Here is a 461,373-nt window from a genome sequence, read left to right as displayed (position 1 = left end):
GGCCTACGCGCAGCGTCCCGCGCTCTTTAATCTGCCCGAGCAGATTTTCCGCAGCAAACGATTTTGCGCTGACGCCGGCCATTAAAACTACAGCCATCGCGCCCATCAGCGCCTGACGACCCAGAAGTGCTAATTTCATAGATGCCCCTGATAAGTGATATTTTCCAGTAGTGTAAGGCGTTTAGTTTCGCTCACCAACACCTATACGCTACATCTTATTCCGAAATATTATATATGCAGCGATTTAAGACATAGCGAAAAGAGAGCCAAAATTGATCGGATTTGCTGGAGATATCTCATACTGCAAAGGTCAGCTTGATGACGTCTGGAGCATGGAAGATGAAAAACCCCACGTTACTGCAGTGCTTTCACTGGTATTACCCCGCCGGCGGCGAGTTGTGGCGCGAAGTCGAAGCCCTGGCCCCGAACCTGAATGAAATTGGCATTAACATGATTTGGCTACCGCCGGCTTACAAAGGGGCGTCCGGCGGTTACTCCGTCGGCTACGACAGCTACGATCTGTTTGACCTCGGCGAGTTCGACCAAAAAGGCTCCATTGCCACGAAATATGGTGATAAAGCCCAGCTCCTTGCCGCCATTGCGGCCCTTCACCAGCACGATATTGCGGTGCTGCTTGATGTGGTGGTCAACCACAAGATGGGCGCAGATGAGAAAGAGCATATTCGCGTGCAGCGCGTCGATGAGCAGGACCGGACGCAAATCGCGGAGGAGATTATCGAGTGCGAAGCCTGGACACGCTACACCTTCCCGGTCCGGGACGGGCAGTACTCTCAGTTTATCTGGGACTACAAATGTTTCAGCGGCGTCGATCACATCGAGAATCCCGACGAGGACGGCGTTTTTAAAATTGTTAACGATTATACCGGCGAAGGCTGGAGCGATCAGGTCGATGATGAGATGGGTAATTTCGATTACCTGATGGGCGAGAATATTGATTTCCGCAATCATGCGGTCGCCGAAGAGCTGAAGTACTGGGCCCGCTGGGGTATGGAGCAAACCGGCTGCGACGGTTTTCGTCTCGATGCGGTTAAACATATTCCCGCATGGTTTTATAAAGCGTGGATTGACCATGTCCAGGAAGTGGCGACAAAGCCGTTGTTTATCGTGGCGGAGTACTGGTCGCATGAAGTTGATAAGCTCCAGCAATATATTGAGCGCGTCGACGGTAAAACGATGCTGTTTGACGCCCCTTTGCAGATGAAGTTTCACGAGGCGTCACGTCAGGGGCGCGACTACGATATGAGCCAGATTTTTAGCGGCACGCTGGTTGAAAGCGACCCGTTTCATGCCGTTACGCTGGTGACCAACCATGACACTCAACCCTTGCAGGCGCTGGAGGCCCCCGTCGAACCGTGGTTCAAACCGCTGGCCTATGCGCTCATTCTGCTGCGCGAAAACGGCGTCCCTTCGGTTTTTTATGCCGACCTCTTCGGCGCCAGCTATGAAGATACCGGTGGTGATGGCCAGACCTATGCCATTGAGATGCCGGTTATTGAGCAACTGCATGAACTGATTGATGCCCGCCAGCGTTTTGCCCACGGCGTCCAGACGCTGTGGTTCGATCATCCCAACTGCATTGCGTTCAGCCGCAGCGGCACCGATGAAGATCCGGGATGCGTCGTTGTATTGTCTAACGGCGATGAGGGAGAGAAGCAGCTGCCGCTGGGCGCCAACTATGGCAATAAGCGCTGGAAAGATTTTCTGGGCAATCGCCAGGAGGTGGTAGAAACCGACGACGAAGGCTGCGGCACTTTTACCTGCAACGGCGGAAGCGTCAGCGTTTGGGTCATTGAGGAGGTGCTGTAGTCGTTGGAAGCTCGCGGGCTGAACGTTGCCTCAGCCCGCACCTGCATTAGTTCACGCTTTTCCCTGCCGCGGCTTTTTTCCACGCCTGCTCGCACTCGGCGGTCAGGCGGTCAACGCGAGTCAGGGTCATGCGATCGTATTGCAGCGTATTACCAGAGCGCTCAACAGGATAAACATCGAGTCTGGAGGTGACGTTATAGACCTGCTCGTCACGCAGCATTAATTTACCCGGCGTGGCGATGACGCGCTGCCACTGACGACAATCCAGGGTGTCGCCATTTTTCGTCACAATCAGGCTGGCAATCGCGTCCGGGCTCATCATTTCGCTCTGCGGGCCTTTTGACTGCCAGTATCCCTCTAACCCGGCGGGCGCTGGCGCTTTAACGACGGTATCGTAATTATCAACCTGGACACACCCGGCCAGCATCAACAGCGCACCGACAATCACTAACTTTTTCATCATCCATCCCACAAACCGATAAAAAAGTATTGTGGCATTAAAGCGTTAAGCCCGCCACCCCTGCCGTTGACCGGCGTCAAACTTGCCAACATGACCGTACGCAAAACGCCACCGTCGCTCTCGGGAAAAAATGCAGCCGGCCGCCGCATTATTAATTAATAACGATCATGAAGGGCCGATGACAAAGCGCTGGCTATTTACGCAATCAACATAAGGAAAATCCTAAAAATATTTATTATTTGTGGCCCACGCTCTCTGGAAAAGAGGCAATTTTGCTTTTAATTCCCTCACATAACCCGGGCCACACATTACTTTGGGAGTATTCCTGGCAAATTATGGGCAATATTACGGAATAGTTTAGACTCTCTGATGGTTCCTGTGCTGAACCGGGTTTTTATTACCCACTTAAATGGATTTCATCGCGCTTGTCGGCGAGGGATAAATTATCGTTACGTGTTGATTGAGGATGGGTCATGTCAACGATTATCATGGATTTGTGTAGCTATACCCGGCTGGGATTGTCCGGGTATCTGACAAGCCGGGGAATAAAAAAGCGCGACATTAGTGAAGTACATTCTGTGGAATGCCTGAAAGAGGCCTGTGAATTCATGCATCCGGCAGTGGTATTTATCAATGAAGATTGCTTTATTCATCATACGGACAGCAATCAGCTTATCCGGCATATCATTACCCAGCACCCTGGGACGTTATTTGTTATCTTTATGTCGTTAGCTAACATTCATTTCGATCGCTATCTGCTGGTGCGCAAGAATTTACTTATTAGCTCCAAATCGCTGACGCCAAAAGACCTTGATGAAATTCTGGGTAATCGTCTTAAATACGATAACTACAGCAGCGCCCGTATCAATATACCGACACTGTCGCTCAGTCGTACCGAATCGAATATGTTGCAAATGTGGATGGCGGGCTATGGTACAGCGCAGATTTCAAGCCAGATGAACATCAAGGCAAAGACGGTTTCGTCGCATAAAGGAAATATTAAAAAGAAAATTCAGACCCACAATAAACAGGTGATTTACCATATCGTACGCCTGGCGGAAAACATTACCAGCGGAATACACGTTAACCTGCGCTGAACCAGGCGCAGGCAAAACTGGCGGTGCTCTCCGCCAGTTCAGATGCCTTACGAACTAATCTTCTCTCTCAACAAAGATCCCGTCCGGGTGCCCTGCTTCGTTAAAAAACCAGATCCCCAGCGGGTAGTCTTCCAGCGAAACCAGATACATTGTCCCTTCACTAAACGACTCTATTGCCAGAACTACACCCGATCGACGTGGGCCACCGTCGGTCTTCACCGTGACACGATCGTTCACCTGCATAACTTATCTCCTCTATTTTTGAGCCAGTGTAGAACAAAACTGCCCGCTGCGCAGCGCCCTGCCCGGTGAGTGGCGTTTTTATCGACCATCCGCCATTACGACGGCCCCTGATGCCGCGCCGACCATCCGGTGATTTTTTGCCTATACTTAAACAGGCACGATCTGAGCCAAGCGAGGTAGCCATGATGAAAACCGCCAAAGATAGTGGATATGCGGGAAGTCGCGGGGTGAATGTCGATGTTGATGCCCTGCTGGCGGCGATTAATGAAATCAGCGAGAGCGAGATACGGCGTTCGCGCGACGATCCGCATCACGTCAGCGTTGATGGCCGCGACTATCACACCTGGTGCGAACTAGCGGAAGCGTTTGAACTCGATATTCATGACTTTAGCGTCACGGAGATCAACCGCTAGGTACAGGTGAAAAAAATCCCGACTCGCAGGAGTCGGGATGAAACTTGCTAATGCAAGAAGCACTTGAAAATTCGTTACACCGGGATATCCGTTGCGGGAAAACATTATCCTCAATTATTTTGCATGACAAGAGCTATTCATGAAGAAAATAATTGAGAAATGGGATGAACTTTCTGTCACTCTCCCAGAATGCTGATGGCGCAAGGGTTTGTTGCGTTCTTTTTTCTCCAATCGCGCATTGGTCACGGGTGTTTTTTTAAGATAAATCTCATTTCCGCAAACCAGCGCACGACGGCAAATCGTTAAAGCAGACCTGGTTGCGTCCATTTTGTTTGGCGAGGTAGAGCCGGTGATCGGCCGTTGACTGCAGGTTTTCAAAATTAAATCCGGCACAATCATCGCTGCTGCTGACCCCCAGTGAAGCACTGATCCGCAAACTGGTGTCGTTGCAGAGCAGAATTTCACGGCTGTAAATGCGGATGCGGATACGTTCGGCGATGGCTGTTGCCACCTGTAAGGTGGTGTCAGGCATCACAACACAGAACTCTTCACCGCCGACGCGGCCAGCCAGATCGCCTTCACGGATATTGCTCGCGATGGTACTGGCAACCAGCGACAGTACCCGGTCGCCCGCCTGGTGCCCGTGCTGGTCATTCACCTTCTTAAAGTAATCGAGATCGAGCTGGATCACCGAGATCGGCCGCCCCGTCCGCTCGCACATTCTGGTGGTAGCGATTGCCCTTTCAAATAAGGCCCCGCGATTCAACAGGCGGGTTAACGCGTCATGCCAGGCCTGCCACTCCAGCGACTTTTGCAAAACACTCATATTACGCACCATCCGCAGAATCACCTGCCAGGAGATGATCAGCATCAGCGTAAAGAGTAGCCACATCAGCGTCAGCGCAATAGTAATGGTCCCGAAAGCACCGCGCACGCCTTCCTGCAGCGTATGGATCCTCAGCAGCACGCCATCAAAGTTGTTTAATTTCTGCCAGCTGATATAGCGCGTTAATAAACGAATCCCCCCCTGGTTTTGATGCAAAAACGCGTAGCTAAGCATCGCCTGTTCACGGGCAGACAACAGGGTCAGTACATTCCCCGACGCCGAGGAAGCAATCAGGTTAAGCCGACTATCATACAGCTGATATTCCCCCTCCTGGCCCCCCTTAATGGCGCTGACCAGAAACGCTTTCATCTCTCGCACCGAAAAATCCATCGACAGCACCCCGAGCCAGTCATGTCGGAAATCAAGGGGAATGGAGGCCGTTACTACCGGATCGTCGTTTTGCGCATGCTCATCGAGAACGGTCTGCCAGAACACGCCGCGACCGGGATTATTGCGCTGCGATTGCCGGGTAAACCACGGGGCGGCGATCGCATGGGTATATAACGTCTGGGCCTGTACCGCGTTTTTTGGCAACGTGGTGCTGGTAAAAAAACCGCTGCGCGAAATGTACAGCATGCGTTCGTTAAATCCGCGGTTATTCTCGACCAGACGCAGGAGATACCCCAGCTCCAGAACCGCCATCAGCTCATTACCGGTCAGGGCATCGTTGCGCGAGAGCGAGCTCTGACTGTCGACAAAGTCATCGGAAACGCCATACACCGGCAGAGTACGCCGGTTATGTAACGCCACGGACCAGATCGGTTCATGGCGTTTGCTCATGTATTCCTGTTCTGCATTACGCAAAATCTCAAAATCCAGCGGCGTTTCCAGCGCCGACTGCATCCCGTTGCGAAAAAACACCATTCTGTCGATGTTGAACAGCAGCAGACTGTCCAGTTCATCGGCGACGTTTTCAAGATTGTTGCGCTGGTTGGTGACGTAAGCCCCTTCCAACACCATCACTTCGCGCCAGATCAGGAGCGTAGAAAAAAAGAGTACTGCGACAAAACAATAATTAACCACATGTCCCGGGCGAGAAACGCGGCGAAGTTTTCTTACCCACAGTGGTTTATCCATTGTTCTCTCGCAGTACAATCAAAGCAACAAACGTCATCAACGCTCCCTGTTGGTTAACTAAGCAGCATAACGACAAAGCGCCCGGCTTTTGCCGGGCGCTATAGGGGTCAGGCACTCTTCTGTCGCTGCCCTTCCCCACGCACTAACTCATCTTCACGGAACGCCTCGCGTTTAACGACATAACCGTCGTACCAACGACACTCGACCATTCCGCTGGCGAAGCCCGTCACAACCATGCGCGGCCCTCCGCTTTTTCGCCTCACTTCATCACTGACCAACAATACCATTTTTTAGTCCGTCATCTGGGAGAAACCGTTTCACCATAGACGAAGCTGAGCAATTTTGCATAATCGCCGGGCGATTTTACTCTGCCGTAGCGCGAAAGCCGCTGATAACCTTCACGCCCGCCAGCACTACCGCACCGACGATAAAGCCCAGCACCAGGTTGACGCCGGTCGGCAGCAGTGAGGCGATGAGGGCGGACTGTTCACCTGCCCACTGTTCAACCGCATGATGAAGCGGCGCGATGCCGTGTACGATAATGCCGCCGCCGACCAGAAACATCGCCAGTGTCCCGACGATGGAGAGCAGCTTCATCAGGCGCGGCGCAACCGCCAGTAACCCGTTACCGACCCAGCGCGCCAGCGTGCTGCTCTTCTTCACCAGCCAGTAGCCCATATCATCCAGCTTCACGATAATGCCGACCAGACCGTACACGCCAACGGTCACCAGGATGGCAATCCCGGAGAGAATCAGAATCTGATTGAGCAGCGGCGCGTCGGCCACGATTCCCAGCGTAATGGCCACGATTTCAGCGGACAGAATAAAGTCTGTGCGTATCGCCCCTTTCACTTTATCGCGTTCAAAGGCCTGCGGATCTTGCTGCGCCAGCGCTTCCAGACGCTGCTGACGGGCCTGCGGATCTTCCTTGTGTTTGCGCGCCTGCAGACTGTGCAGCACTTTCTCAACGCCTTCGTAGCACAGGAATGCGCCGCCCAGCATCAGCAATGGCGTAATCGCCCAGGGAATAAACGCGCTGATCAGTAAGGCCAACGGCACTAAAATCACTTTATTGACCAACGATCCCTTTGCAACGCCCCAGACAACGGGGAGCTCACGATTGGCCCGTACGCCCGTCACCTGCTGAGCATTGAGAGAGAGATCGTCTCCCAGTACGCCGGCCGTTTTTTTCGCTGCCAGTTTCCCCATCACGGAGATATCGTCAAGCAAGGTGGCGATATCATCCAACAGCGTTAAAAGACTACTTCCTGCCAAAATTGTATTCCTTCATTTATTGAGGGTTAATCCCCTGGCGTCCAGCCGCAGCCTGAACGCTTAGCGGCCATGTCCGCATAAGTATGAGGTAAAAGTGCTTTTTCGCCCAGAGATGCGCGGAGTCAATATAAATTTAACAATTATCGATCAATTAAAGCGCTCGCCAGCGCAGTAGTTTTCACGTTTACTATATGTCTCCTTTCTATCTCTGTACCGTCGTGAGGACGTATGTCTACCCGCCAGCTTCTGCCCCTTATCGGCGCCCTGTTTGCGCTTTATATCATCTGGGGATCGACCTATTTTGCCATTGCCATTGGCGTTGCCAGCTGGCCGCCGTTGATGATGGCCGGTATCCGTTTTCTCTCCGCCGGCGGGCTACTGCTCGCTTATTTGCTGGCAACCGGCCACTCGCTTCCACCGCTCAGGCCTCTGCTCAATGCGGCGCTGATCGGCATCCTGCTGCTGGCCGTCGGCAATGGTTTTGTCACCCTGGCCGAGCACCAGCATGTGCCTTCTGGCATTGCGGCGGTCATGGTGGCGACCGTGCCGCTCTTCACGCTCTGCTTTAGCCGTTTTTTTGGTATCACCACCCGCAAGATTGAGTGGCTGGGGATTGCTATTGGTCTGGCAGGCATCATTCTGCTTAACAGCGGCGGGAATCTGAGCGGTAATCCGTGGGGGGCGCTGTTGATCCTTATCGGTTCAATGAGCTGGGCATTTGGTTCGGTTTACGGCTCCCGAATTGAGCTTCCGACGGGCATGATGGCTGGGGCGATTGAAATGCTCGCCGCGGGCGTGGTCCTGGCGGTCGCCTCCTGGGCGACCGGCGAAACCCTGAGTCAAATGCCGTCATGGTCCAGTATTTTTGCCGTTGCCTATCTGGCGATTTTTGGTTCTCTTATCGCCATTAACGCCTACATGTATTTAATTCGTAACGTTACCCCCGCCGTCGCCACCAGCTACGCTTACGTGAATCCCGTGGTGGCGGTCCTGCTGGGGACCGGATTTGCCGGAGAGAGCCTTTCGTCCATCGAGTGGCTGGCGCTGGGCGTCATTATTTTTGCCGTGGTGCTGGTCACGCTGGGGAAATACCTGTTCCCCGCTCGAGCTGAAGTTACGCCTTGTGAGGTGGAGAAGTAAGCTCTGGCTCGCCAATGCCCTGCGTGTCGATCTGCGCGCGGTGACCGCCGCCGCAGATCCACTCTTCCAGACGCTCAGTCAGCGCCTCATCGCTCAGCTTCAGTCGCCCGCGCAGCGCACATTCCCAGACGATCAGCACCCGCCACCCCTGCTCTTGCAAGCGCATGATATCGCGGCTATCGCGCGCGACGTTCTTGCCAATTTTCTCCAGCCAGAACGCCGTGCGCGTTGCGGGCACTTTAAACAGATAGCAACGATGGTGATGCCAGAAACAGCCGTGGGCAAAGATAGCGCAGCGGTACTCTGGCACGACAAAATCCGGCCGCCCCGGCAGGGTCGCATCCTGAACGGTAAACGTAAATCCGGCCTGAGCGAGCAGCGCGGCAAGGCGTTTTTCGATCGCCGTATCGCGCTGGCCAATCGCCCGCATGTTTTTACTGCGCGTGGCTTTATCGTGGACGTCCACCGGCTTCATCCTCGGATTCACGCTGCGCCACGGCCTGCGCGATTCGCGGCGCAAGTAATTTCGCGACGGCCGCAAACACCGGCACCACCACCGAATTGCCGAACTGACGATAGGCCTGGGTATCGGAAACCGGAATGCGGAAGCGATAGCCCTGCGGGCTTTCAAACCCCATCAACCGCGCACATTCGCGCGGCGTCAGCCGGCGCGGACGACGAAGCTGATTTTGCGCATCGTCGAAGTGTTGTTCGCCCAACGGTCGGTCCCAGCCGCGATCGACCAGAATCTCGGCCCCGTCTTTGTAATAGCGTGCGGATAGCGTGCGCGCCACGCTCTGAGGATTGCGCGGATCAACCAGGCCGTAACCGAACCCGTTGCCCAGCGCCTGATGCTTGCGCGCATAGTGATACAGATACTTCCACAGCACCGGCGTCAGAATAAATTTAGCATCCACCGTCGGTTCCAGCAGATCGCCAAAGGTCGGCCGCGCGGTCGGGTAATATTTTGAGATATCGCGCAAGGTAAAACCGTCGTGCAGCTGGAGATCGCGACGGAAGCCCACCAGTACAATACGTTCGCGGTGCTGGGGTAAGAAATGACGTCCATCGATCACTTTCGGATCGTCGGCGCCGCTGTGGTCGGCATCGGAGACTTCATAACCCAGTTCATCCAGCGTCTGCATGATAATGCGGAATGTCCGTCCTTTATCATGGCTTTTCAGGTTTTTAACGTTCTCCAGTACAAAGATGGCAGGCCTGCGGGCGGCGATAATTCTGACCACATCAAAGAACAGCGTGCCCTGGGTTTCACACGCGAAACCGTGGGCCCGGCCCAGCGCATTTTTCTTCGATACCCCGGCGAGCGAAAAAGGCTGGCAAGGAAAGCCCGCCAGCAGAACATCGTGGGGAGGAATGGTCTCGCGAATATGCTGCGCGGCTTGTTCATCACTGACATCCGGGCGATGGCTGAGGGTAATATCACGAATGTCTTCGTTGAAGCGGTGCTGATTCGGGTCACAATACCAGTTGGCTTTGTAGGTGCGCACCGCATGCTTATTCCATTCGCTGGTGAAAACACACTGCCCGCGGATCGCCTCAAAGCCGCTGCGGATCCCGCCGATTCCCGCAAAGAGATCGACGAACCGAAAAGCATAACGGGGATGGTGGGCCGGCGGTGGCGGCAGCAGCGTTGCCAGACGGGCATACTCATTGGCCGTAATACGGCTAGCCGCCCGCTCAACCGTCGCCACGCGTTTTAAGATCGCCGGGCTCCAGTGGCGATCGCCAACGGCCAGCAGAAATGCCACCAGCGTTTTCACATCGTATATTGCCATCAGCTGGCGTAACAGCGCCTGAGCCTCTTCCCCGGCAGGTTCCGGAGGCAACAACAGGCTCTTTTCCTTCGATAAATTTTGCGGCATACCCTCAACCAGCCCGGACAATTTTGCAGAGATTACCATAAATCATGCGGGCAGTTTCAGGCCAGTGGCTCAAAGCGCCTTAAAACCGCCTCATCGACCGACAGCGGGTCGCCGCGAAGTTCAGCGCTAAGCTTGGCCATAAATTGCACGAGGAAGCGCGCATTGTGTATCGCCATCTCTTTGCCTTTGTCCGTTTGCATCGTGTCGGGTAAACGCAACAGCTTGCACTGGAAATGGTCCAGCGCATATTTTTTGTCATCCAGTTTACGCTGGTCAGCAAAGGGATCGTCAGCATCAAACAGGATGTTGTTCAGCGCCCCGGAGACCGCGAAGACGCGGGCCAGACCAATTGCGCCAAGCGCCTCCAGCCGATCGGCGTCCTGGACAATTTTCGCCTCCGCGCTTTGTGGGGAAATACCGGCACTGAAACTGTGCGCTTCAATCGCATGATAAACGGCTGGATAGCGGTCGCGCGGAAAATCGGGGAATGACGACTGGAGAATAGCCAGCGTTTTTTCTGCCGCCATCACCGAGGAGCGGCTGCGCTCGGGATGGTTTTTCGGCAGGCTAACAATGTCATGAAAATAACAGGCGGTCAGAATGACCAGGCGATCGGCCTGACTCTCTTCAGCCAGCCGCTGTGCGGTTCCCCACACGCGACGAAAGTGCGAAATGTCGTGGGCGGAGTCGCCCTGGGTGAGATGTCCCGCAAGCCAGGCTTCAAAGCGTTGCTGCCAGTCTAGTTGTTGCATACGCGTTCCTCTGAGAGAAGTCAGCGTTGAGCATAGCAACTTTAATCGTGTTGTTCATGCATCCTGGGGTCAGGGCGGGTGTACCAGGCTATCGCCCCCAGAATAGCGCCAACCACGCTCAGCACAAGGAACCCGAGCAGAGCGCCAAGCCACTTACCTGACGTCGATCCCAGATCGCCGTCGATTGTCGCACCGGGGACACTTTCAATTTTGCCAACGACCCACCAGTAGCGCGCCATTGCCCACAGAAAGTAACCACAAAAGGCATAAAAGACCCACAGGGCAAGTTTCCCACCCGGGCTTCGTTTCGCTTTCTGCTCCATTAACTCCTCTCCTTTAACTGACAACGAAACCGCGGCACCCGGCAAAAAGGTGACGCACGTCACATTATACTGTGAAAAAGATAACGAAACAGCACCTTCCTCCGGTGAACAAGCGCTTTTAACCATCGCGAGATAGCGATACTTACGTGCCACTGCAGCACAGGATTTATTATCCATCGCCATAAATCTGTGGCGGATAATAATAACCAGCACGCTGGCTCACTACCGCTCGTATAGCGGAGAGATATTTCTCCATCCTCAAAGCCCGTATAAATCCGCACGCACATTGCAGCATCACGCATTATCCGCGAATTAAATAACCCACCCAAATTATTTAAATGACACTCATAATTTATGGTAATTAAATTAATGACATGAATACATCACCACAAACACCTAACATATTGTTATTAAAAATAATAAACCACAAAAATACATCATTTCAAAATGATAAATTTTTAATATAAAAATTCAAAATGAAACATTTTGTAATATTGGATATAATTTATTTACATTTTTATTTTAAATAAAATTGAACCTTGCCGATACTATGAAATTGCTTTTTGCAACACGCACACCTATTCATATTAATGATGATTAAAAGGGAATATATAATGAAAAGAAAAACACTGGCACTTTTGATTCCGGCATTATTAGTGGCCGGAACCGTCAATGCAGCAGAAATCTACAATAAGAACGGAAACAAGCTGGATTTCTACGGCAAAATGGTGGGTGAACACATTTTCACCAACACCGATCGCAACAACAGTGACAATAACTCCAAAGATACCACTTATGCCCGTTTCGGCGTAAAAGGTGAAACGCAGATTAACAGCGATCTGACCGGCTATGGACAGTTTGAATACAACATCAAAGCCGATAAACCAGAAGGCGAACAGGGTAGCGCAACGCGTCTGGCGTTTGCTGGTTTAAGATTCGCCAACTACGGCTCATTTGATTATGGTCGTAACTATGGTCTGGTTTATGACGCGGCGGGTTACACCGATATGCTGGTCGAATGGGGTGGCGATGGCCTGGTAGCAACCGACAACTTTATGACGGCTCGCACCAACGGCGTCGCCACTTATCGTAACAGCGACTTTTTCGGCCTGGTTGATGGCCTGACAATCGCACTGCAATATCAGGGTAAAAATAATAACCGCGATCGTTTGAAAGCTAACGGTGACGGGTATAGCACGTCAGTCGATTACAACATCGATGGATTTGGTTTTGCCGCCGCATACAGCAATTCAGACCGTACCGACGAGCAGGCGGCAGATCGTAAAGGTGAAACCGCAGAAGTCTGGAGTTTAGCCGCCAAGTATGATGCCAATAGCCTTTACACGGCGGTGATGTATGCCGAATCGCATAATATGACGCCAATGGAAAATGGCGTTTTCGCCAACAAAACGCAGAATATCGAGGCCGTTGTTCAGTACCAGTTTGATTTTGGTCTGCGCCCTTCTCTCGGCTATGTTTATGCAAAAGGCAAAGATCTCGGCACTAATGGCGACAAGACTGCCGAAATGAAGAATTATATCGAGCTGGGTACCTGGTACTACTTCAACAAAAACTTCAATGTCTACAGTGCTTACAAATTTAACCTGATCGATCACAAAGACAGCATCATAACTGGTGCCGCCGAAGACAATCAGTTTGCTGTCGGTATTACCTATCAGTTCTGATGCAATTTACGTTTTAAAGCCCGCCGTGTGCGGGCTTTGTTTTTCAGATTCGACTTCTGCCCTGCCCACCCGTTCTTGCCTTAACGTCAGCAAACCCCTTATCTCATCTATAGCGACGAGGAGAGAAATCTTCTGCCAGCAGGAAGCATTCGGATATCCTCGAGGTAAGCCCTTCCCGTCGACGAGAAATCAGAGGATGATGATTGATGGACTTGCGACGCTCCGTTATACCAACACAATAGAAGTGTGTGACGCGGGTCGTTGAAAGGAATTGACGTAAGTGTTTGAATAGTGGCGGAGAGAGGGGGATTTGAACCCCCGGTAGAGTTGCCCCTACTCCGGTTTTCGAGACCGGTCCGTTCAGCCGCTCCGGCATCTCTCCGCTGAGGTTGCTATAATGCCAGGCTCTTTGGCACTTTAATAGTTCCTGTCTCTTTAATTATGTTCAAGTGACGACTTTGCGAGCAATATGATGTTTAAATGGCCCTGGAAAGTAGATGAAGAGTCCGGCAACGCAGAAATGCCCTGGGAACACGCGCTTGCCATTCCTGTTTTAGCCAATCTTTCTGCGCAAGAGCAGCAGGAACTGGTGCAGATGGCGGCACGCTTTCTGCAACAAAAACGCCTGGTTGCCCTGCAAGGGCTTGAACTCACTCCGCTGCAAAACGCCCGCATTGCCCTGCTGTTCTGTTTGCCGGTTCTTGAGCTTGGCATTGAGTGGCTGGATGGCTTCCACGAGGTGCTAATCTACCCTGCCCCATTCGTGGTTGATGATGAATGGGAAGACGATATTGGTCTGGTCCACAATCAACGGGTTGTCCAGTCCGGCCAGAGCTGGCAACAAGGGCCAATCATCCTGAACTGGCTGGATATTCAGGACTCTTTCGATGCATCTGGTTTCAACCTTATCGTGCACGAAGTTGCACACAAGCTGGATATGCGCAATGGCGATCGCGCCAGCGGCGTGCCGCTGATTCCGTTACGTGAAGTCGCCGGCTGGGAGCACGACCTCCACGCAGCGATGAACAACATTCAGGATGAGATCGATCTGGTTGGCGAGAGCGCCGCCAGTATTGACGCCTATGCGGCGACCGACCCGGCCGAGTGTTTTGCCGTGTTATCCGAATATTTCTTTAGCGCACCAGAGCTGTTTGCCCCGCGCTTTCCGGCTCTTTGGCAGCGTTTTTGCCATTTCTATCGCCAGGATCCCTTACAAAGATTACGTGAGAATGGCCGGCTAGATACAGATGACGAACACCTTGTGCACTAAAACAACGGGTTGACTTAAATTTAGCCATTTGAATCAGTGAGTTAATTTTAGTGTTGACACAAAAATGCCAGGCCAGTAGTATGCGCCTCGTTCACACGATTCCTCTGTAGTTCAGTCGGTAGAACGGCGGACTGTTAATCCGTATGTCACTGGTTCGAGTCCAGTCAGAGGAGCCATATTTAAGAAGCCCGCTTAAGGAAACTTAAGCGGGCTTTTTGCTTTTCAGCCTTCTTCTGAAGACAAATCAGCTGTTAGTTTTGCCATACAAAAGGCTCTGGATGGCGGAAGACCTGTTTATGCCCGGGGTTGAGAGACATGGCGGGCGGCAGCTTCATTCGCACGAAATACCGCATCGCAAAGCGCCTCTCCATGCATCAGGCTGGTGCATAAAACCCCCATAAAACAATCACCAGCGCCATGAGTACTCACCAGCGTTATCCGCCTGGCGGCTAACGTCGAGCCTGCAATGCCCGCTTCACAAAACGCGACACCATGTTCGCCGGCAGTGACAACAACCTGAGAGAAACGTTTAGCCAATGATTCAGCGGCCTCCAGAGCTGAAGAAAGGTCGTTCACCGTCACGCCACTCATATCACGCGCCTCTATGGCATTAACCACCAGCAAAGTGATGCAGCTTTCCAGCTGCGGACTCAGTTCTCTGGCCGGCGCCGCATTGATACAGACCGGAATCCCCCGCTTGCTGGCTTCGATGGCCGCACATAGATTTATCGTTTCCGGAACTTCATTTTGTAGAACCAGCATTCCGGCATCTTGCCAGATGTCACCCCGTTGAAAGAGTTTTGCCGGAATATGCTGATTCGCATTTGAGACGACAACCGCACCATAATCACCATCGACATCAGAAATCGCCACGCTCATCCCGGAAGGTATCTCATCTATTTTGGCGACTGACTCGATATTGACTCCGGCATCACGAAGCGTCTGCAGAAGAAACGCCCCTTGCGCATCAGCCCCTACCGCACCAATAAAAATGACGTCCCCTCCCGCACGAGCAGCGGATATGGCTTGATTGCCCCCTTTACCGCCAAACTTGTAAGCACAGCCCGTGCCCATTACCGTTTCACCTTTTTCCGGGCGATGATGCGCATCCAGCATGATGTCGTAATGGAGGCTGCCCGCCACAACAATTTTACCCATAGTTAATATTCTCGCAGGTCCTGAACCGCATGCTGGGTTTTCATCAAATTCTTCTCCGCCTGCTTCAGATCCTTCTTCGCAATGGCCACAAACAATGCATCCAGAATGTTGAGCTGAGCAATGCGTGACGCGGCGTTTTCCCCTAGCAAATGCGATCCCTGAGACGTTGAATTGAGTACCACATGCGCATTACGCGCAATAGGCGATTCGGCATAATTCGTAATCGCAATCACTTTAGCGCCATTGCGTGCCGCCAGTTTTACCGGATCGTTAACGGCACGCGTTGCGCCAGAGTGACTGATTGCAAGTACAGCATCGTCGTCAGATAGCACCGCAGCGGACATCAACATAATATGGGCGTCGTCATAGACCGTCGACTTAATACCAATCTTTAAAAGCTTGTGGGATAAGTCACGTGCTACCGTGGCAGAACCACCGACAGCATATAAGTCAATATGTCGAGCCTTGAATATAATGTCCGCAGCGCGGTCAAACTCTGCAATATCCAGAATAGACATTGTCTCTTCAATAGCCTGAATCGATGTTCTGAATACTTTTGACAACAGTTGTTCCGATGAATCATCAGGCTCAATTTCCGCGTGTAAACTTGCCACTTCAGACTGGTTATAATAAATCAAGCCAGTTCTGAAGTTTCTAAAACCTGAAAAGTTAAGCTTCTTGGCTATTTTGACAATCATCGCTTCTGAAACATTATTCTCCTGGGCAATTTCTTTTAGAGAGGTTTGCTCAGTAATATCGGTTCGGGCGATGATCGCCTCAACCACACGTCGCTCTAAGGGTGTCAGCTGGGGCAGTCGCATACGGATTTGAGCACCAATGGCTCGTGGATCTTGCTTCATTACTTGCCTCTGGTCGCTCTGTCAATCAACATAGCTATGATAATAATAAGACCAGTAGCAAGCAATTGGTAAAAGGCCTGAATATTTAGTAACGTCAAACCATTGCGTAATGCGCCGAGAATGATCGCGCCAATAATTGTGCCCACAACGCTGCCTTTCCCTCCCATCAGTGAAGCCCCACCGATGGCCGCGGCGGCAATGGCATCCAGTTCCCACAGATTGCCAATCGTTGGTTCCGCAGCGCCTAACCGGCCAATCAAGATCAGAGAGGCCAGAGAGGCCAGGGTTCCTGAGATAACAAATACCGTGACCTTGGTTCTTTTCACCGGCACGCCGGCAACGCGAGCGGCTTCTTCATTGCCGCCAACAGCCAGAATATATTCTCCTAACGGCGTTTTATTCATGACGGTCCACAGCACTAAAGCAATAACGGCGACAATAACGATAGGCGTTGGAATGCCAAAGATTTCACTGTTAATCAGGCTACGGAATTCCGTCGGGATGCCAAATACCGGATTGCCGCCGGTATAAATCAGCGCGACAGCACGGAACAACGACAGCCCCCCGAGGGTAACAATGAAGGGTTGCAATCCGGCATAGGCAACCAGCGAACCGCTAAAGACGCCGCAGATAGCCCCAATTCCCAGCGTTGCCAGAATGGCCAGCGGCACGGGGACGCCGGCTACCATCATGGTTGCCCCTAAAACCGCCGATAATGCTGCGGTCGGACCAACCGAAAGATCGATCCCTCCGGAGATAATGACCAGAGTCATCCCGAGCGCAATTAATGCGTTAATGGATGATTGCTGTAAAATATTCAACAAATTAGGGATGGTGAAAAACACCGGTGATAGAAAAGAAAACGTAATAATGATAATAAGCAAACCAATTAATGTTCCGGCATCGCGAAGGTTAAATTTAAACGGCAGTGCACGAAGCTTTTCGGGCCGGGAATTACTTTGTGAAATCATGATTATGGCCTTTCAAATTAATACGGGTAAGAAGTTTAAATGGTCTCTTCGACATCTTTAATGGCAGAGCGTGCAATATTATCTTCCGTGATGGCATCACCTTTCAGTTCTTTAGTAATCTTCCCTTCACGCATAACCAGTACGCGGTCAGAAATACGAATAATCTCTGTCATCTCTGAAGAGACAACAACAATCGCTTTGCCTGCACGGGCCAGTTTTTCTATCAGATTATAAATTTCTGATTTTGCCCCAATATCAATTCCCCGGGTTGGCTCGTCAAACAGAAAAACCTGAGCATCTGCGGCGACCCAGCGTCCAATAATAACTTTCTGCTGATTACCTCCACTTAATGTGCCAATCGTTTTATCAATGTTCAGTGGTCGTAGCTTCAAATCGCTCATCACTTCATGCGCCACCCGATTAAGCTTAACTTTACTGATCATTCCCGAAATGGTGAAGTTACGCATTGAAGGCAGCGCCATGTTCATCTTCACCGCACGTTCTTTAATAATCCCTTCTTTCTTGCGGTCTTCAGGCACCAGGCCGATACCGGACCTGATGGCAGCAGTGACGTTGTGATTGCGTACTGCCTTACCGTTAACAAACACGTTGCCGCTGCTGCGCTTATCAATACCGGCAATCAGTTTCATCAGTTCCGTACGCCCGGCTCCGACCAGACCCGCAATACCGAGCACCTCACCCGCACGGACGGTAAAACTGGCATCGCTGACAGCGCCACCCCGAGAGAGATTCTCTACGCGAAGCACTTCGCGCTCGGTCACATATGAGTTGTGCTCAAGTTTCTCAATCTTGCGCCCGACCATCTTTGAGACGATGCTCTCTTCATCCTCATCACAAATATTCACCACCCCAACCTGCCTGCCATCCCGCATAATGGTGGCCCGGTCGCAGACTTTGAAAATTTCGTTCATCTTATGAGAAACATAGATAAGCGATACCCCCATAGCTTTCAGATCCGAAATCAGCTCGGCCAACCGGTCGAACTCTCTCGGAGTCAGACTGGATGTCGGCTCGTCCATCGCGATAATTTTTGCATCGTCGAGCATGGCGCGAGCTATTTCCACAATCTGCTGCTGTGAGACTTTCAGGTTCTTGATCGGCTCATTGGGATCGATTGTCGGATCCAGTTGCTTGAGGATCAGTTCAGCTCTTTCCAGCTGAGCCTGTTTATCCACCCATAGACCTTTTGCTTTGGTTAGCGGTCGGCCAAGAAACATATTCTGCGCGACGGAGAGTTCCGGAACATGCTGTAATTCTTGATGAATCATGGCAATGCCGGCATGGCGCGCACTCAACGGATTCTTCATCTGAACGGTTTGCCCGTTGACGCTAATCTCACCGCTATCGGCCTCTCGTACACCTGAAAGAATATTTAACAGCGTGGATTTTCCCGCGCCATTCTCACCAATCAGAGCATGTACCTCTCCAGGTTTGACCGCAAAGTCCACGTCCTGCAATGCCGCCGCATTACCGTATGTTTTACTAATTCCACGCATCATTAAGCGATACTGTTCCATACACCCTCCGCCTGACTTACTGCTGAGCCAGCAGTTGACGCAGCTTGTCGTTATCTTTGGTTGAGAAGGCGTCCGCATTCTCTTTGGTGATTAAAGCCTGGGGCGTCGAGACCACGCGGGAGATTTTCTGACCATCAATCAGACGCAGCATAACTTCCATTGCAACTTCCCCCGTCAGCACCGGGAAGCTATCCACCGTTCCTGTCAGCTCACCGCGTTTAATCGAGGCATAAGCATCTGAAATACCATCGGTACCGAAGACGGCCACCTGCCCGGCTTTATTCAACGAACGAACCGCTTCCACGACCCCCAGCGCCATGGTGTCGTTATTCGCGTAAAAGCCAATCAGATCGGGATGCTGCTGTAAAATGGTTGAGGCGGCATTAAACGCCTGTTCGCGACTCCAGTTCGCCGGCACGCTGGCGACAATATTGAATTTGCCATTGGCCTGCAGCGTCTCTTTGAAGCCACTGGTACGCTGACCGGCAGCATAGACTCCTGGCTGGCCCTCGATCACCGCGACCTTGCCGCCCTGCGGATGATGTTCAATGAACCATTTCGCCACCCGTACACCGTTATCCTTCTGCACATTACCCACGTAATACGGAGCATTTGGCATCACGGCATCGTTAACGTTGACCACGGGAATTCTTTTACTGGTGGCACTTTCGAGAGCGGGCTCAAGGTTAATATCGGTCTGGGGTGATACCAGAAGACCATTAAACCCTTGGGAGATAAGCGTTTCCGCAATTGATAACTGGCCCAGCTGATCGTCCTCATTTGCAGCTGCCTGATAAGCCACGGTGAAACCATATTTTTTACCGACGTTTTGGTAACCTTCGCCAAGTGAACGCCAGTATTCATTGGTCAGCGTTTTTGATACGCCGCCTATTTTTAGTTTGCTGTCGACTTTCGGCATTGGACCATATTTGCTGCTGAGCTGGGTCCAGTCCGTGCGATCGGGCTCAGTATCCGATTTCAGCGGGGCTAAATCGGCGGCATAAGCCATCGAGCACAGTAAAGAAGAGGCGAGTACAGAGAGTATGAGTTTTTTCATTTTTCAGCCTTCTATTGTCACGTAGGGAACGCTTTCTTATTTTTGCTAATGCTTGCCACTATCTGGCTAGCATGATGTCATTGACGATTCGTTGAGAGGCCACCGCATCCTGACGGCTGATGGCTGAGGTCAGTTCATCATTATCATTAAGCCGGGCACACAGTTTGAGCAATCGAGTAACGGTAGCAATGTTGATTTCAGCTTCACGAACCGGATCAAGACCGCTGGCATCCGGGAAGGTGTCAAAGTAATAGGCGCCCTGATAACCATCTCTCTGCATCTGCCAGAGGAATTCCAGCGTGGCACGCGGATTTACCGACCCCACCATCAAGCCATCGTCACGTTTCCCCCAGCCATCATTGAGATCAAGCCCCAGCAGGCGTGAACGGCGAGCGACCATCGCAGCTGCGTAGGCCGGGATCTCATTAGCAAACAGCACATGAGCAAAATCGAGCGTGATACCCAGGTTCGGGCAACCCGCCTCTTCTACCGCCAGCAAACAGGTCGTGGCATTGGGGAAAATACTGTAAGCCCGCGGTTCATTCGGTTTGTATTCAATACTGATATCAACGTCCGGCGCATATTCGGCAATTTCGCGGACCGCACTCACCGCATCGTCCCAGATTTTTTTGTAATCGGCCTGGAAGCAATAGTCATAACCATCCTGCCCCATCCAGAGCGTCATCAGGCGGGAACCAAATTCCCGTCCGGCATCAATCCCGCGTTTTGTCAGTTCAATGGCCTCGCGGCGGATCTGCGGATTAGGGTTAGTAAATGCCCCGATTTTAAATTGCGGTGCATCCCAACGCATTTGCATTCCGTTGACCGCCAGCCCTGCATCTTCAATGGCCTGGCGCAGCGTTTGAATATCCGTCGTGATGTGTTGCGGGTAGTTCAGATCAAGGTGGGTTAACCCCTTAACCGTACCGGCACGAGCAATCATCTGCAGTACAGAGGGTTTTCCCTGAAGATCCGGCCAGTAGAGGTTAGCTCCTGAGGCAAAAGAGTTTAAACGCGTGGCAAATTTCAGTTCGGACATAAGGGTGGATCCTTCAAAACAGGTTTGTGATGTACTTTCCTTCTTCACAATTATTTGTGAAGTTATATGCTAAAATACACTTCGCCACATAGTTAGCAAGAGTGACCATTTGAAAAATGGATAAAATGGGAGTCGGGTCACGAAATGAACAGGGGGATATTCCTGGAAATGATCCCGCTAAGGCGCGAAAGAAAGTGGCTTCAAAGAGGCATGACAAATGAAGACATTCCCGGCTGACAGAGACGGGTTTCATGCTTTGGGGCGGGTATGATTGGTTGTAAAATTATCTGTATTACATTGATAAAATAGATAATTTGTTGAAAATGACAGGCCAGAGCGATCTTCTGGCCCTGGCCTGTCATAAATAATACCGGAGACTAAATTTTGATCTGAAAAAACCGCAGGTCAGTCATGCCTTATGCTACAAAGGACCCAAAAGAAGCGGGCTCGCTAGCTCCCGATATGACTTTGCGTGCCGGCCTCGCTGATATTGACCGGCATTCCGGAGCGTCGTTCGAGAGCCTGCTCCGCCCGAATCACATTGACACCTTCCCCCTTCACAAACGCCTGGATGCCTGTGGTCGTGGGTAACGGCACTTTCCTGTCAGATTCGTATTCTGCGCGGTTACGCGATAGCGGCTCATGAACTTCCACCCAGCGGCTACCGTCCGGCTCTGCGGTAAACTTCACCGGCCGATCGATAATCTGCACGCGAGTGCCAACCGGGACGTTATCGAACAGATATTTGATATCGTCATTACGTAAGCGAATGCATCCCTGACTGACGCGCAGCCCGATACCAAAATTGGCATTGGTGCCATGAATCGCGTACAACCTGCCGATATAAATTGCGTACAGTCCCATTGGGTTATCCGGCCCCGCCGGAACGAACGCTGGCAGGCTCTCACCTCGGCGGGCATATTCACGCCGGGTATTAGCCGTTGGCGTCCAGGTCGGCGCTTCCTGCTTACGTTCTACGGTCGTCACCCAGTTGCGCGGCGTTTCGCGCCCCGCCTGGCCGATGCCAATCGGCAAAACTTCAACGGTGTTGCCTTCCGGCGGATAGTAATAGAGGCGCATTTCCGCAACGTTGATCACAATACCTTCGCGAACCGTGTCAGGTAAAATCAACTGCTGCGGGATCACCAGCGTCGTCCCCGACTTCGGGAGAAAGACATCAACGCCGGGGTTGGCCTCCAGCATGTTGCTCAGCCCCTGGCCATATTGCGCCGCAAAGGCCTCCAACGGTTGCGTATTGTTGTGCGGTACGGTAACCCGCTGCGGGCTTCCCACCAGGCGGCTTCCTTCCGGCGGCAGCGGATAACTGACGGCCAGCGCACACTGGCTTGAGAGAATAACTAAAAGAGAGCAAAACCATTTCACACGCCGCACCATTTATTTCCCTTCCTCAGTCGCGACAATCGTGAATGAATTATAGCGTTTTTCTCACCTCCTCGTGGCAGCGGACCGCTGTTCCTTTATCCGCCACCGCGATGGCATTTTAAATCTGATAATCAATGGCCGCTTCTTCCGGCTCCATTGCCTGGCGTTTAATTTCATCCAGCGACAGCCCGGCGTTGCACAGCTCGATAAACCGCCAGACGTAATTACGCTGTAGCTGCCCGCGTTTAAGCCCTAACCAGACGGTATTGGCATCGAAAAGGTGCCGGGTTTCCAGGCGGGTGAAGGTGTCTGACTCCCGGGCATCGCCCGATTGTTCCGCCACCAGCCCGACGCCGAGTCCGAGCTCAACATAGGTTTTAATGACATCGGAGTCCTGTGCGCTAAGGACAATATCCGGCATCAGCCCTTTACGGTTAAAGGCTTCATCAATACGCGAGCGCCCGGTGATGCCCTGGCGGTAGGTAATTAACGGCCAGCGGGAAATAGCTTCCAGGGTTAAAGGGGTGGTTTGCACCAGCGGGTGATCTTTCGGCACCAGCAGGCTGTGATGCCAGCGGAACCAGGGAAAAGCCACCAGAGTCGGATCGTTACTCAGACGTTCACTGGCGATACCGATATCTGCGCCACCGTTATGCAATAGCGCTTCAATCTCCTGAGGGGTACCCTGAATCAGCTCCAGCCGCACATCGGAAAAGAGCTCCCGGAAAGCTTTAATCACCGGCGGCAGGCTGTAGCGCGCCTGGGTATGAGTCGTCGCAATCGTAAGCACGCCGGAGGCATCATTGGTAAACAGGTCGGCAAGACGGCGGACATTGCTGGCTTCATTGAGAATGCGTTCGGCAATGGATAAGAGCGCTTTACCCGGCTCCGTCATCCCCAGCAGACGCTTACCGCGTCGGATGAAGATCTCGATCCCCAGCTCTTCTTCCAGTTCACGAATATGACGGCTCACGCCCGATTGCGATGTATACAGCATATTTGCGACTTCCGTCAGGTTGTAGTCCTGACGGGCAGCCTCACGAATAATTTTTAGTTGCTGGAAATTCACCCTTTCCTCCGGGCTATCAGACATAACATATGCTCTATTGTTAAAGTCTGTTGTCCTTACTAACAAATAATAAAAACCAGCAACTTATTCCTTTCGGGAATATAGATTAACTTACCAACAACAATTCACGATTCTCCAGCGAAGGACGACTCACCAGCGAAAGCAGAATCTCTTTCACCGCCTGTGCCTGCGGCGACAGGCTGCCCTTCGCCGACATGTTCAGCGATAACGACAGACTCATCGATGGGGTACTGATCCGCGCCATCCAGCCGTTTGCCGCCCCGCACAGCGATCGCGCCGCGGACTCAGGCAGCACGGTGACGCCCATTCCGCTGGCAATCGCCGCGGTTAGCGTCGTAATGGATTCGATTTCGCCGATAATTTTCGCCGACAGACGACGCAGGGTGAACGCTTCCGTCACTCGCGCACGTACTGCGCTGTAATCGCGCGGCAGGAACAGGTTCATCTCCGCCACTGCGGTCAGATCGACGCTCTGGCCCGGGCAATCGCGGGTTCCCACCAGATAAAGATCTTCTTTCAACAAAGGCTGGCTGATGATGCCAGCAACCGGCGAGCGCTCGTAGAGCACGGCCATATCCAGCTGGCCGCTGAGCAATTTGTCGTTCAGGATTGTCCCGCTACTTTCCTGCAGGTAGACCATCACTTCAGGCAGCTCATTGCGGACCGTCTGCAGCAGCGGCATGGTAATGGCAGAAGCCGCGGTCCCCGGCGCAAGGCCAATCGAGACCTGGCCGCTGAGCGTATGACCCACGTTATTCACCGCCAGCTGCGCCTGCTCGCACTGACGCAGAATTGTGCGCGCATGGGTGTAGAGAATCTTCCCGGCTTCGGTCGGCGTCACGCCGCGCTTTGTCCGAATCAGCAGCTGCTGGTCCAGTTCGCCTTCCAGGGTCGCCACCTGCTGGCTCAGCGCCGGTTGTGCGATGTGCAAGACTTCAGCAGCCTGAGTCAGACTGCCGATATCGACGATTTTCACAAAATACTTCAGTCGTCTTAAGTTCATTTTGCCTCCTGTAAGGAAAGCCAGTACCAACGCTGGCTATTGAGTTACAGAGGTTTTGCAATTTGCTTGCCAGTTTTTTCGCAACGGTGCAAAGGCCGCGCCAGGCGGCGTGATAAGCGATTCTGATAGCAACAGAGCATTTATTTGCCCGGTAAGCGGATTACGCTATGCTCCATTAGGGGTATATGTGCACCACAACGGTGCGCATTGATGGAAAACAGCGCAAACGCATCGCCATTGCTGAAATTGTCAGCAATCAAACAGATTCGGGTGATTCTGTCTTTGACAAGGTCATGCGCCGTCGTTAATATGCGCCCCGTTCACACGATTCCTCTGTAGTTCAGTCGGTAGAACGGCGGACTGTTAATCCGTATGTCACTGGTTCGAGTCCAGTCAGAGGAGCCATATTTAAGAAGCCCGCTTAAGGAAACTTAAGCGGGCTTTTTGCTTTGGCGTATCCTTATGAATCCTTATATCGCGTTGATTCAATAAGCTAGCGTGAAAATTTTCCCGCTGCGTTTTGATGTCATCCTCAGCATCGGCAAAATGCGTCGTCAAATCCGGACAGGTCAGTTCGACCGCCAATAAAACTCGTCATCTCATTGACCGACTGAAAGGGATTGAAGAAAAGTTCTGCGGGAAGTGGCTTCCTGCAGACGGCAGTACCACGGTAATAACAAGCGCCAGGCCATCCATCAGGGATTAATCAACAGCAACACGGTGACCAGTCGCGATGACGTGATGACATCGCCCATCGGCGCCACTCTTCCGCCCTTGTCCCGGAGGGACGACCGGAACGGCTTAGCCATCACTCCGATACCATGAGATAGGGCGCAATGCTCGCTAATTTCTCCCGGGTTTCCGTCAGTTCACGTTCCGGCGTAGATTGGGCAATGATCCCTGCTCCCGCCTGTATCCAGCACCGTTGACTGTCCTGAAATACGGAACGCAGGACTAACGCCGCATCGAAGCGCGCATCTTCCAGTAGCAGGATTGCGCCGGAATAGAGCTCTCGCGGGGTCTTCTCAATTCGCATAATGGCGTTCAGAGCAGCATTTTTAGGGATACCCGAGGCGGTAATCGACGGGAACAGCACGGTAAATGCATCCCAGGCATCTTTGTTTTCCGCAAGCTGACCGCTCACGCCAGAGCCCAGATGCTGAACGCTGCCACGCTTGCGGACCGACATTAAATCTTCAACCACCACGCTGCCCGGCCGGCAAACCACCGCCAGTTCAGCAAGCGCTTCTTTGACAGAAAGGATATGCTCAAGCACCTCTTTACTGTCGTGCAGCAGCTCTGCCTCTTTCGCCTTATTTTGCTCCAGGCTTCCCATGCGATCGCGGGTGCCCGCAAGCGGTTCAGTGACCACTTTATTGCCCGTTACCGACATCACCAGCTCCGGGCTAAACCCTAGCGCTTCGCGTCCTTGCTGGCGGAACATAAACGACCGCGTGGGCGTGTTTGCCTGCCGCCCGTATAACAGGGTGGCGGGCATATCAATCCGCGATGGCAGCGGAATGGCGCGCGAGATAATCACTTTGACATATTCGCCCCGGCTGATCTCCGCAACGGCGCGCGCCACCTGTTGTTTATACACCTCACCATTGAGGGCGGTATCCACAGCCATGGAGTCCCCTCGCGTGGTTGTACTGGCCTCTTTTACCCACTCGCACAGACGTCGACATCCCTCAGCGGAGTCCGTATAAACGGTGACATTTCCCTTTTCAAACACAAGCTCTTCCCGGGGAACGGTTAATGTCAGCAGCGGCCACTCGCCGGCGTCGAAGGCAATCCCCCGCGCATGCGCCGCAAAGTTGAACCCAACCAGCCCATATACCCGACGCCCTTGCACCTGCGGATGCGCCATAAAACGACGCGCGCAGTCGACAATGGAATCCACCGCCCATTTTTGCTCCCCGGCATCATCAATGAATGTCGCCTGCGTTCCGTCGGCATTAATGTGCAACCGTGCCAGGCATCCTTTACCTAAATACCAACAGGGTTGACGCTCGTAGACATAGCACTCTTCATCTCCGAACTGGCGTAAGACGCCAGAAATCGTCGGCAGCCATTGTTCCTCTGGTAGCGCCAGGTGTAAAAATTCACTGATTTTCATCCCTTACCTCTCTGTGTTATTCCCGGTTCAATCAATTGAGCTGGTCATCAGTTTGTTTGCCGAATGCAGCCGGATATGGGCAACCCACGCCGCCAGTAACGTGAATATCCCGGCAAACAGGAAGCAGGCCGCATAGCCAAAATGTTGGGCCACAATGCCGCCGACAACGCCAGCCAGAATGGCGATTGCCGCGTCAGTACATTGAAAGAGGGTGAAGTCGACGCCGGCCTGTAAGGGTGATGAAAGCGACATCAGCGTGGCATAAAGACAGACCAGCGCGCAGGCCAGCGAAATGGACTGGATAATGACCAGACACTGGAGAACGGGCAACAGCAGATGACCCGGCGCCATCATCAGCGTCACCACCACCGCCAGCAGTGCGATCCCCTGGACGCCATAAGCCGTCAACAGCGCTCTGCCGGGTGAGGTGTACTTCATCAGTAATCCGCCGGCCAGCGTTCCTGCTATGCCCGCCGCAATATTACCGCCGCTAAACAGCGCACCCAGCGCTGACATACTCAGCCCATGATCCAACAACAGCGGCGCCAGAAGAGGCAGCACAAACCGCATACCGGAATTCAGCATCAATACCAGCAGTAAGCCCAGACGCGCCTGTCTTCGCCTTAGCGCATAACCTAACGCCGGAACATGCGGGACCGTCACCGTTCGCGTCGGCTCCGTAATGCGCCACAGCGGGAGTGACAGCACCATAATCAGCAGCGCCATGATCAGCATGGCGACAGGCCAGCCGGATGCCGCCGACAGCATCAGGAACACCCCGCCACCGCACATCATCCCCAGATAGCTACCGCCAACCTGCACGCTGTTTCCCCAGCCATAACCCGCGCGGGTCAGCTGATCGACGCAAAAACCGTCGCTGGCGATATCAATGGTGGAGGCGACCGTGCCTGCCACCATGAACAGAACAAATAACGCCACGATTTGCGTATCGGGAAATCCCCCTTCTCGCCCGAACCAGCCGATCGCTGCGGCCATCATCAGGAGCGCCGCTAACGCGACCTGACCACGCAGGATTAACATGCGGGAACGGCGCTCCGGGCTATCGGGCGGGAGCCGCCAGCGCTCGATCCACGGCGCCCAAATAAACTTCAGCGCCCAGGGCAACATAAACAGCGTTGTCGCTCCAGCAAGCGCCAGCGATCCGCCGGCAGCGCGCACCAGCGCGGGTAAGGACTGCATAGACAGCGCCGATACCAGACTCTGCGTCACATAAACGCCGGCAATAGCAAAAATCACCCGCCCGGTTGTTAACGTCAGCGGTTTCACATTCGACTGAAGGTCACTCATGAGCCCATTCTCCAGGCGCAGAAGCCCCTTCGTCGCGCCACGCGCGCGCGGCCATTTGCGCTTGCCACAGCGCCTGATAACGTCCATGACGGGAGAGCAATTGCGCGTGAGTGCCCTGCTCAACCACGCGCCCCTCTTCCATCACCAGGATGTTTCCCGCTCCGGCGATGGTTGATAAACGATGGGCGATAATAATCACCGTCCGATTGTGAACCAGGTTATCGATAGCTTTCTGTACCGCCAGTTCGCTTTCAATATCCAGCGCGGCGGTCGGTTCATCAAGAATGACGACCGGCGCATTTTTCAATAACGCTCGGGCAATGGAAATCCGCTGGCGCTCGCCGCCCGATAACTGCCCACCCATCTCACCCATTGGCGTCAACCAGCCTTGCGGAAGACGGGAAATAAACTCAAGGCACTGCGCCGCGCGGGCGGCTTCCTCCACCTCCTGCTGCGTCGCCTGTGGGCGCGCGATACGGATATTCGCCAGCAGCGTGTCATCAAACAGCCAGACATCCTGGAAAACAACAGAAATCAGGCTATTGAGCTGTTCTGGCCTCAGGCGGCGAATATCGACGCCGCCAATAGAAATCTGTCCTTGCTGCGGATCGGCGTAGCGCATTAACAGTTTTGTGACCGTGGTTTTGCCTGCCCCAGAGGCGCCCACCAGCGCGCTCATACTGGCTGCGGGGAACGTCAAAGAAACGTTATTGAGTGCCTGCCCGTCGCCTTCTTCGTAGCGATAGCTGACATGATCAAAACGGATATCGTAACGTTCCGGCAGCTCGCTTTGTTCTGTGACGGCAAGCGGCGCAATCGCCATAAACTGCTCAATCCGCTGGAGGGCGCTGGCGATCAGTTCCACGACCGAGGTGTAGCTGATAAACATCGCCATCGGTTCTGCGAAGCGCATAATCATCGCGACGGCGGCAATCAGGAAGGCGAGGTTCAGGGTCCCCGTCACCACCCAGACGATCCCGGATAACACCACCACCTGCAGACCCAGCTCTACGACGCTGGCGATCAACATCGTCGCGCCAGCGCTCTGACGGTGAGTGCGGGTCTGTAAGTTTTCCAGCGCATCGAAATGCGCCAGCAGCGCCCGGCTTTTATCGGCATCGCTACCGCAGGTACGCAATACCATCATCCCCTGAGCAAATTCAACGATATCACCGCTCAGCTGCTGATGCGCTTTCCCCAGCATCTGCATCTGTCGCCGCATCACCGGACGGCGCCAGTAATAAAACGGCACCAGCAGAGGGAAGACCAGTAGCATCACCAGCCCCAGCCGCCAGTCTATCCACAAAGTCGCCAGCGACGCCGTCAATGGCGTAACAAGGGTGAGTAACAAAATATTGGCTATCGCAATAACATAATTAAGGTTTTCATCCACGCTGCCCAGCAGCAAAGCGTTCATTTCCCCTGCCCGTCCGCGCTGGAGTTTCTCCAGCGGCACGCGGCGTAATTGCTCGCCCAGGCGCAGACGTAACTCATGGGTAGCCTGCGCCAGATGGCCGCGGTATTCAAAGCCCAGGCCATACCAACGTAGCGCCAGCGTCACAATCGCGGCAACGCTGAAGGCCACTGCCCAGTTGAGAAGTGACGATGCATCCCCCCGTAACAGCGCATCAATGATCGGATAAAGACAGGCAAAGGCGATCCCCTGCATGAATGCCGCCAGCAATAGCGCCAGCATACTGCGCCGCAGCATCCCGGCCTGGCTGCCAACGCTGGAGATAAGCTGACGCCAGATGACGCGCCAGGCCAGGTTATCCGCAGGATTATTGTCTTCCATTTTCCACTCCCTCTTCCTGTACGCCACCCGGTACCCAACGCTGCGCCTGCTGATAGTGTTGCCAGAGCCGTTGATACAAGCCGCCCTGTTCCAGAAGTTGCGCATGGTTGCCCATTTCCCTGAGCCGACCGTCGGAAAACAGCAATATCACATCAGCCTGAGTCACCATTGAGAGGCGATGCGCGACCATGATGACCGTCCGGCCGCGCATCGCCGCCGCCAGCGCCTTGATAAGCGCGGCTTCGTTTTCCGGGTCAGCAAACGCCGTCGCCTCATCGAGCACCAGGATGGGGCGGTCCTGCAAAAGCGCCCGGGCGATGGTGATGCGCTGTCGCTGACCGCCGGAGAGAAATACCCCGCGTTCCCCGACTCGCGTGTTGTACCCCTCTGGCAGTGCGCTAATAAATTCATGGGCCTGCGCCACCCTGGCCGCCGCGACTACCGCCTCCAGCGGCGTATCCGGCGCGCCCAGACGAATGTTATTGGCGATTGTGTCGGCAAAAAGGAAGTTATCCTGAAACACAAAAGAGAGTTGCTTCATCAAGGTGTTCGTCTGCATATCGCGAAGATCCACGCCGCCAATACGGATGTGGCCTTTGTCGGGATCGGCGTAACGCAGCAACAAGCGTGCCACGGTGCTTTTCCCGGCGCCGCTTGGCCCGACCAGCGCCACAATTTGCCCGGCAGGTACATGAAAGCTCACCTCCTGCAACGCGGCATCAGCCCGCGCTTGCGGATAATGGAAGCTCACCTGCTCAAAGGTAATACTCGCCTCTTTCGGCTGTTGGTCAGATAGCGGCAGCGATAACTCCGGCATTGCGAGAACCTGATAAATACGCTGAATGCTTAAACGCGTTTGCGCGACCAGGTTATTGAGCATCATCATTGGCATCACGGCTTCGGCCATTCCGCTGCCGAGCAGTAAAACGGCCACCCACGCGATAAAGTCGAAACCGCCATAGTGCAACAGGCCGTATCCCGACCAGATCAGGACAAATAAGGTCGGGAGAGGATTCAGAATCGAGAATGAAAAACGTGCTGAAAAACCGGCTTTGCGATACCAGGTTTTGAGCACGCCAACCCACTCTTCAAGGGCATGTTGGTAGCGCAAAAAACTGCTGCTGCCGCTGTCAAACGTTCTCACTACGGGCATGGCCTGCACGAACTCAATAACCGCCGCGCTGACTTGCTCGCGCGCCTGATGATAACGCTGGGCCAAATCTTCCGAACGCTGGCGGGCGAGCACGAGAACAACCGAGCCAAACGCCAGTACCCCCAGCGTCGCGATAGCCAGTCGCCAATCCAGCCAGAACAAGATAACGATAGTCGCCAGCGGCATGATGACCGCGCGGGCGTAGAGCGGCGTGCTGTCAGCCACAAAAATATGTAACGACTTCACATCATCCAGCATCACTTTCGCCACTGATCCGCTGCCCATTTGCTGTAACGCGCCAGGCGAAAGCTGCAATGCTTTACGGGCTAACCTGCTGCGCAGAATGTTCTCCAGATGAAAAGCCGCGTAATGAGAGATATTGAATGCCTGCAGGCGCAGGACAAAAGTCAATACCACGCAGCCAATCAGGCCACTCAGCGGCCAGGCAGGAATCGCGTCAGGCGTCGCGCGGATGTCGCGCAGACTCCACGCCAGAAAAAGGAGCGCTCCCAGGCTGGTTAATGCCGCCAGCCCCGCCAGCGCCATCGCTAAAATAACCTTCCGGCGAACCGGTGTAATCACCTGCCAGAGCGGAAATCGGGATAGCGATTCAGTATTTGATGATTGAGATGACATGGGAATGGCTGAATTTCCTGATGAATTTTTACGCACACCAAAAACGACAATTCAGAGTGGCGTTCTGATAATTAATGTGAATAATAACCATTATCAATTACTCATCTACCCCATTCGGTTCTATTTTTACCCTAAATAGTTCGAGTTGCAGGAAGGCGGCAAGCGAGGGAATCCCAGAAATTTATAGCAATCATTGACGGGGGGGCGGGACAAATCTGTCTGGAACAGAGTTGAATGCCGTGTCGCGGCGGCCCGCCAGGGTAAGGCTCATGAATGAGCCGAGTAACCCAATCAACGCACATGCAGCTTGAAGTATGACGGGTATATACCCGCATTGGACTAAGCCACAGGGAGATAACCAGGTCATGACGGAGTCACCACAAACGCAATCTGAAATCTCTATTCATCAGTTGGTAGCCGGGAAACCCGTAAAGGATGGCAATATTCCTGCCCAGTGTGAACTGCTACGCTGTTCGTTGCAGGAAGGGATGGATATTTTGCTCTGGAGGGGGAATTTTGCGCGGCCTGAGACGTTGCAGCTACATGACGATCTGGGCAGGATTAACTTCTCGTGCATTCTGGAAGGCACATCTCACTTTGCTATCCAGGGACTCAGACGCCATACCGACTGGGAGCTTGCGCGTAATCGCCATTACATTACCCATACGCCCGGCTGTCGCGGCAGCGCCTCCTATTGTGGCCGCTTCGAGAGCATTACGCTCTCCTTCAGCCCTGAAACCCTCGCGCTGTGGGTGCCGGATATTAGCGCGGTCATTAAGAAGAAGATCGACTCCCACTGCTGCTGTCAGCAGCAGCGTTGTAATGCTGAAACCCACTTAACGGCTCAAGCCTTGCGTCACGCGCTGATGCGGATGCACAGCGGCTTCAGTCATGAGCAAAAGCCGTCGACGCTTTGGCTACAGGGACAAAGTCTGGTGATGCTCAGTCTGGTGCTGGATGAACATCGCGAAGACACCGGTTGCCTCTCCTGCCACTTCAACCCAATGGAACGCCAGAAACTGCTGCGGGCGAAGGATCTGCTGCTGGCAGACCTGACGCAAGCACCGGGCGTCGCAGAGCTGGCCAGAGAGTCCGGTCTGAGCGTGCTCAAAATTAAGCGGGGGTTCCGCGTTCTGTTCAACAACAGCGTCTATGGTCTGTTTCAGGCAGAACGCATGCAGGAAGCCAGAAGACGCCTGGCCAATGGCAATACCTCGGTCATGACGGTGGCAGCCGATCTGGGCTATGCCAACGCCAGCCATTTCTCTGCCGCCTTCCAGAAACAGTTTGGTGTTACCCCTTCGACCTTTAAACGCGTGATGTAATCGGGGTTGTCTCCTCATCAATTCCTCCCTGACAGAGGCCCGGATATCCCATCCGGGCCTCTGCGCTTTCTGCCTGCCGCCAACCCGAAACGGGCATAAATAAACCCGTTTCGGGTAGCACTCAATTGTTAATAATTATTATTCTCATGTAGACAATGCTTTTTGGTAAGACGTGCCATCAGGAGGAAGAATGATTTCTGGCGCACCCTCTCAGGATTCGCTGTTACCGGGCAACCGCCACACGGCTGATTACCAACAATTACGCGAGCGGCTCATGCAGGAGCTGAATTTAACGCCGCAGCAGTTACATGAAGAGAGCAATCTGATCCAGGCAGGCCTGGATTCAATCAGGTTGATGAGATGGTTACACTGGTTCCGTAAAAAAGGCTATCGCCTTACCCTTCGCGAACTGTATGCCGCCCCCACGCTGGCCGCATGGCGCCAGTTGATGCGCAGCCGTAGTGTTGAAAAACCGGACGACGAAACACCGCCGGACGAAACCGCCTGGCCGAAAATGGCTGAAAGTACCCCCTTCCCTCTGACGCCGGTACAGCACGCCTACCTGACGGGCCGTATGCCGGGACAGACGCTTGGCGGCGTGGGGTGCCACCTGTATCAGGAGTTTGCAGGCCATTGTCTGACGGCGTCGCAGCTGGAGCAGGCCATCACGACCTTGCTGCAACGCCACCCGATGCTGCATATCGCCTTTCGCCCCGACGGGCAGCAGGTCTGGTTGCCGCAACCTTACTGGAACGGCGTCACCCTTCATGATTTACGCCATAATGATGCTGAAAGCCGCGAGACCTATCTGCAAGCGCTGCGCCAGCGCCTGAGCCACCGTCTTTTACGCGTGGAGATCGGCGAAACATTTGATTTTCAGCTAACGCTCTTACCGGACAATCGCCACCGCCTCCATGTCAATATTGACCTGTTGATTATGGATGCCTCCAGCTTTACGCTTTTCTTCGATGAACTCAACGCACTGCTGGCCGGAGAATCGCTATCGGCTATCGACACCGGCTATGATTTCCGCTCGTATTTACTGCACCAGCAGAAGATTAATCAACCGCTGAGAGACGAAGCGCGCGCCTACTGGCTGGCGAAAGCACCGACGCTTCCTCCCGCGCCTGTCTTGCCGCTGGCCTGCGAACCCGCCACGCTACGTGAAGTCCGTAATACCCGGCGCCGCATGATTGTCCCGGCAACACGTTGGCACGTCTTTAGCCAACGGGCTGGCGAATATGGCGTCACGCCGACAATGGCACTGGCGACCTGTTTTTCCGCCGTTCTGGCTCGCTGGGGCGGCCTGACGCGTCTGCTGCTTAACATCACTTTATTCGACCGCCAGCCGCTGCACCCGGCGGTTGACGCAATGCTTGCCGACTTCACCAATATTCTTTTGCTGGATACCGCCTGCGACGGCGATACCGTCAGCAACCTGGCGCGGAAAAACCAGCTGACGTTTACTGAAGACTGGGAGCATCGCCACTGGTCCGGCGTCGAACTGCTCCGTGAACTCAAACGCCAGCAGCGCTACCCCCACGGCGCCCCGGTGGTATTTACCAGCAATCTGGGGCGTTCCCTCTACAGCAGTCGCGCAGAGTCACCGTTGGGCGAGCCTGAATGGGGCATCTCGCAAACGCCGCAGGTCTGGATAGATCATCTGGCGTTCGAGCATCAAGGCGAGGTCTGGCTGCAATGGGACAGCAACGACGCGCTGTTCCCTCCGGCCTTAGTCGAGACGTTGTTCGACGCCTACTGCCAGCTGATTAACCAACTCTGCGATGACGAAACCGCCTGGCAAAAGCCGTTCGCCGATATGATGCCCGCCAGCCAGCGCGCGATACGCGAACGGGCCAACGCCACCGACGGCCCCATTCCCAAAGGCTTGCTGCATGAAGGCATTTTCCGTATCGCTCTGCAACAGCCGCAGGCGCTGGCGGTGACGGACATGCGTTATCAGTGGAGTTATCGTGAGCTGACAGACTACGCCCACCGTTGCGCGGGCAGGTTAATTGAGTGCGGGGTTCAGCCCGGCGACAATGTGGCTATCACGATGTCGAAAGGCGCGGGACAACTTGTTGCCGTTCTGGCCGTCCTGCTGGCCGGCGCGGTTTACGTTCCGGTTTCGCTGGACCAGCCCGCCGCCCGGCGCGAGAAAATCTACGCTGACGCCAGCGTCCGGCTGGTGCTCATTTGCCAGCACGACGCCGGCGTCTGGTCAGACGCGATACCCGTCCTTGCCTGGCAGCAGGCCATTGAGGCGAAGCCGATCGCCAACCCGGTGGCACGCGCCTCCACGCAACCGGCCTACATTATCTACACCTCCGGTTCTACCGGCACGCCGAAAGGCGTAGTCATTTCGCACCGGGGAGCGCTCAACACCTGTTACGACATCAATAGCCGCTATCAGGTTGGCCCCGGAGACAGGATGCTGGCGCTGTCCGCCCTGCATTTTGACTTATCGGTTTACGACATTTTTGGCGTGCTGAGCGCCGGCGGCGCGCTGGTTATGGTGATGGAAAACCAACGGCGCGATCCTCACGCATGGTGTGAGCTGATCCAACGCCATCATGTCACGCTCTGGAACAGCGTCCCGGCGCTGTTCGATATGCTGCTGACCTGGTGTGAAGGTTTCACCGACGCCACGCCGGAAAATCTGCGCGCGGTGATGCTTTCCGGCGACTGGATCGGTCTTGCGCTCCCCGCCCGTTATCGGGCCTTCCGGCCGCAAGGACAATTTATCGCCATGGGCGGCGCCACCGAGGCGTCGATCTGGTCTAACGTCTGCGAGGTTAAGCAGGTCCCTGACCACTGGCGTGCCATCCCTTACGGTTTTCCTCTAACCAACCAACGCTACCGGGTGGTGGATGAACAGAACCGGGACAGCCCTGACTGGGTGTCAGGCGAATTATGGATTGGCGGCATCGGGGTCGCGGAAGGCTATTTCAACGATCCCCTGCGCAGCGAGCAGCAATTTTTGACGCTCTCCGGCGAGCGCTGGTATCGCACCGGCGATCTCGGCTGCTACTGGCCAGACGGCACAGTAGAGTTCCTCGGTCGTCGTGACAAGCAGGTCAAAGTCGGAGGATATCGCATCGAGCTGGGCGAAATAGAAAACGCGCTCAGCCAGCTGACGGGCGTGAAACAATCAACCGTGGTGGCGGTTGGCGAAAAAGAAAAGACGCTGGTGGCATATGTTGTTCCTCAAGGCGAGGATTTTTGCGTTACCCATCATCGAGACCCGGCACTACCGCAGGCATGGCACGCGCTTGCGGGCGCATTGCCCTGCTGCACGCTCTCGCCAGAGATATCCGCCGAACAGGTCGCCGATTTCCTTCAGCATCGGCTGTTAAAACTGAAACCGGGTCAAACCCCTGGCGCCGATCCGCTCTCCCTGATGAACGCACTCGCTATCCAGCCACGCTGGCAGGCCGTGGTGGAGCGCTGGTTAGCATTTCTCGTTACGCAACAGCGCCTGAAGCCCGTAGCTGAAGGGTATCAAGTCTGCGCTCATGAAGAACGTGAGGATGAACACCCGCATTTCAGCGGGCATGATGTCACCTTAGCGCAAATTCTTCGCGGCGCCCGCGACGAACTGTCATTACTGAACGATGCCCGGTGGTCGCCGGAAAATCTGGCCTTCGACCATCCGGCCAGCGCCTGGTATATTCAGGAACTGGCGACAATTTGCCAACGGCTTGCGCCACGTTTACAGCGCCCGGTACGCCTGCTTGAGGTGGGAACCCGCACTGGCCGCGCCGCAGAATCGCTGTTAACACAGCTTAATGCTGAACAGATTGAGTATGTCGGGCTTGAGCATAGCCAGGAGATGCTGCTGAACGCCCGGCAGAGGCTTTCTCCCTGGTCCGACGCCCGGCTGCTCCCCTGGAATACAGACACGCTGGCGGCGCACGCCCACTCGGCGGACATTATCTGGCTTAACAACGCTCTGCATCGTCTGTTGCCAGAAGACCCCGCTCTCCTGGCAACATTACAACAGCTTGCCGCCCCCGGCGCACTGCTCTACGTGATGGAGTTTCGTCAGTTAACGCCGTCTGCCCTGCTCAGCACGCTCCTGTTAACCGATGGGCAGCCGGAGGCTTTGCTCCATAACAGCGCAGACTGGGCGGCATTATTTACCGCCGCCGCCTTCAACTGCCAGCATGGCGATGAGGTCGCGGGGTTACAACGCTTCCTCGTACAATGTCCTGATAGCCAGGTGCGTCGCGATCCTCGTAAACTTCAGGCCGCCCTCGCCGAACGCTTGCCGGGGTGGATGGTGCCGCAACGAATTGTCTTCCTCGATGCCCTACCGCTGACGGCTAACGGGAAAATTGACTATCAGGCGCTGAAGCAGCGTCATACCCCGGAAGCGGAAAACCGGGCCGAGGCGGATTTACCTCGGGGCGACATTGAAAAACAGGTTGCCACCCTCTGGCAACAACTCTTATCGACGGGCCCCGTCACCAGAGAGACCGACTTCTTCCAACAAGGCGGCGATAGTTTGCTGGCTACCCGTCTGACCGGGCAACTCCGTCAGGCAGGTTACGAAGCGCAATTAAGCGACCTGTTTAATCAGCCCCGGCTGGCAGATTTTGCCGCCACGCTGCGTAAAATCGACGTTCCTGTCGAACAACAATTTGTCCACTCCCCTGAAGAACGCTACCAGCCCTTTGCGCTTACCGACGTGCAGCAGGCTTACCTGGTGGGGCGTCAGCCGGGCTTTGCCCTGGGCGGCGTCGGCTCTCACTTCTTTGTTGAATTTGAAATTGCCGAACTGGACATCACCCGGCTGGAGACGGTCTGGAACCGATTAATCGCCCGCCACGATATGCTGCGCGCCGTTGTGCGTGATGGTCAACAGCAGGTTCTCGCACAGACGCCCCCTTGGGTGATACCCACGCACACCTTCCATACGCCTGAAGAGGCGTTGCGGGTACGGGAAAAACTGGCGCATCAGGTACTCAATCCCGAAGTCTGGCCGGTATTCGATCTCCAGGCCGGATTTGTGGACGGGATGCCCGCCCGCCTGTGGCTGTGTCTGGATAATCTGCTGCTGGACGGGCTGAGCATGCAGATCCTGTTGGCGGAGCTGGAACACGGCTATCGCTATCCGCAACAGCTCCCTCCGCCGCTTCCCGTCACCTTCAGGGACTATCTACAGCAATCCTCGCTCCAGTCGCCCAATGCAGACTCTCTGGCCTGGTGGCAGGCGCGACTTGATGATATTCCGCCAGCGCCTGCGTTGCCGCTGCGCTGCTTGCCTCAGGAGGTTGAGGCGCCGCGCTTCGCTCGCCTGAACGGTGCAATGGACAGTGCGCGCTGGCGTCGTCTGAAAAAACGGGCGGCTGACGCACACCTCACCCCATCGGCCGTGCTGTTGTCCGTATGGTCAACGGTTCTCTCTGCATGGAGTGCGCAGCCTGACTTCACGCTTAACCTTACGCTTTTCGACAGACGGCCACTGCACCCGCAAATCAACCAGATCCTCGGCGATTTCACCTCGCTGATGCTGCTGAGCTGGCATCCCGGCGAGAGCTGGTTGCACAGCGCGCAGTTACTGCAGCAGCGACTGAGCCAAAACCTCAGCCACCGCGATGTGTCGGCAATCCGCGTGATGCGTCAACTGGCGCAGCGGCAAAACGTGCCCGCCGTTTCGATGCCCGTCGTCTTTACCAGCGCGCTGGGCTTTGAACAGGATAACTTCCTTGCCCGGCGCAATCTGCTCAAGCCGGTCTGGGGCATTTCCCAGACGCCGCAGGTCTGGCTCGATCACCAGGTTTATGAGTCCGAAGGCGAACTGCGCTTCAACTGGGATTTTGTCGCTGCCCTGTTTCCTTCGGGCCAGGTGGAACGCCAGTTTGAACAGTATTGCGCATTGCTCAACCGAATGGCCGAGGATGAAAGCGCCTGGCAACGGCCGCTCGCCGCGCTGGTGCCCCCTGCTGAGCACGCGGGGCAACGCGCAGAGCGCCCACAGCGCGTATGCCCTGAGCACGCTCAGCCACACGGTGCGGCGGACGAACGCACGGTCAGCCTGATTTGCGACGCCTTCCGCGAAGTGGCTGGCGTGCCAGTCACCCCAGCTGAAAACTTCTTTGAGGCGGGCGCAACGTCGCTGAATCTGGTGCAACTGCACGTTTTATTACAGCGTCACGAATTTTCCACCCTGACGTTGCTGGATCTCTTCACCCACCCTTCTCCTGCCGCCCTGGCTGATTATCTGACCGGCATCGCCTCGGTGGAGAAAACCCAACGCCCTCGCCCTGTTCGCCGTCGTCAGCGACGGATATAGCGCGAAGCAAACTGATTTTCCCCGGAACGCTATCGTGCATGCATGGCGTTCCATTGACTTTGTGAATCTTAGGAAACGGGACCGATTATGGATAACTTGCGCTTCTCTTCTGCGCCGACAGCAGATTCCATTGATGCATCGATCGCTCAACACTTCCCGGACTGCGAACCTGTCGCGGTTATCGGCTATGCCTGCCATTTTCCTGAATCGCCGGATGGCGAAACGTTCTGGAAAAACCTGCTGGAAGGTCGTGAATGCAGCCGACGCTTTGCGCGCGAAGAGCTTCTGGCCGTCGGTCTGGAAGCCGCCACCGTTGACGATCCTCATTACGTCAATATCGGTACGGTTTTAGAAAATGCCGATTGCTTCGACGCCACTCTGTTTGGCTATTCACGACAGGAAGCGGAATCGATGGACCCGCAGCAGCGCCTGTTTTTACAGGCGGTCTGGCATGCGCTGGAGCATGCCGGTTATGCCCCCGGCGCCGTCCCGCATAAGACCGGCGTTTTCGCCTCTTCCCGGATGAGTACCTATCCCGGTCGTGAGGCGCTGAACGTGACTGAAGTCGCGCAGGTAAAGGGCCTGCAATCTCTGATGGGCAATGACAAGGACTATATTGCCACCCGCGCCGCCTACAAACTCAATTTGCACGGTCCGGCACTCTCAGTACAGACCGCCTGCTCCAGTTCGCTGGTTGCCGTGCATCTGGCTTGCGAAAGCCTGCGCGCAGGTGAATCCGATATGGCGGTTGCCGGCGGCGTGGCGCTCTCTTTCCCCCAGCAGGCGGGCTACCGCTACCAGCCCGGGATGATTTTTTCTCCCGATGGTCACTGTCGTCCTTTTGACGCCTCAGCGGAAGGTACCTGGGCCGGTAACGGTCTGGGTTGCGTGGTTTTGCGTCGCCTGAGAGATGCGCTGCTGTCAGGCGATCCGATTATCTCGGTGATCCTCTCCAGCGCGGTCAACAACGACGGCAACAGAAAGGTCGGTTATACCGCCCCTTCCGTCGCAGGACAGCAGGCGGTCATCGAAGAGGCGTTAATGCTGGCGGCCATCGACGACAGGCAGATCGGTTACATTGAAACGCACGGCACCGGCACACCGCTGGGCGACGCGATTGAAATTGAAGCGCTACGCAACGTCTACGCGCCACGTCCGCAGGAGCAACGCTGTGCGCTGGGTTCCGTGAAAAGTAACATGGGCCACCTGGATACCGCAGCGGGTATTGCCGGATTGCTGAAAACCGTTCTGGCGGTAAGCCGCGGCCAAATTCCGCCAATGCTGCATTTTCACTCGCCCAACCCGGCGCTTAAGCTTGAAGAGAGCCCCTTTACCATACCGGTGTCGGCACAGGCGTGGCAGGACGAAATACGCTATGCGGGCGTCTCCTCCTTTGGTATTGGTGGCACCAACTGCCATATGATCGTCGCCTCGCTGCCCGACGCGCTCAAAACGCGCCTCCCCAATGCCGATGGCGACAGAGAGAGCACCGCGCTACTACTCAGCGCCGCCAGCGACAGCGCGCTGCGGCAACTGGCGACCAATTATGCCGGGGCGCTGGCGCAGAATGCAGATGCCAACAATCTGGCCTTTACGGCCATGCACGCGCGCCGTCTCGATCTTCCCTTCCGCCTGGCGGTGCCATTAAACCGTGAAACCGCCGCTGCGCTCAGTGCCTGGGCTACTGATAAATCGGGGCCGCCTGTTTACAGCGGCCACGGCGCCAGCGGCAAGCAGACATGGCTGTTTACCGGGCAGGGTTCGCACTGGCGCACGATGGGCCAGGCAATGTACCGACATTCGACGGCGTTTGCCGACACGCTGGATCGCTGTTTTTCCGCCTGTAGCGAAATGCTCACGCCATCACTGCGGGAAGCGATGTTTAACCCCGACTCGACGCAGCTGGACAATATGGCCTGGGCCCAGCCGGCGATTGTCGCGTTTGAAATCGCAATGGCGGCGCACTGGCGCGCTGAAGGGCTAAAACCAGACTTCGCTATGGGTCATTCCGTCGGTGAATTTGCCGCTGCCGTCGTCTGCGGACACTATACGATTGAACAGGTCATGCCACTGGTTTGTCGGCGCGGCGCGCTCATGCAGCAGTGCGCGAGCGGCGCCATGGTGGCGGTATTTGCAAACGAAGACACGCTAATGCCGCTGGCCCGCCGCTTTGAGCTGGATCTCGCCGCCAACAATGGCACGCAACATACGGTATTTTCCGGGCCGGAAGCCCGTCTCGCGGAATTTTGCGCCGCACTTTCTCAGCATGACATCAACTATCGTCGTCTGAGCGTAACCGGCGCCGCGCACTCCGCTTTACTGGAACCCATACTCGACCGCTTTCAGGAAGCCTGCGCGGGGCTGCTCGCTGAGCCGGGACAAATACCGCTTATCTCCACGCTCATCGCCGACGTCATCGATGAGTCAACGCTCAATCAGGCGGACTACTGGCGCCGACACATGCGCCAGCCGGTACGTTTTATCCAGAGTATTCAGGTGGCGCATGAACTCGGCGCCCGCATTTTTCTTGAGACAGGGCCTGATGCTCAGCTGGTTGCTTGCGGGCAGCGCGAATATCGCGATAACGCATACTGGATAGCCAGCGCCCGACGTAGCAAAGAGGCGAGCGATGTCCTCAATCAGGCCCTGCTCCAGCTTTACGCGGCCGGCGTCGCCTTACCGTGGGCCGACCTGCTGGCGGGCGATGGACAACGTATCGCTGCCCCCTGCTATCCGTTTGATACCGAGCGTTACTGGAAAGATCGCGCCTCCCGCGCCAACGAGCCTGCCGACGCAGCGCTGTCCGCCGGGCTGGCGGTGGCGAGTCGCGCCGCGACAGCGCTCGATCTCCCCCGTCTGGAAGCGCTTAAACAGTGCGCCACGCGACTGCACGCCATCTATGTCGATCGGCTGGTTCAACGCTGTACCGGCGATGCCATTGAGCACGGCGTGGACGCCATAACCATCATGCGCCGTGGCCGTCTGCTGCCCCGCTACCAGCAGCTGCTCCAGCGCCTGCTCAATAACTGCGTGGTCGACGGCGATTACCGCTGCGCCGACGGACGTTACACCCGCGCCCGTCCCATAGATCATCAACAGCGGGAATCACTGCTGACGGAACTTGCCAGTTATTGTGAAGGTTTTCAGGCCATTCCCGACACCATCGCCCGTGCCGGCGATCGGTTATATGAAATGATGAGCGGCGCGGAAGAACCCGTGGCGATTATCTTCCCGCAAAGCGCCTCCGACGGCGTGGAGGTGTTGTACCAGGAGTTCAGTTTTGGCCGCTATTTCAACCAAATCGCCGCTGGGGTATTACGCGGTATCCTCCAGACGCGTCAGCCCCGCCAGCCATTGCGCATTCTTGAAGTCGGCGGCGGAACCGGCGGGACCACCGCGTGGCTACTGCCGGAACTCAGAGGCGTTCCAGCGCTGGAGTACCATTTCACCGATATCTCCGCGCTGTTCACCCGCCGCGCGCAGCAGAAATTCGCCGACTATGAGTTTGTGCATTACAACGAGCTGGATCTCGAAAAAGAGGCCCAATCTCAGGGTTTCCAGGCGCAGTCTTACGATCTTATCGTGGCGGCGAACGTGATTCATGCCACGCGCCATATTGGCCACACGCTCGACAATCTGCGCCCCCTGCTCAAACCGGGCGGACGCCTGCTGATGCGCGAAATCACCCAGCCAATGCGTCTGTTTGATTTCGTTTTCGGTCCGCTGGTCCTCCCGCTACAGGATATCGGCGCCCGCGGAGGTGAGTTATTCCTCACCACCGATCAGTGGCAACAACAGTGTCGCCGGGCCGGATTCAGCAAAGTGGAGTGGCTACCGCAGGATGGCAGCCCAACCGCCGGGATGAGCGAACATATCATTCTTGCCACGCTGCCCGGTCAGGCGGTTTGTGCAACCTCAGGCAGCGCGCCATCAGACCCGGTGTTGGGACAGGCGTTGACGGATAGCGCTGACTACCTCGCCGACTGGTCTGATTGTGCTGGTCAGCCTGAGCGGTTTAACGCCCGCTGGCAGGAGGCCTGGCGCCGGCTTTCACAGCGTCATGGCGATGATTTTCCCGGGGAGCAGCCCCTCGTCACCGCCCCGGAATGGCTGGGGGACGTTCGTTTAAGCTGGCAAAACAACGCGTTTTCCCGCGGTCAGATGCGCGTTGAAGCCCGTCGTCCTGATGGCGAGTGGCTGCCGCTTTCGCCCGCCGCGCCTCTTCCTGCCCCGCAAACGCATTATCAATGGCGCTGGACGCCCTGCAACGTCGCCAGCGTTGACCATCCTCTTACCTTCAGCTTCAGCGCCAATACGCTTGCGCGCGGCGACAAGCTGGCGCAATACGGCATCATCCACGATCCGCAGGCCTCTTTGCTCCTGATGGTTGTTGAGGAGAGCGAGGATACTCTGGCCTTAGCGGAGAAAGTGATGGAGGCACTTACCGCCAGCACAGCCGGTTTGATTGTGGTCACTCACCGCGCGTGGCGAATCGAGGAAAATGAGGCGCTTTCTGCCTCCCATCATGCTCTATGGGCCTTGCTTCGTGTCGCGGCCAACGAACAGCCAGAACGGTTGATTGCCGCCATCGATCTCGCCGAAAACACCCCGGGAGAAACGCTGCATCGAGGGTTGAGCGCCGTCTCCCTCTCTCAGCGCTGGCTCGCCGCGCGGGGTAACACCCTCTGGCTCCCTTCACTGGCGCCCAATACGGGATGCGCCGCCGAATTACCGGCAAACGTGTTTGCTGGCGATAACCGCTGGCATCTGGTAACGGGAGCGTTTGGCGGATTAGGCCGTCTTGCCGTGAACTGGCTCAGAGAAAAAGGGGCGCGACGCATCGCCCTGCTGGCGCCGCGCGTGGATGAATCATGGCTACGCGACATCGAGGATGAGCAGACCCGCGTCTGCCGTTGTGATGTGGGCGATGCCGGACAACTGGCCACGGTTCTTGATGAACTGGCGGCCAACGGCGGCATTGCCGGGGCGATTCATGCCGCTGGCGTATTGGCTGATGCCCCCTTGCAGGAGCTTGATCACCCCCCGCTGGCCGCCGTTTTCGCGGTAAAAGCGCAGGCGGCAACCCAGCTATTGCAAACCCTGCGCAATCACGGCGGACGTTATCTTATTCTCTACTCCTCCGCTGCCGCCACCCTCGGCGCCTCGGGTCAAAGCGCCCATGCGCTGGCCTGCGGTTATCTCGACGGGCTGGCCCAACAGTTTTCCACCCTTGATGCGCCGAAAACGCTCTCTGTCGCCTGGGGCGCATGGGGGGAAAGCGGTCGGGCGGCCACGCCGGAAATGTTGGCGGCGCTCGCCAGCCGTGGCATGGGTGCGTTAAGCGATGCTGAAGGCTGCTGGCACCTGGAACAGGCGGTGATGCGCGGTACTCCGTGGCGGCTGGCGATGCGCGTTTTCATCGACAAAATGCCCCCGTTACAACAGGCTCTGTTTAACGTCGGTGCTGCGGGAAAAACCGCAACGCCCGTCATCCCTCCTGCTGATGACAACGCCTTTAACGGCAGCCTGAACGATGAAACGGCGGTGATGGCATGGCTGAAAAAGCGGATTGCGGTTCAGCTACGACTAAACGATCCGGCGTCATTGCTCCCTAACCAGGATCTGTTGCAACTTGGCATGGACTCGCTGCTCTTCCTTGAACTCAGTAGCGATATTCAGCACTACCTGGGCGTACGCATCAATGCGGAACGGGCATGGCAGGATCTGTCGCCTCGTGGCCTCGCGCAGCTTATCTGCGGTAAGCCCGAGGCGACGCCTGGCGCTTCGCAGCCGGAAGTATTGCGGCACGACGCCGGTGAGCGTTATATGCCCTTCCCGCTGACACCCATTCAGCACGCCTACTGGCTGGGGCGCACACATCTCATTGGCTATGGTGGCGTTGCCTGCCACGTCCTGTTTGAGTGGGATAAACGCCACGATGAGTTCGATCTCACCGTGCTGGAGAAAGCCTGGAACCAGCTCATTGCCCGTCACGATATGTTGCGCATGGTGGTGGATGCCGACGGGCAGCAGCGAATCCTGGCGACAACGCCGGAATATCGCATCGCCCGTGATGATCTGCGCACGCTTTCCCCGACAGAACAGCGCATAGCGCTGGAAAAACGGCGGCATGAACTTAGCTATCGCGTTTTGCCTGCCGACCAGTGGCCTCTCTTTGAGCTGGCGGTCAGCGAAATCGACGATTGCCACTACCGCCTGCACATGAACCTCGACCTTTTGCAGTTCGATGTGCAGAGTTTTAAAGTCATGATGAACGACCTGGCGCAGGCCTGGCGCGGCGAAACGCTGGCGCCGCTCGATATTACCTTCCGTGATTATGTGATGGCTGAACAGGCGCGTCGACAGACCCCGGCATGGCACGATGCCTGGGACTACTGGCAGGAAAAACTGCCGCAATTGCCCTTAGCGCCCGAGCTCCCGGTGGTTGAAACAGCCCCGGAAACGCCACGCTTCACCACCTTCAAATCGACGATCGGCAAGAAAGAATGGCAGGCAGTAAAACAGCGCTGGCAGCAGCAAGGCGTCACGCCGTCTGCCGCGCTGCTCACGCTGTTTGCCACCGCCCTTGAACGCTGGAGTCGCACCCCGGCCTTTACGCTAAACCTGACCTTCTTCAATCGCCAGCCGATCCATCCGCAAATCAACCAGTTGATTGGTGATTTTACCTCCGTCACGCTGGTCGATTTTAACTTCTCAACACCGGTGACGCTGCAGGAGCAAATGCAACAGACCCAACGGCGCCTCTGGCAAAACATGGCGCACAGTGAAATGAACGGTGTTGAGGTGATCCGTGAGCTGGGTCGCCTGCGCGGGTCACAACGTCAACCGCTCATGCCGATAGTCTTTACCAGCATGCTGGGGATGACGCTGGAAGGGATGACTATCGATCGGGCAATGAGCCATCTGTTTGGCGAACCCTGCTATGTGTTCACCCAAACGCCGCAGGTCTGGCTGGATCATCAGGTCATGGAGAGCGACGACGAGTTGATGTTTAGCTGGTACTGCATGGACAACGTACTGGAGCCAGGCGCTGCTGAAGCGATGTTCAATGACTACTGCGCCATTCTGCAGGCCGTCATGACCAGCCCTGAAAGCCTGAAGACTAGCACCAATGGCATCGCCGGGCATATTCCCCGCCGACGCTGGCCGCTGAGCGCGCAGGCCGACTACGATCTGCGGGATATTGAGCAGGCGACGCTCGAACATCCGCACATCCAACAGGCCAGGGCGGAAATAAGCGATACAGGCGCGTTAACGCTGGATATTGTGATGGCCGACGTTCCGCCGCGCTTAACCGCCGCTTCTGACGGGCACGATCTCGCCCGGCTGGCGCTGCCGTTGCCTGAGCAGGCGCAACTTGATGAGCTGGAGGCGACCTGGCGCTGGCTGGAAGCGCGTGCGCTGCAGGGTATTGCGGCTACGCTAAATCGCCACGGCCTGTTCACCACGCCGGAGATCGCCCATCGCTTTACCGGGATAGCAGAGGCGCTGTCCGCGCAAGCGTCTCACCAGCGCCTGCTGCGCCAGTGGCTACAGTGTCTGACGGAAAGAGAATGGTTAATCCGCGAAGGTGAAAGCTGGCGCTGCCGTATTCCGCTCAGCGAGATTCCTGAACCTCAGCAGGCATGCCCGCAAAGCCAATGGAGCCAGGCGCTGGCGCAGTATCTGGACACCTGCATCGCCCGGCACGACGATCTCTTCTCCGGACGCTGTTCTCCGCTGGAATTGCTGTTCAACGAATCGCTGCGCGTCACTGACGCACTGTATCGGGACAACCCTGCCAGCGCCTGTCTGAATCGCTACACCGCGCAGATTGCCGCCTTGTGCGGCGCAGAACGGATTCTGGAGGTTGGCGCCGGAACCGCGGCCACTGCCGCACCGGTGCTGGAAGCCACGCGGAACACGCGGCAGTCGTACCACTTTACCGACGTCTCTGCGCAATTCCTCAACGATGCCAGAGGCCGTTTCCACGATCAATCATGCGTCACTTACGCATTGTTCGATATCAACCAGCCGCTGGATTTCAGCGCCCACCCGGAGGCGGGTTACGACCTGATCATTGCCGTCAACGTGCTCCACGACGCCAGCCATGTCGTCCAGACGTTGCGCCGATTAAAACTGTTGCTGAAAGCCGGCGGACGCTTGCTGATCGTTGAGGCGACGGAGCGAAACAGTGTATTCCAGCTGGCGAGCGTGGGCTTTATTGAGGGATTAAGCGGATACCGCGATTTCCGCCGCCGGGATGAGAAGCCGATGCTCACCCTTTCGGCGTGGCAGGAGGTTCTTGTTCAGGCCGGGTTTGCCAACGAGCTGGCGTGGCCCGCGCAGGAGTCGTCACCGCTGCGCCAGCATCTGCTGGTGGCCCGTTCACCCGGTGTAAATCGCCCGGACAAAGAAGCCGTGCGCCGCGATTTACAGCAGCGTTTCGGCAGCGGTCTGCCCGTTTTACAGATCCGGCAAAGAGAAACGCTGTTTGCGCCGCTGCATGCTCCATCTGATGCGCTGGTTGAACCTGCTGAACCCATGCCAGCTGCCGGGGGGAACCCGGCGCTGGAAAAACAGGTGGCTGAACTCTGGCAATCGCTGCTGTCTCGCCCTGTGGCAAGACATCACGACTTTTTCGAGTCGGGAGGCGACAGTCTGATGGCGACAAGGATGGTGGCGCAGTTGAACCAAAGAGGGATTGCGAGGGCCAACCTTCAGGATCTGTTCACCCATTCAACGCTGAGCGACTTCTGCGCCCACCTGCAGGCCTGTTCGGCGGGAGAGGACAACCCGATCCCCATTTGCCAGGGCGATGGCGACGAAACCCTGTTCGTCTTCCACGCCTCGGACGGCGATGTCAGCGCCTGGCTCCCGCTCGCCAGTACGCTGAATATGCGCGTTTTCGGCCTGCAGGCAAAATCACCGCAGCGCTTTGCAACGCTTGACCAGATGATCGACGAATATGTCGAGTGCATCCGCCGCCAGCAGCCTCACGGCCCGTACGTGCTGGCGGGTTGGTCGTACGGCGCTTTTCTTGCGGCGGGCGCCGCACAGCGCCTGTACGCCAGGGGCGAGCCGGTTCGGATCGCGTTAATCGATCCCGTGTGTCGACAGGATTTCTGTTGCCAAAACCGGACAGCCCTGCTGCGCCTGTTAGCTGCAGGACAAACGCCTCTGGCGCTGGCGGAACATTTCGACCAACAGGCGCCCGACAGCCAGCTGGCCGACTTTATCAGCCTCGCTAAAACGGCCGGTATGGTGTCGCCAAACCTGACGCAGCAAGCGGCAGAAGCGTGGCTCGACAACATCGCGCATCTGCTGCGTTTGCTGGTTGAGCATACGCCATGCGAAAGCGTTCCGATCCCCTGTCTCATGGTCTATGCCGCCGGGAGACCCGCGCGCTGGACGCCGGCAGAAACCGAATGGCAGGACTGGATAAACAACGCTGACGACTATGTGATTGAAGCCAGCCACTGGCAAATCATGCTGGAGCCTCCCCACGTTCAGGCCTGCGCACGACACATTAAGCGCTGGCTTGGCGCCACCTCAACGCAACCGGAGAACACGTTATGATGCAGTCTGCCATCCCAAAACAACGCGTACTGATTGTGGGCGCCAAATTTGGCGAAATGTACCTTAATGCCTTTATGCGGCCCGGGAAAGGGCTGGAACTGGTTGGCCTGCTGGCCCAGGGAAGCGCGCGATCGAGGGAGCTGGCTCATGCCTTTGGTATTCCGCTGTATACCTCGCCGGAGCAGATAACCGAGATGCCGGATATTGCCTGTATTGTCGTGCGTTCGACCGTCGCCGGTGGCACCGGTACGCAGCTTGCCAGACACTTTCTGACGCGCGGTGTGCACGTCATTCAGGAGCATCCCCTCCATCCGGATGACATCAGTTCATTACAAACGCTGGCGCAGGAACAGGGCTGCTGCTATTGGGTCAACACGTTTTATCCGCATACGCCTGCAGGACGCACATGGCTTAGCGATGCGCAGCAGCTGCGGCGCTGCCTGGCGAAGGCGCCGCCGGTAGTCCACGCCACCACCAGCCGACAGTTGCTCTACTCGACCCTGGATTTGTTGCTGCTGGCGCTGGGCGTGGATGCCGCCACCGTAGAGTGCGACGTGGTCGGCAGCTTTAATGATTTTCACTGCCTGAAACTCCGCTGGCCGGAAGGAGAAGCCTGCCTGCTGCTTCAGCGCTATCTCGACCCTGAGGATCCGGATATGCATAGTCTTATTATGCACCGCCTGCTGTTGGGCTGGCCGGAAGGCCACCTTTCGCTGGAGGCGAGCTACGGCCCCGTCATCTGGTCATCCAGCCTGTTTGTCGCAGACCATCAGGAGAACGCCCACAGCCTCTATCGCAGGCCGGAGATCCTGCGCGACCCACCCGGTCTGACGCGCAGCGTAGCCCCTTTGAACTGGCGTGACTGTTGCGAAAGCGCCGGGCCGGAGGGCGTCAGTTGGCTGCTGCAACAGCTGTGCGGCCATCTGGCGGGCGAACATCCGCCAGCGGCCTGCCACAGTGCTCATCAGATAGCGCTATCCCGTTTATGGCAGCAGATATTACGTAAGGCTGGCAGCGCGGAGATCAGACGCTTTACGCCGCCGCACCACGACCGCTTAGTCGGTTTCTACACCGATGATAAGGAGGCGCTGTGATGCAATCTACAATGTGTATCCCGCTGTGGCCCGCCCGGAGCGCCAATACTGCGCATCTGGTCATGTGCCCTTTCGCTGGTGGCAGCAGTAGCGCGTTTCGCCACTGGCGAGATGCTCAAATGGCGAACTGCGCGCTTTCCCTGGTGATCTGGCCGGGGCGCGATCGCCTTCGCCATCTGGCGCCGGTCAGAAGCATTACGCAACTGGCGGAGCTGCTGGCCAACGAACTGGAAGAGACGCTATCGCCTGATACACCGCTTTTACTCGCCGGGCACAGCATGGGCGCTCAGGTGGCGTTTGAAACCTGCCGACTTCTGGAACAGCGGGGGCATGCGCCGCAAGGACTGATTATTTCCGGGTGCCATGCCCCGCATCTGCGTTCTGAACGCCAGCTCAGCCACCGCGATGATGCCGACTTTATCGCTGAGCTGATAGACATTGGCGGATGTTCTCCTGAACTGCGGCAAAACAAGGAGTTAATGTCGCTGTTTCTTCCTCTCCTGCGCGCTGACTTTTACGCCACCGAGAGCTATCACTACGACTCGCCCGATGTCTGTCCCCCCTTGCGCACTCCCGCGCTGCTATTGTGCGGCAGCCACGATCGCGAAGCCTCCTGGCAACAGGTCGATGCCTGGCATCAGTGGCTGCGCCACGTTACAGGCCCGGTCGTGATTGACGGCGACCATTTCTATCCCCTTCAACAATCCCGGTCTTTTTTTACGCAGATTGTCCGCCATTTTCCCCACGCATTTTCTGCGATGACCGCTTTGCAAAAACGGCCCAGCATTTTAGAAAGGTGATGTATGCATTCTTCTTTTGAATCTCTGATTAAACCGTATCCCTTCCCCATTGCCGAGCAGTTGCGCCACTGGGCGGTCCGCTATGCCTCGCGAATTGCCGTCGTTGATGCACAGGGTTCACTTACCTACAGCGCGCTTGATGCACGGGTCGACGAACTTGCCGCAGGTCTGTCCTCACTGGGTTTGCACCCGGGGGAGCAGGTGATTGTGCAGCTTCCTAACGGCAACGCGTTTGTGATCCTGCTGTTCGCCTTGTTAAGACTGGGCGTTATCCCGGTTCTGGCGATGCCCTCCCAACGGGCGCTGGATATCGACGCGCTGATGGCGCTGGCGCAACCCGTCGCTTACGTTATTCACGGGGAAAACCACGCAGAGCTGGCCCGCCAGATGGCGCATAAACACGCCTGCTTACGTCATGTTCTGGTTGTAGAAGAGCGCGCAGGCGACGATTTTACGCCTCTCTTCTCGCTGCGCGGTGAACGGCAGGAGTGGCCGCAGCCTGATGTTTCCGCCACCGCGCTGCTGCTGCTCTCAGGCGGCACAACCGGGACGCCAAAGCTTATCCCGCGCCGGCATGCCGACTATAGCTATAACTCCAGCGCGTCTGCCGAACTGTGCGGCATCAGTCAACAGAGCGTGTATCTCGCCGTCCTCCCCGTGGCGCATAACTTTCCGCTAGCCTGCCCCGGCATTCTGGGAACGCTGGCCTGCGGCGGAAAAGTGGTGCTGACCGACAGCCCCAGTTGCGATGAGGTGATGCCCTTAATCGCTAATGAAGGAGTCACCCACGTTGCTCTGGTTCCGGCGTTGGCGCAATTGTGGATCCAGGCCAGAGAGTGGGAAGAGAGCGATCTCTCCTCTCTGCGCGTCATTCAGGTGGGCGGCGCCCGGCTCGACCCGACGCTTGCTGAGCAGGTTATCGCCACCTTTGACTGCACCTTGCAACAGGTCTTCGGTATGGCGGAAGGGCTGCTCTGTTTTACCCGGCTGGACGATCCGCGAACCACCGTTCTCCACAGCCAGGGACGTCCGTTGTCTCCCGAGGATCAAATCCGAATCGTTGATGAAAACGAGAACGACGTCGCCCCGGGCGAGATCGGGCAGTTGTTAACACGCGGCCCTTACACCATTTCGGGCTATTACCGCGCTCCTGCTCACAATGCGCACGCCTTTAATGCGCAGGGGTTTTACCGCACTGGTGACAATGTCAGGCTGGATGAGGCGGGAAACCTGTGCGTTGAGGGGCGCCTAAAAGAGCAGATCAATCGTGCCGGAGAAAAAATCGCCGCGGCGGAAGTCGAATCGGCATTGATGCGTTTAGAAGAGGTGAAGGATTGCGCCGTGGTCGCCGCGCCGGACACGCTACTTGGCGAGCGGATTTGCGCATTTATCATCGCGCAACAAACACCATCTGACTATCAGCAGCTACGTCAACAGTTGACCAGTATGGGGCTCAGCGCGTGGAAAATCCCTGACCAAATCGAGTTCCTGAACCACTGGCCGCTCACCGCCGTCGGCAAGATAGACAAAAAGCGCCTGACGGCTCTCGCCATCGACCGCTATCACCCTTCTGCCCAATAAGCGTAACCCTACCCGAAACAGGTTGAAATAAACCCGTTTCGGGTAGCAGCGCAATTAGAAATGGTTATCATTTTCAACTCAATATTGTCGGTATTTTGGCGCTTCGCCGTTTTACAGGGACTCATAACAATGAAAATGACACGGTTTTATCCTCTGGTTCTGGGAGGTTTTTTGCTTCCTGCCATTGCCCATGCCCAAACTTCCCAGCCGGACGAAAGCACGATGGTGGTAACCGCCAGTAAACAATCTTCTCGTTCGGCCTCAGCCAACAATGTCTCTTCTACCGTTGTCAGCGCGCCGGAGTTAAGCGACGCCGGCGTGACCGCCAGCGACAAACTCCCCAGAGTCTTGCCCGGGCTCAATATTGAAAATAGCGGCAACATGCTTTTTTCAACGATCTCGCTACGTGGCATCTCTTCAGCCCAGGACTTTTATAACCCTGCCGTCACCCTGTATGTCGATGGCGTCCCTCAGCTTTCCACTAACACCATCCAGGCGCTAACCGATGTGCAAAGCGTAGAGTTGCTGCGTGGCCCGCAGGGAACGTTATACGGCAAAAGCGCTCAGGGCGGGATTATCAACATCGTCACCCAGCAGCCGGACAGCACGCTTCGCGGCTATATTGAAGGTGGCGTCAGCAGTCGCGACAGTTATCGTAGCAAATTCAACCTGAGCGGCCCCATTGAGGATGGCCTGCTGTACGGTAGCGTCACTCTGTTACGCCAGGTTGATGATGGTGAGATGATTAACCCCGCGACGGGAAGCGATGATCTAGGCGGCACCCGCGCCAGCATAGGGAATGTGAAACTGCGTCTGGCGCCGGACGATCGGCCCTGGGAGATGGGTTTTTCCGCCTCACGCGAATGTACTCGCGCCACCCAGGATGCCTATGTGGCATGGAATGATATTAAGAGCCGTAAGCTGTCGCTCGGCGAGGGTTCACCAGACCCGTACATGCGGCGCTGCACTGATAGCCAGACCCTGAGCGCGAAGTACACCACCGCTGACTGGGTTTACAATCTGATCGGCGCCTGGCAGCAGCAGGATTATTCGCGAACCTTCCCTTCTGGCTCGTTAATCGTCAATATGCCCCAGCGCTGGAATCAGGATGTGCAGGAGCTGCGCGCCGCCACCCTCGGCGATACGCGTACCGTTGATATGGTGTTCGGGTTGTATCGGCAGAACACCCGCGAGAAGATAAATTCGACCTACGACATGCCGACAATGCCTTATTTAAGCAGCACCGGCTATACCAGCGCTGAAACTCTGGCCGCCTACGGTGACCTGACCTGGCATTTAAGCGATCGTTTTGATATCGGTGGCGGCGTTCGCTTCTCACATGATAAGGCCAGCACGCAATATCACGGCAGCGTGCTCGGTAGCCCATTTGGCGACCAGGGTAAGAGCAATGACGATCGGGTGCTCGGGCAACTCTCCGCAGGCTATATGCTGGCCGACGACTGGAGAGTGTATACCCGCGTAGCCCAGGGATATAAACCTTCCGGATATAATATTGTGCCTACGGCGGGTCTTGATGCCAAACCGTTCATGGCAGAGAAATCTATTAACTATGAGCTTGGCACTCGCTACGAAACCGCCGATGTTACGCTACAAGCCGCAGCGTTTTATACCCATACCAAAGACATGCAGCTCTACTCAGGTCCGGTCGGGATGCAAACTTTAAGCAATGCGGGGAAAGCCGACGCCACCGGCGTTGAGCTTGAAGCAAAATGGCGGTTCGCACCGGGCTGGTCATGGGATATCAATGGCAACGCGATCCGTTCCGAATTCACCAATGACAGTGAGCTGTATCGCGGTAACCGGGTGCCGTTCGTGCCGCGTTATGGCGCAGGAAGCAGCGTAAACGGCCTGATCGATACCCGCTATGGGGCGCTGATGCCCCGACTGGCGGTCAATCTTGTCGGGCCGCATTATTTCGATGGCGACAACCAGCTGCGGCAAGGCGCTTACGCCACTCTGGACAGCAGCCTGGGCTGGCAGGCGACTGAACGGATGAATATTTCCGTTTATGTCGATAACCTGTTCGATCGTCGTTACCGTACCTATGGCTATATGAACGGCAGCAGCGCCGTAGCGCAGGTCAATATGGGTCGCACCGTCGGTATCAATACGCGCATTGATTTCTTCTAAGAGTGTATAAAGGGGTGCTGTCACCGCACCCCTCTCACAACTAAATTGGTATTGTGATCATCACAGACCAAAAACCTTATTTACCCATCCTCGGGAAGCCGCGGAAATTTAAACCTCTCGTAGAACAACCCGTACCTGGATGCCCAAATTACCTCTCACCATCTGCAATATTTCCCGAAGTAAAAAGTCACCTCTCCGGTTAACTTATTTAGCGTTCTGACCAGTTAAAAATTCAGTATTCTGTCCGGTGCATCCGGTTGCACCGTTCGATAAAGGTATTCGGTGCTGTCCGACCGGGTTTGATAAATACCAACATGACACCATCCCTTTCAACCTGTTGCGTCAGGGCCAGCACCGGGTCATTGTCCATCCGCAGTTTCAGCGGATAGCCACGCTCCTGTCCAGTCCTCTGCCCCCGCTGCGCCGGGGTCTTCAGATAGATTTCTATCACGAAGGCCTCGCGGTTAAAGCCACCCACTATATTGAAGACATGAAATCATTTACTCACATGAAATATGACCTACTTCAGCCGAAATAATTTGCGCCCCTTCGCCCGAGGTTGAAATCAACCTTACCTACAATTTAAAAGACAAAAGAAAAAAACTGGTGGGCATTATGGTGGTCTTGACAGAAACAGCGGTCAGTTTTTGCTCATTTATTAGCCAGCCTTTAGTAAAGGCGGTTCCAGTCACCGGGGCCATATTTAACAAGGTTGCTTAAAGAAACTTAAGCGGCCTTTTTACTTTCTCTCACTACGCCAGTTCCTACTCTTTGGTTCTGAGAACGATTCAGATCGTGAGTGCCACAGCCTTCCATCTGATTCGGAAAGACCTCGCCGCGTAATAGCCTCATTACCTCCCCGGCCTTTACATACTCACTATTTCCAGTTTATCACCGTAGCGCTTAACATCTTTGATTCGCGAACTCCCCCCGGTGTTAACACAGGGAATGAAAAAATATCTCACCAACAGCCCTCCTCATTCAAAACCGAAACACGACATATAAACCGCAAGCCGTCATATTATGAAGTCATATCGTTAGCTTATTCTTTCATTTCATTGCTGGACGGCTGATAACGGGTAGCCGTATCATTTCCGTCTGACGAGGATTATGATGATGACCATTATCATTTCGCTATTCGATGATTGAGAGTTAAATGGATCTTATCGGCATTATTATGTCGGCGGGAAAATCTTCCGTTGATGTCGCGCTTTATACGCTATTGCCCATTATGGTCGTCATGCTGATGATCATGAAATATCTGGAAGTCCGCGGAGTCCTGGACGTTATCGTCCGCTGGGTCGCGCCGCTGCTCAAACCTTTTGGCCTTGGCGGGATGAGCGCCTTCGCGTTGATTCAGATTAACTTCGTGAGTTTCGCCGCCCCGTTGGCGACGCTGGCCATTATGGATAAGCGTGGCGTCTCAGATCGCCAGATGGCCGCCACGCTCGCTATGGTCTTTGCCATGGGCCAGGGCAACGTCTTTTACCCTCTCACTCCTTTCGGACTGCACTGGATGGCCTCGATTTGCATTTCGATTATCGGCGGTCTGTGTGCGGGGGCGGTCACCTGGCACGTCATCGGGCGCCGTCTGTCAGTGATGGAGAATGCCCGGGCGGAGGCGCTACCCAACGCCGAACAAAACAGCCAGGGGGTGATTGCGGTCATTAACAATGCGGGATCAGATGCCATTCGTCTTGCGCTCGGCGCGGTGCCGATGCTGATCCTGTCATTAACCATCGTCGGGGTGATGCAAGCGGCCGGCATCATCGGCATGCTTCAGCATCTGCTGATGCCGCTGCTGCAGTGGCTGCATATTCCAGTCAACTTTGTCCTTCCTGCGCTGGTCAAATGTATCGCAGGCGGTACCGCCTATTTTGGCGTGGTCTCTGAACTGCTGCAGCAAGGCAAAGTCACCGTCAGCCAACTCAACGCCTCAGCCGGACTATTAATTCAGACCTTCGATCTGCCCGGCATTGGTATATTCCTTGGCGTGAGCTCGCGCTTTGTTCGACTGTTCCGCTTTGCCGCCCCTGGCGCGATCATTGGTATTCTTATTCGGACCATTATGCATGTGACGATATTCTGAATCTTTTCAGATTAAACGCATCCTAAACCATTAGGCTATTCTTATTGTAAGAAAAGAGGTAACGGGCAATTATCGCCAGGAATAGCGCAGATCAGGGAATGTCTTATGGAATGGCGGATAAAAAAAGTACAATCATCTAAGAACGCACAAGACTATTACGCAGTATTACAAAGCGCGCATTTATTGGTGATTGCCGAAATCACCACCCGGCAATGCGCTTTGCAGTGTGGGGATAAACTCACGCCGCTGGCAAATGCCCTGTATTGCCTCAATGACAATCCTGCTATGACATTAAAAGTGATAAAAGCCACGCACTTCAGCAGCGAACGTTGGGCGGAAATCACCCAGCCTGGGCAATAAATCAGCACCCGACCCTGCAGCAACAATATTTAATTCAATCACTTTCACCGTGGAACGGCTGAAATTCCCCTTCGCTCTTTTCCGTCTGTGACATACTATCAAGCATGTCAGCAGACCTGAAAAAAGGAGCGAAGATGAACCACAAGGCCGCCAGTCTGACCCCGGAACAAGCGCTGAATCAGCTTGAACTGCAGTATGAGCGTTCGGTCAATGCATTACGTAAAGCCATCGGCGAATATATCAACCACAGCGTTCTCCCGGATGACGACGATCGAGCTAACGGCTTGTTTGTCTATCCGCAGCTGTCCGTTTCGTGGGACGGCACAGACCATAAAGCGCTAAAAACCCGGGCCTGGGGCCGCTTCACCCATGCCGGTTGCTACACCACCACCATTACCAATCCTAAGCTGTTTCGCGCCTATCTGCTGGAGCAGCTCACGTCGTTGTATCAGGATTACGGCGCGCATATCAGCGTCGGGCTATCGCAGCATGAAATCCCTTATCCGTATGTCATCGACGGCTCCGCCTTAACGCTCGATCGTTCGATGAGCGCGGGCCTGACCCGCCATTTCCCGACCACCGAGCTGTCGCAAATTGGCGATGAAACCGCAGACGGGCTGTTCCATCCCACCGAACATCACCCGCTTTCTCATTTTGACGCCCGTCGCGTCGATTTCTCTCTCGCGCGCCTGCGGCACTATACCGGGACACCGGTCGATCATTTTCAGCCGTACGTTCTGTTTACCAACTATACCCGTTATGTTGATGAGTTCGTGAGCTGGGGGTGCAGTCAGATTCTCGATCCTGACAGCCCTTATATCGCGCTTTCCTGCGCCGGCGGGATCTGGATAACCGCCGATACGGAAGCGCCGGAACAGGCCATTTCCGATCTGGCGTGGAAAAAGCATCAGATGCCCGCCTGGCATCTGATCACCAAAGATGGCCAGGGTATTACGCTCATTAATATTGGCGTCGGCCCGGCGAACGCCAAGAACATCTGCGATCATCTGGCGGTGCTGCGCCCTGACGTCTGGCTGATGATTGGCCACTGCGGCGGTCTGCGTGAAAGCCAGACCATAGGCGACTACGTGCTGGCCCACGCCTACCTGCGTGATGACCACGTTCTGGATGCCGTGCTGCCGCCGGATATCCCGATTCCCAGCATTGCCGAAGTACAGCGCGCGCTGTACGACGCTACCAAGCAAATCAGCGGTATGCCTGGCGAAGAGGTTAAACAGCGGCTGCGTACCGGTACGGTGGTGACCACGGATGACCGCAACTGGGAGCTGCGCTATTCCGCCTCGGCGCTGCGTTTCAACCTCAGCCGTGCCGTGGCCATCGACATGGAGAGCGCCACCATCGCGGCCCAGGGCTACCGCTTCCGCGTCCCGTACGGCACATTGCTATGCGTCTCCGATAAGCCGCTGCACGGCGAAATTAAGCTACCGGGCCAGGCCAACCGCTTTTATGAAGGGGCAATCTCCGAGCATCTGCAAATAGGTATTAAAGCTATTGATCTGCTGCGCGCCGAGGGTGACCACATGCATTCGCGCAAGCTGCGTACCTTCAACGAACCGCCGTTCCGCTAACCTTTCACCCTCTTTATCCGACGCCATTACGGGTAAAGAGAAAGCGACAAAGCGGTCTCGCGACCGACCACCATCGGCCCGCCCACCGGCGGGCTTTCTCCCAGCGCCGGACTTCAGCCACGGTATAACTCATCGCCTTCCGTTATAACGCCTGCGACCCAAAGCGCGATAACATCGTTTCTTTATGTTGGGAGTGGATATGCGACCGCTTGCGCTGGCATCACAGGGACTCTTCTCTTCGGTGCAATATGTTCTGACCGATATGGATGAAACGCTCACCTTTCGCGGACGGCTTTCCGCCGCCACCTATGCGGCATTAGAGCGGCTGCAGTCTGCCGGTATCCGGGTGATACCCGTTACCGGCGCCCCGGCAGGATGGTGCGATCAGATGGTCAGAATGTGGCCTGTCGATGGCGTCATCGGCGAGAATGGCGGCTTTTTCTTTCAGCGTGCCGCCGATGGCCATGGGGTAAACCGCTATTTTTGGCATGCGGACAAGCAGGCCGACGTGCAGGAAAAACTCGCCGCGATTGCGCGGAAAATCACCGAACAATACCGGTGGGCAACCCTTGCGGCAGACCAGCCCTTCCGCCTGTCCGGCCTGGCCTTTGACCTGCCCGCTCATACCGCGCGCACTGACACGCTGCGTGAGTCGTTGCACGAGGCCGGGTTAAAGACCACGGTGAATAATCTATGGGTGCTGGCCTGGTCCGGGGAATACGATAAGTTAATCATGAGCCGTCACGTCCTCAGGACCTTTTACCACCTGGATGAACGGGCCGGACTGGAGAGCGTCTTTTATAGCGGAGACTCTGAAAATGACGCCCCGATGTTTGCCGGATTCAGACATACCCTCGGTATGAGTACCCTACGCCATCACCTGGCGACCATCCCGGCGCTGCCTGCGTGGATAAGCGTGGGCCCCGGAGGAGACGGTTTTATCGAAGGGGTGGATAAAATACTGGAGCACAAAACAGCGCCGGCATCGCGGCTTAAGGCCGGGCTTTAATCCGCCGGTAGCCGTCAGCAGGCATAGAGAGAGTTGACCTTCCCGCCAGGCGGAAATCGTTTTATCCCGGCGGTCGCTTTGGGGGCGGGTATCGGCACTCTCTTTCCACCGCCCGGCATCCGGAGCACATCTTGCGGGAACGGCGAAGTCAGTAGATGAAAGCGAATGCCTGACGGCGATAGCAGCGCCCCCCTCAGGGCCCAGCAGTCGCGTGGGTAGGACGACGCGGGATTGTGGTCGGCTATCGGGGATAGCGTTGAAAGCAAAAAGCCCGCTTAAGTTTCCTTAAGCGGGCTTCTTAAATATGGCTCCTCTGACTGGACTCGAACCAGTGACATACGGATTAACAGTCCGCCGTTCTACCGACTGAACTACAGAGGAATCGTGTGAACGGGGCGAATATTAACGGCGCCGCCGGGCCTTGTCAAAGGCTGTTTTCACAATTTAAATCGTTTGCCGATTTATTCTCCACTTTGGGCAAAAAGTACCGTTACGCCCGAAAAATGGTTATGTTTCGTCCACTTGAATCTTGCTACGCGGATATTTCCATAGCCAGCGCCCGCTGACCATTCGACTATAGAACAGCACGCCGCGCACCGCCCAGTCGAGCACCATTCCCAGCCAGACGCCAATCACCCCCATTCCCAGCACAATGCCCAGGGTATAACCCGCCACGACACGGCAGCCCCACATTCCCAGCATCGATACCCACATGGTGTAGCGCACATCGCGCGCGCCTTTAAAGGCGCAGGGCAGGATCCACGAAGTCGCCCAGATAGGCATAAAGAAGGCGTTGAGCCACAGAAGCTCTTTAACCACTACTTTGACATCTTCTTCGCTGGTGTAGAAAGAGGCAATAAGATTGGCAAACGGCGCCGTCCCCCAGGCAATCACCGTCAGAACGATGGTGGATAACCAAAAAACATGCCACGCCTGGCGCTCTGCCTGTCCGATTTGCCCTTTCCCCAGCCGTTTACCGGTAATAATCGTCGAAGCGGAACCCAGCGCGTTCCCCGGCAGGTTAATCAACGCAGCGAAGGAAAAAGCAATAAAGTTGCCGGCGATAACGTTGGTCCCCATCCCCGCAACAAACATCTGCGTCAGCAGCTTGCCACCATTGAACAGGACCGACTCAATACTCGCCGGGATGCCAATGCCCATCACTTCCCAGATAATCGCCAGATTGAACGGCTGGAAGTAGCTCTTCAGCGAGATGCGCAGCGCCGGGTTAAAACCAATTGCCAGCACCCAAACTATCGCCACGGCGCCAATATAGCGGGCGATGGTCAGCCCGAGACCGGCGCCGACAAACCCCAGACCCGGCCAGGAAAAAATGCCGTAGATCAGGATGCTGCTGATAATGATGTTGAGGATGTTCATCCCGCCATTGATCAGCAGGGGAATTTTGGTATTCCCCGCCCCGCGCAGCGCTCCGCTGCCAATAAGCGCAATGGCCGCCGCCGGGTAGCTCAAGACCGTCAGCTCCAGATAGGTCAGCGCCATGGCCTTCACCTGCGCCGAGGCATCGCCGGCGACAAAATTAATGATCTCGCGGCCAAATGCATGGATCGCGACCGCCAGCAGAACCGAGAACAGCGTCATAATCGCCAGCGATTGTCTTGCCGCCGCCCTCGCCCGCCGCCGGTCGCGTTTGCCGAGGCTAAAGGCGACCACCACCGTGGTGCCGAGATCGATGGCGGCGAAGAACGACATAATCACCATATTAAAACTGTCGGCCAGCCCCACTCCGGCCATGGCCTCTTTTCCTAGCCAGCTGACGAGGAACGTACTCAGGACGCCCATCAGCAAAACGCAGGTGTTTTCGAGGAAAATCGGCACCGCAAGAGGGCTGATTTCACGCCAGTAAAGTACACGATAACTTTTACGCTTTTTGAACCAGGCGGTGCGTCCCAGGACCTGGCTTACTGCGGAGGTGACGTTCAAAGGAGACCTTAGTGAGAAAAGTTGAAACTACATTTCAAATAATGATAGAGAATGAGGGATCCTGCAAAACATTTTTCCTTATTAATTGTCGGTAATAGCAACAAATTGTTGATGGAAGCGGCAGTTGAACATTTGCGGGCAAATTGATGTTTGACAAAATTTTTTTCGCCGCTAAGATACGACTCCACAACGATTCCTCTGTAGTTCAGTCGGTAGAACGGCGGACTGTTAATCCGTATGTCACTGGTTCGAGTCCAGTCAGAGGAGCCATACATAGAAAAGCCTGCTTTCGAGCAGGCTTTTTGCTTTTCTGCGCTCAGCGAAACAGCCCCTGCCATCGGGAGGAAGATGCCCCCCGATGCGACAGACCGCGCCGGCGGCTCGCTTAAATTATCACCTCGCGCCCCCTCAGTGACAGCGCGTCAGGAGAGATGCCTCGCCGAGCACACCGTTCGGGCTAGCGGTGTTCGCACCGTTGCTCACCGCTCTCGCCAGCCGTAGCGATATGCAGCAAAGCACTCCGGAAGGAGGCATTAAACATCGGCCCGTGCGTCAGCCCCGGATAATGCCAGTAGGTGGCTGCCAGCCCCTCCTCCTTCAGGAGGGAAACCGTGTTACGCACTCTGCTCAGCACACCGGCCGCACCGGCGGCGGCGCTGCTTCCCGACGGGTCGTCGCCCTCCAGTAAATAGAGCTGCTTGTGGCAGGCCTCTTGCTTAGTAAGCGATTCCATTCTCGTCAGCAGGGCGAAATTATCTCTGCCCAGAGAGGGGCTGGCCGCATAATAAAAGTGGAAGAAAGAGGAGCTTAACCAGCTGTCCAGTACGAACAGCCCGCCGAAGGAGTGTCCCCAGAGGCCTCGTTTATTGGGGTCGATGTTAATATTTTTTTCTACCGTCGGGGCGATGCGCCCTTCCAGCAGCCGGCGGAACGTCGCGCTGCCCCCGCCCTCGCGCGTATAATGGCCGACGGCAACGGCCCCGGCCCCCTGCTGCACGGCAGGCGTATAGTCGTAGGCTCTGGCGCGGGTGTCGAAAGGCAGCGGCGTCTGGTAGCCAATCGCCACAATCACCGGCGGCGTTTTTTGGGTCAGCTGTTTCAGTAGCTCATCAGACAAGCGGTCCATCAGCGCATTACCGTCCAGCATATACAGGACCGGGTAGCCCGATGGCGGCGGCGATGTGTCAGGTACGCCGGTCCAGACCCGGTAGTGCCTTTTGCCATCCGCAGAGTCAAACTGATGAACGCTGAAGTGATATACCGCAGACCCGCGATCGGCAATATTCGGCCCCAGCGGTTTCATATCCGGTTTCGCCGCGCTTTTTCCGGCGTACAGCAGCGCCATACAGGAGAGCATGCAAGATACCGCGATGCGCTGGACCCTGTTTCGGGACGGATGATCCTTCCCCTGTTGATACTCTCTCTTCACCTGTTTTTCCCGTATCACTCTGGCGGATAAGCCTTATTCACGTAGCGCCATGATGATAATGGTTAGCAATATCATTTTCAATTACGCAAAAAAGTGACGGCACAGGAGCGCGCGGCAATCGACACGCCGTATTGTATCACCGGTCTTTTTTATTCATTATTCGCCCCATTATCTGCCCCGCCATTGAGCGTCGGGATCGACAACAGAGAGAAACATCGATGATCGATGAAAGTCGTAAAATTCAGTCCGTAGAACGGGCGATGAATCTCCTTGAGATCATCGCTGAGCAGGGTGGCGATGCCCGATTAGTCGATCTGGCCCGCCGGTCGGCACTGCATAAAAGTACGATATACGGGTTGCTGAATACTTTAGCGTCAATGGGGTATATCACCCGTAACGGCACCCGCTACTCGCTGGGTCTGCGCTTAAGAACCATTGCCCAGACGCTGATTGATGCCGACCAGGAGGTGAAATCCTTTTTCGCCCCGTTGCTGCAATATGCGGCGGAAATCAGCGGCGAGGTGTGTTATCTGGCGGTGCCGTGCGGAACGCGCGAATACCTCTACCTGGATGCCATCGATGCTAACGGCCCGCTGCCGGTATTCAGCGCGCGTGGCCGCAGAGAAGGCATGACCACCTCAGCCATCGGCAAAGTGCTCCTCGCCGATAAAGCGGAAATTATTCGCAGCCTGCGCCGGGCGGACGGGATGTCCGCGGAGCTGGAAAAAGAGCTGCAGGCGATTATCCGTCAGGGCTATGCCGTTGATCTCGAAGAAGCTGAATGCGGATTGCACTGCCTGGCGCTCCCGCTACGTCAACACGGGAAAATTGTTGCCGCGCTGGGTATTTCCGGCCCCTCTCAGCGCCTGAGCGCAGAGCGAATCAACCACCTCGTCACACAATTGATGCGGTGGAAAGTTTGACATTATCAAACAATAAGCGGATATCTCCCTCCCCTGTTTCTTCATCCCGGCCGTTCTGGAATCATCAAAACACCTGTTAACACGAGGAGTTTTGAAAATGAAATTAGAGCAGCTTTCCCGGGATGTTATTTTACGTGCCTCAACCCTGGCCCGTGAGCGAGGTTTTTCGGTTTCAATTTGCGTCGTCGACGATTCAGGCCTGCTGCGTCAGTTCCTGCGTATGGACGGTGCGGTTGCCGGAACCATTGACGTATCGATCAAGAAAGCGCGCACCGCCGCCTTATTTGGCGTCGACAGCATTGACCTTGGCGAACACGCCCAGCCCGGCGGGGCCATCTATAGCCTGGAATACACCAACGGCGGATTAATCAGCTTTGGCGGCGGCGTGGTACTACATGATACGAATGGCGACATACTGGGCGCCGTCGGTGTCGCGGGCGCCACGGTTGAACAGGATCAGTCTATCGCCCAGGCCGCCGCAGGTGAACGATGAGTCAGAAAACGCCAATACATCCGGGGATTTGGGCCCTGGCGGTGACCTCTTTTGCCATTGGCGTAGCTGAGTTCATTGTTGTCGGGGTTCTTCCGGCCATCGCGCAAGATCTCCACGTCTCGTTGGCCGCGGCGGGTAAACTGGTCGGACTCTATGCGCTCGCACTGGCGATTGGCACGCCGCTGGCGGTACTGGGTCTGGCGCGGTTAGCGCGTAAAACGGTGTTGTTGAGCCTGATAACGCTATTCCTGGCCGGCAATATCCTCTCCTCGCTGGCGGACAGCTACCCGCTGCTGCTGGCAGGCCGGGCCATCACCGCGGTGGCGCACGGCAGTTTCTTTGCCATCGGCGCGACCGTGGCCAGCCGCCTCGCGCCACCTGGGCAAGGCGGACGAGCGATTGCCCTGATGTTTTCCGGCCTGACGTTAGCCATGGTGATCGGCGTCCCGCTGGGCAGCCTGATCGGTAATAGCGTCGGGTGGCGGCTACCGTTTTACGCCGTCGCCGGGCTGGCGGTGATAGCGTGGGTCGCCACGGCAATCTGGGTGCCCCGGCTGGCCGTACCTGAGGCCGGTAAAACCGTCACGCAACTCGCGGCGTTACTGCGGCCGGAAATTCTGGCCATGATGGCGATAACCGTCACCGGCTTTGGCGCCAGCTTTGCCGCGTTCACGTTTATTACGCCGATCCTGACCGACATCAGCGGCTTTTCATCGCAGACCGCGAGTTTGCTGCTGATTATTTTTGGCATCGCCACGCTAATCGGGAATCAACTCGGCGGCAAACTGACGGTGACCCGGGGCTGGACATCCGCATTACGCCGGATGCTGTTGCTGCTGGCAGTCACCCTCATTTTACTGGCCGTGGCATTACCCTGGCGCCTGCCTGTGATGGTCCTGTTATTCCTGTGGGGACTGCTGGCGTTCGGGATGTCACCGGCTTTTCAGGCCGGCATGCTGAGCACCGCTGAACGCTGGACGCCAAAAGCCGTCGATTTTGCTTCAGCCTTAAATATTGCGGCGTTTAATTTGGGGATAACCCTCGGTGAAACGCTGGGCAGTGCTGTCGTGGCGAAGGGGCTGATGGCGATGACCCCCTTAGCCGGTGTACTCCTGGTGACGATAGCTCAGCTCCCGCTGTTTTGGTTAAGCAGCCGATTTACCCGGGATGCACGCCGCGCCCATCGGGCGTAGACCGCTGCTTTTTTCACGTTCCCCTGCTGCCGGTAACGGCGTGACTGGTGGTTAATGAAATGTGATCCACGATCAAAAGTAACTAACAAGTTGGTTACTTTTAGATATCAGTGAACTATGGTACTGCGAACTCGTTACTCAGATAACAGGCGTATATCATGGCAAGAAAAATCACGTTAAAACACTATCTCAGCTACGGCTCAGGGGATTTTTTTGGTATGGGAACGACGGCACTCACCGGTGCCTGGCTGCTGTTCTTTTATACCAATTTCTGTCACCTGAGCGCGGTTGAAGCGGCATCCATTTTCGCCATTGCGCGAGTCTTCGATGCCATCGCCAGTCCGTTAATGGGCTATATTACCGATAACTTCGGCCATACTTTTCTGGGGAAAAAGTTTGGTCGCCGCAAATTCTTTATTCTGTCGGGTATCCCCGCCGTCTTTTCCTACTGTTTTATCTGGGTCAGCGATATGGGTTACCTCTATTATCTGTTGACCTACCTTGTCTTCGAACTGGTCTACAGCATGGTTCTGGTGCCGTATGAAACCCTGGTTCCGGAAATGACCGATGACTTCAAAAAGAAAACCCGCTTCTCAGGGGCCAGAATCTCTTTCGCCCAGCTGTCGTACATCATCACGGCCTACCTGCCGGCCCTGTTTTTTAGCTGGTATGGAAAAGATAACCCCCACGCCTTCTTTTATGCCGGGCTGGTGATTGCCATCATCTGCGCCATCGCCCTGACGTTGGTGTATTGCAATACGTGGGAACGAGAGCGCAGCGTTGACCAGCAGGCGCCGCCTGCGGCGTCCGGATCTTTACTCAAGCGTTTTTTCAGCGACGCACTCTCCACCCTGAAAGTGAAGGCCTTCCGCACCCATCTTGGGATGTATCTCGGCGGGTTTATCGCCCAGGATGTATTTAATGCCGTTTTCACCTACTACGTCATCTACGTCCTGTTCCAGACCGCCACCGTCTCCTCCGAATTGCTCGGCATCATGTCCATCATGCAGCTGATCGCCGTACTCTGCATGATCCCACTGTGTATTCATTGGGGCCCCGCCCCGGCCTATCGTCTGGCGGTGGCCTTTTTTGCGCTTGCCTGCCTGACCTACGGTTTTTTATGGCTCGGGGATTTTACCCATCTTGCCGTATTGATGCTGGTCTCGGCGGTAGCGGGCTTCGGTCGCGGCGGTATTAACTATATCCCGTGGAATACCTACACCTATATGGCCGACGTCGACGAAGCGATCACCGGTTTGCGGCGCGAAGGTATTTTCGCCGGCGTCATGACCATGACGCGTAAGGCATCGCAGGCGGTCGCGGTGATGCTCGTCGGCGTTCTGCTGCAGCTGGCGCATTTTAATCCCGGCCAGCCACAGCAACCGGCGTCGGTGCATTACATTATCCTGGCCGTACTCAGTCTCGGCACCACTCTGCTTCTGATTGGCGGTTACCTGGCGTCACGTCGCTTTACGCTGAATATCAAAACGCATGCGGTACTGCGCGAGGAGTGCGACAGAATGCGCCTCGCCGGCGGGCCACTCGCCCCCGCAAGTCCGCAAAACCAGCGTATTCTCGAGGAGATTACCGGTCTGCGTTATCAGGAACTGTGGGGGAACAACTCGGTTTCACGTCTTAGCCGCCAGCCAGACGCTGACACGGTCACAGCGTCAAAATAAACAATAACGGGGAAGGCGATACTCGCCTTCCCCGTCAGACACCGCCGCATAACGCGGCTTACACCATCACAACGCGATAATTGGCACTTTTTAATTCGGCTATCTGCTGCATGTGGATATGGGACAGCGTAAAATCGAGGATCGCGAAGTTCTCAGCCATTCTCTGCGGATCGGAGGACATGGTATTTGACTGCACGCCCGACTGTAAAATCCAGCGCAAAATAATTTGCGCTGGCGTGCGGGCATAATATTCCGCCAGACTCTGAATAAGCCGGTATTTAAGCACTTCCCCCCGGGCTATTGAACAGTATGAGGAGAGCGGGATTTGCGTAGCGACCGCGGCCTGCAATAAGTCGCTTTGATCCAGCAGCGGATGGAACTCCACCTGATTGACAACCAGCGGCGCGGCAATGGCTTCACGTGCCCTTACCATCTGCTGCGGAGAGAAATTACTTAAGCCGATATATTTCGTCAGCCCTTGCCGCTGCGCCTGTTCCAGCAAACGCAACGTGGCGCTGAAATCCTGCTTTGGCGGACTATGCAGCAACAACACATCCACCTGTTCAACATTCAATGCCGCCAGGCTTTGCGCCACCGAAGCCATAAACCGCTCAGCGGAGTAATTCGCCGGCAGCACTTTGGTGGTAATACAAAGTTCGCTGCGAGCGACGGGATGATGACGCAGGACTTGCCCAATCTCCTGTTCATTTTCGTACATCTGCGCGGTATCAATCGCCCGATAGCCCACGTTCAGAGCCTGTTCCAGGGCCGTCATTAATCTCTCTGCGCGCAGTTTATAGGTGCCAAAACCGCGGATAAACTCGGGCTGATAAAGAATATTCATGCTTTTTCCCTCAACGGAGGGCGCTGGCGACAAACCGCCTGGCTCGCAGCCAGATGCCACAACGAGGCAATATTGAACGCCGTCGATTCCAGCAGAGCGGCGGCTTCGCGCAGCGCGCGTTCATAGGAGATAATGCCAGGAACCAGCGAAAATGCCGAACGGAGCCCGAGCGCGTACAGCGCTTCATAACCACTGCCGAGCGACCCGGCCAGCGCAATACTGGGGCAACCGTGGGCATGCGCACGGCTGATCACGCCGGCAGGCCCTTTGCCGCGACTGGTCTGGGCGTCAAGGCGCCCTTCACCGGTAATCACCAGATCGGCCCCGCGCACCTGCTCATCAAAGTTAAGCGTGTTGAGCACAAGATCGATGCCGCTGGAGATATCGGCTCCCAGTATCCCCTGCAGCGTAGCGCCCATTCCGCCGGCCGCACCGCCGCCCTTGAGGCTGGCGATATCCGTTCCGGAGCGGCCCCTGAGAACGCTGGCGACCCGGGCGAGGTTGTTTTCAATTCTCAGCGCCGTGTGCGCGGTCACCCCTTTTTGCGGACCAAAAACGGCCGTAGCGCCCTGCTCGCCGAGCAACGTATTGTTCACATCGCAGGCCAGCTGGAACGTTACCCCGGCTAATCGCGGATCGAGACCGGAGCAATCAATCTCAGCCAGTTGATCAAGTCCCCCGGCGCCCCACGAGACCTCGTCTCCGCCGGCGGTGGTACAGCGACAGCCCAACGCCTGCAGCATGCCAATCCCACCTTCATTGGTGGCGCTGCCGCCCAGACCAATAATGATTTTGTCGACCTCGCGATCCAGCGCCGCGCGAATGAGCTCCCCGACCCCATAACTGGTCGCTATCAGCGGGTCCCTCTCCTGCGGCGCCACCCACTGCAAACCGCAGGCGGCGGCCACTTCAATGACCGCCGTTTTCCCATCCCCCAGCAGGCCAAAAAAACCGTTCACCGGCCTTCCCATCGGCCCGGTAACCGGGACGAAAATCAGCTGTCCGGCGGTGGCATTAATCAGCGCGTCAACCGTGCCTTCGCCGCCATCGGCGATCGGCAGTTTCACGTATTCCGCATCTGGCAGCGCTCTGCGCAGACCGCGTTCGATAGCATCAGCCACCGCGCTGGCGGAGAGGCTCTCCTTGAAGGAGTCCGGGGCAATAATTATTTTCATCGCATTTACCTGCTTAAATCAGAAACGGGGAACCAGCATTCCGCCATCGGCGCTAATCACCTGACCGGTTAAATAGGGCATTCCCCCGCTGGCGAGGGTGGTCACGATCGTGCCTATCTGAGCGGGAGTCCCCAGCTCCGGCAACAGCGTTAAGCCTTCATCGACGCGCTGTTGATACATGGCCAGCGAGGGCTGGGTCATTTCGGTGACAATCAGACCCGGCTGGATATCAAAAACCTGCACTCCGGCCTGCGCCAGTCGCGCGGCAAACAGTTTCGCCACCATCGCCGCCCCGGCTTTCGACACGCAGTACTCTCCGCGATTGATGGAGGCCGCGGAGGCGTTCGAAGAAGAGACCACGATCAGGCTGTAGTGCAGTTCTGGCTGGCAGGTGCGCGCCAGCAGGCGTCTGGCAAAAGCCTGACAGAGGAAGAACGTGGCGCGGGCGTTAACCGCCTGACAGCGATCGTAGCTTTCCGGCGTCACGTCGAGGAGATCGCCGCGGCTGGTCACCGAGACGCCGGCGTTATTCACGAACGTCGTCAACGGTCCTAGCGCATTTTCCGCCCGCGCCAGCATCCTGTCGTGCAGGCTGATATCCGCCACATCCCCGGGGATCGCAACCGCATTCACCCCCCAACCTTCCAGCCGCGCTACGGATGCCTGTAGCGTGGCGGAATCCTGATAATCATTCAGCGCAATATCAAAACCGGCCTGCGCCAGCTTCGCAGCAATCTCAAAACCAATGCCGCGAGCCCCGCCGGTGATAAACGCAACCTGTCGTGTTTTAACCGTCATTTTTTCGTCCCATTGTTGGTTGAGCATACGCCGAAATCATAGCGACGGCCCTCGCCACTTGTAAATAAATAGTTACTTACAAATGTCAAATATGCGATCCAGGTAGATAGCGGAGTTGAGGGCAAGATCGTCAGCAAAATCTTTGTGACTGATCTCCCAAACGCAAGCAAAACACCACCGGCAGAAAAATAACAACAAAAACAATATAAATCATAGCGATAAGAGTAATTCGCTGGCAAAGAACCGTCACACCGGCGCTGACGCATTTGCCAACGGTACATTCATAAATTATCAGTAAAAACAAATAACTAGATAATTCCTAATCAGATGAAAACGCCAGGCAAACTGTCTCTCTCCCCCTTCATTGCCAATTACTTTCCTGGATGATATATCCTCAACTTGTAAGTAATTAGTTATTTACATGTTACGCGTTTTATCACCAGAAACGATCCTCCATGTGAACCGAAAAGACAGGAAATATCGCTATGTCATTTATTAAAAAATTCGTTGAAAAAAGCGTGATTAGCCGACGTGAATTCCTGCTGAAAAGCGCCCTTGGCATCGGCGGCATGGCTGCGCTCCCGCTTATCAGCCCACTGTCGAAAGCCATGGCTGCCGAAGGGGGGAATTTCACTCTGGCCTGGGGCTATCGCGATCCTGATAACTCCTACTGGAACGCGATTGCCGCCGGGGGGCAATCTTATGCGAAGACGCAAAACTCGCCGATGGTGAGTCTGATTAACGGCGGTAATAACGAGAAGGTGCTCTCTGATATCAAAGCCCTGCTCTCGAAAACCGAAGGGAAGCTGGCGATCGGCTGCGATCCGAACGATGCCCCTAACGCCCGGGCGGTGGTGACGGCCTGTCAGCAGCGCGGCGCATTTATTACCACTATCTGGAACAAAACCGACGATCTGCATCCGTGGGATTTTGGCGACAACTACGTCGCCCATATCAGCTGGTCTGATTTCGAACCGGCCCAGCAGTGCGCGCAGCTGCTGTTTGACGCGATGGGCAAAAAGGGCGGGATTGTCGGGCTGGGCGGTATCGCCTCTAACGTCCCGGCGATTGAACGCAAAGCGGGGTTGATGCACAAGCTGAAGGAGAATCCGGATATCAAGCTGCTGGACTGGCAGGATGCGGACTGGAGTACGTCAAAAGCCAACGACATGATGTCAACGATGCTCACCCGCTTCGGGGATGATATCAAAGGTATTTTCTCCTCCAACGACAGCATGACTCTCGGCATTATTGAAGCGCTGCGCGCTGAAGGCCTCGCGGGGCAGATACCCATTGTCTCCTACGACGGTACCCCGGACGCCGTCAAGCTGTGCATCAGCGGTGAAATACTCTGCACCGTGAGCACTGACCCCTACTGGGCCGGCGGCATCGCGCTTTCCCTGGCTCACCATGCGGCTATCGGCAGCTTCAAACCATCCGCCGAACCGCATGAGCATCGCGAATTTTATGGCCCGACGATCATGATAACCAAAGATGACGCGCAGAAATGGTATCAGGAGAATATCGTGAATACGCCGGTGGTCGACTGGAACAATTTCTGGCAGGCGTCGAAAGGCCCCATTCAGTATCGCAAATTATAGTATTCCCCCTTCTGCGAATATTTATTCTCAATGAAGACGTTATACATTCAATGAGTGAAGGTCGAACATGTCATCACATTCAAGCTATAAAGAGTTTTTGCGCAAATGGGCGCCGCTGATAGTGCTGCTGCTCCTGTGCACCATCATCAGCGTGATTTATCCCGGATTTTTATCGGTGCGTAATTTCTCGCGTTTACTGACCGCCAGCGCCGCGCCGTTAATGATCGCGATTGGCGTGACGTTTATCATCATTATGGGTTCGATCGACCTGTCAATTGAAGGCATTATGGCTTTCTGCGGTTCGATGCTGGCCATTATTATGGTGAAGCTGGGCGGCTTTAGCGAACTCGGTTATTTAGCGATCCCCGCAGCGATTCTTATTTCGGCCGCCTGTGGGCTCATTAATGGTCTGATTCACGTCACGCTAAAAATCCCCTCGTTCCTGGTCAGCCTGGGAATTGGTTTCAGCTTAATTGGTGTCACCATGGTGATTACCGGCGGCGAACGCATTCCCCTGCCCGACCGGACATTCCGGCTCCTGCTGACCGAACGCATTTTTGATTTCCCGCTGATGGTCTATCTCGCCGGGGCGGCCCTGCTGTGCGCCTGGTTTATTCAACGCTATACCGCGCTGGGACGTAATTTTTATGCGGTCGGCGGCGGCGAGCACCTGGCCTACGCGTCCGGTCTGTCGGTAAAACGTATTCGCGTGCTCGGCTTTGCGCTGGCCGGGGTCTTTTACGGCCTGGGCGCCGTCTTCGCGGTGGCCCGCCTGGGGTCGGTCGCCAGCAACCTGGGCGACGGTTACACCTTTATCGCCATCACCTCCGTGGTCGTCGGCGGTACCTCCTTAATGGGCGGCAACGGCGGCGTATGGCAAAGCCTGATCGGCGTGCTGATTATCAACGTGATTAACAATGGCATGGTGCTGGTCGGGTTCCCGACCTATATCCAACAGGGCGTTTTAGGCGCGTTAGTTATTATCTCGGTGGCATTAGTCACTAATCGTAAACGTCTGCAAATAGTGAAGTGACGATTATGCTTGAATTCAAAAATGTTGGTAAATCGTTTCCGGGCGTTCTGGCTTTGCAAAATATTAATCTGCAAATTAATCCCGGAGAAATTGTTGGATTAGTCGGTGAAAACGGCGCCGGAAAATCTACGCTGATGAAAATCATATATGGCGCCTATCAGCACGATAAAGGTGAAGTGCTGATTAATGGCCAGCCGGTGGTATTTCGCTCACCGCGCGATGCCATGATGCAAGGTATCGGGATGGTGTTTCAGGAGCAGTCGCTAATTTCCAATCTGAGCGTAATGGAAAATATTTTCCTCGGCTTTGAACAACCGTTTAAAAAACTTGGGGTGATTAACTGGAAAAAAATGGCGGCGGCCGCCAGAAAGCAGCTGGCGAAAGTCAAACTGGATATCGACCCGAAAACAATCACCTCAGAGCTTTCGTTTACCCAACGTCAGCTGGTAGAGCTGGCGAAGGTTTTAACTCTCGAGGAGAGGAGCAGCGGCCATTTAATTATCCTGCTCGATGAGCCGACCTCGGTGTTACCTGCCCAGGAGATAGAGCTGCTGTTTGCGCTGGTCAGAGAGCTAAAAAGCCGGGCCTCTTTCATTTTTGTTTCGCATCGTCTTGACGAAGTGATGACCCTTTCCGACCGCATCTACGTGATGAAGGACGGGCAGGTCATGGATATGCTCACCCGCGACCGTTTTGATGTGGTGAATATTCAGCGCCAGATGGTCGGTCGGGATATTGATGAACGCTATTATCGCGAGCATCGCAAGCATGGCATTCATAAAGCGACCACCCTCGTCGAGTTAAAAAATATCTCATTACCGGGCCATTATCAGAATGTCTCGCTGTCGCTGCACGCCGGCGAAGTGCTGGCGCTGGTTGGCACCGAAGGGGCAGGTACCGAAGAGATTATCCGCACCATCTTCGGTTTGCTGCAGCCCGAGCAGGGAGAAGTGCTCCTCAACGGTAGAGCGGTACGTAAATTCAGCCCCACGCACAGCATCGCTGAAGGGGTGGGATATATCCCGCGCGAGCGCAAAATCGAGGGTATCGTCGAAGGAATGTCGGTGGTGGAAAACATCACTCTCGCCAACCTGCAGGACTATTCCCGCGCCGGACTGCTGCAGGTGCATCACGAGCGCCAGCTGGCCAATGAGTGGGTTAAAAAGCTGTCGATTAAAACCGCCAGCATTGATACACAGTGCGGCAAGCTCTCCGGCGGCAATCAGCAAAAGGTGGTGCTGTCTAAATGGCGAACCGCCGAGGCGAAAATCATCCTGCTCGACCACCCTACCCGCGGCCTCGATATCGGCGCCAAAGAGGATGTCTACGACTTAGTCCGCGACTTCACCGATGAACAATGCGGCGTCATTTTGATCGCCGATTCTCTGGAGGAGGCCATCGGTCTCGCCCATACCATCGCTATTTTTAAGGACGGCCAGCTGAGATATCAGTTCACCGGCTGTGAAGAGAAGCGTCCGGAGCAATATGAATTATTGCAGCACTTCGTCTAGGTTATTAAGGCAAATCTCCATGAAAATCACCCGTTCTGATTTATTAGCAGTGCCGACAAAAAATAATACCGGCAGCCCGACCCGGCCGCCGTTAACCGGGCGTGAAAAAATCACCCGTTATTTACCCATTCTGACCCTGGTGGTATTAGTCGCCCTCGTCAGCCTCTATAACCCGGATTTTCTTAAACCCGACAATATATTCCAGCTCCTGCAGGATGCGTCGACGCTGTTTATTATGGCGATTGGCATGACTTTTGTGATTTATATCGGCGGCATAGATTTATCCGCCCAGTCGATTGCCAGTATGTCAACGGTGGTGCTGGTCATTCTGTTGTCGCAAACCGGCGTGCTGGCGATTCCGCTCACCCTGGCGGTCGGCGCGCTGTTCGGCGCGATCTCCGGCTGGGTGCATACCCGCTTCAAAATATCGTCATTCATAACCACGCTCGCCGTCGGCGGAATTGCCTATGCCAGCGGACAGGTCATTTCCGGACAACGCGCGTTTTATATTCCAGGGGATATTCGCAGCCAGACGGTTGGCTGGATGACCTCCACTGTCTTTACGCTGCCGATGGAAATCATTATCGCGGCGGTACTGCTGCTGCTGGCCCTGCTGATGGAAAGACGCACCGCGCTGGGACGCCACATGAAGGCGATTGGCGCCGGCGAGTCCGCGGCGCTCGCCAGCGGCGTGAAGGTTATCAAGGTGAAGATTATCACCTTCGCCATTGCCGGCGCGTTCTCCGCCGCCGCCGGGGTGCTGCTGGCGACGCGTCTTTCCGGCGCATCGCCGACCATGGCCGACCAGTTCCTGCTACCGGCCATCGTTGCGGTGCTGCTGGGCGGCACGCCGCTGACCGGGGGCGTGGGCGGCGTATTGAGCACGCTTATCGGCACCCTCATCGTGGCCGTTATTCGTACCAGTATGACTTATCTGAACGTCGAAGCGCAGGCGCAGCAGATCTTCTTCGGCGTGCTGATGATTGCGGCGATCGCGATGACCATCGATCGCGCCAAAATTTCCACCGTTAAATAACCGGAGCAGGCGATGATCCCCAAATTAATGAAGGCCGCGGTGCTGACGGCACCTAAAACGTTCGAAATACGCCAGGTTGCGGTCCCCGCCTACGGCGACGACGAGGTACTGATTCGCGTCACCCGCTGTTCAATCTGCGGAACCGATATTCATATCTATAATGGCCATTACTCCCAGGATAAGCTGCCGTTAATTCCCGGCCACGAGTTCAGCGGGGAAATTGTTGCCATTGGTCGCCAGGTCTCGACTCTGACGCCGGGCCAGCGGGTGGTCGCCGATATCAATATCGGCTGCGGCCACTGTTATTATTGTCGGCGCAACGAACTGCTGAACTGCCCGGAGATCCGCCAGCTCGGCATTCACACCCACGGCGCGTTTGCGCAGTATGTGGCGATTCCAGCCCGTCTGGTGATCCCGATCGGCGATGAGATTGCGGATAGCGTTGCCTGCCTGACCGAACCCTTCTCTTGCGTGGTGCGCGCCAGTAAAAAAATCGGCCTCAGCGTGGCAGAGTCCGTGGTGGTGATTGGCGCGGGCCCGGTGGGCAACATGCATATTCAGATGGCGCGTTTGCTGGGCGCCGCGCCGATTATTGCCGTGGAGCTGAATCCGCAGCGGGCCGAGCTCGCCAGACAGTGCGGTGCGGATAGCGTCATCACCGACCCCGAACGCGCGCTGGAGCAGATCAAGGCGCTTACGGAGGGACGCGGCGCCGACGTGGTCATCGAAAGCGTCGGCCATCCGGAATTGTATCAACAGGCGCTAACGTTTATGCGCCCAGGCGGACGGCTGCTGGCCTTCGGTTTAACCGATGCGGAAACCGAGATAGCCATTAAACCGTTGGAGATAATTTTAAAGGAGCAAAGGATTCAGGGCAGCGTGGCCGGGATGGGGGAAGATATGCACCAGGCGCTGCATCTGCTGAGCCATCAACGTTTTATTACCGCCCCGTTCCGCGAGTCCGTTCACCCGCTGGAGGATATTCAGCAGGTTTTCTCCACCCTGCTCGCTCATCCGCAGCACCTGAAAATTCAGCTACGTATTGCCGAGGAGTAAGATTTTCGCCGCACGGATAAGACGGCAGAATCAATCACCACCTCCCCAGGAGGTGGTTTAGGGATGACAATAAAAAAAGGTGCTCCTGATGAGCACCTTTTTTGCCTTCCCGGGTCACTCAGGCTTTGCGGTCGGCTGGCGTCGGCGCCCCTTCATCCAGCAGGCCCTGTTGTTGCAGCGTACGCCAGAAATCATCCGGGATCGGCGCGGCAATCCACTCCAGGCAGTTTTCCAGCTGCGCTACCGTGCGGGTGCCGGGAATAATCGTGGGCACCGCCGGGTGAGCCAGGACAAACTGCAGCGCGGCCGCTGGCAGACTGACGTGATAATCGCGGCAGACGTTTTCAATTTTGCTGACTTTTTGCAGAATCGCCGGGCTGGCCGGGCCATAGTTATATTTCGCGTTCTCAACCGCCCCGGTCGCCAGTATCCCGCTGTTGAATCCCCCGCCAATCACCACCGCCGCATTACGCTCTTCGCACAGCCGCAGGAACGCTTTTAACGCCTCCTGTTCCAGCAGCGTATAGCGCCCGGCCAGCAGGAAACAGTCAAAGTCGGCTTCCTGCAGCGCAGCATGGCACACCTGCCATTCATTGACGCCCATCCCTACCGCCTTAATCACGCCTTCATCGCGCAGCTGCGCCAGCGCGCGCCATGCGCCATCCATCGCCTGACGAAAGTAGTGCGGCTGTTTATCCCCGTGAGTATAAAAATCGCAGTCGTGAATAAACGCGATATCGATATGCTCCAGCGCCATGCGCTGCAGACTGTCTTCGATGGATCGCATCGTTGCCGAATAGGAGTAATCAAAGACCGCCTCAAACGGCAGCGGGTTGACCCACACCCCGGAATCAATTTCGCTACGTTTTTTCGGCTTCAGCAGACGACCGACCTTAGTGGACAACACATACTCATCGCGTGGATACCAGCGCAAACCGTGGCCAATCCTCGCTTCGCTCAGACCATGGCCATACAGCGGCGCGGTATCAAAATAGCGCAGACCGTTGTCCCACGCCTGGCGAATCATGTTCTGCGATTCTTGTTCACTGATGGGACGGAAAATATTGCCAATTGGCGCGGCACCGTAACCCATTGCCGTAACCTGAACAGCGGTACGGCCAAACGCATTCTTCTGTGATGGATCCATGTCTGTGCTCCTGCAGGTTTAGAGTTTAATTAACTAACAAGATAGTTATATCAAAACGAATGTTGTGAAAATGTTACCTGGATAACAAAGCGGCATTAATGACGTTGATCCGGCTTTTACTTTCTGCAATTGTAACTAACTAGTTAGTTTATTTTGTACTGAGTTCAACGAGGATAACGAGCATGCATGGCAAACTAAAAAGCGTCGAAGAAGCGGTTGCTTTGATTAAAGATAACTCCACCGTTGCCTTCACCGGCTCCGGCGGCGGCCTGCTGGAGTCTGACTACGTCATGGCGGCCATCGCGACGCGCTACCGCGAAACCGGACATCCGCGGAATCTCACCCTGATTCATGCTTTAGGGATTGGCAATGGCAAAGGATCCGGTCTTGGCCGCCTCGCTATACCGGGACTGGTGAAACGGATCATCGGCGGCCACTGGTCATGGTCTTCCGAGCTACAAAAAATGGCCCGCGACAATGAGATCGAGGCCTACTGTCTGCCCACCGGCATCATCATGACGCTGTATCGCGAAAGCGGCGCCGGGCGACCGGGCGTCATTTCCAGCGTCGGGCTGGGCACTTTTGTCGACCCGTTGATAAGCGGTGGCAAATGCAATGACATCACCTGCGAGGATATCGTTTCGCGTATTGAACTCGACGGTAAAACCTGGCTGCATTACAAACCGTTTAAAGTGGATGTTGCGGTGATTCACGGATCGCAGGCGGACGTCGTGGCGAACATATCCACCAGCGAAGAGCCCGCGGAGCTGGATACTTATGCCGTCGCCTTAGCAGCACACAACAACGGTGGGATGGTTATCGCCCAGGTGAAATCCACCGCCGATCAGCACTTTGTCCCGGCCCGTAAGGTCACCGTCCCCGGCGTGATGATCGACCATATCGTTGAATGCCCGGCGCAGTGGCAGAGCTATCTTGCCGAATACGATCCGGCCATCTCCGGACAGGTCGCCCCGCCGGATGAACACCCGCTCGACGCGCCGGCAGAGGGCATTCGCCGCCTGATCTCGGGTCTGGCGGTACGGGAGCTGAAGCCAAATATGCGGGTCAATTATGGGTTCGGCATCCCCGGCGGGATCTCAGCCATGGCGGACAAATCGCTGGTCGACTCCTGCTGGCAAATGGTGGAACAAGGCATTCACAACGGCCAGCTTCTCGACGGCGCGCTGTTCGGTGCGGCAAAATATCCGCATGCCATTGTCAGCTCGCTCGATCAGTTCGATCTGTTTAGCGGCGGCGGGCTGGATATCACCTTCCTCGGCATGGGCGAGATGGACGCTGAAGGGAATGTCAACGTTTCGCAGCTGGGCGACACTATCGTCGGACCGGGCGGCTTTATCGATATTACCTGCGGTGCCAAAAAGGTCGTTTTCTGCGGCACCTTCGAAGCAAAAGGCCTACAGGTGTGCCAGCAGGGTGCGCGTTTACAGATCGAGTCCCATGGGCAAATTCCCAAACTGGTGCGGAAAGTTCGCCATATCACTTTCAGCGGGCCGGAAGCCATAAAACGCGGACAGGAAGTGTTGTACGTTACGGAGCGCGCCATTTTCCGGCTGACGGAAGAAGGCGTGGAGCTGGCGGCAATCGTCAGCGGGGTTAACCTCGAGCAGGATGTATTGCAGCGTATGCAATTCTGCCCGAAAGTCGACAGCCCCGCGGTCGTCTCTCTCTGAATGAGCAAAGCGATGCGGATATCAGGGCTGTAATATCCGCATTATCGTTTCGACGTTAAAATCAAGGCGCTGCTGAAGGGAATCAGCATCCATGAAATTGCGATCGAACAGAATGGCGCCGGTATATTTATTATTGAAGTAATAATAGTTGACCGCCGCAATGGTGATCACCAGCTGTTCAGCATCAACGCCCGCCCGGAAAACACCCTGCTCCACACCGCGCTGCAGAATCCCCTCCATCAGGGTAACCATTGATTTCTGTGCCGACTTGATCGCCACTGATTTTTTCAGATGTACGGCGCGATGCAGGTTTTCGCTGTTCACCAGCGTCAGAAACTCCGGGTTTTTCAGGTAGTAGTTCCAGGTAAACCTGACCAGCGCTTCAACCGCTTCTTTCGGCTCCAGGCTGTCGAGATTTAATTTTTTTTCCGCGGCACGAATATCAAGGTAGGAATCTTCGACCACTTTCTGGAAAAGCTGCTCCTTGCTACCAAAATAGTGATAAATCATACGCTTATTTGATTTTGCTTTTTCAGCGACAACGTCAATGCGTGCGCCGCCGAGTCCCTTTTGCGCGAACTCTCGTTTCGCGGCTTTCAGGATCCGATTTTGTGTCGCAACAGGGTCACGGACCTGTACTGTTTTTTCCGTAGCTGATTTAGTCATTACATCGTTTTGGTTGCGGATCTGGCTGATGATTAACCCTTACTCATTGGCGGAAATCAAGAAAAATTTTTCGCTAATCTCCTTTCTGCTAGCCGCTTAACAATTTCATTACAAGGGCTGGCGTTTCCTTATTCAATCCAAAAACAGCATGCTAATATATGTAACCATATAGTTATATATAAATAACATTATACTTATAAAACATAAAGTTAAACCCAAACACAATCAACCCATCTTGTCCCCATCTAAAAATGCGATGGACAGGATGACAACGATCACTCGCTGGCTCTTACCGAGCGGTAAGGAAGGCTATGAACGATGGGAAGAGGACGATGAGTAATACATTTCACCCTGTAGACGTTAACCACCCTTTGCTGCCTGAAAAAGCGCGTGAATTTCAGATGTTCATCAATGGCAAATGGACCACGGGCCACAGCAGCGAAAGTTTTGTCCGTAAAAGCCCGGCCCACGATATTGTCGTTAGCACCTATCCGGCGGGAACCGTTGAAGACGTTGATGAGGCGGTAAAGGCAGCCAGAGACGCCTTTGACTGCGGAAAATGGTCGCGCATTAGCGGCGCAGCGCGTGCGGCGGTATTGCTGAAAACCGCCCAGCTCATTCGCGAGAACCTTGCGGAACTGGCGCTGCTGGAAACGCTGGAAACCGGTAAACCTATCGCCCAGTCGCGCGGCGAGATCCAGGGCGCGGCCGATATCTGGGAATATGCCGCCGGCCTGGCGCGCAGCATCAATGGCGACAGCTTTAATAATCTCGGCGACAACATGCTGGGTCTGGTGACTCGCGAACCCATCGGCGTCGTCGGCGTCATCACGCCGTGGAACTTCCCTTTCTTTATTGGCGCAGAACGCTACCCCTATATTCTGGCCGCCGGCTGTACGCTGGTGGCGAAAGCCGCCGAGATCACATCCGGTACGACTCTGCTGTTGGCCGGTATTCTTAAAGAGGCGGGGCTGCCCGACGGCGTATTTAACGTCGTCACCGGCAGCGGTTCGGTCGTCGGCCAGCGGATCACCGAACATGTCGATATCGATATGGTCTCTTTCACCGGATCCACCGCCGTCGGACAGATGGCGCTGCACGCGTCGGCAAAAAACATCAAACGCCTTGGTCTGGAGCTGGGCGGTAAAAATCCGCAGGTGGTTTTTGCCGATGCCGATATTGACGCCGCGCTGGACGGTACGCTGTTTGGCTTCCTGTTCAATACCGGGCAGTGCTGCGTCAGCGGCAGTCGTTTACTGGTTGAACGTTCTATCCATAAAGATTTCTGCCAGAAGCTGGTTGAACGCGCGCAGAAAGTGCGCAGCGGCGATCCGCTGAATGAAAGCACCCAGATTGGCGCGATCGTTACGGAGAAACACTACCAGACCGTGCTCGGCTATATCGAGCAGGGGAAAAATGAGGGGGCGACCCTGCTCACCGGCGGCAAGGCGGTTCCCACCGGGAATGGGCTGTTTATCGAACCGACCATTTTCGATGATGTGACCCCGGAAATGACTATTTTCCGCGAAGAGATCTTCGGCCCGGTGCTCTGCGTTACCCCGTTCGACAGCTATGAAGAGGCGATCGGCATTGCCAATGACACCTGCTACGGGCTGGCGGCCAGCATCTGGACGTCGAATCTGGATAAGGCGGTGCAGGGCTTCCGCGATCTGAAAGCGGGCAGACTGTGGGTGAATACCACTATCGCCGGCGGCCCCGAGCTCCCTTCCGGCGGCTTTAAACAGTCCGGTATCGGGCGCGAAAGCGGCAGCTATGGTCTGGATGAATATACCGAGATTAAATCCGTACATATCCAGTTGGGCAAGCGCGCTAAATGGCTCGCTGAGTGATTTTGGGGCAGAGGATCAGACATGTACGACTACATTATTATTGGCGGCGGTTCGGCGGGCAGCGTCCTTGCGTCGCGCTTAAGCGAAAACGCCGACTGCAAAGTGCTGCTGGTTGAGGCCGGTCCGAAGGACAGCAACCCCTACATCCATTTACCGGTTGGCTTTAGCAAACTCACCGCCGGGCCGCTGACATGGGGTTATAAAACGGTACCGCAGCCCCAGCTCGGCAATCGTGAGCTGCTGTTTGCCCAGGGGCGGGTGCTGGGCGGCGGGAGTTCTATCAACGCCGAAGTATTCACCCGCGGTACGCCGGCGGACTATGACCGCTGGGCGGCGGAAAAGGGCTGTGACGGTTGGTCATTTGCCGATATTCAGCGCTATTTTATTAAATCCGAAGATAACGACACCTTTTCTGACGCCTGGCACGGCGTCGGCGGCCCGCTCGGCGTCTCCAGCCCGATCGGCGCTAATCTGATGAGCAAAACCTTCAGTCAAGCCTGCCAGCAGGCGGGACTGCCCTACAATCCCGACTTCAACGGCGCGACCCAGGCCGGCTGCGGTCTGTATCAGACCACCACCCGCAACGCCCGTCGCTGTTCTGCGGCGGTGGGCTATCTGAAAGACGCGCGCCAGCGGAGCAATCTCACGATTAAGACCGGCTGCCATATTTCCCGGCTGCTTATCGATAACCAGCGCGCCGTCGGCGTGGAGATCTATCAGGATGGCACACCGCAACGGCTGCATGCCAGCCGTGAAGTCATCGTCAGCGCCGGAGCCATTGGTTCTCCTAAACTGCTGCAGCTTTCGGGAATTGGCGCGGCCGATGAGCTGAGTAAAAAAGGCATTCCGGTGGTTGCCGATCTCCCGGGGGTCGGGGAAAACCTGCAGGACCATCTGGGCATCGACCTGATCTTTGAGCTCAGTAACGCGCTGAGCTATGACAAGTACAAAAAGACGCACTGGATGCTGTGGGCCGGGCTGGAATATCTGCTGTTCCGCAAAGGGCCGGTATGTTCGAACATCGTCGAAGGCGGCGCGTTCTGGTATGTCGATAAACAGTCCGTCACTCCCGATACGCAAATTCACTTCCTGGCGGGTGCCGGGGTGGAAGCCGGTATCGAACCGGTGCCTTCCGGCTCCGGGGTGACGATTAACAGCTACTTCCTGCGTCCGCGCAGCCGCGGTCGGGTCACATTACGCTCGGCTAACGCCAGCGATGCTCCGCTGATCGACCCGAACTATCTCAGCGATCCGTACGATCTCAAAATGAGTGTCGAAGGCTGCAAGCTGATGCGCGATATCATGCAACAAAGCGCCTTCTCGCCCTATATTCGCCGCGAACATATGCCGGGACAGGACGCGCAAAGCGATAAAGATCTGGAAAACTACATCCGCCAGTTTGCGCGCACCTGCTATCACCCGGTGGGCACCTGCAAAATGGGCGTCGACGAAATGTCGGTGGTCGATACCCAATTACGCGTTCGCGGCATTGAAGGGCTGCGCGTGGTGGACTCGTCGGTGATGCCCGATCTGGTCAGCTCCAACACCAATGCCCCCACCATTATGATCGCCGAGAAAGCCAGCGATCTGATTATCGCGTCGCACTGATCACAAATTGTCGCCCATGTTCGTTTTCATGGGCAAAAACCGGTTGAATAAATAACTAAATAGTTATTTACTTAAAACCAGAAAGACATGTCAACATCCCGAGAGGTAACGATGAAAGTTCTCGTCCCCGTAAAACGCGTTGTCGATCATAACGTTAAGATCCGCGTACAAAACGATGGCAGCCAGGTTGATCTGAGCAACGCGAAAATGGCGCTCAACCCGTTCTGCGAAATTGCGGTTGAAGAAGCCATTCGCCTGAAAGAGCTCGGCATCGCCAGCGAGATCGTGGTGGTCACCATCGGTGAAGAAGTGGCCCAGGAGCAGCTGCGCAGCGCGCTGGCGATGGGAGCCGACCGCGGGTTGCTCATCGCTACCCCTTCGTCCCTCGAACCGCTCAACCTGGCAAAGCTGCTGGCGAAAGTGGTCGAACGGGAGCAGCCGTCGTTAATCCTGATGGGGAAACAGTCCATCGATGGCGACAATAACCAGACCGGGCAAATGCTTGCCTCGCTGTGCGGTTATCCGCAGGGAACTTTTGCCGCCGAGCTGCGTATTGAGAATGGCCAGGCGCTGGTCACCCGTGAAATAGACGGCGGCCTGCAGACCGTGTCGTTGACGCTGCCGGCAGTGGTCACCACCGACCTGCGCCTTAACCAGCCGCGCTATACCTCCCTGCCCAACATGATGAAAGCGAAAAAGAAACCGCTCAGCATCCTGCCGGTGGAGGAGTTTGGTCTTGAGCTACGCCCGCACACGACCCTGTTAAAAGTCGAAACCCCGCCAGTGCGCGAAGCCGGCGTACGCGTCGATAGCGTGGATGAACTGTTGAACAAGCTGAAAAACGAAGCGAAGGTGATTTGATATGGCTACTTTACTCCTTGTCGAACATGACAATAACCAGCTCAACGCAGTGACCAAAAATGCGGTCAGCGCCGCCCGGGAGCTGGGTGGCGAGGTGACCCTGCTGGTGGCGGGCGAAAACTGCCGCGCGGTGGCGGAACAGGCTGCGCGCATTGCCGGGGTGGCGAAAGTGCTGCTCGCTGACGATAGCGCCTTTAGACATCAGCTGGCCGAAAACGTCGCCGCGCTGATGCTTTCGCTCCGCGGGGATTACAGCCATCTGCTCGCCGTCGCCAGCGCAAACGGGAAAAACATCCTGCCGCGCGTTGCGGCCCTCGCCGACGTCGCGCAAATCTCCGACGTGATTGCAGTGGTCGGCCCCAGGGTCTTCAAACGTCCGGTTTATGCGGGCAGCGCAATCGCCACCGTTGAGAGTCTCGACCCGCAGGTGGTCATGACCCTGCGCGCCTCCAGCTTCCCGGCAGCGCAAGAAAGCGAGTCTGCCGCGCCCATTGAGCAGGTCGCCGGCGTCGCTCACCAGCCGCTATCCCGTTTTATTCATGAAGAGCTGGCGCAATCCGATCGCCCGCAGCTTGCTACCGCCCGCGTGGTGGTTTCCGGCGGTCGCGCGCTGGGCAGCCGCGAAAACTTTGCTCTGATCGAACAGCTTGCCGACAAACTGCACGGCGCCGTCGGCGCATCCCGCGCGGCGGTCGATGCCGGGATGGTCGCCAACGATCTGCAGGTCGGGCAGACCGGAAAAATTGTCGCGCCGGAGCTGTATATCGCAGTGGGTATTTCCGGGGCCATTCAGCACCTGGCCGGGATGAGCAATGCCAAAGTCATCGTGGCGATCAACAGCGACGAAGAAGCGCCAATTTTCAAAATCGCCGACTACAGCCTGGTGGGCGATCTGTTTGAGATTGTGCCGCAGCTGGTCGCGAAACTGTGATGAGCATGGGGCAGGCAACAAAAGATGGAGGTTATGGTGGAACGTGAAACGATGGAATTTGACGTCCTCATTGTCGGTGGAGGACCCGCCGGGCTATCGGCAGCCTGCCGGTTGATGCAAATGGCGCAGCAGGAACAACGTCAGCTGAGCGTTTGCGTCATTGAAAAAGGGGCTGAGGTTGGCGCGCATATTCTTTCCGGAGCACTGTTCGAACCCCGGGCGCTCAACGAACTCTTCCCCGACTGGCCGTCGCTCGGCGCACCGCTGAACACGCCGGTGACGCAAGATGAACTCTTGTTGCTGCGCGATGGTGAAAAAGCGTGGAAGATCCCGGCGGCTTTTATCCCTGCCCCAATGCATAACGCGGGTAATTACGTCATTAGCCTGGGGGATTTTTGCCGCTGGCTGGCCCGCCAGGCAGAAGCGATGGGAGTAGATATTTTCCCCGGTTTTGCCGCCGCCAGCATCCTGTATGACGATGCCGGCGCCGTCGCCGGCATCACCACCGGCGATATGGGGATCAATGCCCGGGGGGAAGAAAAACCCGGTTTTACCCCGGGTATGAACCTGCTGGCGAAATATACGCTGTTCGCCGAAGGCTGCCGCGGTCATCTGGGCAAACAGCTGATCGCGAATTATCAACTTGATGCCGGCCGGGATCCGCAGCACTACGCGCTGGGTATTAAAGAGCTGTGGGAGATCCCAGCGGAAAAAAGCCGCCCCGGAGAGGTTATCCACGCTTCCGGCTGGCCGCTGAGCGACGGCGCATCGGGGGGGAGTTTTCTCTACCACGCCGGGAATAATCAGGTGGTCGTCGGGCTGATTGTCGATCTCAACTACCGTAACCCTTATTTAAGCCCGTTCGATGAGTTTCAGCGTATGAAGCATCACCCGGCCTTTAGCGAAACCCTCAGCGGCGGAAAACGTCTCTCCTACGGCGCGCGCGCCATCACCAAAGGGGGTATCAACGCGCTGCCCAAAATGCATTTTCCCGGCGGGCTGCTGATTGGCTGCGACGCGGGCACGCTCAATTTCGCCAAAATTAAAGGAAGCCACACGGCGATGAAAAGCGGGATGCTGGCCGCTGAATCGGTCTATCGGGCGCTGATACAAACCCCCGATGACAAACGGGACCTTGCTGATTTTGCGCAGGCGTTTCATCAATCATGGCTCGGGGAAGAGCTACGCCAGTCACGTAACTTTGGCCCGCTGCTGCACCGCTTTGGTACGCTGACAGGCGGGGCGCTTAACTATATCGATCAGAACTGGTTTAAAGGCAAGCTACCGTTCACGCTGCATGACCGTCAAGCGGATCACTTGCAGCTGCAGACAGCGGAACAAAGCACCCCCATTAACTATCCCAAACCGGATAACCAGCTGAGTTTTGATAAGCCCTCCTCCGTCTATCTGGCGAACACGTCGCACGATGAAGATCAGCCCTGCCATCTCAGGTTAAAAGATCCTGAGCTGTCGGTACGGGAAACGCTGCCGCGTTTTGCTGAACCGGCCCAGCGTTATTGCCCGGCGGGGGTTTATGAAATCATCACCCTTGCCGGAAAGCCTAAATTGCAGATTAATGCGCAAAACTGCGTGCACTGTAAAACCTGCGACATCAAAGATCCTCTGCAGAATATCGTCTGGACGGTGCCCGAAGGGGGCAGCGGCCCCAACTACCCGAATATGTGATCAGTTCTTTACCCCGGCAGCGCCGGGGTTTTCTTTATCGGGGTTTGCTTTGCCTGCGTTCTGCCCCCTTCCCGCCATATGCCGGTGACAGGCAAAAAAAAAGCACCCCGTCTGGAGTGCCTGTTCTTCCGGGTAACAGAGGATTACGCCAGTAAATTGCGACCGATAATCATGCGCTGAATCTGGTTAGTCCCTTCATAGATCTGAGTTATCTTGGCGTCGCGGTACAGGCGTTCCACCTCCACGCCGCGAATATAGCCGCCGCCGCCAAAAATTTGCACCGCATTGCCGCTGTGCTGCACCGCAACATCGCCGGCAAAGCATTTCGCCATCGAGCAGGCAATCGAAGTATCCGCGGCGTCAGTGTCAATTTTATAGGCCGCGCTGTGCACCAGCAGACGAGCGGCTTCGGTATCTTTGGCGATATCCGCCAGCATAAACTGCACGCCCTGGAAATCAGCAATCGGTTTGCCGAACTGTTCGCGCTGTTTCGCATACTCAATCGCCGCTTCCAGCCCGGCGCGGGCAATACCGACTGCCAGCGCGCCGATGCCCACCCGACCTTTATTCAGCACGCTCATCATAATGTGAAAGCCGCGGTTTTCCGGCCCCAGCAGCGCGTGTGCCGGCAGTCTGACCTGGTTGAAATGCAGTTCGCCCACCTGCGATGAGCGCTGACCCATTTTGTGCTCTTTCGGGCCACGGGAGACGCCATCGCGGGAGCAATCGACAATAAAGATGCTCATGCCGCGGTGACCAGCCTCTTTATCCGTGCGCGCCAGCACAAAGGCCACATCGGCCACCGGCGCATTATGGATCCACAGCTTACTCCCGTTCAGCACCCAGCCATCCGCAGTACGGGTCGCGGTGGTTTTAATTCCTGAGACATCGGAACCGGCCCCGGCTTCGGTGATGCAATAGGCCCCTTTCAGCGAGGCATTCAGCAGGCCCGGCAGCCACTGGGCGCGTTGCGCATCATCCCCGTATTTTGATAACAGCGTTCCCAGCAGCTCGACCAGGCCGCACTGATCGGCAATCGAGGCGTAACCGCGCGACAGTTCTTCCATCACCACGGCATAGGCCACCGCATCCAGTCCGACGCCGCCATACTCTTCCGGAACGGTGATACCGAACAGCCCCAGCTCCCCCATTTGTTGGTAGATCTCCGCGGCAAAGCGCTCTTCTCTGTCCAGCTCTTCCGCCTGAGGCCGAATCACTTCGTCGGCAAACTTACGGGTCATCTCGCGGATCTGTTGATGGGTTTCAGTCAAATACATGGTCATCCTCCTGCCAGCTATTAGTCATGCCGTCTGTTTCTCACGACATTCGAACACATTAATTAAATAACCAGATAGTTACTACATTGGATGAATATGGTTGTCAATCCAGTTAAATAATTGTTGTTAACCAAACGACAAATATTGCAATCACAGGCAGCGGTCAGCTCACCATTCGCTGCCCGGCTTATCACTTTAGTCGTGAGTATCTTGACTTTTCCGCGGGCAAAAAGTACACCTAAAAGTAACTAAATAGATACTTAACTGAGGAGTCAATATGCTTAGCATTCACCTGCCAACCCCACAAGGGATCATGACGAATTATCCGCTCGTGACCACAGAAGAACGTCCGACGGCTATCACCCCCGCGTTTAACCGTATCGCCTATGCCGCCGCCCACGTGGTGATCGACCCGCGGCATCAGGGAGCGGACTGGCTGAACAATCCGCGCATAGACTGGGACGCGACGCTGGCCTATCGCCACCATCTCTGGCGACTTGGGTTTAATATTGCCGAAGCAATGGATACCGCCCAGCGCGGCATGGGAGTCAGCTGGGAGATCGCCAAAGAGCTGATTATCCGTTCGCTGCAAGAGGCGCAAACCGTACCCGGTGCCGATCTTGCTGCCGGCGTGGGGACCGATCAGCTGGAGGCGGCCCACGCCACCACGCTGGAACAGGTTATCGCGGCCTATGAAGAGCAGATGGAACTGGTCGAACAACATAACGGCAAAATCATTTTGATGGCCAGCCGGGCCTTAGCCAAAGTGGCAAAAACGCCACAGGATTATCTTGCCGTCTATAACCGTCTGCTGGAACAAAGCCAGGATAAAATTATCCTCCACTGGCTGGGAGAGATGTTTGACCCGGCGTTAGCCGGCTACTGGGGGTCGACGGATTTTGCCGCCGCCGCGGATACCGTGCTGGAGATCATCGCCAACAACGTTGATAAAGTGGAAGGCATTAAGATTTCGCTGCTGAGTAAAGAAAAAGAGGTCGCCTTCCGTAAGCGCCTGCCTTCACAGGTGAAAATGTACACCGGCGACGATTTCAACTATCCCGAACTGATTGCCGGAGAGGATGGCCATTACTCGCATGCGCTGTTAGGTATTTTCGACGCTATCGCCCCGGTAGCCGCCGCCGCACTCAACGAACTGGCGCTGGGCAATAGCGGGGAATACTATCGGCTGATGAACCCCACTGTCGCCCTGTCGCGGGAAATCTTTAAAGCGCCGACGCAGTATTACAAAGCGGGCATTGTATTTCTGGCCTGGCTCAACGGTCACCAGAGTCATTTCTCGATGGCCGGCGGCATGCAGGCGGCACGCGAGATTAGCCACTATGCCGAAATTTTCCGCCTGGCGGACCAGGCCGGTCTGTTGCAAGATCCGCAGCTGGCTACCCGGCGAATGAAAAATCTGCTGACGGTTTATGGCCTCTGAGTATTATGCGACGAGGCGTTTATTTCCCAGAGTCACCGCTCTGGGAACCCCCTCCCCTAGCCAAATTCGCGGTGCCGCTGCTTGCAGATAGCAAGCACCTCATCCGGGTCCCGCTGCCACCAGTTGTTACGGGAGAATATCTCCACTTCGTGCAAACCGCTGTAGCCCAGCGCCTCGATAGCCTGGCGATGGCTACGAATGTCGATAACTCCGTCCCCCATCATGCCGCGATCCAGCAGCATATCCGTAGTGGGCACTAACCAGTCGCAAATATGGAAAGCCAACAGCCGATCGACGCCTGCCCGTTCAATCTGCTGCTGAAACTGCGGATCCCACCAGGTGTGATAGAGATCCACGGCGATACCCAGCCCCTCGTCGCCTAGTTCGTCGCAAAGATCGTTGGCCTGGGCCAGCGTATTTACGCAGGCGCGCTCGGCGGCGTACATCGGATGCAGGGGCTCAATCGCCAGCGGCATGCCGAGCGGGCGCGCGTAGTCCAGCAGTTCACTCAGCCCATCACGCACCTGCTGCCTGGCGGCGAGTAAATCTTTCGATCCCGCAGGCAGCCCTCCGACCACCAGCACCAGGCAAGGTGCGCCAAGCTCCAGAGCTTCATCCACTGCCCGCCGGTTATCCAGAGCCTTCTCCCGACGCTCCTCCGGGGTGCTGCCGGGAAACATACCGCCGCGACAATAGCCGCTCAGCAGCAGGTCATGGTGGCGGATAAGACGTGCGGACTCTTTCAGCCCCAGCGCCTGGACCTGATCGCGCCAGGGCGCAATGCCGCGAATCTCATGCCGGGCACAGCCTTCAATGATCTGATCAAGTGTCCATTTCTCCCGCACCGTGGCGGTATTGAGGGATAGTTTACGGCTGTCGGGTTGACTCATCTGTGTGACCTCAGTGTCTTGTGCCTGAAAAACGTTAAACCAGATAAGTTGAGCATCATTTTTCTCAACAAAGCATTATAGAAATTAATATGTTGGGTAAATACGACAGCAATCACATAACCAACTAGTTAGTTATATTTATAAATAAAAACGCGCATAAAGCGAGGGAACGGCAGGCGACGGATCCGTGCCGGGACAATAAGCTTGTCGTACGAAAATCGATCCGAAGGAGCGTCAGATGCTGCTTTTCAGGTGACAGCGGAAAGAGCGGAAGTGACAATACCGCCAGCTAAGATGGGCTGGCCGGTGAAGAAAGCAGACACCCGGGGTGTCTGCCCGATATTTCGCTTGTAAACTACCAGCCGCAGACGTTGGTCTCTTCATCCGATTCATAACCGCGCACGATATTAATCAGATCTTTGACGGCATCGGCAGCCACCCCCGGCGCCTGCAGCTCATTCAGGGAGGCAAACTCTTTATCCACCGATACACCATTATTATTATTGGTCACCGACAGCGTGAACCCCTTCCCCTGGCTATTGTCAGACGACAGCGGGGCAACAAGTTCTGCCAGCGCCTGCTCGGCCATGGCGGGAATATATAGCGCCATCGGCTTCAAATAGACTTTCTCTTGTCTGTCATTATTGTTGCCATTAGCAACAGCCAGTGAATAACCTCTATTTTCGTTGTTCATACGTGCAGCCTTATCCCTCTATCAGAATTTGAGGATCGACATAAAAATCTACGTTGAAGACGGTGTCTTCAGTCAATGCTTCAATTCGGTGCCATTTCTCCGGCGGAAATACGCCAAACTGTCCGGCTTCAATGGTCAGCGTTTCCACCGGCTGCGGGCTGGTCTCATCGGCATAGCCGTAATAGCGGATAGCCCCCTGCATCACAGCCAGACGGGGATAGACTCCCTGCCGGGTTCCGGCATCAAGATGCCGCTGCCAGATAGAGGCGGGCGCCGTCTCTGTAGTCCACAGGGGCGTAGTTCGCGTATGAACATAGTGGGTGGGAATAATAATTCGCTGCATGATTCGGCCTCGCTTTCCGCACCCTTGCGTGCGGTGGGAACGGTGAAATATGTTGCATATGATATACCCCTTTTAATCACTAAGGGTATTATTTTTAAAGATGAGAATTTTCTACCCCCGTTAATACTCAATAAGGGTTAGTTTTTCTGAAATATAAGAATGGACGGACCTGTGAATCAGATCCGCGATAAGACAGGAGAGAAGATGATTTATTTTACCGGCGTGTTCAGGGGCCCGGGTTTACCAATTAGATAACCCTGAACCAGATCGCAACCTAATTGTTGCAGCGAATGGAGTTGTTCTTCTGTTTCGACGCCTTCGGCGACAATACGCATATGTAAACTTTTTCCCATGCTGATGATCAGACGCACAATATCAAGATCGTCTTTTTGCAGCGGAATATTAATCACAAACGAGCGATCGATTTTTATCTTATCGAACGGGAAATAGCTCAAACGCGACAATGACGAGTAGCCGGTACCAAAATCATCAATCGAAATCTGGATCCCCAGCTCACGCAGCTGGCTGAGAATCTCTAAAGAGCGGGTGTTTTCATTGAACACATCCGACTCGGTAATTTCCAGATCCAGACGATGCGGATCGAGGCCCGTTTTTTTCAATACGCTGACAATCACATCGGTCAACGAGCTGTTAATCAACTGAATAGGCGATACGTTTACCGAGACCTTAAGCGGCGATGACCAACGCGCCGCCTCTTCGCAGGCGGTGCTGAGCACCCACTCGCCGAGGGCGTTTATCATGCCCGTTTTCTCGGCAATCGGAATAAAGGTGCTCGGCGGAACCACGCCGCGTACCGGATGGAACCAGCGCACCAGCGCTTCGTAACCGTAAATTTCACCGCTGACCGTGTCGGCTATCGGTTGGTAATACACCCGGAATTCACCATTACCGAGCGCCTGCAGCAGATCATCCTCGAACGATTTATTCTCCTGCAGACGTTGCAGCATGCCGGCGCGGAAGACCTTGACGGTACCTGCGCCCTCTTTTTTCGCCTCATACAGCGCCAGATCGGCACATTTATATAAATAATCGGTGCGCGTTTCGCGATCGGAAAGCACGATGCCGATGCAGGCATCGATGTTGATCATCGAGTCATAGATTTGATAGGGCTGGATGATTTTTTCCCGGATCACCATCGCCCGTTCCAGCGCCATCTCTTCGCTCAGGTCACAGGAGATCAGGGCGAATTCATCGCCTCCCAGACGATAGAGCGTTTCCGCAGTTTTACGGAAAAACGACAGGCGGCTGGCCAGTTCCTGCAGCAGTTTATCGCCGGAATCGTGGCCCAGCGTATCGTTTACATCTTTAAAATTATCGAGGTCGAAAAGCATCACCACGGCACAGCCATCGTAAGGCCTGACCTGATTGACAATTTCCTGCAACTTTTGCCAGAAGGAGAGCCGATTCGGCATACCGGTCAGCGAGTCATGGTAAGCATCGTACTGCAGACGGCGGTTTTGCACCTGCAGCTTCTCTTTTGACAGCTGCAGATCGTCGGCCAGCAGCTTCATTCGCACATGGGCACGCCGCAGATTGTTATTCTGCCGCAGCATCAACAGGCCCAACGTGATACAGGTTGTAATCAACAGGATGGAGATAATTGAATAGATGTAATACAGATTCTGAATTTTATCGTGAGTATGATTAACAACGTCAATCCCCTGCACCAGCGAGGTGGAGGCGAGCGAGGTCATCGGGCCGTCAATCTCTCTCATTTTGCCTAACACCGTCTTAATCTGAGCAGGTGTCATTTTATCCAGCCCGCTATCGAGCTGCTGCAAAATAGCGAACAACGTATCGACGGTAGCCTGGCGCCCGGCATCTTTATGAATAAAATTCCTCAGTTCGCCCTGCTGCAACAGTTCAATCTGGCTCAACATAATATCCAGGCGCAGACGTACCTGATCGCGGTCAGCGCTCTCCACGCCAAGTGCGAATGCGCCTAAACTCGACTCCAGCCGCATATACTCGGATACTATCTGGGCGACTGACCAGGAGTCCGTATAGCGGGTTAATTTCTGTAACTCACTTTGCCGCTCATGCACCAGATAGGTAATGTATCCGGTGATGATGAACAGCGACAAAATAATCCCGGTAAGTATTCGATTCAAGATCAAACCCTTACTCAATGATAATTTTTGAAACTTGCCACGCTGAACGGGAATAATAAACCTGGTTTTGCAGTTCAGGGCTGCTATCGTACGGATAAACAATAAATAAAGGGCCTTTATCACGGATGTGCATATATTCGCCATTTAATTTTAGCGCGAGGATAACAGGGAACTGGCGAAAATCATCGAGCGGGACCATCGTCGTATAGTCGTTCAAGGCAATAACCTTGGCCGTCTTGCCCCTGGCACCGACTAAATCCATGAGTTTGCTAAGGGAAACGCCCTCAAAGCGCACTTTTCCTGAGTACCAGGGCGTGGTGGTGACAATGGTCTCCATCCCCAGTTTTTCTAATGCCGCCAGGTCAAAAACCGCGGTATCGCCTGCATTTGTATTTCCAATCAAGCCGGAAATGGTTAAAACGGGCTTCCCCGTAGGGGCAGGCAGTTTTTCTGCAAAAGCATTAGGCAAAACCATAACACAAAATAAAACTGCGAAAAGTAGACGCATTTAGCTCACCATTCCGGAATTGGAGATAAGTTAATTGTAAACCATTAAGGTCAATTCTTAAAAGACGTCAGCAGCGGGTTGTGAGGTTCTCGATTAAAAATATTTTCTCTTTCCAGAACACTCTGAACCTGTGTTTACGCCTGACGATAAAAAGCACATTTTTTGCCATTAAGGCAGCACTTTCGGTAAAAATCTTTTCTCTCATCCTGGAGCGCGGTAGTCTTTGTACAGACGCCGCTAAGACTGCGTCTCATTCCAATAATGATAAACACGGCAACAGACAGGACAGGTATGGACTCAACGCTTATTTCCTCCCGCCCCGGCAAGGAGACATGTTCACTCAATCGCGCCAGAAGAGCGGCCTGGGGCAGCTTTGCCGGCGCGGTGGTTGACTGGTACGATTTTTTACTCTACGGCATTACCGCCGCGCTGGTTTTTAACCGCGAATTTTTCCCGCAGATTAGCCCGGCAATGGGTACGCTGGCCGCCTTTGCAACTTTCGGCGTCGGCTTCCTGTTTCGTCCCCTCGGCGGCATTATCTTCGGTCATTTCGGCGATCGCCTCGGCCGCAAACGGATGCTGATGATGACCGTCTGGATGATGGGGATTGCGACCGCCTGCATTGGTCTGCTCCCTTCTTTCAATCAAATCGGCTGGTGGGCCCCCGTGCTGCTTGTCACCCTACGCGCTATTCAGGGCTTCGCCGTCGGCGGAGAATGGGGCGGCGCGGCGCTGCTGGCAGTAGAAAGTGCGCCCAAAAATAAAAAAGCCTTCTACAGCAGCGGAGTTCAGGTGGGTTACGGCGTGGGTCTGCTGCTTTCCACCGGCCTGGTCTCGCTGATCAGCGCCAACACCACCAACGAGCAGTTTCTCAGCTGGGGCTGGCGCCTGCCGTTCTTGTTCAGCGTGGTGCTGGTGTTAGTTGCGCTGTGGATCCGCAACGGCATGGCCGAATCCGCCGAATTTGAAAATCAGCAGCAGGAAGCGCAGCTGAAGACGGCCAAAAAGCGCCTGCCGGTCGTCGAAGCCCTGTTTCGTCATCCCGGGGCGTTTTTACTGATTATCGCCCTGCGTTTGTGCGAACTGCTGACCATGTATATTGTCACCGCCTTCGCCCTGAATTACTCAACGCAGAACCTCGGCCTGCCGCGTGAACTGTTCCTTAATATCGGCCTGCTGGTCGGTGGGATTAGCTGTCTGACAATCCCCTGCTTCGCCTGGCTTGCGGATCGCTTTGGCCGCCGGCGGATCTACATTACCGGTGCGCTAATCGGCACGCTCAGCGCGTTCCCGTTCTTTATGGCGCTGGAGAGTCAGTCGTACTTCTGGATCCTCTTTTTCGCCCTGATGTTGGCCAATATCGCCCATGATATGGTGGTTTGCGTTCAGCAACCGATGTTCACCGAGATGTTTGGCGCCAGCTATCGTTACAGCGGGGCCGGCGTCGGCTATCAGGTCGCCAGCGTCATTGGCGGCGGCTTTACACCATTTATTGCCGCGGCATTGGTCACCTTCTCCGGTGGCTCCTGGCACAGCGTGGCGATTTACCTGACCGGCGGCTGTCTGCTCTCTGCCGTCACCGCCATGTTGATGAAAAAGACCCCTCACCCCTGATTGCGCGGTACGCGGCGGGGAACCGCCGCGTACATGGAGACCTTATGATTCAGGACAACCGCCCGGCCTGCTGGCCCGCACAGTTTCATCCCCAGCCGCTACCGCTGCTCTACTGCCCTGACCCGACGCTGGCTGAGCAGCCGCTGTTTGAACAGGCCCGCCGCGGCGATGCGGTGGCGCAGATCTGGCAGGCGCCGCAAGGACTGGTGGTGCCTGGCAGCTATCGCAAATTCAGTGAGCTCAGCGCCGTCAGCGCGCTTTTTTCCCGCCGCGGCTGGCCGGTGTGGCTTCGCCGCTCCGGCGGTGGACTGGTCCCGCAGGGCCCCGGGATTATCAATCTCAGCCTCGCCTGGCCTATCGCGCAACCGCTGGGCGAAGCGGCAGAACCTATCTATCAGCAGCTCTGCGGGCTACTTCAGCGCACGCTGGCAACGTTTGGCGTCGGGAGTCATTATCAGGCGGTGACGGGATCATTTTGCGACGGGCGCTACAATCTGGCCTGCGGCGAGGGTGACCATGCCCGCAAAATTGTCGGTACTGCCCAGTACTGGCGACCGCTGGCCGATGATCGAGGACATGTTGTCCTGGCGCATGCGGTGATTTTAGTGGATACCGATCTGATCGGCGCGCATCAGGCCGCGAACGATTTTGAAGCCCGCCTCAACAGTGGCCGGGTCTATCGTGCTGATAAAACCGTGACGCTGGCGCAACTGCTGCCCGGCGAAACAGAGTTACTTCCCCGCTTTCACCAGGCGTTGGCGGAACAGCTGGCGCTGTTCAGCTGAAGGTGTGCTTCAAATAGTGGCTGAATGTCTCTACCGCGCGTGATACGCGCGGTGCATAGGGGCGGATAACGTACAGATTTGGCGCGAAAACCTCGACCGGCCGCCAGCCAGGAAGCAACTCCTGCACCAGCCCACGGCCGATGGCCTCCCGGGCGCTGAAATCAGGCAGCAGCGCAATACCCAGCCCTGCCAGCACCGCATCACGAAGCGATTCGCTATTGTTGGTCGCGAAGGGGCCATGAACCTTGACACTCACCCGTTCGGCCGGTTGCTCGCTGGACTCGAACGTCCACTGCGGGCTTTGCGCCCCGCGCGGATAGGTCAGACACTGATGATGGCGCAACGTCTCCGGGGAATCCGGACGGCCAAAACGGCGGATATACTCTGCCGAGGCGACGATCAGCGTCGCCGTACTGCACAGCGGCCAGGCCACGTGAGTCTCCGGCAACGCTTCGCGGCGGCAGTGACGTATCGCCAGGTCAAATCCCTCGCTGGCCAGGGATACCAGCCGGTCGGTCACCTCCAGCTGCAGTTGCAGCTGCGGGTGCTGGTGCAAAAATGGCGTAATCGCCGGTACCAGCTGTTGACGGGAAAAGGCGACCGGCGCCGTGACCCGTAGCGTTCCCCGCAGCGGCCCGCCTTCATCACAGGTACCGGCAAAAATATCGCGCAGCTGTCCGAAAGGTTCGTTCAGCTCCGCCACCAGCCGCAGGCCATCCTCGCTGAGCGTCACATTCCGCGTCGTGCGATGCACCAGCTTTTTGCCGGTGATCCGTTCCAGCTCGCTAATTTTCTGACTGATCGCCGACTTGCTGACCGCCAGTTTTTCCGCGGCGCGGGTATAGCTTTTTTGCTCTTCCAGCACCGTCAGCCAGTACAGATGGGTCCAGTAACTCTCCGGGCGAATCTCATTCATCTCGATTGTTCACCTGTATAAACAATGAATTCCACTATAGCGGTTTTTGCCCGGCAGAACATGGATTAGCATCGCGGCAGTCAGCTTACCAACCGCGGAAGTAAGGAGTACCTGCCATGCCGTTACTGATATTTGATGTGATTGAAGGCCGTAGCGAACGCGAACTTAATACTCTGCTGGATGCCGCACATCGCGCGGTTATTCATGCGTTTAAAGTGCCGGAGCGCGATCGCTACCAGATTGTTCACGAAAACAAGGCCCACCATATGGTGATTGAGGATACCGGACTGGGATTCACGCGCAGCAACAAGCTGCTGGTCGTGCGGGTGTACACCAGCCCGCGCAGCGAAGAACAAAAGCAGCTCTTCTATGCCACCCTGCTCGCTGAGCTGCAGGAACATTGCGGACTCAGCGCTGATGACCTGATGATTTCCGTGATCGGTAACCAGAAAGGCGACTGGAGTTTTGGCCGCGGCGTCGCCCAATATATGACCGGAGAGCTTTAACCTTCCCGGGCCCCGTGCCGTTATGCTTTCGGCGCGGCGGCCATCCGCATACGTGCCTTTTGCTCGATGTTTTCCAGCAGTTCCTGCACGTCATCCTCATCAATATCAAGGAACTGACCGTCGAGTAATGCGGCATGAATATCTTCACGAGTCACCGGGATCCCCAGCGGCACAACCTTGGGTTTGACCTCTTCAGCCGCCAGAGGGTGGGGATAGCGGCGCCCGACCAGGTTGTTGAAGATGATTGCCAGTAGCGCCAGCATCGCCGAATTTAGCAGTACCGGCGTCAGCACAAAGTGGTATCCCGCGCTGTGTACGCCCGCTCCGCCGAGGATAGCCGTCAGCGCAACGGCACCGCCGGGCGGATGCAGACAGCGGAGGAAGTACATGGCGGCGATAGCCAGTCCGGCTGCCAGACCACAGGCCAGGGCAAGCTGAGGCACCCACATCCCGACGGTAACACCGATCAACGCCGAAACCACATTCCCCCCGACGATTGACCACGGCTGCGCCAGCGGACTGCTCGGCACGCCGAACAGCAGCACTGCAGAGGCCCCCATCGGCGCAATAAACCACAGATTCATCTCACCCAGCAGCCAGTGGCTGAACATACTGGTGACGGCCAGCCCCGTACCGGCACCTATCGAGCCGAGGAGGATATGTTTTCGGGCAACGGGCAGAGCATGCGGCTTTAATCGGCCAAGAAAAATGCGGACCCGCGAAAACAGTGCGGTCGGTAAAACGCTTAACATCGAACGGCTCACTCACGTCATATAAATTACTTATATTTTATTTTCATTTTTTAACCATATTTTAACAACCATATCTTTCGAAGGGCTACTTCCCTCCCCCCCCCCTGAATTTAGCGATGCGCCGCCGTTATGTGATCCCGGGACACTACGTTAGAATCATTTCCCCACCGGGATTTAACCCACTCTACGGATTGAAGGTCACAATACAGTGAATAATAAGACAAATTTAGTGAAAGACGTGGCATGGGCCAGCCAGAATATGCCGCGCACGCTGCGTCAGGTCGCCGCCCTTCCCGATCTGAGCCATGTCCGCCTGGCCTGCTGCATGCATCTGGATATGAAAATGATTCCGCTGGTGCAGGGGATACTGGAGAAAGGAGCGAAAGTCTTTCTGACCACCTGTAACCCCACCACCGTTCAGGACGACGTTGTCGCCTGGCTGGTAGAGCGCGGTGCACAAGCCTGCGCCTGGCGCGATATGAGCGATGCCGACTGGCAGCAGTCCTGGGAAAAAGCGATCGCCTGGGGCCCGACCCATCTGTGTGAAATGGGCGCCGATATCACCACCCTGCTGCACCAGCGCGGGGAATTTGGCAACATCGTCGCCGGTCTGGAAGCAACCGGCTCCGGCGTCAGCCGCCTGGGCGATATTCGTCCCGGCTACCCTATCTTTAACTGGGACGATCTCCCTGTTAAAGAGGGACTGCATAACCGCCATATGGTGGGTCTCACGGCCTGGCACACCTTCTTCCAGACGACTCACCTGACGCTGCATGAGAAGAAAGTGCTGGTCATTGGCTACGGTCTGGTGGGACAAGGCGTTGCCGCCGCAGCAAAAGCCTTTGGCGGACAGGTGATGGTGGCAGAGATCGATCCCGCCCGTCGCCTGCAGGCGGCCTATGATGGCTGGCATGTTGTTGATTTACAGGATGCCATCGCCTCGGCAGATGTGGTCGCTACGGCAACCGGTGCGAAAAAAGTGGTCAATAGTACGGCGCTGGATAACGCCAAAGATGGCGTCTTTATTCTCAATGTCGGCCACGTTGCGGAAGAGATCGACTGCGGCTACCTGCGTCAGTTCAGCCACGATGAGGTGATGCCGTATATTAATGCGTACCGGGTGAGCGATAAAACCGTCTACCTGATGGCCAACGGCTCAATGCTGAACCTGACTGCGGGATTTGGTGACAGCCTGAACGCCTTTGACGTAACCCTCGCCGTCATGGCCAGCGGGATTCATCACATCGTCACGGACGGCATGAACGCGGAAGCGAATGTCTATCTGCTGCCGCAGAGCGTATGGCAAAAAGCGCTGTAAATCCGCAAAAATTCAGGGCGACGGCCGTCGCCCTGAATCTGGCTTAGCGGCTTTCCGGCAGCACGATATTACTCTCCGCCAGGGTGCCCATTTCGTTAAATACGGTGCACGCCGCCTGCACAAGATGCATCGCCAGCGCGGCACCGCTCCCCTCTCCCAGCCGCATATCCATATCCAGATAGGGCTTCAGCTGCAGATGTTCCAGCGCAATACGCGCCCCTTTTTCCGCCGACAGATGTGAAGGGATCAGATACGAATGCACGCCTGGAGCCAGACGGCAGGCTGCCAGTGCGGAGGCATAGGAGAGGAAACCGTCCAGCACAACCGGCAGTCCGCAGGAGGCGGCGCCCAGCATCACGCCGGTCATCCCCACCAAATCAAATCCGCCGACTTTCGCCAGCACGTCAAGACCATCGTCGGCCTGCGGCTGATTCACAGCAATCGCCCGACGGACGACATCGGCTTTGTGACCCAGCTGCGAGACCGGCAGGTTAGCGCCGATGCCCACCACATCCTGCGCGTCGTTCCCGGTAAGAACGCTGACGACCGCCGCCGCCGGCGTGGTGTTCGCCATCCCCAGTTCGCCAACGCCGAACACGCGTACGCCCTGCGACGCCAGTTCTCGCGTATAGCGAATGCTGGCCAGTAGCAGCGCCGTCGCCTGTTCCCGGCTCATTGCCGCCGTGCGGGCAATATTACCGCTGCCGCGCGCCACTCTCATATCCACCAGACCAGGGATCGGATCCGCGTCGATACCGGCATCGACTACATGCACCTGCGCGCCCGCCTGGGCCGCCAGCACGCAGACGCCGGTATTCTTGCGGGTCATGTTTATCGCCTGAATCGCCGTAACGGCCTGCGGCGAGATCGCCACCCCTTCGTGCCAGACGCCGTGATCGGCGCACATCACCACAATGGCTTTTTCCGCCAGCTGCAGCTGTCCCTGCAGCCCTGGCATTCCGGCCAGCTGTACTGCCAGCGCCTCCAGTCGTCCCAGACTGCCCGGGGGTTTCAATAACCCATCCAGATGTTGTTGCGCCTGAGCCATCGCCGCGCGGTCCGGCAGCGGAATGTCGGCGATGAAGGCCGAAAGATTGTCCATCATGTTCCTCGTAGCACTTGCAGGTGATTTGCCATAGCCCGTCGTGAACGCCGTCGCGCATGAAAGCTGGCGTGACGCAGCGGTTCGCCACCGGGAGAAGGAGATAAATCAGAGAGGGGATAATTCCCGACGGCGAGAGCCGCCGCCGGGCAGGTACGATGCGATTACTCTTCGACCTTCGCTTCGCCCATGACTTTCAGCTTTTTGGAAATGTCACGACGTTCTTTCGACAGTTCGGCATTTTTGATGATGTAGTCATCAACACGATCTTCGTAATCGCTTTTCATGCTGGCGATGATGCCCTGAATAGCTTCAACGCTCATGCCCGGTTTGATGTAGTCACTGAGGTTGTCCAGCAGCAGTACGCGCTTCTGGTTATCACGGATCTTTTTCTCAACGTCCTGAATTTCACGCTGCAATTTGTTCTTACGACGATACAGACGAACAAACTCCAGTACGTCCTGGAAAGAAGGCTTAGTTGTTTCCATTTTTACACCCCTAATATTTGAGATTCGGATTCGCTAAAGCGACTGCTATATAGGGCTAACATAACTGTTAGCAGCCGCGGATGACAATGTTTTTTCCTTTACGTTTATCATAACCCTAAATGCTGCTGAATCGAAGCAACCTGTGGGCAAATTGCGCGCATCTGGTTTTTATTTACGCAAAGCCCGGCAGATTAAATTCGACAGCAGTTCAAGCTGGCGCGCCAGTTCTATCGTCAGCCAGACGTAGCCGTGGATCGGGGTTTCCGCCAGGCTATCTCCCTGATGTTCTTTCATTAGTTCGCGCAGTTCGGCGACGATATCATTGAGTTTTTCCGTGTTGGCGCGAATCGGCTGCGGATTACCTTCATACAGCGCATGCGCAATCGTCAGCAGCGTTTGCTGGGTCATCTGCTGGGTCTCGCGCAGCGTGTGGGCGTTCAGCATCACAAAATGGCCGGGACGCGAGCTCCAGTATGCATTGATCTGCAGTTCCAGCATGCAGACCAGGTTACGACTCACGGTTTGAATAGCTTCAAAGATGGCTTTCTGGATATGGGTTTCTTTACTCGCCGGGGTAATCAGCCCGCGCATCTTCACCACATCGTTAAGCACTTTTTGCAGATGTTTTTCCAGCCGCGGTCTTTCCACCAGATTGGGGGAGAATCCGGCCTGATAAAGACGGTTGAAGGCGGTGACGTAATTTGCCATCTGGATTCGCCAGTGCAGGAACGCCCGCTGCGGCCAGATGCCGGTGAACAGCATGGCCAGCAGGGAACCAAAGATAACATCGCCGCTTCGCCATAGCGCGGTGTGCATATCCCCTGGCGGCGCGCCCACCACCACCGCCAGCGTAATGCCGATGAGCAGCGCCTGATACGGTTTTTTCCCTAACGCCAGCCAGCCGCAGAGGAACATCGCCACCGCGCACCACAGCACCATGACGGGTAAGGAGATAAGCTCAAGCTTTAACGCCACCAGCCCGAGCGCCGAGCCCAGGATAGTGCCGCCGATACGCTCAAAGGCGCGCGGCACCACGTTGCCCCAGAACGAAATCGGCCCCATCACCACCACCAGAGTGATCAGAGGCCACGTCCCTTCCGGTACATTCAGCAAACGAACCAGCAAAAAGGTAAGGACAAAGGCCAGAGCAATTCGAATACCATGCACCACGCGATAGTGGCGATACAGACGGATTTCGAAAGGCTTAAGTGATTTATCAGCGCGCACAGACCTCTCCAGCAAGCAAACGGCGGCAGGAAGCAAAGGCCAATTGTAACTGCTTTTTCAATGTAAGCAGTACGCTAATGTAAAAAACCTTGTCCACTGCAGGGGTAAGCGCTTATTTCGCCACCCGTTCCACCGCGACATACATTTCGATGTCCCAGTAACCGTCCTGATTGCCGTCGTTGAGATAGACCTCAAAACAGGGTTTTTCCGCCAGCCGATACGCCTTGCTCTGCACCAGGCTATTGAAGAACGCCAGCCACGGCGTCGAGAAGTCGTGATTTTCCACCCGCGCGCTGGCGACTGCATACTCTCCCCCGGCAATCTCAGTGAGAATAACCCCTTCGCTATTGGGCGGAATGACGAAATCGTCTGCTACGGTGACCACCGTATCGCAGCGCAGCTTCTCCGGTGGAACCTGATCGGGATTGTCATAGTAAACGGCCACCCACTCCTGTGCCGGAATCTGACGGCCGCTGACCCACGCCATAAGCTGCTCAAAACCCTGTTTAACGGTCTGCTCCCAGGGCCCCACCATATGAAAACCGGCAATGGTTCGTTTGCCGACGGACTTCACGCTGTAGTTCATATTGCCTCCACCAGTGATAACGACTGTATAAATGTACATATACTGTAGCCAGGTGATGCACATCAGTATGTGCGCTGATTCACAGAGTGGCCAATGAAGGGGGGCGAAAAATGAGCAAAAAAAACGCCCCGTGCGGGGCGTTGCGGTTACAGCGCGTGATGCAGATAATCGCTCATCCGCGAGAACACCCCGCCCTTGCCGACGCTTTCCAGCGTCACCAGCGGCCAGTGAGCGACCACTTTGTCGCCGTCATAGAGTGAGATTTCCCCGACCCGTTGATTTGCGGCAATTGGCGCCTCAAGATCTTTTTTATCCAGCACATATTTGGCTTTAATACGCGGCACTTCCGACTTCGGCAGCGCCAGCCAGAAATCCTGATCGGTGCCCAGCTGGATTTGTTCTTTATCACCGTACCAGATACGTTCGCTGCCGACCTTTTTGCCCTTTTGCAGCACCTGAACGGTGTCGAAATTTTGCTGGCCCCAGTGCAGCAGTTTTGCCGCCTGCTGTTCGCGCCCTTTCGGGCTATCGGCCCCCATCACTACGGCAATCAGGCGCCGCTGGCCGTCCACCGCGGAGGCAATCAGGTTAAAGCCGGCGCCGGAGGTATGCCCGGTCTTTAATCCATCAACATTCATGGTCTTATCCCATAGCAGCCCGTTCCGGTTCTGCTGGGTGATCCCGTTCCACGTCAGGCTTTTTTGGCTGTACATGTGATAAACGTCGGGCTCGCCGTGAATGATCGCCCGCGACAGCACCGCAAGATCGTACGCCGAGCTGTGTTGACCCGGCGCATCCAGGCCATGCACGGTTTCAAAGTGGGTATCCTGCAGATGCAGTTTTTTTACGTACTCATTCATCATGGCCACGAACTGCGGCTGGCCGCCTGCGACATAATCAGCCAGCGCCACGCAGGCATCATTGCCGGAGTCGACGATGAGGCCGCGGCTTAAATCCCGGACGCTGACCCGATCGCCGGCCTTAAGGAACATCAACGACGAGCCGTCAAAGACAGGGTTGCCTTTCGCCCAGGCGTCGCGGCCGACGGTCACAATATCGTCAAAGGAGATACGATGACTGTCGATGGCGCGATCGACGACGTATCCGGTCATGAGTTTGGTCAGGCTGGCAGGGTTGCGCTGCTGGTGTTCATTACCCGCAGTCAGGATCTGCCCGGTCGTGTAATCCATCAGTACCCAGGAGCCCGCCTGAATGGACGGTGGCGGCACGGTGACGGGGAAATCATTGGCAGCAAATGCGCAAGAAACGCTCGAAGCGAGCAAAGTTACAGCAATAAAAAAACGGCCTTTCAACGGCATATCCTCTAAATTGACAGATTCGCCGTCCTTTTTACGGAAGTTCTCCTTTCAAATCAGGGTTTAATTGCAAGAAAATATGACACGGCAAAAGCGCCGCGCAGCCAACGCCCTTCTGATGCCCAGGTAAATCGTTTACCATAACGGGTGCCAGCCACCATGGAAAATGAACAGATTATGCAAGATAGCGCCAACCAGCCCGGATTTTTATTCCACGATTACGAAACCTTCGGTACCCACCCTGCGCTCGATCGGCCGGCCCAGTTCGCCGCCATTCGCACCGATGCCGAACTGAATATCATCGGTGAGCCGGAGGTTTTCTACTGCAAACTGGCCGACGACTATCTGCCGCAGCCGCAGGCGGTGATGATAACCGGGATCACCCCGCAGGAAGCGAACGCCAAAGGCGATAATGAAGCCGCCTTTGCCCGCCGGATTCACGATCTGTTCACGGTGCCGAAAACCTGCATCGTCGGCTATAACAACGTGCGCTTCGATGATGAGGTCAGCCGGAATATTTTCTATCGTAACTTTTACGATCCCTACGCCTGGAGCTGGCAGCACGACAACTCTCGCTGGGATCTGCTGGATGTGATGCGCGCCTGTTACGCCCTGCGCCCGGAAGGGATCAACTGGCCGGAGAACGACGACGGACTGCCAAGCTTTCGCCTTGAGCATCTGACTGTCGCTAATGATATTGAACACAGCAACGCCCACGACGCGATGGCCGACGTTTACGCCACCATCGCCATGGCAAAACTGGTCAAAGCCCGGCAACCGCGTCTGTTTGACTATCTCTATAGTCATCGCAACAAGCGCAAGCTGGCGACGCTGATCGACGTTCCGCAAATGAAGCCGCTGGTCCATGTTTCCGGCATGTTCGGCGCGGCGCGCGGCAACACCAGCCTGGTGGCACCGCTGGCCTGGCATCCGGATAACCGCAATGCGGTGATCATGGTCGATCTGGCCGGCGATATGACGCCGCTGCTGGAACTGGATGCCGATACCCTACGCGAGCGTCTGTACACGCCAAAAGCCGATCTGGGCGAACTGGCGGCGGTACCGATTAAGCTGGTTCATCTCAACAAATGCCCGGTGCTGGCGCAGGATAATACGCTACGCCCGCAGGATGCCGACCGCCTGGGGATTAACCGCCAGCGCTGTCTGGATAACCTGCAGCTGTTGCGCAGTCATCCGCAGGTGCGGGAAAAAGCGGTGGCTATTTTCGCTGAAGCGAAGCCGTTTGTTCCCTCCGACAACGTCGATACTCAGCTCTATAACGGCTTTTTCAGCGATGCCGACCGCGCGGCGATGAAAATTGTGCTGGAAACCGAGCCGCGCAACCTGCCGGCGCTGGATATTACTTTTGCCGACAAACGGATCGAGCGTCTGCTGTTTAACTACCGCGCCCGCAACTTCCCCGGCAGCCTTGACGAGGCCGAGCAGCAGCGCTGGTTAGAACATCGTCGCGAGGTGTTTACGCCGGCGTTTTTGCAGGCCTATGCCGATGAGTTGCAGATGCTGTATCAACAGCATGAACAGGACAGTGAAAAGCTCGCGCAGCTGAAGGCGCTGTGGCAATACGCGCAGGAGATTGTTTAATTTGCGGGAGCGCCCGGAGGCGGCGCTTGCTGCGCCTTGTCCGGGCGATAAAACCCAATACAGCACGCTCCCGTCTCCCGGGTGAGGCAAGAGCCACGACCCGGGAACGGTGATTTAGCCTTTGGCGCGGCTGGCGATAATCGCGTCAGCCACGTTGCGCGGGGCTTCCGCGTAGTGATGGAACTCCATACTGTAGGTCGCTCGTCCCTGCGACATCGAGCGCAGCGTAGTGGAATAGCCAAACATTTCAGCCAGCGGAACATCCGCGCGGATAATCTGGCTGCCGAATCGCTCTTCCATCCCCTGCACCATGCCACGACGAGAAGAGAGATCGCCCATAATATTCCCGGCATACTCTTCCGGCGTTTCCACCTCCACATGCATCACCGGTTCGAGAATCACCGGCTCGGCTCTGCGCGCCCCCTCCTTGAAGCCGAAAATCGCCGCCATGCGGAAGGCCATTTCCGATGAGTCGACATCATGATACGAACCAAATGTCAGGGTCGCTTTGACATCGACGACCGGATAACCCGCCAGCACGCCGGTGCCCATCGCTTCACGCAAGCCTTTCTCCACCGAAGGAATGTACTCGCGTGGCACCACGCCGCCTTTCGTTGCGTCTTCAAACACAAAGCCGCTCCCCGGCGCCAGCGGTTCGAGGGTCAGCACAACATGACCATACTGCCCTTTCCCGCCGGACTGACGGACAAATTTACCTTCCACCTCTTTCACCGTTTTACGCAGTGTTTCGCGGTAGGTGACCTGTGGACGGCCGATATTCGCCTCAACGCCAAACTCACGCTTCATCCGGTCGACGATAATTTCCAGGTGCAGTTCGCCCATCCCGGAAATAATCGTCTGTCCGGACTCTTCATCCGTATGCAGACGGAAAGAGGGATCCTCAGAGGCCAGGCGCTGTAGGGCAATCCCCATTTTCTCCTGATCCGCTTTGGTTTTCGGCTCAATCGCCAGCGAAATCACCGGCTCCGGGAACTCCATCCGTTCCAGGGTAATGATCGCATTCGGATCGCACAGGGTGTCGCCGGTGGTGACATCTTTCAACCCGACGCAGGCGGCAATATCCCCGGCATGCAGCTCATCTACTTCATGGCGATCGTTGGCATGCATCAGCACAATACGCCCGATGCGTTCTTTCTTGCCTTTGACCGGATTATAGACCGCATCGCCTTTTTTCAGGGTGCCGGAATAGACACGAATAAAGGTCAGCTGGCCGACGTACGGGTCGGTCATCAGTTTAAACGCCAGCGCCGAGAACGGTTCGTCGTCGCCAGGATGGCGTTCCGCCGGCAGCCCTTTCTCATCAACGCCGTCAATCGCCGGCACATCCTGCGGCGAAGGCATCAGTTCGATAACCGCATCCAGCATCCGCTGCACGCCTTTATTTTTAAAGGCGCTGCCGCACAGCACCGGCTGAATTTCGCCGCCGACGGTACGTTTACGCAGCCCGGCCACAATATCGGCCTCGCTCAACTCGCCGCTCTCGAGATATTTATCCATCAGCTCATCGTTAGCTTCCGCCGCTGCGGAGACCATTTTTTCTCGCCACTGCCGGGCGGTTGCCAGCAGCTCGTCCGGTACCGGCGCATAGCTGAAAGTCATCCCCTGGGTTGCGTCATCCCATAAAATGGCGCGCATTTTGATGAGATCCACCACGCCGGTGAAATGCTCCTCGGCACCAACGGGGATTACGATCGGCACGGGATTCGCTTTCAGGCGGTCAATCATCATCTGCACGACGCGGAAGAAGTCGGCGCCCGGACGGTCCATTTTATTGACGAAGGCCAGCCGCGGAACGTGATATTTATTCGCCTGTCGCCACACGGTTTCCGATTGCGGCTGCACGCCGCCGACGGAGTCATAGACCATCACCGCACCATCCAGCACGCGCATCGAGCGCTCTACTTCGATGGTGAAATCCACGTGGCCCGGGGTATCGATAATATTGATACGATGCGGCTCGAAGCTACGGTCCATGCCGGGCCAGAAGCAGCTCACCGCAGCGGAAGTAATCGTAATTCCGCGCTCTTGCTCCTGCGCCATCCAGTCAGTGGTTGCCGCGCCATCGTGTACTTCACCCAGTTTGTGGCTCATTCCGGTGTAAAACAGAATGCGCTCGGTGGTGGTGGTTTTACCGGCATCGATATGCGCGGAGATACCGATGTTGCGATAACGTTCGAGAGGGATGGGTCGGGGCATGATGCGTCCTTAGTCATTTTGACTGTCAGTAAGCGGCCAAATGGTGCCGCAGAGTGGTTAACTGCCGTCATCATAGTACAACTGTACGAGTATATTCGAACTATTTTTGCTATTACTGTCATTGGTGAAGCGACGGCTTGCACGCGTGGCGTTAGACCCTCAGTTTGGATATATTAGCTGCCAGCCGCCGATACGGGCCGCGACTCCCGGGAGCCGCGCAACCGCCGACACAGGATTATTATGATCGCCAATCACCCCGAACGTGAACACATTCGCCTGGAAAATGTTCTTTTTGCCCTTGGTAACCCGATGCGCCTGGAGATCGTTCGCATCCTGGCCGACGGCAGCGAGCAGAGCTGTAACGCATTGCGTCATGAAGACATCGCCAAGTCGACGATGACCCACCACTGGCGCGTCCTGCGCGATAGCGGCGTCATCTGGCAGCGCCCTCAGGGGCGGGAGAATATGATTTCCCTGCGCCGGGAGGATCTCGACGCGCGCTTTCCCGGGCTGCTGGATGCGCTTCTGAAGGTGATGTAGGAAGGCGTGATTCGGGTTATCAGCCGCAGTCAGGCCGGGAACGGCCGAAGACAAAAACAAAAAAGCCGGAGGTTTCCCTCCGGCTTTTTTAATCACAACGGGCGATGGTTACGCTACGTCTTCGTACTGCGGTACCGGGTTGCGGAAGCTTTTGGTCACGCAGGCCAGGTACACCAGACCAATACCGCCCCAGATCAGGCCCAGAATCATTGAGCTCTCTTCCAGGTTAATCCACAGCGCACCCACGGTCAGGGCGCCGCACACCGGCAGGATCAGGTAGTTAAAGTGATCTTTCAGCGTCTTGTTACGCTTTTCACGGATCCAGAACTGGGAGATGACCGACAGGTTAACGAAGGTAAATGCCACCAGCGCACCAAAGTTAATCAGCGCCGTCGCCGTCACCAGGTCGAATTTAATCGCCAGCAGAGCAATCGCGCCAACCAGCAGCACGTTCCACGCCGGAGTACGCCATTTCGGGTGTACGTAGCCGAAGAAACGGGTCGGGAACACGCCATCGCGGCCCATGACGTACATCAGACGAGAAACGCCTGCATGTGCGGCCATGCCGGAAGCCAGCACGGTCACGCTGGAGAAGATCAGCACGCCCCACTGGAAGGTTTTACCCGCGACGTACAGCATAATTTCAGGCTGCGATGCGTCCGGATCTTTAAAGCGCGAGATATCCGGGAAATAGAGCTGCAGGAAGTAAGAGGCACCGATGAAAATCAGGCCGCCAATCAACGCAGTCAGGAAAATAGCCTTCGGAATCACGCGCTCAGCGTCTTTGGTCTCTTCAGACAGCGAAGAGATGCCATCGAAGCCCAGGAACGAGAAGCACAGAATGGTCGCACCGGTAATCATCGGCACCACGTGCGCCCCTTCAGACCAGAACGGACGGGTGCTGGTCAGTGTGCCTGCGCCTTCGCCGTGCATCACGCCGTAGATAATCAGGCCAACAATCACCGCCACGATCCCCATCTGCAGGATAACGATCAGGGTGTTGAAGTTTGCTACGGTCTTGATGCTGCGCAGGTTAGAGATGGTCATAAAGGCCACCAGCGCGACAACGAAGATCCACGAAGGAATAGAAGGCACCAGCGCTTCAAAGTAAATTTTGGCCAGCAGAATGTTGATCATCGGCATGAACAGATAGTCCAGCAGCGATGACCAGCCCACCATAAAGCCCACGGCCGGGCTGATGGATTTCTGAGCGTAGGTGTAAGCGGAACCCGCTGACGGGAAACGACGAACCAGTTTACCGTAGCTGAGTGCCGTAAAGAGAATGGCGATCAACGCGAAGGCGTAAGCCGTCGCGACGTGACCGTCGGTCAAACCAGAGACGATACCAAACGTATCGAACAGCGTCATCGGCTGCATATAGGCCAGGCCCATCATTACAACCGGAATCAACGTAAGCGTTTTACGTAATTCCACGCGAGAGGTTTTTGGAGTAGCGTTATGCGACATGGTGGTTATCCCCTTTTACGGCGAAGGCCAGCGCGTAAGCAAAAAATTGCCCCATTTTAGTGTATTCCTCAGCGACAACGACTGTCGGTTTTTAGTAAATATCTATCCGGTACGAAGCCCGGCCTCTTGGTATTGAATGATGTGTCTTTAAAGCAAAAAAATAACCGACACTTTAAAAAAGCGTCGGCTAGTTTCTATTTTTTCAGGCCGCGTATTTTGCAACACTTACTGGCCAAATGACAAGATGTTGAAGCGGCAAATCGTCGCCACAATTACTTAACAGATTAATATTTATACAATTTTAATATCATAGATCGTATGGATAGCATTATTTGCTAAAATCTCGCTGCGCCACCATGCGCAAGAGAGCCCGGCGGCGTCTTCATTCCAGCCAAGCCATGCCCGATGCGCGGGTAAATGAGAGGCCACCTCTTTCTCTATCAGCTCACCGCTTTCCAGCTGATCCTGCACCAGATACCTGGGCACATACCCCCATCCGAGCCCCGCGCTAATCAACATCAGCTGGCCGGCAAAATCGTACGTCACGAGGCTTTCCTGATCGTCAACCGGCGGCCATTCTCCCCCGCTGACGATAGCCCGATAGTGTTTCATCGCCCGCCAGCTTAGCGGCGCATCCATTTTTGCCAGCGGATGCTGCGGCGCGATAACAAAGATGTGCGCCAGCTCGCCCAGCGGGCTAAAGCCATAGCCGACGAGCGCCGGCGGGTCGCTTAAAACCCCTACGACGATATCAGCCCGCCCTTCCACCAGCGCACTCCAGCCGCTGGCCGGCGTATCGCGGACAAAACGCAGTCGGGCAGCGGTATGCTGCTGATAGAAGCGGCTCACCAGAGGCGCCAGTAAAAAGAAGGGAAAGGTGTTATCCACCGCCAGCACCAGCGCATTTTCCCAGCCCTGATGCAGTTTAATCGCCTGTTTTTCCAGCTCGCGGACGGTATGCAGAACTTCGCGCCCCTTTTCCAGCAGCATCTGTCCGGTGGGGGTAAAGCGCGCCCGATGGCCGCTGCGGTCAAGCAGCTGAATATTGAGATCGCTTTCCAGTTTATGAATGGTATAGCTCAGCGCAGAAGGCGTTTTGTACAGCTTTGCCGACGCCGCGGCAAAGCTCCCCTCTTTTTCCAGCGCATCCAGAATGACGAGGACATCCAGCAGTGGTTTCATCGCCGCCCCCTTAGGTTCGCGATTCCCCGCTGGCGGATTACTCCATCGGCATCACCAGCGGATCGGGGTACTGATAGTCAAACCCCAGTTCATAGCAGATACGGTTACCGTCGATAATTTTTCCGCTGCCGCCATTTGGGCTATCGGCAAACACCGGGGCCGGTAAGCCAAGTTCACGGGCCATTTGCGGATAGAACACGCCGCGCGCCGGATGTTTGGGCGCACATATATTATAGATGTGTCCGCCCTTCGGAGCCTGCAGCAGCAGCTCGATTGCTGAAATGACATCCTGCAGGTGTACCAGGTTCACGCCGTGCTGACCGTCCGGCGCGGACTTCCCGGCAAAGAAACGCCCGGGATGACGAGAGGGTCCTACCAGTCCGGCCAGACGCAAAATATCCACCGAGGTGCCCGGAAGGTTGTGCAGCCAGTCCTCCAGCTCCTTCAACACCCTGCCGCTGGCGGTTTGCGGATCGCGCGGCGAATTTTCTTTTAACGTCCCGCTGGCATTGCCGTATACGGAAGTGGAACTGGTGAAGACGATCCGCGGGATATGGTAGGCCAGCGCCGTATCGACGAGCTCCTGTACCGCCTGCAGATAAAAATCCTCCCCGGGCCCGCTGCGGCGAGCCGGCAGCGTAATCACCAGCGCATCCACGTTCATCAATGCATCCAGATCTTCGGCATCGCAGACCAGCTGCGGCTCCAGGCGTAACGGAAAGCTGTCGATACCGCACATCCTCGCCGCCTCCACGCCGTCCTGGGTGGTTTTGCTGCCGGTAACCTGCCATCCCCGCGCGCTCAATGACAAAGCGAGCGGCATGCCCAGCCATCCTAAACCGACAATTGCGACCTTTTTCATACCTGGCTCCTGACTCTTTCGCTGTGCTGACTTAAGGCTACGCCAGCCAGCGGCAACTGACAATTTCTTCAGTGAAGATGAAATGAATTAATGATGGTAAAAAGCCCTTGCTTTCTGCGCTTGAAGTGGTTTAGGTTAAAAGGCATCAAATGCATAGTCATTCAAAGAGAATTTTATGAACAGCGTTCAATTTAAACACCATCATCATCACCATCATCCTGACTAGTCTTTCAGGCGATGTGTGCTGGAAGACGTTTAGATCTTCCAGAGGTGCATGAGCGCGAATAGAGCCCCCGGAAGATTTACTTCCGGGGGCTTTTTTTTGAACCAAATTCGGACAGATTCAGACAGGAATTAAGAGGAAACAAGAATGTTAGACAACAGCCGTTTACGCATAGCTATTCAAAAATCAGGCCGCCTGAGTGAAGATTCACGCGAATTACTGAGCCGTTGTGGCATTAAAGTGAATTTGCACACCCAGCGTCTGATTGCGCTGGCGGAAAATATGCCGATCGACATTCTGCGTGTCCGCGATGACGATATCCCGGGCCTGATTATGGACGGCGTGGTGGATCTGGGCATCATTGGCGAGAACGTGCTGGAAGAAGAGCTGCTGAGCCGTCGCGCTCAGGGTGAAGACCCGCGCTATTTCACTCTGCGTCGTCTTGATTTTGGCGGCTGCCGCCTGTCGCTGGCCACTCCGGCGGATGAACGCTGGGACGGCCCGGCGTCGCTGGACGGCAAACGTATTGCCACCTCCTACCCGCACCTGCTGAAGCGCTACCTCGATCAGAAAGGCATCTCCTTTAAATCCTGTCTGCTGAACGGTTCCGTTGAAGTCGCCCCGCGCGCTGGCCTGGCCGACGCCATTTGCGACCTGGTCTCCACCGGCGCCACCCTGGAGGCCAACGGTCTGCGCGAAGTGGAAGTGATGTTCCGCTCTAAAGCCTGCCTGATTCAGCGCGATGGCGAAATGGCCGATGCCAAACAGCAGCTAATCGACCGCCTGCTGACCCGTATTCAGGGGGTGATTCAGGCGCGCGAATCCAAATACATCATGATGCACGCCCCGACCGAACGTCTGGAGGAAGTGGTGGCCCTGCTGCCTGGCGCTGAGCGCCCGACCATTCTGCCGCTGGCAGGTGACAAACAGCGCGTTGCCATGCACATGGTCAGCAGCGAAACCCTGTTCTGGGAAACCATGGAAAAACTGAAAGCGCTGGGTGCCAGCTCCATTCTGGTACTGCCCATCGAGAAAATGATGGAGTAATCCACGGGGAACAGGCCCGACGGGTCTGTCTCAGAGATTAGACAGGGGAAACGACCATGAGCTTCAATACCATCATCGACTGGAACAGCTGTAGCGCACAACAGCAGCAGCAGCTCTTAATGCGCCCGGCGATTTCTGCCTCCGACAGCATCACCCGCACGGTGGCGGACATTCTTGATAACGTCAAAAACAATGGCGACGCGGCGCTGCGTGAATACAGCGCAAAGTTTGATAAAACCGACGTCAAAACGCTGCAAGTCAGCGAAGAAGAGATTGCCGCGGCCGGCGCGCGCCTCAGCGATGAGCTGAAACAAGCCATGGCGGTCGCGGTCAGCAATATCGAGACCTTCCACAACGCGCAAAAACTGCCGGGTGTGGATGTGGAGACGCTGCCGGGCGTACGTTGCCAGCAGGTGACTCGCCCTATCGCCTCCGTCGGCCTCTATATTCCCGGCGGTTCTGCGCCGCTGTTCTCGACGGTACTGATGCTGGCGACGCCGGCGCGCATCGCGGGATGCCAGCAGGTGGTTCTGTGCTCGCCGCCGCCGATTGCCGATGAGATTCTTTACGCGGCCCAGCTTTGCGGCGTGCGCACAATCTTCAACGTCGGCGGCGCTCAGGCGATTGCCGCCCTCGCTTTCGGCACCGAGTCGGTGGCAAAAGTTGATAAGATTTTTGGCCCGGGCAACGCCTTCGTCACCGAAGCCAAGCGCCAGGTCAGCCAGCGACTGGACGGCGCGGCGATCGATATGCCGGCGGGACCGTCGGAAGTGCTGGTGATTGCCGACGGCGGCGCGACGCCGGACTTTGTCGCCTCTGATCTGCTGTCGCAGGCGGAGCACGGCCCGGATTCTCAGGTGATCCTGCTGACGCCGGATGCGGCGATGGGGCAACAGGTCGCCCGCGCCGTTGAGCGCCAGCTGGCGGAGCTGCCGCGTGCGGAGACCGCCCGGGAAGCGCTCTCGGCCAGCCGTATTATCGTGGCCCGCGATCTCGCCCAGTGCGTAGAAATCTCCAACCAGTACGGTCCGGAACACCTGATTATCCAGACCCGTAACGCCCGTGAACTGGTTGACAACATTACCAGCGCCGGTTCGGTGTTCCTCGGCGACTGGTCGCCGGAGTCCGCCGGTGATTATGCCTCCGGCACCAACCACGTGCTGCCGACCTATGGCTATACCGCCACCTGTTCAAGTCTGGGACTGGCGGACTTCCAGAAACGAATGACCGTGCAGGAGCTGTCGCGCGAAGGTTTTGCCGCCCTCGCCTCGACCATTGAGATCCTCGCCGCCGCAGAGCGCCTGACCGCCCACAAAAATGCCGTTACGCTGCGCGTTGCAGCCCTTAAGGAGCAAGCATGAGCATCGAAGATTTAGCCCGCGCTAACGTGCGCGATCTGACGCCTTATCAGTCTGCTCGCCGTCTGGGCGGCAAAGGCGATGTCTGGTTGAACGCTAATGAATTCCCGACCGCCGTCGAATTTCAGCTGACCCAGCAGACGCTGAACCGCTATCCGGAATGCCAGCCCAAGGCGGTGATTGAGAATTATGCCCGCTATGCCGGCGTTAAGCCGGAGCAGATTCTGGTCAGCCGCGGCGCCGATGAAGGTATCGAGCTGCTGATCCGCGCCTTCTGCGAACCGGGACAAGATGCGGTGCTCTATTGCCCGCCAACCTACGGCATGTACAGCGTCAGCGCCGAAACCATCGGCGTGGCCTGTCGTACCGTGCCGGCCCTGAGCGACTGGCAGCTCGATCTGCCCGGTATTGCCGCCAATCTCGACGGTGTGAAGGTGGTTTTTGTTTGCAGCCCCAATAACCCGACCGGACAGATTATCAATCCCGACGACATGCGTAAGCTGCTGGAGATGACCCGCGGGAAGGCGATCGTGGTGGCCGATGAAGCCTATATCGAATTCTGCCCGCAGGCGACGCTGGCCGGCTGGCTGAGCGACTATCCGCACCTGGTGGTGCTGCGCACGTTGTCAAAAGCCTTTGCCCTCGCCGGGCTGCGCTGTGGGTTTACCCTCGCGAACGCCGAGGTGATTAGCCTGTTAATGAAGGTCATCGCCCCCTACCCGCTGTCAACGCCGGTAGCCGACATTGCCGCCCAGGCGCTCAACGAGCAGGGTATCGCCGCGATGCGCGCGCGCGTGGCGCAGATTCTCGACGAGCGCGAGTATCTGATCGGCCAGCTGCGCGGTATCCCGTGCGTTGAACAGGTCTTTGACTCCGAGACTAACTATGTCCTCGTGCGCTTTAAAGCGTCCAGCGCAGTGTTTAAATCTTTGTGGGATCAGGGCATTATCTTACGAGACCAGAATAAACAACCCTCATTAAGCGGCTGTTTGCGTATCACTATCGGTACCCGTGCAGAGAGCCAGCGCGTGATTGACGCTTTGACTGCGGAGAATGTATGACCCAGAAGTTTCTCTTTATTGACCGTGACGGTACGCTGATTTCCGAGCCACCGGTTGATTTTCAGGTAGACCGCTTTGAAAAGCTGGCCTTTGAGCCGCAGGTGATCCCGGCCCTGCTGAAACTGCAGCAGAAAGGTTACAAACTGGTGATGATCACCAATCAGGACGGTCTGGGGACCGACAGTCTGCCGCAGGCGGAGTTTGACGGCCCGCACAATCTGATGATGCAGGTGTTCTCTTCCCAGGGCGTCAGTTTCGACGACGTGCTGATTTGTCCGCATCTGCCGGCTGACAACTGCGAATGCCGTAAGCCGAAAACCCAGCTGGTGCTGCCGTGGCTGGAAGAAGGCGTCATGGATAAAGCTCACAGCTACGTTATCGGCGATCGCGCCACCGACATCCAGCTGGCGGATAACATGGGCATTACTGGCCTGCGCTATGATCGCGAGACGCTGAACTGGCCGACTATCTGCGAACAGCTGACTCGCCGCGACCGCTATGCCCACGTTGAGCGCAACACCAAAGAGACCCAGGTGGATGTCAAAGTCTGGCTGGATCGCGAAGGCGGCAGCAAAATCCACACCGGCGTCGGCTTCTTCGATCATATGCTCGATCAAATCGCCACCCACGGCGGCTTCCGTCTTGAAATTAACGTTGGCGGCGACCTCTATATTGACGATCACCACACCGTGGAAGATACCGGTCTGGCGCTGGGCGAGGCGTTGAGGCTGGCGCTGGGCGATAAGCGCGGGATCAACCGTTTTGGGTTTGTGCTGCCGATGGACGAATGTCTGGCCCGCTGCGCGCTGGATATTTCCGGTCGCCCGCACCTGGAATATAAAGCCGACTTCGCCTATCAGCGCGTCGGCGATCTGAGCACCGAGATGGTTGAGCACTTCTTCCGCTCGCTCTCCTACACCATGGCGGTCACGCTGCACCTGAAAACGAAGGGCAAGAACGACCATCATCGCGTCGAAAGCCTGTTTAAGGCCTTTGGCCGTACGCTGCGTCAGGCCATTCGCGTGCAGGGCGATACGCTGCCCTCGTCGAAAGGAGTCCTGTGATGAACGTGGTGATCCTCGACACCGGCTGCGCCAACCTCAATTCGGTAAAGTCGGCAATCGGCCGCCACGGCTATGAGCCGGCGGTCAGCCGCGATCCGGATGTGGTGCTGCGCGCCGATAAACTGTTTTTACCCGGCGTCGGTACCGCGCAGGCGGCCATGGACCAGATTCGCGAACGCGAGCTGATTGAGCTGGTGAAAGCCTGCACCCAGCCGGTGCTCGGCATCTGCCTCGGCATGCAGCTGCTGGGGCGGCGTAGCGAAGAGAGCAACGGCGTGGATTTGCTGGGCATTATCGAAGAAGACGTGCCTAAAATGACCGACCACGGGCTGCCGCTGCCGCATATGGGCTGGAACCGGGTCTATCCGAAAGCCGGGAATCGTCTGTTCCACGGTATCGATGACGGCGCTTATTTTTATTTCGTTCACAGCTATGCCATGCCGGTGAATCCTTACACCATCGCCCAGTGTCATTACGGCGAGCCGTTCACCGCGGCGGTACAGAAAGATAACTTTTTTGGCGTCCAGTTCCACCCGGAACGCTCGGGCAGCGCCGGCGCGCAGCTGCTGAAAAACTTCCTGGAGATGTGATGATCATTCCTGCTTTAGATTTAATTGACGGCACGGTTGTCCGTCTCCATCAGGGCGATTACGGTCAGCAGCGCGACTACGGCAACGATCCGCTGCCGCGCCTGCAGTCGTACGCGGCGCAAGGGGCCGAAGTGCTGCATCTGGTCGACCTGACCGGCGCGAAAGACCCGGCCAGGCGCCAGATCCCGCTGCTGAAAACGCTGGTGGCCGGCGTGAACGTACCGGTGCAGGTTGGCGGCGGCGTGCGGACGGAAGAAGATGTGGCGGCCCTGCTTGCCGCAGGCGTGGCGCGCGTGGTGGTGGGTTCGACGGCGGTGAAATCGCCGGAAGTGGTAAAAGGCTGGTTTAAGCGTTTTGGCCCGCAGCATCTGGTGCTGGCGCTGGACGTACGTATCGACGCGGAAGGCAACAAGCAGGTGGCAGTCAGCGGCTGGCAGGAAAACTCCGGCGTGACGCTGGAGGAGCTGGTGGAGAGCTATCAATCCGTCGGGCTGCAGCACGTCCTGTGCACCGATATCTCTCGCGATGGCACTCTGGCGGGGTCCAACGTCGCGCTGTATGAAGAAGTGTGCGCCCGCTATCCGCAGGTGGCCTTTCAGTCTTCTGGCGGTATCGGCGATCTGCAGGATATTGCCGCGCTGCGCGGAACCGGTGTGCGCGGCGTGATTGTCGGTCGCGCGCTGCTGGAAGGTAAATTTAATGTAACGGAGGCCATTCAATGCTGGCAAAACGAATAATCCCCTGCCTCGACGTTCGTGACGGCCAGGTAGTGAAAGGCGTGCAGTTCCGTAATCACGAAATCATCGGCGATATCGTCCCGCTGGCGAAACGCTATGCCGACGAAGGCGCTGATGAGCTGGTGTTCTACGATATCACCGCCTCCAGCGACGGCCGCGTCGTCGATAAAAGCTGGGTGTCGCGGGTAGCGGAAGTGATCGATATTCCTTTCTGCGTCGCGGGCGGAATTAAATCCCTCGACGATGCGGCGCAGATTCTCTCCTTCGGCGCCGACAAGATTTCGATTAACTCCCCGGCGCTGGCCGATCCGACGCTGATTACCCGTCTGGCCGATCGTTTTGGCGTGCAGTGTATTGTGGTGGGTATCGACACCTGGTTTGATGCCGAGAGCGGTAAATATCACGTCAACCAGTACACCGGCGATGAGAGCCGCACGCGCGTGACTCAGTGGGAGACTCTCGACTGGGTGCAGGAAGTCCAGAAACGTGGCGCCGGCGAGATCGTGCTGAACATGATGAATCAGGACGGCGTGCGTAACGGCTACGATCTTGAGCAGTTGCGCAAAGTCCGCGCCGTCTGCCACGTACCGCTTATCGCCTCCGGCGGCGCCGGCACCATGGAGCACTTCCTTGAAGCCTTCCGCGACGCCAACGTCGACGGTGCGCTGGCGGCGTCGGTGTTCCACAAGCAGATTATTAATATTGGTGAACTAAAAACGTACCTGGCAGCACAGGGCGTGGAGATTAGGGTATGTTAACTGAACAGCTGGACTGGGAAAAAACCGACGGCATGATGCCGGCCATCGTACAGCACGCCATCTCCGGCGAAGTCCTGATGCTGGGCTATATGAATCAGGATGCGCTGGCGAAGACCGAAGAGAGCGGTAAAGTGACCTTTTATTCGCGGACCAAACAGCGTCTGTGGACCAAAGGGGAAACCTCCGGCAACTTTCTCAACGTGGTGAGCATTACGCCGGATTGCGACAACGATACCCTGCTGGTGCTGGTTAACCCAATCGGTCCGACCTGCCATAAAGGCACATCAAGCTGCTTCGGTGACGCCGGGCACCAGTGGCTGTTCCTGTATCAGCTGGAGCAACTGCTGGCCGAGCGTAAGCATGCGGATCCGCAAAGCTCATATACCGCGAAGCTGTACGCCAGCGGTACCAAGCGTATTGCGCAAAAGGTCGGGGAAGAAGGCGTGGAAACCGCGCTGGCCGCAACGGTGCATGACCAGTTCGAACTGAAGAACGAAGCGTCGGATCTGATGTATCACCTGCTGGTACTGCTGCAGGATCAGGGGCTGGATTTGACGGCAGTGGTCGAGAACCTGCGTAGCCGGCATAAATAAATCGATGAAGGGAGGGGATTCCCCCTCCCCTTTTAAGCGTCGCAACGCTACTCCGGCGACAGCGCACTAATCAGTCAACTACCGTTCAATAAAATCCAAACCATAATTAACTTATTTTGGCAATCTGACGCTTTAATGCCCGATAGAGAGGATAATCGATAAATCGGGCATAAATATAGGCAATGAATATTGAGGCAAATGCCGCTAATGATATCGATACCCAGGCATTCTCAGCGTCAAAAATGAATCCGGATACGATAACCAGCTCATGCAATAAATATAAAGGGAAACTAATATAACCGAGAAATAAGAATAAATTTGAAGTGAAAACTCTCTTTATTAGTTGATTATCCGGAAGATGATCGATAAATAGCATCGGAATAAATGCAACAAATAAAAAGTAATCCAGTCGGCTATGGTTCATAGCATATACGCCAACGATCGATACGACAGCCGCAGCGGTAATAAAAAATGCCATAAATTTTTCTTTCATCAGACACTTAAAATACTCTGTCTGTGATAAAGAAAAAAACAATGAACCAATCAGCATTGACAGCATTGCTGTCAGCATTGATGGGGGTATCCCTGATGGATGTTTATGCCACAGGAAAATAAAAAACAATCCTGCAACAACAGCGCGAGTCATATTTCCTAATCGCGTAAAGATCAGAGGAATTAAAAGCGATACCCAGAATTCAATACTGATACTCCACGATGGTTCATTGACTAACTTGAAGTCATGCCAATAAAGACCATGAAGAAATAATATATTTTTTAATATCACGCTAATAGAAAAAACATCCGGGCTGGAAACGTAGCCGCCATGGTGCGCATTATAGTAATAAATGGCTACCATCAGCATCGTCGACAGAAAATGAAGCGGCCATAATCGGGCAAATCGTGTAAGAACGTATTTGAAAAAGTTTCCTGATGCGTGGGCATAGGTTAGAACAAAGCCACTCATGATGAAAAAATATACCACACACAGATAGGCACCGCTAAATGGTCTGACTTGCGGCCAACCCATAAAGCTGCCAAACATATGGCTGAGCATGACCATACCCGCCAATATCCCACGAGTGCCATCAATGGCATCAAATCTGTTAACAGACAATCTACACCCCATATTCCAATGAGTAAAACTACATTCTTTTAGAAGAAAGAATTTATTAGTAATAAAAAGAATAGCTATCAATATTCAAAGGTGATTACTACCCAATAGGAAAAATTTTAAAGGCAGGAAGTCACAAAAAACACAAGTACACACATCGAAATTTTACTGCCCCCAGTAAAACTCGACAAAAAATCTATTACTCTCTAGCTAATAAATCATTAATCTAACAGGAATAGAGACTCGGAAATCATGTGACCACGAGCTCTTTTATTTAACGAAAAAACATCTTTATTGAAAATAACAAGATCACTGACAAAGAAGTGAAACTTGCTTAACTTCTTTTTGAAATTATTTAAAAAAACGTCTTACCACGCGTAGCGGCTTAGTCAACTTCCAGGATAAAGAAGAGATTAAATTTTTGTGATGCTGATAAATTTCATTGAACTCTTGCTGTTTGATAGTCATCTCATGATGCATATCATTATTTTTGTCGGTTAACTGACGAATATTCTGTTCCTGTTCAGTTACCCGCTCTTCAATCTCATGCAATTGATTATGCAATATCGCATTTTCATCCTTTTGCCCGGCGAATGAGTGGGTAAGCGTCTCAACTTCTTGCTGTAATGCGGAGCTCCTGGCCTGGAAAAACTCAAGTTCCTTCAGAACCCGATCTTTAAGAGAGAATAGGTACTCTTCAGCTGACAGCGTGGTGATCCTATGATGGGCGGCGGCGATAAATTCATCATAAAAATCATCACTCTTTGCATCCAGCGCAACAACAAACTCTTTCACTTGCTGATAAAACGGGTGAAATGCCGGACCAGAAATCGTGTTTAAATGCCACTCAAGGAACACGACAACATAGTTTTTATAATCTCTGAGACGGTGTTCCATCATCCCCTGCTGACAGATAAACGCTTTAAGCGCCACCAATGCTTCAACAGCACAGCGGTGCGACTCTGCTCGCGTGGCGGATAGGGATTCACTACGGTTGATGGTATGAGAAATTAACGTTTCATTTAAGACCGAAATTCTGTTCGCCATGAGCATAAATGCGCAGACGAAGAAAAGATCGTTGGTCGTCCTGATTTCCTGAAAGCGAAGCTGATGACTAGTAATAAATTGACGCCTGAGAAGCTTGTCCCATGGCCACCAGACAAAGGTGCGGAAAAAGTCAGAGGGAATATCCTGGGATGAAAAAAACTTGAGATCAGGTAACAGCTCCTGGCGCACTGACCATGGCATCGGAGCATAAACCTGCAAGGCGGGATCAAAAGACTGGCTGCGACAGATAACAACATCCGCTTGTATATCGCTAGCACGTGCGTACATGCGCTCCAACATCATGTTATCGGCATAATCGTCGTCATCAAGAAAAATAACGTACTCACCGGTAGCAGCATCCAACCCGATGTTTCTTGAGCCTCCCCCACCAAGATTTGTCGTGTTGTTAATGACTCTAATTCGTGAATCAGTTTCAGCCAGCGCCGAGACAATCTCTAAGGTATTATCGTCAGAACAATCGTTGACAATAATGATTTCAATATCATTTAATGTTTGCGACAAAACAGTGCTCAATGTGTCGGAAATATATCCCGCCGCATTGTGCACAGGGATAATAACGGAAACAGCTATACTCTTTTTTTCAGACATGCAATCACCTTGACGCTTAGCTTATAAACGCAATTATATTTATTTATGGGTAGCGTTTAATTTGTAGGTTGCCAGTTTATTAAGGATGGGTAAGATGAAAGCGACTGAGCTTCATCAAAAATTACTCTTCAACAACATCACGATATGTTTTTAATGTTTTATTAATGATCATCACGCTCGAGAATTTATCTTGAATGCGCTTTCTGCCATTGATACCCATTGCGACGCGCGTTTCTGGGTTATCCAACAGGAAACCGAGTTTCTCCGCTAATTCCTCGACAGATTTACTTTTTACAATCAACCCATTATCGTTATTGATAATTAAGCTATCACAGCCACCAACATCATAAGCGATACAAGCGCGCCCGACAGAGGAAGCTTCCAGCAAGATACGCGGTACGCCTTCGGCGTAGACCGACGGCAAAGCAACGATATTTGATTCTTCAATTAAATCAAATACATTAGAGCAATGACCGAGCCAGTTAATCACGCCTTCGCTTTGCCACTTCTGTATCGTCGCCAGCGGAATTGCGTCTTTATCATTCTCAACTAAAATACCGGCAACATTCAGCGTAAAGTGAATATTTTTATTACTCAGTATTTTTTTGGCTTCAATCAGGTCACCCAGTCCTTTACTCCACAGCATACGGCTGGCAAAAAGGACGACCGGAACATCACGCTGCTGCTCCAGAGAGTATTTGTAAATCTCTGGATTAATACCCGCACCATCAATAACAATAGTTTGTTTGTAATCGATACCAACCAGATCGGCAAGTTTAGCTCTGTCTTTATCATGTTCGAACATAAACAAGCTGCATTTGTTACTGGCAATATACTTATATGCCATGACAGTAAAACTTCGCAGCAGCTTAAGACAGGCAGACTCTGCGGAAAATACTCGGCCCAAACCGACAAAACTCAGAATAACAGGACGATGGGTACTTTTAGCCAGAAAACCGCCGATCAAACAGGGCTTGATGGTAATGCAGTGCAATAAATCTGGATTGATGTTTTGAATAATTTTCCGAGCCTTAGAAAAGGCCCGAAAGAAAATCAAAACGTTGAATGATTGGGCGACAAGTGGAATGTTATGGCAAACAAAACCTAATGTCCTGAATTTTTCCGCTATTTTATCATCGACAAAATGGCTAATAATGTGAATCTCATAACCGGCATCTCGGGCGGCAATTGCACGATCGGTCCAATGCAAATCAAAATACCAATCCGAATTTATGAAATAACACAGTTTTTTCATTGCTATGTCCACTTAGTGAAACTTACCGCTGATTCCTTTTACACCATGTACAATCCCACGGCATAAAAACTTTAGATATACCCATTTCCGGCGCTGCACAGGGAATATGGTGATATACTTACACAGGCGCAAAAGGATTGATGAACTACTAAAAATTTCAACTTCCCTGAATATTCTCTTAGCCAAAATCAAGTTCCGACAAAGATAGTAAACCTTCCACTCTGGCGATATAACCTTTCCCTGAATACTCACGTCATGAGTAAAAACAAGTTCCGGTTGATAAGTGATTTTCTCGCCACTTAAAGTTAATTGATAACCAAAATAGAGATCATCAAAATAAAGGAAAAGTTCATCATAAATATGATGAAGGTGCTCATTCAAGACTTCACGCTTAATGATCATGCCAACAAATGAAACGGTTTGCACCAGCATTTTCTTATTATCTGGTACATATCGTTGGGGATATTTGATATATTGCAAGGTATCACTAAACGAGGTCGGGACTTTTGCAAATGGAACATTCATCGCACATGTCCGGCCCTGTAAATCTTTAACTAAAGCCGTAAAAACACGACAATCTTCTTTATTTATCGTCGCGAACTTATCAAGAATATCACTTTGCGGATAAGCATCATCGTCATAAAAGAAGACCCAATCGCTATCAACAGAACTGCATATATATTGACTACCGGCCTTAAACCCGCCGGCCCCCCCGTTATTACTGGCCAGATTTAAGACAATGACTCGGGGATCAGTGATTGTCTGCAGCCAGTCAGAGGTCCCATCCGTGGACCCATTATTGACAATAACGATAGAGGTAAAGTGCAGCTTAACAGTTTCAGCAACCGTCTTTTTAAGCTTCTCAAGACGGTTGAAAGTGACTATTAGTGCAGTATGTTTCATCGTACATCGGCCACAAATACAGGCATTGCTTCGTCGTTGGACAATGAAGACAGGTATTTATCGGCCGTTTTTAAGGCTTCTGCAATCGTTACATCCATATCAAGATAGCGATAAGTCCCTAAGCGTCCGACGAAAGTAATATTTTTCTCACCTTCCGCCAGTGATAGATATTTATCCAGCAGAGCCATCTCGCCCATCTGGCGGATTGGATAGTAAGGAATATCATTTTCACCGCAGGCGCGACTATATTCTTTGTAACATACGGAGCCTTCGTGGTTTTCCCACGGGGAAAAATATTTATGCTCCGTAATGCGCGTATACGGGACATCAACTGAGCAATAGTTCATGACCGCGCAGCCCTGGTAATCACCTTGCCAGGTAAATCGCTCAAAGTCCAGAGTACGGTAGCCAAGACGCCCATGCTGGTATGAATAGAAGGCGTCTAACGGCCCGCTATAAAATACATGATCATAACTTTCGCGATTTTCAGCCGCAAACTCACGCTGTAATTGCAGAGTGATATTTTCATGATCGGCGATCGCTTCAATCATATGGGTATAGCCTAACTTCGGCATGCCCTGGAATTTATGATTGAAATAATTATCGTCATAATTGAAACGCACAGGCAAACGTTTGAGTATAGATGCCGGAAGCTCAGAAGGCTGCATCCCCCACTGTTTTATGGTGTAGCCTTTGAAGAACGCTTCGTATAATTCTTTACCAATGAAGCGCAAGGCCTGCTCTTCAAAAGTCTTCGGTTCCAGAATGGAACTATCACCTTTTTCGCTAATGAGCGCGCGAGCTTCATCAGGAGAACAGGTTTTAGCAAAGAACTGATTAATAGTATGCAGATTAATCGGCAGTGAAAAAACCTGACCATTAACAGTAGCTTTTACTCTATTCACATAGGGCATCATTTCCGCATACTGATTGACATAGTTCCAGACGGTTTCATTATCCGTATGGAAAATATGCGGACCGTAGACATGAACCATGACATCAGTCTGAGGATCGCGAGTGTCATAAGAGTTTCCTCCAATGTGGTCCCGCTGATCGATGATTTTAACCTTGTGACCTTGTTCAGCAAGCTGGCGGGCAATGACCACACCTGAAAAACCAGCGCCGACGATGAGAATATTGTTACGCTTCATAATGTATCTCCAGTTATATTAGCCAAGAATCGAGCGGCGAACTTTATAATAATATTTAGTGAGCTTATTTCTTCTTGGCGAACCGACAGGAGCATATTTGTTAACATATGGCATTAAAGCTCGTTTAATCTTTGTCTGCAGTAACACGGTTTGCTGCAGTTCAGTATGTTGATTATGTACTACCGTGGCCACAGGTAACTGGCGATAGTAAATTTCTTTTTCCCATGGCGTATTTAAAACATTCTCAAGAAAATCATCATAGAAATCGACTTTCTCAGTATTCCATGGTTTGTTTTCACCCGCATAGTGAATCATTTTTGGATTTCTTCTGGCTTCCAAAAACCGCATATAGGTTGAAAACTTGAGATTCGGGAAGAAATCATCGGTATTACCATTACCATGGTACACATTCCATTCTAATGGTAAAAACTTGACTCGGCCAAAGAAGACTTTGTTCATGATATCCTGATCTAAGAACCAATACTTTTTGGCTTTCAATGCTGACATCAATTGAGCAAAGGTGTTCTCTTTAACCATTTGTTCGACATTAAAAACAATAATCCCGGCCTGAAAATATTCGTCAGGATTAGTCATTCCTAATGTCTTTTTCAGGTATTGCTCTGCAGGCATAATGCCATCATCTGATTCTGACATGGTACCAAACTTCACAAACCCTTCCATGACGATGTCTTTAACAGCGGCAACCAGGTTAGTGCCGATCTCGACATCCAGAAGTGTCGCCAAATCAGCCTTCACCACGGTGTCAGAATCGATAAACACAACTTTTTTATACTCGCGGAAAAGTTGCGGGATGAACAAGCGCGCATAGGTCGACGCACTAAAATGTGCACGGGTATGAACATCACTCATCTCAGTGAATGAATTCACATCAAAAAAGCGCAATGATATGTTGTTATGACCAGCAACTAGCTTGATAAGGCGTTGTTTATTTAAATGACTGACCTTATTTTCCAGAACAACGATATCATAGTTTCTGTTCGCATCAGAATGGCGAACAATTGAATTGATTAATGCCCCGCCACTTAATGCATAGTTATTATCAAAACTAATAACAACCGGTACGCTTTCGTCAAAAACGGGCTTTAATTTACCATTAAATGTTTCAGCAGTAACAAACGTGCGCTGTAGTTCTTTTATTTTTAGCTGTTTATCTTGTTGACATTTGATGATATAGATATTGAATAAACGCTCAGCAATGTGTCCTATAACTCGTTTTTCCTGAGCGTTATAGTTATTCATCGAAATCCGATCTTCAAGATTAGACAAAATAGCAAAAAGCCATTCAGAATAATCCAGGAACATGTCTTTGCGCATAACAAACATGTTCGTATAATAACCATCAGTTGCATTATTGAATTGTTGAATCGCAGCTTTATATTGTGGATACAGCTCTTCAACGACATCCAGGGCAGACTGATAGTCTTTAATGTGTAAAAACTCACCTTTTGCATAATGATCAAGGTTATTCTTACTTCCTGCCGATGTTACCGACCATTTTTTGGGTAACAGCAGATCATATCCATCGACGCAGGTGCTTATGGATTCATCACTTAATCCAAACTGGCTTTCGTATTCGGCATTGATGAGCGGGTAGTTGACCACCCCCCAGTTATCCTCAGGATGATTTTGTTGTTCTGCAAAGTTCAAGTGTCTGCGGTAATGCATGAATCCCACATAGTCAGCCAGAGATTCATTCTTCCACACCCAGTAGTGGGCCGTCAGCTCACAATAGAAGGGGTTTTTAAAGGAAATGTTGTCTCCGCTATCATCCCCTTCACAGCCAATATCATTATAAGTATTAGCCTTCCCGACATGCAGTGGTTTAATAATAGAGGCATTTAGAAAAGCACTGGGTTTGTGGTGACATGTATAAATTTTGATACTATTCATCTTATTACCAATTATTAAGCCATTGCTTGCTTGTAAAGTTCAATGATTCTCTCTGCTGAGCCAATTTCGCGGAGTTTATGGTTTTCGATCCAAACAACTCTGTCACAGATTTTTTCAACATCACTCATATTGTGGCTAACGAATAATATCGTTACACCCTTATTTTTGAAGTCTCGTATTGTTTGTATACATTTGGCCTGGAACGAAATGTCACCGACAGCAAGTACCTCATCGATAATAAGTATATCGGGTTCTACCTGGCTGATGACAGAGAATCCAAGCTTCGCAAGCATACCACTTGAGTACACGCGAATAGGTTCGTCAATGAAATCACCCAGCTCGGAGAACTCAATTATCCGATCCATCCGTTGCTGAACCTCTTTGCGGCGTAGCCCAAGCAGGGTCGCATTGAGATAAATATTTTCTCGCCCGGTTAATTCAGGGTGAAAACCGCCGCCTAGCTCAAGCATTGAGGCAACGCGCCCCTGGGTTGTAACAGTGCCTTTTGTTGGCTTAATGACGCCGGCCACCAGCCCGAGGGAGGTACTTTTCCCGGCCCCGTTACGACCAATCAGCGCTACGGCCTCGCCTTTACCCACGGTGAAGGTAATGTCTTCGATCGCAAGATATTTACGCCCTTTTAACAGCTGAAAAGCTCTTTTAGGGTGAAATACGAGATCCTTAATTCCTGAGCCAATATGGTGGTAAAGAGGATACTCTTTCGTAACGTGACTAAAGTTTATTACTGGTTCCATTACAAAATCTCTGCAAATCGATATTTTAATTTATTAAAAATACTCAGGCCCACAATTGTCAGGACTAAACCTGTAATGTAAAGGATTGAAATATATTCATAATTTAAGACGCCATCCATGAACAGCTGCCGCCAGCTGAGGATCATGCTTGCCAGAGGATTATAGGTAATAATCCAGCTAAATTTTTCAGGAATCATATCTGACGCATATAATATCGGCGTGCAATAAAACATGAGCATGATACCAAGGCTGACAAATCGCTCTAAATCCCTGAAGAACAGATTGAGCGTAGAAAATATGATTGAAATACCAAATGTAAAAATTACCTGACCAAGCGCAATAATTGGTACGCCCCAGAGCCATGAGAGCGATGGACGCATACCATACACGAACAGGAATGCAATAATCACAGGAATTGTACACAAGAAATGTAACCCTTCCATCATGACATTACTCAATGGAATAACTGAGCGCGGAAAAACTGTTTTTTTGATTATTTGCGCATTGGCTATAAACGAAAACAAGGAATTTGTCGCCGAGCTGGCAAACCACTGCCACGGAAATAAACCGGTAATCAAGAAAAGGGTATAATTCGGGATCTGCACTCGCATAACGAGTTTAAAAATGAAATAATATATCATTGCAAAAAGCAGTGGATTCGCAATTGACCATAAGTAACCAAATACGCTGCTTTTATAACGTACCTTTAAATCTTTGTTTGTTATAACAACAAGAAGATCAAACAAATACCCTATATTATACTTCATTTTTATACTCATAAATTATTCTACAAAAAATTCCGTACGTAATATGTATCAAACAGAATTATCGATAAGATCTGCTGTGCTCGAGAGACGAACAGCTATTCCCATAAACAAAGACCAATTGTAACATTATTTTGCACAAGCAATATGTAAACAATCTTTCCTGCGCATTAGCACTCCGGAATCGGAGATGATCGCTAACCTCAGTAACCGCTGAATGAAAATGTGATTCTCGTGGAAGACACATAAACCATCCTTTAAGATTGTAAATTAAATGTTAAATCGAACAATGAGTTTATTCTAAAATTCAGACACGCTACCGCCATTGGCTATCGCAACCAAAATGCGGACTCCCCTCTCTAAAGTGTCTGTCTTACCCGGTCTTACCGTAACGAAGAGGATACGCTCGTCGTTAGCTCCACAAGCATTACCGGCGCAGCATTCATGAAGCCACAAACAGCCTAGTCAGCGTTCGGCAAAAAAGCTAAAAACCAACGGATATCTGTACTCAGCGCCCCTCTCCGGACTCACATCCATCGCTACACCGCAACAAATGCACCGCTACTCTCCTCAGTTTATGGCATCCTATCCATCAGGACTTTCTCATTTCACCCTTGAAACCAACAAAAAGCGTCACTCTCGGCAGTATGACTTCAACAGCCATGTAGCTGGGCGCTCCGCATCTCTACATGAGTCAGGCAGAGTATTAAGTTCGCGGGCAGGCAGCGGCAACACCACCAGGGTAACGTCCTTCCTCACCCTCTCTTGCATAAAAGTGAATTTGACTTTTCTTCAAAAGTGGTCAAATCCGAGCGTCGTAGGGTACGTTTGCTGCGCATTATCAATAATGCATCCGTAGGATGTGAATTACGCGCGCATTATAGCTCTGGTCTGGAAGAATAAAAATGAAAAAGCATGACCAATCCATTCAGCCAAAAAATACACAGTTGCTGCACATTATTCGAACACTTCAATGCATCCACTTAACAATATGATTATAAAAGAAAAAATAGATTTCATTACTATCATTACAATAGTAATACTGACTGATTATTAAGGAATTGTTCGGAAAATATATAAAAAGAAACAATATTGACCAGACTCAGCCTTTCCGCTGCTTTGCTTGCGAGGCGAACAGAGTGCGGTAACTATCAAAGAACAGCTGTAACAATTATTCAGCTAACTTATTTTCATGTAATAATGATTATCATTTGCGAACTTACCCTAAAATCTGCAGCACTCACCAGGACCCGGGAAGTGTGCAACCCTGCGCTTTCTACGGTACCCGCTTATATCCTGCAACGGTAAAGCAGATGATCCCGAAGGCAAGCCAGTGTAAAATCGACAAATATATATAGCGGGGAACACCGAACCCGGAGGATGAATATGAAGTTTTTAGTCACTGGAGCCGCAGGATTTATCGGCTTTCATGCAAGTCAGCGCCTTCTGGAGGCGGGTCATGAGGTTGTTGGCATCGACAACATGAACGATTACTACGATGTCAATCTCAAGCAGTCTCGCCTGGATCTTTTACAGTCCCCTCGGTTCAGTTTTTACAAAATCGATCTTGCCGATCGCGAAGGCATGGCGCAAATTTTTGCTACTGAGAAGTTTGATCGGGTGATCCATCTGGCAGCGCAGGCTGGCGTGCGTTATTCGCTGGAAAATCCGCATGCCTATGCCGATGCCAATCTGATTGGTTATCTGAACATTCTGGAAGGCTGCCGACACAACAAAGTACAACATTTGCTGTACGCCTCTTCCAGTTCAGTGTATGGCCTGAACCGCAAGATGCCGTTCTCCACGGATGATTCGGTCGATCACCCGGTGTCACTGTATGCGGCAACAAAAAAAGCCAATGAACTGATGGCACATACCTACTCTCATCTCTATGGCATCCCCACAACCGGCTTACGTTTCTTCACCGTGTATGGCCCGTGGGGGCGTCCGGATATGGCCCTGTTCAAATTCACTAAGGCGATGCTGGAAGGTAAGAGCATTGACGTCTACAACTACGGCAAGATGAAGCGTGATTTCACCTACATTGATGACATTGTAGAAGCGATTGTCCGCGTGCAGGATGTCATTCCGCAGGCAGATCCTGAATGGACCGTAGAAAACGGCTCACCGGCCACCAGTTCAGCCCCTTATCGAATCTATAATATCGGTAACAGCTCGCCGGTGGAGTTGATGGACTACATCACCGCTCTGGAAGAAGCGCTGGGGATGGAAGCCGAGAAAAACATGATGCCGATCCAGCCAGGCGATGTCCTGGAAACCAGCGCGGATACCAAGCCACTGTATGATCTGGTTGGCTTTAAACCACAGACATCCGTTAAGGATGGCGTGAAGAACTTCGTGGACTGGTACAAGGCGTATTACAACGCCTGAGTGGTTACCTGATTCTTTCTGAACCGCAATCGCAGGGTTGCGGTTTTTTTGTTCCTGCGTTTTACAGAATCTTTGATGCGCATCCACTTTGGTCGGAACTCCTGCTTGATTAGTGCCCACTCCCTGAGTACAAAAACAAAAAAAGCCCGCATAGCAGGCTTCTTTTCCCTTCCGGCGCTTATCTCCGGCATCTACATCTCAGTGACGGTAGCTCTTCACAAGGATTTACTTAACATATCTGAGTAGTAGCAGTTGTATCAAGATGAATTATGCAATAATAAAAGCTACATCACACTATTGCGAAATGCGACAGAGTGTTAACAAATAGGACGTTTGAATAACATCAATAGTAATGAAATGCTACAATACTCAAACATATGTTAATTTAGTCAAACAATGTTCTAGACTCTCATAAACCTTAAAAAGCGATACAGTAAAAGTCACTTGATCTTACAGCATATTAAACAAGAATCTCAGAAAAATAATCCACTAAATGATGGATGTGAAAAATGCCGAAATCCCTATTGCGCCTGAAATATGCCATACACATTAACCATAGGATATTCTTGCTATTATATTGCTAAATGCTGCATATACATGAATTTTTGTTTGACCCTATAGTCTGAAATAAAATGAACTCATTATATATAATGTAGTAATATAAATACAAAGACAGAGACTCGCTTATAATACTCTATAACTAAATATCGATTCAAGTTATAGCTTGTTTGAAAATTACCCTGGCAGTAAACACTGCCAGCTTTGCTAGCTCAATATATATCCTTTAATGCCTGAACACCACCTAAACTATTAAGATGCTGGCGATCATAGTAAATAGCATTATTGCGAATCATATATTGACATCCGACTTTTTCACATAAGCTATCGCTTGGATCAATTATTCTCACACCTGTGGACGATATATTATCAATTACTAAATCCACATTACTATTTTTTTCTTCAATTCTTTTCGAATAACCATTTATATCATGGCTAGCAATTAATACGTCACCTACAAAAGATCTAAGAGGAATATTATTGATCAGGACTTCCTTAACCACATCAAATTTAAACATTGGTACATCTTTCACAAGAATTATCTGCTTCCCATTTTCTCTAAGAATTTTAATTGTTTCGCGCAAACCTAAATTAAATGCGGCCATGTTATCCATACTTCTATCCCCAGAGAAAGAATGATAACCATTAGAACCATTTAATTTATCAATCCCTGCATCCCAGAAAGCAGATAGAATAACAAACTTAATTTTTTTATTATTTAATACTAAATCCATAACTTTCTTATTGAAGTTATTACAAAGCGTAGCATGTTCCGGATTTTTACCGATGAATCTTGGAGTGTCAATGATGTTGGGACAGGACGATTTTGTTAGCTGATAGACCGAAAATTTGTTTAATTCCGCAAAATGATTTACCCCAGCCCTTAGTGCAGCTGCATGGCTATCCCCTAATAATGCAACCGCATCATTGTTGGTGTCGGGAATACACTCAGAAAAGTTAGGTAATTCATCAGTGTCTGCGACAAGACAACGATCTGAAATGCTATTATGCCGATTATTTTCAGTTACAAGTACTACATTATTTACTCTGTTCGGCATTCCCCCACTAACAAAGAACATGGACATTGGGAAGATCATTATACAGATAATAAAAAGGTAACCGCAAATTATCTTTTGATTTGAAAATAATTCTCTTTTCCTGAACGGAAGTTCGACAAATCTATATGAAAGATATGCAATAATTAATGATGCACACGAGATAATAATACCTTTATATCCAGGTAATTGCTCATTATATGCGATTCGAGAAAAACTTAATAGAGGCCAGTGCCACAGATACCATGAATATGAAATTAAGCCAATAAAAACCATCGGCCTATTACTTAGAAATATATTACTTACTCTTCCTTCTGATAGAATAATTAGTGCTGCACCAATAACAGGGAATGATGCTAAATACCCAGGAAACACAGTATCATCGTTAAATGTAATTGCAGGTACAAAAATACATGCCATACCAACAAAGAATAGTTTGTTTTTATTATTGTGTACTATTCTAGAAAATGCAAGCTCTTTATATTTTAATGAAAGTAATACCCCAACCCCCATTTCCCATGCTCTTGTAGGTAACAGGTAGAATGACGGTAAAGGCATAATATAAGAGAGAGTTATGCATAGCATAAATGACAGTAATGTTACCAAAACTGTTATTTTAAAAAGGTCAATTTTTCTCGTGAAACATAATGTAAAAATTATAGGAAGAAATATATAAAACTGCTCTTCAACACCTAATGACCAAGTCATTAATAATGGATTTAATTCGGAACTAGAAGAAAAATAATCAACACCATGCCATAATGCTATATTAGGCACGGATAATAATGTAGCAATTACATATTTTGAAAAATCCTTCAACTCATCAGGAGACAAATAAAAATATGAAAACACAGAGCATATCAACAACATAACAATCAATGCTGGTGCAATTCTTTTAATTCGCCGCGTGTAAAAATTTGAATATGAAAAATAACGCCCAGTAACCTCTTTATTTATTATCCCTCCAATTAAAAAACCAGATATCACAAAAAATACATCAACACCGATGAACCCTCCACTAAACAAACTGACACCAGAATGAAATAAAACGACAAGTAGTATTGCAATCGCTCTCAGTCCATCAATATCACTACGATACCTAACTGCATTGTTGATAGTCATAACTTTCCGCCAATCATCCCAAAAAATTATCATATGAGTTTAATAGACTATACCAATAAGTTATCCTAGTTTAGCCCATTTTTTTGTTTGAAATTTATATATAGTAGTATTTTTTAAGCTGTTTCAATTTAGAATTGCAACCACTATGCAATGCTAGTTATTAGTTTTAACAGATATTCTGGCATGTACATTTAATATTAGAAGACACATAATCAACAAATACTAATTAATAAAACAAACAAAGTTCATTTGCATGAGTTACCCAGTAACCGGAATCAATCTAAAGAATATGACTGCGATTCATAAATTTAGGACAACGTAATGCAAAAAATTAATAGTGATGTATGGAAATACTAAAAAAGAATGAAAACCTCAGTCTACTAACCTTTCTTGGCACCGATGTAAATCAACATCCAGAAGGCTTTGAGAGCTGCATCCCACTGAAATCATAAATATTACTTAGTAGTTGAATATTATTCATGCAAAATATACACATGCTAACATAATGAAGATATGACAAGATAGAACTTCAATAAACCCAAAGAATGAAGGTCATAGCGCCTATGCCACAACGCGAAAAGTCAGCAGTTAGCTCTATCATGTTTGAGCTCTGCATAAAGTAAACTCGTTTAAGGAAAAGACTATAGAAACAACCACGTAAACATGCTAATGTTTACACATTTGTTTAGGTAGAGTATCTAAAGAGGTATCGTATGAAAATTTTCATTCTGAAGCAAACATACAAAATGACTAATTATTTGGTAGAGTAATTAACTTATGATGAGGATTAATATTGACAGTATCCATGATGTCGCCCTTAAAACATTCATATCTGTTTGTGTAATATTGCCAACAGGCAGTATATTTGGGGTGAATTTAAAATTCTTATTCTTATTTCTTGTTATTGCTTTGTCTATTATTGCAAGGAAAGGGCGTGGAATAATTAACTTATTCGTTGGAATGATACCATCTGTAGTTATAATTCTAATCTTTCTCATAATCACAATGAGTAATGTTCGCTACCTGCCTGAAACGATTGATCAGTCCAAAGATATTCTGGTGTTCTTTCTGATGTCAGCAATTTCATATTCTCTGGTTGACAGAGATCGTCGCTATGAAATCATAACGAAAACAATAATCAACTGTTTAATTATAATAGGTTTGATTAAATTTTTAATTTTTGTATATGCAACGTTAACTGGTGGTAGTGTTGCTAGTGTCGTATCAACTATATCAAAGCTATTTAATACATCATTAATGACGATGGAGTCAGATGATGTATCTATAAGTCGCATTAACTTTATGTCGGATTACATATTACCTATAGCGATATTTATTAAGACAAAGGAATATTTAAGTAAAAATTCATCACGTTTGAACTCTATTGCTATAATGATTTTAATGTATTCAATTATTATTAGTATGTCTCGATTTTTATGGGCAGCAGGTATATTAAGCTTCGCAATGGGTATAGCATCAGACATAACCAAAAAGAAAAGTATTTTTATAATATCAATTGCAGTCATTATGATGGCAGTCATATTATCATTGCCATCAGTCCAAGAAGTTATTGAATTCAGAATGGCATCTAAAGGAGTAGAACGTTCTGATGACTTACGTACCCTTCAGTTTAATGCCATATATCGCGAGTTTATAAAAGCGCCATTATTAGGAAACGGACTTGGTTATTATGTTCCAACATTACTCAGGAGTACTCTTTCAAAGTATTCGTATGAACTACAGATCCAAGCACTTTATATGCAGATGGGAATTGTTGGAGCAACAGCGTTATTACTTTTAATTATTTCAACCTTACTTACGCAAACAAAAAAATTTGGAGCTAAAAATACACTATTCTTCTTAATATTAATATCCATGTGGATATCTGGAGGATTCTTTAATCCGGTTATTTTATCATCCACAGGAGGTGTTGCGTTCATGTTATTATTTTGCACACCTGATGCTATTAAACGAATTAAGGACAAGGGGATGTAACTCCCCTTTCTCTTACTTCACAATATATAAATCACCAATATTGAGAAGTGTAATTACTTTGGCTTGGGGTTGCAACCCTGAGCCATTTTTTACATTAACCCCAGAGATGAATTTTATTGGTGACTCCGATATCAGTGTGTATTCAACATTACTTCTTCCACCTATAATTTTTTTGATTTCACCATTATCAATAAAAACCACGCCAGGAATGGCAGAAGATAGGTCTATAATTCCATTCTGATTATCTATCTTGACTCCCCAAGAGTCACCCATATCTATATCCGATAGTTTTATGGTATTTTTACATACAGTAATTGTCGATTTTTTTGTTTTTAACTCAGTAGTATCGATCCATTTACCATTAGAATCTTTTGTTGAGTTAGAAAGTGAGACATTAGACACGGTCCCTTTTAGGTCAAGGAAAGGGCTTTTCTTGCCATGAGACCAAAAGTGAACATCGGAAATTCTAAATAAACTTGACTCTTGCGTATCTCCACTAATTACAATGCATGGGATATCGGTATTTTTCCCTGTTGTTGAAAAGCTAGGCCCAACAATAGATACATCTTGTACATTCTCAAATATGAAGAATGCCCCCCCCGTACCGTTACGATAATAAAGACCGCCTACAATATGTATACTTATTGCTTTTTTTACAGAAAAAAGAGTCCCATGCCCATTAATATGACAACCTATGAGCTCTATTTGCGGAGGATAGTAATTGCTGCTGTTGTTAAAAATAATGCCATTTTTTACACCAGCCATATCGCAATTAAAGAATTTAAGGCCTTCTACACCTGGTGCAGAAGATGATTCTATATGAAACCCTGTATATAAATCATTAAACTGCAAATCACTTATAACCCATGATACAGATGCAGCATTCTTAGATTGCGCAAAAATACCGATCTGTGAACTGGGATTATCCTTTCTATTAAGCCCATCGAATTGAATATTGACGAGAACAGCATCTCTCACATCAGTAAGGTGTATTCCATAAGCCCATTCATTACTACCTTTACGTATTCTTATACGGCCATTGCATTCAAATGAGCTACTTGCATATTTATTCCCATTGGTTAAAGAAACAAATCGTATACATGCAGCATTTTTAGTTTCAGGTCCATCATAAATAAACTCACCGTTACCAAAAAATCTTAGGGCCGCATTTTCAGAACCTGTTATATCGAACATATCGCAATCAGACTTCATTGTCATTATAGCATTGGACGATGTATATATTGATATCTTGCATCCAATTCTTGTTTTTACTGCATTGTCAAAAAGATAATTCCCGTTTGGTACAAGTAGATTTCCTCCACCTCGTTTATTGAGATAGATTAATGCTAAATAAAAAGCTTCACTGGCATTTTCTTGAGTTCCAAATTTCAAAACGCTAACGGTATCATGCAACTGTTCTTTGGAATACAATTCGCGAATGTCACCTAATTCAGCAGCTTTTACAGTGTGTGATAGAGCACCAGCAGTACCAGCGCCAACCAACAATGCCAAATTTCTAGTAAAGTCTCTGCGTTTCATGCTCTTACCTTTTAACGATTAAAGATAAGAAAAGTGTAGCTAGATAAATAAGAGTTTACCATCTCACATTTACATCTTAATACAAATACAATAAAAAACCACAGAATAACACTATGTTAATAGGATGATTCCTTAAAATATATAACAGCTGTGGAATGGCCCTCAAATACAGGTATGTTAACTAAATAATTATATGTAAATAATAAAACATAACATAACCGTAAGTTAAATCAGAAAATAATTAAAACTTTTGCCATTATATTTAAATATTTTATGAGGAAATGTTTCTCGTCGACTGATATATTCAAAATCTATAGATCAAAGAGGACTAGCGAAAAATCACTAGTCCATAATCAAGTAAAGGGCTAGTCGTTGCCAAATAGATCGCGTGTATAAACTTTATCCGCGACATCACCCAGTTCTTCCGCCATACGGTTAGAAATGATGACATCTGCTTCTTGCTTAAAGGCATCCAGATCGCGAACAACGCGGGAATTAAAGAACTCATCCTCTTGCATCACCGGTTCGTAAATAATAACCGGGATACCTTTGGCTTTAATACGCTTCATAATCCCTTGAATTGAAGAGGCACGGAAGTTATCTGAGCCGCTCTTCATGATCAGACGATAAACCCCTACCACTTTCGGTTTACGCGCAAGGATAGAGTCAGCAATAAAGTCTTTACGAGTACGGTTAGCATCCACAATAGCGCCAATGATATTGTTTGGCACCGATTCGTAGTTGGCCAGCAGCTGTTTAGTATCTTTCGGCAGGCAGTATCCACCGTAACCGAATGACGGGTTGTTATAGTGATTGCCGATCCGCGGGTCCAGGCACACGCCTTCAATAATCTGCTTGCTGTTGAGGCCCTGGCTTTCTGCATAGCTATCCAGCTCATTAAAATAGGCGACACGCAGAGCAAGGTAGGTATTGGCAAACAGCTTGATTGCCTCCGCTTCGGTCGAATCGGTAAACAGCGTCGGGATATCCTGCTTGATAGCACCTTCTTTCAGCAGATTGGCAAAACGCTCTGCCCGCTCCGAACGTTCACCGATGACAATACGAGAAGGATGCAGGTTGTCATACAGCGCACGACCTTCGCGCAGAAACTCCGGGGAGAAGATAACATTGTCGATGCCCAGACGCTCTTTGATATCACGGGTGAAACCGACCGGAATGGTCGATTTAATGATCATGACGGCATTGGGGTTAATCTCAGTGACATCACGAATAACGGCTTCAACCGTTGAGGTATTGAAGTAGTTAGTTTTCGGATCGTAGTCAGTCGGTGTGGCGATAATGACATAGTCAGCATTGCGATATGCATCTTGTTTGTCAGTTGTCGCACGAAAATTCAGCGGTTTTTCGGCCAGATATTCCTGAATCTCTTTATCGACAATCGGCGACATCTTCTGGTTAAGCATATCGACTTTAGATTGTACGATATCCAGCGCAACCACTTCGTGGTTCTGCGCAATCAGGATGCCGTTCGATAAACCAACATAACCGGTACCGGAAATAGTAATTTTCATTCGATCACACTTTAATCAGTTAACTGGACGGCGGCATAGTAGCCACCCTGTAATCAACACTTCTCGCGGTTTTACTCTCTGTCCTGATGCATGTCAAGAAACAGACCAGGGATGGTTGAGAGCAAGTAGCGGAGCTCTAATATGAGGGTAAACATTCTTAACAGAATGTATTCAAATTGAGAGAGATTTATAGAAAAATCCCGGTTATTAAATAACCGGGATTTGATTACCTTCGATCAGAAATGATTATTCCATCCACTCAGTATGGAATACGCCTTCTTTATCAGTGCGCTTATAGGTATGAGCACCGAAATAGTCACGCTGAGCCTGAATCAGGTTTGCCGGCAGCACTGCAGAACGATAGCTGTCGTAGTAGGCAATGGCAGCAGAGAATGTCGGAACCGGGATACCGTTCTGAACAGCATAAGCCACGACATCACGCAGCGCCTGCTGATATTCATCAGCAATCTGCTTGAAGTACGGCGCCAGCAGCAGGTTGGCGATACCCGCATTCTGCTCGTAAGCATCAGTGATCTTCTGCAGGAACTGAGCACGAATAATGCAACCGGCACGGAAGATTTTGGCAATCTCACCGTAGTTCAGATCCCAGTTGTATTCATCCGACGCAGCACGCAGCTGGGAGAAGCCTTGAGCATAAGAAACGATTTTGCCCAGATACAGAGCGCGACGAACTTTCTCTACAAATTCAGCCTTGTCACCAGCTGGTTGAGCCTTTGGCCCCGTCAGGACTTTAGACGCAGCAACACGCTGGTCCTTCAGTGAAGAGATGTAACGTGCAAAGACAGACTCGGTGATCAGGGACAGCGGTTCGCCGAGATCGAGTGAGCTCTGGCTAGTCCATTTACCGGTACCTTTGTTGGCCGCTTCATCAAGAATCACGTCAACAAGGTATTTACCTTCTTCATCTTTTTTAGTGAAGATGTCTTTGGTGATATCAATCAGGTAACTGCTGAGCTCGCCTTCGTTCCACTCGGTAAAGGTTGTTGCCAGCTCTTCATTAGAAAGCGCCAGCCCCCCTTTCAGTAAAGAGTATGCTTCCGCGATAAGCTGCATATCGCCATACTCAATGCCGTTATGCACCATCTTGACATAGTGACCAGCACCATCAGCACCAATATACGCGACACAAGGTTCGCCATCTTCCGCACGAGCAGCAATCTGCTCAAGAATTGGCGCTACTAGATCATAAGCTTCTTTCTGCCCACCAGGCATGATGGATGGGCCTTTCAGTGCGCCCTCTTCCCCACCAGAAACACCGGTACCAATGAAGTTAAAACCTTCAGCAGACAGTTCGCGGTTGCGACGAATGGTGTCCTGGAAGAAGGTGTTACCACCATCAATAATGATGTCGCCTTTGTCCAGATACGGTTTAAGAGAATCGATCGCACTGTCAGTGCCAGCCCCCGCTTTCACCATCAACAGGATGCGGCGTGGAGTTTCGAGGGATTCAACAAACTCTTTAACGGTATAATGTGGGACCAGTTTCTTGCCCGGATTCTCGGCAATCACTTCTTCGGTCTTTTCACGGGAGCGGTTGAAAACAGAGACGGTATAACCACGGCTTTCGATGTTGAGCGCAAGGTTGCGCCCCATCACTGCCATACCGACAACCCCGATCTGTTGCTTGGACATTACATACTCCTGTCTGGTGTGGTCACTGCGACAATCTCGCAGCTTAAATGTGATGATTATGTTAGCTCAAAGTGGGTACGGAGCATAGCGCAATGTGCTTCATTTCATATCAAACAACTAATTTATTTACATTACCAAAATGGAGTAACAAACAAATTGAAATATTTAATAGTAGATATCACAATAATAAAAACAATCATTGTCGGAAGCCATTGTTTGGAATATGAATAAAAACTAATATCAACAATTTTTTTAACAAAAAATGGGAATACCAATAGTGTTATTACTATCTGTGAAACAGATAAAATTAACGATACGTACCATAGTGATGAATAAAACAAGATAGTAGAAGATAAAGCAAGTACAGTAATACCTGCTACGATATTCCAATAGAATTCCACATTTGTTTTCCCATTAGCCTGAGCAATCGCACCAGTAAGCCCTCCCATGGGTCTTAGCATTCCAAACAAAATCATAAATGGAAGTATGTCAATGATATTAAGGCGAGCAGGACCATATAAGATAGTAACAATAACTGGAGAGAAAATAAATATTACAGCAAACACAGCAGCACTAAATAGAGAAATTACGGATGTTCCTTTCAGAAAAATTGATGCTAAATTACTATTATCTTTCTGAACCTCAGAAAATCGTGGCAATGCTAGACGATTAATGACTGGAGTTATTAACTTCAGCGGTTGCATAATTAGATCTTTTGCGAGAGAATAGAGCCCCAGCGAATCCCCTCCTAATACTTTACCAATAATTATCACATCTAATTGCGTTCTAAGCTGATTAATCACCTGGGATCCAAGTTGATATATTCCATATTTAAAAACGCCAGCACAAATATCTTTTTCAAAACAGAATAATGGCCGCCACTCTTTATCACCTAAAAAAGACATAAGCAAAAGTCGGATAAAGGCATTTAGTATTAAACCTAAAATAACTGCAGATGTACGTAAGTCAGTTAAAAAAAGCATCCCTATGACAAAACAGAAAGAAATGAATTTTGCTGTCATTTCTATTTTTGCAAGCAAAATCATTCTCTTAGCTTTTATATAATGCGCTTGATATTGCGAAAGCGAACCTAAAAATATAAAATTAATACTTGCAAGCATGATAAGTGGTTCTAATTTATCCATATGGTAAAAATTAGATAGTGGCCACGCACATGCAAAAACAATTACACCTGCAAAAAGACTTAAGACGAGATTTATCCAATATATAGTACTTTGTTGTGCCCTGTTCAATTCCTGCTTGTGTACGATATAGCTACTCATCCCCATATCCTGGAGGATCATAGCAATCATTAAAACCGTATTTACAATTGCAAGTAGCCCTAACTCATTAAGGGCCAACATATGTGCAAGCACACTGATCTGGATAATTTGTAAAACTGCTGAAAAGCCGTTAGATAATAATAACCACCCTGCTTGACCTTTCATTCCACTCATTAAAGGTCCTCCAGAAGACAGGCCATTTTTTTATATTCAACATCCTGATTGAAATTTTCCTCAATTTGCAAACGTGCATTATGTATAATATCAGGAATGATTTCTTTAGTCCTAATGACTTCATAAAGTGCCTTTGCAATACTAGCCGAATCTCTTTCAGGGCAGAGCCAACCTGTTTTACTATTAGTTATCAGCTCAGGTATGCCACTGTGATATGTTGAGATTACAGGTAGCCCAGTTGCCATAGCCTCCATCAAAGCCACAGGAATACCCTCCATATCACCATTTACTGCTGTAACAGATGGGAGCAAAAAGATATGGCTATCTAATAAGATATCTCTCACTACTTCTTGAGGTTGAAAGCCAACAATCTTAACGACATCGTCAAGTTCATATTTATTAATTTCAGATTGCAATTCATCAATAAGATCACCGTACCCAACAATTTTATAGCAGAAATTAATACCGGCATCTTTTAATTGTCTACATGCATTAATTGCATACGAAATCCCTTTCTTTTCAATTAAACGGCAAACAGAAACAATTTTCAACTGTGATTCACTGAAATTTCTTTCAAGGAATGTAAAATCTTCAATTTTAATTCCCATCCTGATAACAGATATTTTTCCCGGAGAGCAACCTAGCTCTATTAGTTTGTTTTTCCATAAATTACTAATAGGTAGAAAAAGTTCTCCCTCTAAAAATAAATCTTGATAGCTACCATGATATTTATTTAGCAGTTCTTTTGCAGAAAGATCATATCCGTGAAATACAGTAGCAATTTTCCCCTGCAGACAACCACAACTCCGCAAGTAATTTGCCAATACTCCACTTGGCCCAAAATGGGCAACTATTACATCAGAAGAAAATTTTTTATCAATTTTACCTACTAATGAAGGCAGGAATAGATTAGTTGCGAATGACCGATACTTCAATATATTAAAAGGCGAAAAGTTTCCTTTTAGGATGCATTTAATCGACGAAGATACTCTCTTGCATAATGTATGTATCTTATTATATTTTCCTTTTTTTCCTTCACTCGCAAATATGAAATCAACACGCTCATCAATTCCATATTTGTAGTAATCGTCGTGAACTTTATCCATATCCCCTTGATAGAGGGAAATTATATTTACATCATGCCCCATTTCAATAAATGAAATAATCTGCTTTAATACAAAAGTTTCAGATGCGATAGGGAATTTAATACAAAAAAAAGATATTTTCATTTCCTTCCCACTTCATCAAATATATTTCTGTTAATTTCAGAACCAATTTCTCGCGTACGTTCGACTTTAATTTTTAGATTACTTTTAACCTCATCATAGTTATCTAATATATAATCCATTTTTTTTGAGATTTCTCCATTAAGTAGTTCTTTAATGTCGGCTGATAAATAATTCATATCAAGCCCTTTCATTACTCCTAATGATTTATGTTCATAATTTATTGCAACAGCAGGAGTTCCAAAGTTAATTGATATAATTGCGGAGTGCAGTCTGGTTCCAACGGTTATTTGACATTCTCTCAATAAAATACCAAGTTCAAGATCATTAATTTCATCCATCACAATATGATATTCTGATGGGTGTGATGTTAGTTTTTTTCCAACCGAATAAGCAATCATTCGATCATCATTGTTATAACTTTCGATACCAGTACATGTAGAAAATGCTACAACCTGAAATCCTTTATTTATATATGTATCAACAACTGAAGCAATTGCTTCTTCATAACGATCTTGGCTCACGCCAAGACGCTTATCAAACGGAGCCAGACGGCGGACTGTAATCGCTATAGTTGGTTTACGTTTTAAAATCTCAAGCCAATGTTCCAAGATATAATTTGTGTTTTGTATTTTGCTCTCGTTTACTAAAAAGGCAGTGTCAACACCCATAATAACTTTATCTGTAGATATACCATCTCTGATCATAATATCATAACTGACCTCCTCTCTCAGTATAAGCTTATTTACCTTCGAAAATGAATAATTAGATATTTTTTTAAAAAAATCATTTTCAAAAGGACCTACACTGTGTCCAATTAAATAAATTGGCTTCTTAGCAATGAAAGAACATAAGACATGCTCAAATTGCGGTGTCCCATAAAGGTCAACAAAGAAAGAACCACCGACCTGCATAACAGCATCATAGCTTTTCAAATCAGAAACAAACTCTGAGATATATAAAGGTAACGGAAATCTTCTAAAAAAACCTTTCCCTTCAGCATGTGACAAAAGTATTCTTGGAAGAAGATATCTATCTATTTTATTTTTTATTTTAGCAAAAAGACCAGTGTTGTTTGATTTCTTCTTCCCAACATGTAATACGTCTGGATTTATTGTTTCATTCAAAAGATAAGATGAACTTGTAGCATAGCGGCTGATAATATCTATTTCAATACTCGGGTCTATTGTACGAATGTTATCTAACAAGCCTCTTAAAATTGCACCATCACCACGATTTCCACACGTATGATTACCAACAAGTAATAATTTCATGATCCGCTCTTTTAGTTTTTTAACATCTTATGGAATTAAATATAAAAGTATTTATAGCTTACCCGTCTTTCCCTTTATTCCATCACCAATAGCTTTGAAAGCTATCTTTATATTCTTAAGTTTATTCTTTTCATTAAAAACTAACATAGTTTGATGTATGATATTCATCATATTATCTCTAAGTACGAGCATCCGCGGAACGTGTTTGTATTTAGAAAATAAGATAGCATTGCGAATTCTGTAATAACGTCTAATCGGAGAATGAACTGGTATATGAAGACCAAGGAAACTGATCATTTTATCACCGATAGCATGTTCCATAATTGCTGAAGTAGATACATAGATACTATATCCCTTGGCTAATGCTCTTAAACACCATTCAGTATCAACATAATCAATAAAGAATCGTTCATCCATATAACCAACAGAATCAAGCACTATAACAGGGACTAATGAACCTGAAGAAATAATCAGTGTAGCTTTAAACGGTGAGTCATATTCTTCAGGACTGACCTTTTTTCTAATACCAAATCGATTAAGCAGGATCTGTTTATAATAAAATTTATATCTGGAATCTATAAAGGTTGGCCCTATCATTCCAATTGTAGGATCACTAGCTTTAACTAAGTTAAAATCATTAATTAAAGATGATACAAAATCACTACTTATTTCACTGTCCTGATCAAAGAAAAGAACAAAATCTGCTCCTTGATCTTTAGCATATTGAATGCCAACATTCTGGGCCTTGGCTATTCCCTCATTTTCTTTAAGAGATATAACATTCAATAGTTCCTCTAGAAAAAGTCTATCTGCTTCTTTCAAAGTGCCATTATCAACAATAACTGGAACTACATTTTGTGTTTTAAGTGATGTAGCTAATTTTTTTACATTTTCAATTTCGGGATTATACGTTACAATAATAGCGAATATTTTATCAATTGACATCACAAATACTCTATTAGAAATTCAACATTAAATAGCACACGCAATAAAATATCATTACATTAACTTTGTAAGAAGACATTTTATAAAATATTTTGGATTTCTTTTTCTGATTGACCAAAAAACACCATCAATAATGGTTGCCTTTTTATTTTTTTGTTCAACTATAAATTTCATAAAATTAGAGTCATCAATGCTGTATATATTATTATTTCTTTTGACTAGCTCTAATAATGACTCTGTAAGTTTCTCATTCTGCGATACTCTCAGTTCTCCAGCACCATGATCATGATGCATTATATAAGTACAATTACTAAATCTTACGAATGATCCAAAAGAATAGGATAAACGCAACCAAGTATCCCAGTCCTGAAGTCTTTTGATATTCTGATCAAAACCGCCAATGTCACGTAATCGTGAAGTTAGTGTAAATATCTGATTTGATGCCGTATTATCAAAAAGCATATCTTTGTATGAAAGAATAATACTTTCTTCTGATGTTTTTTTATAATGCACTACTTCATGGCCATCTACGTATTTATCTAAGAAATTGCAACATAAAAATGAATATTTATCATCCCATTTCTTTACGAAAAAAGAAATACGTTCACTCGTAAACTCATCATCATCATCTAGACCTGTAATAAATTTTCCACTTGCATTAAATATTCCTAAATTTCTAGTAGCACAAGCTCCCTGATTAATTTCATTACGGAGATATTTTATTCGGGGATCTTGACGACACAAATCTGACATAAATGTTAATGTACCGTCACTAGAAGCATCATCACATACGATCAACTCCCAGTCTTCATATGTCTGAGCAATGACCGATGCAATAGCCCTTTTTAGTTTCTCAAGTCGATTGCATGTCGATATATAAATAGTTACTGTCGGATTATTTATCTTAATCATCCCCCCCACCTCCATTGTCTATATAACAATATGAATCTTAGAATATAATAATGAGCCAACGCGTGGCTCATTATTATTTAAATAATCTCTTTAATAACATGCAAAAGCGCATTATTCCAGTCTGACGGCGATACATTTTTTTGACTTATTTTTCTGCAATCAAGTACAGAATATCGTGGCCTTTTTGCTGCTGTTGGATATTGCTCAGTTGTTATTGCTTTAACTTCACGTATATTTCCATTCCATCCCATCTCTTTGGCTATGGAAAAAATTCTATTAGCGAAATCATACCAACTAACTACTTTATCTCCGCAGAAGTGATAAATACCACCTTCAGACTTATTATCGATTAATGTGATTATAGCAGACGCGATATCACCAGCGTAAGTTGGGCAACCATACTGGTCACTTATAATACCGAGAGATTCTTTCTCATTTCCAAGTTTAAGCATTGTTTTTACAAAGTTATTCCCATACTCACTGAATACCCATGCTGTTCTTATTATTACTGTACTTGAATATTCTTCAAGTACATACCTTTCTCCGTCAAGTTTGGTTAAACCATATACACCCAACGGATTAGTTGCGTCACATTCTTGGTATGGAATGTTTGACGCACCATCGAATACATAGTCTGTTGATACATGAACGAACATTGCATTAATGTTTCGTGCGGCTGCAGCTAAATTTGCTGGACCACGTACGTTCACAAGACGAGCAAGATCAACATCACTTTCAGCCTTATCAACTGCCGTATATGCAGCAGCATTTATGATAACATCAGGTTGATATTTTTCTATCGCATTGAAAACCGTATCTTTATTTGTAATATCAAGCTCTGTTGCATCAGTTCCCCAGACTTGCCATTCGTCAGGAAATCTATCCTTTAAACACTGACCTAATTGACCGTTTGCTCCTGTCAGTAATACTTTCATGAGAAAAGTTCCTTTAATAATTTGCCCTGCTTGTCTTTTTCAGAAAGCAATGGATTCTCAATTGGCCATTCTATAGCAATATCAGGATCGTCCCACTTAACACATCCTTCATAGGCGGGATTATAATAATCGGTACATTTATACTCAAAGTCAGCAATATCTGACAGAACAACAAACCCATGTGCCAGTCCAGGTGGTACCCAGAATTGGGTTTTGTTCTCTTCCGAAAGAATTACACCTTCCCATTGCCCATAGGTTGGGGAATCTGGTCGGATATCAACCGCCACATCAAATACTTCCCCACGCACAACGCGAACAAGCTTTCCTTGGGCATTCTGTGTTTGAAAATGTAGTCCGCGCAAAACTCCTTTTGATGAACGTGAATGGTTATCTTGCACAAAATCGAAATTTATATTTAACATTTCCTGGTAACGTTTTTTCTCGAATGTTTCCAAGAAAAATCCTCTGGCATCACCAAATACTTTAGGTTGAATAATTTTCACATCAGAGATTTTGGTATCAATAACTTGCATAATTATTTCTCCTCCACAAGCATTTGGAGATACTGCCCATATTGCGTTTTAGAAAGCACTTTTGCCTGAGTCAATACTTCATCTTTAGAAAGCCACCCTTTGCGGTAAGCTATCTCTTCAAGACAAGCCACTTTGAAGCCCTGACGCTGTTCAATGGTATGAATAAACTGAGATGCCTCTAATAGGCTCTCATGAGTACCTGTATCTAACCATGCAAAGCCGCGACCTAGCTTTTCAACATGTAAATTACCAAGTTCAAGGTACATTTCATTTAATGTAGTAATTTCCAACTCGCCACGAGCCGATGGTTTAACTTTTTTTGCCATCTCTACAACATTCTTGTCATAGAAATATAGCCCTGTGACTGCCCAGTTAGATTTGGGTTCAGATGGTTTTTCTTCGAGTGATACCGCACGATTATTTTCATCAAATTCAACAACGCCGAAACGCTCTGGGTCCATCACTTGATAGCCAAAAACAGTTGCACCGTCAGTACGTTGTACAACAGCTTCTAACTTACGCCCAAAGCTTTCACCAAAGTAAATATTATCACCCAGAACAAGTGCGCAGCTATCGCCATCAATAAATTCTTCGCCTATCAGGAACGCCTGGGCAAGTCCATCCGGACTTGGTTGAATAGCATAGCGAAATTTCACCCCAAACTGACTGCCATCGCCGAGTAAGCGCTTAAATCCTGGCATATCTTCTGGAGTCGAAATGATTAATATATCGCGAATACCGGCGAGCATAAGAACAGAGATTGGATAATAAACCATTGGTTTATCATAAATTGGCAAAAGCTGTTTAGAAGTTCCTTTAGTGATAGGATAAAGACGAGTGCCAGAGCCACCTGCAAGAACAATACCTTTCATTTTCTATTCCTTGATTAATTAATGAGACAGGCCTAAACGTTCACCAGCGTATGAGCCATCTTTTACTCTACTCCACCACACCTCATTAGCCAGATACCATTCAACCGTTTTACGAATCCCACTTTCAAAAGTTTCCAGTGGCTTCCACCCGAGCTCTCTATAGATCTTATCTGCATCAATTGCATAGCGCATATCATGGCCAGGACGATCTGTAACATAGGTGATAAGATCGGTATATTGTGCGACGCCAGCAGGCTTAGCAGGAACAAGCTCCTCAAGTAACTGGCATATAGTCCTCACAACATCGATATTTTTGCGTTCGTTATGACCACCTATATTGTAGGTTTCGGCCACCTCACCTTCGGTAACGACTTTATATAATGCCCGGGCATGATCCTCGACATATAACCAATCACGGATCTGTCCACCATCACCGTAAACTGGAAGAGGTTTTCCATCCAACGCATTCAAAATGATCAACGGTATTAATTTTTCCGGGAAGTGGTACGGTCCATAATTATTAGAACAATTCGTCACAATTGTTGGAAGCCCATAAGTTCGATGCCATGCTCGAACTAAATGGTCACTTGAAGCTTTGGATGCAGAATATGGGCTACTCGGGGCATAAGGTGTTGTCTCAGTGAATAGGTCATCTGTTCCGTGAAGGTCTCCATAAACTTCATCAGTCGAGATATGGTGAAAGCGGAAATTTTGCTTTCCTTTCTCATCTAACTGATTCCAGTAAGAACGCGCGGCCTCAAGCATTGTATAGGTGCCAATGATATTGGTTTCGATAAATTCTGCCGGACCATCGATTGAACGATCAACGTGACTTTCCGCTGCAAGATGCATTACCGCATCTGGTTTCTGCTCACTAAAAATACGGTCAAGCTCGGCTCTGTCACAGATATTAATCTGTTCAAATTTATAACGTGAACTATCAGCAACTTCTTTCAACGACTCAAGATTTCCTGCATAGGTTAAGCTATCTACAACAATAACTTCGTCTTCGGTATCTTTAATTATATGACGCACGACCGCAGATCCAATAAAACCAGCACCACCAGTGACAATTATCTTCATGTTGTCCTCTTATTTCAAAATAATAAAAAGTAAAACTTTACTATATTAAACCTGTAAATTAACCGCAATATTAAAAATTCCAATAACGCTTATGCATGCTAAATGATTTAATCATACATTTAGGTAACTTTTCATATTGTTGTCCTAATTTATACCCTAATATCTTCATAAAGTTATTTATACATGCCAGAGGTATCCAATGAGGTGCATTCTTTAACAGGAATTTAATCTCAGACAATAGATACTTCTTCCCTTCTCCGCCGGCACCACCTATGCTTTGCCGAATCCAGGGTTCATCCTTATGGAAAACACCTATATCAAAATAACGTCTGAATTCTTCAGATGGCGTATAGTTATGAGAATGCTTTACTGCTGCTTTCGATGCATAAGCTACTTTATAGCCAGCCAACACAGCTTTTGCCGTAAAAAACATATCTTCACATAGAATCGTATTCGATGGAAACCCACCTAATTCTTTAAATATCGACAGCCGATATGCGGAAAAAGAATTCGACATGAATACGGTTTTTAAACCCATCTCTGGAATATTTTCTACTCCACAGACATATCCTTTTTCCGGATAGCTAAAACTTCTAGCATGCCGTGCTAATGGGTTGGCATCAGTATGAGGTAACTGTCGACCGTATGCACATGCAACACGGTCATCAGTAAATACAGACACTATCTCCTCAATAAAATTAAGTTGAGGAATAGCATCTTGTGTCAGAAAAATAACCACATCGTATTTATCTAGATATTTTTCGACGGCTTGATTTCTTGTCCCCCCGTGATTGAAATCACTTCCTGCAATGGTAAGGACATCAAAACCAGCCTGCTCTGCAATAGCAGCAGTATCATCCTCACTGCTAGAGTCAATAATGTGGACGAATAAATTTGGAGAGGCGTTCTTTTGAATATTAGCTACAGCCTCCTTCCATATTTCACCACCATTATAAGTAGGTATTGCTATATAGTATTTCATATCAAAACTCTTTATTTACTGATTTCAAAAAGATTTAATACGCACCATCTTTTTTCAATACCACTCCAATAGTCTTAAAAAGAATGGCTATATCATTCCACATCGACCAGTTTTTGACATACCATGCGTCAAGATAAACACGCGTTTCATAATCAACATCACTGCGTCCGCTGACTTGCCATAGGCCAGTCATCCCCGGTTTGCTTAGAAGATAGTAATCGACCTCGTCGTTATAACGCTCGAGCTCTGCTGTGATGATAGGCCGAGGTCCAACCAGACTCATTTCACCTTTAAGTACATTAAATAATTGTGGCAATTCGTCCAGACTGGTCCTTCTAAGAAATTTACCGATCTTGGTAATTCGTGGATCATTTTTTAATTTAAAAGTGGCATCCCATTCCTCTTTGGCCGCTGGATCTTTTTCAAGCAGCTCAGCTAAAACCTCTTTCGAATTTATAACCATGGAACGGAACTTGAGGCATTTGAAAGAGTGTCCCCCCTTCCCAATACGCTCATGCCCATAAATAGCTGGACCTCCATCTTTTTTTACTTTCCGGCTAATATAAATTAATGCAGGTGAAAGAATAATGATTATAGCTAATGATCCAGCTATATCAAAAAGACGTTTTAGAAATCGTGATGACCACTTTGCCAGGTTTTGTTGCACACGGAATATCATAACTTCATGGCTAAAAATAAAAGACATGTCTGTGCTATCAAGTGGCATTCCACGTAGAGTAGGAATAACTGAGACATAGCGATAGCCTTTGATCATGAAGTTTCTAAGCCATGTATTTCTTATTTCACTTTGGTGCGACTCTACTGCGACAATAAACTGTGTTTTTTTATCTTTTGTTGCTAACCAGCTTAAATCATTTTTTAACACCGGCAAACCATCAATTTTCTCACCAGCTTCGACTCCTCCTTCACTATGAATAAAGCCGACAATGATTAATCCCAGATTTCTCTCACTACTAATTGCTTTATAGGCCTCATGTGCATTTATACCGCTGCCTACAATCCATGTATCGCGACGCCACAAATTGAAAGCATCCAGGAGTCGTTTGGTTATCATACGTGAAACAGGAACCAAGAATAATACAAACACCCAAGTCAGGACCCACAAATAACGAGAAAATGACCAGGTAGTGAATGCCATAACCGCAATTTCAATAATGGCAAATATCACTAATGTTCGAAGGATTTCTTTTAATTCAAACCAAAACGTCTTGCGATAGAAATAATGTCTCAACCGCATTGAATACCATGCAACACAGCAGAAAGCCAATAATAAATGTAATGCAATCCATCCATCAGTTTGACTTGCAGGAATTATTTTATCGTAATCACTTAGAGTGATAGATAACAATCCCATAGCCAAGTATATAGATACTGTAAAACTAAGAAAATCAGACAGGGCAAGAGCCACGCTGACCAAAACATTTCTACCGAGAAGCGTCATGATTCCCTCTCAATGTTTATAACGCATATTTTTAGAAACTATTAATATTAATTGAAAATAGAGATAAGAGAGAGCTGGAAGGGGCCGGACCTTTAACAGTCCGGCAAAAATTCTTAAGATTATTTATCGTCGGTATAAGAATAACCATAGTGACTATAGCCATAACCGTAATAGCTACTTGCCTTCTTAACCACACCATTAAGAATACAACCTTTTACTATTACTCCACTCTGCTCAAACCGCTTGAAACTAACCTCTAGTTCTTTCGCTGTATTTTGTTCGAAACGAGCTATAAGAAGTGTTGTCCCTGCATAATTACCAATAATAGCGGCATCAGTTACTGCGAGAATTGGCGGGGTATCAAGTATGACGATATCATAATGTTGGCTCGCCCATGTTATCAATTCCCCAAATCTCCGGTGCATAAGCAGTTCAGCTGGATTTGGTGGAGCGATTCCTCGTGAAATGAAATCGAATCCAACCTGAGAAATATTTTTTACTGCCTTAGATAACTCTGTTTTTCCTGAAAGAAAATCAGACAACCCATTATCGTTTGATACACCAAATAGTTTATGGGTATAACCCTTCCTCATATCAGTATCAACAAGAAGGACCCTTTTCCCTGTTTGCGAAATAACTGCTGCAAGATTCGTACTCACAAAAGTTTTACCGGCGTTAGGACTGGCTCCAGAAATCATTAATACATTATTTCGAGCCTCCATCATAGCGAAATGCAAACTGGTACGTAGTCCACGAATCGCTTCAATAGCTAAATCAGCCGGATTTTCGACCGCCAGAAATCCTTGAAATTCAGAATTCCCTTTTTTTCTCCAACTAGGGGTCTGAACCATTTTCTTTGCAAAAGCTTCTGACACAGGGATACTTGCATACACATTAATGCCTAACTCTTCAAGCTGTTCTGGACTTTCAATCCCTCGTCTTAGAAATACCCGAAGTAGTACGATACCAAAGGAGGCGATAACACCTAATATTATACCTGCAAGAAGAATAAGTACTTTCTTTGGTTTTACAGGTTTTGGTTGTGCTACTGCATTATCTATTATTCTTACATTACCGATAGCACTGGATTTTGCAATACTTAATTCCTGCTGACGATTTAATAGCTGCATGTATACAGCTTGCCCTGAATCTACATCCCTACTCAACCGTAAAATATCCTGTTGTGTTTTAGGCATTGCAGAAACACGTTGATTAAGCTTACTTTTTTCATCTTGTAAGGTTTTGCGCTTTTCCATCAGCGCCTTATATGTAGGATGTTCTTTTGTATATAGTTGCGATATTTCAGATTCACGGAAAGTCAATTCATTGAGTTGATTATCAACATTGACAATTTGCTCAAGTACCGATTTTGCTTCTAGAGATAAATCAACTGAATCTTTTTGACGACGATACTGATTCAGCTTATCTTCTGCAACATCTAGATCAGCTCTTACTTTAGGTAACTGTAGATTAAGAAAATCTAAACTTTTCGCATCCTGTGCTGCCTGACGAGCAATATTTTGAGCTAAGTAGTTGTTGCTTATACTATCGACAATTTTGACAATTAAATCTGAATTATCACCAGTTAATGATAAGGAAAGCATTCCTGTATCTTTACCTTCATCAACAACTGTAAACACACTTTGCAAATCAGTAATAGCTTTAAGTTTACTTACGTAAGAAATTGTAAACTCAGTACCAGGTTCTGCTTCAATAGAATCGACCTTCAGTGAAAGATCTTTTCCCTCTAATAACTCTCCTACTTTTCCATCTATTTTTTTACCGTTGTAATTTATTACATAATGTAAATGGTCCTTAACAAGTAATTCTAACTCCGGCGTCTCATTCCCATCGTCCGGCATATACAATCTAGAAATAGATATCCGTCCAGGTTTTTCCCCCATTAATCGTGCCCATCCTTTTCCAAACACGGGGAAATAATCTTGGACTGCTTTAGCTTGAAGGTTGAGATCACTAACTGTTTTCCCAAGAATCATTCTAGACTGCAATAACGTTATTTCAGGCGCAGAACTTGGTTGGCTATCTGGTAGCATCTGGCTTAGATTGCTGAGAATGGCATTCCCTTGCTTTTGCTCAACCTGAATCAAAGCATCTGCTTGATATATTGGTGTTGCAAAAAGTGCATATATCAGTGCAATTAAGGTGAATAATGCAGTAACAGAAATAATAAGTTTTCTATGATCTATCAGCTCGCCGACTAAGCGCCCTAAATCGATCTCATCTGCATCTTTTGCGACAGATTTATTTGTAACTGGAGACATGCAATAATCCCTGATAGTTATGCGCCTAATTTCTCAGCCCAGAGCAAGCCAGCTTGCTCTATCAATTGATATACAGAAGCGAATGCTTCTTCACTTTTACGGTACGGATCTGGGATTTCTCTATGGCCCAACCACTGACCAAAAAGCATAGTTTTTCCTCTTGCTTCTGGAGCTATGCGGCCAATTTGCTCGATATGCGATCGTTCCATCACCAAAATCAACTCATAGTGTCGTGCAAGTGAAGATGTGAATTGCTGGCCTTTATGACCCTCCAGAGAAAGGCCATTCAGAGCTGCAACTTTAATCGCACTGCTATCCGCTTCATGATCCACTAGTGCACCAGTACCAGCAGAATCTATTTTTTTCTCCGGTAATGCCCTTCGCAAAAAACGTTCGCCAATTGGGGAACGGCAGATATTACCGGTGCAGACTACTAAAATGGAATCAAACATAGTTATGGCCACGTCCTAATAAATTTTGCGGTTTCGGTCATATCATGAACACCACTAATTGTAGGTACCAACTGAGACACAACGCGATTCCAACGAACCAACGGAGCAGTAGTAACGTAGACAATATCATATGGCTGCAACTGGAACTCAGTACCTAACACCATAGCCGAAGCATCTTGTGCGTTCAGTTGATAGATATTGGCAATTTTTCCCTGCTTATCTCCTTTCAACTGACGAACGACAAAGACTCCAGTTGCATCGCTCAGTGCTTGAGAGATGCCTTCCGCATTACCCAATGCTTCTGCCAGTGTCATACCACTGCGATCCATCTTCATGGTACTTTGTTTGCCAACTTCGCCCATCACAAAGACTTTAAGGTCATCGTTACGTGGGACAAATAAAATATCTCCGGGATATAAGAGATGATTCTGAGTTAAATCCCCTTTCTGCATTAATGCATACAAGGAGATTTTGGTATCTTTACCATTATGTGTGAGAACTACATTTCGCCAATCTGCATCCGTTGCTAAGCCTCCAGCGGCATTAACAGCATCCATTACTGTTAGAGGGATATTGGTGATGGGCTGTTGACCAGACTTCGCTACTTCCCCTGTTACATACACTTTCTGCGAGCGAAATGCAGCGATACTTACATCAACCTGCGGGCTTTCAATATAAGTAGTCAGACGATTCGCGATCTCCTGGCGTACTTGACTCAAAGTTTTTCCGGCAACCTGAACTTTACCAATATACGGATAGAAAATCGTGCCATCAGCATTTACCCAGTTACCAGTGTCGCTGGCGCTGCGATATTGCCCGGCAGGTGTTGTTAATTCTGGGTGATCCCACACTGTCACCATTAGCACATCGCCGACGCCGATACGATACTCGTAGCTTTTGAGTAAATTATCCAGTTGCGGGTTTGGCTGTGCCATCACCGTAGGCGTGCGTAGCTGATCGATCAACCCTGGCGTCATCGGGTAAACATTGACCAGCTTATCCAGATCGTAATCACTATCGGGTAACTCAACAACATTCTTACGCAGGCTATTTAACCCCTGTCCTGGCATAATAGTACAACCCGCTAACAGCCCTATTGCCAATGCTAAAGCCGAAAATCTAACCATTTTTTTCTTCATAGTGTCACATCATCAGTAAACTAAAAATTCTTATTTCTGAGCCACATAACGTCCGCCAGTTTGTTCGTAGCTGGCTTCATGCAGACAATGGTAAATAAACTAAGTCCATTCTCTGATTGTCCTGTAGCATTCAGCCTATAGACTAAATGGGATCTCGATCCCGGCGCTTGCGCCAACATCATCGCTATCGCTATGGTCAGCATTGGTATACCACAGCGAGGTGTTCAGGCGGACAGTCTTATAGACATCCCCACTCCAGCCCAGTTGTACACCTTTCAATGTATCTGCATGCGGGAATGCTTTATTAATTGATTGATCTTTAGGATTCACCTTGGCATAGACCAGGCGAGTGCTCCAGCGCTGATTATCTTCGGTAACCAGTTCAACTTTACCGGCAAACAGCTGACCGTCGCCCCCCATAGCATCGCCTAACGGATAACCCTGCTGATAATAACCATCGGTATAAATATGGTGGTTATAACTATAATTTGTTCTAGTCATATTTGAGCGCGTATCATGCGCTTCTAGATACCAGTTAACCGCATCTTTCCCCCAGCCGTGGTGCCCTTCAATTCCGCCCAGATACATATTGGCCGAAGGCAGATAGCCGGATTCATCTTCCCCAATCATCTGGCCATACAGGCTCACCGGCCAGCCCAGAGTTGGCTCGAGCTTCAGTTTAAAATCAAATCCCGCTAGCTGGTTACCGGGTTCATTAGCAGTACCGGTATTATCCTTGCCAGTAAAACCATCCCAGAAACTGCTAAAAGATTGAGGGCGCCCCTCTCCTCCCCACTGCATAATACGTGAAGCCCCTAGTTCCAGAGACTGGAATGGGGAGAAGGTCAAACGGCCGCCGATAATCTTGGTATGCGGCACGGCAGTATATTGATTCATCTGGCTGGCGGAGATCTGATACTGCCATGGACCAATCCAGCGCAGCCACCAGGTTTCCGGTGCGGCCTGCTCGGCGCGCTGCATCAGGAATCCGGTCATTGGCCTCGCAGCATCGCCGCGGATCAGGCTCCCTTCATAGCCCGGTCCCCACCACTGCGGCATCTGGCCAAACGACAGCCATTGGTTCCAGAACTTCACCGCGCCGTACGCGCCGTTGGCATTGAACCGGGAGCCGTTGCTGATACGCTCACCGCCTTCCACATTGCCCTGCAGATGAACATCCCACCAGTCGCCGCTGTTATTAAAGGCCAGCGATAGCGAGTTATCCGCCGGTTGGCTTTGCGCAAAGCCCTGCGGGGTTCCCGGTTGATCGGTAGAGGTGTAGCCGCTGACCCGGAAATCAGCCTTCAATGAGGAAAGCCGCTGATTAATACGCGCCAGCACCACCTGTTCAGAAGAATAGGAGGGTTTAGCCTTTTTTAACGCCCGGGTAATCTCTTCCTGGCTCAGGGGCCAGGTCGAAAGGCTCAGCTGGATAACTCCCCGGTCAGAAAGCCAGGCAAGATCGTTACGCAGTTCGTTATCATTGAGTACCAGACCAGAGGCATAAACCTGCGCACTCACCGATGTCAACAGCCCCAAAGCAAGTGCAAGACGCGCGATTTTCATCATTATACAAGATCCATTTTTAGCCCCGTTTCCGCAAGCTGGCGAGTCATGGGGAAATATGAGTTTAGAGAGCGCACGCAGACGCCAGTCGTAGTATGTTTGTTCAGCAGTGATGATGCAATAAGCAGTACCTTTGAACGTAATCAGCCACGCAGTATTTGAAATGTCAGTGCAACAGCCAAAGCGCCAACGACTCCCCTCACACCGATCACCACCCACCATGGACATGAGCTATCTCAAGTTGGCCAGAGGGATAACACGCTGTAGAGTCAGAAAGATTGCCGATTATATACGGTGCTTGCGGATAATCATCCGTCGCAACCGGTTTTAGGAATTTCGAACATATAGAAGATGACTGCAGAATTGACGCTGGCGGTTTCGATACGCTACCGCCCTTGGCTTAACAGCTACCAATGCACTGTACTTCATTTATACATTTTTGCTGGCACAGCGCCCGCGTGATTATTAGTCACTGACAATATTTTTGCGGCATCAAGTTTACGAGATTCTGCCGGCAAATGGGAGTAAAAATGACAACTATTCGCTTATCAAAACAACCCAAACCGACTCCTCCGACAAGCGGACGACACCTCAATAAGATTGTTTAATAATATCTCGCCGATCCAGCTCAAGATGCATGCTTACGCACCAAAACCAAATCAACACTATGTTTTTTAAGACTTTTATCGGATGAGTATATTAACCACGTTAATTCTCGTCACTTCCGTCAACTACAAAAATTAATACCTGCCATTCATTTTTTATACTTGACAAACATAATTTAATTTCAAGAATAAGGGGCAGCCTGTCTATTTAGGATTGTTCTCAGCCACGTTATTTCCTGTGCCAGCAAAAATATTGCTGCAGAATGTAGTAGCAACTATTTATTTCACGAATATGAATGTACGAAACCGGGACTGATTCTATTATTTTCTCTGGTCCCATTCATCGTCAGCAGCACATTCAGTAAAAACGCTTATGCAAATCCGCGCGGGTAAAGGGCTTTTCCAGCGGACCCAGCTTAACGGCTATTTCACCCAGCAGAGACTGAGTTGGCGCTTTAGCGCCGGTATTTAGCAGCACGACGGGGATGATAATCAGACTGAGCACCCCGCCCCAGGAGAGCTGTGCATCGACCACACGCGACGAATTCCGCTGCAGCAGCAGAAACAGCGCGCTACCGCAGGCGCCAAGCAGCAGCCCGGCAATCACTTCCGATGGGGAGTGGGCATGAATCGCCAGACGGGAATACCCCACGAGGCCAGCCAGCAGATACCCCATCACCATGGCAATCCGGCGTAAAGCAATGCTACCGCGTGCGCAGAGCAGCCATAAGAAGATAGGCCAGAAGGCGGTAGATAAAGCGGTATGCCCGCTAAAACCGGTGAAATCTAACTCGCGGATGCCGATGCCCCAGCCCATAAACGCCAGTTTTGATGCACTGACGATGGCGCCGGTAATACCAAACAGCAATCCCCATTGCCAGGCAATCTGTCTGGAAGGCCTGCGCAGAAATAAAACCATGAACACGGCTGCCGCGCTGGGTAACAACACGGTACTATCACCAAAAAAAGAGACCCACTGCCAGTTCATTTATTTTTCATCCTTTGACGATTTTCCAGTTCGCAGCGCCTTTGTCCATGACGTTGGTATGGGCATACACATCCGATAACTTCACATTTTTATGCATGCATCACTGTTGTTTAATGCGTAAGCATGATCTCAGTCAAGTTTTATTTTTTTATGACAGCCAGCGGCAGGCATATTTTTTTAAGAAGATTCCGACTAACTCATTATTAGCAAACATAAAATTATGCTACTCCGACCATTCCATCACAGGAGGGCCAGCACAGCAACCAGATGTCTCTGAAGTCGCTTTTTGTTTACACATTAAGCGTGTTTCAGCAAATCAGCATAACCATCTGATTTATATTGATTAATATTTATCTAAAATAGCCTTATTTAATCCGCAGGGCTGTCTACAGAAGCATGCAACATCGCGGACTTAAGCCACATACTTCTGTAAACCCTACATTTTCACACTTCTGAAATCCGGCAGAGCCTATTTACGCGAGTAACTTCTTAATGCTCTCGCGGAATTTCGTGCCTTCTTTATGGTTACGCAGCCCGTAGTTTACGAAGGCCTGCATATAGCCCATTTTTTTACCGCAGTCGTAGCTATCGCCGGTCATTAACATCGCGTCAACGGGCTGCTTTTTCGCCAGTTCAGCGATCGCATCGGTCAGCTGAATACGGCCCCATGCGCCAGGTTGAGTGCGCTCCAGCTCGGCCCACACATCGGCGGAAAGCACATAGCGTCCTACGGCCATCAGATCGGAATCCAGGGTCTGCGGTTCGTCAGGTTTCTCGATAAACTCGACGATCCGGCCAATCTGCCCTTCTATGTTCAGCGGGTCTTTAGTCTGGATCACGGAATACTCCGACAGGTCGCCGTCCATTCTCTTGGCCAGCACCTGGCTGCGCCCGGTTTCATTAAAACGCGCCACCATCGCCGCCAGGTTATAGCGCAGCGGGTCAGCGCTGGCATCGTCCAGCACGATGTCCGGCAGCACCACAACGAACGGATTATCTCCGACGATCGGGCGCGCGCAGAGAATAGAGTGTCCCAGCCCCAGCGGCTGCGCCTGGCGTACGTTCATGATAGTCACGCCCGGCGGACAGATTGCCTGTACCTCAGCCAGCAGCTGACGTTTAACACGCTGCTCAAGCAGCGCTTCCAGTTCATAGGAGGTATCGAAATGGTTTTCCACGGCATTCTTAGACGAGTGGGTAACCAGTACAATTTCCTTGATGCCTGCCGCCACAATCTCGTCGACGATATACTGAACCATTGGCTTATCAACGATTGGCAGCATCTCCTTCGGAATCGCCTTGGTGGCCGGCAACATATGCATCCCCAATCCGGCTACCGGAATAACTGCTTTCAAACTTGCCATTCTCATATCCACCCATATAGTGATAAATCTTCGATACCCGCCTGATTACAGGTTCCCCTGGTATCAATCTATGATATTACCGTTTTGCTATCAGTCCGACTTCCAGCAAAATTCCGAAACTACATGTTTCATCAGAGAATACACTCAAAGTATTAGCTCCGACAGAGCGGTTTAAGAAAATTCTGATGACTCAGGAGTCATATGGCGCACTGCCTCAGGATTTTCCTCTGCACTTTCTCCACCCGCAGGACTTATCGCTGTATTCCCGGCAGAGAATACTGTAGAAGAAGCGTTTAGATAATGCGTAAAATGCAGAAAAAAAGAGGGTTTATTCCCATGAACACCAGGACATAATTCATAAAAATAATCTGAATACACTATTTTCAATAGAAAATAGCGCAGAAAGCTCACCGCTGCGCTCATCATGCCCTCCTTCACCTGTTGCCCGCTATCCATGTCATCCATCGGCACTGGCTTTTACACCTGATTAAAAGCTGCTGATATCGTCTGATTAAACAAGATATTTTGCAAGCCACGACATTCAGTAGTATGAAAACCTGGATCGCTACTATTGAGTGATTGAATCGGGTGTTTACACCTCTGCTTCTGAATTCGTCTGATTTTCATACTTCGGTTTGGTCAGAAGGGGCAATAACCGCCATTATTGATCCAGTGCACTCTCTGCAAGTTTATATTCAGTCGTCCACAGTCATATCTTTTATTAATAAGCTTATTTGCATAAAAAATAAGCGCGCACGGCTATAATTCATGCAGTTTAATATTGCCAGCCGCGGCATTTCTCCCGTCCCCGCGCCAGCCTGACATCATAAGACGAGAATATATTGCAATTTATCGGTCGCTTATCCATGATCGTCGGATGGCACTCTCAGGTAGTATAGGTTTTAGCGAATGATGGAATGGATTGCCGACCCCTCAATTTGGGCCGGTCTCATAACGCTGGTGGTTATAGAGCTGGTCCTCGGTATTGATAACCTCGTTTTTATCGCGATCCTCGCGGAAAAGCTCCCTGCGACTCAGCGTGACCGTGCGCGGGTGATTGGCCTGCTGCTGGCGATGCTGATGCGTCTGCTGCTGCTCGCCTCGATCTCCTGGCTGGTCACCCTGACCAAACCGCTGTTCACCTACCACGATCTCAGCTTTAGCGCGCGAGATTTGATTATGTTGTTTGGCGGGTTATTCCTGCTGTTTAAAGCGACTGTTGAGCTCAATGAGCGACTGGAAGGCAAAGACAGCGATAATCCGGTTCAGCGCAAGGGCGCGAAGTTCTGGGGAGTGGTCGCTCAGATTGTGGTGCTGGATGCCATCTTCTCCCTCGATTCGGTGATCACCGCCGTCGGCATGGTCGACCATCTGGCGGTGATGATGGCAGCGGTAGTTATTGCCATGAGTTTGATGCTGCTCGCCAGCAAAGCGCTGACGCGTTTTGTCAACAGCCACCCGACTATCGTTATTCTCTGTCTGAGCTTCCTGCTGATGATTGGTTTCAGCCTGATTGCCGAAGGGTTTGGATTCCCCATCCCGAAAGGTTATCTGTATGCGGCCATTGGCTTCTCCGTCATCATTGAGTCGCTGAACCAGCTGGCGCTGTTCAACCGCCGTCGCTTCCTCTCCGCCAATCTCACGCTCCGCCAGCGCACAACCGAAGCGGTGATGAATCTACTTAGCGGGCATAAAGAACACGCCGAGCTCAGCAGCGATACGGCAGCGCTGATCGACAGCCAGGCCGATAACCCGCTGTTCAACCCCCAGGAACGCCGGATGATTGAGCGGGTGCTTAATCTCAACCAGCGCACCGTCAGCAGCATTATGACCTCGCGCCATGATATCGAGCATATAGACCTTAGCGCCCCGGAAGAGGAAATTCGCGCCTTGCTGGAGAAAAACCAGCATACCCGACTGGTCGTCACCGGCGGAAATGATGATGAAGATCTGCTCGGTGTGGTTCACGTCATCGACCTGCTACAGCAATCGCTGCGTCATGAACCGCTCAACCTGCGCGTCCTGCTTCGTCAGCCGCTGGTGTTCCCTGAGACGCTGCCTCTGTTGCCAGCGCTGGAGCAGTTCCGCCATGCCAGGACCCATTTCGCTTTCGTGGTGGATGAGTTTGGTTCCGTTGAGGGGGTAGTGACCCTGAGCGATGTGATGGAAACCATCGCCGGCAATTTACCCAACGAAGCTGAAGAGATTGATGCCCGCCACGATATCGCAAAAAATCCTGACGGCAGCTGGACCGCCAATGGGCATATGCCGCTGGAAGATTTAGTGCAGTACATTCCCCTGCCGCTCGATGATAAGCGCGAGTATCACACGATTGCCGGTTTGTTGATGGAAAATCTGCAGCATGTCCCCGAAGCGGGAGAAGAGGTGAAAATCGGCGACTACATCGTACGTACGCTGCAGGTCGAGAGCCACCGGGTACAGAAAGTGCAGATTATCCCGCCGCCGCGGGAAGATGAACTGAGCTACGAAGTGTAATCCCCGCAGTCGGCAGATACGCCCCGCTGGCGCTACGCTTACCGAGGCTACAGGGAGAGTCCGCTCAGGTAGCCCGGATAAGGCATTAGCGTCGCTATCCGGGAAAACCACCGTGATAACCTTTCAACCTGTATCTGTCCGCTTCCCCGGTGGCGCTGCGCTTACCGGGGCTACAGGGAGAGTGCGATCAGGTCGCCCGGATAAGACGTTCGCGCCGCCATCCGGGAAAACCATTGTGGTAACCTTTCAACCTGCATCTGTCTGCTTCCCCGCTGGCGCTACGCTTACCGGGGCTACAGGGAGAGTCCGCTCAGGTAGCCCGGATAAGGCATTAGCGCCGTTATCCGGGAAAACCACCGTGATAACCTTTCAACCTGCATCTGTCCGCTTCCCTGGTGGCGCTGCGCTTACCGGGGCTACAGGGAGAGTCCGCTCAGGTGGCCCGGATAAGGCGTTCGCGCCGCCATCCGGGAAAACCATTGTGGTAACCTTTCAACCTGCATCTGTCTGCTTCCCTGGTGGCGCTGCGCTTACCGGGGCTACAGGGAAAGTCCGTTCAGGTTGCCCGGATAAGGTGTTCGCGCCGCTATCCGGGAAAACCATTGTGGTAACCTTTCAACCTGCATCTGTCTGCTTCCCCGCTGGCGCTGCGCTTACCGGGGCTACAGGGAGAGTCCGCTCAGGTAGCCCGGATAAAGCATTAGCGCCGCTATCCGGGCCGGTAAAGTCGCTCCACCGGTCAATCCCGGTTAGTGTTTCTCAAGCAACTTCTTCACTTCTTTCCCGTCCTGGCTGTTTTTATTACGTTCAATCCAGTCATTAAGCCGCTGTTTAGCTTCATCCTGCAGCTGTTTACGCAGTACCTGGTCAACCTGCAGACTGTAGCTCAGCGCCTGCCATTTCCCGTAGATACGCAGCGGAATTGCGGTCTGTTTGAGCTTGTCGATAAGCTTGCTTTCGCCTTTCCAGCCGCCCAGCACGCGCACGTTAAAGCGCATATCGCACTCTTCTTTCAGCAAATTCAGGTCGCCCTGCCCGGTCAACGCCATCATCTCTGATTGCCCCTGCAGGCTATGCAAGGTGACCTGTCCCTGCGCCAGCTGCAGCTCGCTGCTCATGGCATCGAGGCGGGTCGCGTTGTCGTAATTTTCCTGCGCCTGCACATTGGTGCTGCGCTCAACGGCCTGCTGCACGAGCTGCTGGAAGTTAAGCCCTTCAGTGCGGGTATTCGCCATCTGTATCTGCGCATCCCCTTGCCAGCGACGACGGAAATCGTCGGCATCAATTCTTTCGCCGGAGAAATCTCCGCTTAAAGAGAGCTTACCGGTCAGATTGAGCGAATAGTTAAAGGCTTTCAGGATGGTGGCAATCTCAACGTTATCCAGTTTGGGCTGGAAAGAGGCTTGCGAGGTCTCTCCCCGCGCGTCGAGGGTGCCGGGCAACGATATCAGGCCGCCATCCAGTTCGCCCTGAAGCTGGTTGATGGTCAGCAGTCCGAGCTGATTACTGATGTCGCTTTTCACCTGAGTAAAGGTCATCCCACGCCACTGAAGCTGGTCGGCCGTCAGCGCCATATGGGCGGTAAAGCCGCGCAGGCTGTCGTAATCTTCCTGAATATCGCTGTCGGCAATCACCGGGCGCAGCTGCCTCGGCTGGCTTTGTCCCTGCTGGCTGGCGCCAGAGTCCGTCGCCGGTGAACCGTGCGTCAGCAGACTGTCGAGGTCAAGAGTCGTGGCGTGAAGATTGAGATTCCAGTCGGCCCGGTCGCCTAAAATCACGCTGGCGTTGCCGGCAATCGTGCTGCCGTTCGCCGTCAGATTGAGGTTATCGAAGCTCAGCTTTTTCTCGTCCTCCTGCCAGTTCGCCTGCATACTGCCCTGCCCGCTCACCCCGTTAGCCGGCAGCTCGGCGCCGCGCAGCTGCCAGTCGAGCCGGGAGATGTCAGCCTTCAGAGAATGCGGATAGTCACCGCCCTGAACCTCAGCGGTGAAAGAGAGCGCCAGATCGCGCTGATCGCGGTTGATTCGCCCGGCAAAGTCGAGGGTCGCGTGATGATGTTCATCTTGATCCATCTGCAGACGAATATCGCGCACGGTCACCTGTTCGCCATCTTCATGCTGGAAAAAGAGGACGCTGTCCACCACCTGCAGCTGCCGCACGTCGTAGGACCAGCCGCTGTCTTCTGCCACCAGCGGCAGCGGATTATCATGAGGAACTACCGGCGCATCCTGGCCGCGAACGGCCTCGGTTTTCGGCGTCAGCTGAATGACCGCGCCCTTGAGCATCACCTGTTTGACCTGCAGCTGATGGGAAATCAGCGGCATAAGGGCGACATCGAGACGCATATTGTCCGCGCGCACCACCGGTTCAGCCGCCCCCGGCGCCGTCAGCGTCATGCGGCCGGAAAGAATACTCAGCTGCGGCCAGACGTGCCAGCGCAGCGGGCCATCGAGTTCGAGCTGATAACCGCTACGTTCCGCCACCTTATGCACCATATAGGCGCGAAAATCGTTGGGATTGACCAGCAATACCAACGCGGTCAGCCCGGCGACAACCACCGCCAGCAAGATCATCAGCGTCGTCAGAATTCGTCTCATGGCACCCTCAGTACACCGCTTACGTTATCAATCCTTGTCGATTCGGCTCGCCACCGCGCCCTGCTGGTCGCGATATTTGGCGTCTTCACGGCGGTTATAGGGCCGTGCCGCAGGGCCTGACAGCGGTTCAAAACTCAATGCGCCGATCGGCATCCCCGGACGCAGCGCCAGCGGCAGCTTGCCGGAGTTAAAGAACTCGAGCACGATGCAGCCAGACCAGCCGGGATCGATACGGTGAGCGGTGACGTGCACCATCAGCCCCAGACGCGCCAGAGAGGAGCGTCCGTCCAGCCAGCCAACCAGATCGGCCGGTAGCGTCACCGACTCATAGGTCACCGCCAGCGCCAGCTCTCCCGGATGCAGATAGAAGGCTTCGCCTTCCGGCAGCACGATCTCTTCGCTCATCACCCGATCCAGCGCCGCGGTCACTTCCGCTTTTGGCCCGCTCAGATCGATAAAGGGCGCCGTGTGGCCGCGAAACGTGCGGAATTTATTCCCCAGCCGAACGTCTACGGTCGCGCCGTTAATACGTTCAATGGGCGGGCGCGGGCTGATAGATAGCCGCCCCTCATCCAACCAGGCTTCTATATCTCGGTCGCACAGACGCATGAGCTCTCTCCTTTATGGCATCGCGCCCCTACACCTTCCGGGGCTAAGGGCAATTTGGGTTCTCTTTGCACGTTACACAATTCGTCTGTGTTATTCAAAGAACTGGCTGATTTTTGCCTTCAGAATATCAATCGCGATGCGGTTTTTACCGCCGCGAGGCACAATAATGTCGGCATACTGCTTGGAAGGGTCAATAAACTGCAGGAACATCGGACGAACCGTTTTCTGATATTGCGCCATCACCGAGTCCATCGAGCGCCCGCGTTCATTCACATCGCGCTTGATGCGGCGCATCAGGCAGATATCCAGCGGCGTATCAACGAAGATCGAGAAGCTCAGCTCATTGCGCAGGCGAACATCCGTCAGCAATAAAATCCCTTCGAGGATGATCACTTTCTTGGGTTCAATGTGGATCGTTTCCGGCATACGCGTATGTTCAACGTAGCTGTAAACCGGTAATTCAATCGGCTGGCCGCTTTTCAACATCTGCAAATGTTGAAACAGTAAACTGTGATCCATCGAGCTGGGATGGTCATAGTTCGTTTTAACACGCTCTTCCATCGACAAATGACTTTGATCTTTGTAGTAGCTGTCTTCCGGAATAACGCCAATATGTTCATCACCAACCTGTTCACGCAATTCGCGATACAGCGTGCTGGCGATAAGACTTTTTCCCGAAGCCGATGCGCCGGCGATACCTATAATGACGCACTGATGAGACGTATCAGTCATAACTTTTTTGCGACCTGATTAACCTGGATGTATATACACATAACCCTTCGAGCTGCCGCCACGTGACTCGGCTTGCAGCCTCGCCCCTGTGGGGTTTGTTCAAAACGCTAACGAGTTTTGAGGCGCATCTCGAATAATTTCATGTATTGGAAGGGTGACGTTTGACCGTCAAACGCGGCAATTATAGGGATTTCAGCGCGTCGATACCAGTGATATGCACCCTGCATGGCTATTCCTCAGTCGGCGCCCATCCTTCGCTATACCAGATATGCAACAACGCATAGGAACGCCACGGCTGCCAGCGGCTGGCGTAACGGGCAATGCGCGCCGGGGTCATACCGCTAAACCGCTGCTTAATCAGGTAATCATCCGGCAGAAAAATGTCCTTCGCCTGCCAGCCGCGCAGGGCAAAATAGCTGGCGGTCCAGCGGCCGATACCGGGCAGCGTTTGCAGCTGTTTCATCCCGGCCTCAATGTCGTCCGGCGCCGCCAGCGGCAGCTGACCGTCAATCACCGCCTGCGCCAGATGGATCAGGGCCTCGGCGCGCCGCAGCGACATCCCCAGCGCTTTAAGCGCTAACGGATCCGCTCGCGCCAGGCTTTGTGGTTCAGGAAAGAGCCTGTATTCCGGCGCCTCCGCCAGCGTTTCCCCGTAAGCCGCCGCCACTTTTGCCGTCAGCTTCGCCGCCATCGCCACGCTGACCAGCTGCCCCAGCACCGCGCGCACTCCTTGTTCAAAGGCATCAAGCGATCCCGGCAGGCGCAGCCCAGGACGCGCGCTGGCCAGCGCGCCCAGCGTCTGGGCCACCCGATGCGGGTCACAGGCTAAATCAAACAAGCGCGCAACCCGGTCGTGGCATGCATCGGCCACCGGCTGCAGGCCGTCAGATAAGGTTACGCGTAATCCCTGCGCCGCCATATCGGGCTCAACCACGATCAGGCCGCGATGGCCCGCGAGGGAAAAGCTGCGGGTGTAACGCCCCGCGCTGAACGTTTCAATACCCGCCACCGCACGGGCGCGTAGAAAACCGAATATCCATTCCGGGTCGTAGGGGGCGTGCCAGGGTAACAGCGTCATCATTTCTCCTTCTTTAATTGCCTCAATGATAGACGCTCCACGTCCGACATACCTTGCTTTTAAATTCCAGTTGTCGCCGTGGCGGCAATCCGCTAAAGTCGCCCCCCTTCTTCACTGGCATGGGGATTTTTCAGGTCATGTTTATTGGTTTTGACTACGGAACCGCCAACTGTTCGGTTGCCGTAATGCGCGATAACCTTCCGCAATTGTTAACGCTGGAAAACGGCAGCAAGCTGCTGCCATCAATGCTGTCGGCGCCGACCCGCGAAGCGGTCAGCGAATGGCTCTATCGCCATCATGACGTGCCGACCAACGGCGCTGAAAACCAGGCGCTGCTGCGTCGCGCCATCAACTATAACCGCGATGAAGACATCGACGTCCTCGGCAACAGCGTCCAGTTCGGTCTGGCCTCGCTGCATCAATATGTCGACGATCCGGAAGAAGTGTACTTCGTTAAATCCCCGAAATCGTTCCTCGGCGCCAGCGGCCTGAAGCCGCAGCAGGTTGCGCTGTTTGAAGACCTGGTATGCGCCATGATGCTGCATATTAAACAGCAGGCGCAGACCCAGCTTCCGGAGACGATTGACCAGGCGGTAATTGGCCGGCCGATCAACTTCCAGGGGCTGGGCGGCGATGACGCCAATGCCCAGGCGCAGGGGATCCTCGAGCGCGCGGCGAAACGCGCCGGTTTCCGTGACGTCGTTTTCCAGTTTGAACCGGTTGCCGCCGGGCTGGATTTCGAAGCGACGCTCAGCGAAGAAAAACGCGTACTGGTCGTCGATATCGGCGGCGGCACCACCGACTGTTCGCTGCTGCTGATGGGGCCGCAGTGGCGGCAGAAAGCCGATCGTCAGCAAAGTTTACTCGGCCACAGCGGCTGCCGCGTCGGCGGGAACGATCTCGACATCGCGCTGGCCTTTAAATGCCTGATGCCGCTGCTGGGGATGGGTGGCGAAACTGAAAAAGGGATCGCCTTACCGGTGCTGCCGTGGTGGAACGCCGTGGCGATCAACGATGTGCCGGCGCAAACCGATTTCTACAGCAGCGCCAACGGTCGTTTGCTCAATGACTTGCTGCGCGATGCCCGCGATGCCGATAAAGTGGCGCTGCTGCTGAAAGTCTGGCGCCAGCGTCTGAGCTATCGCCTGGTGCGCAGTGCGGAGGAGAGTAAAATCGCCCTCTCCGCGCAGGAGCAGGTGACCGCCGGGCTGCCGTTTATCGGCAATGAACTGGCCACGGCTATCAGCCAGCAGGGACTGGAAGCGGCGTTGAATCAGCCGCTGACGCGTATTATGGAGCAGGTTCAGCTGGCACTGGACAACAGCCGCGAAACGCCGGATGTGATCTACCTGACCGGGGGGAGCGCCCGCTCACCGCTGATTAAGAAAGCGCTGGCGGCCCACCTGCCGGGTATTCCGATCGCCGGCGGAGATGATTTTGGCTCCGTTACCGCCGGTCTGGCCCGCTGGGCACAGGTCGTTTTCGCTTAACGTTCACGGGGCAGCCCTGCCCCGTTTTCCTCTGTGGCTTCTCCTCCCGGAACGCCACCGCCGAAAATCGCGCCATGGCATAAATCAGCTTCCCGGAAATGGGCTCTCGCCAGGCAAACATGCACTCCCAGCGGTTTTATCATCGCCCTGCTTTCCCGGCAGTAGCGTTTTATATCGCAGCATAGCCAGAGCGACATCATGTTACCCTGTTTGGGGCTCGTCATGCCAGATACCCTCACCGCGCATGCCTTGTCTGACGCGGCGTAGCGAACAGGTCTGGCCGGTATGACCTGCTGCAAATAACGCTGGTACAATCTCCCCGCCCCCTGCAGAATGCTGTGCCGTCTGAAACTGCGCTTTTATTTCCCGACATCCGGGGGGACCGCCTGTGCATGTCGCAGACATGATTGATTATTCCAGTCACCGTTATTCATCCATGCCGCAGGGGGGAGTTTGAATCGTATACGCGCCGTTCCTGGCTTCGCCGCGTCGTTCGCCTGGGGCTACAGAGTGCTCTTCTGGGTCGGCTTTAGCATTGCGGCCAGCCTGTCGTTTTCTTCCCCCGTCGCGGCGCAAAGTCGTCAGATTGGCATTGATATTCCCGTGCAGTGGGTGACCGATATTGACGGGTCGATGACGCTGGAGGCGTTTCTCGCCCTGCCGGAGAGTAAGCTCAATTCGGGGCAGCGCATCCCCTCATTTGGCTACTCATCGAAAACGTACTGGTTTAAGAGCCGCCTGCCGGCGGCCGATTTTGACGGTGAATCTCGCTGGCTGCAGCTCGGCCCCTCCTTTATCGATCATCTCAGCGTTTTCTATCGTCCTGCCGGCAGCGATCTTCCGTGGACGCACAAAGAGTTTGGCGACCACGCCTCGACCCGCGATAGCGACCTGGACTATCGTGAAAGCGTTCTGATCTTACCGCCGCCCCCTGGCGACGCGGGATACGAGATGGTTTTTCGCCTGCGCAGCAGCAGTACCCTGATTCTGCTGGCGACACTCTCTTCTCCACAGGAGTTTGTCAGCAACGCAACCCGGGATACCGCATTCTGGAGCTTCTATTTTGGCCTGGCGGCGATTGCCAGCGGAATTGCCCTGTGGCTTGCCTTAGTGTTACGTCGCCGCCTGCTGTGGGGAATATGCCTGTTTTCCCTCAACTATCCGCTGGTGGCGGCGCTACACGGCTACCCGGAATGGTTTTTTGGCGATGCCGTTCTCCCCGTGCAGGATGCGATGATCAGCTACCTGTCATTGCTCAGCTACGCCACCGCGCTGTGGTTGCATAGCGAGGTTTTTGATCTTAAAAACAATATGCCGCGCCTGCACCGGCTGCTGCTCGTTGCTATTGGCGTCAATATTGTGCTTCTCGCCAGCGTGCCCCTCGGCTTTTACGGACAGGCCATGCAGATCGAGGCGGCGATGTTCTTTATTGCCGCGCCGATTCTGCTGATCACCTCATGGCTGCTCTGGCGACGCAAAGCCATCGATTTAAATACGCTGCTGTTGGGACTGCTTCCGCCCGTCTACGTGGCCTCCGCCGCGCTGGTGCTTCTCTCGATACACGGGGTGATCCCTTTTCATAACACCATCTATTCCGCCTGGCAGTACGCGCTGATTGTTCATATTGTCACCGTCCTTATCATTGCGGTCCTGCGAGTACGGGCCGAAAATCGCAGGCTGGTGCAAAAACAACAGCTGACGCGCGAACTGCAGATCGAACGCGAAGCAAGCTTTCATCAACGTCAGTTTATGGGGATGGTGGCGCACGAGTTCAGAACGCCGCTTTCGGTTATCCAGGCCGCGCTGGAGAACCTGCGCCTGTGCTCTCCGGAGCCGGCGCAACGGCCGCGCCTGGACCGCATGCAGCGCGCCACCACGCGTCTGGTTCAGTTAACCGATAACTGTCTGGCCGATGCCCGGCTCTCATCCAGCGCGCTGCATGTCGATAAGCAAAATGCCGATCTGCTAGCGGTCATTCGCATGGCGGCAACAGTGGTTGAACTCTCGTCAAACCATTTTCTGACGATCACCCTGGCCGGGCGCACCGTCGACGCGACGACCCGTTCGCCCCCCCTCTTTGCCGATAGCGCGCTGCTGTGCATTGCGCTGGCCAATCTCCTGGACAATGCGGTGAAGTACACGCCGTCCGGCGAGATTGCGATTGCCATTCGCCCAAACGCGAACTGCTGTGAAATTGCGATCCGTGACCAGGGACCGGGTATTGCCGTCGATCATATCGACCAGATCTTTGAGCGTTACCGGCGCGGCGCAGTCCGCACCGCGACGCCCGCCGGCACCGGTCTTGGACTGTATGTCGCCCGGCAAATCATACAAGCTCACGGCGGTGAGCTTTGGCTGGCCAATAACGGTCCGACGGGATGCGAATTTGCGCTCACGCTGCCCCAGGATGACCTACCACAGCAGAAGGGTAAATCATGACATTACGCGTGGCCATCATTGAAGATAGCGCCGATCTCCTCGATGAACTGCTGGCCTTCCTGCGCTTTCGCGGCTTCGACGCATGGGGGGTACACAGCGCGGAAGCCTTCTGGCGGCAGCTGCATCGTGACCCGGTGGATATTGTACTGGTTGATATTGGCTTGCCTGGCGAAGATGGCTTCAGCGTTCTGGACTATCTGCATGAGCTTGGCGAGTACGGGCTGATTGTGATGACGGCCAGAGGGCATGAGCAGGATAAACTGCAGGCGTTCAATCTTGGCGCAGATTTCTATCTCATCAAGCCGGTGAATTTTTCCGTTCTGGCGGAGACCATCCATGCGTTGGGCGCCCGGCTGATGCAGCAACACCCCGGCTCCCCGGTCGCGGCCCCCGTAGCCGAGAAATTAGCCTCTTCATCCTGGGTACTGCAGCCGGAAAACCTGGTGGCGCCGTCCGGCATAGCGCTGCCGCTGACCCAGCAGGAGCATCGGATGATGGCGCGCTTAATGCGCAATCCAGGCGAGGTCTGTCGCAAGGTCGATCTGCATGCGTTTCTTTTCCCCGATGAAATTGAGGCGGAGCTGCACCGCATTGACGTGGTGATCAGCCGACTGCGCAACAAAGCGCGACTGCACGGGGTAACGTTGCCCATCCGGGCCATTTTTGGCAAAGGCCTGGCGTTTATTCCCTGAGGTTTCTCATCGCCGTCGTGCCAGCGGGCAGACGCACTCTTCGCCAGTTTTATTATCCATAAGTTATTCATTTTGCTGTTGTTGTTAATTTTTCTTATTTTTTGAGAGAAATGAGAGAAATGAGACTGACAGTGAATTAAGAATTTTCTTACATTGACCTCATGCCGCAAATGTCGTGACCGAAATCAGCCATGCTGCGGAAGGGGAACGCGCCCCCCCTTTCGCACTAGCCAACCTGCGGACAGGCGGGGTTTAACCCTGCCAGGGTTTCGTTCAAGGCGGCGACGTTACGCGAATATTCTCTGCGGCAGACGCCGCGACGCTAGCAGCTTCACGCGGAATAACAGAATAATAATATTCGCATTCACGCCGAGGCGTATTTATCACAGCATAAAACTCAGTTAAGGATTATTCATTATGGCCTTACAAACGTGGCTGGCCTTATTGCTATGCCTGTTTTTCCTCGCTGTCTCCGTTTACAGCCTTATTTCTTATATAAAAGACAGGAGAAAAGAGCGTATTCCTTTCGCGAACAGAAAAATGCGCAGAAAATAATCGTGGCAGCCTCCTGCCACTGCCGTCGTGGTTATGAAAGGTTATTCTTCCGTTCATAAATACGATATTCCTGAGACACGGCAATTGCCGTAAACGCCCGAAAGGTTGCTCGCAGCATGGCTATATGCCAGTGCCGCAGGATAGTCACGTCATGAGAAAAATAAATATCGCGATTATCAGCCGCAACACCTTCCTCAGGGCGTCGCTAATGGCAATTATCCACGATCTCACCCGGGCCAGCGACGCCCTGACGATTGAGTTCAGCGGTCACTCCAGCGAGTTGTCCGCGCAGGACATCATCATCGCTGAGATTCTCCCGGGTGAGATTCACCTCTGTAATACCAGCATTAAAAACCGTAAGAAAAACAGTTCAGTGATCATTTTGCACCGCTATGATGAGCTGCCGGAAAAGACGCGGATCGTCAACTGCCTGAAAGATGTCACCTTCGTTCCCGTGAGAACGGTCAATATTGACAGCCTGCGTGAGATTATTGGCCGGGCGCTCGCCAGGAGTGAAGAGCCGGAGTCAAAACGGGCGCTCGACTCAACATCAATATGCGCCAACTGCCCGCACAAAAGCCTGTCGCCTTCGCAGGTCGTCGTTGCCCATGGTCTGATGAATGGCTTTGATATTGGTAAAATTTCCGCCCTTCATCAGCTCAGCCCGAAGACCGTGATTTATCATAAAAATCAGATCATGGAAAAATACGGACTGAATAATCATTATGACTTCTTTCAGTTCATTAGCGTGTTAAAAGAACGCGGATAAAATCAATCAGCGCATCTGCACGCACAATTAAAACAGGGAAAATTAGGAATTCAACGGGTTGCTCAGGTTATCCGTTCTGAAAACAAGCTTACCCGCGGGAAATAACTTCTCATCCACCGTAGCTAACCGATAAAATTATTCACCACCCGGGTATAAAGATACTGCCGCGTATTTTTGTACCATGAAAATAATAGGTTAATCGGGGTGGATTCGTTTCGTCACATTGCCCCTTGCGTGCCTGTTGGGGGCCTCTTTTTCCGCAACATTTTCCCGCGCTATACGAGAGAACGCCCTCCGCGAAGAGGGCGTTGAGCAATCAGGCCTGCACCTGCTGAGGTTGCGCTTCCGGCTCCTCTTCCTGCAACAGCCCTTCGTTTTTCGACAGCATCGCCGTGGCAATTCCGTTGCCCAGCACATTGATCGCCGAACGGCCCATATCAAGGAAATGGTCGATGCCCATCAACAGCAAAATCCCGGCGACGGGGATATTGAAGCTCGGGATCGTGGCGGCCAGTACCACCAGCGCAGAACGCGGGACCCCGGCAATCCCTTTTGATGCCAGCATCAAGGTCAGCATCATGACGGTAATTTCGCTAAAACTCAGCTGGATGTTATAAGCCTGGGCAATAAACATCGAAGCGAACGAGCAGTAGACCATCGACCCCACCAGGTTAAAGGAGTAGCCAATGGGCAGCACGAAGGAGACGATGTTGCGCGAGCAGCCAAAACTGACCAGCCGCTCCAGGGTCTTCGGATACGCCGCCTCAGAGCTGCTGGTGGTGAACGCCACCAGCACCGGGTCTTTGAGCATGTTGAGCAGGCGGAAGACCTCTTTTTTCAGCACCATATAACCTACCGCCAGCAGCACCGCGCTGGTCAGCAGCACCGCGATGTAGTAGCCGCCGATAAAGGAGGCATAGTTAAGCAAAATGCCCATCCCCTGCGAGGCGATAACCGATGAGATGGCGGCAAAAATAGCCAGCGGAGCCACGTACATCACATATCCGGTGACCTTCAGCATGATATGAGAGACGACGTTGAGCGCGGCGACCAGCGGCGCGTTGAATTTCTCCCCCAGCGAGGCCCCGGCGATACCGAAGAACATCGAGAACACCACGATTTGCAGAATTTCGTTGTTCGCCATTGCCTCGGTAATACTGGTCGGGATGGTGTGAGACAGGAATCCTTTTAAGCTCATTCCGCTGACCGCAAGGCCGGTATCCACCGACTCTTTAGGAATCGCCAGGTTTAAGCCTGCGCCGGGATGTTCAATGGTCACAATCACCAGCCCGACCAGAATAGAGAGGATCGACGAGGTGATGAACCACACCATCGCCTTACCGCCCACTCGCCCGATAGTCGCGGTTTCTCCCAGACGCATAATCCCCACCGTCAGCGTACTGAAGACTAATGGCGCAATGACCATCTTAATCAGCCGCAAAAACATGTCGGTAAAGAGCGTAATATTTTCTGCCCATGAGGTAATTGTGCCCGGAGAGGCATACGCATGAATCACCGCGCCGGAGAGGATCCCCAACAGCATGAAAATAACGATAAACAGCGTGAGTTTGTTTGCACTTGCCACAACAATGAACCCCTGATTTATTTAATGTATTGATTTTAATGCACATATGTTTTTTTTATCCGTATGCATTAAACATTCACCACATAAATTGAATAAAAGACGCAAGGGTTACAACTCTTTTTTAGTTATTTATCTCTGCAGTTGATAAAACTGTTGATGCATATCAATCCTCATCCACTCCGCGGCCGCCGCCGCGGATTCTGACGCCCGATGGCGGAGGTCTCCCGGCCGCCCGTTTTACATCGCCAGCCCCCCGCCGCCGGCATAAGGCTGCTTGCCGACTATTTTCATCACCTCGGCGCCAAAGGTGACAAATGGCGCCCACCGGCTGGCGTAAATCAACCCGCCGACCTGCGGACGGACCGATTGAATCATATCGGTGAGAGGGTCGATAATCTCGGCCACCACCTCATCGGCGCTGACCCACTCGCCGGGCTGTTTCAACGGTACGAGGATCCCGCTCGCCGGCGCGGTGACAATCTCTCCCCCTGAAAAGGGCAGCATCAGCGTCTCCTGCTGTGGGACCGGCGGGCATGCGCCCGCCAGCACGCCGCGGTATTGCAAGTAACGGTACAGACGTTCGGCATCCTCACGAGCCAGCGCGTGATTCACATCCTGCTGACCGCGCAGCTCCACGGTCACCGCCATACAGCCAGGCTGGCCGTGCTGCCATTGCGGAAAGCGGGCGGCCAGGCGATGCCAGGGCAACCCGCAGGCTTCATCAAACGAGTAACCGCCGCTCTCTTGCGACAGCAGTACCGTTTCAATACCTAAAAAGGCAGCCACCACGCCGGCCTCCGCCTGCCAGGCCGGATCGGCATACAGGTGCAAAATGGCCCGATCGTCGCAGTGCAGATCCAGCACCACGTCGGCATCACAGGCCAGACTCAGCAGATGGTGGCGTAGCGCCTGAACTTCGCTGCGCAGCGGTTCGGCGGCCAGCGCCTCACGCATCGCCTCGCGCACCTGCTGCAGGTATGCTTCACGGGTCAGCGGTTCATCGGCGCAGAGATACCGCTGCGCAAGGGGGGCCAGATCGGGAAAATCGCGGTTAAAGTTGCGACCGCTCGCCAGGTCAAATCGCCCGATACCGCCGTTGAGCACCACCTGAGCCAGGCCCGGCGGGTTAGCGACCGGGACGAGGATAATTTCACCGCGCAGCTCGGCGCGCCGTTCCGCCTGGTTGAGTAATCTTTTAAGATAATGCAGAACCAGCATGCCCGGGATTTCATCGGCGTGCAGTCCCGCCTGGAGATAGATTTTTTCTCCACGGCCGGGTTCGCCAAAGTGAAAATGGGTTAATTGCCGCTGCCCACTCAACGCATGTTCGGGTAAGGTATAGTGTTTAATTTTCATTGGACATCCTATCTGTGGAAAAGAAAGCCCGGCTTGACCGTATCGATCACAAGATCCTTGAAATCCTGCGCCGGGATGGCCGCATTTCTTATCAAAAGCTCTCGGAGCAGGTAAACCTCACCGCCCGTCCCTGCCTGGAACGCGTACGTGGCCTTGAGCGTGACGGCATTATCCGTGGCTACAGCGCGGTGATTGAACTCCCCGAACCGGAGCATGCCTTCGTGGTGCAGGCGCAAATTGCGCTGGCCGACCACGGCCGCTCACAGCCGGTATTTGAACAAGAGATGCGCCAGACGCCGGAGGTGCTCGACTGCTGGCTGGTCAGCGGCAGCTTTGACTTTCTGGTGCGTATCGGCTGTCGCAGCATGGCGCACTACTGCCAGCTGGCCGACAGCTGGCTGACCAGCAAAAAATTTCGCGTCGATAAAATCGTCACCCTGACGGAACTGCAGTCCATCAAACGCTCCTGATCAGGGGCGCTTGATAAACGCCAGCCAGCGTCGTTCCGCCCGCGAAAAGAGGTAAATCAGCAAAAAAGTGCACACTAAATAGAGCGCGGCGGCCATCAGGAACGGGATAAACGGCGAGTAGGTAATGGCATAAAAGGCGCGCGCCACGCCGGTGATATCCAGCAATGTCACGGTACTGGCGAGCGAAGTGGCGTGCAGTAAAAACACCATCTCATTGTTCAGCGCCGGGATCCCGCGCCGCAGCGTAGCGGGCAGGACCAGCCGGCGAATAATCTGCCACTTAGTCATGCCATAGGCTTCCCCGGCCACCCACTCCTGACGCGGAAACGTCGCCATCATCCCCGCCAGCAATTCCGCGACATACGCCGCGGTGTTCAGCACCAGCGCCAGGGTGGCGCAGAAGGTTGCGTCGCGGAACAGCAGCCAGAACGGCCGATCGTTTTGCCAGCCCAGCTGGACGATGTCGAACTGAGACAGCCCGTAATAGATCAGCATCAGCTGCAGATAAAGCGGCGTGCTGCGGAAAAACCAGGTGAAGCCGCGCACGGGCCAGGCCAGCAGGCGCGGACCGTAGGCCTGGCCAATCGCCAGCAGCACCGCCAGCACCATGCCGGGCGCCAGGGCGAGCAAAAACAGCTCCGCCGTCATCGCCAGCCCGCTCGTGGAACCGTTGCCGTCACTCCACAGATAGCCCGGTACCGCCTCGATAAAGGTCTGCAGATTCATTGCGTCGCCCCCGCCGTTGACGAACGCAGCGCGTAGCGCTTCGCCAGAAGGCTAAACAACCAGCTGGACAAGGCGGTGATGACCATATAAATCAGCGAGACCAGGAAGTAGAACAAAAAGGGTTTCTGCGTGGCGCGCCCGGCCTGTTCCGCCAGCCACACCATATCTTCTAAACCGAGAATGGAGACCAGCGCCGACGCCTTCATCAAACCCAACCAGTTATTATTGATGCCTGGAATGGCAAAGCTCAGCATCTGCGGCAGCATAATCCGCCGGAAGACCAGCCACGGCCGCATGCCGTAGGCTTCAGCCGCTTCGGTTTGTCCCCGATCGACGGTGAGAAACGCGCCGCGAAACGTCTCGGTGTAATAGGCGCCAAACACGAAGCCAATCGCCAGCACGCCGGAAATAAAGGTATTAAAACGCACCGGCCCAAGTCCTGCCAGCGACAGCAGCGCGTTGACCAGCATCTCGCCGCCAAAAAACAGCAGCAGCATAATCACCAGCTCCGGAATGCCGCGCACCAGCGTGGTATAGCCGGTGGAAAACCAGCGCAGCCAACGCGGTCCGAACAGCTTAATCAGCGCATTCACCAGCCCCAGCAGCAGCGCCACCAGCAGTGAGACCAGCATCACGCACAACGATACCCCCGCGCCGCGTAACAGTAGCGGTAAATAATCTGCAACCATATTCTGTCTTCCACCCGTTGCGTAAAGGGGCGCCGCTCGCCGACCGCGCCCTCCCCTTTACGGCTTAATTGCCGTAGATATCGAAGCTAAAGTACTTTTTCTCAATCGCGGCGTAGGTGCCGTCGGCGCGGATCTGCTTGATGGCCTCGTTGAGGGCGTCGCGCAATGCCGGATTGTCTTTATTGACCGCAATGCCGACATCAGACGAGATGCTGCCGTCGCTGATAACCGGGCCAGCGAAGGCGAATTTTTGCCCGCGCGGCGTGTCAACAAAGCTGGTCGCCGCCTGGATATTATCCTGTAAGGAGGCATCGATACGCCCGGAGAGCAGATCCAGATAGACGTTGTCCTGGTTGGCGTAACCGACGATCTTCACGCCCTGACCGGCCCAGTGGGTTCTGGCGTAGGCTTCATGGGTTGAGCCGGTTTGTACGCCGACGGTCTTGCCCTTAAGACTGGCGGCCTCCGGCAGCAACGGACTCCCCTTGCGCGCCACCAGCTGCGCCGCGCTGCGATAGTAGCGGTCGGTGAAATCCACTTCCTTCTTACGTTCGTCGGTAATATTCAGCGAAGCAATAATTGCATCAAATTTATGCGCATTCAGCGCGGCGATCATGCTCTCAAACGGCTGCTTGACGAAGACGCACTTCGCTTTTAGCTGCGTACAGAGCGCATTGGCAATGTCGATATCAAAGCCGGTGATCTCGCCGCTGGGCGCCAGCACGTCAAAGGGCGGATAGCCACCGTCAACGCCGAAGCTGATGGTGTCAAACTGCTGGGCGGCGAGCGGCGCGCTCAGCGCCATACAGGCCAGTAAAGCGGTAATGCGTGTTTTCATATTCTGTTACCCCTGATGTCAACGACGTGGCTAAAAACGCAGTGAAAGGCAGGTCAGGCCGCCATCCATTTTCTTAAATTCGCTGGTATCGAGTTGCACAACCGGCATCCCCAGCTTGCTGATTTCGCCCAGGGTATAGGGGTACCCCTGAGGCGTAATTAATGTGTCGTTGATCCAGAGCGTATTCCCGGCGTACGACTCCTCTTCCGGGATCACAATGGTATTGAACCCGCTAAACGCCGGGTGATTGACGTACCCTTCCGTCAGCAGCAACGTATTGCGTCCGACATAGTTGACGATGGACTTCAGGTGCAGCCCGGCGCTCACGTCAATGGACGTCACCTGATAGCCATGCGGCTCAACGGCAGCGGCAAACTCGCGAATCCCCTGCTCATCGGTACGCGCCGTCTGGCCAACAAAGAACTGTTTACCGACCAGCAGCACGTCGCCGCCATCCATATGACCCCGCTCGCTCATGTGCACCAGTGGACGAAAACCGGCAAGCACCGGCGCTATCGATGCCACTTCCCCCTGGCGACTCGGCGCGCCGGGATGAGTGATGACCGCCAGTTCCGGCATGACGACCGCGGTATCTTCAACAAAGTGGGCATCCGGATAATCCGCAGCCGCAGGCAATACGGTCACTTTCAGGCCGAGCTGCAGCAAGGTTTCGACATAGGCGAGGAACTGACGCGTGGTGCCGGCAATATCCGGCGCGCCGAGCCGGGCGGTGGTTTGACCGGCGGCACAGGTTGCGGCCGGCAGGCGGGCGATAGCCTGGTTAAAATGCATAGAGAACCCTCAGGTGACTAGTGATCGTTGTTGTTCCCGACATGCCGGTAAAGCAACGGGTTTTCTTGATTATCAAACAGATGTTGTCACCAGTCCGGCTGAATAGCCGGCCACAAAGGTCAATTTACGCTGTATATTGCCGGGGAAACGACGCATTCCGCTGTCGGATGACGGGCTCTTGCCGAAGGCTAGCGCGGCGCGTTTGCCGCCGGATGAGAGGGAGAGACGGGAAGGAGCAGCGCGGTGAGTTTTTCGATTGGCATCGACCGGTAAAAATACCATCCCTGAATTAACGCATTTTCATCGAAGGATTTGACGAACTCAAAATCCGCTTTACTCTCCACGCCTTCAAAAACGATTTGCTTATTCAGCCTGCAAACGACATCAAGAAGCGAGGTCAAAATAGCTCGTTTATACTCATTCTTAAGTCCGTTGACGAAAAATTTATCCAGTTTTATCTCATCATAAAACACTTCGGTTAACCACTGCAGGTTTGAAGAGCCGGTGCCGAAATCATCGAGGGCGATGCGCAATCCGCGGTTCATCGCCTGTAAAGAAAAGGCGGCGATTTTTTTATAGTATTCGCCGCTTCTTTCGGTAATCTCAATTTTAATCTGCTGAGGGCGAATACCTTTATGTTGCAAAACCCGCAGGAGATTATCTAAATAAAGCGGGTCATTAATTTCATATTTGCCGATATTAATCGCGAGGGTAAAGCGGGCGTCGGCGAGCAGAATGGTTTTCAACTCGCTGGTGGCCTTCTCCATCACCAGCTGCGAAAGATCGTGGTAAACATTCAGCTGTTCGGCCATTGAAATAAACAGCTCCGGAGAGATGTGACCATAGCGCGGGTCATGCCAGCGAACCAGCGCTTCGACGCCGACTACGCGTTCATTTTTAGCGCACACCAACGGCTGATATTCCATGTAAATGCGCTGATTAATAATCGCTTTTTTTAAGCGAAACTCCAGCGATCGCCGTTCGCTGAGATAGCTCAGAATGGAATAGACAATCGCGGCGCCGAGAATAAAAGCCGCGCCCACCATGAGGACGATAAGGAGCGGAGAGAGGGACAAAAATCCCTGTTTTCGCTCCGTCAGATGAGTGCAAATATCGAATTTACTGCTGCATAAGCTAACGCTTATCGACGACCTTGCCCCGATCGCGGATTTTATATTATTAAGAAAAACATGTTCACCGTTCAGGCTGGTTAAAGAAAAATTAAAACCGTGGTGCTGGCGGGAAAATGTGCTAAAGGCAAATGATGAGGTAAAGGAAATAATATTGCCTTGCTGGGTCATATCGAGAACCACCCCGTACGGGAGATAGTTTTTTACGCCCGGGTAAATACGGTATCCATTCGGTACGACATATTTTTCGGCGGGGAGCGGCAGCGGTTTATCCAGCCTGCCCCAGTTGGCGGTGCAGGCCAGCTTACCGCTCTCCACGATGCCAATGTCTTCCACGCTGGCATACTTCCAGATAACCTCTCGCAAGGCCGCGATCGCCTGTTTGTTACAGCCATCAAGATGTCGCTTCTGCGCGTGATCAATAGAAGAGATGATTTGCGTGGTCACATCTTCGGCGTGGGCGAGAAGCTCATGGCTCAACGTATCAAGCTGAGCGCGCTGGTTGTTTAACATCACGGCGTTGGTCAGCAAAACGGAAAGGAGCACGGCGATGCCGCCGCCCGTCAACAGCCATTTCGTCTTATGGATAAATTTCATCGTCTCTGCACAACTCCTGGTGGATGCCGGTATTCGCGTGACAAATCCGGACACCCGACGTACCCGTCCCTGCAGTACAGATCTATAATCTTGATAATAATGGCGTCAGGGCGGTTATACCAGACATGAAAAATCGCCTCGTCCAGCCAGAACCTGGAGCAAACGCGCAGGCTACGGCGAATGACGGGTCAGTTTTGCCCTCTTTTTTAGCCTAACCAGCTCATCGAAAAGCGTTTTATCCAGACATATCTCAACAGTCTTTTCATAATTCCTCCATTTTTGCGGGGCGTTTGGTCACTAAACTAGTATCATTTCGCGAAACGTTTCAGGATGAGATAGCAAATTAATGAAAGGCAGTCATACACTCCGTTGGGGCATCGCGCTGGCGGTCATCGTCATTGCCGGTGCCGGGTACTGGTTCTGGCAGAGTCGTGAAGCGACAAACGCTACGCCTGCGGCGGCAAATGGCTCACAGCCGCAGGCGCCAGGCGGCGGTCGCCATGGCCGCTTCGGCGCGGCCCTGGCACCGGTTCAGGCGGCAACAGCCACCAGCGAATCGGTGCCTCGCTATCTCAGCGGCCTCGGTACGGTGACGGCAGCCAACACGGTGACCGTACGCAGCCGGGTGGATGGCCAGCTGTTAGCTATCCACTTCCAGGAAGGCCAGCAGGTCAAAGCGGGCGATCTGCTCGCCGAAATCGACCCCAGTCAGTTTAAAGTCGCGCTGGCGCAGGCCCAGGGCCAGTTGGCGAAAGATAAAGCCACGCTCGCTAACGCCCGACGCGATCTCGCCCGCTATCAACAGCTGGTGAAGAGCAATCTTGTTTCCCGCCAGGAGCTGGATACCCAGCAGTCGCTGGTCAGCGAAACGGAAGGCACCATCAAAGCCGACGAAGCCGCCGTGGCCAGCGCCCAGCTGCAGCTGAACTGGAGCCGCATCACCGCGCCGATTGACGGCCGCGTTGGCTTAAAACAGGTGGATATCGGCAATCAGATTTCAAGCAGCGATACCACCGGCATCGTGGTGTTAACCCAAACCCACCCAATCGATTTGGTCTTCACGCTGCCGGAAAATGATATCGCGACCGTTGTCCAGGCGCAGAAAGCCGGGAAAACGCTGCAGGTTGAGGCCTGGGACCGGACCAACAAACAAAAAATCAGCGAAGGGTCGCTGCTGAGTCTGGATAACCAGATTGACGCCACCACCGGGACCATCAAACTGAAAGCGCGCTTTAACAACCAGGACGACACCCTGTTCCCGAACCAGTTCGTGAACGCCCGTATGCTGGTAGACACGGAACAGAACGCCATCGTCATCCCGACTGCCGCACTGCAGATGGGCAATGAAGGCCATTTCGTCTGGGTATTGAACGATGAGAATAAAGTCAGCAAGCACACCGTCACGCCGGGTATTCAGGACAGTCTGAAGGTGGTGATTACCGCCGGGCTGTCGGCGGGTGACCGGGTGGTTACTGACGGTATCGATCGTCTGACCGAAGGGGCAAAAGTGGAAGTGGTGGACCCGCACAGCGCGCCGGCGGCCGCGGCGGAGAAAGCCACCAGCCGTGAGTATGGCCATAAAGGAGCGCGCTCCTGATGCAGGTATTACCCCCGAGCAGTACGGGCGGCCCTTCCCGACTGTTTATTCTGCGCCCGGTCGCCACCACGCTGCTGATGGTGGCGATTATGCTGGCGGGGATCATCGGCTATCGATTCCTGCCGGTTTCCGCCTTGCCGGAAGTGGATTATCCGACCATTCAGGTAGTCACCCTCTATCCCGGCGCCAGTCCGGACGTCGTCACATCGGCGATTACCGCCCCGCTGGAACGCCAGTTTGGCCAGATGTCGGGCCTGAAGCAGATGTCGTCGCAAAGTTCCGGCGGCGCCTCGGTGGTCACGCTCCAGTTCCAGCTGACCCTGCCGCTGGACGTGGCCGAACAGGAGGTCCAGGCCGCGATCAACGCCGCCACCAACCTGCTGCCATCCGACCTGCCGAACCCGCCGGTGTACAGTAAAGTCAACCCGGCCGATCCGCCGATCATGACCCTCGCGGTCACTTCTTCCGCCATTCCGATGACCCAGGTGGAAGATATGGTGGAGACCCGCGTGGCGCAGAAAATTTCCCAGGTCTCCGGCGTCGGGCTGGTGACCCTCGCGGGCGGTCAACGCCCGGCGGTCCGCGTGAAGCTCAATGCGCAGGCGATTGCCGCGCTGGGGCTGACCAGCGAAACCATCCGCACCGCTATCACCAGCGCCAACGTCAACTCGGCCAAAGGCAGCCTTGACGGCCCTTCCCGCGCCGTGACCCTCTCCGCTAACGATCAGATGCAGTCGGCGGAAGATTATCGCCGCCTGATCGTCGCCTGGCAGAACGGCGCGCCGATTCGTCTCGGCGATGTCGCTACCATTGAGCAAGGGGCGGAAAACAGCTGGCTCGGCGCATGGGCGAATAACCAGCAGGCGATCGTCATGAACGTTCAACGCCAGCCGGGAGCGAACATCATCGCCACCGCCGATAGCGTGCGTCAGATGCTGCCGCAGCTGACCGAGAGCCTGCCGAAGTCGGTCAAGGTGCAGGTCCTTTCCGACCGCACCACCAACATTCGCGCGTCGGTGAGCGATACCCAGTTTGAGCTGATGCTGGCGATTGCGCTGGTGGTGATGATCATCTACCTGTTCCTGCGCAACGTACCGGCGACCATTATCCCCGGCGTCGCCGTGCCGCTGTCGCTGGTGGGCACCTTCGCGGTGATGGTGTTCCTCGACTTCTCGATCAACAACCTGACGCTGATGGCGCTCACTATCGCCACCGGCTTCGTTGTCGATGACGCCATCGTGGTGATCGAAAACATCTCGCGCTATATCGAAAAGGGCGAAAAACCGCTCGCCGCCGCGCTGAAAGGTGCCGGAGAGATCGGCTTTACCATCATCTCGTTGACCTTCTCGCTGATTGCGGTGCTGATCCCGCTGCTGTTTATGGGCGATATCGTCGGCCGGCTGTTCCGCGAGTTTGCCATTACCCTCGCGGTGGCAATATTAATTTCCGCCGTCGTCTCGCTGACGCTGACGCCAATGATGTGCGCGCGCATGCTCAGTCACGAGTCGCTGCGTAAGCAAAACCGCTTCTCGCGGGCCAGCGAGCGCTTCTTCGATCGGGTCATCGCCGCGTATGGTCGGATGCTTAGCCGGGTGCTGAATCACCCGTGGCTGACCCTGAGCGTGGCCTTAGGCACGCTGGCGCTGTCAATCATGCTGTGGGTCTTCATTCCGAAAGGCTTCTTCCCGATTCAGGACAACGGCATTATTCAGGGGACGTTACAGGCTCCGCAGTCCGCTTCGTTTGCGAATATGGCGCAGCGCCAGGAGCAGGTTTCCGCGGCGATCCTCAAAGACCCGGCCGTCGAGAGCCTGACCTCCTACGTCGGAGTGGACGGCACCAACCCGGCGCTGAACAGCGCCCGCCTGCAGATTAACCTCAAACCGCTGGATGAACGCGACGACCGTGTGCAGGCCGTGATTAGCCGCCTGCAAAAATCGGTGGACGGGATCCCCGGCGTCGAGCTCTACCTACAGCCGACCCAGGATCTGACTATCGATACCACCGTCAGCCGGACCCAGTATCAGTTCACCTTGCAGGCGAACTCGCTGGATGCCCTCAGTAACTGGGTGCCGCAGCTGCTGACGCGTCTCCAGGCGCTTCCGCAGCTCTCCGACGTCAGCAGCGACTGGCAGGATAAGGGCCTCGCCGCCTATATCAAAGTCGATCGCGACAGCGCCAGCCGTCTCGGCATCAGCATGGCCGATGTCGATAATGCGCTGTATAACGCCTTCGGCCAGCGGCTGATCTCGACCATCTACACTCAGGCCAATCAGTATCGCGTGGTGCTGGAGCATGACACCCGGGAGACGCCGGGGCTGGCGGCGCTGGACAATATTCGCCTGACCAGCAGCGGGGGCGGCATCGTGCCGCTGAAGTCCATCGCCAGCGTCGAGCAGCGCTTCGCGCCGCTGTCGATTAACCATCTCGATCAGTTCCCGGTGACCACCATTTCGTTCAACGTCCCGGATAACTACTCGCTGGGCGATGCGGTCGACGCCATCCTCGCCGCCGAACAGGCGCTGGATTTGCCGACCGATATCCGCACCCAGTTCCAGGGCAGCACCCTCGCCTTCCAGTCGGCGCTCGGCAACACCGTCTGGCTGGTGGTGGCGGCGGTCGTGGCGATGTATATCGTGCTCGGCGTGCTGTATGAAAGCTTTATCCACCCGATAACCATTCTGTCGACCTTACCGACCGCCGGCGTCGGCGCGCTGCTGGCGCTGTGGCTGGCAGGCAGCGAGCTGGATGTTATCGCCATTATCGGGATTATCCTGCTGATTGGTATCGTCAAGAAGAACGCCATCATGATGATCGACTTTGCGCTGGCCGCCGAACGCGAACAGGGCATGCCGCCACGTGAGGCGATTTATCAGGCCTGCCTGCTGCGTTTTCGCCCGATTCTGATGACCACGCTTGCCGCTCTGCTCGGCGCGCTGCCGCTGATGCTGAGCACCGGCGTCGGCGCCGAGCTACGGCGTCCTCTGGGTATCGGTATGGTGGGCGGTCTGATGTTAAGCCAGGTGCTGACGCTGTTCACCACCCCGGTTATCTATCTGCTCTTCGACCGCCTGTCGCTGTATATCAAGAGCCGCTTCCCACGGCATGAGGAGGAGGCGTAAATGAAGTTTTTCGCCCTCTTCATTTACCGCCCGGTGGCGACGATTCTGATTTCGCTCGCCATCACCCTGTGCGGGGTACTCGGTTTCCGTCTGCTGCCGGTCGCCCCGCTGCCGCAGGTGGATTTCCCGGTGATCATGATCAGCGCCTCGCTGCCCGGCGCGTCGCCGGAAACCATGGCCTCGTCGGTGGCCACGCCGCTTGAACGCTCGCTCGGCCGGATCGCCGGCGTGTCGGAAATGACCTCCACCAGTTCGCTGGGCAGCACGCGCATTATTATGGAGTTCAATTTCGACCGCGATATCAACGGCGCCGCCCGCGATGTGCAGGCGGCGATCAACGCCGCGCAAAGCCTGCTGCCGAGCGGCATGCCAAGCCGCCCGACCTATCGCAAGGCCAACCCATCCGATGCGCCGATTATGATCCTCACGCTCACCTCGGATACCTACTCCCAGGGCGAGCTGTACGATTTTGCCTCGACTCAACTGGCGCAAACCATCGCCCAGATTGACGGCGTTGGCGACGTCGACGTGGGCGGCAGCTCGCTGCCCGCGGTGCGCGTCGACCTCAACCCGCAGGCGCTGTTTAACCAGGGCGTGTCGCTGGACGCCGTGCGCACCGCTATCGATAACGCCAACGTCCGTAGACCGCAGGGGGCGCTGGAAGATCACAGCTCGCGCTGGCAGGTACAAACGAACGATGAGCTCAAAACCGCCGCGGAATACCAGCCGCTGATCGTACACTACAACAACGGCGCGGCGGTGCGTCTTGGCGACGTCGCGCAGATCAGCGATTCGGTGCAGGATGTGCGTAACGCCGGGATGACCAACGCGAAGCCGGCAATTTTGCTGATGATCCGCAAGCTGCCGGAAGCCAATATCATCCAGACGGTCGACAGCATTCGCGCCCGCCTGCCGGATCTGCAAAAAACCATTCCGGCGGCTATCGACCTGCAAATCGCCCAGGACCGCTCGCCGACCATCCGCGCCTCGCTGGAGGAAGTCGAGCAGACGCTGGTGATCTCGGTGGCGCTGGTGATCCTCGTGGTGTTCCTGTTTCTGCGCTCCGGCAGAGCCACGCTGATCCCGGCGGTGGCGGTGCCGGTCTCGCTGATTGGTACCTTTGCGGCCATGTACCTTTGCGACTTTAGCCTCAACAACCTGTCGCTGATGGCCCTGACCATCGCCACCGGCTTCGTCGTCGACGATGCTATCGTGGTGCTGGAAAATATCTCCCGCCATCTTGAGGCCGGAATGAAACCGCTGCAGGCGGCGCTGCAGGGGAGCCGTGAAGTCGGCTTCACCGTGCTGTCGATGAGTCTCTCGCTGGTGGCGGTCTTTTTACCGCTGCTGCTGATGGGCGGCCTGCCGGGGCGGCTGCTACGCGAATTCGCCGTCACCTTATCGGTGGCGATCGGCATCTCGCTGGCGGTCTCCCTTACCCTGACGCCGATGATGTGCGGCTGGCTGCTGAAGAGCGGTAAACCTTCTCAACCCACGCGTAACCGCGGTTTCGGCCGCCTGCTGGTCGCCGTGCAGGGCGGCTACGGTAAATCGCTGAAATGGGTTCTGAGACACAGCCGCATGACCGGTCTGGTGCTGTTGGGGACCATGGCGCTCAGCGTCTGGCTCTATATCTCTATTCCAAAAACCTTCTTCCCGGAGCAGGATACCGGCGTGCTGATGGGCGGCATTCAGGCCGATCAGAGTATCTCTTTCCAGGCGATGCGCGGCAAACTGCAGGACTTTATGCAGATCATCCGCGAAGATCCGGCGGTGGATAACGTGACCGGCTTTACCGGCGGCTCACGGGTGAACAGCGGGATGATGTTTATCACCCTTAAACCTCGCGACCAGCGACATGAAACGGCGCAGCAGATTATCGACCGGCTGCGTAAAAAACTGGCGAAAGAACCGGGCGCCAACCTGTTCTTAATGGCGGTGCAGGATATTCGCGTCGGCGGCCGTCAGGCCAACGCCAGCTATCAGTACACCCTGCTGTCAGACGATCTTTCGGCGCTGCGCGAATGGGAACCGAAGATTCGTAAAGCGCTGGCCGCGCTGCCGGAACTGGCGGACGTCAACTCTGACCAGCAGGATAACGGCGCCGAAATGAACCTCATCTACGATCGCGATACCATGTCGCGCCTCGGGATCAGCGTTCAGGATGCCAACAATCTGCTGAATAACGCCTTCGGCCAGCGGCAGATCTCGACGATTTACCAGCCGCTGAACCAGTATAAAGTGGTGATGGAGGTCGATCCGGTTTATACCCAGGACGTCAGCGCGCTGGATAAGATGTTTGTGATCAACAGCGAAGGTAAGCCGATCCCCCTCGCCTATTTCGCCCGCTGGCAGCCGGCTAACGCGCCGCTGTCGGTCAACCACCAGGGATTGTCGGCAGCGTCGACGATCTCCTTTAACCTGCCGACCGGTAAATCGCTGTCGGAAGCCAGCGATGCCATCAACCGCGCGATGACTCAGCTTGGAGTGCCTTCCAGCGTCCGGGGCTCCTATGCCGGCACCGCGCAGGTCTTCCAGCAGACCATGAACTCGCAGGTTATTTTGATTCTGGCCGCCATTGCGACGGTCTATATCGTGCTGGGGATCCTCTACGAAAGCTATGTGCATCCGTTAACGATTCTCTCCACCCTCCCCTCGGCGGGGGTAGGCGCGCTGCTGGCGCTGGAGCTCTTTGGCGCGCCGTTTAGCCTGATTGCGCTGATCGGCATCATGCTATTAATTGGGATAGTGAAGAAAAACGCCATCATGATGGTCGACTTTGCCCTCGAGGCGCAGCGCAACGGCAATCTGCCGCCGGAAGAGGCAATCTTCCAGGCCTGCCTGCTGCGTTTCCGCCCGATTATGATGACCACCTTAGCGGCGCTGTTTGGCGCCCTGCCGCTGGTGCTCTCGGGCGGCGACGGCTCGGAACTGCGTCAGCCGCTGGGGATCACCATCGTCGGTGGGCTGGTGATGAGTCAGCTGTTGACCCTCTACACTACGCCGGTGGTCTATCTGTTCTTTGACCGTCTGCGGTTGCGTTTTTCGCGAAAACTCAGCCAACCGGTAAGCGAATAACATGACAGAACTGCCCTCCAGCGTCCGCTGGCAATTATGGATAGTGGCTTTCGGCTTCTTTATGCAGTCGCTGGACACCACCATCGTGAATACCGCCCTCCCCTCGATGGCTAAAAGCCTTGGGGAGAGCCCCCTGCACATGCATATGGTTATCGTCTCCTATGTCCTGACGGTGGCGATTATGCTGCCGGCCAGCGGCTGGCTGGCGGACCGGGTGGGGGTACGCAATATCTTCTTTAGCGCCATCATTCTGTTTACGCTCGGGTCGCTATTTTGTGCTCAGGCCGCAACCCTCGATCAGCTGGTGCTGGCCCGCGTACTGCAGGGCGTCGGCGGCGCCATGATGGTACCCGTCGGTCGCCTGACGGTGATGAAAATCGTTCCGCGCGCCCAGTATATGGCGGCCATGACCTTTGTTACGCTCCCCGGCCAGGTCGGCCCGCTGCTTGGCCCGGCCCTCGGCGGCCTGCTGGTGGAATACGCCTCCTGGCACTGGATTTTCTTAATCAATATTCCGGTGGGCATTATCGGCGCCATCGCCACCTTGTGGCTGATGCCGAACTACACGCTGCAGACCCGGCGCTTCGATATGTTTGGCTTTATCCTGCTGGCGCTGGGGATGGCGACCTTAACCCTCGCGCTCGACGGTAAAAAAGGGCTGGGGATATCCCCGCTGCTGCTGAGCGCGCTGGTGGTCACTGGCGTGGCCTCGATTGTGCTCTATTTATGGTACGCCCGGGGCAACGACAACGCCCTGTTCAGCCTGAACCTGTTTCGCAACCGCACCTTCTCCCTCGGGCTCAGCGGCAGCTTTGCCGGGCGCATCGGCAGCGGTATGTTGCCCTTTATGACGCCGGTATTCCTGCAAATTGGCCTTGGCTTTACGCCGTTTCACGCCGGGATGATGATGATTCCGATGGTGCTTGGCAGCATGGGCATGAAACGTATCGTGGTGCAGGTAGTGAACCGCTTTGGCTACCGCCGCGTCTTAATGGTGGCGACCGTGGGTCTCGCGCTGGTTAGCCTGCTGTTTATGGCCGTCGCCCTGGCGGGTTGGTACTGGCTGCTGCCGGTGGTGCTGTTTGTGCAGGGGATGATCAACTCCAGCCGCTTTTCATCGATGAACACCCTGACGCTGAAAGATTTGCCGGATGATCTCGCCAGCAGCGGCAACAGCATGCTGTCGATGGTCATGCAGCTGTCGATGAGTATTGGCGTGACCCTCGCCGGGATGCTGCTCGGCCTGTTTGGTCAACAGCATATCAGCGCCGATGCCGCCACCACCCATCAGGTCTTTCTCTATACCTATCTGAGCATGGCGGTGATTATCGCGCTGCCGGCATGCCTTTTTTCCCGCGTTCCGGATGATACTGCAAGCAATACCGCTATCGCCCGACATAAAAGGAGTGAGCCGTGAAGCTATGGCGTCCCGGTATTACCGGCAAGCTGTTCCTGGCGATTTTGGCCACCTGCATCGTGCTGCTGATCAGCATGCACTGGGCGGTGCGCATCAGTTTTGAACGCGGATTTATCGATTATATCAAGCGCGGAAATGAACAGCGGCTGACGATGCTGGGCGATGCGCTGAGCGAGCAGTATGCCCTGCACGGCAACTGGAAATTTCTGCGCAATAACGATCGGTTTATTTTCCAGCTGTTAAAGTCGTTCGATCGCGATAACGACGATCGCTTCCCCGGCGGGCGCAAAACAAACGCCGGCGGCACGCCTGACGGCCGCCTGGATATCGGCCCCCCTGACACCGATGGTCCTCCGCCGGATGGTCCTCCGCCGGACGGTCCACGCGGCCCCGGCCCGGATATGCCCCCGCACGGCTGGCGCACGCTTTTCTGGGTTGTCGATCAGAAAGGACGAGTGCTGGTTGGCCCGCGCGAGCGGGTGCCTGAAGACGGCAGCCGTCGCAACATTGTGGTTAACGGCGTGTCGGTGGGCGCGGTTATCGCGTCACCGGTCGAGCGTCTGACGCGCAATACCGATATTAACTTTGACCGTCAGCAAAAGCGCACCAGCTGGCTGATTGTTGCTCTGTCGACGATCCTTGCTGCGCTGGCAACCTTCCCGCTGGCGCGCGGCCTGCTGGCACCGGTCAAACGTCTGGTCGAAGGGACCCACCGCCTGGCGGCGGGAGATTTCACCACCCGCGTGGCGGTCAGTAGCAGCGATGAACTCGGCCGCCTGGCGCAGGATTTTAACCAGCTCGCCAGCACCCTGGAACGCAACCAGCAAATGCGTCGCGACCTGATGGCGGATATTTCTCATGAGCTGCGGACCCCGCTGGCGGTGCTGCGCGGCGAACTGGAAGCGATTCAGGACGGCGTACGCAAATTCACCCCGGATTCCGTGACCTCGCTCCAGGCGGAGGTCGCCACCCTGACCAAACTGGTCGACGATCTACACCAGCTATCGATGTCCGACGAAGGCGCATTGGCCTATCAAAAAACCTCCGTGGATATCATTACGCTGCTGGAAGTCGCGGCGGGCGCTTTCCGTGAACGCTTTGCCAGCCGGGGGCTGACCATCGCCGTTTCGCTTCCGGAAAACGCGACGGTATTTGGCGACGGCGATCGCCTGATGCAGCTTTTTAATAACCTGCTGGAAAACAGCCTCCGCTATACCGATAGCGGCGGACGTCTGCTGATCAGCGCCAGCCAGACAGGCCGTCGCATCATCCTTGATTTTGCCGACAGCGGTCCGGGCGTCAGCGATCAACAGCTGGAACGGCTGTGCGAGCGCTTTTATCGTGCCGAAGGTTCACGCAACCGCGCCAGCGGCGGCTCCGGACTGGGGCTGGCTATTTGTGTCAACATCGTGGCTGCCCACGGCGGCACCTTACGGGCCGACCATTCGCCTTTTGGCGGGGTTAGCATTAAAGTAGAGTTACCTCTGGAACGTGATACACCGAGAGACGTATGAGTGAATTACCTGTTGATGAAAATACCCCACGCATTCTTGTCGTGGAAGATGAACCCAAACTGGGTCAGTTGCTGCTCGACTATCTGTTCGCAGCAGGTTATGCGCCAACGCTGATTAATCACGGCGACAAGGTTCTGCCTTACGTTCGCCAGACCCCGCCGCACTTGATCTTGTTAGATCTGATGCTGCCGGGAACCGATGGCCTGACGCTATGTCGGGAGATCCGTCGCTTTTCCGACGTTCCGGTGGTGATGGTGACGGCGAAAATTGAGGAAATCGATCGCCTTCTTGGGCTGGAGATCGGCGCCGACGATTATATCTGCAAACCCTACAGCCCGCGCGAAGTCGTCGCCAGGGTGAAAACGATCCTCCGCCGCTGCCGGCCGCGCCGGGATCTGCTGGCGCTGGATGCGGAAAGCCCGCTGATTGTCGATGAGGGCCGTTTTCAGGCCTCATGGCGCGATAAGCTGCTGGATCTGACTCCTGCCGAGTTTCGTCTGCTGAAAACCCTGTCGCAGGAGCCGGGCAAGGTTTTCTCCCGCGAGCAGCTGCTCAATCATCTGTATGATGACTATCGGGTGGTGACCGACAGAACGATCGACAGCCATATCAAAAACCTGCGGCGTAAGCTGGAGTCGCTGGACGCCGAGCAGTCCTTTATCCGCGCCGTCTACGGCGTCGGCTACCGCTGGGAGGCCGACGCCTGTCGCCTGGCGTAAGTCCCCTCCTCGTTTCACACGGGTAGATTGGGGTAAGGGGAAGGTTTACTCTCCTTACCCACAGCGCTACAATGCCCGCCCTTAATGTGTGGGCACTGTTCATAACGGTGCTTCCCCAAGTCGCCGCATCAGGTGTGGCGAATCTGACCTGTCATCAGAACGAGAACATCATGTTTAAACCGGAACTCCTTTCCCCGGCGGGAACGCTGAAAAATATGCGTTACGCCTTCGCTTATGGCGCAGACGCCGTTTATGCTGGCCAGCCGCGTTACTCTCTGCGCGTGCGCAACAACGAATTCAACCATGAAAACCTGCAGCTGGGCATCAATGAAGCCCATCAGCTGGGGAAAAAATTCTACGTGGTCGTCAACATTGCGCCGCACAACGCCAAGCTGAAAACCTTCATTCGCGATCTGAAGCCGGTGGTGGATATGGGGCCGGACGCGCTGATTATGTCCGATCCGGGTTTGATCATGCTGGTACGGGAAAACTTCCCCGATATGCAGATTCATCTGTCGGTCCAGGCCAACGCCGTTAACTGGGCGACCGTTAAATTCTGGCAGCAGATGGGGCTGAGCCGGGTCATTCTTTCCCGCGAACTGTCGCTGGATGAAATCGGCGAAATCCGTAGCCAGGTCCCGGAGATGGAACTCGAGATTTTCGTCCACGGCGCCCTGTGCATGGCCTATTCCGGCCGCTGCCTGCTCTCGGGCTATATCAACAAACGCGATCCGAACCAGGGCACCTGCACCAACGCCTGCCGCTGGGAATATAACGTCCAGGAAGGCAAAGAAGACGACGTCGGCAATATCGTCCACCAGCATGAGCCGATTCCGGTCAAGACCGTCGAACCGACGCTGGGGATCGGCGCGCCAACCGACCGGGTGTTTATGATTGAAGAGGCCAAACGGCCTGGCGAATACATGACCGCCTTCGAAGATGAACACGGCACCTACATCATGAACTCCAAAGACCTGCGCGCCATTGCGCACGTCGAGCGCCTGACGCAGATGGGCGTGCACTCGCTGAAAATCGAAGGCCGCACTAAATCGTTCTATTACTGCGCGCGCACCGCTCAGGTTTACCGCAAGGCTATCGATGACGCCGCGGCGGGTAAACCGTTTGACGAAAGCCTGCTGGAAACGCTGGAAGGGTTGGCCCACCGCGGCTACACCGAAGGCTTCCTGCGTCGTCATACCCATGACGACTATCAGAACTACGAGTACGGTTATTCCCTCTCCGAGCGCCAGCAGTTTGTCGGTGAATTTACCGGCGAGCGCAACGGCCAGCTGGCCGCCGTGGCGGTGAAGAATAAATTTTCCGTCGGCGACAGCCTTGAGCTGATGACCCCGCAGGGCAACGTTAACTTCACCCTTGAACATATGGTGAATGCCAAAGGCGAGGCAATGCCGGTCGCCCCTGGCGATGGCTATACAGTATGGTTACCTGTGCCGGAAGAGATGGAGCTGCAGTATGCTCTGCTGATGCGCAACTTTACTGGTCAGACGACCAGAAATCCGCATAGCAACTAGTTTATCAGGGTTATTTTTTCAGGATGCACGGATATTAGAAACGGATCACACACCGCTTCGTTTGAAGCGGGTATCATCCATCCTGCTGAAAAACATAACCCATAAATGCTAGCTGTACCAGGAACCACCTCCTTAGCCTGCGTAATCTCCCTTACGCGGGCTTATTTTTTATCACGCCGCTGTGCGCTCCTTCTTTTCTCGCCGCCGTCCGGTTTTACAAAATGTCCATCCTCGCCTTCATGGGGTACACTTTCTGCATCTCGTACAAAAAGGAAGCCATAACTATGCCCGTGTTTCCAGCCAGCTTACTGATTCTCAATGGCAAAGGAGCTAACGAGCCGCAGTTGCGCGAAGCGATCGCGCTGTTGCGCGAGGAAGGTGTCGACATCCATGTCCGTGTGACCTGGGAAAAAGGCGATGCCGTCCGTTTTGTCGATGAAGCGCTGCAGCTTAAGGTGGGGACGGTGATTGCCGGCGGCGGCGATGGCACCATCAATGAGGTCGCCACGGCGCTGGTCCAACGTCAGAGCCAGGTGCCGCTCGGTATTCTGCCGCTGGGTACCGCCAATGATTTCGCCACCAGCGTCGGGATCCCGCAAGATCTCGCCAGCGCCCTGAAACTGGCGATCGTCGGCCGTGATATCGCCATAGACGTGGCGCGAGTGAATGACAAAACCGGCTTTATTAATATGGCAACCGGTGGCTTCGGCACCCGGATCACCACCGAAACGCCGGAAAAACTCAAAGCCGCGCTGGGCGGCGTCTCCTATCTGATTCATGGCCTGATGCGTATGGACACCCTGAAACCCGACCGCTGCGAAATCCGCGGCGAAAACTTTAGCTGGAGCGGAAACGCGCTGGTTATTGGTATCGGTAATGGTCGTCAGGCCGGTGGCGGTCAGCAGCTTTGCCCGCAGGCCCTGATTAACGATGGTCTGCTGCATTTGCGGGTTTTTACCGGCGAAGAGCTGCTCCCCGCGCTGTTTACTACCCTGGCGAACCCCGACAACTCCCCTAACCTGGTGGACGGCGTGTCGTCGTGGTTTGAAATCACCGCGCCGCACGAGATGACCTTTAACCTCGATGGCGAGCCGCTGAGCGGGAAGCATTTCCGCATGGAAATTCTCCCGGGCGCCCTGCGCTGCCGCCTGCCGCCGGACTGCGCGCTGCTGAAATAATACCAGGTGGAAAGTGAGCGCAGAACGAAGAGATTAAAAGACCGTTTACATCTCCAGGACTTCTGCGCTCACCGATAAGGTCGTTACCCGAGGGCCAGAGCAGGCTCAGAGCGCGTCTGCAGCAGTTCCGGTAACGAGCGATGGCGGGCGACGGCGGCGGCAAAACGCGGATGCTGGCAGTCTGGCGCAATCACGACCGTGGCAATGCCCGCCGCCTGCGCCGCGCAAAAGCCATGAAAACTGTCCTCGATAACCAGACACTCCCCGGCGCTCAGCCCCAGCTTGCCCAGGGTCGAGAGGTAGACCGCCGGGTGCGGTTTGCCCCACGCCTCATCATCGGCGCTGGAAATCACATCAAAACAGGAGCGTAGAGAGAGCTTATCGAGTACCGCGGAAATCACCTGGTGAGATGAGGAGGTCGCCAGCGCAATCCGGTAGCCCAGACCACGAAAATGCGCCAATGTCTCGTTGACGCCGCTCATCGCCGCTCCTTTGGCGGTAATTAATCCAACGATGCGTTGTAAAATGAGCGCTTCCAGCTGCTGTGGCGCAATCGCCAGCCGGCAGTGCCGACACCACACGCGGGCAATATCGTCCAGTCGTTTACCTTTCGTCAGCGTTTCACACTCCTCCTCGCTGACCGTCGCCCCCCAGCTGGCCAGCGCCTCCCGTTGCGCCTGCCGCCACAGGGCTTCTGAATCAATAATCACCCCATCCATGTCAAAAATAACCGCTTTGATGCTCATCTTCTACCTCAAACCGGGCTGACGGGGCTCGCCTGTCAGCCCGGGAACTGTGTCAGGAAAACTCAACGCTTTTGCGCGCAGGCACAGGCTTCAGGGTAAAGCCCGGCTGCTCGACGCGAATATAGGCGCAGAGGAAAAAGGCCAGCACGTACAGCGCGGTGTACGCCACCACCACCCCAATCGTACTGAAGTACGGCAGCAGCACCACCGCAATCGCCGGCGCCAGGAAGTTGGACAGCCCCGCCGACAGGTTGTAGACCGAAATGGCCGCCCCTTTATGCTGCGGCTCCAGCGCCGGGAAGACCGCCGCCATCGGCACAAACGCCGCCACGAAAATCCCCAGCGCAATCGCCGGCACCAGCGCCATGGCAAAGTTATGCCCGAAATGCTGCGGGATGTAGTAAAACGCCAGACTCGACAGCGCCATCCCGATGCAGCCAAACCAGCGCACTACTTTCATCCAGCCCAGTTTCTCGCCGAGGATCCCCCACAGTACGTTGGAGAAAATGGTGGTGAAGAAGAAAGCCGCCCATACCTGGAGCCACTCGGAGGTGGTAAAGCCCAGCTCATCGACAAACATCAATGGCATGATCACCGCAAAGCCAAACAGCGACAGGGTGTTGATGATGCGCACCATGCTGGAAAGCAAAATATTGCGGTTGGTGTAGAGCAGGGTGGCGGCGCGCCCCAGCTCAGCAAACTTCTCGCGGGTGGTAAGGTTCTGCATATGGCGCGGCGTCTGAATATGGCGCAGCGAGACCAGGGCGATAATGCCGCCGGTGACGCAGAACACCAGCGCCAGCCACAGGGTGCCCAGCTCGCCGATATGCGGGATGGTAAAGCTCGGGATATAGCTGCCAAAGACGCCAATACCAATTGAGTAAACCGCCCAGAACCAGCCCAGCGCCGAGCTGGCGCCGTCGCTTTTCACGTTGTGCACGATGGCGACGATAAAGGAGTAGAGGAACAGCGGGTAGGCAAAGCCGCGAATACCGTAGAACAGCAGGATCAGCGGGTAGTTGGCGTGGCCGAGGCCAAAAATCAGGAACAGCACGTGGAACACGCACCACAGCACAAAGCCGATCAGCATGGTTTTCTGCGGGGTGATGATCTCGGCGACCACGCCGGAGATCCACGCCGACAGGGCGGCGGCGAGGCCGTAGAGGGTAAAGGCGAAAGAAGCCTGGGCCGGGGTGAAACCCAGCTCCTTGATGTAGTGCGAGAGAAAAGCCAGCTCAAAGCCGTCGCCGGTCATAAACACGGCGATGGCGATGTATCCCCAGATCAGATTCAGCGGCAGACCGAACCACTGTTTGCTATTCACGGACATAATGACCTCGTATTCAGGGTGCAGGAAGACTCTCCGGCGCAACCACCGGAGGATTTTTTATTATTAAAATCAGTGATGTCGGTAATTCAGGTCGTTGAGATATAGCGCTTTAAATTGCGCATAGCGTTGCATCAGAATGTGATGGCGTTCAGGCGCGGCGCGCCAGGTCTGGTAGACCTCTGGTTTTTCGCAGACGGCAGCCAGCGGTTTCCCCGCCGCCAGACAGGCCAACCGCGCCGCCCCCAGCGCACCGCCGGTTTCGCCGCCTTTGTGGGTCACAACCGGCATAGCAAGAATATCCGCCAGCAGCTGCGCCCAGAACGGACTGCGGGCGCCGCCGCCGACCAGCGAACACTGTTCAATCCGCGTGCCGCTCTCTTTCAGTACCTGCAAGCCATCGTTGATACCGAAACTCACCCCCTCCAGCACCGCGTAACCCAACTGGGCACGTAGGCTGGAATGGGTCATCCCCCAGAACATTCCGCGCGCGTCCGGATCGTTATGCGGCGTACGTTCCCCGGAAAGATAGGGCAGAAAGAACGGTGCGTTGGCTTTCTCTTCCTCGCTCAACTGGGCAATCTCTTCCAGCAGCGCCACTTCGGTGGTGCTGGTTAAACGGCAGAACCACTGCAGGCAGCTGGCGGCGCTGAGCATCACGCTCATCTGATGCCACAGGTTCGGTAAGACGTGGCAGAAGGCGTGCACCGCCGACTGCGGCGCCGGCCGATAGGCATCGGTCACCACGAACAACACCCCGGAAGTGCCCAGCGAGATAAATGCATCGCCCGGCGAGACCGCGCCGACGCCGATCGCGCTGACCGCGTTATCGCCACCGCCGCCGGCCACCACCACCGAGGGATTCAGGCCCCAGCGCGCGGCAACCTGCAGGTCCAGGGTGGCGGACACCTCGCAACCTTCAACCAGCGTCGGCATCTGACTGCGCGACAGGCCACACTTATCCAGCAGCGCATCGGACCAGTCGCGTTTCGCCACGTCCAGCCACAGCGTCCCGGCGGCATCCGACATATCGGAGATTTTTTTACCGGTCATTTTGTAGCGCAGATAATCCTTCGGCAGCATCACCGTTGCCGTGCGCTGAAAGTTTGCCGGCTCGTGACGGCGCACCCACAGCAGTTTTGGTGCGGTGAAGCCCGGCATCGCCAGGTTTCCGGCGACCTGATGCAGCTCAGGCGCCCTCTCCTCCAGCTCACGACACTCCTGGGCACAGCGCGTATCGTTCCACAAAATGGCCGGACGGATCACCTCCCCGCCGCTATCCAGCAGTACCGCCCCGTGCATCTGCCCAGAGAGGCCAACGGCCTTAATCGCGGACCAGTGATGGCCACATTTTTCCCGCAGCGTGGCGACCAGATATTCCGTGGCTTCCCACCACGCCTGCGGCGCCTGTTCTGACCAGTGCGGATGAGGCCGCTGAATAGTCAACGGCGCGCTATGGCTGGCGACAACCGCATTATTCTCATCAATAACCAGCGCTTTTACTTCCGAGGTGCCAAGATCGATGCCTAAGTACATAGCCCGCTCCTACTGAATCAGGGAATAGACGGCGGCAATCTTCTCGCGCATCAGCGCCAGGAAATCAGCCCGTTCAGCCAGGGAACCAAACAGCGCCCGATCTTTGGCATAAAGCGCAATCGGGTCGCTGGATTCAAACATTTCATGGACCGCCTGAGCATCGAGAATGCCATCCTGGTATTCGTAAGGCAGAGTGCCTTTGTGCCACTGTTCCATAAAGACAAAGAACAGCGCGGGCAGCATGGCCGTCGCCTCCGGGCGGGCGCCGCGCTGATAGCACTCCTGTAGGGTCGGGGCGATCATCGCCGGGATTTTTGAGAACCCATCCGCCGCAACCCGCTGGTTGGTGTCCTGAATATAGGGGTTGGTGAAGCGCTTAAGGACCACGTCGCGGTAGGTCGCCAGATCGATTCCGTTGTCGCCGAGGCACGGAATCACATCTTCGGTGACGTAGCGGTCGGCAATAGCGTAAATAAAATCGGTCAACGTGCTTTCGTGGATATAGCGTTGACCCATTAACGTACCGGCCCACGCGATACAGCTGTGCGACGCATTCAGAATGCGGATTTTAGCCTCTTCGTAAGGGATAACCGAGTCAACCATCTCCACGCCGACGGCCTCCAGGTTCGGACGCTCAGCGCGGAAATTATCTTCGACCACCCACTGAATAAAGGTCTCGCCCATCACCGGCGCTTTATCGTCAATACCGGTTTGCGCCTTGATGCGCGCCGGCAGATCGGCCGCTGGCCGCGGCGTGATGCGGTCCACCATGGTGTTCGGGCAGGTCGCATTCGCCGCCAGCCATGCTATTACCGCCCGCTTGCCGGTTAACTGGAGAAACTCCACCAGCCCGTCGTGAAAGCGCTCGCCGTTGTGGCGAACGTTATCGCAGTTGAGCAGCGTCAGCGGTCCGGCGTTATCCGCCATGCGTTTTTCCAGAATGCGTGCGATGGTGCCGTAGATGGTTTTGCAGCCCCCCTGCAGATCGTTAATTAAATCCGCATTGCTGGTCTCCAGCTTATGGCTGGTATTCAGGTAGTACCCCCCTTCCGTCACGGTAAAGGCGATAACTTTGGTCTGCAGGTTTGCCCCTTCGTCAATCAGCGGCTGCAGTCCGTTCTGCCACGGCAGCAGTTTTTGAATCGAGGCGATCTCTTCATATTCGCGCTCCCCTTCCGGGCTGACGGTTTCCAGAACGTAGCGCCCGTTCTGGGCGATAAGCGCCTCAACCACCTGCTCGGCATCCTGACGAATATTGCCCGCCGCGATATGCCAGCGCGTATCGCCGGATGCGATCAACCGATGCAGATACCACGCCTGGTGCGCACGATGAAATGAACCCAGACCGATGTGAAGCCATGTGAATTGCTGATTCATATTCTGATCTCCTTGAGTGATGGGACTCACTGTAGATGATCATTTGTTCCAAATAAGAGCCATAGATCACAAAAGATCAATTACCCAATAAAATTACAAATGACCAAATAAGAGCAAAAGCTTGCCTGATTTAAAAACCGCGGCGAGAATGCGGCTATCACCTGAATCATTCGCCATGCAGACTCCTGACGCCAGAGACCGCGGGAACCCTTTATCGGATCGAATGAGGCCGGGCCTGTTTATGACCATACGCTTAAGGCAGGGAATCATGGGTAAAGAAGAAGATATCAGGCTGGATCAGAAGGTCCGCGCCGCATGGATGTACTATATTGCCGGTCTGAATCAAAGCGAGATCGCCAGCCAGCTGGGGACTTCAAGGCCGGTGGTACAGCGAATGATCGCCGCCGCTAAAGAAGAGGGAATCGTCTCGATCGGCCTTCACCATCCGGTGGCCAACTGCCTCGACTACGCGCAGCTGTTGCAGGAGAAATACCGGCTGGTCGACTGCAATATCGTTCCCGCGTGGAGCGAAGAGAGCACGCTGGACAGCGTCTCTTTCGGCTGTTACCAGCTGATGGCCCGCTATCTGCAGGATGATAAAGCGAAAATTATCGGCATCGGCTCCGGGCTGACGCTGAAAAAGACCATGCAGCGGATCGACTTCGACAGCCTGAATACGCGCTGCGTGGCGCTGATTAGCGCTATGGACGCCGACGGCCAGTGCAACTATTACGACGATGTTCCTCTGCTGCTGGCGCGAAAAATCCAGGCCAAATATTATCAATGGCCCGCGCCGCGCTACGCGCAAACCGTAGATGAACATGAAATGTGGTGCACCAGCCGCCTGTTCCGCAACGTCTCAGGCGTGGCGCAGCAGGCGGACGTGATTTTCGTCGGCATCGGCCCGCTTGGCACCAACAGCCCCATCTTTAAAGACGGCTTTATCAACCAGGCGCAGCTGGATGAGCTGACGGCCCAGGGCGGGATTGGCGAAATTCTCGGCCGCTTCATTGATGCCGACGGCGGCGTGGTGGAGAGTAATATCAACCGGATGATCACCAGCTACGATATTCGCCAGAATCAGTGCCCGCGCATTGCGGTGGCCTGCGGAGAATATAAACGTCCGGCGATTCTGGCGGCGCTGAAGGGGGGCTGGATCAATGGCCTGGTCACGGATGAGCACACCGCCCGCTGGCTGCTGACGCGCTAGCGGCAGGCCATGCCGCCGCCGCGCTCAACGACTCAGAGGTGTTCGCGGCTACCGATCAGCAGCGGCGGGATCTCGACCAGCTGTTGGCGGGCCTCGCCGGCATCAATAATGCTGAACACCGCCTCCAGCATCGCCGGGACATTCTGCTGCACCATATCGATGTCGTGGCCGAGAAGATAGACAAACGGGTCCCAGTCGAAGCAGCCCATCGGCGGCTGCTCGGTGCCGGTTAATCCCAGCTGCGCCAGCCATCTGACCACCCCTTCCAGCGAAATCGTCGAGTTGACGAAGAGCCCCTGCAGATGTTCCTCCGGGGTACTGAACCGGGCCTGCATACAGGCCTCGACTTTGCCCTTTGAATAACCGGGAGCCAGCACGTTCTCATCGGGAACGCTCAGGCCCCGCGCCTGGTGCGCGTCGCGAAAGCCGCGCAGACGTTCGAGGGTATTGTGGTCGCTGCTGCGCCCGCCGACGAAGGTCAGCGGCGCCAGCCTGCCGTGACGCCTGGCGCTGTTGTCGAGGATCTTATCCGTCAACGCTCGGGCGCCGGCGTAGTTGTCCGAAATGACCGACGGCGCAAGCGTCCCCGGCAGATCGAGATTCACGGTAGGCACCCCCGCCTGCTGACAAAGCTCGGTAATTTTATCCGGGTTCGTCGCCCCGGTCGCTACCACCCAATCCACCTGCCAGGAGAGCATCGCCTTCACCGCTTCGATCTCCAGCTCAGGGCGACGACGGGTACAGGTGATAATCGGCAGCAGACCGCGCTCGCGCGCCATCTCTTCAAAGCTTTCCGCAACGGAGCCGAAGTAACGGTTGTCGTATTTGGGAACAATCATGCCGATCACATGCGATTTTTTACTGCGCAGCATGCTGGCCTGGCGGTTTATCGCGTAGCCCTGCTCTTCAGCAATCCGCGTCACCTTTTCCGCAAGTTTGGCGCTGATACGCCGTTTTTTCCAGTTGCCATTGAGGATTGCACTGACCGCGCTGGCCGAAACGCCGGACAATTCCGCCAGATCGTAGATAGTGATTTTTTTCATTTTCCCAACTTGCGTCACAAATTCATTTCGCTGTTAATTTCCCCACTTGCTCAATCGATGAAGCTGGCGCAACATTAGCTTCATCGATTGAGCAACCATTATGCTCCATGGCGAATGACGTTATTCATCGCTCAGTTTTCAGCGCATATTTATAAATAACGCTTTGATTCAACACCTTAACAATTTTTCATGCATAACATCAACGCTGGCCCATGCTTATCGAGGACCAGATCGACTGACCAAACAGACTCAATGAAGGATTATAAAATGAACCACTCTGTATCCTCTATGAATACTTCTCTCAATGGTAAAGTCGCCGCCGTCACCGGTGCGGCATCCGGTATCGGCCTCGAATGCGCCAGAACCCTGCTCGCGGCGGGCGCCAAAGTGGTGCTGATCGACCGGGAAGGCGAAAAACTCACTAAGATTGTGGCTGAACTCGGCGAAAACGCCTTCGCGCTGCAGGTGGATTTAATGCAGGCCGATCAGGTCGATAATATTCTGGCCGGCATTCTCAATCTCACCGGGCGACTGGATATTTTCCATGCTAATGCCGGCGCCTACATCGGCGGACCGGTGGCCGAAGGCGACCCGGACGTCTGGGATCGCGTCCTGCATCTCAATACCAACGCCGCCTTCCGCTGCGTGCGCAGCGTACTCCCGCACATGATTGCGCAAAAGTCCGGTGACATCATCTTTACCAGCTCCATCGCCGGCGTCGTGCCGGTCATCTGGGAACCGATTTACACCGCCTCAAAATTCGCCGTACAGGCCTTTGTACACACCACCCGCCGCCAGGTTTCGCAGCACGGCGTGCGCGTCGGTGCCGTCTTACCGGGCCCGGTAGTAACCGCCCTGCTTGACGACTGGCCGAAAGAAAAAATGGAAGAGGCGCTGGCCAACGGCAGCCTGATGCAGCCGATTGAAGTCGCGGAGTCGGTGCTGTTTATGGTAACGCGCTCGAAAAACGTGACCGTACGCGATCTCGTTATCCTGCCTAACAGCGTCGATCTGTGATTATTTAACCCGGGAGGCTTAAGGACGGCTTTATGAATAACGATACCCAAACCATTATTGGCGTTGATGTCGGCTCCGGCAGCGTGCGCGCCGGCATCTTCAACCTTCAGGGCAAGCTGCTTGCCCATGCCACGCGGGAAATCACCCTGTTTCGCAGCGCGGGAAACCAGGTGGAACAATCCAGCCGCCAGATTTGGCAGGCGGTCTGCGAGTGTATTAAAACCGCCGTGGCGCACTCCGGCATGCCGCCGGAGTCGGTCGCCGGGATTGGTTTTGACGCCACCTGTTCGTTAGTCGTGGTTGGTGAAAACGGAGAGCCGCTGGCGGTCGGGCCTTCCGACGATCCGGACCGCAACATCATCGTCTGGATGGATCACCGCGCCATCGGCCAGGCGGAGCAGATTAACACCACCGGACATGCCGTATTGCAGTATGTCGGCGGCAGGATTTCGCCGGAGATGGAAACGCCGAAAATCCTCTGGCTCAAGGAGAACCGCCCGCATATCTATGAGCAGGCGCGCCACTTTTTCGACCTGGCCGATTACCTGACCTGGCGCGCCACCGGCGACTTAGCTCGTTCGGTGTGTACCGTCACCTGCAAATGGACCTACCTGGCCCATGAGCAGCGCTGGGATGCCGGCTACTTCCGGCAGATTGGTCTGGGAGATCTGGCCGAAGATAACTTTGCGCGCATTGGCCAGCGTATTGTCGACCCGGGAACGCCGTGCGGTCAGGGCCTTTGCGCAGAAGTGGCGCACGAGATGGGCCTGCCGGTCGGTACCCCTGTAGCGGTGGGCATGATTGATGCCCACGCCGGCGGTATCGGCACCGTGGGGGTTCTCAACGGCGCGGTCAGCAACATGGCCTATGTTTTCGGCACCTCCTCCTGCACCATGACTACCACCCCAGACGCCGTCTTCGTGCCCGGCGTCTGGGGGCCTTACTACTCTGCCATGGTACCGGGCCTGTGGCTGAGCGAAGGCGGGCAAAGCGCGGCAGGCGCCGCCATCGACCAGCTGTTAAGTTTCCATCCTGCGGCGGCGCAGGCACGCGAGCTGGCACAGGAAGCGGGCGTACCGCTGCCGGTCTATCTCGCCGATCGGGTGCTGGCCCAGGTGGCGACCCCTTCAGAGGCCGCCGGACTCGCCGCCGGACTGCACGTGGTGCCGGAGTTCTTAGGTAACCGCGCGCCGCTGGCGGACCCGGATGCCAAAGCGGTCATTGCCGGATTGGGCATGGAGCGCGATCTGGATAATCTGCTGGCGCTCTACGTCGCGGGATTATGCGGTATCGGCTACGGCCTGCGGCAGATTGTTGACGCGCAAAAGGCCTGCGGGATTAACAGCGAGAATATCGTCATCAGCGGCGGCGCAGGGCAGCATCCGCTGGTGCGCCAGCTGCTGGCCGATGCCTGCGGTATGACGATTGTCAGCACCGAATGCAGCGAACCGGTGCTGTTAGGTTCGGCCATTCTGGGCGCCGTGGCCGGCCGGGTTTCCGCCTCGCTGCCGGAAGCGATGAAGCAATTCACCCGGGTAGATAAAACCTACCGCTGTACGACGCAATATCAAGCGCTTCATCAGCGTCGCTACGAAGCTTACCTGGCGTTGCAACAGGCCGCCCGGCTGATTCGGGAGTAGCGTCCCGAGGCTCTGCCCCACTCTTTTAATAATAAAAAAACCTCCGGTGACGACACCGGAGTGTCTTCCTGTACCCTGAAAACGAGGTCATTATGTCCGTGAATAGCAAACAGTGGTTCGGTCTGCCGCTGAATCTGATCTGGGGATACATCGCCATCGCCGTGTTTATGACCGGCGACGGCTTTGAGCTGGCTTTTCTCTCGCACTACATCAAGGAGCTGGGCTTCACCCCGGCCCAGGCTTCTTTCGCCTTTACCCTCTACGGCCTCGCCGCCGCCCTGTCGGCGTGGATCTCCGGCGTGGTCGCCGAGATCATCACTCCGCAGAAAACCATGCTGATCGGCTTTGTGCTGTGGTGCGTGTTCCACGTGCTGTTCCTGATTTTCGGCCTCGGCCACGCCAACTACCCGCTGATCCTGCTGTTCTACGGTATTCGCGGCTTTGCCTACCCGCTGTTCCTCTACTCCTTTATCGTCGCCATCGTGCACAACGTGAAAAGCGACAGCGCCAGCTCGGCGCTGGGCTGGTTCTGGGCGGTCTACTCGGTCGGCATTGGCGTCTTCGGCAGCTATATCCCGAGCTTTACCATCCCGCATATCGGCGAGCTGGGCACCCTGTGGCTGGCGCTGGTGTTCTGCATCACCGGCGGCATTATCGCCCTGGTCTCGCTGCGCCATATTCAGACGCCGCGCCATATGCAGAACCTCACCACCCGCGAGAAGTTTGCCGAGCTGGGGCGTGCTGCCACCCTGCTCTACACCAACCGTAATATTTTGCTTTCCAGCATGGTGCGCATCATCAACACCCTGTCGCTGTTTGGCTTTGCGGTGATCATGCCATTGATGTTTGTCGATGAGCTGGGCTTTACCACCTCCGAGTGGCTCCAGGTGTGGGCGGCTTTCTTCTTCACCACCATTTTCTCTAACGTTTTCTGGGGGATCGTGGCGGAGAAGATGGGCTGGATGAAGGTGATTCGCTGGTTTGGCTGTATCGGGATGGCGCTGTCGAGTCTGGCGTTTTACTACATCCCGCAGCATTTCGGGCATAACTTTGCCATGGCGCTGGTGCCGGCGATTGCGCTGGGGATTTTCGTGGCGGCGTTTGTGCCGATGGCGGCGGTCTTCCCGGCGCTGGAGCCGCAGCATAAAGGGGCGGCCATTTCGGTCTACAACCTGTCGGCGGGGCTGTCCAACTTCCTGGCGCCGGCGATTGCGGTGGTGCTGCTGCCGTACTTCAGTACGATTGGGGTGGTGGTGGCGTACACCGCGCTGTACGTGCTGGCCTTTTTCCTCTGCGCCTATATTCGCGTCGAGCAGCCGGGCGTGACCCGCGCCTCCGTCGCCGTCGCGCTGAAAACGAGCGTCTCCTGAGCATAAAAACCCCTTCCCGACAGAGAGTAATGCCGATCGTTTACGGGTCGGCTGACCGATCCGGCAAAGGTGTAAGAATCCGTCACCTCACAGAGATTGGCGGTTTTTTATGCGGCGCTGTCAGGTTTTCAACACGTCTGCAGGCGAGGCTGTCCTCGCCGGTGATAAAGCAAAAAAAATGCTGGTCACCTTAAGTGGCCAGCATGACGCCCGACAGAGCGATTTTTTTACCGCATTCAGGATCAGGCGATCGTCACTTTGCCATCGAGGTAAACATCCTGTACGGCGTTGATCAGCTTCACGCCGTCGCTCATCGATTTTTTAAACGCTTTACGACCGAGAATCAGCCCCATCCCGCCCGCACGCTTATTGATGACCGCCGTACGTACAGCATCCGACAGGTCAGTTTCACCGCCCGCCGCGCCGCCGGAGTTAATCAACCCGGCGCGTCCCATATAGCAGTTCGCCAGCTGATAACGGACCAGATCGATAGGATTCTCCGAGGTCAGCTTGCTATAGACGCGATCGTCAGTGTAACCAAAGTTCACCGCCTTATAGCCGCCGTTATTTTCCGCCATTTTCTGCTTCACGATATCAGCGCCAATGGTGGCCGCCAGATGGTTAGCCTGCCCGGTTAAATCGGCCGACACATGATAATCGACGCCATCTTTCTTAAACGCCGGGTTACGCAGATAGGCCCACAGCACGGTCACCAGCCCCAGTTCATGCGCGCGTTCAAACGCCGCGGAGATCTCTTCAATCTGCCGACGCGACTCTTCGGAACCGAAGTAGATCGTCGCGCCCACCGCCACCGCCCCCATATTAAAGGCCTGCTCAACGCTGGCGTACAGCGTCTGGTCGAAGGTATTCGGGTAACTCAGCGTCTCGTTATGATTTAGCTTCACCAGGAAGGGAATGCGGTGCGCATACCGACGCGATACCGAGGCCAGTACGCCATAGGTGGACGCTACGCAGTTACAACCGGCTTCGATAGCCAGTTCGACGATATTTTTCGGATCAAAGTAGAGCGGGTTGGCGGCAAAAGAGGCGCCCGCCGAGTGTTCCACGCCCTGGTCTACCGGCAGGATGGAAAGGTATCCGGTTCCGGCCAGGCGCCCCGTATTGTACAGGGTCTGCATATTACGCAGCACCGCCGGCGGACGATTGTTATCCACCATGACCCGGTCAACGTAATCCGCCCCCGGCAGATAAAGCTGGTCGGCTGGAATGGTCATACAACGGTGCTGTAAAAGGCTGTCGGCATCTTTGCCAAGCAACTGCGTAATATCAGTCATAGCTATGCTCCCGTAAGTGCCGGCCGCAGCCGGCATGTATTATCCTGACCCACTTATTTGGGCAGGTTAAGCCTGGTACCGTCTTAGCATATTTTCCAGCCGGAATCGCACTTTTCAGCCATTTCAGCTGGCACGATTCAGGGACAAAAAGTGTTAGCCTGCTCAAACAATCCGCTCAAAGGTATTTTAAAGGTATTATCAAGTGGTATCTTAAAGGCGTACCCTACCTGTCATGAAGGATCTAAAGATGAAAACTACAGCAAAGCTGTCGTTCATGATGTTCGTTGAATGGTTTATCTGGGGGGCCTGGTTTGTCCCTCTCTGGCTGTGGCTGAGTAAAAGCGGCTTCAGCGCCGGTGAAATCGGCTGGTCCTACGCCTGTACCGCCATCGCCGCGATTCTTTCGCCGATCCTGGTGGGATCGCTGACCGACCGCTTCTTTTCCGCACAGAGAGTGCTGGCGGTGCTGATGTTCGCCGGGGCGATATTGATGTACTTCGCCGCGCAGCAGACGACCTTCGGCGGCTTCTTCCCGCTCCTGCTCGCCTACTCGCTAACCTACATGCCGACCATTGCGCTGACCAACAGCATCGCCTTTTCTAACGTGGCGGACGTTGAGCGCGATTTCCCGCGGATTCGGGTGATGGGGACGATCGGCTGGATCGGCTCCGGGCTGGTATGCGGATTTTTACCGCAGATGTTCGGTCTGAGCGACATTTCGCCCACCAATGTCCCGCTGCTGATTGCCGCAGGCAGCTCTGCGCTGCTCGGCGTCTTTGCCCTGTTCCTGCCGGACACGCCGCCGAAAAGCCGTGGAAAACTGGACCTGAAAGTGATGCTGGGGCTGGATGCGTTAATCCTGCTGCGCGACAAAAACTTCCTCGTCTTTTTCTTCTGCTCTTTTCTGTTTGCCATGCCGCTGGCCTTCTATTACATCTTCGCCAACGGCTACCTCACCGAAGCCGGCATGAAGCACGCCACCGGCTGGATGACCCTCGGCCAGTTCTCTGAAATCTTCTTTATGCTGGCTCTGCCGTTCTTTACTAAACGGTTTGGTATTAAAAAGGTTCTGTTACTTGGTCTGATCACCGCCGCCATTCGCTATGGCTTTTTTGTCTTCGGCGGCGCGGAGAACTATTTCACCTATACGCTGATGTTCCTCGGTATTCTGCTGCACGGCGTCAGCTACGATTTTTACTACGTTACCGCCTATATCTACGTTGATAAGAAGGCGCCGGTATCGATGCGTAATGCGGCCCAGGGGTTAATTACGCTCTGCTGCCAGGGCTTTGGCAGCCTGCTCGGTTACCGCCTCGGCGGCGTGATGATGGAAAAAATGTTCGCCTACCCGCAACCCGTCAACGGACTCACCTTCAACTGGGCGGGCATGTGGACGTTCGGCGCCATCATGATTGCGATTATCGCCGTGCTGTTCATGGTGTTTTTCCGGGAATCGGACAAAGAAATTACGACCATCGACGTCGATACAGAAAATGCTGAGCTTAAACAAGGGGAAGTGAAATGAAAGCAGAACGTATTCTCGGTGCTCTTTACGGGCAGGCGTTAGGGGATGCGATGGGCATGCCGTCAGAGCTATGGCCACGATCGCGGGTGAAAGCCCATTTTGGCTGGATCGACCGCTTCCTGCCGGGCCCGGCGGAGAATAACGCCGCCTGCTACTTTGCCGAGGCGGAATTTACCGATGACACCTCGATGGCCCTGTGCCTCGCTGACGCCATTATCGAATGCGACGGGCAGATCGTCCCGGATGTCATTGGCCGACATATTCTGCGTTGGGCAGAAGGCTTTGATGCATTTAATAAAAACGTCTTAGGACCGACATCGAAAATTGCTCTCAACGCGATTCGCAACGGCAAACCGGTAAGCGAACTGGACAATAACGGCGTGACCAACGGCGCGGCGATGCGCGCCTCGCCGCTGGGCTGCCTGCTGCCGGGCGACAATCTTGATGCATTTATCAGCGACGTGGCCGCGGCCTCCAGCCCGACGCATAAATCGGATTTAGCCATCGCCGGCGCGACGGTTATCGCCTGGGCAATCTCCCGCGCCGTTGACGGCGCCGGCTGGCCAGCGATTGTTGACGCCCTGCCGGCCGTGGCGCGCTACGCGCAGGAACAGAAGACCACAACCTTTAGCGCCTCGCTGGCGCTGCGTATTGAGCTGGCGTTACGCACCGTACGCCAGGCAGATGGCCTCGAGTCCGCCAGCGAGCAGCTTTATCAGCTGATTGGCGCCGGAACCAGCACCATTGAATCCGTCCCGTGCGCGATAGCGATGGTGGAACTGGCCGGTACCGACCCTAACCGCTGCGCCATTCTCTGCGCCAATCTGGGCGGCGATACCGATACCATCGGGGCCATGGCGACGGCGATTTGCGGCGCGTTACACGGGATTTCCGCCATCGATAGTGCTTTCAAGGCACGCCTGGACGAGGTCAATAAGCTGGACTTCACGCGCTACGCCGATGCCCTGATGCACTATCGTCAGCAGCGGGAGGCCGAATGAATGCCCAACAGTTAACGGATAAACTGGCCACGCTGAAGGCGCAACGTCCGGTCACCGTCCTCGGCGCCGCGGTGATTGACGTGATCGCCGACGCCTATGCTCTGCCCTGGCGCGGATGTGATATCGAACTGCAGCAACAGAGCGTCAATGTCGGCGGCTGCGCGTTAAACATCGCCGTGACCTTAAAAAGGCTGGGGATCGATGCACAAAATGCGCTGCCGATTGGCCAGGGCGTGTGGGCGGAAATTATCCGCCAGCGCCTCGCCAAAGAGGGGTTAACCAGCGTCATCAGCCAGGCAGACGGCGACAATGGCTGGTGCCTGGCGCTGGTAGAGCCGGACGGCGAGCGGACCTTTATATCCTTCAGCGGTGTGGAAAATCAGTGGTGTGATGCGTGGCTCGAACGCGTGCATGCCCCCTCCGGCAGCCTGGTCTATCTTTCCGGCTATCAGCTGGCATCCGCCAGCGGCGAACGACTGGTCTCCTGGCTGGAACGGCAGCCGCAGGTAAGCGCCTTTATCGACTTTGGCCCGCGGATTGCCGATATTCCCGAAACGCTGATGACGCGTCTGATGGCCCTGAAGCCACTGGTTTCCGTCAACCGCCAGGAAGCCGTCATCGCGGCTGAAGCGCACGGATTTTCGCCCGAGGTCAGCGCATTTGGCGCCGCCTGGCTGAAGAAATATGCCGCACCGCTGATTGTGCGTCTGGATAAAGAAGGCGCCTGCTATTTCAGCCCGCAGGAGAGCGGTCTCGCCGCCCCTTTCCCGACCACGGTCGTCGATACGATCGGCGCCGGGGACAGTCACGCCGGCGGTACGCTTGCCGGGTTGGCCGCCGGCTGGAGTCTGGGGGAGGCGGTGACGTTGGGGAATGCCGTTGCGGCCTGGGTCGTGGGCCATCGGGGCGGCGATTGCGCCCCGCACCGCGAAGCGCTACTCCTCGCACACAAAAACGTATAGATCGCTGCGGCAGTAGCTGATGCTGTATTCAATGGGGTGCTGGTACTGATCGAGGGCAACCTGTTTGATCACCAGCACCGGGATGGCGCTGTCCATCTTAATATGCGACTGAAATTCGGCGTCCGGCATCCGGGCGCTGACGCGCGAGCGGGTCCGCTGCGGCAGAATCTGCTGGCTGCGAAAGTAGTCATACAGCGAGACGCTGATCGCATCGACGTCATGGATCAGATGCGCAGGCACCCAGGACTCTTCGAGCGAGACCGCGTCCTCATCAACATACCGAATGCGTTTGAGCATAAACACATCGCTGCCCACCGCGATTGCCAGCTGGCGGGCAACCTCCTCCGGACATTTGACAACGCGTTTATTCACCCACAGCGTATCCGGCTTCTTGCCGCGTAAAACCACCTGCTGAGTAAAGCCGCGCGCTTCTTTCAGCGAATATTCAAAGATATTGTTGATCTGCGTCCCGTAACCCCGCGAGCGGGTCACCACGCCTTCGTCTTCCAGCAGCTGGAGCGCTTTGCGGACGGTGATGCGCGACACGCCGGTCAGCTGGCTGAGATCGCGTTCACCGGGAAGAATATTGCCATTTTCCAGCCAGCCGCTGCGCACGGCATCCTTAATCGTGTCGGCAAACTTCAGATAGAGCGGCGCGTTATCCGACGCCGCAATCCGTTCAACAAGCTGGCTAATTAACCGGGTATGCGCCTGTTCCATTTATCTTTTCCTGGCAGAATTCTCACGCCAGTATATCAGGCTTACCACCACGCGTGGAAATGGTGAACCGGCCCGATACCGTGGCCCACCTCCAGCGAATCCGCCTGCGCCAGCGCCGCAGAGAGCCAGCCTTTCGCCTCGGCAACCGTCTCTCCCCAGTCGCGATAGCGCGGGCGCAGCGCCGCCAGCGCCGCGGAGAGCGTACAGCCAGTTCCGTGCGTATTTTTAGTCTGGACCCGCGGCGCGGTGAAGCGCTGCTCGCCATCGCGGGTAAACAGCCAGTCCGGGCTTTCCGCGTTGTCGAGATGACCGCCTTTCATCAGCACTGCGCCGCAGCCCATCGCCAGCAGCGCCCGCCCCTGCTCCAGCATCTCTTTCTCGCTCTGCGCGTGCGGCGCATCCAGCAGCGCCGCCGCCTCCGGCAGATTCGGCGTGATCAGCGAAACCTGCGGCAGCAGGCGGGTGCGTAGCGTCGCCACCGCCGAAGCCGAGAGCAGCGGATCGCCGCTTTTCGCCAGCATGACCGTATCCAGGACAACGTTGTCAATCTGATAGCGCGCCAGACGCTCCGCCACGGCTTCCACGATATCCGTTTCCGCCAGCATGCCAATTTTCGTGGTATCGATACGGACGTCGCTGAATACCGAATCCAGCTGTGCGGCAACAAAATCCGGGTCGATGCGATAGACCGACTGCACGCCGCGGGTGTTTTGCGCCACCAGCGCGGTGATCACCGAACAACCATAGGCCCCGAGGGCAGAGAAAGTTTTCAGGTCGGCCTGGATCCCCGCGCCGCCGCTGGGATCAGTACCGGCAATAGTCAGCGCATTAATTCGTTTCATCCGTTGTTCTCCCCGTACAGCGCGTCAAGAAATGCCGGGGTAAAACTGCCCGGCCCTCTGCCGCGCGCCGCCGCGCCGCCCGCCTGTTTCATCAGCCCGCAGGCGGCAGCAACGTTTTCGAGGCGATCGCCAGGCATGGCGGTACTGGCCGCCACCACCGCCGAAAGCGCACAGCCGGTCCCCACGACCCGGGTCATCAACCGATCGCCGCCGCTGACCGCACGCGTACGCTGGCCGTCGGTGACGTAATCTACTTCGCCGGTCACCGCGACAATGGTATTGATCTGCCGCGCCAGGGCCTGTGCGGCGGGCAGCGCCGCCGCCGCGGTATCGGTAGTATCGACCCCGCGTCCGCCGGCGCTCATTCCGGCCAGCGCCATAATCTCAGACGCATTGCCGCGAATGGCGGCCGGTTGCAGGCTCAACAATTCATGGCAAAACGCGCTGCGCAGGGTTAACGCCCCGACCGCCACCGGATCCAGCGCCCACGGTTTGCCCGCGTTTTGCGCGCTGAGTGCCGCGGCGCGCATCGCCTGCGCACGGTCGACGGTTAAGGTTCCGACGTTAATCAGCAGCGCATCCGCGAGTGCCGCAAACTGGCTCGCTTCCTGCGGATCGATCACCATCGCGGGCGAGGCGCCGACCGCCAGCAGTACGTTGGCAGTAAAGGTCTGTACCACATCGTTAGTCATGCAGTGAACAAGGGGGGAATGACGGCGAAAAAGATGTTGCAGATGCGCAATATGCGCGGGATTGAGAGGCTCAGCTTGCATCGTTTGCTCCAGCCAGGCGATGAAGAAGCAACGACCCTTTGGTCTCTGACTTCCCTACGCTGGCATTATCCAGATCAGGTGGTACGGGTCTTTCTCAGCCTTCACCAGGAAGGGCACCCCGAGTCATTGAGAAGATATAAACGTTCTCTGCAGGCAGGTTACGGGAAGCCGACGCCTGACGCAAGCGCCCCGCCGCGATCCCCCCAACGCCGCCAATACCATTTATTAACTAAATAAACATTTTTGTAACCATAAACTTAATCAATGGAAACAAGCGGTTATTGTTTAAGTAAGTGTTACAAATCTTAACATGACGTCATATCGAAAATACCGAGTGAATCAGCGAAAACATGAGGATTCCAATGAGCTTAACCCCCATAGTGAAAGGAATGGCATTAGCAGGAATGCTATCGGCCATTACCCTTCCCGCCTGGGCTGAGGTTGCACCGGGAGAGGCAGCAGCAGCAACAAAGCAAGCGAATGACGCACTGTATAATCAGCTCCCTTTCTCCGATAACACCGATTTCACCAACGCCCACAAAGGCTTTATCGCCGCCCTGTCTACCGAGGTCATCAAAGGCGAGCAAGGCAACGTGGTCTGGGATCCGCAGCAGTACGCCTTCATTAAAGAGGGAGAAAAAGCGCCGGATACCGTTAACCCGAGCCTGTGGCGCCAGTCTCAGCTGATCAACATCAGCGGTCTGTTTGAAGTCACCGACGGCGTGTACCAGATTCGTAACCTCGACCTGTCCAACATGACCATCATCGAAGGGAAAGAAGGGATTACCGTGGTTGACCCGCTGGTTTCCGCCGAAACGGCGAAAGTGGGGATGGATCTGTACTATAAAAACCGCGGTAAAAAACCGGTCGTGGCGGTTATCTACACCCACAGCCACGTTGACCACTACGGCGGCGTGCGCGGCGTGATCGATGAAGCCGACGTGAAAGCGGGCAAAGTCAAAATCTATGCGCCGTCCGGCTTTATGGAAGCCGCGGTGGCGGAAAATATCATGGCCGGTAACGTCATGAGCCGTCGCGCCAGCTACATGTACGGCAACCTGCTCAAGCCTGATGCCAAAGGCCAGGTGGGCGCCGGGCTGGGGACCACCACCTCCGCCGGTACCGTGACCCTGATTGCCCCGACCAATATCATCGAGAAGGACGGGCAGAAAGAAGTTATCGACGGCCTGACCTACGACTTTATGCTGGCGCCGGGCTCCGAAGCGCCGTCCGAAATGCTGTGGTATATCGAAGAGAAGAAACTCATCGAATCGGCGGAAGATGTCACCCATACCCTGCACAACACCTACTCCCTGCGCGGCGCGAAAATTCGTGAACCGCTGCCATGGTCGAAATATATCAACGAAGCGATTGTACGCTGGGGTGATAAAGCTGAGATCATCATGGCTCAGCACCACTGGCCGACCTGGGGCAACGAAAACGTCGTTAACCTGCTGAAAAGCCAGCGTGACCTGTATCGTTATATCAACGACCAGACCCTGCGCATGGCCAACGAAGGGCTGACCCGTGACGAAATCGCAGCCAAATTCAAGCTGCCGGACAGCCTGGCACATACCTGGGCGAACCGCGGTTACTACGGCTCCGTCAGCCATGACGTGAAGGCCACCTACGTGCTGTATCTCGGCTGGTTTGACGGCAACCCGGCGACCCTCGACGAACTGCCGCCGGAAGAAGCGGCGAAGAAATTCGTGGAATACATGGGCGGCGCCGATGCCATCATGAAGAAAGCGAAAGAAGACTACTCGCAGGGTAACTACCGCTGGGTCGCCCAGGTGGTCAGCAAGATTGTCTTCGCCGATCCGCAAAACCAGGATGCGCGTAACCTCGAAGCGGATGCCCTGGAGCAGCTGGGCTATCAGGCCGAATCCGGTCCGTGGCGTAACTTCTACCTCACCGGTGCGCAGGAATTGCGTAACGGCGTGCAGAAACTGCCGACGCCGAACACCGCCAGCCCGGACACCGTGCGCGCCATGACGCCAGAAATGTTCTTCGACTACCTGGCCGTGCATATCAACGGTGAAAAAGCCGGTAAGGCCAAAGCGGTATTTAACATCGACCTCGGCAATGACGGCGGCAAATACAAGCTGGAGCTGGAAAACGGCGTGTTGAACCACACCGCCAATGCCGAAGCGAAAGATGCCGATGCAACCATCGTGCTTGACCGCGCGACGCTCAACAAAATCATCCTGAAAGAAGAGACCCTGAAACAGGCTGAAGATAAGGGCGAAGTGAAGGTCACCGGTAACGGTGAGAAGCTGAACGAGATGCTGGGCTATATGGACAAGTTTGAATTCTGGTTCAATATCGTCACGCCGTAACGCCTCGCTCCCGCAGCCCCGGCTGCGGGAGTATCCCCTAGTACTCCTCCGGCAGCGGCCGATCGATGGAGATCAGCTTGCCCCTCACCATCGTGATGTAGCCCCCGGCTTTCAGGTCAGCCAGCACCCGGAAAACGTGAGTCCGCGACAGGTTCGTTCGCTTAATGATAAACAGCGCCAGCCCTTCATTTTCGCCTTTATGGGTTTGCTGGCGGTAAAGATACCGAAAAAGCATCGGCCGAATCGTCTGATAGCTGGTCAGCTGCCGACGTTCGTTGTGCAGATCGAGCGTGAAGATAGTCATGTACGCCATGATCGTCACCAGCTCCTGAACGCGCTGCGGGTTATTGTGGATAAAAATACGGTCGAATGCGGCATAGGGTATTTTGATCAGTTCTACCGGCGTCACCGCACTATATTCAAACTTCGCCAGCGGACAATACCTTTCCAGCAGGCCAACCGGCATATGTTCAATGGTATTACCGACAATTAATCCATTCCCGGGCATGAACATCGCGATCGATCCAGCCATGCAAAAATAAATATAGCCGGGGTTTAATTCTATTTTGTTATTTATTCCTACGGATAACGCTTCGCCTTCCTCGATTATTTCTGCGAGATAGGTATCTATTTTCAGCGTTTGATAATAGCTGTGTACTTCCTGAAAATTCACGCGTTTCTCCTTCCAGCACCGGCGGCTGTCGGCTTTAGTATAGCAGCGAATATCACGCTTATTCACTACGGTATTACTCCGCTTGCTGACCAGTCCCATATGGGACTATCGCCCGCATGCATTTTCCTTACAATGGTCAACAATGAATCCAGATTTGCTTTCGTCGTTTCATCATTATTCTTTACCGCCGAAGATAATTATCCAAGAGGCCCTTCAATGAAATTAAATAAAATCGCAAAACATCTGGCGCTGGCCGGTGTTTTAACAACGCTGTCGGTTTCTGCTTTCGCTCAGATTATGCCGAAAGAGGCCACCGCAGCCACTCAGCAGGCAAATAACGCGCTGTATAACACGCTGCCGTTTGCTGATAAAACCGACTTTGACAATGCACATAAAGGCTTTGTTGCCGCCCTGCCGCAGGACGTCATTAAAGGCGAACAGGGTAACGTTATTTGGGACCCGGCAAAATACGACTTCATCAAAGAAGGGGAAAAAGCGCCGGCCACCGTCAATCCGAGCCTGTGGCGTCAGTCGCAGCTGATCAACATCAGCGGTCTGTACAAAGTCACCGACGGTGTTTATCAGATCCGTAATCTTGACCTCTCCAACATGACCATTATTGAGGGCGCGAAAGGGATCACTATTATTGACCCGCTGCTGAGCGCAGAACCGGCAAAAGAAGGTCTGGAGCTGTACTTCAAAAACCGCGGTAAAAAACCGGTGGTGGCCATTCTGTTCACCCACAGCCATGTTGACCACTACGGCGGTATCCGCGGGGTGGTGGATGAAGCCGATGTGAAATCGGGCAAAGTCAAAATTTACGCCCCGGCCGGATTTATGGAAGAAGCCGTATCAGAGAACATTATGGCCGGCAACGCCATGAGCCGCCGCGCCAGCTATATGTACGGTAACCTGCTGAAGCCTGATGCTAAAGGCCAGGTCGGCGCCGGACTCGGCACCACCACCTCCGCCGGTACCGTGACCCTGCTGCAGCCAACTCACTATATTACGCACACCGGGCAGGAAGAAACGATCGACGGCCTGACCTACGACTTTATGATGGCCCCCGGCTCTGAGGCACCGTCAGAAATGCTGTGGTACGTCAAAGAGAAGAAAATGATCGAAGCCGCGGAAGACGTGACCCACACGCTGCACAATACCTATTCGCTGCGCGGCGCAAAAATTCGCGATCCACTGGCCTGGTCGAAATATATCAATGCCGCCATCGAACGTTGGGGCAACGATGCCGAAGTCATTATTGCCCAGCACCACTGGCCGACCTGGGGTAACGACAACATCGTTAAGCTGATGAAAGGTCAGCGCGATATGTATCGTTATATCAATGACCAGACTCTGCGCATGGCCAACGAAGGGCTGACCCGTGATGAAATCGCCGCTAACTTTAAGCTGCCGCCATCGCTGGAAAAACAGTGGGCAAGCCGCGGCTACTATGGTTCGGTAAGTCATGATGTGAAAGCCACCTACGTGTTCTATCTCGGCTGGTTCGATGGCAACCCGGCAACCCTCGACGAACTGGCGCCAGAGCAGGCGGCGAAGAAGTTTGTCGAATACATGGGCGGCGCGGATAAGGTGCTGAAAAAGGCCCAGGATGATTACCGCCAGGGTAACTACCGCTGGGTCGCTCAGGTCACCAGCAAAGTGGTCTTTGCCGACCCGAAAAACCAGCAGGCGAAAAACCTGGAAGCGGATGCCCTGGAGCAACTGGGCTATCAGGCCGAATCCGGTCCGTGGCGTAACTTCTACCTCACCGGCGCCCAGGAGCTGCGTAACGGCGTACAGAAACTGCCGACGCCGAACACCGCCAGCCCGGATACCGTACGCGCCATGACGCCGGAAATGTTCTTCGATTATCTGGCCGTCCATATCGATGGCGTGAAAGCCGGCCATGCTAAAGCGGTGTTTAATATCGACCTCGGCAAAGACGGCGGGAAGTACAAACTGGAGCTGGAAAACGGCGTGCTTAACCACACCGCCAACGTCGAAGCGAAAGATGCCGACGCCACTATCACGCTGAGCCGCGACACGTTGAACAACATCATCCTGAAACAGGAGACGCTGAAGCAGGCTGAAGAGAAAGGCGACGTAAAAATTAGCGGTAATGGCGCGAAGCTGGACGAAATGCTGAGCTACATGGACAAGTTTGAGTTCTGGTTCAACATCGTCACCCCATAATTTCCCGGGCTACGCTGCCCTGCCCCACGACCTTCGGCCGTGGGGCATTTTGTCTTTTCCCTCGGCTTTAACCTTCATCTCTCTTCACCGAACCGGCGCCCGCTCTCCCGCGCCATTTGCATTCCCACTGCGGCGGGCACAAAATGAACATCAGGGAGCGACGTTCCCGGTCCCTCCACTCGTCGAGGTACGGCTATGTCCGTTTATCACCATGCCCTGGTGCTGATTAACAGCAGCCAGGACGGCGTTCCGCTGCTCCAGCATGCGGCCAGAATGGCGGAAGAGAACGCTATGCGCATCACGCTCGCCCATATCAGCACCGATTATCGGGCGCTGAATTACGTCTCCGACAGCCTGCTGAACGACGATGTGTCTCAGGAGGTGATCCAGGCGAAAGTGCTGCTCAATGAGCTGGCGACCAGCGTCTCGCTGCCGGTGCAAACCCTGTCGCTGGTCACCACCCGCCGTTTTGAAGATGTTGAAGCCTGCGTAAACCAGCGGGGGATTGACCTGATTATCGCCGGGCATCACAACCGCCTGCTGGGAGTCATGGCATCTCATTCGCTGGAGTATATTAATCATCTGACGATAGACGTGCTGATCAGGCATCTGCCCTGAGCCGCGCCGACGACTCGCGTAGCGAATTGAGCAGCAGCGTAAAGCACTGCTCAATCAGCGGCGGCAGCGGCTGCGGCCCACGCATTATCGCCACCGTCCGCGCCAGCGCCGGCTGCTGGAGCTGCGCGATTTTCAGCACCGGATCCTGCAGATGGGTGGTATACAGCTCGGGCAGAATGGCAATCGCCAGACGCGAGCGCACCAGGCCATACAGCGTTTCAATATAGTCGACCTGAAACCGCGTGTTCAGCGTCAGACGATGGCTTTCCGCCAGCGCGCCAACCAGTCGCTGAATGTTCCCTTTCGAGAACACCGCAATATCGCGTCCGGCGAGAAGTTTCCACGGCAGGTGCGGCTGGTCTGCCAGCGGATCGTCACCGTGCAGCACCGCCACAAACGGATCTTCACGCAGCGGGTAGACCTGTAGCGCGGCGGGTAGCGAGCTGTCGATGGCGCCGATACCGAAATCAATCTGCCCGCTTTCCAGCTCACGCACCAGCGCATCATTGGTCTGATCGTGAAACTCGACCCGCAGCCGGGGAAAGGTTTGCGCCAGCACCTGGGGCAGAAGCGGAAAGAGCAGCGAGCTCACCGAGGGCACCAGACCAATACGCACGGTACCATCGCCGCCGGCCGCGACAATCTGTTCCATGTCATGAAACGCCAGCTGGGCCACGCTCAGCACGCGCCGGGCGTGCGGCAGAATGGCGGCGCCCAGTTCGGTCAGCGTGACCGACGAGGCGGTGCGGTTCACCAGCTTGCCGCCCAGCACCGTTTCGATTTGCCGCAGGGCGCTGCTCAGCGCCGGTTGGCTGATAGCCAGACGGTTGGCGGTATCGGTAAAATGACGCAGCTCCGCCAGGGTAACAAAGTACTGTAGCTGTTTAAGAGAAAGCGCAGGCAGGCGCTGCCACGGTTCGGTCATCTTATTCTTCGCTAAGGGTAATCGGGCAGAATAACCCGAGCTTATCGGGTGATAAATTTATTCATCTGGGCAAACGTTTGCTGTGCCCCTAGAGTACCCCCATTATCCTTGTGCCGGAGTTGTTATGTCCAGCAATGCTGAAAACCGCCGCCGCGCCGTCATGGCCGCCCGGGGCGAAATACCTTTTGACCTGTTGTTGACCGGGGCGCAGATAGTCGACATGGTCACCGGTGAAGTCCGCGAAGCCGATGTCGGCATCACCGGCGAGATGATCGCCAGCGTGCACCCGCGCGGCAGCCGCGCCGATGCCCACCAACGCCATGCGCTGGACGGCGCCTACCTGTCACCGGGGCTGATGGATACCCATGTCCATCTCGAGAGTTCCCACCTCCCTCCCGAACGCTACGCGGAAATTGTCCTCGCCCAGGGAACCACCGCGGTCTTCTGGGACCCGCATGAGCTGGCCAACGTCCTCGGGGTCGAAGGCGTGCGCTATGCCGTCGCCGCCAGCCGCCATCTGCCGCTGCAGGTGATGGTCGCCGCCCCCTCCAGCGTACCCTCGACGCCGGGGCTGGAAATGTCCGGCGCCGATTTTGCCGGAGCGGAGATGGCGACCATGCTGGCATGGCCGGAAGTGCGCGGCGTGGCGGAAGTGATGGACATGCACGGTGTGCTCAACGGCAGCGCCCGGATGCAGGAGATTGTTCAGGCCGGTCTCGACAGCGGCAAGCTGATTGAAGGCCACGCCCGCGGCCTGAGCGGCGCCGATCTCCAGGCCTACCTCGCGGCGGGCGTCACCTCCGATCATGAGCTAACCTCCGCGGAAGACGCGCTGGAAAAGCTGCGCGCCGGTTTGACCCTCGAAATTCGCGGCTCGCACCCCTATCTGCTGCCGGATATCGTCAAGGCCCTGAAAACCCTGCCGCATCTCTCCTCGCAGATCACGGTGTGCACCGACGATGTCCCGCCGGATATGCTGCTGGAAAAAGGCGGCATTATCGCCCTGCTCAACCTGCTGATTGAACACGGTCTCGCCGCCACCGACGTCCTGCGCTTCGCCACCCTCAACGCCGCCATTCGCCTGCAGCGTCACGATTCAGGGCTGATTGCCGCCGGCCGCCGCGCCGACCTGGTGGTATTTGATTCACTGGAAAGGCTTGAGGCCCGGAAAGTGTACGTCGCCGGGAAACTGGTCGCCCGCGACGGCGCGCTGCTCCAGCCCATTCCAGCCGCAGAGGGCGTCACTCCGCCGCGCAATACGCTGCAGCTGGCGCCGCTGAATACCGAGGATTTTGTGCTGCGGGTCCCCGGTATTGTCCACGGCGTTGCCCGCCTGCGACATATCCGCGGCGCGCGCTTTACGCAGTGGGGAGAAGTCGAGGTGCAGGTACGCCACGGCGAAGTTCAGCTGCCCGCTGGATTTAGCCTGATTTGGGTGAAGCATCGCCACGGCCGCCATCAGGCGACGCCGCAAATCGCCCTGCTCGAAGGCTGGGGAGAGCTGCGCGGCGCTATCGCCACCAGCTACTCGCACGATTCACACAACCTGGTGGTGCTGGGACGTAACGCTGAGGATATGGCGCTGGCCGCCAACCGGCTGATTGCCTCCGGCGGCGGGATGGCGCTCTCCCGTCAGGGGGATATTCTTGCCCACGTGGCGATGCCGATTGCCGGCATGCTCTCCGATCTGCCGGCGGCAGAACTCGCGCGGCAGTTCCGCGAATTACGCGACCTGAGCGCAGAAATCGCCGACTGGGAGCCGCCCTACCGGGTATTTAAGGCCATCGAAGGCACTTGCCTCGCCTGCAATGCCGGACCACATTTGACCGATTTAGGTTTGACCGACGGCACCACCCGCCAGATTGTCGAACCGCTGATAGACTGCCGGGAAACCCCGGCCACCGACCCTCACAACAATAATCTCCGGGGAGCCTGAGCATGGCCGACAACACACTGCATACCTCAACACAAGGAAGCTGGCTGGAGCGCCGTTTTGCCCTGCGCTCCCGCGGCAGCACGCTGCGTACCGAGTGCCTCTCGGGGATCACTGGCTTTCTTGCGGCCGCCTATCTGCTGGTGGTCATCCCCGGCCTGCTGGCGGTGGGCGGCATGGACAAAGGCGCCGCCACCACGGGCACGATTCTGGTCTTCGTCGCCGGTACGCTGCTGATGGCGTTTTACGCTAACCTGCCGTTTATCGTCGGCCCAGGCATCGGCGGCTCGGTGCTGGTGGGCGTCACCCTGGCCGGTAGCGAAGGGATCGGCTGGCAAATTGGCCTCGGCATCGCCTGCTGGTCAGGTATTCTGTTCTTTCTGTTAACCAAATTCGGCCTGCGTGAAGTGGTCACCCGTTCGGTCCCCCAGTCCATCAAGCTGGGACTGACGGCTTCAATCGGTTTGTTCGTGGCGGTGCTCGGTTTTCGCAATGCCGGCCTGGTGCTGGCGAATGCCAAAACCAATGCCCTGATGCTGGGTGATTTCTTATCTCCCGGCGCGCTGGTGGCGCTGTGCGGCCTGTTTCTGGCGATTGCGCTGCAGGCGCGGCGCATCCCGGGCGCCATTTTATGGGCGATTCTGTTTGCCACCCTGGTGGGGATTCCGGCGGGGGTCACCCGTCTGCCGGACAGTTTTATCGCAATGCCGCACTCGCTGGCGCCGGTCTTCGGCCACGTCGATATGCTGGGCGCGCTGAATATCGCTTTCCTGCCGTTCCTGTTTGTCTTTTTCGCCTCTGAGTTTTTCTCCACCATGGGGACCACGCTGGCGGTGGGCGGCGAAGCGGGACTGCTGGATGAAGAGGGCAATATGCCGCATATTAACCGGCCGTTTATGGTCGACTCGATTGCGGCAGCCCTCGGCCCGTGGCTGGGGATCCCGGCGGCGACCGCGCTGATTGAGTCTTCCGCCGCCGCCGAAGCGGGCGGTAAAACCGGGCTCACCGCGCTGGCCGCGGCGGTTATGTTCCTGCTGATGCTGCTGTTTACGCCGATCGCCCTGATGATCCCCAAAGAGGCCACCGCTCCGGCGCTGATCCTGATTGGTCTCAACATGTTTAGCGGCCTGCGCAAAGTCGATCTCTCCAGCTTCACCGACGGACTGCCGGTATTAATGATGGTGATGATCACCCTGATCGCCAACAGCTTCGGTACCGGTATCGCCGGCGGGCTGCTGTTCTACATCATGATTAAAACGGTCGCCGGAAAGTGGCGAGAAATCCCGCTGGGTTTATGGATCCTTGCCGTTCCGCTGGTCTACTATTTCGCCACCCTGGTGAGGCACTAAACGTCCACAGGCCCGCGTAGCGCGTCGGCCTGCACCGTTTCACAGTGCGCTTTGACCTCTTCATAGAGTAACCGCACCGCCGCAGAAAGCTGCTTGCGGTGCGGGCAAATCATATTGAGCGGGACTCTGTCGCCCTGATAGTGCGGCAGCAGAATCTGCAGGCGTCCTGCGCGAATATCATCGCTGACATCCAGCGCTGACTTATAGGCAAACCCCTCCCCTGCAATGGCCAGGCGGCGAATCACCTCGGCGTCGTCGCTGATGATGTCGCCGGAAACCTGCATATGTTCAACCACGCCGTTGAGACTTAAGGTCCAGCGATCGAACTGCCTGCCGCGCAGTACGTACAGGAGCGCAGGGTGTTGCGCCAGCGCCTCCGGCGTCTGCGGCTCGCCGTGCCGGGCAATCCACTGCGGAGAAGCCACCAGCACCCGCCGGTTTTCCGGCGCGACGGGGAGAGAAATAAACGAAGCATCGTCGTTGTCACCGTAGCGAAAGGCGACATCGACCGGATCTTTAAACACATCGGTCCGATGGTCGGAAAAGAGAATGCGCAGCTTCAGCGCCGGGTGCCGCTGGCGAAAGGCGCGGAAGACGTTCAGCAGCAGATTACGCCCCAGATCGGAGGGTACCGCAATTTGCAACGTCCCGCGGACCTCGTCGTCCGGCACCTGAATTTTTTGCAGCCCGGCATGCAGCGTATCCAGCATCTGGGTGGCATAGGGCAGCCAGGTTTCCCCTTCGGGCGTCAGACGTAAGCTGCGGGTAGAGCGCGCAAAAAGACGAATATTGAGCGTGGTCTCCAGGCGCTTAATCGCCGCACTCACCTGCGCCGGCTGCTGCCCGACCTCCCGCGCCGCATCGCTAAAACTCCCCAGCGCCGCCGCACGAACAAATAGCGTCAGATCTTCCAGTCTGAACATATTGACTCCCGAATCCTGCTACCAGGATTGTTCTCAAAACCGCCGCTCGACGCCAAATCCGGCAACCGGCCCATCGTTTTCTTACATTTTTAACGCAACCAACGCTTGCCTTCCCGGCCATGCTTCAGGAATGATACGAGGCTGCGATTTTGTGTCCAGGGTAATCCAGGATAATAATGAGGAAATTATGCGTAAAACAAAAATGATGCTTCTGGGCGTACTGTTGGCCAGCACCAGTACCGTCTGGGCAGCATCCACCAGCGGCGTACAAAAATATGAACTTGATGGTTTCACCGCAGACTTCACGCAGTTTCGCGTAGGCGACACCGTGCCGCCGCTTTATCTGACGCCAGAATACACCATTAAACAGTGGCAGCAGCGTAACCTGCCCGCGCCGGACGCCGGTACTCACTACACCTATATGGGCGGCAGCTACGTGCTGATCACCGATACCGAAGGTAAAATTGTCAAAATTTACGACGGCGAAATCTTCTATCAGCACTAATGGCTGACGGTCCGTCGCCAGACGGACCAACAAAAACGCCCTGTCCTTTTGCTGTCCGCTGCGGATCAGAAAAGTCCAGGGCGTTGTGCTATCCGCCGACGCTACACCGCGCGGAAGGCAATCTCACCGGGAATCACTTCCCCCTGCCAGTAGAGCCGGGCCGCCACGCGTCCCGCCAGCTGACGGTAAATTTCGGTGAACTCGCTCTCCGGACGGGCAACCACGGTCGGCTTACCGTTATCCAGATCTTCACGCAAATTGATGTGCAGCGGCAGCTGGGCCAGCAGCTGAGTGTGGTATTGCTCCGCCAGCTTTTCGGCGCCGCCGGTGCCGAAAATCGGTTCATGGTGACCACAGTTGCTGCAGATATGGATACTCATGTTTTCGACGATGCCGAGGACCGGAACGTCCACCTTCTCAAACATCACGATGCCTTTTTTCGCATCGATCAGCGCGATATCCTGCGGCGTCGTCACCACTACCGCGCCGGTGACCGGGATATTCTGCGCAAGAGTCAGCTGAATGTCGCCGGTGCCTGGCGGCATATCCAGCACCAGATAATCCAGATCCGGCCACAGCGTCTCCTGCAGCATCTGCAGCAGCGCCTTGCTGGCCATCGGACCGCGCCATACCATGGCGTTATCGTCGGTCACCAGGTAGCCGATGGAGTTGGTGGCGAGGCCAAATTTCATGATCGGCGCCATATGGGTGCCATCTGGCGAGGTGGGACGCTGATCTTCCGCACCGAGCATGGTGGGAATCGACGGACCATAAATATCGGCATCGAGGATCCCGACTTTCGCCCCTTCCGCGGCCAGCGCCAGCGCCAGGTTCACCGCCGTGGAGGATTTACCCACCCCGCCTTTGCCGGAGCTGACGGCAATAATATTTTTGACCCCGTTGACGCCCGGCTGATTTTTTACTCGCTTCAGCGTGGCAATGCTATGCGACAGCTTCCAGTCAATCGCCTGCGCGCCGGTAATGCGCAGCAGGTCGGCGCTACATTGCTCTTTTAAATCTTCAAAAGCACTGTGCCAGACAAACGGCATCTGGATCTCGATATGCACGGTATCGTCGAGCCAGGCGACGTGGTGCAGTGCCTTCAGCGCGGTGAGATTATGCTTCAAAGTGGGGTGCTGGAAATTAGCCAACGTTCCGGCGACCATCGCACGTAGACGTTCGGGGGATTTGGCCTGGGATTGCGAATTCATCCCGACTCCTTTGTTGTTATGAGAGGCTTTCAGTAATCATTGAGTTTATCACAGCTGAGGATTATCCATATATGGTCAGCCATTTATGGCGCACCCAGTGCCCTTTTGGTAATATCAAAAGCCCTTTTTACAACAGAAGATGTAATGCTCACTATGACTCAAGTCGCGAAGAAAATTCTGGTAACGTGCGCGCTGCCGTACGCTAACGGCTCAATCCACCTCGGCCACATGCTGGAGCACATCCAGGCTGATGTCTGGGTCCGTTACCAGCGAATGCGCGGCAACGAGGTCAATTTCATCTGTGCTGACGACGCCCACGGCACGCCTATCATGCTGAAAGCTCAGCAGCTTGGCGTCTCTCCGGAGCAGATGATTGGCGAAATGAGTCAGGAGCATCAGACCGATTTTGCGGGCTTTGATATTAGCTACGACAACTACCACTCGACGCACAGCGACGAGAACCGCGAGCTGTCTGAGCTGATCTACGGCCGCCTGAAAGAGAACGGTTTTATCAAAAACCGCACCATCTCTCAGCTTTACGATCCGGAAAAAGGGATGTTCCTGCCGGACCGTTTCGTGAAAGGCACCTGTCCGAAGTGTAAATCACCGGATCAGTATGGCGATAACTGCGAAGTGTGCGGCGCGACCTACAGCCCGACCGAGCTGATCGACCCGAAATCGGTGGTTTCCGGGGCGACCCCGGTGATGCGTGAATCCGAGCACTTCTTCTTCGACCTGCCGTCCTTTAGCGAAATGCTGCAGGCGTGGACCCGCAGCGGCGCGCTGCAGGAGCAGGTGGCGAACAAAATGCAGGAGTGGTTCGAGTCCGGTCTGCAGCAGTGGGACATTTCCCGCGACGCGCCGTACTTTGGCTTCGAAATCCCCAACGCGCCGGGCAAATATTTCTACGTCTGGCTGGATGCGCCGATCGGCTACATGGGCTCCTTCAAGAACCTGTGTGACAAACGCGGCGATAGCGAAAGCTTTGACGCCTACTGGAAGAAAGACTCCGACGCCGAGCTGTATCACTTTATCGGCAAAGATATCGTCTACTTCCACAGCCTGTTCTGGCCGGCGATGCTGGAAGGCAGCGGTTTCCGCAAGCCGACCAACCTGTTCGTTCACGGTTACGTCACCGTCAACGGCGCCAAGATGTCCAAATCACGCGGCACCTTTATCAAGGCCAGCACCTGGCTGAACCATTTTGACGCCGACAGCCTGCGTTATTACTACACCGCCAAGCTCTCTTCGCGCATCGATGATATCGACCTGAACCTGGAAGATTTCGTACAGCGCGTGAACGCCGACATCGTCAACAAAGTGGTAAACCTCGCCTCGCGCAACGCCGGTTTTATCAATAAGCGTTTCGACGGCATGCTGTCCGCTGAGCTGGCCGATCCGGCGCTGTACAAAACCTTCACCGATGCGGCAGCAAGCATTGGCGAAGCGTGGGACAGCCGCGAGTTCGGTAAAGCCATCCGTGAAATCATGGCGCTGGCCGACGTGGCTAACCGCTACGTTGACGAGCAGGCACCGTGGGTCGTCGCCAGACAGGAAGGCCGCGACGCCGATCTGCAGGCTATCTGCACCATGGGCCTGAATATGTTCCGCGTGCTGATGACCTGGCTCAAGCCGGTCCTGCCGCAGCTGACCGCCCGCGCCGAAGCCTTCCTCAACAGCGAACTGAACTGGGATGCTATCCAGCAGCCGCTGCTGTCGCATAAGGTCAACACCTTCAAGGCGCTGTACAACCGCATCGAGATGAAGCAGGTTGAAGCCCTGGTCGACGCGTCGAAAGAAGAGGTGAAAGCCACCGCCGCACCGGTTACCGGTCCGCTGGCGGACGATCCGATTCAGGACACCATCACCTTTGACGATTTCGCCAAAGTGGATATGCGCATCGCGCTGATTGAAAACGCCGAATTTGTTGATGGTTCTGACAAGCTGCTGCGCCTGAGCCTCGATCTGGGCGGCGAGAAACGTAACGTCTTCTCCGGCATTCGTAGCGCCTACCCGGATCCGCAGGTGTTGATTGGTCGCCTGACGGTGATGGTGGCCAACCTGGCGCCGCGTAAAATGCGTTTCGGCATCTCGGAAGGGATGGTGATGGCTGCGGGCCCTGGCGGGAAGGATATCTTCCTGTTAAGCCCTGACAGCGGCGCCCAGCCGGGTCAGCAGGTAAAATAATCCCGCATCAAGCGCTGCTCCGGCAGCGCTTTTTTTGTCCCTTCCGCCCTCTCTTCCGCGCCGCCACCGTCGGACCATTCAGCCCCCTGCTGCCTTTTCTGTGCGTTGCGCGCTACGGCAATCCTGACAATAATCAACCTGTCTGCCGATTGAAAAACCGGTACGTGATTCACTATCAACCAAGGGACCGTGATGAACATTTACCGCAGGATGGTTACCGCTCTGGCGGCTTCGCTTGTGATTGTCGGCCTCGCAGGCTGCGATAACCCCGACGAAAAGAGCAAAACCTTTACCCGGATGGAAAACGGCGTCGGGCTGGTGTTTACCTACCATTATGTCGGTGACAAAGTCCTGCGTCAGGAAGCTAATAACACCATTCCCTATCAGACCATCGGCGCGGCGAATCAGGAGCAGGCGCGGGCGTTAATTGAACCGATGAGAAGCGTTTATCTCGACGTTAAAGGCGTGGAACAGAGCATCGATTACAAAGATAGCGAGGCGCTGGAACATCTCAGCGTGGATTTTACCCGGGCTAACATGAGCGAACTGTGTAAGCTGCCCGGCTCAATGGTGACCAACTGCGCGCTGCAGGAGGTGTCGATGTCGGTATCCGAGAAGCTCCTCGCCGAACAGGGTTTTACAGAGGTGAAATAGGTCTCGCAGATCCGGGGCGGCACAGAGGACTTGCCCGGCCGGCACAGCGCCGACCGGGCAAAACAGGAGAGGAAGATTACGCTTTGCCGTGGATGCGCTCGGTCAGACCGCGCAGGAAATAGCGCAGGAACTGGTCACCGCATTCGCGGAAATTTTTATGATCCGGCGCGCGCATCATGGCGGTGATTTCCGGCATCGAAACGCGAAACTTTTGCTGAGTCAGAATGGCGAGGATGTCATCGCTCTTCAGCGAAAAGGCGATGCGCAGCTTTTTCAGCACGATATTGTTATTCACCCGACGCTCAACCGCCAGCGGCGGGGCCGCCTCATCTTTCCCGCGTTTGTCATAGATCAGGCCGTTGAGGAAGATCGACAACATAATGTCCGGGCAGCGCTGGAAGCCCTCTTCGTCCTCCTTTTTCAGCCACGGTACCAGCTGCTCTGCGCTGACGACGGAATCGCCCAGCGCAAAAATGCGCACCAGGTCGTTATTATTGGTTTTCAGGGTGTAGCGCAGGCTACGTAAGATATCGTTACTGATCATAATGCCTTCATGATGAAAAATGCTGGCGCTAAGTCTACCATGATTCCGTCGTTTTACAGACCAATCGCCTCTTTCAGACTTTTTAAGTAGCGACGGCTCACCGGCACCGTTTGCCCGGCCCGCATCAGCAGCTCCGCCTGGCCGTTTTCCTCAAGGCGAATCTCTTTCAGATGGGCCATATTCACCAGATACTGCCGATGACAGCGCAGCAGCGGCGTCCGGCTCTCAAGGGTGCGTAAGGTCAGCTCCGTAAACCCCTCCTTCCCCTCACGATCGGTGACATAAATTCCGCTCATCCGGCTGCTGACAAAGGCGACATCCTCCATCTGCAGCAGCCAGATTCGGCTGTGGCCGGTACAGGGAATATATTTCAGCGCCTGCTGGGTATCGTCGAGCAGCGAGATATCCTGCAGGCTACGCTCCTGGCGCAGACGCGCCAGCGTCTTCTCCAGCCGCGGTGCTTCGATGGGTTTCAGCAGATAATCAAACGCATGCTCTTCGAACGCCTTCACCGCATACTCGTCAAAAGCGGTCAGAAACACGATGTAAGGCCGGTGTTCAGGGTCGAGCATCCCGACCATTTCCAGGCCGCTGATCCGCGGCATCTGAATATCGAGAAACAGCACGTCCGGGCGCAGCTTGTGCACCGCGCCAATCGCTTCAACCGCGTTCGCGCACTCCCCGACGATCTCAATATCGCTGGCGGACTCCAGTAAAACACGCAGATTTTCTCGTGCCAGCGGTTCATCATCAACTATCAACACTTTTAACACGCGTTCTCCTCCAGAGGCAGTCGCAGCGTGACGCGGGTGAAACGTTCCGCTTCACAGGTGACGGTAATGCCGCAGTCGGCGCCGAAGCGCGCCCGTAAACGGCGATCTACCAGGCTCATTCCCAGCCCGCTGGCGTTGGGATTGTCCTGGTACAGGCCGGCGTTATCCTCAATATCTAACTGCAGCCAGCGCTCGTGCTGGCTGGCGCGAATGGTAATTTCCCCTACCCCGAGATGCTGCGACGTGCCGTGTTTAATGGCGTTTTCAACAATCGGCTGCAGCGTAAACGCCGGCAGCTGATGGTGAGCCAGCGCGTCGGGCACCAGCATCTGAATCTGTAAATTGGCCTGGAAACGCGCTTTCTCAATTTGCAGATAGGCATTCACGTGTTCAATCTCATCCGCCAGCGTCACAAACTCCGACGGCCGCTTCAGATTCTTGCGGAAAAAGGTCGACAGGTACTGCACCAGCTGCCCGGCCTGATCGCTGTCGCGGCGAATCACCGCCTTCAGGGTATTCAACGCATTAAACAGAAAATGGGGATTCACCTGCGCGTGGAGCAGCTTGATCTCCGATTGCGTCAGCAGCGCCTTCTGCCGCTCATACTGCCCGGCGAGGATTTGTGCCGACAGCAGCTGGGCGATCCCCTCTCCGAGCGTGCGGTTGATGGAGCTGAACAGGCGGTTTTTCGCTTCATACAGCTTGATGGTGCCGATCACCCGCTGATTTTCACCGCGCAGCGGGATAACCAGCGTCGACCCCAGCTTGCAGTTGGGATGAATGGAACAGCGGTAGGGGACTTCATTGCCGTCGGCATACACCACTTCGCCGCTATCAATCGCTTTTTGCGTATAGGATGAAGAGATAGGTTTGCCCGGCAGGTGGTGGTCGTCGCCGATACCGGTAAACGCCAGCAGCTTGTCGCGATCGGTAATGGCCACCGCGCCGATATCGAGCTCCTGAATAAGCACCTGCGCCACCTTCATGCTGTTCTCTTCGTTGAATCCCTGGCGCAGGATCCCCTCGGTCGAGGCCGCCACCTTGAGGGCGGTGGCGGAAAAAGCCGAGGTGTACTTCTCAAACATCGCCCGCTTATCCAGCAGGATACGCATAAACAGCGCGGCGCCTACGGTGTTGGTCACCATCATCGGCGCGGCGATGCTTTGCACCAGATGCAGCGCGTCCTGAAATGGCCGGGCGATCAGCAAAATGATCATCATCTGCACCAGCTCGGCAAAGAAGGTGATCGCCCCGGCGGTGAGCGGGCTGAAGACCTTATCCGGCCGCCCGCGCTTGACCAGCACGCTGTGAACCAGGCCGCCCAGCAGCCCCTCGACTATGGTGGAAACCATGCAGCTTAACGCCGTCATACCGCCGAGCGAGTAGCGGTGCAGCCCGCCGGTCAGCCCCACCAGGCCGCCGACCACCGGGCCACCGAGCAGGCCGCCCATCACGGCGCCGATGGCGCGGGTATTGGCGATCGAGTCTTCAATATGCAGACCGAAATAGGTCCCCATAATGCAGAAAATGGAGAAGGTCACGTAGCACAGCAGCTTATGCGGTAGACGAACGGTAACCTGCATCAGCGGGATGAACAGCCGTGTCTTGCTCATCAGCCACGCAATGACCAAAAACACGCACATCTGCTGAAGCAGCAGCAACACCAGATCAAACTCGTACATACCCACAGACCACGCTTCACTCGAAAGCGCGTAACATACACTGCCGGGTCATCACTTTCTTTGAAGCACTACAAGAAAATCACAAATCATGGTCAGGATCACACTTCTTGCCCGCCTCTCGTTACTTAAACGAACAAAAAATGAGCGAATATTTCCTCTTCCGTAAACAGCTTCTACAGTTATAGGGGAGACTTTGCGGGAGAGGATATATGGCGCTTTATACGATTGGTGAAGTGGCTCAGCTCTGTGACATTAACCCCGTAACGCTTCGCGCCTGGCAACGACGCTACGGATTGCTGAAACCGCAGCGCACCGACGGAGGGCACCGCCTGTTTAACGAGCAGGAAATTGACCGAATCCGCGAGATTAAGCGCTGGATTGATTCCGGCGTTCAGGTGAGTAAGGTCAAAACCTTGCTTAACGACAACACGAGTGGAGAGGAAGACGGCTGGCGGGAGCAGCAGGAGATTCTGCTGGGGTATCTCCACGACGGCAGCTACCACCGTTTACGGCTGTGGATCAAAGAGCGTAGCCATAGCTATACGGCGCTGACCCTGGTCAACCATCTGTTTATCCCCTTACGCCACCGCCTGCTCAGCCCGCAGCCGACGCTTACCGCGCTGCGCAGCATCCTCGACGGGATTCTCATCAACCATGTCGCGCACAGCCTCGCCAGCGCCTGGAAACGTCCGGGCAGCCATGCGCTGGTGCTCGGCTGGAATGTCAACGACACCACGCGGCTGTGGCTGGAGGGCTGGATCGCCTGCGAACAAGGCTGGCGGGTCGATGTCCTCCCCCACTCTCTGACCCAGATCCGTCCCGATCTGTTTCCTGACAGCACGCTCCTGGTATGGTGCGGCGAAACACCGACCCTGGCGCAGCAGGATCAGCTCCAGGCCTGGCAGCAGCAGGGGCACGTTATCTGGCTAAATAGCAATTAATGTTTCATTAACACCTGTGCTTCACCGTATAATCCCTCCGTTAACATCAGGAGCCTATTATGAAGCCAGCGAAAATTGCGGTTATCACCCTCTTCTTATTCATGGCCATCAGCGGCATCGGCGGCGTCATGCTGGCCGGTTACTCGTTTATTGTGCGCGGTGGTGTCGGCTGATTCGCCGGTTCAACCGTTCAAAGCCGCGGTCGACGATAATCGCCGCCAGCGCGACCAGCAGCGCCCCCTGAATGACATAAGCCGTATTGAATCCGCTCAGGCCGATAACGATCGGCGTGCCGAGCGTATTCGCCCCGACCGTTGACGCAATGGTCGCCGTTCCGATATTGACGATGGTCGATGTCCGGATACCGGCCAGCATCACCGGCGCAGCCAGCGGCAGCTCCACGCGAATAAGTCTCTGCCAGCCCGTCATGCCCATCCCGTTGGCGATACTCACGACCCCCGACGGCACGGCGCTCAGCCCGGCCAGGGTCCCCTGCAGGACCGGTAATATGCCATACAGCGCCAGCGCAATCAGCGCAGGCTGCCAGCCAAACCCCAGTACCGGAACGGCAATCGCCAGCACCGCCACCGGCGGAAACGTTTGTCCCATCGCGGCGATGGTCTCCACCAATGGACGAAACTCGCGGCCTGCGGGACGCGTCACCGCCACCCCGGCCCCGACGCCCACCACCGTCGCCGCCAGGCTGGAAAGCACCACCAGCCAGCAGTGGGCGAAAGTCAGGGCGACAAAACTCTCCTGCTGATACACCGGGCGCGGCAGATCGGGGAACAGCGCGCTGAATAGCGGCGTGCTATAAGGCAGCAGCAGCAAAATGGCGATAAACAGCGCCAGCAGCCACAGCAGCGGATCACGAAGTACGCGCATGCCGCACCTCCTCGCCGAGCAGATCGGCAAAATGCAGCGTTCCGCACGCCTCCCCCTGTTCATCCACTACCGGCAGGACGTCGCAGCGATGGGCAATAAACTGCGACAGCGCTTCGCGCAGCGTCATCGCGACGTTGAGCGTATCGCCGGCAAGCCGTTCATTACGCCGCAGATAGTCGCCCACCCCGCGCAGCGACAACAGCCGGACGCCCAGTTCGCTGCGGCCAAAAAAAGTCTCGACGAAGGTATTTTCAGGCTCGAGCAGCATCTGCAGCGGCGCCCCTTGCTGGATCACTTCGCCACCGTCCATCAGCACCAGGTGATCCGCCAGCCGCAGGGCTTCATCAATATCATGGGTCACCAGCACAATCGTCCGCCCGAGCAGCCGATGGATGCGGATCATCTCCTGCTGGAGCGCTTCCCGGGTGACCGGATCCAGCGCGCCAAACGGTTCGTCCATCAGCAGGACTTCAGGATTGGCCGCCAGCGCCCGCGCCACGCCAACGCGCTGCTGCTGACCGCCGGAGAGCTGATGCGGATAGCGCTCCCGCAGCGTCGGCTCCAGCCCCAGCAGCGCCATTAATTCGTCAATGCGCGCCGCGATTTTGCGCTGCGGCCATTTTTGCAGCTGCGGGACGGTGGCGATGTTCTGCGCCACCGTCCAGTGCGGAAACAGGCCGATAGACTGAATGGCATAGCCCATGCGTCGACGTAGCGCCAGCACCGGCTGCTGGCGAATATCCTGCCCGGCAAAACGGATGGTGCCGCTGTCATGTTCGATCAGCCGGTTAATCATTTTCAGGGTGGTTGATTTCCCCGAGCCAGAGGTTCCGATCAGGACCGAGAATGCGCCTTCGCGCAGGTGCAGGTTCAGGTTTTTCACCGCCGGCAGCCCGGCGAAGGATTTGTTGACCCCGTTAAATTCAATCACCCGCCTCTCCTTTCAATAATGCCCCCCACAGCGCAAACAGCGCGTCGACCACCACCGCCAGCGCAATCGTCGGCATCACTCCCAGCAGTACCAGATCCAGGGCGCTGCTCAACAGCCCCTGGAAGACCAGCGCACCAAACCCACCGGCGCCGATCAGGGCGGCGACCACCGCCATTCCGACGGTTTGCACGCTCACCACCCGCAGACTGCGCAGCAAAACCGGCAGCGCCAGCGGCAGCTGCACGTGCCAGAAGCGCTGCGCGCCGCTCATCCCCATCGCCGCGGCGCTCTCAAGCACATCGCGCGGTACCTGCTGTAAACCGGTCACCACCCCGCGAACCAGCGGCAGCAAGGCATACAGCACCAGCGCAATCAGCGCTGGCGTCATCCCGGTGCCGGAAATGCCGCGCTCCGCCAGACCGGGGAAATGGCGGGCGAGACCGGCCAGCGGCGCGATCAGCAGACCAAACAGCGCCACGGAGGGAATCGTTTGAATAACATTGAGAAAGGTAAACACCGGGGCCTGCCACCGCGGCAGGCGCCAGAGGCCGATGCCTACCGGCAGCCCGATCAGCAGCCCCGGCAACAGCGTGCCAAACAGCAGGGTCAAATGTTGACGCAGCGCGTCATCAAACACCTCCTGACGGTTGGCATACTCTTTCAGTAGCGAGAGCTGATTCAGCGCTCCGCTGCCGAGCAGCACGCAGGGAATCAACCAGATTTGCACATTGAGCAGCCAGCGCCAGTGCGCCCGCGTGGTCAGACGCCGGATTGTCTCGCTGGCCAGCAGTAAGCACAGCGCCAGCGCCAGCCACAGGCCGCTTCCCGGCGAGGTGCGGGCCAGCGAGGAGCCGCTGTGCGCCAGCTGTACCGCCGTCTGCCCCGCCCCCCAGAACAGCAGCGCCAGCAGCGCATCCAGCATCAGCAAGCTCAGCAGCAGCGGCCTGCGTCCCGGTAGCCAGCAGAGCAGAATCAGCAGCAGCGCGCCGCAGACCTGCACCGCCGTCAGCCACGGCGCGAGTTGCCAAAGCCAGCGTCCCTCCCCGGAGAGCAGACGGTTAGGCGCATAGTTGACGAACGGCAGAGCCACCACCAGCAGCAGCAGACAGGCCAGCAGCAGCGATACGCGGTTATAACAGCGAATAGCCACCAATAATCTACTTCAGCAGCCCTTTTTGCTGCAGATAATCTGCGGCAACTTTTTTCGCGTCCAGCCCTTCCACGGCAATACTGGCATTGAGCTGTTGCAGCGTTTTCTCGTCAAGGCTGGCAAAGACCGGCTGGAGCCATTGCGCGATCTGCGGATAGGCTTTCAGCACCGCTTCGCGCACCACGGGCGTCGGGGCATAAATCGGCTGTACGCCCTGCGGATCGCTGAGCGTTTGCAGCCCCAGCGCCGCCACCGGCCCGTCGGTTCCGTAGGCCATTGCCGCATTCACCCCGGAAGTCTGCTGGGCCGCCGCTTTGATGGTCACCGCCGTATCGCCCCCCGCCAACGACAGCAGCTGACTTTGCTTGAGCTTGAAGCCATAGGCTTTTTCAAAGGCCGGGAGCGCATCCGGACGTTCGATAAATTCGGCGGAGGCGGCGAGCTTAAAGTCGCCCCCTTTTTGCAGCCAGGCGCTGAGATCGGCCAGCGAGGTCAGATGATTTTTTTCCGCCAGATCCTGACGCACGGCAATGGTCCAGGTGTTATTGGCCGGCGCAGGCGTCAGCCAGATAAGCTTATTCTTCTGCGCGTCGAGGGTTTTGACCTTCTCATAACCCTGCTGCGCGTTCTTCCACGCCGGGTCGTTTTCGTCTTTAAAGAAGAAGGCGCCGTTGCCGGTGTATTCCGGATAAATGTCTAATTCCCCCGCCGTAATCGCCCCGCGTACCACCGGGGTGGTTCCCAGCTGGATCTTATTCACGGTTTTCACGCCATGACTTTCCAGAACCTGCAAAATAATATTGCCCAGCAGCGCCCCTTCGGTGTCGATTTTTGAGCCAACTTTGACCGGCTCCGCCGCCTGAAGCGGCAGGCTGACCAGCGCGACCAGCGCCAGCGCGCCTGACCAGATACGTGCCTTTATCATCCCCGCGTCCCTCTTTAATTTGCGCTCCATTAACAGGAGCTTAAGAGAAAAGCGTAGTTCATTTAGTGCATCCGGAAAAAGAAAAGGCCGAATATTCGGCCTTTGAGAAGGATGACAACGCTGTTTTAAACAGGGCGCCCGCGTTTCTGCCGGGAGGCGGCTGGCGCCTGGCCCGGCCGGCGAAACCCGCCGTTTCCTCGCTTACAGCAGCTCGAATTCACTCTGCTTCACGCGGGCGGAGTCGACGCCAATAAAGACGTTGAATTTGCCCGGCTCGGCATCGTATTTCATTTTCTGATTCCAGAACTTCAGGGCATCAATTTCAATCGGGAAGGCGACGGTTTGCGTCTCTCCCGGCTTGAGGGTCACGCGCTTAAAGCCGCGCAGCATTTTCACCGGACGGCTCATCGAGGCGGTCACATCCTGCAGATAGAGCTGAATCACCGTTGCCCCTTCGCGCTTGCCGGTGTTGGTCACCTGTACGCTGGCGGTGACGCTACCGTCGCGCTGCAGGGTCGGCGCCGACATTTTGACGTCGGAAACGCTAAAGGTGGTGTAGCTCAGGCCGTAGCCGAACGGGTACAGCGGGCCATTCGCTTCATCAAAGTAGCGGGAGGTGTATTTGTTCGGTTTATCGGCATTGTACGGACGGCCGGTATTAAGATGGCTGTAGTACACCGGAATCTGCCCCACCGAGCGCGGGAACGACATCGGCAGTTTTCCGGACGGGTTGGCATCGCCGAACAGCACATCGGCAATGGCATGGCCCCCCTCGGTCCCGGCGAACCAGGTTTCGAGGATAGCGTCAGCCTGCTGATCTTCTTTCACCAGCGCCAGCGGACGACCGTTCATCAGCACCAGTACCAGCGGCTTACCGGTGGCTTTCAGGGCGCTAATCAAATCGCGCTGGCTCTGTGGCAAGGTGATGTCGGTACGGCTGGAGGCTTCATGGGCCATACCCTGCGCCTCGCCCACCACGGCCACCACCACGTCGGACTGTTTCGCCGCCGCCACCGCTTCATCGATCATCGCCTGCGGCGAGCGCGGATCGACCTGCACCGCTTTCTCATACAGGTTGAGGAAATCGACAATACCTTTATCGTTGGTGACGTTAGCGCCGCGGGCATAGATAACCTTGCCTTTGTCGCCCAGCGCCTCTTTGATGCCGGTCAGCACCGTCACCGACTGATCCGCCACCCCTGCCGCCGACCAGCTGCCCATCATGTCACGTTTGCTGTCAGCCAGCGGCCCGATAACCGCAACGGTTCCCGATTTTTTCAGCGGCAGCGTCTCCAGACGGTTCTTCAGCAGCACCAGGCTTTGCCGGGCGACTTCGCGCGCCTCCTGGCGATGCAGGCGGTTTTCGGCGTTGGTATCCTGCGGATCGGTTCCCTGCGGACCGAGATGGCTGTACGGATCGTTAAACAGCCCCATATCATATTTAACGTTGAGCACGTGGCGGGTGGCGTCATCCAGCTCCGCCATCGTCACCTTGCCGGATTTAACCAGCCCCGGCAGGTATTTGCTGTAGTACTCGTCGCTCATACTCATGTTGATGCCCGACTTCAGCGCTACCCGCACGGCATCTTCCGGATCGGCAGCAACGCCGTGCTTGATCAGCTCTTTGATCGCGCCGTGATCGGAGACGGTGATGCCTTTAAAGCCCCAGTCATCGCGCAGCACCTCTTTCAGCAGCCAGGCATCGGAGGTCGCCGGCGTGCCGTTCAGCGAGTTGAGCGCCACCATCACCGCGCCGCTCCCGGCATCCAGCCCCGCTTTATACGGCGGCATATAGTCGTTGAACAGGCGCTGCGGGCTCATATCGACGGTGTTGTACTCTTTGCCCCCCTCCACCGCGCCATAGGCGGCGAAGTGCTTCACGCTGGTCATCACCGAGTAGCGATCCGCCGGGCTTTTGCCCTGCATCGACTCAACCATCGCCCGTCCCATTTCGGTGGTCAGATAGGTATCTTCGCCGAAACCTTCCGAAGCGCGGCCCCAGCGCGGATCGCGGGAGACATCGACCATCGGCGCCCAGGTCATGTTGAGACCGTCGTCGGCGGCTTCATACGCCGAAATACGCCCCACCGTCTTTACCGCGTCCAGGTTAAAGGAAGAGGCCAGACCAAGGCTTATCGGGAACACGGTGCGCTGACCGTGAATCACGTCATAGGCGAAAAACAGCGGGATTTTCAACCGGCTGAGCTGCATGACCTGGTCCTGCATCGCGCGGATATCCGGGCGGGTCACGGTATTGAAAATGGCCCCGACCTGGCCATCTTTGATCATCTCGCGGATCGCCTCTTTCGGGTTATCCGGCCCGACGCTGATCAGCCTTAGCTGGCCAATTTTTTCATCGACGGTCATCTTCTTGAGCAGTTCACTCACGAACGCATCGCGGGCCTGCGGCGTCAGAGGGTGATTGCCGAACAGTTCATCCGCCAGCGCGGGTTGCAGCGCCAGACTGACGGCGACGCCTATAGTGCAGAGCCATTTCATTTTTATCTCTCTTTCTCTCAGGCCGGGGTTACGGCAAAACATAATAAAAACCGCAGTTTGCCATATATATAAACAAGACGCCTGCACAATGCTAAGGTTCTTCTCTGATTTTTCGACACATTGGTGCACAAAATTGTCATACAAAGCGCTATGCTTAATTCCGATATTTTCGGTACCACCACAAGGAGTGGATCATGTCATCGGCAACAACATCGAATAATTCTGGTTTTCTGGCGGAACTGGCAAGACTGGTTGGCTCCTCCCATCTGTTAACCGATCCGGCAAAAACCCAGCGCTACCGTAAAGGTTTCCGCTCCGGCCAGGGCGACGCGCTGGCGGTGGTCTTCCCGGGAACCCTGCTGGAACTGTGGCGCGTGCTGAGCGCCTGTGTCGACGCCGATAAAATCATTTTGATGCAGGCGGCGAACACCGGGCTGACCGAAGGTTCAACCCCAAGCGGCAACGACTACGACCGCGAGATCGTCATCATCAGCACCCTGCGCCTCGATAAGCTGCACCTGCTGGATAAAGGCGAACAGGTGCTGGCGTTCCCGGGCACCACGCTCTACTCGCTGGAAAAAGCGCTGAAGCCGCTGGGTCGCGAGCCGCATTCGGTGATCGGTTCTTCCTGCATCGGCGCCTCGGTGATCGGCGGGATCTGCAACAACTCCGGCGGTTCGCTGGTACAACGCGGCCCGGCCTATACCGAGATGTCGTTATTTGCGCAGATTGACGAAAACGGCAAGCTGCGGCTGGTGAACCACCTCGGGATTGACCTCGGCGCCACGCCGGAACAGATCCTCAGCCGCCTCGACGACGACCGTATCAAAGAAGATGATATTCAGCACGATGGCCGCCACGCCCATGACCACGATTACGTCACCCGCGTGCGCGACGTCAATGCCGATACCCCGGCGCGCTACAATGCCGACCCGGATCGCCTGTTTGAATCCTCCGGCTGCGCCGGCAAGCTGGCGGTATTCGCCGCGCGCCTCGATACCTTTCCGGCGGAAAAACGCCAGCAGGTCTTTTACATCGGTAGCAATAACCCGGCGGTGCTGACGGAGATCCGTCGCCATATTCTCGCCGAGTTTCAGCACCTGCCGGTGGCGGGTGAGTACATGCATCGCGATATCTACGATATCGCCGAGCGCTACGGGAAAGACACCTTCCTGATGATCGATAAGCTCGGCACCGACAAAATGCCGTTCTTCTTCACGATGAAAGGCCGCACCGACGCCATGCTGGAGAAAGTGTCGCTGTTTAAGCCCCACTTTACCGACCGCTTCATGCAGAAGCTCGGACACGTCTTCCCGGCGCATCTCCCGGAGCGGATGAAAAGCTGGCGCGATAAATATGAACATCACCTGCTGCTGAAAATGGCGGGCGATGGCATCGAAGAAGCCCAGACCTGGCTGACGGCATACTTCCGCGAGGCCGAGGGCGATTTCTTTGCCTGCACGCCGGAAGAAGGCAGCAAAGCGTTTCTTCACCGCTTCGCCGCCGCAGGAGCCGCCATCCGTTACCAGGCGGTACATGCCGACGAAGTGGAAGATATTCTGGCGCTGGATATCGCTCTGCGCCGTAACGATACCGAGTGGTTTGAGCATCTGCCGCCGGAGATCGACAGTCAGCTGGTACATAAGCTCTATTACGGTCACTTTATGTGCCACGTCTTCCACCAGGACTACATCGTCAAAAAAGGCGTCGATGCCCACGAACTGAAAGAGAAGATGCTGGAGCTGCTGAAGGCGCGCGGGGCGCAATACCCCGCCGAGCATAACGTCGGCCATCTCTATGAAGCGCCGGAGAGCTTAAAACAGTTCTACCGCCAGAATGACCCGACCAACAGCATGAACCCGGGGCTCGGAAAAACCAGTAAGCAGAAGTACTGGGGTGAGCGCCAGGCGGACGGGAGTCACGGCGCTGAAGAGCACTAATCAGGGGTGACGAGTTACGGGATTCTGTATTACGCTGCACGCCGGAGAAACGCCTCTCCGGCAAACCTGGTTAAGGAGTCCCATCATGTCCGAAGCGGATATGTTACACGGCGCTGAATTAGAGATCCGCGAAGCCCTGCCCGATGACGCGCACGCCATCGCGGCGCTGTACGTCTGGCACGTGCTGAACGGACGCGCCTCCTTTGAAGATATACCCCCGACCGTCGATGAAATGCGCAAGCGCATCAAAACCGTGCGTGACAACGGGCTGCCCTGGCTGGTGGCGCTGTGGCGCGGCACCATCGTCGGCTACTGCTACGCGACGTTTTACCGTCCTCGCCCCGCCTATCGCTACACGCTTGAAGAGTCGATTTATGTCGAGTCCGGCATGGGCGGGCGCGGCATCGGCAGCGCCCTGCTCACGCAGCTGATTGCAAAGTGCGAACAAGGCCCGTGGCGGCAGATGCTGGCGATTATCGGCGACGGGCATAACAATGCCGGCTCGCTCGCCATTCACAAAAAATTTGGTTTTACCGTGGCGGGTCAGCTGCGTAGCGTCGGGTACAAGATGGGCGACTGGCGGGATACGTTAATTATGCAGCGCCAGCTCGGCGAGGGCGACTTAACCATACCGGAATAAAAAATCCCCCGCCCGCGTGCGCGAGTCGGGGGAGAGGCATTAATCGTTTTGCGCGGTCTGCGCGCCGCCTTTCAGCATCGCATCCGCCATCTGCGCCTCACGCTGTTTTTTATAGCTCAGCGCGGAGGCCGGAACCGGCATCACCTTCCCGGTTTCAACCCAGGTACGCAGACGACTGGCGTCGGCAAAGTGGGTATATTTCCCGAACGCATCCATCACCACCAGCGCCACCGGGCGCTGATTAATCACCGTTCTCATGACCAGGCAGTGGCCCGCGGCATTAGTAAAGCCGGTTTTGGTCAGCTGGATATTCCAGTTATCCCGATAGACCAGGTGGTTGGTATTACGGAACGGCAGCGTATAGGCCGGATGGGCGAAGGTGGCGGTATCTTCTTTGGTGGTGCTCAGCTGGCCGATCAGCGGATACTGCTCGGTGGCCATCAGCAGCTTCGTCAGGTCGCGCGCGGTCGATACGTTGTGAATCGACAGGCCCGTCGGCTCAACGTAGCGAGTATGGGTCATGCCCAGCGCCTGGGCCTTGGCGTTCATGGCGCGAATAAAGGCGTCATAGCCGCCAGGATAATGGTGGGCCAGGCTCGCGGCAGCGCGGTTTTCGGAGGACATCAGCGCCAGCAGCAGCATATTGCGGCGGCTGATTTGGCTGTTCAGCCGCACGCGTGAATAGATGCCTTTCATCTCCGGCGTGTGGCTGATATCTACGGTGAGCATCTCGTCTAACGGCAGATGCGCATCCAGAACCACCATCGCCGTCATCACTTTGGTAATCGACGCGATGGGGCGAACCAGATCCGGCTGGCTCTGGTAAATAATCTTTTTGCTGGCAAAATCAACGATCATCGCACTGCCGGAAGCAATTTCCGGCTGCAGGGCCGTGGCGGCCACGGGGGTTTTTGCTATCGCCTGGGGCGCAAAAGGCACAGCCAGAAGCAAGGTCAGGCTGAGCAAAGAAACTCGAAATTTCGGCATCGTGAGCATTCTGAAAAGTATTCTTGCACGTTATTAACGTACGCTGCGTCGCCGGGCAACAGGCAACGCTGGCAGACCCTATCATACCCCGGCAGAACGCGACCTGACTAATAAGAATCGTGAGCAAATGCTGCATTGCTGGCATAAAAATCCATTTATGCCAGCAATAGATTCACTCATCAAACGGTTCAGCAACAGAATTAAAACAGTCGGTAGCCGTATCCCCAGAGAATAACGGTTATCGCCAGCAGGACTTCAAGCACCAGCACCCCGATGGCCAGGGTGGAACTGGCAAAGCTGAGTCCCTCTTCTTTATTAATACTCAGGAAGGTCGGGATGCCCAGATACAGCAGGTAGCCGGTGTAAAACAGCGCGATCGTCCCCACCAGCGCGCACAGCCAGACCAGCGGATAAAGCGCGACCAGCCCGCTGAGAAACAGCGGCGTAGCGACATATCCGGCAAACACCATGCAGCGCTTAAGCGATGGCCGCTGCGGATAGTTTCTGGCCATCCACCAGATAATCCTCCCCATCACCGCGACCCCGCCCAGCATCACGGCGTAGAACACCACCGCCAGCGCCAGACCGGTCATCAGCGAAAGTTTTACCACGGTGCCATCGCCAAAGTTCCAGCCAAGCTGCGTGGTGCCGATAAAGGCGCAGATAACCGGAACCGCTGCCATGACCAGCACATGGTGCGTATAGTGGTGCGAAATCGTCTCGTTTTCGCTCTTGATAACGCTCATCTCTTGATTCGGATGAGAGAATAGTCCCCAGACATGGTTCATAGCGTCCCCCTTGTCACGGCCTCGTACAGCACTGATCCAAGTATAATTCACCCTGCGCGATTCGTTTATGTACAGCACTAAAAATGCGCTCAGAGCCTGTCCTGGCAGGCGTTTTTGGCGCAGGCGGTTTGAACACCGACAGCGCGGAGAAAGCGCCGCGTAGGCGTAGCACGTGCAGGCGGGTTCCCCCTGGCAGGCCGCCATAAATCGTTGAGATCCCTGCCCTGCTGCAAAATGACCAGCAAAAGCGTCCTGATGAGATAGACGCTTAACCTCGTTTTAAGCCCCAGGGTGTATGATTAACCCATTGATGATTGATCCCGTTGATGCTTCGCGCTGCACAACCGGCCCCGCTGGTCGCCAGACATGCGCGGAAGCATAAGGGGTAAGGGAGTTTATTTTTGTATGGATATCAATAACCTGATTTCCCAGTATGGCTACGCTGCGCTGGTCATTGGCAGCATGGCGGAAGGTGAAACCATCACTCTGCTGGGCGGCGTGGTCGCGCATCAGGGGTTATTAAAATTTCCCCTGGTCGTTCTCTCCGTTGCCCTCGGGGGAATGATCGGCGATCAGCTGCTGTATCTGCTGGGCCGACGCTTCGGCGGCAAGCTGCTGAAGCGTTTTTCCCGCCATCAGGCGCGGATACGCAAAGCGCAGCGCATGATTCAGCGCCGCCCCTATCTGTTTGTGATTGGGACCCGTTTTATGTACGGTTTCCGGGTCATCGGGCCGTTATTGATCGGCGCCAGCCGCCTGCCGCCAAAAGTGTTCCTGCCGCTGAATATTCTCGGCGCGCTGGTGTGGGCGCTGTTATTCACCACGCTGGGCTATCTGGGCGGGGAAGCCATTGGACCGTGGCTGCATCATCTTGATGCGCATCTGAAGCACTGGATCTGGCTGATTCTGGTGGTCGCGCTGGTGGTAGCCGCGCACTGGTGGTTCCGACGCCGAGAGGCGAAAAAGAAAGAGTAGCGCCGAGCCGGCACCGCCTGACGACCGGAAAGCCCGGCCGCGCAGAGGGTGCCTTGCCAGGCGTTAACCTGATTTCGTGGTCTGGTGGTAGCCGCCGCCCAGCGCCGAGGTCAGCTGAATGCTGGCATCCAGCCACTGGCCGCGCAGACGCAGCGCGGTAATGCGCTCCTGAAGCGCAGGCAGCCTGGCCATACTGACACGTGACCCCGGAAGAATCCCAGCGCTCATGCGAGCCTCCGCCAGATTCACCGTCCGCTGCGCATCTTTTTCAACCTGCTGCTGCTGCTGATTCTTCTCCATCAGGGTCTCAACCTGGCTGGCGGTCTTCGCCACCTGGTTCACCGCGTCCACAACCGCTTTGTTATATTTTGCCACCGACAGATTATTCTGCGCGCTGGCAATATCGAGGTTGGCATTCAGTCTGCCGCTATCAAAGACAGGCAGCGTCAACCCAGCGGACAGCCCCATCTGCTGGGCGGAATGGCGGAACAGATCGCTCAGGTGCAGCGCATCCTGCTGCAGGAAGGCCATCAGGTTGATGTCCGGATAGAACGCCGCTTTCGCCGCATCCACCTCGCTCAGCGAGGCCTCAATATACCAGTGGGCCACCTGCAGATCCGGGCGGCGCGCCAGCAGCTCATACCCCAACTCCGTCGGCATCTGCGCGCTCACCTGCGGAAGATTAGCCGGATGCAGATTCAGCGCCTGACTCTGGCTGTTGGTCAGCGCCATCAGGCGCGCTTCGATCTCTTTCATACTGCCCGCAACGTCCGCCAGCTGCTGGTCGGTTTTGCTGACATTGATATCGTTTTCAGCCCCTTCGGCCGAGTTGGTGATCCCGCGCTGATACAGCGCCTGGTCAACGCTGACAATATTATTCTGTTCGCTTTTAACCTGCTGGAGCACGGTTTTCACCGCGGCTTCGGTCTGCCACTGCCAGTAGAGTCGCGCCACGCTGCTGGCCAGCAGTTCGCGGGTTTGCGCCTCTTCCGCCACTTGTGCTTTAAGTTCACCGATGCGGGCTTTCACCAGCGCCCGGTTTTTCCCCCACAGATCCAGATCCCAGCCCGCCGTCAGACCAAAGGTGCCATTGGTGTACCAGGGCCCGGTATTGCCGTCGGTATCCGTGGCAAACGGCCCCATCAGCCCCTCCGCCGACATTTTCTGCCGTTCAACATTGGCAGAGAAATCCATCTCCGGCCCAAGACTGGCTTGCGACATACGAGCCTGAGCTTCCGCCAGCTTGATACGCTGTTCGGCAATCTGCATATCCGGGGCATTCGCCAGAGCGCGCTGGATCAAATTATTCAGCTGCGGGTCGTGGTAATCCTGCCACCAGTTGCTTTGCGGCCAGCCATTTTTAACCGCCGCGGGCAGATCCATTGACACATGGGAGGCAGGTATCTGCTGCGGCGGCGGCTCGCCAATATCATGGGACGGCGCGCAGCCAGCCAGAGCGATGACCAGGGGGAACCCAGCCAATACGCTTTTTCTCAGAGTAAGATTCATTAGACAGGTCAGGTAACTAAACAAGGTTGGTTATACTAAGTTAAATAAAATTAAGCCGTTTAGTAAAGTGTGTGACTAAACACCTGGATAATTAAAAATAAACAAATAATTCATGGAGTGATAATGAGCCAGAACATCTACGATGATCCTGATTTTTTTGCAGGATATGCCACTCTCGACCGGTCGGTTAAAGGGCTCGACGGCGCGCCGGAATGGCCGGCTATTCAACGTATGCTGCCGGCTTTACGCGGCCTGCGCGTCGTCGATCTCGGCTGCGGCTACGGCTGGTTCTGCCGCTGGGCGCGTGAACAAGGCGCCACCCAGGTGACCGGTGTGGATCTTTCCAGCCGGATGCTCGACCGCGCGCGTGAAATGGGCCAGGGAGACGATATTGACTACCGCTGTGAAGATTTGCAGACGCTGACCCTGCCGGCCGACTCATGCGAGCTGGTCTACAGTTCGCTGGCCCTGCACTATCTCCCCGATGTCGCCCCGCTGTTCGCCGTGATTTACCAGGCGCTGACCCCCGGCGGCATGCTGCTCTTTTCCGCAGAACACCCTGTCTACACCGCCCCCCTCCGCCAGGGCTGGCAGAACGATGACGCCGGACAGAAAATCTGGCCGGTGAGTCACTATCAGCAAGAGGGAGAGCGAATCAGCAACTGGTTTGCCGACGGGGTGAAAAAACAGCACCGCAAGCTGGCCAGCTGGATAAACCTGCTGGTTGCCGCCGGTTTTGTCATTGAGCATCTCGATGAATGGGGGCCAACGGCGGAGCAAATCGCCGCCCAGCCGGGGCTGGATGAGGAAAAAGAGCGGCCGATGATCTTTCTGCTGCGCGCCCGCAAACCGGCATGATAAGTAAAAGGCCCGGAGAATCTCCGGGCCTTGAACGGGGTGACGACGCGATTTTAGCGACGGTGATCGCCTCTCTGTCGGGGGCGGTTAATACCTTCCCTGACCACCAAAGCCATCAGGCGATTACTCTTTCAAGCTGCCGCCACGGCTGGCAATCACCTCTTTGTACCAGTAGAAGCTTTTCTTCTTGCTGCGCGCCAGGGTCCCGTTGCCGCTGTCATCGCGATCGACGTAGATAAAGCCGTAACGTTTGGACATCTCCGCTTTCGACGCGCTGACAAGGTCGATGGGGCCCCAGCTGGTAAAGCCCAGCAGCTCCACGCCGTCTTCAATGGCTTCTCGCGCCTGCACCAGATGGTCATTCAGGTAGCTGATACGGTAGTCATCGTTAATGCTGCCGTCAGCTTCAACTTTATCTTTCGCCCCCAGCCCGTTCTCAACGATAAACAGCGGCTTCTGATAGCGATCCCACAGCACGTTAAGCAGCGTCCGCAGACCCAGCGGATCGATCTGCCAGCCCCACTCGGAGCTCGCCAGATGCGGGTTTGGCACCATGCTGAGAATATTACCACGCGCCTTTTTGTTCAGCTCCTCGTCGGCGGTGACGCAGCCGGTCATGTAATAGCTGAAGGAGATAAAATCGACGGTCTCTTTCAGCGCCGCGCGGTCGGCATCGGTGATGGTAATCGTCATTCCCTGGTCGCGGAAGTAGCGCAGCATGTAGCCCGGATACTCGCCCCGACACTGCACGTCACCGAAGAACTGCCAGCTGCGATTCTGTTGCAGGGTTTCAAAGATATCTTCCGGTTTACAGCTTAGCGGGTACATTAAACCGCCCAGCAGCATATTGCCGATTTTGCCCTCGGGCACGATCTCATGACAGGCTTTTACCGCCAGGGCGCTCGCCACCAGCTGATGGTGAATAGCCTGATAGACCGCCTCTTTACTGCTCCCTTCCGGCAGGCCGACGCCGGTCATCGGGGCATGCAAAGACATATTGATTTCGTTAAAGGTCAGCCACAGCTTGACCTTATCTTTATAGCGGGCAAACACCGTTCTGGCGTAGCGTTCGAAGAAGCCAATCACCTCGCGGCTGCCCCAGCCGCCGTAGTTTTTCACCAGCGCCCACGGCATTTCATAGTGCGATAGCGTCACCAGCGGCGTGATATTGTGCTGAGCCATTTCAGCAAACAGGCGGTCGTAAAAGGCCAGCCCGGCCTCATTTGGTTCGGCATTGTCGCCGTCCGGAAAAATCCGCGTCCAGGCAATCGACACCCGCAGGCAGTTGAAGCCCATCTCCGCAAACAGGCGGATATCTTGCGGGTAACGATGGTAAAAATCGATCGCGATATCTTTGATGCCGCTGTCGCCCGGCACCCGTTCAACGACGTCGCCAAAGACGCCATGCGGCTGTACATCTGAGGTTGATAATCCTTTGCCATCTTCCAGATACGCGCCTTCCACCTGATTTGCCGCGGTTGCGCCGCCCCATAAAAAGGTCTGCGGGAATCTCTTCATCTTTCTCTCCTCTGATTAATGGCTGACGGACAACAGCGGCTGGCCGGCATCAACCACGCTGGTGGATTCGATGTCTACGGAACGATAATCGTCGCTGTTGCTGATAATAATCGGGGTCGCCAGGTCATAACCGGCGTCCAGAATGGCCTGGCGGTCAAATTCAAGCAGCACATCACCGGCTTTGAACTTATCGCCTTCTTTAACATGGGCGGTAAACGGCACACCATCGAGTTTCACGGTGTCAATACCAACATGGATTAACAGCTCAATGCCGCTATCGCTGAGCAGACCAATCGCATGTTTGGTCTGAAAGAGTGACGCCACTTCTCCGGAGAACGGCGCAATCACTCTGCCGACGCTGGGAATGATCGCCACGCCTTTTCCCAACAGACCGCTGGCGAAGGTGCTATCGGGGACCTGATCCAGCGCCAGTACGGTACCAGTCATCGGGGCAAGAATATCGTTTTCCGATACCGGAGCAAGCGGAAGGTCCGATGCTTCCGCCCGGCTTACCGGCAGTCCGGCGATAAAGGTCAGCGCGCAAGAGATAACCAGTGCAGCCACGATGCCAATCACCCCGCCCCATACGGTGTTGTCGATTCCTTGCGGCGGAATCATCTGCGCCAGAGTGAAAATATTGGCAAAGCCAAAGGAGTAGACGTGGCTGTCGCTCAGCCCAACGATGGCCCCACCGATGGCGCCGGCCACACAGCCGAAGATAAACGGGCGACGCAGCGGCAGAGTCAGACCATAAATCGCCGGCTCGGTGATACCAAAGATCCCGGCGGATACCGCAGATCCAGCCAGCACTTTTTGCCGCGCATCGCGGGTGCGCAGGAAGATCCCCAGCGCCGCCCCAACCTGGCCCATCACCGCCGGCAGCAGCATCGGCAGCATCGAGTCCTGTCCCAGCACCGTCAGGTTATTAATCATCAAGGGGATCAGCCCCCAGTGCAGGCCAAAAATAACGCATACCTGCCATAGCGCGCCCATCGCCGCGCCCGCCAGCCACGGCGCGACGGTGTAGATTATCTGGTAACCGTGGGCCAACAGCTGACTGAGCCAGGTGGCCACCGGGCCGATCGCGAGGAAGGTCAGCGGAACCACTACGGCGATGCAAAACAGCGGCGTAAAGAAGTTTTTCATTGCTGAAGGTAGCAGCGCGTTGCTTTTGCGCTCCAGCCAGCAGCTCACCCACGATGCGAGGATAATCGGGATCACCGAGGAGCTGTAGTTGATAAAGGTTACCGGGATGCCGAGAAAGTGCGCCGCCTCGCTACCGGGAAGCTGGGCCGCGTCAAAGGCCTGAATCATCATCGGATGGGTCAACGCCCCGCCGATCACCATGGTAATAAACGGATTACCGCCGAATTTTTTCCCGGCGGTATAGCCCAGAAACAGCGGGAAGAAAAAGAACAGCGCGTCGCTGGCGGCAAACCAGATTTTATAGGTCCCCTGCTGCGGAGTCAGCCAGCCGCAAACCACCGCCAGCGCCAGTAGCCCTTTCAGGATCCCCGAGGCCGCCAGCACGCCGATAAACGGCGTAAAGATACCGGAGACCACATCAATCACCTGGCCAAGCACCGAGGTTTTTTCCGCGGAACCGGTCACCGGTTCGCTGTCGTCCGTCAGACCCGCTTCAGTGCGTACCGCCTGCCAGACATCGTGGACGTGGTTACCAATCACCACCTGGAACTGACCACCGCTTTCCACCACCATGATGACGCCAGGGTTGGTCTTCAGTCCTTCCGCGTCCGCCTTCTTGTTCTCTTTGAGCTTAAAGCGCAGCCGTGTGGCGCAGTGAACCAGACTCACGATATTCTCTTTGCCACCAACCCGGCTAAGAATATCCTGCGCGAGTGCTTTATATTCCATGCTGTTTTCCTTACTTCCGCTGCCCGCAGGCAACCGTGACTGAGTGTAAAAATAAAAAAAACCCGAGAACCACGCCGGATGGCGTCGCGCTCAGGTTTTGCCTGCGTTATGCAGTAACAATCCAGTTTTCAGTAAAGGGAATTAACGCCCTTCTTTTCTCACCCGCTCGATATGAATGGCGAGAAACATAATTTCTTCCGTCGTCAGCGACCGCTGATAGCTTTTCTGTAGATGAATCGCGACGGTTTCGGCACATTTCCACGCTTTGGCGTAGTTATCTTTCACCGCGCTGTGCAAAGTGACGTCATCATCTGCCACCACCGTGCGCGTCAGCATCCGCTGGGCAAAAAACTTCAGATGAGTGACAAAGCGCTGGTAGCTCAGCGACTCTTCGTCATAGTTCAACTGCAGTTGATACTTCACCAGCTGCAGGATCTCCTGCATCACCCGGGTGACATGCATCACTTCCGGCATTTCGCTGTTGAGCTGCGCGGTGACCAGGTGCAGCGCAATAAATCCGGCCTCATCTTCGGCGAGCTCAACGCCGAGCCGCCTGGCGATAATCGCCCGCGCCTCCTGCCCGAGCTCAAACTCTTTCGGATAAAGCCGCTTAATTTCCCACAGCAGTACGTTGCGGATCGTCACCCCATTCTTTTGCCGTTCAATAGCAAAATGGCAGTGATCGGTCAGGGTGATATACAGGCTCTCCTGCAACTTACCCAACCGCCCGCGCGCCAGTTCAATAATCCGATCGCAGGTGGTCATCACTTCTAACGGTATCTGACTGAGTAATTCACCTAAACGGCCAACCAGTTCATCGCTCTGCAGCGCGAAGATCTTTTCAATTTTACTTTCGTCCAGTGAGTCACCGACGCGTTTCTGAAAGGCTAGCCCTCGCCCCATCACCACCTGTTCGCGTCGCTGCTCATCTAAAACAACCACCACATTATTATTAAGAACTTTGGCGATTTGCATATGAACCCCAGAAACAAAAAAACCTGACCCCCGACAAAGCCGGGAAATCAGGTTTTGCCTGCCGAAGCAGTAGCAATCCAACACCCGCACTGTAGCAATTTCTTCCGTCGGCTCAACCTGCGAAGCCGAAAAACGTGATACGGATCGCGACTAATCACTCGACGCGGTATAGACCGTCAGAAAGTCACCACGGTTTTCCACTCGATGACCCAGGCATCCTGAGTCTGAGCGACGCCGCCCGGACGATGCCAGTACTGCAGTCCTGGCTGCAGCTCAAGCCACGAAACCGGACGCAGGCGGTAGTACAGTTCAGCATTCACTGAATGCCCGGCCACCGGCTGATAGTTCGCCGCGTAGTAGTCCGTGGCTCCGCTGACCTCATTCATATACTGCTGATTGCGCGCGTAATGGTTGCTCATATCCATCCAGGTCAGGCCAAAGCCCAGCCAGTCTTGCGGACGGGCGTCAAACAGGCCACGATAGCGCATTGATGCGGCTACGGCGGTATGGATGTAGTTGCTGCGCTGATCGCTATAGCTGCCGCTCAGCGAGACGCTCATCCCGCGATCGGGGTCGTCGGCATGGCGGGTTATCTGCTGGTTCATCCCGGCATACAGAAACCAGGTGCGATCGTATTGCGCATATCCTTGCGGATCGGTGGCCCCGGGGCCGCCGGATTTTCCGCTATACAGATCGCTCTGCGGCGCGTTGGTGTAGAGCACACCGAGGTTATACGCGCCGGAAAGGCCATTGATGACCGGCCGCGCTTCAATCTCTACCGGCAGCAGAATGCCTTTGCTGCCTTTTGTCGACCAGCTCCACGCGTGGCTACGGGAAGAGGCTTCCGGGTTTTGCTCCATGACACCGCCCTTCAGCGTCAGCGTCGGGGTCAGCTTATATTCGACGGTCGTTCCCCAGGTATGGACGTTCCAGTTGTTCCAGGTCATCGAGTTAGCGGACTTGCCGCCGCACTGTGAAAGCAGCTGGAAATCGCAGGGGATAATCTGATCGAAGGTCTGCACCTTATTCATCATCCCGATACGCCACGTCAGACGACGGTCATCGAAGCTACGGGCAAAGGTCAGCCAGCCAAGACGGGTAATAGACTGGCCTCCCCAGCTCTCCTGCGCCAGATCGTTAAAATTAACCCGCGGATCCTGCAGCCGCTGGGTGGTCAGGTTGTCATCGTGGTTACGGTTAACGATATTACCTTCGATACGTGCATCCGGGATCCCGGTCCAGCGCTCCAGGTCCTGCGTAAAGGTCAGAGCGACCTGATCGATATAAGCCAGCTGTTTATCATGGTTATATCCGCCGCCCGCGTTGTAACCCATTTCATTGAGGTAGCCGAGATTATAATGAAATCCGTTATTTTCAAGGATTGGACGAATCCCTGACATCTCCCCGAGCAACCCTTTTTGCGGGTTCTCAAAACCTAATACCGTACCGTTCCATTTTTCCGTTTCCGCGGCAAAAGCGCCGGGCGTTAACAGCGAAAATGTCACTATCAACAGGAGGGGATTTATTTTTTTGTTGTGCATAATGATATCCGTTGTGACTGAATAAGGGTAATAGCTGGCCCCAGGCAATAAACCCGCCCGTTTTTCGTCTTTATATTTATTTTTTCAATACCTGCCCGTCAGCCATTCAACGGCGTTGTTGACACACATGGGCAGATCATAAGTCATTGCTTTAAATGAACATTTAATTCCTCAAAAATAAAAGGCAAAAAAAAACCTAAGCACTCCAGCCACAAATGGCGGAAGTGCTTAGGTTTTGCCTGTATCAGTAGCAACCCTGAATATATAAGTTACACAATATCACTCAGCGACAGAAATGCCCATCAGCAGATGGTTCCCGAGTAATAAAGTGTGAGCGATTTAACAATCTTCCCTAATAACGGGCAATGGCTAGCGCAATGTCCGCCGAGGTTTTCAGCGTGCGTATTTCATTAAACACGACCAGCGCCTCATCATATTCTTTGCGTAAATAACTGAGCCACTGTTTAATTCGCGCAACATGATACAGCCCGGTATCGCCCTGTTTTTCCAGACGCGTATATTTTTTCAGTAGCTCCACGACCTGCGGCCACGGCATGCGCGGTTCGTTATATTTGATGACCCGACTTAAATTTGGCACGTTTAGCGCGCCGCGACCAATCATTACCGAGTCGCAACCGGTGACCGCCAGACACGCCTGTGCGCTTTGCCAGTCCCAGATTTCGCCGTTAGCGACAACCGGAATTGACAGCCGCTGGCGGATTTCGCCAATCGCCGCCCAGTTGATCCGCTCCGCTTTATAAGCGTCTTCTTTCGTGCGGCCGTGAACCACGAGCTCCGTCGCGCCGGCCTGCTCTACCGCATCGGCAATTTCGAACTGCCGCGCTCCGCTGTCCCAGCCCAGGCGAATTTTGACCGTCACCGGCAGATGATCCGGTACCGCTTCGCGCATTGCTTTTGCGCCGCGATAGATAAGCTCCGGGTCTTTAAGCAGCGTCGCCCCGCCGCCGCTGCCGTTCACCAGCTTTGACGGACAGCCGCAGTTCAAGTCAACGCCCCAGGAGCCCAGCTCCACCGCCCGCGCGGCATTTTCCGCCAGCCACTGCGGATATTGCCCCAGCAGCTGCACCCGAACACGGGTGCCGGAAGGGGTGCGGCTTTGATGATGGAGTTCCGGGCACAGTTTATAGAACGATTTTACCGGCAGCAGCTGATCCACCACCCGCAGAAACTCGGTGATGCACAGATCGTAATCGTTAACCTCGGTCAGCAGCTCGCGCACCAGCGAATCGAGCACGCCTTCCATCGGCGCCAGTAATACACGCATATTGTTACCCGGAAAAAAAAGAGGCGCTATGGTAGCGCCTCTGTGCGTCGGTTGAAAGATCTCAATGTGGTTCGGCTGCGCCTGGCAGGTCGAGAGGTGCGATAAGGCAGGGATACCGCCCTTCGCGTCACGCGCAATTTGCCACGCCGCGAACAGCGGAGTTGCGCCGGGGCGGCGGGACAAAAGCGCAGCGCCCCGCTCTCCCCGCGGCGCTTTCACTATTATTTATCGCAGGATTCATCAACATGCATTCCGCATGCCCGAAGGTTCCATTACTCTATTAAATCTATGCCTGGAATTCATGATGTGATCGGTAGCACATTTCAAGGTTTAATTGTATGATGAATACGGTTCATCAAGGGTTATTACCATGAGTAAATCGCTGAATATTATCTGGCAGTACCTGCGGGCTTTTGTCCTGATCTATGCTTGTTTATACGCCGGGATTTTTATTGCTTCCCTGCTGCCCATTACCATTCCAGGCAGCATCATCGGCATGCTGATTTTGTTCGTTCTTCTGGCGCTACAGATTATGCCGCCGAAGTGGGTCAACCCCGGCTGTAACATATTGATTCGCTATATGGCGCTGCTGTTCGTGCCTATTGGCGTTGGCGTCATGCAATATTGGGATCTGCTGCGTGCGCAGCTCGGCCCGGTGGCAATCTCCTGCACGATCAGTACATTAGTGGTCTTCCTGGTGGTGAGCTGGAGCTCACATCTGGTTCACGGCGAACGTAAAGTGGTCGGTCAAACGGAGGACGTCAAAGATGATGCATGAAATCTGGTGGTCCTTGCCGCTGACGCTGATCGTCTTTTTCCTCGCCCGCAAGCTGGCCGCGCGGTTTAAATTTCCGCTGCTGAATCCTCTGCTGGTGGCGATGGTGGTGATCATCCCCTTTTTGTTGCTCAGCGGTATCTCCTACGATCGCTATTTTCAGGGCAGTAAAATTCTCAACGATTTACTTCAGCCTGCGGTTGTGGCGCTGGCCTTCCCGTTGTATGAGCAGCTGCATCAGATCCGCGCCCGCTGGAAATCGATCATTACGATCTGCTTTATCGGTAGCGTCGTGGCGATGGTAACCGGCACTACCGTCGCGCTGCTGCTCGGCGCGACACCGCAAATCGCCGCGTCGATTATGCCGAAGTCGGTCACCACGCCGATTGCGATGGCGGTCAGCGGGAGCATTGGCGGTATTCCGGCCATCAGCGCGGTGTGCGTCATTTTCGTGGGGATTCTCGGCGCGGTTTTCGGCCACAGCCTGCTTAACCTGATGCGCATTCGCACCAAAGCCTCGCGCGGCCTGTCGATGGGGACCGCATCGCATGCCCTCGGGACCGCCCGCTGCGCGGAGCTGGATTATCAGGAAGGGGCTTTCAGCTCCCTGGCGCTGGTGCTGTGCGGGATTATCACCTCGCTGGTGGCCCCCTTTTTGTTCCCGCTGATTCTGGCTATCGTCGGATAATAGTGACCTACGTCACATTTATCAGTGCAACATAAACATGTTGCATAAACAATGAGATATTAATCACATATACGGGCTACCCCCGCCCGTACACTAGATTCCCATTACATTGTTATGAGGCAACGCCATGCACCCACGTTTTCACGCTGCTCTTCCCCACCTGGCGGCAGACCTGCAAACGGCCATCGCACCGATGCTGATCGACCCACACTTCCCGGCTTTGCTGGATGCCGGTCAGGTCGCCACGCTGCGGAATGCAACAGGCCTCGATGAAGACGCGCTGGCCTTTGCGCTGCTGCCGCTCGCGGCGGCCTGTGCGCGCGCCGACCTGTCCCATTTTAACGTTGGCGCCATCGCCCGCGGTATTAGCGGTACCTGGTATTTTGGCGGCAACATGGAATTCCTCGGCGCCACGATGCAGCAAACCGTGCACGCCGAGCAAAGCGCCATTAGCCACGCGTGGCTGCGCGGCGAACGCTCGCTCAATGCTATTACCGTCAACTACACCCCCTGCGGCCACTGTCGTCAGTTTATGAATGAGCTGAACAGCAGCCAGGTCCTGCGTATTCATCTGCCGGGTCGCGAAGCGCATTCTCTACAGCACTATCTGCCGGATGCCTTCGGTCCGAAAGATCTCGAGATTAAAACGCTGCTGATGGATGAACAGGATCATGGTTTCCCGCTGACCGGCGACACCCTGGCGCAGGCGGCCATTCAGGCAGCCAACCGCTGCCATATGCCGTACAGCCAGTCGCCTTCCGGCGTGGCGCTGGAGTTGAAAGACGGCACCATTTTCGCCGGTAGCTATGCGGAAAACGCGGCATTTAACCCAACGCTGCCGCCGCTGCAGGGAGCGCTCAACCTGCTGAGCCTCAACGGATATGACTATCCGGATATTCAGCGCGCCATTCTGGCTGAGAAAGCCGATGCGGCGCTGATTCAGTGGGATGCAACCGTCGCAACGCTGAAAGCGTTGGGTTGCCACAATATTGATCGCGTCCTGCTCGGCTAAGTGACCCGTCATGCGGGCCTGTTGGCCCGCATTGTTGAAAATCCCCGCAATTAAACGATGGTTTCTTGCTCTTGCCCGGCGGGTAAAGTAGCCTGATAGCTCCATTGTCCACATGAGTCAGGTGAATGTTAAAGCGTGTGTTATACAGCCTGTTAGTCCTGTTCGGCCTGCTGCTGTTGACCGTGCTGGGTCTTGACCGTTGGATGAGCTGGAAAACCGCTCCCTATATCTATGATGAACTCCAGGATCTGCCCTACCGCCAGGTTGGGGTGGTGCTCGGTACCGCCAAGTACTATCGCACCGGAGTGATTAATCAGTATTATCGCTATCGTATTCAGGGTGCGCTGAACGCTTACAATAGCGGCAAGGTGAACTACCTGCTGCTGAGCGGCGATAATGCGCTGCAAAGCTACAACGAACCGATGACCATGCGCCGCGATTTAATCAAAGGCGGCGTCGACCCTGCCGATATCGTGCTCGATTACGCCGGGTTCCGCACCCTCGACTCTATCGTGCGCACCCGCAAGGTTTTCGATACCAACGACTTTATTATCATTACCCAACGCTTCCACTGCGAACGGGCGCTGTTTATCGCCCTGCATATGGGGATTCAGGCGCAGTGTTACGCCGTACCTTCGCCGAAGGATATGTGGAACGTGCGTTTACGTGAGTTTGGCGCCCGGTTTGGCGCGCTGGCGGATTTGTACGTGTTCAAACGCGAACCCCGCTTTTTAGGGCCGCTGATACCGATACCAACTTTGCAGGAAGTGCCGGAGGGAGCGCAGTCCTATCCTGCCGTAACGCCAGAACAGCTGCTGGAACTGCAAAAGAGTAAATGACGGGTCGTTGATGGCGGTATGCTTTCCGCCGGCCCACTCCGCCTTGCGCGGTCAGCTATTTATCGCGGTCTGGTTCAGGTAAACGGGTGTTCGGGCGAAGCGTTGCGCTAAGTGCGCTCTACAGCGGCCCGCCAGTAACCAGGCAGAGACCGCGACACCCCCTCCCGCTTTCACCCTGGCCGTGGTAAACAGACGAAAAAAAGCCCGCGCAAATGCACGGGCGGGATAACAACGGACGGTTATTTTTTGCGCGCGTATTTCAACGAATCCAGCGCCACGGCGAAGATAATGATCGCCCCTTTGATGATGTACTGCCAGTAGGGGTTTACGCCGATATAGGTCAGGCCGTAGTTGATAACGGTGAAGATGATCACCCCGGTCACCACACCAAGCACCGTCCCCACACCGCCGCTGAACGACACGCCGCCGACGACGCAGGCCGCGATCGCATCCAGCTCATACATAAAGCCGAGGTTGTTGGTCGCCGAACCGATACGCCCGGCCTCCAGCAGACCGCCAAAAGCATAGAACACACCGGACAGGGCATAAATCATCAGCAGGTTCAGCGCCACGTTAACACCGGAAACTTTGGCCGCTTCCGGGTTACCGCCGATGGCAAAAATGTTTTTACCAAAACGGGTTTTATTCCACAGGATCCACACGAAGAAGACCGCAATCGCCGCGTAGAACGTAATGTACGACAGGCGGAACGACCCCAGCGCGATAAACCCTTGGGCAAAGTGTGAGAAGTGGCTGTCAAAGCCGGAAATAGGCGATGCGCCGACAAAATCGTAGTACAGGGAGTTGATGCCATAGACGATGATCATCGTACCGAGGGTGGTGATAAACGGCGTCACGTTCAGGTAAGCGATAATGATCCCGTTAATCAACCCGATAACCGCACCGATTGCGCAGACCAGCAGGATCACCAGCGGAATCGGCATAGTCGCCATCTCCGGGAACACCTTGTTGGCATTATCGACCGCCTGGAGCATGGTTGCGGCGATAACCGCCGCCAGCCCGACCTGACGACCGGCAGAGAGGTCGGTACCCTGGGTCACAATCAGCCCGGCAACGCCGAGCGCGATAATAATACGCACCGAAGACTGAGTCAGGATGTTACTCAAGTTCAGCAAACTTAAGAACGTGGGGTCCTGGAAAATAATAATCGCCAGCAAAACCAACAGCACAACGTAAATCCCACCGTCTTTCAGGTACGTGAGAAAACTTTTTTTATTTAACGCACTCATGAGAAGCCCCTGCTCTTAAAGATGCAACGACGCAAGACGTAAAATTTCGTTCTGCGTAGTAGTTTTTGTCTCAACAATTCCGGCAACAAGACCGTTGCTCATAACCAGAATACGGTCGGTAATACCCAGCAGCTCCGGCATCTCGGAGGAAATAATGATGATCCCTTTATTTTTCTTCGCCAGCTCAGCAATCAGCTGATAAATTTCGAACTTCGCGCCAACATCAATCCCGCGCGTGGGTTCATCAAGCATCAGAATTTCCGGCTGGGTTAAAAGCCAGCGACCAATAATAACCTTTTGCTGGTTACCACCGGACAACGAACCAATTTGCGTATGCTGTCCGGGGGTTTTCACGCGCATCGAGTCAATCACCCACTGGGTATCGCTTTTCATGCGGGAATTGTCCAGCAGACCCACCTTGTTTTTATATTTCTTAATATTGGAGATCAGCGAGTTAAAGCCGATATCCAGATAAGCATAAATACCGGTGGAACGGCGTTCTTCGGTGACTAACGCAAAACCGTGGTTAATGGCTTCATTCGCGCTATGGTTATTGATCTTCTTGCCGTGCAGCGTAATCGTGCCGCCTGATTTTTCGCGGATGCCGAAAAGGGTTTCGACAATATCGGTACGCTTCGCTCCCACCAGCCCGGCGATACCGAGGATCTCCCCTTTTCGCAGATCGAAGGAGACATCGCGAATCGACGGCTGACGCAGCGAGGTCAGGTTGCGCACTTCCAGAATGGTTTCACCGGGCGTGTTGTGCTTCTCCGGGAAGCGCTGGGTTAACGAGCGCCCGACCATCATGGCGATGATCTTATCCATATCCAGGCCTTCCAGCGGCTGGGTGGCAATCCACTGACCATCACGCAGAATCGTGATTTCATCGCATAGCTGGAAGATCTCTTCCATCTTGTGAGAAATATAGACAATACCGCAGCCGCGTTCTTTCAGCTTACGGATAATCTTAAACAGGTGATTAACTTCTTTCTCCGTCAATGATGACGTAGGCTCATCCATAATGACAATTTTGGCGTCATAAGAAAATGCCTTGGCGATTTCAATCATCTGCATCTGCGATACTGATAACGTGCCGACGCGAGCGCGCGGATCGATATCAATATCCAGTTCATCAAATATTCCCTTGGTATCGCGATACATTTTTTCCTGATCGACAAACACGCCTTTGGTGGGATAACGCCCCAGCCACATGTTGTCCATCACCGAACGTTGCAATACCAGGTTTAACTCCTGGTGAACCATTGAAATACCGTTTTCCAACGCTTCTTTCGCGGAATGGAAATCGATCTCTTTTCCCTGAAAAAGAATACTACCGGAATCTTTTTGATAGATTCCAAAAAGGCATTTTAATAATGTCGACTTACCCGCACCGTTCTCTCCCATTAATGCATGAATAGAATGAGGACGGACTTTCAGATTGACATTATCGAGTGCCTTGACGCCAGGAAACGATTTGTTGATATTGCTCATTTCCAACAAGAATTCGCCTGACCGTTCGCTATTATTGCTGACCATAGTTATACCTGGCTGCGTTCATGCACACCCCAACCGACGCAGACGCGTCGCTATCAGGGTCGGGTTCTGTATCAGGAATAATCGGGCGTGAATATCCGGGTATTTCCGCTTGCCGCAGCATTCGCTGTTCGGCAAGCGGAGCTGTTCCGGGAGCGCTCACGCCCGTAACTCAATAATTATTTACCGATAAACTGGCTCAGATTGTCTTTATCTACGCCAACATAAGGTACGCGGACGATCTTATTCTCAATCTTCCAGTTAGTACCCGCTGCCGCTTCTTTACCATCGGCCAGGTTTTTCGCCAGATCGAAGGTCGCTTTCGCCTGGTTGTTAGCATCGTTCAGCACGGTACCGGCCATCGCGCCAGATTTTACCAGCGCCAGTGCTTCAGGCAGGGCATCGACGCCGAATACCGGAATGCTGCTCTTATTGTGAGCCTTCAGCGCTTCAACCGCGCCCATTGCCATCGCATCGTTGTTGGCGATAACCACTTCGATTTTGTTCGCGTTCGGACCTGACAGCCAGGCATCCATCTTATCTTTCGCCTGAGCGGTATCCCACATCGCGGTGTCCATCTGCAGCTGCTGAGTCTTCAGACCTTTGTCATTCAGCTCTTTAACCACGTAAGTGGTACGCGCTTCAGCATCCGGGTGGCCCGGCTCGCCTTTCAGCAGGACATACTGAATCTGACCATCTTTGTTCAGATCCCAGTTCGGATTGGCTTTCCAGTGCTTGGCAATCAGGTCGCCCTGAATAATCCCGGACTCTTTGGAGTCAGTCCCGACGTAGAAGGCTTTGTCATAGCTATCCAGCGCTTTGCGAGACGGCTCTTTGTTAAAGAACACCACCGGTACGTTCTGGCCGCGCGCTTTTTCGATAACGGTGCCAGCCGCTGCCGGGTCCACCAGGTTAATCGCCAGCGCCTTCACCCCTTTTGCCAGCAGGACGTCAATCTGATCGTTCTGTTTGGACTGGTCATTCTGCGAATCATTCATCAGCAGCTGAACGTCTGGCGCTGATTTGCCGTCTTTCTCAATCGCCTTGCGCACGACCGACATAAAGTTGTCGTCATATTTATAAATGGTTACGCCGATGCGGGTATCCGCTGCGTGTGCCGCGGCACCAAATAACATGCTAGCCATAACAGCAGACAGGGTTAACACCTTCTTATTCATGGAATCTCCGGTTTTATTATGCAGGGTCGTTGGTGTGAAAATAGCCGGCGGGGACTTGTTACATTAGTGTTACCGCACAACAACATTCACGACTGTAAATTCTGTCTTCCGTGTAGGGTAACGCTCCAGAAATAGGACTTAATTAAGCGTTTAGCGCCTTATTGCTACGGTAAAAGTGATTAATCACCGTGACATAGTGGTTCAGACTGGTAAACGAGGCCATCATAATCAGTTGAATGTTAATATACTGTGAATTTACTCACAGATTGAAAGCGGTTACATAAGGCACATCATCAGTTAGTGATCGGCCCCGCAATTTGTCGCGGCATCACCGAATGACGGCGTACCAGCGTTGGCATAAAGCAATGACGCGCTTCATGATCCAGTTTGCCTGCCGCCCCCAGCAGCGCCAGCTCCGTTGCCAGCTTTGCCATTGACATAACAGGATAGCGCACGGTCGTCAGCTGTGGGTCGGTGTAACGAGAAATAGGGATGTCGTCAAAGCCGATCAACGACAAATGCTGCGGTACCGCAATGCCGTTATCTTTGAGCGTCGTCAGCGCCCCGGCCGCCATGCTGTCATTGTAGGCAAAGACCGCGGTGAGGCCTAAATTGCGCCCCAGCAGCTCAACCATAGCCGCTTCTCCACCCTGCATATCCGGCGTGCCCGAGCCGATCCAGCTGTCTGGCGCAATAATATTTTGTTCCTGTAACGCCTTACACCACCCTTCCCGGCGCATATCGTCATCTTCAATGCCGTGGTTTGAGGAGAGGTAGCCTATGCGCTGATGGCCGTGGTTCAGCAGCATCCGCGTGGCCATCAGCGCCCCGCTGACGTTATCCAGCCCCACGCAGCGGTGCGCGTAGCCGGGCACAATGCGGTTAATCAGCACCATCCCCGGAATATGCTCCATAAAGTCGCCAAGCTCTTCATCGCTGAGGGCTTTGGAATGGACGATCAGCGCGGAACAGCGCTGGCGAATCAGCACCTCGATGGCATGACGCTCTTTTTCCGCCTCATGGTAGCTATTGCCGATCAACACATATTTCTGGTGCTGCTGAGCGACCGTATCCACCGCTTTGACCAGCGCGCCGAAAAAGGCATCCGACACATCCATCACCACCACGCCAATGGTGTCGCTGACCTGCGTCGCCAGCGCCTGGGCGTTGGCGTTCGGCCGGTAGCCCAGCTGCGTTACCGCTTTCATTACATTTTCCCGCGTATCCGGGCTCACCAGCGCGCTGTTGTTCAGCACGCGCGAGACGGTCGCCACGGAAACGCCCGCCTGACGGGCGACATCACGAATGGTGATCATGCTTACCGCCCTTAAGAGAATTGCAATACGTCACACCCACCTCCTGTGTTCAGCAAGGTGGCTATTCTGGCAGCGACGTGCTGCACGCTACGTGAGAGATGTCACAAGCCTGGAAACGGTTACATCCGTTTTGTTAATGATTGTGATCGAGATCGTTATCTGGATGTGTTTTTTAGTGATGTCCCCGACGCACGCAGGGTTAACTGACGCCACAGCCATTCCACCGGCCCCTGACGGAAATAACGTAGCCAAAAGAGAGAGAAGGTGATATTTACCGCCCAGACCGGCACCACGAAAGCCAGCAACTGCAGACGGTCAAACTTCATAAACAGGCCAAAACGGTAAAAAATAGTGGTGCAGACCAGCGTTTGCAGCAGATAGTTGGTAAGCGCCATCCGCCCGACGCAGGCGATAGCCCCCACCAGCCGCAGCCTGCACAGCTGCGGCCAGAAGCCCCATGCCAGCGCGGCATAGCCTATGGTCTGCAGCGGGGCGCCCAGTTCGCGAGGAGCCTGTAACAGGAACGCACACCAGCGAGGATTCCACCCCAGATGCCACTGGGCAAAAATAGCCGGCAGATTGACGGCCATGCCGGCGACAATCAGCAGGGCGCCGGTGCGGCGATAGTGGCTAAGGCTAAACTGCCCTTTTAACCAGCCGCTGCGCATCAGCGCCGCTCCCATTAGCATCATCCCCGCCAGCTGCCAGCCGTACTGCGCCCCCAGCGCCAGCAGGTTATCGGAGAGCATATCGGCACGGTTGCTGACCGCCTCCAGCCCGCCGTTCAGCTTCCAGTATTGCTCATACTGTAAATTGGCCGCATCGGGCACCCATGAACGGTTCGGCGCGCCGCCGGAAATCACGCCGAGCAGCACGAGCACCGCAACACCGATGACGTAGAGCACGACGCCGGTGTTAAACAGCGATTTGATGTGATGCGCATCGCGCACCATGCGCCACGCCACCAGCCCCACCAGCGCATAGGCCAGCAGGATATCGCCATCCCAGAACAACAGACCGTGGATAAAACCCAGCAGCGCCAGGAGCGTCAGGCGCGACTGGATCCAGCGCTTGCCGCGAGGCAGCAGCATCTGTAGTCCGGCGCCAAACAGCAAGGCAAACAGCGTCAGAAATTTGACCTGCGCAAACAGATCGAGAATTGCCCAGGTCCAGGCATCGCTGAGGGAAATGCTCCCGGACCACGCCGGGTTGAGGTAGGCGGCCTTCGGCAAGCCGAAGGCGCTGATATTGAGAAGCAGGATCCCAAGGATGGCGACGCCGCGCACAAAGTCCAGCGTGACATTTCGCTCCATCTGCCCTGCTCCGTATTTTAGTTGTGGTGACGTACGGCGCGCAGGAACTCCTGGCGAGTATTCTGGCTGGATTTAAACAGGCCGCCCAGAGAGGTCGTCGTCGTGGCACTGGTGGCATCACGGATGCCGCGCGCTTTGACGCAGTAATGCACCGCATCAATGGATACCGCAACGTTGCTGGTGCCCAGCAGCGTCTGCAGCGCCGTTAAAATCTGCTGAGTCAGTCGCTCCTGCACCTGCGGGCGCTGAGAGAAGAACTGCACGATACGGTTAATTTTCGACAGGCCGATGACCGAATCTTTCGGGATATAGGCTACCGTCGCTTTACCATCAATAGTGACAAAGTGGTGTTCACAGGTGCTGGTCAAGGTAATGTCACGCACGGTGACCATTTCATCGACCTGCATTTTGTTTTCGATAACGGTGATTTTTGGGAACCTGGCATAATCCAGCCCGGAAAAAATCTCATCGACGTACATCTTGGCGATGCGTCGTGGCGTTTCCATCAGGCTGTCATCAGTTAGATCAAGATTCAGCAGTTGCATAATCTCGGTCATGTGTCCGGCAATCAAGCTCTTGCGAGTTTCATTATCAATTTCTTGTACTGGCGGACGCAGCGGCGTCTCCAGCCCACGAGCGACCAGCGCTTCATGAACGAGTATGGCTTCTTTACTCAGTGCTGACATTTAGGTTCTCCTGCAGGTGTGGCGCTCTTTGCTCTTCTGCGGGCAAAGTTTGCATTCATTGTGCGTGAGGTGGCGCACATAATCCAGTAGCCGAAACGATAATTATTGAAATTTGCGTGAGCTATTGATCCCTCGCGACGGGCCCTGCCTGCCGCTCATTAAACTTGCCCTACTCGCCTTTCACTCAGCCACTTAGCGCCACGCGGTATGGCACCGTTTCCGGCGGGCGGGCAGCTGCGGGCATGTTGGCTAAAAGTTGCATTAATGATGCAATATGTTCCTCAAAGGAGGAAGTGAAAGTTACTCACGGGTAGATGAAATATCTGTATTATGACCTGACACCCGCATTTACCTTCCTGAGGAGCCCTGCATGGAATTGCTTGAAGAGCATCGCTGTTATGAAGGTCGGCAGCAACGCTGGCGGCACGACTCCAGTACCCTGAACTGTGCAATGACGTTCAGTATTTTTTTACCTCCCCTGCGTGATGAGACGCCGCCGCCGGTGCTCTACTGGCTGTCGGGGCTGACCTGCAATGATGAAAACTTCACCACCAAAGCGGGCGCCCAGCGTATCGCTGCCGAACTTGGTCTTGTGCTGGTGATGCCGGATACCAGCCCTCGCGGCGATGATGTCGCCGACGATAGCGGTTGGGATCTGGGCAAAGGCGCAGGTTTTTACCTGAATGCCAGCCAGGCGCCGTGGTCTGCGCATTTCCAGATGTACGACTACCTGCGTGACGAACTGCCGCAGCTCATCCGTTCGCAGTTTCACGTCAGCGAGCGCTGCGCAATCAGCGGTCACTCGATGGGCGGGCACGGCGCACTGATCATGGCGCTGAAAAACCCGGGTCGCTTTACCAGCGTTTCCGCTTTCGCGCCCATCGTTAACCCTACGCAGGTTCCCTGGGGGCAAAAAGCCTTCACCGCCTATCTGGGGGCCGATGAATCGACCTGGCAGGCGTGGGACAGCTGCGCATTAATGCAGGCCAGCCAGCCCGGCGATGCCATTCCGACGCTGATAGACCAGGGCGATAACGACACATTCCTCGCGCTACAGCTGCAGCCGGCGGTGCTGGCAGAGTGCGCGCGGCAGAAGGCGTGGCCGTTAACCCTGAGAATTCAGCCCGGCTACGATCACAGCTACTATTTCATTGCTTCATTTATCGAAGATCATCTGCGTTTTCATGCCCGCTATCTGCTGGCCTGATTGCCTGCCGGTGTGCCGCAGCCTCGTCGCGGCGCACCGTTTCCCGCTGGCCCGACCGCCGCGCAATGGCATGCGTCATTCAACAATCACCGTTTCTTTATTCTTCGACAGCAGGATCTTTATCAGCTCAATATAAGAAACCGGTTTAAAAAAATAATAACCTTGTAACAGCGTGATATTTTTCCGGTTGAGATAATTCAGCTGCTCTACGGTTTCAACGCCCTCAGCCACAATACGCAATGAGAGCTTGCGCGCCATTTCAAGCACGCAGTCCAGCAGCTTCGTCGATTCATCGAGGCCGTTCACCCGACCGACAAAGCTTTTATCGATCTTTATGTAGTCAATGTTCAAATCATGAAGATAAGACAGCCCTGAATACCCGGTGCCAAAATCATCCAGCGCAATTGTAAAAGCGAGGGCGTGCAGGGTGTTCAGATTCGCGATCAGCTGCTCATCGACGTGGAGCGGTTCACGTTCGGTGACTTCAAGCACCAGCGTTAAATTCTTGTTCTGGAAACCGTCGCGGTATTTCAGACAGTCATCCATAAACTGAGGCGAACTGATATGTGAAGCGCTGAAGTTGATACCAATATGAAAACCATCGGGCAGCTTGCTGGTGATTTTGTTCATCTGCACCACCACCTGCGCCATCAGGCTTTGGGTTAAGGGAATAATCAGTCCCGTTCGTTCCGCGAGGGGGATAAATGTCACCGGTGAAATAAGCCCCAGTCGCGGATGTTTCCATCTGGCCAACACCTCGACGCCATAGATAGCCCCGCTGCGGCCATTAACCACCGGCTGGTAAAAAGGAACGATCTCCCCGTTTTCAATGGCTTTACGTAAGTTATCCTCGGGGGTCGTGTATTTGTTCGCATACTTCAGCAGGATCCAGGCCAGGGCGCATGCCACGAACAGAATAAAGATCAACAAACCAGCCCCCTGATTAATCATTCGTTTAACACTAAAAAACGCCGGGAGATTGTATTCAATAGCAAACATAAATTCAGCCGATCGGAAATATGCGGTGGTACTGCGGCTTAAGTCGGTGTTTCTGACATCGCCTGCCGTTCCGATAGTCCGGTCGCCCACCACTAAGGCAAATTGCGTATTCTGTATATTGCTGCTCAGCGCATCGCGAATATGCACATCGCTGATGCTGATGACGGCTTTTCCGGCCGGAAAACGCGTTTGCCAGGCGAGAATCGGCCGACTGTTCACGGTATTTCTCGCGGGAATCAGCATTAACCGGGTGTCCGGCATATCGTTGAAATTCAACAGCAGAACCCGATTTCCCGGCAGGGAAGAACACCAGATTTTATCGTCCTTAATAATCAAAATCGTTCTGAGGTGTGGTTTAAGCGCCGCCTCCGTCCCAAGTTGGAACTGGCCTTCCGGCGTACAGCCTCTGCTCGCCACCTCCAGCGCGGTTGTTGTCGCCTGGCGCGCCTCCTCAAGAATGGCATCAATTCTTTTCGCGGCATGATGTGCGGCATTGGCGCTATTTATTCTGGCGGAGTACCACAGCTGTATATTCAAAATAGACACGCCGATGAGGATAAAAAATACAGCAACGAAAACAGGGAGTATGACATTGCGCATTATTGTTCTCTGTCAATGGAGATGCGATTAATGAATAACGTCGACATGCTCACCATTGATCCTCATGACGTCAGTCATGTTCTCAATCTTAACCCTGCCCTCTGAATGTGTTCTGGACACCAGCGGAAATAACCGGCGGATATTACCACTCACCGTCGAATTTCAGTTCTGAACAAACCGGAGGAAGTCATCCATCCTGATAGAGAATGGGAGCGTCTCTCCCTATAGTGTATACGCCATTTCGCGCCGCGCCTGTTTGTGTGATAACGGCGCCAGCGCATTGAAAAACATCCGCAAAAACAACTCACCGTCGGCATTGTGGAAACACCGACGGCGATGTAAGGTCAGGCCATCATGATGCAAAGCCGGCCAGAGGTTTATCCAGGGGCAGACAGCAGTCGCCATCTGCCCTCTTTCCGCTTCGATCAGAAGCGGTAGTCCACGGCCATAAAGTAGCGACGACCTTCTTCGGTATAGCTATAGTCGTCGCGGCTCAGATCTTTATCCCCCACGTTCAGCACGCCTGAACGCAGCTTCACGCTCTTCGTCACCTGCCAGGCCGCACCGATATCAAACATGGTGTAGCCGCCCGGGGTTTTCGAGGTGGCGCTGACAGCGCGCTGCTCGCCGGTATAATTCGCGGTGACGTAGAAGGACCAGTCATCCAGCGGTTTCCAGTCCAGCGTCCCGTTGGCGGTGTGGAACGGCAGCGATTGCAGCGGTTTGTCGCCACCGTTGCTGAGATCGCGGCCATCGTTATAGGTGTAGTTCACCGTCAGCTTCCACTCGTCGCCGAACGGCACTTTGACTTCGGTTTCCACCCCTTTAATACGCGCTTTGTTGACGTTGAAGTAGCGGAAGACCGGTACGCGTTTGCCGTTGACCGTTTTCCAGCCGACAAAGTTCGGGTAGCCCGGCGCTTCGCTGGCGCTGGAGGTTCGCAGAATATCGATCATATCGTCGACGTTATTCTGGAAGGTGGTCACGCTGCCTTCTACGCCATCCAGCAGCCCCTCTTCGCCGCGGTAGTAGAGGCCAAGTTCGAAGCTTTCGCTGGTTTCCGGCTTCAGGTCCGGGTTACCAATGATGCTGCACGAGCCACGGCAGGAGTTGGTGGTCCAGTCCGGGTTCAGCTGCAGCAGCGACGGCGCTTTAAAGGCCGTGGCCCAGCCGCCTTTTACGGTGACCGTATCGGTTGCGTTGTAGACGAGGTAAGCACGTGGACTCCAGTGATCGCCGTAGGTTTGATGGTCGTCCATACGAATACCGGTGGTCAGCGCCAGCGGTTCGAAAATACGCCACTCATCCTCAACAAACAGCGCGTACTGGCTGGCAGAGGTGGATTTTCCGCCGCTGCTCAGGTTGACCGGATCTTTCAGTTTATCGTGGCGCCATTCGCCACCGAAGGTCAGCAGCTGGTTAATCATCCCCAGCGGCAGAACGTACTTGCCGTCAACGGCATTGCTTTCAGAGGTGATCGTCCCGTCCTGGCCTGGGTTTTTGTTATCGACTTTTTCGCCATAAAACTTCAGTTCGCTATTGCCCACGTCCCAACGGCCGTTATGGCTCAGGGAGTAGTTCTGGCGTTCCAGACGGTTGCGGTCGAGGGAGTCGGAATCGCGATCCTGGCGATCGAAGCCATAGCCGGCGGTGATGTCCTGGTTATCGGTCGGCGTCCAGGCAAACTCAACGTTGCCATCGCGGCTGGTAAAACCTTCAATACGCGGCGTTTCGCCGGCGGCATTGCTGGAGGGCTGCTGATCGTCTTTCGCGCGTTTTGCCAGGTTGCCGTAGGCTTTCATCCCCAGCACGCCGTCAATCAGCGGGCCGCTGGTAAAGAACTGACCGTTGTAGGTATCACCGCGATCGCGATGTTCCTGAATCGTGGTATCGGCACTCAGGGTTCCGGTCCACTTCTGGCCGACTTTTTTGGTGATGATGTTCACCACGCCGCCGAGGGCGTCGGAACCATAGAGGGAGGACATCGGCCCGCGGACCACTTCAATGCGTTCGATGGCATCGACCGGGATCCAGTTTAAATCGAAATCGTTATGGCGGAAGACCGCGTTGCGCGAGTTGACGCGTTTGCCGTCGACCAGAATCAGCGTATAGCTGCTGTCGAGGCCGCGAATGCTGACGCCCTTGCGGTTGTCGCCTTCGTTGGTGAGCTGCACACCTGGCACGTCGCGCAGGACATCCTTCAGGTTCTGGACCGGGCGGCGCTGCAGATCTTGCTGAGTAATAACGCTGATACTGGCTGGCGCATCTTTGACGCTCTGTTCAGTCGCCGCGGCGGTGACGACCAGCGTTTCTTCATTCACTTCGGCTACGGCCGGAAACGCCAGCGATACGACGGATGCGCACAATCCCGCCCGGACAAAAGGGTTTAACCTGAACATTCCATATCTCCATGAGGTCTATAACGAATCAAACAAAAGGTGCAATTAACACGTACTGTCGGCGCACCGCTCATTGGCGGTACGCGCGGTCTTTTTTTACAGTTGACGTGGCTGGTCGCCCCTTGCTGGTTGTTCATGACCGGCAAGACAGGGAGATTGGCTTCATCCTGATTTTGATGAGGATGATAAAGATAATGATTTCGATTATCAATAAAATTATGAAGAACTGTATCAATTTGTAAGGCGTACAGCATAAAAAAAACCCTCTTTAAAAGAGGGTTTTGCGGGAACGATTACAACAAGCTTCGGCCGTCAGCCTTTAAATCGCTGTGGGAACTTCATTTCGCTATAGCGGACGAAACGGGTACCTTTTGCCAGCTTATAACCAAACCAGATCACCAGGAACAGCGGGATACCGATATAGGTTGCGGCCACGCCACCCCAGTCGATGGTGTCTTTCAGGAACGCTTCATAGTTCTGGCCCAGCGTGATAATCAGGCACAGCACGAAGGCAAAGATCGGCCCCAGCGGGAAGAACCCTGAACGGTACGGCAGATTGTTAAGATCGTTGCCCTGCAGCACGTAGCCGCGACGGAAACGATAGTGGCTGATGGCGATCCCCAGCCAGGCGATGAAACCGGTCATCCCGGAGGTGTTCAGCAACCACAGGTAAACGGTCTGGTTACCAAACATCGAGCTCAGGAAGCACAGCGCGGCAATCACCGTCGTGGCATACAGCGCATTACGCGGCACGCCGCCACGGGACAGCTTCGAGAAGATGCGCGGAGCTTTGCCATCGCAGGCCAGGGTATAGAGCATACGCGTTGACGCATACATTCCCGAGTTACCCGCCGACAGCACCGCCGTCAGGATAACCGCGTTCATGATTGCCGCCGCAGACAGCAGGCCCGCATGCTGGAACACCAGGGTGAACGGGCTGACGGAAATGTCTTTCACGTCGTTACGCAGCAGACTTGGGTCGGTATACGGAATGATCAGACTGATAATCAAAATCGCGAAGACATAGAACAGCAGGATACGCCAGAACACCTGGCGCACCGCACGCGGGATATTCTTTTCCGGATTTTCGGATTCGCCCGCGGCAATACCAATAAGCTCGGTGCCCTGGAACGAGAAGCCGACGATCATCGCCACGCCTATCATCGCGGAGAAACCACCGGCAAACGGCGCGTCATCAATGGCCCAGTTGCTCCAGCCCGCAGGCTGCGCGCCTTTAAAGATACCGACGATCATCATCACGCCGACAACAATAAAGATAATCACGGTGGCCACTTTGATCAGCGAGAACCAGTATTCCGCTTCGCCAAAGCCTTTAACCGAGATCCAGTTCAGCAGGAACATAATACCGAGGAACAGGGCGCTCCAGACCCAACCCGGCGTATCCGGGAACCAGTAGCTCATTACCAGCTGAGACGCCACGAGGTCAACGGCGATGGTCACCGCCCAGTTATACCAGTAGTTCCAGCCCAGCGCGAAGCCAAAGCCCTCTTCGACATAGTTCTGACCGTAAGTCGCAAAGGAACCAGATACCGGCATATACGCCGCCAGTTCACCCAGGCTGGTCATCAGGAAATAGACCATCAGACCGATCAGAATATAGGAAAGCAGTGCGCCGCCAGGGCCTGCCTGAGAAATAGTTGCACCAGATGCAACGAAAAGACCTGTACCGATGGAACCGCCAATAGCGATCATGGTCAAGTGGCGCGCCTTCAGTTCACGGCGTAGGCCGGGCGCTTCTGTGGTTTTAGTATCCGAAACCATGTGAAAATGCTATCCATCCAAAAAACGAGGCGCGATTGTAGCAGACGATCCGGGTTCTATCCGGTACAAATGCGAAGTTATAAGAGAGCTTCATGATCGACAATGGATTATTAGTAAAGCACTAATCCCCGGAAATGCCAGTCATAATCTGCTGATCTCTCACGATAATACCCTTGCTAGCCGCCGATGATTTATACCTGACAGTAGCGCAGAAAACGTTGTAATGCCTTGGAAATATGCTTTTGCCGATGGTGAATCCGCCACAGAGTGCGGGTCAGATTAGGCAGCGGGACTGGCAGTTCAACCAGCGATCCCACCTCCAGCTGTTCGGCGATAACCCGCCGGGAGAGGCAGCTGATGCCCAGGCCGTGACGCACGGCGTGTTTGATAGCTTCCGAATTGCCGAGCTCCATGCCCAGATGAAACGCCGGCAGATGCGACAGCAACAGGTAGTCAACGATTTCGCGGGTGCCGGAGCCATGTTCACGCAGGATCCACGGCGCTTCCGCCAGCCGTTGCAGCGTCACCTCCCCTTCCAGCAGCGGCGAATCCGGTGCGGCGAACACCACGAGCTCATCTTCCAGCCATGGCTCGGCGATAATGTCTGCCGCATGACATGGCCCTTCGATAAGCCCGATATCCACCCGCAGATCGGCGACCGCATTAATCACGTCCTGGCTATTGCCCACGCTCAGCTCCAGCGGCAGGTCGGGAAAATCTCGGCGATAGTGGGCGATAATTTCCGGCAGGATATAGTTGCCGATCGTGCTGCTGGCATAAACCCGGATCGCGCCATTGTCGCCGCGAAACAGCTGCTCAATCTCTAGCGCGCGCTCCAGTAATGCCAGCGCCCGCGGGTAGAGAAGCCGGCCATGTTCGTTTACCACCAGCCGCTTGCCGACGCGGTCAAACAGCTGCACGCCCAGCTGCCCCTCCAGATCGGTCAGCGCCGCGCTGACCGCCGATTGAGAAAGCGCCAGCATCTGTGACGCCTGGGTCGTTGACCCGCTCTTTAGCACCTCAGCAAATACTTCCAGCTGCCGTAGCGTGATATGCATAACTCATCCTGCCTTCATTTATATACAGCGTGGCTCTCCGACAACCGGTCGATGGTGAGAATGCCACTCCAGACGCGAAAATATTCGCATATACCCTGAATAATTCGAGTTGCAGGACAAGACGGTTAACCGTCCTGAACAGCGTTTACGCTGGCCCCAAAGGGTTCAGGCCATAGGCCGAATCATGCGGCCAGAGAGCAAGTCCCCCAGGCACTTACTGAAACATGTGACTGGGGTAAGTGAGCGCAGCCAACGCACAGCACCTTGATGTATGGCGGGTATACCACTTATTCCGATTGATTATAAATATATAATCAATTTTATATTTAAACCAGTCCGTCGTAATCTTTACACAGACAAAGGAGAAGGTTATGACAGCACTCACTTTACCGACTAAACATCGCACCCTATGGCATTTTATCCCGGGACTTGCGCTGACCGCCGTTCTGACCGGCGCTGCGCTTTGGGCTGGTAGCTTTTCCGCTATCGCCGGCGCCGGCTTCAGCGCACTGACGCTGGCCATCTTATTCGGTATGGTCATCGGTAACACGATTTACCCTAAGCTCTGGCAATCCTGTGATGGCGGCGTGATCTTTGCCAAACAACATCTGTTACGACTCGGCATTATTTTATACGGTTTTCGCCTGACGTTCGCCCAAATCGCCGATGTCGGCGTCAGCGGTATCACTATCGACGTACTGACGCTGACCAGCACCTTTTTTATCGCCTGTTACCTCGGGCAGAAGGTCTTCGGCCTCGACAAACATACCAGCTGGCTGATTGGCGCCGGTAGCAGCATCTGCGGCGCCGCCGCAATTCTGGCTACCGAGCCGGTCGTCAAGGCGGAAGCCAGTAAAGTGACCGTCGCGGTGGCTACGGTAGTCATTTTCGGTACCCTGGCTATCTTCCTCTATCCGGCGATGTATCCGATGCTGGCGCACTGGTTCACACCGGAAGCCTATGGCATCTATATGGGCTCTACGATGCATGAGGTGGCGCAGGTCGTAGCCGCAGGACATGCAATCAGCCCGGATGCGGAAAATGCCGCGGTGATTGCGAAAATGCTGCGCGTGATGATGCTGGCTCCGTTCCTGCTGTTTATGGCCGCTCGCGTCAAACAGCTGGCGCCAGAGGGCCAGGGAGAAAAAAGCAAAATCACCATTCCGTGGTTTGCCATCCTGTTCATTCTGGTGGCGGTGTTTAACTCTTTCCACCTGTTGCCAAAACCGGTCGTCGACATGCTGGTAACGCTCGATACCGTCCTGCTGGCGATGGCGATGGCGGCACTGGGGCTGACCACTCACGTCAGCGCGCTGAAAAAAGCCGGTGCTAAACCGCTGCTGATGGCCTTGATACTGTTCGTCTGGCTGATCGTCGGCGGGGGTGCCATCAACCTGGTGATTCACAGCCTGATGGCATAACCCGGTCGCGTGAACGCACGCATTCGTTGATGTAACTCTGCAGTTAAGCCGCTATCATTACTCTCCACCCAGCGGCTTAACTGGAGCTTTTTTATGAAATACATTGGAGCGCACGTCAGCGCCTCCGGCGGACTGGCCAATGCCGCCATTCGCGCCGCCGAAATCGACGCCACCGCCTTCGCGCTGTTTACCAAAAACCAGCGGCAATGGCGAGCTGCCCCGCTCAGCGACGAAACAATTGCTGAATTCAAAGCCGCCTGCGAAAAATACCGCTTTGGTCCCGGACAAATCCTGCCGCACGACAGCTACCTGATTAACCTCGGCCACCCGGTTGAGGAGGCGCTGGAAAAATCTCGCGATGCCTTTATCGATGAACTGAGCCGCTGCCAGCAGCTCGGACTGACGCTGCTCAATTTCCATCCCGGCAGCCACCTGCAGCAGATACCGGAGGACGAGTGCCTGGCGCGTATTGCCGAGTCCATTAATATTGCATTGGCTAAAACCGAAGGCGTGACCGCCGTCATTGAAAATACCGCCGGCCAGGGCAGCAACCTCGGTTTCCAGTTTGAACACCTGGCCGCCATTATTGACGGCGTGGAGGACAAATCCCGCGTCGGCGTCTGCATTGATACCTGCCACGCCTTTGCCGCCGGTTATGACCTGCGTAGCGCAGAAGCGTGTGAGAAAACCTTCGCCGACTTCGAACGTATTGTCGGTTTCCGCTATCTGCGCGGCATGCACCTCAACGATGCCAAAAGCGCCTTCGGCAGCCGCGTTGACCGCCACCACAGCCTGGGCGAAGGCAATATCGGCCACGACGCTTTCCGCTGGATCATGCAGGACAGCCGCTTCGATGGTATCCCGTTGATTCTGGAAACCATTAACCCGGATATCTGGGCAGAAGAGATTGCCTGGCTGCGAGCGCAACAAACGGAAGAGGCCTCGGCCTGACGCCAGCCGCGTGCGGGCCGTGTGAAACGTATCGCTACGTAGAGAAGTAGAACAGAAAAAGGGCCGAATATTCGGCCCTTTTGTTTTATTACGACGCTCTATCGCGGAGGATAACTCAGGCCGCTTTTTCCGCGGTCTGTCCTTCCGGACGTTTCAGCACCGCATAGGAGAGACCGGCCACCAGGGTACCGGCAACAATCGCCAGCAGATAACCAACCACTGGGGTAATCGCGCCAGGAATCAGCAGGACGAACAGACCGCCGTGCGGCGCCATCAGTTTCGCTCCGATAGCCATAGAGATAGCACCAGTCACCGCGCCGCCTACGATACAGCATGGCAGGACACGCATCGGGTCACGGGCAGCAAACGGAATGGCCCCTTCAGAGATAAAGCACAGACCCAGAACCAGCGCCGCTTTCCCCCCTTCCCGTTGCCCTTTATCAAACTTATTGCGGGCAACCAGCGTGGCGATACCCATTGCCAGCGGTGGCACCATACCGGCCGCCATAATCGCCGCCATCGGTGCGTAGGTTTGGGTACTCAGCAGACCGACGCCGAAGGCATAGGCTGCTTTGTTCACCGGGCCCCCCATGTCGGTACACATCATCGCGCCGAGAATTGCGCCCAACAGTACCGCGTTCGCCGTTCCCATCGTTTGCAGCCAGTGGGTCAGCCCTGCCAGAATACCGGCAACAGGTTTGCCAATCAGGTAGATCATCGCCAGGCCGACGATCAGGCTGGAGACCAGCGGAATGATCAGAATCGGTTTCAGCGCTTCCATGCTCGGCGGCAGCTTCAATTTAGTGCTGATCAGTTTAGCAACGTAACCGGCAAGGAAACCGGCGATAATCCCGCCGATAAAGCCGGAGCCGCCGCTGACGGCCAGCATCCCGCCGATAAGACCCGGCGTCAGGCCCGGACGGTCGGCAATGGAGAAGGCGATAAAGCCCGCCAGCACCGGAACCATCAACGCAAAGGCTGAACCTCCGCCAATCTGCATCAGCGCGGCGGCAAGGGTATCCTTCACTTCAAAGGCTTTAATACCAAAGGCAAAGGAGAGCGCAATACACAGACCGCCGGCAACGACCATCGGCAGCATATAAGAGACGCCGGTCAGCAGGTGACGATAGGCACCGCCGCCCTCTTTCTTCGCCGCATCAGCCTGCTTGCCGCTCTGACCGGATGGCTGGTACGGTTTCGCTTCAACAACGGCTTTATCCAGTTCCTGGGCCGTTTTCTTCAGCGCCAGACCGGTAGTGGTGCGATACATCGATTTGCCGGCAAATTTTGCCAGGTCGACTTCAATATCGGCAGCCACAATCACCAGATCCGCCTGCGCCACCTCTTCCGGCGTGATGGCGTTACCTGCGCCGACCGAGCCGCGAGTTTCCACCTTCACCCACCAGCCGCGTTTTTTGGCTTCGGTTTCAATGGCTTCTGCCGCCATAAAGGTATGCGCAACGCCGGTAGGGCAAGCGGTGATCGCCACGATGCGTTTTGCACCACCGGTCGCGGCCGGCAGTGACGCAGCTGCCGGAGCAGCGTACGGCGTCGCATGGCTTTTCGCTTCGCTCAGGAACAGCTCCGGATGCGCAACGGCGCGATTAATATCGCCGAGGAACACCTGTTTACCGCTCAGCGCGCTATCCGCCGGCAGGGCAGTGCCGAGAACGATCGCCAGTTCAGCGTCGTTCGGGTTATCGGTCAGTTCAAGATGCGCTTTATGCGCTGCGGTACCCAGCAGGGTTTTCGCCATATAGGCGCGCGCCTGTCCAAGTCCGGCATCAATAATCAGCAGCGTTTTCATTATGCCTCTCCTGCTGTCAATTAAAGGGTTTTAAGTCGACACGCGCCATCATGGCGGCCAACTGGGTACGATCGGTAATACCGACATTGCTCTGGCTAACCGCCAGCGCCGCGACGGCAGTGGCCAGACGCAGCGTATGCTCGCTGGATTCACGCATCAGCAGGCCGTAGATCAGACCGCCAACCATGGAATCCCCGGCACCAACGGTGCTGACCACTTCGACGGAAGGCGGTTTCGCAATCCATTCGCCCGAGGCGTTAACCCACAGCGCACCCTCTTCGCCGAGGGAGATAACCACGTGGGCAATGCCCTGCTCGCGCAGCGCATGCGCCGCATCAATCACGTCTTTCATTTCCGGCAGCTTACGGCCCGCCCAAATTTCCAGCTCGCGACGGTTTGGCTTCACCAGCCACGGCGCGGCTTTCAGACCGGCAACCAGCGCTTCGCGGCTGCTGTCAAAGATAATGCACGGACACTGGCTGCGCAGGCGAACCATCCAGTCAGTGAAGGCTTCCGGGCTAACGCCTGACGGCAGACTGCCGCTGACGCACACCATGTCGAACTGACCCAGCCAGCTCAGGGAGTCATTCACAAAGCGTTCCCAGTCGGCCGGGGTCACTTCAAAACCGGAGAAGTTGAAATCGGTCACTTCACCATCTTTTTCCGTCAGCTTGACGTTGATGCGCGTCCGCCCCTGAACCACCTGGAAACGGTTGGCAATCCCCAGCTCGCTGAACAGCTGCTGAAAACCATCCTGGTTATCTTTACCAAGAAATCCGCCAACGGTGACGTCAATGCCGAGATCTTTCAGCACTTTCGCCACGTTGATACCTTTCCCGGCGGCATGCAGACCGGTGGTCCGCACAAGGTTGACCTCCCCGCGTTCAATTTCCGGTGTGAAACCCACCAGGTCATACGCCGGGTTTAATGTAATCGTTGCTACACGTCTGCTCATTTATGCGCCCTCCCCAAGGCCTGCGGCGATCGCTTCGCCAATCGCATCCAGAGCCTGTTGCGCATCTTCACCCTGCGCAGTGAAGCGCAGACGGTGGCCTTTCTTCACGCCCAGCGCCACGACTTTCATCAGGCTGCGGCCATTTGCCGGCTTGCCGGATCCGTCCAGATTGGTGACGGTAATGTCGCTGGAAAATTGTTTAATGGTGTTCACCAGCATCGTGCCCGGACGGGCGTGCAGCCCGTGCTCATTGCGCACCACATACTCGGCGCTCAGCACGTCGTCGGCGATAGCCTCGTCGCTGGTCAGCAGCGCCAGCAACGTCGCGCCATCAGACTTCAGCAGACGGTCAGCTTTTTTATCAATAAGCAGATTGCTCAGGCGATTCAGTACCGCGGTAGGCTGTTCATCTGCCATCGCGACGGTTATCAGCAGCGAGACCGGCTGCTCATCGGCGGTAAATGTGCTGGCGGCACGGCTGACCGCAATCGCGCTGCGCAGGTTGCCTTCCGCGCTGTCGTTCAGCCAGATGCCCTGCCCGAGATTAAGCGGTTTATCATTGATGGTGCGGCTGACGAAAGAGGCGTCAACGGCGCCAGCCTCTTTCAGACGCGCGGCGTTCAGCGCCTGTAATGTCATCAGGTCGCTGGCAGCGATATCCAGGCTCAGCGTGTCATTATCCAGTTTCAGCGCTTCGCTCTGCTTTTCACCCATCAACAGGGCCCGCAGCTCTTCCGCCGTGGTCGCTGATTTAAGTTGTTCAGCGACTGAATCATCGCTCAGGACGTGGGTCAGCTGACGCAGAAGCCCCAGATGTTCATCCGAGCTGGCGGCGATACCGATTGCCACGTACGCGGTCTGCCCTTCTCCCCAGGTTACGCCCTGCGGAAACTGATAGACCTGAACGCCGGTTTTCAGCACCTGGTCACGCGTGTCGGTAGTCCCGTGCGGGATGGCAATGCCATTGCCAAGGAATGTGGAGGTTTGCTGCTCGCGAGCCAGCATCCCGTTAACGTAGCCTTCCGCCACGTTGCCCGCGCTGACCAGCGCTGCGGCAACCTGACGAATCGCCTCTTCTTTATTACCGGCCTGCTGGCCGGGATGAATATCCTGCACAGATAACTGGAACATGGTTCTCCTCTCCTGCTGTATTGAATCGTTTCAGCTATTTTGCGAAAAAAGGCGTCATCTTCCTGATGGAGAAACTCCCGATGACGCTGAAACGTTTCAATGAGTCTGTACCTTTCTTATCCACTGCGCAAGATCTGTTATCAACCTGATAACGGAAATTAGAGGTGCAGCACACTTTTGCTGAAGCCCGACGTTCGCATTCAGCCAGGCTTCAGCTTTTTGCTGAAATGACTAATTTGAAACTGCTTTTTAATTTTACATACCATACTACTGTTCATTTTCTGAGTGACGGCGTAAACTCCGCTGCTCAGACAATTACAGATAACCACCCATGCAAAACAGTAGCGCCGCCCTCCCCCGACGCGGGTTCGATTTAACCTCTTCTGCTTTCCTGATCGTTGCCTTCCTGACGGGCATTGCCGGCGCGTTGCAAACGCCGACCCTGAGCCTGTTTTTAACCAACGAAGTGCATGTGCGCCCGGCGATGGTCGGCTTCTTTTTTACCGGTAGCGCGGTGATCGGTATTCTGGTCAGCCAGTTTCTCGCCGGACGCTCGGACCGCCAGGGCGATCGCAAGCAGCTGATTGTCTTTTGCTGCCTGCTTGGGGTCCTGGCCTGCCTGCTGTTCGCCTGGAACCGCAACTACTTTATTCTGCTCTTCGTCGGGGTCTTCCTCAGCAGCTTCGGCTCCACCGCCAACCCGCAGATGTTCGCCCTGGCGCGCGAGCATGCCGATAAAACCGGCCGCGAAGCGGTGATGTTCAGCTCCATTTTGCGTGCCCAGGTCTCGCTGGCGTGGGTGATCGGCCCGCCGCTGGCCTACGCGCTGGCCATGGGGTTCGGCTTTACCGTGATGTATCTCTGCGCCGCGATCGCCTTTGTGGTCTGCGGAGCGATGGTATGGTTCTTTCTGCCCAGCATGCGCAAAGAGAAACTGGCGGCAGTCGGTCATCTGGAAGCGCCGCGTACCCATCGTCGCGATGCGCTGCTGCTGTTCAGCGTTTGCACATTAATGTGGGGTATTAACAGCCTGTACATTATTAATATGCCGCTCTATATCATTAATGAGCTGCATTTATCCGAGAAGCTGGCCGGGCTGATGATGGGGACCGCCGCCGGGTTGGAAATCCCGACGATGCTGATTGCCGGCTATTATGCCCGGCGCTTTGGTAAGCGCTTTTTGATGCGCCTCGCCGCGGCGGCCGGAATACTGTTTTACGTGGGGATGCTGCTGGTGCATACGCCCGCTTTACTGCTGGCTCTGCAGGCGCTGAACGCGATATTCATCGGTATTCTGGCCGGTATTGGCATGCTCTACTTCCAGGATCTGATGCCCGGCCAGGCCGGCGCTGCCACCACGCTGTATACCAATACCACCCGCGTCGGCTGGATTATTGCCGGTTCGCTGGCGGGCGTGGTGGCAGAAATCTGGAGCTATCACGCTGTTTTCTGGATTGCCCTCGGCATGGGCGCGGTGTCATTGCTTTGCCTGTGGCGCATTAAAGACGTTTAAGGCGCGGTGCTCGCTTCCAGCTGGATAAGATAGGTCATGGCCGCTTCGCGATTTGTCGAACACATCTCAAAGACAGGCTGCAGGCTGGCGCAGACTTTCGGTCTGAGCGGCGACGTGAAGATGTTGCACAGATTCTGTTCCGAAAGCTGGACGCAGCGCGTGTTAGCAGGCTTGCCGTCAGGCATTCCGGGGATCGGGGATGAAATAGAGGGGGCGATACAGCAGGCACCGCAATCGATACGACATTCCATAAATGACTCTCTTGATGTTGCGGTTCACGGCCCAGCCTAAACGTTTTGTCCAGAGATAGCAAAACTCGCGAATTCCACTTGCCTGAAAGCCCCGGCACGAGTAGTTTTACGCGATATTTTTTGAACCGTTAAGTGACAGGATTACTGCAATGCCAAGAGCGAATGAAATTAAAAAAGGTATGGTGCTGAATTACAATGGCAAGCTGCTGATTGTAAAAAATATTGATATTCAGTCACCGAGCGCCCGTGGCGCAGCAACGCTGTACAAAATGCGTTTCTCTGATGTACGTACCGGTCTGAAAGTGGAAGAGCGCTTTAAAGGCGACGATATCGTTGACACCGTGACCCTGACCCGCCGTTTCGTTGACTTCTCCTATGTTGACGGCAACGAGTACGTGTTTATGGATAAAGAAGATTACACGCCGTACACCTTCACCAAAGAGCAGATTGAAGAAGAGCTGCTGTTCATTCCGGAAGGCGGCATGCCTGATATGCAGGTTCTGACCTGGGATGGCCAGCTGCTGGCGCTGGAGCTGCCGCAGACCGTGGATCTGGAAATCGTGGAAACCGCACCGGGCATTAAAGGCGCCTCGGCAAGCTCTCGCACCAAACCGGCGACCCTGAGCACCGGCCTGGTGATTCAGGTTCCGGAATACCTGACCACCGGCGAGAAAATTCGTATTCATATCGAAGAAAGCCGCTATATGGGTCGCGCGGACTAATATCGCGTCGTGGCGGATAAGGGCGGAAACGCCCTGTCCAGACCGCCCGCCGCATGAGCCGGGCAGTAAGACAAAAAAAACGGCCAGAGGCTAATGCGGGTCACTTAAAGGTGACCCGCATTTTTTTTGCTTTATCTCAGGTCAGGGCGATGCCGGTAAACGGTGGTTGGTACGAAAGGGGTCTGTCGCGTGGGTGCCGTGGAGTATTCCGTTCACTTTTGTGGCATGTTCCGTTCACGATGCATCCGACACTGTTCTCACACCCGCTGCAGGTGAACGGAATATCCCACAGAACACATGCTCGGAGTGCGAAGCCCCCTTTCACGCAAACCACCATAAAAACGCCATCCCCGGCTTAACAACAATCTCCAGGACAGGCTCGCCTGCAGAAATGTTGAAAACCTGACAGCGCCACATAAAAAACCGGCAATTTCTTTGAGATGACGGATTCTTACACCTCCGCCGGATCGGTCAGCCGACCCGTAAACGATCGGCATCAATCCAGAGGCTGTCCTTTCTACTTCTTACCTTCCCGCCGCCAGAATTACAGCAGTTCCGGATACTTCGTCATCTTCAGCGCCAGCTCAACGCCGCGTACTTCCGCCATCCCCTTCAGACGACCAATCGCCGAATAGCCCGGGTTGGTTTTCTTACGCAGATCGTCCAGCATCTGGTGGCCATGGTCCGGACGGAACGGAATCGGACGCAGATCGCCCGCATGCTTGCGACGCAGCTCTTCGCTCAGAATCGCATCCACCACCGCCACCATATTGACGTCACCGGTCAGATGCGCCGCTTCGTGGAACGTTTTGGGGTTCTCTTCACGGCAGGTCGAACGCAGATGAGTGAAGTGGATCCTGTCGCCGAAGGTTTCGACCATTTTCACCAGATCGTTATCGGCACGCACGCCGTAAGAACCGGTGCACATCGTAAAGCCGTTGTTGATGCTGTCCACGGTCTCTTTCAGCCATTGCATGTCTTCGATAGTCGAAACGATACGCGGCAGACCGAGGATCGGACGCGGCGGATCGTCCGGGTGTACGGCCAACCGTACGCCAACCTCTTCGCATACCGGTACGATAGCACGCAGGAAGACGGCCATGTTCTCACGCAGCTGCGCTTTATTGATATGGTCATATTCCGCCAGCCGCGCGCGGAACTGTTCGAGGGTATAGCCCTCTTCTGCGCCCGGTAAACCGGCAATAATATTGCGGGTCAGCTTTTCAATATCTGCTTCGCTCATCGCCGCAAAACGAGCCTGCGCCTGGCGCTGCTCCTCTTCACTGTAATCCGCCTCGGCGCCAGGGCGCTTAAGGATATGTAACTCAAAAGCGGCAAACGCGATTTGGTCAAAACGCAAGGCTTTCGAACCGTCCGGCAGCTGGTACTCAAGGTCAGTGCGCGTCCAGTCGAGAATTGGCATGAAGTTATAGCAGACGGTATCAATCCCGCAGGCTGCCAGGTTACGAATGCTCTGCTGGTAGTTGGCGATCCAGGTCGCACACTGCCCGCTTTGGGTTTTGATCTCTTCGTGTACCGGGATACTTTCCACGACCGACCACGTCAACCCTTTTTCCGCCAGCAGCGCCTGACGCTGTTTAATTTCGTCAACCGGCCAGACTTGACCATTAGGAATATGGTGCAGTGCGGTGACCACACCCGTCGCGCCAGCCTGCCGTACATCATCAAGCGACACCGGATCGTTCGGTCCATACCAACGCCAGGTTTGTTCCATCGCTATGCCCTCTCAAAGTTGTTATACCAATAACGCCAACATCAATGATGACTACCATACAGGCTTCTCGCCGGGGATCAATTTATCCCGCTAAATTGATTGATCCAGCTCACACTAAGCGTATAAATACGGCTCACCAATTTAATTTGTTGTCATATAACTTTACACTGGCATTGTTAATCATTGGTTAATCAGGTGTGTAAAGAATGACAACTATTGCTACCGCTACGCTGCCAGAAAGCGTGCAGCTTCCTCAGTACGATCGCAGCCAGCTGCGCTCGCGCATTGTGCACTTTGGCTTCGGGGCGTTTCATCGCGCTCATCAGGCCCTGCTTACCGATCGGGTGCTGAACGCCAGCGGCGGAGACTGGGGGATCTGCGAAATTAGCCTGTTCAGCGGCGACCGGCTGATGAGCCAGCTCCGTCAGCAGGACCACCTGTTCACCGTGCTGGAAAAAGGCGCGCACGGCAACCAGCCGATTGTCGTAGGCGCCGTTCACGAATGTCTGAATGCAAAGCTGGACTCTCTGCCCGCTATCATTGAAAAATTCTGCGAACCGCAGGTGGCCATCGTCTCGCTCACCATTACAGAGAAAGGCTACTGTATCGATCCCGCCAGCGGCACGCTGGACCTGACGCAGCCGCGCATTACTCACGATCTGGACAATCCCACGCTGCCGCAGTCGGTGCCGGGGATTCTGGTCGAAGCCTTGTCCCGCCGCCGCGAACGAGGCCTGCCGCCGTTTACGGTACTCTCCTGCGATAATATTCCTGATAACGGCCACGTGGTTAAAAATGCGGTTCTGGGCATGGCGGAGAAGCGCGCCCCCGAACTGGCGCAGTGGATCGCTGAACACGTCAGTTTTCCCGGCACCATGGTTGACCGTATTGTGCCCGCCGCCACCGATGAGTCGCTGGCTGAAATCAGCGCCGCACTCGGCGTAGAAGACCCATGCGCCATCAGCTGTGAGCCATTTATTCAGTGGGTGATTGAGGATAACTTCGTGGCGGGCCGCCCGGCGTGGGAAATTGCCGGCGCCCAGATGACCGATAACGTGCTGCCGTGGGAACAGATGAAACTGCGGATGCTCAACGGCAGCCACTCCTTCCTTGCCTGGCTCGGCTACCTTGCCGGCCATGCGCATATCAGTGACTGCATGCAGGATGCGGTGCTGCGCAGCGCCGCTCGCCGACTGATGCTTGACGAACAGGCCCCGACGCTGGCTATCGAAGGCGTCAATCTGACGCACTATGCCGACAGTCTGATCGCGCGCTTCAGCAATCCAGCGCTTAAACATCGCACCTGGCAGATAGCGATGGACGGCAGTCAGAAGCTTCCACAGCGTATGCTTGACGGTATTCGCGTTCACCTGCAGCGCGGTAGCCGCTGGCCGTTGCTGGCGCTCGGCGTGGCGGGCTGGATGCGCTACGTCAGCGGTATAGATGATGCCGGTCAGGCTATCGATATTCGCGACCCGCTGAGCGAGAAGATTCAGGCTCTGGTTGCCGGCAGCCGCAACGAGGAACGCGTCAGCGCCCTGCTATCCCTGGAAGAAATCTTCGGTCGCGACCTGCCGGGCAATACGCAGTTTGTAGACAACATCACCGCCGCCTGGCATCAGCTTTGTACCGTCGGTGCCCGCCAGGCTATCGCCAACGTGCCCGGGATTTAACAATTGCTGCTCTTTTGCGGACAGAATTCTTTTCTGTCCGCCGTAGCCCTTCTCTTTTCCCCTTTTTTTCGTCAGGATAGTCTCAACTGTTACAACATTACATTTGTATCCTGGAGAAAATGTGACCAAAACCAACTTGATCACGGGGTTTCTCGGCAGCGGTAAAACGACCTCGATTCTTCATCTGCTGGCCCACAAGCCTGCAGATGAAAAATGGGCCGTGCTGGTTAATGAGTTTGGCGAAGTGGGTATCGATGGCGCTTTGCTGGCCGATAGCGGCGCCCTGCTCAAAGAAATTCCCGGCGGCTGTATGTGCTGCGTCAACGGCCTGCCGATGCAGGTGGGGTTGAATACCCTGCTGCGCCAGGGGAAACCGGATCGTCTGCTGATTGAGCCTACCGGGCTCGGCCATCCCAAACAAATTCTCGATATTCTGACCGCCGCCGTCTACGAGCCGTGGATCGATCTTCGCGCCACCCTGTGCGTGCTGGATCCCCGCCAGCTGCTGGACAGTAAAGTCATGGCGAACGACAACTTCCGCGATCAGCTGGCGGCGGCCGATGTCATTATCAGCAATAAAACGGACCGGATGACGGCGGAAAGCGAACAGGCCTTTGACGCCTGGTGGCAGGAACACGCGGGCGAGCGACTGCATATTGGTGCCACCCACGGCAATATCGACCCGAAGCTGCTGGATTTACCGCGCCGGAATCTGACACCGCTGCCGGAAAGTGCCGAACATGCGCACAGTCACGGGCAGAAAAAAGGTCTGGCCGCGCTCAGCCTGCCGGCCCACCAACGCTGGCGACGGAGCCTCAACAGCGGTCAGGGCTACCAGGCCTGCGGCTGGATCTTTGATGCCGATACGACCTTTGATACGATTGGCCTGCTTGAGTGGGCTCGTCTGGCGCCGGTTGCCCGCGTCAAAGGCGTGATGCGTATTGCCGAAGGCCTGGTACGTATTAACCGTCAGGGACTTGATCTGCATATTGAAACCCAAAACGTTGCGCCCCCGGACAGCCGTATTGAGCTGATTACCGAATCCGAGGCGGACTGGAATGCGTTACAAGCCTCTTTGTTGAAACTTCGTTTAGGTTAAGGCGGGTATGTTTCCCGCCGTCTTACACAACTCGCAACTGTTATGATTAAAAACCGAATTCCCCTGATCCTGCTGCTTAACGCTGCGGGCTTTGCCCTCTTTTTTTCGTGGTATTTGCCCGCGAATCATGGTTTCTGGTTGCCGCTGGATTCCGCCATTTTCCACTTCTTTAACCAGGGTGTGGGAAAGAGTCAGGCCTATGCCTGGCTGCTGGCTATCATCAATAACCGGGCTTTCGACGCCTGCTCTTTGCTGGCGATGGGCGCCCTGATGCTGAGCTTCTGGTTGAAGGAGCAAAGCGCCGGTCGCCGTCGGATCGTCATTATCGGCCTGGTCATGCTGCTGTTCGCGGTAGTCATTAATCAGCTGGCGCAGCATCTGATGCCGGTTAAACGCGCCAGCCCGTCGCTCGCGTTCAGCGATATTGTAAAAGTGAGTGATGTTGTCGCCTTCCCGACCAAAGATGCGTCGAAAGACAGTTTTCCCGGCGATCACGGCATGATGCTGCTGATCTTCGCCACCTTCATGTGGCGCTATTTTGGCCGTCGGGCGTTTGCTATTGCCCTGACTATTTTTGTTGTTTTCGCTTTTCCGCGGGTCATGATCGGCGCCCACTGGTTTACCGATATTGCCGTTGGCTCATTGACCGCCGTCCTCATTGGCATTCCCTGGGTTCTGATGACACCGTTAAGCGACATATTGATCGCCTGGTTTAACCGTTCGCTTCCCGGCGGAGTGGGTAAAAATTAATCTCTTCCTTACATATTATTAACTATATCCATAAGGGATCGTTCTCGGTCCCTTTTTTATTTGCCCGTGTTTTTATCGCCAACGTCATCTTCCTGTCACATTAATCGTCTTACAAATGAAGCAATTGCATATTTTTTACCCACAATTGCCGCTATTTTGCGCTTTCCCGACGATTCACTTTTAGATGCACAAATTCTTATAAGAAATCTCGCAAAACCGCTCGCCATCCCACGTTTGATAGGGTAATCTCAATCTCGTTTTGCCTTTCCAGTAACCTCAATCCGGCTCAAAAATAAATTTGTGCGGTATCCCACAAATTTAGGTTTAAGGAATTGTCTCATTGCTGGCAGGTATTTAGGCTCTAACACGTTTGGCATTTTTTATAACGACATTGTCGTTAAGGACAACAAGGGAAAACAAACCACATGGTCAAATCTCAGCCGATTTTGAGATATATCTTGCGGGTAGTGCCCGCGATAGCAGTGGCAGTTTTGCTCTCTGCCTGTAGTTCGACAAGTAGTACCGCAAAGAATATGCATTCTGAGACGCATGCTGTGGGTAGTGGCGATTTATCATCACTGCAAGCCTCTCAGGATGAATTTGAAAAGATGGTCAGCAATCTGGACGTTAAGTCCCGTTTGATGGACCAGTATGCCAGCTGGAAAGGCGTGCGTTACCGCCTCGGCGGCAGCACCCGGAAAGGCATTGATTGCTCTGCTTTCGTGCAGCGTACTTTCCGTGAACAATTTGGTCTGGAACTGCCGCGCTCCACTTCAGAGCAGCAGGATTCCGGCAAGTCCATTTCACGCTCTCAACTGCGTACTGGCGATTTAGTTCTGTTCCGGGCGGGTTCCACCGGTCGCCACGTCGGTATCTATATCGGCAACGATCAGTTCGTCCATGCTTCCACCAGCAGCGGTGTGACCATCTCCAGCATGAACGAACCGTACTGGAAGAAGCGCTATAACGAAGCGCGACGAGTTCTGAGCCGCTCGTAATCCTTTCTGTCGTCAGTTATCCCTTGGCTGACGTTCAGAACAAAAAAACACTGCTGAGGCGGTGTTTTTTTTTGCCTGTTTACATATGAATGCCGCAATATAAGCTATCCCTTTTAGTGGCGATAGAGAAAACGTTTTCTATCAACCCATTGGCGCAACTCATTAACACGGACCGACTATACAGCCTATGCTTACCCGTTACCTGTCACCCCGGCGTAATATCTGGCTGACCAGCATACTCATCGGAGTGATCGTCGCCCTGCTGGCCGGTAGCATTCAGGTTATGGTGATTTACCATAGCCGGTCTGAACGTTTTGACAGTATCATCGACAACGTCAACGTCTACCTGACCGATTACTTTAGCCAGCTCGAGAAGACCATGGCCGACCTGCAGCCGCTGGTCGATCAAAAATGTGAAAATATTGCGTCAGGCCTGACCGCACGGGCAGCCTTTAGCCCAAACGTGCGCGCGTTTTTGCTGGTGAAAGATGGCGTCGCCTTTTGCTCCTCCGCCACCGGCCCCATGAACACCCCTCTGGTACAGCTCATTCCACATCTCGATACCCATAAAGCGGTCGATATGCTGCTCCTGCCGGGGACGCCGATGATGCCTGGTAATGCCGCCCTGGCGATGTGGGTACGCAACCCGCACGGCGGTAACGATGGCGTTTTCGTCTCAATCAATACCAACCTGACACCCTATATTCTTTACTCCGCCCGACAGAACGATTTCAGCAGCATCGCGCTGGTTGTCAACGATACCGCCCTTTCCACCCTGACCAACCGCCTTATTGACCCGCAAAGCCTGCACGCAGAGCCCATTCGCCAGATACAAATCAAAGGGGTGCCGCTGAAGGTCTATCTCTATGCCAACAGCTGGCTCTCGGAAAATACACAATTCTCGCTGCTGCTCGGCGTCATGTGCGGTCTGCTGGCAGGCCTGGTGAGTTACTACGTGCTGACGCTGAAATCCGATCCGCGTAAAGCCATTCTGCTGGGGATAAAAAACAATCAGTTCTATGTTGTTTATCAACCGGTAGTCAAAGCCGATACCCTGCGCATTAGCGGTATTGAAGTACTGATGCGCTGGCGCCATCCGGTAGCCGGGGAAATTCCGCCCGACGTGTTTATTAACCTGGCTGAAACGCAGCAAGTGATTGTGCCGCTCACGCATCATTTATTAGCGCTGATCGCTCGCGACGCGCCGGCCCTGCAAAAAGTTCTGCCCGCCGGCAGCAAGCTGGGGCTGAATATTTCACCGTCCCATCTGCACGCCGACGAGTTTCAGGATGATCTTCGGCAGTTCGCTGCTTCCATGCCAGCCAACCACTTCAATGTGGTTCTCGAAATTACCGAACGTGCGATGATCGATAAAAACAAGTCGCTGGCCATCTTTGACTGGCTGCATGAGCAGGGATTTGAGATTGCGATTGACGATTTTGGTACCGGGCATAGTGCGCTTATCTACCTCGAGCGTTATAAATTTGACTATCTGAAAATCGATCGCGGCTTCGTGCAGGCTATCGGAACCGAGACCGTCACCTCCCCGGTGCTGGATGCGGTACTGACGCTAAGCCGCCGCCTGCAGCTCATGACCGTTGCGGAAGGGGTCGAAACGCCGGAGCAAGCGGAGTGGTTACGCAAACATGGCGTAAACTTCCTGCAGGGCTATTGGCTGAGCCGTCCGCTGCCGCTGGAAGAGCTGATCGCGGCACATGATGAACCGGCTAAATATTTTGCCGCCCGGTAACGGCCCTTTATGATGTCTGCCCACAGAGGATATTAATCTGGCTATGTTTGCGCGTGTCTGCCTGATATTACTGACCCTGTTCAGCCTGAATAGTCAGGCGCAAACCATAACCATAAAAGAGGGCAGCACTTTTGCCATCATTGGCGAACCGAAATACGCCGCCGGCTTTGACCATTTTGATTATGCTAATCCCCATGCCCCGAAAGGGGGAACCCTGGTCAATGCCACCATTGGCACCTTCGACAACTTCAACCGCTATGCGCTGCGCGGCAACCCGGGAGTACGTACCGACGCGCTGTACGACACGCTGTTCACTACGTCCGATGATGAACCGGGCAGCTATTATCCCCTCATTGCCGCGGACACGCGCTACGCCGATGATTTCTCGTGGATGGAGATAACCCTCAATCCGCGCGCCCGTTTTCATGATGGCAGCCCGATTACCGCCGGCGATGTCGCCTTCACGTTCCACAAATTTATGACCGAAGGGGTGCCGCAGTTCCGCTTGTTCTACAAGGGGACCCGCGTCGAGGCCATTGCGCCGCGCACCGTGCGTATTACCCTGGCGCAGCCCGGCAAGGAGAACATGCTGAGTCTGCTCTCCCTGCCGGTGATGCCGGAGGCATTCTGGCGTCACCATAAGCTCAGCGACCCGCTCTCTACCCCGCCGCTGGCCAGCGGCCCCTATCGGATTACCGACTGGCGGATGGGTCAGTACATCATCTACTCCCGGGTGAAGGACTACTGGGCGGCCGACCTGCCGGTGAACCGCGGACGCTGGAACTTCGACACGCTACGCTACGACTACTACCTCGATGATAATGTCGCCTTTGAAGCCTTTAAGGCCGGCGCCGTCGACCGGCGAGCAGAGACGATGGCCAAAAACTGGTCGACCCGTTATGTCGGACGCAATTTTACCCACGGCTATATCGTTAAAGATGAGTACCCGAATACCTCGGCACAGGATACCCAATGGCTGGCATTCAATATCCAGCGCCCGGTGTTCAACGACCGCCAGGTCCGGGAAGCCATCACCCTCGCCTTCGATTTCGAGTGGATGAACAAGGCGCTGTTTTATGGCGCCTACAGCCGGGCCAGCAGCTACTTTCAGAATACGGAGTATGCGGCGCGTCAGGCGCCTGATGCCGAAGAGCTCGCCCTGCTGATGCCAATGAAAGCCGATCTGCCGCCGGAGGTCTTCACCTCCGTCTATCAGCCGCCGCGATCCCGCGGCGATGGGTTCGATCGCACCAATCTGCTGCAGGCCGATGCGTTGCTTAAGCAGGCGGGCTGGGTGCTGAAAAACCAGCGCCGGATCAACGCCGTCACCGGTAAGCCGCTGCGCTTTGAACTGCTGCTGCCTTCCGGGGGCAACGATCGCTGGGTGCTGCCGTTTCAGCATAATCTCCAGCGCCTCGGTATTACGATGGATATTCGCCAGGTCGATAATTCGCAGTACAGTAACCGCCGACGCAGTCGTGACTACGATATGATGCCCATCGTCTGGCGCGCGACGCCCTGGCCCGGAACCGACCTGCAAATCTCCTGGGATTCGTCATATATTCACTCCAGCTACAATGCGCCCGGGGTTCAGAGTCCGGTGGTAGACAAACTGATTGCGCAGATCATCCGCTGGCAGGGTAATAAGCAAAAGCTCCTGCCCCTGGGTCGCGCGCTGGACCGGGTGCTGACCTGGAACTATTACATGCTGCCGATGTGGTATATGGCGCAGGACAGGACGGCGTACTGGGATAAATTCTCCTTCCCGCAGACCCGTCCCGTTTATTCATCCGGGTTTGACACCTGGTGGTATGACGTGAACAAAGCGGCAAAACTGCCCGCGGACAAACGGTAAGGAATAACGATGGGCGCATACCTGATCCGCCGGCTGTTGCTGATAATCCCCACGCTGTGGGCGATCATTACGATCAACTTTTTCATTGTCCAGATAGCCCCGGGTGGCCCGGTCGATCAGGCCATCGCCGCCATTGAGTTTGGCAACCGCGGCGGCTTACCGGGCGCCGGAGAAAGCGGTATGGCCGCCAGCCATGCCCGGACCGGCGTCGGCAACATCAGCGAAGGTCATTATCGCGGCGGCCGCGGGCTCGATCCGGAAGTGATTGCCGAAATCACCCACCGCTACGGCTTTGATAAACCGCTCCACGAACGCTACCTGAAAATGCTCGGCGACTATCTGCGCTTCGATTTTGGCGACAGCCTTTTTCGCAGCGCGTCGGTCTTGCAGCTGATCAAAAACAGCATGCCGGTCTCCATCACCCTGGGGCTGTGGAGTACGCTGATTATCTATCTGGTCTCGATTCCGCTCGGCATCCGCAAAGCCGTCCATAACGGCAGCCAGTTTGATATCTGGAGCAGTACGCTGATCATTATTGGCTACGCCATCCCGGCCTTTCTGTTCGCCATTATCCTGATCGTGCTCTTCGCGGGGGGCAGCTATCTGGATCTGTTTCCGCTGCGCGGGCTGGTGTCCGCTAATTTCGATAGCCTGACGTGGTATCAGAAGGTTCTCGACTATCTCTGGCATATTACGCTGCCGGTGCTGGCGACGGTCATCGGCGGCTTTGCGGCGCTCACCATGCTGACCAAGAACAGCTTTCTTGATGAGATCCGCAAGCAGTATGTCGTGACCGCTCGCGCCAAAGGGGTAGGCGAAAAGCAAATTTTATGGGGCCATGTTTTTCGCAATGCCATGCTGCTGGTGATCGCCGGTTTCCCGGCGATGTTTATCAGCATGTTTTTCACCGGTTCCCTGCTGATTGAGGTGATGTTTTCCCTCAACGGCCTGGGACTGCTGGGCTATGAGGCGACCGTTTCCCGTGATTACCCGGTGATGTTCGGTACGTTGTATATTTTTACGCTGATCGGCCTGCTGCTGAATATTGTCAGCGATATCTGCTACACGCTGGTCGATCCGCGTATTGATTTTGAGGGCCGCTGATGTCTTTCCTGAGTCCCGTTAATCAGGCCCGCTGGGCGCGTTTTCGTCACAATCGCCGCGGCTATCTGTCGCTGTGGCTGTTTATGCTTCTTTTCCTGTGCAGCCTGGGCGCCGAGCTGATTGCCAACGACCGCCCGCTGTTGGTGCAGTATCGCGGCAGCCTGTACGTTCCGGCATTGAAAAATTATAGCGAGACGACCTTTGGCGGCCCGTTTGCTACCGCCGCCGACTACCAGGATCCGTGGCTGCAAAAGCAGCTGGATGATAACGGCTGGGTACTGTGGGCGCCGATCCGATTTGGTGCCACCACTATCGACTTCGCCACCCAGACGCCCTTCCCTTCCCCTCCCTCGACGAGAAACTGGCTGGGTACCGATGCCAACGGCGGCGATGTGCTGGCTCGTATTTTATACGGCACGCGAATATCGATTCTGTTCGGCCTGCTGCTGACCTTTTTCTCCAGCGTGCTGGGGGTACTGGCGGGTGCGATTCAGGGATACTACGGTGGCAAGATTGACCTGTGGGGCCAGCGATTTATCGAGGTGTGGTCAGGCATGCCAACCCTGTTCCTGATTATTTTGCTCTCAAGTGTCGTCCAGCCGGGCTTCTGGTGGCTGCTGGCCATTACGGTGCTGTTCGGCTGGATGGCGCTGGTCGGCGTCGTGCGGGCGGAATTCCTGCGCACCCGTAACTATGACTATATTCGCGCGGCGCAGGCGCTGGGGGTCAGCGATCGCCATATTATTTTCCGCCACATGCTGCCTAACGCCATGGTCGCGACCCTGACCTTCTTGCCGTTTATTCTGTGCAGTTCAATCACCACCCTGACTTCACTCGATTTTCTCGGCTTCGGCCTGCCGTTAGGTTCGCCCTCTCTGGGGGAGCTGCTGCTGCAGGGGAAAAACAATCTGCAGGCGCCGTGGCTGGGCATCGCCGCCTTCCTGTCGGTCGCGGTGCTGTTATCGCTGTTAATTTTCATTGGTGAAGCCGTCCGCGACGCCTTCGACCCCGGTAAGGCGGTATAACATGACGCAGCCTTTGTTAGAGATAGACAACCTCTCCATCGCCTTCCGCCAGCAGGGGAAAATGCAGACCGTCGTCAGCGAGCTCTCCCTGGATATTGGCGCCGGGGAAACCCTGGCGCTGGTGGGAGAATCCGGTTCCGGTAAAAGCGTCTCCGCGCTCTCGGTGCTGCGCCTGCTTCCCTCTCCGCCGGTCTGCTACCCCGGCGGAGACATTCGCTTTCACGGTCAGTCGCTGCTCCATGCCGATGAGCGCACGCTAAGTAAGGTGCGCGGGAACCGTATCGCGATGATTTTTCAGGAACCAATGGTGTCGCTCAATCCCCTGCATACGCTGGAAAAACAGCTGTATGAAGTCCTGTCTTTGCATCGCGGTATGCGTAAAGAGGCCGCGCGTGGCGAGATCCTTAACTGCCTGGAACGAGTCGGTATCCGTCATGCCGTACGCCGACTGGCGGACTACCCGCATCAGTTTTCCGGCGGCGAACGCCAGCGGATCATGATTGCCATGGCGCTGCTCACCCGTCCAGAACTGCTGATTGCCGACGAACCCACGACCGCCCTCGACGTGACCGTACAAGCGCAAATCCTGCAGCTGTTACGCGAGCTGAAAAATGAACTGAATATGGGACTGCTGTTTATTACCCATAACTTAAGCATTGTTCGCCGGCTCGCTGACCGCGTGGCGGTGATGCAAAACGGCCGCTGCGTCGAACAAAAGGCCTGTCGGGCGCTTTTTGCCGCCCCCGAACATCCTTATACCCGTCGCCTGCTGGACAGCGAACCCTCCGGCAGTCCGGTACCGCTGGCCGCCGATGCGCCGCTGCTGCTGAAGGCCGTCGATCTGAGCGTCGCCTTCCCGGTGCGCAAAGGGCTCCTCCGCCGGGTAGTGGATCATAACCGGGTGGTCAACGCGCTGAACTTCCAGCTGCGCGCCGGGGAAACCCTGGGCCTGGTGGGCGAGTCGGGATCGGGGAAAAGCACTACCGGGCTGGCCCTGCTGCGCCTGATTGCCTCGGAAGGGACGATCGCCTTTGAAGGGCAAGCGCTGCAGGGACGTAGCCGTCGGCAAATGCTGCCGCTGCGCCGCCAGATGCAGATAGTTTTCCAGGATCCCAACTCGTCGCTGAATCCCCGGTTGAACGTGCTACAGATTATTGAAGAGGGTCTGCGCGTCCACCGCCCAGGGTTAACGCCGGCCGCGCGTGAACACGCGGTGATACAGGTGATGCAAGAGGTGGGGCTCGATCCGCAAACGCGGCATCGCTATCCGGCTGAGTTTTCCGGCGGCCAGCGTCAACGTATTGCGATTGCCCGGGCGCTGATTGTGAAGCCTCAGCTTATCGTGCTGGATGAGCCCACGTCGTCGCTGGACAAGACTGTCCAGGCGCAAATTCTGGCGTTGCTGAAAGCGTTACAGCAAAAACATCGGCTGGCCTATATTTTTATCAGCCATGATTTACGCGTAGTGCGGACGTTGTGTCATCAGGTGATGGTGTTACGGCAGGGAGAAGTCGTCGAGCAGGGAGAGTGCGAACGCGTTTTTACCGCTCCGCAGCAGGAATATACCCGCCAGCTTCTGGCGCTGAGCTGACGGTCAGAATGGGTTGTGGCCTGAGAACGGTTCGGCAATCGCCACGCCGAAATTTTTCAGTCGACAGGTTGCCGCAAACTCGTCCTGTAAATTGACAAACAGGCACGGCTCCCCTTCACACTCAACGATGGAGCAATCGACTTCGATGTCGCTGAGGGCCTGGCTGAGCTTATGCATCACCGGCCACGCTTTCTCCCCGTCCGGGCTGAGTAGCTTCAGCGCAACGAGGCTGTTTTCACTTTCGGCGCCGTTTTGCGGAATCGGTTCAACTCTTGAACCCGCAAAACCGGCCAGCCAGCGATAGCTCTGCGGCAGACGGTGTACGATAGAGAGTTGCTGTGTATTCACTTAGTTTCCCCGGAAGCAAAATGCTTCACAATAAATTTACATCAATATTAACACATCGTTGACAAATAGTCCTGCATCAGCATAGAAAACGTTTACACCCGCGTCACGCCAGGGTTAACGACTTATAATCCAGAACTTTATAGTTTCTCTGCGGAAACAGATCGGGGCTATATGTACCCGTTTCTGTGATCCAAAACAACTTTTTTATCGCAACAATGCGACTTTTTACACTAATTGATTTTACATAAAAGAAACAAATTACAGAACCGGGAAGCCCATCGCGGTTGATGTGCATCAAAAAAGGGGCGGAAATCGCCCCTTGTGGAAGGTATTTTAGTGCGCGTTTTTGCGCCGCCGGCTGGCGTAGAGATAAAAAAGGATGGAGCTGCTGGCACAAAAGGCGATCGAAATCAGCATCGGCCAGGCGGTAGTAAAGGTGGCCATGGAGAGCAGTGCGCCAATAATCGCCCCGATGCCAAAGCGGAAGGTCCCCGCCAGCGATGAGGCGGTGCCCGCCATATGCGGAAACTCGTCGAGAATGACCGCCATCGCATTGGAGGAGACCATTGAAACGCAGCCAACAAACGCCGCAACGCCGACCACCAGCGCCCAGAATCCGACATCCAGCAGCGCGCAGACCACCATCCATACCGCCATCACAAACTGAATCCACAGCCCGGCGCGGAACATATTCAGCGCCCCGACCCGTCGGACAAAGCGGCTGTTAATGATGGTCATGATGAACAAGAAGACAATATTCAGCGCAAAATAGTAACCAAAGTGCTGGGGCGAAACGTGGTTGATATTGATGTAGACAAACGGCCCGGCGCTCAGGAAGGAGAACATCCCGGCAAAGCTGAAGCCGCTCGCCAGCATATAGCTCAACACCCGCTTATGACGGAACAACGTCGCAAAGTTGCCCAGCGTGGTACGCAGGCTAAATTTTTGCCGCCGTTCAACCGGCAGCGTTTCGCTGATGAAAAAAGCGATCATCGCGGAGGCCAGCAGCGCCGCCAGCGCGAGAATCCAGAAGATCGCGTGCCAGCTGAACCACACCAGCACGGCGCCCCCCACCATCGGCGCAACCAGCGGCGCGATAGTGGTGACCAGCATGACAAACGACATCATCCGCGAAAACTCTTCTTTCGGATAGATATCGCGCATCAGGGCGTTGATGACCACACTCGCCGCCGCGGCCGCCAGACCGTGGAAGAAACGCATGGTAATCAGCATGTCGATAGTCTGCGACAGCGCGCAGGCCACCGCAGCCGCCGCAAAAATCAGCGTTCCTCCGAGGATCACCGGCTTACGGCCGATGCTGTCCGCCATCGGGCCATACAGCAGCTGACCGAAAGCAAAGCCCAGAATATAGGTACTGAGCGTCATCTGCGCACTGCCGTCCGGCACATTAAACTGCGCCGAAATCACCGGCAGCGCCGGGAGATACATATCAATCGACAGTGGCATCAACATGGCCAGCAGGCCAAGAATAAACACAATCCCCAGTGAAGAATTCTGCTTTGCCGTCACGTTTTACTCCGTGCATGCTGGAGGCCAACGCTGGCGATCTCGTCTTCCGTCAGCGGGCGATACTCGCCAGGCTCCAGAGACTCATCCAGCATAATGTCGCCAATACGTTCACGATGCAGGCCGACGACGTGGTTACCCACCGCCGCGAACATGCGTTTCACCTGATGGTAGCGCCCTTCGCTTATCGTTAAGCGAACTTCCGTTGGCGTCAGCACTTCCAGACGCGCAGGTTTCGTCAGATCCTTTTCATTGTGCAGCTGAACTCCTTTAGCAAACTGTTCCGCCGTTTGCTCATCCACCGGGTTTTCCAGAGTCACCAGATAAGTTTTCTCGCAGTGATGGCGCGGAGAAGTGATGCGGTGCGACCACTGCCCGTCATCGGTCATCAGCACCAGTCCGGTGGTGTCGATATCCAGTCGACCTGCGGCGTGCAGCTTATGCGCGACCGGAACATCCAGGAAATAGAGAATCGTTGGATGATCCGGATCGTCCGTGGAGCAGACGTACCCCTGCGGCTTGTTGAGCATAAAGTAGCGCGGGCCGTTCTGCTGGGTCAGCGTATTGCCGTCATACTCCACGTCGTGCTCCGGCTGGAGCTTAAACGACGCATCTTTGACGATTTCGCCGTCTACGAGAACGCGGCTGCTGCGGATTTCACGCCCGGCAATAGCCCGACTGACGCCAAGTTGCTGAGCGATAAACTTATCAAGTCGCATGAGATTTTTTTAGCCTGTAATAATGCTGGAGCGGGCAAACGCCCGAAAAAGAAGAAGTTCGCTGGCTAGTATAACGGGCTCTTAACGCCACTCAAGGGAAAAGATTCGTGGCATACTATTTGCGAGTTAATTAACGCCAGTATAGCCATGACTTTTACATTACGTCCCTACCAAAAAGAGGCCGTCGACGCCACGCTCGCCTGGTTTCGTCGCCATCATGAGCCTGCCGCAATCGTCCTGCCAACCGGCGCGGGTAAAAGCCTGGTCATCGCCGAGCTGGCACGCCTGGCGCGCGGCCGCGTTCTGGTGCTGGCGCACGTCAAGGAGCTGGTCGCGCAAAACCACGCCAAGTATTGTGCGCTTGGGCTGGAGGCGGATATTTTTGCCGCCGGGCTGAAGCGTAAAGAGAGCCACGGCAAGGTGGTCTTCGGCAGCGTGCAATCGGTAGCCCGTAACCTTGAACAGTTCCAGGCCGAGTTTTCACTGCTGATTGTCGATGAATGCCACCGCATCAGCGACGATGATGACAGCCAGTACCAGCAAATTATCAGCCATTTGCAGCAGGTCAACCCGCAGCTGCGCCTGCTCGGGTTAACCGCCACGCCGTTCCGCCTCGGCAAGGGCTGGATCTACCAGTTTCATTATCACGGCATGGTTCGCGGTGATGAGAAGGCGTTGTTCCGCGACTGTATTTACGAACTGCCGCTGCGCTATATGATCAATCACGGGTATCTGACGCCTCCGGAACGGCTGGATATGCCGGTCGTGCAGTACGATTTCAGCCGCCTTCAGCCGCAGAGCAACGGTCTGTTTAGCGAAGCGGACCTGAACCTTGAGCTAAAAAAGCAGCGGCGCATTACGCCGCATATCGTCAGCCAGATCGTCGAATTCGCCCGCACGCGTAAGGGCGTGATGATTTTCGCCTCCACGGTAGAACACGCGCGGGAAATTACCGGCCTGCTGCCCGCCGGCGAGGCGGAGCTGATTACCGGTGAAACGCCCGGCCCGCAGCGCGATCGCATCATCGAAGCATTTAAAGCGCAGCAGTATCGTTATCTGGTGAACGTGGCGGTGCTCACCACCGGATTTGATGCCCCGCATGTCGATCTGATCGCCATCCTGCGCCCCACGGAGTCGGTCAGCCTTTATCAGCAAATTGTCGGCCGCGGCCTGCGCCTGGCGCCGGGGAAAACCGACTGCCTGATTCTCGACTATGCCGGAAATCCTCACGATCTCTACGCCCCGGAGGTGGGTTCGCCGAAGGGCAAGAGCGATAACGTCCCCGTACAGGTATTCTGCCCGGCCTGCGGCTTTGCCAATACCTTCTGGGGAAAGACCACCGCCGACGGTACGCTGATTGAACACTTTGGCCGCCGCTGCCAGGGCTGGTTTGAAGATGACGACGGTCATCGTGAACAGTGCGATTTTCGTTTTCGCTTCAAAAACTGTCCGCAGTGCAATGCGGAAAATGATATTGCCGCCCGCCGCTGCCGCGAGTGTGACACAATTCTGGTCGACCCCGACGATATGCTGAAGGCCGCGCTGAAGCTCAAAGACGCGCTGGTGCTGCGCTGCAGCGGCATGGACCTGCAGCACGGTGGCGACGATAAAGGTCCGTGGCTGAAAATCACCTATTACGATGAGGACGGCGCCGATGTCAGCGAGCGCTTCCGCCTGCAGACGCCGGCCCAGCGTACCGCGTTTGAGCAGCTGTTTATCCGTCCCCATACCCGCACGCCGGGCGTGCCGCTGCGCTGGATAACCCCTGCCGACATTGTTGCCCAGCAGCCGCTGTTGCGGCATCCGGACTTTGTCGTCGCGCGCATGAAGGGCCAGTACTGGCAGGTCAGGGAAAAAGTCTTCGACTATCAAGGCCGCTTCCGCCGGGCAAATGAACTGCGTTAATCACCGCCGCGCCTGAGGTTTTCATTGCCGTCAACGCCATAGGTGGATATAATGCCGCCCGCTTTTGCATTCGCAAAGCAGATCATCTGCCTGCTGCTGGGTCGCCTGTAGCAGGATTTAAATATAGAGAGACATCAATGTTTACTATCAACGCAGAAGTACGTAAAGAGCAGGGTAAGGGTGCGAGCCGCCGCCTGCGTGCAGCTAACAAATTCCCGGCCATCATTTATGGCGGTGAAGCTACTCCGGTAGCAATCGAGCTGGACCAGGACAAACTGTGGAACATTCAGAGCAAAGCTGAGTTCTACGGTGAAGTTCTGACCATCGTTATCGATGGCAAAGAAGAAAAAGTAAAAGTTCAGGCTGTTCAGCGTCACGCGTTCAAGCCAAAACTGACTCACATCGACTTCGTTCGCGCTTAATCGCGATAGCAAGTTGAGTGGCAAACGCCCCGGCCCGCAAGGTCCGGGGCGTTTTGTTATGCGTCTTGTTTCCATAGCAAAGGCGCAAAATCAACCACCTCTCCCAGCGTCGGATGCTTGTTCATTCCCGGCTGCCACAGCATCACCATCGTGACATTCAGCCCCTGGGTACCGACTTCGGTATCGATCTCCTCCACGCCTTCCCAGCCGGCCGCCTGAAAATGGTCAGGTAAGAATCCCCACCCCTGCCCCTGCTGCAGCGCATGGCGCAATAACGCTTTTTCATTCATGTACAGCGTATGTCCCGAAATTTGCACCCGGCGGGCAATTTGCTCGTCTGCGCGGCGATGCATCACCAGCTGCGGGACCAACGACAAATTGAGCAGAGTCAACGGACGCGCGCAGTCCGCAAACAGTCGCTCGGCCGCATAAAAGCGCAGATCGACGGTTCCCAACGCGCGCCACTCCATTTCGCTACCGAGAGTCCGGTTATTGGCCTGGCAAATAGCCAGATCGGCCTGCCCGTCGGCCAGCGCCTGCTCCGCCTCGCGGCGCGATGCGCTCCAGCAGCTCATTCGCAGCTGACGTCGGGCAAGGCGATCTGCCAGTGCGCAGAGAAAGGATCGCGGTACAAACGGATCGTACACCACCCGCAGCCCCTGCCCCGCGGTGCGCGGTAGCGTCTGCGCAAACGACTCAAAGGCCTGGGCCTGGCGCAGCAATAAATGCGCCTGGCGAAAAAGTTGTTCCCCTTCGGCGGTTAACGCCAGGCTTCGCCCTTCGCGCAGGAACAGCGCATATCCCAGCGCATCTTCCAGGTAATCCAGCAGATCGCGCAGCGTGGTGCGGTCTTTTCCGAGCCGAATCGCCGCCCGCGAAAGACTCCCGGTTTCCGCGATGGTGGCAAAAGCCTCAATCTGGGCAAATGAGTAATGCAGCGTTTTCATCCTGTGGTTTCCTTTGGGGGAAAATCCCCCATCGGCTGATTTTAGCCTGCCGAAGGCGATTTATATACTGCAGGCCTGGTTGTTATGGCTAATAAGGAATCTCTGATGACAAAGATAAAAAAAACCACACCGCTGGCCCTGGCGTTGCTGTTCGCGCTTTGCCCTACCGTCAGCATGGCGCAGGCCCCGTCACCGCAGGCCTGCGGCGGAGTCATGCTGGATGTCTGCCCGACACCTTTTGATCCCGTTCTGCCTGCAACAAAAGATATGCTCAACTGGGATCGGTCCGCCCGGGTTATCGGTTTTCGCAACGACTACCGTAACTATGCCGGCGATATCTTCCATCACGGTAACGCCACGCCGCTGTTGCCGTCAGATAAGCCGCTGACCGACGTCAGCTATACGGTAAACGGCCAGACATGGAACCTGCAGGATTACCTGAAGCGCCAGAACGTCACCGGTTTTCTGGTACTCAAAGAGGGTAAGATTGCCTACAAATATCTCGGCGCAGGCAATACCGACACCACGCTGTGGACCTCCCGCTCGGTAGGTAAAGCGGTGGTCTCCACCCTGGTCGGTATAGCGATTCAGCAAGGTAAAATCCATTCGCTTAATGATCGGATCACCGATTACGAGCCCGACCTGAAAGGCAGCGCCTGGGACGATGTCACCCTTAAACAGCTGATTCAGCACACCTCCGGCGTCGAGTGGAATGAAGATTACACCAACCCGCAATCCCATTTCGCCCGCCTGACTCAGTGTGAAGCCCATCCAGGCGCCTACGGGTGCGTGCGCAAGATCGTGGCCTCCCTGAAGCGCACGCATCCCGCCGGCGAGCAGTGGTCCTACTCGTCAGGGGGCGCCTGGCTATTGGGTGATGTTCTGGAGCGGGCCACCGGAATGCCGCTTGCCGCATGGCTGGAGCAGGCCCTGTGGCAACCCGCCGGAATGGCGCATGACGGCGTCTGGCACGCTTATCAGCAGGGCAAGCATGACGTCGGGGCGCACGGCTTTAACGCCACGCTGGAAGACTGGGGTCGTTTCGGCGAGTTTGTCGCCCGGGATGGACGTCTGGCCGATGGCCAACGGCTGGTGCCTGAAGGCTGGTTTGACCAATCCTCCGCCTGGACCCAGGCGCAGAAATCAGTCTCCCCGGCACACCCGGAGGGCATTTACGGCTATCAATGGTGGAATAACGCGATTCCGGCCAACGCACAGCATGTCGACCCCAGCGCCCGCCAGGGCCTGAAAGGTTCGCTGTGGGCGCTGGGTATCTACGGCCAGGTGATTATGGTCAACCGCGCGGAACATCTGGTGATCGTACAGTGGTCAACCTGGCCGCAGGCCGAACCTTCGTTTAACGCCCAACCGCTGGAAGCCGCGCTGATGTACAGCGCTATCGCCCGCAAACTGCACTAAGGGTTATCGCGCCTTGTTTCATCCGGGGCAAGGCGCGACGAAATCGTGAGAGCCAGGTGTTGCAGTAGCATAATGGTTTTGGCATCCACAATTTCCCCCTCGCGTATCGCTTGTAACGCCCGGGCCAGTGGCCACTCCAGCACTTCGATATCCTCCCCTTCCGCCGCCAGCCCGCCGCCTTCGCCGCGGCGATCGTCCGCCGAATATTCGGCAATGAAAAAATAGAGCTTTTCGGTGACCGACCCCGGACTCATGTAGGCGGTAAAAACCGGTTCAATGCCGGTGACGCGGAAGCCGGTCTCTTCTTCCGCCTCGGCGATAATACGCTCTTCCGGCGACGCATTATCCAGCAGCCCGGCAGCCGCCTCGATCAAAAAACCATCATGACCATTAATCCACACCGGAAAACGAAACTGGCGTATAAGTACAACGGTTTGCTTTACCCGGTTATAGAGCAGAATCACCGCGCCGTTGCCGCGATCGTAGGCCTCACGGCTCTGTTCCTGCCAACGGCCATCCCGGCGCAGCAATTCAAAAGTGTATTTTTTTAACGTATACCAGTTGTCGGACAGCAGCGTTTCACGCACGTGGCGAACGCGGGAGGTATCCCTGGACATATTTTTCTCCTGATGAGATGACAGCGGCCACGATAACATGCAAAATAACGCACAAACAAGATCAAACATGAAGGAAGGAATATGTTTGCCAGCCAACGAAAACAGCAAATACTGCAGATTCTCGCCGTCGAAAAACAGGTGATGTCCGGCGAGCTTAGTCAGCGGTTTAACGTCTCTGAAGACTCTATCCGCCGGGATTTACGCGAGCTGGCGGGGGAAGGCAAGCTGCAGCGGGTCCACGGCGGCGCGCTGCCGGTTTCGGCGGCCATCGCGCCGATCGAAACAAGAAAAAACGTGCAAATCGCTTCAAAGCAGGCCATTGCCCGCCGGGCGGCGGCGCTGATCCAGCCGGGGCAGGTGGTGATTATCGATGGCGGGACCACGACAGAAGAAATGGTCCGCTGTCTGCCGGCTGATTTGGCCTGTACCGTCGTAACCCACAGCCCAGGTATTGCCGTCGCGCTGGTGGAACGACCGTTGATTGAGGTCATTCTGATCGGCGGGCGGCTGTTTAAACATTCGGTGGTCACCGTCGGCGCCAGCGCGCTGGAAGGTATTGCGCGGATCAATGCCGATCTGTTTTTTATGGGCGTTACCGGGGTGCATGACCGCGCGGGTTTCACTACCGGCGATTATGAAGAGGCGGCTATCAAGCGGGCACTCGCCGCGCGGGCAGCGGAAACCATTGTGATGGCGTCGCAGGAAAAACTGAACTCGGCATCGGCGTTTGCCATCGGCGAGTTAAGCCTTGCCAGTACCCTGATTATCGATGGTTTGCTGGATGAGGCCCTGCAGGCGAAGCTGACTCAGCACGGGATCGAGACGATCCGCGCCGACGCTGAGTAACAACGCCGCGGGCCGCCAGCCCCGGCCTTCACCGGGGCTGGCGGAGAATCAGCTACCGCCGGAAGTCCGACGCTGCAGCTGATCGCGCAGGTTAGGCGGCGTGCCTTTGATGGTCAGCGTATCCGTTGCCGGATCCCAGAACACCCGCTCGCCCAGCAGCATGGCATCAAAGTTGATCGTTAACCCGCCGCCGCTGCCGGCAAACTTGGTTAACTGACGCAGCGTGCTGCGATCCGCCGGGAAGCTCTCTTCCAGCTCATACCCCTGTTCAGCGGTAAATTGCTGGAAGCTCTTCTCGCTGACGCCGGCCAGCTCTTTGGATAAAGATTCCAGTTCAATCTCTTCTCCCGCCTGCAGCTGCTCGTTGCAATAAGCATATACCTGCTGACGAACGTTCTGCCGTTCGGACTTATCGAGCTGAGCATCGGAGGCGAAATCATCGACCGCCTGGAGCAGGCCGCGGTTCTGCGCTTTGGCATTCAGCCCTTCGCTGGCGCCGAGGAAGTCCATAAAGAAATCGGCCACTTTACGCCCGACCCGGCCTTTGAGGAAGGTCAGGTAGCGGGTCGACTCCGGATTGGTTTCCCATTCAGTTAAGTCAATGCGCGCCACAATATCGGCATGATTGATATCCAGATAGTGGGTTGAGCTGATATCCAGATCTTCATTAACGCGCATACTGCTCAGGTTGTTCAGCACCGCCACCAGCAGATACTCAACCGCCAGATAACGATACTGACAGAACAGAACGATACCGCCTTCTGCGAAAGGATATTTCGCCAGTTCATCACGCAGACGGCCGGTTGCCGCCCGGCTGAACGGGAGAAATTCTTCTTCGCCCTGGCGCTGCAGGCGAAGGGCCTGCGCCAGCTCGCTCTCTTCGTTAAACAGACCGTAGGCCTTGTTTTTAGCGCTGTAGACACGATGCAGCTCGGCCATCATTTCCACGACCGTCGCATTCGGCTCCAGTAAGGAATCGCGCAGCACCAGTTCGAGGTTTTGTTCATCACGTTTAATTAACTGATGCAGGGCAATCTGGTCGATATCCAGACTCATGTTAAACTCTCCTTTTAGACCGGCCGGTATTCAACCACCGCCGGGACGGCGACGCAACCGCCGCGTGACTCTTCGACGACCAGAGACTCGCGATCGTGCGCGCTTTTGCGCCGTGGCGAAAAAATGCGGAAAAAAAGCTGCTGCTACGGTAATATGTTGCCCTTTCACGAACAAACAGATTTTGAGTTTATGCCGCAATTATCCCGCTATAGTGATGAACACGTCGAACAGCTGCTTAGCGAGCTGACCAACGTGCTGGAAACACACAAAGCCCCCGTTGACCTTTCACTGATGGTGCTAGGCAATATGGTGACTAACCTGATCAATAGTAGCGTCGCGCCGGCGCAGCGTCAGGCTATCGCCCGTTCTTTTGCCCAGGCTCTGCAGTCTTCAATCAACGACGATCCGGCGCACTAAGGATAACCAACAACTGTATATGGTGACTCTTCGTCAGCCCTACCGAGAAAAAATCTCCCAGATGGTCAGCTGGGGGCACTGGTTCGCCCTGTTCAACATGTTGTTGGCCATGGTGCTCGGCAGCCGCTATCTTTTTGTCGCCGACTGGCCCACAACTCTGGGCGGACGTATTTTCTCGTATGTCAGCCTCGTGGGTCACTTCAGTTTTCTGGTATTTACCAGCTATGTCCTGATTCTCTTCCCGCTGACCTTTATCGTCGTATCGCAGCGATTGATGCGCTTCCTGTCGGTCATTCTGGCGACCGCGGGCATGACGCTCCTGCTGATCGATAGCGAAGTCTTTACCCGTTTCCACCTGCATCTTAACCCTATTGTCTGGGAACTGGTCATCAACCCTGACCAGAATGAGATGGCGCGCGACTGGCAGCTGATGTTTATCAGCGTGCCGATTATCTTCCTGCTGGAAATGCTGTTTGCGACCTGGAGCTGGCAGAAGCTGCGTAGCCTGACGCGTCGCCGCCACTACGCCCGGCCTGTCGCCTGGTTTTTCTTTCTCTCTTTTATCAGCAGCCACCTGATTTATATCTGGGCGGATGCGAATTTTTATCGCCCGATCACCATGCAACGGGCGAATCTGCCGCTCTCCTATCCGATGACGGCCCGCCGTTTCCTTGAGAAACATGGCCTGCTCGACGCCCAGGATTACCAGCGTCGTCTGGTAGAACAGGGGGCACCGGAAGCCGTCTCCGTTGAGTATCCGCTGAGCACCCTGCGCTATCGCGATCTGGGGGCTGGCTACAACGTTCTGCTCATTACCGTCGATAACCTGAACTATTCGCGGTTTGAGAAAAATATGCCGGAACTGGCCCGTTTCGCGCAAGAGAACGTCAACTTTACCCAGCATATGAGCTCCGGCAATACCACCGATAGCGGGATGTTTGGCCTGTTCTACGGGATTTCGCCGGGCTATATGGATGGCGTCCTGTCAGCCCGCATCCCGGCCGCGTTGATTACGGCCTTTAACCAGCAGGGATATCAGCTGGGGCTGTTCTCCTCCGATGGTTTCAGCAGTCCGCTCTATCGCCAGGCGCTGCTGTCCGATTTCTCGCTGCCAAATGAGAAAACGCAAAGCGATGAGCAAACGGCGGACCAGTGGATTGGCTGGCTCAATCGCTATGCGCAGGATGAAAACCGCTGGTTCTCATGGATTTCGCTGAATGGCACCACGCTGGATAACAGCCAGCAGCAAAACTTCGCGCGTCGCTACAGCCGTGCGGCGGGAGATGTTGATAACCAAATCAGCCGGGTACTGAGCGCCCTGAGCGATGCCGGAAAACTGGATAATACGGTGGTGATTATTACCGCCGCGCACGGTATGCCGTTGAATCCGCAGCGCGGTAAGTTTGACTGGTCCCGGGAGCAGCTGCAGGTTCCGCTGGTTATTCACTGGCCAGGGATTCCGGCGCAGAACATCGCGACGCTGACCAGCAACAAAGATGTGATGACGACGCTGATGCAGCGCCTGCTGCACGTCTCCACGCCTGCCAACGAATATTCACAGGGTGAAGACCTGTTCAGCCCCGCGCGTCGTAGGGCCTGGGTGACGGCGGCCAACGGCGATACGCTGGCGGTCACGTCGCCAGAGGTGACCGTGGTGCTGAACCACAACGGTACCTACAGCACCTGGAACAGCGACGGCAAAAAAATTGATAACCGCAAACCTCAGCTCAGCCTGCTGCTGCAGATCCTGACTGACGAAAAACGCTTTATCGCTAACTGATTGATTAATTATGAATCAATCAGCCGTTCCCCGGCTTGCATTCGGTCGGGGAACGGGTAATATTGTCCTCCATACGTCGGCACGTAGCGCAGCCTGGTAGCGCACCGTCATGGGGTGTCGGGGGTCGGAGGTTCAAATCCTCTCGTGCCGACCAAATCATTCACCGGTAAGTTATCTTAACAACCGGTAACCCCTTAAGAACCCGCATCCTCTCTGAGCCTGCGGGTTTTTTAATGCCCGAATCACCCCGCCGACACGGTCGCGGTCCGCGGTCGAATCTATCCCCGTTTCCGCACTGCTGATGAAGAAACTCCGACCTTACTGATTGTAAATCGAAGAATAGCTTCTATTATTCGTCGTACTTGCCTGACACCGGAACAATTAATATGAGAGTTAATGGACTTACGAAGGGATTTTTTATCCTGATTTTGCTGATGGTCAGCCTCGCCTTTTTTAATGTTCTTTCCCCCTATTATTCAGCCATACTGTGGGCCGCGATTCTGTCGGTCATCTTCAACCCGGTGAAGAACAAGTTGCGTGCTCGCCTCGGGGAGCGCAATGGCCTGGCCTCGTTGTTGACCGTCGTGATTATCTGCCTGATTGTTTTCACGCCGCTGGCGATCATCATTTCATCGCTGGCGATTGAGCTCAACCTGGTTTACACCCAGCTTCAGCATAACGACACCCAGTTTCCTGTGGTGGTGGCCAATCTGTTTGCCCATCTGCCTGAGTGGGCCAGAAGCTTTCTCTCCGAACATAACCTTGACAGCGCAGAGCAGATTCAGAAACAGCTCTCTGACGCCGCTCTGAAAGGCGGGCAATATCTGGCCGGCAGCGCGTTCCTGATTGGTAAAGGGACTTTCGGCTTTACCGTTAGCTTCGGCATCATGCTGTATCTGCTGTTTTTCCTGCTCAAAGATGGCCCCTATCTGGTCATGCTCATCCTTGAGTCCCTGCCGCTGTCTAACTACGTTAAGCAGCATCTGTTTGCTAAATTTGCCGCCGTATCACGGGCAACCGTAAAAGGTACCGCCGCCGTCGCCCTCGCCCAGGGGATACTTGGCGGCATCGCGTTTTCTATCGCCGGCCTCGACGGCAGCATTTTGTGGGGCGCCATCATGGCGTTTCTGTCGCTGATTCCGGCGATCGGTTCCGCCATAGTCTGGGTACCGGCTGCCATCTTCCTGTTTGCCACCGATCAGCTATGGCAAGGGGCGTTTATCGTCGGCTTCTTCGTGATTGTGATAGGCCTGGTGGATAATATTCTGCGCCCGCTGCTGGTGGGCAAAGATACCAAAATGCCGGACTATCTGATTTTGATTGCCACCCTCGGCGGCATGGAGATTTATGGGATTAATGGCTTTGTCATCGGGCCGCTGATCGCCGCCCTGTTTATTGCCTGCTGGAATCTGCTATCGGGGCGCGAGCACGCGGGCAACACCGACGAAATCGATGAAGAGTTCATCGAGGAAGGAAAAGTCAGTCGCGATGAGTAGGCATCGGGGGGAGCATTTCGCTTCCCCCGTCTCCCCTTCTGTTACTGTTATAGCGCCCCTTATTCGCGGGTATTGGCCGGTCGGACTGGAATCATCGCACCTGAAAACGTCTTCGCTTGCTGATGATTATTAACGCCGGGTTGCCGGTTGCCGTTGGCGGCAATATCCCGTCAGGGATACCCAAAGAACCTTTCGCTCAGAGAGTGAATTTGGGTAGTGAATACTTGCAAACCAGCCAATAAAGCCAGTCAATCAGACCACAATATATGAAAATAATGGTAAATTATTCTTACCATTACGCAAAAGAGTGCTAGTCTTTTGCCGTTAAAGATCGATAACAAAGGATGATGAATCGTGAAGAAAATCTCTACGCTTGCTGTTTCTCTGCTGGCCGTTGCCTGTGTTTCCACCAGCGCGCTGGCCGCTGAACAGCCTCTGGAAAAGGTCGCCCCCTATCCGAAGGCGGAAAAAGGCATGAAGCGTCAGGTGATTCAGCTGCCGCAGCAGCAGGACGAATCCGCATTTAAAGTCGAGCTGATGATCGGCCAGACCCTTGAGGTTGACTGCAACCGCCATCGCCTCGGCGGTCAACTGGAAAGCAAAACGCTGGAAGGCTGGGGTTACGATTACTACGTTTTTGATAAAGTGACCGGACCGGTTTCAACCATGATGGCCTGCCCGGACGGCAAAAAAGAGCGTAAATTTGTGCTGGCAGGCTTGGGTGATGATGCCATGCTGCGCTACAACAGCAAGCTGCCCATCGTGGTCTACACCCCAGATAACGTCGAAGTAAAATACCGAATCTGGAAAGCAGACGAAACCATCGGCAATGCCGTTGTACGCTAACGCGAAGCGATAAACAGTCACTATCCGGCGGCATCAGCCGCCGGATGTCGTTCTACAGCGCAATATCCGCCATAGGTTTGTCACCGGAGAGCGGCTTCAGCTCCGCCAGCGGGACCTGATCAACCACCGCTACCGGCTCGTAATGCAGCTGCAGTACTTCACTGGTCCACGCCAGCGCCTGTTCAATCGCCGCCGGGTTACCATCCAGACGCAGACCGTAGGAGGGAACGATCTCTTTCAGTTTCGCCTGCCAGGCGGCCGACTGCACCTTCTCTTTAAAGACCTTCTCCATCAGCTGTAGCATGATAGGCGCCGCCGTCGATGCTCCCGGAGAAGCTCCCAGCAGCGCTGCAACGGTACCTTCGTCATCGCTGACCACTTCCGTGCCCAGACGCAGTACGCCCTTCTTACCGTTGCGTTTGATAATCTGTACGCGCTGGCCGGCCTGCCACAAGCGCCAGTCCTCTTTATTCGCTTCCGGATAGTATTCGCGCAGCGCCTCGTGACGATCGTTATCTTTCTGCATCACCTGGCTAATCAGATATTTCACCAGATCGAAGTTATCCAGACCGACATTGAGCATCGGCAGAATATTCGAGGTGTTGGTTGATGCCAGCAGATCCCACAGCGAACCGTTTTTCAGGAAGCGGGTCGAGAAAGTTGCGAACGGTCCAAACAGTACTACCCGCTTGCCATCGATAATCCGCGTATCGATATGCGGAACCGACATCGGCGGCGCGCCCACTTCGGCCTGGCCATAGACTTTCGCCAGATGATGGTTCACCACCTCCGGGTTTTCGCACACCAGGAACTGTCCCCCCACCGGGAAGCCCGCGTACTCTTTCGCCTGAGGAATACCGGTTTCCTGAAGCAGCGTCAGCGCGGCGCCGCCGGCGCCAATAAAGATAAATTTGGCTTTAATAACGCGCTTCTGGCGACGATTATCGGCATCGGCCAGGGTCACTGTCCAGCTCTTGTCCGCGTTGCGCTTAAAGCGACGCACAACGGTACCAAGCTGCAAAGAGAAGTTATCATGGGTCTGCAGTCCGGCAATCAGCTGGCGGGTGATTTCCCCGTAGTTGACGTCGGTCCCGACTTCGGTGCGGGTCGCGGCCACTTTTTGCTGCGGATCGCGCCCTTCCATCACCAGCGGCGCCCACTCTTTGATCTGCTGATGATCTTCAGAATAGCGAATCCCGCGGAACAGCTCACTCTGCTGGAGCGCCGCGTAACGCGCGCGCAGGAAATTCACATTGTCTTCGCCCCACACAAAGCTCATGTGCGGCACGCTGTTAATAAACGATTTCGGCTTACTGAGTATGCCGCGTGTCACCTGGTGAGCCCAAAATTGCCGGGAGATGTGGAAGGATTCGTTGATATCGACCGCTTTGTCGATATTAATCCCACTGGCGGTTTGTGGCGTGTAGTTCAGCTCCATCAAAGCCGCATGACCGGTACCCGCATTGTTCCAGCCGTTTGAGCTCTCTTCAGCCACGCTGGACATCTGCTCGACCATGGTAATAGACCAGTCCGGCTCAAGTTCCTGAAGCCAGGTTCCCAACGTGGCGCTCATGATGCCGCCGCCAATCAACAATACATCCGTCTCTTGCTCATGGCGGGTGTTGGTCCGAGGTGTATTTGAACCAACAGCCGGTGAGCTGGGTACGGCCATCTTTTTCTTCATCGGATTTGAGCCTTACTTTACTCGCTTTTGGATTTAGCGCAGGTGAAACGATTATCGAGAATCAAGGTAACACCGAAGATCAAAAAATTAAATATTGTTTAAAATTTAAGTTGAGTTTTGAGATCTGTTATAAAAATGTTTAATAAATGTGTACGCTAAATCATATTTTGTACTGGTATATGTCACGTCCACGCGCTATCATCCCCTGTTTTGTGACAGACCGCACACAAGCTCCGGCTCGTGGTTCCGGCTTTTATCTACCAGCGAAACGCTTATGCATCAGGCCACCAACCCCGCACCACCCTCTTCGAACGGCGCGCTTCGCCATGTATTACGCTCGCCGTCGCTACTGACCCGCGAAGCGCTGGCTGGCGTACTCACCGCGCTGGCCCTGATTCCAGAGGTTATCTCCTTTTCTGTGATTGCCGGGGTTGACCCGAAAGTCAGCCTGATTGCGTCCGTCGTGCTCTGTCTGGCGATGTCGGTGCTTGGCGGCAGACCGGCCATGGTCACCGCAGCGGCGGGGTCGGTGGCGCTGGTCATTGGCCCTATGGTGCATCAACACGGCGTGGGCTATATCCTGCCCGCTGTCATTTTGGCTGGTATTATTCAAATTTTGTTTGGGTTGTGCGGTATGGCCCGACTGATGCGATTTATTCCGCAATCGGTGATGACCGGATTTGTGAATGCGCTGGGGATACTGATCTTTTTTGCCCAGCTGCCACATTTCTGGAGCACACGGCCGCTGATCCTCGGCCTGTTCGTGCTGACGCTGCTGATTGTGCTGTGGGCGCCACGCTATATCAAAGCCATCCCTTCGCCGCTGATCGCCATCATCCTGCTGACCTTGTTTACCGTCACCAGCGGCCAGCTGCTGCCCACCGTCGGTGATGAAGGCACTATGAGCGGTGGACTGCCCGGACTTACCGCTCTGCGGGTACCGCTCGATCTGTACACGCTGAGCATTATCTGGCCCTGCGCGTTGAGTATCGCCTTCGTTGGCCTGCTGGAGTCGCTGCTGACGGCTAAACTCGTGGATGATCTGACCCACACGCCATCCAGCAAAGCGCGCGAGAGCACCGGGCTGGGCATCGCCAATATTCTCGCCGGATTGTACGGCGGTATCGCCGGCTGCGCCATGATCGGGCAGACCATCGTTAACGTCGAAATGGGCAAGGGCCGAAGCCGCGTCTCAACCGTTGCGGCAGGCCTTGTACTGCTGCTGCTGGTCACCGCGCTGAGTGAAGTAATGGCTAAAATTCCGATGGTGGTGCTGGCCGGAGTGATGGTGATTGTGGCGGCAAAAACCTTCAGCTGGCACAGCATTCGGCCGGCGGAAGTGGCGCGCCATCCGTGGCCGGAAACGCTGGTTATGCTGGCGACCGTCGGCGCGACGGTCGGAACCAGCAATCTGGCCATTGGCGTTGTGGCCGGACTGGCAGTGATGGCGCTGATTCCTCGTCGGCTGCGCAGCAGGCCGACGCTTACATCAGAAATATCGTCGCCAGACCGAGAAAAATAAAGAAGCCGCCGGTGTCGGTGATCGCGGTGATCATCACGCTGGAGCCGACCGCCGGATCGCGCCCCAGCTTGACCATCACCATCGGAATAATCACCCCCATCATCGCGGCCATCAGCAGATTCAGCATCATCGCCAGCGTCATCACGCCGCCCAGCTGCGGGTCCTGATACAACCACCAGGTGATCGCCCCCATGATCCCGCCCCATACCAGGCCGTTAATCAGCGCGACGCCCATCTCGCGCAGAATCAGAAACGAAAAGCTGCCGGGCTGAATGTGCTGTAATGCCATAGCGCGCACGATCATGGTGATCGTCTGATTGCCGGTGTTGCCGCCGATCCCGGCGACGATCGGCATCAGCGAGGCAAGCGCCACCAGCTGTGAAATGGTGTGTTCAAACCCGTCAATCACCCGCGAGGCGATAAAGGCGGTGCACAGATTAACCGCCAGCCAGGCCCAGCGGGTCTTCACCGCTTTGCTGACCGGCGCAAAGACATCCTCTTCGCTGCTCAGACCGCCCATACCGCGCAGATCGCTGTCCGTCTCTTCATAGACGACGTCAACAATCTCATCGATGGTCAGACGGCCCATCAGCTTGCCTTCCGCATCAATTACCGCGGCGCTGATCAAGTCGTCACGTTCAAAGGTACGCGCCACCTTTTCAGCCTCTTCGTGCGGCTGGAAGGTGACCGGGTCCCCTTCCATGACGTCGCCGACCCGTTTTTGCGCCGCATTGAGCAGAATCGTTTGCAGCTGAAGCTCACCCAGCAGAAGCTTATTGCGGGTGGTCACAAACAGCTTATCGGTGTTCGCCGGCATTTTGCCCAACCGCCGCAGATAGCGCTGTACCGCCGCCAGCGTCATTTCCGGACGCACGACAATCACTTCGAACTCCATGATTGCCCCAACGGTATTGTCGGCGTAACGCATAATCTGGCGGACGCGCGCGCGTTTATCCGGCGGCATCGTCGCCAGTAAGCGACCGGTCAGGTTACGCGGCAGGTGCTGAACCAGATAGACCTGTTCGTCGATATCCAGGGTTTGCAGCGCGTCGAGCAGCTCGTGGTCGCTCATCTTATCGATGAGATCGCCCCAGACGTTTTCCGATGCCTCGAGCAGCACCTCGCCGCGTTTATCGTTGCTGACCAGCTGCCAGAGCGCATTACGCCCGTCGTACGGCAGCGCTTCGAGGGCATCGGCAAGGTCCGGTGGCGGCAGGTGAGAGACCAGCACCTCGACCTCCGCCAGATCGTCTGCCAGCGTGCCGTCGTCATAGCGTTCAGCAAGCGTCAGTTTTCCCAGCAGCGCCGAGGTGACGGCTTTATCGGTGGTCAGCAGCCAGATAAGGCGGGCGCGCTCTTCATCACGTAATCTGGCACTTTTTTTATGCGAAACGGACATCGGTCAGGCAATCCTTTTGAGAACATGTGGCAGGCCAGGAGCCATAAGCATAGCGCGGGGAGGGAGAAAAAATAACCGTCGCCGCGTTCAGGCGGCGGAAAAATCAACAACCGCGCCGCCGGCGAGCCGGCGACGCGATCAATCAGGCGGTGCGGGCCACCGCATCCCGGGTAGCCAGCTCGCGCTCTTCTCCCGTCAGTTCTGTCAGCTGGCCGCTTCGCATCTCCAGCAGGCGGTCGGCATGCTGGAAGTAGTGATCGTCGTGGCTAATGGCGAAAACGGTTTTCCCCATTTGCTGCAGCAGCGGCAGCAGCTGCTGGTAAAACTCGCGCCGGAAATGCGGGTCCTGATCCGCCGCCCACTCATCAAGCAGAATGATATCCCGCTCCTCCGCCAGCGCCAGCAGCAGCGCAACGCGTTTTTTCTGCCCTTTCGACAGCTTCAAATCGACAATCCTGCCGTTATCCAGCTGCAGTTTATGCGTCATTTTCAGGTACGCCATCCACTGGTCAACCAGCGCGGAGTCCGCCGCTTTGCCGCCGGGCCCCAGCAGCCGATCGAACAGCCAGACATCGGTAAAGACCGCCGAAAAAAGCTTGCGGTAATCTTCGGGCTTGTCTGCCGCAAGCGGCTGGCCATCGAGCAGAATCTGCCCGGAAGCCGGTTGATACAGCCCGGTCAGCAGCATCGCCAGCGTCGATTTACCGCTGCCATTGCCGCCAATTAAAAACACCAGCTCGCCGCGCTGCAGGGTCAGGTTAATCGGCCCGACAGCAAAGCTGTTATCCGGATAGTGGAAGCAGACGTCGCGCAGCTCCAGAGTCTGCCAGTGCGGGTGCGGTTCCGGCTGCGGGAAGTCGGCGCGATACGGTGCCAGCGAGAAGGTATTCAGCTTGTTGAACGCCACCTGAGCGCTGAGCAATGTCGGCAGCGCTCCGACCGCCGAGAGCAGCGGCGTGCGCAGGAACAGCAGAGTCAGCGAGTAGGTCGCCGCCACCGCGGTATTCGCCCAGCCGAGGCTGTTTGCCATCCAGAACACCAGTCCGATGGCCCCCAGCATCATAATATTCGACCAGTTCACCGCGCTGAGATGGAACGTATCGGCGCGGATAATATGGTGACGATATTCGCGGGCATCCGGCAGATAAAGCTGATTAAACACGTATTCCGCGCGTTCCCGGTTAAGGGTTAACTCTTTGCGCCCCTCCAGCACCGTCTGGTAGTCGTGGTACAGCTTGTCTTCCGTTTCCCGCAGCGTCGCCATATGCCTGTAGACGCGAGCCACCAGCACAAACCCGCCCCAGATGGTCAGCGCCATCCACAGCGCGGTCACCATCATCATTTTGCCCGACAGCCACGCCAGATAGGCGGCGGAACCAAAGGTCAGGATAATCCCCTGCACCAGCTCCGGCAGGCGCACAAAAGCGATGGTGATATTGCGAATGTCGCTGGTTAAACCGGCAAGCAGCGAAGCGCTACCGATCTTCTCGACCTTTTCGATTTGGGTATCAAGGATGCGTTTGATAAATTCGCCGCGCAGGCGGAAGACAAAATGGTGGCCCAGGGTGGTCAGGGCCAGCTGGGAACCCAGCGTCACGACCATCAGCAGCAGCAACAAACCGAGAAATTCCGGCAGCACCGCCAGCGAGGTATCGACCACGGTCATCAGACGCAGATTAATAAAGGCAATAAGCCCGATTCCCAGCGCCGCACTGAGCAGACTCAGGGCAATGACGGAGATAAACGGCCAGCGATACTGGCGCCAGACAAGCAGCAGAAGTTCCATAACTCACAATCCGGGCAGCAAAACAGCCAGCAGTTTAAACTGCTCGCCCATGACATCAAGAATAATTCTTATTTTTGTTCTCTCGCACCGGCAAGACGGAAGGTGAGGTTATAGCGACAGGCGCCGGTCTGCGGATGGTCGCCCTCTTTCAGCGGCTGGATACCGTGGTAAAACAGGCGCGATTCTCCCCCCCAGACCACCACATCGCCATGCTCCAGCAGCACGCGCTGCAGCGGATCGCTGCGCCGCAGACCGCCAAACTGAAACACGGCGGGCAGCCCCAGTGACACCGACACAATAGGCGCCCGCAGATCGCGTTCATCTTTATCCTGATGCAGAGACAGCTTTGCCCCGGGCTGATAGCGGTTAATCAGACAGGCATCGGGAGCAAAATCAGGATAGCCGCAGGCAAGCGCCGCCTCCGCAGCCAGTTGACGAAAGATCGTCGGCATCGACGGCCAGCGCTGACCGGTTAACGGATCGTCAGGAGCATAGAGGTAGCCGTGCATATCGGTGGTCCAGCCCACTCTGCCGCAGTTGGTCATCGCCACCGACATGGTATAGCCTCCCGGCGTCACCATTTGACGAAACGGCGAGCGGCTGGCGACCTGCATTATCGCCTGCAGCAACGCCGCCGCGCGCCGGTGGGCGAAGCGCCGCAGAATGGTGGCCCCAGGCGCCAGCGGCTCCTGCCAGGAAGGCGTATCGGCGAATAAATCGAGCATCACTTCTCCTCGGTTTGCGCTTCCCGGGCCAGCAATTGCGCTTTACGGGCCGTTCCCCAGCGATAGCCTGAGAGCGCCCCGCCCTCGCGGACCACCCGATGGCACGGGATAACAATGGCGAGTTTATTGGCCGCGCAGGCGCCTGCCACGGCTCTCACCGCACGAGGTTGGCCAATGCTCTGCGCGACCTGACGATAGCTGCGGGTCTCTCCTGCCGGGATCTGGCGCAACGCCTGCCAGACGCGCAGCTGAAACGCGGTACCGCGCAGATCCAGCGGTAGATTAACGGCCTTGCGAGGATCGTCCAGATGGGCGAAAACCTCGGCTACCCGCTGGCAAAAATGCGCATCCCCCGGCAGAAGCCGGGCGTGGGGGAAGAGACGGGATAACGCATCAAGCAGCGCTGCGTTCTCTTCCCCTGGTAAAACGGCGCACACCCCCCGTTCACTTTCCGCAACCAGGCAGCGGCCGACCGCGCAGTCGCCGACAGTATAGATAATGTCGGTATCCTCGCCGCCGCGGCGAAACTGGCGGGCGGTCATCCCAAGCGCGGCATCCGCCTGACGATAATAACTGCTGCCTCCGGGAAAGCCTGCCGCTAGCACGGCGGGCGTCACTTTTTCCCCCTGCCCCAGCGCTTCGCGCAAACGTCGCGCACGCCATGCCTGTTGCCAGGCTTTCGGCGTCATTCCGGTGACGGATTTGAATAAACGATGAAAATGAAAGGGGCTGACCGCCAGTTCCTGCGCCAGTGCCTCAAGGGTCACGGGCGATTCCTGTTCCAGCAGGCGACAGGCCCGGGTGACTTTGTCCACCTTCTGCTGCTGCGGATCGCGTTTATCCGGCTGGCAGCGCTTACAAGGACGAAAGCCAGCGGCGATCGCCGCCTCAACCGCGGGGTAAAAGCGCACATTCTCCCGCAGCGCTCGCCGCGAACGGCAGGACGGGCGGCAACAGATACCGGTGGTCAGTACGGCAAAGACAAACTGACCATCGGCTCGCACATCGCGATCGCACACCGCCTGCCAGCGGCGATCGTCGGTATCAGCAATTATCGGTTTCATAACGGGCTCCTGCTTTAAGTGTATCGTCAGTCTGAATCCGCGCCCGATGAAAAAAACCCGAAATCTTGCTGTTTAATTCTTTTCGCCGACGAGGAAAGTGCGGAACTGCGGCGACATCCAGGTTGTAAACCCGTCGCCCTCTTTGACGATCATGTAAACCGCCAGCCCCTGCTGGCGCACCACTTCCTGCGCCCTTTCCGGCCCCAACACCATCAGGCCGGTATCCCAGCCGTCCGCTTCCAGCGCCGTTGGGGCGATGACCGTGACCGAGACCAGCTTATGGTCAATCGGCCGGCCGGTTTGCGGATCGATAACGTGGGAAATACGTTTACCGTCCAGCTCATAGTAGTTGCGATAGCTGCCGGAGGTGCTGATCCCATGTCCGTTGATATCAACAATCGCCTGCACGGCATTTTCGCGATCGGTTGGTTTCTGGATGGCCACCCGCCACGGCTGCCCGTCGCCGTTCATTCCCCGGCTGACCAACGCCCCGCCGACCGAAACCAGGTAGCGGGAAATGCCCTCCTGCTCCATCAGGCGAGCCAGATGATCGGCGGCATAGCCTTCGCCAACGGTGGAGAGATCGACAAACAGATCCGGGATGTCTTTTTGCAGATATTGCCGATCCGCGTGGTTAATGACCGTCAGATGCTGGAGCCCCGTGCGCGCTTTCGCGGCGGCGATCTGCTGAGGATCCGGCGTTTTAACCGGTTGCTTGTCGGGGCCAAACCCCCAGAGGTTCACCAGCGGCCCCACCGTAATATCCATGGCGCCCGCGGTTTTGGCGCCGATGCGCAGCGAGAGAGTGACAATATCAGCCATCGCTTCGCTGACCGGCCACGGCTCGGTCGTGGTGGCATGGTTAAAGCGCATCAGCGCAGAATCGTTCTTCCAGGTGGAGAGCAGACGATCGTCGGCATCGAGCTGCGCCTGGACCTTCTGTCGCAGCGCCTCGGCTTTGGCTTCATCAACGCCAATGACGCTGACCCGCCAGAATGTGCCCATCGTCTTACCATCCAGTACGGTCGCGGCACTTTTTGGCGCAGTGGGAGTTGTGGCTGAATCGCAGCCGGAAAGCAGTACGCAGACGCTGAACAGCGCGCTACGGAAAAAAGTGATATCCATACAATCAGGTTCCTCTTGCTAAGGCAGCAAGATTACACCAGCGAGGTTAAACCGGGCATAAAAAAAGGCGCCAGAGGCGCCTTTTTCGTCACTTCAGCGTGCTTAGAACTGGTAAACCAGGCCCAGAGCAACCACGTCGTCGGTAGAGATACCGGCGTTACGGGTGAAGCTGTTGTCGTCCAGCAGGTTGATTTTGTAGTCAACGTAGGTGGACATGTTTTTGTTGAAGTAGTAGGTCGCGCCTACGTCAACATATTTCAGGATATCCTGGTCGCCGTAGCCTTCCAGATCCTTACCTTTAGACTGCAGGTAAGCAACGGACGGACGCAGACCGAAGTCGAACTGGTACTGAGCAACCACTTCGAAGTTCTGTGCTTTGTTAGCAAAGCCCAGGTTGCCAGCGCGAGTTGCGTTGTAGGTCTGGGTGTACTGAGTTGCCAGGTAAACGTTGTTCGCGTCGTATTTCAGGCCGCCGGTGTAGGTTTCAGCGTGGTCGCCTTCACCCAGAACCAGTGCGTTCTGATCGTCGGTACGCTTGGAGTTAGCGTAAGCGAAACCAGCGCTGATGCCGTCCCAGATGTCATAAGTTACGGAAGTACCGAAACCGTCGCCGTTCTGTTTCAGAGCGCCACGACCGTTGTTGGTTGCGCCTTCGCCGCTAACGCTGCCGTTTTTACCCTGGTACTGCAGAGCAAAGTTCAGGCCGTCAACCAGACCGAAGAAGTCAGAGTTACGGTAGGTTGCAACGCCGTTAGCACGGGACTGCAGGAAGTTGTCAGAACCGTAGGTGTCGCCGCCGAATTCCGGCAGAACGTCGGTCCAGGAAGTTACGTCGTAAACAACGCCGTAGTTACGACCGTAGTCGAAAGAGCCCGCGTCGCCAAATTTCAGACCAGCAAACGCCAGACGAGTCCATGCCTGATCGCTTGAGCTTTCAGTGTTGTTCGCCTGAACGTTGTATTCCCACTGGCCGTAACCGGTCAGCTGGTCATTGATCTGAGTTTCGCCTTTAACGCCTACACGCATGTAGGTCTGGTCGCCGTCAACGCTCTTGTCGTCAGAGAAATAGTGCAGACCGTCGATTTTACCGTACAGGTCTAATTTGTTGCCGTCTTTGTTATAAATTTCAGCCGCATTCGCTGCGCCTGCTACCAGCAGAGCCGGTACCAGGAGGGACAGTACTTTAACTTTCATGTTATTAACCCTCTGTTTGTTATATGCCTTTTATTATTGCCACTGCTTACTGATTACCCTTCTAATCAGTCGGCTATATTCATTGTGCTGTAAAATGCAGAATAATCCAACAAGAATATGATACGAAAACTTCTAAGGTGTTTCAAAATGCGCACAAGATGTTTCAAGTTGTAAACACAGGGGAACTTTTCTTCATCGCTAAAAAGCACTAAAATAAGCACCAATAATCAAGAAAATAAATTTTTTCAATGAAGTTCATGCAGTTACACGTTGTTTCATGTATAGCACTGAATGACAAAACAAAATCCACCCCGGCGACTAGAATAACTCTCGCTATCATCATTAACTTTATTTATTACCGTCATTCAGTTCTGAATGTCTGTTTACCCCTATTTCAACCGGATGCCTCGCATTCGGTTTTTTTTTACCCTTCTTTACATAACTTTAATTACCCGGCGATATCCACGGAAAAAAATAACGGTTATTAATCAATCACCTCGCAAGTGAGTAAAGTCTTATCCAGATAATTTCTTGTTATTTAGTGCTATTTATTGCCAGAAACGGGTAAATAATTGTACAAGGTTCGCCCTGGTGTACATCTTATTGCGCGCGATTTTTTAAGATAATTCTTACGATTAAAAAAAATTGCAGAACCGCAATCTGTAGTATGGATTTGATAAATTAGCCTTTATACTGCTTAGCGTATTCACTCTGCTAGCAGCTACCTGGGGCGATGCCCTGCTTACAAACCTTGATGAGTCGCTCCGTCACACGATGACCCAGAAAAAATTCTCCCTGATGCCAGGCAGCATCACCCGCTTCTTCATCTTAATGGTCATCGTCCTGCTGGCGACCATGGGTGTTATGATCCAAAGCGCGGTCAATACCTGGCTGAAAGATAAAAGTTATCAGGTCATTGATGTCAGCCACGCGCTGCATAAACGCATCGATACCTGGCGCTACGCAACCTGGCAGATTTACGACAATATCGCCGCCACCCCTTCCAGCACCGTCAGCGATGGCCTGCAAGAAACGCGGTTGAAGCAGGATGTTTACTACCTGGAAAAACCGCGGCGGAAAACCGAAGCGCTGATCTTTGGATCCCACGACAGCTCCACCCTGGAGATGACGCAGAAAATGTCCAGCTACCTCGACATCTTGTGGGGAGCGGAAACCATCCCCTGGTCGATGTACTATCTGAATGGTCTGGATAACAGTCTGATCCTTGTGTCGACGCTGCCGCTGAAAGATCTGTCATCCAGCTTTAAAGAGTCAACGATTACCAGCGTGGTTGAATCCCGTCGCGCAGAAATGCTGCTGCAGGCGAACACCCTGGACGAGAGGGAAACCTTTTCCTCTCTGCGCCGCCTCTCCTGGCAGAATGGCCACTATTTTACCCTGCGCACCACCTTTAACCAGCCGGGCCACCTGGCAACCGTTGTCGCCTTTGACCTGCCGATTAACGACCTGATTCCGCCCGGCATGCCGCTGGATAATTTCCGTATTGAACCCGACCCGGCGCAAAGCGCGGTCAGCAACCCGGAAAAAGAGGCCACCGATAGCGTTAATATCGACTTTAACGGGGCGCGAATTGAGATCATCACCAGCATTAGCACCACCGGTATGCGCCTGATCTGGGTGGTTCCCTTCGGGTCGCTGCTGCTGGAGTCACTGCAGAACGTTCTCCTGCCGCTGCTGCTGATTATCGGCCTGCTGGCGTTAACGCTGTTCGGTTTTACGACGTTTCGCCATTACAACGGCCGCGGCCGTCAGACCGGTACCGCCGTCTCTCCCGCCGCCAATAGCGAATTGCGCACCCTGCGCGCCATTAACGAAGAGATCGTCTCGCTGCTGCCGCTGGGGCTGCTGGTTCACGATCAGGAAGCCAACCGTACAATTATCAGTAACCCGATTGCCGATCATCTCCTGCCGCACCTCAATCTGCAAAACATCACCAACATGGCCGATCAGCATCAGGGGGTTATCCAGGCGACAATCAATAACGAGCTGTATGAAATACGTCAGTATCGCAGCCAGGTCGCGCCGCGGACGCAGATCTTCATTATTCGCGATCAGGACCGGGAGGTTCTGGTCAATAAAAAACTGAAACAGGCCCAGCGCCTGTACGAGAAAAACCAGCAGGGGCGCATTGCATTTATGCAGCATATCGGCAGCGCCTTAAAACAGCCGGCGCAGAGCCTGGCCGAAGAAGCGGCTGCCATTGGGATTGCCCAAAGCCTTCAGCTTGCGCAGCATGCTGACCAGCTGGTACAGCTGGTCGATGAAATTCAGCTGGCGAATCTTCTGGAGAGCGACAGCTGGAAAAGTAATCCTGGGCTGTTCTCCATTCAGGAGCTGATCGATGAAGTGGTGCCTGAGGTGCTGCCGATCATTAAACGCAAAGGTCTGCAGCTGCTGATCAACAATGCGCTGCCGGCCAATGAACAACGCTATGGCGATCGCGATGCGCTGCGCCGCACGCTGCTGTTACTCATTCAATACTCGGTGACCACGACGCAAATTGGCAAAATCACGCTTGAAATGAGTAAAGATGAGTCCGCTGACGACCGGCTGACCTTCCGTATTCTGGATACCGGCAACGGCGTTTCCGGCAATGAAATCGACAATATGCACTTCCCGTTCCTGAACGAGACCCAGTCCGACCTGTATGGTAAAGCCAACGCCCTCACCTTCTGGCTCTGCGATCGCCTGACGCGCAGGCTTGGCGGTCAGATGAACATCAAGGCGCGCGAGTCGCTGGGAACCCGCTATTCTCTCCATCTCAAAATGCCGGCCAGCGAAGAAGAGAGCGATTCCGGCGAACATCTGCTGGATGATGTCGTGGTGATGCTCGATATTACCGCCAATGAGGTCCGCCGGATTGTGGTGCGCCAGCTCGAAAGCTGGGGAGCAACCTGCATCACGCCGGATGAAAGGCTGGCAAGTCAAGAATACGATCTCTTTTTAACGGATAATCCGTCTAATCTTACTGCTTCGGGCTTGCTTTTAAGCGATGATGAGGTCGGGATACGCAAAATTGGCCCAGGCCAGCTGCGTGTCAATTTTAATATCAGCACGGCTATGCAGGAAGCGATTCTGCAACTGATTGAACAGCAGCTGGCGCAGGAAGAGGGGCAATCTCCCTCTGCGGGAAGCGAAAGTAACGCCGAACTCCATGCCAGCGGCTATTACGCACTGTTTGCCGACACAGTTCCGGATGATGTTAAGAGGCTGTATACTGAACTGGCAACGAGCGATTTAGCTGCGCTGGCGCAGACAGCGCACCGCCTCAAAGGGGCGTTTGCTATGCTTAATCTGATACCCGGCAAACAGTTATGTGAAACGCTTGAGCATCTGATTCGCGAGAAAGATGCGCAAGGCATAGAAAAATATATCAGCGACATTGACGTTTACGTCAAGAGCTTGCTGTAGCAAGGTAGCCTAATACATGAACACTATGAACGTAATTATTGCCGATGACCACCCGATCGTACTGTTCGGTATTCGTAAATCCCTTGAGCAAATCGAATGGGTCAACGTAGTCGGCGAATTTGAAGATTCAACGGCACTTATCAATAATCTTCCTAAATTAGACGCACACGTTTTGATTACCGACCTGTCGATGCCTGGCGATAAATACGGCGACGGGATCACGTTGATCAAATACATCAAACGCCATTTCCCGGATCTGTCTATCATCGTTCTGACGATGAACAACAACCCGGCGATCCTTAGCGCAGTGCTGGATCTGGATATCGAAGGGATCGTGCTGAAACAAGGCGCCCCGACCGATCTGCCTAAAGCGCTGGCGGCGCTGCAGAAAGGCAAAAAATTCACCCCGGAAAGCGTTTCGCGCCTGCTGGAAAAAATCAGCGCCAGCGGTTACGGCGACAAGCGCCTGTCGCCGAAAGAGAGCGAAGTGCTACGCCTGTTCGCCGAAGGGTTTCTCGTGACCGAGATTGCCAAAAAGCTGAACCGCAGCATTAAAACCATCAGCAGCCAGAAGAAATCGGCGATGATGAAGCTGGGCGTGGAAAACGATATCGCGCTGCTGAACTACCTGTCTTCCGTTTCTCTGAGCGCCACCGACAAAGAGTAACGCTGCCTGCCCGGATAACGGCTCTGCGCCTTATCCGGGCAAGTCCACCACCGCTTCCCTGCCCTACTCCCTTTCCTGACGTTCTTTGCGCACCCGCGCGGCGTAGATCGCCAGCGTCTGCTTGATAATATCGAGCGTCACCGGTTTCGACAGACAGTTATCCATACCCGACTCCAGGCAGCGCTGTTTCTCCTCAGCCAGCGCGTTGGCGGTCACCCCGATGACCGGCAGGGTCATTCCCAGCTCGCGGATACGTTGCGTCAGGCGATAGCCATCCATATTCGGCATGTTGACATCGCTCAGCACGATATCGATATGCTGTTTGCTCAGCACGCCCAGCGCATCGACCCCATCGTTTGCCGTCACGCACTGATAGCCCAGCGAGCCAAGCTGGTCGGCCAGCAGCCGGCGGTTAATCGGATGATCGTCCACCACCAGGATCATCATATCGTCATTGCTGGCGACCTGCGTTTCCGGAGCGGCGAGCGCCGGGCCGTGTTCGGTGGTCGTCACCGCAATCCGCAAGATACGTCCCAGCAGCGGCAGCAGTTCGTGCGGTGTCGTCACGCTGTGTATCCACTCGCCAGGCGTGCGTTCCAGCGGAATACCGATATGACGACGACAGAAAATCACCGCCGCACTCCCCTGCCAGCGCGCGTCCGGCTCATCATCAGTCAGCAAAATATCATCTGCGCCGGGCCGTTGGCCGTCATAGATTTGGCAGTGAAGACCGTGACAGGTGAGCAGCGACTCGACAAACAGCGCCAGGGAGGCGTTGCGGATCGCCAGCCAGCAACACGTACCCGCCAGGCCATCAATCACCAGCGGCGAGCGGTTTTGCACGCCGTACAGCGGAATACGAATGGTAAAGCGACTGCCCATTCCCGGTTCGGTTTCGACGGCAATATCGCCGTCCATCATGCTAATGAGCTTTTCACATATCGCCAGCCCCAGACCGGTCCCCTGGAAGTTGCGCTGCACGCCGGTCCCCACCTGGAAGAACGGGTCAAACAGGCGCACCACCTCTTTTGCCGGGATCCCTTCGCCAGTATCGCGCACGCTAATTTGCAGGTAATCCCCGGCGCACTGCACGTGCAGGACGATGCAGCCGGTGTCGGTAAACTTAATGGCGTTGCTCAACAGGTTAGAGATGACCTGCTGCAAACGCATCGGGTCGCCGGACATCAGCTGCGGAACGTCAGGCTCGATAAAGCAGTAGAGCCCCAGCTGTTTACGCACCACCAGCGGTAAATAGTTGGCCGAGATATGGTTCATCACCTCACGCGGCGAAAACTCACCGGGTTCGATTTTCAGCTGCTCGGATTCGATTTTCGAGAAGTCGAGGATATCGCTGATGATTTTCAGCAGCAGGCTCGAGGAGTTATTCATCGCCGTGACCAGCCTGTCGACGCCCTTCGGCAGCTCTTTGGTTTGCAACAGGTCAAGGTTACCGATTATTCCGTACAGCGGCGTTCGCAGCTCGTGGCTGACGGTGGCGAGGAACATCGATTTCGACTGGCTGGCCTGCTCCGCAGCCTGCGCCATCTCCTGCAACGACTCCTCCATCTTGACGCGGGCGCTGACGTCCACCAGCACGCAAATCGCGACGTTTTCATTGCGATAGCGCGAATGGACGAAGCTAATCTGCAGGTTGGTGTTGTTGCTGGTCAACACATCCACAAAGTTGACCTGCTGGCCGCAAATAATCTGCGTTAACCGCTGCCGATCCTCATGGGTCAGCATATTGAGGTAGTTGTGCGCCAGTTCGTTGCTCAGAATATTGGTGCCATCGAGGGTGCGCAGAATACAAATCCCCACCGGCGCCGATGCGACGATTTTACGGTTGAACTGCTCATGCTCTTCCAACCGCTGGGCATCATTCTCCGCCGGGATAAAGATCCGCCGCTCATACATCCGCGCCAGGGCAAACAGAATTACCCCGGTGAGGATATTCAGGACAATCGCGTTGATAATCAGCATCCGGATACGTTCGAGCACCTGATCGACCGACACGGAATAAACGATGCTTAACGACGACGGCGGCAGACTCTTCTTCAGCGCCAGCTCGCGGAAACCCGCGGTGTAGCCAAACCAGATCCGCTCCTGCATCCAGCGGGCTTCGCTCTTGATTTTGTTATCCTGCCCGGCAAGAGAAATAAGCGGCTGTCCGTTGTCGTCGAGAATCGTGACGCTCATTGGCAGACTGCCCGGCGTAAAGAAGCTCTCCATACGAATGGTCTGCTCAATACCCAGCAACGCCTGCAGGCGGTTTGCCATATAAACCGGCGTCAGGGCGTAAAAGTAGCCCACGCCCGGACGCACGCCCTGGCTTATCCAGAACAGGTTGTTGCCGCGCTCGTTTTGCGGCGCATCGCGGTACTGCTCAATACGCTGGTGCAGCACTTTCAGCGCCTGATCGCGCTCCAGCGGCATCTCCCGCAGGCCAAAGTTGGCCATACACAAATTATCGCTGCCAATGAGAAAGATGCGGTTGAGGTCATAGGCCGCGGAAAAGTTATCGCGCCAGTAGCGCATAAACCACGCCAGCGACTGCAGGGAGTTGCGCCAGGTCGCGCCCATTGTCCCGCAATCAGAATCAGGGTACAGCGGTTCAAAATCAGGAACGGCGATATTGCCGCCCGGAGCGGGAGTCGCCCCGCCCTCGTCGCCGCTGGTCGGACGGTTGCCGGCCACGTATTTCAGCTCTTTAATCACATCCGCGGTTCGCTGAATATAGCGCTGCGCCTGATCGGCATTGAGGTTAAATTCCTGGCGGATCTCCGACTCTCTGTCATGCAGGGCGTTGACGATATAGAACACGGAAACGAAAGCGATCAGCATCCAGAGCAGTACCGCCAGCGCTCTGAACAGGTAGCGTGAAACCTTTAGCGTGGTATGAAAAGAGGCAAGATATTTCAATGGGGCGATACTCGGCCGTCAGGGACTCAACAGAATGGGGTTAAGGTAGCGGTAAACACGTTTCGTCGCAACGTTATACTCTCTGGATTTCGCCTCGGATAAAGGCGCAGCGTACAAATAAAAAGGGCCGGAGTCTCTCCCGGCCCTTTTCGCATCACTAGCGCAGATTATTCTTCATCTTCGACAGCGTCATCATCGGCGTCAGCGTCAGTTTCCGGCGCGATCTCGTCGTCGCCTTCCGCTACGCTGCCGTCGATGGCATCCAGCTCTTCGTCATCAACCGGCTCGGCTACGCGCTGCAGGCCTACGACGTTTTCATCTTCCGCGGTACGGATCAGAATAACGCCCTGCGTGTTACGACCGACGATGCTGACTTCCGACACGCGCGTACGCACCAGGGTGCCGGCATCGGTGATCATCATGATCTGATCGCAATCATCGACCTGCACAGCGCCGACCACGGAACCGTTACGCTCGGTGACCTTAATGGAGATCACGCCCTGCGTTGCACGGGACTTAGTCGGATACTCTGCCGCCGCCGTACGTTTACCGTAACCATTCTGCGTGACGGTCAGGATAGCGCCTTCGCCGCGTGGAATGATCAGCGAAACCACTTTATCGTCACCCGCCAGCTTGATGCCGCGAACGCCGGTAGCGGTACGGCCCATGGCACGGACCGCGCTCTCTTTAAAGCGCACCACTTTACCGGCGGCTGAGAACAGCATCGCTTCGTCGTTGCCGTTGGTCAGGTCAACGCCAATCAGCTCGTCGCCTTCGTTCAGGTTCACCGCGATGATCCCGGCAGAACGTGGACGGCTGAACTCAGTCAGCGCGGTTTTCTTCACGGTACCGCTGGCGGTCGCCATAAAGACGTTCACGCCTTCTTCGTATTCGCGTACCGGCAGAATAGCGGTAATGCGTTCGTTAGCTTCCAGCGGCAACAGGTTGACGATTGGACGCCCGCGCGCACCACGGCTGGCTTCCGGCAGCTGATAGACCTTCATCCAGTACAGGCGGCCACGGCTGGAGAAGCAGAGGATCGTGTCATGGGTATTGGCCACCAGTAGGCGGTCGATAAAGTCTTCTTCTTTAATACGTGCGGCCGATTTACCTTTGCCACCGCGACGCTGCGCCTCATAGTCGGTCAGCGGCTGATACTTCACATAGCCCTGGTGAGACAGGGTGACCACCACATCTTCCTGGTTGATCAGATCTTCGATGTTGATATCCGCGGTGTTGGCGGTGATTTCGGTACGACGCGCGTCGCCGAACTGTTCGCGCATGGCTTCCAGCTCTTCACGAATCACTTCCATCAGACGGTCGGCGCTGCCGAGGATATGCAGCAGTTCAGCGATCTGTTCCAGCAGCTCTTTGTATTCATCGAGCAGTTTTTCATGCTCAAGCCCGGTCAGTTTCTGCAGACGCAGATCCAGGATCGCCTGGGCCTGCTGTTCGGTCAGATAGTATTGACCGTCGCGCACGCCGAACTCTGGCTCCAGCCACTCCGGACGCGCGGCATCATCACCGGCACGTTCCAGCATCGCCGCCACGTTGCCCAGATCCCATGGACGCGCGATCAGGCCAGCTTTCGCTTCCGCAGGCGTTGGCGCACGGCGGATAAGCTCGATGATCGGGTCGATGTTGGCCAGCGCAATCGCCAGCGCTTCAAGGATATGCGCACGATCGCGGGCTTTACGCAGTTCGAAAATGGTACGACGCGTCACCACTTCGCGGCGGTGGCGCACGAACGCTGAAAGAATATCTTTCAGGTTCATGATCTTCGGCTGACCATGGTGCAGCGCAACCATGTTAATACCGAAGGAGACCTGCAGCTGCGTCTGGGAGTAGAGGTTGTTAAGCACCACTTCGCCCACCGCATCGCGTTTCACTTCAATCACGATGCGCATCCCGTCTTTATCAGACTCGTCACGCAGCGCGCTGATGCCTTCAACGCGTTTGTCTTTCACCAGCTCGGCAATTTTCTCGATCAGGCGCGCTTTGTTCACCTGATACGGAATTTCGTGCACGATGATGGTTTCACGACCGGTCTTCGCATCGGTTTCCACCTCAGCGCGGGCGCGAATATAAATTTTGCCACGACCGGTGCGGTAAGCTTCCTCAATCCCACGACGACCATTAATAATGGCGGCGGTCGGGAAGTCCGGACCCGGGATGTGCTCCATCAGCCCTTCGACGGAGATATTTTCATCGTCGATATAGGCCAGGCAGCCGTTGATCACTTCCGTCAGGTTGTGCGGCGGAATGTTGGTTGCCATCCCGACGGCGATACCGGACGAACCGTTCACCAGCAGGTTAGGGATTTTCGTCGGCATGACGTCAGGAATACGTTCCGTACCGTCATAGTTATCAACGAAATCAACCGTCTCTTTTTCCAGGTCGGCCATCAGCTCGTGGGCGATTTTCGACATACGGATTTCCGTATAACGCATCGCTGCGGCGGAGTCGCCATCGACAGAACCGAAGTTACCCTGGCCATCGACCAGCATATAACGCAAGGAGAATGGCTGTGCCATACGTACAATGGTGTCATAAACGGCGGTATCACCATGAGGGTGGTATTTACCGATTACGTCACCAACGACACGGGCGGATTTTTTATAGGCTTTGTTCCAGTCATTGCCCAATACGTTCATGGCGTAAAGTACGCGACGGTGTACCGGTTTCAGGCCATCTCGGACATCCGGCAGCGCACGGCCAACAATGACCGACATCGCATAATCCAGATACGAGCTCTTAAGCTCTTCCTCAATGTTGACCGGTGTAATTTCTCTCGCAAGGTCGCTCATCTAACCGCTATCCCTCTACTGTATCCCGGATTCAAAGGTCGCAAATTATAACACAGCCACGGTGATACGGGTAAACCTATACCCAATGAATTTCGCGCCGCATCGTGGCGGTAAACGCAGGCGCTCCGATTCGCGTCATCGGGTCGCGGCAAAAGGCGATGGGGATAGACGGTTTATTCATGTCGGTCACCTGATATACTCGCCGGTCTGAACAGAAAAGGAGTCGAAGCGCCCATGAATGCCGAAAAACAGCCGGTGGCCCACAACGTTGATCATCATGAAATTGCTAAATTTGAAGCCGTCGCCTCGCGCTGGTGGGACTTAGAGGGCGAGTTCAAGCCCTTACATCGTATCAACCCGCTGCGTCTTGGCTATATTGCGGAGCGTTCTGGCGGCCTGTTTGGTAAAAAGGTACTCGATGTTGGCTGCGGCGGCGGCATCCTTGCCGAGAGCATGGCGCGTGAAGGCGCAACGGTAACCGGGCTCGACATGGGCTTTGAACCGCTGCAGGTGGCGAAGCTGCACGCGCTGGAAAGCGGCGTTCAGGTCGACTATGTCCAGGAGACGGTAGAAGAGCACGCGGCGAAGCACGCCGGTCAGTACGATGTGGTGACCTGCATGGAGATGCTGGAGCATGTTCCGGACCCGCGCTCGGTGGTTCACGCCTGTGCACGGCTGGTGAAGCCCGGCGGTCAGGTCTTCTTCTCGACCATTAACCGCAATGGTAAAGCGTGGCTGATGGCGGTAGTCGGCGCTGAATACGTGATGAAAATGGTGCCCAAAGGGACTCATGACGTGAAAAAATTCATTAAGCCGGCGGAGCTGATTGGCTGGGTTGATCAGACTACTCTGAAAGAGCAGCATATTATCGGCCTGCATTACAATCCGCTGACCAATACCTTCAAGCTGGCACCGGGGGTAGATGTTAACTATATGTTGCATACAACCGCGAAAAGCGCATAACGTCAGCAGTTTTTCATATGATGATTATTTGATGATTGCGCGGCATCAAGCCGCGTAATTTTTACATCCGTCGAAGAAATCAGCATTCGATCAAATTTTCATATTTATTTTCCAGTTTATTGACATCTCCGCCAGGCCTTACGCGGCGTGGACTTAGCGATCATTACGCTTCCGCAACCTCAAATTAACGCCAAAATCAACCCTTGTACTCAAAAGAATCCTTACTAAAATACTCACCATATAGCGTTTCTTTTATCTACAACCCCCTACATATAGTATTTATCCACAGAGTTAGTCACAACGGCGTTCTGTGGATAAGCGGGGGATATTTTCTCTCACGGACAGGTATAATCCACATGAATCAGAGTCTGCTGGTGACAAAGCGTGACGGTAGCACCGAGCGCATTAATCTCGATAAAATCCATCGTGTACTGGATTGGGCGGCAGAAGGACTGAATAACGTTTCGATTTCTCAGGTAGAACTGCGCTCTCACATTCAGTTTTACGACGGCATCAAAACTGCCGATATCCACGAAACCATCATTAAGGCAGCGGCGGACCTGATCTCCCGCGAAGCGCCGGATTACCAGTATCTCGCCGCGCGCCTGGCTATCTTCCATCTGCGTAAAAAAGCCTACGGCCAGTTTGAGCCGCCAGCGCTGTATGACCACGTCACGAAGATGGTGAAAAAAGGCAAATACGATACTCATCTGCTGGAAGACTACACGGAAGAAGAGTTCAAGCAGATGGATTCGTTCATTGTTCACGATCGCGATATGAGCTTCTCCTACGCTGCCGTTAAGCAGCTGGAAGGCAAATATCTGGTCCAGAACCGTGTTACCGGCGAAATTTACGAGAGCGCCCAGTTCCTCTACATTCTGGTTGCCGCCTGCCTGTTCTCCAACTACCCGCGCGAGACGCGTCTGGACTACATCAAACGTTTCTATGATGCCGTCTCCACGTTTAAAATCTCGCTGCCGACGCCGATTATGTCCGGCGTGCGTACCCCAACGCGTCAGTTCAGCTCCTGCGTGCTGATCGAGTGCGGCGATAGCCTCGACTCCATCAACGCCACCTCCAGCGCCATCGTGAAATATGTTTCCCAGCGCGCAGGTATCGGTATTAACGCCGGTCGCATTCGTGCGCTGGGCAGCCCGATCCGCGGCGGCGAAGCGTTCCACACCGGCTGTATCCCGTTCTATAAGCACTTCCAGACCGCGGTGAAGTCCTGCTCGCAGGGCGGCGTACGCGGCGGTGCCGCCACGCTGTTCTACCCGATGTGGCATCTGGAAGTCGAAAGTCTGCTGGTGCTGAAAAACAACCGGGGTACCGACGCCAACCGCGTTCGCCACATGGACTACGGCGTACAGATCAACAAACTGATGTACACCCGCCTGCTGAAAGGTGAAGACATTACCCTGTTCAGCCCGTCCGACGTCCCGGGCCTGTACGACGCCTTCTTCGCCGATCAGGACGAATTCGAACGTCTGTACACCCTGTACGAAAAAGACGACAGCATTCGTAAGCAGCGCATCAAAGCGGTTGAGCTGTTCTCCCTGATGATGCAGGAACGCGCCTCCACCGGCCGTATCTACATCCAGAACGTTGACCACTGCAACACCCACAGCCCGTTTGACCCGGTGGTGGCGCCGGTTCGCCAGTCCAACCTGTGCCTGGAAATCGCGCTGCCGACCAAACCGCTGGATGACGTCAACGACGAAAACGGCGAAATCGCGCTCTGTACCCTGTCTGCCTTTAACCTCGGCGCCATTGAAAGCCTCGACGAGCTGGAAGAGCTGGCGGTACTGGCGGTGCGTGCGCTGGACGCGCTGCTGGATTATCAGGACTACCCGATTCTGGCGGCTAAACGCGGCGCGATGGGCCGTCGTACGCTGGGTATTGGCGTGATCAACTTCGCCTACTACCTGGCGAAGCACGGTAAACGCTACTCTGACGGCAGCGCCAACAACCTGACGCATAAAACCTTTGAAGCTATTCAGTACTACCTGCTGAAAGCGTCAAACGAGCTGGCCATTGAACAGGGCGCGTGCCCGTGGTTCAACGAGACCACCTATGCTCAGGGCGTGCTGCCGATCGATACCTATAAAAAAGATCTCGATGCCATCGTCAACGAGCCGCTGCACTACGACTGGGAAGCGCTGCGCGAATCCATTAAAGAGCACGGCCTGCGTAACTCTACGCTCTCTGCGCTGATGCCGTCAGAGACCTCTTCGCAGATCTCCAACGCCACCAACGGTATTGAGCCGCCGCGCGGACATGTCAGCATTAAAGCCTCGAAAGACGGCATTCTGCGTCAGGTGGTACCGGACTACGAAAAACTGCAGGGCAGCTACGAGCTGCTGTGGGAAATGCCGAACAATGACGGCTACCTGCAGCTGGTTGGTATCATGCAGAAGTTTATCGACCAGTCGATTTCGGCCAACACCAACTATGACCCGACGCGTTTCCAGTCGGGTAAAGTACCGATGCAGCAGTTGCTGAAAGACTTGCTCAATGCCTATAAATTCGGCGTAAAAACTCTGTACTATCACAACACCCGTGATGGCGCGGAGGATGCCCAGGACGATCTGGCGCCGTCCATCCAGGACGACGGCTGCGAAAGCGGCGCATGTAAGATTTGATAATATTGCCCGGCGGCGCCTTGCTTGCCGGGCCTACGGTCTATTGTAGGCCGGGTTTGCGAAGCGCCACCCGGCGTATAATTCCAGGACAGGATCCCCACTCATGGCATATACCACTTTTTCACAGACGAAAAACAACCAGCTGCTTGAGCCGATGTTTTTTGGCCAACCGGTTAACGTCGCCCGTTACGATCAGCAAAAATATGACATCTTCGAAAAGCTGATCGAAAAACAACTCTCCTTCTTCTGGCGTCCGGAAGAAGTTGACGTCTCCCGCGACCGTATCGACTACCAGGCGCTGCCGGAACACGAAAAACATATCTTCATCAGCAACCTGAAGTATCAGACGCTGCTGGACTCTATCCAGGGCCGTAGCCCGAACGTCGCCCTGCTGCCGCTGATTTCGATTCCGGAACTGGAAACCTGGGTGGAAACCTGGGCATTCTCAGAGACGATTCACTCGCGCTCCTACACCCATATCATCCGTAATATCGTGAACGATCCGGCAATGGTCTTCGACGATATCGTCACCAACGAGCAAATCCAGAAACGCGCGGAAGGTATCTCCCACTACTACGACACGCTGATCGAGCTGACCAGCTACTGGCATCTGCTGGGTGAAGGCACGCACACCGTCAACGGGAAAACCATCACCGTTAACCTGCGCGAGCTGAAAAAGAAACTCTACCTGTGCCTGATGAGCGTCAACGCGCTGGAAGCGATTCGCTTCTACGTCAGCTTCGCCTGTTCGTTCGCCTTCGCCGAGCGCAAGCTGATGGAAGGCAACGCCAAAATCATCCGCCTGATCGCCCGTGACGAAGCGCTGCACCTGACCGGCACCCAGCACATGCTGAATCTGCTGCGCTCCGGCGTCGACGACCCGGAAATGGCGGAAATTGCCGAAGAGTGCAAGCAGGAGTGCTACGATCTGTTCGTGCTGGCGGCGCAGCAGGAGAAAGAGTGGGCGGACTACCTGTTCCGTGACGGTTCAATGATCGGCCTGAACAAAGATATTCTCTGCCAGTACGTGGAATACATCACCAATATCCGCATGCAGGCGGTGGGTCTCGACCTGCCCTTCCAGACCCGCTCCAACCCGATTCCGTGGATCAACACCTGGCTGGTGTCCGATAACGTGCAGGTTGCGCCGCAGGAAGTGGAAGTCAGCTCCTACCTGGTTGGCCAGATCGATGCCGAAGTCGATGCCGACGATCTGAGCAACTTCCAGCTCTGATGAAACGCATTTTTCTGAAAATCTCTGACACTCGTCTTGAGTGTCAGGATGAACACCCTTCCCTGTTGGCCGCCCTGGAATCACATAATATCGACGTGGAGTATCAGTGCCGCGCCGGCTATTGCGGATCCTGCCGCACGCGGCTGGTTTCCGGTCAGGTTGACTGGCTGACCGAACCGCTGGCGTTCATCCAGCCGGGAGAGATTTTGCCCTGCTGCTGCCGGGCGAAAGGCGATATTGAAATCGAGATGTAGTTTTGTCGGGTGGCGCTGCGCTTACCCGACAAAACCGCAGTTCACAGGCCGGGCAAGGCGCAGCGCCACCCGGCTTTTTAGTGCTTCGCTTTCAGAAACTGCACCGCTTTATCCGGGAAATCGGTAAACAAGCCGTCGACGTCAGCCTGGTGGTACAGCAGGTCAAACAGCTGATTCACATCGGTGACATAATCCGGTAGCTGGTCAGCGCGGACGGTATACGGGTGCACCACCAGACGCTGGCGATGCGCCTCTTTCACCATCTCGTTGAGCGCAACCTGACCCGGCCTGGCATTCGCCGCCACCAGCATATGGTAGTCCGGACCAATTCCGTCGGCATATTGCGCAATCTGCGTCATCGCGCCGGGCTTAAACATCCAGTCATAGCTGTAGTTAACCCATTTGCCATCCGCCTGGCGTTGCCGGGTTTCATTCCAGTCGGTGTAAGCGATCAGCTGCACCAGCTTCAGGTCCATCCCCATCTTCGGCTCCAGCTCATGCTTAATCCGCTTGAGCTCGTTAGCATCAAAGCACTGCAGATAGATCTTATCCTGCTTGCGGGTGTACCCGTATTTCTTCAGCACCTGCAGGACGCTGACGGCGATATCCTTACCTTCCTGATGGTGGAACCACGGCGCCTTAATTTCCGGGTAGATTCCGATATTTTTCCCCGTTGAATGGTTCAGCCCCTGAACAAACTCAATCTCCTCTTCAAAAGTATGAATGCGGAAGTCTGATTTCCCCATCGGGAAGCGGCCAGGGAAGGTCTGTATATTCTTGCCGTCCTTCGGCTCAAACCCTTCGCTGAACCGCAGCGATTTTATCTCCGCGAGGGTAAAGTCGATGGCGTAGAAGCGCCCATCCTGCCGTGCGCGCTGCGGGAAACGCTCCGCGACGTCGGTCACCCGATCGAGATAGTGGTCATGGAGCACCACCAGCCGATCGTCTTTGGTCATGACCAGGTCCTGCTCAAGATAATCGGCGCCCTGAGCGTAGGCCATCGCTTTTGCCGGCAGCGTATGCTCCGGCAGATAGCCGCTGGCGCCGCGGTGGGCGATGACCAGCTTATCCGCCGCAGAGGCGGAGAAGCTCAGAGTAGAACCGGCCAGTAAAATCGCCGTCATTAACGTTGTGGCTACCGTTTTCATGCGCATTCCTTAAGCCTGTTTCAGTTGTTGGTGATGGCGTTTTTCGCCAATCATCACCACCACCAGCAGCAGAACCGCCAGCACGCTGCCGCCGATCATCACCATGAAACCGCCGTCCCAACCGAAGAAGTCAACGGTATAGCCTACGATCGCGCTGGCGGCAACGGAACCGCCCAGGTAGCCAAACAAACCGGTAAAACCGGCGGCAGTGCCAGCCGCTTTTTTCGGCGCCAGTTCCAGGGCATGCAGGCCAATCAGCATCACCGGGCCATAGATCAGGAAGCCAATCACAATCATACAGGTCATATCGATACCCGGATTACCCGGCGGGTTGAGCCAGTAGACCACGGTCGCAATCGTCACCAGCGTCATAAAGAAGACTCCGGTGGCTCCCCGATTACCCCTAAACACCTTATCGGACATCCAGCCGCAAATCAGCGTGCCTGGAATCCCCGCATACTCATATAAGAAGTAGGCCCAGGAGGATTTATCCAGCGCAAAGTGCTTCACTTCTTTCAGGTAGGTTGGCGACCAGTCGAGAATGCCGTAGCGCAGCAGATAGACAAAGACGTTCGCCACGGCGATATACCACAGCAGCTTGTTCGGCAGGATATACTGCTTAAAGATCTGGCTGGCGGTCAGCTCCTGTTCATGCTCTTCGCTGTAATCATCAGGATAGTCATTTTTATACTCTTCAATTGGCGGCAGGCCGCAGGACTGTGGCGTATCGCGCATCATCGCGAAGGCAAACACCGCCAGCAGAATCGCGCCGAATGCCGGCATATACAGCGCCGCGTGCCAGTCGTTAAACCAGGCCATCCCCAGCAGGAACAGCAGCGGTGGGATCCCGCCTCCCACGTTATGCGCGCAGTTCCACACCGAGACAATGCCGCCGCGTTCTTTCTGCGACCACCAGTGCACCATCGTCCGCCCGCACGGCGGCCAGCCCATCCCCTGGAACCAGCCGCAGAGGAACAGCAGCACGAACATCACCATAATGCTGGAGGTCGCCCAGGGCACAAACCCCATCACCAGCATCACCAGCGCAGCCAGGATCAGCCCTGCGGGCAGAAAAATGCGCGGATTCGAGCGATCCGAAACCGACCCCATGATGAATTTCGAAAATCCATAGGCAATCGAAATACCGGAGAGGGCGAAACCCAGATCGCCGCGGGAAAAACCTTGCTCCACCAGATAGGGCATAGCCAGAGCAAAGTTCTTACGCACCAGATAGTAAGCAGCGTATCCAAAGAAAATACCGATGAAAATTTGCCAGCGCAGTCGACGGTACAGCGGATCGATTTCCGCCGCGGGCAAACGCGCTTTGTGTGGCGCAGGTTTAAAAATAGTTAACATAGCAGCCTCCGTGGCCATCTCTTCTCTACTGACAGCGATAAGAAAAATCTAATCTAATCACCCACTTCTGATGAGGCGGGATGGTAGGCAAAGCTGGCCCCGGATACTGTGAAACATCGCACGCTTTGTTACAAAAATATGACAAAACATTCCATTATGAGCATGAAATCACATAAACCGCTCGAATAACGCGCGAATATGCTCGAAATCAAACAATACGTACTGTTTGTATGGCTAAATGGCGTAAAACGAAAGCAGAGGGACAGGAAGATGGCCGAAACCCGTGAATGCGATGTTATTATCATCGGCGGCGGCGCCACCGGCGCAGGGATTGCGCGGGACTGCGCGCTCCGCGGGCTGCAGGTAACGCTGCTGGAACGTCACGATATTGCCACCGGAGCAACCGGCCGTAATCACGGTCTGCTGCACAGCGGCGCCCGCTATGCCGTCACCGATAGTGAATCGGCCCGCGAGTGCATCACTGAGAACCGGATTCTGCGCCGCATCGCCCGTCACTGCGTTGAACCGACCGGTGGACTCTTCATTACTCTTCCCGAGGACGATCTGGCCTGGCAACGAACCTTTATCAACGCCTGTCAGCAGGCGGGGATCGAAACCCGGCCGCTGTCGCCAGCAGAGGCGCTGCGCCTTGAACCCACCGTCAATCCAGCCCTGCTTGGCGCCGTACAGGTCCCCGATGGCACCATCGATCCGTTTCGCCTGACGGCGGCCAATATGCTCGACGCCCGGGAGCATGGCGCGACCATTCTGACCGGTTGCGAAATGACCGGGCTCATCCGCCGTGGAGAACGCGTTTGCGGGGTCGAGTTTTATGATCATCAGCATCGTGAGAGACGTACGCTACACGCCGGGGTTGTGGTCAATGCTGCCGGGATCTGGGGACAGCGGATCGCGGAATATGCCGATCTGCGCATCGCCATGTTCCCGGCCAAGGGATCGCTACTGATCCTCGACCATCGTATCAACCGACAGGTCATCAACCGCTGCCGTAAACCTGCCGATGCCGATATTCTGGTGCCCGGCGATACCATTTCGCTGATTGGCACGACGTCGGAACATATCCCTTACGACGAAATTGATGACAACCGGGTCACAACGACCGAAGTCGACACGCTGCTGCGGGAGGGGGAAAAGCTGGCTCCGGTACTTGGGCGTACTCGCGTGCTGCGCGCCTATTCCGGCGTGCGCCCACTGGTGGCCAGCGATGATGATCCCAGCGGACGCAGCGTCAGCCGCGGTATCGTTCTGCTCGACCACGCCAAACGCGATGGCATGGAGGGCTTTATCACCATTACCGGCGGCAAGCTAATGACCTACCGTTTGATGGCAGAGTGGGCCACGGATGCGGTGTGCCGTAAGCTGGGCAACAGCGTCCCCTGCTCTACTGCCGACACTCCGCTCCCGGGCTCAACGGAGTCCCCCGAAGCCACGGTAAAAAAAATCATCTCGCTACCCGCGCCGCTGCGCGGTTCCGCCCTCTATCGCCACGGCGACCGCACGCCTGCCTGGCTGGGCGATACCCGCCAGCATCGCAGCTTGATTTGTGAATGCGAGATGGTGACCGCCGGAGAAGTGCAGTACGCGGTGGAAAACTTAGCGGTTAACAGCCTGCTCGATCTACGCCGCCGCACGCGCATCGGCATGGGCACCTGCCAGGGAGAGCTGTGCGCCTGCCGGGCGGCCGGGCTTCTGCAACGGTTTAACATCACCACTCCCGCCCAGTCGCTGACCCAGCTTTCTGATTTTTTAAACGAACGCTGGAAAGGCGTGCAGCCCATTGCCTGGGGCGATGCGCTCAGGGAAAGTGAATTCACCCGCTGGGTCTACCTCGGACTGTGCGGGCTGCAAAAGGAGTCTCAGGATGAAATTTGATAGCGTGATTATCGGCGGTGGCCTCGCGGGTCTGCTCTGCGGGCTAACGCTTAATCAGTTCGGCCTGCGCTGCGTCATCGTCAGTCGGGGTCAAAGCGCGCTGCACTTTTCCTCCGCTTCGCTGGATCTGCTCTGCGCCCTTCCCGACGGGGAACGCGTCAGCGATGTGGCTCACGGGATAGACCGCCTGGCAGAACAGCTTCCCGAACATCCCTACGCGATGCTGGGCGCCGAACGGGTGATGGCGTACGCCGCGCAAACCGAGGCGCTGCTGGCTATCAACGGGATCGCGATGCGCGGCGCGGCCAGCCAGCCGCATGAACGCGTTACGCCGCTGGGCACCCTGCGCCCGACATGGCTTTCGCCGCTGGAAGTTCCCGTGGCGCCACTGTCCGCACGCAGCGTTGGCGTGGTGGGTATCGGCGGCTTCGCCGACTTCCAGCCGCATCTGGCCGCCGCCTCGCTCACCCGGCAGGGGGTGAAGGCGACGGCCAGCGAGATAGACTTACCGATACTGGATGTTCTGCGGGATAACCCGAGCGAATTTCGCGCGGTGAATATCGCCAGAATGCTCGACGAAGAGTGTCATTGGCCCGCGCTCCTCGCCGCGTTACGTCCGCTGGCGCTGGCGCACGACCTGCTGATCATGCCCGCCTGTTTCGGTCTGAATGACGCCGGGCTGTATCGCTGGCTACAGGAACAGCTACCCTGCCCGCTGCGCCTGCTGCCGACGCTGCCGCCTTCGGTTCCCGGCATACGCCTGCATAACCAGCTTCAGCGTCGTTTTATTCGGACCGGAGGTACCTGGCTGGCTGGCGATGAAGTCACGCGGATCGGCCATCAGGAGGGGAAAGTCAACGAAGTCTGGACCCGGCAGCACGGCGATGTTCCGCTGCGTCCCCGTTTTGCCGTTCTGGCCAGCGGCAGTTTCTTCAGTAATGGATTGATCGCCGATAAAGCGCGCGTTCGGGAACCCATTCTCGGCCTCGACCTTCAGCAGACCACTCCGCGTGAGAACTGGTATCAGCGCGATTTCTTTGCTTCGCAACCCTGGCAACGCTTCGGCCTGAAAACGGATACGATGCTGCGCCCGCTGCTCGACGGCCAGCCGCTGGGCAACCTGTTCGCCATCGGTTCGCTACTCGGCGGTTTTGATGCCATCCAGCTTGGATGCGGCGGCGGCGTTTGCGCGGTCACCGCGCTGCACGTCGCGAAACAGATTCATGACCTTGCCGGAGGCACGCGATGAACGATACCCGCTTTGAGAGCTGCATTAAATGTACCGTTTGTACGACCAGCTGCCCGGTCAGCCGGGTTAATCCCCGCTATCCGGGCCCGAAACAGGCGGGTCCGGACGGTGAGCGCCTGCGGCTGAAAGATGGGGCGCTGTACGACGAAGCCTTAAAATATTGTATTAACTGCAAGCGCTGTGAAGTCGCCTGTCCCTCTGATGTAAAAATTGGCGATATTATCCAAAGGGCACGGGCGCAGTACAGCCAGCAAAAACCCACGCTGCGCGATGCTATCCTCAGCCATACCGACCTGATGGGCACTCTCTCCACGCCGTTTGCCCCGCTGGTCAACGCCGCAACGGGGCTCAAACCGGTGCGCCGCCTGCTCGATGCGACGCTAAAGATTGACCACCGCCGGACGCTGCCGAAATATGGTTTCGGCACTTTTCGCCGCGCTTACCGCCAGCAGGCGGACCGCCAGGCGCAGTTCAGTGAACAGGTCGCTTTTTTTCACGGCTGTTACGTCAACTACAATCATCCGCAGCTTGGCCACGACCTTATCCGCGTGCTGAATGCGATGGGCACCGGCGTACAGCTGTTAAGTAAAGAAAAATGCTGCGGCGTGCCGCTTATCGCCAACGGCTTTTTTGCCAAAGCCCGCCGCCAGGCGCAGAGCAACGTCGCCGCCATGCGAGAGACTCCGCTGCCGGTCATTGCCACCTCATCAACCTGCACGTTTACCCTGCGCGACGAATACCCGCATCTGCTGGATGTCGATAATCAGGACCTTCGCGACCGGATTGAACTGGCAACTCGCTGGATCTGGCGCCAGCTTGATGCCGGGCGTACCCTGCCGCTTCGGCCGCTGCCGCTGAAGGTGGTTTATCACACGCCGTGTCATATGGAGAAGATGGGCTGGTCGCTGTATACCCTCGAACTGCTGCGGCTGATCCCGGGTTTACAGCTGGAAGTGCTGGATTCACAGTGCTGCGGCATCGCCGGTACTTACGGGTTTAAATCGGAAAACTACCCCTCTTCGCAGGCCATCGGCGCACCGCTGTTCCGGCAAATTGAGGAGAGCGGCGCCGACCTGGCGATCACCGATTGCGAAACCTGCAAATGGCAAATCGAGATGTCCACCAGCAAACGCTGTGAACATCCCATCACTCTGCTGGCGCAGGCGCTGGCCTGACATCGGCGCCAGAAACCAGTAAACCAATGCGGCTGATGACAAACCGGGTTTGAATACGGAGCCCGGGTTTGTGCCGGGTGGCGGCTAACGCCTGACCCGGCCTACTGGTGCTGGCGGATTCAGAACGGGAATTGCCCCGGCTGACTACCAGCCTGATACCCATACAGACCCCGTAGGCCCGGTAAGGCGCAGCCGCCACCGGGCAATTTCTCAAGAGCGCGTTTTGTCAGTAGTCTTAACTAATAGCTCCCCTTTCCTTCCGCCGGTTCGGCGACCGGTCTGAACATCGCCAGCCGTGTATCCAGCGCCCGGGTATAGAGGTTGGTATCGACGCCAACGGCGACAAAATTTGCCCCCCACGCCAGCGCGTTGTGCGCCATTTCCGGGTCAACGGCGAGGAAACCTGCGGCTTTCCCCGCCGCGCGAATGCGGCGGATACTCTGTTCAATGATGCGCTGCACTTCCGGATGGCCGGCGTTGTCCGGGTAGCCCAGCGAAGCCGATAAATCAGCCGGGCCGATAAAGACGCCGTCAATACCCTCCACTTCGAGGATGGCATCCAGGTTGTCGAGAGCGGTTTTGCTCTCTACCTGAATCAGCAGGCACAGCTCATCGTTGGCCAGCGCCATATAGTTTTCCACCCGTCCCCAGCGTGCGGCGCGCGCCACCCCGGCCCCGACGCCGCGGGTGCCCAGCGGCGGATAGCGGGTCGCCGAGACTATCTCCCGCGCCTGTTCGGCGGTATCGACCATCGGGATCAGCAGCGTTCTGGCGCCAATATCCAGCACCTGCTTAATCAGGCTGCGATTGCCCTCCACCGGGCGAATCACCGGCTGGCTGGCATAGGGTGCGATGGCCTGCAGCTGATGATAAAGGTCCTGGATGGTATTGGGCGCATGTTCGCCGTCAATCAGCAGCCAGTCGTAACCCGAGGTGGCGGCAATCTCAGCCATATACGAAGAGGTCGAGCTCAGCCACAGGCCAATCTGCGCTTCTCCTTGCAATAATCCCGCTTTAAATGGGTTCGATAAAATTGCGTTCATAGTTCTCCCTTACATTAATGCTGTACGCTGCCAGCCTGTGGCACCGTGCGATTCACGCGCAGTGAAAAGATAATAACCACCCCGACAATCGCCACGCAGGCGAGCGTCAACAATCCGGCAGAATTATTGCCGAACATCGTTTCGGCCTGAACCCGAATGATGGGGGCCAGAAACCCACCGATGGCGCCAAACAGGTTGACGAAACCAATACCCGCGGCCAGCGCCGTGCCGGACAATAGCTGCGTCGGCATGGTCCAGAAGACCGGCTGCACGGCAATGACGCCGACGGCGGCGACGCACAGCGCGATAATGGCCAGCACCGGCGACACCAGCCCGGAGACCGCGATGCCAATGGCCGCCGCCAGCAGGGTGAATGCCGCAATATTACGCCGCTCGCCGGTGCGATCGGAGTACCGTGGAATCAGCCAGGTCCCGAACAGCGCCGCCACCCACGGGATGGCGGTCACCACCGAGGCCACGAACCCGACTTTGGTGCCCAGCAGCGCGGCAACCTGGGTCGGCAGAAAGAAAATCAGACCGTAAACCGCCACCTGAATAGTCAGGTAGATAATGGCCAGTTGCCAGACGCGACCGTTGCGCAGCGCATCGGACAACCGCGAGGTGACCTTCTTCTGCTCTTCTCTGGCCAGCTCGCTAATTAACGCCTGCTTTTCGACAGAAGTCAGGAAACGCGCATTTTGCGGCGTATCATCGAGCCAGAAGAAGGTGAAGAATCCCGCGCCGACGGCCAGCAGCCCTTCAATGATAAACATCCAGAACCAGCCGGGATGTCCCATAAAACCGTGCATTTCCAGCAGGGCGCCGGATAGCGGTGAACCGAGGGTCAGCGCCAGCGGCGCGCCCATATAAAACAGCCCCATAATGCTGGCGCGGTTCTGCTGGGGAAACCACTGAGAGGTCAGGTAGATCATCCCCGGGAAGAAGCCCGCTTCGGCGGCGCCAAGCAGAGTGCGCACCAGCAGAAATTTCGCTTCCGTATCCGCCCATGCCATCGCCGCGGAAAGAATGCCCCACAGCAAGGTGGTGCAGCCAATCCATTTTCTGGCGCCGAATTTGCGCATCAGCAGGTTGGCCGGCACCCCGAGAAAGGCATACACCACAAAGAAAATCCCTGCCCCCAGCGCATAGGCTTCGTTGCTGAGACCGGTATCCAGCTGGTAGGTCTCCTTGGCAAAGCCGATATTCGAGCGGTCAAGAAACGCCAGCACATACAGCGCCAGCATAAAGGGGATCAAACGGGCGCGGTTTTTCTTCACCACGCTCTCAAGCAAGGTGTTGCTCATCGTAATATCCTCAACATGGGGCCGCACATCAGCGCGGTGCGGCACGACGGGATCAGTGGCTGTAAGGGCGTTTCAGGTTGCAGTCGCGGTTCAGCTCGACGCCGAAGCCCGGTTTATCCAGCACGGTTTTATGAATGCGACCTTTCACAGGTACCGGCTCGTCAACCAGAATCGGATCAAACTGCGGACGCATCGTTGAGCAGTCCGGGCTGGTCATCAGGAACTCGCTGAACGGCGTGTTGGTAAAGGTAATGACCGCATGGTGCGAATAGACCGATGAGCCGTGCGGAACCACCAGCTGGCCGCGCGATTTGGCGATCGCCGCAATCTCCACCAGGGTGGTCAGGCCGCCGCACCAGCCCACGTCAGGCTGCATAATATCGATGCCAGTTTCCGACAACGTGCGGAAGGATTGCAGCGTGCCGTGGTGCTCGCCGCTGGTGACCATCATTCCGGCTGGCGCATTGCGTTTAAGCTCGCGATAGCCTTCATACTGCTGCGGCGGCAGGCACTCTTCGATCCACTTGAGGTTATAGGGCGCGCAGGCGTGGGCCAGTTTAGTGGCGTAGTTAACGTCCTGGCTCATCCAGCAATCCAGCATCAGCCAGAAGTCCGGGCCGCATTTTTCACGCATATCGGCCACCATGGCGGCATCTTTGCGGATCCCCGCATCGCCATCGTGCGGCCCCCAGTGGGTCGGCATTTTGCCGCCAATAAAGCCCATCTCTTTCGCCAGGTCCGGACGTGCCCCGGTGGCGTAGAACTGAATTTCATCGCGCACCGCGCCACCCAGCAGTTTGTAAACCGGCAGTCCAACCACTTTGCCAAACAGATCCCACAGCGCCAGGTCGATACAGGAGAGGGTATTCATCACCAGGCCGCCGGAGCCGGAGTAGTACAGGGTGGCGTTGAGCATCTGGTCATGGATCAGTTTGATATCGCTGACGCACTTGCCTTCGATAAAGCGGCTCAGGTGCTTTTCGACGATAAAGCAGCCCATCTCACCGGCGGTCGACACCGCAAAGCCGGTCTGTCCGTTTTCGGCTTCGACTTCCACAATCAGCGTGCCGAGAACGTTGATGCCAAACGACTGACGGGACTGTTCATACTGTGGATATTTGCTCATCGGCGTGGCGATATGATCGTCAATCCAGTGGTTTGCCCCCTGGTCATGATAATCGCCGCCGCCAGCGCCTTTCTCTGCGGTAGCTCCGCCGATAAACCAGGCGCGGACGTGTTTAATTTTCGGTAGGGTCATGATCTTCTCCTTATTATGAGGCCTGTTGTTCGAAGGGGCTCTTCCACCCCAGCAGACGGGAAATATCTTTAGCGCAGGCAATCGCCCTACCGGCGAGGTAATCGCGATTGTCTTCATTGATTTGCAGACGGGTACCCACCACGGAAATGGCGGCGGTCAGCTCGTTGTTGGCGTTAAAAACCGGCGCGGCCACGCAGCGAACGTCGGGATAATCTTCACCGTTATCGAAGCTCCAGCCGCGGGCGCGGATACGCCCCAGCTCATCGCGAAGCTGCTGGGCGCTGGTGATGGTGGTTGGCGTCGCCCGCTCCCACTGCAGCTCGCTGATAATCGACTCCTGAACCCGCTCGGGCTGCCAGGCCAGCAGGCATTTACCAATACCGGAACGATACAGCGACAGGCTCTTACCCTCGTGCGAACGCACGCTGATGGTCGCCGGGGATTCAATCTTCAGAATGTAGTAGGCGTTGCCGCTGTCGATAATGCCCAGGTGGCAGAGTAGACCGCACTGATCCATCAGTTGCGTCAGGCGCGGCCGCGCCAGTTCGCGCAGGTCCATTTTGCTCAGCGCCTGCCCGGCCAGCTCAACCAGCTTGGTCCACAGGCAGTAGTTATCCTGATTATCCATGCTGAGGAAGCGCTGTTTTCTCAGCTCTCCCAGCAGCAGATAGGCGGTACTTTTCGGAATACCCAGTTCGTCAATAATGGTCGCCGCGCTGCAGGGGCCGATACGGGCGATTAAATTGAGAATGTCGATGGCGCGGGTCAGCGCCGGGACTTTGCTTGATTCCAACATGCTGGACTCCAATCCTGAATACTGGAATCAGTGTTGCGGTTGTCCGGGCGGTAAATTGTGAGCGACTTCAAATGACGACGCTATTCCAGCCGGGTGGACATTCGGAGGGAGGAAAATGCGAGATGGCGCACAGAATATTTAAAAGCAAGTACAACAGGTTGGACTCATTGCGCGTCGGGAGAGGTTCCCGACGCAGAGGTTGGTTTAAACCGAGAGCGATTCGACGACGTTAATCCAGCCGTGTTCACCGGCGACCGGCTGACCGTGCAACCAACGGCGCAGCATATTCAGCGCCATCATGGCACAGACTTCCTGACGCACTGCCAGGCTGTAGCGCGTGGCGCTGAATTTAACCCGCAGCGCATGGGTGCCTTCCGGCGTCGAGAGGACGAAATTCAGGTGATCGGCTTCCTGGCCGCTCACCGCCAGCGCCAGACCGGCGAAATGATTGACCCGCCGTTCTGCGGCCCAGCGGGCGGACTGCGCCAGCGACTCCTCCTGGCAAGGGACAATTTCACTTGCCAGCAGCGGCGCATTTGCCCGCGAAAGCTGAAGCGCCAGCAAACCGCCGGTAAACTGTTCACTCAGCGTCAGACTCAGCTGGCGCTCCTGTAAACAACGCGCGATCTGCGCGGGCAGCCCTTCGGTGCCCTCGAAAATCATGCTCTCTCCCGCCACTTTTTTCACTTCCGGCCATATCGCCAGCATCGCTTCGCGCTGCTCCGCCGGCCCGGTGAGCTTCAGCTCAATAATCGGCATTGAAGAGCGGTAGCCCATGACGACGCCCGGCGGCAGCGCCAGCGGATCGAGGCTTTGCGCCAGATCGCTTTCCGAACGGCCAAACGTCGTCAGACGCAGACACAGCGGCGGGGCAGAGAGCGGGAAACGCTCACGCAGGCGGGGTAAAATTTCCTGCTCGACCATGATTTTGAATTCCGATGGAACGCCGGGGGTGAAAAACATCAGACAGCGGTTGAGCTGAACGGCAAAACCGCAGGCCGTCCCCACCGGATTGTTGATCATCTCCGCGCTGGCGGGGATCTCCGCCTGCTTACGGTTACTTGCCGCCATCGGGCGACCGCGCTCGGCAAAGAAACGGGTCATCGTTTCCAGCCACTCTTCGTGCAGAATCAGCCCTTCGCCCTTGGCGGTCGCCGCGGCCAGCGCGCTCAGATCGTCACTGGTTGGCCCCAGGCCACCGTTGACGATCAGCACATCCGCCTGTTCACTGCGCTCACGTAGCACCGTGACCAGGGAGTCAAGGTCATCGCCCACGGTATTGCGGCGCGTTAGCGGTAATCCCTGATTGAAAAAGAAATCGGCCAGCCACGCGGCATTGGTATCGACGATTTGCCCGTGCAACACTTCATCGCCGGTGGACAGCATTTCCACATTTATCATTATTCACTTCACTCCTTGCCTGCCAGGTGGCAATACTATAGCGCAAGGCGCAGGCGGAGTAGACAGGAATACGGCGCGGGAAACGTTCGCGCCGTTGGGGGGATTAGAAGCTGGCGCTGACGCCGAGATACGGACCGTCTGCAATCGTGCTGTCTTTGTTGCCGTCCTTCCCTTCGAGGTTCAGATAGCGATAACCGGCTTCGATGCTCAGAGGACGCATAATCGTCCAGCTCGCACCGGCGTTAGCTTCCTGATAGCTCTGAATGCCGCTGGAGAGAGAATCCGGGGAATAATAGTATTCGCCGAACAGACGGAAGCTGTCGCCAATTTTCCACTGCAGGCCGCCGCCGACGGCCGCCGCATACCCTTCATCGCCGCTCTTCGGGTTGGTATAAACGCCCTTGCCGCCAACCGTCGCGAGGAACGGCCCCAGCGGAATATTCAGACCAAGGCCTAACCCCGCCGCGTCGCCGTCGTTGTCGCTGTGCATCCAGTTGCCGGTCACTGCCAGACCAGATGACTCAGTCCCGAAACCGACGCCAAGGTTGGTGTAGTGCTCGCCAGCCTGCCCGGTTACGCTGATTGCATGGGCCGCCGTAGAGACGAACATCATGCCGGCAAGACCTAATAAAATGCTCTTTTTCATTTTTACTCTATCCAGAAAACAAGAATCAAAAAAGTCCCAAAAACCGCAGAATTGTACTGCCGAACGCTGAGGAATCAATGCACTAAAACGACCTTTACTCTCGTGATTGTAACCAGTTGCTACGGATAATGTCGGCTAAATACGGACAATGCAGCTTGCGGTTTAGCGAGACGGCTCGCAAACTGGTGCTCAAACATCTTTTCCCTACCGTTTAGTCAAGGAGATCACCATGCGCCAAAGGACCATCGTCTGCCCGCTGATTCAGAATGAGGGACACTATTTGCTCTGCAAAATGGCTGACGATCGCGGCGTTTTTCCCGGACAGTGGGCGCTTTCCGGTGGCGGCGTTGAACCGGGCGAACGCATTGAAGAGGCGCTACGCCGGGAAGTTGCTGAGGAGCTTGGCGAGGCGCTGCAGCTGACGCAGATTACGCCGTGGACCTTCAGCGATGATATTCGGGTCAAAACCTATGCTGACGGCCGTCAGGAAGAGATTTATATGATTTACCTGATTTTTGATTGCCTTAGCGCCAACCGCGAAATCACCCTCAACGACGAGTTTCAGGCGTATGCCTGGGTGAAACCGGAAGATTTGCCCCGCTACGATCTGAATGTGGCGACCCGCAAAACATTAACCCTGAAAGGCCTGCTCTGAGCGCCCCGGCACCGTGCCGAGGCCAACCCAGGTTAACTGGTCTGGCTGCCTGGCAACGCATTAACCCAGTCACGTAATGCCCGGCGGGAGATTTTAATCCCGCCGGTTTTCAACGACTCAGGTAACGTCAACCAGCGTACCGGCTGCTGAAAACGTGCCAGCTTATCCTGTGCCCAGGCCGCCAGCGCGGCGACATCGCACTGCGCATCGCACTCCACCACCGCCACCGGACGCTGGCCAAACTCCGCATCGTCTAACGGCACGATAAACGCCTGCTGAATCTGCGGATGAGCCAGGAGTACTCTTTCCACCTCTTCAGGCTGAATCCCTTCCCCTCCGCTGAAAAAGAGGTTATCCATCCGCCCAAGCAGAGTCAGTTTGCCCTCCCTGATCTCGCCGCGATCGCGCGTGGCAAACCAGCCCTGTTCGTTGACCAGCGGCTGCACCCCGCCTTCGCGCCAGTAGCCAGCGGCCATGCTATCGGCCCGCAGCCAGACTTCGCCGGCAACAATTTTCAGCGCGCGCCCCGGCAGCGGCTGGCCGACGTCCGGCGCGCCATCCGCCTCTTTACCACAAACCGTCGAGGCGAACTCCGTCAGGCCATAACCACACCAGCAGCGAATGCCCCGGGCGCGCGCCTGTTCGGTCAGCGCGACGGGAATCGCCGCGCCGCCCAGCAGCACCGCCTTCAACGACACATCAGCCTCGCTATTGAGCAATCGCCAGAGCTGAGTGGGCACCAGCGAGGCATGCGTACAGCCTCGCAGCGCCTGTTCCAGCGGTTGTCTTTCTCCTACCGTCAGGCGAGCCCCCGCCAGCAGCCAGCGCCAGAGAATGCCCTGGCCGGAAACATGAAACAGCGGCAGCGACAGCAGCCAGTCGTCATCCGACGCCAGCGGAATCATCGCCAGCACGCCTTCAGCGCTGGCAAGATGCGCCCGACAGCTGTGCACGGCGGCCTTCGGCAGCCCCGTAGAACCGGAGGTGAGCGTCATCGACGCCAGACGTTCTTCGCGCCAGGGCAACGTCGAATCCCCCGCCGCCCGTTGCAGCGTCAGCGGCGTAAAGTCGAGGGCGAGCGGATCGCCGTTCAGCACCAGCGCATAACGCAGATCGAGGGAGGGTAACAATACCGCCAGCAGCGAAGGCGGTAGCTGAGGATTCAGAGGAAGCACCCGGGCGCCGCACTGAAGCAGCGCCAGCCATGCCAGCAATGCCGACGGCTGGTTATAGGCCCGCAGCAGCACGCCCTCCCCTTCGTTGACCCCTTGAGCGCGGAATCCCGCGGCCAGCGCGTTAACCTCAGCGCACAGCTGCCGCCAGCTCAGGACAACGTCGTTCAGACGTACCGCCGGCGCATCGCCACGCAGCCGGCACCAGTGGCGCCATGGCCAGTCGCTAAAGGTCACAGCAGCGGCTCCAGCTCATCACGACGCAGGCAGGGTAACGGGCTGTCAGGCCAGGGGCGAATCAGCTGCGCGCGCATCAATGCCAGCGTATCCAGGCCGGGAAGGGTCTGCGGCGTCAGCCAGGCGGCAATCCGCGCCAGCTGCGTGAGTCCAAGGCTTGATTCGATCGATGAGCTGATCACCGCCGTCAGCCCCAGCGCATGAGCCGTGGCAACCTGCTCCCGCACTTTACGCAGGCTACCGGTGAGCGTCGGCTTGATCACCAGCGCACGCAAACCCGGCTCTGCCTGAAAACGAAAATCCGCCTCACGCAGGCTTTCATCCCAGGCAATCGCGATGCCGGTTTCCCGGGCAAAAGCCCGTGAGTCGTCGCGGGTTTTACACGGTTCTTCAAGGAAGGCAATACGGTCGCGGTACTGCGGGTGGACATATTTCGCAAACTGCTGCGCTTTGAGCGGCGTCCAGGCGCGGTTGGCGTCCAGACGTAGCTGCAGGTCGGGAATCGCTTCCAGCAGCAGGTTAACCACCATGCCGTCACGCACCGCTTCATACAGCCCGATTTTGACCTTCGCGACCTTTTCACCGGGCAGTGCCGCCAGCCTGGCAAACAGTTCGTCCGGGTCGCCGGTGCACAGCGGCACCGCGCGATACTCCGCCTCCAGCGGCAGTTCATCGTTCAGCTCCGCCAGCGCACAGCTGACGCCGAAGGCCACGGAAGGCAGAGACGGCTCGGGCGGGTTCTCGCCCTGCCGCCAGGCAAGCGACCACGCCACCAGCGCGGACTGCGCCTCCTCCAGCGTTTCCACGCTAAAGCCCGGCAGAGGCGCAATTTCACCCCATCCCTGACGTTCACCGTCCTGCAGGTGGATGAACAGCCCATCGCGAGTTTTTAACCGCCGTTCACGCAGTACCACGCCCGCGTCCATCGGTACCTGCCAGCGGTAAACCTGCGCCTGACGCATTATGGATTCCGTTTAAATTTGCTGAAGTCCGGCTGACGTTTCTGGTTGAACGCGTTACGCCCTTCCTGCCCCTCTTCGGTCATGTAGAACAGCATGGTGGCGTTCCCCGCCAGCTCCTGCAGCCCCGCCTGACCATCGCAATCGGCATTCAGCGCCGCCTTCAGGCAGCGCAGCGCCATCGGACTGTTTTGCAGCATTTCGCGACACCAGCGTACGGTCTCTTTTTCCAGATCCGCCAGCGGGACGACGGTGTTGACCAGCCCCATGTCCAGCGCCTGCTGCGCATCGTACTGACGGCACAGGAACCAGATTTCGCGCGCTTTTTTCTGGCCGACGATCCGCGCCATGTAGGATGCGCCCCAGCCGCCGTCAAATGAGCCGACTTTCGGACCGGTCTGACCGAAGATGGCATTTTCTGCGGCAATCGTCAGATCGCACATCATATGCAGAACGTGACCGCCGCCGATGGAATATCCCGCCACCATCGCCACAATCGGCTTCGGACAGGTGCGGATCTGGCGCTGAAAATCGAGCACGTTCAGGTGGTGAACGCCGGAATCATCCTGGTAGCCGCCGTAATCGCCGCGGACCTTCTGGTCGCCGCCGGCGCAGAATGCTTTGTCGCCTTCGCCGGTGAGGATAATGACGCCGATATTATCGTCATATCGGGCATCGGACAGCGCCTGAATCATCTCTTTCACGGTCAGCGGGCGGAACGCATTGCGCACCTGCGGACGGTTAATGGTGATTTTAGCAATCCCGTCCGTCGACTTCTGGTAACGAATGTCGGTATAGCCTTCGGAGCAATCGTGCCATTCCACAGGGGCGTAGAGCATTGCTTCATCAAGAGAGATCATAGAATGTCCTTTGGTTAACTCGCTAAAAACTGGGCCAGACATGACACCACCGCCGCGGGATTTTCCCGATGCGCGTTATGCCCGGCATGATGAATAATATGTGTCGTGGCGGCGACGTCGCGCGCAATGGCGCGAAACTTCGCATCGCGCTCGCCGCAAAGATAATGAAAAGGGTAGCGCCGGGCGCGGAGCTGCGCACGCAGGTCGGGCTGTACGGCGAGGGAAGTTGCCTCCAGCATCGCGGCAAGACTGGTGCCGCAGTTGTGGCTGCGCAGCGCCACAAGCGCTTCCCGCTGCGCCGTACTTAAGCCGGCGAAAACCGGCTGCTGGTACCAGTCGGCAAAAACCTGCGCCAGCGGCTCGCGACGAAAACGCTCCGCCCAGGCGGCATCGCTACAAGCACGCTGGCGGCGTTGGTGCGCATCCTGGAGACCGGGATGGCCGCCCTCTACGACCAGCCCGCACAGCCCGCGCCGCGGCTGGCTGGCAAAAAACATCGCAATACGCCCGCCCAGCGAATAGCCAATCAGCCAGTAGTCCCGAACATGATAGTGCGCCAGCGTTTTCTCCAGCCGCAGGCTAACCTCGGCGAAACCACCGACCCTGACCTCGCGCGAACCACCGTGACCCGGCAGATTGATATACAGCTGCGGATAAGCGCTGAACGCGGCGCCTACCGTTTGCCACTCCCGGCTGTCGCCGGAAAAACCGTGTAAAAAGACCAGCCAGGGATAGCCCGACTGCCCCTTTTCGCACCGGGCGTGCAGACTCATAACCGGCTGACCTGCGCCAGCAGCTGTTGCAGAGTATGGGTGCCTTCCGTCTCATTCACCACCAGCTCAATCAGCGTGGCGCCAGGAAGACGCCAGGCCCCGGCCAGCGCCGCTTCCAGAGCCTCCCAGGTGTCCGGGCGGTGATAATGAAGACCAAACATCGCCGCCGCATGGCCGAAATTGACATCCTGCGGCATCAGATAAAACTGGCGCCGTTGATCCTGCGGCGTCGGCAGCAAAGAGAAGATCTGCCCGCCGTTGTTGTTGACCACGATCAGCACCAGCGGCGCAGAGGCCTGACGCAGCAACGCCAGCGAGTTCAGATCGTAGAGCGCGGAGAGATCGCCGACGATCGCCAGCGTCGGGCGGGCGCTGGCGCGCTGAACCCCTGCCGCCGTCGCCAGCAGACCATCAATACCGCTGGCGCCGCGGTTGCTATAAACCGGGTATCCCGCCGGAAGCTGCGCCAGGGCATCAATCAACCGAACCACCAGGCTGTTACCGACAAACAGCTGCCCCTGATCCGGAAGATAGCGGTGGATTCGGTGAGCCAGCTGGGCTTCGCCAAATGCCTCGCTGCGGTCGGCCGCCGCCTGCCAGGCCTGCCGCGACAGCACAGGGATCGTCGTCGCCCACGGCTGGCGGCTTTCCGCCGGATGCAGATCCAGCCACTGTCCCACCGGGCAGACCAGCCGACGACCGCGGTGATGAGCCGGGTCGAGGCGGCCGGGGAGGTTATCCACGACCCAGTACTCTTCCGGTTCACAGGTGGCCTGCCACTGCAGTACGCGTTTACCGGTGAGGCTGCTGCCCAGCTGCACAACGATTTGCGCCTGCTGCAGTTCGCTCACCGCTTTGCCGTTCGCCAGCCACAGGTCGGCGCACGGCAGCGGCTGCCCGGTCTGGGAAAGGACGTCACCAATCAGCGGCCAGCCGAGCGTTTTTGCCCACTCGGCGACTTTTTTACCTTCGGCGGCGCTCATGCGGCCCGCGACGACCACGCCCCGCTTTTGCCGCCAGAAAAACCAGTCGCGCTGCTTTTCGCTTTCCAGGTGCAGGGACTGACGCAGCCAGGGTTTATCGCTTTGCCACCACGCGCCGAGCTGCTGCTGCCACTCCACGCCGGTGTCATCCATCTCGCCGTACAGCGGCTCGGCGAACGGACAGTTAATATGGATACCGCCGGAATGCAGGGCGCCCAGCGCCTGGTCAATCGTCGACACCAGCCAGCGCGCGGGCACATCCTGCGACGGACGCGGCAACGACAGCGTCTGCGAGGGATGAGAAGCAAACATGCCCGGCTGGCGGATCGCCTGGTTCGCACCGCAGTCAATCAGCTCCGGGGGACGATCGGCGGTAAGCAGTATCAGCTTTTCACCGGTCAGCCCCGCCTCAATTAAGGCCGGATAGAGGTTAGCCGTCGCCGTTCCGGACGTGACAATCACCGCCACCGGCTGCCGGCTGGCTTTTGCCAGCCCCAGCGCCAGATGGCCAAGACCGCGTTCATCGAAATGGGTATGGGGAATAAACGCGCGGTTTTCCGCCGCTGCCAGCGTAAGAGGTGTCGAGCGCGAACCCGGCGCAATGCAAATATGCTGCACGCCGTGGCGAGTTAATGCTTCGAGGATCACCGCCGCCCAGCGTCGGTTAAATGCGCTTACTGACATGAAATTGTCCGGTATCAAATATTGAGGCTAAGTATAGGTAATACAAAGCAATGGAGTATTGATATGCATCGTTTATCTACGTTTTTGTCAATAACAAGGAACGCAGCCCCGCCGCCTTATTTTCTATCTCCTGCCACTCCTGCTCAGGATCGGAGCCGCTGACAATCCCGGCTCCGGCATACAGCCTGAGCGTGGCGTTTTCGACTTGCGCCGAACGCAGGGCCACGCAGAATTCGCTTTGCGCCAGCGACAAGTAGCCAGCGGAGCCGGCGTACCATTCCCGGGTAAAAGGTTCATGGCGGGTAATAAATGCCAGCGCCGCCCGGCGCGGTAATCCGGCGACCGCGGCGGTCGGCTGCAGCTGATGCAGGCAGCGGGTATCGTCAGGCTGAGAGAGTTCAGCCCAGATGCAGCGGCGCAGATGCTGCACTTTACGCAGCCGCACCACCTGCGGCGGCAGGACATCCAGCGAACGGACCTCATCCTGCATACGCTGGCAGATATCCTCCACCACCAGCATATTCTCGCGCTGATTTTTATCATCTTTCATCAGCCAGTCGGCCAACAATTGCGCCTGGCGATCGTCAGGATGGCTGGCAACGGTCCCGGCCAGCGCTTCGGTGCGCAGCAGCGTCCCACGCCGGCGCCAAAGCCGCTCCGGCGTTGAACCAAAGAATGTCCGCTGCGCGTTAAAGGCCATCATGAAATGAAAACAGCGGTGATTACTGCGCCGGCTGGCGGCCACGATGGCCAGCGGATCCGGCGGCGCCGCAAACTGAACATCCGTGGCCCGCGCCAGCACCACTTTATCCATCTCCCCTGCGGCAATCGCCTGAGTTGCCTGTTCAATCAGCGCATGCCATTGCGGATAGTCCGGGGAGTGTTGTTCGCTGAGCACCGGCGGCAGAGCGGCGGGCTGCGCCTGGTCAGGCGTTAGCGCCTGGAGAAACGCCCGGGCCGCAATGGCATCTTCGCGCAGTGACGTCTCGCTATTCAGCAGCAGACGCAGAGTGGCTTTTCCCCCGACCCGACGCCACTCCAGCCGCGGCAGAAAGAGCCTCCCTTCCTGCGGATTAAACGCATTCAGGCCGCAAATACGTAAATCAGCCAACCCCTGACGCTGCAAGAAGTCGTGAGCCCCGGCCAAAGACGGGAAGGTTTTAACCGCGCCGAGCGCGGCAAGCTCTTCATCGCCATTGCGCTGCAGCCAGTAAAACTGTGGCCACTGCGCTTGATGACCGCACCACAGAAGAGGGTCAAAAGCGTCATGAAGAGGGAAAGGAATATCGAAAATTCGCGTACCGGACGACGGCGGGAAATCGTCAGACAGGCAGTCACGTAAGCGTTCCAGCGCAGTGGAAACAGACAGCACGCAAACCTCCAGAGAATAAAAACCACAGATTATACGGGGTACTGGCGTGAAATTGCAGTACCCATAATGAGGGAGCGGACTTTCCGCAGGTGGCCGCCGCCAGCCAGAGCAGGCTGAGGGAAAAAAGTATTGATCCTTGACGCGGTTACGCTAACGGCGCTTAACCGGTGACCGCCTCGCGGGCCATACCGATATGCGCAATCCCGTCCTCATCGTAAATGTCGGTCACCGGCTGAAAACCGAAGCTGGCGTAAAAACGCTGCAGATGCGCCTGGGCGCCGAGATAAATGGCCTTGTGCGGCCAGTGACGACGACAGCTGGCCAGCGCTCGCTCCATCAGCTGATAACCCAGCTTTTCGCCGCGCACCGCCGGGCTGACAATGACCCGTCCAATCACCACCGGCTCAATATCATCGTCGCTTTTCAAAATGCGCGCGTAGGCCACCAGTTCATCCCCTCGCCAGCCGAGCAGATGGCGGTTTTCACCGATCAGGTCATCACCGTCAACATCCTGATAGGGGCAGGTTTGTTCGACGACAAATACCGCGCAACGCAGCTGTAGCAAAGCGTACAGCTGCGGGACGGTCAGCTCTGCGTGGTGAAGATCCTGCCATGTAATCATTGACTGCTCCTGTATACTTGAGTTTTTTCACCCACGCCCTGAGGACACTGGACGATGGAATTGACATTTTTGGGGACATCCGCAGGCGTGCCGACCCGTACACGTAATATGACGTCTATCGTGCTGAATTTGCAACAGCCGACGGCTGCGGAGATGTGGTTGTTCGACTGCGGAGAAGGTACCCAGCATCAGTTTTTACATACCCCGTACCACCCAGGAAAACTGAATAAGATTTTTATTACTCACCTCCACGGCGATCATCTGTTCGGCCTTCCCGGCCTGCTGTGCAGCCGCTCCATGCAGGGCAACTCGCTACCGCTGACGCTGTACGGCCCGACGGGACTCAGGGAGTTTGTTGAAACCGCGCTGCGCTTAAGCGGCTCATGGACCGATTATCCGCTCACCATAGTGGAAGTGGGGCCCGGCCTGGTCTTTGATGAAGGGGGCTATCGGGTCAGCGCTTATCCGCTGAATCATCCGGTTGAATGCTACGGCTATCGTATCGAAGAGCATGCCCGCCTCGGCACTCTCGATGCTGCGCGACTGGTTGCCGACGGCGTCCGCCCGGGTCCGCTGTTTCAACGTCTGAAACAGGGGGAGACGGTGGAGCTGGAAGACGGGCGGAAGATCGATGGTCGGCACTATCTCGGCCCGGCGACGCCCGGCAAAACGCTGGCGATTTTTGGCGATACCGCCCCCTGCGAGACGGCGCTTGAGCTGGCGCGCGGCGTTGACCTGATGGTTCATGAAACGACGCTGGAGCAGGCGATGGCGGAAAAAGCCAATAGCCGCGGTCATTCGTCGAGTCAGCAGGCAGCGGCGCTGGCCCGCGATGCCGGCGTCAGCATGTTTATCGCGACCCATTTTAGTTCGCGCTATGACGCTGAAGGCTGTCTGCGCCTGCTGGCGGAGTGTCGGGACGTTTTTCCCCGGACGCTGCTGGCCGAAGACTTTATGGTGTACAGCCTGAGCTAGTCGATCTGGAGGGGAGAAAACAGCGAAAGGCGGCAAAAAAAATGCCTGCCCGTATCACAACGGGCAGGCAGAGTTACAGGACCGGTAGTGTTAACCCCGGCCCTGGCGATTACATCAGCGGTGTTGCCAGCTGCACAATGCTAATCAGCGGCTGCGGCCACAGGCCAAGCACGAGGACCAGCAGCGCGGAGATCAGCACCACGATACCGCCGGCGCTGTACTGCCAGTTCGACGGCGCATCGCGATTCAGTTTATCCGGCGCGCTCAGGTACAGACTCACCGCCACGCGCAGGTAGTAGTACAGACCAATCGCCGAACCGATCACCACGGCGGCAACCAGCCACCACAGGTGCGCATGTACACCGACGGCCAGCACGTAGAATTTACCGATAAAGCCCAGCGTCATCGGGATACCCGCCAGCGACAGCATCATCACCGTCATGACCGCCGACAGAATCGGACGATGCCAGAACAGGCCGCGATAGGAGTACAGCGAGTCGGCATCCGGACCACGGTATGGGCTGGACATCAGGCTCACTACGCCGAACGCGCCGAGGCTGCTGAACAGATAGCCGGCCAGATAGACACCCACGGCTTCCATCGACATTTCACCGCTCTGCAGGGCAATCAGCGCCACCAGCAGATAGCCAAGATGCGAGATGGAGGAGTAGCCGAGCAGACGTTTAATATTGGTCTGACTCAGCGCCATCAGGTTACCGAAGATGATAGAGGCAAAGGCAATCAGGCCCAGCACCACGCGTACCGCTTCGCTGTTGCCCACCGGCATGTACAGGAACAGACGCATCACCACGCCGAAGATAGCAATCTTGCTGGCGGTTGCCAGGAAGGTTGATACCGGCGCCGGCGCGCCCTGGTAAACGTCCGGCGTCCACAGGTGGAACGGAACCAGAGACAGCTTAAAGCCGAGGCCGACGATCATCAGGCCCAGACCCGCCAGCAGCAGCGGTTCGTGCAGGGTGTTATCAGCCAGGCTTTTACCCAGCGCCAGGAAGGACAGGTTGCCCGAGTTCGCATAGACCAGCGCCATACCGAACAGCAGGAATGAAGAGGCTGCGGCAGACAAAATGGTGTATTTAATACTCGCTTCCAGCGAACGCTTCTGGCGGAAGGCATAACCGATAAGGCCGAACAGCGGCAGCGAAATCAATTCGATACCGAGGAACAGCGCCGCCAGATGGTTGGCGCCCGCCAGCAGAATGCCACCCAGCGCGGCGATAAGCACCAGCAGGTAGAACTCTTCTTTGTTGTCCTTGTATCCCTCAAGCCACGGGTACGCGAAGGTACAGGTGGCCAGGCTTGCCAGCAGCACCAGCCCGGTATAGAGCATGGCGTAGCCGTCAACGCGAATCAGCGGCGTCACGTCCATCGCGCCGTTCTGACCCACGAACCAGAGTGAGATCAGCGCAGCGTTCAGACCAAGAACCGACAGCGTGGCATTAAGGAAATGATTGCGTCGCCACGCAATGGAGAGCATCACAACCACCACCGTCAAGCCGACGATCAGCAGCGGTAGCAGTGCGATCAGTTGTTGTGGAGTTATTGTCATGGCGAATTACGGCCTTGTAGTAGAAACGGAATTAACAAACCACTGCTGAATGTTGCTCATCGCAGCGTGTGAGGTGTCCAGAATCGGCTGAGGGAAGAAGCCCAGCAGCACCAGCAGAACCACCAACAGCAGAACAATCGACAGTTCACGCAGAGACATTCCCCGCATCTCCTGCGCCGCGATCTCGCTCTTCGCTTTACCGAAGTACGCGCGATGCAGCATTGAGAGCGAGTAGACGGAAGCGAAGACCAGTCCAAAGGTGGAGATCACGGTAATCACCGGCACCACTTTGTAGCTGCCGAACAAAATCATGAATTCGCCGACGAAGTTACCGGTACCCGGCATCCCCAGCGTTGCCACGGCGAAGAACATCGACAGCGCCGGCAGCCACTTAATTTTGCTCCACAGACCGCCCATCAGACGCATATCGCGGGTGTGCAGGCGTTCATACAGCTGGCCGCACAGAATGAACAGGCCCGCCGCGGACAGACCGTGGGCAATCATCTGAATCACCGCCCCCTGGTACGCCAGCTGGCTGCCGGTGTAGATAGCAATCAGCACGAAGCCCATGTGGGAAACGGAGGTGTAAGCAATCAGGCGTTTGATATCGTACTGGCAGAAAGCCATCCACGCGCCGTAGAAGATACCGATAACGCCCAGCCACATGGCGATGGGAGCAAACTCGGCGGAGGCATTCGGGAACAGCGGCAGCGCAAAACGCAGCAGACCGTAGGCCGCCGTTTTCAGCAAAATACCGGCGAGGTCAACGGAACCAGCGGTCGGTGCCTGAGAGTGGGCATCCGGCAGCCAGCCGTGCAGCGGAACCACCGGCATTTTCACCGCAAAGGCGATGAAGAAGCCGAGCATCAGCATGTATTCGACGCCATGGGACATCGGGGTTTTCAGCAGGTCTTCGTAGTTGAAGGTCCACACGCCGGTCGCGTTAAAGTGAACGAAGGCCAGCGCCAGGATGGCAATCAGCATCACCAGGCCGCTCGCCTGGGTATAGATGAAGAACTTGGTTGCCGCCGTGATACGCGTTTTACCGTCGGAAGCCTTATGGCCCCACAGCGCGATCAGGAAGTACATCGGCACCAGCATCATTTCCCAGAAGAAGAAGAACAGGAACATGTCGATGGCAAGGAACACGCCGATAACGCCGCCCAGGATCCACATCAGGTTGAGGTGGAAGAAGCCCTGGTATTTTTCGATTTCGCGCCACGAACAGAGCACGGCCAGCACGCCGAGCAGACCGGTCAGCACCACCATCAGCAGCGACAGACCGTCGATAGCCAGATGAATGCTAATACCGAAGCGTGGGATCCACGGCATCACGAATTCTGACTGCCACTGCGGAATACCCGCGGATTGCGTCAGCGAATAACCGCCCTGTAGCCACAGCTGCAGGGAGAGCACCAGCGTCAGTCCCATGGTAATCAGCGCAATCCAGCGCGGCATCTTCACGCCAAAGCGTTCAGTCTGCCAGCACAGAAACCCGCCGATAAAGGGGATGAGTATTAACCAGGGTAATAACATAGCTGAGTATGTCCCTTATATTTACTCCTGCTCAGGCTATCTCGCTCGTCAGCCCGAATTCCGGCAGTGCTCGCACTCCTCACGTACTTTAGTACGCTGCGGTTGCTCTGCGCTGGCGGTCTCCGGTCTGACTTCGCCGATGACGCCTGTACCTCAGGAACAGATTTTCAACGAATTCTAAAATTCTTTTAGGGTTTGTCGGCCGGATAAGCAGGCAATCGCTCACCCAGCCAACAAACTCAACGCAATACCATCAGCAACGCCAGCACGACAACCGCGCCGATGCTCATAGACGCCACATACCAGCGTAGATAACCGTTCTCGCTTAGCAGCAGGCCTTTACCTGCAAAGCGGGAGAGGATGGCCGGAATGTTCATCATGGCGTTCAGCGGATCGCTCTTCAGCAGCCAGGCGATGCCGAGGAATGGTTTCACGAACACTTTGTCGTACAACCAGTCGAAGCCCCATGCGTTGTACCACCAGGTACCCAGCAGACGGCCCGGCGCGCTGTTGGCGACAGAGGTCACCAGCGTGCGTTTACCCAGCCACAGCCAGGCGGCGATCAGAATACCGGCAATGGCGATAATCCCGGAGGCAATCTCCAGCGTCATCACACGGCCGTGCTCAAGTTCGGTTGTCTGCGGCAGTACGCCCTGCAGCGGCGGAACAATCAGCGCGCCAACGAAGGTCGACAGAATCAGCAGCACAATCAGCGGCAGGTGGTGGGTAATCCCCTTCCCTGCGTGCGCATGGATTTGCTCTTTGCCGTGGAAGACGATGAAGATCATCCGGAAGGTGTAGAGCGAGGTCATAAATGCGCCGACCAGACCCGCAACCATCAGGTTGATATGACCATTCGCCATCGCGCCGGCGAGGATTTCGTCCTTACTGAAGAAGCCTGCGGTGATGAGCGGCAGTGCGGACAGCGCCGCGCCCCCCACCAGGAAGCAGACATACACCAGCGGAATCGACTTACGCAGGCCGCCCATTTTGAAGATGTTCTGCTCGTGGTGGCAGGCCAGAATGACCGAGCCGGACGAGAGGAACAGCAGCGCTTTAAAGAACGCGTGGGTCATCAGGTGGAAAATCGCCGCATCCCATGCCTGGACGCCCAGCGCCAGGAACATGTAGCCAATCTGGCTCATAGTGGAGTAAGCGAGTACGCGTTTGATGTCCGTCTGAACCAGCGCGGCAAAGCCTGCCAGCACCAGCGTCACCGCTCCGACGATACCGACCAGATGGAGAATTTCCGGGGTCATCAGGAACAGGCCATGGGTTCGGGCAATCAGGTAAACGCCCGCGGTAACCATGGTGGCGGCGTGGATCAGGGCAGAAACCGGCGTCGGGCCGGCCATGGCGTCCGCAAGCCAGGTCTGCAACGGCAGCTGTGCCGATTTACCGACCGCACCGCCCAGCAGCATCAGGGTTGCCCACCACAACATATTGTTGCCGGCTTCAAAGTGCGCAGGCGCCAGTTCGACCATTTCGCGGAAGTTCAGGGTGCCCAGCTCGTTGTAGAGAATGAACAGTGCGAACGCGAGGAAGACGTCACCGACACGGGTCACCACGAAGGCTTTCATTGCGGCGGCACCGTTCTTCGGATCGGTATAGTAGAAACCGATCAGCAGATAGGAGCACAGGCCCACGCCTTCCCAGCCGAGGTACATCAGCAGCAGGTTATCGGCCAGTACCAGCACCACCATGCTCGCGATAAACAGGTTGGTGTAGGCGAAAAAGCGGGAGTATCCCTCTTCCCCGCGCATATACCAGGAGGCGAACATGTGGATCAGGAAGCCAACGCCGGTCACCACGGAAAGCATGGTCAGCGAGAGACCGTCCAGCACCAGGTTAAAACCGATGTTGAAATCACCCACCGACATCCAGGTCCACAGCGGTACGCTGACCGCCTGTTTGCCGTTAGCGAAGAAGTCGACGCCGACAAACGCGGTCACCAGCGCCGCCAGGCCGACTGACCCCATTCCCACGGTGGCGGAGAGGTTTTCCGACCAGCGGCCACGGGAGAACGAGAGCAGAACAAAGCCAATCAATGGCAGAAGAATGGTTAAGGCAAGCATGTTCATCCACGCAACTCACTTACTGAATCGATGTTCAGGTTCTGGCGGCGACGATGGAGCTGCAGCAACAGCGCCAGGCCGATACTCGCTTCCGCAGCCGCAAGGCTGATGGCGAGGATATACATTATCTGACCGTCGGTCTGACCCCAGTAGCTGCCTGCCACCACGAAAGCCAGCGCCGCGGCGTTGATCATGATTTCCAGGCTAATCAGCATAAACAGCAGATTGCGGCGGATAACCAGACCCGTCAGGCCGAGCACAAACAGGATCGCGGCGAGGATCAGCCCATGTGTTAAGGGAATCATGCGTGTTCCTCCGTTTTTCTTTTGTCGCTATCGCCCTGACGGTTGCTCAGCACTTCACCGGCGCGCTCTTCGCGGCCAATGTGGAAGGCAACAACCAGACCGGCCAGCAGCAGCATGGAGGCCAGCTCCACCGCCAGTACATACGGCCCAAACAGCGTAATACCGACCTCTTTCGCGCTTATCGCGTTGCCTTCAATGCCCTGATCGTTAAGACCGAGGATGGCATACACGATAACCACCAGCAGTACCGCGGACAGGATAGCCGGGCCAATCCAGATCCCCGGCTGCAGCCACTTGCGCTCCTGCTCGATTTCGCTGCCGCCCAGGTTGAGCATCATCACCACGAAGACGAACAGCACCATGATGGCCCCGGCGTAGACGATGATTTCCAGCGCCCCGGCGAAGTAGGCGCCCAGCGAGAAGAACACCCCAGCAATCGCCAACAGCGAAATAATCAGGTACAGCAGCGCATGCACCGGATTGGTGTGGGTGATCACCCGCAGGGTTGCGAGGATGGCGATGAGGCCACAGATATAAAAAGCGAATTCCATTGCCCTCTCCTTACGGTAACAGGCTCTTGACGTCGATAGGCTTAGCTTCGTTCTCTGCTTCGCCCTTATCTTTGCCGTCGATTGCCATACCCGCCATCCGGTAGAAGTTATATTCCGGGTATTTGCCCGGACCGGAAATCAGCAGATCCTCTTTTTCGTACACCAGATCCTGACGCTTGTATTCGCCCAGTTCGAAGTCCGGGGTCAACTGAATCGCCGTGGTCGGGCACGCTTCTTCACACAAACCGCAGAAAATGCAGCGTGAGAAGTTGATACGGAAAAACTCCGGGTACCAGCGGCCATCTTTGGTCTCTGCTTTTTGCAAAGAGATACAGCCTACCGGACACGCTACCGCACACAGGTTACAGGCAACGCAGCGCTCCTCACCGTCCGGGTCGCGCGTCAGCACGATACGGCCACGGTAGCGCGGCGGCAGATATACCGGTTCTTCCGGATACATCTGGGTCTCACGTTTGGCGAAGGCATGCATCCCGATCATCCAGATACTGCGGACCTGGGTGCCAAACCCCACCAATAATTCTTTTAAGGTCATGGTCAATTCACCCCTTATTGCGCCTGCCAGAGAATGACAGCCGCCGTTACCAACAAGTTGATCAGCGTTAACGGCAGGCATACCTTCCAGCCAAAGGACATTACCTGGTCATAGCGCGGACGCGGTAATGATGCGCGGATCAAAATGAACATCATCATGAAGAACGCGGTTTTCAGCGCGAACCAGATGAACGGAGGTAACCATGGGCCATTCCAGCCGCCGAAGAACAGCGTGACGATCAGCGCTGAAACGGTGACAATCCCGATGTATTCACCGACAAAGAACAGACCGAACTTCATGCCGGAATATTCGATGTGGTAACCATCGGCCAGTTCCTGCTCGGCTTCCGGCTGGTCAAACGGGTGACGGTGACAAACCGCAACGCCGGCGATCGCGAAAGTCACGAAGCCGAAGAACTGCGGAATCACGTTCCACAGATGCGCCTGGTTGTTGACGATATCGCTCATGTTGAACGACCCCGCCTGTGCCACCACGCCCATCAGCGACAGACCGAGGAACACTTCGTAGCTCAGGGTCTGCGCGGAGGCGCGCATTGCGCCCAGCAGCGAGTATTTGTTGTTACTCGACCAGCCGGCGAACAGCACGGCGTAAACCGCCAGACCGGCCATCATCAGGAAGAACAGGATGCCGATGTTCAGGTCGGCGACCACCCACGTCGGGCTGACCGGCACGATAGCAAAAGCCAGCAGCAGAGAGGTAAAGGCGATAACCGGCGCCAGAGTAAAGATCACGCGGTCCGTAAAGCGCGGAACCCAGTCCTCTTTAAAGAACATCTTGATCATGTCGGCGACGAGCTGCAGCGAGCCGCCCCAGCCCACACGGTTAGGTCCGTAGCGGTTCTGGAACAGCCCCAGCAGACGACGTTCGCCAAAGCTCATGAACGCGCCGCAGGTCACCACCACCAGCAGAATCACCACTGCCTTAAGGATGCTTAACAGAATGTCGATGAGATCCGGTGTTAACCAACTCATGCTTTCGCCTCCTGCAGAGTGTCAATACGTGCTCCGGTCAGTACCGGCGCAATACCCGGCATGCCCATCGGTAAACCCACCTGCCCTGCCGTCAGACCCGCAGAAATCACCAGCGGGAGGCTGAGCGTCTGGCCATCAACGCGGAACGAAATCATCGCCCCCTCATTGACGCCCAGCTTCGCAGCATCGGCCGGGTTCAGCTTGATGTACGGCTGCGGCATGCGGCTCTGGAAGACCGGAGAACGCTGCGACAGTTCATCGCTGCCGAACAGATGGTAGTACGGAGCGATACGCCACTGACCTTCTTCAGCCTGGAAGCCTGCCGGCACCGCGGTAAAGTACTCAAGACCGCTGGCGGAAGCTTCGATCAGACGTACGCCCGGATCGCCATGGCGCAGTTTGCCACCCACTTCATCCTGGAACTTGTTCCACGCTTGCGGGGAGTTCCAGCCTGGAGCCCAGGCGAACGGGATTTGCGAACGCGGTGCAGACGGCTGGTTGTTCCCTTCCATCGAGAAGGCAAACATGGTGTCTTTATCCTGCGGCTGGCGGGGTTCATGCACGCTGATATTGGCGCGCATCGCCGTACGACCGCTATAACGATGCGGTTCACGAGCCAGTTTCTGCCCGCGAATGCGGAAGGTCGCGTCCGGCGCGGCATCTTTAATACCCGCCAGCTGCGGCAGCTTAGCAATGGCGGCATCAATCACATGATCCAGCTGCGTCCAGTCAACCTGACGGTTGTCGACGGTGCTGTGTAGCGAGTGCAGCCAGCGCCAGCTTTCCAGCATCACGGTATTCGCATCGTAGTAGGACGGGTCGTAGACCTGGAAGAAACGCTGCGCGCGCCCTTCGTTATTGACCACGGTTCCGTCGCTTTCGGCGAAGCTCGCCGCAGAAAGCACGAGGTGCGCTTTGTCCATAATGGCGGTGCGCTGATGGTCAACGACCATCACCAGCGGCGCTTTGGCCAGCGCGGCGTCAACGCGCGCGGCAGAAGCATGGCGATGCAGATCGTTTTCCAGCACCACAACCGCATCGGCAGCGCCGGTTTCCAGCTCGCTCAGCGCCTCTTCCAGAGAGCCGCCGCCAATCATGCCAAGGCCAACGCTGTTCACTGCCCGGGCGACCATGGTGACGCCGACGTCAATACCGCGGCCTTTCAGCGCTTTCGCGACGTTAGCCGCTGCCTGGATGATTTCAATGCTGCCGGCGTTAGTCCCGGAGACAATCAGCGGTTTCTTCGCCCCGGCCAGCGCCTGGACGATCACGTCAATTTTGCCTTTCAGATCGCTGCTCAGTCCGTCCACCGCCGGGGCGGTTTCATCCAGCGCATGAGCAATCGCAAAGCCCAGACGCGCCTGATCTTCGACCGGCGCGCGATAGGTCCACGCGGCGATATCGTCAAGACGGGTGTCATCGATATTGGTGACAAACAGCGGATGCTTCGCGCGCTGACCGATGTTGAGGATCGCGGCGATCTGCCAGTCGGCGACTTTCTGCGCCGCGGCCATTTCACGCGCTTTTCCTTTCACCGCCTGGCGCACGGCCAGGGCAACGCGGGCGCCGGTCTGGGTAATATCTTCCCCGAGTACCAGAACCGCATCGTAGGATTCAATGTCGCGCAGCGTCGGGGTATGAATACCGCCGTCACGCAGCACGGTCAGCATCATCTGCAGACGTTCCTGCTCAGCCTTCGCAATGCCGGTATAGAAGTTCTCCGCGCCCACCAGCTCACGCAACGCAAAGTTGCTTTCAATGCTGGCGCGCGGTGAGCCGATACCAATCACTTTTTTCGACTGACGCAGAATATCCGCCGCGCCCTGCATGGCCTGCTCGGCGTTAAGGGTGATCAGATCGTCGCCACGGCGCTGAACCGGCTGACGCGGGCGGTCTTTCAGGTTCACATAGCCATAGCCAAAACGGCCGCGGTCGCAGAGGAAGTAGCGGTTAACGGTACCGTTGTAACGGTTTTCGATACGGCGCAGTTCGCCATAGCGCTCGCCCGGGCTGATGTTACAGCCGATGGAACACTGCTGGCAGATGCTGGGTGCAAACTGCATATCCCATTTACGGTTATAGCGCTCGGAGTGCGTTTTATCGGTGAATACGCCGGTCGGGCAGACCTCAACCAGGTTGCCTGAAAATTCGCTTTCCAGCACGCCATCTTCCGGACGACCGAAGTAGACGTTGTCATGCGCACCGTAAACGCCCAGGTCGGTACCGTCAGCGTAATCTTTGTAGTAACGCACGCAGCGATAGCAGGCGATGCAGCGGTTCATTTCATGAGAGATGAACGGCCCCAGGTCCTGGTTACGGTGGGTACGCTTGGTGAAACGGTAGCGACGGAAGCTGTGACCGGTCATGACGGTCATATCCTGCAGGTGGCAGTTGCCCCCTTCTTCACAGACCGGGCAGTCGTGCGGGTGGTTGGTCATCAGCCACTCCACTACGCTCTCGCGGAACTGCTTCGCTTCGCCGTCGTCGATAGAGATAAAGGTGCCGTCGGATGCCGGTGTCATACAGGACATCACCAGGCGACCACGCGTGTCTTCCGCGTTTTGATATTGCTTCACCGCACACTGGCGGCAAGCACCGACGCTCCCAAGCGCCGGATGCCAGCAAAAGTATGGAATATCAAGACCAAGAGAGAGACAAGCCTCTAACAGGTTGTCCGCTCCGTTGACCTCGTATTCTTTGCCGTCTACATGAATCGTAGCCATTAGCATGCTTCCAAATTAAAAAATCGTTACCACTTTGTCGTTCAGGCCGCCGCGTTGGCGCAGGCTGAACGAGCTTGTGGAGACATTACCAGCGCGTCTTAAGCAGGTTCGGCTGAATCCCGTTGATAGCATGGGTATTACTAAACTGCTGCTTAATGCCTGCTTCGAATTCGTCGCGGAAATATTTAATGGCGCTCTGCAGCGGTTCTACCGCACCTGGCGCATGCGCACAGAAGGTTTTGCCCGGACCAAGGAACCGACACAGTTGCTCAAGTGTCTCGATATCTCCCGGCTGGCCTTCACCGCGCTCCAGAGCGCGCAGAATTTTCACGCTCCACGGCAGACCGTCGCGGCACGGCGTACACCAGCCGCAGGATTCGCGGGCAAAGAACTCTTCCAGATTGCGCACCAGCGACACCATACCAATCTCATGGTCAACGGCCATCGCCAGCGCGGTACCCAGACGGCTCCCCGCTTTACCAATACTTTCGAACTCCATCGGCAGGTCAAGATGCGCTTCGGTCAGGAAGTCGGTGCCCGCGCCGCCCGGCTGCCAGGCCTTAAACTTCAGGCCATCACGCATGCCGCCGGCATAATCTTCCAGAATTTCGCGCGCGGTAGTGCCGAACGGCAGTTCCCAGACGCCCGGATTTTTCACCCGGCCAGAGAAGCCCATCAGCTTGGTACCGGCATCTTTGCTGGTTGAAATGTTCTGATACCACTCAACGCCGTTGGCCAGAATCGCCGGGACGTTACACAGGGTTTCAACGTTGTTCACGCAGGTCGGTTTACCCCACACGCCGGAGCTCGCCGGGAACGGCGGCTTGGAACGCGGGTTGGCGCGACGACCTTCGAGGGAGTTAATCAACGCGGTTTCTTCGCCGCAGATATAACGCCCTGCTCCGGTGTGCACGAACAGTTCGAAATCGAAACCGGTGCCGAGAATGTTTTTGCCCAGCAGACCGGCCTCGGTCGCTTCGGCAATCGCGCGGCGTAAATGGACCGCCGCTTCAATATACTCGCCGCGCAGGAAGATGTAGCCGCGGTACGCTTTCAGCGCAAACGCGGAGATCAGCATGCCTTCCACCAGCAGGTGCGGCAGCTGCTCCATCAGCAGACGGTCTTTATAGGTGCCCGGCTCCATCTCATCGGCGTTACACAGCAGGTAACGGATGTTCATGGATTCGTCTTTCGGCATCAGGCTCCACTTCAGACCGGTGGAAAAGCCCGCGCCGCCGCGTCCTTTCAGACCGGCGTCTTTCACCTGATTGACGATCTCATCCGGCGCCAGGCCCAGCAGCGCTTTACGCGCGCCGGCATAGCCGTTTTTGCTCTGATACTCATCCAGCCATACCGGCTGTTTGTCATCACGCAGACGCCAGGTTAAAGGATGCGTTTCGGGAGTGCGGATCACTGTCTTCATTTATACCGCTCCAACAGGTCAGGAATCGCCTCCGGCGTCAGATAACTATGAGTATCCTCATCAATCATCATCGTCGGTCCCTTGTCGCAGTTGCCCAGGCAGCAGGTCGGCAGCAGAGTAAAGCGGCCATCAAAGGTGGTTTGACCCGGTTTGATGTCGAGCTTTTTCTCGATAGCTGACTGAATGCCCTGGAAGCCAGTGATATGGCAAACCACGCTATCGCAATAGCGGATCACGTGACGGCCAACCGGCTGGCGGAAGATCTGGCTGTAGAAAGTGGCGACCCCTTCCACATCGCTTGCCGGGATACCCAGTACGTCAGCGATCGCGTAGATCGCGCCATCCGGCACCCAGCCGCGCTGTTTCTGAACGATCTTCAGCGCTTCGATGGACGCCGCACGCGGGTCTTCGTAGTGGTGCTTCTCGTGCTCAATGGCCTCACGCTCTGCCGCACTCAGCTCAAAAGCCTCGGTTTGTGGTTGTTGATTCTCGTGCATAATTAGCGGTCCACGTCTGACATAACAAAATCGATACTACCCAGATAAACGATCAGGTCGGATACCAGGCTGCCGCGAATCGCCGACGGGATCTGCTGCAGGTGCGCATAGCTCGGCGTGCGGATACGGGTACGATAGCTCATGGTGCTGCCGTCGCTGGTCAGGTAGTAACTGTTAATACCCTTCGTCGCTTCAATCATCTGGAAGGATTCGTTGGCCGGCATGACCGGGCCCCAGGAAACCTGCAGGAAGTGCGTAATCAGGGTTTCGATATGCTGCAGCGTGCGCTCTTTCGGCGGTGGCGTCGTCAGCGGGTGATCCGCTTTGAACGGGCCTTCCGGCATGTTATCGAGACACTGCTGAAGAATGCGCAGGCTCTGGCGCAGTTCTTCGACTTTCAGCATCACGCGGGTATAGCAGTCAGAGATACCGCCACCGGTTGGCACTTCAAAGTCAAAGTTTTCATAGCCAGAATATGGACGCCATTTCCGCACGTCGAAGCCAATCCCCGTTGCGCGCAGGCCCGCACCGGTCGTGCCCCACTCCAGCGCTTCTTTGGCGTTATAGGCGGCAACGCCTTTTGAACGGCCAATCAGAATGCTGTTGCGCAGCGCGGCTTTCTCGTAAGAATCCAGACGCTTTGGCATCCACTCAAGGAACTCGCGCAGCAGGCGATCCCAGCCGCGCGGCAGGTCGTGCGCTACGCCGCCGATGCGGAACCACGCCGGGTGCATACGGAAACCGGTAATGGCCTCCACCAGATCGTAGATCTTCTGACGGTCGGTAAAGGCAAAGAACACCGGCGTCATCGCACCGACGTCCTGAATAAAGGTCGAAATGTACAGCAGGTGGCTGTTAATGCGGAACAGCTCGGAGAGCATCACGCGAATCACATTCACGCGATCCGGTACGGTGATCCCCGCCAGCTTTTCGACCGCCAGCACGTACGGCATCTCATTGACGCAGCCGCCGAGGTATTCGATACGGTCGGTATACGGAATGTAGCTGTGCCAGGACTGACGTTCGCCCATCTTCTCAGCGCCACGGTGGTGGTAGCCGATATCCGGTACGCAGTCGACGATCTCTTCGCCATCAAGCTGCAGAACGATACGGAAAGCACCGTGGGCAGACGGGTGGTTCGGGCCGAGGTTGAGGAACATAAAGTCCTCGTTTTCGGTTCCGCGCTTCATGCCCCACTCTTCCGGTTTGAAGGTCAGCGCTTCCATTTCCAGATCCTGCTTGGCTTTAGTCAGCTCAAACGGATCGAATTCGGTGGCGCGCGCCGGATAGTCTTTGCGCAGCGGATGGCCTTCCCAGGTCGGCGGCATCATGATGCGCGTCAGGTGCGGGTGGCCTTCGATATCAATCCCGAACATTTCCCACGTTTCGCGCTCATACCAGTTGGCGTTCGGGAACAGTTTGGTAAAAGTCGGCACGCGCAGATCGTTTTCGGACAATGCTACCTTGAGCATAATGTCACGATTGCGTTCAATGGAAATCAGGTGATAGAAAACGGAAAAATCCGCGGCGGGAAGTCCGTCACGGTGGGTGCGCAGACGTTCGTCCATCCCGTGCAGATCGAACAGCATAACGTAAGGTTTCGGCAATTTCTTCAGGAAATCACCCACCTCCAGTAGCTGTTCGCGCTTGACCCAGACCACCGGAACGCCGGTGCGGGTAGGTTGAACGGTAAAGGCATCCGGCCCAAAACGATTGCGCAGTTCGCCGATCACCGGGTCATCAAGGTGATCGCGGGTTTGCCAGGCTGGTGCGGCGTCATGCGCATGTAAATCGGTCATATTGTTCACCATTGCAAAAGGTCCGTGGTGACTGCCGGGCGAGGCTTCGCGCTGTTGTAGATTGATTTGCGAAGTGTTATTCCGCCGCCCGCAGGCGCAAGTTAAATCTCGTCCGGTGTCCGCAGATTGGTCACTGCAATGCGTTCACCACGTTTACGCTCGCGTTCCGACTGCATGTTGGCGCGGTACACGCCCTGATCGCCAACCACCCACGAGAGCGGGCGACGTTCTTTACCAATGGACTCCTGCAGCAGCATCAGCGCCTGCATATAAGCTTCCGGACGCGGCGGACAGCCCGGGATGTAAACATCAACCGGAATAAACTTGTCCACGCCCTGGACGACAGAATAAATATCGTACATCCCGCCGGAGTTGGCACAGGCGCCCATGGAGATAACCCACTTAGGCTCCAGCATCTGGTCATACAGACGCTGAATGACCGGCGCCATTTTGGTGAAGCAGGTGCCGGCGACAACCATCAGGTCCGCCTGACGAGGAGAAGCACGCAGTACCTCGGCGCCAAAACGCGCAACGTCATGCACCGCAGTGAATGACGTTACCATTTCAACGTAGCAGCATGACAGGCCGAAGTTGTAGGGCCAGATTGAGTTCTTGCGGCCCCAGTTCACCATGTCATGCAGCGCATGTTCGAGTTTCCCCATATACACGCTTTTATTGACTTCTTGCTCCAGGGGGTCGGTTACGATCTCCTGTTTCTGCAGGGGGTAACGGTCGTTCTCACCGTTAGGATCTATGCGGGTGAGCGTATAATCCATCTTATTGCCTCGCTTTTACTGCATATGACGGTTAGTGGGACTGTCTGTTTCTGAATTAACCAGCGTGCGACGGGAACGCGCAGGCGTCCAGTCCAGTGCGCCGATACGAACGAGGTAAACCAGACCTGCCAGTAGCACTAAAATGAAAATTGCGGCTTCCACAAAGCCGACCCAGCCGCTTTCGCGGATAGAAGTCGACCATGCGTAGAGATACAGAGCTTCCACGTCGAAGATAACGAAGAACATGGCAACCAGATAAAACTTCGCAGAAAGACGTAAGCGAGCCGAACCAACGGAGTCGATCCCCGATTCAAACGGCGTGTTCTTGCTACGCGCGCGCGCGCGACCGCCGAGGTACCAGCCCCCGACAAGCATCAGGCAGCACAGGCCGATGGCAATGATGAGAAATATAGCGAATGCCCAATGATGAGCGATGACTTCAGTGGATGTTGACATACGCATTGCTTAACCAAAAAAGTGTAGCGCTAAACCCTCTGCTCTTGCTGGCAGATGAACGCCACAGCGTTTCACGGGGAGGAATAAAAAAATAACCTTGCAAAAAAGCGTCCCTACTTATCGTAGAAGGCTGTATGCGGTGGCTTTTTACCCCTTTCTTTAACCTTTTGTCAACTTCAACAAAAGTTTTAACAACATTAATTTACATTAGGTTTTTTTCATTAACATTAAATGCCCTTTTATGCGGAATAACCTTGCATACAAACCGGATTTAGTGTTGTTGAATCGTGTCCGTTTCTGGTGTAAATCAAAATTACCCGTCTATTTTGACAGGATTTAGCCTCGATTCCTCCCCCTAAGGAGGGGTATTTTTTTGATCTGTGACACGGTTTTGTTAATTAAACCTATAAAACAGCAACAATCCGGCCGGTTTTTTAACATTAGCATGAAGTATTGAAAGTGCAGGGAAAAGTCAGAGAACGAACGCCACATTGAATGTAAACCATTGATAAATATATCAATAAAACGACAAAATATTAAAAATCCCTGTAAAATAAGAAAAAAAAGAACCGCAAGGTATAATTCAGACCTTAGCGGCTCATTTTTACACTTACAATTTGTTACCAGCTTTTTGTGATCTGTGTAACTAATTCCACTCAGGAAATGAGGGAATTATCTCCCCCTTCCGGGGTAAGCGCAGGCTCAGACGACCAGGGGTTATAATCCTGGGTCAGCGACTGGAAAATAGCCTGCGCCGACTCGCTTATCCTGTGCGCGTTACAGCTCAGCACATATTGCGTATCCGGCAGCGCAGGAAGCCCCTCATTCTTGCCGACAACCCGTAGCTCGGGGCTCATCATTTCTACCGGACGAGCGGTAACGCCAAGCCCTGCTTTTACCGCCGCTTTGACACCCGCAAGCGTCGAGGCGGAATGGGCCAGATGCCACGGCGCGCTGGCGGCATTCAACGCGGCAATGATGTCCTCACGGAACGGGCCTGGCGCTTCAAGCAGGATCAGCGGGATCGACTCTTCCCGCGGCAATACATAATCGGCAGCGCAGTACCATAGCGTTGGCGAGGTGCGCAGGATCAGCGTATCAAACTCCGTTGCCTGGTGAGTCGTCAGCGCGAGATCAATCTCCCCGCTCGCCAGCATATCCACCGCTTCAGTATGATTAAGAACCTTAATTTCCAGCGTCAGTTTCGGGTAAAAACTGCCGATCCGGTTCAACAAAAACGGTAAAATAGTCTCGGCTGTTTCATCAGATGCGCCAATCGTTAAGATCCCTTGCAGGCTACTGAACATCAGCGACATACAGGCTTCGTCATTAAAACGCAGGATTTTGCGTGCGTAGCCCAGCAGTTGAATACCCTGCTCGGTCAGCAATTTATTCCGCCCATGGCGGGCAAAGAGCTCTTTTCCGACCAGCTGTTCCAGACGTTGCATCTGTTGACTTACGGCTGACTGAGTCCGGCATACCGCTGCTGCGGCAGCGGCAAAAGTACTCAGATCGGCGACGGCAACGAATGTTCTAAGCAGATCGAGGTCGAGATTCAGTATCGGACGATTTGCATTTATCATATTTCTTCACTTACAGGTGGCGAATGCGGACCTGCCTTGTTGATGCTGTGCTCCAGGTTTCCGGCTAATCCTTGAGCCTTGTGCAATTCACAAACGGAATGTGCAGCTGGATGAACGTTATTGCATGTGAAAGTACTCGCCCGCGACAAGTGCGCGAAACGTCTGAGTCATATATTGTTCGTAGTTCTACGCTTTCTATTACACCGTTTTGATTTCTGTGACGACCTTCAAAAAAAGGCGCCTACGGCAAAGGATGATGTCATCAGCATCCCAGCACATCCATTGTAAAAAGCGAAAAAACCAAACAAAAAAAGCCTGCAATAACAATATATTAATAACTTAACCTGCAAAAAAACAGGTTCTTAATCGATATTAACGCCGGTATCCTAACCGAAAACTGAATTATTTATAAGGTCTAATCATTATTATTAAAGCCAATTTTAAACTTTTTTTCATGACTTTAATTTAATTAACAAAAAGAAAATTCCAGATTGCGAAAAAATAAAAGCTTTTTAATTAATTAAATATTCTTATTAAGCATATTTAACATTACCGTTACAGCCACCACCTTTTACCCGTTATACGCCTTTTCATACGCGCCTGCGTACCATGCGCAAAAAATAACCTCCGGCGCTACACTCTGGACGACAAACCATATAAATGTTCACAAAAAAGCGAATTCAACACAATTATTAACCACTAAAACACCACTTAAAGGCATATTCTATAAAAGACAACGGCAATCACCAGACAAATCAATTAAACCAAAAAAATCACATAAGCAAAATCTTCTCCTGCTAACCCTTCAAAACCTCGGGGATGAAGAGTACATTGTTCCGTGCTGACTTCCACGGCAGGGAGTGGCGATAACAGCTAAAAGGTCAAAGATTCATGTCCCCTATCGAAAAATCCAGCAAGTTAGATAACGTCTGTTACGATATCCGTGGCCCGGTTCTGAAAGAGGCAAAACGCCTTGAAGAAGAAGGCAATAAAGTCCTGAAACTGAACATCGGCAACCCGGCGCCGTTCGGCTTTGACGCCCCCGACGAGATCCTTGTTGATGTTATTCGCAATCTGCCTACCGCCCAGGGTTATTGTGACTCGAAAGGCCTGTACTCGGCGCGTAAGGCTATCATGCAGCACTATCAGGCGCGCGGTATGCGCGATGTGACGGTCGAAGATATTTATATCGGTAACGGCGTCTCAGAACTGATTGTTCAGGCCATGCAGGCGCTGCTGAACAGCGGCGATGAAATGCTGGTTCCGGCACCAGATTATCCGCTGTGGACTGCCGCCGTCTCGCTCTCCAGCGGCAAGGCGGTGCACTATCTGTGCGATGAATCTGCCGACTGGTTCCCTGACCTCGACGATATTCGCGCCAAAATCACCCCGCGTACGCGCGGCATCGTGATTATTAACCCGAATAACCCGACCGGTGCGGTGTACTCGAAAGAGCTGCTGATGGAGATCGTGGAGATTGCCCGCCAGCACAACCTGATCATCTTCGCCGATGAGATCTACGACAAGATCCTCTACGACGAAGCCCAGCACCATTCGATCGCCGCGCTGGCTCCCGACCTGCTGACGGTGACTTTTAACGGCCTGTCCAAAACCTACCGCGTTGCCGGTTTTCGCCAGGGCTGGATGGTACTGAACGGACCGAAGAAACACGCGAAAGGCTATATCGAAGGCCTGGAGATGCTGGCCTCTATGCGTCTGTGCGCTAACGTACCGGCACAGCACGCGATTCAAACCGCATTAGGCGGCTATCAAAGCATCAGCGAGTTTATCGTTCCCGGCGGCAGACTGTACGAACAGCGCAACCGCGCCTGGGAGTTGATCAACGAGATCCCCGGCGTCTCCTGCGTGAAGCCGAAAGGCGCGCTCTATATGTTCCCGAAAATCGACGCAAAGCGTTTTAACATTCACGACGATCAGAAGATGGTGCTCGACTTCCTGCTGCAGGAGAAAGTCCTGCTGGTTCAGGGAAGCGCCTTTAACTGGCCGTGGCCGGATCATGTGCGTATTGTCACCCTCCCGCGTGAGGACGATCTGGAAATGGCGATTTCTCGCTTTGGCCGCTTCCTCTCCGGCTATCACCAGCTCGGATAACCCTTGCCCGGCCGCCGGTATTTGCATCCGGCGGCAATCCCTGCGCACAATAGGACCCGATGTTGTCACTGATTAAGGGTTGCTATGAGTCAGAGTCATTTCTTTGCCCACCTCTCTCGCCTGAAGTTAATTAACCGCTGGCCGCTGATGCGTAATGTACGGACCGAAAACGTCTCCGAGCACAGTCTGCAGGTGGCGATGGTTGCCCACGCGCTGGCCGCGATCAAAAACCGGATGTTTGGTGGCAAGGTTAACGCCGAGCGAATCGCCCTGCTGGCGATGTACCACGATGCATCGGAAGTGTTAACCGGCGATCTGCCGACTCCAGTCAAATATTTCAACTCGCAGATTGCGCAAGAATATAAAGCCATCGAGAAGATTGCCCAGCAGAAGCTTATCGACATGGTTCCTGACGAACTGCGCGATATCTTTGAACCGCTGATCGACGAGCATCGCTATAGCGAAGATGAGCAATCGATCGTCAAGCAGGCCGACGCGCTCTGCGCCTACCTGAAATGTCTGGAGGAGCTGTCCGCCGGCAACAACGAGTTTCTACTGGCCAAGGGCCGGCTTGAGAAAACGCTGGAATCCCGGCGCAGCGAGGAGATGGACTACTTTATGCAGGTCTTCGTCCCGAGCTTCCAGCTGTCGCTGGATGAAATCAGCCAGGATTCCCCGCTGTAACTATACCGTGCCCCGGTCTGCGCTATGCGCATCAGACCGGGGCTGTGCCGAAGCGGTTAAAACGGAAACAGCATCGGAACGAGCAGCACGCAAACCACCATCACCAGGACGGTGAACGGCACGCCAATCTTCACAAAATCGCTGAAGGTATATTTTCCCGGCCCCAGCACCAGCGTATTTACCGGTGAAGAGACCGGCGTCATAAAGGCAGCCGAAGCCGCCATCGCCACCACCATGGCAAAAGGATAAGGCGAGACGTCCATGGATTTCGCCGCCGCCAGGGCTATCGGCGCCATCAGCACCGCCGTGGCAGTGTTGGAAATAAACAGACCAATAGTGGCGCACATCACGAACAGACAGCCCAGCATCACGTAAGGGCCTTTGCTGCCGGCAACATCCATCAACCCTTCCACCACCAAATCGACGCCGCCGGTTTTTTGCAACGCCAGCGCAAAGGGCATCATCCCGACGATTAATATAATGCTTGGCCAGTGAATCGCTTTATAAGCGCTCTCAGCATTAATACAGCGGAATTTACCCATCAGCAGGCAGGAAATAATCGCCGCTATCGGGTTGGGGATCTCGTCGGTGAGCATCAGGGCGACCATCAGGACCAGGCAAAAGATAGCGTGCGGCGCCTGGCTGTGCGCGGGCGAGGCATCGTTCACCTCCACGGGCATATTCAATACGACGAAATCGCGACCGCGTTTCGCCAGCAGGGCTATCTGGCGCCAGTTTCCGACCACCAGCACAATATCGCCAAGCTGCAAAGACTCGTCGACGACCGACCCATCCATGGCTTTACCGTCGCGCTTCAGGCCGACAATATTGAGCCCAAAGCGGGTGCGAAAACCGATCTCGCGGACCGTTTTACCGATCAGTTCCGAATCCGGAATCAGCGCGACTTCGGCCATCCCCACATCCAGCGCCTGATCTGAAAAGTATTCGCCGCGCAGTACCATCGGTTCAAGCATTTGCTCGCCGCAGAACTGGCGTAAATCAACGTCTGACGCGGACATGTCGATCAGCAGCACGTCGCGGGCACGAAACTCGGATACACCGTTCACATTGACGATAACCCGACGAAAACGGCGCCAGCGCTCTACGCCGATCACGTTGGCGCAGTAGCGTTCACGCAGCTTGAGGTCATCAAGCCGCTGGCCAATCATGGGAGACCCCGGACGAATGGCCAGACGGCGGGCCCGGCCGGTCAGGTGGTACTCTTTGATTAAATCGCGAAAGGTGCTCCTTTTCCGCCCGTCCCTCGCGTGGTCGCTCTCCCCGCCTCTGAGCATAAAGCGCACCGCCAGCATATAGACGACGCCCAGCAGCAGCACCACCAGGCCAATCGGCGTGACGCTAAAAAAGCTGAATCCATGCAGCCCTTCACGTAACAGCTCGCTGTTCACAACCAGGTTAGGCGGCGTAGCCACCAGCGTCATCATCCCGCTGATTAGGCCAGCAAAGCTTAGCGGCATCATCAGACGCGATGGCGAGGTATTCATCCGCATGGAGACGCTGAGAACCACCGGAATAAAAATAGCGACCACGCCGGTCGAGCTCATAAACGCGCCAAGCCCGGCGACGGTCAGCATCAGAAAGACCAGCATTTTCGTTTCGCTGTTGCCGGCCACGCTCACCAGCCAGCTGCCGACTTTGGTCGCCACCCCGGTACGGACCAAACCATCGCCGATAATAAACAGCGCCGCAATAAGGATCACGTTCGGATCGCTAAAACCCGAGAACGCTTCGCTGAGCGTCAGCGTATCGCTGAGGACAAAGGCGACAATCACCAGCAGCGCAATCGCATCCATGCGCACTTTCCCACTGGCAAAGAGCACAACCGCGACGGCAAGAAGAGACAACACCCAAATCAGTTCACCGTTCACAACCTATCCTTGTCTGAAGATGGAGCTGGAATTTTTGCATAAAAAAGCCCCGGCCATGCGGGGCTACGTCATGAGATTAGTCTTTAACCGTCACATTCACCTTCCCGTCCGACGTGCGGACGACAGCCAGGTTTTCGAGGGAGGTTAAGACCAGATCCGCCTCGTTCAGACGCGGCGCATCTGCCGGTACGTTCACCGCGATTGTCCGGCAGCCTGCCGTCAGGCCGGAAAGCAAACCGGCGGGCGCGTCCTCGACCACGACGCACTCTTGCGGCGCCAGCGCTAAGCGTTCCGCCCCGAGCAGATAGGCATCCGGGGCCGGTTTACCCTGTTTCACCTGCTCAGCCGTCACAAAAACGCGGGCATTTGGCAGGCCCGCCGCGCGATGGCGCGCATGGGCAACAGGTACCGAACCGGAAGTGACGATAGCCCATGGGATCGCGGCTTCATCGAGAGTAGTCAGCAGCGCCACCGCACCCGGCAGGGCAGTGATTCCATCGGTATCCGCCGCTTCAACCGCTTCAAGCCAGCGGAACTCCGCCTGCACTTCCTCTTCGCTGCGCCCCGGTAGAAAATGGCGTAAAGAGGTTATCGCCTGCTTGCCATGAATGAAGTTCAGCACCTCATCGTGCGGGATGTCGAAACGATCCGCCCATTTGCACCACGAGCGCTCCACTACGGGTAATGAATCGACTAACGTCCCGTCAAGATCAAACAGGAAACCTTTACACTGCACGGAAACCTCCATCAGGCATTAATAATTTGATTAATTTCGTTGCTGCTTAAATGGTACTGACGCGGGCAAGCGTGCCAGGCGTTGAGCATGCGCTGGTATTTATCCCACATCGGCGTCTGTGAGTTAAAGCCATGGGTGCCGGCGTCAAAGTGGCTGTAGCGCCCCTCAACGTTGACGATAAAGCGAACATAGCCGAGGAAGCGCGCTTCGGTTGCAACATCAAATCCGAGGAAGGTGACCCGGCGTTCGTCGATTTCACTTGCGTCCTTCAGGTTCGTCCAGGAGACATGCAGCGCATGATACATTTCCATAATATCGATGATGGTACGGCAGGTTTCTTCCGTCAGTTGGCCAAACTCGCGATCCAGTTCGCGCATTTGCAATCCGTATCCACGCTCGATGATGGTCTGTAGACGGCGGTAACGTTCAGCGTTGTCCGGGTCGAGCATCGTCATCATCTTGTACTGATTAGATAAAATCAGACGCTGCGCATTGGTCATTTCCATTTTTTGACTCCTGTAGCACTTTACGGCGTGAAAAAAGAAGGCGCATTAATCATGCGCCTTCTTTTATATGCGTTTTCCTTAGTGAATTACAAATCATCAAGGAAAGTTTTATCCAGTTGTTTGAAGGCGCGCTTAAGCGTGTCAGCTAACGCCTGATAATCCGGCTTACCCTCGACCGGCGCCAGCGCCTGTCCTGCGTCCTGCAATTTGCCACGCACTTCATAAAACCAGTTCAGTACCGACGGCGGCAGCGGCGTCACCGAACGCTTACCCAGCCACCATAATCCCTGCATCGGTAAACTCAGGGCAAACAGCGCCGTCGCCACCGCCGGACCCAGCTGCCCACCCAGCGCGATTTGCCAGCACAGTGAAAAGACCGCGATCGGCGGCATGATGCGGATAGCGTAACGGGTTGCGCGAATAATGCGGTTTTCAATAAATACCGGGGCGAGGCGTTTGTCCAAAGGCCAGGTCTTTGCGTAGTGCTGCCCGCGGCGGAACAAGCTAAAGAAGCTGACGGGACGATTATCGGGGGTCGACATGGCTTTACCTCAACTTTACATATAAAACTTAAAAAATTCGTGCAAAACACCAACTGTGCATGACAACGTTCAAAACATTTTGGCAATGGCTGCGGCAATCAGGTATCCTGTGCCCGCCTGAAAGGGCGATAGACCCTTTGACCAGGTTAGTCAAATTATCGCACATTCTGCCATTGGCTGAAAATTATCCAAAATGGCATAAAATCAAATGTACTTCTCCCATCGTGCCCGAAAACAGAACAAGGCATGATGTTAATCATAAATGTCGTTGTCATCCTGCGCTACGCTTTGTGACACACTGACGTTTTTTTAGCCACGTATCATAAAAGGTACTTCCATGTCGAGTAAGTTAGTACTGGTTCTGAACTGCGGTAGCTCCTCACTGAAATTTGCTATCCTTGATGCCGTAAACGGTGACGAATATCTGTCTGGTTTAGCCGAATGTTTCCATCTTCCTGAAGCACGTATTAAGTGGAAAATGGACGGCAGCAAACACGAAGCAGATTTAGGCGCTGGCGCCGCTCACAGTGAAGCGCTTAACTTTATCGTTAACACTATTCTGGCACAAAAACCAGAACTGTCTGCTCAGCTGACCGCAATCGGCCACCGTATTGTTCACGGTGGTGAAAAATACACCAGTTCCGTGGTCATTGATGATTCCGTTATCCAGGGCATCAAAGATTCCGCCTCTTTCGCTCCGCTGCACAACCCGGCTCACCTGATCGGTATTGCTGAAGCGCTGAAATCATTCCCGCATCTGAAAGAGAAGAACGTTGCCGTGTTCGACACCGCGTTCCATCAGACTATGCCGGAAGAATCCTATCTGTATGCTCTGCCGTACAGCCTGTACAAAGAGCACGGCGTACGTCGCTACGGCGCGCACGGCACCAGCCACTTCTACGTGACTCAGGAAGCGGCTAAAGTCCTGAACAAGCCGGTTGAAGAGCTGAACATTATCACCTGCCATCTGGGCAACGGTGGTTCTGTATCCGCTATCCGCAACGGTAAATGCGTTGACACCTCTATGGGTCTGACCCCGCTGGAAGGTCTGGTCATGGGTACCCGCTCTGGCGACATCGACCCGGCTATCATCTTCCACCTGCACGACTCCCTGGGCATGAGCGTTGATGCTATCAACAAAATGCTGACCAAAGAGTCTGGCCTGCTGGGTCTGACCGAAGTCACCAGCGACTGCCGTTATGTTGAAGACAACTACACCGATAAAGCCGATGCTAAACGTGCAATGGACGTTTACTGCCATCGTCTGGCCAAGTACATCGGTTCCTACACCGCGCTGATGGACGGTCGTCTGGATGCCGTTATCTTCACCGGTGGTATCGGTGAAAACGCGGCAATGGTTCGTGAACTGTCTCTGGGCAAACTGGGCGTTCTGGGCTTCGAAGTTGATCACGAGCGTAACCTGGCTGCCCGTTTCGGCAAGTCTGGCTTCATCAACAAAGAAGGCACCCGCCCGGCTCTGGTCATCCCGACCAACGAAGAGCTGGTTATCGCGCAAGACGCCAATCGTCTGACTGCCTGATTCCACACCGCCAGCGAAACCCTAAATAATTCGAGTTGCTGGAAGGCGGCGTCCCAGAGAATCTCCGGTCACGTACAGGTAGTACGTGACCGGGGTGAACCAGGAAAGCCAACGCACATGCAACTTGAAATATAACGGGAAGCTGGTGGTGCAGTTTTGTATCCCGCCTGATACTGGCGGTAACGAAAGAGGATATATCGTGTCCCGTATAATCATGCTGATCCCGACCGGAACCAGCGTTGGCCTGACCAGCGTCAGCCTCGGTGTTATCCGTGCAATGGAACGCAAAGGCGTTCGTCTGAGCGTCTTTAAACCTATCGCCCAACCGCGCGCTGGCGGCGATGCGCCAGACCAGACGACCACCATCGTTCGTGCTAATTCAAGCCTTCCGGCCGCCGAGCCGCTGAAGATGAGCCACGTCGAGTCGCTGCTGTCCGGCAACCAGAAAGATGTGCTGATGGAAGAGATCATCGCCAACTATCACGCCGCGACTCAGGATGCAGAAGTGGTGCTGGTTGAAGGTCTGGTCCCGACCCGTAAACATCAGTTTGCTCAGTCTCTGAACTTCGAAATCGCCAAAACGCTGAACGCGGAAATCGTCTTCGTGATGTCTCAGGGTACCGACACCCAGGAACAGCTGAACGAACGTATCGAGCTGACCCGCAACAGCTTCGGCGGCGCGAAAAACACCAACATTACCGGTGTTATCGTCAACAAGCTGAACGCACCGGTTGACGAACAGGGTCGTACCCGTCCCGATCTGTCGGAAATCTTCGATGACTCTTCCAAAGCGAAAGTCGTGAAGATCGATCCGGCTCAGCTGCAGTCTGGCAGCGCGCTGCCGGTTCTGGGCGCGGTACCGTGGAGCTTCGATCTGATCGCAACGCGTGCGATCGATATGGCTCGCCACCTGAATGCCACCATCGTCAACGAAGGTGACATCAACACCCGCCGCGTGAAGTCTGTCACCTTCTGCGCGCGCAGCATCCCGCACATGCTCGAACACTTCCGTGCCGGTTCTCTGCTGGTGACTTCCGCAGACCGTCCTGATGTTCTGGTCGCCGCCTGCCTCGCCGCCATGAACGGCGTTGAAATCGGCGCGCTGCTGCTGACCGGTGCTTACGAAATGGACGCGCGCGTCAGCAAGCTGTGCGAACGTGCATTCGCGACCGGCCTGCCGGTCTTTATGGTGAACACCAACACCTGGCAGACCTCCCTGAGCCTGCAGAGCTTCAACCTCGAAGTTCCGGTTGACGATCACGAGCGCATTGAGAAAGTTCAGGAATACGTTGCCAACTACATTAACGCTGACTGGATCGAGTCTCTGACCGCGACCTCCGAACGTAGCCGCCGCCTGTCTCCGCCGGCCTTCCGCTACCAGCTGACCGAGCTGGCGCGCAAAGCGGGTAAACGCGTCGTTCTGCCGGAAGGTAACGAGCCGCGTACCGTTAAAGCCGCAGCAATCTGCGCAGAACGCGGTATTGCGACCTGTGTCCTGCTGGGTAACCCGGATGAGATCAACCGCGTTGCTGCCGCTCAGGGCGTCGAGCTGGGCGCTGGTATCGAAATCGTCGATCCGGATGTGGTTCGCGAAAGCTACGTCGCTCGTCTGGTCGAACTGCGTAAGAGCAAGGGGATGACCGAAGCGGTTGCCCGCGAGCAGCTGGAAGACAACGTCGTTCTCGGCACGCTGATGCTGGAACAAGACGAAGTCGACGGCCTGGTTTCCGGCGCAGTTCACACTACCGCCAACACCATCCGTCCGCCGCTGCAGCTGATCAAAACGGCACCGGGCAGCTCTCTGGTCTCTTCCGTGTTCTTCATGCTGCTGCCGGAACAGGTTTACGTTTACGGTGACTGCGCCATCAACCCGGATCCGACCGCAGAACAGCTGGCTGAAATCGCTATTCAGTCCGCCGATTCCGCCATCGCTTTCGGCATTGAGCCGCGCGTAGCGATGCTCTCCTACTCCACCGGTAATTCTGGTGCCGGTAGCGACGTCGAAAAAGTTCGTGAAGCGACCCGTCTGGCACAGGAAAAACGTCCTGACCTGATGATCGACGGCCCGCTGCAGTATGACGCGGCGGTGATGGCTGACGTGGCGAAATCCAAAGCGCCAAACTCGCCGGTTGCCGGACGTGCGACCGTGTTCATCTTCCCGGATCTGAACACCGGTAACACCACTTACAAAGCCGTACAGCGTTCTGCTGACCTGATCTCCATCGGGCCAATGCTGCAGGGTATGCGTAAGCCGGTAAACGACCTGTCTCGTGGCGCGCTGGTAGACGATATCGTCTACACCATCGCCCTGACCGCGATTCAGTCTTCTCAGCAGCAGCAGTAATTTAGCGCTGAGATCAAAAAAGGCAGCCCGATGGCTGCCTTTTCTTTTGCTCGACTTCCGTGCCGAATCGACATCTGAGCGGTGACGACTTCCCGATGCCTGGCAAAAGCTACTCTTTACCCTCATCGTCAGAGTCCGCGTAGTCATTCCCGGCATTGCGCGTCATCCACAGCGCCAGCGCTTTTAATGAATCCGGGGTGAATTCATCGCAGCGAGCGGTAATCTCTTCCGGCGTCAGCCAGCACACTTCGCTCACCTCCTCTTCCTGCAAGGCAAAGGGGCCGTGCGACACACAGCTAAACAGGCTTCCCCAGACGCGACAATGCTTATCTTCGTAATAGAACTGGCCATGATCGGCGAACGGCACGCCGGCAATCCCCAGCTCTTCTTCCGCTTCCCGGCGAGCCGAATCCAGCAGCTGCTCATCGGCCTGCACCACGCCGCCGGCGGTAGCATCCAGCATGCCCGGCTGGAAATCTTTGGTCTCGGTACGACGTTGCACCAGGATTTTGCCCATCCCATCATGAACAACAATATAGGTTGCCCGATGACGCAGGCACTGCGCGCGCATTTGCTCGCGGCTGGACTGCGCTATCACCTCATTGTTTTCATTAACAATGTCTACCCATTCTGTGCTTGCCAAATCGTTCTGTTCCGCCATCAGGAAACCTTACTTTTGAAAGCGCTCTCGCGGCGCGTCTTTACGGTTGGGGGGTAAATTACGGGTTAATTGCAACCTCTGCAATAACCTGATGATCATCAAGTGCTAAAACCTGTAGTCGGTCCCCTTCCAGGAGGCCGTAGCTGGCGGAAAATCCCCCTTTGGGAATGCTGACCGAGCCGGGATTGAAGAGAAAAATATCGCCGCGCTTCTCGGCTACCGGAATATGAGTATGACCATAAACCAGGACATCGCCAGCGGCGAGAGGAGGCATTTTTTCGGGGCTGTACAGATGCCCGTGGGTCAGAAACAGGCGGGTGCGTTCGCTCAGCACCTGCTGCCAGGGCGCAGTGATGGGGAAGTCCAGCAGCATCTGATCGACTTCGCTGTCGCAGTTACCGCGAACGGCGATCACCCGTTGCGCGACGCCGTTGAGCTTCACAGCAACGTCCGCCGGCGCATAGCCTTCGGGTAACGCATTCCGCGGCCCATGGTTCAGCACATCGCCAAGAATAATCAGCCACTGCGCCCCACTTTGCGCGAACCGTTCCAGAACGCGTTCAGTAGCGGGCAGGGAACCATGAATATCCGATGCAAACATCAGCTTCATTTCTTCCGTCTCCACGCATTTCGATGCGCCTATGATAGCGGAACCGCTGCCTCGAATCAGCCCGCGCGTTTAGCTGACAGTGCGACAAAACGCTGAACCGACGCCCGCTGCCACTGGAATGTCGCATAGTCCGCCAGCGGCTCCGGGACCGCATCACCGTTAAGCACCAGCCGGTTGATCATCAGGGCAAGATCGGTATCGGCAATCGACCACTCCCCGAACAGATTATTGCCGCCGTGGGCCAGCAGTTCAGACGCGGTTTCGAATAATTTGTCCGCGCTTTTACGGCCCGCGGCGCTAAGCTCCGGTTTCTTTTGCCCCGCGAATACCACGTCGGTAGATCGCTCCTCGCGAATGGGCATCAGATCGCTGCGCAGCCAGGCTTGCACCTGCCGCGCCCGGGCCCGCTTTTGCAGATCGTGGGGATAGAGCCGCTCCCACTCCGGCGGTGCGAAACGTTCATCCAGATACTCGCTAATCGCGGACGATTCGCTAAGCGCGAACTCCTCCACTTCTAACAACGGCACGCGGCGGGTCACGGTATAGCCTTTCCAGCCAGGCTGCTGGTTTTCGCCGCTATCGAGATCGATGGTTTTGAGAGCAAATGGCAGGCTTTTTTCCTGCAGGGCAACGTAGACGGACATCACGTACGGCGAGAAAAAACGCGAATCGGACCACAGGGTAATGACGGGCTGGCTCATGGCATCCTCAATAAATTATGGGGCGATAAGTCAACATATCCTGTCTTTTAAGGGATGTCACTTACCGCACCATGAGGATTTTGCATCCCCTGACGGCTAGCCGATGATCATCGTTTTCGGCTCCAGATAAGCCTGCATTCCCCATTTGCCCATTTCACGTCCCAGCCCGGATTGCTTGAAGCCACCGAACGGCGCCTGCGGTTCATGTTCAAGGGTATTGACCAGCACGCGCCCGGACTCTATCGCCAGCGCAACCTCCTGACCACGCTGCCGATCGCCGCTTAATACCAGGGCGCTCAGGCCATAGGTCGTATCGTTGGCTATCGCGATGGCTTGCGCCTGATCCTGATAGGGAATCAGTACCAGCACCGGGCCAAAGATCTCTTCTCGCGCAATGCGCATCTGGTTGTGGACATCGCTGAATACGGTCGGTTTCACGCACCAGCCTTTTTCCATTCCCTGCGGTCGCCCTTCACCGCCGATAAGCAATCTTGCCCCCTCCTGCTGCCCCAGGCGAATATAATCCTGCACCCGTTGCCACTGTTTCCGGCTGACCATCGGGCCAATTGTCGTCTGCGCGTCGCGCGGATCGCCGGAGATATAGTCCGCCATCGCCTGCACAATAGCCTGTTCAAACTCCGCCAGACGCCCGGCGGGCACCAGAATTCGCGTCCCGGCGATGCAGGCCTGCCCGCTATTCATAAATCCGGCCGCCAGCGCCAGCGAAACCGCCTGCTGCATATCGGCATCATCCAGAATGAGGGTCGGTGATTTACCGCCAAGTTCCAGCGTGACGCGTTTCAAGGTTTGCGCACCACTGGCGATAATATGTTTCCCTACGGCGGTAGAACCGGTGAAAGAAATTTTAGCAATATCGGGATGATGGTTAATAATATCCCCCACCACTTCGCCCCGTCCGGTCACGATGTTAACGACTCCGGCGGGGATCTGCGCCGCGTGCAGCGCTTCGGTGACGATCTGCGTCTGCCAGGCGCTCATCTCGCTGGGTTTAATCACCGTCGTACAGCCTGCCGCCATCGCCGTCGCCAGCTTGCTACAGATAAAACCAGCATCGCTGTTCCACGGCGTAATCAACCCCGCCACGCCGACCGGCGTCATCACAACCTGCGCACGCCCCGCCGGTTCAACAAATTCGAAGCTCGCCAGCGTCTCCATCGCCTGTTTAATGGTTTGCGCCGGCCATGCCGCCATCCATTGCGAGCGCGAAGCCGGGGCGCCATATTCGGTCACAATCGCCTCACGTAAATCCGCCTCTCTCGCCCGGACGGCCTGGTACATCCGCTCAAGGACATCCAGACGCTGCTGTTTCGTCGTCCGTGACCAGCAAGGAAACGCTGCTTTTGCTGCGGCAATCGCGCGCCGGGCATCCTCTTCATCCGCCAGCCGTGCCTGGCCAATCACCTCTTCCGTCGCCGGGTTGAACAGCGCAAAGGTTTCGCTGCCGTGCGGGGTGACAAATTCACCGTTGATATAAATTTTATCGATGTGCAGCATATTCGTCTTCCTCATTGATTTGATGAAGGGAAGTATAGAGTCGACGTATTGCCCCGATAAGAGGGTATAATCAACACAGCCTGTCACGAAAATCGGGATAATTATGCACCGTAGCGGTCTGACTGAACTGGAAGTCCTCCTTGCCGTAGCCCACCGCCAGAGCTTCCGAGCGGCCGCCCGGGAGCTGGGCATGTCGGCCACCGCTATCAGCAACGCCGTCGCCGGACTGGAGGCGCGGCTCAACGTACGTCTGTTTAACCGTACCACCCGCAGCGTTGCGTTGACGGAGGCCGGGCGACGCTACGTCGAGCGCGTGGCGCCTGCGCTGGCAGAAATTCAGCGCGCATCGGAAGAGATTGCCACTCAACCGGAAATGCCGACCGGTACACTGCGCATCAATGCGCCACGCGAGAGCGTTGCCCTGCTGTTCGGGCTGTTCGATGCCTTCCTCAAGCGCTACCCGGACATGCGTCTCGACATCACCACCGAGTCCCGGCTGGTCGATATTGTCGCCGAGGGTTACGACGCCGGCATCCGCCTGGCAGAGTCGCTGCCGCAGGATATGATTGCCGTTACGCTGACGCCCGATGTGCGGATGCGTATCGTCGGTACGGCGGAATACTTTGCCCGCTGCGGCATTCCGCACAGCCCGGAAGATCTGCTGCATCATCAGAGCATCGGGATGCGTATGTCGCACGGCGGTCTCTATCACTGGGAGCTGGAGCGCCAGCAACAAAAGCTGACGGTTAACGTCCCGCCGCGTATTACCCTCAGTGAAATGGGCGCCATCCACCGTGCGGTACTTGCCGGCCTCGGCCTGGCCTTTATCTCGGACTGGTTTATCAAAGAAGATCTGGCCTGCGGCAGGCTCGTCAGCGTGATGGATGAGTGGTGTCCGTCGTTTGCCGGCCTACGCCTCTATTATCCCGGCCGCCGCCACGTTCCGCCCGGGCTGAAGGCTTTTATCAGCCTGGTGCACGAGTTACGCGACCGTCCCGATCCTGCCGGCAAAATTTAGCGCCCCTCCTCCCGGATAGCGGCAGGTCGCCTATACTCGAACACGTGCGACCTACGACGGCGGGAGTCACCATGATCGACCTTTACTACGCACCCACCCCTAACGGCCAGAAAATCATTCTCTTTCTCGAAGAGGCGCAGCTGGCCTATCGCCTGATTCGGGTCGATATCAATAAAGGGGAACAGTTTCGCCCGCAGTTTCTCGCTCTCTCGCCGAATAATAAAATTCCCGCTATCGTCGACCACCTCCCCGTCGACGGCGGAGCGCCGCTCGGCCTGTTTGAGTCAGGTGAAATCCTGCTCTATCTGGCGGAAAAATCAGGAAAACTGCTTAGCGGTGAGCTGCGCGAGCGCCATACCACGCTACAGTGGCTGTTCTGGCAGGTCAGCGAATTAGGCCCTATGCTGGGGCAGAATCACCATTTCAATCACAGCGCGCCGCAGGCGGTGCCCTATGCCATCGAGCGTTATCAGGTCGAGACCCAGCGGTTGTACAACGTACTGAACCGTCGTCTGGAGGTCAGCCCATGGCTCGGCGGGGAACATTACAGTATTGCCGATATTGCCTGCTGGCCGTGGATTCGCGCCCACCCTCGCCAGCGTATTGATCTCGCGCATTTTCCGGCGATTCATAACTGGTTTGAACGCATTCGTCAGCGTCCGGCTACCGGGCAGGCGCTGATAAAAATACAACACCAATAACCCCCCTGCTCGCATGGCTTGCTTTCATGTATGATTGCGGAAATGACAACACGGAGGAAGCCTGCAATGTCCCAGCCAGACGCCATTATTCGTATAAAGAACCTACGCTTACGTACTTTTATCGGAATCAAAGAAGAAGAAATCGCTAACCGCCAGGATGTGGTGGTCAATGTTGCGATTCACTACCCGGCGGAGCGGTCACGCAACAGTGAAGATATCAACGATGCGCTGAATTACCGCACGATTACCAAGCGTATCATCAGCCACATTGAGAATAACCGCTTCTCGCTGCTGGAAAAATTAACTCAGGATGTGCTCGATATCGCATGCGAACATCACTGGGTCACTTATGCTGAAGTTGAGATCGATAAACTTTATGCACTGCGCTACGCCGACTCCGTCTCAATGACCATGAGCTGGCGGCGCTAAGCTTCTTAGGGAGGCGCTATGAGGATTCTGCTTACTGGCGGTACTGGCCTGATTGGCCGGCATCTGATCCCCCGGCTGCTGGAGCTTGGGCATCACGTAACGGTATCAACGCGCAGCCCGGAAAAAGCGCAAACCCGGCTGGATGCCCGCGTCACCTTGTGGCGCGGCTTCGAAGGCCATCATCACCTCAATGAGATTGATGCTGTCATCAATCTGGCAGGCGAACCTATCGCCGACAAACGCTGGACGGCGGAGCAAAAGCAGCGTCTGTGTCACAGCCGCTGGGATATCACTCAAAAGCTGGTAAATCTGTTCAACGCCAGCGATACGCCACCCGCCGTGCTGATCAGTGGCTCTGCCGTAGGCTTTTACGGCGATCTCGGGGAAGTTGTGGTGACCGAAGATGAGCCGCCGCACAATGAATTTACCCACAAACTCTGCGCCCGCTGGGAGCAGCTGGCCTGCGAGGCGCAAAGCGATCGCACCCGCGTCTGCCTGCTGCGCACCGGCGCGGTGCTGGCGCCGACGGGCGGGATCCTGGCCAAACTGATGCCGCTCTTCAGGCTTGGACTCGGCGGCCCTATTGGTAACGGCAGGCAGTATCTGGCCTGGATTCATATCGATGATATGGTCAACGGCATTCTGTGGCTGCTGGATAACGATCTCAGCGGGCCTTTCAATATGGTTTCCCCTTATCCGGTCCGCAATGAACAGTTTGCCCATTCTCTCGGGCATGCGCTGAATCGTCCGGCAATTTTCCGCGTACCGGCAACGGCGATTCGCCTGCTGATGGGAGAGTCGTCGGTACTGGTGCTCGGCGGGCAGCGGGCGTTGCCCCGGCGCCTGGAGGATGCCGGTTTTGGCTTCCGCTGGTACGATCTGGAAGAAGCGCTGGCCGACATGCTGCGCTAGTTCATTTCGCTCAGGGAGATCGCATCGGTCTCCCTGGACGATTATCTTGTGGAACCCACCTCGCAGCGCGTAAAACGAGCCCGTTTAGCCCCACCTTAATTGTGAATTCGCTTCCGGTGAATCTCCTCTCACTCTGTCATAACCCCCGCTCTACAACTCAACACCCCCAACCGTTGACAATCGTCAACACCTCATTCAGGATGACCAGGACCCAGCGATGAAGGAACATCCGGATAAACATATCAGAGCAGCCATTGACTACGCGCTGGTGCAGGTCTGGATTTTTCTCCCTGGCGGCAAAAGCGCCCACTGTTTTGGCCGATTAATATGCGGTACGGCCCATCATCCGGAGCATATGATGAGCATCTGGAGTACACCTGCGGTACCCATTAACCACGCCCGGCAACTCATCAGAATGGTCGACCGCTGCCAGCCGCCTACAGCGAATAAAATTCACCACCAGAAGGATTTAACCATGGCGCTGTATAATTTTACGCTCACCCTCTCCGGCGTCACTGTTCATACCGAGGGGCTTGAGGATGCGCTGCATACGGCAGGCTGCGCTGATGCGCTGGTCTGTTTTTACGGAACCGCGGTCTATCTGGAGTTCGCTCGCGAAAGCGACTCTCTCGAGCGGGCCATTCTGTCAGCCATTGCCGATATCGAATCCGCACCGGCTCTGAACGCGCGGGTCGAATCCGTCGATTCCGCGCTGGTAGGATTAAGCGATATTGCCGAACTCGCCGGCCTGACGCGACAGGCCATTGCCCTGCTGAAAGATGGCGCGAGAGGTTCGGGCCAGTTTCCGGGACCGGTACAGCGCGTTAAGGGCAATTCGCCGCTGTGGCGCTGGAAAACCGTCGTCAGATGGCTGGTTATGGAGGGACGTCTTGCCGAAGACTCACCGCTGGTCGCCCACGCGGCAGTACTGGATAACCTCAACCTGGCGTTACAATTGAGGGCTACGCCAGAGAGCAAAACCGTGCTGCGCTACCTTCGCGGGCTCGAAAATCAGCGCCAGGCTTCGCCGACGGTCGGTTAGACGCGTAAACATTCCGGCGCTTTATGGTGTTAAGGTGGCGGAGTCATTCACCTTTATGGACTGCTTTATGACAATACTCACTACCCCGCGCCTGCGCCTCTCGCCGTTTAGCTTATCCGACTGGCCTTTTTTCCTCCGTCTGCGTCGCGATCGTCAGGTCATGCGCTTTATGGGTGAAATGCTCGATGAACCCGCGCTGCGTACCCTGTTTGCCGCGCGCTGCGCGGATCCCGGCGTGTTTGTGCTGCGCGATAAAAAAGGTGTGGCCATCGGTGATATCGGCCTGCGCATCAGCAGTAAAAATCCGCATGAAGCCGATGTCGGATATGCCCTCATCCCGGAGGCGCAGGGTCAGGGATATGCCAGTGAAGCGCTGCGGGCGATATGTGATTACGGCTTTAGCCAGCTCGGCGTCAATGCCATCAACGCCTGGGTACTGGGTGACAATATCGGGTCGGCGCGTCTGCTGGAAAAACACGGTTTTGTGCGGATTCAGGTGCTGGAAAAAGCCTACCACCTGAACGGCGTCGATTACGATGACTGGGTATATCGGCTGGAGCGGTAATCTGCTCCCGGCGAGCGGTTTCGCCGGGAGAGACAGCAAGGCTTACTTCAAGGAGCCTTTCAGGAACTGCTGCAGGCGTGGGCTTTTCGGATTGCCGAACAGCTCATCCGGATGGCCTTCTTCTTCAATCTTGCCCTGATGCAGGAAAATGACGTGCGAAGAGACATGGCGCGCAAAGCCCATTTCATGGGTCACTACCACCATGGTTTTGCCCTCCTCCGCCAGCTTCTGCATGATACGCAGCACTTCCCCGACCAGTTCAGGATCAAGCGCGGAAGTCGGTTCGTCAAACAGCAGCACATCGGGCTCCATCGCCAGCGCACGCGCAATGGAGACGCGCTGCTGCTGACCGCCGGAGAGATGCACCGGGTATTTGATCTGCTGGCGCTCATCGATACCCACTTTCGCCAGATATTTCACCGCCCGCTCGCGCGCTTCCTGCTTGCTCAGCCCGAGAACCTGAATCGGCGCTTCCATGACGTTTTCCAGCACCGTCATATGGCTCCACAGATTGAAATGCTGGAACACCATCGTCAGGCGCGTACGCAGCAGACGCAGCTGGTTTTTATCCGCGACCTTCAGCTGGCCGTCTTTGTCGCGAACCAGACCAATATTCTGCCCGTTAACCACGATGGTGCCTTCGCTGGGCTTTTCCAGGAAGTTAATGCAGCGCAAAAAGGTACTTTTACCGGAACCCGATGAACCGATAATGCTGATAACGTCTCCGGCTTGCGCCCGTAACGAGACGCCTTTCAGCACCTCATGCTCGCCGTAACGTTTATGGAGATCGATAACATTTAATTTATTGTCGGACATGGCGGTCTCAATGCGTCGAAGAAGGTTTTATATGCTGCAACCAGCGCTTTTCCGCCTTGCGGAACAAGCTAATCAGCACATACGAAATAATTAAATAGAGCACCGCGGCAATCCCGAAGGCGGTGAACGGCTGATAGGTCGCCGAGTTAATATCCCTGGCGATTTTCAGCAGATCCGGCACGGTGGCAGTAAAAGCCAGCGCGGTGGAGTGCAGCATCAGAATCACTTCGTTGCTGTACGCTGGCAGCGCGATACGCAGCGCAGACGGCAAAATAATGCAGCGATACATTTTGACCGATGAGAAACCATAGGCCCGCGCCGCTTCAATTTCCCCGGGAGGGACGGAACGGATCGCCCCGGCAAAAATCTCCGTGGTATAGGCGCAGGTATTGAGCGTTAAGGCCAGCACCGTACAGTTGAGGCCGCTGCGGAAAAAGGCGTTCAGCAGCTCGGTGCCTTTGACGATTTCCAGCGTATACATCCCGGAGTAAAACACCAGCAGCTGTACGTACAGCGGCGTACCGCGGAACACATAGGTAAACAGCCAGATCGGAAACTGAATGTATTTATTGCTAGAGACACGACCGATAGCGAGAAATACTGCCAGTATGCCGCCCATCACCACCGAGGAGATCAGCAGCCACAGCGTGATAGCCACCCCGGTAAAGCGATAGCCGTCGGTCCACAGCAGCGATTTCCAGTACTCCTGAATAATCTCAATCACAGGTCAGCCCTCTTCACGCCCACGGAGTAACGGCGTTCAAGCAGCAGCAGTACACCATTGGAAATTGTGGTAAACACGAGATAAACCAGACCGCAAACGATCGCAAAGTAGAACGGCTGCCAGGTACTTTTCCCTGCCAGCTGGGTGGCTTTGACCACATCTTCCAGCCCCAGCAGAGAGACCAGCGCCGTTGCCTTGAGGATAACCTGCCAGTTGTTGCCAATTCCCGGTAACGCATAGCGCATCATTGCCGGAAAGAGGATCCGCCGGAAGGTCTGCCCGTTGCTGAAGCCAAAGGCCGTCGCCGCTTCGATGTGTCCTTTCGGAACCGCCATGAAAGCGCCGCGGAAGGTTTCAGTAAAATAGGCACCGTAGATAAAGCCCAGCGTAATAATCCCCGCGACCATTGGGTCAATATCAAACTGTGATAGCCCCAGTGCGTCGGTGAGCGTATTCAGCGCAATCTGCAGACCGTAGAAAATCAGCAGCATCAGCACCAGATCGGGCACGCCACGAATTAGCGTGGTGTAGCCTTCAAATACCAGCGCCAGCGGTCGATTGCTCGATAGCTTAGCTCCGGCACCCGCCAGACCAATGAGGACCGCCAGCACAACCGAACTAAGAGCCAGCTCCAGTGTGACAAGAGCGCCCTGTAAAATAACCTGTGAAAACCCGTACAGCATGCTGTCTGCCCTGTCTGTCATCGACCATCACGCGCCAATATGCGCGCGATGGGGTACGTATGATGCTTAGTCACCGTACACGTTAAAATCGAAATATTTTTTTGCCAGCTTGTCGTAGGTGCCATCTTTGCGCATATCCGCGAAGGCTTTATTTAACGCCTCGCGCAGCTCGTTGTCCTCTTTACGCAGGCCCATGCCGGTACCGACGCCAAACAGTTTTTCATCCTTAATCGACGGACCGCCAAACTGGTAATCTTTACCAACAGGCTGTTTGAGGAAGCCTTCGCTCGCGGCGACTTCATCCTGGAACGCCGCGTCGATGCGCCCGGCGGTCAGGTCGGAATAGATATTGTCCTGGCCCTGATAAGAGACAATTTCAATCCCTTTCGGTGCCCAGTGCTCATTACCATAGGTCTCCTGGGTGGTCCCCTGAAGCACACCGATACGCTTGCCTTTCAGTTTCGCGAGATCCGGCGTGATATCACTGCCTTTTTTCACAACCAGACGGGAATCTGCAGCGTAAAGTTTGTCGGTGAAAGCAATTTCCTGCTGACGTTTTTCGGTAATGGACAACGAAGACATAATCGCATCGATTTTCTTCGCTTTTAAAGAGGGGATCAGCGCATCCAGCGGGTTTTCAACGAAGGTACATTGCGTATTGATACGCTTACACAGCTCTTTTGCCAAATCGATGTCAAAACCAATCAACTGACCCTGCGCATTTTTCGATTCGAACGGGGCATAAGTTGGATCGGTACCGATACGTAGTTTTTGCGGAATGGCTGCGAATACCGTGCTAACGCTGGAAAGGGCCAGCGCTAAAGAAAGAGACAACGCCAGTTTTTTCATAACTATCCTCAACAGACTGTCATTCTAACGAGTTTATTAGAAGTACTTACGGCAGTTATCGTGCCATTATTCGCCCCGGTAAGGCAAAGCATTCTGCGCCCGGAAGCCAATTATTTCGCACCATAAACGCTTAACTATGCATTAAGCGCCCGACAAAACCGCCTTTTATGCACCAAATCGGAACACCGCAGGCAAACTTGCACCAATTTAGTGCAATCGTGGACATGCGAAGTCCTCAGGCCCGGTTTCCCGGGCCAGCGGCGTGCTTAGTCACCGTAGACGTTGAAGTTGAAGTATTTCTTCGCCATTTTGTCGTAGGTCCCGTCTTTACGCATTTCAGCCAACGCACTGTCGAAAGCGGCTTTCAGCTCGCCATCGGTTTTACGCAGGCCAATGCCGGTACCATCACCGAAGAATTTTTTATCTTTGACAGAGGGACCGGCAAAGGCGAAATCTTTACCGGCAGGTTGTTTGAGGAAGCCTTCGCTGGCGGCGACTTCATCCTGCAGCGCAGCGTCAAGACGGCCGGCAGCAAGGTCGGAGTAGATCAGATCCTGGTTCTGGTAGGCAACGACATCCACGCCCTGGCTACGCCAGCGTTCATTGCCGTACGCTTCCTGAGTTGAACCCTGCAGTACCCCGACGTGTTTGCCCTTCAGGGATTCCAGCGTCGGCTGGATTGATGAACCTTTTGGCGCAATCAGACGGGAGTCAGCGGCATACAGCTTGTCAGAGAAGGCAATCTCCTGCTGACGTTTTTCAGTAATCGACAAGGAAGAGATAATGGCGTCAATTTTCTTCGCCTTCAGCGAAGGAATCAATGAATCAAAGTCGCTCCCCACCCAGGTACATTTTACTTTGATACGCGAGCACAGCTCGTTGCCCAAATCGATATCAAAACCAACGAAATCCCCTTTCGCATCCTTCGAAGAGAAAGGCGCGTAGGTGGCATCGGTACCGATACGAATGCTTTGCGGAAGCGCGGCAAAAACGCTGGAAGCGCTGCTGATTCCCATGATTAAAGAGAGGGCCAGGATCGTCTTCTTCATACAATACCCTTAAGTGTCGTGATGTTGTTATATGGTGCGTTGCTTCGTTATGTGTAGCCGACTCATCCTGCAGGTTTTATGCCATCTTCTCAGTGCGTGCTGGAAACAGCGTTAAATTTGTTAATATAAAGTTGCAGGATTGTCTTAAGAGGGAAGATAACAGCATTGACGGACAAACCGCAGTGGCCGAACGCAAAAAAACAAATTAAATGTTGAGGATTTGATCGGGGCGACAAAATTGCACTGCGGAGGCGCAAAAGTTCACGGCACGCACTACTTTAGTGCGCCCAAAGGTCCCTGCCAACGGGTAAAAAGATCCTGCGGAAGGGTAATATCGAACTGATCGATAACCCGGTTGACCGTCTGGTTAATCACATCGTCGAGGGTTTGCGGGCGATGGTAGAAAGCCGGAACCGGCGGCATAATCACCGCGCCCATCTCTGCGGCCTGCACCAGCAGGCGCAGATGACCAAGATGGAACGGCGTTTCCCGCACGCACAGGACCAGCGGACGACGCTCTTTGAGGACCACGTCCGCCGCACGGGTCAGCAGACCATCGGTATAGCTGTGAACAATTCCGGAAAGCGTTTTCACCGAGCAAGGCAGTATCGCCATACCGGCGGTCTTAAACGACCCCGACGAGATACTGGCGGCGATATCGCGCGCATCATGGACCACATCCGCCAGCGCCTGTACTTCCCGTAGAGAATAGTCGGTCTCCAGCGCCAGCGTCTGCCGCGCTGCCTGGCTCATGATCAGATGCGTTTCGACATCAGGCACATCGCGTAAAATCTGAAGCAGTCGCACACCGTAAATGGCGCCGCTGGCGCCGGAGATACCAATAATAAGTCGTTTCACGATGATTGCCTCTTCCGCATAATGGGGCAGACTTTGCCGGATTATAGCACCGGACGCAAGCCTTACGGCCACGCGGCAAAAACACAAAAGCCCGCGGTCGGATGACGGCGGGCTTTTCACAACGCTCGGGTTAATTAGCCTTCGTTGTGCATCTCCAGGTTTTCCACTTCGTTCAGACGCTGCACCGCTTTCGCATCGTCATTACGTAAGGAGTCGAGATAATCGAGGTACTGCTGGTCCACATCCTTAGTGACGTACACGCCGTTAAATACCGAACATTCAAACTGCTGAATATCCGGATTTTCCACACGTACAGCCTCAATCAGATCGTTCAGATCCTGGAAGATAAGGCCATCCGCGCCAATGATCTGGCGGATTTCGTCCACTTCGCGACCGTGGGCAATAAGCTCGGTTGCCGTCGGCATATCAATGCCGTAAACGTTCGGGAAACGAATCTCTGGCGCTGCGGAAGCCAGATAGACCTTTTTCGCGCCGGCTTCGCGCGCCATCTCAATAATCTGTTCCGAGGTGGTCCCACGCACGATGGAGTCATCCACCAGCAGCACGTTTTTATCCCGGAACTCCGCGCGGTTGGCATTAAGCTTACGACGCACCGACTTCCGGCGCAGCTGCTGGCCCGGCATGATGAAGGTTCGGCCGACGTAACGGTTTTTCACGAAGCCCTGGCGATAAGGCTTATCGAGGATACGGGCAATTTCCAGCGCGATATCGCAGGAAGTTTCCGGAATCGGAATGACCACGTCAATGTCCAGATCTTCCCATTCACGAGCGATCTTCTCACCCAGTTTGGTGCCCATATTGACGCGCGCGCTGTAGACGGAAATCTTGTCGATAAACGAGTCCGGGCGAGCAAAATAGACGTACTCAAAGAGGCACGGGTTGCTGACCGGATTCTCCGCGCACTGACGGGTAAACAGCTGGCCCTTCTCGGTAATATAGACCGCTTCACCCGGCGCCACATCGCGCAGGAATTCGAAGCCCAGGGTATCCAGCGCCACGCTCTCGGAGGCCACCATATACTCGGTACGACCATCGCCAACATCACGTTTCCCCAACACCAGAGGGCGGATGCCGTTTGGATCGCGGAAGGCAACCATACCGTGACCAATGATCATCGCCACGCAGGCGTAGGCACCGCGGATTTGACGGTTCGTCGCAGCGATCGCGGCAAAAATGTTATCTGCTTCCAGAGGATAATGACGGAAGTTATCCAGCTCGCTGGCGAAGATGTTGAGCAGGATTTCAGAATCGGAAGTGGTGTTGATATGGCGGCGTTTTTCTTCAAACAGCTTCTTACGCAGCTCGTGCGCGTTGGTCAGATTGCCGTTATGCGCCAACGTAATACCATACGGTGAGTTGACGTAGAAAGGCTGCGCCTCGGAGGCACTTGAACTGCCCGCCGTAGGATAGCGAACATGGCCAATCCCCATATTGCCCTGCATACGCTGCATGTGGCGAGCTTCAAAAACGTCGCTCACCAGTCCGTTCGCCTTACGCAAACGGAAACAGTTATTTGCATCAATAGTGATGATGCCTGCGGCATCCTGGCCACGATGCTGAAGCACCGTTAACGCGTCATAAATCGACTGGTTTACCGGCATAACACCGGCGATACCGACAATACCGCACATACGTCTTTTCCTCGTTCAGCCACATCCCAACGCTTATGCTTTGGGCAAGAAACTTGACGAGCTTTGCAGATAGTCAAAAAACCATCTGATAACGAAACTGAACTGCGGGATAAGCTCTGACTTTTGCCAGTCTTCGCTTTTCGCCATACCGGTAAAACTATCGAGAAAGAACAGAATCGCAGAGACAATCAGCACGCCACGCAGGGCGCCAAAACAGATCCCTAACACCCTGTCGGTACCCGACAGGCCCGTTTTCTCAACCAGTGCGCCAATCACATAGTTAACGATGGCGCCAACGATAAGCGTTGCGATAAACAGTATCGCGATAGCAATCCCATTGCGGACCATTTCGTCTTCAAAGCCCGTGAACCAGACAGCCAGGTAAGTGTAGTAATGACTGGCGACAAAGAAAGCACATCCCCAGGTTACCAGCGATAACGCTTCACGAACAAAGCCGCGGATCAGGCTTACCAGACAGGAAAAACCAATCACCGCTATAATGACGTAATCAATCCAGACCATAAACATCCCACGATTTACGCCCTGTCATCCGGTTCGGGGCGCATTCTAACAGAAAAAGAAAACGTTTGCGTAGGGATTTCCGTGCCCTACAGAAATAAAAATGGCGCTGAAAAAACATTCAACGCCATGCTGTCTTGCGCCTCCTGAAAGCACGTCAGACAGGAGCTTCGCCCCTCACCAGCGCGGCGAGGGACAAGATTAGTTGGGGCTATATCCCATGACCACACCGCTCAGGCCGGAGATCTGTTTCAGGTCGCCAAGCTGCCCTTTCAGTTTATCTTTTGAGGTATCAGGACCGACCAGAATACGGGTAATTTTACCTTGAACCGGCGTCGAAGGCGACGTGTAGACCTTAAACCCGGAGGAGCGCAGCTTACCGACGATTTCATTGACCTTATCCGCATTCTTCAACGCACCGAGCTGCACCACATAGGCTTTGCCGGTTGGAGCAGGTATCTCGGCCGGTTTCGCCGGCGGCGTCTGGGCAACGGTTTGTTGCTGCGGCTGCGGCTTCTCCACCGGCTTCGACGGCTGAGGCTGCGGTTTCGGTTGAGGCTGCGGTTTGGGCTGCGGCTTCGGTGCGACCACCGGCTCCTGCACATCATCGAAACTGTTGCTGTTAACCGGGATACGCGACGGATCCAATGACGGCGCCGCGGCGTCTCCCGCTCTGACCTCTTCCGCCGCCCCTTCCGGCGGTTGAGCCGGAAGAGCCTGAGTCGCCGCCGGCAGCATATCCGGCTCATCGCGATCGCCCGGTTTTGGCACCAGTGGAATTGCCGCGAACTCGTCCTGATAATGCTTTTTCTGACCATCAAGCAGCCCCGGGAGGATAATCACCCCCAGCGCGACCAGCACAATCGTCCCGACTAAACGGTTCTGAAACTTACTCGCCACCGATTCTCCCCGCCTCTATTTCTTCCATTACATGCGCCACCGTATGGAATGAACCACACACCAGCACCGTATCTTCCGGTCTGGCATCGGCCATCGCCGCATGCCAGGCCTGAGCCACGTTGGCGTAAGCTTTTCCTGCCTGCAAATGCTCCTGCAGCTGTTGCGCCGTTGCACCACGCGGCCCTTCCAGAGGCGCACAGTACCAGCTATCCACTTCCGCCGTCAGGTTTGCCAGCGTGCCGGCAATATCCTTATCATGCAGCATACCAACAACCGCCAGCACGCGCCCCGTTTTCGACAGGCTTTTGAGACGTCCGGCGAGCCAGGCTGCCGCATGGGGGTTATGCGCCACATCGAGAATCACGCGCGGCGTTTCGCTGATTATCTGAAAACGCCCCGGCAGCATCGCCTGTTTAATACCGTCGCGAATTGCCCGATCGCTCACCTGGAGTCGGCTGGCTCGCAGCGCCGCCAGCGCCGTGGCGGCATTCGGCAGCGGAATCTGAGGCAACGGTAAATCCGCCAGTGTCCCCTCTCTGTCACTGAATGACCACGTCTGCTCGCCGGCGACATAGCGCCAGTCGACGTCGCGACGCAGAAGCGTTGCCCCTTTCCCGGCGGCCACCTCGGCGATGGTATGGGGCATCTCCGGTTCACCAACGACGGCCGGTTTGCCGGCACGGAAAATACCGGCCTTCTCACGGCCAATGCTTTCCCGATCCGGTCCCAGCCAGTCAGTATGATCCAGGGCGATGCTGGTTACCACCGCCACATCCGCATCGACGATGTTGGTGGCATCAAGACGCCCGCCGAGACCAACCTCAAGGATCACCACGTCGAGCTGCGCCTGCTTAAACAACCACAGGGCAGAGAGCGTGCCAAACTCGAAATAGCTCAGGGAAATCTCACCGCGCGCCGCTTCAATTTCAGCAAAAGAGGCGGTATGCGCCGCTTCCGGCAGCTCCGCGCCCTGTACGCGTACGCGCTCGGTATAGCGCACCAGATGCGGCGAACTGTAAACCCCAACCTTGTAGCCCGCCGCGATCAGCACAGACTCCAGCGTGCGGCAGGTGGTTCCTTTACCGTTGGTTCCCGCCACCGTGAAGACGAACGGCGCAGGCTTTAACACCGCCATCCGTTCGGCGACTTCGCTCACGCGGGTCAGCCCCAGATCGATGGTTTTACTGTGCAGATGTTCCAGATAGGAAAGCCACGTAGCCAGGGGCGACGTGGCCTGAGGAATAGGTTCTTTTTCCATGATGTCCGCGAGTGTTAACGGTAAATACGCTTCATCCTTCAAACTGCCTCTTGCCGGCAGCGCTCGTCACCCGCGCTGTCCATTGGACCGGGCCCTGACGGGGCTTTAGCCTTTCCGCCGCGCCGCAGTTTGAATGATGGCGCATAGAATTAAAAAAGGGCAGCGCCGTCAGGCCTGCCCTCCGAATTATCAGGCCTCTGGTTCCTGATCCGGTGCCGGTGGCACCACCTCACCTTCGTGAGAGACGTCCTGGCTGGGTGCCGGAAGATTCATCAGCTTCGCCAGAATGCTGGCCAGCTTCAGACGCATTTCCGGGCGACGAACGATCATATCGATCGCCCCTTTTTCAATCAGGAACTCACTGCGCTGGAAGCCCGGCGGCAGTTTCTCACGTACGGTCTGCTCGATAACGCGAGGCCCCGCAAAGCCGATCAGCGCTTTCGGTTCCGCGATATTGAGATCGCCCAGCATGGCGAAGCTCGCCGATACGCCGCCCATGGTCGGGTCGGTCAGTACGGAGATATACGGTAAACCGCGCTCCTGCATTTTCGCCAGCGCGGCTGAGGTTTTCGCCATCTGCATCAGCGACATCAGCGCTTCCTGCATACGCGCGCCGCCGGAAGCGGAGAAGCAAATCAGCGGGCAATTATCTTCCAGCGCCTGTTCTACCGCGCGCACGAAGCGAGCGCCAACCACCGAGCCCATCGAGCCGCCCATAAAGGAGAATTCGAATGCTGCTGCGACAACCGGCATCTCGTGCAGAGTGCCCTTCATGACCACCAGCGCATCTTTTTCACCGGTCTCTTTTTGAGCGGACGCCAGACGGTCTTTGTATTTTTTCGAATCGCGGAACTTCAGCACATCTTTCGGCTCGAGCTCGCTTCCCAGCTCCACCAGGGAACCTTCGTCCAACAGGCTATGCAGGCGATTACGCGCCGACATACGCATGTGGTGATCGCACTTAGGGCAAACCTCCAGGTTGCGCTCCAGCTCTGCGCGGTACAGAACCTGCCCGCAGCTGTCGCACTTAGTCCATACACCCTCAGGAATGCTTGCCTTGCGGGTGGGAGTGATATTGCTTTTAATTCGTTCAATCCAGCTCATTGATAACCTTTCTGCCTGAACCTGGTCGATGCCAGTTTTGTCGTAAGGGGCGCATAATGCCATTTTTGACCCTTACAGACCATGAATGTTGCACATTAAATCATAACATCCCGTAACATGGGATAAAAAAGTGGTCGTACCGCTCACACTTCCCTCTTCGGGCAGCAGGCTGCTGCCCGACGCAGATAAAAGCAGGAGGGTTATTTCGTCTGCTTCGCCGCCGCGCGCTTGTGGCGAATAATTTCAATGACCCCAGGCAGCACCGACAGAACAATAATGGCGACAATCAGCAGCTTCAGGTTTTCCTGAACGATCGGCAAATCGCCAAACAGGTAGCCTGCATAGGTAAACAGCAGAACCCACAGCAGCGCGCCAACCACGTTATACGCGGCAAAATGACGATAGGACATATGGCCCATTCCCGCCACAAACGGTGCGAAGGTTCTGACGATCGGCACAAAACGCGCAAGAATAATCGTTTTGCCGCCGTGACGCTCATAGAACGAATGGGTTTTATCCAGGTAGCTACGTCGGAAAATCTTCGAATCAGGATTACTGAAGAGCTTTTCGCCAAACAGCCGTCCGATAGTGTAGTTCAGCGCATCGCCGACAATGGCCGCAATGACCATCAATGCCACCATCAGATGCACGTTCAGATCGTTCGTCGGCAGCGCCGACAGCGCGCCGGCCACGAACAGCAGCGAATCGCCGGGCAGGAATGGCGTCACCACCAGACCCGTTTCACAGAACAGAATCAAAAACAGAATGGCGTATACCCAGACGCCATAACTGGCAACCAGCTCAGCCAGATGAACATCAATATGCAGGATGAAATCAATTAAAAAGCGAATCAGGTCCATATTGTATGAGTCCTTAATGACACGACACAAAATCGGCCAGGATGCCGTGCGACAACAAACCGCTCGTTTCCGGTCGCAGAAATAATTCCCCGACCGGAACGCTCAGATGCGGCCAACAAGCGGGCAGCCTGAAGGATAAAGCGTTAATGTTAGTCCGCCAGAAACAGCGGGCCCATCGGCATCACCGGCAGGTCGTAGCGGGCCGGATAATCTACCGACACCAGATACAACCCTTCTGCTTTTGCCGTCGCGGCGGCCAGCTTCCTGTCTTTCGCCGCCAGAAGTTCTGCTATCCAGCTCTCTGGCTGGTTCCCGGCCCCTACTTCCATCAGGCTGCCGACAATGTTCCTTACCATATGATGTACAAAGGCATTCGCTTTGATATCCACCACCACATACGCGCCATACCGCGTGACGCTAATATGGTTAATATTTCGCCACGGCGTGCGCGACTGACACTGCACCGCGCGAAATGAGGTGAAATCATTTTCACCCAGCAAACACTGGGCGGCGCGCTGCATCCGCTCCGCATCCAGAGGCTGATGATAATGGGTGACGCCCTGGCTTAACACCGCCGGACGCAGACGGTGATTATAGATGACGTAACGGTAGCGACGCGCGGTGGCGCTGAAGCGGGCGTGAAAATCGTCCGGGACATGTTTCACCCAACGGACGGCGATATCGCCCGGCAAATTCGCATTGACCCCCAGCGTCCAGGCCGCGTCTTTGCGCAGCGCGTGGGTCTCAAAATGCACAACCTGGCCGGTGCCATGAACACCGGCGTCGGTGCGACCGGCGCAGAATACGTTAATCGGTTCATTTGCCACCTGCGAGAGCGCCTTTTCCAGCTTCTCCTGCACGCTGCGAACTTCGTTTTGCCGCTGCCAGCCGTAATATTTGCTGCCGTCGTACTCGATGCCCAGCGCGATTTTATAGACCGGCTGCTGCTCCATCTCAGACATCAGTACAAATACTCCTGCACCAGTTTCTCCGCGATTTTCACCGCCATCAGCGCGCCGCCGAAGCGGACGTTATCGGCAACGGACCAGAACTGAATCTGTTCCGGCATGCCGTAATCATTGCGTACACAGCCGACGGAGAGTTGCGCAGTACCTGAAGCATCGCCGACCTGAGTCGGGAATTCGCGCTCGGCGGAGAGCTCAATATCTTCGCCGCGAGTGAAGGCATCGCGAGCCTCTTCTGCCGCCAGCGGACGCATCGCTTCGAAGTTCACCATCTGCGCATGACCGTAGAACACCGGCGACTGCACGACGCTGGCTGAAACCATCAATCCTTCATCCTGGAGGATCTTACGAACTTCATCGACAATACGGCGCTCTTCGCGCACGCTACCTTCACGATCCGGCAGCAGCGGCAGCATGTTAAACGCCAGCTGACGGCCAAAGAAATCTTCATCATCGATTGGCATACCGTTGAGCAGCTTCGCGCTCTGCCCCGCCAGCGCATCAACGGCTTTTTTACCGTATGCGGAAGCGGAGATCAGGCTGGTCACGCTGATACGCGACAGGCCGCCTTCATCGATCAGCGGTTTCAGCGCCGTCAGCAGCTGGCTGGTCAGGCTGTTGGCGACGGCGATGACGTTGCGATTGCGATAATCGGCCAGCACAAACGGGTTCACTTCCGGCACAACCAGCGGTACGTCCGGCTCCAGCGCAAACAGACCGCTGAGATCGATAACCAGACAACCGGCATTGGTCGCCTCATCAACATAGGCCGCCGTCGCTTCAACGCCGGCGGCAAAAAAGGCCAGCTGTACCTGGGTCCAGTCAAATACGGCAGCATCCTGCACGATCACCGACTTACCGCTAAAACGCAGATGCTCTCCCGCGCTCTCATTGCGCGCCAGCGCATAGATATCACCCACCGGGAACTGACGTTCAGCAAGGGTGTCGAGCAGGGCTTCGCCGACGGCGCCCGTTGCGCCCAGTACGGCAATATTCCAGCCTTCAGACATGGTGGTTTACTCCAGAGAAAAGCGACCCTGCCGGAGTATCCAACAGGGTCATTAAGAAGACATTAACGAATGGGGTGATGTACGGCATTAAAACCGAGCTGACGCAGCAGCGTCGCCGCCTGCACATCGCTGCACTGCACGTACAGTGATGACCATTCGCGGCGTTCCTGATAATTTTTGCGCAGCTTGTCAAACTCACCCGGCACGCCGGCCACTTTTCGCAGCGGCGCATCATCGCGGCGCACATCATACACCAAATGCACCAATCGTTTCAGCGTTGGCTGATCGAGCGCGCCGTGCAGGGTAATGCGGCCAAACTCCGGGGCGGGCAGCAACGTGTCCAGCGCCACCTGTTGCGGATGGCCGATAAAGGCGCTGTAGGCTTCAAACACCTGCGTCGTCCCGCGCGCTTTGCCTTCGAGGGTGTAGCCCGCGATGTGCGCGGTGCCAATATCTACGCGATCCAGCAGCGCAAGGTTCAAATCCGGCTCAGGTTCCCAGACATCAAGCACGACGCTCAACGCCTGCCCGCTTTGTAGACAGGCCAGCAGCGCGCCGTTATCCACCACCGGTCCGCGGCAGGCATTGATCAGTACGCTTCCCGGTTTCAGACGGCGAATCAGCGCCTCATCCGCCAGATGCAGGGTTTTGTAACGACCTTCTTTATATAAAGGCGTGTGGAACGTCAGAACGTCCGCTTCCTCTACCAGCTCATCCAGGGTACGGAAGTCGCCTTCATCGCCCCGGTCGGCACGCGGCGGATCGCACAACAGCGTTTTGATCCCCAGCGCTTCCAGACGCTTTTGCAGGCGCCCACCGACGTTGCCAACGCCGACGATGCCGACGGTACGATCGGTCAGCGCGAAACCGTCGCGCTCAGCCAGCATCAGCAGCGCCGAGAAAACATATTCTACGACCGCTATCGCATTGCAACCGGGCGCGGCAGAAAAGCCAATTCCGGCCTGCTGCAGCCACGTCTGATCGACATGATCGGTACCGGCTGTCGCGGTGCCCACGAATTTAATTGCCTTGCCGGCGAGCAGCGCTTCATTGACTTTCGTGACCGAGCGAACCATCAACGCATCGGCGCCGGTCAGCGCGTCGACGGGGACGGGACGGCCGGGGACCGCCTCGACTTCGCCCAGGCGACTAAAAAGCTCGCGGGCATAGGGCATATTTTCATCAACGAGGATTTTCACGGTTCAGTACCTGTCTGAGAACGAGAGTAAACCGGGGAAGTGTGCCATAATCTCGCCGCCAGGAACATCATCACCGGGCCTCTGTACAGCAATACGGAAAGGATTAATATGACACAACCCGTTTCAGGTATGTCCGATCGTCCCCCGGGAACCGGCGCTTCCGTCGCCGGAGAGCCCGCGCTAACCATGCAACAACGTACCGTTCTCGAGCGACTGATTACGCGCCTGGTCGCGTTAACTTCGCAGCAGAACGCGGAAGTGTGGGCGGGAATCAAGCACGATCTGGGGCTCAAAGGCGATGCGCCGCTGCTGGCGTGCCACTTTAGCGCTGCCGAAAACAACCTGAATCAACGCGTAACCGTGGCGCAGCAAAATCACCATCAGCGCCAGATTCTGGCGCAGTTGAGCGAGTTGCTGAGTCAGGGGAACAACCGTCAGGCAGTGAGCGATTATATTCGCCAGCATTATGGGCAAACGACGCTGCATGCGCTGACGCAGGAGCAGTTGCAAAATATGCTGCAGCTCCTGCAAAACGGCCAGCTGTCGATCCCTCAGCCGCAGCAGCGCCAGCCGACTCTGCGCCCGCTGTTGCCCGCGGAGCACAACACGCTTAATCAGCAGGTAAGTCGTCTTGCCGCCGCAACCGGCGAACCCGGGAAACTGATCTGGCAGTCAATGCTGGAGCTGTGCGGTGTAAAAACCGGTGAGCTGATTCCGGCAACCCACTTCACTCCCCTCTCCTACTGGCTACAGGCGCGGCAGACGCTCAGCGCGCAGTCAGCCCCGACCCTGACCTCTCTGCAGGCGGCGCTGAAGCAGCCGCTGGAAGCGCAGGAGTGGCAAAAGATCGTCGATTTCGCCCAGCACAACTGGCACGTCACGCCGCAAACGGCGTTGAGCGCAACGCAGATTCTGACGCTGCTGAATAAGGTCTTTGTGCTTCGTGTCGCCCGGGCGCAAGAAACGCTGGCCATTCCCGCGCTGCCGCCGGAACCCTCTTCGCTCGTCGGGCGGCTCAAAAAGCCGGGAGTGATTGTTCTGGTATTGATACTGCTTATCGCTCTGCTCTGGCTGGTGATGTAATTCCGCGTTGCTGGCCGGCAGACAGGGTATCGGTGGCGGTTATCTTTATACTCAAACGCCCGCACGATGCGGGCGTTGGTGTCTTGATGAGGCAATTACCACCACACCTCAGCCTGCACGCCCAGCATCAATTCATCTTTGCTGTCGTCGTTGAACCGGTACTGTGACAGGTCGTTATCCAGAATATTGATATAGGTCCCGTAGAAACGAATTTCCGGTCGCGAACCTAACAGACTCGGCCCGACTTTCAGCGCATGATAGAGCGTCGTTTTATACGCCGATTCTTTCAAATCCTTGCCTTGCTCCGTTTTGTTTTTCTGCGCAAACCAGCCTAACTCCACCCCGGTCTGATTCCAGGTATCCCAAATCCACGCCGGACGAATCACCGCGCGGAAGCTGTCAAAATCGCTATGCGCGCCGCTTTCGTAACTGTAGATATCGTTCCCGTGCGACCAGACCAGCGCATTGGCCATAATCACGCGATCGGCCAGGTACATTTCGCCCTGTGAAATCAAACGTAAAGTGACGCCGTTAGTATGATCGCCATAGTAGTAGCGCCCGTGAGCCATGGAGTTACTGGCGCCGGAGAAGTTCGAGAAACTGCTGGCATAAGAGTTATTCGCCACCTGGAGCGTAAATTCATTAAAGCCCTTACGCGCCAGCTCCTGACGGATGATCCCGGTGGCCATCCAGCTATCCTTGAGCGTAAAGTAGTTATTGTTCTCCTCGTTTTTCTCCTGTTCATCATTCTTGTTTGCAAAAGCATATTTGCCCATCAACGACAGCGAGCCGTTTTTCCACAGCGGAATGTTGCGATAGCGCAGATCCACCGAATTGGTGTTCATTTGTGTGGTCTGCGTGAAATCACGCGAATAAACATCCACATCATTGCGGCTGAGAGACGCGTCAAGCTGCCCGACGCCCAGCGCCCAGTTCTGGATCCCGATACCGGCTGCAACATCGGTGGTCAACGATTTCCAGTCAAGCATCTGGATTTCATACTCCGGCAGCTTGTGTTTACCTACCCAAAAATCAGCCTCCGGCGCAAACGGCAGGAATCCTTTGGTGGTGAGATAGATATCGCTGAACTGAAGAATGTTTTCGTTATTGGTGTCGCCAAACCAGGCATCGTTATACTGCTCACCAACATTACCATCGTAGGTCACGACGGCATTGGCGGTTTTCCCATCCTGGTTATAAACCCGCTGATTTAAGGTCAAATCAAACCAGCCGCTCATTTCATTACCAAAACGGCCCAGCGAACCCGCCGCATAGGTCTGCGACGACCCGTGATTTGAGATGCCCCAGCCGGAACGTAGATAACCCTGATAGCTGAAGCCAATATCCTCTTTGACGAATTTGCTGAGATCCTTCATGGTCACGCTCTCAACTTTCGCCTTCTTGCCGTCGGTATTAATGACCGCCACCTGCTGTGTCGCTTTGACTTCTGCCGGCGCCGCCCGTTGGCTGATTTCATTATTTTCATTGGCGATATTTTCTGCCACCGGAGAGGTCGCCGTCGGGTAACCCGCGGTGACATTTCTTTGTTCATTCTCTTTTATACTTTTTTGCAACACGGCCACTTTATCTTTATATGTCGATAATTGTGATTGCGTTTTTTGCAATTCTTTTTTATTGGCTGATAATTCTGATTCCAGCAATTCAAGACGTTGTTCAATCGTTAATTTCGCTGCTAAAACAGCGGGTGACGAAATAGCCAGAAGTACCGATAGAGACAATAAGCTAACCTTCAATTGACTTGAATACATAGAGTACCTTGCATATTTTTATAATACGCCTTCAGCCGGATGACTGAAGGCAGGGAAAGTCAGGCAGAGATTTCTTGTCGCAGCGCAATAATTTCTTTGGCTAAGTCCTGGCACAGCATCGCGGTCATTAAATGGTCCTGCGCGTGAACCAGAATGAGATTGACGGTCATTTTCCCGCAGCCTTCATCCAGACCAATCAGCGCCGTTTGTATCTTGTGCGCCTCCCGGCAGGCCATTTCTGAGCTGGCCATTAGCGTCTCAACGGTCTCCCATTCCCGGCGGCGCGAGGCGGCGATGGCCTCCATTGCATCCGAGCGGGCCTGTCCGGCATGGATAAGCAGTTCCATCACCGTGCTTTCATCAGCAAACATATTTATTTCCCCACGTTTTTTATTACTCAGCGGCCGCTGCGGTATTCACCTTGTTCGCCGCAATCACAAACGGTAAATAGATCAGCGTTGAAACAGCGAGGCACAGAATGCCGACAAAGAGCGCTAACCAGTTACCGCCGGTCCCAAAGAAGGCAATCAGCGGACCTGGCGTGGTCCACGGAACCGCATAGGCAATCGGCGGAATAAACTCCATGCTAATAAAGAAGTAACCAATCAACGAGTTAATGAAAGGAACCAGGATAAACGGAATCACCAGAATCGGGTTCAGGACGATCGGTAAACCAAACATCACCGGTTCGTTGATATTGAACAAACCCGGTACGAAGGCCATTTTCGCCAGATCGCGATAATCCTTACGCCGCGAAGCGATGAAGATGGCCAGCAGCAGCCCCAGCGTCATCCCCGAGCCGCCGCAGTTGGCGAACGCATCGTTGATGCCGGTCCAGGTTATCGGATAAGGCGCCCCCCATGTGGTGCCGTGTGAGGCCGCATAGGAGAGGTTTTCCAGATTCGCTTCCGAGAAAATAGTTTCCCGAATCGCCGCAACGGTATTGGGCCCGTGGATCCCCAGCACCCACAGGAAGTTTGCCACCAGCCCCAGAATCAGAACGGTGATAATGTTGGTCCCCATATCCTTCAGCGGCGCCTGAATCAGCGTATAGATCAGATCGTTAAGGCCGTTCGGCGAGATGCGGGTCAGCAGGTAGTTCATGATGGAAAAGAAAATCATCACAAAGAAGATCGGCAGCAGCACCTTGAACGAGCGTGCCACCGCCGGCGGTACCGCTGCCGGCATCGTAATGGTCACTTTCGGGTTACGCGCCAGCCGGCAAAAGACCTCGCTGGAGATCAGCGCAACGATAATGGCTACAAACAGCCCCTGCGGCCCGAGATATTTTGTCGTCAGATAAGCCTGACCATCGATGATGGTATAAGGTGTATAGACCACAAAAAAGGCGCCAATCGCCGTTAGTCCGCACAGCAGATCGTCCTGCTGGAAGCTAATCGCGATATTGCGCGCGACGAGAAAGGTAATCAATATTGCCATAATATTGACTGAGCCATTCATCACCGGGGTAAAAATTTGCTGTGCATCAGCAAGATTCGGGAATATTGTTCCCAAATGTAAAATGCTGGCAATAAAACCATCAGGAGACAATATTGCAAAGTTAATTAAGATAATCAGCGAACTGGCCATCACGATTGGGAAGGATAAAATAAATGCATCCCGAATCGCCGATACGTGAATCTGAGAATTTAGTTTTATAGCCACGGGGACAAGGATTTTCTCCATGCCGCGTTCAAAGGCATTCATAAAACTCATGATGAACCCTTATTTTTATCGATAATCTGCGATAGCGCCCCAGCACTGGAGCAGAGGTATCCGGCGGCACGACGCTGAAATTCAGGCGTTAACCGGGGTAATAGACAAAGAATTATTTATTGGCCAGTAAGGTAAGCGCACTGTCTAACACCGCCGGGCCATCCATTTGCCCGTAATATTTCATATCAATAACCGCAACCGGCATTTTACCGTGAGCCACCTCTTCTATTTCACTTTTCTGGAAACGAACCTGCGGCCCTAATAAAACCACATCCACTGCGTTTTTTTTGATTTTTTCTTTGGCTTCAGAAATGGCCAGCGCATTGATATTTACCGCAATCCCTGACGCCGCAGCATGCTCCTGCATGCGTTTCACTAACATACTGGTGGACATCCCGGCAGCACAAACTAACAATATATTTTTCATTTTCCTTCCCTTTCCTGTTCATCAGTCTCAATTGACGAGCACTGTAATAATTGTTAATTTTCTTATCCGCAGTTGCGATCACAGTTAGCAAGAGAAAAGTTGTTCAGAAACCAGGAAAAAAATGAACGTGTTGGCGTAAATTTAACGATGCATAACAACAACCCAATGTTTTAAAAGGGATTATTGAGGTTCAAAAGTGGTTTATAAAAATGTAGTTAATTTACTGAAAAACAAAATTAATAGTCCGCTCTATAGCATTGGCGATCTTCTGCCATCAGAAAAAGAATTAGCAGAACTTTATGATGTTTCGCGAAATACACTACGTAAGGCGCTAAAGGCTCTGGAGGAGGAGGGTTTAATCGAGCGGCGACACGGTTCGGGGACCTGGATTAGAAATAAACATTTCCAGGCATCGGTGACGCATTTAGACAGTTTTACCGAAATTGCCCGCAACGAAGGCAAAACGCCCTCTAGTCAAATTCTCAAATTTGAATTGCAAACCGCCTCGCAAGAAATCGCGAAAGGTTTGCAGTTACAGCACGGTGAACTTGTATATTATGCTAAAAGATTGCGTTTTATCGATAACATTGCGATGCAATTAGAAGAAACCTGGCTCTCGGCAACGCGCTTTCCTGACCTGACCATCGCCCATATGAAAAAGTCGAAGTTCTCGTATATAGAAAACGAATGCGGGATACGAATTGACGGTTGCTACGAATCCATTGTGCCGATACTCCCCTCCCCGGAACTGGCCACGCTGCTGCATATCAGTACCAAAGATCCGATCATCAAAATGCAAACTCAGGCGATTGATGAGCAGCATCAGCCGATCGACTATTCCATTCTCTATACCAACATGTTTGAGTTTCAGGTGAAGTATTACCTTCCACGGAAAGCCCCCGGTCTCCCTCGCTGAAGACCGGGAATCACGTTATTGACGTAGGGAGAACAGCGTCATGAAAATGCCCAGAACCGCGCATATTGCCCCCGCCAGAAAAACAGAAGAGTAGCCCAGCGACGTGGCGAGCAGCCCGGCAAGCGGGCCGGTGACACCGTATGAAATATCCTGAAAGGCCGCATAGCCGCCGAGCGCGGTACCGCGAACCTGAGCCGGTACGCGTTTGACGACTTCAACGCCAAGGGACGGGAAGATGAGCGAGCAGCCGCAACCGGTCAACGCCGCACCGGCCAGGGCAACCCAGGCATCTGGCGCCAGCCACAGCAGCGTCAGGCCAATGGCCTCGATCAGCAGCGACACCATCGCCACTTTTATGCCGCCAAAGCGATCCGGCATCCAGCCAAACAGGATACGCATCAGCACAAAGGCGCCGCCAAACGCGGTCAGCGTGAAGCCCGCCATCGCCCAGCCGCGGCTGGCGAAATAGAGTGAGACAAAGGTACCAATCACGGCAAACCCCACCCCTTGCAGCCCCAGACCGATGCCCGGACGCCAGATCATACCGACGACGCTCCATAGCGATGGCCGTTCGCCGCCGTGCGCCGGAACTTTACTGACCGTACCATTGATTGCCAGCGCCAGCAGCGGTAGTCCCATCGTGACGCAGGCGAGAACCACAACGCCAAAATGCGAGTAGATCATCAGTCCCAGCGGCGCGCCCACGGCCAATGAGCCGTACATCGCCATCCCGTTCCAGGACATGACCTTGCCTGAACGCGCGGGACCAACCAGCCCCAGTCCCCAGCTCAGGTTTCCGGTCAACAGCTGGCTTTCACCAAATCCGAGGATCAAACGCCCCAGTACCAGCAGCGCAAATTTGACCAGCACGGAAACCGGCAGTAACGCGGCCAGCAGCCACGCCGCCCCGGCTAATGCGCAGGCAAGCATACCCTGCAGCACCGAACGCTTGGCGCCATGTTGATCGGCCAGACGACCGGCGTAGCCACGGGTCAGCACCGTCGCCAGAAACTGAATGCCCACCGCTACGCCGACCAGCGTATTGCCGAAGCCCAGCTCATGGTGGACAAAGAGCGGGATCACGGGTAGCGGCAGGCCGACGGTCATATAGGTCAGAAAAACGGCAAAGGTAATACGAAATAATGGAATATTCGCTGACGAGGTATTTGTTGTTTCAGTCGCTGCGGACATGCTTTACTCCAGTTCGCAGAGTAAGGCGAGGTAGTAGCCACGCCCCCTCCACCTGATTATCAGGGTTAAGGCGCGTTGGTTGACGTTAAACGCTTACGCATTACCGGGGGGATAATGTTTCGCAGCAGTTTGCCTGTAGAGGTTCGGCTCTGTCAAGCCGACAAAAAAAGGGAGCCCGCAGGCTAATGGCGATGGTTTCAGGATCGGTTGAACGATCCGGCGAAGGTATAAGTATCCGTCATCTCAAAGAGATTACCGTTTTTGATGCGGCGCTGTCAGATTTTCAACACTCTGCAGGAGTCTCTCTCCTTTAGGCCGCGGTTGAGCCAGGGATGTCGTTTTTACGCTGGTTTGCGCGAGAGGGGTTTCGTACTCTGAAGTATGTGTTCCGTGGGATATTCCGTTCACTTTTGCGGTATGTTCCGTGCACGATGCATCCGCCACTGTTCTCACACCCGCTGCGGGTGAACGGCATGGCGGGCGTTTCGCTCGCCCCCATGCCCCCCGGCATTGCGCTGAAAACGGCCGCTGCGCGGTATGCTCCACTCCGGCTTCATCTGGCGGACCGGGCCGGACTCCCCCCCCTGTCTCGACCTGCCCTCTGGCCGCCTTACAGGGAGGTTACCTCTTGCCGTCCCCGAACAGCCAGACGGCGGAGACGAAGGTATCGCGTCGCGACGATTTTCCTGTCGCAATGCCGGCGAAACCGGCCCTGGGCCGTTCACCTGCAGCGCAGGAAACAGAAATACGCGGGACTCATGGTGAACGGAATATTCCGCCGTTCTGGCAACAACAAACGTTGGCGCCAACCACCGTTTACCGGCATCGCCCTGGCCTGCAATAAGCAAAAAAAATGCGGGTCACCTTTCAGTGACCCGCATTAGCCCGCAGGCTACCTTTTGACATACCGGTTGGATAACCAGCCGATTATGCCGTGTGTTTACGCATCACCAGCGTGGCGTTGGTGCCGCCGAAACCGAAGCTGTTGGACATCACGGTCGTCAGCGCTTGTTCAGTCGGTTTGGTGACGATGTTCAGACCCGCCGCCTGCTCATCCATCTCTTCGATGTTAATGCTTGGCGCAATAAAGCCATGTTCCAGCATCAGCAGAGAGTAGATCGCTTCCTGCACGCCCGCGGCGCCCAGAGAGTGGCCGGTCATCGCTTTGGTCGCAGAGATAGCCGGGCTGTGGTCGCCGAAGACTTCGCGAATGGCACCCAGTTCTTTCACGTCACCGACCGGAGTCGAGGTTCCGTGGGAGTTCAGGTAGTCAATCGGCGTGTCTACACCGGCCATTGCCTGTTTCATACAACGTACTGCGCCTTCACCAGACGGAGCAACCATGTCCGCACCGTCAGACGTTGCGCCGTAGCCGACCACTTCGGCATAGATGTGCGCGCCGCGCGCCAGAGCATGCTCCAGCTCCTCAACCACAACCATACCGCCGCCGCCGGCGATAACAAAACCGTCGCGGTGCGCATCATAAGTGCGGGATGCTTTATCCGGCGTTTCGTTGTATTTGGTGGACAGTGCGCCCATGGCGTCGAATTCACAGGCCATTTCCCAGCACAGCTCTTCGCCGCCGCCAGCAAAAACGATGTCCTGTTTGCCAAGCTGAATTTGTTCAACCGCGCTGCCGATACAGTGAGCTGAAGTCGCGCAAGCGGAGCTGATAGAATAGTTCACACCGTGGATTTTGAACGGAGTGGCGAGGCAAGCGGATACCGCAGAAGCCATCGCTTTGGTCACAACGTAAGGACCAACTGCTTTCAGGCCGCGTGGGCTACGCATCGCATCTGCGCCAAACACCTGAGATTTTGAAGAACCGCCGGAACCGGCAATCAGGCCTACGCGAGGGTTGTTCTGATAAACTTCTTCTTTCAGTCCAGCATCGGCTACAGCCTGCTGCATAGAGAGATAAGCATAGATAGAGGCATCGTTCATGAAACGGACCACTTTGCGGTCGATAAGACCTGTGGTGTCCAGTTTAACGTTACCCCACACGTGGCTGCGCATACCAGAATCTTTGAATTCTTGAGAGAAAGTGATCCCCGAGCGCCCTTCACGCAGAGATTCCAGGACTTCCTGCTGGTTGTTACCGATGCTGGAAACGATGCCCAGGCCAGTAATCACTGCACGTTTCATTCAATACCTCTGTAAGTCACACTATTTTAAGTTTCGAGTCGCACAATAGCGTACACTTGTACGCCGAACAAGTCCGATCAGCCATTTTGTGTATAAATTTGCGCCCCCCGGCACACATCGTTAAGATCGTTCTACGCCTTGAGATTCGAGTAACTTACGTGAAACAAAACGCCATACAACCTGCCAACCTGGAATTCAACGCTGAGGGTACACCTGTTTCCCGAGATTTCGATGACGTGTACTTTTCCAATGACAATGGTCTGGAAGAGACGCGCTACGTTTTCCTCGGCGGCAACCGCCTCGATGCACGCTTCCCGGCCCATCCACACCCGCTGTTTGTGGTCGCCGAGAGCGGGTTCGGCACCGGTCTCAACTTCCTGACACTTTGGCAGGCGTTTGATGTTTTTCGCCGCGATAATCCTGAAGCTACCCTGCAAAGGTTACATTTCATCAGTTTCGAAAAATTTCCGCTGACCTCCGCCGATCTACGACGGGCTCATCAGCACTGGCCGGAACTGGCGCCGTGGGCAGAACAATTACAGGCGCAGTGGCCGCTGGCGATCGCTGGCTGCCATCGTCTGCTGCTGGATGACGGACGCATCACGCTGGATTTGTGGTTCGGGGATATCAACACGCTGACCCACGAGCTCGATGATTCGCTGAATCAGCAGGTCGACGCCTGGTTTCTTGATGGTTTCGCACCGGCGAAAAATCCGGATATGTGGACACCGGAGCTGTTCGGGGCAATGGCCCGCCTGGCCAGACCGGGCGGCACGTTGGCCACCTTTACCTCCGCCGGTTTTGTCCGTCGCGGCCTGCAGGAAGCAGGCTTTACCATGCAGAAACATAAAGGGTTCGGCCGCAAACGCGAAATGCTGATCGGTGAAATGACCCGGACGCTGAATATCCCCGCCCGCACGCCCTGGTTTGCACGAACCGGTAGCCAGCAACGCGATGCGGCGATTGTCGGCGGCGGTATCGCCAGCGCCCTGCTTGCGCTCGCGCTGCTCCGCCGCGGCTGGCAAGTCACCTTGTACTGCGCGGATAACGCCCCGGCTGAAGGCGCATCCGGTAACCGCCAGGGAGCGCTCTATCCTCTGCTTAGCCAGCACGATCCGGCTCTGGCCCGCTTCTTCCCGGCGGCATTTACCTTCGCCCGCCGCCTGTATGACGCCCTTCCGATCATGTTCGACCATCAGTGGTGCGGCGTCACCCAGCTTGCCTGGGACGAAAAGAGCGCACAGAAAATCGCGCAGATGCTGGCACTCGACCTGCCGGAAGAGATTGCTGCGGCCGTCAGCGCGCAAACCGTCGCGCAGATCGCCGGCGTCGAAACCGGCTGCGGTGGAATCACCTATCCCTCCGGGGGCTGGCTCTATCCGCAGCAGCTGACGGCAGAACTTTTTGCGCTGGCGGCAACCCGGGGCCTGCGCACCCGATATCAGGTTAAGGTCACAACGCTGGCTGCTGACCATGACGGCTGGCAGCTCAATGAGCAGCTGCGTCATGAGGTGGTGGTGCTGGCAAACGGCCATCATCTGACCGACTTCCCTCAGACTGCGCGGCTGCCGGCGTATCCGGTGGCAGGACAGGTGAGCCATATTCCGACCACGCCTGCGCTGTCCGCTTTGCGCCAGGTATTGTGCTACGACGGCTACCTGACGCCACAAAACCCACGTTATCAGCAGCACTGCATCGGGGCCAGCTACCACCGCGGACAGACGGAGGCGACCTTTAGCGCCGATGATCAACAGCAAAACCGCCAACGGCTGATCGACTGCTTCCCGCAGGCAGCATGGGTGCAGGAGGTAGATACCCGCGGAAATGACGCCCGCTGCGGCGTGCGCTGCGCCACCCGCGATCACCTACCGATGGTGGGCAATGTACCGGATTATGACGCCACGTTATCGCAGTACGCGACGCTGGCCGAACACCAGACGCAGGCGCCGACGGCACCGGTTTACCGCAATCTGTTCGTGCTGGGGGCGCTGGGTTCGCGCGGGCTATGCTCCGCCCCCCTGACGGCGGAAATACTGGCGGCGCAGATGAGCCACGAACCGCTGCCGCTGGACCGAGAGACGCTGGCGGCGCTGAATCCGAATCGATTATGGGTGCGGAAGCTGCTGAAGGGAAAAGCGGTGAAATAAGCCGAACGGCGGCGATCGCCGTCGGTTGGGACAAAAAGCCGCGCGACATCAGGGCGATACCCGGCGTCACGCGGCCTGGCCTGTTTTTCAGGCCAGGCAGTCAGGGGATTATTGCTTTGCCCGCTGATACAAATTATTCCACATTCCCTGCACCAGAATCTGGTCCGGCGGCGACAGTTCGCCTGCGCCGATCGCTTTCTCCAGGCTGCGAATCACCCGATCGTTGATGGCTTTCGCAGAGTGATCGTCCCCTCCTTCCAGCTCGGCTACCGCCAGCGTCAGGTGGCCGCGCAGATAGCCGCTGGCAAACAGTTCATCATCACTGGCGTGGTCTACCATTTCATCAATCAACGCCAGAATGCGTGATTCAAACTCCGCGAGCATTGTCTTTCCTCTTCTAGTGTCAAACGTGGCTTTATTGCAGGTCTTCCGGCCACGGGAATTGTTCTGCCGTCAGTGGCGGCGTCTGATAATATTCTTGTAACGCGCGGATAAACCGCGCCGGACGTTCAGGGATCCCTTGCTCCAGCAAGGTCATAACCTGTGCATGAACCCGCCGCTGAAAGGCAATGCGGTCAGGCTCGAAGTCGCCCTCCAGATTGTCACAGCTCACGTTGAACGGAAAACCTGCCGCCACGCAAAACAGCCAGTCCAGCGCCTGCGGTTTCACCTCAACATCTTCAAACTGACACTGGGTCATGGCATCACGGCCATCCGGGCAGTACCAGTAGCCGAAATCAACCTGCTCGCGACGCGCTTTGCCCGCGATGCACCAGTGGGAAATCTCATGCAGGCCGCTGGCGTAAAAGCCATGGGCAAACACAATGCGGTTATACGGCACGTCGCTATCTGCCGGAAGATAGATCGGTTCGTCATCGCCTTTAATCAGACGGGTATTAAAATCATCGGCAAAGCAGCCGTCAAAAATAGCGATCAGCTGCTGATAATGGTGTTGCTGTTGCATTAATGAATTCCCAACCACTGAAGAATTTCAGCACCGTGGCTGTCATAAAGAAGTTTCGCGCTCATCACGGCGGAGACAACCACAATCATCGGACGAATCAACGATTGTCCTTTACTCAGAACCAGACGTGAGCCGGCGCGGGCGCCAATAAACTGCCCCGCCATCATCACGAAACCGGTCGCCCAAATCACTTTGCCGCCAATGATAAACAGCAATAGCCCACCGACGTTAGAGGTCGCGTTCAGCACTTTGGCGTGAGCGGTGGATTTGGCGAGGTTAAACCCGGCAAGAGTGACGAAAGCCAACGCATAGAAAGAGCCCGCGCCTGGACCGAAGAAACCATCATAAAAACCTACGCAGCCGCCGGCGATCAGGGCAAACGGCAGGCCGTACAGCCGACGCTGACGGTCTGCTTCGCCTAATTTTGGCATCAGCAGGAAGTACAGGCCAATGCCGATCACCAGCACCGGCAGGATCTGGCGCAGAATATCGGACTGGACGTGCTGCACCAGCAGCGCACCGGTGGTTGAGCCGATAAACGTCATCAGGATATTGAGCTTCTGATCCGCCAGGTTCACCACCTTGCGGCGGATAAAATAGAGCGACGCGGAAAGCGATCCCCCGCAGGCCTGCAGCTTGTTGGTCGCCAGCGCCTGCGCCGGAGGCAGCCCTGCCGCCATCAGCGCCGGAACCGTCAACAGCCCGCCGCCGCCCGCCAGGGAATCAATAAATCCCGCCAGAACAGCCACGAAAAAAAGCGCCACCAGTACCGTCGGCGACACCATAAACAGCTCAATAAAGCTTTCCATTACAGCACATGCTCATCCAGTAGCGCCTGGCAGGAAGGCGGCAGCGGAGGCGGCGTCTTCTTCACAGGAGAGGTTGTTCCGGGTTTTGGGGGTTCAAACCAGCTTTGTAGCTCGGCACCGCAGCCATCGCCCGGTGGCGGTGGCGCCTGTTCTTCGCACTCCAGGCTGCCCGCCGGGCAGCGCAGACGAACGTGCATATGTGCACGATGCTGGAACCATGGCCGGACTTTGCGCAGCCACCCGCGATCGTTGCCAGCATCCAGACAGAGCTGCTGCTTGATTGCCGGATTAACAAAGATGCGCGTGACGTCGTTATCTTCTGCCGCCAGCTTAATCAGATGGCTGATTTGCGGGCTCCACAGCGACGGCACCACGCGCTTGCCGTCGCGAGCCACCAGATCCAGCGCCTGTGGTTTCAGGAGCTGCGCTGAACTCCAGCGCGTCTGCGGGAGCTGAAGGAAAATATCAACATCCAGCCCGCTCTGGTGACTGGCATGACCGCCGTTAAAACGTCCGCCCGCTGGCATCCCCATATCGCCAATCAGCAGCGTCCCCATTCCCTGACTCTGCACCTGATTGCCCAGACGCTGAATAAACTGGATCAGGTCCGGATGGCCGAAGTAGCGGCGCTGGTCGGTGCGCATGACCTGATAACTGGTCGCGCTCAGCGGCAGCGCCTGCGCGCCGACGATACAGCCGTTGGCAAATGCGCCAATTGACTGCGCGCTGCCGTTAATCGGCTGGGTGATTTTTTGCCACGGCGTCGCCGCAAGGCAGGCAGAGCTGGCGACCAGCGCCAGCAGAGCGATAACGGTTTTTTTCATCGATTACCAGCGTGGAATTGATGTCGTCACGTCGCCATTTTGCGCGCGTTGACGCATAAAGTGATCCATTAGCACGATCGCCAGCATTGCTTCCGCGATCGGCACCGCACGGATGCCCACGCAAGGATCGTGGCGCCCTTTGGTGATCATCTCGACTTCTTCACCGTGACGGTTAATCGTATGACCCGGTACGGTGATGCTGGAGGTCGGCTTCAGCGCGATATTCGCGACGATCTGCTGACCGCTGCTGATACCGCCAAGAATGCCGCCCGCATGGTTGCTCTGGAAACCATTTTTAGTGATTTCATCGCGATTTTGGCTACCGCGCAGTTTCACCACCTCAAAACCATCGCCAATTTCCACGCCCTTCACCGCATTGATGCTCATCAGCGCATGGGCAATGTCGGCATCCAGACGGTCGAATACCGGCTCACCGAGTCCCGGTGGCACGCCATCAGCGACCACGGTCACTTTTGCTCCGATGGAGTCGCCCTCTTTCTTCAGACCGCGCATCAGTTCATCAAGCGCTTCAATTTTATCCGGGTCCGGGCAGAAGAACGGGTTTTGTTCAACCTGTTCCCAGTCTTTGATCGCCAGAGGAATATCGCCCATCTGGGTCAAACAGCCGCGAATCACAATGCCGAATTTTTCCGCGAGGTATTTCTTGGCAATCGCCCCGGCCGCCACCCGCATCGCGGTTTCACGCGCTGAGGAACGTCCGCCGCCGCGATAATCGCGCAGGCCGTATTTCTGCTCGTAGGTATAGTCAGCATGCCCTGGACGGAAAACGTCTTTAATCGCGCCATAGTCCTGAGAACGCTGATCGGTATTCTCAATCAGCAGACCAATGCTGGTCCCGGTCGTCACGCCTTCGAATACGCCGGAGAGGATCTTCACCTGATCCGGTTCACGACGCTGCGTGGTGTAGCGTGAGGTCCCCGGACGACGACGATCCAGATCGTGCTGCAGATCGGCTTCAGTCAGCGGAATGCCCGGCGGCACTCCGTCAACAATGCAGCCCAGCGCCAGACCGTGCGATTCGCCGAAGGTTGTGACGCGAAAGAGTTGTCCAATTGTGTTTCCTGCCATCACGGCTCCGTCATGTTTGCGTGTTGTTTTTTAGTCTTTATAAATGCCGAAATGCGCGCGGGCGGCGATCAGCTGCGGTTTGGTCAGCATGAAGACGCCATCCCCGCCATTTTCAAACTCAAGCCAGGTAAACGGCACGTCCGGATACTGCTCAATCAGATGTACCATGCTGTTACCGACTTCACAAATCAGAATACCGTCGTCGCTGAGATAATCCGGCGCATTACCGAGGATGCGGCGCGTCAGCTTCAGACCATCGCTGCCGGAAGCCAGACCCAGTACCGGCTCATGACGATATTCGCCCGGCAGATCGGACATATCTTCTTCATCAACGTACGGCGGGTTGGTGACGATCAGGTCGTACTGCACTTTCGGCAGGTCGCGGAACAGGTCGGAACGAATCGGCGTCACCTGATGGATCAGGCCGTGCGCTTCAACGTTCTGCTCGGCAACGGCCAGCGCATCAACAGAGATATCCACCGCGTCCACTTCCGCTTCCGGGAAAGAGTAAGCGCAGGCGATCGCAATGCAGCCGCTGCCGGTGCACATATCCAGAATGTGCTGCGGTTGATGGTCAATCAGGCCGGCGAAGTGATTATTGATAAGCTCGCCGATCGGGGAACGCGGCACCAGCACACGTTCGTCCACGAAAAATTCATGGCCGCAGAACCAGGCTTTATTGGTCAAATAGGCAACCGGAATACGTTCGTTGATCCGGCGAATCACGCGCTCAACAATGCGGTGTTTTTCGCTGGAAGTCAGACGCGCGGAGTGCATATCCTCCGGAATATCCAGCGGCAGGTAGAGCGAGGGCAATACCAGCTGTAGCGCCTCATCCCACGGGTTGTCCGTGCCATGTCCGTACCAGATATTCGCCGCGCTGAAACGACTGACCGCCCAACGCAGCATGTCCTGAATGGTATGCAGCTCATTGACCGCTTCATCAACAAAAATTTTATCCACGCCATCCTCCAGGACACGCTCTACTGTAAATTCGGCGGCTAGTTTGCCACGAAGACGGCGATAAATCAGCATTCTTACGTCAGGCGGACGGGGAAAAATACGTTTTGCTTGCCTGAACAGAGGCCGAGTCGGGTACACTAGCGAAAAGAAATGATGAGAGTGGGCAATGAAAAAGAAAACATCGCTAAGCGACGAGGATCAGGCGTTGTTCCGCCAGTTAATGACCGGCACGCGTCAGATTAAGCAGGACACCATCGTGCACCGCCCGCTGCGCAAGAAAATCACCGAAGTACCGCCAAAGCGCTTACTTCAGGAGCAGGCCGATAACAGCCACTATTTTTCCGATGAGTTTCAGCCGCTGCTGAATACCGAAGGAGCGGTCAAATATGTTCGCCCGGACGTGAGCCACTTTGAACTGAAAAAACTGCGCCGCGGGGATTATTCGCCGGAGCTGTTTCTCGATCTGCACGGGTTGACCCAGCAGCAGGCGAAGCAGGAGCTGGGGGCGCTGATCGCCGCCTGCCGTCGCGAACATGTCTTTTGCGCCTGCGTGATGCACGGGCACGGGAAACACATCCTCAAGCAGCAAACGCCGCTCTGGCTTGCGCAACATCCGCACATCATGGCTTTTCATCAGGCGCCAAAAGAGTACGGCGGAGACGCCGCACTGCTGGTGCTGATTGAAGTTGAAGAGTGGCAGCCGCCGGAGCTTCCGTAATACGGACGCTCCGGGGGGAGTCAGATAGCCTTCGCCATCTTCAGGTTGCAGGGGCTCATCTGCCAGTTGAACTCGCCCTTGCCATCTGCATCAAGGGTGACACAGGCAATAGCCGAAGTGGTGAACATCGGGGGAGTTTCTCCCGGGCACAGCTCTGAGACGAGGTACCCCACCAGCGGCAGGTGCGAAACAACCAGCACCGTTGAAACACCTTCATTGTTCAGCGTCTGAAGCCAGGCACTGACCATGCCAACATCGCCACACGGCGTGAGCTCCGGCATCACGTCGACATTTTCAGGCAGGTCCATGCACTCTCTTACCACATCCAGCGTCTGTTCAGCACGCAGGTAAGGACTGACAAGAACCCGTTCAATATCCACTTTTTGACCTTTCAGCCAGGTTGCCATCTGACGGGACTCATCACAACCACAAACGGTTAAGGGACGAACCGAGTCACTGGCTGCATCGAGGGCAGCGTCGCCGTGACGCATGATAAAAACTTGCATATTGCACCGCTTTTGTTAACCAGAAGCACCGCAGTCTTACCTGCGTGGATAGCACGCAGTCGACCCGGTGGCCGGGCATTGTGCCTGATTCATCCAACGAATGAAACGCTGTTTTTTACCTCAATGGCGTAAGTATAGTCAATGATTGTTTACAAAACAGCCAACAGACCACGTCATTCATCGCCGGATTTATCTTCTTTGACCAGAACTTAGGTCGTCCGTTCAGCAGTGGGCCAAAAGGTTGCCCCCTGCCCGGCCATGCGCAATAAATTCTCGCATGGGGTAAACCGTGGGCCGTACTGAGCGGCCAGACGTTGCAAGATGGCAACAACTTCACCCGCCCCGAGTTGATCCATATAACGGAACGGGCCGCCAAGAAACGGCGGGAAGCCAATACCGAACACCGCGCCAATGTCGCCATCGCGGGCGCCGCGGATGACCTGCTCATCGAAGCAGCGCGCGGCTTCGTTAAGCATCATCATGACGCAACGCTCAGCTATCTGCTGGCCGGATAAGCGCGCCTGCGGGGCAGAAACGCCCAGCAGCGAATAGACCGTAGCATCGGGTCGTTTTTTGCTTGTACGCCCTTTTGTCTCATAAAGATAGAAACCGCGGCTATTTTTTCTACCTTTGCGATCGTCATTCAAGATCGCATCAATGATGTTTGCCGGCGGGCTAAAACGCTCTCCCCACGCGGCTTCCAGTACCGGCAGAATTTTGGTCCCGGTATCAATTCCGACTTCATCCAGCAGTTGAATCGGCCCAACAGGAAAACCGAATTTCACCAATGATTTATCGATATGATCAAGGGGCTCACCTTCCACGAGTAAGCGCATCGCTTCGTTGATGTAAGGCGCCAGAATACGGTTGACGTAGAAACCCGCTTTATCCGCCACGACGATCGGCGTTTTCCCCTGCATTTTGGCCAGCTTGACTACCGTCGCAATCGTCTGCGGATCGGTATGCTGATGGGGGATCACTTCAACCAGCGGCATTTTCTCGACCGGACTGAAGAAGTGCAGGCCAATCACCTGTCCCGGTCGACTGGCCTGCGCCGCAATGTCGCCGATAGGGAGCGAAGAGGTATTGGAGGCAAAGATCGTCTGCGGGCTACAGTGTGCTTCGATCTCGGCCACCATCCGCTGTTTAAGAGCTAAATCCTCGAAGACGGCCTCGATCACCACATCGCGATGGGCAAATCCCTGATAATCCGTGGTGCCGGAAATCAACGCCAGCTGACGATCCCGTTCACTGGCGCGCAGATAGCGGCGGCGCACCTGCTTGTCCAGCAGATCCCAGCTGTATTTCAGCGCATGGTTAATCCCCCGAGCCTGAATATCTTTGATACGCACCGGAAGCCCGCCTTTGCAGGCGGTAACATACGCAATTCCGCCGCCCATCAGACCGCCACCGAGAATGCCGATGCGATTCAGTGGCCCGGCCTGCGCATCGGCACCACGATCTTTTTTCAAATCCGTGCTGGCAAAGAATATCGATCGCAACGCCTGAGATTGCGAGGTCATCGCCAGCTCACCAAAGGCACGTGCTTCCTCGGCATAGCCGCTGCTACAGCCGTGAGCTAATCCATTTTCAATCACCTGCAGAATGCGCTCGGCGGCAGGATAGTTGCCCTGGGTTTTCTGTCGGGTCTTTTTCCCCACCAGCCGAAACAGCAGATTACGGCCCAGCGGTCCGGCCAGCACCCGCTCACGGATCGGCATACTGCGGCTCGCCGGCCGCCCTTTCAGCGCCAGTTCGACCGCCGTCTGCAGCAGAATTGATTGCGGAACCACCTCATCCACCAGGCCCGCTTTTAACGCCTGGCGCGCGCGAAGCTGCTTGCCGGTCAAAATCATCTCCAGGGCGCCGCTGACACCGATCAGTCGGGGTAATCTCTGAGTACCGCCGGATCCCGGCAGCAGCCCCAGCTGGACCTCAGGCAGACCCAGACGCGTTTTCTCGTCATCGCTGCATACCCGTCCATGGCAGGCCAACGCCAGCTCAAGGCCGCCGCCCAGGCAGGCGCCGTGGATAGCGGCAATGACCGGAATCGCCAGGCCATGGATCTCCGCCATAATTTGTTGCCCCTGGCGGGCGAGCGCTTCCGCTTCCTGAGCGGTGGCGCAGCGGGCAATCATATTGATATCCGCGCCGGCGATAAAATTGTCCGGTTTTGCGGAAATCAGCACCACGCCGCGGAGGGTTTTATTATCACGAATCTGGCGAACGATCGCCCGCACCTGCTGGCCAAATTCGGCCTTCAGGGTATTCATCTTTTCACCGGGCGAATCGATCGTGATGACGGCAACGTTGTCCGGACGAATATCGAGGGTAAATGCCGATGCCATGTCCATTATTCCGCCTCCAGAATCATCGCCGCGCCGAGACCACCCGCCGCACAGGCGGTCACCAGGCCAAATCCGCCCCCCCTGCGCCGCAGTTCATGTAGCGTCTGGGTAATCATCCTCGCGCCGGTGGCTGCAAAAGGATGCCCGTAGGCAATTGAACCACCGAGGACATTGAATTTACTTTCGTCGACTTCCCCGGTCGCCTGCGAGCGCCCGAGCACGTCGCGAGCAAAGCGGTCGCTGGCCAGGCACTGAAGATTCGCCAGCGTCTGCGCGGCAAAGGCCTCATGCATGTCGATAAGCGTTAAGTCAGCCAGGGTCAGCCCCGCCCTTTCGAGCGCCAGCGGCGTTGACCACGCCGGCCCTAACAGCATATCCTGGCGGACATCGATGGCGGTAAAGGCGTAGCTGCGCAGGTAGCCAAGCGGGGTTAAGCCCAGCGCTTTGGCCTGAGACTCGGTCATCATGATCACCGCCGCGGCACCGTCGGTTAGCGGCGTACTGTTTGCCGCAGTGACCGTGCCATGCTTGCGGTCAAAAGCCGGACGTAACTTTTGGTAATCAGCCAGGGTTGAATTTTTACGAATATTGTTGTCGTTTTCCAGCGGTTCACGAAACGGCGGCGCATACGCGGTCATCACTTCAGAAGCCAGCTTCCCCTCTTCCCAGGCTTTTGCCGCCAGCTGGTGCGAGCGGTGTGCCAGCGCGTCCTGCTGTTCACGGGTAATACCCCATGTTTTTGCCATTTGCTCAGCGGTATCCCCCATCCGCAGCCCGGTCGAATACTCGGCAACCGCAGGCGGGACCGGTAAAAGATCGCGAAGGCGTAAACGGGAGAAGAGCTTCAGGCGCTGTCCGAGAGTGCGCGCTTTATTGGCATCCACCAGCGTACGGGCCAGCTTTTTACTGACGCCGATCGGCAGAACGGATGAAGAGTCTGCCCCGCCGGCAATACCTGCGCGGATCGTTCCCGCCATCAGGCTCTCCGCGACGTTGGCGACGGCCTGAAAACTGGTGGCGCAGGCGCGACTTACGCTGTAGGCATCGGTGTGTACGCTCATGCCGGCGCCAAGCACAATTTCGCGCGCAATATTTGGCGCTTCTGGCATCTGCACCACCTGGCCAAATACCAGCTGCTCAATCATTTCCGGGGGAATATCGCTACGAGCCAGCATTTCGCTGATAACCATTTTTCCCAAATCAACGGCGGGAACACCGTGAAATACCGTGGCCTGACGGGCAAACGGCGTACGTAAACCGCTGACAATGGCAATGCGATCGCCTTGACGGGTGACAAGCGGTAATGCCTGACTCATGACTTTCCCCTGTTAACCGATAAAACCAAGTGGTCTGACCTGATAACAGTTTTAACTAATTTTTTACATTAAGCCAATCGGCGAAGAGAAAAAGTGGGAGCCAAAACACATAGAAGGGAGGAGATAACGCCCCTGACGAGAGGGGCGTTGAGGAGAAATTAACGCAGAGCGAGCTGGAAAATCAGCGTTTCGGCTTCACAGCAGAAGACAAAATCGATATCCAGCTGCACACCGCCTTCAACGTCGGTAAAGGTCGGGGTAATTTTGCACGGTTCAGATTCCACGCCACGTGCTCTCTCAGTCAACGCGGCGAGAGTTTGTTCCGCTTCGGCGCGATTGGCAAAAACCCGGCTGTAAGAGGCGGTGCAATCGGTGTTGTCCATAATGGTGCCAACATCCATACAGCAGCAAACCGGGGTTTCATCAGCACTACATTTACTCATCGTAGATTTCCTCTGTATATGCACTCAAGGTGCCAGACAATTAATGAGGTTATTTTACGCGCGGCGCCTCCCGGCCTCCAGTCGTTAATGGCGACAAAAGTCCTAAGTGACCGAAATCACACTTAAAAATGATCCAAAACAAAAAATGCCCTGTTTAGATAATACGAACGAGGCCAATTTTGCTAACTGGATCGCTTTTTTCGTATCACAACTGAAAAATCTCATAAACAAACTTGCAACATCTCATCTGGTCAGACCTATACTCAGCGCACTGGTCTGATTTCTCTGTCGTAAAGCAGACCCTACACTTCGCGCTTCTGTTACGGCATGTAACATAGTTTAAATAAAAATAACTCAATGAGGTTATGGGCATGAGCCAGAAAACCCGCTTTACCCAATCTGCCCTCGCAGTGGCTGTAGCACTTGTTTCAACACAGGCCTGGTCAGCAGGCTTTCAGTTAAATGAATTCTCTTCATCAGGTCTGGGCCGCGCCTATTCCGGTGAAGGTGCAATTGCTGACGACGCGGGCAATGCCAGCCGTAACCCAGCATTGATCATGATGTTCGATCGCCCAACGATGTCCGCCGGTGCGATATTTATTGATCCCGATGTGAATATTTCTGGCAAGTCGCCATCTGGCAAAAGTCTGAATGCTGACAATATTGCCCCAACCGCTTGGGTGCCGAATTTACATTACGTTGCCCCGATTAACGATCAGTTTGGTTGGGGGGCTTCAATTACTTCTAACTACGGTCTGGCTACCGAGTACGCCGACGATTATGCTGCCGGGACCATGGGCGGCCAAACAGATTTGACAACTGTCAACCTGAACCTGAGCGGTGCTTATCGCCTTAACGACCACTGGAGTTTTGGTCTTGGCTTTGATGCGGTCTACGCCAAGGCGAAAATTGAACGTTATGCTGGCGATGCCGGTATGCTCGCTGCGGGCCAGATTATGCAGCAGGTGCCTAATTTACCAGCTGCTGCGCGGCCAGCAGCGATTGCCAAAGCGCAGCAGCTAGCAGCGATTCCAGCGGATCAACAGATTGCTCGCTTGAAAGGTGATAAGTGGGGATTTGGCTGGAACGCGGGTATTCTGTATGAAGTGGACAAAAACAACCGCTACGGCCTAACCTACCGGTCTGAAGTTAAAATCGATTTCGACGGTGATTATCGTAGCAATATGAATACGGCTGTCCCGGGCTTCCCTTACCCAACCGGCGGCTCGACAATCCCGGGCTCTTTGACGCTGAACCTGCCAGAAATGTGGGAATTGTCAGGTTACAACCGCGTCGCGCCAAAATGGGCCGTGCACTATAGCCTTGCTTATACCAGCTGGAGCCAGTTCCAGGAGCTGAAAGCTACTGGTTCCGATGGCCAAACGCTGTTCTATAAAGATGAGAGCTTTAAAGATGCCTACCGCATCGCTCTCGGTACCACCTATTACTACGACGATAACTGGACCTTCCGTACCGGTATCGCCTTCGATGATAGCCCGGTACCGGCCTCCAACCGATCCATCTCCATTCCGGATCAGGACCGTCTGTGGCTGAGCGCGGGTACCACCTACGCCTTCAATAAAGATGCCTCTGTTGACGTGGGCGTATCCTACATGCATGGTCAGCACGTAGAAATTAAAGAAGGTCCTTACACCTTCCGTTCTGAAGGCAAAGCCTGGCTGTACGGCGCGAACTTCAACTACCGCTTCTGATCGGTCTGGCAGTATAAAAAAAGGGTGAACGCAAGTTCACCCTTTTTTATTGTCATATTTAATCGCGTTTACTGCGAGTCGATATCTTTCAGATCGCCCTGAATCGCCTGAGCGTTAGGGTTCTCGACCGGCGTCAGTTTACCGCCGTTGGCAATAAAGTCATGACGCTGGAAGTAGGCTTCGCGAACCATGATATACGGGTCGGAAGACTGGCGCAGCAGGCCATCGGAGTCCAGCAGCTGAGCGCGAGTCTCAACCCCTTCAACCGCCCACTTACCGATGGACATCGGCCAGGTCAGCCAGGAAAGCACCGGATACAGACCATCAGCCATGTCACCGCCTTCATCACGCAGCGTAAAGCTGCCATAGAACGGCAGTTGTACATAAGGACCGTAACCCACGCCATAATGACCCAGGGTACTACCAAAGCGGTGCGGTTCAACACGCTGCAGTTTCGGGTTGGCCATCCCAGCGACATCAATCAGACCGCCCATCCCGAGAAGGGTGTTAAGGAAGAAGCGGGTAAAGTGCACCATACCTTTATAGGGATCGCCCTGCAGGAAGTAGTTCGCCATCACCGCCGGTTCTTCAAGGTTGCTGGTGAAGTTACTCAGCCCGTTGCGCGCCGGCTGCGGGACATAATCACGCCAGGCGACGGCAACCGGACGCAGCACGTACGGATCCACCACGTTAAAGTTGAAGTCGAACATCGTACGGTTAAACCCTTCAAGCGGGTCTGAACGCCCCTGCGGCAGATCGCCAGAGCTGGAACTGGCACATCCCACCAGCAATGTGGCGCCAAGCGCAAGCGCCGACAGGCGAAAATTCATAGGTGTCTCCCTGTTAATTTTGGCTATTGCTGTGGGTTATCCGGGGACTGCTGCCTCCATTACGATATCGCCCGAAGCAAATTGCAATCTGGTGCCTGCTTTCAGCATAGCCTTCTTTGGCATAATTGTTGCGCCCTGATTCTATACATATTTTGCAATATCCGTATTGCTATTCTTGCCATTAGGAAAAATTTAGGAGGTTATCCCGGGCCGGTCGGGTGAAACATCTCTACGCTTATGAGAACGAAAAAATGCAGGAGGAAATGCCATGACGACAGATCCCAAACCTCACGAACGTCCTCATAGCGAAGAGGTGGAGGTTGAAAGCGATGAAAAACAGGATGGCGAACCGATTGAGGTCAACGAGAAGCGCCTGCCCTCACGTGCGATGGCCACCCATGAAGAGATCCGTCAGGAGGGAGAAAAAGAGCTGGAGCGCGATGCCCTTGCTCTTCTGTGGTCAGCGGTAGCCGCCGGCCTGTCGATGGGGGCCTCGATGGTGGCGAAAGGGATTTTCCATGTTCACCTGAGCGAACTTCCCGGTGGTTATTTACTGGAGAATCTGGGCTATACCTTCGGGTTTGTTATTGTCATCATGGCTCGCCAGCAGCTGTTTACCGAGAATACCGTCACCGCGGTATTACCTATCATGCATAAGCCGACGCCCGGGAATATTGGCCTCCTGCTACGTCTATGGGGCGTGGTGCTTATAGGTAACCTGGTCGGTACGGCAATTGCGGCCTGGGCCTTTAATATGATGCCGATTTTTGACGATGCCACCCGCGGCGCGTTCCAGGAGATCAGTTTAAAGGTCATGGAAAATACGCCGTCTGAAATGTTTGCCAATGCGATTATTTCCGGCTGGCTGGTGGCGACCATGGTATGGATGTTTCCCGCCGCCGGCGCGGCCAAAATCGTGGTGATCATTATGATGACCTGGCTGATTGCGCTCGCCGATACCACCCATATCGTTGTCGGCAGCGTTGAGATTTTCTACCTGGTCTTCAACGGCTCGCTGCCCTGGCAAGACTTCATCTGGCCTTTCGCACTGCCGACGCTGGCTGGCAACATTTGCGGCGGCACTTTTATTTTTGCGCTGCTCAGCCACGCGCAGATCCGTAACGACATGAGCAACGACAAAAAGGAGCGGCTCAAGGCGAAAAAACACCCTTAAGTGGCGAGAGTTTAAGCAGTCAACCCATAGATGCTTAACGAACAAGGAAAAAAACGCTATACTCCCGCCGCTTCGTCCCCTTAGTTAAATGGATATAACGAGCCCCTCCTAAGGGCTAGTTGCAGGTTCGATTCCTGCAGGGGACACCATATATACCTCTCCTGACCTCTTTCAGATTCCATCGCCTTCCCTCGTACTCAGGAATCAACCTTCGACGGTGGCTATGGTTCATCAACTGATGTCTACCGGTTTGAGCGTAAAACAATGCGCGTTTGCGGGCCTTAATGTGAGTTTATCCTGTTCAATAAATAGTGAGTCCCTGAAGCTGCTGAATGCACGTCAGGTCGAGACGGCAAAACCTGGAGACAACGCCGGTGAACTCGCTGACGTCGCAGGAATCTATCTCACGATTAACATAACGGCTCAAAGTGCCCGCGCATGAACTCTCTGTTGCTCATACTTACAGACTTGCAAACTGTCGGGCGGTGTAGACCGGAATAGAAGGAAATCGATGTCAGGAAAGAGTCAGTCCCCAGCAGATTGTCTCGCACGAAAATTGAATTAATTTAATGAATAATAAAAATTTTATTTCGATGCCTTCTGTTTTATTTCAGCATAACGGGCAGCCAATTGCTTCGGATGCATCTCCAGTTGAGTCCTGTCCGCAACCGGTAACGATTTGCCAACAGGTGTTTGTGATAATACCCGCGGTTGCTCTTCAGCGGGTATGGATTGATTAAAGGACTGCATGGCGGAAAAGACCACTGATTTCAGCTCACTGACCGTCATATATTTACCCTTTTGCTCATCAAGCCCGTTCAGATTGTTACTCAGTTTCTGTAGCGTCGTCATTCCCTGATACCAGCCATTGAGATTTTCTACCGGCAATGAGGCAGCGCTAAGCTGCTGCTGCCACTGTTGTGTCAGAGATTTAGCCTGCTCCAGCCAAAGCGTCTGAGCCTGTTCCAGAAGCTGCCTGCTCCAGGCGATATTCCAGTCAGGAGGAAGCTTGTCCAGTCGGGCAAGCTGCTGCTGGGTTTGTGTGATAACCACAGGTGATAATGAGGATCGCTGGCGCAGCACATCCAGCTGTGCAGGTGTGAGTGCTGCAGGTAACGGCGCAAGTGAGGCGACGAGCTGAGTCTGAAGTGGGTCAGGCCGCAGCAAGATATGCCAACCCCATACCGTCGCGACGCTGACCACCAGCATGGTGCACAGCCCGGCGGCGAAGGATTTCGTTTTTTTTACCGGCGCGGGTATTGCCGCCTGTACGTCGATATTCTCCTCGGGTTCTGATTGCGCGACATACACCCACTTCCCTGTACTATCCGACGCGATCTCCCCTTCAGGTGGGCAACCGGCAAGGGTGCTCGTTGCCATTCATTACCGTCGCAGACAGCACGATACCGGGCTCAATGGTCACACCAGCGCAACCGGCGGTGTCATCACAGTTTTCCAGCCGGGCGGCATGGTTGTGCATCAGCGTACGCAAGGCATCAAACTGACTCAGGTGTTTAAGTTCCAGGCGCTGTAGCACTACGCAGAGACCGGTAAGCAACTGCTCTGCCCGATATAGCTGGCTGAGGTCGCTGTAATTCAGCAGGAGCGTGCGCATCCGTTGCTGCAGACGCTGACTCAGACCACTGAGGATTTCCATGCGGGCATGTACAGGTGAGGCCAGAGCGCGCCCCACTGATGGCTTATCAGGGCCTCCAGTATTGCCAGTCCGTCATTCAAACCAGCCAATGCGGCCAGATGCGTCCGCGCAAGCGTATACCAGGCAGCCGTTTGCAGTTCAACACTGTTTTGTTCAAATAATGAAAGGCAGAGCTTTTCGGCATATTGCCAGTTCACATCCGGGCGCGCCGGATGGCTCAGCTTACTCAGTTCATCACGCAGGGCGGCATAATCTGGCAAGGTACGCGGATCGCCGCCGGTTTTAATTTTATGTGGAGTCATGTCATTCATAACCGGATATCCATCTGACGTGTCTGAAGCTATGGAGGATTTTTGAGGCACGGCGAATTTTACTGACATGGTGCTATCCGGCCTTACATGCGGGTGGTCGTGTCGAGATATTGCTGGTATTTAAGGTGTTGGAGTAACACTCGTCCTTCGGGCATAAACTCCGTGCGATAGCGCACCAGGCCAATACCTTTGAGTTCGGCATCAATGGCATAGCGCAGTTCACCGGGGATTTCCAGATTAAATCACTCAATTACTCTAAAAATTTAAAACAACAACGACATTAAAATAAGAATAATCCTCAGGCAATGAGAAAAAATCTCACTTTAAAAAGATGAGTTATATAAAACCAGCCATATCTTAGTAAGATAGTTAATTCATAAAATGAATACATTTTATTTTTGCACCGCTGACATAAGATAATAATTATCAGAATTTATGGAAGGTGTCATATATATAAAAAGGAGCAAGCTACGGTCCACCATGATCCAGGAAGTCGCCAAAAGGTCAATGGCGTGGCGGGTTGAATTTGCCACGTGAGACGACGCTTGATGAACCGAAAAACAGTGCGCGCCACTCAGGGGAAATGGATACAATGCGGCGACTGGCTTTCTGCAAAACAGTGCAAAGCTCATTCACGGTAGCGAAACCATTCGCAATCTCGGACCTCACGTCAGGCGGCTAAATGAAATACATCACTTTCAGCGACATGCAACAGCAGAGCGATGCGGCAGCGCGCTCACCTCGTTTGCGTGCACATCGTAATTTTCACCCGGAATTAACCGATCCCGTACAACGTCTGGCGATCGCGATGGAACCGGGCACCTACATTCGCCCTCACCGTCATCCACACACCTTTGAACTGCTGTTAGCTCTCAGCGGGCGCTTTGTGGTACTGACTTTTGATGATCTCGGTTACGTCACTCGCCGCATCGTATTAGGTGAAGAGTGTACGGCGCTAGAGATGGATGCCGGGACCTGGCATGCGGTTCTGTCGCTGGACGCCGGCGGCGTTATTTTTGAGGTCAAACACGGCGGCTATCAGCCGGTTGCTGCCGGGGATTATGTCACCTGGGCACCTGCGGAAGGTGAAGAAGGAACGTTTGAACTGATGGAATGGTATCGTCAGGCTCAGGTTGGCGACGGCGGGCACATTCGCTCACTCTGACCAGGCCGGTTAAAAAACAGTCCGCTGCCGGGACGCGGCGGATTAAGACCTTTATAGCCCATAAAAAACGGTCATTATAAATTTAGAAAAAATAAAAAACTCGCCTACTGACTGACCCGCGCTGGTATATATTCACATTGACAATATTTTATCTGCAAAGCATCTGCGCGTATTAGCGCCATAATCCCTCACCATATTTGGAATCCGGATGAAACCATTTCGCTACCCTGCTGCCACTCTCTGCTCCATGATGCTGTGTTGTTCGCCCGCCAGCGCCGAGGTTGACCTGGGTTCCATCGATATCTTCTCCGCATCGAATCCGAACAGTCCGGTCCCAAAAGGGCTGGTGTTGGGAGCCGCAACGATTAGCGGAACGGCGCGCTACGAGAAGCAAAATAATGAAACTTACTTTATTCCCGGCGGGCTCTACTTCGGCGATCGGTTGATCTATCTCGGCGATCGCGCCCGTTACTATTTTCATATCGACGACAAAGTGGCTTTTTACGGCTATGGCCGCTGGCGATTTGGCAACTTAGATCCCAGCGATAATAGCGCGTTCAAGGGTATGGAGCAGCGAAAAGGCGAGTTTGAAGCCGGTATCGGCACCACGCTGATTACGCCCTATGCGCTGCTGAGCGCCCGTATCAGCTCCGACGTGACGGGGCGCAGCAATGGCCAGGAGCTGCTTTTGTGGGCAGATTTTCCCGTCATCAAAGATAATCTGCTGATCATGCCGGGGATGGGACTGATGATCCGCAGTAGCAATATGGCCAACTACTATTTTGGCGGCGTCTCGGCCAGCGAAGCCACCAGCCAGCGCCCGCAGTGGGATACCGGTACCACCGTCTCACCAATGGCGGCGATTATTACCAGCTACCGTTTCAGCCCCCACTGGGTTGGCATGTTCGCCGCCAACTACGAGCTGTATGATAAAGATATCGCCGACAGCCCCCTCGTTCAGCACAACGGCGAACTGTATGGCATTCTGGCCGTCGGCTATACCTGGTAAGCGGACACTATCACAAGGTTTTCCCACCGCTAAGCTCCCCGGCGATCTGTAATGCCATCGCGCTAAACGCGCGCGCCGCGGCACTCTGCCAGGCCTCTTTGTGCTGCAGCAGGCAAGCCGTTCGCTCCAGCAGCACCGGCATGAGCGTCACCGCCACCAGATCGTCGCGGTCCCGTACGATGGCGGCCGGTAACAGCGTCGCAAGCTGGGTATGTTGAATCACCGTCAGCACCGCGCTGATAGAGTTGGCCTCCATGTGCACCGTTGGCTGAATACCGTGCTGCCGGCAATAGCTGTCGATTTGCCCACGCGTCGCAAACTCCTCGCTCAATAAAATCAACGATTGCTGATTGAGCGCCTCCAGCTTCATACGGCGCTGACCCGCCAGCGGATGATGTCGCCCCACCACCAGCGCCAGCGTTTCGCTGAATAAAGGCGTGGCCACAATATCCCTTGAGCCGCTATCGGCAAAAGCAATCCCGGCATCCAGCTCGTCGTTAAGCAATAACGCTTCCATCCGCTGCTGGGCCATTTCACGCATCGTCAGCGTGATGTTCGGATAACGCTGATAAAAAGCCGCTACCAGCGGCCCCATAAAGTAGGTCGTAAACGTCGGCGTCATCGCCACCCGCAGCGTTCCCCGCTGCAGGTCTTCTACATCCAGCAGCGCTCGTTTACCCTCTTCCAGTTCCTGTAGCACCCGGCGGGCATAAGTGAGCCAGACCTCGCCGGAATCGGTCAAACGAATCTGCCGCCCGCTGCGGTCAAATAACAGGACGCCCAGCAGCTCTTCAAGCTGGCGGATCTGTTGAGAAAGCGCCGGCTGCGAAACATGCAGCGCCGTCGCGGCTCGGGTAAAACTGCGATGTTCCGCAACCGCCAGAAAACAGGTGAGATGGCGTAGCAGCATGGGCACTCCTATAAGTAAAACCAATAGAGTCAATCATAAATAAGTCTTTTAACTTATAAAACAAAATGCGTACTCTGCCCTGTGTACAGCCGTAAAGTTCCTCTTCCCGCAACATATCTGCCTTTCCTCTCCGGAGCCGCTATGTCAGTTCACGATAGTTATCTTCAGCACGCCATCGCCCTCGCCACAGCCAATGTTGAAAACGGCGGGCGTCCGTTTGGCGCGCTCATCGTCCACAGGGGTGATATTGTCGCCCGGGCCGTCAATACCCTGCATCAAAACGGCGATCCGACCGCACATGCCGAACTCAACGCCATTCGCGACGTCTCACAGCATCTGGGCAGCCAGGTGCTCAGCGAGTGCATCATTTATGCCAGCGGTCAGCCCTGCCCGATGTGCCTGAGCGCTATCTATTTGACCGGCATCCGCGAGGTTTATTTCTCCAACAGTAACCGGGATGGCGAGCCCTTCCGGCTCTCCACCGCCGCTATCTACCATCAGCTAAGTCAACCGCTGGAAACGCAATCACTCCCGATTCACCATAGCCCTCAGCCCGAAGGCCTCGCGCTTTATCAGCTGTGGGCGGATAAGCAAAAATGAGCCCGATGTCGCGCAACGGCCTGATGCTTCTGGTGCTGGTACTGATCGGCATCAATATGCGCCCGCTTTTGACCTCCATCGGCCCGCTTCTTCCCCAGCTACAACAGGCCAGCGGAATGGGATTTACCCTCGTTTCGCTACTCACCGCGATCCCGGTTATCGCGATGGGACTCCTGGCGCTGGCAAGTCCGTGGACTCAGCGCCATATCAGCGAAAGTCGCGGGATGGTACTGAGCCTGATGATGATCGCCTCAGGCGCCGTGCTTCGTGAATTCACGCCGCACAGCGGGCTGCTGCTGAGTAGCGCCCTGCTCGGCGGGATCGGAATCGGTATTATTCAGGCGACGATTCCGGCAGTGATAAAGCGTCAGTTTCCCCAGCGAACGCCGCAGGTCATGGGGCTGTGGTCAGCGGCGCTCATGGGCGGCGGAGGCCTGGGAGCCGCGTTGACGCCGTGGCTGGCGCGGCACAGCGCCCTTTGGCATCACGCGCTCGCCTGGTGGGCTCTTCCCGCCATCGCAGCGCTGCTCGGCTGGTGGTCAGTCAGCCGCATGCGACCTGCCGGGCAACATCAGGCCGCACCTCAGGTCAGCGGGTCCGTTTTCCGCCGCCGCCGCGCCTGGACGCTCGGGCTGTACTTCGGTCTGATTAACGGCGGCTACGCCAGTCTGATCGCCTGGCTGCCCCCTTATTACATGCAGTTGGGCTATAGCGCTCAGTTTAGCGGAACCCTGCTGGCCATGATGACCGTAGGCCAGACCGCCGGCGCGTTGCTGATACCGATGCTGGCACGTCACGACGATCGCCGCAGACTATTACTATTGACGCTGGTGCTGCAGCTTATTGGTTTCTGCGGGTTTATCTGGCTGCCGCTACAGCTCCCGCTGCTATGGGCCGTGTGCGGCGGCATAGGATTAGGCGGCGCATTCCCGTTGTGCCTGGTCCTGGCGCTCGATCACGCCCGCCATCCGGCGATTGCAGGCCGACTGGTGGCCTTTATGCAGGGCATCGGTTTTATGCTGGCCGGCGCCTCCCCGTGGTTGTCGGGTCTGCTGCGAAGCCTGAGCGGCAATTATGTGCTGGACTGGGCGTTTCATGCCGTCTGCGTCGCTGCTCTGATGGGCGTCACCCTGCGTTTTGTACCGGCACGCTATCCGCAGGCCTGGCACCGGCCTGAACGCGCCGCCGATTAAGCCCGAATGTTGCGCCGCGGGAGAGCGTTTCCCGCAGCGCATCGTTGGCATCGCCAGGAGAATAAATCCCAAAATCAAACAGCTATCGCATCACGGCGGCAACGGCGAAAAGCCGTCGCCAGAATGGAATTTATTACCGAATGAAATTAATGTGTCGCCGAATCACGACACTCGTAAGTAACTAAAAATTAATAAAAAAATGCCCCTTGTTTCCCTCATTTTTTAGGCGTACATTAGCGCCATCTGGAGCAGTTACAGCACAGAATTTCGACCTGCCGCGGCCGCCGGAATCCTCTGGTTTTGCTGCGACGGATCAGAATCAACAATGAAGATTAAATTCATTTAGGCGTTTCGCCGAGAACGCGGAGTGATGAGTCGTGAAATACTTTATTATGGGCGTATCTTTTATGGTCATCGTTTGGGCCGGTACTTTTGCCCTGATGATTTAAGCACAGCCAGAGTCAAAAAAAACGGGAGCCAGCGGCTCCCGTTTTTTGTTGCTGCGTTTCTTTATTTCGCGCCGTTATTCGAGGCTTTCGCCGGCTGACTTGCCCGATGCTGGCAACAGCCCGTCGGCACGAAACATCGATTTGATCCCGCGAATGGCCTGGCGGATACGATCGCGATTTTCGATAAGCGCAAAACGCACATGGGTATCCCCGTAATCGCCGAAGCCGATACCCGGCGAAACGCATACTTTCGCGTCCTGCAGCAGCTTTTTCGCAAACTCCAGAGAGCCCAGCGCCGCATACTGCTCGGGGATCTTCGCCCAAACGTACATGGATGCCTTCGGACACTCGACCATCCAGCCTGCTTCGTGCAGCCCTTTAACCAGCACATCGCGACGGCGCTTGTACTGCTCGGCGATATCGCGAACGCACTGCTGGTCGCCTTCCAGCGCCGCAATTGCCGCGACCTGCAATGGAGTGAAGGTGCCATAATCGTGATAGCTTTTAATACGCGCCAAGGCATTGACCAGCGTTTTATTACCGACCATGAAGCCGATACGCCAGCCGGCCATGTTGTAGCTTTTGGAGAGGGTAAAGAACTCCACGGCCACATCGCGCGCGCCGGGGACTTCCATAATCGAAGGGGCCTTCCAGCCATCATAAACGATATCGGCATAGGCCAGATCGTGTACCACCAGCACATCGTAACGCTTGGCCAGCGCGACCACTTTTTCAAAGAATTCCAGTTCGACGCACTGCGCGGTCGGATTGGACGGGAAACCGAGGATCATCATTTTCGGTTTCGGGTAGCTTTCACGAATCGCCCGCTCCAGCTCATTGAAGAAATCAACGCCTTCCACCAGCGGCACTGAACGCACCTGCGCCCCGGCAATAACCGCGCCATAGATATGGATCGGGTAGCTTGGATTGGGCACCAGCACCGTGTCGCCATGATCCAGCGTCGCCAGCATCAGATGCGCCAGCCCCTCTTTTGAGCCAATTGTAACAATCGCTTCCGATTCCGGATCGATCTCAACGTTATAGCGATCCTGATACCAGCGCGAAATGGCGCGGCGCAGGCGAGGAATACCGCGGGAGGTGGAGTAGCCGTGCGTATCGGGCCGCTGGGCAACGGTGCAAAGTTTTTCCACGATATGCGGCGGCGTCGCGCCGTCCGGGTTGCCCATGCTGAAATCAATAATATCTTCACCGCGCCGACGCGCAGCCATTTTCAGTTCAGCAGTAATATTAAAAACGTAAGGGGGCAGACGATCGATACGCGTAAAACGGCGTTCAGGACTGGATGCAGTCATAGATTCCTCAGAGTAACGTTAGCGCCCGGACCGTCCGAGCGACGCTGTCGCGTTTGCGACGAGCTTAGAAAATAACCCGAAAAAAATGATGCTGTCGAGGGGGTGAGAAAAAAATAATCGTCGGCGAAAAAAGCGGGCATCTGCATCATGGCATGCAGCGGCAGAGGTCCTCGATTTAGCCGGTACGAAAATTAGATGCAACATATTAATATCTATTAGTTTACCTGTTTTTATCATTCACCCTCCGCTCATCAGGTTGACACCGGCCCGGCGATCAATCCCCTTTTTTTAGTATGACTTTTCCCTATTCGACGCTTCGGCTGGCCTTCTGCCGCGAGGTTTTTTATCATGTTGCTTTCCCGCGATAGACACGGCGCACCCATGCACGAAATATTCACAATGCTGCTGGCGGTTTTTGACCGCGCGGCACTCATGTTGATTTGCCTTTTTTTCCTTATCCGTCTGCGCCTGTTTCGCGAGCTACTGCATAAATCTGCACATACGCCGAAAGAGCTGCTGGCGGTTATCGCCATTTTTTCCCTGTTTGCGCTGTTCAGTACCTGGTCTGGCGTGCCGGTAGAGGGTTCTCTGGTCAACGTGCGGATTATCGCGGTGATGTCCGGGGGAATTCTGTTTGGCCCCTGGGTCGGAGCTATCGTTGGGGTGATTGCCGGCGTTCATCGCTATCTTATTGATATCGATGGTGTAACCGCTATCCCCTGCTTTATCACCAGTATTGTCGCCGGGTTGTTGTCAGGGCTGATTAATCGCAAAGTGCCGAAAGCTCAGCGCTGGAAGATCGGGATTCTCGCCGGGATGCTCTGCGAAACCTTAACCATGATCCTCGTGGTCTTTTGGGCACCGTCGTTTTCGCTGGGCATTGATATCGTCTCCAAAATCGGCATCCCGATGATCCTCGGCAGCGTCTGTATCGGCTTTATCGTGCTACTGGTCCAGAGCGTCGAGGGTGAAAAGGAGGCCAGCGCCGCGCGCCAGGCAAAACTGGCGCTGGATATCGCCAACAAAACGCTGCCGCTCTTCCGTCATGTGAACAGCGAATCCCTGCGCCAGGTGTGCGACATTATTCGCCGCGATATCAATGCCGACGCGGTGGCCATCACCACTACCGATCGGGTTCTGGCCTACGTCGGGTTTGGCGAAAGCAACTATCACGATAGTGATAATGACATCAGCCCCACCACGCGCCAGGCTATCGAGAGTGGGAAAATCATTATTAAAAACAATGATGAGGCCTACAGAACGCCGGAGATTCACTCCATGCTGGTCATTCCGCTACGGGAGAAAGGCGTGGTGACCGGTACGCTGAAAATTTATTACTGCCATGCCCACCGCATCACCTCGTCCCTGCAGGAGATGGCCGTCGGCCTGTCGCAAATCATCTCTACTCAGCTGGAGGTCTCGCGGGCAGAACAGCTGCGTGAAATGGCCAACAAGGCCGAGCTGCGCGCCCTACAGAGCAAAATCAACCCGCACTTTCTCTTTAACGCCCTCAATGCGATTTCATCCTCGATCCGCATGAATCCGGATACCGCCCGTCAGCTCATTTTTAATTTGTCGCGCTATTTACGCTATAACATTGAATTAAAAGACGACGAACAGATTGATATCAAAAGAGAGCTGTACCAAATCAAGGATTATATTGCCATCGAACAGGCGCGCTTCGGCGACAAGCTGACCGTCATCTACGACATCGACGATGAGGTCAGCTGCGTGATACCGAGCCTGCTGATTCAGCCGCTGGTGGAAAATGCCATTGTCCACGGGATCCAGCCGTGCAAAGGCAAAGGCGTCGTCACCCTCGGCATCAACGAGTGTGGTAATCGGGTGCGGATTAGCGTTCGCGATACCGGGAATGGTATCGATCCTGCCGTGGTCGCGCGGGTAGAGGCGGATGAAATGCCGGGTAATAAGATCGGCCTGCTCAACGTCCACCATCGGGTAAAATTGCTGTATGGCGAAGGACTCCATATCCGCCGCATGAATCCGGGAACGGAAATTGCGTTCTACGTGCCTAACAAGCTTGCTTCCCAGACCACTCCGGTGTCTCTGTTGCCATGAACGGAGAAAAAATGAAAGTCATCATAGTTGAAGACGAGTTCCCGGCGCAGCAGGAGCTCACGTGGTTAATTAACACCCACAGCCAGATGGAGATTGTCGGGACGTTCGACGACGGGCTGGACGTGCTGAAGTTCCTGCAGCACAACAAGGTTGATGCCATTTTTCTCGACATCAACATCCCTTCTCTGGACGGCGTTCTGCTGGCGCAGAATATCAGCCAGTTCGCGCATAAACCGTTTATTGTATTTATCACCGCGTGGAAAGAGCACGCGGTAGAGGCATTTGAACTGGAAGCATTTGACTACATTCTGAAGCCGTATCAGGAATCACGCATCATTAACATGCTGCAAAAACTGGCCAGCGCCTGGCAACTACAGCAGCAGACAGGCAGCCAGACCGGGACGGCTGCCAATCCGCAGCGGGAAAATGACACGATCAATCTCATTAAAGATGAGCGAATTATCGTGACCAGTATTCACGATATTTACTATGCGGAAGCCCACGAAAAAATGACCTTTGTCTACACCCGACGGGAATCATTCGTGATGCCAATGAACATTACGGAGTTTTGCGGCAAGCTGCCGCCCGCACACTTCTTCCGCTGCCACCGCTCATACTGCGTTAACCTGAATAAAATTCGCGAGATTGAACCCTGGTTCAACAACACCTATATTCTGCGCTTACGCGATCTGGAGTTTCAGGTGCCGGTCAGCCGCAGCAAGGTCAAAGAATTTCGCCAGCTCATGCATCTGTAGCAGGGGTATGCCGAAGAGAGTAGCCCGCCCGCGCACGATTGCGCCGGAACGGGCTGGCTATGACAAGATTAGAGAATCTGTCCGAGCGTCTGGCGCAGATGCGCCCCGGAACCCAGCAGGCCCGGATTATCGTGCACGATCAGGTAGACCGGAATATCCTGGACGAAGGCTTTAAAGCGCCCCTTGTCTTCAAACCCGCCGCGGAAACCGGAAGCTTTAAAGAACTCCAGGAAGCGCGGGACGATGCCGCCAGCAATATACACGCCGCCGAAGGTGGCCAGCGTCAGCGCCAGGTTGCCGCCAAAGCGTCCCATAATCACGCAGAACAGCGACAGCGCACGACGGCAATCGATACAGGTGTCAGCCAGCGCGCGTTCGGTCACATCTTTCGGCTGGAGGTTTTCCGGCAGGCGGCCGTCTGATTTCACTATCGCCCGATACAGATTAACCAGCCCCGGGCCGGATAACACACGCTCGGCCGACACATGCCCCAGCTCAGCGCGCAGCTCTTCGAGGATAATCCCCTCTTCTTCGCTGTTCGGCGCAAAATCAACGTGCCCCCCTTCCCCCGGCAGACTCACCCAGCGTTTGTCGACATGCACCAGATGCGCAACGCCCAGGCCGGTTCCTGCGCCGTAGACGGCGATAGGTTTTCCCTCTACCGGCGTCGTGCCGCCAAACTGAATCAGATGCTCAGCTTTCAGCATCGGGATCGCCATCGATACCGCAGTAAAATCGTTGATGATCTCCAGATGTGAGAACCCGAGGTTCTTTTTCATCTCTGCGATGGAAAAGGCCCACGTATGGTTGGTCATTGCCACCCAGTCACCGGTGATCGGACAGGCGATGGCGATGCAACCGTCTTCAACCTCAACGCCCTGCTCGTCAAGATAGACGCGGACAACGGCTTCAAGACTGGGGTAATCGAGCCCGGAATAGGTTTTTGCCCGGGAAATCTCCCCGCTTGCAATATCACATAATGCCAGTCGGGCATTGGTTCCGCCGACGTCTCCTACTAAAGCAAATTTTGTCATTCCGTTACGGCTCCACTAAAGTCAAAATGATTCTTTTGGCACACTGTAAATTCATGATGCCTTAACAACAACGACCAACGTATAAGTGCCCACAGTTTAGCGACCTATGTCACATTTAGGTTGTAATCTGTGCAAAATGATTGTCAACGCACTGCGGGATCGTCAGGCATAGCCATCAGTTTATCGTTTCAGCACCATTTGCATCGACGCCCCTCAGAGGCACGGGCAAAATCGTGCTTCACGACCTTTAAAAGGAAATGTTTCATGCTGCATCCGCGCGCCAGAACGATGCTGTTGTTATCGATACCCGCCGTGATTATAGGTATCGCTTCCAGCCTGGTATTGATTGTGACGATGAAGATTGCGGCCATATTGCAGCATGTTATCTGGTCCAGCGTGCCGTTGAGTTTAGGCATCGAGGCCAGCGGGCAGGTGTGGACTATCGCCGTACTCACGCTAACCGGCATCGCCGTGGGACTGGTGGTCCGTTTCAGCCCAGGACATGCCGGGCCGGACCCGGCCACCGAATCATTAATTGGCGCGCCCATCAGTACCGGCGCGCTGCCGGGTCTGGTCGCAGCACTCGTATTAGGTCTCGCGGGCGGCGTCAGCCTTGGGCCGGAACATCCCATAATGGTAATGAATATCGCCCTTGCGGTGGCAATCGGCTCTCGTCTGTTTCCCCGCGTCAGTTCGCTGGACTGGACCATTCTTGCCGCCTCCGGCACGATCGGCGCGCTGTTTGGCACCCCGGTGGCCGCCGCGTTAATTTTTTCGCAAACCCTCAACAGCAGTAACGATGTGCCGCTGTGGGATCGCTTGTTCGCCCCCCTGCTGGCGGCAGCGGCGGGCGCCCTGACGACGGATCTGTTCTTCCATCCTCATTTCTCGTTGCCCATCCCCGTTTATCCGCAAATGCATTTCGTTGATATCATAAGCGGCGCTATCGTCACGCTTATCGCCATTGCCGTAGGCATGGTGGCCGTCTGGTGCTTACCGCGGCTACATGCGTTGATGAACCGCCTGAAAAATCCGGTGCTGACGCTGGGTCTCGGCGGTCTGCTGCTGGGGATTCTCGGCGCTGCTGGCGGACATATAACGCTGTTTAAAGGCCTGGAGGAGATGCAGCAAATCGCCTTAAGCCAGACCCTGACGGCCGGCGACTTTTTACTGATTGCGCTGGTGAAGCTGGCGGCGCTGGTGATCGCCGCCGCCAGTGGTTTTCGCGGCGGGCGAATATTCCCCGCGGTCTTCGTCGGCGTGGCGCTCGGCTTTATGCTGCACGCCCATGTCGATGCCGTTCCGGCCGCTATCACGGTCTCCTGCGCTATCCTGGGCATGACTCTGGTGGTAACCCGCGATGGCTGGCTCAGCCTGTTTATGGCGGCGGTCGTCGTACCGGATACGACGCTGCTACCGCTGCTGTGTATCGTGATGCTCCCGGCCTGGCTGCTGTTGGCCGGGAAGCCGATGATGATAGCCAGGCGACGAAACGACTAGACGCGGCTGTTTCTCTCTTCCAGAGCCTGGGTTACCGCGCGCAGGAAGTCAGGAATATCCATTTTGGGCAGCATAACCTCCACCAGCGTCAGCTTATCGGAGCCAATACTGTCGGCCATCGCCTCTTCAAGCTCTTCCGTCCGCGTCACGCGCCAGCATCGGGAAGGAACATTGGGGGCGAAGGCTCCCGGCAAACGGTTCCAGTCCCACAGCGCAATATCGTTGTAACGCTGCTCCGGACCGTGAATCGCTCGTTCAACCGTATACCCCTCGTTATTAAGCAGCAGGATCAGCGGGTTCTGTTTATCGCGTAGCATCGACCCCAGTTCCTGAATCGTCAGCTGAGCTGCCCCATCGCCCACTATCAGCACAACCCGCCTGCCCGGCGCTGCGGTTTGGGCACCGTAGGCGGCCGGTAAGGTAAATCCTATCGATCCCCACAGCGGCTGGACCAGCAGGGTGGCATCTGAGGGAAGCTTGAGCGCGGCAACGCCGAAAGCCGCGGTTCCCTGATCGGCAAGAATAATATCCCCGGGACGCAGCTGCTCCTGTACGGTACTCCAGAAACTTCCCTGCGTAAGGCTACCGCCCGTCACGCTTTCCACCTCCGGCGCAGAGCAGTCTGGCAACCGCCACTCTGCTGACAGACCGGCGGACAGAATCATTAACTCATTAAGGGCTTGATCCATCGGAATACGGCTGAACCAGTGGTCGCCCACTCTGACGGCAAAAGGCTGAATTTCAATCGTGCGTTCAAGGGGTAAATGCTGGGTAAATCCGGCAGTGATGGTGTCGGTGAAGCGGGTACCCACGCAGATGATCGTATCGGCGTTTTCAATTGCCTCACGCGTTTGCGGCGCGCTGGCGATACCGCTATAGGTGCCGACAAAACCAGGCTGCTGTTCATCAAACAACCCTTTTCCCATCAGCATCGTGGCACAGGCAATCGGTGTTTTCGCCACCCACATCCGTAGCGTATCCTGCAGGCCATAGCGCTGGGCAAGGAAATCCGCCAGCAATGATACCTGCCGACTGCTGCGCAGCATCTGCCCGGCATGTTCACGAAACCCGGCCAGCTGATTCTCATCCGCAGGCGGCCCTTCGATCGCCAGACGACGAGCCGGCGGCGTCGCTTTTGCTTTCGCCACATCGGCAGGTAACATCAGATAACCGGGGCGATGGTGGGTAAGCATCTCGCTCAGCACGCGATCGATTTCGTGGCAGGCATTCCCCGCCGTCAACGTCGCCTGCGTGCAGGTGATCTGCTCGCTCATCCGCGCGAAGTGCGTGAAGTCGCCATCTCCCAGCGTATGGTGCAGCAGTTCTCCGCGCTGCTGGGCGCCGGTGCCCGGCGCACCGACGATATGTAGCACCGGAATATGTTCCGCATAGCTGCCGGCCACGCCGTTAAGGGCGCTCAGCTCGCCGACGCCATAGGTCGTCAGCAGCGCCCCGGCGCCTTTAATGCGCGCATATCCGTCGGCAGCATAGGCCGCATTCAGCTCATTCGCACAGCCAACCCATCCCAACGCTTCGTGCGCGATGACGCGGTCGAGGAATTGTAAATTGTAATCTCCAGGTACGCCAAACAAGCGGTCTATGCCGCAATCTACGAGACGATCCAGCAGATAATCGCCAATGGTGTAAGTCGGTTGCATCTCCATACTCCTCTTCCCGTTGCAGGTGATCTGAGTATTGAATAAGCGATCCAACTGTCCAGATAGCGGTCAATAATCGGGGTGGAAAGCAAAATTTACGCCTTTGAAGTGTGTACTCCGCGCTGAACATTCTTTAGTGTAAACGTATACACAACCTGTTCTATCTGCGGAGGAAGTATGGTTTACCAGGCAAATGCGGCACGATATCAAACGATGGAATACCGCCGTTGTGGCCGGAGCGGATTAAAGCTACCGGCCATTTCACTCGGCCTCTGGCACAATTTTGGCGACGAAACGCGGGTGGAAACCAGCCGTCAGCTGCTGCGACATGCCTTTGATCTTGGCATAACCCATTTTGATTTAGCCAACAATTACGGGCCGCCTCCCGGCTCGGCGGAAAGCAATTTCGGCCGCATCCTGCGGGAGGACTTTTTACCCTGGCGCGATGAACTGATTATCTCCAGTAAAGCCGGTTACACCATGTGGGACGGCCCCTATGGCGACTGGGGATCGCGTAAATACCTGGTCGCCAGTCTCGATCAAAGCCTGAAGCGGATGGGGCTGGAGTACGTTGATATCTTCTATCATCACCGCCCGGATCCCGAAACACCGTTACAGGAAACGATGCGTGCGCTGGACCATCTCGTGCGCCAGGGCAAGGCCCTGTATGTCGGGCTTTCCAACTATCCGCTTGAGCAGGCTGCCGAAGCGGTACGCATCCTCAATGACCTCGGGACACCGTGTCTGATTCATCAGCCTAAATATTCCATGCTCGAACGCTGGGTTGAGGACGGACTGCTTGATTTTCTGCAGACTGAAGGGGTGGGAAGCATCGCGTTTTCACCGCTGGCTGGTGGTCAACTCACCGACCGCTATTTACAGGGTATTCCGGCAGACTCCCGCGCCGCCAGCGGCAGCCGCTTCCTGCAAGCGGAGCAGTTAACCGAGGCGAAGCTCGAGAAGGTTCGTCAACTGAACGCGCTGGCCGCGGCCCGCGGGCAAAAGCTCTCACAGATGGCTCTGGCCTGGGTTTTACGGGAAGAGAAAGTGACTTCAGTACTGATTGGCGCCAGCAAAACCACACAGCTTGATGATGCCGTGGGGATGCTGGCGAATCGCCATTTCGGCACCGAAGAGTGTGCGGCAATTGACGCCATCCTTGCGGCGTAAACTCAATTTTACTTTAGCAAAAAGTGCTCTTATCCGCGATTTAGGAGTTCATCCAATGCTGCGGGGCTTTACCGCCCCGTACTATCACGTTAACAGGCCCAATGAGCGCCAATATCATCCGGCGCTCAGGCCCCGATCGTGAAGGAGAAGAGTATGTTCAGGTCACTGATTCTGGCTGCGGTGCTTTTGGCCACAGCGCCACTGGTTGCAAATGCCGGAGAGATCACCCTGCTGCCATCTGTAAAATTACAAATAGGCGATCGTGATAATTACGGTAACTACTGGGACGGTGGTGGCTGGCGCGACCGTGATTACTGGCGTCGTCACTATGAATGGCGCGATAACCGCTGGCGTCATCACGATAACGGCTGGCATCGCGGCTGGGATAAACGTAAAGCCTACGAACGTGGCTATCGCGAAGGCTGGAACGACCGCGATGACCGACGCGGCGGCTGGGGACGAGGGCCAGGCGGCGGTCGCGGCCACGGTCATGGCCATCATTAATCAAAAAGGGGAGCCAGATGGCTCCCCTTTTTCATGGCTATCGACATGATTACAGTCCGAAAATCGTACCGACCAGTAGCCAACCATTAAGCAACACCACAACGCCGACAATCACCCACCCCGTCCGTTTCACCCACAGGGTATTGACCAAATCGCCCATCAGCTGCGAATTACTGGTGAAAATCAGCAGCGGGACCAGCGCCAGGGCGATGCCAAAGCTCAGCAGCACCTGACTCATCACCAGAATTCTCGTCGGGTCCAGTCCCATCATAATGACAATAAACGAAGGCAGCATCGTTACCGCACGACGAAACCACAGCGGAATATGGAAACGAATAAAGCCCTGCATGACGACCTGTCCTGCCAGTGTTCCCACCACCGTCGATGACAACCCGGCGGCCACCAGACTGAGGCCAAAAATGGTGGCGGCCGCGTGGCTCAACAGCGGTTCCAGCGTCAAATAGGCCTGATCCAGGTCGGCAATCCCCGTGTGGCCGTTAAAGTGAAATGCGGCGGCGGCGGTGGCCATCATCGCCAGGTTGACAAACCCGGCAATGGTCATCGCAATCGCAACGTCCCAGCGGGTGGCGTGATAACGCTCTTTTCGCGTACCGTCGTGCAGATTCTGCGTTAACGACGAGTGTAAATAGATGACGTGTGGCATGATCGTCGCGCCGAGCACACCGGCGGCAAGGAACACGGCTTCACCGTTCGGCAAACTCGGGACGACCATCCCTTTCGCCAGCGGCGCCAGCGCCGGTTGCGAGAAAATCAGTTCCACAATGTAGGCCGCAGCAACAAACAGCAGTAAACCACCGATCGCTTTTTCCAGCGGCTTTTGTCCGCGACGCTGCAGCATCAGGATTAAGAAGGTGGCAATCCCGGTTAATATTGCGCCCTGCAGTAACGACACGCCAAGAATCAGCTTAAAGCCAATGGCTGCCCCAATAAATTCGGCGAGGTCGGTCGCCATGGCGATAATTTCCGCCTGCACCCAGTAAAACCACACCACCGGACGCGGATAGTGATCGCGAATCTGTTCCGCCAGGTTCTTACCCGTAGCAATCCCGAGTTTTGCCGATAGCACCTGAATCAGCATCGCCATCAGATTTGCCCATACCACTACCCACAGCAGCTGATAGCCGAAGCTGGCGCCCGCCTGAATATTGGTGGCGAAGTTGCCGGGATCGATATATCCAATGGCAGCAATGAACGCAGGCCCCATCAAAGCGAGCTTCATCTTGCGCGCTGCGCGACCGCTGCTATTCTCAACGCGACTGCTAGTCATTTTCTGCCTCTGAAATATAGCCTTTGCTATGTTTTATGTTATCAAAATGCGAATGATTATCAAGTTCATTTAGGAAGATGATCATTATTGCTTTGATAGGGGGGAACGATAGCGGCTAACAACGAAAAAAGTGGCATTGATGAATTTGCATCTCGCCAGATCACAGATTAGTACAATCTAAGCAACTTTTAAAACCTTTACGCTACATAACAAAAATGTATGTTTGATCACTAATTTGGTGATTAGTCACAGTTCATTGCAATAGTGTGGATTTGATCTCGTTTTCTTTGGTCTTGTTACATAGAATGTGCACAGAAATTTAACCTGCCTCATATTTGGAGCAAATATGGACCGCGTCTTGCATTTTATCCTCGCGATCGTAGTGGTGGCTATACTGGCCCTTCTGGTCAGCCATAACCGTAAACAAATTCGTATTCGTTATGTTATTCAATTACTTGTCATTGAAGTTTTGCTGGCATGGTTCTTCCTGAACTCTGATATCGGTCTGGGTTTTGTGAAAGGCTTCTCCGAGATGTTCGAAAAACTTCTCGGCTTTGCAAACGAAGGGACAAACTTTGTTTTCGGCAATATGAATGACAAAGGCCTGGCTTTCTTCTTCCTGAAAGTTCTCTGCCCTATCGTCTTTATCTCTGCGCTGATCGGGATTTTGCAGCATATTCGTATCCTGCCTATCGTCATTCGCGCCATTGGTACCGTGCTGTCCAAGATTAACGGCATGGGCAAACTGGAATCATTCAACGCCGTCAGTTCCCTGATTCTGGGCCAGTCAGAAAACTTTATCGCCTATAAAGATATTCTGGGCAAAATGTCGCGCAACCGGATGTACACCATGGCTGCGACCGCGATGTCGACCGTCTCCATGTCTATCGTCGGTGCCTACATGACGATGCTGCAGCCTAAATATGTCGTAGCTGCGCTGGTGCTCAACATGTTCAGTACCTTTATTGTCCTGTCGCTGATTAACCCGTATCGCGTCGAAGAAAGCGAAGAAAACCTGCAGATGTCCAACCTGCATGAAGGTCAGAGCTTCTTTGAAATGCTGGGTGAATACATTCTGGCAGGCTTTAAAGTTGCCATTATCGTTGCAGCCATGCTGATCGGTTTCATCGCCTTGATCTCCGCGCTGAACGCCCTGTTCGCTACCGTTACCGGCTGGTTTGGCTACAGCATCTCCTTCCAGGGGATCCTTGGCTACATCTTCTATCCGGTTGCCTGGGTGATGGGCGTACCGGCAGGGGAAGCGCTGCAGGTGGGCAGTATTATGGCCACCAAACTGGTTTCGAACGAGTTTGTGGCGATGATGGATCTGCAGAAAATTGCCAGCACGCTCTCTCCGCGCGCTGAAGGCATTATCTCTATCTTCCTGGTCTCCTTCGCCAACTTCTCCTCTATCGGGATTATTGCCGGGGCGATTAAAGGTCTGAACGAAGAACAGGGTAACGTGGTTTCCCGCTTTGGTCTGAAGCTGGTTTACGGCTCGACTCTGGTGAGCGTGCTCTCGGCGTCTATTGCCGCGCTGGTTCTGTAAGCTGACAAGATAATAAAAAAGCCGGGGCTTGCCCCGGCTTTTTTACGTCTGCAGCTCACTGAGCGGCCGCGGCCTGCCGATTAAATATCCCTGCAAATAGTCGACGCCTAATGCCAGCAGTTTCTCTTTTTGCTCTTCCGTCTCGACGTACTCCGCCACCACCGTCATATTTTTAACTTTCGCCACTTCAATAATGGATTTAATCATAATCGCATCCAGCGGGTCGCTCTCGAGATCGCGAACAAAGCAGCCGTCAATCTTTACGATATCCGCCTGCAGGCGCTTCAGGCGTTCGTAGTTGGCATAGCCCGTACCAAAATCATCAATGGCGATAGCGCAGCCAAAATCGCGCAGCAGCTGAATGTTATGCATACTCCCTCCCGCATCGCTGAACGCCTGCTCTTCGGTAATCTCGATGGTAATGGCCTCCGGTGACAGCTGATAACGTTTAAACAAGGCGATAATCTGCGCGGCGCTATCATTTTGCATCAACGTGTAAGGCAGCAAATTAACGGAAAAATGTTGTCCCGGATATTGATACAGCGTGCTGAAAAGCATCTCCAGCACCAGCATGTCAAAACGCTGGCTCAGGTTGAACTGAACAATCAGCGGAATAAACTGGTCCGGCGTCATCATCAATTGGCCGCATCGCATCCGCGTCAGGATTTCATGATACCCCTCGCCCGCCGAATTCTGGATGGGCTGAGCATACAGCTCAATATCGCGTTCATTCAGCGCCCGCTTCACCTGGGTTAACATCCGAACCTGCTCGCTGGTTTGGTCAGAAACCTGCTCTTGCGCGGCGTCCAGCGCCAGCACCTGCCGTCCGTTCCCCGCCTGTTCTGACAGCCAGCTCAGTTGGCCCAGCATGGGATGCAGGTCTTCTTCGATACCGCGATGTCTTGCCCACGCCGCGCCAAATTCCAGCTCCAGCGTTTGATTATGCCAGCTGAACTTCTTGTGATTCAGCATCGCCACCATATGGCCCAGCCGCGCGGAAGGCTCTGGCCCGCCTAAAACCAGTAATAACTCGCTCCCCGGCAGCTGGAAGAGTTCATCCCTTTCCCCCAGCAGCGGCCGTAGCTTGCTGGCAATTTGCTGTTTGCAATGCACCCGCATCATCATGCCGTAATGACGACTGAGAAAATCCAGGTTAGCGATCCGTAAGCTGCTGATGACGAAATCAGCATCCTGGCGTAGATAGCATTCCAGCGCACGCAGATTCGGGAGCCCGGTTAATGGATCTTCCTGGGCCTGATCCCGCCATCTGAGTTTAATCCGTTCGTTCTGACCGTAAATATCTACCATATAAAACAAACAGATGGTAAATGAGATCAGCACGGAAAGCACAAATGACAGAGAGTATTCAGTCTGGACACCCTGCAGAAAATTTCGATTATAGGCAACGAGTAAAAACGCCGAAACGGACCAGGAAATACGAATTAATACATGGCCCAGGCGGCTAATGCCGATAAAATAGAGAATGAAAATAAGTGGGACTAAATAGCCTGCAATATAGTCAGCTTCATAGGGGGCGCAAAGCACCAGTAATATAGTCGCCAGCGCCATAAACCAGTACAGAGTAAATGCCCGACGCTCACGGGTAAACCACGGCTGGCAATGACGCCGCCAGAATAATTTAGCGTAACGTGGACTGATAATCATCCGCATTGGGTAATAAAAGAAGGTAGTAAATATTAATGCAGCGCTGATCAGGCTTTGTATATCAATAATGGTATATACAGCCGGCATCCCTTTGAAATAACTAGAGATAGCCAGCGGAAATGAGAAAAACACACCAACCAGATACATCGTCAGTTTCATTAACATCGGTGCAAAAAAACCGCCCCAGAAAATCCGCGTCCCCATATGTTTTGCCGTCAGCCCACTGCGCCAGGTTCTGCCAATCAGCATTCTGACAATCGCGCAGGACACCAGCACTGAGAATAGCTGGCAAAATAGCAGCAGCACCGACTGTAAGACCGTCAGGGGAAGGATGATATGATTAGTAATAGCAAAAGAAATAATTAATGGGGCGATTGCGTAGCGGCCAAAAATAAAGATAACAGCGTACATCATACTTAATGGCAGCCAGGCGAGAAAAACCTGATTTCCGTCGACAATAGTCAGAGGTGAAATAAATCTGGCTATTGGGATCGAAATTAAACAAACTACCAACGCAAGTAACGTTTTTCTAATATTAATGTTAAAGTTATCAATCATTATTGTTAATAAAAACTCCGGCGCTGGGCAATGCTGTTTTATATTAAATAAAATACTAAAGGGGATAATAAATTCAGGCAAGAAAATAACCTGAGGAAGAATCTTAAATTACATAGAATTCTAATGGCTGTAAGTTTACTGACTTAACCAGAAAGTGCTTTACATTCGCGATGGCAAAAAAAAACCCCCGCCGTAGCGAGGGTTCTGAATTTGGTGGAGCTAAGCGGGATCGAACCGCTGACCTCTTGCATGCCATGCAAGCGCTCTCCCAGCTGAGCTATAGCCCCACAAAGTGTTTTACGAACCAAACCTGATGGGAACAGAGTTTGGTGGAGCTAAGCGGGATCGAACCGCTGACCTCTTGCATGCCATGCAAGCGCTCTCCCAGCTGAGCTATAGCCCCGAACCGTAAAACGTGTCGTGTTGACGGGCGGCATAATATGAATTCCTTCGTCAGGTGTCAACGGCAAAATGAAGCCTCGCAATTTGATCGCTGAAAAAGCAGGCAACTCGCTGACATTGCGAGCCTTATCGCAGGTAGACGTTAAACATGTCACTCTTTCGCGTAAAAGGATGCTATAACATGAGCAACTAATTCCCACATTTTTACTCAGGAAATAGTATGCTCAAGGAACGAATGACACCTGAAGAAATTGCGCATCTTACCGGGTTCAGCCGGCAGACAATCAATAAATGGGTACGTAAGGAGGGATGGCAAACATCACCTCGTCCCGGCGTGCAGGGCGGTAAAGCGCGTCTCGTACACGTTAATGAGCAGGTCAAAGAATTTATTCGCAGCGCACAGCGCGTGGCGGAACCCTCCCCTTCTTATTCTCCGGCAGAAAACGACCTTGAACCCTTGCTGCTGACGCTCAGTAAAGAGATGACTCCCGGGGAACAAAAACAGCTGATGTCGCTACTGTTGCGCGAAGGTATTCGCGGGTTGCTCCAGCGACTGGATATTCGTGACCAGTAATATAATGATGAAACTAAAAGATAAAATGACGCCGGCAGAGCTGGCAGATTGCCTTGGTCTGGCCAGACAAACGATTAACCGCTGGGTCAGAGAACAAAAATGGCGCACCGAGACTATTCCCGGCGTAAAGGGTGGCCGCGCTCGCCTGATCATTATTGATAAGCCGGTCCTCGATTTTCTGGCCAATATTCCGGCACTCCGTCATCTGCTGACCGAGCATCAGCTGGCAGAACCGTCCAGCCACTATTTTGTTAACGATGCTGGCGCTATCTGGCGACAGATTGCCGAAACGCTGCATCTGATGACGACTGAAGAGCAGCAGCGCCTGCGGGACCTTCTCGCCCGTGAAGGAATCAGTGGGTTCTTGTCACGTCTCGGTATTGCCAGTCAGAAATAGGTAAAAAAAACGGCAGGATATACCCTGCCGCTTCGTTACGCTTCGAGGAGCAATTCTGAATCAGGATTGCTGGCTTTCGCGTTCTGCAATAAAGGTCAGCGCTTTATTGATACGCTCTACGCTGCGGGATTTACCGATCGCATGTACAGTCACATCAAGAGCCGGTGACTGGCCTGCCCCGGTCACTGCAACGCGCAGCGGCATCCCGACTTTACCCATCCCGACTTCCAGCTCATCCGCCGTCGCCTGAATAGCATGGTGAACATTTTCTGCTGTCCAGTCAGTGATCGCGGCCAGTTTATCACGCACGACTTCCAGCGGCTGACGAGCAACCGGACGCAGGTGTTTCTTCGCCGCGTCCGCATCAAACTCGTCAAACTCCTCGTAGAAATAACGGCAGCTTGCCGCCATCTCTTTCAGCGTTTTGCAACGTTCACCCAGCAGAGTAACCAGTTCAGCCAGCTGCGGACCGTTACGGGTATCGATATTTTCCTGCTCAATATGCCACTGCAGATAAGTCGCTACGTATTCCGGCGCCATCGAATTAATATAGTGATGGTTCAGCCACAGCAGTTTATCCGTGTTGAATGCGCTGGCCGATTTGCTTACCGCTCCCAGGGAGAACAGCTTGATCATCTCTTCACGGCTGAAGATCTCCTGATCGCCGCTGGACCAGCCCAGACGCACCAGGTAGTTCAGTAGCGCTTCCGGCAGGTAGCCATCATCGCGATACTGCATGACGCTCACGGCACCGTGACGTTTGGAGAGTTTCTTACCGTCATCACCATTAATCATGGAAACGTGGGCATATACCGGGACCGGGGCGTTCAGCGCTTTCAGGATATTGATCTGACGCGGGGTGTTGTTGATATGATCTTCACCGCGGATCACGTGGGTGATCTCCATATCCCAGTCATCCACAACCACGCAGAAGTTGTAGGTCGGAGAACCATCGGTACGACGGATGATCAGATCGTCAAGTTCCTGGTTGCTGAATTCGATTGGCCCACGGATCTGGTCGTCAAAAATAACGGATCCGTCCTGCGGGTTAGCAAAACGTACGACGCAAGGTTCGTTATCGGCATGATGTTCATGGCCGTGGCGGCAGCGTCCGTCATAACGCGGCTTTTCACCGTTTGCCATCTGCTCTTCACGCAGCGCGTCCAGACGTTCTTTGGAGCAATAGCATTTATAAGCGGTACCCGCTTCCAGCATTTCATCAATGACGGCGTTATAACGGTCAAAACGTTTGGTCTGGAAGTACGGACCTTCATCCCATTCCAGATTCAGCCAGTTCATCCCATCCATGATGGCTTCAATTGCTTCCGGCGTTGAGCGTTCAAGATCGGTGTCTTCAATACGCAGTACAAACTCACCGTCGTTATGACGAGCAAAAAGCCAGGAATAGAGAGCAGTACGCGCGCCGCCAACGTGCAGATAGCCTGTCGGGCTGGGCGCGAAGCGAGTTTTGATTTTCATGAAATGGCCTTACGTTTAATAAAGATGCCGACAACCGGCAGAGTCCGTGGGTATTTATGGGTGAATATTCTAACACCGTGGGCTGATTCCTCAATGTTGTTCAGGTCTGAACGTCACGCTTTGCTATTTTTGTTTATAAATCATGCTCCGCGGATGCTTTTGCGATCGTTTTGGCTAATTTTACGACGAACAAACAAATTATTTAGAAAAGGCGTTGACTCATTTTCAACTCTCCCTATAATGCGACTCCACACAGCGGGGGTGATTAGCTCAGCTGGGAGAGCACCTCCCTTACAAGGAGGGGGTCGGCGGTTCGAACCCGTCATCACCCACCACTACTTATGTAGTCTCCGCCGTGTAGCAAGAAATTGAGAAGTGGGTGATTAGCTCAGCTGGGAGAGCACCTCCCTTACAAGGAGGGGGTCGGCGGTTCGATCCCGTCATCACCCACCACTTTCTCGCCAGCTGGATTTCTTGTTAAAATGTGAAGTACCGAAGTGGGTGATTAGCTCAGCTGGGAGAGCACCTCCCTTACAAGGAGGGGGTCGGCGGTTCGATCCCGTCATCACCCACCACTTCGGGTCGTTAGCTCAGTTGGTAGAGCAGTTGACTTTTAATCAATTGGTCGCAGGTTCGAATCCTGCACGACCCACCATATTTAGAAAAAAGCGCCTTCAGGCGCTTTTTTCGTTTCTGAGCATCATGCCCGACCGTGCAGGATGAGAACCTGCGGCGACCCGTAGGGCGAGTCTCAGGATGGGACGAGTGGTATCCTGCACGACCCACCATATTCAGAAAAAAGCGCCTTCAGGCGCTTTTTTCGTTTCTGAGCACCATGCTCAACCGTGCAGGTTCGAGTCGAGCAAAGCGAGACAACGGAGTCGCTCGCGGCGACGGCCCGAAGGGCGAGCAAAGCGCGTTATCCTGCCCGAGCCACCAGCCCTATCCCTCACTTTAGTTTCTGTATGCCACGCTCGCCGCCACTGAAGCACGCTTCACCGCTGATACAGCGGATCGTCAGTTCTGCCCGCGGTCAGCGTATTTCCCTCTTCACGCACGACTTCCCATAACGCCTGCGCGGCGGTAGAGAGTGAACGATTTTTACGCTGCGCCAGCATCAGCTGACGCTCAACAACCGGAGTGAGTCGCTTGACCCGCAAATGGTTGCCTTGAGGCAGCGGTAGCGCCAGCGCCGGTAGAATGCTGATACCAATACCTGACTCCACCATCGGAAACAGCGTAGCCGGATGCCCAATCTCCTGCACAATATTGGCATCAATGCCAAAGCGCGCCAGCGCGGCATCAATCAGCGGCCGACTGCCGGAGGCGTAATCCTGCAATACCAGCCGCTGGCCGTGAAGCTCCTGCCAGTTCACCGATACTCTTTCGGCAAAAGGATGATCCTCCCGACATAAAAGCAAAAAAGGTTCCGCCAGCACCGTCTCACATTGCAGATCGGTCGCCGCACCGGGATCGATAACAATACCGAAATCCACCTCCCCCTGGCGGATACTTTCCAGCACCCACTGCTGCGGACGATCGTGCAGCACAAAGTCGATCTCCGGATAACGTTGGTTACTATGCGCAATACATTGTGGGATCAGATGCGCTGAAATCGTCTGGCTGGCGGCCACCCGTACGGTTCCGGTTAACTGCTGTCCGACCCGTCCGGCATCACGCAGCGTGCTGTTCAGTTCATCCAGCAGCCGCTCAAGTCGACCGGCCAGCTGCTGTCCCGCCTCCGTCAGCACCACCTCCCGGGTCGTACGATCGAGTAAACGAACGCCGGTCTGGTGTTCCAGCTCTTTTACGCTATGACTGACCGCAGACTGACTAAGACCAATGATCTCCCCTGCCCGGCTGAAGCTTTTTGCTCTGGCGACGGTGACGAAGACCTTCAACTGACGGAGCGAATAATTCATATTGTTTATTCATGAATGGATGCAATAAATTAATTTTATTTCTCAAAATAGAAAAAG

Annotated in this window: 379 protein-coding genes, 13 tRNA genes, 1 other RNA gene, 4 pseudogenes, 1 riboswitch and 1 other annotated feature (1 of these 399 cut by a window edge); of the genes and pseudogenes, 163 read left to right on the top strand and 234 right to left on the bottom strand. The window is 54.9% G+C overall.

Annotated elements, in window-relative coordinates; translation table 11 throughout:
* On the bottom strand, positions 1-139 hold the beginning of the coding sequence (gene tcyJ, locus AC236I_RS08810) for a cystine ABC transporter substrate-binding protein (protein ID WP_004864171.1). The gene continues 662 nt to the left of window position 1, outside the view; 139 of the gene's 801 nt are visible here — the first part of the coding sequence; its start codon is at positions 137-139; its stop codon lies beyond the left edge, outside the window.
* Between the two features lie 200 nt (positions 140-339).
* On the opposite strand from tcyJ, the gene amyA reads away from it, so the two are divergent.
* Positions 340-1,827, top strand: coding sequence for an alpha-amylase (gene amyA, locus AC236I_RS08805; protein ID WP_487608766.1), 1,488 nt, complete (start codon positions 340-342; stop codon positions 1,825-1,827).
* Positions 1,828-1,873: 46 nt separating this feature from the next.
* Here the strand turns inward: amyA and yedD are convergent, their stop codons facing one another.
* Entirely contained in the window at positions 1,874-2,290 is a 417-nt protein-coding gene (yedD, locus tag AC236I_RS08800; protein WP_160873412.1) for a lipoprotein YedD, read from the bottom strand.
* 470 nt (positions 2,291-2,760) lie between these two features.
* On the opposite strand from yedD, the gene rcsA reads away from it, so the two are divergent.
* Positions 2,761-3,384 (top strand): transcriptional regulator RcsA, encoded by a 624-nt coding sequence (gene rcsA / locus AC236I_RS08795; protein ID WP_487608765.1) that lies wholly within the window; start codon positions 2,761-2,763, stop codon positions 3,382-3,384.
* 54 nt (positions 3,385-3,438) lie between these two features.
* Here the strand turns inward: rcsA and dsrB are convergent, their stop codons facing one another.
* A complete protein-coding gene (dsrB, locus tag AC236I_RS08790; protein ID WP_004864183.1) occupies positions 3,439-3,627 on the bottom strand; it encodes a protein DsrB in 189 nt (62 codons plus the stop codon).
* Between the two features lie 185 nt (positions 3,628-3,812).
* On the opposite strand from dsrB, the gene yodD reads away from it, so the two are divergent.
* Complete coding sequence (gene yodD, locus AC236I_RS08785; protein ID WP_015583989.1) at positions 3,813-4,040, top strand: YodD family peroxide/acid resistance protein; 228 nt, start codon at positions 3,813-3,815, stop codon at positions 4,038-4,040.
* Positions 4,041-4,308: 268 nt separating this feature from the next.
* On the opposite strand, the gene dgcQ is transcribed toward yodD, so the two are convergent.
* From dgcQ to AC236I_RS08770, 3 genes are all read right to left on the bottom strand, one after another.
* The gene (gene dgcQ / locus AC236I_RS08780) at positions 4,309-6,003 is read right to left on the bottom strand and encodes a cellulose biosynthesis regulator diguanylate cyclase DgcQ (protein WP_044023513.1); all 1,695 of its coding nucleotides are present in this window, start codon (positions 6,001-6,003) and stop codon (positions 4,309-4,311) included.
* Between the two features lie 107 nt (positions 6,004-6,110).
* Positions 6,111-6,290: a YodC family protein gene (locus tag AC236I_RS08775; RefSeq protein ID WP_015583987.1), complete on the bottom strand. Its 180-nt coding sequence runs from the start codon at positions 6,288-6,290 to the stop codon at positions 6,111-6,113.
* A 76-nt stretch (positions 6,291-6,366) separates the two neighbouring features.
* Positions 6,367-7,278, bottom strand: a complete 912-nt coding sequence (locus AC236I_RS08770) for a DUF808 domain-containing protein (protein WP_487608764.1) — start codon at positions 7,276-7,278, stop codon at positions 6,367-6,369.
* A gap of 228 nt (positions 7,279-7,506) precedes the next feature.
* On the opposite strand from AC236I_RS08770, the gene yedA reads away from it, so the two are divergent.
* Complete coding sequence (gene yedA / locus AC236I_RS08765; RefSeq protein WP_015583985.1) at positions 7,507-8,418, top strand: drug/metabolite exporter YedA; 912 nt, start codon at positions 7,507-7,509, stop codon at positions 8,416-8,418.
* Here yedA and AC236I_RS08760 read toward each other — a convergent pair.
* The 4 genes from AC236I_RS08760 to drpB are packed head-to-tail and all read right to left on the bottom strand — an operon-like array spanning position 8,393 to position 11,376.
* On the bottom strand, positions 8,393-8,893 hold the full coding sequence (locus AC236I_RS08760) for a very short patch repair endonuclease (RefSeq protein ID WP_032717077.1): 501 nt from the start codon (positions 8,891-8,893) through the stop codon (positions 8,393-8,395). The two genes, yedA and AC236I_RS08760, sit on opposite strands and share 26 nt — an antisense overlap.
* Entirely contained in the window at positions 8,868-10,301 is a 1,434-nt protein-coding gene (locus AC236I_RS08755; protein ID WP_032717187.1) for a DNA cytosine methyltransferase, read from the bottom strand. Before AC236I_RS08755 ends, AC236I_RS08760 begins: the two co-directional genes overlap by 26 nt.
* Before the next feature lie 56 nt (positions 10,302-10,357).
* Positions 10,358-11,053 carry a phosphohydrolase gene (locus AC236I_RS08750; RefSeq protein WP_015583983.1) on the bottom strand — a complete coding sequence of 232 codons (696 nt, stop codon included), beginning with the start codon at positions 11,051-11,053 and terminating at the stop codon, positions 10,358-10,360.
* Positions 11,054-11,094: 41 nt separating this feature from the next.
* A complete protein-coding gene (drpB, locus tag AC236I_RS08745) occupies positions 11,095-11,376 on the bottom strand; it encodes a cell division protein DrpB (RefSeq protein ID WP_004864207.1) in 282 nt (93 codons plus the stop codon).
* Between the two features lie 614 nt (positions 11,377-11,990).
* Between drpB and AC236I_RS08740 the strand changes: the two genes are divergently transcribed.
* Positions 11,991-13,061 carry a porin gene (locus tag AC236I_RS08740; protein WP_004864210.1) on the top strand — a complete coding sequence of 357 codons (1,071 nt, stop codon included), beginning with the start codon at positions 11,991-11,993 and terminating at the stop codon, positions 13,059-13,061.
* A 292-nt stretch (positions 13,062-13,353) separates the two neighbouring features.
* On the opposite strand, the gene AC236I_RS08735 is transcribed toward AC236I_RS08740, so the two are convergent.
* A tRNA-Ser gene (locus tag AC236I_RS08735) sits at positions 13,354-13,443 on the bottom strand.
* 87 nt (positions 13,444-13,530) lie between these two features.
* Between AC236I_RS08735 and mtfA the strand changes: the two genes are divergently transcribed.
* Together mtfA and AC236I_RS08725 are read left to right on the top strand one after the other, a co-directional pair.
* Positions 13,531-14,331 carry a DgsA anti-repressor MtfA gene (gene mtfA, locus AC236I_RS08730; protein WP_195874026.1) on the top strand — a complete coding sequence of 267 codons (801 nt, stop codon included), beginning with the start codon at positions 13,531-13,533 and terminating at the stop codon, positions 14,329-14,331.
* Between the two features lie 100 nt (positions 14,332-14,431).
* Positions 14,432-14,507: transfer RNA gene (locus tag AC236I_RS08725), tRNA-Asn, on the top strand.
* A gap of 118 nt (positions 14,508-14,625) precedes the next feature.
* Here the strand turns inward: AC236I_RS08725 and AC236I_RS08720 are convergent.
* The 9 genes from AC236I_RS08720 to nac form a co-directional block, all read right to left on the bottom strand.
* Complete coding sequence (locus AC236I_RS08720) at positions 14,626-15,489, bottom strand: PfkB family carbohydrate kinase (RefSeq protein ID WP_487608763.1); 864 nt, start codon at positions 15,487-15,489, stop codon at positions 14,626-14,628.
* Between the two features lie 2 nt (positions 15,490-15,491).
* On the bottom strand, positions 15,492-16,349 hold the full coding sequence (locus tag AC236I_RS08715) for a MurR/RpiR family transcriptional regulator (protein WP_004864376.1): 858 nt from the start codon (positions 16,347-16,349) through the stop codon (positions 15,492-15,494).
* On the bottom strand, positions 16,349-17,320 hold the full coding sequence (locus AC236I_RS08710) for an ABC transporter permease (protein ID WP_004864377.1): 972 nt from the start codon (positions 17,318-17,320) through the stop codon (positions 16,349-16,351). The genes AC236I_RS08715 and AC236I_RS08710 overlap by 1 nt, the downstream gene beginning before the upstream one ends.
* 35 nt (positions 17,321-17,355) lie before the next feature.
* On the bottom strand, positions 17,356-18,858 hold the full coding sequence (locus tag AC236I_RS08705) for a sugar ABC transporter ATP-binding protein (protein WP_004864380.1): 1,503 nt from the start codon (positions 18,856-18,858) through the stop codon (positions 17,356-17,358).
* A gap of 16 nt (positions 18,859-18,874) precedes the next feature.
* Complete coding sequence (locus tag AC236I_RS08700) at positions 18,875-19,915, bottom strand: sugar ABC transporter substrate-binding protein (protein WP_004864381.1); 1,041 nt, start codon at positions 19,913-19,915, stop codon at positions 18,875-18,877.
* 58 nt (positions 19,916-19,973) lie between these two features.
* A complete protein-coding gene (locus AC236I_RS08695; protein ID WP_015583980.1) occupies positions 19,974-20,954 on the bottom strand; it encodes a TIM barrel protein in 981 nt (326 codons plus the stop codon).
* A 450-nt stretch (positions 20,955-21,404) separates the two neighbouring features.
* Positions 21,405-22,349, bottom strand: a complete 945-nt coding sequence (ldtA, locus tag AC236I_RS08690) for a L,D-transpeptidase (RefSeq protein ID WP_113990992.1) — start codon at positions 22,347-22,349, stop codon at positions 21,405-21,407.
* A gap of 106 nt (positions 22,350-22,455) precedes the next feature.
* Positions 22,456-23,406, bottom strand: coding sequence for an HTH-type transcriptional regulator Cbl (gene cbl / locus AC236I_RS08685; RefSeq protein ID WP_015583978.1), 951 nt, complete (start codon positions 23,404-23,406; stop codon positions 22,456-22,458).
* Positions 23,407-23,512: 106 nt separating this feature from the next.
* Positions 23,513-24,430 carry a nitrogen assimilation transcriptional regulator NAC gene (nac, locus tag AC236I_RS08680; protein ID WP_004864391.1) on the bottom strand — a complete coding sequence of 306 codons (918 nt, stop codon included), beginning with the start codon at positions 24,428-24,430 and terminating at the stop codon, positions 23,513-23,515.
* A 329-nt stretch (positions 24,431-24,759) separates the two neighbouring features.
* On the opposite strand from nac, the gene AC236I_RS08675 reads away from it, so the two are divergent.
* Positions 24,760-24,835, top strand: a tRNA-Asn gene (locus tag AC236I_RS08675).
* Between the two features lie 403 nt (positions 24,836-25,238).
* On the opposite strand, the gene ybtS is transcribed toward AC236I_RS08675, so the two are convergent.
* From ybtS to ybtP, 4 genes are read right to left on the bottom strand one after another with little or no spacing between them, the layout of a single operon-like run.
* Positions 25,239-26,549: a yersiniabactin biosynthesis salicylate synthase Irp9/YbtS gene (gene ybtS, locus AC236I_RS08670; protein WP_487608762.1), complete on the bottom strand. Its 1,311-nt coding sequence runs from the start codon at positions 26,547-26,549 to the stop codon at positions 25,239-25,241.
* Positions 26,550-26,576: 27 nt separating this feature from the next.
* Positions 26,577-27,857 (bottom strand): yersiniabactin-associated zinc MFS transporter YbtX, encoded by a 1,281-nt coding sequence (gene ybtX / locus AC236I_RS08665; protein WP_004864395.1) that lies wholly within the window; start codon positions 27,855-27,857, stop codon positions 26,577-26,579.
* The gene (ybtQ, locus tag AC236I_RS08660) at positions 27,850-29,652 is read right to left on the bottom strand and encodes a yersiniabactin ABC transporter ATP-binding/permease protein YbtQ (RefSeq protein WP_487608761.1); all 1,803 of its coding nucleotides are present in this window, start codon (positions 29,650-29,652) and stop codon (positions 27,850-27,852) included. Before ybtQ ends, ybtX begins: the two co-directional genes overlap by 8 nt.
* Positions 29,639-31,351 (bottom strand): yersiniabactin ABC transporter ATP-binding/permease protein YbtP, encoded by a 1,713-nt coding sequence (ybtP, locus tag AC236I_RS08655; RefSeq protein WP_044348105.1) that lies wholly within the window; start codon positions 31,349-31,351, stop codon positions 29,639-29,641. Before ybtP ends, ybtQ begins: the two co-directional genes overlap by 14 nt.
* A gap of 455 nt (positions 31,352-31,806) precedes the next feature.
* Here ybtP and ybtA point away from each other — a divergent pair, with 455 nt between their 5' ends.
* The 7 genes from ybtA to AC236I_RS08620 all read left to right on the top strand — a co-directional run bounded on the left by ybtA (position 31,807) and on the right by AC236I_RS08620 (position 54,269).
* Entirely contained in the window at positions 31,807-32,766 is a 960-nt protein-coding gene (gene ybtA, locus AC236I_RS08650; protein ID WP_004864402.1) for a yersiniabactin transcriptional regulator YbtA, read from the top strand.
* 190 nt (positions 32,767-32,956) lie between these two features.
* Positions 32,957-39,064 carry a yersiniabactin non-ribosomal peptide synthetase HMWP2 gene (gene irp2, locus AC236I_RS08645; RefSeq protein ID WP_487608760.1) on the top strand — a complete coding sequence of 2,036 codons (6,108 nt, stop codon included), beginning with the start codon at positions 32,957-32,959 and terminating at the stop codon, positions 39,062-39,064.
* Positions 39,065-39,151: 87 nt separating this feature from the next.
* Positions 39,152-48,643 carry a yersiniabactin polyketide synthase HMWP1 gene (irp1, locus tag AC236I_RS08640; RefSeq protein ID WP_487608759.1) on the top strand — a complete coding sequence of 3,164 codons (9,492 nt, stop codon included), beginning with the start codon at positions 39,152-39,154 and terminating at the stop codon, positions 48,641-48,643.
* Entirely contained in the window at positions 48,640-49,737 is a 1,098-nt protein-coding gene (gene ybtU, locus AC236I_RS08635) for a yersiniabactin biosynthesis oxidoreductase YbtU (protein WP_126509518.1), read from the top strand. Before irp1 ends, ybtU begins: the two co-directional genes overlap by 4 nt.
* Positions 49,734-50,537: a yersiniabactin biosynthesis thioesterase YbtT gene (gene ybtT / locus AC236I_RS08630; protein ID WP_069475802.1), complete on the top strand. Its 804-nt coding sequence runs from the start codon at positions 49,734-49,736 to the stop codon at positions 50,535-50,537. The genes ybtU and ybtT overlap by 4 nt, the downstream gene beginning before the upstream one ends.
* A gap of 3 nt (positions 50,538-50,540) precedes the next feature.
* Positions 50,541-52,118 carry a yersiniabactin biosynthesis salycil-AMP ligase YbtE gene (gene ybtE / locus AC236I_RS08625; RefSeq protein WP_487608758.1) on the top strand — a complete coding sequence of 526 codons (1,578 nt, stop codon included), beginning with the start codon at positions 50,541-50,543 and terminating at the stop codon, positions 52,116-52,118.
* A 129-nt stretch (positions 52,119-52,247) separates the two neighbouring features.
* Complete coding sequence (locus tag AC236I_RS08620) at positions 52,248-54,269, top strand: TonB-dependent receptor (RefSeq protein ID WP_064359029.1); 2,022 nt, start codon at positions 52,248-52,250, stop codon at positions 54,267-54,269.
* Positions 54,270-54,507: 238 nt separating this feature from the next.
* On the opposite strand, the pseudogene AC236I_RS08615 reads toward AC236I_RS08620, so the two are convergent.
* Positions 54,508-54,765, bottom strand: a pseudogene (locus AC236I_RS08615) (IS3 family transposase); the annotation flags it as partial.
* Between the two features lie 660 nt (positions 54,766-55,425).
* Here AC236I_RS08615 and AC236I_RS08610 point away from each other — a divergent pair.
* From AC236I_RS08610 to AC236I_RS08595, 4 genes are all read left to right on the top strand, one after another.
* Entirely contained in the window at positions 55,426-56,358 is a 933-nt protein-coding gene (locus tag AC236I_RS08610) for a nucleoside recognition domain-containing protein (RefSeq protein WP_015583967.1), read from the top strand.
* Positions 56,359-56,463: 105 nt separating this feature from the next.
* The gene (locus AC236I_RS08605) at positions 56,464-56,718 is read left to right on the top strand and encodes a histidine kinase (RefSeq protein WP_004864420.1); all 255 of its coding nucleotides are present in this window, start codon (positions 56,464-56,466) and stop codon (positions 56,716-56,718) included.
* A 134-nt stretch (positions 56,719-56,852) separates the two neighbouring features.
* Positions 56,853-58,307 (top strand): AMP nucleosidase, encoded by a 1,455-nt coding sequence (locus AC236I_RS08600; protein WP_103072752.1) that lies wholly within the window; start codon positions 56,853-56,855, stop codon positions 58,305-58,307.
* A 199-nt stretch (positions 58,308-58,506) separates the two neighbouring features.
* A complete protein-coding gene (locus AC236I_RS08595) occupies positions 58,507-59,316 on the top strand; it encodes an HAD-IIB family hydrolase (RefSeq protein WP_104896786.1) in 810 nt (269 codons plus the stop codon).
* A 305-nt stretch (positions 59,317-59,621) separates the two neighbouring features.
* Here the strand turns inward: AC236I_RS08595 and AC236I_RS08590 are convergent.
* From AC236I_RS08590 to AC236I_RS08580, 3 genes are all read right to left on the bottom strand, one after another.
* Positions 59,622-59,697: transfer RNA gene (locus AC236I_RS08590), tRNA-Asn, on the bottom strand.
* Positions 59,698-59,823: 126 nt separating this feature from the next.
* Positions 59,824-61,260 carry an EmmdR/YeeO family multidrug/toxin efflux MATE transporter gene (locus tag AC236I_RS08585; RefSeq protein WP_004864427.1) on the bottom strand — a complete coding sequence of 479 codons (1,437 nt, stop codon included), beginning with the start codon at positions 61,258-61,260 and terminating at the stop codon, positions 59,824-59,826.
* Between the two features lie 8 nt (positions 61,261-61,268).
* Positions 61,269-61,448: a DUF5951 family protein gene (locus AC236I_RS08580; RefSeq protein ID WP_219173556.1), complete on the bottom strand. Its 180-nt coding sequence runs from the start codon at positions 61,446-61,448 to the stop codon at positions 61,269-61,271.
* 6 nt (positions 61,449-61,454) lie between these two features.
* On the opposite strand from AC236I_RS08580, the gene AC236I_RS08575 reads away from it, so the two are divergent.
* Positions 61,455-61,530: transfer RNA gene (locus AC236I_RS08575), tRNA-Asn, on the top strand.
* A gap of 187 nt (positions 61,531-61,717) precedes the next feature.
* Here AC236I_RS08575 and AC236I_RS08570 read toward each other — a convergent pair.
* Positions 61,718-62,617, bottom strand: coding sequence for an alpha/beta hydrolase (locus AC236I_RS08570; RefSeq protein WP_118859973.1), 900 nt, complete (start codon positions 62,615-62,617; stop codon positions 61,718-61,720).
* Positions 62,618-62,907: 290 nt separating this feature from the next.
* Between AC236I_RS08570 and AC236I_RS08565 the strand changes: the two genes are divergently transcribed.
* The 4 genes from AC236I_RS08565 (at position 62,908) to AC236I_RS08550 (ending at position 66,977) form a co-directional block, all read left to right on the top strand.
* On the top strand, positions 62,908-63,612 hold the full coding sequence (locus tag AC236I_RS08565) for an IclR family transcriptional regulator (protein ID WP_015583964.1): 705 nt from the start codon (positions 62,908-62,910) through the stop codon (positions 63,610-63,612).
* Positions 63,613-63,709: 97 nt separating this feature from the next.
* Positions 63,710-64,105 (top strand): GlcG/HbpS family heme-binding protein, encoded by a 396-nt coding sequence (locus AC236I_RS08560; RefSeq protein ID WP_004864432.1) that lies wholly within the window; start codon positions 63,710-63,712, stop codon positions 64,103-64,105.
* A complete protein-coding gene (locus tag AC236I_RS08555) occupies positions 64,102-65,298 on the top strand; it encodes an MFS transporter (protein WP_004864434.1) in 1,197 nt (398 codons plus the stop codon). The genes AC236I_RS08560 and AC236I_RS08555 overlap by 4 nt, the downstream gene beginning before the upstream one ends.
* 155 nt (positions 65,299-65,453) lie before the next feature.
* Entirely contained in the window at positions 65,454-66,977 is a 1,524-nt protein-coding gene (locus tag AC236I_RS08550) for an MFS transporter (protein WP_480040307.1), read from the top strand.
* Positions 66,978-67,035: 58 nt separating this feature from the next.
* On the opposite strand, the gene AC236I_RS08545 is transcribed toward AC236I_RS08550, so the two are convergent.
* From AC236I_RS08545 to AC236I_RS08535, 3 genes are read right to left on the bottom strand one after another with little or no spacing between them, the layout of a single operon-like run.
* On the bottom strand, positions 67,036-67,821 hold the full coding sequence (locus AC236I_RS08545) for an aldo/keto reductase (RefSeq protein WP_004864439.1): 786 nt from the start codon (positions 67,819-67,821) through the stop codon (positions 67,036-67,038).
* On the bottom strand, positions 67,818-68,996 hold the full coding sequence (locus AC236I_RS08540) for a glycerate kinase (RefSeq protein ID WP_004864441.1): 1,179 nt from the start codon (positions 68,994-68,996) through the stop codon (positions 67,818-67,820). Before AC236I_RS08540 ends, AC236I_RS08545 begins: the two co-directional genes overlap by 4 nt.
* Before the next feature lie 18 nt (positions 68,997-69,014).
* A complete protein-coding gene (locus tag AC236I_RS08535) occupies positions 69,015-69,794 on the bottom strand; it encodes a 3-ketoacyl-ACP reductase (RefSeq protein WP_004864443.1) in 780 nt (259 codons plus the stop codon).
* Positions 69,795-70,279: 485 nt separating this feature from the next.
* Between AC236I_RS08535 and AC236I_RS08530 the strand changes: the two genes are divergently transcribed.
* From AC236I_RS08530 to AC236I_RS08510, 5 genes are all read left to right on the top strand, one after another.
* A complete protein-coding gene (locus AC236I_RS08530) occupies positions 70,280-71,395 on the top strand; it encodes a sugar ABC transporter substrate-binding protein (RefSeq protein ID WP_004864444.1) in 1,116 nt (371 codons plus the stop codon).
* Positions 71,396-71,462: 67 nt separating this feature from the next.
* A complete protein-coding gene (locus AC236I_RS08525) occupies positions 71,463-72,428 on the top strand; it encodes an ABC transporter permease (RefSeq protein ID WP_088402035.1) in 966 nt (321 codons plus the stop codon).
* Between the two features lie 5 nt (positions 72,429-72,433).
* Positions 72,434-73,939 (top strand): sugar ABC transporter ATP-binding protein, encoded by a 1,506-nt coding sequence (locus tag AC236I_RS08520; protein ID WP_004864448.1) that lies wholly within the window; start codon positions 72,434-72,436, stop codon positions 73,937-73,939.
* 19 nt (positions 73,940-73,958) lie between these two features.
* The gene (locus AC236I_RS08515) at positions 73,959-74,975 is read left to right on the top strand and encodes an ABC transporter permease (protein ID WP_004864451.1); all 1,017 of its coding nucleotides are present in this window, start codon (positions 73,959-73,961) and stop codon (positions 74,973-74,975) included.
* Positions 74,976-74,987: 12 nt separating this feature from the next.
* Positions 74,988-76,031: a zinc-dependent alcohol dehydrogenase gene (locus AC236I_RS08510; RefSeq protein ID WP_064359035.1), complete on the top strand. Its 1,044-nt coding sequence runs from the start codon at positions 74,988-74,990 to the stop codon at positions 76,029-76,031.
* 118 nt (positions 76,032-76,149) lie between these two features.
* Here AC236I_RS08510 and AC236I_RS08505 read toward each other — a convergent pair whose 3' ends face one another.
* Positions 76,150-77,178, bottom strand: coding sequence for an aldo/keto reductase (locus AC236I_RS08505; protein WP_487608757.1), 1,029 nt, complete (start codon positions 77,176-77,178; stop codon positions 76,150-76,152).
* Positions 77,179-77,360: 182 nt separating this feature from the next.
* On the opposite strand from AC236I_RS08505, the gene AC236I_RS08500 reads away from it, so the two are divergent.
* Positions 77,361-78,869 carry an acyl CoA:acetate/3-ketoacid CoA transferase gene (locus AC236I_RS08500; RefSeq protein ID WP_004864457.1) on the top strand — a complete coding sequence of 503 codons (1,509 nt, stop codon included), beginning with the start codon at positions 77,361-77,363 and terminating at the stop codon, positions 78,867-78,869.
* 21 nt (positions 78,870-78,890) lie between these two features.
* Here AC236I_RS08500 and AC236I_RS08495 read toward each other — a convergent pair whose 3' ends face one another.
* The gene (locus AC236I_RS08495; RefSeq protein ID WP_004864459.1) at positions 78,891-79,535 is read right to left on the bottom strand and encodes a TetR/AcrR family transcriptional regulator; all 645 of its coding nucleotides are present in this window, start codon (positions 79,533-79,535) and stop codon (positions 78,891-78,893) included.
* 332 nt (positions 79,536-79,867) lie between these two features.
* On the opposite strand from AC236I_RS08495, the gene AC236I_RS08490 reads away from it, so the two are divergent.
* From AC236I_RS08490 to AC236I_RS08470, 5 genes are all read left to right on the top strand, one after another.
* Positions 79,868-81,385 carry an aldehyde dehydrogenase family protein gene (locus tag AC236I_RS08490; protein ID WP_032717865.1) on the top strand — a complete coding sequence of 506 codons (1,518 nt, stop codon included), beginning with the start codon at positions 79,868-79,870 and terminating at the stop codon, positions 81,383-81,385.
* 21 nt (positions 81,386-81,406) lie between these two features.
* Positions 81,407-82,993: a GMC family oxidoreductase gene (locus AC236I_RS08485; RefSeq protein WP_044351168.1), complete on the top strand. Its 1,587-nt coding sequence runs from the start codon at positions 81,407-81,409 to the stop codon at positions 82,991-82,993.
* Positions 82,994-83,104: 111 nt separating this feature from the next.
* On the top strand, positions 83,105-83,854 hold the full coding sequence (locus tag AC236I_RS08480) for an electron transfer flavoprotein subunit beta/FixA family protein (protein ID WP_088883792.1): 750 nt from the start codon (positions 83,105-83,107) through the stop codon (positions 83,852-83,854).
* 1 nt (position 83,855) lies between these two features.
* On the top strand, positions 83,856-84,785 hold the full coding sequence (locus tag AC236I_RS08475; protein WP_004864466.1) for an electron transfer flavoprotein subunit alpha/FixB family protein: 930 nt from the start codon (positions 83,856-83,858) through the stop codon (positions 84,783-84,785).
* A gap of 24 nt (positions 84,786-84,809) precedes the next feature.
* Positions 84,810-86,471, top strand: coding sequence for an electron transfer flavoprotein-ubiquinone oxidoreductase (locus AC236I_RS08470; protein WP_069475793.1), 1,662 nt, complete (start codon positions 84,810-84,812; stop codon positions 86,469-86,471).
* Between the two features lie 143 nt (positions 86,472-86,614).
* On the opposite strand, the gene AC236I_RS08465 is transcribed toward AC236I_RS08470, so the two are convergent.
* On the bottom strand, positions 86,615-87,748 hold the full coding sequence (locus AC236I_RS08465) for an acyl-CoA dehydrogenase family protein (RefSeq protein ID WP_015583953.1): 1,134 nt from the start codon (positions 87,746-87,748) through the stop codon (positions 86,615-86,617).
* Positions 87,749-88,025: 277 nt separating this feature from the next.
* Here AC236I_RS08465 and AC236I_RS08460 point away from each other — a divergent pair, with 277 nt between their 5' ends.
* On the top strand, positions 88,026-89,189 hold the full coding sequence (locus tag AC236I_RS08460) for a dihydrodipicolinate synthase family protein (RefSeq protein WP_487608756.1): 1,164 nt from the start codon (positions 88,026-88,028) through the stop codon (positions 89,187-89,189).
* A 56-nt stretch (positions 89,190-89,245) separates the two neighbouring features.
* Here the strand turns inward: AC236I_RS08460 and AC236I_RS08455 are convergent, their stop codons facing one another.
* From AC236I_RS08455 to AC236I_RS08435, 5 genes are all read right to left on the bottom strand, one after another.
* A complete protein-coding gene (locus AC236I_RS08455; protein ID WP_004864474.1) occupies positions 89,246-90,079 on the bottom strand; it encodes a sugar phosphate isomerase/epimerase family protein in 834 nt (277 codons plus the stop codon).
* A gap of 355 nt (positions 90,080-90,434) precedes the next feature.
* Complete coding sequence (locus AC236I_RS08450; protein WP_004864476.1) at positions 90,435-90,773, bottom strand: DUF1869 domain-containing protein; 339 nt, start codon at positions 90,771-90,773, stop codon at positions 90,435-90,437.
* Positions 90,774-90,783: 10 nt separating this feature from the next.
* The gene (locus AC236I_RS08445) at positions 90,784-91,116 is read right to left on the bottom strand and encodes a TehB family protein (RefSeq protein WP_004864478.1); all 333 of its coding nucleotides are present in this window, start codon (positions 91,114-91,116) and stop codon (positions 90,784-90,786) included.
* Between the two features lie 209 nt (positions 91,117-91,325).
* Positions 91,326-93,248: a putative bifunctional diguanylate cyclase/phosphodiesterase gene (locus tag AC236I_RS08440; RefSeq protein WP_004864480.1), complete on the bottom strand. Its 1,923-nt coding sequence runs from the start codon at positions 93,246-93,248 to the stop codon at positions 91,326-91,328.
* A gap of 10 nt (positions 93,249-93,258) precedes the next feature.
* A complete protein-coding gene (locus AC236I_RS08435) occupies positions 93,259-93,756 on the bottom strand; it encodes a putative pterin-binding protein (protein WP_004864483.1) in 498 nt (165 codons plus the stop codon).
* A 291-nt stretch (positions 93,757-94,047) separates the two neighbouring features.
* Between AC236I_RS08435 and shiA the strand changes: the two genes are divergently transcribed.
* The gene (gene shiA, locus AC236I_RS08430) at positions 94,048-95,370 is read left to right on the top strand and encodes a shikimate transporter (RefSeq protein ID WP_004864485.1); all 1,323 of its coding nucleotides are present in this window, start codon (positions 94,048-94,050) and stop codon (positions 95,368-95,370) included.
* A gap of 44 nt (positions 95,371-95,414) precedes the next feature.
* Positions 95,415-96,155 (top strand): lipoyl protein ligase domain-containing protein, encoded by a 741-nt coding sequence (locus tag AC236I_RS08425; RefSeq protein ID WP_004864487.1) that lies wholly within the window; start codon positions 95,415-95,417, stop codon positions 96,153-96,155.
* Here AC236I_RS08425 and AC236I_RS08420 read toward each other — a convergent pair.
* Positions 96,148-97,071 (bottom strand): LysR family transcriptional regulator, encoded by a 924-nt coding sequence (locus tag AC236I_RS08420; RefSeq protein WP_015583950.1) that lies wholly within the window; start codon positions 97,069-97,071, stop codon positions 96,148-96,150. The genes AC236I_RS08425 and AC236I_RS08420 overlap by 8 nt on opposite strands.
* Positions 97,072-97,187: 116 nt before the next feature.
* On the opposite strand from AC236I_RS08420, the gene AC236I_RS08415 reads away from it, so the two are divergent.
* A complete protein-coding gene (locus AC236I_RS08415) occupies positions 97,188-97,577 on the top strand; it encodes a tautomerase family protein (protein ID WP_004864491.1) in 390 nt (129 codons plus the stop codon).
* Between the two features lie 20 nt (positions 97,578-97,597).
* On the opposite strand, the gene AC236I_RS08410 is transcribed toward AC236I_RS08415, so the two are convergent.
* On the bottom strand, positions 97,598-98,329 hold the full coding sequence (locus AC236I_RS08410) for an HPP family protein (protein ID WP_004864493.1): 732 nt from the start codon (positions 98,327-98,329) through the stop codon (positions 97,598-97,600).
* A 208-nt stretch (positions 98,330-98,537) separates the two neighbouring features.
* Between AC236I_RS08410 and AC236I_RS08405 the strand changes: the two genes are divergently transcribed.
* A complete protein-coding gene (locus tag AC236I_RS08405) occupies positions 98,538-99,647 on the top strand; it encodes an adenosylhomocysteinase (RefSeq protein ID WP_327204450.1) in 1,110 nt (369 codons plus the stop codon).
* Between the two features lie 43 nt (positions 99,648-99,690).
* Here AC236I_RS08405 and cobT read toward each other — a convergent pair whose 3' ends face one another.
* The 5 genes from cobT to dacD form a co-directional block, all read right to left on the bottom strand.
* Entirely contained in the window at positions 99,691-100,749 is a 1,059-nt protein-coding gene (cobT, locus tag AC236I_RS08400; protein ID WP_032717871.1) for a nicotinate-nucleotide--dimethylbenzimidazole phosphoribosyltransferase, read from the bottom strand.
* 164 nt (positions 100,750-100,913) lie between these two features.
* Entirely contained in the window at positions 100,914-101,237 is a 324-nt protein-coding gene (locus tag AC236I_RS08395; protein ID WP_004864499.1) for a DUF496 family protein, read from the bottom strand.
* A gap of 168 nt (positions 101,238-101,405) precedes the next feature.
* A complete protein-coding gene (locus AC236I_RS08390; protein WP_004864501.1) occupies positions 101,406-102,464 on the bottom strand; it encodes an FUSC family protein in 1,059 nt (352 codons plus the stop codon).
* 112 nt (positions 102,465-102,576) lie between these two features.
* A complete protein-coding gene (gene sbmC / locus AC236I_RS08385) occupies positions 102,577-103,050 on the bottom strand; it encodes a DNA gyrase inhibitor SbmC (protein WP_015583945.1) in 474 nt (157 codons plus the stop codon).
* Between the two features lie 146 nt (positions 103,051-103,196).
* On the bottom strand, positions 103,197-104,363 hold the full coding sequence (gene dacD, locus AC236I_RS08380) for a serine-type D-Ala-D-Ala carboxypeptidase DacD (RefSeq protein WP_004864504.1): 1,167 nt from the start codon (positions 104,361-104,363) through the stop codon (positions 103,197-103,199).
* Positions 104,364-104,543: 180 nt separating this feature from the next.
* Between dacD and sbcB the strand changes: the two genes are divergently transcribed.
* Entirely contained in the window at positions 104,544-105,968 is a 1,425-nt protein-coding gene (gene sbcB / locus AC236I_RS08375; protein WP_487608829.1) for an exodeoxyribonuclease I, read from the top strand.
* 114 nt (positions 105,969-106,082) lie between these two features.
* Here sbcB and fusA read toward each other — a convergent pair whose 3' ends face one another.
* Positions 106,083-108,185, bottom strand: coding sequence for an elongation factor G (fusA, locus tag AC236I_RS08370; RefSeq protein WP_204111650.1), 2,103 nt, complete (start codon positions 108,183-108,185; stop codon positions 106,083-106,085).
* Between the two features lie 240 nt (positions 108,186-108,425).
* Between fusA and AC236I_RS08365 the strand changes: the two genes are divergently transcribed.
* Positions 108,426-108,725, top strand: a complete 300-nt coding sequence (locus tag AC236I_RS08365; RefSeq protein WP_004864510.1) for an ArsR/SmtB family transcription factor — start codon at positions 108,426-108,428, stop codon at positions 108,723-108,725.
* Positions 108,726-108,833: 108 nt separating this feature from the next.
* Here AC236I_RS08365 and AC236I_RS08360 read toward each other — a convergent pair whose 3' ends face one another.
* From AC236I_RS08360 to AC236I_RS08345, 4 genes are all read right to left on the bottom strand, one after another.
* Entirely contained in the window at positions 108,834-110,192 is a 1,359-nt protein-coding gene (locus tag AC236I_RS08360) for an APC family permease (RefSeq protein WP_004864512.1), read from the bottom strand.
* Positions 110,182-110,247, bottom strand: a complete 66-nt coding sequence (gene yoeI / locus AC236I_RS08355) for a membrane protein YoeI (RefSeq protein ID WP_099002043.1) — start codon at positions 110,245-110,247, stop codon at positions 110,182-110,184. The genes AC236I_RS08360 and yoeI overlap by 11 nt, the downstream gene beginning before the upstream one ends.
* 236 nt (positions 110,248-110,483) lie before the next feature.
* Positions 110,484-111,374: a LysR family transcriptional regulator gene (locus AC236I_RS08350; protein ID WP_032717873.1), complete on the bottom strand. Its 891-nt coding sequence runs from the start codon at positions 111,372-111,374 to the stop codon at positions 110,484-110,486.
* A 37-nt stretch (positions 111,375-111,411) separates the two neighbouring features.
* On the bottom strand, positions 111,412-112,236 hold the full coding sequence (locus AC236I_RS08345; protein WP_015583941.1) for an SDR family oxidoreductase: 825 nt from the start codon (positions 112,234-112,236) through the stop codon (positions 111,412-111,414).
* A gap of 175 nt (positions 112,237-112,411) precedes the next feature.
* On the opposite strand from AC236I_RS08345, the gene hisL reads away from it, so the two are divergent.
* From hisL to hisIE, 9 genes are all read left to right on the top strand, one after another.
* Positions 112,412-112,462 carry a his operon leader peptide gene (gene hisL, locus AC236I_RS08340; protein ID WP_099130698.1) on the top strand — a complete coding sequence of 17 codons (51 nt, stop codon included), beginning with the start codon at positions 112,412-112,414 and terminating at the stop codon, positions 112,460-112,462.
* Positions 112,438-112,560, top strand: a sequence feature (His leader region). It overlaps the preceding gene by 25 nt.
* Before the next feature lie 46 nt (positions 112,561-112,606).
* Positions 112,607-113,506 (top strand): ATP phosphoribosyltransferase, encoded by a 900-nt coding sequence (gene hisG / locus AC236I_RS08335; protein WP_015583940.1) that lies wholly within the window; start codon positions 112,607-112,609, stop codon positions 113,504-113,506.
* Positions 113,507-113,562: 56 nt separating this feature from the next.
* Positions 113,563-114,867, top strand: coding sequence for a histidinol dehydrogenase (hisD, locus tag AC236I_RS08330; protein WP_064359043.1), 1,305 nt, complete (start codon positions 113,563-113,565; stop codon positions 114,865-114,867).
* Positions 114,864-115,925 (top strand): histidinol-phosphate transaminase, encoded by a 1,062-nt coding sequence (gene hisC, locus AC236I_RS08325; RefSeq protein ID WP_127673687.1) that lies wholly within the window; start codon positions 114,864-114,866, stop codon positions 115,923-115,925. Before hisD ends, hisC begins: the two co-directional genes overlap by 4 nt.
* Entirely contained in the window at positions 115,922-116,989 is a 1,068-nt protein-coding gene (gene hisB / locus AC236I_RS08320; RefSeq protein WP_487608755.1) for a bifunctional histidinol-phosphatase/imidazoleglycerol-phosphate dehydratase HisB, read from the top strand. The genes hisC and hisB overlap by 4 nt, the downstream gene beginning before the upstream one ends.
* Entirely contained in the window at positions 116,989-117,579 is a 591-nt protein-coding gene (hisH, locus tag AC236I_RS08315) for an imidazole glycerol phosphate synthase subunit HisH (protein WP_266280178.1), read from the top strand. The genes hisB and hisH overlap by 1 nt, the downstream gene beginning before the upstream one ends.
* Positions 117,579-118,316, top strand: a complete 738-nt coding sequence (gene hisA, locus AC236I_RS08310; protein ID WP_487608754.1) for a 1-(5-phosphoribosyl)-5-[(5-phosphoribosylamino)methylideneamino]imidazole-4-carboxamide isomerase — start codon at positions 117,579-117,581, stop codon at positions 118,314-118,316. Before hisH ends, hisA begins: the two co-directional genes overlap by 1 nt.
* Complete coding sequence (gene hisF, locus AC236I_RS08305; protein ID WP_004864530.1) at positions 118,298-119,074, top strand: imidazole glycerol phosphate synthase subunit HisF; 777 nt, start codon at positions 118,298-118,300, stop codon at positions 119,072-119,074. The genes hisA and hisF overlap by 19 nt, the downstream gene beginning before the upstream one ends.
* Positions 119,068-119,667 carry a bifunctional phosphoribosyl-AMP cyclohydrolase/phosphoribosyl-ATP diphosphatase HisIE gene (gene hisIE / locus AC236I_RS08300; RefSeq protein ID WP_015583934.1) on the top strand — a complete coding sequence of 200 codons (600 nt, stop codon included), beginning with the start codon at positions 119,068-119,070 and terminating at the stop codon, positions 119,665-119,667. Before hisF ends, hisIE begins: the two co-directional genes overlap by 7 nt.
* A gap of 106 nt (positions 119,668-119,773) precedes the next feature.
* Here the strand turns inward: hisIE and AC236I_RS08295 are convergent, their stop codons facing one another.
* The 8 genes from AC236I_RS08295 to AC236I_RS08260 all read right to left on the bottom strand — a co-directional run bounded on the left by AC236I_RS08295 (position 119,774) and on the right by AC236I_RS08260 (position 129,176).
* On the bottom strand, positions 119,774-120,781 hold the full coding sequence (locus tag AC236I_RS08295) for an acyltransferase family protein (RefSeq protein WP_044023510.1): 1,008 nt from the start codon (positions 120,779-120,781) through the stop codon (positions 119,774-119,776).
* 348 nt (positions 120,782-121,129) lie between these two features.
* Entirely contained in the window at positions 121,130-122,434 is a 1,305-nt protein-coding gene (locus AC236I_RS08290; protein ID WP_487608753.1) for a glycosyltransferase family 2 protein, read from the bottom strand.
* 121 nt (positions 122,435-122,555) lie between these two features.
* Positions 122,556-123,701 carry a glycosyltransferase family 4 protein gene (locus AC236I_RS08285; protein ID WP_023157139.1) on the bottom strand — a complete coding sequence of 382 codons (1,146 nt, stop codon included), beginning with the start codon at positions 123,699-123,701 and terminating at the stop codon, positions 122,556-122,558.
* Entirely contained in the window at positions 123,702-124,592 is an 891-nt protein-coding gene (locus AC236I_RS08280) for a glycosyltransferase (protein WP_487608752.1), read from the bottom strand.
* Positions 124,589-125,743 carry a UDP-galactopyranose mutase gene (glf, locus tag AC236I_RS08275; RefSeq protein ID WP_044352105.1) on the bottom strand — a complete coding sequence of 385 codons (1,155 nt, stop codon included), beginning with the start codon at positions 125,741-125,743 and terminating at the stop codon, positions 124,589-124,591. Before glf ends, AC236I_RS08280 begins: the two co-directional genes overlap by 4 nt.
* An 18-nt stretch (positions 125,744-125,761) precedes the next feature.
* A complete protein-coding gene (locus AC236I_RS08270; RefSeq protein WP_047665315.1) occupies positions 125,762-127,654 on the bottom strand; it encodes a DUF4422 domain-containing protein in 1,893 nt (630 codons plus the stop codon).
* 14 nt (positions 127,655-127,668) lie between these two features.
* Entirely contained in the window at positions 127,669-128,409 is a 741-nt protein-coding gene (rfbB, locus tag AC236I_RS08265) for an O-antigen export ABC transporter ATP-binding protein RfbB (protein WP_000433876.1), read from the bottom strand.
* On the bottom strand, positions 128,409-129,176 hold the full coding sequence (locus AC236I_RS08260) for an ABC transporter permease (protein WP_015583927.1): 768 nt from the start codon (positions 129,174-129,176) through the stop codon (positions 128,409-128,411). The genes rfbB and AC236I_RS08260 overlap by 1 nt, the downstream gene beginning before the upstream one ends.
* A 1,383-nt stretch (positions 129,177-130,559) precedes the next feature.
* Between AC236I_RS08260 and AC236I_RS08255 the strand changes: the two genes are divergently transcribed.
* Positions 130,560-131,564 (top strand): NAD-dependent epimerase, encoded by a 1,005-nt coding sequence (locus tag AC236I_RS08255; RefSeq protein ID WP_213894821.1) that lies wholly within the window; start codon positions 130,560-130,562, stop codon positions 131,562-131,564.
* A 770-nt stretch (positions 131,565-132,334) separates the two neighbouring features.
* Here the strand turns inward: AC236I_RS08255 and AC236I_RS08250 are convergent.
* Positions 132,335-134,299 (bottom strand): acyltransferase family protein, encoded by a 1,965-nt coding sequence (locus tag AC236I_RS08250; protein ID WP_487608751.1) that lies wholly within the window; start codon positions 134,297-134,299, stop codon positions 132,335-132,337.
* Positions 134,300-135,076: 777 nt separating this feature from the next.
* On the opposite strand from AC236I_RS08250, the gene AC236I_RS08245 reads away from it, so the two are divergent.
* Complete coding sequence (locus AC236I_RS08245; protein ID WP_032686789.1) at positions 135,077-136,294, top strand: hypothetical protein; 1,218 nt, start codon at positions 135,077-135,079, stop codon at positions 136,292-136,294.
* 12 nt (positions 136,295-136,306) lie between these two features.
* Here AC236I_RS08245 and AC236I_RS08240 read toward each other — a convergent pair whose 3' ends face one another.
* The 21 genes from AC236I_RS08240 to AC236I_RS08140 form a co-directional block, all read right to left on the bottom strand.
* Positions 136,307-137,833, bottom strand: a complete 1,527-nt coding sequence (locus AC236I_RS08240) for a hypothetical protein (RefSeq protein WP_487608750.1) — start codon at positions 137,831-137,833, stop codon at positions 136,307-136,309.
* 365 nt (positions 137,834-138,198) lie between these two features.
* Positions 138,199-139,365 (bottom strand): UDP-glucose 6-dehydrogenase, encoded by a 1,167-nt coding sequence (ugd, locus tag AC236I_RS08235; protein WP_032686787.1) that lies wholly within the window; start codon positions 139,363-139,365, stop codon positions 138,199-138,201.
* 246 nt (positions 139,366-139,611) lie between these two features.
* On the bottom strand, positions 139,612-141,018 hold the full coding sequence (gndA, locus tag AC236I_RS08230; protein ID WP_032686786.1) for an NADP-dependent phosphogluconate dehydrogenase: 1,407 nt from the start codon (positions 141,016-141,018) through the stop codon (positions 139,612-139,614).
* A 131-nt stretch (positions 141,019-141,149) separates the two neighbouring features.
* On the bottom strand, positions 141,150-142,475 hold the full coding sequence (locus AC236I_RS08225) for a lipopolysaccharide biosynthesis protein (RefSeq protein WP_487608749.1): 1,326 nt from the start codon (positions 142,473-142,475) through the stop codon (positions 141,150-141,152).
* Entirely contained in the window at positions 142,475-143,704 is a 1,230-nt protein-coding gene (locus AC236I_RS08220) for a glycosyltransferase (RefSeq protein ID WP_487608748.1), read from the bottom strand. Before AC236I_RS08220 ends, AC236I_RS08225 begins: the two co-directional genes overlap by 1 nt.
* Positions 143,701-144,975, bottom strand: coding sequence for a colanic acid biosynthesis pyruvyl transferase WcaK (wcaK, locus tag AC236I_RS08215; protein WP_487608747.1), 1,275 nt, complete (start codon positions 144,973-144,975; stop codon positions 143,701-143,703). Before wcaK ends, AC236I_RS08220 begins: the two co-directional genes overlap by 4 nt.
* Positions 144,976-145,026: 51 nt before the next feature.
* Positions 145,027-145,920 carry a glycosyltransferase family 2 protein gene (locus AC236I_RS08210; RefSeq protein ID WP_487608746.1) on the bottom strand — a complete coding sequence of 298 codons (894 nt, stop codon included), beginning with the start codon at positions 145,918-145,920 and terminating at the stop codon, positions 145,027-145,029.
* A gap of 54 nt (positions 145,921-145,974) precedes the next feature.
* A complete protein-coding gene (locus AC236I_RS08205; RefSeq protein WP_487608745.1) occupies positions 145,975-146,832 on the bottom strand; it encodes a glycosyltransferase in 858 nt (285 codons plus the stop codon).
* Between the two features lie 77 nt (positions 146,833-146,909).
* Positions 146,910-147,767, bottom strand: a complete 858-nt coding sequence (rfbD, locus tag AC236I_RS08200; RefSeq protein ID WP_032686785.1) for a dTDP-4-dehydrorhamnose reductase — start codon at positions 147,765-147,767, stop codon at positions 146,910-146,912.
* On the bottom strand, positions 147,764-148,300 hold the full coding sequence (gene rfbC, locus AC236I_RS08195) for a dTDP-4-dehydrorhamnose 3,5-epimerase (RefSeq protein WP_032686784.1): 537 nt from the start codon (positions 148,298-148,300) through the stop codon (positions 147,764-147,766). The genes rfbD and rfbC overlap by 4 nt, the downstream gene beginning before the upstream one ends.
* A gap of 2 nt (positions 148,301-148,302) precedes the next feature.
* Positions 148,303-149,172: a glucose-1-phosphate thymidylyltransferase RfbA gene (rfbA, locus tag AC236I_RS08190; protein ID WP_260091912.1), complete on the bottom strand. Its 870-nt coding sequence runs from the start codon at positions 149,170-149,172 to the stop codon at positions 148,303-148,305.
* Between the two features lie 18 nt (positions 149,173-149,190).
* Positions 149,191-150,255, bottom strand: a complete 1,065-nt coding sequence (gene rffG / locus AC236I_RS08185; protein WP_487608744.1) for a dTDP-glucose 4,6-dehydratase — start codon at positions 150,253-150,255, stop codon at positions 149,191-149,193.
* A gap of 70 nt (positions 150,256-150,325) precedes the next feature.
* Positions 150,326-151,237 carry a glycosyltransferase family 2 protein gene (locus AC236I_RS08180; protein ID WP_487608743.1) on the bottom strand — a complete coding sequence of 304 codons (912 nt, stop codon included), beginning with the start codon at positions 151,235-151,237 and terminating at the stop codon, positions 150,326-150,328.
* A 34-nt stretch (positions 151,238-151,271) separates the two neighbouring features.
* Entirely contained in the window at positions 151,272-152,699 is a 1,428-nt protein-coding gene (wbaP, locus tag AC236I_RS08175) for an undecaprenyl-phosphate galactose phosphotransferase WbaP (RefSeq protein WP_032686780.1), read from the bottom strand.
* Positions 152,700-152,818: 119 nt separating this feature from the next.
* Entirely contained in the window at positions 152,819-154,981 is a 2,163-nt protein-coding gene (locus AC236I_RS08170) for a polysaccharide biosynthesis tyrosine autokinase (protein WP_487608742.1), read from the bottom strand.
* A gap of 17 nt (positions 154,982-154,998) precedes the next feature.
* Positions 154,999-155,433 carry an arsenate reductase/protein-tyrosine-phosphatase family protein gene (locus tag AC236I_RS08165; RefSeq protein WP_487608741.1) on the bottom strand — a complete coding sequence of 145 codons (435 nt, stop codon included), beginning with the start codon at positions 155,431-155,433 and terminating at the stop codon, positions 154,999-155,001.
* A 2-nt stretch (positions 155,434-155,435) separates the two neighbouring features.
* Positions 155,436-156,572 carry a polysaccharide export protein gene (locus AC236I_RS08160; RefSeq protein WP_032686777.1) on the bottom strand — a complete coding sequence of 379 codons (1,137 nt, stop codon included), beginning with the start codon at positions 156,570-156,572 and terminating at the stop codon, positions 155,436-155,438.
* A gap of 135 nt (positions 156,573-156,707) precedes the next feature.
* On the bottom strand, positions 156,708-158,141 hold the full coding sequence (locus tag AC236I_RS08155) for a capsule assembly Wzi family protein (protein WP_032717906.1): 1,434 nt from the start codon (positions 158,139-158,141) through the stop codon (positions 156,708-156,710).
* A 960-nt stretch (positions 158,142-159,101) separates the two neighbouring features.
* The gene (locus AC236I_RS08150; protein WP_032717907.1) at positions 159,102-159,731 is read right to left on the bottom strand and encodes a phosphatase PAP2 family protein; all 630 of its coding nucleotides are present in this window, start codon (positions 159,729-159,731) and stop codon (positions 159,102-159,104) included.
* 473 nt (positions 159,732-160,204) lie between these two features.
* A complete protein-coding gene (galF, locus tag AC236I_RS08145) occupies positions 160,205-161,101 on the bottom strand; it encodes a UTP--glucose-1-phosphate uridylyltransferase GalF (RefSeq protein WP_072003726.1) in 897 nt (298 codons plus the stop codon).
* Positions 161,102-161,266: 165 nt separating this feature from the next.
* Entirely contained in the window at positions 161,267-161,566 is a 300-nt protein-coding gene (locus AC236I_RS08140) for a hypothetical protein (protein ID WP_487608740.1), read from the bottom strand.
* A gap of 441 nt (positions 161,567-162,007) precedes the next feature.
* On the opposite strand from AC236I_RS08140, the gene AC236I_RS08135 reads away from it, so the two are divergent.
* Positions 162,008-163,591 carry a TerC family protein gene (locus AC236I_RS08135; RefSeq protein ID WP_128621078.1) on the top strand — a complete coding sequence of 528 codons (1,584 nt, stop codon included), beginning with the start codon at positions 162,008-162,010 and terminating at the stop codon, positions 163,589-163,591.
* Between the two features lie 749 nt (positions 163,592-164,340).
* On the opposite strand, the gene asmA is transcribed toward AC236I_RS08135, so the two are convergent.
* The 4 genes from asmA to alkA all read right to left on the bottom strand — a co-directional run bounded on the left by asmA (position 164,341) and on the right by alkA (position 168,607).
* Positions 164,341-166,188 carry an outer membrane assembly protein AsmA gene (gene asmA / locus AC236I_RS08130; protein WP_048023780.1) on the bottom strand — a complete coding sequence of 616 codons (1,848 nt, stop codon included), beginning with the start codon at positions 166,186-166,188 and terminating at the stop codon, positions 164,341-164,343.
* Between the two features lie 27 nt (positions 166,189-166,215).
* Entirely contained in the window at positions 166,216-166,797 is a 582-nt protein-coding gene (gene dcd / locus AC236I_RS08125) for a dCTP deaminase (RefSeq protein ID WP_004864592.1), read from the bottom strand.
* A 90-nt stretch (positions 166,798-166,887) separates the two neighbouring features.
* A complete protein-coding gene (gene udk, locus AC236I_RS08120; RefSeq protein ID WP_004864593.1) occupies positions 166,888-167,529 on the bottom strand; it encodes a uridine kinase in 642 nt (213 codons plus the stop codon).
* 229 nt (positions 167,530-167,758) lie between these two features.
* The gene (alkA, locus tag AC236I_RS08115) at positions 167,759-168,607 is read right to left on the bottom strand and encodes a DNA-3-methyladenine glycosylase 2 (protein ID WP_048023778.1); all 849 of its coding nucleotides are present in this window, start codon (positions 168,605-168,607) and stop codon (positions 167,759-167,761) included.
* A gap of 137 nt (positions 168,608-168,744) precedes the next feature.
* On the opposite strand from alkA, the gene yegD reads away from it, so the two are divergent.
* The 5 genes from yegD (at position 168,745) to AC236I_RS08090 (ending at position 174,552) form a co-directional block, all read left to right on the top strand.
* Positions 168,745-170,097, top strand: coding sequence for a molecular chaperone (gene yegD / locus AC236I_RS08110; protein WP_032717933.1), 1,353 nt, complete (start codon positions 168,745-168,747; stop codon positions 170,095-170,097).
* Positions 170,098-170,607: 510 nt separating this feature from the next.
* Positions 170,608-172,536 carry a sensor histidine kinase gene (locus AC236I_RS08105; protein ID WP_211843898.1) on the top strand — a complete coding sequence of 643 codons (1,929 nt, stop codon included), beginning with the start codon at positions 170,608-170,610 and terminating at the stop codon, positions 172,534-172,536.
* A complete protein-coding gene (locus AC236I_RS08100; protein ID WP_032717909.1) occupies positions 172,533-173,228 on the top strand; it encodes a response regulator transcription factor in 696 nt (231 codons plus the stop codon). The genes AC236I_RS08105 and AC236I_RS08100 overlap by 4 nt, the downstream gene beginning before the upstream one ends.
* A gap of 417 nt (positions 173,229-173,645) precedes the next feature.
* Entirely contained in the window at positions 173,646-173,783 is a 138-nt protein-coding gene (locus AC236I_RS08095; protein ID WP_054829388.1) for a small membrane protein, read from the top strand.
* Positions 173,784-173,934: 151 nt separating this feature from the next.
* Positions 173,935-174,552 (top strand): helix-turn-helix transcriptional regulator, encoded by a 618-nt coding sequence (locus AC236I_RS08090; RefSeq protein WP_015583893.1) that lies wholly within the window; start codon positions 173,935-173,937, stop codon positions 174,550-174,552.
* 316 nt (positions 174,553-174,868) lie between these two features.
* Here AC236I_RS08090 and AC236I_RS08085 read toward each other — a convergent pair whose 3' ends face one another.
* Positions 174,869-176,137, bottom strand: coding sequence for a dicarboxylate/amino acid:cation symporter (locus AC236I_RS08085; protein ID WP_015583892.1), 1,269 nt, complete (start codon positions 176,135-176,137; stop codon positions 174,869-174,871).
* Between the two features lie 237 nt (positions 176,138-176,374).
* Complete coding sequence (locus AC236I_RS08080; protein WP_316933713.1) at positions 176,375-177,493, bottom strand: succinylglutamate desuccinylase/aspartoacylase family protein; 1,119 nt, start codon at positions 177,491-177,493, stop codon at positions 176,375-176,377.
* Positions 177,494-177,507: 14 nt separating this feature from the next.
* Between AC236I_RS08080 and AC236I_RS08075 the strand changes: the two genes are divergently transcribed.
* Complete coding sequence (locus AC236I_RS08075; protein WP_004864612.1) at positions 177,508-177,963, top strand: Lrp/AsnC family transcriptional regulator; 456 nt, start codon at positions 177,508-177,510, stop codon at positions 177,961-177,963.
* Here AC236I_RS08075 and AC236I_RS08070 read toward each other — a convergent pair whose 3' ends face one another.
* The 5 genes from AC236I_RS08070 to AC236I_RS08050 form a co-directional block, all read right to left on the bottom strand.
* Positions 177,964-178,689: an ABC transporter permease gene (locus AC236I_RS08070; RefSeq protein WP_015583890.1), complete on the bottom strand. Its 726-nt coding sequence runs from the start codon at positions 178,687-178,689 to the stop codon at positions 177,964-177,966.
* Positions 178,686-179,378 (bottom strand): ABC transporter permease, encoded by a 693-nt coding sequence (locus AC236I_RS08065; RefSeq protein WP_015583889.1) that lies wholly within the window; start codon positions 179,376-179,378, stop codon positions 178,686-178,688. Before AC236I_RS08065 ends, AC236I_RS08070 begins: the two co-directional genes overlap by 4 nt.
* Before the next feature lie 64 nt (positions 179,379-179,442).
* Positions 179,443-180,216 carry an ABC transporter substrate-binding protein gene (locus AC236I_RS08060; protein ID WP_015583888.1) on the bottom strand — a complete coding sequence of 258 codons (774 nt, stop codon included), beginning with the start codon at positions 180,214-180,216 and terminating at the stop codon, positions 179,443-179,445.
* A 30-nt stretch (positions 180,217-180,246) separates the two neighbouring features.
* Positions 180,247-181,008 carry a dimethylarginine dimethylaminohydrolase family protein gene (locus AC236I_RS08055; protein ID WP_032717915.1) on the bottom strand — a complete coding sequence of 254 codons (762 nt, stop codon included), beginning with the start codon at positions 181,006-181,008 and terminating at the stop codon, positions 180,247-180,249.
* A 188-nt stretch (positions 181,009-181,196) separates the two neighbouring features.
* Complete coding sequence (locus AC236I_RS08050; RefSeq protein WP_487608739.1) at positions 181,197-182,735, bottom strand: EAL domain-containing protein; 1,539 nt, start codon at positions 182,733-182,735, stop codon at positions 181,197-181,199.
* A 346-nt stretch (positions 182,736-183,081) separates the two neighbouring features.
* On the opposite strand from AC236I_RS08050, the gene AC236I_RS08045 reads away from it, so the two are divergent.
* The 8 genes from AC236I_RS08045 (at position 183,082) to yegS (ending at position 196,892) form a co-directional block, all read left to right on the top strand.
* Positions 183,082-184,332, top strand: a complete 1,251-nt coding sequence (locus AC236I_RS08045) for an MdtA/MuxA family multidrug efflux RND transporter periplasmic adaptor subunit (RefSeq protein ID WP_015583885.1) — start codon at positions 183,082-183,084, stop codon at positions 184,330-184,332.
* A complete protein-coding gene (locus AC236I_RS08040; RefSeq protein ID WP_128321126.1) occupies positions 184,332-187,454 on the top strand; it encodes an MdtB/MuxB family multidrug efflux RND transporter permease subunit in 3,123 nt (1,040 codons plus the stop codon). Before AC236I_RS08045 ends, AC236I_RS08040 begins: the two co-directional genes overlap by 1 nt.
* Positions 187,455-190,532, top strand: coding sequence for a multidrug efflux RND transporter permease subunit MdtC (gene mdtC / locus AC236I_RS08035; RefSeq protein ID WP_123629597.1), 3,078 nt, complete (start codon positions 187,455-187,457; stop codon positions 190,530-190,532).
* A 1-nt stretch (position 190,533) separates the two neighbouring features.
* Positions 190,534-191,949: an MFS transporter gene (gene mdtD, locus AC236I_RS08030; RefSeq protein WP_015583882.1), complete on the top strand. Its 1,416-nt coding sequence runs from the start codon at positions 190,534-190,536 to the stop codon at positions 191,947-191,949.
* Positions 191,946-193,463 (top strand): envelope stress sensor histidine kinase BaeS, encoded by a 1,518-nt coding sequence (gene baeS / locus AC236I_RS08025; RefSeq protein ID WP_015583881.1) that lies wholly within the window; start codon positions 191,946-191,948, stop codon positions 193,461-193,463. The genes mdtD and baeS overlap by 4 nt, the downstream gene beginning before the upstream one ends.
* Positions 193,460-194,182 carry an envelope stress response regulator BaeR gene (gene baeR / locus AC236I_RS08020; RefSeq protein ID WP_004864635.1) on the top strand — a complete coding sequence of 241 codons (723 nt, stop codon included), beginning with the start codon at positions 193,460-193,462 and terminating at the stop codon, positions 194,180-194,182. The genes baeS and baeR overlap by 4 nt, the downstream gene beginning before the upstream one ends.
* A gap of 170 nt (positions 194,183-194,352) precedes the next feature.
* Positions 194,353-195,714: a prephenate-dependent tRNA uridine(34) hydroxylase TrhP gene (gene trhP / locus AC236I_RS08015; RefSeq protein ID WP_015583880.1), complete on the top strand. Its 1,362-nt coding sequence runs from the start codon at positions 194,353-194,355 to the stop codon at positions 195,712-195,714.
* A gap of 284 nt (positions 195,715-195,998) precedes the next feature.
* Positions 195,999-196,892: a lipid kinase YegS gene (yegS, locus tag AC236I_RS08010; RefSeq protein ID WP_015583876.1), complete on the top strand. Its 894-nt coding sequence runs from the start codon at positions 195,999-196,001 to the stop codon at positions 196,890-196,892.
* An 83-nt stretch (positions 196,893-196,975) separates the two neighbouring features.
* Here the strand turns inward: yegS and AC236I_RS08005 are convergent, their stop codons facing one another.
* From AC236I_RS08005 to dalD, 4 genes are all read right to left on the bottom strand, one after another.
* Positions 196,976-197,638, bottom strand: coding sequence for an HAD family hydrolase (locus tag AC236I_RS08005; RefSeq protein WP_015583875.1), 663 nt, complete (start codon positions 197,636-197,638; stop codon positions 196,976-196,978).
* 52 nt (positions 197,639-197,690) lie between these two features.
* Positions 197,691-198,968, bottom strand: a complete 1,278-nt coding sequence (locus AC236I_RS08000) for an RbtT/DalT/CsbX family MFS transporter (protein WP_064356845.1) — start codon at positions 198,966-198,968, stop codon at positions 197,691-197,693.
* Positions 198,969-199,037: 69 nt separating this feature from the next.
* On the bottom strand, positions 199,038-200,501 hold the full coding sequence (gene xylB / locus AC236I_RS07995; protein WP_048025151.1) for a xylulokinase: 1,464 nt from the start codon (positions 200,499-200,501) through the stop codon (positions 199,038-199,040).
* 9 nt (positions 200,502-200,510) lie between these two features.
* Positions 200,511-201,878, bottom strand: coding sequence for a D-arabinitol 4-dehydrogenase (dalD, locus tag AC236I_RS07990; protein ID WP_487608738.1), 1,368 nt, complete (start codon positions 201,876-201,878; stop codon positions 200,511-200,513).
* 268 nt (positions 201,879-202,146) lie between these two features.
* Here dalD and AC236I_RS07985 point away from each other — a divergent pair, with 268 nt between their 5' ends.
* Positions 202,147-203,088 carry a sugar-binding transcriptional regulator gene (locus AC236I_RS07985; RefSeq protein ID WP_032717927.1) on the top strand — a complete coding sequence of 314 codons (942 nt, stop codon included), beginning with the start codon at positions 202,147-202,149 and terminating at the stop codon, positions 203,086-203,088.
* Between the two features lie 32 nt (positions 203,089-203,120).
* Here the strand turns inward: AC236I_RS07985 and AC236I_RS07980 are convergent, their stop codons facing one another.
* The gene (locus tag AC236I_RS07980) at positions 203,121-204,131 is read right to left on the bottom strand and encodes a LacI family DNA-binding transcriptional regulator (protein WP_004864654.1); all 1,011 of its coding nucleotides are present in this window, start codon (positions 204,129-204,131) and stop codon (positions 203,121-203,123) included.
* 267 nt (positions 204,132-204,398) lie between these two features.
* Between AC236I_RS07980 and AC236I_RS07975 the strand changes: the two genes are divergently transcribed.
* From AC236I_RS07975 to AC236I_RS07965, 3 genes are all read left to right on the top strand, one after another.
* Entirely contained in the window at positions 204,399-205,148 is a 750-nt protein-coding gene (locus tag AC236I_RS07975) for an SDR family oxidoreductase (protein ID WP_004864656.1), read from the top strand.
* A 32-nt stretch (positions 205,149-205,180) separates the two neighbouring features.
* A complete protein-coding gene (locus tag AC236I_RS07970) occupies positions 205,181-206,788 on the top strand; it encodes an FGGY-family carbohydrate kinase (protein ID WP_015583869.1) in 1,608 nt (535 codons plus the stop codon).
* 92 nt (positions 206,789-206,880) lie between these two features.
* Positions 206,881-208,158: an RbtT/DalT/CsbX family MFS transporter gene (locus tag AC236I_RS07965; RefSeq protein ID WP_487608737.1), complete on the top strand. Its 1,278-nt coding sequence runs from the start codon at positions 206,881-206,883 to the stop codon at positions 208,156-208,158.
* Positions 208,159-208,400: 242 nt separating this feature from the next.
* On the opposite strand, the gene fbaB is transcribed toward AC236I_RS07965, so the two are convergent.
* On the bottom strand, positions 208,401-209,453 hold the full coding sequence (fbaB, locus tag AC236I_RS07960; protein WP_015583867.1) for a class I fructose-bisphosphate aldolase: 1,053 nt from the start codon (positions 209,451-209,453) through the stop codon (positions 208,401-208,403).
* 247 nt (positions 209,454-209,700) lie between these two features.
* Here fbaB and AC236I_RS07955 point away from each other — a divergent pair, with 247 nt between their 5' ends.
* Genes AC236I_RS07955 through AC236I_RS07945 form a run of 3 tightly spaced genes read left to right on the top strand, consistent with a single transcriptional unit; the run spans position 209,701 to position 212,941 of the window.
* Complete coding sequence (locus AC236I_RS07955; RefSeq protein ID WP_015583866.1) at positions 209,701-210,978, top strand: nucleoside permease; 1,278 nt, start codon at positions 209,701-209,703, stop codon at positions 210,976-210,978.
* Positions 210,975-211,979, top strand: a complete 1,005-nt coding sequence (locus AC236I_RS07950; RefSeq protein WP_487608736.1) for an ADP-ribosylglycohydrolase family protein — start codon at positions 210,975-210,977, stop codon at positions 211,977-211,979. Before AC236I_RS07955 ends, AC236I_RS07950 begins: the two co-directional genes overlap by 4 nt.
* Positions 211,976-212,941: a PfkB family carbohydrate kinase gene (locus AC236I_RS07945; protein ID WP_487608735.1), complete on the top strand. Its 966-nt coding sequence runs from the start codon at positions 211,976-211,978 to the stop codon at positions 212,939-212,941. Before AC236I_RS07950 ends, AC236I_RS07945 begins: the two co-directional genes overlap by 4 nt.
* On the opposite strand, the gene AC236I_RS07940 is transcribed toward AC236I_RS07945, so the two are convergent.
* From AC236I_RS07940 to thiM, 3 genes are read right to left on the bottom strand one after another with little or no spacing between them, the layout of a single operon-like run.
* Positions 212,915-213,661: a GntR family transcriptional regulator gene (locus AC236I_RS07940; RefSeq protein WP_015583863.1), complete on the bottom strand. Its 747-nt coding sequence runs from the start codon at positions 213,659-213,661 to the stop codon at positions 212,915-212,917. The two genes, AC236I_RS07945 and AC236I_RS07940, sit on opposite strands and share 27 nt — an antisense overlap.
* A gap of 41 nt (positions 213,662-213,702) precedes the next feature.
* Complete coding sequence (thiD, locus tag AC236I_RS07935) at positions 213,703-214,503, bottom strand: bifunctional hydroxymethylpyrimidine kinase/phosphomethylpyrimidine kinase (RefSeq protein ID WP_015583862.1); 801 nt, start codon at positions 214,501-214,503, stop codon at positions 213,703-213,705.
* On the bottom strand, positions 214,500-215,276 hold the full coding sequence (thiM, locus tag AC236I_RS07930; RefSeq protein ID WP_044350880.1) for a hydroxyethylthiazole kinase: 777 nt from the start codon (positions 215,274-215,276) through the stop codon (positions 214,500-214,502). The genes thiD and thiM overlap by 4 nt, the downstream gene beginning before the upstream one ends.
* 34 nt (positions 215,277-215,310) lie before the next feature.
* Positions 215,311-215,407: riboswitch (TPP riboswitch) on the bottom strand.
* 231 nt (positions 215,408-215,638) lie between these two features.
* Between thiM and AC236I_RS07925 the strand changes: the two genes are divergently transcribed.
* The gene (locus tag AC236I_RS07925) at positions 215,639-217,615 is read left to right on the top strand and encodes an alkyl/aryl-sulfatase (RefSeq protein ID WP_411294225.1); all 1,977 of its coding nucleotides are present in this window, start codon (positions 215,639-215,641) and stop codon (positions 217,613-217,615) included.
* A gap of 37 nt (positions 217,616-217,652) precedes the next feature.
* Here AC236I_RS07925 and AC236I_RS07920 read toward each other — a convergent pair whose 3' ends face one another.
* Positions 217,653-218,288, bottom strand: coding sequence for a helix-turn-helix domain-containing protein (locus tag AC236I_RS07920; protein ID WP_172418263.1), 636 nt, complete (start codon positions 218,286-218,288; stop codon positions 217,653-217,655).
* A 216-nt stretch (positions 218,289-218,504) separates the two neighbouring features.
* Between AC236I_RS07920 and AC236I_RS07915 the strand changes: the two genes are divergently transcribed.
* Positions 218,505-220,481 carry an alkyl/aryl-sulfatase gene (locus tag AC236I_RS07915; RefSeq protein ID WP_064359070.1) on the top strand — a complete coding sequence of 659 codons (1,977 nt, stop codon included), beginning with the start codon at positions 218,505-218,507 and terminating at the stop codon, positions 220,479-220,481.
* Between the two features lie 195 nt (positions 220,482-220,676).
* Positions 220,677-221,099, top strand: a complete 423-nt coding sequence (locus AC236I_RS07910) for a universal stress protein (protein WP_004864689.1) — start codon at positions 220,677-220,679, stop codon at positions 221,097-221,099.
* On the opposite strand, the gene AC236I_RS07905 is transcribed toward AC236I_RS07910, so the two are convergent.
* Positions 221,083-222,024, bottom strand: a complete 942-nt coding sequence (locus AC236I_RS07905; RefSeq protein WP_487608734.1) for a LysR family transcriptional regulator — start codon at positions 222,022-222,024, stop codon at positions 221,083-221,085. The genes AC236I_RS07910 and AC236I_RS07905 overlap by 17 nt on opposite strands.
* 124 nt (positions 222,025-222,148) lie before the next feature.
* On the opposite strand from AC236I_RS07905, the gene AC236I_RS07900 reads away from it, so the two are divergent.
* Positions 222,149-223,960, top strand: a complete 1,812-nt coding sequence (locus tag AC236I_RS07900) for an adenine deaminase (protein WP_004864692.1) — start codon at positions 222,149-222,151, stop codon at positions 223,958-223,960.
* A 2-nt stretch (positions 223,961-223,962) separates the two neighbouring features.
* Positions 223,963-225,306 (top strand): NCS2 family permease, encoded by a 1,344-nt coding sequence (locus AC236I_RS07895; RefSeq protein WP_015583857.1) that lies wholly within the window; start codon positions 223,963-223,965, stop codon positions 225,304-225,306.
* Here AC236I_RS07895 and AC236I_RS07890 read toward each other — a convergent pair.
* On the bottom strand, positions 225,303-226,229 hold the full coding sequence (locus AC236I_RS07890) for a LysR family transcriptional regulator (protein WP_004864695.1): 927 nt from the start codon (positions 226,227-226,229) through the stop codon (positions 225,303-225,305). The two genes, AC236I_RS07895 and AC236I_RS07890, sit on opposite strands and share 4 nt — an antisense overlap.
* Before the next feature lie 187 nt (positions 226,230-226,416).
* Between AC236I_RS07890 and AC236I_RS07885 the strand changes: the two genes are divergently transcribed.
* On the top strand, positions 226,417-226,734 hold the full coding sequence (locus AC236I_RS07885; protein WP_004864698.1) for an RcnB family protein: 318 nt from the start codon (positions 226,417-226,419) through the stop codon (positions 226,732-226,734).
* Positions 226,735-226,835: 101 nt separating this feature from the next.
* Here AC236I_RS07885 and apbC read toward each other — a convergent pair whose 3' ends face one another.
* A complete protein-coding gene (apbC, locus tag AC236I_RS07880) occupies positions 226,836-227,945 on the bottom strand; it encodes an iron-sulfur cluster carrier protein ApbC (protein ID WP_128320502.1) in 1,110 nt (369 codons plus the stop codon).
* A 153-nt stretch (positions 227,946-228,098) separates the two neighbouring features.
* Between apbC and metG the strand changes: the two genes are divergently transcribed.
* Both metG and AC236I_RS07870 read left to right on the top strand, forming a co-directional pair.
* Positions 228,099-230,132 carry a methionine--tRNA ligase gene (gene metG, locus AC236I_RS07875; protein WP_015583855.1) on the top strand — a complete coding sequence of 678 codons (2,034 nt, stop codon included), beginning with the start codon at positions 228,099-228,101 and terminating at the stop codon, positions 230,130-230,132.
* 192 nt (positions 230,133-230,324) lie between these two features.
* The gene (locus AC236I_RS07870; RefSeq protein WP_015583854.1) at positions 230,325-230,786 is read left to right on the top strand and encodes a YehR family lipoprotein; all 462 of its coding nucleotides are present in this window, start codon (positions 230,325-230,327) and stop codon (positions 230,784-230,786) included.
* A gap of 76 nt (positions 230,787-230,862) precedes the next feature.
* On the opposite strand, the gene AC236I_RS07865 is transcribed toward AC236I_RS07870, so the two are convergent.
* The 3 genes from AC236I_RS07865 to AC236I_RS07855 are packed head-to-tail and all read right to left on the bottom strand — an operon-like array spanning position 230,863 to position 233,785.
* Positions 230,863-231,330, bottom strand: a complete 468-nt coding sequence (locus tag AC236I_RS07865) for a YehS family protein (RefSeq protein ID WP_004864709.1) — start codon at positions 231,328-231,330, stop codon at positions 230,863-230,865.
* Positions 231,331-231,383: 53 nt separating this feature from the next.
* Positions 231,384-232,103: a two-component system response regulator BtsR gene (gene btsR, locus AC236I_RS07860; protein ID WP_004864711.1), complete on the bottom strand. Its 720-nt coding sequence runs from the start codon at positions 232,101-232,103 to the stop codon at positions 231,384-231,386.
* The gene (locus AC236I_RS07855; protein ID WP_004864713.1) at positions 232,097-233,785 is read right to left on the bottom strand and encodes a sensor histidine kinase; all 1,689 of its coding nucleotides are present in this window, start codon (positions 233,783-233,785) and stop codon (positions 232,097-232,099) included. The genes btsR and AC236I_RS07855 overlap by 7 nt, the downstream gene beginning before the upstream one ends.
* A gap of 209 nt (positions 233,786-233,994) precedes the next feature.
* Between AC236I_RS07855 and AC236I_RS07850 the strand changes: the two genes are divergently transcribed.
* Complete coding sequence (locus AC236I_RS07850) at positions 233,995-234,726, top strand: MerR family transcriptional regulator (RefSeq protein WP_004864715.1); 732 nt, start codon at positions 233,995-233,997, stop codon at positions 234,724-234,726.
* Between the two features lie 59 nt (positions 234,727-234,785).
* Positions 234,786-234,899 (top strand): protein YohO, encoded by a 114-nt coding sequence (locus AC236I_RS07845; RefSeq protein WP_004103838.1) that lies wholly within the window; start codon positions 234,786-234,788, stop codon positions 234,897-234,899.
* Here AC236I_RS07845 and AC236I_RS07840 read toward each other — a convergent pair.
* From AC236I_RS07840 to bglX, 5 genes are all read right to left on the bottom strand, one after another.
* Positions 234,874-235,611, bottom strand: a complete 738-nt coding sequence (locus AC236I_RS07840) for an ABC transporter permease (RefSeq protein WP_128320501.1) — start codon at positions 235,609-235,611, stop codon at positions 234,874-234,876. The two genes, AC236I_RS07845 and AC236I_RS07840, sit on opposite strands and share 26 nt — an antisense overlap.
* Positions 235,595-236,542 carry an ABC transporter ATP-binding protein gene (locus tag AC236I_RS07835; protein WP_015583852.1) on the bottom strand — a complete coding sequence of 316 codons (948 nt, stop codon included), beginning with the start codon at positions 236,540-236,542 and terminating at the stop codon, positions 235,595-235,597. Before AC236I_RS07835 ends, AC236I_RS07840 begins: the two co-directional genes overlap by 17 nt.
* Positions 236,535-237,692 (bottom strand): ABC transporter permease, encoded by a 1,158-nt coding sequence (locus tag AC236I_RS07830; RefSeq protein WP_065907410.1) that lies wholly within the window; start codon positions 237,690-237,692, stop codon positions 236,535-236,537. Before AC236I_RS07830 ends, AC236I_RS07835 begins: the two co-directional genes overlap by 8 nt.
* Positions 237,693-237,699: 7 nt before the next feature.
* Positions 237,700-238,617, bottom strand: coding sequence for a glycine betaine ABC transporter substrate-binding protein OsmF (gene osmF, locus AC236I_RS07825; protein WP_004864724.1), 918 nt, complete (start codon positions 238,615-238,617; stop codon positions 237,700-237,702).
* A 201-nt stretch (positions 238,618-238,818) separates the two neighbouring features.
* Positions 238,819-241,116, bottom strand: a complete 2,298-nt coding sequence (bglX, locus tag AC236I_RS07820; RefSeq protein ID WP_487608733.1) for a beta-glucosidase BglX — start codon at positions 241,114-241,116, stop codon at positions 238,819-238,821.
* A 194-nt stretch (positions 241,117-241,310) separates the two neighbouring features.
* Here bglX and dld point away from each other — a divergent pair, with 194 nt between their 5' ends.
* The gene (gene dld, locus AC236I_RS07815; protein ID WP_004864729.1) at positions 241,311-243,056 is read left to right on the top strand and encodes a D-lactate dehydrogenase; all 1,746 of its coding nucleotides are present in this window, start codon (positions 241,311-241,313) and stop codon (positions 243,054-243,056) included.
* An 85-nt stretch (positions 243,057-243,141) separates the two neighbouring features.
* Positions 243,142-243,696, top strand: coding sequence for a GNAT family N-acetyltransferase (locus AC236I_RS07810; RefSeq protein WP_004864731.1), 555 nt, complete (start codon positions 243,142-243,144; stop codon positions 243,694-243,696).
* A 39-nt stretch (positions 243,697-243,735) separates the two neighbouring features.
* On the opposite strand, the gene pbpG is transcribed toward AC236I_RS07810, so the two are convergent.
* Together pbpG and AC236I_RS07800 are read right to left on the bottom strand one after the other, a co-directional pair.
* Positions 243,736-244,683 carry a D-alanyl-D-alanine endopeptidase gene (pbpG, locus tag AC236I_RS07805; RefSeq protein ID WP_487608732.1) on the bottom strand — a complete coding sequence of 316 codons (948 nt, stop codon included), beginning with the start codon at positions 244,681-244,683 and terminating at the stop codon, positions 243,736-243,738.
* A gap of 200 nt (positions 244,684-244,883) precedes the next feature.
* Complete coding sequence (locus AC236I_RS07800) at positions 244,884-245,471, bottom strand: Yip1 family protein (protein ID WP_004864735.1); 588 nt, start codon at positions 245,469-245,471, stop codon at positions 244,884-244,886.
* A 405-nt stretch (positions 245,472-245,876) separates the two neighbouring features.
* On the opposite strand from AC236I_RS07800, the gene AC236I_RS07795 reads away from it, so the two are divergent.
* Positions 245,877-246,446 carry a DedA family protein gene (locus AC236I_RS07795; protein WP_004864738.1) on the top strand — a complete coding sequence of 190 codons (570 nt, stop codon included), beginning with the start codon at positions 245,877-245,879 and terminating at the stop codon, positions 246,444-246,446.
* Positions 246,447-246,509: 63 nt separating this feature from the next.
* On the opposite strand, the gene mdtQ is transcribed toward AC236I_RS07795, so the two are convergent.
* Positions 246,510-247,955 carry a multidrug resistance outer membrane protein MdtQ gene (gene mdtQ, locus AC236I_RS07790; protein WP_064359075.1) on the bottom strand — a complete coding sequence of 482 codons (1,446 nt, stop codon included), beginning with the start codon at positions 247,953-247,955 and terminating at the stop codon, positions 246,510-246,512.
* Between the two features lie 123 nt (positions 247,956-248,078).
* On the opposite strand from mdtQ, the gene AC236I_RS07785 reads away from it, so the two are divergent.
* Complete coding sequence (locus AC236I_RS07785) at positions 248,079-248,813, top strand: class I SAM-dependent methyltransferase (protein WP_316935895.1); 735 nt, start codon at positions 248,079-248,081, stop codon at positions 248,811-248,813.
* Positions 248,814-248,936: 123 nt separating this feature from the next.
* Here the strand turns inward: AC236I_RS07785 and AC236I_RS07780 are convergent, their stop codons facing one another.
* The 5 genes and pseudogenes from AC236I_RS07780 to dusC form a co-directional block, all read right to left on the bottom strand.
* Positions 248,937-250,331 carry a glycoside hydrolase family 1 protein gene (locus AC236I_RS07780; protein ID WP_004864744.1) on the bottom strand — a complete coding sequence of 465 codons (1,395 nt, stop codon included), beginning with the start codon at positions 250,329-250,331 and terminating at the stop codon, positions 248,937-248,939.
* A 15-nt stretch (positions 250,332-250,346) separates the two neighbouring features.
* Positions 250,347-252,316, bottom strand: a pseudogene (gene bglF / locus AC236I_RS07775) (PTS beta-glucoside transporter subunit IIABC).
* A 31-nt stretch (positions 252,317-252,347) separates the two neighbouring features.
* Positions 252,348-253,181, bottom strand: coding sequence for a transcriptional antiterminator BglG (gene bglG / locus AC236I_RS07770; protein ID WP_004864750.1), 834 nt, complete (start codon positions 253,179-253,181; stop codon positions 252,348-252,350).
* A gap of 176 nt (positions 253,182-253,357) precedes the next feature.
* Positions 253,358-254,722 carry a carbohydrate porin gene (locus tag AC236I_RS07765; RefSeq protein WP_015583844.1) on the bottom strand — a complete coding sequence of 455 codons (1,365 nt, stop codon included), beginning with the start codon at positions 254,720-254,722 and terminating at the stop codon, positions 253,358-253,360.
* A 352-nt stretch (positions 254,723-255,074) separates the two neighbouring features.
* Positions 255,075-256,007: a tRNA dihydrouridine(16) synthase DusC gene (gene dusC / locus AC236I_RS07760; protein WP_004864755.1), complete on the bottom strand. Its 933-nt coding sequence runs from the start codon at positions 256,005-256,007 to the stop codon at positions 255,075-255,077.
* Positions 256,008-256,377: 370 nt separating this feature from the next.
* On the opposite strand from dusC, the gene AC236I_RS07755 reads away from it, so the two are divergent.
* The 4 genes from AC236I_RS07755 to sanA all read left to right on the top strand — a co-directional run bounded on the left by AC236I_RS07755 (position 256,378) and on the right by sanA (position 259,321).
* Positions 256,378-256,785, top strand: a complete 408-nt coding sequence (locus AC236I_RS07755) for a CidA/LrgA family protein (protein WP_004864758.1) — start codon at positions 256,378-256,380, stop codon at positions 256,783-256,785.
* Positions 256,775-257,470: a CidB/LrgB family autolysis modulator gene (locus tag AC236I_RS07750; RefSeq protein WP_004864760.1), complete on the top strand. Its 696-nt coding sequence runs from the start codon at positions 256,775-256,777 to the stop codon at positions 257,468-257,470. Before AC236I_RS07755 ends, AC236I_RS07750 begins: the two co-directional genes overlap by 11 nt.
* Positions 257,471-257,597: 127 nt before the next feature.
* A complete protein-coding gene (cdd, locus tag AC236I_RS07745) occupies positions 257,598-258,482 on the top strand; it encodes a cytidine deaminase (protein ID WP_004864761.1) in 885 nt (294 codons plus the stop codon).
* Positions 258,483-258,607: 125 nt separating this feature from the next.
* Complete coding sequence (sanA, locus tag AC236I_RS07740) at positions 258,608-259,321, top strand: outer membrane permeability protein SanA (protein WP_004864763.1); 714 nt, start codon at positions 258,608-258,610, stop codon at positions 259,319-259,321.
* 239 nt (positions 259,322-259,560) lie between these two features.
* On the opposite strand, the gene mglC is transcribed toward sanA, so the two are convergent.
* From mglC to folE, 6 genes are all read right to left on the bottom strand, one after another.
* Positions 259,561-260,571 (bottom strand): galactose/methyl galactoside ABC transporter permease MglC, encoded by a 1,011-nt coding sequence (gene mglC / locus AC236I_RS07735; RefSeq protein ID WP_004864765.1) that lies wholly within the window; start codon positions 260,569-260,571, stop codon positions 259,561-259,563.
* Positions 260,572-260,586: 15 nt separating this feature from the next.
* Positions 260,587-262,107, bottom strand: coding sequence for a galactose/methyl galactoside ABC transporter ATP-binding protein MglA (gene mglA / locus AC236I_RS07730; RefSeq protein WP_004864767.1), 1,521 nt, complete (start codon positions 262,105-262,107; stop codon positions 260,587-260,589).
* A gap of 176 nt (positions 262,108-262,283) precedes the next feature.
* Positions 262,284-263,282 carry a galactose/glucose ABC transporter substrate-binding protein MglB gene (mglB, locus tag AC236I_RS07725; RefSeq protein ID WP_004864769.1) on the bottom strand — a complete coding sequence of 333 codons (999 nt, stop codon included), beginning with the start codon at positions 263,280-263,282 and terminating at the stop codon, positions 262,284-262,286.
* A 293-nt stretch (positions 263,283-263,575) separates the two neighbouring features.
* Positions 263,576-264,598 carry an HTH-type transcriptional regulator GalS gene (gene galS, locus AC236I_RS07720; RefSeq protein ID WP_004864771.1) on the bottom strand — a complete coding sequence of 341 codons (1,023 nt, stop codon included), beginning with the start codon at positions 264,596-264,598 and terminating at the stop codon, positions 263,576-263,578.
* Between the two features lie 155 nt (positions 264,599-264,753).
* Positions 264,754-265,911, bottom strand: coding sequence for a DUF418 domain-containing protein YeiB (gene yeiB / locus AC236I_RS07715; protein ID WP_075808292.1), 1,158 nt, complete (start codon positions 265,909-265,911; stop codon positions 264,754-264,756).
* 17 nt (positions 265,912-265,928) lie between these two features.
* Complete coding sequence (gene folE, locus AC236I_RS07710; protein ID WP_004864775.1) at positions 265,929-266,597, bottom strand: GTP cyclohydrolase I FolE; 669 nt, start codon at positions 266,595-266,597, stop codon at positions 265,929-265,931.
* Between the two features lie 370 nt (positions 266,598-266,967).
* On the opposite strand from folE, the gene fghA reads away from it, so the two are divergent.
* On the top strand, positions 266,968-267,804 hold the full coding sequence (gene fghA / locus AC236I_RS07705; protein ID WP_004864777.1) for an S-formylglutathione hydrolase: 837 nt from the start codon (positions 266,968-266,970) through the stop codon (positions 267,802-267,804).
* 75 nt (positions 267,805-267,879) lie between these two features.
* Here the strand turns inward: fghA and AC236I_RS07700 are convergent, their stop codons facing one another.
* The 5 genes from AC236I_RS07700 to yieE all read right to left on the bottom strand — a co-directional run bounded on the left by AC236I_RS07700 (position 267,880) and on the right by yieE (position 274,642).
* A complete protein-coding gene (locus AC236I_RS07700; protein WP_487608731.1) occupies positions 267,880-269,403 on the bottom strand; it encodes an EAL domain-containing protein in 1,524 nt (507 codons plus the stop codon).
* Between the two features lie 425 nt (positions 269,404-269,828).
* Complete coding sequence (gene cirA, locus AC236I_RS07695; RefSeq protein ID WP_032717958.1) at positions 269,829-271,802, bottom strand: catecholate siderophore receptor CirA; 1,974 nt, start codon at positions 271,800-271,802, stop codon at positions 269,829-269,831.
* On the bottom strand, positions 271,790-272,056 hold the full coding sequence (locus AC236I_RS07690) for a hypothetical protein (RefSeq protein ID WP_004864783.1): 267 nt from the start codon (positions 272,054-272,056) through the stop codon (positions 271,790-271,792). The genes cirA and AC236I_RS07690 overlap by 13 nt, the downstream gene beginning before the upstream one ends.
* Positions 272,057-272,114: 58 nt before the next feature.
* Entirely contained in the window at positions 272,115-273,584 is a 1,470-nt protein-coding gene (locus tag AC236I_RS07685; protein WP_004864786.1) for an amino acid permease, read from the bottom strand.
* A 191-nt stretch (positions 273,585-273,775) separates the two neighbouring features.
* The gene (gene yieE / locus AC236I_RS07680; RefSeq protein WP_004864789.1) at positions 273,776-274,642 is read right to left on the bottom strand and encodes a DNA-binding transcriptional regulator YeiE; all 867 of its coding nucleotides are present in this window, start codon (positions 274,640-274,642) and stop codon (positions 273,776-273,778) included.
* Positions 274,643-275,013: 371 nt separating this feature from the next.
* On the opposite strand from yieE, the gene AC236I_RS07675 reads away from it, so the two are divergent.
* Together AC236I_RS07675 and nfo are read left to right on the top strand one after the other, a co-directional pair.
* Positions 275,014-276,063 (top strand): YeiH family protein, encoded by a 1,050-nt coding sequence (locus AC236I_RS07675; protein WP_004864791.1) that lies wholly within the window; start codon positions 275,014-275,016, stop codon positions 276,061-276,063.
* Between the two features lie 93 nt (positions 276,064-276,156).
* On the top strand, positions 276,157-277,014 hold the full coding sequence (gene nfo, locus AC236I_RS07670; RefSeq protein WP_004864792.1) for a deoxyribonuclease IV: 858 nt from the start codon (positions 276,157-276,159) through the stop codon (positions 277,012-277,014).
* A 115-nt stretch (positions 277,015-277,129) separates the two neighbouring features.
* Here nfo and fruA read toward each other — a convergent pair whose 3' ends face one another.
* The 3 genes from fruA to fruB are packed head-to-tail and all read right to left on the bottom strand — an operon-like array spanning position 277,130 to position 280,907.
* Positions 277,130-278,821: a PTS fructose transporter subunit IIBC gene (gene fruA, locus AC236I_RS07665; RefSeq protein WP_431684764.1), complete on the bottom strand. Its 1,692-nt coding sequence runs from the start codon at positions 278,819-278,821 to the stop codon at positions 277,130-277,132.
* A gap of 16 nt (positions 278,822-278,837) precedes the next feature.
* Positions 278,838-279,776 (bottom strand): 1-phosphofructokinase, encoded by a 939-nt coding sequence (gene fruK, locus AC236I_RS07660; protein ID WP_004864796.1) that lies wholly within the window; start codon positions 279,774-279,776, stop codon positions 278,838-278,840.
* Entirely contained in the window at positions 279,777-280,907 is a 1,131-nt protein-coding gene (fruB, locus tag AC236I_RS07655; RefSeq protein WP_015583837.1) for a fused PTS fructose transporter subunit IIA/HPr protein, read from the bottom strand. It lies immediately after the preceding gene.
* Between the two features lie 331 nt (positions 280,908-281,238).
* On the opposite strand from fruB, the gene setB reads away from it, so the two are divergent.
* Positions 281,239-282,420, top strand: a complete 1,182-nt coding sequence (gene setB / locus AC236I_RS07650) for a sugar efflux transporter SetB (RefSeq protein ID WP_032717962.1) — start codon at positions 281,239-281,241, stop codon at positions 282,418-282,420.
* On the opposite strand, the gene AC236I_RS07645 is transcribed toward setB, so the two are convergent.
* On the bottom strand, positions 282,417-282,671 hold the full coding sequence (locus AC236I_RS07645) for a YkgJ family cysteine cluster protein (RefSeq protein WP_015583834.1): 255 nt from the start codon (positions 282,669-282,671) through the stop codon (positions 282,417-282,419). The genes setB and AC236I_RS07645 overlap by 4 nt on opposite strands.
* A 149-nt stretch (positions 282,672-282,820) precedes the next feature.
* Between AC236I_RS07645 and yeiP the strand changes: the two genes are divergently transcribed.
* Positions 282,821-283,393, top strand: coding sequence for an elongation factor P-like protein YeiP (gene yeiP, locus AC236I_RS07640; RefSeq protein ID WP_004864815.1), 573 nt, complete (start codon positions 282,821-282,823; stop codon positions 283,391-283,393).
* Between the two features lie 544 nt (positions 283,394-283,937).
* Here yeiP and uxuA read toward each other — a convergent pair.
* Positions 283,938-285,128, bottom strand: a complete 1,191-nt coding sequence (gene uxuA, locus AC236I_RS07635; protein ID WP_004864817.1) for a mannonate dehydratase — start codon at positions 285,126-285,128, stop codon at positions 283,938-283,940.
* Positions 285,129-285,334: 206 nt separating this feature from the next.
* Here uxuA and AC236I_RS07630 point away from each other — a divergent pair, with 206 nt between their 5' ends.
* The 9 genes from AC236I_RS07630 (at position 285,335) to yejF (ending at position 296,973) form a co-directional block, all read left to right on the top strand.
* Positions 285,335-286,801, top strand: a complete 1,467-nt coding sequence (locus AC236I_RS07630) for a mannitol dehydrogenase family protein (RefSeq protein ID WP_088911880.1) — start codon at positions 285,335-285,337, stop codon at positions 286,799-286,801.
* Between the two features lie 121 nt (positions 286,802-286,922).
* Entirely contained in the window at positions 286,923-287,900 is a 978-nt protein-coding gene (locus tag AC236I_RS07625) for a CobW family GTP-binding protein (protein WP_015583833.1), read from the top strand.
* 42 nt (positions 287,901-287,942) lie between these two features.
* Positions 287,943-288,650 carry a phosphatase PAP2 family protein gene (locus tag AC236I_RS07620; RefSeq protein WP_004864822.1) on the top strand — a complete coding sequence of 236 codons (708 nt, stop codon included), beginning with the start codon at positions 287,943-287,945 and terminating at the stop codon, positions 288,648-288,650.
* Positions 288,651-289,075: 425 nt separating this feature from the next.
* Positions 289,076-289,648 carry a bifunctional murein DD-endopeptidase/murein LD-carboxypeptidase gene (gene mepS, locus AC236I_RS07615; RefSeq protein ID WP_004864824.1) on the top strand — a complete coding sequence of 191 codons (573 nt, stop codon included), beginning with the start codon at positions 289,076-289,078 and terminating at the stop codon, positions 289,646-289,648.
* Between the two features lie 187 nt (positions 289,649-289,835).
* Positions 289,836-291,398, top strand: a complete 1,563-nt coding sequence (locus tag AC236I_RS07610) for a cyclic di-GMP phosphodiesterase (RefSeq protein WP_004864826.1) — start codon at positions 289,836-289,838, stop codon at positions 291,396-291,398.
* A 43-nt stretch (positions 291,399-291,441) separates the two neighbouring features.
* On the top strand, positions 291,442-293,253 hold the full coding sequence (locus AC236I_RS07605; protein WP_044349586.1) for an extracellular solute-binding protein: 1,812 nt from the start codon (positions 291,442-291,444) through the stop codon (positions 293,251-293,253).
* A gap of 9 nt (positions 293,254-293,262) precedes the next feature.
* Positions 293,263-294,357 carry a microcin C ABC transporter permease YejB gene (locus tag AC236I_RS07600; protein ID WP_004864831.1) on the top strand — a complete coding sequence of 365 codons (1,095 nt, stop codon included), beginning with the start codon at positions 293,263-293,265 and terminating at the stop codon, positions 294,355-294,357.
* A complete protein-coding gene (locus tag AC236I_RS07595) occupies positions 294,357-295,382 on the top strand; it encodes a microcin C ABC transporter permease (protein ID WP_004864833.1) in 1,026 nt (341 codons plus the stop codon). Before AC236I_RS07600 ends, AC236I_RS07595 begins: the two co-directional genes overlap by 1 nt.
* Position 295,383: 1 nt before the next feature.
* The gene (yejF, locus tag AC236I_RS07590) at positions 295,384-296,973 is read left to right on the top strand and encodes a microcin C ABC transporter ATP-binding protein YejF (protein ID WP_064359082.1); all 1,590 of its coding nucleotides are present in this window, start codon (positions 295,384-295,386) and stop codon (positions 296,971-296,973) included.
* 3 nt (positions 296,974-296,976) lie between these two features.
* On the opposite strand, the gene AC236I_RS07585 is transcribed toward yejF, so the two are convergent.
* The 3 genes from AC236I_RS07585 to rsuA all read right to left on the bottom strand — a co-directional run bounded on the left by AC236I_RS07585 (position 296,977) and on the right by rsuA (position 299,567).
* Positions 296,977-297,321, bottom strand: a complete 345-nt coding sequence (locus AC236I_RS07585) for a YejG family protein (RefSeq protein WP_004864837.1) — start codon at positions 297,319-297,321, stop codon at positions 296,977-296,979.
* 333 nt (positions 297,322-297,654) lie between these two features.
* Complete coding sequence (locus AC236I_RS07580; protein WP_004864839.1) at positions 297,655-298,851, bottom strand: Bcr/CflA family multidrug efflux MFS transporter; 1,197 nt, start codon at positions 298,849-298,851, stop codon at positions 297,655-297,657.
* Positions 298,848-299,567, bottom strand: a complete 720-nt coding sequence (rsuA, locus tag AC236I_RS07575) for a 16S rRNA pseudouridine(516) synthase RsuA (RefSeq protein ID WP_004864842.1) — start codon at positions 299,565-299,567, stop codon at positions 298,848-298,850. The genes AC236I_RS07580 and rsuA overlap by 4 nt, the downstream gene beginning before the upstream one ends.
* A 147-nt stretch (positions 299,568-299,714) precedes the next feature.
* Here rsuA and radD point away from each other — a divergent pair, with 147 nt between their 5' ends.
* Positions 299,715-301,472 carry a DNA repair helicase RadD gene (gene radD / locus AC236I_RS07570; protein ID WP_069475765.1) on the top strand — a complete coding sequence of 586 codons (1,758 nt, stop codon included), beginning with the start codon at positions 299,715-299,717 and terminating at the stop codon, positions 301,470-301,472.
* Between the two features lie 137 nt (positions 301,473-301,609).
* Positions 301,610-301,894, top strand: coding sequence for a 50S ribosomal protein L25 (gene rplY / locus AC236I_RS07565; protein ID WP_004864846.1), 285 nt, complete (start codon positions 301,610-301,612; stop codon positions 301,892-301,894).
* Positions 301,895-301,950: 56 nt separating this feature from the next.
* Here the strand turns inward: rplY and AC236I_RS07560 are convergent, their stop codons facing one another.
* The gene (locus AC236I_RS07560) at positions 301,951-302,841 is read right to left on the bottom strand and encodes a LysR family transcriptional regulator (protein WP_015583828.1); all 891 of its coding nucleotides are present in this window, start codon (positions 302,839-302,841) and stop codon (positions 301,951-301,953) included.
* A 105-nt stretch (positions 302,842-302,946) separates the two neighbouring features.
* Here AC236I_RS07560 and AC236I_RS07555 point away from each other — a divergent pair, with 105 nt between their 5' ends.
* A complete protein-coding gene (locus tag AC236I_RS07555; RefSeq protein ID WP_069475764.1) occupies positions 302,947-304,260 on the top strand; it encodes a serine hydrolase domain-containing protein in 1,314 nt (437 codons plus the stop codon).
* On the opposite strand, the gene AC236I_RS07550 is transcribed toward AC236I_RS07555, so the two are convergent.
* Complete coding sequence (locus AC236I_RS07550; protein ID WP_015583826.1) at positions 304,257-304,877, bottom strand: NUDIX hydrolase; 621 nt, start codon at positions 304,875-304,877, stop codon at positions 304,257-304,259. The two genes, AC236I_RS07555 and AC236I_RS07550, sit on opposite strands and share 4 nt — an antisense overlap.
* An 81-nt stretch (positions 304,878-304,958) precedes the next feature.
* On the opposite strand from AC236I_RS07550, the gene AC236I_RS07545 reads away from it, so the two are divergent.
* On the top strand, positions 304,959-305,723 hold the full coding sequence (locus tag AC236I_RS07545; protein WP_004864854.1) for a DeoR/GlpR family DNA-binding transcription regulator: 765 nt from the start codon (positions 304,959-304,961) through the stop codon (positions 305,721-305,723).
* Positions 305,724-305,771: 48 nt separating this feature from the next.
* Here the strand turns inward: AC236I_RS07545 and yejK are convergent, their stop codons facing one another.
* Entirely contained in the window at positions 305,772-306,779 is a 1,008-nt protein-coding gene (gene yejK, locus AC236I_RS07540) for a nucleoid-associated protein YejK (protein ID WP_004864857.1), read from the bottom strand.
* Positions 306,780-306,968: 189 nt separating this feature from the next.
* Between yejK and AC236I_RS07535 the strand changes: the two genes are divergently transcribed.
* The 5 genes from AC236I_RS07535 to eco all read left to right on the top strand — a co-directional run bounded on the left by AC236I_RS07535 (position 306,969) and on the right by eco (position 311,318).
* Positions 306,969-307,196: a YejL family protein gene (locus AC236I_RS07535; RefSeq protein ID WP_015583825.1), complete on the top strand. Its 228-nt coding sequence runs from the start codon at positions 306,969-306,971 to the stop codon at positions 307,194-307,196.
* A gap of 19 nt (positions 307,197-307,215) precedes the next feature.
* On the top strand, positions 307,216-308,976 hold the full coding sequence (gene yejM / locus AC236I_RS07530) for an LPS biosynthesis-modulating metalloenzyme YejM (protein WP_004864861.1): 1,761 nt from the start codon (positions 307,216-307,218) through the stop codon (positions 308,974-308,976).
* A 77-nt stretch (positions 308,977-309,053) separates the two neighbouring features.
* A tRNA-Pro gene (locus AC236I_RS07525) sits at positions 309,054-309,130 on the top strand.
* A 232-nt stretch (positions 309,131-309,362) separates the two neighbouring features.
* Complete coding sequence (locus AC236I_RS07520; protein ID WP_044349592.1) at positions 309,363-310,472, top strand: AI-2E family transporter; 1,110 nt, start codon at positions 309,363-309,365, stop codon at positions 310,470-310,472.
* Positions 310,473-310,826: 354 nt separating this feature from the next.
* A complete protein-coding gene (eco, locus tag AC236I_RS07515; RefSeq protein ID WP_004864866.1) occupies positions 310,827-311,318 on the top strand; it encodes a serine protease inhibitor ecotin in 492 nt (163 codons plus the stop codon).
* Between the two features lie 52 nt (positions 311,319-311,370).
* Here eco and mqo read toward each other — a convergent pair whose 3' ends face one another.
* Entirely contained in the window at positions 311,371-313,002 is a 1,632-nt protein-coding gene (gene mqo, locus AC236I_RS07510; protein ID WP_015583824.1) for a malate dehydrogenase (quinone), read from the bottom strand.
* 274 nt (positions 313,003-313,276) lie between these two features.
* Between mqo and AC236I_RS07505 the strand changes: the two genes are divergently transcribed.
* Positions 313,277-314,524 carry a SulP family inorganic anion transporter gene (locus tag AC236I_RS07505; protein WP_152308951.1) on the top strand — a complete coding sequence of 416 codons (1,248 nt, stop codon included), beginning with the start codon at positions 313,277-313,279 and terminating at the stop codon, positions 314,522-314,524.
* Here the strand turns inward: AC236I_RS07505 and mgtE are convergent.
* From mgtE to ompK36, 6 genes are all read right to left on the bottom strand, one after another.
* The gene (mgtE, locus tag AC236I_RS07500; protein WP_004864871.1) at positions 314,487-315,923 is read right to left on the bottom strand and encodes a magnesium transporter; all 1,437 of its coding nucleotides are present in this window, start codon (positions 315,921-315,923) and stop codon (positions 314,487-314,489) included. The genes AC236I_RS07505 and mgtE overlap by 38 nt on opposite strands.
* Positions 315,924-316,065: 142 nt before the next feature.
* Complete coding sequence (locus AC236I_RS07495) at positions 316,066-317,709, bottom strand: multidrug ABC transporter permease/ATP-binding protein (protein ID WP_004864873.1); 1,644 nt, start codon at positions 317,707-317,709, stop codon at positions 316,066-316,068.
* Positions 317,710-317,777: 68 nt separating this feature from the next.
* Positions 317,778-318,434 (bottom strand): DNA oxidative demethylase AlkB, encoded by a 657-nt coding sequence (gene alkB, locus AC236I_RS07490; RefSeq protein WP_128320493.1) that lies wholly within the window; start codon positions 318,432-318,434, stop codon positions 317,778-317,780.
* The gene (gene ada, locus AC236I_RS07485; RefSeq protein ID WP_152308950.1) at positions 318,434-319,498 is read right to left on the bottom strand and encodes a bifunctional DNA-binding transcriptional regulator/O6-methylguanine-DNA methyltransferase Ada; all 1,065 of its coding nucleotides are present in this window, start codon (positions 319,496-319,498) and stop codon (positions 318,434-318,436) included. Before ada ends, alkB begins: the two co-directional genes overlap by 1 nt.
* Before the next feature lie 72 nt (positions 319,499-319,570).
* The gene (gene apbE / locus AC236I_RS07480; protein ID WP_015583821.1) at positions 319,571-320,623 is read right to left on the bottom strand and encodes an FAD:protein FMN transferase ApbE; all 1,053 of its coding nucleotides are present in this window, start codon (positions 320,621-320,623) and stop codon (positions 319,571-319,573) included.
* Between the two features lie 102 nt (positions 320,624-320,725).
* Positions 320,726-321,817 (bottom strand): porin OmpK36, encoded by a 1,092-nt coding sequence (ompK36, locus tag AC236I_RS07475; RefSeq protein ID WP_162660933.1) that lies wholly within the window; start codon positions 321,815-321,817, stop codon positions 320,726-320,728.
* Between the two features lie 774 nt (positions 321,818-322,591).
* Between ompK36 and rcsD the strand changes: the two genes are divergently transcribed.
* Together rcsD and rcsB are read left to right on the top strand one after the other, a co-directional pair.
* Positions 322,592-325,249 carry a phosphotransferase RcsD gene (gene rcsD / locus AC236I_RS07470; protein WP_327204430.1) on the top strand — a complete coding sequence of 886 codons (2,658 nt, stop codon included), beginning with the start codon at positions 322,592-322,594 and terminating at the stop codon, positions 325,247-325,249.
* A 16-nt stretch (positions 325,250-325,265) separates the two neighbouring features.
* Positions 325,266-325,916 (top strand): response regulator transcription factor RcsB, encoded by a 651-nt coding sequence (gene rcsB / locus AC236I_RS07465; RefSeq protein ID WP_002913007.1) that lies wholly within the window; start codon positions 325,266-325,268, stop codon positions 325,914-325,916.
* Between the two features lie 63 nt (positions 325,917-325,979).
* Here rcsB and rcsC read toward each other — a convergent pair whose 3' ends face one another.
* Entirely contained in the window at positions 325,980-328,835 is a 2,856-nt protein-coding gene (rcsC, locus tag AC236I_RS07460; RefSeq protein ID WP_048023210.1) for a two-component system sensor histidine kinase RcsC, read from the bottom strand.
* 167 nt (positions 328,836-329,002) lie between these two features.
* The gene (gyrA, locus tag AC236I_RS07455; RefSeq protein WP_004864890.1) at positions 329,003-331,642 is read right to left on the bottom strand and encodes a DNA topoisomerase (ATP-hydrolyzing) subunit A; all 2,640 of its coding nucleotides are present in this window, start codon (positions 331,640-331,642) and stop codon (positions 329,003-329,005) included.
* A 234-nt stretch (positions 331,643-331,876) separates the two neighbouring features.
* On the opposite strand from gyrA, the gene ubiG reads away from it, so the two are divergent.
* The 4 genes from ubiG to yfaE all read left to right on the top strand — a co-directional run bounded on the left by ubiG (position 331,877) and on the right by yfaE (position 336,735).
* Positions 331,877-332,605, top strand: a complete 729-nt coding sequence (gene ubiG / locus AC236I_RS07450) for a bifunctional 2-polyprenyl-6-hydroxyphenol methylase/3-demethylubiquinol 3-O-methyltransferase UbiG (RefSeq protein WP_004864892.1) — start codon at positions 331,877-331,879, stop codon at positions 332,603-332,605.
* Between the two features lie 356 nt (positions 332,606-332,961).
* Positions 332,962-335,247, top strand: a complete 2,286-nt coding sequence (gene nrdA, locus AC236I_RS07445) for a class 1a ribonucleoside-diphosphate reductase subunit alpha (RefSeq protein ID WP_004864894.1) — start codon at positions 332,962-332,964, stop codon at positions 335,245-335,247.
* A gap of 103 nt (positions 335,248-335,350) precedes the next feature.
* Positions 335,351-336,481 (top strand): class Ia ribonucleoside-diphosphate reductase subunit beta, encoded by a 1,131-nt coding sequence (gene nrdB / locus AC236I_RS07440; protein WP_015583818.1) that lies wholly within the window; start codon positions 335,351-335,353, stop codon positions 336,479-336,481.
* A complete protein-coding gene (gene yfaE, locus AC236I_RS07435; RefSeq protein WP_004201692.1) occupies positions 336,481-336,735 on the top strand; it encodes a class I ribonucleotide reductase maintenance protein YfaE in 255 nt (84 codons plus the stop codon). Before nrdB ends, yfaE begins: the two co-directional genes overlap by 1 nt.
* A 77-nt stretch (positions 336,736-336,812) precedes the next feature.
* Here yfaE and glpQ read toward each other — a convergent pair whose 3' ends face one another.
* Together glpQ and glpT are read right to left on the bottom strand one after the other, a co-directional pair.
* A complete protein-coding gene (gene glpQ / locus AC236I_RS07430; RefSeq protein WP_004864899.1) occupies positions 336,813-337,883 on the bottom strand; it encodes a glycerophosphodiester phosphodiesterase in 1,071 nt (356 codons plus the stop codon).
* A 9-nt stretch (positions 337,884-337,892) separates the two neighbouring features.
* The gene (glpT, locus tag AC236I_RS07425) at positions 337,893-339,239 is read right to left on the bottom strand and encodes a glycerol-3-phosphate transporter (protein WP_004864901.1); all 1,347 of its coding nucleotides are present in this window, start codon (positions 339,237-339,239) and stop codon (positions 337,893-337,895) included.
* A gap of 270 nt (positions 339,240-339,509) precedes the next feature.
* Here glpT and glpA point away from each other — a divergent pair, with 270 nt between their 5' ends.
* The 3 genes from glpA to glpC are packed head-to-tail and all read left to right on the top strand — an operon-like array spanning position 339,510 to position 343,556.
* A complete protein-coding gene (gene glpA / locus AC236I_RS07420; RefSeq protein WP_487608730.1) occupies positions 339,510-341,132 on the top strand; it encodes an anaerobic glycerol-3-phosphate dehydrogenase subunit A in 1,623 nt (540 codons plus the stop codon).
* Positions 341,122-342,381, top strand: coding sequence for a glycerol-3-phosphate dehydrogenase subunit GlpB (gene glpB / locus AC236I_RS07415; protein WP_015583816.1), 1,260 nt, complete (start codon positions 341,122-341,124; stop codon positions 342,379-342,381). The genes glpA and glpB overlap by 11 nt, the downstream gene beginning before the upstream one ends.
* Positions 342,378-343,556 (top strand): anaerobic glycerol-3-phosphate dehydrogenase subunit GlpC, encoded by a 1,179-nt coding sequence (gene glpC / locus AC236I_RS07410; RefSeq protein ID WP_015583815.1) that lies wholly within the window; start codon positions 342,378-342,380, stop codon positions 343,554-343,556. Before glpB ends, glpC begins: the two co-directional genes overlap by 4 nt.
* 239 nt (positions 343,557-343,795) lie before the next feature.
* Here the strand turns inward: glpC and yfaU are convergent, their stop codons facing one another.
* From yfaU to AC236I_RS07380, 6 genes are all read right to left on the bottom strand, one after another.
* Positions 343,796-344,599: a 2-keto-3-deoxy-L-rhamnonate aldolase gene (gene yfaU, locus AC236I_RS07405; RefSeq protein WP_015583814.1), complete on the bottom strand. Its 804-nt coding sequence runs from the start codon at positions 344,597-344,599 to the stop codon at positions 343,796-343,798.
* 14 nt (positions 344,600-344,613) lie between these two features.
* Positions 344,614-345,903 (bottom strand): MFS transporter, encoded by a 1,290-nt coding sequence (locus tag AC236I_RS07400; RefSeq protein ID WP_015583813.1) that lies wholly within the window; start codon positions 345,901-345,903, stop codon positions 344,614-344,616.
* A 52-nt stretch (positions 345,904-345,955) separates the two neighbouring features.
* Entirely contained in the window at positions 345,956-347,161 is a 1,206-nt protein-coding gene (rhmD, locus tag AC236I_RS07395; RefSeq protein WP_015583812.1) for an L-rhamnonate dehydratase, read from the bottom strand.
* 13 nt (positions 347,162-347,174) lie between these two features.
* Entirely contained in the window at positions 347,175-347,957 is a 783-nt protein-coding gene (locus AC236I_RS07390) for an IclR family transcriptional regulator (protein ID WP_015583811.1), read from the bottom strand.
* Positions 347,958-348,161: 204 nt separating this feature from the next.
* Positions 348,162-349,358: a nicotinamide mononucleotide deamidase-related protein YfaY gene (locus AC236I_RS07385; RefSeq protein ID WP_015583810.1), complete on the bottom strand. Its 1,197-nt coding sequence runs from the start codon at positions 349,356-349,358 to the stop codon at positions 348,162-348,164.
* A 103-nt stretch (positions 349,359-349,461) separates the two neighbouring features.
* Positions 349,462-350,004, bottom strand: a complete 543-nt coding sequence (locus tag AC236I_RS07380) for a YfaZ family outer membrane protein (RefSeq protein WP_015583809.1) — start codon at positions 350,002-350,004, stop codon at positions 349,462-349,464.
* 229 nt (positions 350,005-350,233) lie between these two features.
* On the opposite strand from AC236I_RS07380, the gene nudI reads away from it, so the two are divergent.
* Positions 350,234-350,659: a nucleoside triphosphatase NudI gene (gene nudI / locus AC236I_RS07375; protein WP_015583808.1), complete on the top strand. Its 426-nt coding sequence runs from the start codon at positions 350,234-350,236 to the stop codon at positions 350,657-350,659.
* 32 nt (positions 350,660-350,691) lie between these two features.
* Here the strand turns inward: nudI and menE are convergent, their stop codons facing one another.
* The 7 genes from menE to AC236I_RS07340 form a co-directional block, all read right to left on the bottom strand.
* Entirely contained in the window at positions 350,692-352,068 is a 1,377-nt protein-coding gene (gene menE / locus AC236I_RS07370) for an o-succinylbenzoate--CoA ligase (RefSeq protein WP_134936227.1), read from the bottom strand.
* Entirely contained in the window at positions 352,065-353,030 is a 966-nt protein-coding gene (gene menC, locus AC236I_RS07365) for an o-succinylbenzoate synthase (protein ID WP_487608729.1), read from the bottom strand. Before menC ends, menE begins: the two co-directional genes overlap by 4 nt.
* Entirely contained in the window at positions 353,030-353,887 is an 858-nt protein-coding gene (menB, locus tag AC236I_RS07360; protein ID WP_032686654.1) for a 1,4-dihydroxy-2-naphthoyl-CoA synthase, read from the bottom strand. Before menB ends, menC begins: the two co-directional genes overlap by 1 nt.
* A 14-nt stretch (positions 353,888-353,901) precedes the next feature.
* Positions 353,902-354,660, bottom strand: coding sequence for a 2-succinyl-6-hydroxy-2,4-cyclohexadiene-1-carboxylate synthase (menH, locus tag AC236I_RS07355; protein WP_487608728.1), 759 nt, complete (start codon positions 354,658-354,660; stop codon positions 353,902-353,904).
* Complete coding sequence (gene menD / locus AC236I_RS07350; RefSeq protein ID WP_487608727.1) at positions 354,657-356,327, bottom strand: 2-succinyl-5-enolpyruvyl-6-hydroxy-3-cyclohexene-1-carboxylic-acid synthase; 1,671 nt, start codon at positions 356,325-356,327, stop codon at positions 354,657-354,659. The genes menH and menD overlap by 4 nt, the downstream gene beginning before the upstream one ends.
* 76 nt (positions 356,328-356,403) lie before the next feature.
* Positions 356,404-357,699 (bottom strand): isochorismate synthase MenF, encoded by a 1,296-nt coding sequence (menF, locus tag AC236I_RS07345; protein WP_032717988.1) that lies wholly within the window; start codon positions 357,697-357,699, stop codon positions 356,404-356,406.
* Between the two features lie 160 nt (positions 357,700-357,859).
* Positions 357,860-358,321, bottom strand: coding sequence for a GNAT family N-acetyltransferase (locus tag AC236I_RS07340; RefSeq protein WP_015583801.1), 462 nt, complete (start codon positions 358,319-358,321; stop codon positions 357,860-357,862).
* A gap of 54 nt (positions 358,322-358,375) precedes the next feature.
* On the opposite strand from AC236I_RS07340, the gene rnz reads away from it, so the two are divergent.
* A complete protein-coding gene (gene rnz, locus AC236I_RS07335; protein ID WP_487608726.1) occupies positions 358,376-359,296 on the top strand; it encodes a ribonuclease Z in 921 nt (306 codons plus the stop codon).
* Positions 359,297-359,405: 109 nt separating this feature from the next.
* Here rnz and nuoN read toward each other — a convergent pair whose 3' ends face one another.
* The 14 genes from nuoN to AC236I_RS07265 all read right to left on the bottom strand — a co-directional run bounded on the left by nuoN (position 359,406) and on the right by AC236I_RS07265 (position 376,132).
* Entirely contained in the window at positions 359,406-360,863 is a 1,458-nt protein-coding gene (gene nuoN / locus AC236I_RS07330) for an NADH-quinone oxidoreductase subunit NuoN (RefSeq protein WP_487608725.1), read from the bottom strand.
* Positions 360,864-360,869: 6 nt separating this feature from the next.
* Entirely contained in the window at positions 360,870-362,399 is a 1,530-nt protein-coding gene (nuoM, locus tag AC236I_RS07325; RefSeq protein ID WP_015583798.1) for an NADH-quinone oxidoreductase subunit M, read from the bottom strand.
* A 239-nt stretch (positions 362,400-362,638) separates the two neighbouring features.
* Positions 362,639-364,480 carry an NADH-quinone oxidoreductase subunit L gene (nuoL, locus tag AC236I_RS07320; RefSeq protein WP_015583797.1) on the bottom strand — a complete coding sequence of 614 codons (1,842 nt, stop codon included), beginning with the start codon at positions 364,478-364,480 and terminating at the stop codon, positions 362,639-362,641.
* Complete coding sequence (gene nuoK / locus AC236I_RS07315) at positions 364,477-364,779, bottom strand: NADH-quinone oxidoreductase subunit NuoK (RefSeq protein WP_004865088.1); 303 nt, start codon at positions 364,777-364,779, stop codon at positions 364,477-364,479. The genes nuoL and nuoK overlap by 4 nt, the downstream gene beginning before the upstream one ends.
* On the bottom strand, positions 364,776-365,330 hold the full coding sequence (gene nuoJ, locus AC236I_RS07310) for an NADH-quinone oxidoreductase subunit J (RefSeq protein WP_015583796.1): 555 nt from the start codon (positions 365,328-365,330) through the stop codon (positions 364,776-364,778). Before nuoJ ends, nuoK begins: the two co-directional genes overlap by 4 nt.
* Positions 365,331-365,340: 10 nt before the next feature.
* Positions 365,341-365,883, bottom strand: a complete 543-nt coding sequence (gene nuoI / locus AC236I_RS07305) for an NADH-quinone oxidoreductase subunit NuoI (protein ID WP_004865092.1) — start codon at positions 365,881-365,883, stop codon at positions 365,341-365,343.
* A gap of 14 nt (positions 365,884-365,897) precedes the next feature.
* Positions 365,898-366,875 carry an NADH-quinone oxidoreductase subunit NuoH gene (gene nuoH, locus AC236I_RS07300; protein WP_004865093.1) on the bottom strand — a complete coding sequence of 326 codons (978 nt, stop codon included), beginning with the start codon at positions 366,873-366,875 and terminating at the stop codon, positions 365,898-365,900.
* On the bottom strand, positions 366,872-369,598 hold the full coding sequence (gene nuoG / locus AC236I_RS07295) for an NADH-quinone oxidoreductase subunit NuoG (protein WP_015583795.1): 2,727 nt from the start codon (positions 369,596-369,598) through the stop codon (positions 366,872-366,874). The genes nuoH and nuoG overlap by 4 nt, the downstream gene beginning before the upstream one ends.
* Before the next feature lie 85 nt (positions 369,599-369,683).
* Entirely contained in the window at positions 369,684-371,021 is a 1,338-nt protein-coding gene (nuoF, locus tag AC236I_RS07290) for an NADH-quinone oxidoreductase subunit NuoF (protein WP_032717992.1), read from the bottom strand.
* Positions 371,018-371,518 carry an NADH-quinone oxidoreductase subunit NuoE gene (nuoE, locus tag AC236I_RS07285; protein ID WP_004104075.1) on the bottom strand — a complete coding sequence of 167 codons (501 nt, stop codon included), beginning with the start codon at positions 371,516-371,518 and terminating at the stop codon, positions 371,018-371,020. Before nuoE ends, nuoF begins: the two co-directional genes overlap by 4 nt.
* A 2-nt stretch (positions 371,519-371,520) precedes the next feature.
* Positions 371,521-373,329, bottom strand: a complete 1,809-nt coding sequence (nuoC, locus tag AC236I_RS07280; protein ID WP_015583793.1) for an NADH-quinone oxidoreductase subunit C/D — start codon at positions 373,327-373,329, stop codon at positions 371,521-371,523.
* 89 nt (positions 373,330-373,418) lie between these two features.
* A complete protein-coding gene (gene nuoB / locus AC236I_RS07275; RefSeq protein ID WP_002913178.1) occupies positions 373,419-374,093 on the bottom strand; it encodes an NADH-quinone oxidoreductase subunit NuoB in 675 nt (224 codons plus the stop codon).
* Between the two features lie 15 nt (positions 374,094-374,108).
* On the bottom strand, positions 374,109-374,555 hold the full coding sequence (gene nuoA, locus AC236I_RS07270) for an NADH-quinone oxidoreductase subunit NuoA (protein WP_004865103.1): 447 nt from the start codon (positions 374,553-374,555) through the stop codon (positions 374,109-374,111).
* A 650-nt stretch (positions 374,556-375,205) separates the two neighbouring features.
* Positions 375,206-376,132 (bottom strand): LysR family transcriptional regulator, encoded by a 927-nt coding sequence (locus AC236I_RS07265; RefSeq protein WP_044348174.1) that lies wholly within the window; start codon positions 376,130-376,132, stop codon positions 375,206-375,208.
* An 891-nt stretch (positions 376,133-377,023) separates the two neighbouring features.
* Between AC236I_RS07265 and alaA the strand changes: the two genes are divergently transcribed.
* Together alaA and yfbR are read left to right on the top strand one after the other, a co-directional pair.
* Complete coding sequence (alaA, locus tag AC236I_RS07260; RefSeq protein WP_004865108.1) at positions 377,024-378,244, top strand: alanine transaminase AlaA; 1,221 nt, start codon at positions 377,024-377,026, stop codon at positions 378,242-378,244.
* A gap of 84 nt (positions 378,245-378,328) precedes the next feature.
* Positions 378,329-378,928, top strand: coding sequence for a 5'-deoxynucleotidase (gene yfbR / locus AC236I_RS07255; RefSeq protein ID WP_004865109.1), 600 nt, complete (start codon positions 378,329-378,331; stop codon positions 378,926-378,928).
* Between the two features lie 56 nt (positions 378,929-378,984).
* Here yfbR and AC236I_RS07250 read toward each other — a convergent pair whose 3' ends face one another.
* The 4 genes from AC236I_RS07250 to yfbV all read right to left on the bottom strand — a co-directional run bounded on the left by AC236I_RS07250 (position 378,985) and on the right by yfbV (position 382,601).
* Positions 378,985-380,817: an SLC13 family permease gene (locus AC236I_RS07250; protein ID WP_015583791.1), complete on the bottom strand. Its 1,833-nt coding sequence runs from the start codon at positions 380,815-380,817 to the stop codon at positions 378,985-378,987.
* Positions 380,818-380,893: 76 nt separating this feature from the next.
* Entirely contained in the window at positions 380,894-381,553 is a 660-nt protein-coding gene (locus tag AC236I_RS07245) for a sugar phosphatase (RefSeq protein ID WP_015583790.1), read from the bottom strand.
* 11 nt (positions 381,554-381,564) lie between these two features.
* Entirely contained in the window at positions 381,565-382,059 is a 495-nt protein-coding gene (locus AC236I_RS07240; RefSeq protein WP_004865120.1) for a YfbU family protein, read from the bottom strand.
* A gap of 86 nt (positions 382,060-382,145) precedes the next feature.
* Positions 382,146-382,601 (bottom strand): terminus macrodomain insulation protein YfbV, encoded by a 456-nt coding sequence (yfbV, locus tag AC236I_RS07235; RefSeq protein ID WP_487608724.1) that lies wholly within the window; start codon positions 382,599-382,601, stop codon positions 382,146-382,148.
* Positions 382,602-382,938: 337 nt separating this feature from the next.
* On the opposite strand from yfbV, the gene ackA reads away from it, so the two are divergent.
* A complete protein-coding gene (ackA, locus tag AC236I_RS07230) occupies positions 382,939-384,141 on the top strand; it encodes an acetate kinase (protein ID WP_004865128.1) in 1,203 nt (400 codons plus the stop codon).
* A 199-nt stretch (positions 384,142-384,340) separates the two neighbouring features.
* The gene (gene pta / locus AC236I_RS07225; protein ID WP_015583788.1) at positions 384,341-386,485 is read left to right on the top strand and encodes a phosphate acetyltransferase; all 2,145 of its coding nucleotides are present in this window, start codon (positions 384,341-384,343) and stop codon (positions 386,483-386,485) included.
* A 109-nt stretch (positions 386,486-386,594) separates the two neighbouring features.
* Here the strand turns inward: pta and yfcD are convergent, their stop codons facing one another.
* The 4 genes from yfcD to AC236I_RS07205 all read right to left on the bottom strand — a co-directional run bounded on the left by yfcD (position 386,595) and on the right by AC236I_RS07205 (position 389,972).
* A complete protein-coding gene (yfcD, locus tag AC236I_RS07220) occupies positions 386,595-387,146 on the bottom strand; it encodes an NUDIX hydrolase YfcD (protein WP_015583787.1) in 552 nt (183 codons plus the stop codon).
* A gap of 58 nt (positions 387,147-387,204) precedes the next feature.
* Positions 387,205-387,756, bottom strand: a complete 552-nt coding sequence (gene yfcE / locus AC236I_RS07215; RefSeq protein WP_015583786.1) for a phosphodiesterase — start codon at positions 387,754-387,756, stop codon at positions 387,205-387,207.
* 56 nt (positions 387,757-387,812) lie between these two features.
* Positions 387,813-388,457: a glutathione transferase gene (yfcF, locus tag AC236I_RS07210; protein WP_015583785.1), complete on the bottom strand. Its 645-nt coding sequence runs from the start codon at positions 388,455-388,457 to the stop codon at positions 387,813-387,815.
* A 96-nt stretch (positions 388,458-388,553) separates the two neighbouring features.
* Positions 388,554-389,972 carry an aldehyde dehydrogenase family protein gene (locus tag AC236I_RS07205; RefSeq protein WP_048756690.1) on the bottom strand — a complete coding sequence of 473 codons (1,419 nt, stop codon included), beginning with the start codon at positions 389,970-389,972 and terminating at the stop codon, positions 388,554-388,556.
* A 103-nt stretch (positions 389,973-390,075) separates the two neighbouring features.
* Between AC236I_RS07205 and AC236I_RS07200 the strand changes: the two genes are divergently transcribed.
* The 6 genes from AC236I_RS07200 (at position 390,076) to AC236I_RS07175 (ending at position 394,639) form a co-directional block, all read left to right on the top strand.
* Positions 390,076-390,990, top strand: a complete 915-nt coding sequence (locus tag AC236I_RS07200) for a LysR family transcriptional regulator (RefSeq protein ID WP_015583783.1) — start codon at positions 390,076-390,078, stop codon at positions 390,988-390,990.
* Positions 390,991-391,061: 71 nt separating this feature from the next.
* A complete protein-coding gene (gene yfcG, locus AC236I_RS07195) occupies positions 391,062-391,691 on the top strand; it encodes a GSH-dependent disulfide bond oxidoreductase (RefSeq protein ID WP_064356818.1) in 630 nt (209 codons plus the stop codon).
* Between the two features lie 66 nt (positions 391,692-391,757).
* A complete protein-coding gene (gene folX / locus AC236I_RS07190) occupies positions 391,758-392,120 on the top strand; it encodes a dihydroneopterin triphosphate 2'-epimerase (RefSeq protein WP_015583781.1) in 363 nt (120 codons plus the stop codon).
* 18 nt (positions 392,121-392,138) lie between these two features.
* A complete protein-coding gene (locus AC236I_RS07185; protein ID WP_015583780.1) occupies positions 392,139-393,032 on the top strand; it encodes a TIGR01777 family oxidoreductase in 894 nt (297 codons plus the stop codon).
* A 475-nt stretch (positions 393,033-393,507) separates the two neighbouring features.
* Entirely contained in the window at positions 393,508-394,074 is a 567-nt protein-coding gene (locus AC236I_RS07180; RefSeq protein WP_032718026.1) for a hypothetical protein, read from the top strand.
* 67 nt (positions 394,075-394,141) lie between these two features.
* The gene (locus tag AC236I_RS07175; RefSeq protein WP_032718027.1) at positions 394,142-394,639 is read left to right on the top strand and encodes a GNAT family N-acetyltransferase; all 498 of its coding nucleotides are present in this window, start codon (positions 394,142-394,144) and stop codon (positions 394,637-394,639) included.
* 42 nt (positions 394,640-394,681) lie between these two features.
* Here AC236I_RS07175 and hisP read toward each other — a convergent pair whose 3' ends face one another.
* The 15 genes from hisP to pdxB all read right to left on the bottom strand — a co-directional run bounded on the left by hisP (position 394,682) and on the right by pdxB (position 409,085).
* Positions 394,682-395,455: a histidine ABC transporter ATP-binding protein HisP gene (hisP, locus tag AC236I_RS07170; RefSeq protein ID WP_015583777.1), complete on the bottom strand. Its 774-nt coding sequence runs from the start codon at positions 395,453-395,455 to the stop codon at positions 394,682-394,684.
* Positions 395,456-395,462: 7 nt separating this feature from the next.
* Positions 395,463-396,179 carry a histidine ABC transporter permease HisM gene (gene hisM / locus AC236I_RS07165; protein ID WP_004865184.1) on the bottom strand — a complete coding sequence of 239 codons (717 nt, stop codon included), beginning with the start codon at positions 396,177-396,179 and terminating at the stop codon, positions 395,463-395,465.
* A complete protein-coding gene (locus AC236I_RS07160; protein WP_088911894.1) occupies positions 396,176-396,862 on the bottom strand; it encodes a histidine ABC transporter permease HisQ in 687 nt (228 codons plus the stop codon). The genes hisM and AC236I_RS07160 overlap by 4 nt, the downstream gene beginning before the upstream one ends.
* A 66-nt stretch (positions 396,863-396,928) precedes the next feature.
* A complete protein-coding gene (gene hisJ, locus AC236I_RS07155; protein ID WP_015583775.1) occupies positions 396,929-397,711 on the bottom strand; it encodes a histidine ABC transporter substrate-binding protein HisJ in 783 nt (260 codons plus the stop codon).
* A 266-nt stretch (positions 397,712-397,977) separates the two neighbouring features.
* Positions 397,978-398,760, bottom strand: a complete 783-nt coding sequence (argT, locus tag AC236I_RS07150) for a lysine/arginine/ornithine ABC transporter substrate-binding protein ArgT (protein ID WP_004865192.1) — start codon at positions 398,758-398,760, stop codon at positions 397,978-397,980.
* A gap of 273 nt (positions 398,761-399,033) precedes the next feature.
* Positions 399,034-399,618 (bottom strand): UbiX family flavin prenyltransferase, encoded by a 585-nt coding sequence (locus tag AC236I_RS07145; RefSeq protein ID WP_162660914.1) that lies wholly within the window; start codon positions 399,616-399,618, stop codon positions 399,034-399,036.
* Positions 399,619-399,752: 134 nt separating this feature from the next.
* Positions 399,753-401,270, bottom strand: a complete 1,518-nt coding sequence (purF, locus tag AC236I_RS07140) for an amidophosphoribosyltransferase (protein WP_015583773.1) — start codon at positions 401,268-401,270, stop codon at positions 399,753-399,755.
* Between the two features lie 33 nt (positions 401,271-401,303).
* A complete protein-coding gene (cvpA, locus tag AC236I_RS07135; RefSeq protein WP_004865201.1) occupies positions 401,304-401,792 on the bottom strand; it encodes a colicin V production protein in 489 nt (162 codons plus the stop codon).
* A 198-nt stretch (positions 401,793-401,990) separates the two neighbouring features.
* On the bottom strand, positions 401,991-402,689 hold the full coding sequence (gene dedD, locus AC236I_RS07130; RefSeq protein ID WP_044350107.1) for a cell division protein DedD: 699 nt from the start codon (positions 402,687-402,689) through the stop codon (positions 401,991-401,993).
* A complete protein-coding gene (folC, locus tag AC236I_RS07125) occupies positions 402,679-403,947 on the bottom strand; it encodes a bifunctional tetrahydrofolate synthase/dihydrofolate synthase (RefSeq protein WP_097357952.1) in 1,269 nt (422 codons plus the stop codon). The genes dedD and folC overlap by 11 nt, the downstream gene beginning before the upstream one ends.
* A gap of 189 nt (positions 403,948-404,136) precedes the next feature.
* Positions 404,137-405,051, bottom strand: coding sequence for an acetyl-CoA carboxylase, carboxyltransferase subunit beta (gene accD, locus AC236I_RS07120; protein ID WP_015583770.1), 915 nt, complete (start codon positions 405,049-405,051; stop codon positions 404,137-404,139).
* A 200-nt stretch (positions 405,052-405,251) separates the two neighbouring features.
* A complete protein-coding gene (locus AC236I_RS07115; RefSeq protein ID WP_015583769.1) occupies positions 405,252-405,911 on the bottom strand; it encodes a DedA family protein in 660 nt (219 codons plus the stop codon).
* 149 nt (positions 405,912-406,060) lie between these two features.
* Entirely contained in the window at positions 406,061-406,873 is an 813-nt protein-coding gene (gene truA, locus AC236I_RS07110) for a tRNA pseudouridine(38-40) synthase TruA (protein WP_015583768.1), read from the bottom strand.
* On the bottom strand, positions 406,873-407,886 hold the full coding sequence (locus AC236I_RS07105) for an aspartate-semialdehyde dehydrogenase (protein ID WP_015583767.1): 1,014 nt from the start codon (positions 407,884-407,886) through the stop codon (positions 406,873-406,875). The genes truA and AC236I_RS07105 overlap by 1 nt, the downstream gene beginning before the upstream one ends.
* A 62-nt stretch (positions 407,887-407,948) precedes the next feature.
* Positions 407,949-409,085: a 4-phosphoerythronate dehydrogenase PdxB gene (gene pdxB, locus AC236I_RS07100; RefSeq protein ID WP_048023246.1), complete on the bottom strand. Its 1,137-nt coding sequence runs from the start codon at positions 409,083-409,085 to the stop codon at positions 407,949-407,951.
* A gap of 108 nt (positions 409,086-409,193) precedes the next feature.
* Between pdxB and flk the strand changes: the two genes are divergently transcribed.
* Positions 409,194-410,168 (top strand): flagella biosynthesis regulator Flk, encoded by a 975-nt coding sequence (flk, locus tag AC236I_RS07095; protein WP_044023501.1) that lies wholly within the window; start codon positions 409,194-409,196, stop codon positions 410,166-410,168.
* 95 nt (positions 410,169-410,263) lie between these two features.
* Here flk and AC236I_RS07090 read toward each other — a convergent pair whose 3' ends face one another.
* The 4 genes from AC236I_RS07090 to AC236I_RS07075 all read right to left on the bottom strand — a co-directional run bounded on the left by AC236I_RS07090 (position 410,264) and on the right by AC236I_RS07075 (position 414,080).
* Positions 410,264-411,937, bottom strand: coding sequence for a carbohydrate porin (locus AC236I_RS07090; RefSeq protein ID WP_127673666.1), 1,674 nt, complete (start codon positions 411,935-411,937; stop codon positions 410,264-410,266).
* A gap of 59 nt (positions 411,938-411,996) precedes the next feature.
* Positions 411,997-412,308 (bottom strand): PTS lactose/cellobiose transporter subunit IIA, encoded by a 312-nt coding sequence (locus tag AC236I_RS07085; RefSeq protein WP_004865228.1) that lies wholly within the window; start codon positions 412,306-412,308, stop codon positions 411,997-411,999.
* A 22-nt stretch (positions 412,309-412,330) separates the two neighbouring features.
* Complete coding sequence (locus AC236I_RS07080; protein ID WP_004865230.1) at positions 412,331-413,653, bottom strand: PTS sugar transporter subunit IIC; 1,323 nt, start codon at positions 413,651-413,653, stop codon at positions 412,331-412,333.
* A gap of 112 nt (positions 413,654-413,765) precedes the next feature.
* The gene (locus AC236I_RS07075) at positions 413,766-414,080 is read right to left on the bottom strand and encodes a PTS sugar transporter subunit IIB (protein WP_004865232.1); all 315 of its coding nucleotides are present in this window, start codon (positions 414,078-414,080) and stop codon (positions 413,766-413,768) included.
* Between the two features lie 196 nt (positions 414,081-414,276).
* On the opposite strand from AC236I_RS07075, the gene AC236I_RS07070 reads away from it, so the two are divergent.
* The gene (locus AC236I_RS07070) at positions 414,277-414,996 is read left to right on the top strand and encodes a GntR family transcriptional regulator (protein WP_004865235.1); all 720 of its coding nucleotides are present in this window, start codon (positions 414,277-414,279) and stop codon (positions 414,994-414,996) included.
* A gap of 15 nt (positions 414,997-415,011) precedes the next feature.
* Here the strand turns inward: AC236I_RS07070 and AC236I_RS07065 are convergent, their stop codons facing one another.
* Both AC236I_RS07065 and fabB read right to left on the bottom strand, forming a co-directional pair.
* Positions 415,012-416,187 carry an MFS transporter gene (locus AC236I_RS07065; protein WP_004865239.1) on the bottom strand — a complete coding sequence of 392 codons (1,176 nt, stop codon included), beginning with the start codon at positions 416,185-416,187 and terminating at the stop codon, positions 415,012-415,014.
* A gap of 927 nt (positions 416,188-417,114) precedes the next feature.
* The gene (fabB, locus tag AC236I_RS07060; protein WP_004865242.1) at positions 417,115-418,332 is read right to left on the bottom strand and encodes a beta-ketoacyl-ACP synthase I; all 1,218 of its coding nucleotides are present in this window, start codon (positions 418,330-418,332) and stop codon (positions 417,115-417,117) included.
* A gap of 158 nt (positions 418,333-418,490) precedes the next feature.
* Here fabB and mnmC point away from each other — a divergent pair, with 158 nt between their 5' ends.
* Entirely contained in the window at positions 418,491-420,479 is a 1,989-nt protein-coding gene (gene mnmC, locus AC236I_RS07055; protein WP_044349059.1) for a bifunctional tRNA (5-methylaminomethyl-2-thiouridine)(34)-methyltransferase MnmC2/FAD-dependent 5-carboxymethylaminomethyl-2-thiouridine(34) oxidoreductase MnmC1, read from the top strand.
* Positions 420,480-420,587: 108 nt separating this feature from the next.
* Here the strand turns inward: mnmC and AC236I_RS07050 are convergent, their stop codons facing one another.
* Genes AC236I_RS07050 through prmB form a run of 6 tightly spaced genes read right to left on the bottom strand, consistent with a single transcriptional unit; the run spans position 420,588 to position 425,128 of the window.
* On the bottom strand, positions 420,588-420,863 hold the full coding sequence (locus AC236I_RS07050; protein ID WP_004865246.1) for a YfcL family protein: 276 nt from the start codon (positions 420,861-420,863) through the stop codon (positions 420,588-420,590).
* A 31-nt stretch (positions 420,864-420,894) separates the two neighbouring features.
* A complete protein-coding gene (locus AC236I_RS07045; RefSeq protein ID WP_004865249.1) occupies positions 420,895-421,443 on the bottom strand; it encodes an elongation factor P hydroxylase in 549 nt (182 codons plus the stop codon).
* Positions 421,443-422,252: a sulfite exporter TauE/SafE family protein gene (locus AC236I_RS07040; protein ID WP_004865251.1), complete on the bottom strand. Its 810-nt coding sequence runs from the start codon at positions 422,250-422,252 to the stop codon at positions 421,443-421,445. Before AC236I_RS07040 ends, AC236I_RS07045 begins: the two co-directional genes overlap by 1 nt.
* Entirely contained in the window at positions 422,252-423,076 is an 825-nt protein-coding gene (gene mepA, locus AC236I_RS07035) for a penicillin-insensitive murein endopeptidase (protein WP_325958386.1), read from the bottom strand. Before mepA ends, AC236I_RS07040 begins: the two co-directional genes overlap by 1 nt.
* Before the next feature lie 3 nt (positions 423,077-423,079).
* On the bottom strand, positions 423,080-424,165 hold the full coding sequence (aroC, locus tag AC236I_RS07030; RefSeq protein ID WP_004865259.1) for a chorismate synthase: 1,086 nt from the start codon (positions 424,163-424,165) through the stop codon (positions 423,080-423,082).
* 30 nt (positions 424,166-424,195) lie between these two features.
* Positions 424,196-425,128 (bottom strand): 50S ribosomal protein L3 N(5)-glutamine methyltransferase, encoded by a 933-nt coding sequence (prmB, locus tag AC236I_RS07025; RefSeq protein WP_015583759.1) that lies wholly within the window; start codon positions 425,126-425,128, stop codon positions 424,196-424,198.
* A gap of 166 nt (positions 425,129-425,294) precedes the next feature.
* Between prmB and smrB the strand changes: the two genes are divergently transcribed.
* The gene (gene smrB, locus AC236I_RS07020; protein ID WP_015583758.1) at positions 425,295-425,846 is read left to right on the top strand and encodes an endonuclease SmrB; all 552 of its coding nucleotides are present in this window, start codon (positions 425,295-425,297) and stop codon (positions 425,844-425,846) included.
* Positions 425,847-425,866: 20 nt separating this feature from the next.
* Here smrB and sixA read toward each other — a convergent pair whose 3' ends face one another.
* The 4 genes from sixA to AC236I_RS07000 all read right to left on the bottom strand — a co-directional run bounded on the left by sixA (position 425,867) and on the right by AC236I_RS07000 (position 430,459).
* Positions 425,867-426,352, bottom strand: coding sequence for a phosphohistidine phosphatase SixA (sixA, locus tag AC236I_RS07015; protein WP_015583757.1), 486 nt, complete (start codon positions 426,350-426,352; stop codon positions 425,867-425,869).
* Between the two features lie 209 nt (positions 426,353-426,561).
* A complete protein-coding gene (gene fadJ, locus AC236I_RS07010) occupies positions 426,562-428,706 on the bottom strand; it encodes a fatty acid oxidation complex subunit alpha FadJ (RefSeq protein WP_075808311.1) in 2,145 nt (714 codons plus the stop codon).
* On the bottom strand, positions 428,706-430,016 hold the full coding sequence (gene fadI / locus AC236I_RS07005) for an acetyl-CoA C-acyltransferase FadI (RefSeq protein ID WP_032718007.1): 1,311 nt from the start codon (positions 430,014-430,016) through the stop codon (positions 428,706-428,708). The genes fadJ and fadI overlap by 1 nt, the downstream gene beginning before the upstream one ends.
* Positions 430,017-430,174: 158 nt before the next feature.
* Positions 430,175-430,459, bottom strand: coding sequence for a YfcZ/YiiS family protein (locus AC236I_RS07000; protein WP_004865274.1), 285 nt, complete (start codon positions 430,457-430,459; stop codon positions 430,175-430,177).
* Between the two features lie 371 nt (positions 430,460-430,830).
* On the opposite strand from AC236I_RS07000, the gene fadL reads away from it, so the two are divergent.
* Positions 430,831-432,171, top strand: a complete 1,341-nt coding sequence (gene fadL, locus AC236I_RS06995; RefSeq protein WP_032718008.1) for a long-chain fatty acid transporter FadL — start codon at positions 430,831-430,833, stop codon at positions 432,169-432,171.
* A 68-nt stretch (positions 432,172-432,239) separates the two neighbouring features.
* Here the strand turns inward: fadL and mlaA are convergent, their stop codons facing one another.
* On the bottom strand, positions 432,240-433,001 hold the full coding sequence (gene mlaA / locus AC236I_RS06990; RefSeq protein ID WP_015583753.1) for a phospholipid-binding lipoprotein MlaA: 762 nt from the start codon (positions 432,999-433,001) through the stop codon (positions 432,240-432,242).
* Positions 433,002-433,269: 268 nt separating this feature from the next.
* On the opposite strand from mlaA, the gene AC236I_RS06985 reads away from it, so the two are divergent.
* On the top strand, positions 433,270-434,175 hold the full coding sequence (locus AC236I_RS06985) for a formate/nitrite transporter family protein (RefSeq protein WP_004865281.1): 906 nt from the start codon (positions 433,270-433,272) through the stop codon (positions 434,173-434,175).
* A 74-nt stretch (positions 434,176-434,249) separates the two neighbouring features.
* Positions 434,250-434,324 (top strand) — tRNA-Arg (locus AC236I_RS06980).
* 436 nt (positions 434,325-434,760) lie between these two features.
* On the opposite strand, the pseudogene AC236I_RS06975 reads toward AC236I_RS06980, so the two are convergent.
* Together AC236I_RS06975 and AC236I_RS06970 are read right to left on the bottom strand one after the other, a co-directional pair.
* Positions 434,761-436,143: pseudogene (locus AC236I_RS06975) on the bottom strand (VasL domain-containing protein).
* Positions 436,144-436,226: 83 nt separating this feature from the next.
* Positions 436,227-436,370: pseudogene (locus AC236I_RS06970) on the bottom strand (type VI secretion system baseplate subunit TssE); the annotation flags it as partial.
* Between the two features lie 455 nt (positions 436,371-436,825).
* Between AC236I_RS06970 and AC236I_RS06965 the strand changes: the two are divergent.
* Together AC236I_RS06965 and AC236I_RS06960 are read left to right on the top strand one after the other, a co-directional pair.
* Positions 436,826-437,308 carry a WbuC family cupin fold metalloprotein gene (locus AC236I_RS06965; protein ID WP_015583750.1) on the top strand — a complete coding sequence of 161 codons (483 nt, stop codon included), beginning with the start codon at positions 436,826-436,828 and terminating at the stop codon, positions 437,306-437,308.
* Between the two features lie 208 nt (positions 437,309-437,516).
* On the top strand, positions 437,517-438,317 hold the full coding sequence (locus AC236I_RS06960; RefSeq protein ID WP_004865368.1) for a MipA/OmpV family protein: 801 nt from the start codon (positions 437,517-437,519) through the stop codon (positions 438,315-438,317).
* Positions 438,318-438,327: 10 nt separating this feature from the next.
* Here AC236I_RS06960 and cynR read toward each other — a convergent pair whose 3' ends face one another.
* The gene (gene cynR / locus AC236I_RS06955; RefSeq protein ID WP_064359098.1) at positions 438,328-439,227 is read right to left on the bottom strand and encodes a transcriptional regulator CynR; all 900 of its coding nucleotides are present in this window, start codon (positions 439,225-439,227) and stop codon (positions 438,328-438,330) included.
* A 141-nt stretch (positions 439,228-439,368) separates the two neighbouring features.
* Between cynR and AC236I_RS06950 the strand changes: the two genes are divergently transcribed.
* The 3 genes from AC236I_RS06950 to ypdK all read left to right on the top strand — a co-directional run bounded on the left by AC236I_RS06950 (position 439,369) and on the right by ypdK (position 441,469).
* Entirely contained in the window at positions 439,369-439,827 is a 459-nt protein-coding gene (locus AC236I_RS06950) for a nucleoside deaminase (RefSeq protein ID WP_075808313.1), read from the top strand.
* Positions 439,824-441,020 carry a cyanate transporter gene (locus AC236I_RS06945; protein ID WP_064356795.1) on the top strand — a complete coding sequence of 399 codons (1,197 nt, stop codon included), beginning with the start codon at positions 439,824-439,826 and terminating at the stop codon, positions 441,018-441,020. Before AC236I_RS06950 ends, AC236I_RS06945 begins: the two co-directional genes overlap by 4 nt.
* Positions 441,021-441,397: 377 nt before the next feature.
* Positions 441,398-441,469: a membrane protein YpdK gene (gene ypdK, locus AC236I_RS06940; protein ID WP_099130696.1), complete on the top strand. Its 72-nt coding sequence runs from the start codon at positions 441,398-441,400 to the stop codon at positions 441,467-441,469.
* 74 nt (positions 441,470-441,543) lie between these two features.
* Here ypdK and alaC read toward each other — a convergent pair whose 3' ends face one another.
* Complete coding sequence (gene alaC / locus AC236I_RS06935; protein ID WP_004865380.1) at positions 441,544-442,782, bottom strand: alanine transaminase; 1,239 nt, start codon at positions 442,780-442,782, stop codon at positions 441,544-441,546.
* 381 nt (positions 442,783-443,163) lie between these two features.
* Between alaC and AC236I_RS06930 the strand changes: the two genes are divergently transcribed.
* The gene (locus AC236I_RS06930; RefSeq protein WP_015583745.1) at positions 443,164-444,861 is read left to right on the top strand and encodes a sensor histidine kinase; all 1,698 of its coding nucleotides are present in this window, start codon (positions 443,164-443,166) and stop codon (positions 444,859-444,861) included.
* 11 nt (positions 444,862-444,872) lie between these two features.
* Positions 444,873-445,616 (top strand): LytR/AlgR family response regulator transcription factor, encoded by a 744-nt coding sequence (locus AC236I_RS06925; protein WP_015583744.1) that lies wholly within the window; start codon positions 444,873-444,875, stop codon positions 445,614-445,616.
* Positions 445,617-445,684: 68 nt separating this feature from the next.
* Here AC236I_RS06925 and glk read toward each other — a convergent pair whose 3' ends face one another.
* The gene (glk, locus tag AC236I_RS06920; RefSeq protein WP_064359101.1) at positions 445,685-446,650 is read right to left on the bottom strand and encodes a glucokinase; all 966 of its coding nucleotides are present in this window, start codon (positions 446,648-446,650) and stop codon (positions 445,685-445,687) included.
* Between the two features lie 264 nt (positions 446,651-446,914).
* On the opposite strand from glk, the gene AC236I_RS06915 reads away from it, so the two are divergent.
* Positions 446,915-448,150 (top strand): ion channel protein, encoded by a 1,236-nt coding sequence (locus AC236I_RS06915; RefSeq protein WP_004865391.1) that lies wholly within the window; start codon positions 446,915-446,917, stop codon positions 448,148-448,150.
* On the opposite strand, the gene AC236I_RS06910 is transcribed toward AC236I_RS06915, so the two are convergent.
* Complete coding sequence (locus tag AC236I_RS06910; RefSeq protein ID WP_004865393.1) at positions 448,147-449,808, bottom strand: alpha-keto acid decarboxylase family protein; 1,662 nt, start codon at positions 449,806-449,808, stop codon at positions 448,147-448,149. The genes AC236I_RS06915 and AC236I_RS06910 overlap by 4 nt on opposite strands.
* A gap of 177 nt (positions 449,809-449,985) precedes the next feature.
* Here AC236I_RS06910 and mgrA point away from each other — a divergent pair, with 177 nt between their 5' ends.
* On the top strand, positions 449,986-450,978 hold the full coding sequence (gene mgrA, locus AC236I_RS06905; protein WP_004865396.1) for an L-glyceraldehyde 3-phosphate reductase: 993 nt from the start codon (positions 449,986-449,988) through the stop codon (positions 450,976-450,978).
* Positions 450,979-451,131: 153 nt separating this feature from the next.
* Positions 451,132-451,482, top strand: a complete 351-nt coding sequence (locus tag AC236I_RS06900; protein ID WP_004865399.1) for a DUF2502 domain-containing protein — start codon at positions 451,132-451,134, stop codon at positions 451,480-451,482.
* 49 nt (positions 451,483-451,531) lie between these two features.
* On the opposite strand, the gene AC236I_RS06895 is transcribed toward AC236I_RS06900, so the two are convergent.
* Positions 451,532-452,770 carry an Nramp family divalent metal transporter gene (locus tag AC236I_RS06895; RefSeq protein ID WP_071359693.1) on the bottom strand — a complete coding sequence of 413 codons (1,239 nt, stop codon included), beginning with the start codon at positions 452,768-452,770 and terminating at the stop codon, positions 451,532-451,534.
* A 346-nt stretch (positions 452,771-453,116) separates the two neighbouring features.
* Between AC236I_RS06895 and AC236I_RS06890 the strand changes: the two genes are divergently transcribed.
* Entirely contained in the window at positions 453,117-454,319 is a 1,203-nt protein-coding gene (locus AC236I_RS06890; RefSeq protein WP_004865408.1) for a NupC/NupG family nucleoside CNT transporter, read from the top strand.
* 42 nt (positions 454,320-454,361) lie between these two features.
* On the opposite strand, the gene AC236I_RS06885 is transcribed toward AC236I_RS06890, so the two are convergent.
* From AC236I_RS06885 to AC236I_RS06875, 3 genes are all read right to left on the bottom strand, one after another.
* Positions 454,362-456,542 carry a sensor domain-containing phosphodiesterase gene (locus tag AC236I_RS06885; RefSeq protein ID WP_015583741.1) on the bottom strand — a complete coding sequence of 727 codons (2,181 nt, stop codon included), beginning with the start codon at positions 456,540-456,542 and terminating at the stop codon, positions 454,362-454,364.
* Positions 456,543-456,753: 211 nt separating this feature from the next.
* Positions 456,754-456,829: transfer RNA gene (locus AC236I_RS06880), tRNA-Ala, on the bottom strand.
* A gap of 40 nt (positions 456,830-456,869) precedes the next feature.
* A tRNA-Ala gene (locus AC236I_RS06875) sits at positions 456,870-456,945 on the bottom strand.
* 219 nt (positions 456,946-457,164) lie between these two features.
* On the opposite strand from AC236I_RS06875, the gene AC236I_RS06870 reads away from it, so the two are divergent.
* Positions 457,165-457,518, top strand: coding sequence for a YfeC-like transcriptional regulator (locus tag AC236I_RS06870; protein WP_004865414.1), 354 nt, complete (start codon positions 457,165-457,167; stop codon positions 457,516-457,518).
* Between the two features lie 4 nt (positions 457,519-457,522).
* Entirely contained in the window at positions 457,523-457,915 is a 393-nt protein-coding gene (locus AC236I_RS06865; RefSeq protein ID WP_015583740.1) for a YfeC-like transcriptional regulator, read from the top strand.
* 60 nt (positions 457,916-457,975) lie between these two features.
* Here the strand turns inward: AC236I_RS06865 and gltX are convergent, their stop codons facing one another.
* Positions 457,976-459,394, bottom strand: a complete 1,419-nt coding sequence (gltX, locus tag AC236I_RS06860) for a glutamate--tRNA ligase (RefSeq protein ID WP_004865422.1) — start codon at positions 459,392-459,394, stop codon at positions 457,976-457,978.
* Positions 459,395-459,653: 259 nt separating this feature from the next.
* Between gltX and AC236I_RS06855 the strand changes: the two genes are divergently transcribed.
* The 5 genes from AC236I_RS06855 (at position 459,654) to AC236I_RS06835 (ending at position 460,333) form a co-directional block, all read left to right on the top strand.
* Positions 459,654-459,729, top strand: a tRNA-Val gene (locus AC236I_RS06855).
* A gap of 42 nt (positions 459,730-459,771) precedes the next feature.
* Positions 459,772-459,847: transfer RNA gene (locus AC236I_RS06850), tRNA-Val, on the top strand.
* A gap of 46 nt (positions 459,848-459,893) precedes the next feature.
* Positions 459,894-459,969: transfer RNA gene (locus AC236I_RS06845), tRNA-Val, on the top strand.
* A gap of 4 nt (positions 459,970-459,973) precedes the next feature.
* Positions 459,974-460,049: transfer RNA gene (locus AC236I_RS06840), tRNA-Lys, on the top strand.
* A gap of 159 nt (positions 460,050-460,208) precedes the next feature.
* Positions 460,209-460,333: non-coding RNA, RtT sRNA (locus tag AC236I_RS06835), on the top strand.
* Between the two features lie 56 nt (positions 460,334-460,389).
* On the opposite strand, the gene AC236I_RS06830 is transcribed toward AC236I_RS06835, so the two are convergent.
* On the bottom strand, positions 460,390-461,316 hold the full coding sequence (locus tag AC236I_RS06830; protein WP_004865428.1) for a LysR family transcriptional regulator: 927 nt from the start codon (positions 461,314-461,316) through the stop codon (positions 460,390-460,392).
* Positions 461,317-461,373 lie beyond the last annotated feature (57 nt).

Source organism: Klebsiella sp. Sb-30 (assembly GCF_057652795.1).
The sequence above is the reverse complement of the archived record's forward strand: the minus strand, read 5'-3'. Positions and strand labels throughout refer to the sequence as shown.

Coding starts and splice junctions, on each gene's coding strand:
- AC236I_RS08180 (WP_487608743.1), bottom strand. CDS start 151,237: ATGAAATACTATATAGCAATACCTACTTATAATGGTGGTGAAATATGG.
- nuoI (WP_004865092.1), bottom strand. CDS start 365,883: ATGACCTTAAAAGAATTATTGGTGGGGTTTGGCACCCAGGTCCGCAGT.
- yejK (WP_004864857.1), bottom strand. CDS start 306,779: ATGAGTCTGGATATCGACCAGATTGCCCTGCATCAGTTAATTAAACGT.
- nuoB (WP_002913178.1), bottom strand. CDS start 374,093: ATGGATTATACGCTCACCCGCATAGATCCTAACGGTGAGAACGACCGT.
- ackA (WP_004865128.1), top strand. CDS start 382,939: ATGTCGAGTAAGTTAGTACTGGTTCTGAACTGCGGTAGCTCCTCACTG.
- AC236I_RS08270 (WP_047665315.1), bottom strand. CDS start 127,654: ATGAATAGTATCAAAATTTATACATGTCACCACAAACCCAGTGCTTTT.
- mtfA (WP_195874026.1), top strand. CDS start 13,531: ATGATGTTTAAATGGCCCTGGAAAGTAGATGAAGAGTCCGGCAACGCA.
- AC236I_RS08365 (WP_004864510.1), top strand. CDS start 108,426: ATGATCGCCAATCACCCCGAACGTGAACACATTCGCCTGGAAAATGTT.
- AC236I_RS07985 (WP_032717927.1), top strand. CDS start 202,147: ATGGGTAAAGAAGAAGATATCAGGCTGGATCAGAAGGTCCGCGCCGCA.
- AC236I_RS08455 (WP_004864474.1), bottom strand. CDS start 90,079: ATGAGTCAACCCGACAGCCGTAAACTATCCCTCAATACCGCCACGGTG.
- AC236I_RS08150 (WP_032717907.1), bottom strand. CDS start 159,731: ATGAACTGGCAGTGGGTCTCTTTTTTTGGTGATAGTACCGTGTTGTTA.
- hisIE (WP_015583934.1), top strand. CDS start 119,068: ATGTTAACTGAACAGCTGGACTGGGAAAAAACCGACGGCATGATGCCG.
- AC236I_RS08005 (WP_015583875.1), bottom strand. CDS start 197,638: ATGAGCATCAAAGCGGTTATTTTTGACATGGATGGGGTGATTATTGAT.
- AC236I_RS08490 (WP_032717865.1), top strand. CDS start 79,868: ATGAGTAATACATTTCACCCTGTAGACGTTAACCACCCTTTGCTGCCT.
- AC236I_RS07780 (WP_004864744.1), bottom strand. CDS start 250,331: ATGAAGAGATTCCCGCAGACCTTTTTATGGGGCGGCGCAACCGCGGCA.
- hisC (WP_127673687.1), top strand. CDS start 114,864: ATGAGCATCGAAGATTTAGCCCGCGCTAACGTGCGCGATCTGACGCCT.
- AC236I_RS08530 (WP_004864444.1), top strand. CDS start 70,280: ATGTCATTTATTAAAAAATTCGTTGAAAAAAGCGTGATTAGCCGACGT.
- rcsA (WP_487608765.1), top strand. CDS start 2,761: ATGTCAACGATTATCATGGATTTGTGTAGCTATACCCGGCTGGGATTG.
- AC236I_RS08705 (WP_004864380.1), bottom strand. CDS start 18,858: ATGGAACAGTATCGCTTAATGATGCGTGGAATTAGTAAAACATACGGT.
- AC236I_RS07700 (WP_487608731.1), bottom strand. CDS start 269,403: ATGCGCAATGTCATACTCCCTGTTTTCGTTGCTGTATTTTTTATCCTC.
- nudI (WP_015583808.1), top strand. CDS start 350,234: ATGCGCCAAAGGACCATCGTCTGCCCGCTGATTCAGAATGAGGGACAC.
- AC236I_RS07945 (WP_487608735.1), top strand. CDS start 211,976: ATGAATGCCCAACAGTTAACGGATAAACTGGCCACGCTGAAGGCGCAA.
- menH (WP_487608728.1), bottom strand. CDS start 354,660: ATGAGTCTGCACGCCCGGTGCGAAAAGGGGCAGTCGGGCTATCCCTGG.
- AC236I_RS07240 (WP_004865120.1), bottom strand. CDS start 382,059: ATGGAAATGACCAATGCGCAGCGTCTGATTTTATCTAATCAGTACAAG.
- AC236I_RS08410 (WP_004864493.1), bottom strand. CDS start 98,329: ATGTTAAGCGTTTTACCGACCGCACTGTTTTCGCGGGTCCGCATTTTT.
- accD (WP_015583770.1), bottom strand. CDS start 405,051: ATGAGCTGGATTGAACGAATTAAAAGCAATATCACTCCCACCCGCAAG.
- AC236I_RS08695 (WP_015583980.1), bottom strand. CDS start 20,954: ATGTCCGAACTGAAATTTGCCACGCGTTTAAACTCTTTTGCCTCAGGA.
- rcsD (WP_327204430.1), top strand. CDS start 322,592: ATGACCCAGAAAAAATTCTCCCTGATGCCAGGCAGCATCACCCGCTTC.
- dsrB (WP_004864183.1), bottom strand. CDS start 3,627: ATGCAGGTGAACGATCGTGTCACGGTGAAGACCGACGGTGGCCCACGT.
- udk (WP_004864593.1), bottom strand. CDS start 167,529: ATGACTGATACGTCTCATCAGTGCGTCATTATAGGTATCGCCGGCGCA.
- AC236I_RS07200 (WP_015583783.1), top strand. CDS start 390,076: ATGCACCGTAGCGGTCTGACTGAACTGGAAGTCCTCCTTGCCGTAGCC.
- fabB (WP_004865242.1), bottom strand. CDS start 418,332: ATGAAACGTGCAGTGATTACTGGCCTGGGCATCGTTTCCAGCATCGGT.
- ybtX (WP_004864395.1), bottom strand. CDS start 27,857: ATGAGTGACCTTCAGTCGAATGTGAAACCGCTGACGTTAACAACCGGG.
- AC236I_RS08165 (WP_487608741.1), bottom strand. CDS start 155,433: ATGTTTGATTCCATTTTAGTAGTCTGCACCGGTAATATCTGCCGTTCC.
- radD (WP_069475765.1), top strand. CDS start 299,715: ATGACTTTTACATTACGTCCCTACCAAAAAGAGGCCGTCGACGCCACG.
- AC236I_RS07970 (WP_015583869.1), top strand. CDS start 205,181: ATGAATAACGATACCCAAACCATTATTGGCGTTGATGTCGGCTCCGGC.
- yedD (WP_160873412.1), bottom strand. CDS start 2,290: ATGATGAAAAAGTTAGTGATTGTCGGTGCGCTGTTGATGCTGGCCGGG.
- AC236I_RS06900 (WP_004865399.1), top strand. CDS start 451,132: ATGTTCAGGTCACTGATTCTGGCTGCGGTGCTTTTGGCCACAGCGCCA.
- AC236I_RS08245 (WP_032686789.1), top strand. CDS start 135,077: ATGATGAGGATTAATATTGACAGTATCCATGATGTCGCCCTTAAAACA.
- glk (WP_064359101.1), bottom strand. CDS start 446,650: ATGACAAAATTTGCTTTAGTAGGAGACGTCGGCGGAACCAATGCCCGA.
- AC236I_RS08475 (WP_004864466.1), top strand. CDS start 83,856: ATGGCTACTTTACTCCTTGTCGAACATGACAATAACCAGCTCAACGCA.
- AC236I_RS07755 (WP_004864758.1), top strand. CDS start 256,378: ATGAGTAAATCGCTGAATATTATCTGGCAGTACCTGCGGGCTTTTGTC.
- AC236I_RS08565 (WP_015583964.1), top strand. CDS start 62,908: ATGATCGATGAAAGTCGTAAAATTCAGTCCGTAGAACGGGCGATGAAT.
- pbpG (WP_487608732.1), bottom strand. CDS start 244,683: ATGCCGAAATTTCGAGTTTCTTTGCTCAGCCTGACCTTGCTTCTGGCT.
- AC236I_RS07890 (WP_004864695.1), bottom strand. CDS start 226,229: ATGTTCAGACTGGAAGATCTGACGCTATTTGTTCGTGCGGCGGCGCTG.
- dcd (WP_004864592.1), bottom strand. CDS start 166,797: ATGCGTCTGTGCGACCGAGATATAGAAGCCTGGTTGGATGAGGGGCGG.
- AC236I_RS06945 (WP_064356795.1), top strand. CDS start 439,824: ATGAGCCCGATGTCGCGCAACGGCCTGATGCTTCTGGTGCTGGTACTG.
- glpC (WP_015583815.1), top strand. CDS start 342,378: ATGAACGATACCCGCTTTGAGAGCTGCATTAAATGTACCGTTTGTACG.
- AC236I_RS08710 (WP_004864377.1), bottom strand. CDS start 17,320: ATGATTTCACAAAGTAATTCCCGGCCCGAAAAGCTTCGTGCACTGCCG.
- AC236I_RS08070 (WP_015583890.1), bottom strand. CDS start 178,689: ATGAATCTGCAGACCTTTATCGAGGCGGTACCGGGCTATCTGTGGAGT.
- AC236I_RS08470 (WP_069475793.1), top strand. CDS start 84,810: ATGGAGGTTATGGTGGAACGTGAAACGATGGAATTTGACGTCCTCATT.
- AC236I_RS07595 (WP_004864833.1), top strand. CDS start 294,357: ATGTCTTTCCTGAGTCCCGTTAATCAGGCCCGCTGGGCGCGTTTTCGT.
- AC236I_RS06950 (WP_075808313.1), top strand. CDS start 439,369: ATGTCAGTTCACGATAGTTATCTTCAGCACGCCATCGCCCTCGCCACA.
- AC236I_RS07870 (WP_015583854.1), top strand. CDS start 230,325: ATGAACATTTACCGCAGGATGGTTACCGCTCTGGCGGCTTCGCTTGTG.
- apbC (WP_128320502.1), bottom strand. CDS start 227,945: ATGAATTCGCAATCCCAGGCCAAATCCCCCGAACGTCTACGTGCGATG.
- AC236I_RS07795 (WP_004864738.1), top strand. CDS start 245,877: ATGGATATCAATAACCTGATTTCCCAGTATGGCTACGCTGCGCTGGTC.
- ybtA (WP_004864402.1), top strand. CDS start 31,807: ATGACGGAGTCACCACAAACGCAATCTGAAATCTCTATTCATCAGTTG.
- AC236I_RS08260 (WP_015583927.1), bottom strand. CDS start 129,176: ATGAAGTATAATATAGGGTATTTGTTTGATCTTCTTGTTGTTATAACA.
- rcsB (WP_002913007.1), top strand. CDS start 325,266: ATGAACACTATGAACGTAATTATTGCCGATGACCACCCGATCGTACTG.
- yedA (WP_015583985.1), top strand. CDS start 7,507: ATGTCTACCCGCCAGCTTCTGCCCCTTATCGGCGCCCTGTTTGCGCTT.
- alkA (WP_048023778.1), bottom strand. CDS start 168,607: ATGACGCTGTTACCCTGGCACGCCCCCTACGACCCGGAATGGATATTC.
- AC236I_RS07390 (WP_015583811.1), bottom strand. CDS start 347,957: ATGTTGGAATCAAGCAAAGTCCCGGCGCTGACCCGCGCCATCGACATT.
- nuoA (WP_004865103.1), bottom strand. CDS start 374,555: ATGCGTATGTCAACATCCACTGAAGTCATCGCTCATCATTGGGCATTC.
- fghA (WP_004864777.1), top strand. CDS start 266,968: ATGGAATTGCTTGAAGAGCATCGCTGTTATGAAGGTCGGCAGCAACGC.
- AC236I_RS07690 (WP_004864783.1), bottom strand. CDS start 272,056: ATGCTGTACGCCTTACAAATTGATACAGTTCTTCATAATTTTATTGAT.
- AC236I_RS08060 (WP_015583888.1), bottom strand. CDS start 180,216: ATGAAAACACGCATTACCGCTTTACTGGCCTGTATGGCGCTGAGCGCG.
- AC236I_RS08700 (WP_004864381.1), bottom strand. CDS start 19,915: ATGAAAAAACTCATACTCTCTGTACTCGCCTCTTCTTTACTGTGCTCG.
- shiA (WP_004864485.1), top strand. CDS start 94,048: ATGGACTCAACGCTTATTTCCTCCCGCCCCGGCAAGGAGACATGTTCA.
- AC236I_RS08555 (WP_004864434.1), top strand. CDS start 64,102: ATGAGTCAGAAAACGCCAATACATCCGGGGATTTGGGCCCTGGCGGTG.
- wcaK (WP_487608747.1), bottom strand. CDS start 144,975: ATGAAATTATTACTTGTTGGTAATCATACGTGTGGAAATCGTGGTGAT.
- AC236I_RS07800 (WP_004864735.1), bottom strand. CDS start 245,471: ATGAACCATGTCTGGGGACTATTCTCTCATCCGAATCAAGAGATGAGC.
- fruK (WP_004864796.1), bottom strand. CDS start 279,776: ATGAGCAGACGTGTAGCAACGATTACATTAAACCCGGCGTATGACCTG.
- AC236I_RS08350 (WP_032717873.1), bottom strand. CDS start 111,374: ATGAAACCACTGCTGGATGTCCTCGTCATTCTGGATGCGCTGGAAAAA.
- baeR (WP_004864635.1), top strand. CDS start 193,460: ATGAGTGAATTACCTGTTGATGAAAATACCCCACGCATTCTTGTCGTG.
- AC236I_RS08210 (WP_487608746.1), bottom strand. CDS start 145,920: ATGTCAATTGATAAAATATTCGCTATTATTGTAACGTATAATCCCGAA.
- AC236I_RS07965 (WP_487608737.1), top strand. CDS start 206,881: ATGTCCGTGAATAGCAAACAGTGGTTCGGTCTGCCGCTGAATCTGATC.
- AC236I_RS07180 (WP_032718026.1), top strand. CDS start 393,508: ATGGCGCTGTATAATTTTACGCTCACCCTCTCCGGCGTCACTGTTCAT.
- fadI (WP_032718007.1), bottom strand. CDS start 430,016: ATGAGTCAGGCATTACCGCTTGTCACCCGTCAAGGCGATCGCATTGCC.
- yfcD (WP_015583787.1), bottom strand. CDS start 387,146: ATGGCGGAACAGAACGATTTGGCAAGCACAGAATGGGTAGACATTGTT.
- ubiG (WP_004864892.1), top strand. CDS start 331,877: ATGAATGCCGAAAAACAGCCGGTGGCCCACAACGTTGATCATCATGAA.
- nuoL (WP_015583797.1), bottom strand. CDS start 364,480: ATGAACATGCTTGCCTTAACCATTCTTCTGCCATTGATTGGCTTTGTT.
- alaC (WP_004865380.1), bottom strand. CDS start 442,782: ATGACTGCATCCAGTCCTGAACGCCGTTTTACGCGTATCGATCGTCTG.
- fusA (WP_204111650.1), bottom strand. CDS start 108,185: ATGCCCCGACCCATCCCTCTCGAACGTTATCGCAACATCGGTATCTCC.
- hisH (WP_266280178.1), top strand. CDS start 116,989: ATGAACGTGGTGATCCTCGACACCGGCTGCGCCAACCTCAATTCGGTA.
- rfbA (WP_260091912.1), bottom strand. CDS start 149,172: ATGAAAGGTATTGTTCTTGCAGGTGGCTCTGGCACTCGTCTTTATCCT.
- nuoH (WP_004865093.1), bottom strand. CDS start 366,875: ATGAGTTGGTTAACACCGGATCTCATCGACATTCTGTTAAGCATCCTT.
- xylB (WP_048025151.1), bottom strand. CDS start 200,501: ATGTACTTAGGCATCGATCTTGGCACCTCGGAAGTAAAAGCGCTGGTT.
- AC236I_RS07045 (WP_004865249.1), bottom strand. CDS start 421,443: ATGCAACAGCAACACCATTATCAGCAGCTGATCGCTATTTTTGACGGC.
- AC236I_RS08610 (WP_015583967.1), top strand. CDS start 55,426: ATGGATCTTATCGGCATTATTATGTCGGCGGGAAAATCTTCCGTTGAT.
- rfbC (WP_032686784.1), bottom strand. CDS start 148,300: ATGCAAGTTATTGATACCAAAATCTCTGATGTGAAAATTATTCAACCT.
- AC236I_RS07810 (WP_004864731.1), top strand. CDS start 243,142: ATGTCCGAAGCGGATATGTTACACGGCGCTGAATTAGAGATCCGCGAA.
- AC236I_RS07845 (WP_004103838.1), top strand. CDS start 234,786: ATGAAGCCAGCGAAAATTGCGGTTATCACCCTCTTCTTATTCATGGCC.
- nuoK (WP_004865088.1), bottom strand. CDS start 364,779: ATGATTCCCTTAACACATGGGCTGATCCTCGCCGCGATCCTGTTTGTG.
- AC236I_RS07075 (WP_004865232.1), bottom strand. CDS start 414,080: ATGAAAAATATATTGTTAGTTTGTGCTGCCGGGATGTCCACCAGTATG.
- AC236I_RS07380 (WP_015583809.1), bottom strand. CDS start 350,004: ATGAAAAAGAGCATTTTATTAGGTCTTGCCGGCATGATGTTCGTCTCT.
- AC236I_RS08345 (WP_015583941.1), bottom strand. CDS start 112,236: ATGAAAAAGGTCGCAATTGTCGGTTTAGGATGGCTGGGCATGCCGCTC.
- AC236I_RS08250 (WP_487608751.1), bottom strand. CDS start 134,299: ATGACTATCAACAATGCAGTTAGGTATCGTAGTGATATTGATGGACTG.
- AC236I_RS07385 (WP_015583810.1), bottom strand. CDS start 349,358: ATGATAAATGTGGAAATGCTGTCCACCGGCGATGAAGTGTTGCACGGG.
- AC236I_RS07910 (WP_004864689.1), top strand. CDS start 220,677: ATGTCCGTTTATCACCATGCCCTGGTGCTGATTAACAGCAGCCAGGAC.
- fruB (WP_015583837.1), bottom strand. CDS start 280,907: ATGTTCCAGTTATCTGTGCAGGATATTCATCCCGGCCAGCAGGCCGGT.
- AC236I_RS08480 (WP_088883792.1), top strand. CDS start 83,105: ATGAAAGTTCTCGTCCCCGTAAAACGCGTTGTCGATCATAACGTTAAG.
- yfcF (WP_015583785.1), bottom strand. CDS start 388,457: ATGAGCCAGCCCGTCATTACCCTGTGGTCCGATTCGCGTTTTTTCTCG.
- AC236I_RS07975 (WP_004864656.1), top strand. CDS start 204,399: ATGAACCACTCTGTATCCTCTATGAATACTTCTCTCAATGGTAAAGTC.
- yfaU (WP_015583814.1), bottom strand. CDS start 344,599: ATGAACGCAATTTTATCGAACCCATTTAAAGCGGGATTATTGCAAGGA.
- AC236I_RS08605 (WP_004864420.1), top strand. CDS start 56,464: ATGGAATGGCGGATAAAAAAAGTACAATCATCTAAGAACGCACAAGAC.
- rnz (WP_487608726.1), top strand. CDS start 358,376: ATGGAATTGACATTTTTGGGGACATCCGCAGGCGTGCCGACCCGTACA.
- menD (WP_487608727.1), bottom strand. CDS start 356,327: ATGTCAGTAAGCGCATTTAACCGACGCTGGGCGGCGGTGATCCTCGAA.
- hisB (WP_487608755.1), top strand. CDS start 115,922: ATGACCCAGAAGTTTCTCTTTATTGACCGTGACGGTACGCTGATTTCC.
- folE (WP_004864775.1), bottom strand. CDS start 266,597: ATGTCAGCACTGAGTAAAGAAGCCATACTCGTTCATGAAGCGCTGGTC.
- hisJ (WP_015583775.1), bottom strand. CDS start 397,711: ATGAAAAAACTGGCGTTGTCTCTTTCTTTAGCGCTGGCCCTTTCCAGC.
- setB (WP_032717962.1), top strand. CDS start 281,239: ATGCAAAACAGTAGCGCCGCCCTCCCCCGACGCGGGTTCGATTTAACC.
- nrdB (WP_015583818.1), top strand. CDS start 335,351: ATGGCATATACCACTTTTTCACAGACGAAAAACAACCAGCTGCTTGAG.
- AC236I_RS08535 (WP_004864443.1), bottom strand. CDS start 69,794: ATGACGGTTAAAACACGACAGGTTGCGTTTATCACCGGCGGGGCTCGC.
- AC236I_RS07750 (WP_004864760.1), top strand. CDS start 256,775: ATGATGCATGAAATCTGGTGGTCCTTGCCGCTGACGCTGATCGTCTTT.
- rffG (WP_487608744.1), bottom strand. CDS start 150,255: ATGAAGATAATTGTCACTGGTGGTGCTGGTTTTATTGGATCTGCGGTC.
- AC236I_RS06910 (WP_004865393.1), bottom strand. CDS start 449,808: ATGCAACCGACTTACACCATTGGCGATTATCTGCTGGATCGTCTCGTA.
- menC (WP_487608729.1), bottom strand. CDS start 353,030: ATGCGTCAGGCGCAGGTTTACCGCTGGCAGGTACCGATGGACGCGGGC.
- AC236I_RS08280 (WP_487608752.1), bottom strand. CDS start 124,592: ATGAAACATACTGCACTAATAGTCACTTTCAACCGTCTTGAGAAGCTT.
- AC236I_RS07900 (WP_004864692.1), top strand. CDS start 222,149: ATGTCCAGCAATGCTGAAAACCGCCGCCGCGCCGTCATGGCCGCCCGG.
- AC236I_RS06830 (WP_004865428.1), bottom strand. CDS start 461,316: ATGAATTATTCGCTCCGTCAGTTGAAGGTCTTCGTCACCGTCGCCAGA.
- sbcB (WP_487608829.1), top strand. CDS start 104,544: ATGCAAGATAGCGCCAACCAGCCCGGATTTTTATTCCACGATTACGAA.
- AC236I_RS08135 (WP_128621078.1), top strand. CDS start 162,008: ATGGAATGGATTGCCGACCCCTCAATTTGGGCCGGTCTCATAACGCTG.
- AC236I_RS07895 (WP_015583857.1), top strand. CDS start 223,963: ATGGCCGACAACACACTGCATACCTCAACACAAGGAAGCTGGCTGGAG.
- nuoG (WP_015583795.1), bottom strand. CDS start 369,598: ATGGCTACGATTCATGTAGACGGCAAAGAATACGAGGTCAACGGAGCG.
- dld (WP_004864729.1), top strand. CDS start 241,311: ATGTCATCGGCAACAACATCGAATAATTCTGGTTTTCTGGCGGAACTG.
- hisG (WP_015583940.1), top strand. CDS start 112,607: ATGTTAGACAACAGCCGTTTACGCATAGCTATTCAAAAATCAGGCCGC.
- yfcE (WP_015583786.1), bottom strand. CDS start 387,756: ATGAAGCTGATGTTTGCATCGGATATTCATGGTTCCCTGCCCGCTACT.
- truA (WP_015583768.1), bottom strand. CDS start 406,873: ATGTCTGAGATGGAGCAGCAGCCGGTCTATAAAATCGCGCTGGGCATC.
- AC236I_RS08290 (WP_487608753.1), bottom strand. CDS start 122,434: ATGTCTGAAAAAAAGAGTATAGCTGTTTCCGTTATTATCCCTGTGCAC.
- AC236I_RS08525 (WP_088402035.1), top strand. CDS start 71,463: ATGTCATCACATTCAAGCTATAAAGAGTTTTTGCGCAAATGGGCGCCG.
- AC236I_RS07340 (WP_015583801.1), bottom strand. CDS start 358,321: ATGATTACATGGCAGGATCTTCACCACGCAGAGCTGACCGTCCCGCAG.
- AC236I_RS08435 (WP_004864483.1), bottom strand. CDS start 93,756: ATGCGTCTACTTTTCGCAGTTTTATTTTGTGTTATGGTTTTGCCTAAT.
- apbE (WP_015583821.1), bottom strand. CDS start 320,623: ATGGATATCACTTTTTTCCGTAGCGCGCTGTTCAGCGTCTGCGTACTG.
- purF (WP_015583773.1), bottom strand. CDS start 401,270: ATGTGCGGTATTGTCGGTATCGCCGGTGTTATGCCGGTAAACCAGTCG.
- AC236I_RS07265 (WP_044348174.1), bottom strand. CDS start 376,132: ATGATAAATGCAAATCGTCCGATACTGAATCTCGACCTCGATCTGCTT.
- AC236I_RS08045 (WP_015583885.1), top strand. CDS start 183,082: ATGAAAGGCAGTCATACACTCCGTTGGGGCATCGCGCTGGCGGTCATC.
- aroC (WP_004865259.1), bottom strand. CDS start 424,165: ATGGCAGGAAACACAATTGGACAACTCTTTCGCGTCACAACCTTCGGC.
- AC236I_RS08395 (WP_004864499.1), bottom strand. CDS start 101,237: ATGGAAACAACTAAGCCTTCTTTCCAGGACGTACTGGAGTTTGTTCGT.
- nfo (WP_004864792.1), top strand. CDS start 276,157: ATGAAATACATTGGAGCGCACGTCAGCGCCTCCGGCGGACTGGCCAAT.
- AC236I_RS07080 (WP_004865230.1), bottom strand. CDS start 413,653: ATGAGTTTTATGAATGCCTTTGAACGCGGCATGGAGAAAATCCTTGTC.
- AC236I_RS08065 (WP_015583889.1), bottom strand. CDS start 179,378: ATGGTTGCAGATTATTTACCGCTACTGTTACGCGGCGCGGGGGTATCG.
- AC236I_RS07560 (WP_015583828.1), bottom strand. CDS start 302,841: ATGAAAACGCTGCATTACTCATTTGCCCAGATTGAGGCTTTTGCCACC.
- mdtQ (WP_064359075.1), bottom strand. CDS start 247,955: ATGAATCTTACTCTGAGAAAAAGCGTATTGGCTGGGTTCCCCCTGGTC.
- rplY (WP_004864846.1), top strand. CDS start 301,610: ATGTTTACTATCAACGCAGAAGTACGTAAAGAGCAGGGTAAGGGTGCG.
- AC236I_RS08155 (WP_032717906.1), bottom strand. CDS start 158,141: ATGATGAAAATCGCGCGTCTTGCACTTGCTTTGGGGCTGTTGACATCG.
- sixA (WP_015583757.1), bottom strand. CDS start 426,352: ATGCAAGTTTTTATCATGCGTCACGGCGACGCTGCCCTCGATGCAGCC.
- AC236I_RS06930 (WP_015583745.1), top strand. CDS start 443,164: ATGCACGAAATATTCACAATGCTGCTGGCGGTTTTTGACCGCGCGGCA.
- nrdA (WP_004864894.1), top strand. CDS start 332,962: ATGAATCAGAGTCTGCTGGTGACAAAGCGTGACGGTAGCACCGAGCGC.
- AC236I_RS07685 (WP_004864786.1), bottom strand. CDS start 273,584: ATGGTTTCGGATACTAAAACCACAGAAGCGCCCGGCCTACGCCGTGAA.
- mdtC (WP_123629597.1), top strand. CDS start 187,455: ATGAAGTTTTTCGCCCTCTTCATTTACCGCCCGGTGGCGACGATTCTG.
- glpQ (WP_004864899.1), bottom strand. CDS start 337,883: ATGAAAACGGTAGCCACAACGTTAATGACGGCGATTTTACTGGCCGGT.
- AC236I_RS08050 (WP_487608739.1), bottom strand. CDS start 182,735: ATGAAATTTATCCATAAGACGAAATGGCTGTTGACGGGCGGCGGCATC.
- sbmC (WP_015583945.1), bottom strand. CDS start 103,050: ATGAACTACAGCGTGAAGTCCGTCGGCAAACGAACCATTGCCGGTTTT.
- yejF (WP_064359082.1), top strand. CDS start 295,384: ATGACGCAGCCTTTGTTAGAGATAGACAACCTCTCCATCGCCTTCCGC.
- hisP (WP_015583777.1), bottom strand. CDS start 395,455: ATGTCCGACAATAAATTAAATGTTATCGATCTCCATAAACGTTACGGC.
- gndA (WP_032686786.1), bottom strand. CDS start 141,018: ATGTCCAAGCAACAGATCGGGGTTGTCGGTATGGCAGTGATGGGGCGC.
- AC236I_RS07090 (WP_127673666.1), bottom strand. CDS start 411,937: ATGTATTCAAGTCAATTGAAGGTTAGCTTATTGTCTCTATCGGTACTT.
- AC236I_RS07520 (WP_044349592.1), top strand. CDS start 309,363: ATGAGAGTTAATGGACTTACGAAGGGATTTTTTATCCTGATTTTGCTG.
- dusC (WP_004864755.1), bottom strand. CDS start 256,007: ATGCGTGTATTACTGGCGCCGATGGAAGGCGTGCTCGATTCGCTGGTG.
- AC236I_RS08715 (WP_004864376.1), bottom strand. CDS start 16,349: ATGAAGCAAGATCCACGAGCCATTGGTGCTCAAATCCGTATGCGACTG.
- ybtS (WP_487608762.1), bottom strand. CDS start 26,549: ATGAAAATCAGTGAATTTTTACACCTGGCGCTACCAGAGGAACAATGG.
- AC236I_RS07915 (WP_064359070.1), top strand. CDS start 218,505: ATGAAATTAAATAAAATCGCAAAACATCTGGCGCTGGCCGGTGTTTTA.
- trhP (WP_015583880.1), top strand. CDS start 194,353: ATGTTTAAACCGGAACTCCTTTCCCCGGCGGGAACGCTGAAAAATATG.
- AC236I_RS07905 (WP_487608734.1), bottom strand. CDS start 222,024: ATGACCGAACCGTGGCAGCGCCTGCCTGCGCTTTCTCTTAAACAGCTA.
- AC236I_RS08505 (WP_487608757.1), bottom strand. CDS start 77,178: ATGGATCCATCACAGAAGAATGCGTTTGGCCGTACCGCTGTTCAGGTT.
- mglC (WP_004864765.1), bottom strand. CDS start 260,571: ATGAGTGCGTTAAATAAAAAAAGTTTTCTCACGTACCTGAAAGACGGT.
- yegD (WP_032717933.1), top strand. CDS start 168,745: ATGTTTATTGGTTTTGACTACGGAACCGCCAACTGTTCGGTTGCCGTA.
- AC236I_RS08540 (WP_004864441.1), bottom strand. CDS start 68,996: ATGAAAATAATTATTGCCCCGGACTCCTTCAAGGAGAGCCTCTCCGCC.
- AC236I_RS07175 (WP_032718027.1), top strand. CDS start 394,142: ATGACAATACTCACTACCCCGCGCCTGCGCCTCTCGCCGTTTAGCTTA.
- fbaB (WP_015583867.1), bottom strand. CDS start 209,453: ATGACTGATATTACGCAGTTGCTTGGCAAAGATGCCGACAGCCTTTTA.
- rfbD (WP_032686785.1), bottom strand. CDS start 147,767: ATGAAAGTATTACTGACAGGAGCAAACGGTCAATTAGGTCAGTGTTTA.
- AC236I_RS08420 (WP_015583950.1), bottom strand. CDS start 97,071: ATGAATGAGATTCGCCCGGAGAGTTACTGGACCCATCTGTACTGGCTG.
- cvpA (WP_004865201.1), bottom strand. CDS start 401,792: ATGGTCTGGATTGATTACGTCATTATAGCGGTGATTGGTTTTTCCTGT.
- uxuA (WP_004864817.1), bottom strand. CDS start 285,128: ATGGAACAAACCTGGCGTTGGTATGGACCGAACGATCCGGTGTCGCTT.
- fadJ (WP_075808311.1), bottom strand. CDS start 428,706: ATGGACATGGCATCGGCATTTACCCTCGATATTCGTCCGGACAACGTT.
- metG (WP_015583855.1), top strand. CDS start 228,099: ATGACTCAAGTCGCGAAGAAAATTCTGGTAACGTGCGCGCTGCCGTAC.
- alkB (WP_128320493.1), bottom strand. CDS start 318,434: ATGCTCGATTTATTCGCCGATACGCCTTCCTGGCAGGAGCCGCTGGCG.
- AC236I_RS08425 (WP_004864487.1), top strand. CDS start 95,415: ATGATTCAGGACAACCGCCCGGCCTGCTGGCCCGCACAGTTTCATCCC.
- bglX (WP_487608733.1), bottom strand. CDS start 241,116: ATGAAATGGCTCTGCACTATAGGCGTCGCCGTCAGTCTGGCGCTGCAA.
- AC236I_RS08415 (WP_004864491.1), top strand. CDS start 97,188: ATGCCGTTACTGATATTTGATGTGATTGAAGGCCGTAGCGAACGCGAA.
- yodD (WP_015583989.1), top strand. CDS start 3,813: ATGAAAACCGCCAAAGATAGTGGATATGCGGGAAGTCGCGGGGTGAAT.
- AC236I_RS07545 (WP_004864854.1), top strand. CDS start 304,959: ATGTTTGCCAGCCAACGAAAACAGCAAATACTGCAGATTCTCGCCGTC.
- AC236I_RS06895 (WP_071359693.1), bottom strand. CDS start 452,770: ATGACTAGCAGTCGCGTTGAGAATAGCAGCGGTCGCGCAGCGCGCAAG.
- AC236I_RS08090 (WP_015583893.1), top strand. CDS start 173,935: ATGAGAAAAATAAATATCGCGATTATCAGCCGCAACACCTTCCTCAGG.
- AC236I_RS08255 (WP_213894821.1), top strand. CDS start 130,560: ATGAAGTTTTTAGTCACTGGAGCCGCAGGATTTATCGGCTTTCATGCA.
- AC236I_RS06890 (WP_004865408.1), top strand. CDS start 453,117: ATGGACCGCGTCTTGCATTTTATCCTCGCGATCGTAGTGGTGGCTATA.
- AC236I_RS06925 (WP_015583744.1), top strand. CDS start 444,873: ATGAAAGTCATCATAGTTGAAGACGAGTTCCCGGCGCAGCAGGAGCTC.
- AC236I_RS07605 (WP_044349586.1), top strand. CDS start 291,442: ATGTTTGCGCGTGTCTGCCTGATATTACTGACCCTGTTCAGCCTGAAT.
- smrB (WP_015583758.1), top strand. CDS start 425,295: ATGAAAAAGAAAACATCGCTAAGCGACGAGGATCAGGCGTTGTTCCGC.
- AC236I_RS08100 (WP_032717909.1), top strand. CDS start 172,533: ATGACATTACGCGTGGCCATCATTGAAGATAGCGCCGATCTCCTCGAT.
- mqo (WP_015583824.1), bottom strand. CDS start 313,002: ATGAAGAAAAAGATGGCCGTACCCAGCTCACCGGCTGTTGGTTCAAAT.
- AC236I_RS08055 (WP_032717915.1), bottom strand. CDS start 181,008: ATGCATTTTAACCAGGCTATCGCCCGCCTGCCGGCCGCAACCTGTGCC.
- menB (WP_032686654.1), bottom strand. CDS start 353,887: ATGATCTCTCTTGATGAAGCAATGCTCTACGCCCCTGTGGAATGGCAC.
- nuoM (WP_015583798.1), bottom strand. CDS start 362,399: ATGTTATTACCCTGGTTAATACTCATCCCCTTTATCGGCGGGTTTCTG.
- AC236I_RS08450 (WP_004864476.1), bottom strand. CDS start 90,773: ATGAACAACGAAAATAGAGGTTATTCACTGGCTGTTGCTAATGGCAAC.
- yeiB (WP_075808292.1), bottom strand. CDS start 265,911: ATGGAGCGAAATGTCACGCTGGACTTTGTGCGCGGCGTCGCCATCCTT.
- sanA (WP_004864763.1), top strand. CDS start 258,608: ATGTTAAAGCGTGTGTTATACAGCCTGTTAGTCCTGTTCGGCCTGCTG.
- amyA (WP_487608766.1), top strand. CDS start 340: ATGAAAAACCCCACGTTACTGCAGTGCTTTCACTGGTATTACCCCGCC.
- AC236I_RS07050 (WP_004865246.1), bottom strand. CDS start 420,863: ATGCTCGCGGAGTTTGAATCACGCATTCTGGCGTTGATTGATGAAATG.
- AC236I_RS07675 (WP_004864791.1), top strand. CDS start 275,014: ATGACAGCACTCACTTTACCGACTAAACATCGCACCCTATGGCATTTT.
- mepS (WP_004864824.1), top strand. CDS start 289,076: ATGGTCAAATCTCAGCCGATTTTGAGATATATCTTGCGGGTAGTGCCC.
- asmA (WP_048023780.1), bottom strand. CDS start 166,188: ATGAGACGAATTCTGACGACGCTGATGATCTTGCTGGCGGTGGTTGTC.
- cirA (WP_032717958.1), bottom strand. CDS start 271,802: ATGTTCAGGTTAAACCCTTTTGTCCGGGCGGGATTGTGCGCATCCGTC.
- fruA (WP_431684764.1), bottom strand. CDS start 278,821: ATGAAAACGCTGCTGATTATTGATGCCGGACTTGGACAGGCGCGCGCC.
- AC236I_RS06870 (WP_004865414.1), top strand. CDS start 457,165: ATGCTCAAGGAACGAATGACACCTGAAGAAATTGCGCATCTTACCGGG.
- argT (WP_004865192.1), bottom strand. CDS start 398,760: ATGAAGAAGACGATCCTGGCCCTCTCTTTAATCATGGGAATCAGCAGC.
- AC236I_RS07925 (WP_411294225.1), top strand. CDS start 215,639: ATGAGCTTAACCCCCATAGTGAAAGGAATGGCATTAGCAGGAATGCTA.
- rsuA (WP_004864842.1), bottom strand. CDS start 299,567: ATGCGACTTGATAAGTTTATCGCTCAGCAACTTGGCGTCAGTCGGGCT.
- mglA (WP_004864767.1), bottom strand. CDS start 262,107: ATGGTCAGCAATAATAGCGAACGGTCAGGCGAATTCTTGTTGGAAATG.
- AC236I_RS08040 (WP_128321126.1), top strand. CDS start 184,332: ATGCAGGTATTACCCCCGAGCAGTACGGGCGGCCCTTCCCGACTGTTT.
- AC236I_RS08510 (WP_064359035.1), top strand. CDS start 74,988: ATGATCCCCAAATTAATGAAGGCCGCGGTGCTGACGGCACCTAAAACG.
- glpB (WP_015583816.1), top strand. CDS start 341,122: ATGAAATTTGATAGCGTGATTATCGGCGGTGGCCTCGCGGGTCTGCTC.
- AC236I_RS07400 (WP_015583813.1), bottom strand. CDS start 345,903: ATGAGCAACACCTTGCTTGAGAGCGTGGTGAAGAAAAACCGCGCCCGT.
- AC236I_RS07765 (WP_015583844.1), bottom strand. CDS start 254,722: ATGCACAACAAAAAAATAAATCCCCTCCTGTTGATAGTGACATTTTCG.
- AC236I_RS07065 (WP_004865239.1), bottom strand. CDS start 416,187: ATGTCCGCAGCGACTGAAACAACAAATACCTCGTCAGCGAATATTCCA.
- gltX (WP_004865422.1), bottom strand. CDS start 459,394: ATGAAAATCAAAACTCGCTTCGCGCCCAGCCCGACAGGCTATCTGCAC.
- mglB (WP_004864769.1), bottom strand. CDS start 263,282: ATGAATAAGAAGGTGTTAACCCTGTCTGCTGTTATGGCTAGCATGTTA.
- alaA (WP_004865108.1), top strand. CDS start 377,024: ATGTCCCCTATCGAAAAATCCAGCAAGTTAGATAACGTCTGTTACGAT.
- AC236I_RS08460 (WP_487608756.1), top strand. CDS start 88,026: ATGCTTAGCATTCACCTGCCAACCCCACAAGGGATCATGACGAATTAT.
- cynR (WP_064359098.1), bottom strand. CDS start 439,227: ATGCTGCTACGCCATCTCACCTGTTTTCTGGCGGTTGCGGAACATCGC.
- AC236I_RS08360 (WP_004864512.1), bottom strand. CDS start 110,192: ATGTCGCATAACGCTACTCCAAAAACCTCTCGCGTGGAATTACGTAAA.
- fadL (WP_032718008.1), top strand. CDS start 430,831: ATGAGCCAGAAAACCCGCTTTACCCAATCTGCCCTCGCAGTGGCTGTA.
- nuoJ (WP_015583796.1), bottom strand. CDS start 365,330: ATGGAATTCGCTTTTTATATCTGTGGCCTCATCGCCATCCTCGCAACC.
- AC236I_RS06865 (WP_015583740.1), top strand. CDS start 457,523: ATGATGAAACTAAAAGATAAAATGACGCCGGCAGAGCTGGCAGATTGC.
- AC236I_RS07630 (WP_088911880.1), top strand. CDS start 285,335: ATGACAACTATTGCTACCGCTACGCTGCCAGAAAGCGTGCAGCTTCCT.
- AC236I_RS08220 (WP_487608748.1), bottom strand. CDS start 143,704: ATGAAAATATCTTTTTTTTGTATTAAATTCCCTATCGCATCTGAAACT.
- gyrA (WP_004864890.1), bottom strand. CDS start 331,642: ATGAGCGACCTTGCGAGAGAAATTACACCGGTCAACATTGAGGAAGAG.
- AC236I_RS08160 (WP_032686777.1), bottom strand. CDS start 156,572: ATGAAGAAAAAAATGGTTAGATTTTCGGCTTTAGCATTGGCAATAGGG.
- AC236I_RS07855 (WP_004864713.1), bottom strand. CDS start 233,785: ATGTACGAGTTTGATCTGGTGTTGCTGCTGCTTCAGCAGATGTGCGTG.
- AC236I_RS07160 (WP_088911894.1), bottom strand. CDS start 396,862: ATGCTGTACGGGTTTTCACAGGTTATTTTACAGGGCGCTCTTGTCACA.
- nac (WP_004864391.1), bottom strand. CDS start 24,430: ATGAACTTAAGACGACTGAAGTATTTTGTGAAAATCGTCGATATCGGC.
- AC236I_RS07785 (WP_316935895.1), top strand. CDS start 248,079: ATGAGCCAGAACATCTACGATGATCCTGATTTTTTTGCAGGATATGCC.
- irp1 (WP_487608759.1), top strand. CDS start 39,152: ATGGATAACTTGCGCTTCTCTTCTGCGCCGACAGCAGATTCCATTGAT.
- flk (WP_044023501.1), top strand. CDS start 409,194: ATGACACAACCCGTTTCAGGTATGTCCGATCGTCCCCCGGGAACCGGC.
- AC236I_RS08095 (WP_054829388.1), top strand. CDS start 173,646: ATGGCCTTACAAACGTGGCTGGCCTTATTGCTATGCCTGTTTTTCCTC.
- yegS (WP_015583876.1), top strand. CDS start 195,999: ATGCCCGTGTTTCCAGCCAGCTTACTGATTCTCAATGGCAAAGGAGCT.
- AC236I_RS08485 (WP_044351168.1), top strand. CDS start 81,407: ATGTACGACTACATTATTATTGGCGGCGGTTCGGCGGGCAGCGTCCTT.
- AC236I_RS08620 (WP_064359029.1), top strand. CDS start 52,248: ATGAAAATGACACGGTTTTATCCTCTGGTTCTGGGAGGTTTTTTGCTT.
- nuoE (WP_004104075.1), bottom strand. CDS start 371,518: ATGCACGAGAATCAACAACCACAAACCGAGGCTTTTGAGCTGAGTGCG.
- galS (WP_004864771.1), bottom strand. CDS start 264,598: ATGATCACCATTCGTGATGTCGCCCGTCAGGCGGGCGTTTCCGTGGCG.
- AC236I_RS08205 (WP_487608745.1), bottom strand. CDS start 146,832: ATGATTAAGATAAATAATCCGACAGTAACTATTTATATATCGACATGC.
- hisD (WP_064359043.1), top strand. CDS start 113,563: ATGAGCTTCAATACCATCATCGACTGGAACAGCTGTAGCGCACAACAG.
- thiM (WP_044350880.1), bottom strand. CDS start 215,276: ATGCAAGCTGAGCCTCTCAATCCCGCGCATATTGCGCATCTGCAACAT.
- AC236I_RS06960 (WP_004865368.1), top strand. CDS start 437,517: ATGAAACCATTTCGCTACCCTGCTGCCACTCTCTGCTCCATGATGCTG.
- dalD (WP_487608738.1), bottom strand. CDS start 201,878: ATGAATCAGCAATTCACATGGCTTCACATCGGTCTGGGTTCATTTCAT.
- AC236I_RS08545 (WP_004864439.1), bottom strand. CDS start 67,821: ATGAATATTCTTTATCAGCCCGAGTTTATCCGCGGTTTTGGCACCTAT.
- mgtE (WP_004864871.1), bottom strand. CDS start 315,923: ATGTCCGTTTCGCATAAAAAAAGTGCCAGATTACGTGATGAAGAGCGC.
- bglG (WP_004864750.1), bottom strand. CDS start 253,181: ATGCAAATCGCCAAAGTTCTTAATAATAATGTGGTGGTTGTTTTAGAT.
- cdd (WP_004864761.1), top strand. CDS start 257,598: ATGCACCCACGTTTTCACGCTGCTCTTCCCCACCTGGCGGCAGACCTG.
- ybtU (WP_126509518.1), top strand. CDS start 48,640: ATGATGCAGTCTGCCATCCCAAAACAACGCGTACTGATTGTGGGCGCC.
- AC236I_RS07885 (WP_004864698.1), top strand. CDS start 226,417: ATGCGTAAAACAAAAATGATGCTTCTGGGCGTACTGTTGGCCAGCACC.
- AC236I_RS07185 (WP_015583780.1), top strand. CDS start 392,139: ATGAGGATTCTGCTTACTGGCGGTACTGGCCTGATTGGCCGGCATCTG.
- AC236I_RS08000 (WP_064356845.1), bottom strand. CDS start 198,968: ATGTCCGTGAATAGCAAACAGTGGTTCGGTCTGCCGCTGAATCTGATC.
- AC236I_RS08595 (WP_104896786.1), top strand. CDS start 58,507: ATGCGACCGCTTGCGCTGGCATCACAGGGACTCTTCTCTTCGGTGCAA.
- AC236I_RS08740 (WP_004864210.1), top strand. CDS start 11,991: ATGAAAAGAAAAACACTGGCACTTTTGATTCCGGCATTATTAGTGGCC.
- dgcQ (WP_044023513.1), bottom strand. CDS start 6,003: ATGGATAAACCACTGTGGGTAAGAAAACTTCGCCGCGTTTCTCGCCCG.
- folC (WP_097357952.1), bottom strand. CDS start 403,947: ATGGAAAAAGAACCTATTCCTCAGGCCACGTCGCCCCTGGCTACGTGG.
- AC236I_RS07940 (WP_015583863.1), bottom strand. CDS start 213,661: ATGGAACAGGCGCATACCCGGTTAATTAGCCAGCTTGTTGAACGGATT.
- yfbV (WP_487608724.1), bottom strand. CDS start 382,601: ATGTCGACCCCCGATAATCGTCCCGTCAGCTTCTTTAGCTTGTTCCGC.
- nuoN (WP_487608725.1), bottom strand. CDS start 360,863: ATGACAATAACTCCACAACAACTGATCGCACTGCTACCGCTGCTGATC.
- AC236I_RS07040 (WP_004865251.1), bottom strand. CDS start 422,252: ATGGAAAGCTTTATTGAGCTGTTTATGGTGTCGCCGACGGTACTGGTG.
- glf (WP_044352105.1), bottom strand. CDS start 125,743: ATGAAGCGTAACAATATTCTCATCGTCGGCGCTGGTTTTTCAGGTGTG.
- yfaE (WP_004201692.1), top strand. CDS start 336,481: ATGAAACGCATTTTTCTGAAAATCTCTGACACTCGTCTTGAGTGTCAG.
- glpA (WP_487608730.1), top strand. CDS start 339,510: ATGGCCGAAACCCGTGAATGCGATGTTATTATCATCGGCGGCGGCGCC.
- AC236I_RS07550 (WP_015583826.1), bottom strand. CDS start 304,877: ATGTCCAGGGATACCTCCCGCGTTCGCCACGTGCGTGAAACGCTGCTG.
- AC236I_RS08465 (WP_015583953.1), bottom strand. CDS start 87,748: ATGTATTTGACTGAAACCCATCAACAGATCCGCGAGATGACCCGTAAG.
- AC236I_RS08170 (WP_487608742.1), bottom strand. CDS start 154,981: ATGTCTCCAGTTACAAATAAATCTGTCGCAAAAGATGCAGATGAGATC.
- AC236I_RS08750 (WP_015583983.1), bottom strand. CDS start 11,053: ATGCAACAACTAGACTGGCAGCAACGCTTTGAAGCCTGGCTTGCGGGA.
- AC236I_RS08570 (WP_118859973.1), bottom strand. CDS start 62,617: ATGCTCTCCTGTATGGCGCTGCTGTACGCCGGAAAAAGCGCGGCGAAA.
- AC236I_RS08720 (WP_487608763.1), bottom strand. CDS start 15,489: ATGGGTAAAATTGTTGTGGCGGGCAGCCTCCATTACGACATCATGCTG.
- AC236I_RS07610 (WP_004864826.1), top strand. CDS start 289,836: ATGCTTACCCGTTACCTGTCACCCCGGCGTAATATCTGGCTGACCAGC.
- AC236I_RS07505 (WP_152308951.1), top strand. CDS start 313,277: ATGCATCAGGCCACCAACCCCGCACCACCCTCTTCGAACGGCGCGCTT.
- hisA (WP_487608754.1), top strand. CDS start 117,579: ATGATCATTCCTGCTTTAGATTTAATTGACGGCACGGTTGTCCGTCTC.
- ybtP (WP_044348105.1), bottom strand. CDS start 31,351: ATGGCGCTGGCGGGGCTGGCGGCATTAACCAGCCTGGGAGCGCTCCTT.
- irp2 (WP_487608760.1), top strand. CDS start 32,957: ATGATTTCTGGCGCACCCTCTCAGGATTCGCTGTTACCGGGCAACCGC.
- ompK36 (WP_162660933.1), bottom strand. CDS start 321,817: ATGAAAGTTAAAGTACTGTCCCTCCTGGTACCGGCTCTGCTGGTAGCA.
- AC236I_RS07865 (WP_004864709.1), bottom strand. CDS start 231,330: ATGATCAGTAACGATATCTTACGTAGCCTGCGCTACACCCTGAAAACC.
- yfcG (WP_064356818.1), top strand. CDS start 391,062: ATGATCGACCTTTACTACGCACCCACCCCTAACGGCCAGAAAATCATT.
- AC236I_RS06915 (WP_004865391.1), top strand. CDS start 446,915: ATGCTGCATCCGCGCGCCAGAACGATGCTGTTGTTATCGATACCCGCC.
- AC236I_RS07115 (WP_015583769.1), bottom strand. CDS start 405,911: ATGGACCTGATTCGCTTTTTAATTGATTTCATCCTGCATATTGATGTT.
- AC236I_RS07105 (WP_015583767.1), bottom strand. CDS start 407,886: ATGTCTGAAGGCTGGAATATTGCCGTACTGGGCGCAACGGGCGCCGTC.
- AC236I_RS07600 (WP_004864831.1), top strand. CDS start 293,263: ATGGGCGCATACCTGATCCGCCGGCTGTTGCTGATAATCCCCACGCTG.
- AC236I_RS07955 (WP_015583866.1), top strand. CDS start 209,701: ATGAAAACTACAGCAAAGCTGTCGTTCATGATGTTCGTTGAATGGTTT.
- AC236I_RS06985 (WP_004865281.1), top strand. CDS start 433,270: ATGACGACAGATCCCAAACCTCACGAACGTCCTCATAGCGAAGAGGTG.
- mgrA (WP_004865396.1), top strand. CDS start 449,986: ATGGTTTACCAGGCAAATGCGGCACGATATCAAACGATGGAATACCGC.
- glpT (WP_004864901.1), bottom strand. CDS start 339,239: ATGTTAACTATTTTTAAACCTGCGCCACACAAAGCGCGTTTGCCCGCG.
- AC236I_RS07980 (WP_004864654.1), bottom strand. CDS start 204,131: ATGAAAAAAATCACTATCTACGATCTGGCGGAATTGTCCGGCGTTTCG.
- yeiP (WP_004864815.1), top strand. CDS start 282,821: ATGCCAAGAGCGAATGAAATTAAAAAAGGTATGGTGCTGAATTACAAT.
- AC236I_RS07085 (WP_004865228.1), bottom strand. CDS start 412,308: ATGTTTGCTGATGAAAGCACGGTGATGGAACTGCTTATCCATGCCGGA.
- AC236I_RS07840 (WP_128320501.1), bottom strand. CDS start 235,611: ATGCGCGTACTTCGTGATCCGCTGCTGTGGCTGCTGGCGCTGTTTATC.
- yieE (WP_004864789.1), bottom strand. CDS start 274,642: ATGCATATCACGCTACGGCAGCTGGAAGTATTTGCTGAGGTGCTAAAG.
- nuoC (WP_015583793.1), bottom strand. CDS start 373,329: ATGGTGAACAATATGACCGATTTACATGCGCATGACGCCGCACCAGCC.
- rfbB (WP_000433876.1), bottom strand. CDS start 128,409: ATGGAACCAGTAATAAACTTTAGTCACGTTACGAAAGAGTATCCTCTT.
- osmF (WP_004864724.1), bottom strand. CDS start 238,617: ATGATAAAGGCACGTATCTGGTCAGGCGCGCTGGCGCTGGTCGCGCTG.
- AC236I_RS08240 (WP_487608750.1), bottom strand. CDS start 137,833: ATGAAACGCAGAGACTTTACTAGAAATTTGGCATTGTTGGTTGGCGCT.
- AC236I_RS08600 (WP_103072752.1), top strand. CDS start 56,853: ATGAACCACAAGGCCGCCAGTCTGACCCCGGAACAAGCGCTGAATCAG.
- galF (WP_072003726.1), bottom strand. CDS start 161,101: ATGAGAATGGCAAGTTTGAAAGCAGTTATTCCGGTAGCCGGATTGGGG.
- AC236I_RS06885 (WP_015583741.1), bottom strand. CDS start 456,542: ATGATTGATAACTTTAACATTAATATTAGAAAAACGTTACTTGCGTTG.
- AC236I_RS08515 (WP_004864451.1), top strand. CDS start 73,959: ATGAAAATCACCCGTTCTGATTTATTAGCAGTGCCGACAAAAAATAAT.
- mlaA (WP_015583753.1), bottom strand. CDS start 433,001: ATGAATTTTCGCCTGTCGGCGCTTGCGCTTGGCGCCACATTGCTGGTG.
- yejM (WP_004864861.1), top strand. CDS start 307,216: ATGGTGACTCTTCGTCAGCCCTACCGAGAAAAAATCTCCCAGATGGTC.
- AC236I_RS08775 (WP_015583987.1), bottom strand. CDS start 6,290: ATGGTATTGTTGGTCAGTGATGAAGTGAGGCGAAAAAGCGGAGGGCCG.
- AC236I_RS07620 (WP_004864822.1), top strand. CDS start 287,943: ATGATTAAAAACCGAATTCCCCTGATCCTGCTGCTTAACGCTGCGGGC.
- AC236I_RS08495 (WP_004864459.1), bottom strand. CDS start 79,535: ATGACTAAATCAGCTACGGAAAAAACAGTACAGGTCCGTGACCCTGTT.
- ugd (WP_032686787.1), bottom strand. CDS start 139,365: ATGAAAATTACTATTTCCGGTACCGGTTATGTTGGTTTATCGAACGGC.
- AC236I_RS08500 (WP_004864457.1), top strand. CDS start 77,361: ATGCATGGCAAACTAAAAAGCGTCGAAGAAGCGGTTGCTTTGATTAAA.
- AC236I_RS08520 (WP_004864448.1), top strand. CDS start 72,434: ATGCTTGAATTCAAAAATGTTGGTAAATCGTTTCCGGGCGTTCTGGCT.
- AC236I_RS07950 (WP_487608736.1), top strand. CDS start 210,975: ATGAAAGCAGAACGTATTCTCGGTGCTCTTTACGGGCAGGCGTTAGGG.
- AC236I_RS08080 (WP_316933713.1), bottom strand. CDS start 177,493: ATGAAAATTAAACACTATACCTTACCCGAACATGCGTTGAGTGGGCAG.
- thiD (WP_015583862.1), bottom strand. CDS start 214,503: ATGAAACGAATTAATGCGCTGACTATTGCCGGTACTGATCCCAGCGGC.
- AC236I_RS07850 (WP_004864715.1), top strand. CDS start 233,995: ATGGCGCTTTATACGATTGGTGAAGTGGCTCAGCTCTGTGACATTAAC.
- drpB (WP_004864207.1), bottom strand. CDS start 11,376: ATGGAGCAGAAAGCGAAACGAAGCCCGGGTGGGAAACTTGCCCTGTGG.
- AC236I_RS08560 (WP_004864432.1), top strand. CDS start 63,710: ATGAAATTAGAGCAGCTTTCCCGGGATGTTATTTTACGTGCCTCAACC.
- AC236I_RS07000 (WP_004865274.1), bottom strand. CDS start 430,459: ATGAGTAAATGTAGTGCTGATGAAACCCCGGTTTGCTGCTGTATGGAT.
- AC236I_RS07645 (WP_015583834.1), bottom strand. CDS start 282,671: ATGGAATGTCGTATCGATTGCGGTGCCTGCTGTATCGCCCCCTCTATT.
- rhmD (WP_015583812.1), bottom strand. CDS start 347,161: ATGACCCTACCGAAAATTAAACACGTCCGCGCCTGGTTTATCGGCGGA.
- nuoF (WP_032717992.1), bottom strand. CDS start 371,021: ATGAAGACAGTGATCCGCACTCCCGAAACGCATCCTTTAACCTGGCGT.
- AC236I_RS08225 (WP_487608749.1), bottom strand. CDS start 142,475: ATGAGTGGAATGAAAGGTCAAGCAGGGTGGTTATTATTATCTAACGGC.
- mepA (WP_325958386.1), bottom strand. CDS start 423,076: ATGAAAAAAACCGTTATCGCTCTGCTGGCGCTGGTCGCCAGCTCTGCC.
- wbaP (WP_032686780.1), bottom strand. CDS start 152,699: ATGACGCTTCTCGGTAGAAATGTTTTGGTCAGCGTGGCTCTTGCCCTG.
- cobT (WP_032717871.1), bottom strand. CDS start 100,749: ATGGACAATCTTTCGGCCTTCATCGCCGACATTCCGCTGCCGGACCGC.
- AC236I_RS08760 (WP_032717077.1), bottom strand. CDS start 8,893: ATGAAGCCGGTGGACGTCCACGATAAAGCCACGCGCAGTAAAAACATG.
- AC236I_RS08445 (WP_004864478.1), bottom strand. CDS start 91,116: ATGCAGCGAATTATTATTCCCACCCACTATGTTCATACGCGAACTACG.
- yfbR (WP_004865109.1), top strand. CDS start 378,329: ATGAGTCAGAGTCATTTCTTTGCCCACCTCTCTCGCCTGAAGTTAATT.
- AC236I_RS07555 (WP_069475764.1), top strand. CDS start 302,947: ATGACAAAGATAAAAAAAACCACACCGCTGGCCCTGGCGTTGCTGTTC.
- ldtA (WP_113990992.1), bottom strand. CDS start 22,349: ATGGTGCGGCGTGTGAAATGGTTTTGCTCTCTTTTAGTTATTCTCTCA.
- mdtD (WP_015583882.1), top strand. CDS start 190,534: ATGACAGAACTGCCCTCCAGCGTCCGCTGGCAATTATGGATAGTGGCT.
- AC236I_RS07205 (WP_048756690.1), bottom strand. CDS start 389,972: ATGCTGCACATCGATAAAATTTATATCAACGGTGAATTTGTCACCCCG.
- AC236I_RS07495 (WP_004864873.1), bottom strand. CDS start 317,709: ATGGAACTTCTGCTGCTTGTCTGGCGCCAGTATCGCTGGCCGTTTATC.
- ada (WP_152308950.1), bottom strand. CDS start 319,498: ATGAAACCGATAATTGCTGATACCGACGATCGCCGCTGGCAGGCGGTG.
- AC236I_RS07535 (WP_015583825.1), top strand. CDS start 306,969: ATGCCGCAATTATCCCGCTATAGTGATGAACACGTCGAACAGCTGCTT.
- hisF (WP_004864530.1), top strand. CDS start 118,298: ATGCTGGCAAAACGAATAATCCCCTGCCTCGACGTTCGTGACGGCCAG.
- ybtQ (WP_487608761.1), bottom strand. CDS start 29,652: ATGGAAGACAATAATCCTGCGGATAACCTGGCCTGGCGCGTCATCTGG.
- AC236I_RS08755 (WP_032717187.1), bottom strand. CDS start 10,301: ATGCCGCAAAATTTATCGAAGGAAAAGAGCCTGTTGTTGCCTCCGGAA.
- folX (WP_015583781.1), top strand. CDS start 391,758: ATGTCCCAGCCAGACGCCATTATTCGTATAAAGAACCTACGCTTACGT.
- AC236I_RS06965 (WP_015583750.1), top strand. CDS start 436,826: ATGAAATACATCACTTTCAGCGACATGCAACAGCAGAGCGATGCGGCA.
- ybtE (WP_487608758.1), top strand. CDS start 50,541: ATGCATTCTTCTTTTGAATCTCTGATTAAACCGTATCCCTTCCCCATT.